Annotated in this window: 414 protein-coding genes, 1 tRNA gene, 1 other RNA gene and 4 pseudogenes (2 of these 420 cut by a window edge); 251 read left to right on the top strand and 169 right to left on the bottom strand. The window is 40.7% G+C overall.

Going from position 1 to position 461,373, the window contains the following annotated elements; all coding sequences use genetic code 11:
* The 4 genes from FFJ24_RS10855 to FFJ24_RS10840 all read left to right on the top strand — a co-directional run.
* Positions 1–17: the 3' end of a DUF72 domain-containing protein gene (locus tag FFJ24_RS10855; RefSeq protein WP_138821518.1), read on the top strand. Its footprint begins 745 nt before the window's first position; the window shows 17 of its 762 coding nt (coding positions 746–762); its start codon lies off the left edge, out of view; the stop codon is at positions 15–17.
* 115 nt (positions 18–132) lie between these two features.
* On the top strand, positions 133–315 hold the full coding sequence (locus tag FFJ24_RS10850) for a hypothetical protein (RefSeq protein ID WP_138821517.1): 183 nt from the start codon (positions 133–135) through the stop codon (positions 313–315).
* Entirely contained in the window at positions 297–377 is an 81-nt protein-coding gene (locus tag FFJ24_RS26785; protein ID WP_138822330.1) for a hypothetical protein, read from the top strand. The genes FFJ24_RS10850 and FFJ24_RS26785 overlap by 19 nt, the downstream gene beginning before the upstream one ends.
* A gap of 14 nt (positions 378–391) precedes the next feature.
* Entirely contained in the window at positions 392–1,165 is a 774-nt protein-coding gene (locus tag FFJ24_RS10840) for a DNA-formamidopyrimidine glycosylase family protein (RefSeq protein WP_138821516.1), read from the top strand.
* Between the two features lie 294 nt (positions 1,166–1,459).
* Here the strand turns inward: FFJ24_RS10840 and FFJ24_RS10835 are convergent, their stop codons facing one another.
* Complete coding sequence (locus tag FFJ24_RS10835; RefSeq protein ID WP_138821515.1) at positions 1,460–1,948, bottom strand: DUF4385 domain-containing protein; 489 nt, start codon at positions 1,946–1,948, stop codon at positions 1,460–1,462.
* A 101-nt stretch (positions 1,949–2,049) separates the two neighbouring features.
* Here FFJ24_RS10835 and FFJ24_RS10830 point away from each other — a divergent pair, with 101 nt between their 5' ends.
* Positions 2,050–2,508, top strand: coding sequence for a PA2169 family four-helix-bundle protein (locus FFJ24_RS10830; protein ID WP_138821514.1), 459 nt, complete (start codon positions 2,050–2,052; stop codon positions 2,506–2,508).
* Positions 2,509–2,567: 59 nt separating this feature from the next.
* Here the strand turns inward: FFJ24_RS10830 and FFJ24_RS10825 are convergent, their stop codons facing one another.
* Positions 2,568–3,122 (bottom strand): hypothetical protein, encoded by a 555-nt coding sequence (locus FFJ24_RS10825; RefSeq protein WP_138821513.1) that lies wholly within the window; start codon positions 3,120–3,122, stop codon positions 2,568–2,570.
* 119 nt (positions 3,123–3,241) lie between these two features.
* Here FFJ24_RS10825 and FFJ24_RS10820 point away from each other — a divergent pair, with 119 nt between their 5' ends.
* A complete protein-coding gene (locus FFJ24_RS10820; RefSeq protein ID WP_138821512.1) occupies positions 3,242–4,267 on the top strand; it encodes an LLM class flavin-dependent oxidoreductase in 1,026 nt (341 codons plus the stop codon).
* A 359-nt stretch (positions 4,268–4,626) separates the two neighbouring features.
* On the opposite strand, the gene FFJ24_RS10815 is transcribed toward FFJ24_RS10820, so the two are convergent.
* Together FFJ24_RS10815 and FFJ24_RS10810 are read right to left on the bottom strand one after the other, a co-directional pair.
* Positions 4,627–5,859 (bottom strand): DUF2252 domain-containing protein, encoded by a 1,233-nt coding sequence (locus tag FFJ24_RS10815; RefSeq protein WP_138821511.1) that lies wholly within the window; start codon positions 5,857–5,859, stop codon positions 4,627–4,629.
* A gap of 56 nt (positions 5,860–5,915) precedes the next feature.
* Positions 5,916–6,356 (bottom strand): low affinity iron permease family protein, encoded by a 441-nt coding sequence (locus FFJ24_RS10810; RefSeq protein ID WP_138821510.1) that lies wholly within the window; start codon positions 6,354–6,356, stop codon positions 5,916–5,918.
* A gap of 671 nt (positions 6,357–7,027) precedes the next feature.
* Between FFJ24_RS10810 and FFJ24_RS10805 the strand changes: the two genes are divergently transcribed.
* The gene (locus FFJ24_RS10805; RefSeq protein WP_145315334.1) at positions 7,028–7,273 is read left to right on the top strand and encodes a hypothetical protein; all 246 of its coding nucleotides are present in this window, start codon (positions 7,028–7,030) and stop codon (positions 7,271–7,273) included.
* Between the two features lie 159 nt (positions 7,274–7,432).
* Here the strand turns inward: FFJ24_RS10805 and FFJ24_RS10800 are convergent, their stop codons facing one another.
* On the bottom strand, positions 7,433–7,918 hold the full coding sequence (locus FFJ24_RS10800) for a hypothetical protein (protein WP_138821509.1): 486 nt from the start codon (positions 7,916–7,918) through the stop codon (positions 7,433–7,435).
* A gap of 610 nt (positions 7,919–8,528) precedes the next feature.
* On the opposite strand from FFJ24_RS10800, the gene FFJ24_RS10795 reads away from it, so the two are divergent.
* From FFJ24_RS10795 to FFJ24_RS10785, 3 genes are all read left to right on the top strand, one after another.
* Complete coding sequence (locus FFJ24_RS10795; protein ID WP_246862791.1) at positions 8,529–9,098, top strand: Crp/Fnr family transcriptional regulator; 570 nt, start codon at positions 8,529–8,531, stop codon at positions 9,096–9,098.
* A 77-nt stretch (positions 9,099–9,175) separates the two neighbouring features.
* Positions 9,176–10,105: an alpha/beta fold hydrolase gene (locus FFJ24_RS10790; RefSeq protein WP_138821508.1), complete on the top strand. Its 930-nt coding sequence runs from the start codon at positions 9,176–9,178 to the stop codon at positions 10,103–10,105.
* Between the two features lie 10 nt (positions 10,106–10,115).
* Entirely contained in the window at positions 10,116–11,012 is an 897-nt protein-coding gene (locus FFJ24_RS10785; protein ID WP_138821507.1) for an NmrA family NAD(P)-binding protein, read from the top strand.
* Positions 11,013–11,549: 537 nt separating this feature from the next.
* On the opposite strand, the gene FFJ24_RS26335 is transcribed toward FFJ24_RS10785, so the two are convergent.
* Positions 11,550–11,816, bottom strand: coding sequence for a hypothetical protein (locus FFJ24_RS26335; RefSeq protein ID WP_210419502.1), 267 nt, complete (start codon positions 11,814–11,816; stop codon positions 11,550–11,552).
* 52 nt (positions 11,817–11,868) lie between these two features.
* Here FFJ24_RS26335 and FFJ24_RS10780 point away from each other — a divergent pair, with 52 nt between their 5' ends.
* From FFJ24_RS10780 to porV, 4 genes are all read left to right on the top strand, one after another.
* Entirely contained in the window at positions 11,869–12,336 is a 468-nt protein-coding gene (locus FFJ24_RS10780; protein WP_138821506.1) for a T9SS type A sorting domain-containing protein, read from the top strand.
* Positions 12,337–12,355: 19 nt separating this feature from the next.
* Positions 12,356–18,937, top strand: coding sequence for an RHS repeat-associated core domain-containing protein (locus FFJ24_RS10775; RefSeq protein WP_138821505.1), 6,582 nt, complete (start codon positions 12,356–12,358; stop codon positions 18,935–18,937).
* The gene (locus tag FFJ24_RS10770; protein ID WP_138821504.1) at positions 18,924–19,331 is read left to right on the top strand and encodes a hypothetical protein; all 408 of its coding nucleotides are present in this window, start codon (positions 18,924–18,926) and stop codon (positions 19,329–19,331) included. Before FFJ24_RS10775 ends, FFJ24_RS10770 begins: the two co-directional genes overlap by 14 nt.
* Positions 19,332–19,446: 115 nt before the next feature.
* Positions 19,447–20,610, top strand: coding sequence for a type IX secretion system outer membrane channel protein PorV (gene porV / locus FFJ24_RS10765; RefSeq protein ID WP_138821503.1), 1,164 nt, complete (start codon positions 19,447–19,449; stop codon positions 20,608–20,610).
* A 308-nt stretch (positions 20,611–20,918) separates the two neighbouring features.
* Here porV and FFJ24_RS10760 read toward each other — a convergent pair whose 3' ends face one another.
* The 6 genes from FFJ24_RS10760 to FFJ24_RS10735 all read right to left on the bottom strand — a co-directional run bounded on the left by FFJ24_RS10760 (position 20,919) and on the right by FFJ24_RS10735 (position 25,318).
* Entirely contained in the window at positions 20,919–21,425 is a 507-nt protein-coding gene (locus FFJ24_RS10760) for a cupin domain-containing protein (RefSeq protein WP_138821502.1), read from the bottom strand.
* Positions 21,426–21,495: 70 nt separating this feature from the next.
* On the bottom strand, positions 21,496–22,017 hold the full coding sequence (locus FFJ24_RS10755; protein ID WP_138821501.1) for a cupin domain-containing protein: 522 nt from the start codon (positions 22,015–22,017) through the stop codon (positions 21,496–21,498).
* The gene (locus FFJ24_RS10750) at positions 22,014–22,406 is read right to left on the bottom strand and encodes a DUF4267 domain-containing protein (RefSeq protein WP_138821500.1); all 393 of its coding nucleotides are present in this window, start codon (positions 22,404–22,406) and stop codon (positions 22,014–22,016) included. The genes FFJ24_RS10755 and FFJ24_RS10750 overlap by 4 nt, the downstream gene beginning before the upstream one ends.
* Before the next feature lie 77 nt (positions 22,407–22,483).
* Positions 22,484–23,062 carry a Crp/Fnr family transcriptional regulator gene (locus FFJ24_RS10745; protein ID WP_138821499.1) on the bottom strand — a complete coding sequence of 193 codons (579 nt, stop codon included), beginning with the start codon at positions 23,060–23,062 and terminating at the stop codon, positions 22,484–22,486.
* 646 nt (positions 23,063–23,708) lie between these two features.
* Positions 23,709–24,206: a hypothetical protein gene (locus FFJ24_RS10740; protein WP_138821498.1), complete on the bottom strand. Its 498-nt coding sequence runs from the start codon at positions 24,204–24,206 to the stop codon at positions 23,709–23,711.
* Entirely contained in the window at positions 24,203–25,318 is a 1,116-nt protein-coding gene (locus FFJ24_RS10735) for an acyltransferase (protein ID WP_138821497.1), read from the bottom strand. Before FFJ24_RS10735 ends, FFJ24_RS10740 begins: the two co-directional genes overlap by 4 nt.
* 187 nt (positions 25,319–25,505) lie before the next feature.
* Here FFJ24_RS10735 and FFJ24_RS10730 point away from each other — a divergent pair, with 187 nt between their 5' ends.
* The 3 genes from FFJ24_RS10730 (at position 25,506) to FFJ24_RS10720 (ending at position 29,432) form a co-directional block, all read left to right on the top strand.
* Positions 25,506–26,570, top strand: coding sequence for a sensor histidine kinase (locus tag FFJ24_RS10730; protein ID WP_210419501.1), 1,065 nt, complete (start codon positions 25,506–25,508; stop codon positions 26,568–26,570).
* On the top strand, positions 26,563–27,258 hold the full coding sequence (locus FFJ24_RS10725) for a LytTR family DNA-binding domain-containing protein (protein ID WP_138821496.1): 696 nt from the start codon (positions 26,563–26,565) through the stop codon (positions 27,256–27,258). Before FFJ24_RS10730 ends, FFJ24_RS10725 begins: the two co-directional genes overlap by 8 nt.
* Before the next feature lie 1,175 nt (positions 27,259–28,433).
* Entirely contained in the window at positions 28,434–29,432 is a 999-nt protein-coding gene (locus FFJ24_RS10720) for a helix-turn-helix domain-containing protein (protein WP_138821495.1), read from the top strand.
* A gap of 118 nt (positions 29,433–29,550) precedes the next feature.
* Here FFJ24_RS10720 and FFJ24_RS10715 read toward each other — a convergent pair whose 3' ends face one another.
* Positions 29,551–30,063 carry a helix-turn-helix domain-containing protein gene (locus tag FFJ24_RS10715; protein ID WP_168202455.1) on the bottom strand — a complete coding sequence of 171 codons (513 nt, stop codon included), beginning with the start codon at positions 30,061–30,063 and terminating at the stop codon, positions 29,551–29,553.
* Positions 30,064–30,947: 884 nt separating this feature from the next.
* On the opposite strand from FFJ24_RS10715, the gene FFJ24_RS10710 reads away from it, so the two are divergent.
* Positions 30,948–31,403, top strand: coding sequence for a JAB domain-containing protein (locus FFJ24_RS10710; protein WP_138821493.1), 456 nt, complete (start codon positions 30,948–30,950; stop codon positions 31,401–31,403).
* Between the two features lie 40 nt (positions 31,404–31,443).
* Here FFJ24_RS10710 and FFJ24_RS10705 read toward each other — a convergent pair whose 3' ends face one another.
* Genes FFJ24_RS10705 through FFJ24_RS10695 form a run of 3 tightly spaced genes read right to left on the bottom strand, consistent with a single transcriptional unit; the run spans position 31,444 to position 36,641 of the window.
* Complete coding sequence (locus FFJ24_RS10705; RefSeq protein WP_138821492.1) at positions 31,444–32,700, bottom strand: response regulator; 1,257 nt, start codon at positions 32,698–32,700, stop codon at positions 31,444–31,446.
* Entirely contained in the window at positions 32,693–33,151 is a 459-nt protein-coding gene (locus tag FFJ24_RS10700) for a response regulator (RefSeq protein WP_168202454.1), read from the bottom strand. Before FFJ24_RS10700 ends, FFJ24_RS10705 begins: the two co-directional genes overlap by 8 nt.
* Before the next feature lie 13 nt (positions 33,152–33,164).
* Positions 33,165–36,641, bottom strand: a complete 3,477-nt coding sequence (locus FFJ24_RS10695; protein ID WP_138821490.1) for a hypothetical protein — start codon at positions 36,639–36,641, stop codon at positions 33,165–33,167.
* Between the two features lie 170 nt (positions 36,642–36,811).
* On the opposite strand from FFJ24_RS10695, the gene FFJ24_RS10690 reads away from it, so the two are divergent.
* The 6 genes and pseudogenes from FFJ24_RS10690 (at position 36,812) to FFJ24_RS10665 (ending at position 41,820) form a co-directional block, all read left to right on the top strand.
* The gene (locus FFJ24_RS10690) at positions 36,812–37,156 is read left to right on the top strand and encodes a hypothetical protein (RefSeq protein WP_138821489.1); all 345 of its coding nucleotides are present in this window, start codon (positions 36,812–36,814) and stop codon (positions 37,154–37,156) included.
* 234 nt (positions 37,157–37,390) lie between these two features.
* Positions 37,391–37,933 (top strand): BfmA/BtgA family mobilization protein, encoded by a 543-nt coding sequence (locus FFJ24_RS10685; protein WP_138821488.1) that lies wholly within the window; start codon positions 37,391–37,393, stop codon positions 37,931–37,933.
* Positions 37,934–37,992: 59 nt separating this feature from the next.
* Positions 37,993–38,289 (top strand): annotated as a pseudogene (locus tag FFJ24_RS10680) (hypothetical protein); the annotation flags it as partial.
* Between the two features lie 9 nt (positions 38,290–38,298).
* Positions 38,299–40,343, top strand: a pseudogene (gene mobC / locus FFJ24_RS10675) (conjugal transfer protein MobC).
* 311 nt (positions 40,344–40,654) lie between these two features.
* On the top strand, positions 40,655–41,065 hold the full coding sequence (locus FFJ24_RS10670; protein ID WP_138821486.1) for a DUF805 domain-containing protein: 411 nt from the start codon (positions 40,655–40,657) through the stop codon (positions 41,063–41,065).
* Between the two features lie 38 nt (positions 41,066–41,103).
* The gene (locus FFJ24_RS10665) at positions 41,104–41,820 is read left to right on the top strand and encodes an outer membrane lipoprotein-sorting protein (protein ID WP_138821485.1); all 717 of its coding nucleotides are present in this window, start codon (positions 41,104–41,106) and stop codon (positions 41,818–41,820) included.
* Between the two features lie 315 nt (positions 41,821–42,135).
* On the opposite strand, the gene FFJ24_RS10660 is transcribed toward FFJ24_RS10665, so the two are convergent.
* A complete protein-coding gene (locus FFJ24_RS10660) occupies positions 42,136–42,426 on the bottom strand; it encodes a hypothetical protein (RefSeq protein WP_138821484.1) in 291 nt (96 codons plus the stop codon).
* 3 nt (positions 42,427–42,429) lie between these two features.
* Positions 42,430–43,158 (bottom strand): LytTR family DNA-binding domain-containing protein, encoded by a 729-nt coding sequence (locus FFJ24_RS10655; protein WP_168202392.1) that lies wholly within the window; start codon positions 43,156–43,158, stop codon positions 42,430–42,432.
* 536 nt (positions 43,159–43,694) lie between these two features.
* Between FFJ24_RS10655 and FFJ24_RS10650 the strand changes: the two genes are divergently transcribed.
* Positions 43,695–44,537 carry a M12 family metallopeptidase gene (locus tag FFJ24_RS10650; protein ID WP_138821482.1) on the top strand — a complete coding sequence of 281 codons (843 nt, stop codon included), beginning with the start codon at positions 43,695–43,697 and terminating at the stop codon, positions 44,535–44,537.
* 452 nt (positions 44,538–44,989) lie between these two features.
* Here FFJ24_RS10650 and FFJ24_RS10645 read toward each other — a convergent pair whose 3' ends face one another.
* From FFJ24_RS10645 to FFJ24_RS10625, 6 genes are all read right to left on the bottom strand, one after another.
* Positions 44,990–45,517 (bottom strand): hypothetical protein, encoded by a 528-nt coding sequence (locus tag FFJ24_RS10645; protein WP_138821481.1) that lies wholly within the window; start codon positions 45,515–45,517, stop codon positions 44,990–44,992.
* 800 nt (positions 45,518–46,317) lie between these two features.
* Complete coding sequence (locus FFJ24_RS26780; RefSeq protein WP_371717035.1) at positions 46,318–46,482, bottom strand: DUF6756 family protein; 165 nt, start codon at positions 46,480–46,482, stop codon at positions 46,318–46,320.
* A gap of 197 nt (positions 46,483–46,679) precedes the next feature.
* Entirely contained in the window at positions 46,680–47,384 is a 705-nt protein-coding gene (locus FFJ24_RS10640; RefSeq protein WP_138821480.1) for an SOS response-associated peptidase, read from the bottom strand.
* Between the two features lie 142 nt (positions 47,385–47,526).
* Positions 47,527–47,721: a DUF4113 domain-containing protein gene (locus FFJ24_RS26775; protein ID WP_371717072.1), complete on the bottom strand. Its 195-nt coding sequence runs from the start codon at positions 47,719–47,721 to the stop codon at positions 47,527–47,529.
* Between the two features lie 80 nt (positions 47,722–47,801).
* Positions 47,802–48,770, bottom strand: a complete 969-nt coding sequence (locus tag FFJ24_RS10630) for a Y-family DNA polymerase (protein ID WP_138821479.1) — start codon at positions 48,768–48,770, stop codon at positions 47,802–47,804.
* Positions 48,748–49,194, bottom strand: coding sequence for a LexA family transcriptional regulator (locus FFJ24_RS10625; RefSeq protein WP_138821478.1), 447 nt, complete (start codon positions 49,192–49,194; stop codon positions 48,748–48,750). The genes FFJ24_RS10630 and FFJ24_RS10625 overlap by 23 nt, the downstream gene beginning before the upstream one ends.
* 628 nt (positions 49,195–49,822) lie before the next feature.
* Here FFJ24_RS10625 and FFJ24_RS10620 point away from each other — a divergent pair.
* A complete protein-coding gene (locus FFJ24_RS10620; RefSeq protein WP_138821477.1) occupies positions 49,823–50,179 on the top strand; it encodes a hypothetical protein in 357 nt (118 codons plus the stop codon).
* 200 nt (positions 50,180–50,379) lie between these two features.
* Here FFJ24_RS10620 and FFJ24_RS10615 read toward each other — a convergent pair whose 3' ends face one another.
* A complete protein-coding gene (locus FFJ24_RS10615) occupies positions 50,380–51,246 on the bottom strand; it encodes a hypothetical protein (RefSeq protein ID WP_210419500.1) in 867 nt (288 codons plus the stop codon).
* Positions 51,247–52,166: 920 nt separating this feature from the next.
* On the opposite strand from FFJ24_RS10615, the gene FFJ24_RS10610 reads away from it, so the two are divergent.
* Complete coding sequence (locus tag FFJ24_RS10610) at positions 52,167–52,445, top strand: hypothetical protein (protein WP_138821476.1); 279 nt, start codon at positions 52,167–52,169, stop codon at positions 52,443–52,445.
* A gap of 64 nt (positions 52,446–52,509) precedes the next feature.
* Here FFJ24_RS10610 and FFJ24_RS10605 read toward each other — a convergent pair whose 3' ends face one another.
* Positions 52,510–53,592 (bottom strand): hypothetical protein, encoded by a 1,083-nt coding sequence (locus tag FFJ24_RS10605; RefSeq protein ID WP_210419499.1) that lies wholly within the window; start codon positions 53,590–53,592, stop codon positions 52,510–52,512.
* Positions 53,570–54,742, bottom strand: a complete 1,173-nt coding sequence (locus tag FFJ24_RS10600; protein WP_138821475.1) for a DNA cytosine methyltransferase — start codon at positions 54,740–54,742, stop codon at positions 53,570–53,572. The genes FFJ24_RS10605 and FFJ24_RS10600 overlap by 23 nt, the downstream gene beginning before the upstream one ends.
* A gap of 318 nt (positions 54,743–55,060) precedes the next feature.
* Here FFJ24_RS10600 and FFJ24_RS10595 point away from each other — a divergent pair, with 318 nt between their 5' ends.
* On the top strand, positions 55,061–55,513 hold the full coding sequence (locus FFJ24_RS10595; protein ID WP_138821474.1) for a very short patch repair endonuclease: 453 nt from the start codon (positions 55,061–55,063) through the stop codon (positions 55,511–55,513).
* A gap of 194 nt (positions 55,514–55,707) precedes the next feature.
* Here FFJ24_RS10595 and FFJ24_RS10590 read toward each other — a convergent pair whose 3' ends face one another.
* Positions 55,708–56,115 (bottom strand): hypothetical protein, encoded by a 408-nt coding sequence (locus FFJ24_RS10590; RefSeq protein ID WP_210419498.1) that lies wholly within the window; start codon positions 56,113–56,115, stop codon positions 55,708–55,710.
* Between the two features lie 535 nt (positions 56,116–56,650).
* Here FFJ24_RS10590 and FFJ24_RS10585 point away from each other — a divergent pair.
* The 3 genes from FFJ24_RS10585 (at position 56,651) to FFJ24_RS10575 (ending at position 61,061) form a co-directional block, all read left to right on the top strand.
* Positions 56,651–58,258: a DUF262 domain-containing protein gene (locus tag FFJ24_RS10585; RefSeq protein ID WP_138821472.1), complete on the top strand. Its 1,608-nt coding sequence runs from the start codon at positions 56,651–56,653 to the stop codon at positions 58,256–58,258.
* Between the two features lie 75 nt (positions 58,259–58,333).
* Positions 58,334–58,876 (top strand): hypothetical protein, encoded by a 543-nt coding sequence (locus FFJ24_RS10580; RefSeq protein ID WP_138821471.1) that lies wholly within the window; start codon positions 58,334–58,336, stop codon positions 58,874–58,876.
* 1,315 nt (positions 58,877–60,191) lie between these two features.
* Positions 60,192–61,061 (top strand): hypothetical protein, encoded by an 870-nt coding sequence (locus tag FFJ24_RS10575; RefSeq protein WP_138821470.1) that lies wholly within the window; start codon positions 60,192–60,194, stop codon positions 61,059–61,061.
* A gap of 186 nt (positions 61,062–61,247) precedes the next feature.
* Here FFJ24_RS10575 and FFJ24_RS10570 read toward each other — a convergent pair whose 3' ends face one another.
* Both FFJ24_RS10570 and FFJ24_RS10565 read right to left on the bottom strand, forming a co-directional pair.
* Positions 61,248–61,649, bottom strand: a complete 402-nt coding sequence (locus FFJ24_RS10570) for a hypothetical protein (RefSeq protein ID WP_138821469.1) — start codon at positions 61,647–61,649, stop codon at positions 61,248–61,250.
* A 406-nt stretch (positions 61,650–62,055) separates the two neighbouring features.
* On the bottom strand, positions 62,056–62,334 hold the full coding sequence (locus FFJ24_RS10565; RefSeq protein WP_138821468.1) for a hypothetical protein: 279 nt from the start codon (positions 62,332–62,334) through the stop codon (positions 62,056–62,058).
* A 512-nt stretch (positions 62,335–62,846) separates the two neighbouring features.
* On the opposite strand from FFJ24_RS10565, the gene FFJ24_RS10560 reads away from it, so the two are divergent.
* The 4 genes from FFJ24_RS10560 to FFJ24_RS10545 all read left to right on the top strand — a co-directional run bounded on the left by FFJ24_RS10560 (position 62,847) and on the right by FFJ24_RS10545 (position 69,159).
* On the top strand, positions 62,847–63,116 hold the full coding sequence (locus tag FFJ24_RS10560; protein ID WP_138821467.1) for a hypothetical protein: 270 nt from the start codon (positions 62,847–62,849) through the stop codon (positions 63,114–63,116).
* A 67-nt stretch (positions 63,117–63,183) separates the two neighbouring features.
* Entirely contained in the window at positions 63,184–64,524 is a 1,341-nt protein-coding gene (locus tag FFJ24_RS10555; RefSeq protein WP_138821466.1) for a TlpA disulfide reductase family protein, read from the top strand.
* Positions 64,525–64,540: 16 nt separating this feature from the next.
* Positions 64,541–67,762 carry a SusC/RagA family TonB-linked outer membrane protein gene (locus FFJ24_RS10550; RefSeq protein ID WP_168202453.1) on the top strand — a complete coding sequence of 1,074 codons (3,222 nt, stop codon included), beginning with the start codon at positions 64,541–64,543 and terminating at the stop codon, positions 67,760–67,762.
* A gap of 26 nt (positions 67,763–67,788) precedes the next feature.
* Positions 67,789–69,159: a RagB/SusD family nutrient uptake outer membrane protein gene (locus tag FFJ24_RS10545; RefSeq protein WP_138821464.1), complete on the top strand. Its 1,371-nt coding sequence runs from the start codon at positions 67,789–67,791 to the stop codon at positions 69,157–69,159.
* Positions 69,160–69,213: 54 nt separating this feature from the next.
* On the opposite strand, the gene FFJ24_RS10540 is transcribed toward FFJ24_RS10545, so the two are convergent.
* Positions 69,214–69,462 carry a DUF6520 family protein gene (locus FFJ24_RS10540; RefSeq protein WP_138821463.1) on the bottom strand — a complete coding sequence of 83 codons (249 nt, stop codon included), beginning with the start codon at positions 69,460–69,462 and terminating at the stop codon, positions 69,214–69,216.
* A gap of 61 nt (positions 69,463–69,523) precedes the next feature.
* Positions 69,524–69,994: a MauE/DoxX family redox-associated membrane protein gene (locus FFJ24_RS10535; protein WP_138821462.1), complete on the bottom strand. Its 471-nt coding sequence runs from the start codon at positions 69,992–69,994 to the stop codon at positions 69,524–69,526.
* Between the two features lie 88 nt (positions 69,995–70,082).
* Between FFJ24_RS10535 and FFJ24_RS10530 the strand changes: the two genes are divergently transcribed.
* Positions 70,083–73,097, top strand: a complete 3,015-nt coding sequence (locus FFJ24_RS10530; RefSeq protein ID WP_138821461.1) for a lantibiotic dehydratase — start codon at positions 70,083–70,085, stop codon at positions 73,095–73,097.
* On the opposite strand, the gene FFJ24_RS10525 is transcribed toward FFJ24_RS10530, so the two are convergent.
* On the bottom strand, positions 73,094–73,831 hold the full coding sequence (locus tag FFJ24_RS10525) for a LytTR family DNA-binding domain-containing protein (protein WP_138821460.1): 738 nt from the start codon (positions 73,829–73,831) through the stop codon (positions 73,094–73,096). The two genes, FFJ24_RS10530 and FFJ24_RS10525, sit on opposite strands and share 4 nt — an antisense overlap.
* Positions 73,828–74,733, bottom strand: a complete 906-nt coding sequence (locus FFJ24_RS10520) for a sensor histidine kinase (protein ID WP_168202452.1) — start codon at positions 74,731–74,733, stop codon at positions 73,828–73,830. The genes FFJ24_RS10525 and FFJ24_RS10520 overlap by 4 nt, the downstream gene beginning before the upstream one ends.
* Positions 74,734–75,014: 281 nt before the next feature.
* On the opposite strand from FFJ24_RS10520, the gene FFJ24_RS26095 reads away from it, so the two are divergent.
* The 5 genes from FFJ24_RS26095 (at position 75,015) to FFJ24_RS10500 (ending at position 78,653) form a co-directional block, all read left to right on the top strand.
* Positions 75,015–75,158: a hypothetical protein gene (locus FFJ24_RS26095; RefSeq protein ID WP_168202394.1), complete on the top strand. Its 144-nt coding sequence runs from the start codon at positions 75,015–75,017 to the stop codon at positions 75,156–75,158.
* A 34-nt stretch (positions 75,159–75,192) separates the two neighbouring features.
* Complete coding sequence (locus FFJ24_RS10515; protein ID WP_138821458.1) at positions 75,193–76,341, top strand: hypothetical protein; 1,149 nt, start codon at positions 75,193–75,195, stop codon at positions 76,339–76,341.
* Positions 76,342–76,627: 286 nt separating this feature from the next.
* Entirely contained in the window at positions 76,628–76,894 is a 267-nt protein-coding gene (locus FFJ24_RS10510) for a helix-turn-helix domain-containing protein (protein WP_138821457.1), read from the top strand.
* Positions 76,895–77,189: 295 nt separating this feature from the next.
* Positions 77,190–77,801, top strand: a complete 612-nt coding sequence (locus FFJ24_RS10505) for a class I SAM-dependent methyltransferase (RefSeq protein ID WP_138821456.1) — start codon at positions 77,190–77,192, stop codon at positions 77,799–77,801.
* A 300-nt stretch (positions 77,802–78,101) separates the two neighbouring features.
* Entirely contained in the window at positions 78,102–78,653 is a 552-nt protein-coding gene (locus FFJ24_RS10500; protein WP_138821455.1) for a hypothetical protein, read from the top strand.
* Positions 78,654–79,179: 526 nt separating this feature from the next.
* Here FFJ24_RS10500 and FFJ24_RS26770 read toward each other — a convergent pair.
* A pseudogene (locus FFJ24_RS26770) lies at positions 79,180–79,266 on the bottom strand (ATP-binding domain-containing protein); the annotation flags it as partial.
* A gap of 130 nt (positions 79,267–79,396) precedes the next feature.
* Here FFJ24_RS26770 and FFJ24_RS10490 point away from each other — a divergent pair.
* The 8 genes from FFJ24_RS10490 (at position 79,397) to FFJ24_RS10465 (ending at position 83,747) form a co-directional block, all read left to right on the top strand.
* Positions 79,397–79,669, top strand: a complete 273-nt coding sequence (locus tag FFJ24_RS10490) for a DUF3072 domain-containing protein (RefSeq protein WP_246862747.1) — start codon at positions 79,397–79,399, stop codon at positions 79,667–79,669.
* Between the two features lie 215 nt (positions 79,670–79,884).
* Positions 79,885–80,148 (top strand): hypothetical protein, encoded by a 264-nt coding sequence (locus tag FFJ24_RS26485; protein WP_246862790.1) that lies wholly within the window; start codon positions 79,885–79,887, stop codon positions 80,146–80,148.
* A gap of 14 nt (positions 80,149–80,162) precedes the next feature.
* A complete protein-coding gene (locus FFJ24_RS26480) occupies positions 80,163–80,306 on the top strand; it encodes a hypothetical protein (protein WP_246862789.1) in 144 nt (47 codons plus the stop codon).
* A gap of 941 nt (positions 80,307–81,247) precedes the next feature.
* Complete coding sequence (locus FFJ24_RS26090) at positions 81,248–81,391, top strand: hypothetical protein (protein WP_168202451.1); 144 nt, start codon at positions 81,248–81,250, stop codon at positions 81,389–81,391.
* A 322-nt stretch (positions 81,392–81,713) separates the two neighbouring features.
* On the top strand, positions 81,714–82,142 hold the full coding sequence (locus FFJ24_RS10480) for a hypothetical protein (protein ID WP_138821453.1): 429 nt from the start codon (positions 81,714–81,716) through the stop codon (positions 82,140–82,142).
* Positions 82,143–82,435: 293 nt separating this feature from the next.
* Complete coding sequence (locus FFJ24_RS10475) at positions 82,436–82,792, top strand: nuclear transport factor 2 family protein (protein WP_138821452.1); 357 nt, start codon at positions 82,436–82,438, stop codon at positions 82,790–82,792.
* 9 nt (positions 82,793–82,801) lie between these two features.
* Entirely contained in the window at positions 82,802–83,155 is a 354-nt protein-coding gene (locus tag FFJ24_RS10470; protein WP_138821451.1) for a DUF1330 domain-containing protein, read from the top strand.
* A 16-nt stretch (positions 83,156–83,171) separates the two neighbouring features.
* Positions 83,172–83,747, top strand: coding sequence for a Crp/Fnr family transcriptional regulator (locus FFJ24_RS10465; RefSeq protein WP_138821450.1), 576 nt, complete (start codon positions 83,172–83,174; stop codon positions 83,745–83,747).
* 433 nt (positions 83,748–84,180) lie between these two features.
* Here FFJ24_RS10465 and FFJ24_RS10460 read toward each other — a convergent pair whose 3' ends face one another.
* The 8 genes from FFJ24_RS10460 to FFJ24_RS10425 form a co-directional block, all read right to left on the bottom strand.
* Positions 84,181–85,041, bottom strand: a complete 861-nt coding sequence (locus FFJ24_RS10460) for an SDR family oxidoreductase (protein WP_138821449.1) — start codon at positions 85,039–85,041, stop codon at positions 84,181–84,183.
* Positions 85,042–85,119: 78 nt separating this feature from the next.
* Complete coding sequence (locus FFJ24_RS10455) at positions 85,120–85,689, bottom strand: Crp/Fnr family transcriptional regulator (RefSeq protein WP_138821448.1); 570 nt, start codon at positions 85,687–85,689, stop codon at positions 85,120–85,122.
* An 82-nt stretch (positions 85,690–85,771) separates the two neighbouring features.
* Positions 85,772–86,599: an NAD(P)-dependent oxidoreductase gene (locus FFJ24_RS10450; protein WP_138821447.1), complete on the bottom strand. Its 828-nt coding sequence runs from the start codon at positions 86,597–86,599 to the stop codon at positions 85,772–85,774.
* A gap of 63 nt (positions 86,600–86,662) precedes the next feature.
* Entirely contained in the window at positions 86,663–87,517 is an 855-nt protein-coding gene (locus tag FFJ24_RS10445) for an AraC family transcriptional regulator (RefSeq protein WP_138821446.1), read from the bottom strand.
* Positions 87,518–87,652: 135 nt separating this feature from the next.
* Entirely contained in the window at positions 87,653–88,561 is a 909-nt protein-coding gene (locus FFJ24_RS10440; protein ID WP_138821445.1) for an AraC family transcriptional regulator, read from the bottom strand.
* An 8-nt stretch (positions 88,562–88,569) separates the two neighbouring features.
* Positions 88,570–88,926, bottom strand: a complete 357-nt coding sequence (locus FFJ24_RS10435) for a hypothetical protein (protein ID WP_138821444.1) — start codon at positions 88,924–88,926, stop codon at positions 88,570–88,572.
* A 220-nt stretch (positions 88,927–89,146) separates the two neighbouring features.
* A complete protein-coding gene (locus tag FFJ24_RS10430; RefSeq protein ID WP_138821443.1) occupies positions 89,147–89,581 on the bottom strand; it encodes a DUF2147 domain-containing protein in 435 nt (144 codons plus the stop codon).
* Between the two features lie 11 nt (positions 89,582–89,592).
* On the bottom strand, positions 89,593–90,375 hold the full coding sequence (locus FFJ24_RS10425; RefSeq protein WP_138821442.1) for an SDR family oxidoreductase: 783 nt from the start codon (positions 90,373–90,375) through the stop codon (positions 89,593–89,595).
* 406 nt (positions 90,376–90,781) lie between these two features.
* Between FFJ24_RS10425 and FFJ24_RS10420 the strand changes: the two genes are divergently transcribed.
* From FFJ24_RS10420 to FFJ24_RS10385, 9 genes are all read left to right on the top strand, one after another.
* Positions 90,782–91,657, top strand: a complete 876-nt coding sequence (locus FFJ24_RS10420; RefSeq protein ID WP_168202450.1) for an AraC family transcriptional regulator — start codon at positions 90,782–90,784, stop codon at positions 91,655–91,657.
* Positions 91,658–91,737: 80 nt separating this feature from the next.
* On the top strand, positions 91,738–92,535 hold the full coding sequence (locus FFJ24_RS10415; protein WP_138821440.1) for an SDR family oxidoreductase: 798 nt from the start codon (positions 91,738–91,740) through the stop codon (positions 92,533–92,535).
* Between the two features lie 1,199 nt (positions 92,536–93,734).
* Complete coding sequence (locus FFJ24_RS26085) at positions 93,735–93,998, top strand: hypothetical protein (protein ID WP_210419497.1); 264 nt, start codon at positions 93,735–93,737, stop codon at positions 93,996–93,998.
* Positions 93,999–94,074: 76 nt separating this feature from the next.
* A complete protein-coding gene (locus FFJ24_RS10405; RefSeq protein ID WP_138821438.1) occupies positions 94,075–94,734 on the top strand; it encodes a hypothetical protein in 660 nt (219 codons plus the stop codon).
* 189 nt (positions 94,735–94,923) lie between these two features.
* Positions 94,924–95,742 carry an RHS repeat domain-containing protein gene (locus tag FFJ24_RS10400; RefSeq protein WP_246862788.1) on the top strand — a complete coding sequence of 273 codons (819 nt, stop codon included), beginning with the start codon at positions 94,924–94,926 and terminating at the stop codon, positions 95,740–95,742.
* A 181-nt stretch (positions 95,743–95,923) separates the two neighbouring features.
* Positions 95,924–96,292, top strand: a complete 369-nt coding sequence (locus FFJ24_RS10395; protein WP_138821436.1) for a hypothetical protein — start codon at positions 95,924–95,926, stop codon at positions 96,290–96,292.
* 255 nt (positions 96,293–96,547) lie between these two features.
* Positions 96,548–96,973: a hypothetical protein gene (locus FFJ24_RS26080; protein WP_168202449.1), complete on the top strand. Its 426-nt coding sequence runs from the start codon at positions 96,548–96,550 to the stop codon at positions 96,971–96,973.
* 4 nt (positions 96,974–96,977) lie between these two features.
* Positions 96,978–97,688: a DUF4262 domain-containing protein gene (locus FFJ24_RS10390; RefSeq protein WP_168202448.1), complete on the top strand. Its 711-nt coding sequence runs from the start codon at positions 96,978–96,980 to the stop codon at positions 97,686–97,688.
* 557 nt (positions 97,689–98,245) lie between these two features.
* Positions 98,246–98,662, top strand: a complete 417-nt coding sequence (locus FFJ24_RS10385; RefSeq protein WP_138821434.1) for a type IV pilin protein — start codon at positions 98,246–98,248, stop codon at positions 98,660–98,662.
* Positions 98,663–98,787: 125 nt separating this feature from the next.
* Here FFJ24_RS10385 and FFJ24_RS10380 read toward each other — a convergent pair whose 3' ends face one another.
* Positions 98,788–99,147, bottom strand: a complete 360-nt coding sequence (locus FFJ24_RS10380; protein ID WP_138821433.1) for a hypothetical protein — start codon at positions 99,145–99,147, stop codon at positions 98,788–98,790.
* Between the two features lie 31 nt (positions 99,148–99,178).
* Between FFJ24_RS10380 and FFJ24_RS10375 the strand changes: the two genes are divergently transcribed.
* From FFJ24_RS10375 to FFJ24_RS10305, 15 genes are all read left to right on the top strand, one after another.
* Positions 99,179–100,603: a GspE/PulE family protein gene (locus FFJ24_RS10375; protein WP_168202447.1), complete on the top strand. Its 1,425-nt coding sequence runs from the start codon at positions 99,179–99,181 to the stop codon at positions 100,601–100,603.
* Positions 100,604–100,624: 21 nt separating this feature from the next.
* On the top strand, positions 100,625–102,583 hold the full coding sequence (locus tag FFJ24_RS10370; protein WP_138821432.1) for a type II secretion system protein GspD: 1,959 nt from the start codon (positions 100,625–100,627) through the stop codon (positions 102,581–102,583).
* A gap of 2 nt (positions 102,584–102,585) precedes the next feature.
* Positions 102,586–103,773 (top strand): hypothetical protein, encoded by a 1,188-nt coding sequence (locus tag FFJ24_RS10365; RefSeq protein ID WP_138821431.1) that lies wholly within the window; start codon positions 102,586–102,588, stop codon positions 103,771–103,773.
* A 1-nt stretch (position 103,774) separates the two neighbouring features.
* Positions 103,775–104,320: a hypothetical protein gene (locus FFJ24_RS10360; RefSeq protein WP_138821430.1), complete on the top strand. Its 546-nt coding sequence runs from the start codon at positions 103,775–103,777 to the stop codon at positions 104,318–104,320.
* Between the two features lie 76 nt (positions 104,321–104,396).
* Positions 104,397–105,335: a fibronectin type III domain-containing protein gene (locus FFJ24_RS10355; protein WP_138821429.1), complete on the top strand. Its 939-nt coding sequence runs from the start codon at positions 104,397–104,399 to the stop codon at positions 105,333–105,335.
* A 6-nt stretch (positions 105,336–105,341) separates the two neighbouring features.
* Positions 105,342–105,836, top strand: a complete 495-nt coding sequence (locus tag FFJ24_RS10350) for a hypothetical protein (RefSeq protein ID WP_138821428.1) — start codon at positions 105,342–105,344, stop codon at positions 105,834–105,836.
* Positions 105,833–106,474, top strand: coding sequence for a toxin-antitoxin system YwqK family antitoxin (locus tag FFJ24_RS10345; protein ID WP_138821427.1), 642 nt, complete (start codon positions 105,833–105,835; stop codon positions 106,472–106,474). Before FFJ24_RS10350 ends, FFJ24_RS10345 begins: the two co-directional genes overlap by 4 nt.
* A gap of 90 nt (positions 106,475–106,564) precedes the next feature.
* Positions 106,565–107,803 carry a hypothetical protein gene (locus FFJ24_RS10340; RefSeq protein WP_168202446.1) on the top strand — a complete coding sequence of 413 codons (1,239 nt, stop codon included), beginning with the start codon at positions 106,565–106,567 and terminating at the stop codon, positions 107,801–107,803.
* Positions 107,791–108,156: a type II secretion system protein gene (locus FFJ24_RS10335; protein ID WP_138821425.1), complete on the top strand. Its 366-nt coding sequence runs from the start codon at positions 107,791–107,793 to the stop codon at positions 108,154–108,156. The genes FFJ24_RS10340 and FFJ24_RS10335 overlap by 13 nt, the downstream gene beginning before the upstream one ends.
* Positions 108,137–108,613: a hypothetical protein gene (locus FFJ24_RS10330; protein ID WP_138821424.1), complete on the top strand. Its 477-nt coding sequence runs from the start codon at positions 108,137–108,139 to the stop codon at positions 108,611–108,613. Before FFJ24_RS10335 ends, FFJ24_RS10330 begins: the two co-directional genes overlap by 20 nt.
* A 6-nt stretch (positions 108,614–108,619) precedes the next feature.
* Entirely contained in the window at positions 108,620–109,759 is a 1,140-nt protein-coding gene (locus FFJ24_RS10325; RefSeq protein WP_138821423.1) for a type II secretion system F family protein, read from the top strand.
* A 558-nt stretch (positions 109,760–110,317) separates the two neighbouring features.
* Positions 110,318–114,028, top strand: coding sequence for a hypothetical protein (locus FFJ24_RS10320; protein ID WP_138821418.1), 3,711 nt, complete (start codon positions 110,318–110,320; stop codon positions 114,026–114,028).
* Between the two features lie 25 nt (positions 114,029–114,053).
* Positions 114,054–114,416: a hypothetical protein gene (locus FFJ24_RS10315; protein WP_138821417.1), complete on the top strand. Its 363-nt coding sequence runs from the start codon at positions 114,054–114,056 to the stop codon at positions 114,414–114,416.
* Between the two features lie 14 nt (positions 114,417–114,430).
* Entirely contained in the window at positions 114,431–119,467 is a 5,037-nt protein-coding gene (locus FFJ24_RS10310; RefSeq protein ID WP_138821422.1) for a DUF6443 domain-containing protein, read from the top strand.
* A 1-nt stretch (position 119,468) separates the two neighbouring features.
* The gene (locus tag FFJ24_RS10305; RefSeq protein ID WP_138821421.1) at positions 119,469–119,795 is read left to right on the top strand and encodes a hypothetical protein; all 327 of its coding nucleotides are present in this window, start codon (positions 119,469–119,471) and stop codon (positions 119,793–119,795) included.
* A gap of 163 nt (positions 119,796–119,958) precedes the next feature.
* Here the strand turns inward: FFJ24_RS10305 and FFJ24_RS26475 are convergent, their stop codons facing one another.
* On the bottom strand, positions 119,959–120,348 hold the full coding sequence (locus tag FFJ24_RS26475) for a YWFCY domain-containing protein (RefSeq protein WP_246862808.1): 390 nt from the start codon (positions 120,346–120,348) through the stop codon (positions 119,959–119,961).
* On the opposite strand from FFJ24_RS26475, the gene FFJ24_RS10295 reads away from it, so the two are divergent.
* From FFJ24_RS10295 to FFJ24_RS10275, 5 genes are all read left to right on the top strand, one after another.
* Entirely contained in the window at positions 120,322–120,708 is a 387-nt protein-coding gene (locus FFJ24_RS10295; RefSeq protein WP_138821419.1) for a type II secretion system F family protein, read from the top strand. The genes FFJ24_RS26475 and FFJ24_RS10295 overlap by 27 nt on opposite strands.
* A gap of 558 nt (positions 120,709–121,266) precedes the next feature.
* A complete protein-coding gene (locus tag FFJ24_RS10290) occupies positions 121,267–124,977 on the top strand; it encodes a hypothetical protein (protein WP_138821418.1) in 3,711 nt (1,236 codons plus the stop codon).
* Positions 124,978–125,002: 25 nt separating this feature from the next.
* Positions 125,003–125,365: a hypothetical protein gene (locus tag FFJ24_RS10285; protein WP_138821417.1), complete on the top strand. Its 363-nt coding sequence runs from the start codon at positions 125,003–125,005 to the stop codon at positions 125,363–125,365.
* Positions 125,366–125,379: 14 nt separating this feature from the next.
* On the top strand, positions 125,380–130,470 hold the full coding sequence (locus FFJ24_RS10280) for a DUF6443 domain-containing protein (RefSeq protein WP_138821416.1): 5,091 nt from the start codon (positions 125,380–125,382) through the stop codon (positions 130,468–130,470).
* A 10-nt stretch (positions 130,471–130,480) separates the two neighbouring features.
* Positions 130,481–130,825 (top strand): hypothetical protein, encoded by a 345-nt coding sequence (locus FFJ24_RS10275; RefSeq protein WP_138821415.1) that lies wholly within the window; start codon positions 130,481–130,483, stop codon positions 130,823–130,825.
* A 491-nt stretch (positions 130,826–131,316) separates the two neighbouring features.
* Here FFJ24_RS10275 and FFJ24_RS26070 read toward each other — a convergent pair whose 3' ends face one another.
* Positions 131,317–131,460, bottom strand: a complete 144-nt coding sequence (locus tag FFJ24_RS26070) for a hypothetical protein (protein ID WP_168202445.1) — start codon at positions 131,458–131,460, stop codon at positions 131,317–131,319.
* 437 nt (positions 131,461–131,897) lie between these two features.
* On the bottom strand, positions 131,898–132,302 hold the full coding sequence (locus tag FFJ24_RS10265) for a hypothetical protein (RefSeq protein ID WP_138821414.1): 405 nt from the start codon (positions 132,300–132,302) through the stop codon (positions 131,898–131,900).
* Positions 132,303–132,897: 595 nt separating this feature from the next.
* On the opposite strand from FFJ24_RS10265, the gene FFJ24_RS10260 reads away from it, so the two are divergent.
* Positions 132,898–132,971, top strand: a tRNA-Pro gene (locus FFJ24_RS10260).
* 252 nt (positions 132,972–133,223) lie between these two features.
* Here the strand turns inward: FFJ24_RS10260 and uvrA are convergent.
* The 3 genes from uvrA to FFJ24_RS10245 all read right to left on the bottom strand — a co-directional run bounded on the left by uvrA (position 133,224) and on the right by FFJ24_RS10245 (position 137,754).
* Entirely contained in the window at positions 133,224–135,728 is a 2,505-nt protein-coding gene (gene uvrA, locus FFJ24_RS10255; RefSeq protein ID WP_138821413.1) for an excinuclease ABC subunit UvrA, read from the bottom strand.
* 217 nt (positions 135,729–135,945) lie between these two features.
* On the bottom strand, positions 135,946–137,319 hold the full coding sequence (locus FFJ24_RS10250; protein ID WP_138821412.1) for a DNA/RNA non-specific endonuclease: 1,374 nt from the start codon (positions 137,317–137,319) through the stop codon (positions 135,946–135,948).
* A 36-nt stretch (positions 137,320–137,355) separates the two neighbouring features.
* Positions 137,356–137,754, bottom strand: coding sequence for a nuclease A inhibitor family protein (locus FFJ24_RS10245; protein ID WP_138821411.1), 399 nt, complete (start codon positions 137,752–137,754; stop codon positions 137,356–137,358).
* Positions 137,755–138,456: 702 nt separating this feature from the next.
* Between FFJ24_RS10245 and FFJ24_RS10235 the strand changes: the two genes are divergently transcribed.
* The 10 genes from FFJ24_RS10235 to FFJ24_RS10190 all read left to right on the top strand — a co-directional run bounded on the left by FFJ24_RS10235 (position 138,457) and on the right by FFJ24_RS10190 (position 154,552).
* Entirely contained in the window at positions 138,457–139,047 is a 591-nt protein-coding gene (locus FFJ24_RS10235) for an RNA polymerase sigma-70 factor (protein ID WP_168202444.1), read from the top strand.
* Positions 139,048–139,163: 116 nt separating this feature from the next.
* Positions 139,164–140,165, top strand: a complete 1,002-nt coding sequence (locus FFJ24_RS10230) for a FecR family protein (RefSeq protein ID WP_138821409.1) — start codon at positions 139,164–139,166, stop codon at positions 140,163–140,165.
* 242 nt (positions 140,166–140,407) lie between these two features.
* Positions 140,408–143,836, top strand: coding sequence for a TonB-dependent receptor domain-containing protein (locus FFJ24_RS10225; protein ID WP_138821408.1), 3,429 nt, complete (start codon positions 140,408–140,410; stop codon positions 143,834–143,836).
* A gap of 6 nt (positions 143,837–143,842) precedes the next feature.
* Entirely contained in the window at positions 143,843–145,645 is a 1,803-nt protein-coding gene (locus FFJ24_RS10220; RefSeq protein ID WP_138821407.1) for a hypothetical protein, read from the top strand.
* 6 nt (positions 145,646–145,651) lie between these two features.
* Positions 145,652–146,902 carry a hypothetical protein gene (locus tag FFJ24_RS10215; protein ID WP_138821406.1) on the top strand — a complete coding sequence of 417 codons (1,251 nt, stop codon included), beginning with the start codon at positions 145,652–145,654 and terminating at the stop codon, positions 146,900–146,902.
* 5 nt (positions 146,903–146,907) lie between these two features.
* On the top strand, positions 146,908–147,924 hold the full coding sequence (locus tag FFJ24_RS10210) for a fasciclin domain-containing protein (RefSeq protein ID WP_138821405.1): 1,017 nt from the start codon (positions 146,908–146,910) through the stop codon (positions 147,922–147,924).
* 11 nt (positions 147,925–147,935) lie between these two features.
* The gene (locus tag FFJ24_RS10205) at positions 147,936–149,150 is read left to right on the top strand and encodes a fasciclin domain-containing protein (protein WP_138821404.1); all 1,215 of its coding nucleotides are present in this window, start codon (positions 147,936–147,938) and stop codon (positions 149,148–149,150) included.
* A 9-nt stretch (positions 149,151–149,159) separates the two neighbouring features.
* Positions 149,160–150,215 (top strand): fasciclin domain-containing protein, encoded by a 1,056-nt coding sequence (locus FFJ24_RS10200; protein ID WP_138821403.1) that lies wholly within the window; start codon positions 149,160–149,162, stop codon positions 150,213–150,215.
* Between the two features lie 76 nt (positions 150,216–150,291).
* Complete coding sequence (locus FFJ24_RS10195) at positions 150,292–151,197, top strand: fasciclin domain-containing protein (RefSeq protein ID WP_168202443.1); 906 nt, start codon at positions 150,292–150,294, stop codon at positions 151,195–151,197.
* 55 nt (positions 151,198–151,252) lie between these two features.
* The gene (locus FFJ24_RS10190; protein WP_138821401.1) at positions 151,253–154,552 is read left to right on the top strand and encodes a TonB-dependent receptor; all 3,300 of its coding nucleotides are present in this window, start codon (positions 151,253–151,255) and stop codon (positions 154,550–154,552) included.
* 633 nt (positions 154,553–155,185) lie between these two features.
* Here FFJ24_RS10190 and FFJ24_RS10185 read toward each other — a convergent pair.
* The 5 genes from FFJ24_RS10185 to FFJ24_RS10165 all read right to left on the bottom strand — a co-directional run bounded on the left by FFJ24_RS10185 (position 155,186) and on the right by FFJ24_RS10165 (position 162,944).
* Positions 155,186–156,529, bottom strand: coding sequence for an alkaline phosphatase family protein (locus FFJ24_RS10185; protein ID WP_138821400.1), 1,344 nt, complete (start codon positions 156,527–156,529; stop codon positions 155,186–155,188).
* An 8-nt stretch (positions 156,530–156,537) separates the two neighbouring features.
* A complete protein-coding gene (locus FFJ24_RS10180) occupies positions 156,538–157,962 on the bottom strand; it encodes a tetratricopeptide repeat protein (RefSeq protein ID WP_138821399.1) in 1,425 nt (474 codons plus the stop codon).
* A gap of 10 nt (positions 157,963–157,972) precedes the next feature.
* The gene (locus FFJ24_RS10175) at positions 157,973–161,110 is read right to left on the bottom strand and encodes a TonB-dependent receptor domain-containing protein (RefSeq protein ID WP_246862786.1); all 3,138 of its coding nucleotides are present in this window, start codon (positions 161,108–161,110) and stop codon (positions 157,973–157,975) included.
* Between the two features lie 186 nt (positions 161,111–161,296).
* Positions 161,297–162,271, bottom strand: coding sequence for a FecR family protein (locus FFJ24_RS10170; RefSeq protein ID WP_168202442.1), 975 nt, complete (start codon positions 162,269–162,271; stop codon positions 161,297–161,299).
* Positions 162,272–162,335: 64 nt separating this feature from the next.
* Positions 162,336–162,944: an RNA polymerase sigma factor gene (locus FFJ24_RS10165; RefSeq protein ID WP_138821396.1), complete on the bottom strand. Its 609-nt coding sequence runs from the start codon at positions 162,942–162,944 to the stop codon at positions 162,336–162,338.
* 695 nt (positions 162,945–163,639) lie between these two features.
* Between FFJ24_RS10165 and FFJ24_RS10160 the strand changes: the two genes are divergently transcribed.
* Entirely contained in the window at positions 163,640–163,924 is a 285-nt protein-coding gene (locus tag FFJ24_RS10160; protein ID WP_138821395.1) for a hypothetical protein, read from the top strand.
* Positions 163,925–163,947: 23 nt separating this feature from the next.
* Here FFJ24_RS10160 and FFJ24_RS10155 read toward each other — a convergent pair whose 3' ends face one another.
* Both FFJ24_RS10155 and FFJ24_RS10150 read right to left on the bottom strand, forming a co-directional pair.
* Complete coding sequence (locus FFJ24_RS10155; RefSeq protein WP_138821394.1) at positions 163,948–164,286, bottom strand: hypothetical protein; 339 nt, start codon at positions 164,284–164,286, stop codon at positions 163,948–163,950.
* A gap of 383 nt (positions 164,287–164,669) precedes the next feature.
* Positions 164,670–165,287, bottom strand: coding sequence for a Crp/Fnr family transcriptional regulator (locus FFJ24_RS10150; RefSeq protein ID WP_138821393.1), 618 nt, complete (start codon positions 165,285–165,287; stop codon positions 164,670–164,672).
* 397 nt (positions 165,288–165,684) lie between these two features.
* Here FFJ24_RS10150 and FFJ24_RS10145 point away from each other — a divergent pair, with 397 nt between their 5' ends.
* From FFJ24_RS10145 to FFJ24_RS10070, 16 genes are all read left to right on the top strand, one after another.
* On the top strand, positions 165,685–166,575 hold the full coding sequence (locus FFJ24_RS10145) for an RteC domain-containing protein (protein WP_138821392.1): 891 nt from the start codon (positions 165,685–165,687) through the stop codon (positions 166,573–166,575).
* A gap of 159 nt (positions 166,576–166,734) precedes the next feature.
* Entirely contained in the window at positions 166,735–167,262 is a 528-nt protein-coding gene (locus tag FFJ24_RS10140; RefSeq protein ID WP_138821391.1) for a hypothetical protein, read from the top strand.
* A gap of 71 nt (positions 167,263–167,333) precedes the next feature.
* Positions 167,334–167,678, top strand: a complete 345-nt coding sequence (locus FFJ24_RS10135; RefSeq protein WP_138821390.1) for a DUF4134 domain-containing protein — start codon at positions 167,334–167,336, stop codon at positions 167,676–167,678.
* Positions 167,679–167,681: 3 nt separating this feature from the next.
* Positions 167,682–168,008 (top strand): DUF4133 domain-containing protein, encoded by a 327-nt coding sequence (locus FFJ24_RS10130; RefSeq protein ID WP_138821389.1) that lies wholly within the window; start codon positions 167,682–167,684, stop codon positions 168,006–168,008.
* Positions 168,005–170,473: a TraG family conjugative transposon ATPase gene (locus tag FFJ24_RS10125; RefSeq protein ID WP_138821388.1), complete on the top strand. Its 2,469-nt coding sequence runs from the start codon at positions 168,005–168,007 to the stop codon at positions 170,471–170,473. The genes FFJ24_RS10130 and FFJ24_RS10125 overlap by 4 nt, the downstream gene beginning before the upstream one ends.
* A 98-nt stretch (positions 170,474–170,571) precedes the next feature.
* Entirely contained in the window at positions 170,572–170,955 is a 384-nt protein-coding gene (locus FFJ24_RS10120; RefSeq protein ID WP_138821387.1) for a hypothetical protein, read from the top strand.
* 124 nt (positions 170,956–171,079) lie between these two features.
* Entirely contained in the window at positions 171,080–171,763 is a 684-nt protein-coding gene (locus tag FFJ24_RS10115; RefSeq protein WP_138822314.1) for a conjugal transfer protein TraI, read from the top strand.
* A complete protein-coding gene (locus tag FFJ24_RS10110) occupies positions 171,747–172,466 on the top strand; it encodes a hypothetical protein (protein ID WP_138821386.1) in 720 nt (239 codons plus the stop codon). The genes FFJ24_RS10115 and FFJ24_RS10110 overlap by 17 nt, the downstream gene beginning before the upstream one ends.
* A 28-nt stretch (positions 172,467–172,494) precedes the next feature.
* On the top strand, positions 172,495–173,154 hold the full coding sequence (locus FFJ24_RS10105) for a TerB family tellurite resistance protein (protein WP_168202441.1): 660 nt from the start codon (positions 172,495–172,497) through the stop codon (positions 173,152–173,154).
* A gap of 91 nt (positions 173,155–173,245) precedes the next feature.
* Entirely contained in the window at positions 173,246–174,436 is a 1,191-nt protein-coding gene (gene traJ / locus FFJ24_RS10100) for a conjugative transposon protein TraJ (RefSeq protein ID WP_138821385.1), read from the top strand.
* Positions 174,437–174,495: 59 nt separating this feature from the next.
* Positions 174,496–175,122 carry a conjugative transposon protein TraK gene (gene traK, locus FFJ24_RS10095; protein ID WP_138821384.1) on the top strand — a complete coding sequence of 209 codons (627 nt, stop codon included), beginning with the start codon at positions 174,496–174,498 and terminating at the stop codon, positions 175,120–175,122.
* Positions 175,123–175,438: 316 nt separating this feature from the next.
* Positions 175,439–176,530 carry a conjugative transposon protein TraM gene (gene traM, locus FFJ24_RS10090; protein ID WP_138821383.1) on the top strand — a complete coding sequence of 364 codons (1,092 nt, stop codon included), beginning with the start codon at positions 175,439–175,441 and terminating at the stop codon, positions 176,528–176,530.
* A gap of 3 nt (positions 176,531–176,533) precedes the next feature.
* Positions 176,534–177,589 carry a hypothetical protein gene (locus FFJ24_RS10085; RefSeq protein WP_138821382.1) on the top strand — a complete coding sequence of 352 codons (1,056 nt, stop codon included), beginning with the start codon at positions 176,534–176,536 and terminating at the stop codon, positions 177,587–177,589.
* 11 nt (positions 177,590–177,600) lie between these two features.
* Positions 177,601–178,908, top strand: a complete 1,308-nt coding sequence (locus FFJ24_RS10080) for a hypothetical protein (RefSeq protein ID WP_138821381.1) — start codon at positions 177,601–177,603, stop codon at positions 178,906–178,908.
* A gap of 26 nt (positions 178,909–178,934) precedes the next feature.
* The gene (locus FFJ24_RS10075) at positions 178,935–179,339 is read left to right on the top strand and encodes a recombinase family protein (protein ID WP_138821380.1); all 405 of its coding nucleotides are present in this window, start codon (positions 178,935–178,937) and stop codon (positions 179,337–179,339) included.
* A gap of 52 nt (positions 179,340–179,391) precedes the next feature.
* The gene (locus FFJ24_RS10070) at positions 179,392–179,568 is read left to right on the top strand and encodes a histone H1 (RefSeq protein ID WP_138821379.1); all 177 of its coding nucleotides are present in this window, start codon (positions 179,392–179,394) and stop codon (positions 179,566–179,568) included.
* A 476-nt stretch (positions 179,569–180,044) separates the two neighbouring features.
* On the opposite strand, the gene FFJ24_RS10065 is transcribed toward FFJ24_RS10070, so the two are convergent.
* The gene (locus FFJ24_RS10065) at positions 180,045–180,275 is read right to left on the bottom strand and encodes a hypothetical protein (protein WP_138821378.1); all 231 of its coding nucleotides are present in this window, start codon (positions 180,273–180,275) and stop codon (positions 180,045–180,047) included.
* A gap of 54 nt (positions 180,276–180,329) precedes the next feature.
* Positions 180,330–180,776, bottom strand: a complete 447-nt coding sequence (locus FFJ24_RS10060) for a hypothetical protein (protein ID WP_138821377.1) — start codon at positions 180,774–180,776, stop codon at positions 180,330–180,332.
* Between the two features lie 176 nt (positions 180,777–180,952).
* On the opposite strand from FFJ24_RS10060, the gene FFJ24_RS10055 reads away from it, so the two are divergent.
* The 8 genes from FFJ24_RS10055 (at position 180,953) to FFJ24_RS10020 (ending at position 185,492) form a co-directional block, all read left to right on the top strand.
* A complete protein-coding gene (locus tag FFJ24_RS10055; protein WP_138821376.1) occupies positions 180,953–181,525 on the top strand; it encodes a UPF0758 domain-containing protein in 573 nt (190 codons plus the stop codon).
* Positions 181,526–182,039: 514 nt separating this feature from the next.
* A complete protein-coding gene (locus FFJ24_RS10050) occupies positions 182,040–182,627 on the top strand; it encodes a hypothetical protein (RefSeq protein WP_138821375.1) in 588 nt (195 codons plus the stop codon).
* A 64-nt stretch (positions 182,628–182,691) separates the two neighbouring features.
* Positions 182,692–183,468: a DUF3560 domain-containing protein gene (locus FFJ24_RS10045; protein WP_138821374.1), complete on the top strand. Its 777-nt coding sequence runs from the start codon at positions 182,692–182,694 to the stop codon at positions 183,466–183,468.
* A gap of 49 nt (positions 183,469–183,517) precedes the next feature.
* Positions 183,518–183,886: a hypothetical protein gene (locus FFJ24_RS10040; protein WP_138821373.1), complete on the top strand. Its 369-nt coding sequence runs from the start codon at positions 183,518–183,520 to the stop codon at positions 183,884–183,886.
* 11 nt (positions 183,887–183,897) lie between these two features.
* Positions 183,898–184,116 (top strand): 3-isopropylmalate dehydratase, encoded by a 219-nt coding sequence (locus tag FFJ24_RS10035; protein ID WP_138821372.1) that lies wholly within the window; start codon positions 183,898–183,900, stop codon positions 184,114–184,116.
* On the top strand, positions 184,103–184,417 hold the full coding sequence (locus FFJ24_RS10030; protein WP_138821371.1) for a hypothetical protein: 315 nt from the start codon (positions 184,103–184,105) through the stop codon (positions 184,415–184,417). Before FFJ24_RS10035 ends, FFJ24_RS10030 begins: the two co-directional genes overlap by 14 nt.
* Before the next feature lie 461 nt (positions 184,418–184,878).
* Positions 184,879–185,208, top strand: coding sequence for a hypothetical protein (locus FFJ24_RS10025; RefSeq protein WP_138821370.1), 330 nt, complete (start codon positions 184,879–184,881; stop codon positions 185,206–185,208).
* Between the two features lie 104 nt (positions 185,209–185,312).
* The gene (locus FFJ24_RS10020) at positions 185,313–185,492 is read left to right on the top strand and encodes a histone H1 (RefSeq protein ID WP_138821369.1); all 180 of its coding nucleotides are present in this window, start codon (positions 185,313–185,315) and stop codon (positions 185,490–185,492) included.
* 203 nt (positions 185,493–185,695) lie between these two features.
* On the opposite strand, the gene FFJ24_RS10015 is transcribed toward FFJ24_RS10020, so the two are convergent.
* Genes FFJ24_RS10015 through FFJ24_RS10005 form a run of 3 tightly spaced genes read right to left on the bottom strand, consistent with a single transcriptional unit; the run spans position 185,696 to position 191,178 of the window.
* Positions 185,696–188,923: an error-prone DNA polymerase gene (locus FFJ24_RS10015; RefSeq protein WP_138821368.1), complete on the bottom strand. Its 3,228-nt coding sequence runs from the start codon at positions 188,921–188,923 to the stop codon at positions 185,696–185,698.
* Positions 188,924–188,941: 18 nt separating this feature from the next.
* Positions 188,942–190,438, bottom strand: a complete 1,497-nt coding sequence (locus FFJ24_RS10010) for a DNA polymerase Y family protein (RefSeq protein WP_138821367.1) — start codon at positions 190,436–190,438, stop codon at positions 188,942–188,944.
* 2 nt (positions 190,439–190,440) lie between these two features.
* Positions 190,441–191,178: an ImuA family protein gene (locus tag FFJ24_RS10005; RefSeq protein WP_138821366.1), complete on the bottom strand. Its 738-nt coding sequence runs from the start codon at positions 191,176–191,178 to the stop codon at positions 190,441–190,443.
* An 87-nt stretch (positions 191,179–191,265) separates the two neighbouring features.
* Between FFJ24_RS10005 and FFJ24_RS10000 the strand changes: the two genes are divergently transcribed.
* The gene (locus FFJ24_RS10000; RefSeq protein WP_138821365.1) at positions 191,266–191,880 is read left to right on the top strand and encodes an alpha-ketoglutarate-dependent dioxygenase AlkB; all 615 of its coding nucleotides are present in this window, start codon (positions 191,266–191,268) and stop codon (positions 191,878–191,880) included.
* A 712-nt stretch (positions 191,881–192,592) separates the two neighbouring features.
* Here the strand turns inward: FFJ24_RS10000 and FFJ24_RS09995 are convergent.
* Both FFJ24_RS09995 and FFJ24_RS09990 read right to left on the bottom strand, forming a co-directional pair.
* The gene (locus FFJ24_RS09995) at positions 192,593–193,735 is read right to left on the bottom strand and encodes a hypothetical protein (RefSeq protein ID WP_138821364.1); all 1,143 of its coding nucleotides are present in this window, start codon (positions 193,733–193,735) and stop codon (positions 192,593–192,595) included.
* Positions 193,732–195,321 (bottom strand): hypothetical protein, encoded by a 1,590-nt coding sequence (locus tag FFJ24_RS09990; RefSeq protein WP_138821363.1) that lies wholly within the window; start codon positions 195,319–195,321, stop codon positions 193,732–193,734. Before FFJ24_RS09990 ends, FFJ24_RS09995 begins: the two co-directional genes overlap by 4 nt.
* Before the next feature lie 1,073 nt (positions 195,322–196,394).
* Between FFJ24_RS09990 and FFJ24_RS09985 the strand changes: the two genes are divergently transcribed.
* Positions 196,395–196,757: a response regulator transcription factor gene (locus tag FFJ24_RS09985; RefSeq protein WP_138821362.1), complete on the top strand. Its 363-nt coding sequence runs from the start codon at positions 196,395–196,397 to the stop codon at positions 196,755–196,757.
* Positions 196,758–196,766: 9 nt separating this feature from the next.
* Here FFJ24_RS09985 and FFJ24_RS09980 read toward each other — a convergent pair whose 3' ends face one another.
* The gene (locus FFJ24_RS09980; RefSeq protein ID WP_138821361.1) at positions 196,767–198,386 is read right to left on the bottom strand and encodes an ATP-binding protein; all 1,620 of its coding nucleotides are present in this window, start codon (positions 198,384–198,386) and stop codon (positions 196,767–196,769) included.
* A 538-nt stretch (positions 198,387–198,924) separates the two neighbouring features.
* On the opposite strand from FFJ24_RS09980, the gene FFJ24_RS09975 reads away from it, so the two are divergent.
* From FFJ24_RS09975 to FFJ24_RS09955, 5 genes are all read left to right on the top strand, one after another.
* The gene (locus FFJ24_RS09975; RefSeq protein WP_138821360.1) at positions 198,925–199,158 is read left to right on the top strand and encodes a hypothetical protein; all 234 of its coding nucleotides are present in this window, start codon (positions 198,925–198,927) and stop codon (positions 199,156–199,158) included.
* Entirely contained in the window at positions 199,101–199,361 is a 261-nt protein-coding gene (locus tag FFJ24_RS09970) for a hypothetical protein (protein ID WP_138821359.1), read from the top strand. The genes FFJ24_RS09975 and FFJ24_RS09970 overlap by 58 nt, the downstream gene beginning before the upstream one ends.
* A 75-nt stretch (positions 199,362–199,436) precedes the next feature.
* A complete protein-coding gene (locus FFJ24_RS09965; RefSeq protein WP_138821358.1) occupies positions 199,437–199,679 on the top strand; it encodes a hypothetical protein in 243 nt (80 codons plus the stop codon).
* 8 nt (positions 199,680–199,687) lie between these two features.
* The gene (locus tag FFJ24_RS09960) at positions 199,688–199,954 is read left to right on the top strand and encodes a hypothetical protein (RefSeq protein ID WP_138821357.1); all 267 of its coding nucleotides are present in this window, start codon (positions 199,688–199,690) and stop codon (positions 199,952–199,954) included.
* 26 nt (positions 199,955–199,980) lie between these two features.
* Complete coding sequence (locus FFJ24_RS09955; RefSeq protein WP_138821356.1) at positions 199,981–200,268, top strand: hypothetical protein; 288 nt, start codon at positions 199,981–199,983, stop codon at positions 200,266–200,268.
* A gap of 332 nt (positions 200,269–200,600) precedes the next feature.
* Here FFJ24_RS09955 and FFJ24_RS09950 read toward each other — a convergent pair whose 3' ends face one another.
* Positions 200,601–202,805 carry a hypothetical protein gene (locus tag FFJ24_RS09950; protein WP_138821355.1) on the bottom strand — a complete coding sequence of 735 codons (2,205 nt, stop codon included), beginning with the start codon at positions 202,803–202,805 and terminating at the stop codon, positions 200,601–200,603.
* 120 nt (positions 202,806–202,925) lie between these two features.
* A complete protein-coding gene (locus FFJ24_RS09945; RefSeq protein ID WP_138821354.1) occupies positions 202,926–203,141 on the bottom strand; it encodes a PleD family two-component system response regulator in 216 nt (71 codons plus the stop codon).
* Positions 203,142–203,263: 122 nt separating this feature from the next.
* Between FFJ24_RS09945 and FFJ24_RS09940 the strand changes: the two genes are divergently transcribed.
* Entirely contained in the window at positions 203,264–203,593 is a 330-nt protein-coding gene (locus tag FFJ24_RS09940) for a sensor histidine kinase KdpD (RefSeq protein WP_138821353.1), read from the top strand.
* Positions 203,594–203,651: 58 nt separating this feature from the next.
* Here the strand turns inward: FFJ24_RS09940 and FFJ24_RS09935 are convergent, their stop codons facing one another.
* Positions 203,652–204,230: a ferritin-like domain-containing protein gene (locus FFJ24_RS09935; RefSeq protein WP_138821352.1), complete on the bottom strand. Its 579-nt coding sequence runs from the start codon at positions 204,228–204,230 to the stop codon at positions 203,652–203,654.
* A 346-nt stretch (positions 204,231–204,576) separates the two neighbouring features.
* On the opposite strand from FFJ24_RS09935, the gene FFJ24_RS09930 reads away from it, so the two are divergent.
* From FFJ24_RS09930 to FFJ24_RS09910, 5 genes are all read left to right on the top strand, one after another.
* Positions 204,577–205,029, top strand: coding sequence for a hypothetical protein (locus tag FFJ24_RS09930; protein WP_138821351.1), 453 nt, complete (start codon positions 204,577–204,579; stop codon positions 205,027–205,029).
* Positions 205,030–205,272: 243 nt separating this feature from the next.
* Positions 205,273–205,920, top strand: a complete 648-nt coding sequence (locus FFJ24_RS09925; protein WP_138821350.1) for a response regulator transcription factor — start codon at positions 205,273–205,275, stop codon at positions 205,918–205,920.
* A gap of 36 nt (positions 205,921–205,956) precedes the next feature.
* A complete protein-coding gene (locus FFJ24_RS09920) occupies positions 205,957–206,268 on the top strand; it encodes a PAS domain-containing protein (protein WP_138821349.1) in 312 nt (103 codons plus the stop codon).
* Entirely contained in the window at positions 206,228–206,611 is a 384-nt protein-coding gene (locus FFJ24_RS09915; RefSeq protein WP_168202440.1) for a hypothetical protein, read from the top strand. The genes FFJ24_RS09920 and FFJ24_RS09915 overlap by 41 nt, the downstream gene beginning before the upstream one ends.
* A gap of 89 nt (positions 206,612–206,700) precedes the next feature.
* Positions 206,701–207,030 (top strand): sensor histidine kinase KdpD, encoded by a 330-nt coding sequence (locus FFJ24_RS09910; RefSeq protein WP_138821347.1) that lies wholly within the window; start codon positions 206,701–206,703, stop codon positions 207,028–207,030.
* A gap of 124 nt (positions 207,031–207,154) precedes the next feature.
* Here the strand turns inward: FFJ24_RS09910 and FFJ24_RS09905 are convergent, their stop codons facing one another.
* Both FFJ24_RS09905 and FFJ24_RS09900 read right to left on the bottom strand, forming a co-directional pair.
* Complete coding sequence (locus FFJ24_RS09905; protein WP_138821346.1) at positions 207,155–207,661, bottom strand: RNA polymerase sigma factor; 507 nt, start codon at positions 207,659–207,661, stop codon at positions 207,155–207,157.
* Between the two features lie 686 nt (positions 207,662–208,347).
* The gene (locus FFJ24_RS09900) at positions 208,348–208,587 is read right to left on the bottom strand and encodes a hypothetical protein (protein WP_138821345.1); all 240 of its coding nucleotides are present in this window, start codon (positions 208,585–208,587) and stop codon (positions 208,348–208,350) included.
* Between the two features lie 166 nt (positions 208,588–208,753).
* On the opposite strand from FFJ24_RS09900, the gene FFJ24_RS09895 reads away from it, so the two are divergent.
* Genes FFJ24_RS09895 through FFJ24_RS09885 form a run of 3 tightly spaced genes read left to right on the top strand, consistent with a single transcriptional unit; the run spans position 208,754 to position 211,111 of the window.
* Positions 208,754–209,182 carry a S24 family peptidase gene (locus FFJ24_RS09895; protein ID WP_138821344.1) on the top strand — a complete coding sequence of 143 codons (429 nt, stop codon included), beginning with the start codon at positions 208,754–208,756 and terminating at the stop codon, positions 209,180–209,182.
* A complete protein-coding gene (locus FFJ24_RS09890; RefSeq protein ID WP_138821343.1) occupies positions 209,166–210,410 on the top strand; it encodes a Y-family DNA polymerase in 1,245 nt (414 codons plus the stop codon). Before FFJ24_RS09895 ends, FFJ24_RS09890 begins: the two co-directional genes overlap by 17 nt.
* A 20-nt stretch (positions 210,411–210,430) precedes the next feature.
* Positions 210,431–211,111, top strand: a complete 681-nt coding sequence (locus FFJ24_RS09885) for an SOS response-associated peptidase (RefSeq protein ID WP_138821342.1) — start codon at positions 210,431–210,433, stop codon at positions 211,109–211,111.
* Between the two features lie 46 nt (positions 211,112–211,157).
* Here FFJ24_RS09885 and FFJ24_RS26065 read toward each other — a convergent pair whose 3' ends face one another.
* Both FFJ24_RS26065 and FFJ24_RS09875 read right to left on the bottom strand, forming a co-directional pair.
* On the bottom strand, positions 211,158–211,304 hold the full coding sequence (locus FFJ24_RS26065; protein WP_168202439.1) for a hypothetical protein: 147 nt from the start codon (positions 211,302–211,304) through the stop codon (positions 211,158–211,160).
* A gap of 617 nt (positions 211,305–211,921) precedes the next feature.
* A complete protein-coding gene (locus tag FFJ24_RS09875; RefSeq protein WP_138821340.1) occupies positions 211,922–212,299 on the bottom strand; it encodes a hypothetical protein in 378 nt (125 codons plus the stop codon).
* A gap of 272 nt (positions 212,300–212,571) precedes the next feature.
* On the opposite strand from FFJ24_RS09875, the gene FFJ24_RS09870 reads away from it, so the two are divergent.
* The 11 genes from FFJ24_RS09870 (at position 212,572) to FFJ24_RS26055 (ending at position 218,274) form a co-directional block, all read left to right on the top strand.
* Complete coding sequence (locus tag FFJ24_RS09870; RefSeq protein WP_138821339.1) at positions 212,572–212,757, top strand: DUF3606 domain-containing protein; 186 nt, start codon at positions 212,572–212,574, stop codon at positions 212,755–212,757.
* Between the two features lie 178 nt (positions 212,758–212,935).
* Complete coding sequence (locus FFJ24_RS09865) at positions 212,936–213,316, top strand: DUF3606 domain-containing protein (RefSeq protein WP_138821338.1); 381 nt, start codon at positions 212,936–212,938, stop codon at positions 213,314–213,316.
* A gap of 4 nt (positions 213,317–213,320) precedes the next feature.
* Positions 213,321–214,088 carry a DNA-formamidopyrimidine glycosylase family protein gene (locus FFJ24_RS09860; RefSeq protein WP_138821337.1) on the top strand — a complete coding sequence of 256 codons (768 nt, stop codon included), beginning with the start codon at positions 213,321–213,323 and terminating at the stop codon, positions 214,086–214,088.
* Positions 214,089–214,096: 8 nt separating this feature from the next.
* Positions 214,097–214,960, top strand: coding sequence for an exodeoxyribonuclease III (xth, locus tag FFJ24_RS09855; protein ID WP_138821336.1), 864 nt, complete (start codon positions 214,097–214,099; stop codon positions 214,958–214,960).
* Between the two features lie 22 nt (positions 214,961–214,982).
* The gene (locus FFJ24_RS09850; RefSeq protein WP_138821335.1) at positions 214,983–215,411 is read left to right on the top strand and encodes a hypothetical protein; all 429 of its coding nucleotides are present in this window, start codon (positions 214,983–214,985) and stop codon (positions 215,409–215,411) included.
* Positions 215,408–215,572 (top strand): hypothetical protein, encoded by a 165-nt coding sequence (locus FFJ24_RS26330; protein WP_210419496.1) that lies wholly within the window; start codon positions 215,408–215,410, stop codon positions 215,570–215,572. Before FFJ24_RS09850 ends, FFJ24_RS26330 begins: the two co-directional genes overlap by 4 nt.
* Before the next feature lie 18 nt (positions 215,573–215,590).
* A complete protein-coding gene (locus FFJ24_RS26325; protein WP_371717020.1) occupies positions 215,591–216,121 on the top strand; it encodes an alpha/beta hydrolase family protein in 531 nt (176 codons plus the stop codon).
* 224 nt (positions 216,122–216,345) lie between these two features.
* Positions 216,346–217,260 carry an AraC family transcriptional regulator gene (locus tag FFJ24_RS09840; protein ID WP_138821334.1) on the top strand — a complete coding sequence of 305 codons (915 nt, stop codon included), beginning with the start codon at positions 216,346–216,348 and terminating at the stop codon, positions 217,258–217,260.
* Positions 217,261–217,566: 306 nt separating this feature from the next.
* The gene (locus tag FFJ24_RS09835) at positions 217,567–217,770 is read left to right on the top strand and encodes a hypothetical protein (protein WP_138821333.1); all 204 of its coding nucleotides are present in this window, start codon (positions 217,567–217,569) and stop codon (positions 217,768–217,770) included.
* Positions 217,771–217,775: 5 nt separating this feature from the next.
* Positions 217,776–217,943: a hypothetical protein gene (locus FFJ24_RS26060; protein ID WP_168202438.1), complete on the top strand. Its 168-nt coding sequence runs from the start codon at positions 217,776–217,778 to the stop codon at positions 217,941–217,943.
* Positions 217,944–218,109: 166 nt separating this feature from the next.
* Entirely contained in the window at positions 218,110–218,274 is a 165-nt protein-coding gene (locus FFJ24_RS26055; RefSeq protein WP_168202437.1) for a hypothetical protein, read from the top strand.
* Between the two features lie 391 nt (positions 218,275–218,665).
* Here the strand turns inward: FFJ24_RS26055 and FFJ24_RS09830 are convergent, their stop codons facing one another.
* Positions 218,666–219,070, bottom strand: a complete 405-nt coding sequence (locus FFJ24_RS09830; protein ID WP_138821332.1) for a hypothetical protein — start codon at positions 219,068–219,070, stop codon at positions 218,666–218,668.
* 574 nt (positions 219,071–219,644) lie between these two features.
* Between FFJ24_RS09830 and FFJ24_RS09825 the strand changes: the two genes are divergently transcribed.
* Positions 219,645–219,992 (top strand): helix-turn-helix domain-containing protein, encoded by a 348-nt coding sequence (locus FFJ24_RS09825; protein ID WP_138821331.1) that lies wholly within the window; start codon positions 219,645–219,647, stop codon positions 219,990–219,992.
* Here FFJ24_RS09825 and FFJ24_RS09820 read toward each other — a convergent pair.
* The 3 genes from FFJ24_RS09820 to mnmE form a co-directional block, all read right to left on the bottom strand.
* Positions 219,989–221,188 (bottom strand): site-specific integrase, encoded by a 1,200-nt coding sequence (locus FFJ24_RS09820; protein ID WP_138821330.1) that lies wholly within the window; start codon positions 221,186–221,188, stop codon positions 219,989–219,991. The two genes, FFJ24_RS09825 and FFJ24_RS09820, sit on opposite strands and share 4 nt — an antisense overlap.
* A gap of 6 nt (positions 221,189–221,194) precedes the next feature.
* Positions 221,195–221,755, bottom strand: coding sequence for a helix-turn-helix domain-containing protein (locus tag FFJ24_RS09815; protein ID WP_168202436.1), 561 nt, complete (start codon positions 221,753–221,755; stop codon positions 221,195–221,197).
* A gap of 318 nt (positions 221,756–222,073) precedes the next feature.
* A complete protein-coding gene (gene mnmE, locus FFJ24_RS09810) occupies positions 222,074–223,432 on the bottom strand; it encodes a tRNA uridine-5-carboxymethylaminomethyl(34) synthesis GTPase MnmE (RefSeq protein WP_138821328.1) in 1,359 nt (452 codons plus the stop codon).
* A gap of 742 nt (positions 223,433–224,174) precedes the next feature.
* On the opposite strand from mnmE, the gene FFJ24_RS26765 reads away from it, so the two are divergent.
* From FFJ24_RS26765 to FFJ24_RS09780, 7 genes are all read left to right on the top strand, one after another.
* Positions 224,175–224,357 carry a hypothetical protein gene (locus tag FFJ24_RS26765; protein WP_371717019.1) on the top strand — a complete coding sequence of 61 codons (183 nt, stop codon included), beginning with the start codon at positions 224,175–224,177 and terminating at the stop codon, positions 224,355–224,357.
* A gap of 35 nt (positions 224,358–224,392) precedes the next feature.
* Positions 224,393–225,298: an AI-2E family transporter gene (locus FFJ24_RS09805; RefSeq protein WP_371717018.1), complete on the top strand. Its 906-nt coding sequence runs from the start codon at positions 224,393–224,395 to the stop codon at positions 225,296–225,298.
* A gap of 321 nt (positions 225,299–225,619) precedes the next feature.
* Positions 225,620–226,252 carry a DUF5710 domain-containing protein gene (locus tag FFJ24_RS09800; protein ID WP_138821327.1) on the top strand — a complete coding sequence of 211 codons (633 nt, stop codon included), beginning with the start codon at positions 225,620–225,622 and terminating at the stop codon, positions 226,250–226,252.
* Positions 226,253–226,579: 327 nt separating this feature from the next.
* Positions 226,580–227,140 carry an RNA polymerase sigma factor gene (locus FFJ24_RS09795; protein WP_168202435.1) on the top strand — a complete coding sequence of 187 codons (561 nt, stop codon included), beginning with the start codon at positions 226,580–226,582 and terminating at the stop codon, positions 227,138–227,140.
* The gene (locus tag FFJ24_RS09790) at positions 227,133–227,906 is read left to right on the top strand and encodes a HEAT repeat domain-containing protein (RefSeq protein ID WP_138821325.1); all 774 of its coding nucleotides are present in this window, start codon (positions 227,133–227,135) and stop codon (positions 227,904–227,906) included. Before FFJ24_RS09795 ends, FFJ24_RS09790 begins: the two co-directional genes overlap by 8 nt.
* A 23-nt stretch (positions 227,907–227,929) precedes the next feature.
* Positions 227,930–228,832, top strand: a complete 903-nt coding sequence (locus tag FFJ24_RS09785) for a DUF4097 family beta strand repeat-containing protein (protein ID WP_138821324.1) — start codon at positions 227,930–227,932, stop codon at positions 228,830–228,832.
* 73 nt (positions 228,833–228,905) lie between these two features.
* Complete coding sequence (locus FFJ24_RS09780) at positions 228,906–229,631, top strand: hypothetical protein (RefSeq protein WP_138821323.1); 726 nt, start codon at positions 228,906–228,908, stop codon at positions 229,629–229,631.
* A gap of 430 nt (positions 229,632–230,061) precedes the next feature.
* On the opposite strand, the gene FFJ24_RS09775 is transcribed toward FFJ24_RS09780, so the two are convergent.
* A complete protein-coding gene (locus FFJ24_RS09775) occupies positions 230,062–232,704 on the bottom strand; it encodes an outer membrane beta-barrel protein (RefSeq protein ID WP_138821322.1) in 2,643 nt (880 codons plus the stop codon).
* A 273-nt stretch (positions 232,705–232,977) separates the two neighbouring features.
* On the opposite strand from FFJ24_RS09775, the gene FFJ24_RS09770 reads away from it, so the two are divergent.
* Positions 232,978–235,737 (top strand): glycoside hydrolase family 2 protein, encoded by a 2,760-nt coding sequence (locus FFJ24_RS09770; RefSeq protein ID WP_138821321.1) that lies wholly within the window; start codon positions 232,978–232,980, stop codon positions 235,735–235,737.
* A gap of 56 nt (positions 235,738–235,793) precedes the next feature.
* A complete protein-coding gene (locus tag FFJ24_RS09765; protein WP_138821320.1) occupies positions 235,794–236,798 on the top strand; it encodes a 2-hydroxyacid dehydrogenase in 1,005 nt (334 codons plus the stop codon).
* 445 nt (positions 236,799–237,243) lie between these two features.
* On the opposite strand, the gene map is transcribed toward FFJ24_RS09765, so the two are convergent.
* Complete coding sequence (map, locus tag FFJ24_RS09760; protein ID WP_138821319.1) at positions 237,244–238,044, bottom strand: type I methionyl aminopeptidase; 801 nt, start codon at positions 238,042–238,044, stop codon at positions 237,244–237,246.
* A 230-nt stretch (positions 238,045–238,274) separates the two neighbouring features.
* Positions 238,275–239,174, bottom strand: coding sequence for a site-specific tyrosine recombinase XerD (gene xerD, locus FFJ24_RS09755; protein WP_138821318.1), 900 nt, complete (start codon positions 239,172–239,174; stop codon positions 238,275–238,277).
* Positions 239,175–239,223: 49 nt separating this feature from the next.
* On the opposite strand from xerD, the gene aroQ reads away from it, so the two are divergent.
* The gene (aroQ, locus tag FFJ24_RS09750; protein ID WP_138821317.1) at positions 239,224–239,640 is read left to right on the top strand and encodes a type II 3-dehydroquinate dehydratase; all 417 of its coding nucleotides are present in this window, start codon (positions 239,224–239,226) and stop codon (positions 239,638–239,640) included.
* Between the two features lie 11 nt (positions 239,641–239,651).
* On the top strand, positions 239,652–240,209 hold the full coding sequence (locus FFJ24_RS26320; protein ID WP_210419494.1) for a TlpA disulfide reductase family protein: 558 nt from the start codon (positions 239,652–239,654) through the stop codon (positions 240,207–240,209).
* Positions 240,210–240,215: 6 nt separating this feature from the next.
* Here FFJ24_RS26320 and FFJ24_RS09740 read toward each other — a convergent pair whose 3' ends face one another.
* The 4 genes from FFJ24_RS09740 to FFJ24_RS09725 form a co-directional block, all read right to left on the bottom strand.
* Positions 240,216–240,734: an IS630 family transposase gene (locus tag FFJ24_RS09740; protein ID WP_138821316.1), complete on the bottom strand. Its 519-nt coding sequence runs from the start codon at positions 240,732–240,734 to the stop codon at positions 240,216–240,218.
* A 7-nt stretch (positions 240,735–240,741) separates the two neighbouring features.
* Positions 240,742–241,266 carry a helix-turn-helix domain-containing protein gene (locus tag FFJ24_RS09735; protein ID WP_138819373.1) on the bottom strand — a complete coding sequence of 175 codons (525 nt, stop codon included), beginning with the start codon at positions 241,264–241,266 and terminating at the stop codon, positions 240,742–240,744.
* A 446-nt stretch (positions 241,267–241,712) separates the two neighbouring features.
* Positions 241,713–242,726 (bottom strand): glycosyltransferase family 2 protein, encoded by a 1,014-nt coding sequence (locus FFJ24_RS09730; protein WP_138821315.1) that lies wholly within the window; start codon positions 242,724–242,726, stop codon positions 241,713–241,715.
* A 5-nt stretch (positions 242,727–242,731) separates the two neighbouring features.
* The gene (locus tag FFJ24_RS09725; protein ID WP_138821314.1) at positions 242,732–243,604 is read right to left on the bottom strand and encodes a lysophospholipid acyltransferase family protein; all 873 of its coding nucleotides are present in this window, start codon (positions 243,602–243,604) and stop codon (positions 242,732–242,734) included.
* A gap of 39 nt (positions 243,605–243,643) precedes the next feature.
* On the opposite strand from FFJ24_RS09725, the gene FFJ24_RS09720 reads away from it, so the two are divergent.
* From FFJ24_RS09720 to bioB, 6 genes are all read left to right on the top strand, one after another.
* Positions 243,644–244,255 carry a WbqC family protein gene (locus FFJ24_RS09720; protein WP_121284848.1) on the top strand — a complete coding sequence of 204 codons (612 nt, stop codon included), beginning with the start codon at positions 243,644–243,646 and terminating at the stop codon, positions 244,253–244,255.
* A gap of 3 nt (positions 244,256–244,258) precedes the next feature.
* Positions 244,259–245,380: a magnesium/cobalt transporter CorA gene (gene corA / locus FFJ24_RS09715; RefSeq protein ID WP_168202434.1), complete on the top strand. Its 1,122-nt coding sequence runs from the start codon at positions 244,259–244,261 to the stop codon at positions 245,378–245,380.
* A 61-nt stretch (positions 245,381–245,441) separates the two neighbouring features.
* A complete protein-coding gene (locus tag FFJ24_RS09710; RefSeq protein ID WP_131530263.1) occupies positions 245,442–245,693 on the top strand; it encodes a type II toxin-antitoxin system ParD family antitoxin in 252 nt (83 codons plus the stop codon).
* Positions 245,686–245,988, top strand: coding sequence for a type II toxin-antitoxin system RelE/ParE family toxin (locus tag FFJ24_RS09705; RefSeq protein WP_138821313.1), 303 nt, complete (start codon positions 245,686–245,688; stop codon positions 245,986–245,988). The genes FFJ24_RS09710 and FFJ24_RS09705 overlap by 8 nt, the downstream gene beginning before the upstream one ends.
* 92 nt (positions 245,989–246,080) lie before the next feature.
* Entirely contained in the window at positions 246,081–247,430 is a 1,350-nt protein-coding gene (gene mgtE, locus FFJ24_RS09700; RefSeq protein WP_138821312.1) for a magnesium transporter, read from the top strand.
* Positions 247,431–247,539: 109 nt separating this feature from the next.
* Complete coding sequence (bioB, locus tag FFJ24_RS09695) at positions 247,540–248,541, top strand: biotin synthase BioB (RefSeq protein WP_138821311.1); 1,002 nt, start codon at positions 247,540–247,542, stop codon at positions 248,539–248,541.
* Between the two features lie 143 nt (positions 248,542–248,684).
* Here bioB and FFJ24_RS09690 read toward each other — a convergent pair whose 3' ends face one another.
* Both FFJ24_RS09690 and FFJ24_RS09685 read right to left on the bottom strand, forming a co-directional pair.
* Complete coding sequence (locus FFJ24_RS09690) at positions 248,685–249,095, bottom strand: organic hydroperoxide resistance protein (protein ID WP_138821310.1); 411 nt, start codon at positions 249,093–249,095, stop codon at positions 248,685–248,687.
* A 207-nt stretch (positions 249,096–249,302) separates the two neighbouring features.
* Positions 249,303–251,462, bottom strand: a complete 2,160-nt coding sequence (locus FFJ24_RS09685) for an FUSC family membrane protein (RefSeq protein ID WP_138821309.1) — start codon at positions 251,460–251,462, stop codon at positions 249,303–249,305.
* Positions 251,463–252,214: 752 nt separating this feature from the next.
* Here FFJ24_RS09685 and FFJ24_RS09680 point away from each other — a divergent pair.
* Positions 252,215–253,567: a PhoH family protein gene (locus tag FFJ24_RS09680; RefSeq protein ID WP_138821308.1), complete on the top strand. Its 1,353-nt coding sequence runs from the start codon at positions 252,215–252,217 to the stop codon at positions 253,565–253,567.
* A 145-nt stretch (positions 253,568–253,712) separates the two neighbouring features.
* Here the strand turns inward: FFJ24_RS09680 and FFJ24_RS09675 are convergent, their stop codons facing one another.
* The gene (locus FFJ24_RS09675) at positions 253,713–254,924 is read right to left on the bottom strand and encodes a TCR/Tet family MFS transporter (RefSeq protein WP_138821307.1); all 1,212 of its coding nucleotides are present in this window, start codon (positions 254,922–254,924) and stop codon (positions 253,713–253,715) included.
* Positions 254,925–255,421: 497 nt separating this feature from the next.
* Between FFJ24_RS09675 and gyrA the strand changes: the two genes are divergently transcribed.
* From gyrA to FFJ24_RS09660, 3 genes are all read left to right on the top strand, one after another.
* Complete coding sequence (gene gyrA / locus FFJ24_RS09670) at positions 255,422–258,013, top strand: DNA gyrase subunit A (RefSeq protein ID WP_138821306.1); 2,592 nt, start codon at positions 255,422–255,424, stop codon at positions 258,011–258,013.
* A gap of 25 nt (positions 258,014–258,038) precedes the next feature.
* Positions 258,039–259,127 carry a tetratricopeptide repeat protein gene (locus tag FFJ24_RS09665; protein ID WP_138821305.1) on the top strand — a complete coding sequence of 363 codons (1,089 nt, stop codon included), beginning with the start codon at positions 258,039–258,041 and terminating at the stop codon, positions 259,125–259,127.
* Between the two features lie 98 nt (positions 259,128–259,225).
* A complete protein-coding gene (locus tag FFJ24_RS09660; RefSeq protein ID WP_138821304.1) occupies positions 259,226–260,371 on the top strand; it encodes a lipopolysaccharide assembly protein LapB in 1,146 nt (381 codons plus the stop codon).
* A 193-nt stretch (positions 260,372–260,564) separates the two neighbouring features.
* Here FFJ24_RS09660 and FFJ24_RS09655 read toward each other — a convergent pair whose 3' ends face one another.
* On the bottom strand, positions 260,565–261,599 hold the full coding sequence (locus FFJ24_RS09655) for a hypothetical protein (protein WP_138821303.1): 1,035 nt from the start codon (positions 261,597–261,599) through the stop codon (positions 260,565–260,567).
* Between the two features lie 98 nt (positions 261,600–261,697).
* On the opposite strand from FFJ24_RS09655, the gene FFJ24_RS09650 reads away from it, so the two are divergent.
* Positions 261,698–262,021 carry an endonuclease V gene (locus tag FFJ24_RS09650; RefSeq protein ID WP_138821302.1) on the top strand — a complete coding sequence of 108 codons (324 nt, stop codon included), beginning with the start codon at positions 261,698–261,700 and terminating at the stop codon, positions 262,019–262,021.
* 47 nt (positions 262,022–262,068) lie between these two features.
* Here the strand turns inward: FFJ24_RS09650 and hemF are convergent, their stop codons facing one another.
* The 3 genes from hemF to FFJ24_RS09635 form a co-directional block, all read right to left on the bottom strand.
* Positions 262,069–262,962: an oxygen-dependent coproporphyrinogen oxidase gene (hemF, locus tag FFJ24_RS09645; protein ID WP_138821301.1), complete on the bottom strand. Its 894-nt coding sequence runs from the start codon at positions 262,960–262,962 to the stop codon at positions 262,069–262,071.
* A gap of 110 nt (positions 262,963–263,072) precedes the next feature.
* Positions 263,073–264,305, bottom strand: coding sequence for an MFS transporter (locus FFJ24_RS09640; protein WP_138821300.1), 1,233 nt, complete (start codon positions 264,303–264,305; stop codon positions 263,073–263,075).
* Between the two features lie 102 nt (positions 264,306–264,407).
* Positions 264,408–264,617 carry a coproporphyrinogen III oxidase gene (locus tag FFJ24_RS09635; RefSeq protein WP_138821299.1) on the bottom strand — a complete coding sequence of 70 codons (210 nt, stop codon included), beginning with the start codon at positions 264,615–264,617 and terminating at the stop codon, positions 264,408–264,410.
* 221 nt (positions 264,618–264,838) lie between these two features.
* Between FFJ24_RS09635 and FFJ24_RS09630 the strand changes: the two genes are divergently transcribed.
* From FFJ24_RS09630 to FFJ24_RS09595, 7 genes are all read left to right on the top strand, one after another.
* A complete protein-coding gene (locus tag FFJ24_RS09630) occupies positions 264,839–265,324 on the top strand; it encodes a DUF4442 domain-containing protein (RefSeq protein ID WP_138821298.1) in 486 nt (161 codons plus the stop codon).
* Positions 265,325–265,334: 10 nt separating this feature from the next.
* Complete coding sequence (locus FFJ24_RS09625; RefSeq protein WP_138821297.1) at positions 265,335–265,964, top strand: helix-turn-helix domain-containing protein; 630 nt, start codon at positions 265,335–265,337, stop codon at positions 265,962–265,964.
* Between the two features lie 104 nt (positions 265,965–266,068).
* Complete coding sequence (locus tag FFJ24_RS09620; protein ID WP_138821296.1) at positions 266,069–266,221, top strand: serine hydrolase; 153 nt, start codon at positions 266,069–266,071, stop codon at positions 266,219–266,221.
* A 157-nt stretch (positions 266,222–266,378) separates the two neighbouring features.
* Positions 266,379–266,561 (top strand): hypothetical protein, encoded by a 183-nt coding sequence (locus tag FFJ24_RS09610; RefSeq protein WP_138821294.1) that lies wholly within the window; start codon positions 266,379–266,381, stop codon positions 266,559–266,561.
* Positions 266,558–267,451: an EamA family transporter gene (locus FFJ24_RS09605; RefSeq protein ID WP_138821293.1), complete on the top strand. Its 894-nt coding sequence runs from the start codon at positions 266,558–266,560 to the stop codon at positions 267,449–267,451. Before FFJ24_RS09610 ends, FFJ24_RS09605 begins: the two co-directional genes overlap by 4 nt.
* Before the next feature lie 23 nt (positions 267,452–267,474).
* Positions 267,475–268,224, top strand: coding sequence for an AraC family transcriptional regulator (locus FFJ24_RS09600; RefSeq protein WP_138821292.1), 750 nt, complete (start codon positions 267,475–267,477; stop codon positions 268,222–268,224).
* A gap of 22 nt (positions 268,225–268,246) precedes the next feature.
* Complete coding sequence (locus tag FFJ24_RS09595; protein WP_138821291.1) at positions 268,247–269,413, top strand: NAD(P)/FAD-dependent oxidoreductase; 1,167 nt, start codon at positions 268,247–268,249, stop codon at positions 269,411–269,413.
* Positions 269,414–269,566: 153 nt separating this feature from the next.
* On the opposite strand, the gene FFJ24_RS09590 is transcribed toward FFJ24_RS09595, so the two are convergent.
* From FFJ24_RS09590 to FFJ24_RS09565, 6 genes are all read right to left on the bottom strand, one after another.
* Positions 269,567–270,043 (bottom strand): MarR family winged helix-turn-helix transcriptional regulator, encoded by a 477-nt coding sequence (locus FFJ24_RS09590; protein WP_138821290.1) that lies wholly within the window; start codon positions 270,041–270,043, stop codon positions 269,567–269,569.
* A complete protein-coding gene (locus FFJ24_RS09585; RefSeq protein ID WP_138821289.1) occupies positions 270,027–270,476 on the bottom strand; it encodes an EVE domain-containing protein in 450 nt (149 codons plus the stop codon). The genes FFJ24_RS09590 and FFJ24_RS09585 overlap by 17 nt, the downstream gene beginning before the upstream one ends.
* 96 nt (positions 270,477–270,572) lie before the next feature.
* A complete protein-coding gene (locus FFJ24_RS09580) occupies positions 270,573–270,932 on the bottom strand; it encodes a VOC family protein (RefSeq protein ID WP_138821288.1) in 360 nt (119 codons plus the stop codon).
* 245 nt (positions 270,933–271,177) lie between these two features.
* Positions 271,178–272,830: a DUF4932 domain-containing protein gene (locus tag FFJ24_RS09575; RefSeq protein ID WP_168202433.1), complete on the bottom strand. Its 1,653-nt coding sequence runs from the start codon at positions 272,828–272,830 to the stop codon at positions 271,178–271,180.
* A gap of 501 nt (positions 272,831–273,331) precedes the next feature.
* A complete protein-coding gene (locus FFJ24_RS09570; protein ID WP_138821286.1) occupies positions 273,332–274,003 on the bottom strand; it encodes a hypothetical protein in 672 nt (223 codons plus the stop codon).
* 162 nt (positions 274,004–274,165) lie between these two features.
* Positions 274,166–276,550 (bottom strand): PAS domain-containing protein, encoded by a 2,385-nt coding sequence (locus FFJ24_RS09565; protein ID WP_138821285.1) that lies wholly within the window; start codon positions 276,548–276,550, stop codon positions 274,166–274,168.
* Positions 276,551–276,967: 417 nt separating this feature from the next.
* Between FFJ24_RS09565 and FFJ24_RS09560 the strand changes: the two genes are divergently transcribed.
* From FFJ24_RS09560 to FFJ24_RS09535, 6 genes are all read left to right on the top strand, one after another.
* Complete coding sequence (locus tag FFJ24_RS09560; RefSeq protein ID WP_138821284.1) at positions 276,968–277,543, top strand: RNA polymerase sigma factor; 576 nt, start codon at positions 276,968–276,970, stop codon at positions 277,541–277,543.
* 69 nt (positions 277,544–277,612) lie between these two features.
* The gene (locus FFJ24_RS09555) at positions 277,613–278,767 is read left to right on the top strand and encodes a FecR family protein (protein ID WP_138821283.1); all 1,155 of its coding nucleotides are present in this window, start codon (positions 277,613–277,615) and stop codon (positions 278,765–278,767) included.
* A 283-nt stretch (positions 278,768–279,050) separates the two neighbouring features.
* A complete protein-coding gene (locus FFJ24_RS09550) occupies positions 279,051–282,263 on the top strand; it encodes a SusC/RagA family TonB-linked outer membrane protein (protein WP_168202432.1) in 3,213 nt (1,070 codons plus the stop codon).
* A gap of 9 nt (positions 282,264–282,272) precedes the next feature.
* Entirely contained in the window at positions 282,273–283,652 is a 1,380-nt protein-coding gene (locus FFJ24_RS09545) for a RagB/SusD family nutrient uptake outer membrane protein (protein WP_138821281.1), read from the top strand.
* 10 nt (positions 283,653–283,662) lie between these two features.
* Positions 283,663–284,841, top strand: a complete 1,179-nt coding sequence (locus FFJ24_RS09540; RefSeq protein WP_138821280.1) for a TlpA disulfide reductase family protein — start codon at positions 283,663–283,665, stop codon at positions 284,839–284,841.
* Between the two features lie 75 nt (positions 284,842–284,916).
* A complete protein-coding gene (locus FFJ24_RS09535) occupies positions 284,917–287,775 on the top strand; it encodes a pitrilysin family protein (RefSeq protein ID WP_138821279.1) in 2,859 nt (952 codons plus the stop codon).
* 200 nt (positions 287,776–287,975) lie between these two features.
* On the opposite strand, the gene argS is transcribed toward FFJ24_RS09535, so the two are convergent.
* Entirely contained in the window at positions 287,976–289,748 is a 1,773-nt protein-coding gene (gene argS, locus FFJ24_RS09530; RefSeq protein WP_138821278.1) for an arginine--tRNA ligase, read from the bottom strand.
* 771 nt (positions 289,749–290,519) lie between these two features.
* Between argS and FFJ24_RS09525 the strand changes: the two genes are divergently transcribed.
* Positions 290,520–291,965, top strand: a complete 1,446-nt coding sequence (locus tag FFJ24_RS09525) for an arginine deiminase family protein (RefSeq protein ID WP_138821277.1) — start codon at positions 290,520–290,522, stop codon at positions 291,963–291,965.
* 125 nt (positions 291,966–292,090) lie between these two features.
* Positions 292,091–293,011, top strand: a complete 921-nt coding sequence (gene ctlX / locus FFJ24_RS09520) for a citrulline utilization hydrolase CtlX (protein WP_138821276.1) — start codon at positions 292,091–292,093, stop codon at positions 293,009–293,011.
* A gap of 247 nt (positions 293,012–293,258) precedes the next feature.
* Here ctlX and FFJ24_RS09515 read toward each other — a convergent pair whose 3' ends face one another.
* From FFJ24_RS09515 to FFJ24_RS09500, 4 genes are all read right to left on the bottom strand, one after another.
* On the bottom strand, positions 293,259–293,678 hold the full coding sequence (locus FFJ24_RS09515) for an arsenate reductase ArsC (RefSeq protein ID WP_138821275.1): 420 nt from the start codon (positions 293,676–293,678) through the stop codon (positions 293,259–293,261).
* Between the two features lie 20 nt (positions 293,679–293,698).
* Positions 293,699–294,265 (bottom strand): DUF6428 family protein, encoded by a 567-nt coding sequence (locus tag FFJ24_RS09510; RefSeq protein ID WP_138821274.1) that lies wholly within the window; start codon positions 294,263–294,265, stop codon positions 293,699–293,701.
* A 37-nt stretch (positions 294,266–294,302) separates the two neighbouring features.
* Positions 294,303–294,632 (bottom strand): helix-turn-helix transcriptional regulator, encoded by a 330-nt coding sequence (locus FFJ24_RS09505; protein WP_138821273.1) that lies wholly within the window; start codon positions 294,630–294,632, stop codon positions 294,303–294,305.
* A gap of 376 nt (positions 294,633–295,008) precedes the next feature.
* Positions 295,009–297,294, bottom strand: coding sequence for a GH92 family glycosyl hydrolase (locus FFJ24_RS09500; RefSeq protein ID WP_210419493.1), 2,286 nt, complete (start codon positions 297,292–297,294; stop codon positions 295,009–295,011).
* A 431-nt stretch (positions 297,295–297,725) separates the two neighbouring features.
* Between FFJ24_RS09500 and mnmA the strand changes: the two genes are divergently transcribed.
* Entirely contained in the window at positions 297,726–298,817 is a 1,092-nt protein-coding gene (mnmA, locus tag FFJ24_RS09495) for a tRNA 2-thiouridine(34) synthase MnmA (RefSeq protein WP_138821272.1), read from the top strand.
* Between the two features lie 245 nt (positions 298,818–299,062).
* Here mnmA and FFJ24_RS09490 read toward each other — a convergent pair whose 3' ends face one another.
* Positions 299,063–299,377 (bottom strand): hypothetical protein, encoded by a 315-nt coding sequence (locus FFJ24_RS09490; protein ID WP_138821271.1) that lies wholly within the window; start codon positions 299,375–299,377, stop codon positions 299,063–299,065.
* 291 nt (positions 299,378–299,668) lie between these two features.
* Here FFJ24_RS09490 and FFJ24_RS09485 point away from each other — a divergent pair, with 291 nt between their 5' ends.
* Entirely contained in the window at positions 299,669–300,031 is a 363-nt protein-coding gene (locus FFJ24_RS09485) for a response regulator transcription factor (protein WP_138821270.1), read from the top strand.
* 86 nt (positions 300,032–300,117) lie between these two features.
* Here the strand turns inward: FFJ24_RS09485 and FFJ24_RS09480 are convergent, their stop codons facing one another.
* The 3 genes from FFJ24_RS09480 to FFJ24_RS09470 form a co-directional block, all read right to left on the bottom strand.
* On the bottom strand, positions 300,118–300,714 hold the full coding sequence (locus FFJ24_RS09480; protein WP_138821269.1) for an FMN-dependent NADH-azoreductase: 597 nt from the start codon (positions 300,712–300,714) through the stop codon (positions 300,118–300,120).
* Positions 300,715–301,005: 291 nt separating this feature from the next.
* On the bottom strand, positions 301,006–302,955 hold the full coding sequence (locus FFJ24_RS09475) for a glycoside hydrolase family 97 protein (RefSeq protein WP_138821268.1): 1,950 nt from the start codon (positions 302,953–302,955) through the stop codon (positions 301,006–301,008).
* A gap of 187 nt (positions 302,956–303,142) precedes the next feature.
* Positions 303,143–303,829, bottom strand: a complete 687-nt coding sequence (locus tag FFJ24_RS09470) for a DUF4142 domain-containing protein (protein ID WP_168202431.1) — start codon at positions 303,827–303,829, stop codon at positions 303,143–303,145.
* Positions 303,830–303,995: 166 nt separating this feature from the next.
* Between FFJ24_RS09470 and FFJ24_RS09465 the strand changes: the two genes are divergently transcribed.
* A complete protein-coding gene (locus tag FFJ24_RS09465; RefSeq protein WP_138821266.1) occupies positions 303,996–304,322 on the top strand; it encodes a hypothetical protein in 327 nt (108 codons plus the stop codon).
* Between the two features lie 52 nt (positions 304,323–304,374).
* Here FFJ24_RS09465 and FFJ24_RS09460 read toward each other — a convergent pair whose 3' ends face one another.
* Both FFJ24_RS09460 and FFJ24_RS09455 read right to left on the bottom strand, forming a co-directional pair.
* Positions 304,375–305,199, bottom strand: coding sequence for an ion transporter (locus tag FFJ24_RS09460; RefSeq protein ID WP_138821265.1), 825 nt, complete (start codon positions 305,197–305,199; stop codon positions 304,375–304,377).
* Positions 305,200–305,231: 32 nt separating this feature from the next.
* Positions 305,232–306,083: an SDR family oxidoreductase gene (locus FFJ24_RS09455; RefSeq protein WP_138821264.1), complete on the bottom strand. Its 852-nt coding sequence runs from the start codon at positions 306,081–306,083 to the stop codon at positions 305,232–305,234.
* A gap of 289 nt (positions 306,084–306,372) precedes the next feature.
* On the opposite strand from FFJ24_RS09455, the pseudogene FFJ24_RS09450 reads away from it, so the two are divergent.
* The 3 genes and pseudogenes from FFJ24_RS09450 to FFJ24_RS09440 all read left to right on the top strand — a co-directional run.
* Positions 306,373–307,620 (top strand): annotated as a pseudogene (locus tag FFJ24_RS09450) (alpha-L-fucosidase); the annotation flags it as partial.
* Positions 307,621–307,752: 132 nt separating this feature from the next.
* A complete protein-coding gene (locus FFJ24_RS09445) occupies positions 307,753–308,004 on the top strand; it encodes a hypothetical protein (protein ID WP_138821263.1) in 252 nt (83 codons plus the stop codon).
* Between the two features lie 43 nt (positions 308,005–308,047).
* Positions 308,048–308,767 carry a DUF481 domain-containing protein gene (locus tag FFJ24_RS09440; protein WP_138821262.1) on the top strand — a complete coding sequence of 240 codons (720 nt, stop codon included), beginning with the start codon at positions 308,048–308,050 and terminating at the stop codon, positions 308,765–308,767.
* Between the two features lie 236 nt (positions 308,768–309,003).
* Here the strand turns inward: FFJ24_RS09440 and cobA are convergent, their stop codons facing one another.
* Positions 309,004–309,768, bottom strand: coding sequence for a uroporphyrinogen-III C-methyltransferase (gene cobA, locus FFJ24_RS09435; RefSeq protein WP_138821261.1), 765 nt, complete (start codon positions 309,766–309,768; stop codon positions 309,004–309,006).
* A gap of 254 nt (positions 309,769–310,022) precedes the next feature.
* On the opposite strand from cobA, the gene nirB reads away from it, so the two are divergent.
* The 7 genes from nirB to FFJ24_RS09400 all read left to right on the top strand — a co-directional run bounded on the left by nirB (position 310,023) and on the right by FFJ24_RS09400 (position 320,549).
* The gene (gene nirB / locus FFJ24_RS09430) at positions 310,023–312,536 is read left to right on the top strand and encodes a nitrite reductase large subunit NirB (RefSeq protein ID WP_138821260.1); all 2,514 of its coding nucleotides are present in this window, start codon (positions 310,023–310,025) and stop codon (positions 312,534–312,536) included.
* A gap of 33 nt (positions 312,537–312,569) precedes the next feature.
* Entirely contained in the window at positions 312,570–312,920 is a 351-nt protein-coding gene (gene nirD / locus FFJ24_RS09425) for a nitrite reductase small subunit NirD (RefSeq protein ID WP_246862784.1), read from the top strand.
* Between the two features lie 59 nt (positions 312,921–312,979).
* On the top strand, positions 312,980–313,375 hold the full coding sequence (locus tag FFJ24_RS09420; RefSeq protein WP_246862783.1) for a DUF3575 domain-containing protein: 396 nt from the start codon (positions 312,980–312,982) through the stop codon (positions 313,373–313,375).
* Positions 313,376–313,409: 34 nt separating this feature from the next.
* Complete coding sequence (locus tag FFJ24_RS09415) at positions 313,410–314,777, top strand: MFS transporter (protein ID WP_138821259.1); 1,368 nt, start codon at positions 313,410–313,412, stop codon at positions 314,775–314,777.
* Positions 314,778–314,812: 35 nt separating this feature from the next.
* Positions 314,813–318,364 carry a nitrate reductase gene (locus FFJ24_RS09410; RefSeq protein ID WP_138821258.1) on the top strand — a complete coding sequence of 1,184 codons (3,552 nt, stop codon included), beginning with the start codon at positions 314,813–314,815 and terminating at the stop codon, positions 318,362–318,364.
* Between the two features lie 193 nt (positions 318,365–318,557).
* Entirely contained in the window at positions 318,558–319,064 is a 507-nt protein-coding gene (locus FFJ24_RS09405) for a nitrate reductase associated protein (RefSeq protein ID WP_210419491.1), read from the top strand.
* A gap of 3 nt (positions 319,065–319,067) precedes the next feature.
* The gene (locus tag FFJ24_RS09400) at positions 319,068–320,549 is read left to right on the top strand and encodes a rubredoxin (RefSeq protein ID WP_138821257.1); all 1,482 of its coding nucleotides are present in this window, start codon (positions 319,068–319,070) and stop codon (positions 320,547–320,549) included.
* Between the two features lie 232 nt (positions 320,550–320,781).
* Here the strand turns inward: FFJ24_RS09400 and FFJ24_RS09395 are convergent, their stop codons facing one another.
* Both FFJ24_RS09395 and FFJ24_RS09390 read right to left on the bottom strand, forming a co-directional pair.
* The gene (locus tag FFJ24_RS09395; protein WP_138821256.1) at positions 320,782–321,366 is read right to left on the bottom strand and encodes a molybdenum cofactor guanylyltransferase; all 585 of its coding nucleotides are present in this window, start codon (positions 321,364–321,366) and stop codon (positions 320,782–320,784) included.
* A 119-nt stretch (positions 321,367–321,485) separates the two neighbouring features.
* On the bottom strand, positions 321,486–322,130 hold the full coding sequence (locus FFJ24_RS09390; protein WP_246862782.1) for a Crp/Fnr family transcriptional regulator: 645 nt from the start codon (positions 322,128–322,130) through the stop codon (positions 321,486–321,488).
* A gap of 235 nt (positions 322,131–322,365) precedes the next feature.
* Here FFJ24_RS09390 and FFJ24_RS09385 point away from each other — a divergent pair, with 235 nt between their 5' ends.
* Both FFJ24_RS09385 and FFJ24_RS09380 read left to right on the top strand, forming a co-directional pair.
* Positions 322,366–322,566, top strand: coding sequence for a hypothetical protein (locus tag FFJ24_RS09385; RefSeq protein WP_121285015.1), 201 nt, complete (start codon positions 322,366–322,368; stop codon positions 322,564–322,566).
* A 391-nt stretch (positions 322,567–322,957) separates the two neighbouring features.
* On the top strand, positions 322,958–323,539 hold the full coding sequence (locus FFJ24_RS09380; RefSeq protein ID WP_138821254.1) for a DUF4142 domain-containing protein: 582 nt from the start codon (positions 322,958–322,960) through the stop codon (positions 323,537–323,539).
* A 281-nt stretch (positions 323,540–323,820) separates the two neighbouring features.
* Here FFJ24_RS09380 and FFJ24_RS09375 read toward each other — a convergent pair whose 3' ends face one another.
* Positions 323,821–324,483 (bottom strand): competence protein, encoded by a 663-nt coding sequence (locus FFJ24_RS09375; protein WP_138821253.1) that lies wholly within the window; start codon positions 324,481–324,483, stop codon positions 323,821–323,823.
* A 203-nt stretch (positions 324,484–324,686) separates the two neighbouring features.
* Between FFJ24_RS09375 and FFJ24_RS09370 the strand changes: the two genes are divergently transcribed.
* From FFJ24_RS09370 to FFJ24_RS09360, 3 genes are all read left to right on the top strand, one after another.
* Positions 324,687–324,905, top strand: a complete 219-nt coding sequence (locus tag FFJ24_RS09370) for a hypothetical protein (RefSeq protein ID WP_029276033.1) — start codon at positions 324,687–324,689, stop codon at positions 324,903–324,905.
* Between the two features lie 200 nt (positions 324,906–325,105).
* On the top strand, positions 325,106–327,193 hold the full coding sequence (gene pta / locus FFJ24_RS09365; RefSeq protein ID WP_138821252.1) for a phosphate acetyltransferase: 2,088 nt from the start codon (positions 325,106–325,108) through the stop codon (positions 327,191–327,193).
* Position 327,194: 1 nt separating this feature from the next.
* Positions 327,195–328,391 (top strand): acetate/propionate family kinase, encoded by a 1,197-nt coding sequence (locus FFJ24_RS09360; RefSeq protein ID WP_138821251.1) that lies wholly within the window; start codon positions 327,195–327,197, stop codon positions 328,389–328,391.
* Positions 328,392–328,570: 179 nt separating this feature from the next.
* Here the strand turns inward: FFJ24_RS09360 and FFJ24_RS09355 are convergent, their stop codons facing one another.
* Together FFJ24_RS09355 and FFJ24_RS09350 are read right to left on the bottom strand one after the other, a co-directional pair.
* Positions 328,571–328,954, bottom strand: coding sequence for a VOC family protein (locus FFJ24_RS09355; RefSeq protein ID WP_138821250.1), 384 nt, complete (start codon positions 328,952–328,954; stop codon positions 328,571–328,573).
* Between the two features lie 116 nt (positions 328,955–329,070).
* A complete protein-coding gene (locus FFJ24_RS09350; protein ID WP_138821249.1) occupies positions 329,071–329,547 on the bottom strand; it encodes a DinB family protein in 477 nt (158 codons plus the stop codon).
* A gap of 114 nt (positions 329,548–329,661) precedes the next feature.
* Between FFJ24_RS09350 and FFJ24_RS09345 the strand changes: the two genes are divergently transcribed.
* Positions 329,662–330,735, top strand: a complete 1,074-nt coding sequence (locus tag FFJ24_RS09345; RefSeq protein ID WP_138821248.1) for an aminotransferase class V-fold PLP-dependent enzyme — start codon at positions 329,662–329,664, stop codon at positions 330,733–330,735.
* Here the strand turns inward: FFJ24_RS09345 and FFJ24_RS09340 are convergent.
* Genes FFJ24_RS09340 through FFJ24_RS09320 form a run of 5 tightly spaced genes read right to left on the bottom strand, consistent with a single transcriptional unit; the run spans position 330,732 to position 336,769 of the window.
* Positions 330,732–331,706, bottom strand: a complete 975-nt coding sequence (locus FFJ24_RS09340) for an L-histidine N(alpha)-methyltransferase (RefSeq protein ID WP_138821247.1) — start codon at positions 331,704–331,706, stop codon at positions 330,732–330,734. The two genes, FFJ24_RS09345 and FFJ24_RS09340, sit on opposite strands and share 4 nt — an antisense overlap.
* 7 nt (positions 331,707–331,713) lie before the next feature.
* Positions 331,714–332,862, bottom strand: a complete 1,149-nt coding sequence (gene egtB, locus FFJ24_RS09335) for an ergothioneine biosynthesis protein EgtB (RefSeq protein ID WP_138821246.1) — start codon at positions 332,860–332,862, stop codon at positions 331,714–331,716.
* Positions 332,862–334,433, bottom strand: a complete 1,572-nt coding sequence (locus FFJ24_RS09330) for an ABC transporter permease/substrate-binding protein (protein ID WP_138821245.1) — start codon at positions 334,431–334,433, stop codon at positions 332,862–332,864. Before FFJ24_RS09330 ends, egtB begins: the two co-directional genes overlap by 1 nt.
* Positions 334,426–335,385: an ABC transporter ATP-binding protein gene (locus FFJ24_RS09325; RefSeq protein ID WP_138821244.1), complete on the bottom strand. Its 960-nt coding sequence runs from the start codon at positions 335,383–335,385 to the stop codon at positions 334,426–334,428. The genes FFJ24_RS09330 and FFJ24_RS09325 overlap by 8 nt, the downstream gene beginning before the upstream one ends.
* Before the next feature lies 1 nt (position 335,386).
* Positions 335,387–336,769: a mercuric reductase gene (locus FFJ24_RS09320; protein ID WP_138821243.1), complete on the bottom strand. Its 1,383-nt coding sequence runs from the start codon at positions 336,767–336,769 to the stop codon at positions 335,387–335,389.
* A 179-nt stretch (positions 336,770–336,948) separates the two neighbouring features.
* On the opposite strand from FFJ24_RS09320, the gene FFJ24_RS26655 reads away from it, so the two are divergent.
* Complete coding sequence (locus FFJ24_RS26655) at positions 336,949–337,083, top strand: hypothetical protein (protein ID WP_256377617.1); 135 nt, start codon at positions 336,949–336,951, stop codon at positions 337,081–337,083.
* 393 nt (positions 337,084–337,476) lie between these two features.
* Here FFJ24_RS26655 and FFJ24_RS09315 read toward each other — a convergent pair whose 3' ends face one another.
* The 12 genes from FFJ24_RS09315 to FFJ24_RS09260 all read right to left on the bottom strand — a co-directional run bounded on the left by FFJ24_RS09315 (position 337,477) and on the right by FFJ24_RS09260 (position 353,527).
* Positions 337,477–337,743 carry a hypothetical protein gene (locus FFJ24_RS09315; RefSeq protein ID WP_138821242.1) on the bottom strand — a complete coding sequence of 89 codons (267 nt, stop codon included), beginning with the start codon at positions 337,741–337,743 and terminating at the stop codon, positions 337,477–337,479.
* A gap of 104 nt (positions 337,744–337,847) precedes the next feature.
* The gene (locus FFJ24_RS09310) at positions 337,848–338,483 is read right to left on the bottom strand and encodes a SatD family protein (protein WP_138821241.1); all 636 of its coding nucleotides are present in this window, start codon (positions 338,481–338,483) and stop codon (positions 337,848–337,850) included.
* Between the two features lie 333 nt (positions 338,484–338,816).
* Positions 338,817–341,378 (bottom strand): M1 family aminopeptidase, encoded by a 2,562-nt coding sequence (locus FFJ24_RS09305; RefSeq protein ID WP_138821240.1) that lies wholly within the window; start codon positions 341,376–341,378, stop codon positions 338,817–338,819.
* A 10-nt stretch (positions 341,379–341,388) separates the two neighbouring features.
* On the bottom strand, positions 341,389–342,573 hold the full coding sequence (locus FFJ24_RS09300) for an NRAMP family divalent metal transporter (RefSeq protein WP_138821239.1): 1,185 nt from the start codon (positions 342,571–342,573) through the stop codon (positions 341,389–341,391).
* Entirely contained in the window at positions 342,570–343,331 is a 762-nt protein-coding gene (locus tag FFJ24_RS09295; RefSeq protein WP_138821238.1) for a 5-oxoprolinase subunit PxpA, read from the bottom strand. Before FFJ24_RS09295 ends, FFJ24_RS09300 begins: the two co-directional genes overlap by 4 nt.
* A complete protein-coding gene (locus FFJ24_RS09290) occupies positions 343,312–344,325 on the bottom strand; it encodes a biotin-dependent carboxyltransferase family protein (RefSeq protein WP_138821237.1) in 1,014 nt (337 codons plus the stop codon). Before FFJ24_RS09290 ends, FFJ24_RS09295 begins: the two co-directional genes overlap by 20 nt.
* Complete coding sequence (gene pxpB / locus FFJ24_RS09285) at positions 344,306–345,067, bottom strand: 5-oxoprolinase subunit PxpB (RefSeq protein ID WP_138821236.1); 762 nt, start codon at positions 345,065–345,067, stop codon at positions 344,306–344,308. Before pxpB ends, FFJ24_RS09290 begins: the two co-directional genes overlap by 20 nt.
* A gap of 147 nt (positions 345,068–345,214) precedes the next feature.
* Positions 345,215–346,510, bottom strand: a complete 1,296-nt coding sequence (locus FFJ24_RS09280; protein ID WP_168202430.1) for an ATP-binding protein — start codon at positions 346,508–346,510, stop codon at positions 345,215–345,217.
* A 116-nt stretch (positions 346,511–346,626) separates the two neighbouring features.
* Positions 346,627–348,243 carry a Na+/H+ antiporter gene (locus FFJ24_RS09275; protein ID WP_138821234.1) on the bottom strand — a complete coding sequence of 539 codons (1,617 nt, stop codon included), beginning with the start codon at positions 348,241–348,243 and terminating at the stop codon, positions 346,627–346,629.
* 146 nt (positions 348,244–348,389) lie between these two features.
* Positions 348,390–349,262 (bottom strand): cysteine synthase CysM, encoded by an 873-nt coding sequence (cysM, locus tag FFJ24_RS09270; RefSeq protein WP_138821233.1) that lies wholly within the window; start codon positions 349,260–349,262, stop codon positions 348,390–348,392.
* An 11-nt stretch (positions 349,263–349,273) separates the two neighbouring features.
* Positions 349,274–350,086 carry a serine O-acetyltransferase EpsC gene (gene epsC, locus FFJ24_RS09265; RefSeq protein ID WP_138821232.1) on the bottom strand — a complete coding sequence of 271 codons (813 nt, stop codon included), beginning with the start codon at positions 350,084–350,086 and terminating at the stop codon, positions 349,274–349,276.
* An 834-nt stretch (positions 350,087–350,920) separates the two neighbouring features.
* Positions 350,921–353,527, bottom strand: coding sequence for a PQQ-dependent sugar dehydrogenase (locus FFJ24_RS09260; protein WP_138821231.1), 2,607 nt, complete (start codon positions 353,525–353,527; stop codon positions 350,921–350,923).
* A 312-nt stretch (positions 353,528–353,839) separates the two neighbouring features.
* On the opposite strand from FFJ24_RS09260, the gene FFJ24_RS26045 reads away from it, so the two are divergent.
* The 6 genes from FFJ24_RS26045 to FFJ24_RS09235 all read left to right on the top strand — a co-directional run bounded on the left by FFJ24_RS26045 (position 353,840) and on the right by FFJ24_RS09235 (position 358,746).
* The gene (locus FFJ24_RS26045) at positions 353,840–354,010 is read left to right on the top strand and encodes a hypothetical protein (protein WP_168202429.1); all 171 of its coding nucleotides are present in this window, start codon (positions 353,840–353,842) and stop codon (positions 354,008–354,010) included.
* 332 nt (positions 354,011–354,342) lie between these two features.
* Entirely contained in the window at positions 354,343–355,422 is a 1,080-nt protein-coding gene (locus tag FFJ24_RS09255; RefSeq protein WP_138821230.1) for an acyl-CoA desaturase, read from the top strand.
* Between the two features lie 206 nt (positions 355,423–355,628).
* Positions 355,629–356,213 carry a Crp/Fnr family transcriptional regulator gene (locus FFJ24_RS09250; RefSeq protein WP_210419490.1) on the top strand — a complete coding sequence of 195 codons (585 nt, stop codon included), beginning with the start codon at positions 355,629–355,631 and terminating at the stop codon, positions 356,211–356,213.
* Positions 356,214–356,283: 70 nt separating this feature from the next.
* Positions 356,284–356,952 (top strand): hypothetical protein, encoded by a 669-nt coding sequence (locus tag FFJ24_RS09245; RefSeq protein ID WP_138821228.1) that lies wholly within the window; start codon positions 356,284–356,286, stop codon positions 356,950–356,952.
* Between the two features lie 412 nt (positions 356,953–357,364).
* The gene (locus FFJ24_RS09240) at positions 357,365–357,952 is read left to right on the top strand and encodes a GDSL-type esterase/lipase family protein (RefSeq protein ID WP_138821227.1); all 588 of its coding nucleotides are present in this window, start codon (positions 357,365–357,367) and stop codon (positions 357,950–357,952) included.
* 65 nt (positions 357,953–358,017) lie between these two features.
* Positions 358,018–358,746: an esterase family protein gene (locus tag FFJ24_RS09235; protein ID WP_168202428.1), complete on the top strand. Its 729-nt coding sequence runs from the start codon at positions 358,018–358,020 to the stop codon at positions 358,744–358,746.
* Positions 358,747–358,767: 21 nt separating this feature from the next.
* Here FFJ24_RS09235 and FFJ24_RS09230 read toward each other — a convergent pair whose 3' ends face one another.
* Complete coding sequence (locus FFJ24_RS09230) at positions 358,768–359,292, bottom strand: hypothetical protein (RefSeq protein WP_138821226.1); 525 nt, start codon at positions 359,290–359,292, stop codon at positions 358,768–358,770.
* 302 nt (positions 359,293–359,594) lie between these two features.
* On the opposite strand from FFJ24_RS09230, the gene FFJ24_RS09225 reads away from it, so the two are divergent.
* Positions 359,595–360,377: an HAD-IIA family hydrolase gene (locus tag FFJ24_RS09225; protein WP_138821225.1), complete on the top strand. Its 783-nt coding sequence runs from the start codon at positions 359,595–359,597 to the stop codon at positions 360,375–360,377.
* 338 nt (positions 360,378–360,715) lie between these two features.
* Here the strand turns inward: FFJ24_RS09225 and FFJ24_RS09220 are convergent, their stop codons facing one another.
* The 10 genes from FFJ24_RS09220 to FFJ24_RS09175 all read right to left on the bottom strand — a co-directional run bounded on the left by FFJ24_RS09220 (position 360,716) and on the right by FFJ24_RS09175 (position 379,183).
* Complete coding sequence (locus FFJ24_RS09220) at positions 360,716–360,991, bottom strand: hypothetical protein (protein ID WP_138821224.1); 276 nt, start codon at positions 360,989–360,991, stop codon at positions 360,716–360,718.
* A gap of 568 nt (positions 360,992–361,559) precedes the next feature.
* The gene (locus tag FFJ24_RS09215) at positions 361,560–363,770 is read right to left on the bottom strand and encodes an alpha-galactosidase (protein ID WP_246862781.1); all 2,211 of its coding nucleotides are present in this window, start codon (positions 363,768–363,770) and stop codon (positions 361,560–361,562) included.
* Between the two features lie 51 nt (positions 363,771–363,821).
* Entirely contained in the window at positions 363,822–365,864 is a 2,043-nt protein-coding gene (locus tag FFJ24_RS09210; protein WP_210419489.1) for an alpha-galactosidase, read from the bottom strand.
* Positions 365,865–365,872: 8 nt separating this feature from the next.
* Positions 365,873–368,206 (bottom strand): glycoside hydrolase N-terminal domain-containing protein, encoded by a 2,334-nt coding sequence (locus FFJ24_RS09205; RefSeq protein ID WP_138821223.1) that lies wholly within the window; start codon positions 368,204–368,206, stop codon positions 365,873–365,875.
* Positions 368,207–368,433: 227 nt separating this feature from the next.
* Positions 368,434–369,654, bottom strand: coding sequence for a DUF4998 domain-containing protein (locus FFJ24_RS09200; protein WP_138821222.1), 1,221 nt, complete (start codon positions 369,652–369,654; stop codon positions 368,434–368,436).
* 33 nt (positions 369,655–369,687) lie between these two features.
* Positions 369,688–370,923 (bottom strand): DUF5000 domain-containing lipoprotein, encoded by a 1,236-nt coding sequence (locus FFJ24_RS09195; RefSeq protein ID WP_246862780.1) that lies wholly within the window; start codon positions 370,921–370,923, stop codon positions 369,688–369,690.
* A 17-nt stretch (positions 370,924–370,940) separates the two neighbouring features.
* Positions 370,941–372,872 (bottom strand): RagB/SusD family nutrient uptake outer membrane protein, encoded by a 1,932-nt coding sequence (locus FFJ24_RS09190; protein WP_168202427.1) that lies wholly within the window; start codon positions 372,870–372,872, stop codon positions 370,941–370,943.
* Positions 372,872–376,177 carry a TonB-dependent receptor gene (locus FFJ24_RS09185; RefSeq protein WP_246862779.1) on the bottom strand — a complete coding sequence of 1,102 codons (3,306 nt, stop codon included), beginning with the start codon at positions 376,175–376,177 and terminating at the stop codon, positions 372,872–372,874. Before FFJ24_RS09185 ends, FFJ24_RS09190 begins: the two co-directional genes overlap by 1 nt.
* Before the next feature lie 381 nt (positions 376,178–376,558).
* Complete coding sequence (locus FFJ24_RS09180; protein WP_138821221.1) at positions 376,559–378,151, bottom strand: solute:sodium symporter family transporter; 1,593 nt, start codon at positions 378,149–378,151, stop codon at positions 376,559–376,561.
* Positions 378,152–378,160: 9 nt separating this feature from the next.
* On the bottom strand, positions 378,161–379,183 hold the full coding sequence (locus FFJ24_RS09175; protein ID WP_138821220.1) for a GntR family transcriptional regulator: 1,023 nt from the start codon (positions 379,181–379,183) through the stop codon (positions 378,161–378,163).
* A gap of 476 nt (positions 379,184–379,659) precedes the next feature.
* Between FFJ24_RS09175 and FFJ24_RS26040 the strand changes: the two genes are divergently transcribed.
* Both FFJ24_RS26040 and FFJ24_RS09170 read left to right on the top strand, forming a co-directional pair.
* Positions 379,660–379,821 carry a hypothetical protein gene (locus tag FFJ24_RS26040; RefSeq protein ID WP_168202426.1) on the top strand — a complete coding sequence of 54 codons (162 nt, stop codon included), beginning with the start codon at positions 379,660–379,662 and terminating at the stop codon, positions 379,819–379,821.
* A gap of 449 nt (positions 379,822–380,270) precedes the next feature.
* The gene (locus FFJ24_RS09170) at positions 380,271–381,596 is read left to right on the top strand and encodes an OmpA family protein (RefSeq protein WP_138821219.1); all 1,326 of its coding nucleotides are present in this window, start codon (positions 380,271–380,273) and stop codon (positions 381,594–381,596) included.
* Positions 381,597–381,754: 158 nt separating this feature from the next.
* Here the strand turns inward: FFJ24_RS09170 and FFJ24_RS09165 are convergent, their stop codons facing one another.
* Positions 381,755–383,053 (bottom strand): DEAD/DEAH box helicase, encoded by a 1,299-nt coding sequence (locus FFJ24_RS09165; protein ID WP_138821218.1) that lies wholly within the window; start codon positions 383,051–383,053, stop codon positions 381,755–381,757.
* A gap of 326 nt (positions 383,054–383,379) precedes the next feature.
* Between FFJ24_RS09165 and FFJ24_RS26035 the strand changes: the two genes are divergently transcribed.
* The 11 genes from FFJ24_RS26035 to FFJ24_RS26470 all read left to right on the top strand — a co-directional run bounded on the left by FFJ24_RS26035 (position 383,380) and on the right by FFJ24_RS26470 (position 394,292).
* Positions 383,380–383,541, top strand: a complete 162-nt coding sequence (locus FFJ24_RS26035) for a hypothetical protein (protein ID WP_168202425.1) — start codon at positions 383,380–383,382, stop codon at positions 383,539–383,541.
* Positions 383,542–384,358: 817 nt separating this feature from the next.
* Positions 384,359–385,381, top strand: a complete 1,023-nt coding sequence (locus tag FFJ24_RS09160; RefSeq protein ID WP_138821217.1) for an LD-carboxypeptidase — start codon at positions 384,359–384,361, stop codon at positions 385,379–385,381.
* A 337-nt stretch (positions 385,382–385,718) separates the two neighbouring features.
* Positions 385,719–387,014 (top strand): TolC family protein, encoded by a 1,296-nt coding sequence (locus FFJ24_RS09155; protein ID WP_138821216.1) that lies wholly within the window; start codon positions 385,719–385,721, stop codon positions 387,012–387,014.
* 45 nt (positions 387,015–387,059) lie between these two features.
* A complete protein-coding gene (locus FFJ24_RS09150) occupies positions 387,060–388,253 on the top strand; it encodes an efflux RND transporter periplasmic adaptor subunit (protein ID WP_168202424.1) in 1,194 nt (397 codons plus the stop codon).
* On the top strand, positions 388,253–388,999 hold the full coding sequence (locus FFJ24_RS09145; protein WP_138821214.1) for an ABC transporter ATP-binding protein: 747 nt from the start codon (positions 388,253–388,255) through the stop codon (positions 388,997–388,999). The genes FFJ24_RS09150 and FFJ24_RS09145 overlap by 1 nt, the downstream gene beginning before the upstream one ends.
* A 12-nt stretch (positions 389,000–389,011) precedes the next feature.
* Positions 389,012–390,235, top strand: coding sequence for an ABC transporter permease (locus tag FFJ24_RS09140; RefSeq protein ID WP_138821213.1), 1,224 nt, complete (start codon positions 389,012–389,014; stop codon positions 390,233–390,235).
* 152 nt (positions 390,236–390,387) lie between these two features.
* Positions 390,388–391,431, top strand: a complete 1,044-nt coding sequence (locus FFJ24_RS09135) for a sensor histidine kinase (protein WP_168202423.1) — start codon at positions 390,388–390,390, stop codon at positions 391,429–391,431.
* Positions 391,428–392,126: a LytTR family DNA-binding domain-containing protein gene (locus FFJ24_RS09130; protein WP_138821211.1), complete on the top strand. Its 699-nt coding sequence runs from the start codon at positions 391,428–391,430 to the stop codon at positions 392,124–392,126. Before FFJ24_RS09135 ends, FFJ24_RS09130 begins: the two co-directional genes overlap by 4 nt.
* Positions 392,127–392,166: 40 nt before the next feature.
* Positions 392,167–393,816: a MutS family DNA mismatch repair protein gene (locus FFJ24_RS09125; protein WP_138821210.1), complete on the top strand. Its 1,650-nt coding sequence runs from the start codon at positions 392,167–392,169 to the stop codon at positions 393,814–393,816.
* Positions 393,817–393,923: 107 nt separating this feature from the next.
* The gene (locus FFJ24_RS26030; RefSeq protein ID WP_168202422.1) at positions 393,924–394,073 is read left to right on the top strand and encodes a DUF2683 family protein; all 150 of its coding nucleotides are present in this window, start codon (positions 393,924–393,926) and stop codon (positions 394,071–394,073) included.
* A gap of 39 nt (positions 394,074–394,112) precedes the next feature.
* The gene (locus tag FFJ24_RS26470) at positions 394,113–394,292 is read left to right on the top strand and encodes a type II toxin-antitoxin system YoeB family toxin (protein WP_246862778.1); all 180 of its coding nucleotides are present in this window, start codon (positions 394,113–394,115) and stop codon (positions 394,290–394,292) included.
* Between the two features lie 249 nt (positions 394,293–394,541).
* On the opposite strand, the gene FFJ24_RS09115 is transcribed toward FFJ24_RS26470, so the two are convergent.
* Entirely contained in the window at positions 394,542–395,858 is a 1,317-nt protein-coding gene (locus tag FFJ24_RS09115) for a nicotinamide mononucleotide adenylyltransferase (protein ID WP_138821209.1), read from the bottom strand.
* A gap of 257 nt (positions 395,859–396,115) precedes the next feature.
* A complete protein-coding gene (locus FFJ24_RS09110; protein ID WP_138821208.1) occupies positions 396,116–396,550 on the bottom strand; it encodes an Hsp20/alpha crystallin family protein in 435 nt (144 codons plus the stop codon).
* Positions 396,551–396,617: 67 nt separating this feature from the next.
* On the opposite strand from FFJ24_RS09110, the gene FFJ24_RS09105 reads away from it, so the two are divergent.
* Complete coding sequence (locus FFJ24_RS09105; RefSeq protein ID WP_138821207.1) at positions 396,618–397,100, top strand: thioesterase family protein; 483 nt, start codon at positions 396,618–396,620, stop codon at positions 397,098–397,100.
* A gap of 129 nt (positions 397,101–397,229) precedes the next feature.
* Here the strand turns inward: FFJ24_RS09105 and FFJ24_RS09100 are convergent, their stop codons facing one another.
* Together FFJ24_RS09100 and folB are read right to left on the bottom strand one after the other, a co-directional pair.
* The gene (locus tag FFJ24_RS09100; protein WP_138821206.1) at positions 397,230–398,645 is read right to left on the bottom strand and encodes an FAD-binding oxidoreductase; all 1,416 of its coding nucleotides are present in this window, start codon (positions 398,643–398,645) and stop codon (positions 397,230–397,232) included.
* Positions 398,645–399,013 (bottom strand): dihydroneopterin aldolase, encoded by a 369-nt coding sequence (folB, locus tag FFJ24_RS09095; RefSeq protein ID WP_138821205.1) that lies wholly within the window; start codon positions 399,011–399,013, stop codon positions 398,645–398,647. The genes FFJ24_RS09100 and folB overlap by 1 nt, the downstream gene beginning before the upstream one ends.
* Before the next feature lie 113 nt (positions 399,014–399,126).
* Between folB and FFJ24_RS09090 the strand changes: the two genes are divergently transcribed.
* The 4 genes from FFJ24_RS09090 to FFJ24_RS09075 all read left to right on the top strand — a co-directional run bounded on the left by FFJ24_RS09090 (position 399,127) and on the right by FFJ24_RS09075 (position 401,862).
* A complete protein-coding gene (locus tag FFJ24_RS09090) occupies positions 399,127–400,317 on the top strand; it encodes an acyl-CoA dehydrogenase family protein (protein WP_138821204.1) in 1,191 nt (396 codons plus the stop codon).
* 83 nt (positions 400,318–400,400) lie between these two features.
* Positions 400,401–400,778, top strand: coding sequence for an SRPBCC domain-containing protein (locus FFJ24_RS09085; protein WP_138821203.1), 378 nt, complete (start codon positions 400,401–400,403; stop codon positions 400,776–400,778).
* Between the two features lie 16 nt (positions 400,779–400,794).
* Positions 400,795–401,607 carry a hypothetical protein gene (locus tag FFJ24_RS09080; RefSeq protein WP_138821202.1) on the top strand — a complete coding sequence of 271 codons (813 nt, stop codon included), beginning with the start codon at positions 400,795–400,797 and terminating at the stop codon, positions 401,605–401,607.
* A 42-nt stretch (positions 401,608–401,649) separates the two neighbouring features.
* Complete coding sequence (locus FFJ24_RS09075) at positions 401,650–401,862, top strand: hypothetical protein (protein WP_138821201.1); 213 nt, start codon at positions 401,650–401,652, stop codon at positions 401,860–401,862.
* Between the two features lie 63 nt (positions 401,863–401,925).
* Here FFJ24_RS09075 and lysA read toward each other — a convergent pair whose 3' ends face one another.
* Positions 401,926–403,092, bottom strand: a complete 1,167-nt coding sequence (lysA, locus tag FFJ24_RS09070) for a diaminopimelate decarboxylase (protein ID WP_138821200.1) — start codon at positions 403,090–403,092, stop codon at positions 401,926–401,928.
* A gap of 165 nt (positions 403,093–403,257) precedes the next feature.
* Here lysA and FFJ24_RS26025 point away from each other — a divergent pair, with 165 nt between their 5' ends.
* Positions 403,258–403,422 carry a hypothetical protein gene (locus tag FFJ24_RS26025; protein ID WP_168202421.1) on the top strand — a complete coding sequence of 55 codons (165 nt, stop codon included), beginning with the start codon at positions 403,258–403,260 and terminating at the stop codon, positions 403,420–403,422.
* Here FFJ24_RS26025 and FFJ24_RS09065 read toward each other — a convergent pair.
* Positions 403,411–404,724, bottom strand: coding sequence for an aspartate kinase (locus FFJ24_RS09065; RefSeq protein ID WP_138821199.1), 1,314 nt, complete (start codon positions 404,722–404,724; stop codon positions 403,411–403,413). The two genes, FFJ24_RS26025 and FFJ24_RS09065, sit on opposite strands and share 12 nt — an antisense overlap.
* 333 nt (positions 404,725–405,057) lie before the next feature.
* Between FFJ24_RS09065 and FFJ24_RS09060 the strand changes: the two genes are divergently transcribed.
* Positions 405,058–406,794, top strand: a complete 1,737-nt coding sequence (locus FFJ24_RS09060) for a phospho-sugar mutase (protein WP_138821198.1) — start codon at positions 405,058–405,060, stop codon at positions 406,792–406,794.
* Positions 406,795–406,906: 112 nt separating this feature from the next.
* On the opposite strand, the gene FFJ24_RS09055 is transcribed toward FFJ24_RS09060, so the two are convergent.
* On the bottom strand, positions 406,907–407,644 hold the full coding sequence (locus tag FFJ24_RS09055) for a hypothetical protein (protein WP_138821197.1): 738 nt from the start codon (positions 407,642–407,644) through the stop codon (positions 406,907–406,909).
* A 179-nt stretch (positions 407,645–407,823) separates the two neighbouring features.
* Here FFJ24_RS09055 and FFJ24_RS26020 point away from each other — a divergent pair, with 179 nt between their 5' ends.
* From FFJ24_RS26020 to rnpB, 8 genes are all read left to right on the top strand, one after another.
* Positions 407,824–407,970, top strand: a complete 147-nt coding sequence (locus tag FFJ24_RS26020; RefSeq protein WP_168202420.1) for a hypothetical protein — start codon at positions 407,824–407,826, stop codon at positions 407,968–407,970.
* Positions 407,971–408,020: 50 nt separating this feature from the next.
* A complete protein-coding gene (locus FFJ24_RS09050; protein ID WP_138821196.1) occupies positions 408,021–408,407 on the top strand; it encodes a type II toxin-antitoxin system VapC family toxin in 387 nt (128 codons plus the stop codon).
* An 85-nt stretch (positions 408,408–408,492) separates the two neighbouring features.
* Positions 408,493–408,864: a hypothetical protein gene (locus FFJ24_RS09045; RefSeq protein ID WP_138821195.1), complete on the top strand. Its 372-nt coding sequence runs from the start codon at positions 408,493–408,495 to the stop codon at positions 408,862–408,864.
* 146 nt (positions 408,865–409,010) lie between these two features.
* Positions 409,011–411,338 (top strand): TonB-dependent receptor, encoded by a 2,328-nt coding sequence (locus FFJ24_RS09040; protein ID WP_138821194.1) that lies wholly within the window; start codon positions 409,011–409,013, stop codon positions 411,336–411,338.
* 74 nt (positions 411,339–411,412) lie between these two features.
* A complete protein-coding gene (locus FFJ24_RS09035; protein WP_138821193.1) occupies positions 411,413–412,933 on the top strand; it encodes a PepSY domain-containing protein in 1,521 nt (506 codons plus the stop codon).
* Positions 412,934–412,987: 54 nt separating this feature from the next.
* A complete protein-coding gene (locus tag FFJ24_RS09030; protein ID WP_138821192.1) occupies positions 412,988–413,635 on the top strand; it encodes an SCO family protein in 648 nt (215 codons plus the stop codon).
* 110 nt (positions 413,636–413,745) lie between these two features.
* Positions 413,746–414,168 carry a cytochrome c gene (locus tag FFJ24_RS09025; RefSeq protein WP_138821191.1) on the top strand — a complete coding sequence of 141 codons (423 nt, stop codon included), beginning with the start codon at positions 413,746–413,748 and terminating at the stop codon, positions 414,166–414,168.
* 89 nt (positions 414,169–414,257) lie between these two features.
* Positions 414,258–414,652: RNase P RNA component class A (gene rnpB, locus FFJ24_RS09020), an RNA gene on the top strand.
* Here rnpB and FFJ24_RS09015 read toward each other — a convergent pair.
* The gene (locus FFJ24_RS09015; protein ID WP_138821190.1) at positions 414,652–415,530 is read right to left on the bottom strand and encodes a polyphosphate kinase 2 family protein; all 879 of its coding nucleotides are present in this window, start codon (positions 415,528–415,530) and stop codon (positions 414,652–414,654) included. The genes rnpB and FFJ24_RS09015 overlap by 1 nt on opposite strands.
* 143 nt (positions 415,531–415,673) lie before the next feature.
* Here FFJ24_RS09015 and FFJ24_RS09010 point away from each other — a divergent pair, with 143 nt between their 5' ends.
* The 3 genes from FFJ24_RS09010 to blaB3PEDO all read left to right on the top strand — a co-directional run bounded on the left by FFJ24_RS09010 (position 415,674) and on the right by blaB3PEDO (position 422,360).
* Positions 415,674–418,130: a transglycosylase domain-containing protein gene (locus tag FFJ24_RS09010; RefSeq protein ID WP_138821189.1), complete on the top strand. Its 2,457-nt coding sequence runs from the start codon at positions 415,674–415,676 to the stop codon at positions 418,128–418,130.
* Positions 418,131–418,302: 172 nt separating this feature from the next.
* A complete protein-coding gene (locus FFJ24_RS09005) occupies positions 418,303–421,476 on the top strand; it encodes a peptidase MA family metallohydrolase (RefSeq protein ID WP_138821188.1) in 3,174 nt (1,057 codons plus the stop codon).
* A 26-nt stretch (positions 421,477–421,502) separates the two neighbouring features.
* On the top strand, positions 421,503–422,360 hold the full coding sequence (gene blaB3PEDO, locus FFJ24_RS09000; protein WP_138821187.1) for a PEDO-2 family subclass B3 metallo-beta-lactamase: 858 nt from the start codon (positions 421,503–421,505) through the stop codon (positions 422,358–422,360).
* Positions 422,361–422,451: 91 nt separating this feature from the next.
* On the opposite strand, the gene FFJ24_RS08995 is transcribed toward blaB3PEDO, so the two are convergent.
* On the bottom strand, positions 422,452–422,802 hold the full coding sequence (locus FFJ24_RS08995; protein WP_138821186.1) for a GIY-YIG nuclease family protein: 351 nt from the start codon (positions 422,800–422,802) through the stop codon (positions 422,452–422,454).
* A 133-nt stretch (positions 422,803–422,935) separates the two neighbouring features.
* Between FFJ24_RS08995 and FFJ24_RS08990 the strand changes: the two genes are divergently transcribed.
* The 4 genes from FFJ24_RS08990 (at position 422,936) to bioD (ending at position 426,048) form a co-directional block, all read left to right on the top strand.
* Positions 422,936–423,712, top strand: coding sequence for a LexA family transcriptional regulator (locus FFJ24_RS08990; protein WP_086546492.1), 777 nt, complete (start codon positions 422,936–422,938; stop codon positions 423,710–423,712).
* A gap of 79 nt (positions 423,713–423,791) precedes the next feature.
* Positions 423,792–424,244, top strand: a complete 453-nt coding sequence (locus FFJ24_RS08985; protein ID WP_138821185.1) for a hypothetical protein — start codon at positions 423,792–423,794, stop codon at positions 424,242–424,244.
* A gap of 73 nt (positions 424,245–424,317) precedes the next feature.
* Entirely contained in the window at positions 424,318–425,439 is a 1,122-nt protein-coding gene (locus FFJ24_RS08980; protein ID WP_138821184.1) for a pyridoxal phosphate-dependent aminotransferase family protein, read from the top strand.
* Entirely contained in the window at positions 425,440–426,048 is a 609-nt protein-coding gene (gene bioD, locus FFJ24_RS08975; RefSeq protein ID WP_138821183.1) for a dethiobiotin synthase, read from the top strand.
* Between the two features lie 47 nt (positions 426,049–426,095).
* Here bioD and FFJ24_RS08970 read toward each other — a convergent pair whose 3' ends face one another.
* From FFJ24_RS08970 to FFJ24_RS08930, 9 genes are all read right to left on the bottom strand, one after another.
* On the bottom strand, positions 426,096–426,791 hold the full coding sequence (locus tag FFJ24_RS08970; protein WP_138821182.1) for a GDSL-type esterase/lipase family protein: 696 nt from the start codon (positions 426,789–426,791) through the stop codon (positions 426,096–426,098).
* Positions 426,792–426,817: 26 nt separating this feature from the next.
* Entirely contained in the window at positions 426,818–427,717 is a 900-nt protein-coding gene (locus FFJ24_RS08965) for a glycerophosphodiester phosphodiesterase family protein (RefSeq protein ID WP_138821181.1), read from the bottom strand.
* Between the two features lie 250 nt (positions 427,718–427,967).
* Positions 427,968–429,377, bottom strand: coding sequence for a calcineurin-like phosphoesterase family protein (locus FFJ24_RS08960; RefSeq protein ID WP_138821180.1), 1,410 nt, complete (start codon positions 429,375–429,377; stop codon positions 427,968–427,970).
* 182 nt (positions 429,378–429,559) lie between these two features.
* Positions 429,560–431,098, bottom strand: coding sequence for a DUF5689 domain-containing protein (locus FFJ24_RS08955; protein WP_138821179.1), 1,539 nt, complete (start codon positions 431,096–431,098; stop codon positions 429,560–429,562).
* A gap of 9 nt (positions 431,099–431,107) precedes the next feature.
* Positions 431,108–432,688, bottom strand: a complete 1,581-nt coding sequence (locus tag FFJ24_RS08950) for a SusD/RagB family nutrient-binding outer membrane lipoprotein (RefSeq protein ID WP_138821178.1) — start codon at positions 432,686–432,688, stop codon at positions 431,108–431,110.
* Positions 432,689–432,695: 7 nt separating this feature from the next.
* Positions 432,696–436,199, bottom strand: coding sequence for a SusC/RagA family TonB-linked outer membrane protein (locus tag FFJ24_RS08945; RefSeq protein WP_246862777.1), 3,504 nt, complete (start codon positions 436,197–436,199; stop codon positions 432,696–432,698).
* 123 nt (positions 436,200–436,322) lie between these two features.
* Positions 436,323–437,324: a FecR family protein gene (locus tag FFJ24_RS08940; RefSeq protein ID WP_138821177.1), complete on the bottom strand. Its 1,002-nt coding sequence runs from the start codon at positions 437,322–437,324 to the stop codon at positions 436,323–436,325.
* Between the two features lie 529 nt (positions 437,325–437,853).
* Positions 437,854–438,420 carry an RNA polymerase sigma factor gene (locus tag FFJ24_RS08935; RefSeq protein WP_138821176.1) on the bottom strand — a complete coding sequence of 189 codons (567 nt, stop codon included), beginning with the start codon at positions 438,418–438,420 and terminating at the stop codon, positions 437,854–437,856.
* Positions 438,421–438,484: 64 nt separating this feature from the next.
* Positions 438,485–439,720: a sterol desaturase family protein gene (locus FFJ24_RS08930; RefSeq protein ID WP_138821175.1), complete on the bottom strand. Its 1,236-nt coding sequence runs from the start codon at positions 439,718–439,720 to the stop codon at positions 438,485–438,487.
* Between the two features lie 164 nt (positions 439,721–439,884).
* On the opposite strand from FFJ24_RS08930, the gene FFJ24_RS08925 reads away from it, so the two are divergent.
* The 5 genes from FFJ24_RS08925 (at position 439,885) to FFJ24_RS08905 (ending at position 444,901) form a co-directional block, all read left to right on the top strand.
* Entirely contained in the window at positions 439,885–440,643 is a 759-nt protein-coding gene (locus FFJ24_RS08925) for an ROK family protein (protein ID WP_138821174.1), read from the top strand.
* 88 nt (positions 440,644–440,731) lie between these two features.
* Positions 440,732–442,147: an NADP-dependent phosphogluconate dehydrogenase gene (gene gndA, locus FFJ24_RS08920; RefSeq protein WP_138821173.1), complete on the top strand. Its 1,416-nt coding sequence runs from the start codon at positions 440,732–440,734 to the stop codon at positions 442,145–442,147.
* Positions 442,148–442,177: 30 nt separating this feature from the next.
* Complete coding sequence (gene zwf, locus FFJ24_RS08915; RefSeq protein WP_138821172.1) at positions 442,178–443,692, top strand: glucose-6-phosphate dehydrogenase; 1,515 nt, start codon at positions 442,178–442,180, stop codon at positions 443,690–443,692.
* A gap of 123 nt (positions 443,693–443,815) precedes the next feature.
* Positions 443,816–444,541 carry a 6-phosphogluconolactonase gene (gene pgl, locus FFJ24_RS08910; protein ID WP_138821171.1) on the top strand — a complete coding sequence of 242 codons (726 nt, stop codon included), beginning with the start codon at positions 443,816–443,818 and terminating at the stop codon, positions 444,539–444,541.
* A gap of 3 nt (positions 444,542–444,544) precedes the next feature.
* A complete protein-coding gene (locus tag FFJ24_RS08905) occupies positions 444,545–444,901 on the top strand; it encodes a DUF5655 domain-containing protein (RefSeq protein WP_246862776.1) in 357 nt (118 codons plus the stop codon).
* A 331-nt stretch (positions 444,902–445,232) separates the two neighbouring features.
* Here FFJ24_RS08905 and FFJ24_RS08900 read toward each other — a convergent pair whose 3' ends face one another.
* The 3 genes from FFJ24_RS08900 to FFJ24_RS08890 form a co-directional block, all read right to left on the bottom strand.
* A complete protein-coding gene (locus FFJ24_RS08900) occupies positions 445,233–446,114 on the bottom strand; it encodes an exopolyphosphatase (protein WP_138821170.1) in 882 nt (293 codons plus the stop codon).
* A complete protein-coding gene (gene ppk1 / locus FFJ24_RS08895) occupies positions 446,114–448,174 on the bottom strand; it encodes a polyphosphate kinase 1 (RefSeq protein ID WP_138821169.1) in 2,061 nt (686 codons plus the stop codon). The genes FFJ24_RS08900 and ppk1 overlap by 1 nt, the downstream gene beginning before the upstream one ends.
* Positions 448,175–448,274: 100 nt before the next feature.
* The gene (locus FFJ24_RS08890; RefSeq protein WP_138821168.1) at positions 448,275–448,844 is read right to left on the bottom strand and encodes a hypothetical protein; all 570 of its coding nucleotides are present in this window, start codon (positions 448,842–448,844) and stop codon (positions 448,275–448,277) included.
* A gap of 75 nt (positions 448,845–448,919) precedes the next feature.
* Here FFJ24_RS08890 and FFJ24_RS08885 point away from each other — a divergent pair, with 75 nt between their 5' ends.
* The 4 genes from FFJ24_RS08885 (at position 448,920) to FFJ24_RS08870 (ending at position 452,487) form a co-directional block, all read left to right on the top strand.
* Entirely contained in the window at positions 448,920–449,411 is a 492-nt protein-coding gene (locus FFJ24_RS08885; RefSeq protein WP_138821167.1) for a YajQ family cyclic di-GMP-binding protein, read from the top strand.
* Between the two features lie 121 nt (positions 449,412–449,532).
* Positions 449,533–449,976, top strand: coding sequence for a GNAT family N-acetyltransferase (locus FFJ24_RS08880; protein ID WP_138821166.1), 444 nt, complete (start codon positions 449,533–449,535; stop codon positions 449,974–449,976).
* Between the two features lie 62 nt (positions 449,977–450,038).
* Positions 450,039–450,635 carry a DUF4142 domain-containing protein gene (locus FFJ24_RS08875; RefSeq protein WP_138821165.1) on the top strand — a complete coding sequence of 199 codons (597 nt, stop codon included), beginning with the start codon at positions 450,039–450,041 and terminating at the stop codon, positions 450,633–450,635.
* 238 nt (positions 450,636–450,873) lie between these two features.
* Positions 450,874–452,487 (top strand): S8 family peptidase, encoded by a 1,614-nt coding sequence (locus FFJ24_RS08870; protein WP_138821164.1) that lies wholly within the window; start codon positions 450,874–450,876, stop codon positions 452,485–452,487.
* A 131-nt stretch (positions 452,488–452,618) separates the two neighbouring features.
* Here FFJ24_RS08870 and FFJ24_RS08865 read toward each other — a convergent pair whose 3' ends face one another.
* The 6 genes from FFJ24_RS08865 to recQ form a co-directional block, all read right to left on the bottom strand.
* Positions 452,619–454,742 (bottom strand): xanthine dehydrogenase family protein molybdopterin-binding subunit, encoded by a 2,124-nt coding sequence (locus FFJ24_RS08865; RefSeq protein WP_138821163.1) that lies wholly within the window; start codon positions 454,740–454,742, stop codon positions 452,619–452,621.
* A gap of 2 nt (positions 454,743–454,744) precedes the next feature.
* Positions 454,745–455,728, bottom strand: a complete 984-nt coding sequence (locus FFJ24_RS08860) for a xanthine dehydrogenase family protein subunit M (RefSeq protein WP_138821162.1) — start codon at positions 455,726–455,728, stop codon at positions 454,745–454,747.
* Complete coding sequence (locus tag FFJ24_RS08855) at positions 455,725–456,348, bottom strand: (2Fe-2S)-binding protein (protein WP_138821161.1); 624 nt, start codon at positions 456,346–456,348, stop codon at positions 455,725–455,727. The genes FFJ24_RS08860 and FFJ24_RS08855 overlap by 4 nt, the downstream gene beginning before the upstream one ends.
* Positions 456,349–456,692: 344 nt before the next feature.
* The gene (locus tag FFJ24_RS08850; RefSeq protein ID WP_138821160.1) at positions 456,693–457,409 is read right to left on the bottom strand and encodes a YqjF family protein; all 717 of its coding nucleotides are present in this window, start codon (positions 457,407–457,409) and stop codon (positions 456,693–456,695) included.
* Positions 457,409–458,221, bottom strand: a complete 813-nt coding sequence (gene kdsA, locus FFJ24_RS08845; protein ID WP_138821159.1) for a 3-deoxy-8-phosphooctulonate synthase — start codon at positions 458,219–458,221, stop codon at positions 457,409–457,411. The genes FFJ24_RS08850 and kdsA overlap by 1 nt, the downstream gene beginning before the upstream one ends.
* An 89-nt stretch (positions 458,222–458,310) precedes the next feature.
* Positions 458,311–460,500 carry a DNA helicase RecQ gene (gene recQ / locus FFJ24_RS08840; RefSeq protein WP_138822283.1) on the bottom strand — a complete coding sequence of 730 codons (2,190 nt, stop codon included), beginning with the start codon at positions 460,498–460,500 and terminating at the stop codon, positions 458,311–458,313.
* A gap of 91 nt (positions 460,501–460,591) precedes the next feature.
* On the opposite strand from recQ, the gene FFJ24_RS08835 reads away from it, so the two are divergent.
* On the top strand, positions 460,592–461,373 hold the 5' portion of the coding sequence (locus FFJ24_RS08835; protein ID WP_138821158.1) for an SIS domain-containing protein. Its footprint extends 187 nt past the window's final position; only the first 782 of its 969 coding nucleotides appear in the window; it begins with the start codon at positions 460,592–460,594; its stop codon lies off the right edge, out of view.

Genomic DNA, 461,373 nt, shown 5'->3' with positions numbered 1-461,373 from the left:
TTAGGGATACCTATTAGTATTTGCTGAGCATTTGGCCTAAAACTTTTTGAGCCTGAACAATGTTTCATTTCTGCAAATCAACTAGTTATGGGACTTGACAAATACAACCAAAAGAGTTTATAATAGATGATTATGGAAGACAACAAGGATAATTTTGGTTTCGGGGAAAATATCCCGATCATCGAATGCCACCCAATTGAGGATGATTCGGATACGCTGGAGCCTTTCGATGATGGCTCGGAGCACAGAGAAATCAATGCAGATGATCTGTTGTCCGTTGGGCGAAGGAGTTTCAGATTTCTGGAGAAGATCTGAAAGCAGCGATCGTCCTGAACGGGAGTTCGGTAAGGGAGATCAAAAAATATTTGAGCGTTTAATCTTAAAAGTTGTTATGGCTGAACTACCTGACTTGGAAGTATTTGCGCAGATCATCTCGCGCCGGTTCAGGGGAAAGACCCTGGAGGAGTTGGAAGTGAAAATGGCGAAAAAGCTGAACGTGACTGCTGCACAGCTCAAGACAAAACTCGAAGGTAAAAAGCTTTCGAAGGTTTTGCGCTATGGAAAAACTTTGCACTTTCACTTCAGTAAAGAAGTTTTACAGGTTCATCTCATGCTTAGGGGAGAACTGGGGGCATTAAAGAGAGATTCGGAGCTTCCGAAATATACCATCCTTGCTTTTCATTTTTCTGGAGGCGATGGATTTGTGGTCGTAGATATGTTGCGTGCGGCAACACCTACCTTAAATCCCGATGTTGCCAAGGCACCAGATGTGCTGGAAATGGACGAGGATTATTTTGGCGGAGTGCTTTTCAAGAGCAAGAAAATGGTGAAGGAGGTGCTGATGGACCAGAAAAAGATGCGAGGAATTGGTAATTCATACGCTGATGAGATCCTGTGTGATGCCGGGGTGTCCCCGTTTTCAGTCAGCTCGGCCATACCTGAAAAAATCGTGAAGAAATTGTTTAAGAGCTTGGGGGCGGTTTTGAAAGAAGCGATTGCAGCTATCGCAAAAGAGAACGGGGATGAGCTTCGCGGCGAGTTGCGTGACTTCATGAAGGTGCATGGCGCAAAGGTTGAGAAGTCCCCGTCCGGGGAGGCCGTGAAGTCCGAAAAAATACGCGGAAGGACCAGTTATTATACCGACGAACAGAAATTATATTCCTGAAAACAATCAGGAAAATATTTGTGTTTAAGGAAGAAAGAGCAATATGCAGGCATTTGACGTTCAGTTACTGGATAAAAGTTACGTGGACGAACCGCAGGAAACGGAACCTTCAGGATTTTGGAAGCTTGAATATCGGGCGTTTTCTAATCTGACTTTCCACGCTGATCGTGCCTCCGGCTGAAATGACGATTGCATTTACCTGGTAAAGGCTGTTGTATCAGGGACTTTTAGTGCGGGTTTGTAGGACAAATGCTTTGAGTTTTTTGTTGGTTTATACCCTGTTAGGGAGCTTTGTTATCCCAGCCGTTTTTTCCAGTTTGCTTTCAGCGATTTATAGATCGGGTGTGCCTCTGCCAGTCTGTAGGCGGAGTAGAAAATTTCAGCCGATTGTGCTTTTTCTGCCGATCCGGTGCCGCGTTCCAGTGCCTTATAATCTTTTTCCTTGTCGTATTTTTTTCCGCCTTTGTAATTGGCATACCGCCTGGCGCGGGTGTATCCCATCTGCAGGTATTTTCTTGCCATGTCTGCCCCCACAAAATCATTTGACCGGATGTAATTACTAAATATTTCAAATATCTTTTCACTGCTTTCTTTTGCAAGCTCTGGGGTCCTGAACCTCCAGAATTGGCCGATCTCAGATTTATAGGGCTCGCAGATCAGAACGCCCTGTTCACCCTTGCCAACCCTGTATTTTTCGGGGTTGTCTTTATAATCGATGTCCTGCTTCCACGGGTATTTTTCGCTATCAAAATCAAGGTAGGATGGTTTTCTTTCTGCTGACATAACTAAGCAACATGTCGGCTTAGTGTTATGTTTTTATTGCTTGTGTGATTTTGCTAAAACCTTATACGGTAAGTTGCTGTTTGTTAGAAAAATCATTTATCATGGAAAATAATCAAGAGATCATTTCGGACCTAAAGGGTCTGGTATCCATCATCAACGATGGAAAAGAAGGATACAGTTCAGCAGCAGAATCCACTGATAATGTGGAGCTAAAGGCAGTATTTTTGAAATATGTTGCAGAACGTGCCTTGTATGAAAACGAGCTGAAGGCACATCTGGAAAAACATGGCGGGAATTCGGATAACCAAGAGGGTGGAATACTGGGAGCGATCCATAGAACCTGGCTCGATATCAAGGAAGCGCTGACCGATAAAAGCGAGACCGCTTTGTTAAGTGCAGTCGTGACTGGTGAAAAAGCAGCACTCGAAAAGTATGACATGGTCATAAAGGACAATGAACTCCATTCTGACCATTTAAATTTATTGACCACCCAGCGCAACGGTATTGCCGAAGCCTTAAAGGAGATCGAGGTTCTGGAACAGAAATATTCGGACAAGTAGTTTTCGTTTTTTTTGCGGGGATGAAATAGCTATGCGTTAAAGTATTTGTGAGCGTTAATTTATAAGCGGGAAGGACCTTTGGTTTTTCCCGCTTTCTTATTTGCTAGCCTGGGTTTAGTAGCGGCCTTTTGCTTAAGCTTTTTAGGTGCAGGAGCTGCACTTTTTAGCGATTTGCTTACAGGCTTTTTTAACGAGATTTTCTTCTTCCGTGAATTTTTGATGCGGTATTCAAGCAGGTACAGCCTGGTCTGCCATTTCCCGATGATGGTGTCGTTGCTTTTTGGAAGGCCTGTTGGTTCTAAAAGACCGAGTACATGGGCCAGTTCCCGGGTGCTGTCTGCCTTGGCCTGGTTTTCTTTCAGCCAATCTTGTTGTTTGGTTTCGTGCGATTTCCGGTATTTGGCTATGGCCAGTTTAATGAGCCTGACCTCATCTTCTTTTGATTTCGTTTTGCGCAAAAGCACCATCTGCCTGTTCCACGCGTGGGAATTGGCAGGATCTGTTATTGCAGATTTCCGGTAGAGTTTTAATGCGGCAGCATTATCGCCTGCTCTTTCCAGTTCGAGCGCAGCAGCAAACTGCTCTTTTGACCGTACCTGTTTTCTTCTTGACATAACTGATTCTGGAACAATTAGCCAGTGCTATTGTTTGCTAAAGGGGGTTAAAGGTTATGACTACACGATGACCTTTGCGCCATAGGAGTAATGGTAACTTTGGATTTAGCAATATTGAAATGAAGAAAATCGGATTTTTATCGTTCGGGCATTGGTCGGAACATCCCTCGTATCAGGCGCGTACCGCTAGTGATACTTTGCTGCAATCCATCGATCTTGCTGTTGCAGCCGAAGAGATCGGCCTTGACGGAGCGTATTTCAGGGTACACCATTTTGCAAGGCAATTGGCATCACCCTTTCCGCTGCTTTCGGCAATTGGTGCAAAGACTTCAAAGATCGAAATCGGAACGGGCGTTATTGATATGCGCTATGAAAACCCTTTATATATGGTGGAGGATGCTGGTGCAGCCGACCTCATCTCTGGTGGGAGATTACAGCTGGGCATCAGCAGGGGTTCGCCCGAGCAGGTAATCGAAGGCTGGCGGTATTTCGGTTTTGCACCAAAGGATGGGGAGAACGATGCTGATATGGGAAGGCAAAAGGCTTTGGAATTTCTGGAAAGACTGAAAGGCGAAGGTTTTGCAAGGCCTAATCCAAATCCAATGTTTCCCAATCCGCCCGGACTGTTAAGGCTGGAGCCCTATTCCGAGGGCCTGCGAGAGCGCATCTGGTGGGGAGCCGCTTCCAATGCGACTGCGGTTTGGGCGGCAGAGAACGGAATGTACCTGCAGAGTTCTACTTTAAAGTTTGATGAAAATGGCAAGCCCTTCAGTATCCAGCAGGCCGAGCAGATCAGGCTGTACAGGGAAGCCTGGAAAAAAGCGGGACATGATCGTGAGCCAAGGGTTTCTGTCAGCCGTTCAATATTTGCGCTGATGAACGATCAGGACAGGTATTATTTCGGGCAGCAGGGGAAAGGGACAGATAGTTTTGGCTATATCGAGCCAACCCAAAGGGCGGTCTTCGGTCGGGGATATGCCGCTGAACCCGATCAGCTGATAAAGGAACTGGCTGCCGACGAGGCAATACAGGAAGCGGATACGGTACTACTGACCATTCCAAATACCTTGGGCGTGGATTACAATATCCATCTGCTGTCTGCCATTCTGGAGCACGTTGCACCGGGACTTGGATGGAGAGACTAGTTTGGTTTTTTTTAAATCGCACAAAACAAATTGCCGGCGATGGCGTTTATATTCCGAGAGCGTTAATTTAGATGAGCGGGAAGAGCCTTTGGTTTTTCCCGCTTTCTTATTTTCATTCCCTGCTGTTTCCCTTTAGTGGTAAACCGAACTGGATTCCTTCCGGATAATTATTCCTTGATTTAAAATTATTACCCATTCCCGTTTTTCGTCATATTGCATGTATAACTTCTCGCCACTGATAAAGTTTTTTAGGTTTTTGATATATAAATTCTCCGTTTTCATAAATTCTGGTCTTTTCTCTTCAGCAAGGATAGTTCGGGGCATCATAAAATAATTTGAAAAAGTGGATTGCAACACAATTAATCCAGTACCGGTTCCATTTTCTTCTGGTTTTCATAAGCGCCGTTTCTATAATCCTGCTGAAAAGCGCCATAGTCTGCGCATACCAGGGCGGCTTGTTCGGTGGCTATGTTCAGGATTTGTTTCTGCCATCCTGTTTTGATGGCAAAAGCTTTCAACTCATCTTTTGTGGCAGAACCATCCATTCCCGAGCTCCTGAGTTGTGAGGATGCAGTAAGCATGCCCATGTCGTCGATCACCTGGTAAAGTTTACGGTATTCTTCTTTTATAAGTTTAAACTTGAGGGTATCTTTTACAGGCTGCAATTCCTGAATCACATAATCTTCGCCTTTGAATGTCGCGGTAGATAGCAGGGATGCTGAAACATGCTGCATGCGTTTTTGTGCCGAAACAATCCGCTGCGCCTCATTTTCCCATTTGGGCTGGGGAATATCAAAATAGGGCGATATGGAGGATGGATAGGCCTGTTTCATATCGATGAGCAGGTAGCGGTCTTTTTTACGCATACTTTTAAGCAGGAACAGGTAACGTTTCTGCCCAAGGCTTCCCGTGCCGGCAAGACGGTACACCACATCTTTAACACGGTAATTATATGGGCTGTCGCTGTTATTTGATAGCCATTTTTCCATGTGGCTGATCAGTTGGACTTTCAATTCTTTTTTCAGTTTAAAGTGCCGTTCATCGCTTGTGTCAAGCTGCAGCTTTCTCCCTTTTTTTAATGTTCTTTTCTGTAAAAGATCGTTTGTAGAACTTCTTTCCGCACGTCTTAAAAAATCGCCGGTGATGCCTTTAGATGTCCTCGGATCCAGGTCCATGGCTTTTCCACCGACCAGGGTGGTACCATAACTTTTCAGGAATAGTGCAGCCATGTTCATTGCCTGCTCCCCATCAATCTCAAGGGTCTGGAAAGCGATAAAGATACTGGTTACCAAACGCACAACTTCCCAGAGCACCGGTGCTTTTACAGCCTCATCGAAATCGTTGAGATCAAAGTATACCAGTTTGTTATTACCTTTATAACTGCCAAAATTTTCCAGGTGCAGGTCGCCGCTGATCCATCCGATCGGGGATTTAGGCATTGTTTTAAGGGAGGCTATCCTTTCGTAGAAAAGGTGGCAGGTGCCGCGGTAGAACCTGAATGCATTTTCCAACATTGCACTGTATTTAAGCTTGACTATTGATGGCAATCGATTTTTGTTGAATGCTTTTATTTTATCGGAACGTGCTGACATAGGTTGATTGATTGAAAGAAATTAGCCCATTAAATGATTTTATTTTGACTTGGGATTTAAGGTGCCTGTTTTTTTTTCTCGGCAAGTTTCTCGGCTGAATCGATGGAATGGGATTTATGGATGTCATCATCCTGCTCAGCTACATCTGAAAGTTTTTGGTAGTATCGTCTGATCGTGTCCAGTTCTGACTCGGTAAGATCCTCTATATCTACCATCCGGTTGCTGGCATGGCGGCTGGCAGCCAGCAGTTCATTGAGTTTTAACTGCATGGCTTTCGAATCTTTGTTCTGGGTTTTCTGGATCAGGAAGACCATCAGGAAGGTCACAATTGTTGTTCCGGTATTGATTACCAGTTGCCAGGTATCCGAGAAATGGAATATGGGGCCACTTACGCCCCATAAAATAATGGTTACAAATGCGAGGGTAAAGGCCCAGGAGCTTCCTGTCCAGCAGGTTATCTGAGTGGAAATGCGTTCGAAGAAATTCTGTTTTTTCATATTGATTACTTAAAACTTATAGCTAGTACAATCTTTTGAGCCGAATGGTTTTGAGTTTTTGTCCAGGCGTTTAATTTTTAATAGTATGCTTTTTATTTTCCATTTTTCTTTGGTGCCGGGTCTTGAAGGTCTCTTGAAGGTTTTATTTTCACCCGAAAAAAAATGATCTAATACCTGCTGAAACACAGCAGGCGCATTCCTTAAGGCAGCGAACAAGCTCATGCATGAGCCTGGTTTCTGTTACCAATAACATTGAATATGAATGGGATGTAAGGAACTTCGAAAAATCAGGCCATAACGTTAAATCTATCTCCTTTGATAAAGCTTTAATTGATCGTTACAATAGTCTCTTAACCTGCTTTACCAAAATGTGGTGCAAGTAGCACCAAAGGAGATTTAACTAATCTGGCTAAAATTGATAGCCTTGGCGGGTTAATCTGTCCCGATAAAGTGCTTTCCAACAAACAGGTTGATGTGTTAATGTATAACGCAATTTCTAATCATTATATAGCTTTGCCCTATGTTACCAGAGTCCCAACTCATAGAATAAGGTATATATTTCTAAGCCAAAAGAATAATTTTCAGGTTACCATCATGAAGCTTTCAGCATCATTTCATTCTGGAAATGACATAAACCGCATTTTTTAGAATCCACACTGTAGCTATATACCATGAGAATAATAATAATATTAGCGTTCAAAATCTTTTCTTGTAGTAGGGCAGGCTTTGCTCGGGAAAGTGTTTGTACAAAACAGTGCAAAATTTCTGAGGTGATCGATTTTGAAAAGAAGCTTGATCCGGATGCGAAATCTCTTTCTCACAATGTATGTTTTCCATGGATTATTATCCTCTTGCCGGCCGCCTTTGAAAATCCAGCCTGCCAGAACAAAAATATTTTCTTCGCAGCCTGGCTGTAAAGTATTGAATAACCATTCAACAAGCTTTTTGCTGGCAAACCGGGTAAGTAACTTTTTACTATGGTACCTGGATTGTTTGGCTCTACAGGGTTATAACGTAAAGCTTGTCGATAGAAAAGCTTTACGTTCAGGCGATAAGGCTTAGATTGATAGTTGCAGTTAGTCTTTAACTGCCTCACAGGCCAGATTTATTTCAATCGACCTTGATCCCGCCCAAACCGAATATTCAATATAATTTGACGTCCTCGAATTCTGATAGACCCTGTCCTTAGCAACGTCAAATCTGTTCCATTCAAATGCGCCCTGGTCATTTTTTACACAATTTACCCTGGGTACGGCATCTTTCATAAAATGCCAGCCTTTAGGGGCGGAGACGCTAAGCGTATATTTTTCACAGACTGCACCAGCAAAAACCCGCAATTTACTTTCATCTCTCGGACCTTCAATACCGGTTACATTATGCCAGTTATTCGTTGTTACGGCGCTGCCATAAAAAGTCTGGGTTTCAGGTTCATGTTTTTCATTAATGCTGTTTGAGTGTGCTCCTTTGTCGCTTTTAAAAACTAAGTGATCAGTGGTTTTGTTAATACCAGTTGAACATATAAAAGCGGCAAGAAAAACTGTTTTAATTGCAAAAATTTTCATCACATTTTAGTTTAAGGTAATTTTTGATTTGTTCCTCTAATTTTATTAAAACATTGATGAACTGAAATACCCGGTACTGGGTATTAATACGATATTTGTTTTATCAATGAATATGAGCGCATCAGAGGTAACTGCTCAAAACATTAGGCAAGCCTGGCTGGGCGGATGAAAAAGCCAAAAACGCTTAGTGATGAGGGTCAAATCTACCTTATTCAAAATACACTTTGGGAAACTGATGTGGTACATGCCGATCTATGCCTGTTGTGTATTTTGTTTATAACTTGGGCTTTAACATTGAGGATTGGAGATAAATTATGAGTATGATTTGATTTTTAAAAGCGCAACTAGTAGAGAAACCAGCGTAAATTGAGCTCATCTGTTTGGAAATCAAATTTTTGTAAAGTTTTGCCGGCCTGTATATTAGCAAATTGGCGAGAAAGTATTAATAGAATTGGTTTGTCCATATTATCATAAAAATACCAAAATTGGGGAAGAATACTTTCACATAAATACACATCCGGGGAGAATTTCTCTTTGAAATCAACTACTACTGTTTTTGTTTAACTAAATTTGTGCGGCTTCTTTTGATTTTCTGAAGTCCGGTAAATAAATGGGAATTGATCAATTTGTAACCTTTGTTAAAAGAGTAGTGGCTATAGATGAACAGGATTTGCAATTGGTCCAATCAAAATGCAGACGGAAGTTGGTTCCAAAGGGTAAGCTTTTGTTAAAATGCGGACAGATTGCCAATCAGTATTACTTCGTCATATCTGGCGGACTGCGGTTTTATAATGCATCTGGCGAGCAGGAAAACACCACCTGGGTTTGTTTAAAAGATGAGTTTTTCACTGAAATATCCAGCCTTCATCCGCAAAAACCTACCCGGTTTAACATCGAGGCTATCGAGGAGACTGAGTTGATCGTCATCGATAAGAAAGATATGGATTTTCTCTATGCCCATCTGAGCAGTTGGGAAGAATTCGGGCGCAAGATCTGGGAAGCTACAACAGCCAGAATGGTTGATCAATTATTAAATTTCCAGACTTTGACTGCAGAAGAGCGCTATCTGCAATTTCTTAAAAGCAGTGAACTGGTACAGAAAATTCCGGTAAAACAGCTTGCCGCTATTTTGGGTATTACACCCAATGCACTTAGCCGCATTAGAAAAAACATCAGGTAATTCATTTTCTACCTTTTGGTAGTTTTGCCACAGATTCGTTGCCGTACATTTGATTGCATCAATTTAAAAAGAAATCAATGACAATATCTAGTGGAACAGCAAAGCAAAAATTTTCAGACGAACAGCTCATTCAGGATTTCCCGGGATTTAGCAATCATTATGCAGAAGTTAACGGGGTTTGCCTGCATTATGCAGACGGTGGCGCCGGCGAAACGTTAATTTGTCTTCCTGGATGGCCGCAGACATGGTATTCTTACCGAAACATTGCTACTGAACTTTCTAAAAGACACCGTGTAATCGTGGTAGATATCAGAGGGATGGGTACTTCTGATAAGCCGGAAAGTGGTTATGATAAAAAGACGATGGCGGACGATATCAGACAATTAATATATTCCCTGGGTTTGAAAAAAGCAACCATCATTGGTCACGATATTGGTGGAATGGTTGCGATGAGCCTGGCTTTCAATCATCCCGAAGTTGTGGAAAAACTGATTGTAGCTGACGGGTTGCACCCCAACGAAGGCATGATGCAGATGCCGCTATTACCTGCACCCCGAACTTTTGATGAAAAAATGGATGCCAATATGCCCTATGCCTGGTGGATGGGTTTTAATCAGGTGAAAGGTTTGCCTGAAAAGATTCTTGAAGGTCGTTTCCGTTTTCTCATTGACTGGCTTTTTGATTATGTAATGATAGACGAAACCAAAATGACTGAAAAGGAGCGTAGTATTTACGCTGAAGCTTATAATGATGGAGAGAGTATTAGAACGTCAAACGCCTGGTATCAGACATTTGGACAGGATATTGAGGATTCGAAAACCTATCAGCAACTTCAAATGCCCGTGTTGGGAATTGGCAGCAATGTCAGTTATCAGTTTATGCAGGTGGCAATGCCATATTTTTGCCAAAACTGGCATTTAGTCGCTCTTTCTAAAGGTGGCCATTATATGTTTGAAGAAACCCCCGGGCAGGTAATTGAAGCCATCTATAATTTTTTAAAAGCTTAAATAAAAAAGAATGAAAAAAAATATTTTAATAGCAGGTGCTACAGGTCATCTTGGTTTAATGATTTGTAAAGCTTTGCTTAGCCAGGGCGCAAAAGTGGTTGCATTGGTAAGGAAAGAAAGTGATTCCGAAAAGATAAAACCACTCACTCAAATGGGAGCTGTTGTAACTGAAGTAGATTTCAATAAAATTTCGGATGTTGTCAAAACTTGTAAAGGAATAGATTGCGTGGTTTCTGCTCTGGCCGGACTTGCCGACGTGATAATCGATACTCAAAAAGCACTTCTGGATGGTGCCATTACTGCTGGAGTTAAACGGTTTATTCCATCTGATTTTTGTACTGATTATCAGTTATTAATACCTGGAGAAAACAGAAATTTTGATCTTCGGAGAACTTTTAGAAGTTATATCGACGAAAAAGATATTCAGCCTACCTCCATTTTTAACGGCGCGTTTGCTGATATCCTGAAATACAACACCCCGATTTTAAACCTTAAAAATAAATCTGTTGCCTATTGGGGCGATAAAGCAGATTGGAAACTTGATTTCACAACAATGGAAAACACGGCGGCATTTACCGCTGCAGTAGCTTTGAAAGATAAAAGTCAGAGAGATTTACACATTGCCAGTTTTCAAATTAGCCCAAAAATGTTGAAAGTAAGCGTTGAAGCGATTACCGGACAGGATTTTACCTTGCAAAAACTTTCGGACCTGTATGAATTTTCCGCTAACATTAAAAAACAAAGGTCAGAAAATCCTTCTGGTGAGCAGGAATTGTATGCCAAATGGCAACAGGCACAATACATGTACTCGATGTTCACTACGCAACATCCAAAGCTAGACAATCAAAATTATGGTGCAATAGAATGGACTTCTGAGGATGAATATTTGAAATCTTTTCTAAAATAAATTTCCGTTAAGTAAACGTACCCAACAGTTAAGCCCCGCAGTAGTATTCGGTATTTACTTTAGCCACCTGGAGCGCATTGGCCATTGTGCTCCAGGTGGAGCGGGAGGAAGGCGATTGGCTCATTACCATCGGAGGGAATACCAATATTGCGGGTAGCAGGGAAGGCGATGGGGGGACCGGAAACGGCAGCCACTAAAAGCTATCAAATACTTTGCCGATTGGACCAATAAGAAAGGAGCGGATAATGAAAATTAAGTTAAACCTATTGGTAGACTGTAGCGAGGTTATTACGGCTTGCGGAAGTTTAAAAAGCAACAAGACGCTGCACACGCAAGAGTTTCAATTGAACAGCTTATAACGACGAAAAAACCAACCAGCAAAGTTGGGCGAAAGAAAACACCTTACGGCTCGATACCAGTAATAGCGAATATGTAGTGCAAATTACACCATTGGGGAATTTCTCTACAGTGCTGAAAAGGGTTTCGAAAGAATGGCCGAAAAAGTTATGGTAAGCGGAAAGGCCAATAAACGACGCGTCATCCATGAGCAACAGCAAACCAGGCAAGAGCTTCAGCAGCAAAAGCATAAGCTGGAAAGCACACAGTTAAAACGAAGGTGCAACACATTGATAAAAGCAGAAAGCTACGTTGGGTGGTGCTTTGCATAGGGCTGGACAGTGCTAAATTGGATGTTTTACAACACTGAATAAGATTTATTTTTTCATTTTCTAATAATACAGGCTTTGGTGTAATAAAGCAGCGGGTTCGTGTAAAAAAATATACATAATTTTGTAGTTTTTTCACTTTTGATTAGGTAACGGAACTAAATTAAAACGACTCTAATTATTGCGCTCACATGGAAAAAGTTTATCTTTCTCTTTTACTGGTAGGGTTATGCTATCTCCCCAATAAAGCATTTTCCCAAAAATTAAACTTCAGTTATGATGCCTCAGGAAACCAGTCGGAAAGACGGTGGGTCTGTATCAGTTGTCGCCCAGCTCAAGGCCTTAGTGTTGTAAACAAGATGTCAACAGGCTTACTGCCGGGTGAGACAGGCGAGGGGGAAATCACTGAAAAAGTACTTAAGGTCTTTCCAAATCCGGTTAGTGAAAGTGTCAACGTTTCGTGGGTATTGCCCAAAAAGGCCTTTGTTAAAACGATGGATGTTTTTGCTATGGGTGGAAACAGGGTATTTAGCGGTAAATACAAACCTGAAGAGAATAGCGCCCAAATCACTTTGAACAAACTTCCCCCCGGGACTTATCTCCTTGTCATCAAATATTCAGACAATAATTCAGAATCAGTTAAGCTCATAAAAATCTAGATTAAATTGCAGCACGCTCATGAAACAATTCCTGCTCTCAGCCGTTTTTTACATTTTTTTCATTTCCTTATGTTCTGCCCAGTCTTCAGACAGTACAAGGAAATCATCAGATTCAGCCAGTAAAGATTCACTTTCAAAGAACCCTGTTCTTTCGAAAGAAATCGTCTTTGTAAAGGGGGCCATCCCAACAATATCGAAAGGTAGCATGCAGTTACAGCGTATCGGCGGTACAAGGGGTGCAGTTAGAAATACAAATAAAGTAGTGGCTCCCGGTGACCCTGGCGAACCCGGATATCCTCCCATTGATCCTGTTGACCCCACAGATCCCGTAGATCCGGTTGACCCTGGAAATCCGCCAAGTGGAGGAGTTACCCTTGATGCAGGCAGAACAGCCGGTAAACTGGATGTAAGTGCTACAGGAGGGGCAATCTATACGGTGCCGGTTTCACTCCCCCCGGGTCTTGGGGGTTTTGTGCCCCAGGTTGCACTGTCCTATAATAGCCAGGGTGGTAAAGGTGTGGTGGGGCTTGGATGGGAAATCCTCGGCCGTTCGGCTATTACGATGATCTCTACTACACGCTTTCATGATGACAGAATTGACGGAGTAAACTTTAACGCCTATGATCGTTTTGCCTTAGATGGGCAGCGGTTGGTGCTAAAGAGCGGTATTTATGGTACAGACGGGGCGGAATACCAGACGGAAAACTATTCCAATATTCGCATCATATCCCATGGCGTATCACCATTTGGAAACAATATTGGCCCAGAGTATTTTGAGGTGCTTTATCCTGATGGTTCAAAAGCTTTTTATGGCAACAGTTCTTCTTCGCGGTCGCCATCTGAATATGCGATTACCTATAAGGAAAATGCCACTGGAGCGAGGATCAGCTATCAATATATCAACAGTAACAATACCCTTCTGCTCTCTCAGATTGACTATGGTGGGATGGGTACGGCGCAGGCGATTAACCAGATCATTTTTAACTACGGCTATGCGTACAGGGCCGAACATGGCTATATTGCCGGAACGGCCTTCTATCAGGCGAGTTTGCTACAGAAGATCACAGTAGTTGCAAACGGAAATAATTTTAGGAATTATAAACTTACTTATAACACTGTTCCAACCCTGAATTATCAAAGACTTTCGAACATCCAGGAGTTTGACGGTACAGAACTTAAGGCGCTGACTCCAATATATTTTACATACGGTGCCACTAATGATGTCATGAGCATCAGTGTGATCGGAAACCTGAGCCTTTCTGGCATTGCCAGTAATAATTCGGATATAGTAACAGCCGATTTTACCGGTAACGGTTCGATGGATTTCCTGTTATATCCAAAATATTCCAAAGACAAATTCTGGGCCTTTTTTGATGTGGAGGCCGGATCTCCATATTATCAACTGGGCTACCAGGTCAATGTTGGTTATTTCACTGATATATTCCCGGCTAACTGGCTCACGTGGAACAACAAGATCATAGCCGGGCAGGGGATGCTTGTGGTAAAGGGTGCTTTGGATATTCCGAAATTTGAAATGTATTCCTCCGGAACCACCTCGCCCGTCTATTACCAATACGAAAAAACCTGGACGGATTTCCCCCGCGGACCAAGTTATTATTCGGAATGCGATGGAATGACGCATGACGGAGCAAAATTGGGAATGACCTATGTTTCAGGAGATTTTAACGGAGATGGGCTGACTGACCTGATGGCTGTGAACGACGCGCAAACTGTTGTCGGTGAGCGTTATGTGTATTATCAGGATCCTGTTGATGACAGGGCAAGTTATTGGGCCTGCGAACCTGACTACGGAGAGGTAACCTCGTCTGCTTATTTTATTGATATGGATAGAAGGCTTACTTCAAACTACATTACCAGTCTGGGTAGCCTTGCAGATACCTATCATTACTATGAAAAGTTGCTAACAGGTGATTTTAACGGAGATGGCAGGGCCGATATCCTTCACGTAAAATCTGGCTGGATGGGTGTGTATAGCATGAACAGTTCAAATTCGCTTGAACTGCTCTGGAGCCTTCCCGATAGCAGGATAAGTTATAGTCAACAGATTCTGATTGGCGATTATAATGGGGATGGAAAACTGGATGTGATGTTTACTACAGGAAACAATTCATATTTTGCTACATTTTTATCGACAGGAAAGTCTTTTATAAAACATGAACAGTACCAGCCCTTTAGTAACACAGCTGGAACCTGGAACGGAGCGCCTCCTGGTACATTGAACCTTTACTATCTGATGCCCTCTGATGTAGACGGTGATGGAAAGACCGATATTATCTCAGCTCAGACCACTACATATAATAATAGTTCAAACGGCACCATTTATGCAACTGTGTATTATAATTCAGGTGCATCATCAAACGGTCAGCCCAACTTTACCTATGGACAGTCTTCCAATTGGAGGCAAGCCAACTTAAAACACTATCCGATTCCTGTCTTGTTGAATACGACCAGGCTTAATTATAAGCTGGAGTTTGGATTTATGAGCGACAATAGTGTCTCCCTGTTCAAATTTGAAAAAGATTTTAAAAAAGAATCCCAACTGACTTCGGTCGATCATGATGGCATTACCCACACCATAGCATATAGAAGTCTGGATAATAGCCAGGATTATTCAAGTGATATCCAACTCTATCAATCAGGTTACGAACAGACCTATCCATATGTCGATCTACAATCCATACCGGGATTAAACGTGGTGAGTAAACTCAGCCGTTATTATAACGGGCAACAGCTCAACCAGGTTTATGGCTACGGGAAAGCGGTAAGCCACGCCGGTGGTCTCGGTTTTCTTGGCTTTGGGGAACTCATAAGGAGTAACTGGTATATTGATAGCTATGATAATAACCGTATTTTTAATATTGATGTCTTTGACCCTTTACTTAGGGGAGCTCCAGTGCGGAGTTTTACTTCGAAGTCCAGCTACATCAATCCGGCAATAAAAGATTATGTGATAAGCGCCTTGCCTTCATCTGCTGTTTCAGACGGCGCCTCTTTAAACGATTATATTACACGGTCCGATAAGGTTTACAGTACGCAGCTACAGGCGAATAAAATCTTTATAAATGTTCCTGTTGCATCTGCGTCGAAAAATATGCTCAGCGGTACCTACTATACAGAAGCTTTAGAATATGACACTTATTTTAACCCTGTTAAGATCACTGATAATATCAACGGGGCAGGTACTAAGATTACTGAGATTAGTTATGCAAATAACCCAAGCGGATATTTTATCGGAAGGCCTTTAACCAATAAGGTAACCTTGAGCAATGGAAGCGATGTTTTTTCTACTGAGGAGGAATATACCTATAGTGGCGCGCTTCCTATCCAGATCCGGAGAAAAGGGAATAACACTGGTTGGATGACCGAAAACATGGGTTATGATGCATTTGGAAATGTATCACAAAAAACAGTAACGTCGCCAGATGGAGCGCAGAGATCAGGATCAATGATTTATGATGCCACGGGCAGGTTCCTCGTGCAATCTACTGACGCCGAAGGAATGATAGCCAGCAAATTCTATGACAATTCAACGGGAAATATCTTAAGTTCTACCAATCCTTTTGGACAGACGGAATCTAACCAGTATGACAGTTGGGGAAGGCTCGTGCTAATGACCGACTATCTGGGTAAGTCGAGCCATAAAGCCTATGACAGGGCGCTCCTTGGCGGCATTACAATTTCCTCCAGTAATGATGAGGGGCGGTCTTCAGTCAAATTTATCGATGCATTTGGCCGCGACAAAGGCGGCTATGAAAAAACAGTCTTGGGAGGTGATGTTGCAAATGCGGTTGAATATGATGTGTATGGACGTTTATATAGACAGAGCAAGTTGGCGCCGCTTGGTTCTGCAAGCCAGTGGAATTACACTACCTATGATGAATATGGGCGTACCAAACAGACCGTCAGTTTTACAGGAAAAGTATCTAACTACGCTTACAGCGGTCTTACCACAACCATCAATGATGGAACAAAATCTGTTTCGACAACCAGGAATGCTTTTGGAAAGGTGCAGAGTTTGCAGGACCCGGGGGGTACAATAAATTATACCTATTTTGCCAATGACAATCTTAAAACCGCAGATTATATGGGGGTTGTGCTGACCGTTGAGCAGGATGGATGGGGCAGACGGAAAAAACTTGTCGATCCGTCTGCCGGAGAGTACCAATATCAGTATGACGGATGGGGGCAGATGATCAAGGAAATCAACCCCAAAGGTTTTACGGAATACGAATATGATGCAGTAGGTAAAGTGACCAAGAAAAAGCTGGTAGGAGATGAAACCAATATGGTATATTTTTATACCTATGATTCGAACAGTAAACTGTTGACCAACCTGTCTCTCACCAATTCGGATGGCAACAATACCAATTATACTTATCAGTATGACTCCAACCATCGACTGAGCAGCACAACAGAAGACAATCTGCAGGCAAATTTTGTAAAGGGTTATACTTATGATGGTTTTGGAAGGATCAGTACTGAAAGTTATTCCGCAACCAATAAGGCAAACAACCTAACTGCGCAAAAAACTGTAGAAATTCAGTATCAGAATGGAGAACCCCTTCAGACAAGTCTACAGGGAACAGGCCAGATTCTCTGGAAGCTAACCAATCTTGACGGTGGTGGAGCAGTGACAGAAGCTATACAGGGCGGGGCTATCAAAAAAACATTCCAATATGATACATACGGATTTCCACAACAAGATAAGACAGAAAATGTATCATCCACCCCGGTTACATTGATGAATTTGGGCTATAGCTTTGATGCCCAGCAGGGCCTTCTGAGCAACCGTAGCAATAGCGCCTTTAACTGGAGTGAAAGTTTTAGTTATGATAGCCAAAACCGAATGACCAATTTTAATGATAATAATGGTAATAATACCCAGAGTTACGATAATAAGGGACGGATTTTGAACAACAGCCAGCTAGGAGACTACAGTTATGATAGCGGAAGTTACAAGCAGACTGAGCTTGACCTGAGTAATAATGCAACAGCGAATGCTTACTATCAACAGGATCATGCACTCCAACAGGTTACTTATAATATTTTCAAAAGTCCGGTAGAGATTTTTGAGCAGGGTAAAGAGCGTATCGGTTTTGAATATAACGGAGCACTATCCAGATCGCATATGTATTATGGTGATGAGCATACCGACAAAACACTTAGGCGTTACCGGAAACACTATTCGGAAGATGGGGGGATGGAAATTACGCATGATAATCAGACAGGCAAAACGAGTTTTGTTTTTTATCTCGGAGGTGATGCGTATAATGCCCCTGCAATCTGGAAGGAAGTTCATGAAGGAACCCAAAGCAGCCAGAATCTTTATTTTCTGCACAGGGACCATATAGGTAGTATTGTGATGATCACTGACGATCAGGGAGGAATTGTAGAGAAAAGAGTTTTTGATGCGTGGGGCAATATTATAAAGTTACAGGATGGCTATGGCAACAACCTGGCAGGATTTATTATTCTGGACAGGGGATTTTCTGGGCATGAGCACTTACTGGGGGTTGGGTTGATCCATATGAACGGGCGCCTTTACGATCCCAAACTGCACCGTTTTCTATCACCAGATAATTTTGTACAGGATCCATATAACACACAAAATTATAACCGATACGGCTATGCAATGAATAACCCGTTAATGTTTGTTGATCCGAGCGGAGAGTTTTTGTTTTTTGCATTTTTGGCTCCAATCGTCGGAAAAATAGCGGCCGCAATTATAGGGGGGGCGATTCTTGGGGCAGCCGTCGGTTCTGCAACTTATACTATTGCCAGTCTTGCCACAGGGAATTTTTCTTGGGGAGGCCTTGGGAAATCCGCACTGATCGGAGCAGTTTCTGGCGCGATATCGGGTGGCCTGAGTTCGATTGGCAGTGCCGGCGCTGCGGCAGGAAACGCAAGCAGCTTTTGGCAGTCATCAACATGGGGGCTTTTAAGGACAACAACTTCACAGGCAGCTACCGATATTATATTTGGAAATAAACTTACATGGGGAGGAATTGCCGGTGCAGTTGCAGGAGGATTCCTGAGCGCCCGCTTACCAAGCTGGAAAGCCGTAGAGGGAAATTGGTTCGGAAATGCCGCAGGAGAGGTTGCACATAACACAGCGAGAGGAGCATTAACAGGACTTGTATCAGGTAGCATCAGTGCAGCTGTTGATGGTGAAGATATCAAGAATGGAGCATTGCTGGGGCTTAGGAACGGGGCACTGGGTGGTGCAGCACAGTCTGTGGCAATGATTACCACTTTTGGTGCTACCTATAAACCAAAAGTACAGGGACTTAATATTCCAAGCGGTGTCGTTTTCAGGGAGGGCGGACTTTATCAGTTGTTTCCCGGAGCCAGGGAAGTTACCTGGGGGAACAACATCATTACAAATGATACTGATTTTACAACATATAAACATGAACTTTTCCATTATCAGCAGTATTTAAGACAGGGGTGGGCAATATTTCAAGGACGGGGATTTTATGAGCAGTTCCTCGACTCATTTACTGATGTTAAGCCATACAGCTACCAGTTGCATGGATTTAAGTACCAAGAATCAGAAGCATCATACTATGAAAGACAATAAAAATATCATTAAAATTTTGGCAGTTGCTATTATTGCACCCTATCTCACTGGATGCCTTATACCTGGCGCACCGCATCATTTTGGATACAGGTCAACTCTGAATCCCAGTGATTCTGTGGATCTTGTTTCCATGCCACATCATATCGAATACCGTTTATTGCCTAAAGGGACAGATGCTGACAGTGTTTTCGTACTTTCTCCGATTGACAATACGTTCAAAAAAATGCAGGTCGACAAGTATTTTGGCAACTTTTATTATGAAAGCAGGCAGAAAGTAGGTGACATAAAAAGGATTGAAAAGACGGATACAGTAGTGCTGAGGGTTTTTAAAAAAAATGAACCTCAGGATAGAGTATACCAGGCCGTACCTAAAATCAAAAAAGGACATCGATAGCTCCAATAGAATAAGCAGATGGCTGTAAATATGCTGACAGACAATTTTAATGTTTCGATAGGCAGACAGAGGTATTTTAGAAAGGTTTTACATCCATTACATAGAAAAAAAATATATGGTGAATAAAACATTTGTTTACCTTATCCTATACCTTTTTTTTGTAAATAAAGCAGGGGCACAGTATATTTCAGGCTATGGGACTGACGGCAGCAGGCAGGCGAACATCTATACGGCCGTACCTTTTCTGTTGATCATTCCCCACCCGCGTTCGGGAGGGATGGGAAATGCCGGGGTTGCATTAAGCGCAGATGCGAACTCTACAGCAATAAATACCGCTGCGCTTGCATTCCTGCCCGCAAAGAATTATGGTTTTTCAGCCAATTATAGTCCATGGTTAAAGCAGCTTGTACCTGATATGAGCATTTCTTACCTGAGCGGTTATTATCGGTTGAATGAAAGAAGTACGGTATCTGCATCTCTGAGGTATTTTTCTATAGGCAATGTGTCTTTCAGTAATGAAAACAGTCAGGAACTGGGTATCTACAGCCCCAATGAATCGGCATTTGACATTGGTTATTCGCTACAGCTAGGGCCTGAGTTTGCGCTGGGCGGTAATTTACGTTACATCAACAGCAATCTTTTGGGTGGAGGAAGTATAAGTAGCCGCAGCAGCGGACCTGGGAATGCAGTTGCCGCGGACATATCGGGCCTGTATCGGACGAGGGTTGCCCTTTTGGGGACTAACTCCCTTTGGAGCCTGGGGTTAAGCCTATCCAACATAGGAACCAAACTGGTTTATGGAAATACAGGGAAATCTTTTTTTCTTCCGGCCAATTTCAGGATAGGTTCAGCGCTTCAGTTTGGTGAGGAAGAAAGCACGGTGACCATAGCATTGGATCTTAATAAACTTATGGTGCCGACCCAGCCAATTTATGATCAGCAGGGCAATATTATAAAGGGAAGAGATCCTGAACGTTCCGTACCCTCCGGTATTTTTGGTTCCTTTGCCGATGCACCTGGTGGCTTCCATGAGGAGCTTAAGGAAGTAGGCCTATCAACCGGTGCTGAGTTTTCCTTTAAAGAAAAGTTCTTTTTTAGGGCAGGCTACTGTTATCAGCATCCTGAGAAGGGGAATATTTCCTATCTCACCACCGGCCTTGGGTTAAAATACAATGTCCTTTCACTTGACCTATCTTATTTAATCGGAACACCCTCAAATAATCCAATGGCAAACACCCTTCGATTTGGCTTGCAGGCAAATTTTGGTAATACAAGGTAAAAACAAATGCACTGCATGGCCACCGGCATTTCGGCAAAAACAGTAGATGACAAGTATATTCAGGGTGGGTGACTATTATGAAGTGGGAGGGACCAGCGAGAAAATAAATATTAGCAAATACTATATTAGTTAAAAAATTGGTCTACGTTCTTTTCAATAATATTTAAACCGCCTGCATTCATTTTTTGCAATTTATTGCGGGTTTGCACAACAGCAAGCACTACTTTTTCTAAAAAGCAGTATAAAGGAGTTTATAAGTTATCTTCTTAGAAAAAGATATAAGTTTACATTAGCCTAGTGAATATTATTTATTTCTGATCAAGAAAGTTTGGTGGATACACTACCTGTCCGTATTTTAACGCTATAGCCTGTAAGTTTTTAATTGATTCAGCGTTCATTGCTGGCGGTGGAAGAAGTTCGCCGGCAGCTGCAGGCTCACCAATTTCCTCAAAAAACTCTTCAAGTCCTGCAGGCACAACTGTACAAAGCAATTGAGCCATCTTATCGCTTACATTTTTAAAATAATGCACAATACCTCCCTTAGGCACCACTACAAAAGAGCCCTTTTTTGCGGCATAGGACCCAGCCTCGGAATGAACTTCCACTTCGCCGTCAATAATATAAAACGATTCATAAAAATCGGCATGGGAATGCGGACCGGGGCCATTTTGAGGTGGCACAAGCATCTCAATAGTCGAAAATGCGCCATTGGTTTGTTTGCCTGAAACAAGTATGCGGTAATTACCACCAGCTACGGATAGTATTTCTCCGCCTGTAGGCTCTACTGTAACCGGTATTGGTTTTGAGGTTCCCATATTTTTTGTTTTTAATGTTATAAAAAAGTTAAAGTGTAATAAAGATAAATTTTGGGGATGAATACACATTTTATTGTGTTCGGTTACCATACTTTTGTATTAATTTATTGAGTTTTCCTTTTTTAATAGCAGCGTTTGCAAAGATGTTAAACACGGGCTCAGCCATTTTCTGAAGGCCAACCATTCTGGAGTTGCTTAGGTAAACAAACAGCACTAAATCTGTAAACCTCTTAGGTGTTCCTGCGGTGGTGGCCAAACCATCATTGGCTAGTCCTTTTAAAATATATAGGGCATTTTCAAAGTTTTTATTCCCCGGATTAATTGTTGTGGTTACAATGCATTCTTCGCCGGAAACATTGTGGTAATAATGTTTCTCATTAGGCAGTATGGTTGCCGTATCTCCCTGCTTTAAATGGAGGATGTTTTTACCTTTCCCAACCTCAAGGCTTCCTTTAAGGACTGCAAATGTTTCTGAAAATAATGTATGATAATGCCAGGGTGTCTTTTCTCCGGGAAGTATATTCAGCTCCGCCACGCTTTTATCATTAATCTCGACTGAACTGATCAGTTTGATATATCCTGATGTTTTCATAACTTTTTTGACTGGGGTTTTGCAGCTAATAAAATGATCCCGAATACGGTGCAAATGGCAATGGCAGTAATATGTGGCAATGCCTGAAACATGCTGTTATAACTTTTGCCCAGCACGATAAGCATATCTGCAAGTGGAATTATCGTTCCTGTCAATAATGTAAGGCCAAGTGCACGGCGCTCATTCAGCAAGACGAAAGCACAAATGACCAGGCCGGAAAATATATCCCTGATCCCTTTGATATAATGAAATGAATAATCTCCCTGTGCATTAAAACGGATACCGTACCCGGCTGTTGCTGCTTCGGGAGACCAAAAAAAGCGGGAGCCTAGAAAGACCATTCCAAAACCTAATAAAAACGCGATGGCATAAGAAATTTTAGTTGTCATAATAATTTGCTTTACTGTTAATCATGACACAAAATTATCAGGTTGCCGGCCGGCTTTCATGCACCTGGGTTAACAAATTAAATTTTATTGAAAATTCTTTTCCGGATGCGGCTTAGTGATTGAGGCTTTACGCCAACAAATGAGGCGATATGGTATTGCGAAATCCTTTGCTGCAAATCCGGGTGGTTATGTAAAAATCTTTCGTAACGGGTTTCGGGTGTTTCCGTATAAAATGAATTAATGTCCTTCAGTATTTGTAAAAAAACTGATTCGATGGCAATTCTGCCGTAGCGTTCACCTTCGCGAACTTTTGCATAAAGTAGTTGCAGATTTCTATGCGAAATTACAAAAACATCACAGTCTTCCAAAGCCTGAATAATCTTAGAAGATGGGCTTTGGGGAAGAAAACTCTCATAATTGCATACATACTGATTTTCCTGAGAGAAGGCATAGGTCTTTTCCTCGCCGTCGTGATTGATGTAATATCTCATCAATCCTTTAGTAACAAATCCAACCTGTTTGCAAATTTGCCCTTCTGCTAAAAAGAAGTCACCTTTTTTGAAAGTCTTCTCCCTGAACAGAGCGGTTACAATATCTTTTTCTTCTTCGCTTAGGCTGATCAGATTTTGTATGTTATTAAGTAAGGTGTTTATCATGGTAGGAAGCACTTCTTTTACATTCTGAAAGCTCAGGTCTAATCATTCACTTTCATCTGCAATTTACTTAATTTTTATAAGTTGAAAAAAACAGTAAAATAATGCTTTTTGATTTAAAGAATTTCTTCAACGATACTTCTCCCTAAGGGGTCAAGGTAGGCGGAGTAAAACAGGTGGCAAAAGAACGATCTCTCCTTTCACTTTAGTAAAGGTCTTTGCGTATAGAACAGGGCAGTGCCATTCAGCAATATTCTCATTCCCATTAGTCCGTAACCTTTATGCGCTTATTATTTTTTGCGGTTTTTGCTCCCTACCCGGCAATAGCTTTAAGCAAAAGAATAAGCGCTACACCAAATTTTGTCTGCTCATACTCCTCTTCTAATGGTGTCTGCAAGTGTAAACTTTAGACATCACAATTTAATTCAAGTATGCTCAGCTTTCAGCTCAAAGATTTTCAGGCCATCTTATAAGCCGGAACGTTTACCAAAATGAACATATACCGGCAATCATCTCAGAAGAATTTCTGCCTATCAGGAGCTTTCAGGCTTCATTTATTATGTAAAACTTATCGCTCTTGTAAAACCTGTTAGTATTCTGCGCTCAAAAAGACCGGTTTCAAATAAATTTTCTAAACCATGTTTATTTTTTATAAGGGCTTGGGATAAAATTCAGTCAGTTCATAAGAATAAATGACGCTTACGATCTTCCATTTGCCTTTGACCTTGATCAGCTGCCAATACTCACAACCCCAATTTGTTATTGCATTTTCGTTCCAAAATGAATAATCGAAGGTTACACTTGCTATCACATCGTCATTGATGATTTTAATATTTCCGAATTTTTCTTCTTTCTTTCCGCTTTTCATGATGTATCTGAAGAAACGCTCGTAAGTGTCTCTGAAGAAGCTAGTGGTATCTGCCGGATTTAGCTCCAGCCTTTTCTTTTGCGTGCGATCTTTAACTACACCTATCCATACTACTGGATTTTCGTGGAACAATAGGTTAAAAAGTGTAGTATCTTTTTCGATGATGCTTTGCCTGAAATGTTGGACGACCTTTTCGATATTGACCTTCTCGTGAGTGGTATCCTGTGCGTTTGCGAAATGGGATAACAAGATGAATAATGTGATCATAATTGTTTTCATTGGAGTTGTTTTTTATGGTGTAGTATTAGATTTTTAACTTGATCTGACGGTTTTTCGATCACAAGGCGGTAAAATAATCCAGTGATGATACATGCCGTAAAGCATATAAAAAGAGCAACATTTCCTGACGTAGGAATATTTTCTTTTTTAAGTAACCACTGTACCATGTGGATGATCCCCTTATGTGAAAGATAAACGGAATAAGAAAGCGCCGCCAGTTGTGATGTGATACGATATTTTTGCCTGCTTAAAACAGATGATTTTGAAATCGAACCCAGCAGCAGGATCCCGTAGCTGACTGCTATTAAGGTAAAGCCAAAAAACGAGGTATTTTCAGAGACCTGGTCTTTACAAAACCACAGCGACAACACAACTGCCAGCATGCCGGTGAGAAGCAGTGGATTTCCGTAACTGTCAACCGCTGCCTTAAACTTCTGCGAAAAACTGAACAGATAACCGATCAATACACCAATGGACAATCCGTCAAGCCTGGTATGGGTAGGATAATAGATCTTCATATACCACGTTCTCCAAAAATCATTGGTGTTGATATCTGGAAAAACATCTTCTGTCCAGGAGAAATAGCGTAGGATAATGGAAATAATGATCAATAACGGGATGATAACTCTGATGTAGTTAATTGCCTTTGCACTGAGAAGAAATAACAGCACCAATGGCAAAAACAGATAGAACTGCTCTTCGATGCACAAAGACCAGGCATGAGAAAAAGTACCATAATTAAAAACGTCCAGGCCATAATTTTGAGTAAAGGAGATGAACTTCCATAACGGCGGTAAACTCGCTCTCTCCCTGAAAAAGGGAAGACAGAAATACAGTAATAAAGTAAATGCGTAAGGCGGGATGATCCGGAAAAACCTTTTGGTGATAAAAGTTCTCAATTTAATATTTTGATGTTCTCTGATCTCCCTGAACAGTTGCCAGGAAATTAAAAACCCGCTCAATACAAAAAAGAGGTCAACCCCTGTCCAGCCAACCCAGCCGATGGTATCTACCCAGGCCGGATGCTCAAACATTCTGTAATGGTACAGGAGTACCAGTAGTATAGCGATGGCTCGCAAGTGATCCAGGCCATAAAATCTTTCTCTATCCATTTGTTTTTTCTGTAAAATTCAATCTATTTTCAATTGTTTTATGGGTTGTTATGCAGAATGCAAGGTTTATCATTTACAATGTACCTATCGTTATTTAAACGCAAGAACATGATGTTGGCCACCCAATGCCTGTAGTTTAAATAGGTTTAACGGATAAGAACTACTTAATTTCTATTTTTGGGGTATTGTGAATAAGCTGCTGAACGCAAGAATTAGAAAAGAAATTGGCTACCAAACTTTATTTTGGTTGGCATTATTGATGTTTGGCACTGCCAGGAACTATGGTGAGTGCGGAGAATCTGATTTTAGAGAATTCTTCTATTATGGCATCTGCCACGTAATATTTCAGATCGTTGGAGCTAATTTTATTTACTACGTTTTGATCAGGAAATATTTCGACCATAAAAAATATGTGCTGTTTTCAGCTTGTCTTTTATTCGCCGTCTATGTTCTGGGAGTGCTCAACCGTATATTCATTGTTTACTTCGCGGAGCCATTTTTTGCCAATTATCCAAAGAACAGTATCATAGAGATTGTAACAGACATAGAATACCTCCTGATCTGTTATATTATTCCGATTCTTTCGGGCGCATTCATATTCATCTCAATCATGTATATTTTACGCTATAAGAATGAGAAACAAAACACGGTACAACTTCAGAAAGAGAAAGCTGAACTCGAATTGAACGCCTTGAAATCGCAGCTCAATCCCCATTTTCTCTTCAACACACTCAACAATATCTACTCCTTATCTATCGTCAATTCCAGTTATACCTCGGAATCGATCAGCCGGCTTTCCGACATCCTGGATTATATTCTGTATAAGGGGCGGCAGAGGCTGGTGAGAATCTCTGATGAGCTTAAAATAATCGATGCCTACATTGAACTCGAAAAGTTGCGATATGACGAACGTTTAAGTATTACCAAATTTGAAAATATTGAATTTGTGAATTTAGTTCCCCCACTACTGTATTTGTCATTAGTTGAAAATGCCTTTAAGCATGGTGCAGAAAGAACAGGCGGAAATATTGATATTCGTATTTCGGTAATAACCACTATTGATTATTCTGTTTTTAAAGTAGGAAATTCAGTATTTGAAGAAAATTCCGGTAGAAGAGAGAATAAGGGTATAGGTCTGGAGAATGTGGAAAAACAACTGCGCTCCTATTACCCGGATCAATATTCAATGAAAATAACCAATAAAAACAATTGGTTTACAGTTGAAATAATAATCCCCAGAAATCATGATTAATTGCATTATTGTAGATGATGAACCTTTAGCTGTTAAGCTTCTCGAAAATCATATCTCTAAAATTGAAGATCTGAAACTTGTGGCAAAAGGAAAAAATGCTTTTGAAGCATATAAACTGTTACAAAACCATGAAGTAGACTTGATGTTCCTGGACATCCAGATGCCGGACCTCAATGGGATAGAATTTGTAAAATCCCTGACTAAAAAGCCCATGACCATATTTACTACTGCATTTAGAGAATACGCTATAGACGGATTCGAACTCGAAGCCGTAGATTATTTGCTGAAGCCCATTACTTTCGAAAGATTCTTTAAATCGGTTTACCGAATATTAAGAAATACAGAAAGGGATATTCCTGATTTTGTTGTGTTTAAAGCCCAAGGATTTAACAGAAAGATCAAAATAAATGACATTCTCTATTTCGAAAGTAATGGAAATGATGTTAAACTCATTCTTACCAATGATATCCTGACGGTTTCTAAAACCTCTATTTCTGACATGGAAACCAGTTTACGAAACAAAGGATTTGTAAGGATCCACCGTTCTTTTCTGATCAATCCAAATGCCGTTACGGCTGCGAACCACAATGAGATTCTGCTGGGGAAATTTACGGTTCCTGTAGGCAGAAGTTACAAAAAGGACTTTGATAATTTTTTCAGGCAGTTTTTTGCAAAACGATTGATCTGACCAGATAAATTGTTCAGCTCACTGATCAAAGATAAGCAGCGATTGTGCATAGCTTAACGTTAGCAATTTTTATTGAACTTTTGTACATTAGCTGAAAGTATTAGCTTGGGTTGCCAAGATTAGTTAAGCCTAAAAAAGTTATATGTAATTTTTAAAAGGTAACCTACTATAAAAATTGCTTCCTCAAATGTCAGTGCCGTTCAGCATTATTTCTCATTCCCATTAGTCCATTAACCTTTATGCGCTTATTATTTTCTGCGGTTTCTGCTCCCCACCCGGCATAGCTTTAAGCAAAAGAATAAAGTGTTACACCAAATTTTGTCAGCTCATACTCCTCTTCTAATAGAGCTTTGTTTGTGTAGACTTTAACAGCAAAAATTTGAAATCTGATGAAATCAGAAATTTAATTTAAGTATGCTCAGCTTTCAGCTCAAAGATTTTCAGACCATCTTATAAGCCGAAACGTCACCAAAATGAGGCAATCATCTTATAAGAATTTCTTGCTCATCAGCAGCCTTCAGGCTTCATTTATTGTGTAAAATGCCAGATTCTTTAATAGTAATACAGACTTTACCAGTTTTGCACGATACATAGGGGTGCTTTCAGGTTCTTCCCCAGGCTACAGACTATAAGAATTTAATTGAATCAATTTACTTACTTAACCCTGGTTTAACGATAAAAAAAACACATCTACATTAGATTTACTGATTCGTTAGTGAGGCATTTTGTTTTATCATGGGTGGATTTTAATAGGGCTTATTGGGTACCATTTGGACTTTATTAGCATACAGTGTTTGCTTACTATTGCACTTAAATAATAGGCTATTAACTCATGAATAATGAATTGACTTTTACTCCTCCAATGGACAATGTACCAAAACCATGTTGTCGCAAATGTGGTACTGAGCTTACACGTATACCGCGCACAATATTTATGAAAACAGTACTATTCTGGCTCCCTGTAAAAAATTATATATGTTATTGTTGTCTGCGTAAACAGTGGCGAATAGTCAACAATAAAAAAAGTAGGTTATAGAAATAAATCGCTGATATTAAGATGATTATCTTGTTTAAGGTAGAGCCGTAATTTATGTTATGCTAAATAGCCTCATCAATACACATTAGGTATGAATAAAAATCAATTTACAGGGATTTCCATTAATATCTAAAAAAATATGAAAACCTTACCATTAAAATGGCAAAACATCAGACTTAACAGAATAGCGCCTTATATTTATCCGCGTTATTTCAGGCTACAACCAAGCTATACCGAGTTAGTAGCCGGGCATCATTTCTACTTAGATGACAAAAACTGCTGGTGCGAGGTTTTCTACGAAAAAATAAGTGATGGTTTCTGGATGCTGGCGATGGAAATTCGTATTAAACACAATAACCACTACATTTTAGAGACAAAGAAGGGGCTGAGGGGTTACTCATCGGTAAATATTCTTTCCAGCTCCAAAAAAATAGGATACTTTGATGGCAGGGATATTGATTGGGCAAATAATTACGTTTTTTTTTCGAGTCCGGGCACTACTAGTGAGATTTACCTCGAGAAAGGGACTACGTTGAGATGCTGCAAGTTAATCTTTGCAAATAATTACCTGGAAAGACTAGCTAACCCCAGCGACGATTCAGATAATATCTTTAGTAAATTTACCCGTACATTGTCCCATCGTTCAGCGATAAGAGCAGAATTATTTTTACAAGATCGTCTCTTTGCTATTTTGCGCTTTGAGCGGAAAAGCTACCATTATCGGGCGTCACTTTTTAGTATGTTATTTGAGCTGACTGCTTTTTTTTTAAAACTATCTATATCACAAAATCATTCCGACAATACATCAACAGAAAAAAATGCCTATATAATGTTGAAAGCTACGAAAATTCTTGAACAACATTTTCCTCATAAATTTCCGGGGGTTGTTGCTCTTGCAGATGGCTGTGGTATATCCGTTTCTAAGCTTAAACGCGATTTTAAAAAAGCCCATGGGATGACACCTCTTAAATATTTCAGGAACCTGCAAATGAATTACGTATCTGGAATGTTGTCGGGAAGTGAAAAGACTGTTAAGCAATTATCGGCGGAACTAGGATTCAAAAAAAGCAGTACTTTCTCCGCATGGTACAACAAAATAAATGATAACAATGAATTAAATTATGATACTGGTGTATAAAGTTACGCAAAGAAAAATATTCTTTGTGTAAACCATGATGAACCACTTTTACTGAAATACACAATCCATAGCTGAAAAATTTATGGAATGGCTTACTTTATAGTATGTATATGATGATTTATTTTCCGTTAGAGAATACTTCAAGATCATTCCGTTTGACCAGGTCATAAAGTGCTTTTTCTGATATACCAAAATGCTGTTGGGCCTCAGTCATACTTATGCAGTAAACCATCGCAGGGTTTTTAGTTCTTTCAGCAGGTTGGATTGGCTGAAAATCGACCTTTTTAAATGCCTTATCCAGATGCTTCCTTTTGATTAGTGTTTTCCGTTCGCTGAACTGGATTGCTTTAATCCTGGCATTCTTGATCTGCTGATAAATAATCCTCTCACTGCAATGAAGCAGGCGCGCAGCCTGTTTCACCGTAAGGAACTCTGCGGGCTGGTCATTGATCGCTTTTGTACGGGTACTAAGCGTTTGTTCATTGCTGGCAGAAATCTTTAGATTTCGGATTTTTTGTTTGTAGTGCCTCCTGTTACAGTTCAGGCTGCAGTACTTAGTGACCGTAGTCTTCGCCAAGAATGTCTTACCGCAGTGTTCGCAGATTCGCTCAACTGTTATATTGCTACTCATTTCATCCTTTTTTGCTGCATTTGCTGCAAGTCGACAGGAATTTAGACGCCTAAACATCAGTGGTAATTTCCCCCTAAAATAGTGGGCTATTAGTACCGTTTAATGTTTTTTAGTGTCGTTAAGTGTCGATAAGCGACATCATTTCACCCATGATTTTTTTGGGAAAAATTTGAGTCGCTCGAGCAACAAATGAGCAACAAAAATGCGAAAAATAGTGGTAAACTTCCAAGAAATTCAAGTGGAAATATTAACATAACTTATTAACAATCAAGCGATTAATTGTCGTAAGTTGTCGAAATTAGTGGTTGTTTTTTGGGGTTATTTGCCGATACAGAAAATACATGTATCTGTAAATCAGGTTTTTATATCAAAAAAGTAACAATGCAAAAACTAAAATAACATCGGTGGTTATCTCGCCCGTGTGTTGATAACTTGCTGAATCTTAAACCATTTAGGACCTGATATTTGATGAGTGAATATTTGATAATGTGACTTTTTGCGAGCTGTCGCTTATTCTAATGTGGTTTTGCGGTAGCGTAGAAGGTACATGAGAGTGCTGTTTCTCAATAGCGAACATTAGTGGTGTAAAATTATAGTAACAGCTTCAAATATTTTTGAAGATGATATTACTGAGATCTGCTTTTGCCTTCCATAGACGCTTTTACACATGCAATCCATTTCACAGTAAGAAATTTTAACTTTTTTTAAGACAGGTACTTTTCTTATTCAATTCTGACCAATTTAAGGTTCATTTCTGGCACGCAAAGGAATTTCCGGCATAAACGCTCCTGTAGCCTTTGCCCGCTGGCCCATTTATTCCGTTCCTCCTTTTGCTTTGGCAGAAGCTGAACCTTGCTGGGTTCCATAATTAAATCAGAAAGATTATGGAAAATTTAAGTTTTAAAGTAGCAGAGATTGAGATCAGTTACCGTCCGGCATTGAAAATGGCAGAGTTGCCACAGATTACTTCTTCTAGGGGAGCGAATGAGGTTTTGATGGACCGTTGGGATGATGGAAGGCTGGAGCTTGTCGAAGAGTTTAAAGTGATTTTGCTCAACAGGAGAGGTAGGGTATTGGGTGTGGTGAATGTCTCACAAGGCGGGTTTTCGGGAACGGTTGCTGATCCCAAGGTGATCTTTGCGGTAGCGCTCAAGGCCTGTGCGAGTGCAATTATATTGGCACATAATCATCCAAGTGGGGAATTGTCTCCGAGTGATGCTGACCTCGCTTTAACCAGGAAACTGAAGTCTGGTGGGGATATCTTGGGGATTAGTGTGCATGACCATCTGATTGTTTCCAGGTACGGGTTTTATAGTTTTTTAGATGAGGGGATGATGTAAAGTTCTACCTTGGTTGGTGGTCAAGTAATGCGACTTCTTTTTACTTATTTTCTTTAAAAAAGTGATCTTCGAGTATTTTTTTTGCAATCATCGCCGAAGCATAACATCCAAAATCGTGAAAGTCATCAGATTTTCCCTTATCTCCAAAATCTACAACGGTCTTTATGCACAGTGCGGTTGGCTTTGGCGCTGCAACAGAATCAGCTGCACACATCAATCCATAACCTTCCATTTCAATTCCAAGAAGTTTTCTATTCTGTTCCAAAATTTCATTGAATTTGGACTTGTTAGCAAGCACTGATGCTCCCGAGGCAATGGGGCCGGCCAATAACTTTATGTCATAGTCTGGTTTGGTCCCTTTGAATCTGTTTCTAATTTCAAAGAAAAAATTCTTATCCATTTCGATTAGCGATGAATACTTGACTGTTCGTGTGTCTGGTTTATACTGAAAGGGTTCGATTTGGAAAACGCTTGATGAAATTTTGGCATTATCATTTATTTCAGTTGTCCATTTGCCACTGCCCCAGTCCCAGATTGGATTTCCTAAAATTGTGTCCCCCAGATTTGTCTTGCTGGAGACGCCTGCCATAATTCCGGTCATGATCATAACTCTTGGTCGAAAATCATAGACCATCTTCGTTGCCAGAGTAGTAGTAGCTGGTATTCCCATACGCATAGCGTGCGCAGCAATCACTTTTTTCGCTGGATTTCCCGGTACAGTTGCCTCATGATAAATTGTATCGTCATGGGAAAGGGCATCAATAATTTTCCATGACCATCCGTTTTCAAGATTGGCCTTTAGTTCCTCTCCCAGTGCGCAGATAATGGCTGCATCATAACTATAATTCTGTTGTGTATACTGTTGTTTCTGTTTTGAAGTCACTCTATGTTGAATCCCACTCAATAGCGAAGTCTCCCAGTCATCAGAATTCTGTTCGTACTTTATGATTGTAAGAGTGTCCTTTCCGAATTTCTCATTGGCTGCTTCAAAAGAATCCGACTTTGCGGAAAGTCCGATGATGTGTGTTGGGATTTTGTATATGCTTTCCCGTTGTAGAATTTCATCTAATAGCTTTACTCCACCCAAAGGGTCTAATTCCCCGGATTTTTTCAGTGGAATGGCGATGTCAAGAATGAGCATATCAAAATGTGCAGTCTTCATAAGTTTTTTAGCCTCATTGGAATCCATCACATCAATTACATCATTATCCGTATCAAGCTCTATAACTTTTTCTAGTAGCCTGTATACAGATTTAATTTTTTGCGGCTCATCTTCAACAATAAGTATCTTAAACATTTTTTAGTTTATTATAATTTATAATCTGTTTTACCTTCTCACGCCAGTCATCATACTTGACGTTGAAGTGGACAGCTCCTAAATAAATTTCAGGAAACTGCTCTAACAGATCGCGATCAAGTTGCTCTAGTGTTATTTTTTCACCTTTAGGTTCAAAAACATCGAATTGTGTTATCACTATTACGGGAAAATTGATTCCACGCCTTACCATCTGCAGTAAAAGTTCCTTTCCTGCATAGGATTGGGGACGCCCACCTTGGTGGCCCTTTGAAATATCGAAAGTTGTCATCGTCATATCTAGAAGGATAAGGTCAAAACGTTCTTGGATAACACATTTTACGGCACTTTGAAGTGATTTAGCCTCAACATAGTTCGAATGGATTTCCTCAGATGCGAATTTTGTTATCTGCACCCGCTTATCATCGTCATCTTCAACTATTAATATCTTCATCTTTTCCATTTTTTTATTGTGGATCGGTTGTTTTTTTGACCGGTGGGAGAGTCAAATTTAAAAAGTAAATTCTATCGATTATGCCGAAGTCAATGGATACTTGATAATTAGGAGATTGGTTGAGATCTTTCAAACTCTGTAAAATCTTAAACAAACCGGTTCCATTCTCCTTTGTTATTTCTGAATGATAATTATTCTCTGCAATTTTTTGCCTTTTAGCTTCTAAGATTTTTTCCAAATTCTGAAGATTAACATCCGCACCGAGTTCGTTACGAAGGAAAAGGGAGAGGAGTTCTTCATCTTCTTCTTGCTTAACAGAAATCTCAATGTCAACATGAGGGATTTCTAAACCTGATCTTTTTACTACATTTTCGAATGCATTTGTCATGATATCGAAGAATATCGGTAACTTATTGATTTTGATGGGGTCGGGTCTTTGGGTTACGATTGTATATTTTACCGAAAAGTTTGGTGTAGTGTCTTGCACAATTGCTTCGGCCACACTGATTGCATCTTCAAGTGGAAACTCTGTGTTTTCAAATGAACTTGCTGGCGTAAACCAGTCACTGATTCGCTCAAAAACAGGTTGTACCTGAGTTCTACACGTGTGGATTGCGTTGTCAAGGTCACTTATAACTCCACCTCTGGCCACTTGATTCTGCAGATTGTTAAGCATCTTGATTACCTCAGGTTTAGCATCATTGTTTAATTTATCCCGTACAAGGAAAAGTGCTCCAGTTAACCGCTCTTCCATATAGCTAATTACAATGTCCATGAACTGCGTGAAGGATGTATTGGGAGATAGTTTTGACTGGATCAGTGCGACCTCACCATCTCTTAGCGGAGGCATAAAAAGGGCCTTGTCATTATTTCCCTTGTTGATCACGATCCATTCATATATTATAGTTTCGATAAGCTTGTCATATTTCTCTGAAAATTTTCTGAATATAGGATCTAAATCTCTGGAATTGTATAGATCTGCGCCCAGTTTTTCAAGCCAGTGAAAATTCTTTTTGTAAACACCATTCTTACTCTCTTTTTTAGTTATAAGATGATTTTTAGACATAAACTTTCTAAGCTGGTTTTCTATTGCACCATGTCTTAACCTTGTACTCAGATACCTATCGAGACCAAATTCTGATGAGGAGCTATAACCCTCAAGAATTTCAATTAAAATCGATCTCAATAATGAAAATGGTTCATTGATAGGAACTGCCATAGTTAAAAGTGCAGTCGGATCGTCATCATAGGCTTTTGCTTTCGCTTCGTGTGATTGTTTTTGAGCATCGAGTCCCAGCCCATTTTTTAAATAGACCTGATATCGTAAAAAGTTTTCCCTTATTTCTTTGTTTGCCCAGTTACGGAACTTTTCCAGATCGACATAAATCTTATTTTGTTCCATCTCCAGCATTTTTTGTCTGATAACCTGTTTTCTGACGATCTTCTTAATTTCCAATTCATATTCCTCAGAATTGTCAATGTCTATTACTAGAAGTTTCCGTAGGACGGCCAACCTTTCTTTTTCAACATCCTCAGGGGTATCAAATTCAGTAGAAATATCCATTATGGATTGTATGCAGATGTACCTCAAATAGTATATCATTTCGCTAGAACCATCATATTCGAGCTGCGAAGGTCTTTCATGTCCGTTAAGAAGAAGAAAGTCCTCGTATGCAAATGCTCTATATGATTCTTCAGTATCAGCAGAGTACTTAAGAATCATATCAATTACGATGGAAAGTGAGATTTTATCGTTGACCATTTTCCATTCCTTTAACTTTGGATCCAAAATTTTTGCGAGTTCGGCGAGTGGAAAAAGATCGGCAATAGAATCATCAAGAACATATTTTTTGGAAATATAACAGCAAACCTCGCTAATGCGGCCAGCCTTCAGAAGAGAGTTGGACATCATTTGCATACCTAACCGTCTAAAATGGCTATATTGAGAGACTGTTAGGTATTCCGCATAGGTAATTGCACTGTCCGTCTCACCCAAAAGGTAACTGTCAGTTCCTTTTTTTAGATAAATTTCTTCTGCGATAACCTTTGTGTTGTCTAAACTGTCCGGGTAAGATGCAAATCTTAAACCAATATCCTTTTTAGAGCTTAAAAAACCTTCTAAAGAAGAAGAAAGTAGTTCACTGTTTTGCGCCACCTTAATCAACAGAGGGTGCGCATGGCCATATTTGATTTGGTGCCCTAAAGTGAGGCTTTGGGAGATTTTGTCTGGAGCAACAAAGAACGCGGCCATGGGGAATACTCCTGCCCAGGGAAAACTGGCAAAGTTATCAAAAGATTTTTCTATAGTGTTTTGAGTAGCCTGGTTACCCAATCCTTTGGTAAACAAATCGAACAAAGCTTTTTGTATCATGGCACCAGGAGAGATACTGCCAGGATGAAGTGTATCCTGATTTGGTTCAGGAACATCTGCGATACCCAATTCATGCAGTTTGCTATCTGAAAGCAATGCATCAGTAAAAGCAAGAAGAAATATCAGATAAGGATCTCCTGGTGTAAGTTCTATCCCCTCCTTGGCCAATGCATTAGCTTTTTCAATATTACCTTGTATGTAAAGGTCATACACTTCAAAGGCGATATCACTTTCACATGTATCTTTGTATTCGTTTGCGATCAATGCGGAGAGAAAATCTAATCGCTGATCCTTCATTTTTTCTTGTAAAGCCTTAATAATGAATAGTATGCTTGATTTTAGTTCAGAGTTTGATACTGCACAGGATCGACAGAGATAAATAAAAGACTCATAGAAATCGATAAGAGATCTCGATTGGTCTATCCTTGGCAAGTCTATTGCTTCTTGCGGGCTGCCAGACTCATCTGCAAGCAGATGGAATCTGATATAAATACCTAGATCATTCTTAGTTTTTTCTCCCCATTGACGAAAGTTCTGCTCGAATTGTTGCTCATACCTGCTTGCAGTCACTGAATCTTCATTTCTCAAGCTTATCCAATAGGTTAAATATGCTATGATTCCAGTATGTTCTATGTTATTTTTGATCAGATCGGCATAAGCTTTTTGTGCCTGTAATCCCTGACTGAACTGGATTAGAGCCATTTTGTTTTTAATCAGCCAAATCGAACAGCCATATTCATTTTCTATCTTTTCCAGTGTAGTTGAGGCTTCCGTGAACTTTCCACTGATAAATTCTTTTGAGAAGTTTTCAGAATAAATGATAAAATTCTGAAGACGCGAAACTGATCTGATCAGGAAGGCTTTCATCCAGCTTAGTTCCTTGTAAGGGTCAATTGGAGGCAATGTTCTAGATTCTTGAAGATCAGTATAGGCAGGGTGCTCTCTAAAAATTGCTATTTTTTCTAAAAGAGCTGGACGTTTAAGGATTTCGTCAACAAAAACTCCGTATTGTGATGCAGGAATTGTATTCCTCAGCGAAGCCAAAAAAGTATACGGGTCCTTTTCTTGTAGAAATTTAAAAGCTAAAGCAGAGATATTTGGTTTTTTTGAGGGCGGCATAAAAATAGTAAACCTCAAATATATATAAAAACGTATAATTTATTAGATAATAATTTGCTCGATATTTTCCTTTGTATTATGAAATCTATATGGTTTTAGAGCCAACCTTTCCAACATTGGATAGCATACATTTTTTACATGCCAATTTTGGGTAACAAATTCAAAACAATATGGAAACAACCGTACTGGAATTCTTTCCTGCTTTGGAAGCAGGACATGATCCTAAAAACTATTCTTATGCCAAAGAACAAGTGCCACTCGGCACCTATGCCGCTAAGCTCGACTTTATGTTATGGTCGAAAAGTGGCCTGACGATCAACTGTTTTTTTACGCTGGTAGATTCCCATAAAAAGATAACACTATCGGTTTACCGTAAATCGGCTAACCAAGGTAGATACATGGCTGGCGAAACAGAGGTACGGTATCTGCCATTCGGAACCGAACTGGTGCTGACCGTTGAAGCCAATGAACTGGGTAAACCGCTACTTACTGATATGGTTATTGCAAAATCCTAAAGATAAAACAGTTCATTTCAGTTTAAAGCACCGGCTCGGGTTTCTCGCCGTTAGTCCTTTTCTCCTTAAAAGAAAAGGAGCAAGCGGAAGTTGGGCTAGGCCCTACTTATTGCCTCTATAGCGAGCTATAGGGGCATTGGTAGAATTCTCCGGGAATTCTTTGATAGACTGAAAGTACCGCCAGGGCCAATAAAGGATATCTTTAAAGAATTCCCGTTCAACGACAAAACAGCAATGGAAAACCTGAATGCCATAAAATATACCAGGGTCACGGGTGATAAACTGCAAAAAATCAGCCATGCACTTGGCCGCCCCAAACGGACGGTTTTCGCGCAGATGGTGGATTATTTCTACCGGAATAAAAAGGATCCGACTGACCTGAACGACGAACTGTTAAAGGTTGCGCTTGCCAAGGGGCATAAAAGTTATATGGCTTTTATCCGCGCGCAGGAAGACTTATTGTTGGTTCCGATCAAGCAGGGTGTAGATAAGATGATTACCAATCAAAAGGATATCGTCAAATTCTTCAATGAGCAGGTGCTTAATGCCAATAAAACCCTGGTTAAAAACCAGGAGCTGTTTTTGAAAACAGCTCAGGATAATGATCGGCTGATCAAGCTCATCGCGCAGAAAATGGAATCGCGGGAAAATTTGAAGATTAAGATATTACAGCTATTAAACATTTATATCAAAGCACGTGAAGAACTGGGCACGTTTAAAACCAGGGAAAAGGAAGAACTGGCAGAACTGACGCGTAAACAGATCGAAAGTCTATAGGCTATGTTTATCAATATTTCAGCAAGCGAAACGGGTAACAATAAAGGAAGGCCTTTGATGAAATGTTTGCTTACCAGAGACAGAATCGCGAGAGTTTTACTTATGCCAATACGCAGAAGAATGGGAATCTAGAGGAGCGGCTCGCGATGGCCGGGCAAAAAGATAAACAGGAGAAGGTACGGGCTGTTTCAGCTCAGGAACAGAACCAGAATGTTTCGCCACAGCTATTGGCTGAACCATCAGATACATTATTGGATCTGCTTTTGGTCCGGCCAGAATTCGATCCCATTTCACCAGCCCTGCGGAACAAAAAACGGAAAAAACGAAAAACGCAGCAGCATGCACTCAAATTTTAAACAGAAAACATGAATACAGGAGAGGATACGCAAGGGTTGCGTAAGATTACTGATTTTACCAGGCTCATCAGTCTGTTTATTTTAAGCATCCATTTTTATATGAGCTGTTATTTAGCTTTTAAGATATGGGGTTTTACAGCAGGGATTACCGACAGACTGATTTTGCATCTTTCCAGGACCGGGCTTTTTGATGGTTTTTGGGTGCCAAAACTTGCGGCATTATTGTGTTTGGCGATTTCGCTGTTGGGTGTGAAAGGCAGGAAGGATGAAAAGATCCGGAAAAAGGATATTACGCTTTATCTGGTGATAGGGCTGGTATCTTATTTTGCAGCCTATTTCGTTTTTAGGTTGGGATTTGGGGCTCAGCTAATTGCTGGGCTTTATTTCCTGACAACTTCTACTGGTTATCTTTTGATGCTTTCCGGAGGTGCCATGCTTTCCCGGTTGATCAAGTCCGCTATCAACACCGATGTATTCAACAGCGAGAATGAAACCTTCCCGCAGGAAGAGCGGTTGCTGGAGAATGAATATTCGGTCAACCTGCCAGCCAGGTACAATTTAAAAGGAAAAATCAGAAAGTCTTACATCAATATCATTAATCCTTTCCGGGGGCTGCTCGTTACGGGTACCCCCGGATCAGGGTGCGGTCTGGAAAGAGTTATTTTGTGATCCGCCATGTGATCACCCAGCATATCCGCAAGGGTTTTTCGATGTTTTTGTACGATTTCAAGTTCGACGATCTTTCGATCATTGCCTATAATGCATTGCTGAAATACAAGGGTAATTATAAGATTAAACCCACCTTCTGGGTGATAGATTTTGACAGGATCTACCACCGTTGTAATCCGCTGGATCCGCAGAGTATGGAAGATATTACCGATGCCACTGAGGCCAGTAGAACAGTAATGCTTGGGCTGAACAGGGACTGGATTAAAAAGCAGGGCGATTTTTTTGTGGAGAGTGCCATCAATTTTGTAACGGCAGTGATCTGGTTCCTGCGCAAATATAAAAATGGACGTTATTGCACTTTGCCGCATGCGATTGAGCTGATCCAGGCGGAATATGACAGGTTATTTGCGGTGTTGCAGGAAGAGCCGGAGATCAGGGTATTGATCAATCCATTTATTTCTGCTTTGCAGCGCAAGGCGATGCCACAACTGGAGGGCCAGATCGCTTCGGCCAAGATTGGCCTGGCCAGGCTGTCTTCACCACAGTTGTATTATGTATTGAGTGGTAATGATTTCACCTTGGATATCAATAACCCTCTGGAGCCGAAGATTGTCTGTATGGGCAATAATCCGCAGAAGGTGCAGACCTATGGGGCGGTGCTTTCGCTTTATGTGAACCGGATGTTAAAGCTGGTGAACAAAAAGGGGATGCTGAAAAGTAGCATTGTTTTCGATGAGTATTCTTCGATTTTTGTGGGGGGAATGGACAGTCATATTGCGGTAGCGAGAGGATATAAATGTGCAACTACCTTAGGATTGCAGGATTTTTCGCAGTTGAGGAAGGATTACGGGCAGGAGCAGGCGGATGTCATCACGAACATTGTAGGCAATATTATCAGTGGGCAGGTGAGTGGGGATACAGCGAAAAAACTGTCTGAGAATTTTGGAAAGATCGTACAGGATAAGGAAAGCAAAAGTATCAACAGTTCTGATATTTCGATTTCGAGGTCTACGCAGATGGATTATGCGGTGCCGGCTTCTAAGATCGCTTCTTTGTCATCGGGGGAGTTTGTGGGCATTGTGGCGGATAATCCGGAGGAGAAGATTAAACTGAAAATGTTTCATTGTGAAATACAGAATGACCATCAGGCGATTGCGGAGGAGATGGAAGGTTATTTGCCGATTCCAAGGCCGAGGGAGGTGAGTTATGGGGATATCGTGGAAAATTATATGATGATTAAAAATGAGGTTGCGGCTTTGTTGGAGGAAGAGTGTGGGAAGATTTTGGCGAGGGCGGAAGGTAGGGCGTTGTCGGAAGAAGATAAGGTAAAGAATGAGGAGTTTGATGTTGACGATGGTGATCGGGAGCAGTTGGTTAGTATTTGATTGGTCCATAAAGCTTTTTGTCTTTAAACTTGAGCCTACTGGAAACCTATTTTTCAAGCCTTGTGAATTTTAAATCCCGGACCTTTGCCACCATGCTACCTTTGGTCAGAATTACAGACAGGGAAACATCCTGATAAGCCGTTAAAAGGAAACAGGCAGAGAAAAAGTTCTTCGTTTTGATATTTTTTGTAGTCAGCAGGTTTCAACCAGGGGCAGCCTCCGGCCATCAGGTGAAAAAAATATTTGAGATCAGATCAAATAATCAGTATTTTAGTCCGCATCAAACCAATAGCTAAATAAATACCTCTCTAATGTTCAAAGCCCCCCTTTCTTTTTATGGCAGGATCCGTCGTACGGAATTTGCCTTAACCCAGATTCTCTATATGATTACCTACTTTTTTGTTCTGGTTTTTGAGAACAATAAGGCAGTTGGCAGCTGGATCGTGATTATTTTACTTCTGCCTATTTATCTGTTGATTTCTCAGGGTGCAAAACGCTGCCATGATCTGGGTAGATCAGGTTGGTGGCAGTTGGTCCCTTTTTACGGACTGATGATGTTTTTTGCTGCAGGTGATTTTGGCCCCAATCAGTATGGCGATAATCCAAAAGGAGAGGGTAATGCGGATTATGATGAATTCGGGTATGACTTTAAGACGGGTAAAATGATGGGTGCGGAAGGGAGCGAGCCGTCGCAGGCTTTGCGTGAGATAAAACCAGATTAAAACCGTACGATCAGTATACCTAATATTTAAAATAAAATATGAACTTTCCCAAAATAATATCAATTCTGTTGCTATCCGCTTTTGGCAGCGTTACGCTTCGGGCCCAGGAGGCCGCGAAGCCGGATCCCACAGTCATCGTAAAAGATTGCATTGAGGCAATGGGTGGAGAAACCTTTCTCCGTAGTATTACAACATTGTACACTGATATCAAGACAGAAACGGAGGGTAGGGAGGTCAATTACATTACAAGGGAAATGTTGCCAAATAAGGGTAGTTTTAAGATTGTATACAAAGGCAGAACTGTATTTCAAAACTGGTTTGATGGGAAAAAGGCTTTTGAAACCGTTAATGGTGCGGTTAAAAAAGCCGATCTTGCTGAGTTTAAAGACAAGTTTGATAGAAAAAATATTTTTAATGAACTTGACTGGATCAGGCCGGAACTCTGGACCCTTAAATTTCTGAATGAGGAAAAACTGGGGCTAAAGGACTGTTACAAAATTAAGGCAACCCGGAAAAGTGGGTTGGTTGAGCTGTTGTATTTTGACAAGGAAACCAAATTGCTGCAGCGTGATGATAAGGTTGAAGATGTAAACAAAAACAGCTTTTCCACAACAATTTACCTGAATTATCAAAAGTATTCAGGCCTGACCTTCGCATCCGAAATGAAAATAGGGAACAAGAACAGTTTGCAGGCCCTGAACGTTGTGGAGCTGAAGATCAATTCAGACGTAAGCGAAACAGATTTTAAACCTTAGATAATATTGGCTGAATGACTGTGCTAAGCGCCTCTTAATTGCAAAATGGGAGCGGGTCAGCCGCTTTGTCTTTTGTTTAAATGAGCGCTGTTGCACCCGCTGACCGTTTCCAGTAATGGTGGACGCCGAGATGAGGTCGTGCAATTAACCAGATATAAATAATAATATCCGAGGTTTCATCGCAGAGTTTAGGAAGGGAGCCGAAATCGTTCCGCTTGATCCCAGAGTTGATGCTGCTGGAAGAATGGAAATCTGCACATTATCCTCCACAAGATCGAACAACGTTACTTTTTTTACATGGATGCGTTAAGATGCCTATTTGCAGCTGCTCTGCAGGATTTGCGGATCCATCTTGATTTTGTTGTCCAGTGCCGAAAAGTAACTTTTATAGCTGCTCATTAATAGTTTCAACGGGCAGAAATCCGCCAGGTTTTTATTATACATGATCTGTATCCCTTCGGTAGAAGAGCCGAGCTGCTCCAGTCCGTGCAGGGATAACAGGTTTTCGTTATGCGAGATGGTTATGGCGTAACCGTTTGGCCCGGTAACGGCCTTTAGGCCGTCCAGGCCACTGAGGTCTTTTATTCCTTTATTCAGTTTTTTCAAACGTTAACCTCCGCTAAGCATGCCTTTCCGGAGGATTGCTGTAAATGCGTTCCGGTATTTCTCCCCGACTGAGAGACATTCTCCGTTGCTCATGAAGGCCATGTTACCTTCGACTTTTTTCAGGTAGTTGATGGAGATCATGTGCGATTTACCGATCCTGATAAAGTCCGGATGGCGCATCAGGTCCCTTTCCAGTTGTTTAAGACCTATATAGGTGATCTCGGTATTTCTGGTGGTAATGATCTTGATATGGTTGAGCAGCGCCTCAAAGTATATGATCTCGCTGTAGAACACCTGGATAAAACTATGCTTGGTCTTTCCGGTAATGAAGGCGAACTTCTTTTCGCTATATTCTATCCGCCGGTTTTTTTCCTGGGTTTCCTTTAGCTGTTCTACCTTTTCGATCAGGCGTTCATGGTTGATGGGTTTGACCAGGTATCCGGATGCGCCTTCGTGAAATGCTTCTTCTGCGTAGTTGCGGTGTGCAGTGATATAGACCAAGTGGTCACAATAGACTTTCAGCATCTTTGCGCCTTTAATACCGTCGGTAACCGGCATGCTGATATCACAGAAGACGATATCCACCGGTCCGAATTCCTGAAGATTGTGGATGGCGTCGTTTACATTGTTGAAAGTTGCGCGTAGGTTGATCCCTGGAGTAAGCGAAAGGAGTTCCCCGATTTCGGCAAGGGCTTGCGGCTCATCATCGATAGCGATACTGGTAAGTTCCATAGAAAGAAATTTAGATGTCTTACCAATATCGGAATTGTCTTTTAAATCAGCAAGTATATGAGTATAAAAGAGACAAATATTGCCTGGCATTTTTGGGATTTCGTATAGTGGTGAAGGGCTTTCCTATAATAAACTTCCTTTTTTACTCCTTTTGGGCATATCTTGAGTCCTGAAATAATCAATTTTTAACCGATCATTTCAGCCATCGTTCTTTAAACGGATCCTATAGGATTCTTGGATACAGGAGGGAGCCGCGGCTCCCTTTTTTTGGTCGGGACGCATAGCTTTTTAAATTATGGGCAGTAAGAAATGCTTTGGGCGGCTGCTAAAAGTCCCAGAAGGCTTTTACCAGTTGTCATGAGATTTTAAAAACGCCCTGGAGCCTATCATAGTTTTTCTTTTAGATTGACGTCTGTACTAGATTTGATCAATTAAACAGCAGTTTCCAACAGTTAACCAGCTGCAGACAGAAAGTTTTGTTTTTAATTATAGGAAAAAATACATTAAATTAGTATTTAAACTACATTTTTATAACTATGAAAAATACAAGATTATTTGCGCTACCCTTTATGGGATTGCTATTGCTCTCACTGGGGTGCAAAAAAAATGACAACAACGCGCAACAGGTTTCAGCGCAACAAAACCCTGCTGGAAAAATTGTGGAATTGAGGCAGGGCTATTACCTGGGTTCGTTAATCAGTTACGAGCGAGTTGACGGTAGAAATATTTTTAATGGCGATATGGTTATTCCAGATGAACAGATTACCACAAAACTACCGGAAGTTACAACCGAAGGACACGGGCCGGCAGGAGCATACAAGTGGCCAAACCACAAAGTCTCCTATAGGTTTGCCTCTGGATTTACTACTGCTCAGACAAACACTATCTTGACAGCCATGGCCGACTGGACCGCAAAATCGGGAATTATCTTTGAGGCGGTAACTTCGGGCTATTACCTGACTATACAGCCGGGAAGTGCGAATAATTGTACTGTGGGCTATGTTAGCGGGGCGACAATGAATCTTTCGAATCCGGAGGCTAAAGGCATTGTGGTTCATGAGCTGGGTCATGCCATCGGTTTACACCATGAACAGCTGCGTGCAGATCGTGATGCTTATATCGCAGTAAAATGGGATAATATCGCTACAGCTGCACAATCGGGATATAATAAACTTACCGGCATGAATTATGGTGGGACCACTTTTGACATCAGTTCTATTATGCTTTATGGATCATACAATGGATATGGCGCGATCAATAGCAGTCTTCCAACTACGACACGACTGGATGGTTCCACCTGGATCGATAATTCCTGGAGTGGTACAAAATCCCCGTCCACCAAAGATGCCGGTTGGGTGAAAGCTATTTATGGTATTTAAATTATCTGCAGGCACGGGAGTTTGTCTATTAAAGGCGAAAAGGGTATTTCCCTGTAAAACTCTTGTGCCTGATCATCCAACCATATTCATTATCCGTGGTATAAATGTGACTTTAATGGAAAAGCCAGAGTGAATTGACCCCATCTAACCGGAAACGAAATTGTTGTAAAGTTTTGCTGGCTTGTATCTTAGCAAATTGACGGTAAAGGGTCGGTAGGAAATGGTTTGTCGATCTAAGCGTATTGAGTATAGTAATGCCTGGGTACTGAAGGACCAACGCAGCAGGTATTGGCGTTAGCTTTCGGGCAAATCTTCAATGGACATTGATGTCAGAACTCAATGGCGTAATGGTCCCATATTCAGTGATAAAACTCATCTACCCTAATTGTAAAAATCTAAGCTAAAAAATCACTATTACCTGTAATAGTGATTTTTCGATAAGTGATAACGCTTTATTGGCCCACTGCCCGGCTAATATGAGAAATTTTACCGTCTAAGCCATTGTGGTAGTAAAAATATTCAACAACCCGGTTACCATTACCGCCGTCCCAGAAAACGCCAGGTGCTGCACCAATGTCGAAGCTTGGAATGACCACCCGGATTCCCGGAGGTAAAGTCCCTTCTACCTTAATTACAGCATAATCGTCATCTGTTTGTCCATCGGGGTTATCAAACACCACAATTTGGGTATTACTCAAGGGGCCTTGAAGTACCATGGATTTAATTCTGTCATTTGCACCGCTTGGAGTGGTTTTTTTGAGGTTCAAAGCCTTTGTGGAATGATTCCCATAGGTCAGTACCAGGTTACCCGTAGCATTCCATTCCTGGTAGAAACCGAATAAGCCTTCCTGGGGAAGGGGGCTAAGTGGCTGGACGTCATTCGGGGCAACAGGTTGCCACTGGCCGGTCACAATTTGTGCCGAAATTGAAGTTGAGGCGAACAAAAGCCCGGCAAACAGTAATGTTTTGTAAGTTTTCATAGTAAGTAGTGTATTTTTAAGTATAACTTAAGCTAAGGTATGATAAATACAAAAAAAAATCAATAGTTGCCACAAATAACGATGATTATGGGAGATGTTCATTCTGACTGACGCATCCTGACTGCCTTATGTTGCTTTACCTCATGAAGATTCGCAGGCAGATGATGTGCCTGAAAGGATCTGGTTTCTTGTTGGACTGGACTAAAGTAGGCGCTTGAGGGAGGGGAGAAGTTTTGGGTTGGTGATCCTATGCGGCCAACTATGGATACTCGGTTTGCGATGGAAAAGATCCGGAAGGAAATGTATTCCAGTTATTGCAAAAAAATTAGGTCAATTAAAAATCAAAAAGCCAGCTACCTGAAATGATCTGGTCTTACAACGGTTCTATATACCAAAACACGGTGCTGGCATTTAAAAATGAATGAGGATAAATGAAAAGCATTAAGTTATCTCAAGGGATTCTGCCAGGCGGGCAACTTGCTTACATTTTTGTAGAAACTATTTTTCGGAAAGTAAGGATTTATTGTTTGGTTTTTTTCTGGGCGTCCCTCAAAGGGCCGCGTCTTCCGCTGTATTTCCCTTCGGCAGGATGCCGCTGCAACCGCTCACGCGCTTTGGATGAAGGTTGGATTATAGGATGTTTGCAGCGATGGTTTGCCAAATGATGAAGTGCTGCAGTTTGACGTCTATCTCCGGTGGGCAGTAGTCAGATAGATACAATATATGCTGATTTCTCACTATTCAGTTTTGAATCTATCTCATTTTTTTGAGGGGATGGTTTAAGTTTGGGATATCACATGCTAAGATGTTTTGATTTTCTTTCTTAGAATCTCACCAATACCAACTAACTGTTTATGATGAGTCTCGCAGAGTAACCACTGGAAGTCTTTGCTGATGATGTAGTATTTAAACAAAAAGCATTCATTTAATACCCTGGTAATATCAGATACTGCGCGAGCAATCACTTATTCTTAAGGGGAAGAGATCAATTTTGAAGTCTAAACAGGCTACCTGTTCCGAATCATCACTAAACCAGTGCAAGTTTTCATGACGACAGTTCATCAGCTTTTAAAACGACAATGCTAATACTGATCCTCAGCACATCGTTGTAACGGAGGGTTTATAAAACCAATATGAAAGGAAAATGTGGACTTTACACAAGTTAGACATCATCATCGGTATTCAATGGAAGTAATAAGTCTGAGTCGTTGTTCGGCTTCTTCAAAGTGGAAACCGCATTAACACGTCTGCTCACCATAACCCTGTTCATCAGTTCCTGGGGAAAGGTATCCAGCACCGTCATTTTGGTATCAAGCGGGAGCGTTTTGCTCAACCAGATTTCTTCTTCAGCTTTAGTTAAGATCACGGGCATGCGTTTCTTGGAATGGATTTCTGCCACCAGTGGATTTGCCTCAGTAGTCAGAATGCCATAGGTACGGAACTTTTCTTTGGTTTCGGGATCAACCCATTGAGACCATAAGCCTGCAAAGCAAAACAGCTTTCTGTCTTTAACGGTGAAGCGGTAGGGTTGCTGTTCACCCTTAGCATCTTTTTTCCATTCGTAGAAGCTGTCGGCCATCACTAAACAGGTTTTATGATGGATAAGCAGTGGACGCCACAATTTGCTTTCCATTGCTGTTTCACTTTTAATGTTCCAGGTGTCACGGGTGAGTTTTAAACCTTCAGCAAAGTAGGGTACGATTCCAAATGACATCTGTTGGATGATGTCTGGTTCATCTGCGGTAATGACCAGTCCTTTTTGTGTGATGGCGAGGTTGTAATTAGGTGTCCACTCTCCCTGGATCTGGTGCGGATGGGTTTTAAGTATTTCTTTTTCCTCGGCTGTCAAGGTATATCTGGCGCACATCGTTAGTTTTTAAAAGCTATAACAAGCTTCAATACCAGTTGGTTTTATTTCTTCCTCCGTTTGGGTTTTGGCTGATCGTTAATTTGGTTTAAGGTAGAGGCTTCCTTGAGTAAATACCTTTTAATAAGTGCCAGTAGTTCTTTCATTTTACTTTAATAATGTCGTTCCAGTTTGTAGTGTAGTGCGGACGCAGGAACTCGCGCTTCATTGACCACTTTTGATTTTTGCCCTCGCCGGCCATTCGCAGTGTTCCTGCCCCGTAATGTAAGTTAAGCTGATCTAAGACTTTGGAAACCTGATCATATTTTTTGCCCTTGAATTCGGTAAAGACGTTCAGCTGGACTTCTGATTCCGGTATCAGCCCTGTTGCGTTTACCTCGACCTTTTGATACAGGTAACCCCTTAGGTAAATTTTTTTTAGTCCCCAGAGTGCTGTGTTATCAGTTCAAGGGTGTTGTTAACAGGGTGTTCTAAAGGTATGGTGATCGAAGGATAAGCCTGCAATTCTTGGGCAATAAACTTATTGGTTAAGAGTTTAACTGATAATAGGCTTGCGCATAATTTCTCCCTGCGGAGCTTGCTTGCAAGTCTTGCAGCGTAACTGGATGTGGCTTCCTTTAGTTCATGATAATCGCCGGTAAGCTTTCCAAATGCCCTGCTGGTACACATCCCTTTTTTGGGGTCAAGTATTGTTTTTAACGGGATGCAGCTCTCGCCCCATAGCTCCCGCCACATCCTGGCGCCAACTATTGTCATATGGGTTTGCACCCAGTCGATGGGTAAGGCCCTGAACTGTGCAGCGGTTTCAATACCACCTTTGATAAGCTTGTGCGCAAACTGTCTGCCAATTCCCCATAAATCTTCGACCGGGTAATCGGCCAGTGCATCATGGATTTGCTGTGCTGTTTCGAGTACCATCACGCCGTTGTATTTCTTTGATGTTTTGTTTGCCACCTTTGCCAGCACCTTTGTTGGTGCGATGCCTACGCTTATCGGGATGCCTGTGTGATTCATAACAGTCTCTCTGATCGTCTTGCCGTATTCTTTCAGGTTTTCAAACCCACTTAAGCCCAAAAAACATTCGTCGATGCTGTACACTTCCACATCAGGCGTAAACCTGGCCAGGTTGGTCATGACCCTTGCGCTGATATCGCCATATAGGGTATAATGGCTGCTGAATACGGCGATGCGATGCTTTTTGATTTCTTCTCTGATCTTAAAGAATGGTGCACCCATGGCAATGCCACAGGCTTTCGCTTCGTTGCTCCGGGCGATTACACAGCCATCGTTGTTGCTCAGTACAATTACAGGAACATTATTGTATTGAGGTTCGAATAACCGGTGGCAGCTTGCATAAAAGTTATTACAGTCTGCCAGTGCGAACATGGTGCTGATTTGAATGGGGTAGGCAGGTCCAGGTAACGGCGCCAAATACGGTGATGTTTTTCCCGGTGATGTTCATGCAGGCTTCCATGCCATCATTGATGCACAGGTAGGTATTGTCTTCTGTTATGAGGAGTTTACGGGTGAGCCATTCCTCTTCCACGCAGCATACGATCAGCATGCCGGAGCTTACCTTGATGGATTTGTCAACGACGATGATGCTCCCTTTCATAATGCCAAAGTAGCGCATGTGGTCATCATCGGCCTCGAAGTAGTAGGTGTTGGTTGGATCGCCAACAATCCTTTGTGCAATATGTAATCTTCGTTGTTTGTAGTCCTCTGCAGGAGATATAAAACCTGAAACACGGCCCGGGTTGTCCAGTGTATCAAGCAGATTGTTATTTGGTATCTCTAGTTCTCTAATCATAACCCTGTTGCTTATGGGTCAAAATTACTAAAAATATTAGCAAATCCAAGTGGTGTGGGGAGATTGCTTACAACCTGGGGTGATGTGTTGTTGGTGTTTGGGTTAACTATTGTGTGTTTTGTTTATAACCTGGGCTTTTAGATTGAGGATAGGAGATAAATTGTGCGTATGGGTAATAGCTTGGTTGCTACCGGTAATGTTGTTTTTTTGTTTTTTAGCATTATCGCTTAACGTTTTTCTCTCGGCGTGCCCTTGAAGGGTCGCGTCTTCCGCTGTATCTCCCTGCGGGAGGATGCCGCTGCAATTGCTCACGCGCTTTGGATCAGGTTTGGTTATCGGGTGTGCAGTGATGGATGCACAATTGATATAGGTTTTGCTGCCTATTATTCGCGATGTATGTGTACAGCTTTACACTGAACAGCTTAATGTTTGTGTTCCGTGACCTCGGATGATTTATGCCTTTTCCTTTACTTCCAGCTTGCAACACATGGCGTCACAACAAAAATAGCGCATTGATCAAGCTGTAATTAACAAGAATTTACTGTTGATTGTAGCATTTTCACTAATCCACTCGTTTAATCTGAAATATCCGGCCAGATAAATTCATTTAAAACCATAAAACCTGAGCATGAAAAACATCCACTTTAATTCTACTGCTTTAATTATTTTATTTGTTTTTTCCATTCTGATATTTGCAGGGGGCTGTAAAAAAGATCAACTGGTTGTAAACGAAGTAAAAGAGTATTTTCAGGTTGACCATACTCCGGCTAATGCTTACGACGGTGGTTTCGCTTTAACTTTGCAGCCAGATGGCTACGCAGAAGTTCTTCCATCCGGCGACATCAGGTATCGCGGGACTTACGAAATTAACGGGTCCAAAATAAAAGTTAAAATTGAACAAGAATCTAAAACTTATACTTTTGAGATTATTTCAACAACCGAAATCAGAGAGAAGGAATATGGAACGGTGCTCAAGTTAAAATAACTTAAAGTGACGGACGGGTTTAAAGCCCTGTCCATATCATTTCTTATCAGTAGCATTTTGATCATTTAGTTATGGCGCAGGCAATACTGCAGGTGAAATGAGGCTGAGATTTTGAGATGTTTTTCCATCCGCAATTTTGGCGCTTATCATTCGATATCAATATGTTGAAAGAATGCCTGTGGATGTCTCTGAGCGGATGGTTATTTTGAAAACCTGATCTTTTTCCTGTAGGCTTTTTTGATTTCGATCAATATCACCCCGTTAGCGCCTTTTGCGCCGTACACCGCAGTAGTATTTGCATCCTTCAGTATTTCTATTTTTTCAATCCAGTCGGGGGATAGCTCACCTAATTTCGAGGCTTCGATTGTACAGCTTTTATTACCGGCCCTGATCAGGTAAAGCGGTGATCTGTTCAGGGAGATTGTAGATATTCCGCCGAGCATGATCCTTTTCTCGGCGATTAATTTGATCACCATGTGATCGTTTAGATAGGTCTCGATGGGGGTATAGCCTGGCAGGTTGAATAGGTATTTGGATAACTTTTCGCGATCAGAAAGGTTGAGCTCAAATCTGCCAAGGGAATCGGTTATCGCCAATGCATCTTCTTCTCCTATCTTCCTTACTTTAACGTTGGCGAGTGCTTTGCCGTTCGTCTGGTCAACTACGGTTCTTTTTATGGTGATTGGTATGGTGGGAAGGTGGGATGATGATGGTGTGGTTTCATCTGCGTTTTTGTGCTGTCCTTCGGTTTGTACCACTGCTGGTGTTGTCTTTTGTGCCTGGGCCGGGCTGATGGCTAGTGCGGCCAGGGCAAGTGGCATGAGCCATTGCCAGCCAGTCTTTGCCGGGGGCAGTATGAGGTCGCGGTTCATTTGGCTGGCCAGCAGGCGTCCGCATACCTTATCGCTTTTGTGTTTGAAAAAGTCTGCTAGTTCGGTATCGGATTTGCCGGTGAGGTCTATGATGTTTTTTTCACATTTGTTGCAATGATGTTTGCCGTCCGGCTGTTCAATGTCGCTCCATTGCTGTGTGCATGGGTTGGTCAGGATCAGTTGCAGGTTTTTCATGGGCTTTGGTTTAATATAGGATGCGAAAGGGCGGGGGATTCCATATCGGGTCTGGTTTTTTATTTGCCTGTGTTTTTAAAATATTTTTAGTTTTTTTATTTTTATTCGGGCGTACCCCTGAAGGGTCGCGTCTTCCGCTGTATCTTCCTGCGGGAGGATGCCGCTGCAACCGCTCACGCGCTTTGGATTAAGGTTTTATTATAGGAGGTGTGCGGGGATGGTCTGGGAGTCGATTTTAAGTTCTGATAGGCGTTTTTATAGAGGTTGTTTTCTGGCCGCCGTATTGTCTGTTCAACAAAGATGCCGCTGCTGTCCCTTGGAGGACCGCATTATGAGATACCGAACCATCCACAATTAAATCATATATCTTCTCATATCGCAAGGGGAAGCAACGGCTGAATATTTTCCAAAAAACCTCCCGTAAATCGGTTTCAAGTAATTGGTAGGCATCGGCATTCGGAAAAATGCTCAGGTAATCATCCAGAAGCTTTTCTTTTAGATTCTGTACTTATAACTTCGTCTGTCGGTTTTAACCAATACAGGCACTACTTCAGTAGCATACCGTATGAAAAATGCCTACAGAATAACTAAAATTCTGCCATAATCAGTCAATTAGATAAATTTCAATATATCACCGATGGGAAATGTGGAAAAAGCTATTTAAATAAGAATTACCCCGTAATCTGCTTAGAATCAGAGATGTGTATTTCGAACACTATCTGACAGAATGTAGTTGTAGTTGAGGACAATAAGTCAGATTGTCTCAGGGAAATTACAAATGGTATAATACTTGACCCTCTTATCTTGCCAAAGCTTAATGAGGGAAAATCTTTGGCAAGGAGGTTTATTTCTATAATATTACTTCACGGTTTGACAAGACCTCGTGCACCGTTCAATAGCGGTAATAAAAGTAGTATTATATGGCAAATTTTACAAAAGCTGATTTACTTTACTCCGGTTACAAGGATACGGCCTTACCTGATGACGATCCAAAACGGACGGGGAAACCTGACAGTACTTTGTTAAATCGTGGCGAATCTTATGAAATGGTATATTTCATAAACAGGTACATGACGGACAAAAACTGGGTACTTCTTGCCACCTTTCAAAGGATTGAAGCCTTTTTAAAGGAAGACAAGAACTCTAATAAATCACACGGTTTTTGGCGTGGTGAATTGGACAAGCGGTTTACCGCTTAGAGCTAAAATGATCGGTCCTTAGGGCTGATCATTTATTTAGAGGTTAAATAACTTAAGCAGCTGACTATTCCACCAATACCCGCTCCATATAGCAATCCAGAAAGGCTTCTGTCACACCCTGAATTTTTCTGCGCTGGCAAAGTGAATAAAGCTCCTCAACAGCAGAATAGGGAAAGAATCGGATATTTAGTTCCCTGAATTGTGGGTGATTGGCCTCCTTTACTACTTTAGCCCGGTCAGCATCATCTGCAACAATGACGTATCTGATCCCTTCAAGTCCGATAAAAAGATCCTTGAATTTTTTCATTCTGGTTAGTCCGCTTGTTACCCCGGTCGAGTGCTCTACTTCCATTACTGCTGGCATTAGCTTCCCGTTCTTGAACCAGATACAATCTATTAATAGTGCTGCCTGAGCAGCATCCTGGTATGCTGTAAGCAATTTTTCATCCTGCAGACGTGGAATCACACCCTCCAGTTCACCTATTTTTTTATTTTGGTAAATAATTCCCTTGTCATTTTGGGCTATCCATGTCCTGAAATTTAGTTGTTTGCCGACGAAATATAGTGCAATCTGTATCTGTGCATGCCTGCGTTGGATATCAATATCAATTGGCTCGACCTGTGTATCTGAGGGAAGGACCAAGGCATCGTATGTAATTTCCTGGGCAGGGACTTCCGAAATCACAACCTCGGTCTTCTTTTCCTGAAAAATACCTGCCTGATGTGGCTCGTCCGGAGTCCAAAGCAGGTGTTTATGACCTTTTTTAATCTGGGGTTTACCGCCTTTGGTTTCTATGCGGCCGGGATACGCAAAGTAGAACTGAGGGGTATAGGCCAACAGGGCTTCGAGTACACTCCGGGTATTATAGCTGCCCGCTAGTACCCGGTCAAAATTAACGGGCTGGTTAGGAGCCATGGCATTAGCTATACGCCAGATAAGCTCTGGCGAAATAGGTTCGACTTTTTTACCTGTGGGTTTCTCTCCTTTAGTCGGATTCCATCGGCGTATACGGATCGGCCCTTCGGGCAGGTCTACACTTACAATCTCTATCAACCCTGTATTTTTCGGATCGATGTAATTATAGGTTAAAGATCTGTCAAGCTGGTTTATAAAGGCAACAATGTTAGCCGCTGTGAGCTTCTTCATATACGGGAGCGTTTGTTTCTGATTGAAGTCTGGTGATGAAATCTGCTATAGTGTTGGCGAGGCCTTTTGCGGCAAGATACGGCACCCCGTTTCCGATAGTCTTGAACATATCTGACAGAGAGATTTCAGCTGGTATTACAAAATCTTTTGGAAGGGACTGAAGCGCAAGGCTTTCTGCGACAGACAGCCGTCTGGGTAAGAAAGGGTGAAGGTGTACTTCGTTGTTCCCATAAGCTACTGTGGGCGAATAGCGCCAGCGATGAAGCCTTTTATATGATTTTTTCTTATCATCTCCTTCAGGAATGGTCATAAATTTCGCCAGTCCGGCACGTGGCTGGAAATAATGAACTGCATTAGGATGATTTTGAACATCATTTTTATTAAACCAGTGCTGCACGGTAAGTTCTTCTGTTATATTCATTGGTAATGCCCGTTCTTCATTTTCAGCAAACAGATCCTGTAGCGGCCAGTCATTCCGGAAAATCTCATTTTTATCAAAAACAGTATGGGCATTCCAGTCGAATCCGTCTACGGTTTGCTGAAATTTTGCGGGTTTTACGTGCTTTGACAGAAAGCTTTTATGGAAGCCGATAAGTATAATCCTCTGCCTGTCCTGTGGTGCGCCGTATTCGATGGCATTGATAAGATTTTCAGTAAGGTAATAGCCATTGCTCTTCAGCTTCGTTTTTAACGCTTCGAAGAATTCCCTATGCTTTACCGTGCGGTATAGTCCTTTAACGTTTTCAAAAAGAAAAAAGTCCGGTTTTGTACTGGTTATGAGATCAATATAGGTTCCCGAAAGTTTTCCGTTTTCCCCATGTTTCCCTTTGTTTTTACCGCCAACTGAAAAATCAGGGCAGGGCGGTCCTCCTATGAAGCCGGTAATATCATATTCATGCTTTGCATCTTTAAGATTTGAACTTAGTTTTTCCAGCTCCTCCTTTTCTGTGTATTTGGTTACATCCTTTATTTCGTAACCGTACTTAGGCGGGGTGGTGTCCATCATTTTTCGTGCACCTTTATAAATGTCCATAAAAGGTTTATGGTATTCATTTACGAACACCGTTTCAAACTTCCCGGTCTTTTCAAAACCCAAATCCAAAAATCCCGCGCCAGCGAAAAAGGAAAATATGCCTGTTTTCTTCATCATCGAACCAAATATACAAACTAGCTGTTAAAATTACCTCCGAATTTATGATTTTGGGATTTCGAATAATTTAAAGCAGGTTTAAGAATTTCGTCAATAATCCTGATGTTTAATAAAAACGTATATATTTTTTTGAATGTTGTTAGAACAATTTGAATTGTCACCCCATCCCGGATAAATAGTTTTTAATTGAGCGCATTTATTTAAATCTTAGCTATGTTCAGTATCGTCGATGAATGGTTTAAAGTCGTACCTGAAACGATGACCAAAAAAGGAATAGCATCAGGCACACAAATTTGAAAAGTCAGTGTTTATCATTAAATGGCAGATGTTCACAGCAAAGAAACCCGCTCTTATAACATGAGCCGCATTAAGAGCAGAAATACCAAGCCCGAAGTGCTTCTTAGAAAAGCATTATGGTCTAATGGAATCCGCTTTCGGATACATGTTAAAAACATGCCGGGAAAACCTGATATAGTGATTAATAAACACCGCCTCGCTATATTTGTTGATGGTGGCTTTTGGCATGGGTATCAATGGGAAAAGAAAAGATCAAAAATAAAAAGCAATGCCGACTTCTGGATTAAGAAAATTGAAAGCAATATGCGGCGCGACATGATCAACCAAAGGAGGCTTCAAGAGGTTGGGTATACGGTAATGCGATTTTGGGATCATGACGTAACTAAAAATCTGAATAAATGTATTAATCAAATTTTACTTTTTCTCGAAGCCTCGAAGGATCAAACAATACCTAGCAGAAACTTATTTATTTAAGATGCCTGAGCTAACCAAATACTTTCTTCAATTTCTTCGTCGCGGCTGTCATGTAGGTCTACAGGCTTTTGATATGAATATCTCTCAACTTTATGAGACATAAATTACTGCATTGATATTTATAAGTTTAGGTATAAAATATTAACCCCATGCTAATTTTATTTATTCAATAATCAAAAAATCACCTATTTATCTCATTTCATGTTCTGAGATCTATGGTATAAAATTATAGTCAAAATAGAGCTAAGTTGTTTTCTGTGACCATTCTCCATATCATCAAAATGCAGGTGGTTATGTATTTTTGCTGCATTTATTCTGCCAGCAGCTGCTAGCAATAGGTTCTCAAAATCTTTATCATGCCACCCACCTTGAGTTAAGATAGCGTCATAATCTTCACCCTTCCATCTTTTCTCAACTTTGCTAATATTCCATTTTAAAAATTTAACAACATTTTCCGCAAGTGCGTCCTCATGCTTATGATAGTCAATAGGTGGTGAGATGGTTTCTAATTCATTTAATAATTCATTCAGTAGCTGAGTAAAGCTCGCGTCTTCCGGTATGTACTGCGAAGTTTCATCATTCCAAGTCAATTCCCAATTCAAGGTGATGTGCGAAAGTGGGCGTGTTACGAAAATATCAAGTAAATCACTGTTGTAAAAAAAAAATATCCATTTAGCTAAATTATGAATTCTGTTAATAAATAACTAAATCACCTTTCCGCCAATTCAAAGTTTTATATCTGTGTATGTCATGAAACATCACACCTAAACTATTTTAACTTTATACAATGACTCTATCCGAACATCTATCCTTATTTTTACAACTTTCTTTAGCCTGTGATTCACCTCTTTCAATCTGAGGATGCGTGTTTCCGTTGGCTATATCTCAACCCTCAAAAAAACTCTTTATGTCTTTTCATGCCCATCTGCAAGCTTTCCTCAGCCTCTTGAGCCCACTCAATTATTTAAAGTTATTCGAACCACTTGATGCTGTTCTCAAATATGTTTATTGGATATTAATAAATTTTCGAGTAATACTTAGTTGCCCTTTGAGTGTAAATTACATAACTTTCTCCAAGTGAATTTCGGATAAAAAATTATATTTGTGAATACATACTTGTATATAATCAATTAACGCATGAGTACAATTAACGCAAAAACTCCAGAACTTAACGCTACTTCGGAGAAAATCGATAAACTTATCAACAGGATTAATTCTGGGGACATTAGGATACCTGCCTTTCAACGGCCATATGTTTGGAAACAAAATCAAATTTTGGAACTATTGGACAGTATCGTCAAAAATTATCCTATCGGTAGCATCCTACTTTGGAGTACTTCGGAAAGGTTAAAACATACAAGGAATATCGCAGGATACGCGATACCAGATAATGATTTGGAATACCCGGTTAACTATGTATTAGATGGTCAACAAAGACTATCATCAGTATATGCCACATTCAGCGATAAAACAGTTCAAGACGACTCATCTTCTGATTACAATCCAGATTTAAATATTTTTGAGATTTATTACGATTTCAAAGCAGAAAGATTTGTCCCTTTATCGGAGGTTGATACAACCTGTAATTACGTAATGTATTTACGTAATTTTTTGTCTGCCGCTAGCCTTATAGAAGCACTAAAATCACTAGATAATGTTTATCATCAAGCTGCTCAGAATTTATTCTCTAAACTCATAAATTATGAACTGCCGGTTGTCACAATAAAAAACAGAAATAAAACTGAGGTGGGGATGATTTTTGAGAGGATAAATAGCACAGGCACAAAGCTTACAACTTTAGATCTTATGATTGCCTGGACATGGACTGATGATTTTCATCTTTTAGAATCTATCAAGGGATTATTAATAGAACTTGATGAGAAAAACTTTGGCGATATAACATCCAATATTTTACTTCAAACAATCTCAGCTATTGTACAAAATGACACCACGACACAAGCGATTCTCCAGCTTTCTGGTGAACAGGTTAGAGATAACTGGAAGAAGTTTACAGAGGCTTTAAAAAGAACGATAGATTTTTTGTCAACTCATTTAAAGTGTGCTCACCAAGATTTTTTACCTTATCAGCAGCAAATTATTTCCATCTGTAAATTTTTTAGCATACCTGGTCGGGAGACCCCGGATCAACTGAAGGCTTTAGAGCGATGGTTTTGGAAGACATCATTTTCGAATCGATATTCGACTGGTCAAACAACTGCAAAAATGAATGCAGATATTGAAACAATATTGGAGATTAGGAAAAATAATCTAACAGCAATAAACTCTGTAAGAACAACCGTTACCGAGGCCGAGCTAATAGAAACAAAATTTTCAAAAGCAAATCCATTAACTAGAGCATTTTTATTGTTATTAGCTCAACAAACACCTAAGGATTTGGTGAAGGGAACAAATGTGGACGTCGCGGACGCGCTATCAGAGTACAACAGAAAGCAATATCATCACATTTTCCCAAATTCTTTTTTAAAGAAACAGGGGTTCCCTCAAGGAAAAATATTTAGTCTCGCAAATTTTACATTTTTGTCGTCTGATTCAAATAAAAAAATATCTAGTAAGAAACCGTCTGACTATTTTGTAACGGTCATACCACAAGCGACGCTATCTGAAATTCTTACAAGTAACTTAATTCCTCTCAAACGGGAATTATATGAAAATGATAACTATAACGATTTTCTTCAGAAGCGAGCTGAAATTGTAATTTCTGAGATTGATAGGCTGGTGAGTTGATTTTTAAAATGTCGATCTTTGATGCAACGGTCATTGATTCTAGATCCAACACCATTCCATTGAAACACTAAAAGGATGAAAATAGCTTGTTTAGGTTGGGGCTCCTTGATTTGGGATCCAAAAAAATTACAGATAAAAGGAGAATGGCAGCCTGATGGACCGGAACTGCCCTTGGAATACAAAAGGCAATCTACTGATGGAAGACTCACGCTTGTAATTGATCTTCAGTCCATAAAGTTAACAACCTTATGGATAGAAATGGAGACTGATGATTTAGCAAAGGCAAAAGAATCTTTACGTTCAAGAGAAAAAACAACTTGTAATAACATTGGCTTTGTCTTGTCATCGGAAGTTTCCTCCGACCCTGTAAAATCAATCATCATAACTTGGGCTAAAGAGCATAACCTTGATGCTGTGGTATGGACCAATTTATCAGCTAAATTCAATGAAAATGCTATTGGGCCAACTTTAGATGAAGCGGTTGCTTATTTAAAGAGCTTAAATGGTGAAAAATATGAGAATGCAAAAGAATACGTGAGGAAAACGCCAATTCAAATTAATACACTTTACAGGCAGAAATTCGAAACTGAATTTGGATGGGGGTCATATAATATGTAACTTTAAAAAGCTGATCCTCATCACTGAGCTAGTTAAAGTTATAAATCAACTTTGTTTCTGTAAAATCTTATAGTCGCTGCTTAGCTCTCTGCAAAGTCTTCTAACACACTGTTTATGTATTAAAAAAGGTTACCAAAATCGTAAACTTGCTATCGTCTGATCACTATCCTGCAAATTCCATCATCTTTTCTACAAGCTCTGTTTATTACCTCTGGCATATTTCTCTCTTTAATTTATCCAATCGACTTCCGATTCTTGCGCTTTGCGTAGAGTGTTAACAATAGATAGACTCCTGCAAAATATGCTAAGGTGATGACATTATAATTTGCGCCTTTAGGCCTATTAGGGTTGCCAGTGCAAATAAAGATTGCTTCTCTGAGTACCGCACCTAGTAGAAAAGTCATTAACATACGAAACGAGGGTTTTGAACCATAATATCTTTTTATCTATTTTTTGTTTTCAAATGCCTCAACTTACTTTCACTCCAATCATCTCATTGCTTCATCCTAAGTATTAATCCAATAAAAATGTAGGCATGCCTATTGTTCAATTGCTCAAACAAACTCCTTATTTTTTTTCTCATCTTGATTGATATTAGATTTACTTAACTTTTATATCCCTTTAATCTCAATTATCTTCTCCTCAAATTTCTTGCTTTCGCATTAAGTTAAGAACTTTTTCTATCGATATTACCAAATACATAATAGATACTCCCTCGATCTGTTTTTTCTAGCGCTACCCCCAACAAATATTTTATTTTTTCCAGTTTTCCACATCTACGCATCAAAGGACTTTCCGTTTTGCATCTTTTCTTGTTTTGTATAATCTTTATCATATTGTTGAGCGCAGTATGTTTTCTTAAAATGTCAATTAGGTAAATCCATTCTATCAGATAGCACATTACCAAACTTCGTATTGCCACGGTAACTGTTCGATTAAATAAATTTTATTCAACGGTCTTAAACTATCAAGATACGCGCTAACGTTGTGTAGGTATCAATATAAATCTTTTGGTAAGTTTAGGTATCCCTTTTCAACAAGGTTACTAGTATTGGTCGCATTCCTATGATCTACGATGTCACTCCTATGAAAAATCAGATTATGACTTTGATATAAATTCCAAATAGTGATACTTTTCAAAATTTTACTAGAACCTACATCATCTAATACAAAAGCATAATTTTTTTATGGGATTGATATTAGAACTTAGTTAATGTAACTTTTAAAAGAATTATGTGGAAAAAGTATTATCCAACAATCACATCAGTCAGTTTGATGTTTAATATATTTGTATTGAATATTAACGACTTACATTTTGAGATCAAGAAATAATAGAATTGTATTGCGTGTAGACAATCAACCAAATGTACCTAAAAATTGGCTTGAAAGAAACCAAGGTATAATACAATTCATAATGATGATAATTACTTTTTTAGCTTTAGTAACCACGATATATTTTTCCCAGCAATCACTTGATAAAACCGCTTCGCAAGTAGAACAAGGAAAAGAACAGCTGAAACAAGCTAATCAGCAATTGAAGCTAGCTCAAGACCAATTTAAAGAAGGTATAAATCAACGAAGGATTGATTCAGTAAGAGCAGAAGAAGAAGAAGACCTCCAAAACGAACGTTTCAACATACAAAACAATATAAATAAAAAGAACCTCAATGCAATTGAACTACAGGCTAAAATTGCAAAAAGTCAATTTGATGCACAAGCTAGAACAACAGCTGAATTGCTTTATCAAAACAGACCTATTTTTATTTTACAAGAGACTAGTTTTGATAGTCTTCAAAATTTAGCATACATTTCAATACGAAACATCGGCAAACGACCTGCTAGGATAATTCGAAGTAAACTTTTTGCCTACGATAATAGTATTTATAAAACTGTCCGTTTCAATTATGTCGAAAAAGATAATGTCGAAATGAATGAAAATTCAATTTCAAGATTTCGTTTAAGTATGTATAAAGGTGAATTTACGGGTAATCAAACTTTATACTATATTCATTTCGTATATGAAGATGTAATGGATGGTAAAAATAAACATTTTCAAAAATTTTTCATTTGGAAAAAACTAGATAACGGTGCGACTGAATGGTCTCAATTAAATCCCGAAGTACAGTTGTTTTTAAAAAAACAAATCCTAGCTAGGAAGCTTAATCTCGATTTAAAAACTAACTAATAAATCATTCCTATCTGTAATTTACTTGTCATTATGTAAGTTTTCTTACTTTCATAATTTCCACTTACTGGGGAATTTAATTTACGGTTACCCTAAACGAACATAGTATTAAATGGGGTTAATATCTTTCATTAGGGGGGAGCTTGTTTTTGCCATGCCAATTACTCAGCTGTCCAAACAAACTCCCTATTTCTTTTTATACGCTTCTGCGAATTCTCTCAACCGTCTAATCAACTTAGGGTTATTAACCTTAACTTTCACACCTTTTTTCTTATCGAGTTGCTCAATTTCGTAGGGCAACCCTTCTTCTTTGCGCAACCTTTGTAGTTCATTTTCTAAAGCTTTAGCAAGTCCTGTGTTTTTTCGACCTTGAGATGCAAGAAGATTTCCATTGTCTTCTTCTAAAAGCTCACCTATTTCATTAAGATTTTCGTAATTGGGTTGAGATGTATTCGAATTCCAACCGCTTACTGTTGTATAATCTACATCAACCCAAAGCGAAATCAAACGGGAGGAAGCTCCTACATTTTTTGTAATCTCTTTTATCTGATTGATCTTTAAAGTGTTCTTAGCAGTTTTTCTTCCCATCTATCAAAAAAAAATCAAATAAAGTTTGCTTTTGGTGCGAACTTTATTATATTTGTTATCAGTTAATTATAGCGACAAATAGGAGTGAGGTGCAAGCCTTTCTTTTTACGATGTCACTCATGCCAGAAAACCGTCAAACTTTCACATGAGCTGATCGTGAGTTCGCCGTATCTATTGGATTTTGCTATCTTCGCGATACCTTATATTCAATAGGGCGGGCTTCATGTCAGTCTTTTGTGAAACTCAAACCTTCGGTTTGAGGGGTTCTTGACGGTACCACTGGCAAAAGCATTGAAGTTCGCCCTATTGGTTTTTCCAATCTGGTTTCCTTCCGCGTTTTGGGTACATCGTTTTACATAAAATTACCGTTTATGAAAACGAAAAAATTAAGCGCCATCAATGGTTATCATTTCAAGGAAGTGATAAAAGCGTATTCCCTACAACTATTATTAAAGAACGTCATCTGTTCTCCATCGTAGTACGTGCCGGAATTACCAGGTATAAAATAGCCCGAATGAGCAGGGGTTGATGTGGGAGAGCGCACATAGTCCTTGCGGGTTAATTTAGCCTGGTACCAGCCCCGTTGGTTTTTAGGCAAGGGTACTACAATGGTTTTTCGCAATCCCAAGGTAAGCATCTTTTTCCTGATTCGCAATACGGTTCGTCCGTATCCGCCTGTTCTCATGCGGAGGGGGCTGGTTTTTACCTGTTTTTTTTAACACAAATATAAACCGGAGCGTATGGGCCCAAATGAGAAGTATCGTTTTGACAGGCTTTATGCTTTAAAGCCGAAGAATCCTGTTTAAGGGGTGGCAGGGCAGGCGGGGACCTAAATGGTTAATGATTTTTATGGTTCTTTGATGATGCGGCCTGCCCTGTTTTTTTCTTTTTTGCTTTTGGGCTTATGCTTTTGCTTTCGGGTTCTTGCTCTGGCGATTAGGTTTTCCCTTTTATTTCTAAAAAATATAACGGGTTTGCTGTAGGGGGGATTATTCAGAACTTTTTGGCTGGAATACCTGCTGTATGTACTGTCTGGGAAGGGTGCAGCGGCAAATGGCGGGATTAAGTTGGGATATTATTCCGTGTGGCAATTGCCTTTTATCAATCAACCTTAATCAAAGAATACAACCGGATGATTAAAGTCAAACTTTGGTCTGGCTTTAATCAGTTAAAATATTTCTCTCTAAACATTTATTTATGATATCGTCTGGTGATAATTCTGGCAAGCCTTCTTTAAAAACAGCTCAACAGGTGCTGGAATTATTTTATGATCGCTATAATGTTGACAAGGTAAAGCTGGTGTTGCTGGAGTCTTTTCAGGGTTATGCGTTGAATGATAAAAAGGGTTTTCTGGAACTTGGAATTGGTGAGGAGGAGGTTGGTGAGGTGTTTGATGGCTTGATTGAGTTGGTTGTGGCGGTGCGGGTGCTGATGGAGGAGGGTAAGGTTGAGGGAGTGAGGGTTTAGGAGATCGGGCAGAGGCGGGCTTTTACGGTTCAGTTTTTAATTATTTTTTACGTTTAAATCAATCAAAATGATGCTTAAATTATGCTTCCTGCTATTGCTATGCCCTTTTTTTGGGGTGTATGGGCAGGATAAAAATATATCTGTTGTTGCTGTGCCTGGGTCTGCGGGTCAGCAGGGAATCGCGATCGGGCAGCAGGTGCCGGATGTGCTGATCAGGAATGTTTCAGGTTTTAATGGGGCGGGTCAGAATCTGGCGGTTTTGCCGCTTTCGGCTTTTAGGGGAAAGCTGCTGATCCTGGATTTTTGGGCCACCTGGTGTTCGCCTTGTGTGGCGATGATCCCCAAGATGGAGGCTTTGCAGGAGGAGTTTAGGGGGCGGGTGCAGTTCCTTCCGGTGGCTTATCAGTCTTTTGAGGTGGTGGATGCTTTTTATAGGAAGCTGGCGTTGCAGCGGTTGGGGCCGGGTAAGGTTTTTTCGCTGCCGGTGGTGACGGAGGATACGACTTTGGTGGGGCTTTTTCCGCATCATACTTTGCCACATTATGTGTGGATCGGTGCGGATGGGGTGGTGAAGGCGATAACCGACCGGGAGGCGGTGTCTGCTGAAAATATAAAAGCCTTGTTAAATGCAGGTTCGTTGGAACTGAAAGTTAAAAAGGATGAGAAAATGGTCTATGATGCCAGTAAGCCTTTGTTTTTTGAGGCGTCGGATTTTAATGATGGTATTTTCCGGTCGCAGTTGTCAGGCTATGTGGTCAATATCGGGCGGGGCATCTATAAAGACGTGGATGTACAGTCAGCCGGGCCGGTGAGGCGCATTACCGGGCGTAACCTGACCATTCCCGAACTGTTCCGGATAGCCTATAAAAAAGAAAAAAAAGAGACGGTGCTCGAAGATGGCCTGGTGGAAGAATTTGATCCGAAAAATCTAGCCAGCGCAGATTTCCTGGACTGGTTAAAGCAGGGCAGGGGATATTGTTATGAGCTCATGATTAACCAGCAGTCCAGTGCGCGGACATATGCCTTAATGCAGGATGAGCTCAAAGGGTTTTTCTCGGATTACCGGATAGGGCTGGAAAAAAGGAAAGTACAGGCCCTGGCCTTAGTACGTACCTCATCAAAAGATAAACTCCGTACCTCGGGTGGGCAGCCCTCGGTTTACGTGGACGGCTTTGGCTGCAAATTAACGAGCTGCTTCCTTTTTGTTTTCATTGAACGGTTACAGGTTCCTTTACAGGCGAATCCGCTTCCGATAATTGACCAGACCGGATATACTGGCATGGTTGACCTGGAGCTCACGGCCAATATGCGCAGTATTGAGCAGATCAATAAGGCGCTGGCCCGCTATGATCTCTGCTTTGTGGAAAAACCTGCGGAGATCGAAATGCTTGTTATCCGTAAACGCTAACTCACAAATTTTAGTTATGAAGAAAATTTTATCACTATACCTGACCGCACTATTTGTGCTTTACAGTTTAGCAGGGGACGCGCAGCAGCCCGCTAAAGAAATTAAGGGCAGGGTTGTGGCGGCCGATGGGCGCATTCCCCTGCATGGGGCAACCGTCAAAATGGAAGAATCCGGTGTTGCGGTGCTGACTGACCAAACGGGGAGTTTCGCATTAAAAACCACCCTGGGCAGGGTTACCCTTTTGGTATCCTACCTGGGTTATGAGCCTGTTCGCCTGAAGGTATCTGCTGGTGATCAGCCCGTGGAGATTTTGCTTTCTGCTACCGCAGCCCAGTTGAATGAGGTTGTCGTTTCCACGGGTTACCAGACGCTTCCGGCGGAAAGGGCTACGGGTTCTTTTGTCCAGGTGGACAATAAACTACTCAGCCGGAGGGTGAGTACCGGTGTGCTGGAACGGCTCGAAGATGTTACGCCGGGCTTGCTGTTCAATAAAGGAAAGTCGGCAGGGGCAGGGCTGATCAGTGTTCGGGGACAGAATACGATTTATGGAAATTCCAGTCCTTTGATTGTGTTGGATAATTTTCCTTATGACGGGGATATCAATACGATCAATCCCAATGATGTGGAGAGTATTTCGGTACTGAAGGATGCTGCTGCGGCTTCGATCTGGGGTTCGCGGGCGGGTAACGGGGTGATTGTGATTACCACCAAAAAGGGACGTTACAACCAGCCATTGAAAATGGGGTTTGTTGCGAACGCGACGGTTGGGGATAAACCGGATCTCTTTTATCAGCCGAGGATGTCTGCTGCGGATTTCATTGGCGTTGAAAAACTGCTTTTTGACAAGGGTTTTTATCTGAATGCCGAAACGGGTTTCAATAATCCGGCGATTACGCCTGTGGTGGAATTGCTGATTGCCCGAAGGGATGGTAAAATTACGGCGGCCCAGGCGGATGAGCAAATTTCTGCTTTGGCTGGGCTTGATGTGCGCCAAGATTTTGACCGTTACTTTTACCATAAGAGTGTTAACCAGCAGTATGCGCTGAATTTTAGTGGTGGGAGTGAGAGCCAACGTTTTAACCTCTCAGGAGGATATGACCATAACCGTGACAACCTGGTAGGAAACATTTTGAACCGCTATACTTTTAATGGGGGACAGTCCCTGAATTTACTGAATAAAAAACTGGAGATCACGACCGGGTTTTATTATAGCCAGAGCACTAGTGTGACCAACAATTCCGGGATAAGCCTCATCGGGCTCAATACGGGTAACGGCCCTTCGCTGTATCCCTATGCCCGGCTTGCCGATGCCGCGGGCAATTCCCTTGCGATGACACACGACTACCGTCAGGGATTCATAGAGTCCGCGCAGCAGCGGGGACTGCTCGACTGGAGTTATAAGCCCCTGGAAGAAATCTTTCTGGCGGATAAAACCCAGAAACTCATTGATTACCGTCTCAATTTTGGCGCCAACTATAAAATAAGGCCTTATCTTTCGTTTTCCTTGCTTTACCAGTATGGCCAGACCATAGCCAACGGGAGGAACCTGCGCAGCGAAAAAACTTATTTTACCCGGAACCTGATCAACAATTATTCTTCAGTTGATGCTAACGGGAAACTCACTTATGCCATTCCCCGCGGTGCAATACTCGATCTGAATGAGCTCACCGCCACCAGTCAAAGCATGAGGGGACAGTTAAATTTTAACCGTCAATGGAATGATAAACATAGTCTCACCGCCATTGCAGGATACGAGCTTCGTGATTTCCATACGGTGGGGAACAGCAACCGCGCTTATGGTTATGACGATAGCCATGCAACGGCTTTAGGGGTTGATTACATCAGCCAGTTTCCCCAGTATGCCATTCCAGGTTCGCTGGCAGCTATCCCTTTTTATAACAGCATGACCGATCTGACCGACCGGAATATTTCTTATTATTCGAATGCGGCATATACTTTTTTGGACCGTTATACCTTTTCGGCCAGTGCGAGGCTTGACCGGAGTAATCTTTTCGGGGTGAAAACAAATCAGCAAGGAGTGCCCCTTTATTCGGCGGGACTCGCCTGGAATATCAATAAGGAGAATTTTTATAAGCTCGAATGGCTCCCTTATTTAAAGATGAGGCTGACCTACGGCTATAATGGCAATGTGAATAAAAGCCTTTCTGCCTTCACAACTGCGCTCTACGTGACAGGCAATGCCATTAATACCGTGTATGCGCAGGTCATCAACCCCCCAAACCCTGAGCTCAGGTGGGAGCGCGTCCGCCTGATCAATATTGGGTTCGATTTTGCAACCAGGAATAACCGGATCAGCGGAACGATAGAGCCTTACTTAAAACGGGGCATGGATCTGATCGGCGACATTGCTTTTGCCCCCTCATCGGGTGTCACCACTTTTCGTGGGAATACGGCAAATACCCGTGGAGCGGGAATTGATGTTACTTTAAATAGTCAGAATTTGGTCGGTGAGTGGGGTTGGCAGACCAGTTTCTTCTTTAGCCACGTAAGGGATAAAGTGGTGGATTACGCGCTGCAGCAGCCAGCAAGTACGTATGCACAGTTTTCCGACGACGAAATTTATCCTTTACAGGGAAAACCCTTTTATGCAGTATACAGTTATGCCTTTGCCGGCCTGGATAAACAGAACGGCGATCCTCAGGGGTATCTCGGTGGCAAAATAAGTAAAGACTATGGACAGCTATTGTCCTCCGCGACGACAGATAACCTGATTTACAGCGGACCTGCCCGGCCGGTAAGCTATGGCGCCTTGCGCAATACCTTTAGCTACAAACAATTTTCCCTTTCTGCAAACATCAGCTATCGCCTGGGCTACTATTTCAGGCAGCCAGGTATTTCTTATACGAACATTCTTTCCGGACAGGGTTATTTTCAGGGCAGGTACAGTGAGCGCTGGAAAAAGCCCGGCGATGAACTCTTGACAACCCTGCCATCAATGCCTGCCAGCATCAATACGGCGAGGGACAGTTTCTATAATTTTTCTACGGCAACTGTAGAAAAGGCTGATAATATACGCCTGCAGGACATTAGCCTGTCTTATGATTTTGGTAAAATCCTATTGCAACAGCTATCGCTCAGTAAAGTGCAAATCTATTTGTATGCCAATAACATCGGGATCATCTGGAAGTCGACAAAAACCCGGTTTGACCCGGATTATCCTGCCGCTGATTACCCACCCGCCCGAACGATTGCGGTAGGTATCAAAGCTGATTTTTGAATTGATAATCATTAAAACTAAATATTATGAAACGATTATGTTTGCTCCAGTTCCTTTTGCTGCCCGGGCTGCTTTTCAGCTCCTGCCAAAAGGAATTCCTGGAGAAAAAGCCTGATAAGGCGCTGCTCATTCCCACAACCCTGGAAGATTTCAATTCCTTAATGGACAACCTGACCATATTCAACACCAGTCCTGCACTGCAGGAAATTTCAGGTGATGACTATTACGCCAATGATGCCGGCGTGGCTGGATTCACCACGGCGATGCAGAAAAACAGCTACTTATGGACTGTAGATCTCTATCAAAACCAGCCTTGTACAGACTGGAACCTTCCTTATCAACAAATCTTTTATACCAATATCATCTTAGATGGCCTAAGCGACCTGGAAGGGGCTGATGGAGCTAAGACCAACTGGAACATTACTAAAGGTAGCGCGCTGTTCCACCGGGCATTTGCATTTTATAATCTGGTGCAGCTGTTTTCCAAAACCTATGACCAGAACACCGCTGGTGTGGATCCGGGGGTACCCTTGCGCCTCACTGCAGACGTGAATGCGAAGGTGGGAAGGGCTTCCGTGCAGGAGGTCTACAACCAGGTGATTGGTGATTTGCTTGAAGCAGAAAAGTTATTGCCCCAACAGACTCAGTTCAAAAGCCGTCCCTCAAAGGCTGCAGCGGAGGCACTACTGGCTAGGGTATACCTGAATATGGGAAATTATGAACTGGCGGATAAATATGCGGCAGCATCACTTGCGCTTAATCATTCCCTGCTGGATTATAATACCGTCAGTCAGACTGCAACCAATCCATTTCCCTCTTCTCCCGCGGCGGACAATCCTGAAGTAATCTTTTATGATAAACTCATATCTTATGGATTTACCTCCTCCACCAGGACCACGGTTGCTGATGAATTATACCAGCTCTATGCAGATAAGGACTTAAGGAAAAGCATATTCTTCGCAGGTACTGCTCCTTTTTATATGAAGGGGCGATATACGGGATTCCGCCTGCAGCTTTTCGGCGGCCTGGCAGTTGATGAAATGTACCTCATCCGCGCAGAATCGCTGGCCAGGCTTGGCCAGTTCGCCGAGGCGATGAAAGAACTCAATACCCTGCTGGTTACGCGCTGGGCAAAAGGCAGCTACCAGTCCCTCACTGCTGCAGATGCGGAGGGCGCCCTAAAGATTGTTCTTCAGGAAAGACGGAAGGAGCTCACTTTCCGGGGACTTCGTTGGGGAGACCTCAGGAGGCTCAACAAAGATCCGCGCTTTGCAAAAACTATCACCCGGGCGGTTGCCGGCCAAGTCTATACCTTGATGCCGGGAGATAAACGTTATGTGTTTCCAATTCCGGCCGAAGAGGTAGTTGCCAGCGGTATCGCGCAGAATGAGCGGTAAATAAAAAAGCAACCGGCGAGATGCCGGTTGCTGGTTCAAAAGGTTAATTAGATACTACTGGGAAAAGTTGCCCAGTTCCTGCAAAATGTAGCCGCTGTCATTGACATTGGGATTTTGACCTTCAGGATAAGTACGGGTACAAGGGTTGGAAGAGGATTCGCAGCTGTAATTGCCGGTTACCGGTTCATAAGAGGTGCCATTGTAACCCCATTTAACATTGGCCTTTTGAGCAGTAGATGCTACTGCTATGCCTGTTCCAAGTAGGAATGCGATAGCAGCAAAGTTTAATTTGATACTTTTCATAAGATCGAATGCTTTATTACATCAAAAAACATTCAGAAAAACTTTAGTGAACAAATGATGCTTACTCTTTTCGCAGGTTTTCAGCTTCCCCTGTTTGGTCGTTGGCGACTATTTTAGATACCTCCCTTTCAGCAATATGGCAGTACAAAGCGATGAGGTTAAGGATTAGAAAAATGCTGTTGAATATCAGGTGAGCCGTCCAGCCCATTTGACTGAGTATTCCTCCACATGAACAGGGAACCCTGTCCCAGAAGTGGAGCATGACCAAGGCGATGTAGGTGGTGAAGGCCAGCAGCAATGCGGATGAAAATAGCAGGCCAGTTTTAATAGTTCGCTTGAAACACAGCAGCAGCGCAGTAATGATTTCTACAGGTATCAGGAAATATAACAGAAAATCTGCTAGCCAGCCCGGAAAAGACTGGTTGTGAAGCTGCTGGTCAAAGTCTGAAAAAGTAAAAAGCTTACTTAAAGCAGCATATATAAATAGCAGTACAAGCAGTGGTGGAACGGTTGATTTAAAAATTGCTTTCATGGTAAAAGAATTATGAAACAAATTAACGGGGATTAGAAAAGTTAAAACAGTATGAGATGGGTAGTATACCCTTTAAAGCGATGAAGAGATGAAAGAAAGTAGGTCTATGGTTTATCGGTTTTTGCCACAGGTATTTTTAAGGGCACCCTATTATAGCTTTAGCGGGTATGATCTTTCGCGTTTGCCTGAGGTGCTTCAGGAACAGGCTTTCCGAAATGCCGTTTTCCTGGCCAGTGTGGAGTTTTATACCTCGCTTGAAAAAAAAGGATTTGATTTCGATCAACTCTCTGATAGGCAAAAGCATACGCTGTACAGATATTATAACCGGATGTGCTTCCGGCCCACGCCTTTTGGGAGCTTTTCTTCTTTTACTTTACTCCATTGGGGAGGAGGCGGTCAGGTTAGGCTTGCCGGAAGCGATGAATCGGCACTTCACCTATTGCCAGACCAGGAATTTTTAAGGAAACTGAAGAACAGGGCGGAGGCTGACCTGCCAGAAGAAATAATCGCCAACCCTGCGCTGTATCGGTTTAATGACGTTTTGCGCTATACGAAGTCATCTTTGGATGATAGGGGGGAGTTTAGCTTTTCTTTGCAGGGGATAGCAGCCGAAAAATTCAATGTACAGCTCTTTTCATTTTTATCTTCAAAAAAGATCTCCAGGGATCTGGTCTTGAACTGGGTTATGCAGCATAGTGATTGTTCAGAGGGAGAAGCGGAAGAATACATCCAGTTTTTGCTTAAAGCCGGAGCGGTTTTCGATGATACTCAAGGCAAAATAATCAGTAATGAAGTCATCGAGGATTTTTTGAGTGTACCCGGCTGGAATGTTTTCTGGAAAAATTATAGCAGGATTCCCTTATCGGGTGAAGCATCACTATCGGCTTTGGCCGGGGATATCCGGGAAATTGCACGGGAAAATAAACCTCTTGTCCAGCCATTTTATGCTGCCCTGGAAAGGCCAAACCATACTGGAGGACCTGATCGTGCTGAACAGGTGGGACTGTCCAAAGCTGTCCATGTACTTCAGTTATTATCAAATGCGGAGCAGCCTGCGGATCTGTCGCGTTTTATCCGTGACTTCCGTGCCCGCTTTGATCAGGAAAAGGTGCCTTTGCTGCTGGCTTTGGATCCTGATGGGGGACTGCATTACGGGGATATGGACCCGGTTATGCCTAATCAGGATATCCTGGAAGACATTCCTTTTCCTAAACCTGAAGATCAGAACCGCACGCTTGGGTGGCGGGCTGTCCAGCAGTTGGTGTTCAGGCTGTGGGTAGGGGACCGCCTTCGTGATCCCTGGGCGCCGCTGCAGATCAGCGAGGCGGATGTCACCGAACTGGAAAATCTGAAAAAAACGGTTTTGCCTTTACCCCAGACGCAGGCGCTCCTATACCGCTCGACGGGTGAGCACCTGATCATTGAAAGTTCGGGTGGGGTAACGGCCACTTCGCTGATCGGAAGGTTTTCCTGTTTTAGTGAACCGGTGCATGATTTTTGCAAAGCGCTGGCGGAAAGAGAGGCTGCCGCAAATCCTGACGTTGTTTTTGCGGACATTGCCCAGCAGTCTGATTTGCACGTGGATAATATCAATCGCCGCAGGGCTATATATCCTTATGAAATACCGTTAAATGTCTTTCCGGCTCAGGGGGATGAAAAACTCATCCTTCCCGGTGAACTTTTGCTTTCGCTGGAGGGGGATGAACTGATCCTGGAGTCGTCGAAACTGAAGAAAAGGGTTATTCCACGCCTGGCTACGGCCTATAACTTCCGGAACAACCATTCGCCGGTTTTCAGGTTGTTGTGTGATCTGCAATATCAGGGGATACAGGCTGGGCTTTCCTTTAGTCTGGAAAGTTTTTTTCCGGGACTGCCTTTTTATCCGCGGGTCTGTTACCGAAAGGTAATCCTCTGTCTGGCCAAATGGAGTTTTAAGGAGGCTGATCTCGAGATTTTATCTGCAGGTGATCCCCTTGATTGGAGGAATGCCCTGGATGGGTTTCGCAGCAGGCACCGCTTGCCCCGCCACATTTCATTGGGGGCAACCGACCAGCAGTTGGTTTTTGACCTGGCCAATACAATAGAGGCAAAATTTTTTATGGAATGCATTCAGGGGCTAAAGCGGATTACGGTTCAGGAATATTTATGGCCTGACCGGTCTGTTCTTTCGGGCAGGAAACCGGTAGCCGGGCAGATGATTGCTTTTTTGGCACATGACCAGCAAGTGTTTAAGGGAACGAAAGCGGATGGTGTACTTTCTGATGGTGAGGCGCAACGTGATTTTTTAATGGGGAGTGATTGGCTGTACCTCAAAATTTTCTGTATTCCAAGGGCGTCAGATGAAATACTGGTCAAAATTGTTTTTCCGTTTATCAAGCGTTACGCCAAGCGGATCAAAAACTGGTTTTTTATCCGTTATAATGACAAAGGTTATCACCTCCGCTTGCGAATACGGGCGGAAGAAGCCGACCTGGGTGGTTTGCTGGTGGCCTTGCGGAAGAAAATTCAATCGTCCGGGCACGATAAACTGATCCGGGATTTTCAGGGGGACACGTACCGGAGGGAAATAGAACGGTATGGCGCTGATCTTATTTCGGATGTGGAAAAGCTTTTCGGCGCTGGAAGCCATTTTGCTGTTTTGCTGTTAAAACTCAGGGAAAACAATAGCCTCCCGTTTAACGAATTTGATGTGGCTGTCCTGACTGCCATGCACATGATCGGTTGTTTCTTCCCTGACCGGGCTGATGCGCTGGATTATAGCACAAAGGTTAGGGATCAGTTTATGGCAGAGTTCAGGGCGGATAAACCGCTTACGGTGGCAATGGATGGACAGTATAGGAAGAAGAAGTCAACTATAGCGGACTTGGTGAAAAATGAGGGCTTGGCCAAACATTTTTCTCCGGTTTTGAAGCAAATGACAGTTTTAGATAACCTTACAAAGCGCTATTCCGTTGAAAAGAAAATGCGGCTTTTGGCTGATTTGGTGCATATGCAGATGAACAGGGCTTTTTCGGTTAAACAAAGACAGCAGGAGTTGCTGGTTTACTATTGCCTGCAAAAGTATATGAGTTCATGTTTGGCCCGCGAAAAACCTCGGGGCTAATGATTACTCCGGTCTCTTTTACTGATCAGTAAGGCCGGTTGGACCTTTTCACGGAAGGCGGAACGGTAAGTCACGCCGATTGGAATGGTCTCTCCACCTGTTAGCCTGAGCTGGCCATATTCTAAGGATTGAATAAGGGCGTGGTTGACGATAAAAGATTGGTGTATTCTCGAAAAATTATCTTCAGGTAGTTTCGTTAGGACTTCTGCCAAGGTGAGGTAAGTCGTTACTGGTTCATCTTTCATGTGGATAGTGATGTAGTTGCCGATGTTTTCGATGTAACGGATATCCGCGATGGTGATGCGGTTGAATTTTCCTTTAATATTGCTTTTCACAAAAAAGAAAGGACTAGAGGCAACATGAGTGGTCTGACTGCTGAGGTTGGACCGTACTTTGGTAACCGCCTTTAAAAACCTGGAGTAATGGATAGGTTTGAGCAGGTAATCTACCGCATCTTTTTCAAATGCTTCCGGTGCATACTCCCGGTAGGAAGTGGTAAAAATAATGTTGGAGGCTGAACCAATGAGGTCTGCCACATCCAGGCCATTCAATTGGGGCATGTCAACGTCTAACAGGATAATGTCCGGTGTGGGGACGTGGCACAGTTCTTCAAGCGCGAGTAGTGGGTTTGTGGAACTGCCAACGAGTTTTAGCCCTGGCGTTTGATTAACATATTTATCCAATACCTCGATCGAATGGTATTCGTCGTCAATGATATAACAGTTTAAGTTCATAATCGGAGGGTTAAAGTGAGTTCATAATATTCGCCCGGTTCGTTAATCTGAAGGGTGTAGTTGTCTTTGTAGAATGAATCCAGCCGGAGCCTGATGTTTTGAAGGCCTAGTGCTTTTCGCTCGCGGGCATGTCCGTTCTTTGATTTTTTCAGATTCAGGCTGTGAAAAGTTAACTTTCCGGTTTCGTCCGTAGATAGTTGAATCTTTGCGGGTGACTTGGGATCGGTTAAATTCCCATGTTTAAATATATTTTCAGTTAGGGTAAGTAAGATCAATGGAATGATTTTGTAACTGTTCAAATCGTTTCCAATTTCTACACTGAGGTATAAGGGCTCTCTAAAACGGTATCGGTTGATGGCCACGAGGTTTTCAATCTGCTCGACTTCTCTGGCTAATTTTATTTTTCCATCGGAACCTGCTTCTTCCAGGCTGAAGCGCATGATCTCTGAAAGTAGCCATATACAGTGGGCTGCGTCTTCGGAGTATTTTTGTGTATTGTTATAGACGAAGTTAAGAGCATTGAAGAGCATGTGTGGGTTGATCTGTTGTTGGAGGTATGCGTTGTGTGTTTTCGCTAGCTGTGTTTCTAATTCTGCATTGGTTTTTTCTATTGCTAGCTTTTTGTTTTCAGATTGTTGAAATTTTTTGTGGAAATATGAAATATGACTGGCAGACCAATAAAAAGTTCCTAATATGGTAAAATTCAGACCTCTTATTATATTCCGGGGAGCGAATGCTCCAATATATACATAAGATTTTCCCGTTCTGTTGGGTGGATCTTCCAACAAACAATCTGCTGTATACTTTAACAAAAGATACAGCACAGCTAATACGAAATAGCCGATAATCAATTTAAGAAAATTGACCTTCCAACCGATGATTGTATGGTTTAATAGCGTCACATAGAGGTAGAAAAAACAAATGTTAATTGGGTAATAAATAAAATAGATGTAAGGACTTTCTATCGTTCCTATGGTAAAATAGACTATTGAAAGCTCGTACGCTATGAAGGCTGACCAACAAATAACATGAATCGCTAGTATGTTAGATGAGAATTTCTTGATTGGAAGCTTAAATAAATCCATGGCTAAAATAGCTGTTTATACCTCGAAACATTAGAGATCTGTAATAAATGTGCATTCACATCAAATTCATATTAATTTAAACATAAAAAATAGAAATCATGACAAAATCCAAAAAACTTCCGCAAAAAAGAACACAAACTTACAGTCGCTACGGGACATTCCAGCGCAACGGTAATATATCAGAAACGGATACCACCGCCGCTACTGGTACAATAACCAGCACTCATATTTTCAAAAAGTAAATTGAGTCGTGACGCACCAGGAAATCACCTCGCTATGCTTAAAAATGAACTGAAGGATATAGAAGAAATTTTGATTGAGCAAATATATTCCAACAGCAACACAACTGCCCGAACTGATCTTAAAACTCGGTTCGGGCAAATCTTTCAAGCATGGGAAGATGTATTATTTTCCAATATCCCCGAGAGCAGCCTGGTGCGTTATTTTCATTATCACATTGAAGTTATATCGACTATCTCTACTCGATTATCTCATTCGCCAAATCCAAAACAATACTTCAGTTCCCAAAATGAATTTTTAGCGCTGATCGATCATCTGCAGAAATACTGTTCCAAATATTTTAACGAGGATGCAGTTGCACCTGCAATGTATCATCAAAGACTGGTTTCGCAACTTAGCGGGAATATTAATGCGGTCCGAAAAATACTGCGGTCGGGTAATATTGATGCTGCTCTGAGTTTATGCCTATCCAAGTGGTTTACCCTGATGTCTGATCACATCGGGGCGGTGGAATTTAGCTTTCGTTCATTACATTATTTTGGGTATATCACCAATCAACTATTGGAATCCGACGCTTTATCGACAGCCGGGGAGATTCCGCTGGTTTCATTACTGGTCCGTTCGAATTTCAATAACCTTTCCTTCTTGGTTTATCTTCAGGATACTATTCGGAATTCCCCTGGATACCTTGGGGATAAAAATGAAAGGCTTGATTATCTAATGGAGCAGAAAGCCTTGATGATGTCATTACCTGAAGTGAAAAATTGGGTTTATAATCCGGCTTGGCCTTCCATAAAAACGATGATAACGGATTGGTTGCAGGAAGAGATTTTGCTGACAGAAAAAGCTGTATGTAATAAAGATGAAGTGGCGGTTCCCAAAATACCACTGGAGATGTCGGTCGCACACCTTTCCTGCCTGATTAGGTTATTATATGAGGAAAGTGTTTTCGCCACTCAGAATCTCCAATTCATTTTTAAAAGTGTTGCCGGTCATTATCAAAGTAAAAGACAATCGGTTATTTCTCCAGGAAGTCTCAGTAAAGAATTTTATAGTATTGATCAACATACTGCTGCCCGCGTGCGGGACCTTTTACAACGTATGGTTCAGCGGATTAACCGTAATTTTTTTCCTGTAGTTTTTGCAATAGATGCAATAATCCTTTCTTATCTAAGTAGCCGCTGAGTTCTCCTAGCCAGCTGTAGCTAAACCCTCCTTTATTAATTAATTGTTCAGGCGAAATAGAAGTTACATCTAGTAGCGTGGTGAAATTCATGGACTCACAAATTTTGCAAAAACCAGTACTGAAACCAAGTCTGTTAATAGGGGTGTGTAATAATTCCTGAATTTCCATATTTTTAATTGCATGACGTGTGATAAAGATACATTTTTTGTTTCTAATAAGATGTATCTATTGTGCTGTTTCTTTTTAGAGGTACCTCTCGCGCATCATTTTGGTTTACTTTACGTTATGAGTAGAGCCAAAAACGAAGAGGAGAGCGAGAATATACAGGAAGTTCTGAAATTGGTTGGAGCACGAATTCGTTCGCTTAGAGAAGCTAAAGGGGAACGGAATTATGAGAAATTTGCCTTTAAACATGATCTTAACCGTACGCAGCTTTGGCGCTATGAAAATGGGGAGGATTTGTATTTCTCGTCATTACTCAAAGTACTCGCCGCATTGGACATCACGCTTGCAGAATTCTTCGGCGAAGGGTTCGATCAAGTTTCTAAGTAACGGCTTCGTACTAAAACAGGAATTCAAAAAGTTAGTGAATCTGTAAATCTTGTTTGTTTAATTTCACCTTTGCATTGGGCAAGTCTGGTACTACATATCTTGGGCTAACAATAACAATAGGCTGTTCATAGATATGCCATCATAAATCTTCCGGCGATAGTAGCTGAAACGAAATTAAGCCACTAAGTAAACACGACAATCGAATGGCTGATGCAAGAAAATTGGTTGTAACGAGTTTGTTTTTTTTGGCAGCAGTGTTCCTGCTGGACTATTTGTAATTATCTTTGCATCAGAGATGAAAAGCGAGCATATACGGGAAACCTTCGGAAACATTGATATTTATTTATTCGACCAGCTATTAAAAGGCACTTATGATGGGTGCGAAACTGTTTTGGATGCTGGATGTGGTACGGGAAGAAACCTGCTTTACTTTTTAAGAAGTGGTGCACAGGTTTATGGGGTAGATCAGAATCCTGAAGCGATAGTACAGCTTAAAAATCTGGCAAGTGCCTTTGCTCATATCAATCCCGAAGAAAACTTCAAATTAGGGCTTGTGGAACAATTACCATTTGAAAATGAAAGTTTTGATCTGGTCATCAGTTCTGCTGTACTCCATTTTGCAGAAAACCAGGAACATTTTGAAGCGATATTAAACTCCATGTGGCGCGTACTTAGACCAGGTGGATATTTCTTCTGTCGGCTGGCCTCAGAAATCGGTATTGAATCACTGGTCCGTTTTATCGGAAATGGGAGGTATATTCTCCCTGACGGATCAGAGCGGTTCTTGGTTAACCAGGAAATGTTGGTGAGACTCACCAAGAAACTTGGCGGACAGATTCACGAGCCGATTAAGACTACAAACGTACAGAACATGAGGGCAATGACCACATGGTGCGTGCGGAAATAACAATCGATTTTAAAAAGTTTAGCATAGTATATCAGGTGTATGACGTTGGTTTATTGTGTCGGTTTATATTGGTGAAAGCGAGATCTGCAACGTCGGGCGTAACTCTGCCCGATGGTTTTATGTACCAGAGCCAGAATATACCGTACCTTTAGTCAGCACGGGGTCACAGATGCCACCCTGGGCAATAGCCGGAATGTAACATATCTTAGAAGCTCTAGGTTTTTAATTCACTTTTATGAAACGCTTGATATTTTTTCTTTTTATTATTTTATGTTGGCCACAGTCTCGAAAATTAAAGTTATGATAGATGATCAAGATACAACATTAAAGCAAATTTGGATGTTAAAAGAGGGTGCTCCAAAGTCTCTTTGGAATGTGAAAATCGTTCCAGCTTTCCTTAATTTTGTTTCGATTTCTAATAAGCTAATTACTCGAGGAAGATCAAATTCAAGCGTAGCCGCGTATAGTTATCAGATTAGCAATAACGAAATTCTAACTGAAAAGGCGAAATTCAAAATTATATCCTTGTCAGTAAATAACATGGTACTGCAGATAGACAGTGATTATTACACCTATTATTCATTAAAAAGGATTGAAAAAAAAATCGATAAAACTCTACTTTTTAATGCGCTCACAAGTAAGCGAAAATGGATAATAGGCAATGATACCATAAGATTTACTAACGTAAATGACGATATTCAATTCGGTCATGAACATGCATTTTATAAACTCAGTGTTGACAAAGAAGGGCGGAAATTTTTTGGAACCTACTATATAGATGAATTTGAAGGACATGTCTTCTTATGTTTTTTAATAGATGGAGAGTATCAAGAAAAATTTAAGAAATTATGAACGCTACAGATAAGACCATTAGATATAAAACAATTGGGGGTGACTACATTATTGATGTTGGAATAATGTAGTAGAAACCTAGCCTTATATAATCGGTCACTTCCAGGCTCTTCCCCACTTTTGGTGGTAAAATTCAATATCGATTGGGATCCTGAAGAAGTGTACGCAAGTAGTTGGTTAAAGGGATGTTTTGTAACCGAAAATTTTCCTTACACAGGTCGACTACCAACAGTGGGGAGGAACCACTTCCACCGAAGTACACACCTAAATATAGACAGTCCAATTTTTTAGGTTCTTTTAATGAGCTTCTTTGTCTTCATGTTTATTTTGCAATAGCAGCCTCGCACGTAACCTGTTTGCAGCGAGGATAATTGCTGCATCCCCGAAACTTTCACTTATCTGAACTTCTGGCTGTCATAATGCCGTCGCAGCTTGGGCATTTCTGCTGAGCGGTTTGTCCCTCAGCAATGCCATGGTCCTGGATAAGTTCTGCTAAGAATTTGTTCATATTATGTGGATGATATTGAAGATAGACCTGGTGGCGGGCGCGGGTCAGGGCGACATAAAACAGCCGCCTTTCCTCGGTATTTTCGAAACTGTCGCTAACATTAATCCATAGGGTGTTTATTGAGATGAATAGGATAAGGCAGCAAAACTATTTAGTAGACTAATCTCCATTCCTAAAGAGAATAAATCAAACTTTGACTCCTTTTGGTTTGTTTGATGGAAGGAATATAAATAATATGATGATGAATAGCGAAGAAAACAAAAAGGTTAGTGGCGGGCAGGGCCCGGGAAATGCCGGTAATGGAATTACTGGTGATAATACGGTTAAAAATCCTGATGATTGGACCACAGGCGGTGAGCCGATGACGGGAGCGCAGGGGTCTTATTTAAAGACGCTTTCTGATGAGGCCGGTGAGGAATTTGATGAAAACCTGACCAAATCGGAGGCTTCAAAGCGTATAGATGAACTGCAGCATAAAACCGGACGCGGCTTGGATACCGGTCAGTAATAGCGTAGAACAGGGATTAAATTGCTTTAATCCCTATGTTTTTTGCAAGAATACGGTGTGATGGAATTTTCCAAAATCCGAAAAGGATTATTGTGATAAGGCACTAATTCTTTTGAAGTTGAGAATGACTTGTTACATTCTCGGTTTAACAATTAAAATAAGTTGCCATAGGCGAACCAAATGCTTGGAAAATTGTTTAATAGAAAACTGTAAACATGGAAGCCATCAAAGACCAGCTGCAGCCCAAAAAAGAAGGGGGGGAGCAAAAAGTGCTCATGGATCCTGCCGTTACCGCAGAGACCGATGAACTGGATGCTAGATTTCAGCAGGACGGGACCGGTGATGAAAAGCCGGAAGAAACAGAAAATAATTCAGCCAACAAATCACAAAACATGGAACAGTTCAGAATAGCAGTAGCAGTAGAGGGCAAAGAAAAATTGTATGACATTCGTCCGTTGGGAGATGCCCGGTATGAATAGCAGAAAATGGCGAAGTGATCGGAACCATTCTCTTGGATGAAAAAGATCATGCCCGTTGCGAAAGCCAGGGCTGTCTGCTTGATCTTCCTGCATTGCATGCAGTACGCGAAAGCATACAGGCTCATGAGGGTTGGGACGATCAGCTTGGACATGCGTAGCTGGTGAACCCTAGCTGCTTTCAGTCCGATTGGAAATGATAAATAAGCGCCACAAATCCGGTCCATGTACAACGTGTTTCAACTCGTTGACTTATCCTTATTTTTAGTTCATTGATGGAATTTATCAAACCTCATTTCAAATAGTCAATAACGGTGTTAAGATTTAAACCCATAAACATTTGAGCGTATAGGATTTATTTATATCCTCACCTGGTCACGAAAACAACCTGAATAATTGTCTGAGTTTCTAGCAACTACACCATTGTTCTTTTTTTAAGATTTCCTTGGCCAAAAGATAAAGGCAATTACAATAGCCAAAATCCCTATTGTTCCACTTATTTGTAAGAGATATTCCTTCATAATTCTTCGTTTTAGGTAATGCTAATTAGGCAATTCGGCAAATAAACAGGTGTAAAAATCAGTTGTTGACTTATCAGTTAAAGCATTGGTCTTTTGATGCGGATAATTGATGATTGCTTTATGAATAAGTGCAGCGATATGGTTATCCGTCAATTCCTGAAGCTTTCACGGAGATCATCGTCAATCTTTGTTTCTTCTCCAGCCATGGTAAAACAATTGAATTAAATATATTAATTAACGTGCTGATTGCTAAGTATGGCACTTTAAAGTTAGGAATTGGTAGGGCTTTTAACAAGCCTTTTAATCAACTTTCTATCCTCAGTTTACAAGAGCCATGATTATCGGATCATTTCTCACCATAAACCCACTGGAGTAGGGGACTGACAGCATAGCGGAATTTCGACGTGAATTGCTCCATATTGCAACCAACTGAAACCACATCTTATTATGCATTAAGGCACCATCAAAAAAAGACAGTGTGAAGTATTGGCATACTGGTAGGTCTGGGAACCTTGCTCTTCCCGGAAAATGAAACTACTCCTCCAAAGTAAATAGGACAGGGGCAATACGCTAATACCAAAATGGGTACCCCTAAAAATACGGATAATCCATCAATCGCCTTAATCGTTTGGGGGCAAGCTTTAGAGGAGGGAAAAACGTATAGCCTTGCCTCCGAAAGGAAAGTGGGTGCGGCTTTTGCCAGTTATTCTTATGGTTCAGCATGAAATGTAAGAGAGTTTAATACCACTTCTGGCCTAAGGGGGGAACTTTATATTAAAAAAATCAATAAGGATATCGTTTCTGGTACTTTTTGGTTTGATGCAATAGCTTCTACCGGAGAAAAGGTTGAGGTCCGCTGTGGATCCTTCGATGTCTCTTTTTAAAAAAAGCAAACTTTTATTTTTATGAGACGCTCAAATTCTTTTATCCGCAAGGCATGGCTTTGCATTTTTCTTAACAATTCCTTTTTTCGCTTCCGCTCAGATTGAGGAGGGAGGGGATCCGGATGAACCCATACCAACAATTAATACCCAGTTTTATGACCAGATGAATCTGATCTTTGGAAACCTGGAACTTAGCCGGATGCCTTATGGTCTTCTGAAAGATTTTGCCCTCGAACAGACCGATCTTGGGGATTACGGCGGGCTGAACCTGGTTGACAGTAATAAAATAGATCTGGGTAGTTTTAATGCGATCTACCAGACCTTGCAATCTGCAAAGGTAAACGGTTCTGCTTATTCCTTTATGCCGGTTTCTACACTGAATCAGATTAATTTTAATCAACGGACACCTGGAAGTATTATTCTTTCCGGTCTTTATTTCAAATATTCGGAGTTTACCAGCAATGCTGTGGCTAATAATCTGGTAAGCATCCAGGATTCCTTTATTTACAATGTCGCGTGTAATAAATTGTCGGTCGTAAACGGGTGCAGTAATGGGGGAGCGACGCTATATTGGATGCAACCAGCCCTTTAGTGTGCTTGTCTATATTTTGATAGCGTTCATGCCCGATTTTTATGAAACAATCAAGCACAATATGCTTTTCTTTACCTGGGAGATGAAGCGCTTCAGTTAATCAAACAAAGAACAAAAGAAGGTTATAGACTTATAATTAAGGGAAAAAGGCCGCTGATCATCAGCAGATCCAAGAATGGATGACTCCTTATAGTCTGCTTTAGCTAACCGGTCCGGCCGAAAAATCTTTCAAATATCCTAAACTCTTCAACTACCTGAACTTTTTTCCGGCACAGGCGACCGATCTTTGCTTTATGGAAAATAACCAAAGCATAGAAGATACCATTCTCACTTACACAAGTGCGTGGAATGAAACTGACCGGAAGGCCATCCTGGAAAAAATCAGCAGGTGCTGGGCGCCGGCGGGCACTTACACTGACCGGTTGACCGATCGCATTACCGGGCCGGAGGCGATTGCTGATCTGATCATCAGTTCGTATGGACAAATGGGGCCAAGAACTTTTCAGGTGCTGGCAGAACCGCAGGTACATCACCAGAGCGGACGCTTCCGCTGGCAGGCTACCCGCCCGGAAGGATACCCGATTGAGGGTATGGATTACTTTGAATTTGACGGTGAAAACCGCATTACCTGTATTGTAGGCTTTTTTTAACAGGATCTCATGAACATTACATTCCCTGATATTGAACCGGGCCAAGGGCCTGTATTGATGCTGAACATGATTAAATTCAAAGATAAAAATATCTATTTTGAGCAATATATTCCCGCATTTAATCGTGTGGTGCAGCAATTAGGCATTGAAGGCGTCAGTGTAAAACTGGCAAGCGAGGTGGTGGCTAATATTGTTGCCGAAGAAGGCGAAAAATGGGACGAAATCGTATTGGTTGAATATCCAAGTGCCGAGGCGTTTAAAACCATTGCGCAAAGCGATGTTTATCAGCAATTAGCTAACCCGCTCCGGGAGGCCGGGACTGCAGAATTGAAATTGTTTATGACGCGAAAAATTGCCCTTTAAAGGTTATAATTGTTGTATGTTTAAGTTGATTTTATCAAATTTTGCGATGCACATAGCACTTGCTCCTGACGAACAGGAGCAAGTGCTTGCTTTGTTGCAACATAAAACAGTTCCCAAACGCAGTATACTGTTGAAACCAGGAGCGATCGAACGATATATTTATTTTGTTGAGCAAGGCTGCCTGCGCATGTATCACACCGATAAGGAAGGGCATGAACATAATCTCTGCTTTTACCCTGAAAATTGGTGGGCTTGCGATATTGTGAGTTTTTTTAAAGCGAAGGCGGCAACCAATACGATACAAGCGCTGGAAGATACTACGGTATGCTACTTTTCGTTGCCAGATCTCGAACGCTTATTTGCAAGAGTGCCGAAGTTTGAGCGCTTTTTCCGCATCCTCACTCAAAATGGCTTTGATATGTTACAGCGACGGGTGACCTCAAACTTATCAAAAACTGCCGAGCAGCGTTACCGGGAATTCCGCAGGCATTATCCGGGACTCGAACAGCGTATATCCCAAAAGCATGTTGCCAGCTATCTTGGTATAACCGCAGCTTTCCTGAGTATGATGCGCAAAGAAAAAAAGCTATAAATGGGCACGTGATTGCCAGGTAAAATGCTGCTGACATTTTTTTTAGCTTCACTCAGCGAAAGCATGCCGGTATATAGACTTGTTTTAACACCCGATGCACCAGGTTTTAAATTTTATAAGCCCATTGAAAACTTAAATGTTAGGATAGAATTATCTTTGGTGAAATCGGCAATTGAAGTAATTTATCCCGGATTGTCGGGATTTTATGCCTCCATTCAAAGTTGCCGGTACGCACATTTGGAGTATGCGGATCAAAGCCGCAAAGCAAAGTTGTCCTGCTGGGGCATTACGTTTTAATTTATTAGTCAGGCGTTCTAAACTAAAACCCCGCTTGACGTGGTCAAGTATCGCTGCTGGCCGATTCGATCCAGGGACCATACAGCAGAAAATGGCAGCAGCCCTGGCCACTGCCGTTTTCATAATGCTCTTGCGCTTATAATAACGCACCCATACCGAACACGGTCAAGCCTGCGGCAAATTGTTTAGCTACGGCTTCGTTTGCGGCATCAATGTACTGGCCCGTAATAGGATCAACCACGGTCCGCAACGGCCTGGTGCCCTTTGGAGTGGCGATCAGCTTTAATATAGTGTCAGCAACGTCCTGGGGGTCGGGATTTTTAGCTTGCATCTCTGCACCCAGGGCTGCAATCATTTTACCAGGTATATCTGCAATGGCGCCATATCCCTCAAATACCGTCTGATCGGATGCAGGGTTGTTCTTTTGCTGCATTTCTGTGGGGAAAGCCCCGGGCTCCACAATAGCGACATCAATACCTAAACGTTTCACCTCGTAATGCAGGCCCTCACTGATCCCTTCCAGGGCAAATTTTGAGGCCGCATAGATGGTTGCAAAGGGAAATGATACCCTCCCGAAGCCACTGGTCACATTTATGATCAGCCCGTCAGCTTGTTTGCGCATGGTGGGCAGCACCTGTTTAATCATTCGCCAGGGGGCATAAACATTGATATCAAAAGTGGTGTGCACATCGGCCGTTGTAAAGCTTTCGGCCACACCAGTCATGCTGTAACCGGCATTGTTCACCAGCACATCAATAGTGCCTTCTTTGGTCAAAACGGTTTCAACAGCTTGCCTCACGCTTTCATCATCAGTCAGGGTTATGTCCAAAACGGTTACGTTCGCTATAGCTGCAAGTGCTGCTGCTTTATCGGCGTTACGGCCCTGGGTATCGCGCATGCTTGCGTATACCTGATGCCCTGCGGCGGCCAAGCTATGGGCTGTAAGCCAGCCAAAACCGCTATTTGTTCCGGTTATTAATACGATCTTTTTGCTCATCTTTTTAATTGTTTAAACGAATAAGCAAATGTTGAAAATCATGGGCAGAAAACATTTACCATTTGGTAAAAAGCACCGCTAACGAATGTTACGACGTATTCTGCTAAGCGATTGCTGGGTGATGCCCAAGTAGGAGGCCACATGCGAAAGCGGGATGCGGTTGATCAGATTGGGAAAGCCCTCAATAAAGGACAGGTAACGCCTGGTGGCGTCTTCTGAAACCAGCGGACTGCGCCGCTCCATTGCCAGCGTCAGGCACTTTTTTACCATGTTGGCTTTCATCATTTCCCAGCCCACAATGGTGCGGGATATATCATCCCAGTTTTTTTTGTTGAACACAAGCACTTTGCAATCGGTAACGGCCTGTACATATTCGGACGCTGCGATCTGCGATTCGAATTTTTCATTATCAACTACAAAATTGCCTTCTTCTACAAAATAATTGGTGACCTCTTCGCCCTTGTTGTTATAATAACAGAAGCGGAACACGCCTTCCAGCACAAACGCCATATAACGGGGCACCTTCCCGGCTTCAGAGAGGTAATCATCTTTTTTAAATTCGAGCATTTCAACCTTGCTCAGTAAAAAGTCGATCTGCTGTTTATTCAGGTCACCAAACTGCAGGATAAGATTTATCATCGCTTCCATCAGGTAAAGATAATACACATTGTAAAACAGTCATTTACCATATGGTAAAAAATGAGGCGGGCCGGACAAATCAGGTAAGCGCTCAGAGCAGGTTTTCCTGCACCGCCTGATAAACCGTTCTCACGGAGGGTTGAAAGCCCAAACCGCGGGCCAGCGAAGTATCAGCATGCAGGTACCAGGGGTTGACCAGCGGCTCCGCGGATGAGATCATGGTTTCACCAACAAGGTGCAATAATTCGTAAAGTGTTGTTGGTGCCTCATCTGCGATATTGACCACCCGGCTGTCCATGATTCCCTGCAAAGCCATCATCATAGCAGTATATATATCGCGGTGGTGGATGGTGCTCATCCGCATCGCCGGATGAAATTTAGCCGCGGATACGTGTTTGGGCAATTCTTCCAGGTGGCTGTCGCCATCCCCATAAACAAATGGGAAACGAAGAACTGACCAGTTCAATCCGCTTTCAAGTAATTCCTTTTCAGCAGCCACTTTGCTGGCCGGATAGGCATGCTGTGGGTTAAGCACATCGTCCTCCCGGCCGGGATGTGGATTGTTTGTATCGTAAACGTGGCTGGTACTTGCAAAAATGAAGCGTGCATCCGGGGCATGGGTCTTTACGGCATCTATGAGGTTTTGCGTGCCCTGAAGGTTACTCTTCCAGATCAGGTCCGTATTCGATGAGCGGAACACGGCTGCCAGGTGAATGATGGCTTTCGCGCCTTTTACCGCTTTTTCCAGCGTTGCGGGATCAAACAAATCCCCATCTATAGCCGTTACGCCGGCCCCGACTTCCTTCCCACGTACGAGGGCGAAACAATCATACCCTGCTCTGGAAAGGCGGGGCAAAAGCCTCGAACCTACTAAGCCGCTTGCACCGGTTACCAATATTCTACCAAATTGTCTGTCCATAATGAAATTATTTCTGACAAAGGTGGGGTTTGGGTACTATACGGATGCGGACAAAAACCGCTTTTACAAGGACAAATCCTGATAAAAGCCGGCTATCGTTTTACCGGTTACTTTTTTAAACAAACGTGAAAAATAGCCCGGGTCATTAAAGCCAAGCTCAAAGGCCAGTTCCTTTACAGATGTTTTTTGGTTGTGATAGATTCTACGCCTTGCCTCAAGGATTAATCGGCCTGTAATGAATTCCTTCGGTGAGATGCCGGCATGCTGTTTTACAATCCTATACAAACCATCTGTGCTTAAGGCCAGTTTTTCTGCGATCTCAGTTATCGGCGGTTGATCAGTAAGATTTTCTTCCACAAATAGCTTGAAACCTAAAAATTTATCAAGATTTCCCGTTGTCTGCTTTTTATGCATTATAAAATAAGCAGCATTTATTTCTGTAAGCAGGCTGTTCAGGTAAGCCAGGATCAGTTCCGGGTCGGTATCGGCAGTACGCAGCAGGCGATGTAAGGTTTTAAATGTAATACAAAGCCTAAATGAAGTATCGGGCAAAAAGCTTATTTTCATCTGGTTCAGGGGGTTGAGCAGGAATAGGAACTTTCTCGGCAATCGCGAAAGGCATTCGTCATCGAAGCCTAGTTTATAGTAGTCTGCGCCGTGACGGGTTGTAGAGAGTTGCCTAAGCTGATAGGGTAATGCAAAAAAAAGTTCGTGTCTCCCAACTTTGATAGTCTCCCCATCGATAACCTCCTCACTATTACCCTTTAAGACGAAAAGAAGGAAATAGTAAGGTAAGCGTTGCACAGGACCATACTGAGTCGCAGACTCTGGCGATATATGCCCGAATCCAGGAGAAATGATACGTATAGAGAGTCCTTTGTTTTGACTCAGGTTTTTGGGAAAAGTGTTACCACGCATAACTTCTAACGAATATCATTAAGCAAAGTTACCAAATAGTCGCTATCCTACGTTCAGCCGGTTCCTGATAATAATTGGAAATACCAGAACAACAGGTATTTGGCTTCTGGCTTAAATAATAATGCCCTGGCGTTTTCAGTTGAAGGCCTTACGAAAATCCAGAGGGCTTTGTTTGGTCTTGCTTTTAAATAGTTTATTGAACGATTGGGGATGCTCAAAACCAAGCTGATAGGCGATTTCACTTACGGACATCCGCGTCGTAGATAATTTTTCTTTAGCCTTCCCGATCAGCTTATCGTGGATAATCTGTTGCATCGTCTGGCCTGTCAGTTGTTTCAGCAGGCTACTTAAATACTTCGTGGAGATGTTCAGGGCAGCGGCAAAGTATGGTACGGTAGGAAGTCCTTTAGAAAGCAGCGCGTCATTGTTCAAATAGTCAGTTAACAGCACCTCTACACGGTTCAATACCTGATGGTTGGTAATTTTCCGGGTGATGAACTGGCGCTGGTAAAAACGTTCGGCATAATTCAGCAAGGTTTCCAGATGTGAGATCATAATATCCTGGCTGAACTTATCCATATTGGCGTAATATTCAGTTTTGATATTTTTGATCAGTTCGTTGATTACCAGTTCTTCCTTATCCGAGAGAAAAAGGGCTTCACTGGTCGCATAGCTAAAATAATCATATCGCCCGATTTTGGTCACAAGTGATGTGTTCCAGAGAAAGTCAGGATGCAGAAAAAGCATCCAGCCTTGTAAATTGGGTGGTACGCCATTGTCTTCGCCACGCAAGATCTGACCGGGGGACGTAAAGGCCATCAGTCCTTCGTCAAAGTCGTATTTCTGTTGCCCGTAATGTAATCCGTCACATCCTCTTTTCATGGATATTACAAACAAATCGAATACCACTGCGTTGATACCGGTGTCATTTCTCAGGCCCTTCAGATCAACGATGCTGATAAGTGGGTGATGGGGTTTGGGAAGGCCCATCAAACGGTGTATTTCTGTTATCGAACTGATCCGGTAAAGTTTCCTGTCATCCATACTGCAAATTAACTTATTTTAAACGGATACTTAAGCCAGATCAGAACTAATGGCATCACTAAAAAAGGGATCTCTATCAGCGCGATACGGTAATCTCCCGCCCGAAGTGCAAGCCCAATTATTATAACAATCAGCTGTGCATTTAGCATGTTGCCCAGGAAAAAGGTGTTGGGGATGATTAGAAGTATACCGATCACTATGGCTAAAGCAGCCATATAGGGCATGAATGTCTGGCTAACCCCTAAGCTTTCCATCATCTTGGCAGACCCTGGATTGTCTTTATAATATACCGAGTCCCAGGCGTGTTTAAAGCTAAGTGTTACCGAAATGAGTAGCAGCGCTGCTGAAACAATGTTTTTTGCCATGGCTTAATTGAAGATAAAAGTGTTCATGATGCACGCACTGAGTATAGCCATGGGCACCTCGATTATTGCGCTTTTTAAAGCCCTTTTGGCTTTGTTTGGATAGGCCTGCCTGTGCCTGAAATAAAGGAAAAATCCTACGGGGGGAAGGGCACTGGACACAAGGAACCAACACCTCGACAGTCGATCTTTATTATTTTTCATATACATGGTTTCTTCTGGTCTACTTAACCCTTTTCCATTTAAATGTTTTGCCCATTAATGGGATACCTTTATAACCACGGGTTTCAAGGTCATCAGCACCCTGCAGTTCACCTTTGATGCTATACATATTTCCATCCTCGACGCTATAAAGTTTACCATCCACGTATTCGCCGTCCTTATACGCAAGTCCAGTAATATGGGTAAGGCCTTGCACCGATTTGGTCCGAAACTTTTCATTGGGGTTTTTAAGATCCTTTTTAGCGGTTTTTCCATCTGCTTCGAACATTTCTTTCGACCACAGGAGTTTGGCGGAATAAGTGTTTTCCACCTTGAATATTTCGATTTTGTAATCCTCGCATTGCCATATGCCTGAAATCTGATCTGCGGATATTTTTTGGGCGAAAGACGCCATTGATAACAATAGGGTAAAGACTGTTAAAATTGTTTTTTTCATATGTTGATTATTTAGCTTTGCTGATTCAGTTTTTGAAATCTTTCGAATTCCTTGTGCCCAAACTTCATCAATTGCTTAGGCATAATCCTGCTTAGTAATTTGATCACATTTACCAGGAATGGCTTGATCTCAGGGGTGTCTTTGAGCAGACCTTTTATCGCTACATTGACAAGTTTATCCACATCCATCATTTGGCCCTGGTCCGGCGGCAGCACCCAATCATTCTGAAGATTGGTTTTTACGCCCGGAGGGATGAGTTCGAACACCTTCACACTGCTTTTGTTTAATTGCAGGCGCAGTGCCTGGGTATAAGCATGAACGCCCGCTTTTGAAGCGCTATAGACCGGGGCGGTGGAGTAAGGCATGTAGGCAATGGCAGAGGAAACGTTTAAAATTGCCGCAGAACGCTTTGCAAGCAAGTGCGGCAAAAACTGATGAACCATCCGGATCGCTCCTGTAAGATTAATATCAATTTCGCGGGTTATGTTTTCCATTCCTTTATCGGCATCCAAGAGATCAAGCAACCACATTTCTCCTGCATTGTTGATGATTATATTCAGATCAGGGAACTGTTGTGTTACCTCTTTATATAGATTCTCAATATCTTGCGGATTACTGACATCGCTCTGAAAGATGTGGATTTTGGGAGAGTGCCTTTTGGCATTATTTAAGGCTTCCTGTTTTCGACCTGTGACGATGATGGTTGATCCCTGCCGGATAAGTTGTTTGACCAGCTCCAAACCTATGCCACTGGTTCCGCCTGTGATCAGGACGGTGCTATTTGTTAAGTCCATATTTTTCTCATTATTGTTAAGCAAAGTTCAGCCAATGCCGTTAAGCAGATGTATCCAAAAGTCCCGAACTTGTAGTAAAAAGGAATATTTTCGGCAGTGCCGTCCTCTTTTAGTGCGATGATTTCCCCCGTCGAGAAGGCATTCAGGTTCAGCCTGTTTAGTGATTCCGATATGGAAGGTAAATCCCGGGTTGTTCGTGGCGATAGAGCGTTGTCCGGAGTTGTCCAGATAAGAAGAGGCCCGGTATCGGTCACGTTTCATTTCGCAGAACAGCCGGGCTCATCAAAAGGGGCATCCACAAGGATGGCTTTTATTGGATTAAGGCCTACAGGCAATGAGCATAACAAGAAGGAATTGCAGGAAATGTAAAATAGTTTGTTTTTTGTAATTTTGGAAAATGCAAAATGTGAATATAACCGAGTTTTTAGATCAATCGGAAATTGAACGCAAACCAAGTCCAGGTAACTTTAATATTTTTTGGATTACAGAAAAAGACCCCTGTGCCATAAGACCCATACCTTATAACCGAAGGTCTTTTTATAAGATAAATTTGCTCATTGGCTCCTATAACATTCATTTTGCTGAAGAGACCTACAACGTTCGCAAAGCCGCTATTTTTTTTGCAAATCCCTTGAGTCCGTATAACTGGATACCAAATGATGGGGAACATAGCGGGGTTTACTGTATTTTTAATGCCGACTTCTTCCACAATTTTGGTTCTTTGGGGGCTTACTCCGTTTTCCAACAGGATGGATTAAAGGTGTTTGAACTGGAAGAGGAACAGCTTTTTCGCATAAATAATATTTTTAAAGTGATCCAAGACGCCTATGATAGCGGTAATGAGCACAAATATGATTTAATCAGGAGTAAAATATATGAACTGCTTCATTTTGCTTCGGAGCTATCGACTGAAAACCCGAATGTGGAAAGGCATAATAAATCTTCTACCCGTATGATTAAAGAATTTCTGGCTCTGCTTGAGCAACAGTTCAATACCGAAATAAAGCCACGGGGTCGCATTTTAAATAGGGCTTCTGATTTTGCGGAGGCATTGTCTGTACATCCGAACTATCTTAACCGTATTCTAAAGAAAAACATGGGAAGCTCCACCAAGCAGCTGATCCAGGAGCGATTCTTACAAGAAGCGAGGCTGTTCCTGAAACATACCGATCTTGATGTTTCAGAAATTTCCCATCTTTTGGGTTTTTATGAGCTTACCCACTTTTCCAGCTTTTTCAAGAAGTGGGAAGGTATTTCTCCGTCCGCCTATCGAAAAGTTTGATTTTTATAACTATTGGTTTTTATTTCATTAACTACCCGGACATCTTTAGTTCGAGATTTGCGATATAAAAAAAATATTATATGAATAAGAAATGGTTTATTACAGGTGCATCAAGCGGTATAGGACGTAACTTAACGAAGCAGCTTTTGGAGGCAGGCCATACAGTTTTCGCTACCTTAAGGAAGCCGGAACTGCTGAAGGATCTGGCGGAAATATATCCTGGGAGACTTCATGTGGATTACTTGGAGTTGACGGATCTTAATAGCATCGAAAAAGCGGTCACTAATGCCTATGCAAAATTAGGGCATATAGATATTGCGGTCAGCAATGCAGGAATTGGTGTTTTTGGGGCGGTAGAGGAATTGGATAGCTCAATGATCATAGATCAGCTGAACGTAAATTTACTAGGTTCCATCATGCTGATAAAGGCCTTAATCCCCTTTTTGAGAAAGCAGCTTAAGGGTGGCCACATCATTCAAATATCATCTGAAGGCGGACAGATTACCTATCCGGGATTCAGCCTCTACCATGCCTCCAAGTGGGGAATTGAAGGTTTTGTGGAAGCTACCGCACAAGATGTTTCATCATTCAATATCAGTTTTACTATTGCAGAACCTGGACCGACCGGAACTAATTTTGGAAACAGCCTTAAGATTGCCAAGTCAATGGAAGCGTATCAAAGCACCCGGGTTCATGAAATTAAGAAATTTATCAATGCAGGCTTTGGTGAACTGGATGATGTAGCGGATGTTGTGGAAGCAATTATTAAATGTACAACAGTGGAAAATCCTCCTTTCCGTTTGCCCATTGGTAAAGTGGCTACAAAAAATATCATTACTGGCTTGCAAAAACGGCTTGATGCCATTAAAATGGTATAAAATAGTATAATGCAGTCTTTCCGGATGTCAAACTGATTTGCGGCTTGTTTGACAATTAAGAGAAAATGTTAAAAAGTCCGAAAGAAAAGAATTGATTAACCGGAAAGTTATTTTTTTTCTATATCCTTTTTGAAATCGCCACAGACGTAACCCTCTGCAATAATCAGGTTATCTTCACCATCTATTATCACATGATTGGGCATTTCGACAAATGTTTACGCGCGTTTCGCATTTATGCTGACACCTTCTTTCGCTCCAAACTGAACGCCTGTTTCGCTCCAAACTGTACGACCTGATCTGCAGGTCAGGATTTCTTTACACAGCAGTTCCAATAAAATTTCTAAGCTCAGGTCAAATTAAAGCCCCAGAGATAAAATCTATGCCTGGTGTGATCTTTGCATTCATCAGATTGATTTTAAGCGCTTCAGAACGTCTTTTTGATAGATTTTCCGGTTTCATCCGAAGGATGATCTAAAGGAAAGCGGGAAATGGAGGACCCCGAAGGGGAAACCGTGGAGCGCCTAGGGGAAGAAGTAAATTTGCAGCCAAGCCGCTATACGTTCAAAGGGAAAGGAATGACTTAGCAAAAAATCCGACAGCCAAATTCGCGTACGGTTTGGGGCGAAATGAACTGTACAGATTTAGTTAAATACGCAACCAGTGCTTCCCCTGTAAAAATATCTATTAATAGTACTATGGCTGTTCAGGCTGTGATACTGTATTTATAATTACGAAGGCTGGCTTTTTTACCAAAATGAAGTTTCTAATTTTTCTAGATATTCCAGTATTTAAATTTTTTACTTCAAATTGAGGAGAAAAATTCAGTGAAATTTATTTTCCTGTATTCGATCTTTTCTAATACAACTAAAGTTTACACACTTAAATATTATATGTTTTCAGCTCTTTTAGCCAATTTCCTCACCCGTTCAATCGGGTCATTTAAAAAAACATTTGGTCATCATATTTTCTGGCATAAGCATCAATCCGATGTCTCCGTTAATAATAAATGTTCTTGTAATTTCAGGTACCTGAATCTGCGGGGTAAATTACCTGTATTAAGGGCTACCGTCTTGCTTTTATGTATAGCCATTTATTCTGATCTCACTTTCGCCCAAGTCCCAGCGATTGATATCCCTAACATTTTGCCGCCTTCGCCAGCAGCGTCTGATTTGGGAAAATATGCACTTTCCAGCACAAATATGTCAACGGGTTCTGTAAAAAGTAGTATTAGTTTATATAAATATAAGACAAGAAACCTGTCCTTGCCCATAACAATGGATTACAGTGCGGATGGCTTCAAGGTTGACCAGGTTGCATCAAGGGTCGGGACTGGCTGGACATTGAATGCCGGTGGGGCTGTGAGCAGGACAGTACTTGGCAATCCGGACGGAGGTGGATATGTGGACCTGTTCCTGAAGGACCTGGGCAATCGACAAAAACTAATTGATAACAGAAATGATTAGGCCAAATATTTTATTGATAATATTATTCGGTTTTTTTGTGTTATCATCTTATAAACTGAAAAATAAAACTGAAAAAATGGATAATATTGAATTAAGCAACGGGACATTCATTAAATGCAAATCACTTAGCAATATAGAGTTTAATAAACTGAGAAATGGAGCAGTTGGTCCAATAGCAAAGTTTAAAATGCAATTTGGAGTTGAAGTTTATCAGCTAAATAAGAGTGAAGTTATCGCTGGTGACGAGGGATATTATATGCTTTTTGATAATGTTGGTGATGTTGAAAAAGTACTAGCTGATCATAAGTCTTCGAATGGAACGGAGATACTATCTTATAAAAACCCATTTGGTAAAGACTTTCCACGTCAAACCGATCTTTTAATAAGAGAATTAGCAGATACTCTTTCCGTAAACTATATTGAAGTTGATGAAAAGCTACTAAGAGATTTAGACGATAAACTTAAAAAAGTTCCCAATTCATCTGAATTTAACAAGAGGCATATGATAAATTTTATAGCGGTTGTTGGTGAAGTTTTGATAAAAAAGAAGAAGACACAATGGGAAATGATATTAAGTTCAGACGGTAAAACATGGAACCCTTATTTAAATATGCATAATCGACCAGTTGAGTTTTTTACCTATGTTTACGAAGATATTTATAGCAAAGGAAATTCAATGCCATTTCTCTCAGAAATATATGAAACAATGAATATCATACTTAACAGTCCAGAGTAGTAACATTATAATACACTGAACCTACCTTCAGGGGCCAATGGTAACGGGAAGAGCATCCAGGATGTTTATGATACCGCAAATAAACTGAGAGAGATTGTTACAGAGAACGGGCTGACGACCGTAAGGGAGTATATAGATGGAATTGAGTACGAAGGGAACAATATTGACATTATCCATACCGAGGAAGTTGTGTCGCAACGGAATGGTGACAACAGTTACAATTATCATTATAACCTTTCGGACCACCTGGGAAATGTGCGTTATGCCTTCGATGTCTATAACGGCCAGATCAAGCCATTACAGGTGGACAATTATTACCCTTTTGGTAAGCGCAACAGTTTGACATCCGGAAATAATAAATATCTTTACAATGAAAAAGAGGTTCAGGATGAGCTTGGGGGGCAGTACGATTACGGCGCAAGGTTCTATGATCCGGTGATTGGAAGATGGAATGTGGTTGACCCGCTTTCAGAGATTTCTAGAAGAAATAGTCCATATAATTATGCGCTTAATAATCCGATTCGTTTCATTGATGTTGATGGAATGTATGCGGATTATGGGCCAAAACCGAAGCCAAAGGTTGGAAAACTGCCGCCAATGCAAAATCCCGATGGTGATCAACAGGGCTATATTAGGAATGCACCCGCAGATCAAAAGAATTATGATCCTTTTGGTGCCTTTATGCTTAATCTTTCGGCTGGAGCAGCAGATATATTAGGGATTAATGCGCTTGATAATTTGTTTTTCTCTGATGAGAAAATAACTGCTAAACGGGTTGGCTTTGCTGCTTTAGCGGTAGTTCAAGGAATGGAGGTTTTAGATGGGGCAAGGCCGGGAGGTCTCAAACAAGAAAGAGCTATTTCTGAGGGAACAGGGTTTGGGCCGGAGGTAGAGCCAATAAGGCAACAGGGGCCATATACCAAACGAGATTTAGTAAGGGCTGATGAAGGAAAAGGGCCATTAGATTTCGCCCCTAGAAAAAATAAAGCAGGAAAAGAAATGCCCTAGAAGTTCATCATGCAGATCAGATGCCAGGTTCCGCTATACATGAGGTTTACCCTGGACATCCTTCATATGTTCCTCATCCAAATAAATATAACCAAGGAGTTACACCAAAAATGCGGATGGAGGATGCTCAATTGCACTGGTTTATGCGGGGGAAAGAAATGGGAAATAAATAGAAATTGATATGTTATATTTACAACAAGAACAATTAAAATCGAACCTCAGCTTAGGTAAAGCTGTTGAACAATGGATAAATGCTGAAATAAAAGAAGACTATGTTATTATTAAATGGCTTAGAATTGAAAAAGAAGCAGATGGAAGTTATACAGTAACTTATTTTGAATGTTTTGATGAGGGTGATGAAAATTTTGTTGATGTTTACGAATTTTCTATGTTAGATCCTGATTATCCATTTGGTATAATCACTTCCTTTTCATCGATTAAAGATGCGATTGATTTTTCCGTAGAAAATTATGGCGCTTCTGTCTTGAAGTTTGTTTCTGGTGGTATGATACAGGAAGAATACGCTAATTATTCTAAAAATAAACCATAATTGATCAGGCTTAAAAACGGCTTCAATGTTCGTTCATTGGGACCCGCTTGTTCCATCGCGTTTAGCGGTTCGTTGGTGTCTGGTTAGACACATCTAGTCTTAGCGTCCTCGCTAAGACAATGTAACTTACATAGCAAAGCCCGGCGGTTTAAAACTGTTGGGCTTTGTTATTTCTGTAAGAGTTCGAGTTTGACGAGCCTGGCTTTAATGGCTTCGTAAGTCCGTGAATGAAGTTTAGCGAGCAGGGTAATCTCGTTGCCTTCGCTAAAACGTTCTGCAAGCAATGATATTAATAATTGGAATAGTCAACCACGCGGTATACTGCCGCCACCGATTATTCCAAATTTAAAAAATGACAACAGTTCGGGTGAGGATAAAGAACCACAAAGTGCTTCAGAATCTGAAACAACGCCAAGAGGTACGCCCGGAAAACTTGAAAAATCACCAACAGGTAAAGGCACCGTTCCAGCTTCGCAAAGAGCTAAACCAAGAGTTCCCAGCGTCAATCAGAAAGAAAAAGAATGGAAGGAGAGTGATAAAAAGTGCGCAAATTGCGGAAATGAAACACCACTAAAAGACGTTAGAGCACATCATTATCCCGTTAGACATGCGGATGGTGGAACGAAAACTGTTCCAGCTTGTGAAACATGTCATACCAAGTATTTACATAAGAAAAAGTAAAAAAATGACAAATAAGGAGTTTCTAGATATTATAAAGGCAAACATTAAAAAACATGGCTATCATCTTACGCTTGTTACTGGTGGACAACATCCTCGATTTTCTTATTCTATAGGGTTAACCGAAAAGCTAGGTTTCGAATTGATTATGGCCGGAGGATTTGACTCAGTGAATAACAACGAAATGATATTTGATTATATAGTTAATGAGTTACAATCTGGATTTGCAGTTGATTCTGAATTTTTATTGCCAGATGCGAGTACTTTTCAACTAAACAAAGTAGACCCTTCGTGGGCTGAAAAAATGATGCTGGGAGTATATGATTACTATGATAAAACCGAAATTGTAGCCTTTCAAATTTTTCCAGTAAACAGAACATTAGATATACCATTAATGTCTGAATTGATGGTTTCAAATGATCCTCTTTGGAAATGGTTAGATATAGATTGGAATGTAAAAGCACCAAAGAATTCTTATGTAGTAACTGATTTTGATGCATTAAAAGGGAAACCCATAGTCGAACTTATGAGATGGGAGGAACAAAAGTGGGAAATGTTTTCAAAACCAGGACCTGATGTAACAGAAGAGGAAATCAGAATTGTTCCATTAGGAACAATTTTGGGGATTGATAATACTCTGGAACCAGTTGTAAATTTGGTTATAGGTGAGGGATTATGGCGGGAAAATAAGGATTCAGGCTGGCAGAAGTGGGAATAACCCCATCTAGTCTTAGCGTCCTCGCTAAGACAATGTAACTTACATAGCAAAACCCAGCAGAAATGTTGGGGCTTTGTTATTTGTTGAGTATTCCAAGTTTGATTAGCCTTGCTTTAATGGCTCCATAAGTTCTTGTGGAGTCTGGCAAGTTCTGTAATCTTTGAGTGATTACCAAACGTTCTGCCAAACGAGCGTGGCTGGCTGAAGAGCAGTACTGGTGGCGAGTTCAGCATCCAGCTTGATTACCAGGAGAACGGCGGTGGGCAATACAACGGTAATATTAGTAGGCAGCTCTGGTCGCTTAATGCTTCCCCATCCACATCGCCCAATGTGTTCAGCTACAGTTATGATAAACTGAACAGGCTGATCAGTGGGATCAGTAATGGTATCTACATTAGTGAGGTCCTGAACTATGACAGGGCTTTGTTATTTCTGTTTTTCGTAAAGGTGGTACATCAATGAAATGTCTAAAAAAATATTAGAATTTTTCTGAAATTATATGCACTTTAGACCAGAGATTATCTTCTGTGATATGACCCATGTTAACGCTTTTTCAAATGAGAATACAGACTACCAAAAAACTTGATGCCTATACGTTGACTGAGATCCTGATCGTGCTTGCGATCATCGGGATCCTGATCCTACTGGCACTGCCCAACCTGATGCCGTTGATTACCAAAGCCAAAACGACTGAAGCGAAGCTGCAGTTGGAACATGTGGCTAAGCTTGAGCAGAGCTATTTCTATGAGCACTCCAAATACTCGGCAGATCTGGTGGAGATCGGTTTTATCCAGGAGAAACTGACCTCGGATGCAAAGGACGGGAAGGCTAACTATAAGGTTGAGGTGACTGCGGCATCAAACAATACTTTTACGGCAAAGGCCACTGCGGTGGCTGATTTTGATGGTGACGGGACTTTCAATGTCTGGCAGATTGATCAGGACAAGAATTTAAAGGAAATTGTGGCGGACTGATGTTGTTCTTGCAGGGCGGGATTATGATGGTACTGATTGGAATGATGTATCAGGATTTTAGGTTCAGGGGCATTTACTGGTGGCTTTTTCCGCTGCTTTTCTCGCTTTTTGTGCTGGATGTTTGGCTACGATTCTCTTTTGCCCGCCTGGCAGCTACGGCTGGAAGTAATATCATTTTTCTTATTGTACAGATGTGCTTGCTGACCGGTTATGTTTCGCTTAGGAAGCGGAGGCTCACTAATATTTTTAAAGGTTACTTTGGGCTTGGGGATCTTCTTTTTCTCTTGTGTATAGCATTTTACTTTTCTTGTTTGAATTATATTGCTTTTTACTTGTTGAGCCTGATGATCGTGATCGTGCTGACGTTGCTCTTTAGTGGGCGTAGCCGTGCAGAAAAGGGAAAGATTCCGCTTGCGGGTTATCAGGCACTGCTCTTGATCCTGATCATGACTGTCAGTTTTTTTATAAAAAGCGTTAACATCCATTCGGACTCGGTATTTTTTAATCTTTTGCCCTATGGAAATTAGACCGGAGATATTGGCGTTGGTATCCAAGGAAACGGCCATGCAGTACAGGGTCTTTCCAAAGGAAAATGGCCCAATGGGCGGAATCGAACTTTACTGGGACGGTAGTGGCAATGAAGGTTCCCTTAGGGACGAACTCGAAGTTGTTCTGGGCTGCGTGGTGAGCCTCTCGGTGCTTGAAAATGCTGAACTGAGCAGGTTGCTGTCCAAACATTACCTTGGTGATGTTTCAGCCGGGGCTGAAAAAAAGGAGCTTTCAGTGATCTCAGCGGGGGATGATTTCCTGGGTGTACTGATCGAGGAGGCGAGAAGGCTCAAGAGCAGTGATATCCACATTGAGACTTTTGAAAAACGCTCCCGGGTACGGGTGCGGATCGACGGAATGATGATCGAGCGTTACCAGATCGAAAAAAAGGATTATCCCGCACTGATCAACAAGATCAAGATCATGGCCAACCTGGATATTGCCGAAAAACGACTGCCACAGGATGGCAGGATACAGTACAGTTCGGCCAGGCAGAGTGCTTTTGATATCCGGGTATCGGTGCTGCCTACCCTTTACGGAGAAAAGGTGGTACTGAGGTTACTAAACAATAGCAGTACGGACATCGACCTGAATACTTTGGGATTATCCGACCAGGATATGCGGCATTACCTGGAAGGGGTACAGCGCCCGAACGGAATTATCCTGATCAGTGGTCCGACTGGATCAGGAAAGACGACTACTTTATATGCCACGCTCAAACTGCTCAATAAAAGTACACGCAATATCCTTACGATCGAGGATCCTATAGAATATACCTTGGAAGGGGTGAACCAGGTGCAGCTACGTGAAAATATCGGGCTGGGTTTTGCCGCTACGCTGCGGACTTTTTTAAGGCAGGATCCGGATGTGATCATGGTCGGGGAGATCCGTGACCCCGAAACGGCCAATATGGCCATCCGTGCGGCTTTGACCGGCCACCTGGTTTTGTCGACGATCCATACCAATTCGGCATGGGGTACGGTGGCCCGTCTAATGGATATGGGCATACCAGGTTTTCTGGTGGCCAATACGCTCAATACCACCGTGGCGCAGCGATTGGTGCGGCTGTTGTGCCCGGTCTGCAAAAAAGAGGAGGTGATGGATGCCGGGCTTTACCCAAGGCAGTTCAGGCCGCCTGCGGTAGTAGAGCGCCATTTCGTTGCGGCGGGCTGTTCAAAATGTTATTATACAGGTTATAGTGGCAGGAAGGCGGTTTATGAGGTGGTGCCGATTGATGCAGACCTTTCCCAACAGATCAGGAACGGGAACATGTCCATTAATGGGCTGCTGGCTGAAAAAGGGATTAATACCCTGTCCGGCAATGCCTTTTCGCTCTTTGCCAGTGGCCTCACCAGCTTAGAAGAAATTTACCCTTTATTATTAGCCATCTAAATATTTTTTACGCTCAGATAAATGAAAAACACAACTATATTTCTTAAGGCAGGTTGTTTACTGATATTGCTGCTAACCTTCATTTCTCTTAAAGGACTGGCACAGCAGGGTACCGAACAGTCGCAGCGGCTCAAAGCAGTGGAAGAAAGGCTGAAGAACCTTGCAGTAACGGTGCCTGGGCTTAACCAGACCGTTCAGATCTCGATTTCAGGGGCTTCGGCGCAGGAGTTTTTAAGGGCACTGGCGCAGTCGAACAACCTGAACATCAATATCGATCCCGGGCTGACCTTTAAGGTCTATACCAATTTCAGGAACGAAACGGCACTGAACGTGCTATTGTTTATGGTGAAGGAATATGACCTTGACATCAACCTGATCGGTTCGATCATGTCGGTGACCAAGGCTGCGGTGGCAAGGAGGGCGGTGGTGCCCAGGGATATCCGGGTGAACTACAATTCATCGAACGAATACCTGGGCTTTGAACTCAATAATGATACCTTGGGCCAGGTGGCCAAAAAGATCAGCCAGCTTTCTCAGAAAAATGTGATAGTGCCGGTCAGCCTGATGGACATAAGGGTAAGTGGTTTTATTGCGGCGGCGCCCTTTGAGGTGGCACTGGAAAAACTGGCCTATGCCAATTCCCTCAAGATGAACCGCACCAATGACGGGGTATTTATCTTTCAGCCTTTGGGCGAGGGGGAAGAGCTTTATGTGAACGGGGATAATGCTACAGCGGTAAAAAAAATAAACAGGCCTTCCGGACAGGGAGGCGGGCAGACGCAAGGAAATTTCAACCTCAGTGCCAGAAAAGATGCACAGGGCAACCGCACAGTAAGCGTAGACGCGCTAAATACGCCGATCCTGGACCTGATTAAGTCGGCTTCTGCCGAGGCGGGTGCTAATTATTTTATCTATTCTGATATCAAGGGTACGGTGACCACCAGGCTTAGCGGTATCGGTTACGATTCTTTCCTGACCGCGCTTTTGCAGGGTACCGAATATACCTATAAAAAGGACGGTGGGGTTTACCTGATCGGGGACCGGAAACTTGAAGGGCTTAGGGCCAACCGGATTGTGCAGTTGCAACACCGCTCACTGGACACCATCCAGATGATGATCCCGGCAGAATGGAAAAAAGGGGTGGAGATCAAGGAGTTCAGGGAGCAGAATACGCTCCTGCTTTCAGGATCTTCGCCTCAGGTGAATGAGATCGAGAACTATATTAAACAGATTGACCGCGTAGTGCCGATGGTGCTGATCGAGGTAACCTTGGTGGATGTGCGCAAAGGCAAAACAGTTAAAACGGGGATTTCTGCAGGAGTATCAGACAGTGTAAGGACCGGCGGCACGATACTGCCGGGAATCGATTATACCTTTGGGGCAAATTCGATCAATAATTTTCTCTCGAAACTGGGGAAGAACGGCTCGGTGAACCTGGGCCGTGTGACCCCGAATTTTTATGTCAAGCTCAGTGCATTGGAGAACAACAGTAATGTGGACATCCGCTCGGTGCCGAAACTCTCTACGCTCAACGGCCATTCGGCAAGCCTGAGTATCGGAAGTTCGCGATATTATAGCCAAAGGACGCAGAATGTGATCCCCTCCCTCAATGCGCAGACGGTGGTGACCGAACAGTTTACAGAGGTGAATGCTAACCTGGAAATCGATATCAGACCGGTAGTGTCGGGCGATGATCAGGTGACGCTGAATATAAAAGTAAATATTTCGGACTTTATCGGCAATCCGCCGCTGAATGCGCCGCCGCCCAAATCAACGAGCAAGTTTACTTCGATGATCAGGGCGAGGAATGAAGATATGATCGTGCTGGGCGGCCTGGAAAGGACAGAAAGCAATGAAAGCGGATCAGGTATCCCTATACTTTCGCGTATCCCGGTACTGAAATGGCTCTTTAGCAGCAGGGAGAAATCCAATAACAAAGTGGTGACCCTGGTCTTTATCAAACCTACAATCCTGTACTGATCATGTTCGTGCGTTTTGACCATCTGCTCGGCATTGAGATCGTACTGCTCCAGGAGGGGCAGTATCGCTGCAGCTATGCTGTGGTGTACAGGAAGGGAAATGCCATGGAGATCCTGGAACATAAAGAGCTTGAAGGATCTTTGGTAAAAGTACTGGAATCCCTTCCCCGGAAATATCCGGTGGCATTGGCGCTGAGCGGAAAGGGGATACTGCATAAACAGGTTGAGCGTAAGGGGGATGGACAGTCTGGTCTTTTTAGGGAAGCGTTTCCCTCGGTGGAAAAAAAAGAGTTTTATGTGCAGGAATTTGTGCAGGAAAAGCAGGCCTGGATCAGTATTGTCCGGAAATCGCTGGCTGATGACCTGTCGGGTAAACTCAGGTCGGCAGGACTTAAGATTTATACCTTGAGTCTTGGTGGGCTGCCCATTGTCGGGATATGGAACCTGCTGGGGGAAACGAATGCTGGGTTTTCAGTAGATGGACATGTTTTTTCGGTGGCAGGGGATGGAAGCTTTTCGGGGTATGGTAATACAGAGTCGCGGCCAGGGAAAAGTAAGGTGGCGCTGGGCGGGAACCAAGTGGCTTCCCAGTCCGTATTGCCCTATGCGCTGGCATTCCAGCTTTTTCTGCATGACCGGGTTGAAAGGGTCAAAGCCGACAATAAGGAGGTTGATCTTGCTTTTGGTGCCTTTTTGGAAGATTCCGGCCTTAAGAAAATGGCTTCGGTATTTATTTTCGTGCTTTTAGGCCTGCTGCTCATTAGCTTTTTTACGCTCAGTCATTATAATGCGGAGAATGCAGTCTTGAATGAAAAGGCGGGCCATTTGACGGCTACAGCAGATCAGGGGGATGTACTGAAAAAAGAGATTGCGCTGCAGAAGGCCCAGCTGAAGAAAATGGGATGGAACGGTGGATACAGTTATGCCTTTCTGCTGAACGAGATCGGAAGCTCCAGGCCCAGGCTGCTGAACCTGACGCAGGTGCAGTTCGGGGAGGAAAAGAAAACGGGTTATGTGGAACAGGCGGGAAATACGATAAAGATATCGGGAGAGACCGCCAACCTGAGCGCGGTAAATAACTGGATATTTATGCTAAAGGAAAAAAAATGGGTGCGCAGTGTCAGGCTGTTGCGCTATCAGCAGGATATGGGTTCTGAGAGTTATTCCTTTAATCTTTTGATCGGATATTGATATGCTAGAGAAATTAAGTCTAAAGACAAAAAAACTGGCCTTAGGGCTTTTGATGCTGCTGGTGCTTTACCTGGCTTATCTGCTTTCCTTTAAAAAGGCCATTTCGGCAGCGGTGCTCAATGCCCAGCTGAAAGCAGTCGGAGAGAGCGGGGCAGAACCGCCATTGGCGATTGCGCAGTTGGAACGGGAGCACGGTTTTTATTTGGCTGTGCTGAAGGGCTATCAGGTACGCTCGGAAGACCGGGAAAGCAGGCTCTGGCAATCGGTATCGGGTATGGCAATCACGACTGGGACGGCTATCGGTTTTTCTCCCGAAACGGTTACCGCATTATCAGATACTGCGACTGCGGACAGTATTATGCTTTTTGATAGTTTTACTTTTTCGGGCCGGTATAATAACCTGGTAAGGTTGCTGGATACCCTTTCGAAGGCAAAGGGGATTGGCAGGATTGCGGCTGCAAAGCTTGGCCGGGAGACTGCTTCCTCGAACCGTGAGGCGAAAGAAAAACTGGTACTTAAACTGAAAATGGCTGCGATCAGGAGATGAGACCGCTTATTATATTTTAAAAATGATGCATAACCAGGCCATAAGGATTTAGCCGGATAATTATAAAAGCTTAATAATGAAGAATAAAAGATTTTTAATGTTGCTCCTGCCGCTTCTGGCGGGCTGCAGCGAATTTATAGAACCATCGATCGGATTACGGGAGATCGATCTGCTTGCTCCTGCCAATCGGCTGGAGACCAACAGCTATCAGCAGACTTTCTGGTGGAACCCGATGGCTGATGCGCTTTATTACCGGCTTCAGGTGGTTTCGCCGCGTTTTGACAGCGTGAGTAAGGTTTTGCTGGATACGCTGATCAGCAAAGATAAATTTGTGTACACCCTTGATCCCGGTAGATATGAATGGCGTGTGAGGGGAGAGAATGGCAGTAGCGCAAGCGCCTATGCGGTAAGGTCGCTGGTGATCTATCCTTCTTCTTTGAGTGACCAGGTGCTGCAGCTGAGCCTGCCTTCAAACGGCCTTTCGGTATCAAAGCCCCAGGTGCGGTATGAATGGCTGAAACTTTTTGGGGCCACAACCTATCGCTTGCAGGTGGACCGGAACAACTTTCTGGACGAAAAGAACATGGACCTGAACATTACGACTGAAAACCTGGTTTTTCTGCAGACCTTGAGTGCGGAGGGCAACTACCAGTTTAGGGTAAGGGCAGAAAATGCTACGCAGAATTCCAAATGGAGTACGATAAGAACGCTTACCTATGACGCCACCGGGCCAGAAAGTCCTGCGCTGAGTACACCCCTGAATAGGCAGCTGGTTTCAAGGCCTGTCAGACTGGTCTGGAACAAGGTATCTGATGCTGATAAGTATGAGCTATGGGTATACAAAAGTGATGGGGATACGCCGTACAATTCCAGTTATCCAAAAATCCTGACCGCAACCGAATTCAGTTTTGATGCGGGGGATCCGGGCGAGGTGGTGGCCTGGAGGGTAAGGGCATTTGATAAGGCAGGCAACGTGGGGACATACAGCGAACTGCGGACTTTTACCATTCAATAAAGGCTGATGAAAGACAAGAAAATGACCTATCTTTTGATCTGTTGCGTAGCGGTGGTATGGGGCGTGATCTTTTACCGCGTGTTTTCCGGACTGGCATCCGAAACGCCTGAGCTGCCGGTAGCCAAAACCCTTAAGGGGGCTTATTTCAAGCTGGTCGACCATGCAGGCGATACGGTACAGCTCGATCTTTCCTATAGCGATCCGTTTTCGGAAGCTTATACGGAGACATTGACGGAAATGCTTCCTGAAAGGAGCGCATTAATTTCCCGACCCCACGTAGTACCTTTAAAGCCTAAAACGGACTGGTCGGGGATCGTTTACAGCGGCCAGCTTTACAACAGTGCGCAGCGCAGGCATGTGGCGATTATCAATGTCAATGGCCGTGAGGTGATGCTCGGTGAGGGCGAGCGTGGGGAAGGACTGAAATTTATCAAACGTATAGGTGACTCCATCAAAGTGGAGTACCAGGGCGCAAGCCGGTATTTATCGATTATTAGATGAGATTTTTATATATAACTTTATTGCTGCTGCCGATGTGCAAGTTAGTGGCCAAGGCGCAGCGTATGCAGAATTATTTTGATGCGGTCAGCTATACCCATACCCTTAACTTTGAAGGCTATAAGGCGGTTTTCCGTTTGCAGTCGCCAGATAAAAGCCCTCAGGTGATCGAGATGGATCTGAAATATGCCTGGTTCAGCGGGAACCGGATCAACTGGACGCAGGGTGGCTACAGTGGTAAGCTCCTGGATGGACCTTACTCGGAGTTCTATGAGAATAAAGCGTTAAAGACGCAAGGGTACTTTGATATGGGCCTGAAAAGCGGGGAATGGAAAAGCTGGAATGAAAAGGGGGTGCCAGATTCGGTGGTGAACTATTCAAATGGAAAGCTCAGCGGACGTTTCGAACGGTATGATCAGCAGGGGCTGTTACTGGAGAAAGGGAAATACCGGAAAGGGAAGATCAACGGAAAACTGGAAAGGCGCGTTTCGGCTGACAGTGTGCTGGTGACCAGGTATAACAACGGAAAGATCAGCCCGGAAAAACCTTCAAAGATAAAGGCATGGGTGAAAAAAATATTCAGGAAAGATAAAAAAAGGACAGATGGGACAAAGGGCCGGCAGAGACCAAAAAACAAATGATTCCTGTGAAATCTGTTTCAGAGGGTTAACATTGGGTGGCTATCGGTGGAACCTATGTGTTATTGCCAAGAGCACTAAATGCCTATGCCCATGTTAAAGGCCGGAGCATTGTATTTTGCGGTGATCTCCGCTTTTCTGATCGCAGTTATCTGTGCTTCGCTGATCATGATTGCGGCCTATTATCGGGAAAGTTACCTCAGGGAACTTAGGCGGGTCAGACTGGAAAGGAACATGGATTCCTCGGTTGCCTATGTGTTAAAACATCAGGGGCCTTTGGGAATGGACAGCGTAACGTTGGATCTTTTAGGGGCGGAAACGGACAGCGTAAGCATAAGTAACCGCTATTGGGGGATATTTGAATGTCCGGTCATCAGTGCATTTGTTTCTAGAGATACCATAAAGAAAAGTTTTTTGATTGGTATGGATACGCGCATGGATACCCTTGCACTTTACCTGAGCGATGAAGACCGCCCGTTGTCGGTGAGTGGCGATACACGGGTTAAGGGAGATGCGCAAGTTCCGAAATCGGGGATGCGGAAATCTTATGTGGAGAACAGGCCTTATTCAGGGTACAAACTCGTTTACGGGAAGATATTGGAAAGCGGCCGTACACTTTCTCCCTTATCGGGCGATATGATAGAGGCGCTGGAAAAGGAACTGGACAAGGATGTTTCTGCAATGGAAGTCTTGCCCGGGCAAAATATGGATGTTTCATTTTTTGGACCAGAGAAGGTTTTTTCGGTTCCCCTGGCCGGAGAGGTTACCGGGGAGCTCTCGGGACAGGTTGTACTGTATTCGGATACCTCGGTGTTTATTACCAGGGCGGCGAAGCTGAACAATGTTGTTGTTTATGCCCATAGTATTACTGTGGAGGAAGGATTCGAAGGAAATTGCCAGCTTTTTGCCAGGGATTCCATTATTGTTGGGGACAAAGTGGTGCTTCACTATCCTTCTGTCTTGGGGTTGGTAGCCAAAGAAAAAACGGTAGACCAGGCCAGGATTTTGGTGGGGAAGGATGTAAGTATCGCTGGAATGGTGTTTAGCTATGAGCCGAAAAGATCAGCGCTGCAGACCATGATCAGCCTTTCAGAAAAGACCAGAGTAGAGGGAGAGGTCTATTCAACAGGACTGATCAAGCTGGGTAAAGAGGTGAGCGTGGAAGGCAAGACTTCCTGTAACCGCTTTATCATGCAGACACCAACGACCTTGTATGAGAATTTTTTGGTGGACGTAACGCTGAACCGCAGGGCAAGGGATCGGCATTATCTTTCTTCGCCGTTATTTGAGGCAAAGGGACAACAGAAAAGGATATTGAAATGGTTAAACTAAAGGCTAAGAAAATAGAAGCTTCCACGCTCGTCGAAGTGCTTATTGCCATGGTGGTAATCATGGTGGTATTTTCGGTGGCTATTGGTGTGTTTAGCAATGTGCTGAGCGGGGGGATTTCCCTAAAAAAAATACAGGCGCAGGCACAGATGGAAGTGCTCGTCAAACAGTTCAGGGACGAGGGGATAAAGGGCGATCAGGTAATCAAGATTGATAGCGTGGATTATGAACTGATCAGCAGTGAGAGTGATATCCAGGGCATGTCCCGGTTGGAGATCAGGGCAAGCGAGCGGGGAAGGTTCTTGGGCAGTGTAAAGTGTTTATTAGGCAGCGAAAATGGAAAAGGGGAAGATTGAGGCCTATACGCTGATGGAAATTGCGGTGGCCATGCTGCTGGCAGGACTCTGTATCAGCATCTGTTATACTGCCTATGGGCTGATCGGGAATTATTTTAGTGCCTTTGAGAAAAAGAACAATAGTGCACAGCTTGTGCTTAGCCTGCAGCGGGCATTGGACAGGGACATTGATCAGAGCCGGATTATGCTGAAGAACGGTGATGGCCTTGAAATCCATCAGGACAGTAGCCTGGTCCGCTACCGTTTCGGCAGTGGGGTAATCAGCAGGGAAGTTGAAGGGCTAAGAACAGACAGTTTTGTGCTTACGCCGACAGAAATAGGTTTCAACTTTGAAGGCCGGGAGGCTGTTGACGGGGATACGGTTGACCGGGTGGGCTTTGTCCTCAGCCTGGAAAAAGGAGGGAAGGTTCCTATGGTATTTAAAAAGGTTTACAGTGCCCAGGATTTATTCAGATAATCAGCTATGGCATCAATAGATATATCCGCGTACGGAAAAAAGAACAGACCAAAAGCAAAACCTGGTGGTAATGGACTTCTGGACCTTTTGGGAAAGGACATTTCCTTTGGTAACGGCCAGCTCAGTGATCGAAAAAAAGAAGGTTTTTATAATGAGTTGGGCACGCTGATCCGTTCGGGGATTGATCTCCGGTCAGCTTTGGAGCTTACTGCGGGGTCCTATACCAATAAAAAGGACGCAGCGCTTTTTGCTTCTGTACTGCAACTGGTGATTGGTGGAAAATCCCTTTCCGAAACCATGCAGGAAGAAAAGAAATTCAGTGCCTATGAGTTTTACAGTATCAGGATTGGGGAGGAAACCGGAAGGCTGGCTGAGGTGTTGGGTGAACTGGCGAAATATTATAGGGCCAAGATCAGCCAGCGCAGGAAGATCATTGGGGCAATCACCTATCCGCTGTTGGTCATGGTGACTTCGTTTGCTGCGGTTTTTTTTATGATCAAGTTTGTGGTGCCCATGTTTGCCGATGTTTTCAAACGTTTTGGTGGCAAACTGCCCTATCTGACCTCATTGATTGTTAGTTTTTCGGATTGGTTCGACCGATATATCTACCTGATGCTGGGCATCAGTGTACTGATGGTAATGCTGGTCGTGGTGAACAGGAAAACGCCATGGTTCAAGAAGTATAGTGCGCTGACCTTACTACGGATCCCGGTGGTGGGTGAGATCACCAGGAAGATCTACCTGGCGCAGTTTGCCAATACGATGCGGCTGTTGACCGAGACCAATACTCCATTGCTTCAGGCACTGGAACTGGTGCGGCAGATGATTACCTTTTATCCGGTGGAGCGGTCGCTCAGGCTGGCGCAGGAGGATATTCTTTTGGGTAGCAGTTTGTCTAGCGCCCTGTCCAAATATGACTTTTATCCGGCCAAGTTTATTCAGATGATCCGAATAGCGGAAGAGGTGAACAAGCTGGAGCATTTCTTTGAGCAGCTGTCCCAGCAGTATACCGAGGAAGTGGAATATAAGACCAATGCGATCAGCGGACTGCTGGAACCTTTGATCATTATCTTTTTAGGTTTGGTAGTAGGGGTAATATTGATTGCGATGTATCTGCCGATGTTCCAGATGAGCAGTACTTTTTAAAGGGGCTACAGCTTCTCAGGTATCTAAATATTCCGAGAGATATTTTTTCAAAATCAAAATATATTGACTTCTTTTCCGCAGTGCTGTTTTTGGATCATTTCATAAGCATATAAATTTTTGTTCAAAATTTGTCCGTCATATATATGCATGGATAACCCTCTTCAGATCAAAAAGAAACACCTACGTTCGTAAGTAATTAGCGTAATTACAAGATTAAAATCTAATTTGAAGCAAGCAGAACCAGTGTTATGAAGATTAAAAGATTTCTTTATTTAATAAACAGTAATGGTTAATAAAGTCTAGCTCAAGCTAAATGTTTACTGAGATAAAACTTTTAAAAAAAAATGTTAAAAAACAACTATGACGGGTTAAAATATGATCATATAATTTAGTTTCTTCTACTCAAATTTGGAATATAAATAATCCATACTAAATTACTTTCTCATGTTCGCTATAACCGATTTTCACCATTCTGCTTACCTTGCGGAAGCCGATTTCAGGATTTCAATCCAGACTTACCATACCGTATAATTTTCTTTCCATCTCATTCTTTCAAAAATGAAGTTAACTCCTTTTTTTAAGGTGGTTCCCTTTTTTGTGCTGTGTGCACTGGGAACCCTGGTATTGGCACAGCCTAAAATACCGGTTTCCCCTGAAGCTGCCGCGCTGGCCAAAATGGTCAACTATCCTGTCAATTTTAATACAGGCGTGCCTGATATTTCAGTGCCTTTGTACACGCTTCAGGCTGGCGGGCTGAGTTTGCCCATTACCCTAAGTTATCATGCCGGTGGCTTTAAAACCAACGAGCGGGCTACCCGATCGGGACTGGGCTGGTCATTAAGTGCAGATATCCAGATTACCCGTACGGTTAACGGGACCGATGATCTGGCTCCTGGTGGCTATATCTACAACGAGGATATAGGTTATTATAACCCGAGTTGCCCGGAATGCAACACTTCACCTATGAACGTGGGCAGCGCCTACCGTTTGGCAATTGGAGAAAGCGATGGGATGCCTGACAAGTTTAACTATCAGCTGCTCAACAAAAGCGGGTCATTTTATTTTATCAAAAACGAGAATGGTACCGGCTATGGTATTGTACCTGTTCCTTTTGAATACCTGAAGATCAGTTATTCGGCCGGCGAGTTTACCATTGTGGATACCGATGGCACGACTTACTATTTTGGCGGGAAAGGAGTTCTCAGTACCGATAATTATGCTCAGAAATTTACGGAACTTACAGATGCAATAAGAACAGGCTTTAAATGCAGCAGGATCGTTAATGCCAACCGTACTGAGGAGCTTAATTTTGTATACCAGGCCAAGACACCTGTGAATTATTTTGGAGGTCAGCAATCCATACAGTACACTAATAATCCCAATCCTTGCGAATTACTTGAGTCCTATTCAAGCTACGCTACGCACAGCTGGGTACAGGCACATTATCCGGGACTCAGTGATTATGATCAACTGATGAGCAATGTTCCGGGTTACGGGCTGTCCTCTCCACGTTACCTGGAAAACTTTGGTAACGGCCAACTGGTGTTCCATCTGCCTGATGTAAATGGAACTACTGCCCAGGATCACGTTTATACCAGTAATAATGGAGGGGCTGGAGTTAAGATAAATCGTGGGCTGGCCCTGACACAGATCAACTTCAGGACAGGATCGGTGGTATTGAACGGAACAGACGCGCTTAATTCCATCCAGGTTAAGAATGCCAGTGGGGAGGAGGTGAAAACGATTAATTTTTACCAAACTAAACAATACCCAACCAGTTCAAGTGTTTTTTCCAGCTATCAGGAATTTTTGAACAATGGGACAAGGTACCTGGATTCTGTTGAGTTTGTGGCAGGCGGGAAGCGTTTCGACACCTATAAGTTTCAATATATCAATAAATATTGTTTTGGTGATCATCTGCTGGGAAAAGACGTTTGGGGCTATCCCAATGTTTTCACCTCCAACTGGAGTTCTACAAACGTGATGGCGATCCGTAAGACGGATATTGTACAGCGATATTACCGGAGCTTACAGTACAGTTGTGCTGATTATGTAGATAATGTAGTGTTCAGTATTGGCAGTACTCAGGGCAACGTGGAGTCTACCGATGAGACGCCTTTGTATGCAGGGATGCTGCGGCGGGTGGTTTATCCAACCGGGGGCTATTTGGATTTTGAATACGAAGCGAATAGCACCAGGATAGCACCTGCTACTGATAATGCAGATCTGGTTGCTATGACGGGTGGCCTGCGGATCAAGACCATCAGCCAGTACGACGGGATATCTAACAAGCCTGCTTCCTATAAATATTACCGTTATGGGGAACTGGAAGAGGGCACCGGATTGCTGATCAATAACCCTTACCAGGAATATGATGCCACCAACCGGAGCTTCAAACCCTATCATTATAAACAGAAGACCGCCTATGTGGTCAATGCCAGCCAGTCTTGCGTCCAACCCGAATGCATGTCTATCCCGGGGATTGAGGACATGACTACTTATATTCCGTCATCGTCTCTGGACTATACCTATCCAAATGGTGCGCCCATCTATTATACCAAAGTAACCGAATATAACCAGGATTTTGGAAAGATGACGGGAAAAAAAGTCTACACTTTTTACCAGCCGAACGATTTTGGCGGCCTGGGTCGCTTTTTCAATGAATCCAGGATCCCGGAAACGAATATTGATGTGCTCAGGACGGATGGACTGATGGGACAGCCCTCTTCGATAGCGGATTATGCCTACAAAAATGGCAGCTTTTCCCTTGCGCATTTAAAAGCCTTTACCTACTACAAGTTTAGCCGGCCAATGCAGATCAGGGTGGCATACAGTTTCCAGAAGATAAATTTTGGGGCGCATTCATTTTTGTACCAGAATAGAAGCGGACTTTCCTTCCAGAATGGCAGCTATAGTTTACCGGATATATTTACCGCTGGCCAATACAGTTTACCGGTAGCCAAACTGCTTCCCGCTACCGAGATGGAACGCTGGTATTCCGGTGAAAATGATTATGTTCAGACCACAACTGCTTATGAATACGGGAATACCACCTATCCCCAGCCCACCAAGATCATTACCACCGGAAAGAATAATGGTACAGTATCGAAAGTGCTGAAATATGCCTATAATTTCACCGGTGATGCCGTTTGCGATACGATGAAGAACCGCAACATGATCGCCCAGCCGATTGAAGAGATCAGCTATAGCCGGAGTGACAATAATGGTACGGATGTTGAAACGGCCCGTACCAAAACAGTTTATGCCGCATTAAACCTGGGCTGGCATATCCTGCCATCCGCGGTATTAAAATCTGTCGGCGGGGCGCCACTGGAGACCGTGATGACCTTTGATCAGTATGGCAGTCATGAAAATGTATTACAACTTACCGAAAAGAACAGTGTGGTGAAGAGTTATCTCTGGGACAGCCAGGAAGTATACCCGATTGTAGAGGTAAAAGGAGCCAACTATAGCGATGCAAGTGCCGCTTCCGGATCTGCAGGTTATGCGGTAAACGCCGCCTCTGCCTCAGCCATTAAATCGCTGGGCAGCACCATCCAGTCCGCCTTACCCAATAGCATGGTGAGTACTTACGCCTATAAGCCTATGGTGGGGGTAACTGTCCTGACCGGTCCCGATGAGCGTTCCAAATATTTCAGTTATGATGATTATGGGCGGCTACTGACCATCCGTGACCACCAGCAGCATATCCTGAAAAAGCATGAATATATACTGGCAAAAACGCCGGTATTGGCGAACCATTATTTTACTTACAACAACCCAATGATGCTAACCTTTAATGCTTTCGGATCGGATAATATCCGCCGTATGGTAAGTGCCAGGCAGTCGGCGCTCAGATATACGAATCCTACCAGTTCATTAACGGCAAATGGTGGTGCTGAAAATGAGCTTAATGATGTATGGTATTCCATCGCAGGGGGAGTGGTAGATCTTTCCCGGCCCGAAGCGAACGTAAAGCTAAGGCTTAATACCTGGCCTTCGGGAGGGCCTATTCCAACGGCAGTTTACCTGGACCTTATCCGGGATGGGAATATTATGGTCAGCAAACGCATTCCCTACCGTACCCCTACATCTTCATTTGAAGAGCTTTATGTAGAGCCAGGTACCTACCAGGTATCCATCCGTTATGAAACCAATTACAATGGCAGCCTTTGCCGTTTAACCATAGGAAATAATGCAGTACGAACCGGTGATACACTGAACCTGCAGGCTGGTTCGACTTACGATTGTATTCTGTTTAGTAATTAATTTATTCAGCTAAAGACAACTCAATATGAAACAATTGTTTATCACGATATACCTGTCCACCGGTTTATTGCTTGGCAGCCTGTGGGCCAGTGCCCAGGAAAAAGATTCCCTTGGCAATGCAAAGCGCCAGCTCGACCATTACCGCAAAAGCCTGGGTCTGGATGTGGCAAAGGCTGCTCAGGTAAACAGTATACAGGATCAATATAAAAAAGAACTGAACCAGCTGATGGCGGATACCACGCTGGGCATGGCTGTACGGAAAGAAAAAATCCATGCGCTGATGAGCCGGAAAAACGGGCAGTTGAAAAAGCTGTTAAGCCTGGCCCAGCAGCAGCGGATGATCCCTCCGTCCGAGCGTTTGTTTTCTCCAATCCAAAAAGACCATTAATTCTACATCGGCATATGAAACGACTCTTAAACGGCATATTCTGCATTACCTTACTCTTGTGCCTGCTATCCGCTTCGGGACAGGCACAAACAGGGGCTACGCCCTCTTCGCCCATCAACGCAGGCAATTTTGGCCCTGGTGGCGGCAGCTTTAACGATACACGCAACAGCAGCTCTTCGGGCAATACCACCTATATCAACAGCATAGGGCAGCCCAGTCCTGAAGTGTATTACCGTTTCGTGGTCAGTGCCCCGGTAACGATTGATTTTTCCCTGTGCCAGAGTAATTTTGATACCTATATCCACATTTTGAACGCTTCAGCCAGTGAGATTACCTACCAGGATGATTCGGAAGATTGTGGTACACGGTCTCACCTGGCTTATTCCTTTACCAGCAGTGGTACCTATTACCTGGCAGTGGAAGGTTATGGGAGCAACACGGGGACCATTGTACTGTCGATGAACGTAATGGCAACGGGAGGGACCTCTCCGAATATCAGTTATCCATCTGCCAGCATTACAGCGGCAGTAGGTACGGCAGTTAGCATAGTTCCGACCAATAATGGTGGCGCGGTCCCTGCAGAGGTACAAGCCTCTACTATGTCTGGCAGCAATACTTTAAATAACCCTTTAGGTACTGCTACCGATAGCCAGGGCAATGTATATGTGGCCGATGCGGGGAACCAGCGGATCCTGAAGATCACTGCTGCAGGTGGGGTGAGTACCCTGGCCGGTAGTGGCAGTGAGGGGTCGGCAGATGGTACGGGGACCGCGGCATCTTTCAAACACCCTTCGGCACTAACCGTAGATGCTACAGGCAATGTGTATGTTTCCGATCAGCAAAACCACCGCATTCGTAAAATTACCCCGGGCGGTGTGGTGAGTACCCTGGCCGGCAGTGGTAGCGCTGGCTATGCCAACGGGAATGGTAACGCTGCCAGCTTTAGCAGCCCCATCGGGCTGGCCCTGGATGGGCAGGGGAACCTGTATGTGGCCGATTATTCCAACCACCGCATCCGCAAGATCGAACTTTCCACAGGAAATGTGAGTACCTATGCCGGAAACGGGGCAGCCGGACTGACAGACGGTTCAGCTTCGTCGGCCAGTTTCCGCAATCCTATGGGGCTTTGTGCTGATGCGCAGGGAAACCTGTATGTGGCCGACCGGCTGAACCATGCGGTAAGGAAGATTGCTACCAATGGTACGGTAAGTACGCTGGCAGGCAACGGAAGTTCAGGTTATGCCGACGGGAATGGCAATTCAGCGAGCTTTAACCAGGTAAACGGTGTTGCGCTGGCAGGGGATGGCAACCTGTACGTGGCCGACCTGCAGAACAATATGATCAGGAAGGTCAGCCTTCAGGGCGTAGTGAGCACTTTTGCGGGCAATGCAAGTGCAGGAACGGTTAATGGCCTGGGAAGTGCCATCCGTTTCAGTTCCCCTTATGGGCTCAGCGCCCGCGGCAATTCGCTGTACGTGGCCCAGACCGGTAGCTATGCGGTACGCTGGCTGCAATGGGGAAGTTATACGATTACTCCTGCACTACCGGCAGGCCTGGCTTTGAACAGCATCACCGGCGAGATCACCGGAACGCCTGCCACTTTATCGCCTGTCACCAGCTATACCGTTACCGCCGCCAATGGCAGCGGTAGCAGCAGTTTCACTTTTACACTGGCGGTAGCGGGAACTTCCAATAGCTCGAATTCCAATTACAATGCTGTGTATACTTATATCCCGCGTACTGCCCTTGATGATGAGGCCAGTCTTCCCGGATCCAGCATTGCCAACGTAAACCGTCAGGTACAGTATTTCGATGGACTGGGCAGGCTGATGCAGAACATAAACGTTGGTGCCAGTCCTACCGGAAAAGATGTGGTGCAGCCGATAGCCTATGATGAGTTTGGGCGTGAGGCGATCAAATACCTGCCTTATACCAGCAGTGCAGGGACACCTGGCGCTTACCGGAGTGATGCTTTAAAAGGCAGTTCGGGTTATGACAACAGTGCGCAGAAGAACTTCTACGCGCCATCTGCGGGAGACCATGTGGCTACAGGCTTTCCCGTTTCGATATCCAATTATGAATCCTCACCACTGTCAAGAGTTATTGAACAGGGGGCTCCCGGAGAGGTGTGGCAACCCGGGCAGGGGCATACCGTGAAGATCGAATACACCGGACACTTTTACCAGGGGCAGCAGGACGGGGATATCAGGCGCTATGAGGCCATCATCAATACGACTGCCGGACAGCAGCACCTGCGCAGCCTGACCGAAAACGGGACGTTGTCTTACAATACCTTATTCCTGACGATCACTAAAGATGAAAACTGGTCGGAAAGCGATGGCAGGGCCGGTTGCAGCTATGAATATAAGGATAAGGAAGGGCATGTGGTACTGAAGCGCAGTTTCAATAAAATGCCAGGCGGCACCCTGCAAACCCTTTCGACCTATTATGTTTATGATGACCTGGGTGACCTCTGCTTTGTGCTGCCTCCGGGTGCCAATCCCGATGGTGGTATTCCTGATGCCACGGCGCTGGACAATTTCTGTTACCAGTACCGGTACGACAGCCGGAATCGTCTGATCGAGAAAAAGCTCCCGGGTAAGAGCTGGGAGGAAATGATCTACAATCCGCTTGATCAGGTTGTTTTTACCCAGGATGCCGTGCAGCGGGCCGGGGCGATCAGGAGCTTTGTGAAGTATGATGCCATGGGACGAACAGTGATGACGGGTATAGAGATTGGCCATCATGGAAGCCGTGCCGAAGTGCAGGGTACCGTGAATACCCTTGTTCCATACTGGGAAACCCGCGACAATACCGCGACAAATTACCATGGCTATAATAATCTGAGCTGTCCATCGTACGTTCCCAACCTAAGGCCTTATGTGGTTAATTATTATGACAATTATAACATTCCGGGCCTTCCTGACAACCAGAGCAGCAGTTACAGCAATAAAACAAGAGGGCTGCTCACCGCAGCCAAGACGCTGGTATTGGGCACTACCGACACCTATTTATGGACGGTGAACTATTATGATGAGGATGGACGGATAGCAAGAAGCTGGCAGCAGCATTACAAGGGCGGTGTGGTATCGGCCAGCAGTTATGACCAGAATACCTTTGAATATAACTTTGCGGGGGAAATCGTCAGCAGTACGAGGAAGCACTATGTTGCAGGGACACAAAAGCTTTATGTGTACAATGAGTATGGCTATGACCACACCGGGAGGAAGATTTCTGCCAAACAGCGTACCGGCGACAATGATGCCACGACTAACCCTTTGGTCTACCTTTCGAAGGATAGTTATAATGAAATCGGGCAGCAGCTGGCCAAAGGCCTGCACAGTACGGATGAGGGGGCAAGTTTTGCCCAGACGGTAAAGTACCGGTACAATCCGCGTGGATGGCTAAGCGTGCAGGCGGCACCACTGTTTACCCAGGAGCTGAAGTATGAGCTGGATTCTACCGGGCTGGTGCCACAGTACAACGGGAACATCAGCCAGCAGAAATGGGGCACTAATACAGTGGTCAACAAGCAGTATACTTATACTTACGACCGGATGAACAGGCTACTCAGCGCACAGAGCCATGATGGTAATGATGAAAGCATTACCTACAGCGAGATGGGGAACATCACCAGTCTCCAGCGAAAATCACTCGCGGCTACTGTGGACCAGCTGACTTACAGTTATACGGGCAATAGGCTGAACAGTGTTGCAGATGCGAATGCCAATACCTCAGGTTCGTTTCAGCTTACGGGAACTACCAGTTATGGATACGATGCCAATGGCAATATGAACTCCCGTACAAATGCCACCAATGCGGCCAACAACCTATCCAATATGGACTACAACCACCTGAACCTGCCAACCAATATCAATGCAAACGGTGCAGTGATCACCTATATCTATGATGCAAACGGAACTAAATTAAAAAAACTGGTTACCGGAAATGCCAATGTAAATAATGAGTATATTAGCGGTATCCAGTATGAAGATGGTGACCTGAAGTATGTGGCGACGGAGACCGGCAGGGTGAGGCGGATTAGTGCGACGAGCTATAGTTACGAACATACGCTGACAGACCATCTTGGTAATGGAAGGGTGTACTTTGATATCAGTGGAGGTGTGGCAAGAAAGATCCAGGAGACGGATTATTATGCTTTTGGACTGGACATCCAGCGGAATGTGGTAGGTGTTGAGAACAAATTCCAGTACAATGGCAAGGAGAAACAGGACCAGGAGAAGATGTACGATTACGGCGCAAGGTTCTACGACCCGGTGATTGGAAGGTGGAATGTGGTGGATGCATTAGCCAATAAAGATGTACAAATCAATAAATCACCATATGCCTATGCTTGGAACAATCCCATAAATCTGATTGATCCTGACGGCAACTGCCCAGATCACCCATGCGATGGAAGCTGTGGAATGTCGATGTCTAGGGAAATAGGTTTCATTGGGTTTGATATCACAAAAGGATTTAAGGAGTTACCTCAAAAGTTATTGAGTTTTACCGACATTAACGATGCTACTGTAATAGCAACAACTATAACTAGAGGTTCAGGCGCAATAAATATTGATGAAACTCCTGCTACCACGGTAGATAAAGTCAGTTCGGTTTTGGGAGCTGTGATACCTTTTGTTGCGGGTAGTGCTTTAAAAAAAGGTGCAGTGTATTTGGGAGAAAGACTTTTTGGATCATATGGCACATTAAGAGGAACAGTAAAGGATGCACATCATATAATACAAGATGCAGCTGTGAGAGATCTTCCAGGCTATAAGACAGTTGATGGGCCTGCCATTCATTTGGAGGGGCCATCAACAACAGCAGGAACACCACATAATCTTGCAACGGTTACCCAGAGAGAACGACGCGCACTAGGGGACGGAGGAAATTTTAAATCAGAGATGAATATTGGTTATCGAGCATTACGTGCTGCTGGATTATCTCCGGCAGATGCCAAAGAAGCTATAAGACGGTCGAATTCCTATTTCAATAGCATAAATGTAACACCAAATACTACTACTAGGTTTCCATATACTAGAAAATAACATGAAAGATAGCTTTATTATAGACAAACTAAAATATATCGTTTCCTTGTTGGTCGCAGGTGAATTAGATCTTTTGTGGTCGAATGATCTTGAGCAGAGGATAACTGTTGAAGAAATGAGACAAGCGTTAAGCGGCTATGGAAGGATGACTATGCCACCAAATAATTCGTTTGAAGAAATCAGTATTTATCCGACAGATGATCCTAAAGAGGTTAGTGTAGATTTTTATTTATGGTTTGATGGAATGAAAAGTGACTTAACATTGAAATGTACTATTAATAATTCAAATGCAAAAAAGTATAGTATAGACGACATTAGGATGTTATAAGAATCCCAAAGCTGGCGCACGCGTGTCGCGTGTGAGAAATAATGGAATTACAGCAAGCCCAGCAGTAAAACTGCTGGGCTTTGTTATGTGCGCCCGGCATGTGCGCAAACTCTCCAGCAACCGTTCTTCCTGAGGGAAGGTTTCGTTGTCCGAATTGAAGATGTCATCTTAATCTGTCCTTAATAATCCTTGTAAGGAGCGTTCCACCGGAGAGCATAAGCATAAAGCCAATGCTCAGTATGGCTACATAGATGATGGCCTGTATAAAGACATCCATCTTTGGAATCAAAGCCAGTGCAGAGCAGAAGAAAAGCAATAATCCCGTGATCAGGTAGGCCATTGCTGTCCTGTAATCCATCTTTTTATCCTTCCGTCCCTTTGCACCAAGAAGGGAAATGGCTAAGAAAGCAAGTGCCAGTAGTTTGGAGTTATGGAAGTTTTCAAAGAGACCGGTATCTCTTATGTTGCCAGGTAACCTGTCTGTAAAAGAAGTCGTAAACTGCCATTTCTCGAATGCCTTGTATAAATAATAATAGCACTTACCGAGACCAATACTCCATTGCTTCAGGCACTGGAACTGGTGCGGCAGATGATTACCTTTTATCCGGTGGAGCGGTCGCTCAGGCTGGCGCAGGAGGATATTCTTTTGGGTAGCAGTTTGTCTAGCGCCCTGTCCAAATATGACTTTTATCCGGCCAAGTTTATTCAGATGATCCGAATAGCGGAAGAGGTGAACAAGCTGGAGCATTTCTTTGAGCAGCTGTCCCAGCAGTATACCGAGGAAGTGGAATATAAGACCAATGCGATCAGCGGACTGCTGGAACCTTTGATCATTATCTTTTTAGGTTTGGTAGTAGGGGTAATATTGATTGCGATGTATCTGCCGATGTTCCAGATGAGCAGTACTTTTTAAAGGGGCTACAGCTTCTCAGGTATCTAAATATTCCGAGAGATATTTTTTCAAAATCAAAATATATTGACTTCTTTTCCGCAGTGCTGTTTTTGGATCATTTCATAAGCATATAAATTTTTGTTCAAAATTTGTCCGTCATATATATGCATGGATAACCCTCTTCAGATCAAAAAGAAACACCTACGTTCGTAAGTAATTAGCGTAATTACAAGATTAAAATCTAATTTGAAGCAAGCAGAACCAGTGTTATGAAGATTAAAAGATTTCTTTATTTAATAAACAGTAATGGTTAATAAAGTCTAGCTCAAGCTAAATGTTTACTGAGATAAAACTTTTAAAAAAAAATGTTAAAAAACAACTATGACGGGTTAAAATATGATCATATAATTTAGTTTCTTCTACTCAAATTTGGAATATAAATAATCCATACTAAATTACTTTCTCATGTTCGCTATAACCGATTTTCACCATTCTGCTTACCTTGCGGAAGCCGATTTCAGGATTTCAATCCAGACTTACCATACCGTATAATTTTCTTTCCATCTCATTCTTTCAAAAATGAAGTTAACTCCTTTTTTTAAGGTGGTTCCCTTTTTTGTGCTGTGTGCACTGGGAACCCTGGTATTGGCACAGCCTAAAATACCGGTTTCCCCTGAAGCTGCCGCGCTGGCCAAAATGGTCAACTATCCTGTCAATTTTAATACAGGCGTGCCTGATATTTCAGTGCCTTTGTACACGCTTCAGGCTGGCGGGCTGAGTTTGCCCATTACCCTAAGTTATCATGCCGGTGGCTTTAAAACCAACGAGCGGGCTACCCGATCGGGACTGGGCTGGTCATTAAGTGCAGATATCCAGATTACCCGTACGGTTAACGGGACCGATGATCTGGCTCCTGGTGGCTATATCTACAACGAGGATATAGGTTATTATAACCCGAGTTGCCCGGAATGCAACACTTCACCTATGAACGTGGGCAGCGCCTACCGTTTGGCAATTGGAGAAAGCGATGGGATGCCTGACAAGTTTAACTATCAGCTGCTCAACAAAAGCGGGTCATTTTATTTTATCAAAAACGAGAATGGTACCGGCTATGGTATTGTACCTGTTCCTTTTGAATACCTGAAGATCAGTTATTCGGCCGGCGAGTTTACCATTGTGGATACCGATGGCACGACTTACTATTTTGGCGGGAAAGGAGTTCTCAGTACCGATAATTATGCTCAGAAATTTACGGAACTTACAGATGCAATAAGAACAGGCTTTAAATGCAGCAGGATCGTTAATGCCAACCGTACTGAGGAGCTTAATTTTGTATACCAGGCCAAGACACCTGTGAATTATTTTGGAGGTCAGCAATCCATACAGTACACTAATAATCCCAATCCTTGCGAATTACTTGAGTCCTATTCAAGCTACGCTACGCACAGCTGGGTACAGGCACATTATCCGGGACTCAGTGATTATGATCAACTGATGAGCAATGTTCCGGGTTACGGGCTGTCCTCTCCACGTTACCTGGAAAACTTTGGTAACGGCCAACTGGTGTTCCATCTGCCTGATGTAAATGGAACTACTGCCCAGGATCACGTTTATACCAGTAATAATGGAGGGGCTGGAGTTAAGATAAATCGTGGGCTGGCCCTGACACAGATCAACTTCAGGACAGGATCGGTGGTATTGAACGGAACAGACGCGCTTAATTCCATCCAGGTTAAGAATGCCAGTGGGGAGGAGGTGAAAACGATTAATTTTTACCAAACTAAACAATACCCAACCAGTTCAAGTGTTTTTTCCAGCTATCAGGAATTTTTGAACAATGGGACAAGGTACCTGGATTCTGTTGAGTTTGTGGCAGGCGGGAAGCGTTTCGACACCTATAAGTTTCAATATATCAATAAATATTGTTTTGGTGATCATCTGCTGGGAAAAGACGTTTGGGGCTATCCCAATGTTTTCACCTCCAACTGGAGTTCTACAAACGTGATGGCGATCCGTAAGACGGATATTGTACAGCGATATTACCGGAGCTTACAGTACAGTTGTGCTGATTATGTAGATAATGTAGTGTTCAGTATTGGCAGTACTCAGGGCAACGTGGAGTCTACCGATGAGACGCCTTTGTATGCAGGGATGCTGCGGCGGGTGGTTTATCCAACCGGGGGCTATTTGGATTTTGAATACGAAGCGAATAGCACCAGGATAGCACCTGCTACTGATAATGCAGATCTGGTTGCTATGACGGGTGGCCTGCGGATCAAGACCATCAGCCAGTACGACGGGATATCTAACAAGCCTGCTTCCTATAAATATTACCGTTATGGGGAACTGGAAGAGGGCACCGGATTGCTGATCAATAACCCTTACCAGGAATATGATGCCACCAACCGGAGCTTCAAACCCTATCATTATAAACAGAAGACCGCCTATGTGGTCAATGCCAGCCAGTCTTGCGTCCAACCCGAATGCATGTCTATCCCGGGGATTGAGGACATGACTACTTATATTCCGTCATCGTCTCTGGACTATACCTATCCAAATGGTGCGCCCATCTATTATACCAAAGTAACCGAATATAACCAGGATTTTGGAAAGATGACGGGAAAAAAAGTCTACACTTTTTACCAGCCGAACGATTTTGGCGGCCTGGGTCGCTTTTTCAATGAATCCAGGATCCCGGAAACGAATATTGATGTGCTCAGGACGGATGGACTGATGGGACAGCCCTCTTCGATAGCGGATTATGCCTACAAAAATGGCAGCTTTTCCCTTGCGCATTTAAAAGCCTTTACCTACTACAAGTTTAGCCGGCCAATGCAGATCAGGGTGGCATACAGTTTCCAGAAGATAAATTTTGGGGCGCATTCATTTTTGTACCAGAATAGAAGCGGACTTTCCTTCCAGAATGGCAGCTATAGTTTACCGGATATATTTACCGCTGGCCAATACAGTTTACCGGTAGCCAAACTGCTTCCCGCTACCGAGATGGAACGCTGGTATTCCGGTGAAAATGATTATGTTCAGACCACAACTGCTTATGAATACGGGAATACCACCTATCCCCAGCCCACCAAGATCATTACCACCGGAAAGAATAATGGTACAGTATCGAAAGTGCTGAAATATGCCTATAATTTCACCGGTGATGCCGTTTGCGATACGATGAAGAACCGCAACATGATCGCCCAGCCGATTGAAGAGATCAGCTATAGCCGGAGTGACAATAATGGTACGGATGTTGAAACGGCCCGTACCAAAACAGTTTATGCCGCATTAAACCTGGGCTGGCATATCCTGCCATCCGCGGTATTAAAATCTGTCGGCGGGGCGCCACTGGAGACCGTGATGACCTTTGATCAGTATGGCAGTCATGAAAATGTATTACAACTTACCGAAAAGAACAGTGTGGTGAAGAGTTATCTCTGGGACAGCCAGGAAGTATACCCGATTGTAGAGGTAAAAGGAGCCAACTATAGCGATGCAAGTGCCGCTTCCGGATCTGCAGGTTATGCGGTAAACGCCGCCTCTGCCTCAGCCATTAAATCGCTGGGCAGCACCATCCAGTCCGCCTTACCCAATAGCATGGTGAGTACTTACGCCTATAAGCCTATGGTGGGGGTAACTGTCCTGACCGGTCCCGATGAGCGTTCCAAATATTTCAGTTATGATGATTATGGGCGGCTACTGACCATCCGTGACCACCAGCAGCATATCCTGAAAAAGCATGAATATATACTGGCAAAAACGCCGGTATTGGCGAACCATTATTTTACTTACAACAACCCAATGATGCTAACCTTTAATGCTTTCGGATCGGATAATATCCGCCGTATGGTAAGTGCCAGGCAGTCGGCGCTCAGATATACGAATCCTACCAGTTCATTAACGGCAAATGGTGGTGCTGAAAATGAGCTTAATGATGTATGGTATTCCATCGCAGGGGGAGTGGTAGATCTTTCCCGGCCCGAAGCGAACGTAAAGCTAAGGCTTAATACCTGGCCTTCGGGAGGGCCTATTCCAACGGCAGTTTACCTGGACCTTATCCGGGATGGGAATATTATGGTCAGCAAACGCATTCCCTACCGTACCCCTACATCTTCATTTGAAGAGCTTTATGTAGAGCCAGGTACCTACCAGGTATCCATCCGTTATGAAACCAATTACAATGGCAGCCTTTGCCGTTTAACCATAGGAAATAATGCAGTACGAACCGGTGATACACTGAACCTGCAGGCTGGTTCGACTTACGATTGTATTCTGTTTAGTAATTAATTTATTCAGCTAAAGACAACTCAATATGAAACAATTGTTTATCACGATATACCTGTCCACCGGTTTATTGCTTGGCAGCCTGTGGGCCAGTGCCCAGGAAAAAGATTCCCTTGGCAATGCAAAGCGCCAGCTCGACCATTACCGCAAAAGCCTGGGTCTGGATGTGGCAAAGGCTGCTCAGGTAAACAGTATACAGGATCAATATAAAAAAGAACTGAACCAGCTGATGGCGGATACCACGCTGGGCATGGCTGTACGGAAAGAAAAAATCCATGCGCTGATGAGCCGGAAAAACGGGCAGTTGAAAAAGCTGTTAAGCCTGGCCCAGCAGCAGCGGATGATCCCTCCGTCCGAGCGTTTGTTTTCTCCAATCCAAAAAGACCATTAATTCTACATCGGCATATGAAACGACTCTTAAACGGCATATTCTGCATTACCTTACTCTTGTGCCTGCTATCCGCTTCGGGACAGGCACAAACAGGGGCTACGCCCTCTTCGCCCATCAACGCAGGCAATTTTGGCCCTGGTGGCGGCAGCTTTAACGATACACGCAACAGCAGCTCTTCGGGCAATACCACCTATATCAACAGCATAGGGCAGCCCAGTCCTGAAGTGTATTACCGTTTCGTGGTCAGTGCCCCGGTAACGATTGATTTTTCCCTGTGCCAGAGTAATTTTGATACCTATATCCACATTTTGAACGCTTCAGCCAGTGAGATTACCTACCAGGATGATTCGGAAGATTGTGGTACACGGTCTCACCTGGCTTATTCCTTTACCAGCAGTGGTACCTATTACCTGGCAGTGGAAGGTTATGGGAGCAACACGGGGACCATTGTACTGTCGATGAACGTAATGGCAACGGGAGGGACCTCTCCGAATATCAGTTATCCATCTGCCAGCATTACAGCGGCAGTAGGTACGGCAGTTAGCATAGTTCCGACCAATAATGGTGGCGCGGTCCCTGCAGAGGTACAAGCCTCTACTATGTCTGGCAGCAATACTTTAAATAACCCTTTAGGTACTGCTACCGATAGCCAGGGCAATGTATATGTGGCCGATGCGGGGAACCAGCGGATCCTGAAGATCACTGCTGCAGGTGGGGTGAGTACCCTGGCCGGTAGTGGCAGTGAGGGGTCGGCAGATGGTACGGGGACCGCGGCATCTTTCAAACACCCTTCGGCACTAACCGTAGATGCTACAGGCAATGTGTATGTTTCCGATCAGCAAAACCACCGCATTCGTAAAATTACCCCGGGCGGTGTGGTGAGTACCCTGGCCGGCAGTGGTAGCGCTGGCTATGCCAACGGGAATGGTAACGCTGCCAGCTTTAGCAGCCCCATCGGGCTGGCCCTGGATGGGCAGGGGAACCTGTATGTGGCCGATTATTCCAACCACCGCATCCGCAAGATCGAACTTTCCACAGGAAATGTGAGTACCTATGCCGGAAACGGGGCAGCCGGACTGACAGACGGTTCAGCTTCGTCGGCCAGTTTCCGCAATCCTATGGGGCTTTGTGCTGATGCGCAGGGAAACCTGTATGTGGCCGACCGGCTGAACCATGCGGTAAGGAAGATTGCTACCAATGGTACGGTAAGTACGCTGGCAGGCAACGGAAGTTCAGGTTATGCCGACGGGAATGGCAATTCAGCGAGCTTTAACCAGGTAAACGGTGTTGCGCTGGCAGGGGATGGCAACCTGTACGTGGCCGACCTGCAGAACAATATGATCAGGAAGGTCAGCCTTCAGGGCGTAGTGAGCACTTTTGCGGGCAATGCAAGTGCAGGAACGGTTAATGGCCTGGGAAGTGCCATCCGTTTCAGTTCCCCTTATGGGCTCAGCGCCCGCGGCAATTCGCTGTACGTGGCCCAGACCGGTAGCTATGCGGTACGCTGGCTGCAATGGGGAAGTTATACGATTACTCCTGCACTACCGGCAGGCCTGGCTTTGAACAGCATCACCGGCGAGATCACCGGAACGCCTGCCACTTTATCGCCTGTCACCAGCTATACCGTTACCGCCGCCAATGGCAGCGGTAGCAGCAGTTTCACTTTTACACTGGCGGTAGCGGGAACTTCCAATAGCTCGAATTCCAATTACAATGCTGTGTATACTTATATCCCGCGTACTGCCCTTGATGATGAGGCCAGTCTTCCCGGATCCAGCATTGCCAACGTAAACCGTCAGGTACAGTATTTCGATGGACTGGGCAGGCTGATGCAGAACATAAACGTTGGTGCCAGTCCTACCGGAAAAGATGTGGTGCAGCCGATAGCCTATGATGAGTTTGGGCGTGAGGCGATCAAATACCTGCCTTATACCAGCAGTGCAGGGACACCTGGCGCTTACCGGAGTGATGCTTTAAAAGGCAGTTCGGGTTATGACAACAGTGCGCAGAAGAACTTCTACGCGCCATCTGCGGGAGACCATGTGGCTACAGGCTTTCCCGTTTCGATATCCAATTATGAATCCTCACCACTGTCAAGAGTTATTGAACAGGGGGCTCCCGGAGAGGTGTGGCAACCCGGGCAGGGGCATACCGTGAAGATCGAATACACCGGACACTTTTACCAGGGGCAGCAGGACGGGGATATCAGGCGCTATGAGGCCATCATCAATACGACTGCCGGACAGCAGCACCTGCGCAGCCTGACCGAAAACGGGACGTTGTCTTACAATACCTTATTCCTGACGATCACTAAAGATGAAAACTGGTCGGAAAGCGATGGCAGGGCCGGTTGCAGCTATGAATATAAGGATAAGGAAGGGCATGTGGTACTGAAGCGCAGTTTCAATAAAATGCCAGGCGGCACCCTGCAAACCCTTTCGACCTATTATGTTTATGATGACCTGGGTGACCTCTGCTTTGTGCTGCCTCCGGGTGCCAATCCCGATGGTGGTATTCCTGATGCCACGGCGCTGGACAATTTCTGTTACCAGTACCGGTACGACAGCCGGAATCGTCTGATCGAGAAAAAGCTCCCGGGTAAGAGCTGGGAGGAAATGATCTACAATCCGCTTGATCAGGTTGTTTTTACCCAGGATGCCGTGCAGCGGGCCGGGGCGATCAGGAGCTTTGTGAAGTATGATGCCATGGGACGAACAGTGATGACGGGTATAGAGATTGGCCATCATGGAAGCCGTGCCGAAGTGCAGGGTACCGTGAATACCCTTGTTCCATACTGGGAAACCCGCGACAATACCGCGACAAATTACCATGGCTATAATAATCTGAGCTGTCCATCGTACGTTCCCAACCTAAGGCCTTATGTGGTTAATTATTATGACAATTATAACATTCCGGGCCTTCCTGACAACCAGAGCAGCAGTTACAGCAATAAAACAAGAGGGCTGCTCACCGCAGCCAAGACGCTGGTATTGGGCACTACCGACACCTATTTATGGACGGTGAACTATTATGATGAGGATGGACGGATAGCAAGAAGCTGGCAGCAGCATTACAAGGGCGGTGTGGTATCGGCCAGCAGTTATGACCAGAATACCTTTGAATATAACTTTGCGGGGGAAATCGTCAGCAGTACGAGGAAGCACTATGTTGCAGGGACACAAAAGCTTTATGTGTACAATGAGTATGGCTATGACCACACCGGGAGGAAGATTTCTGCCAAACAGCGTACCGGCGACAATGATGCCACGACTAACCCTTTGGTCTACCTTTCGAAGGATAGTTATAATGAAATCGGGCAGCAGCTGGCCAAAGGCCTGCACAGTACGGATGAGGGGGCAAGTTTTGCCCAGACGGTAAAGTACCGGTACAATCCGCGTGGATGGCTAAGCGTGCAGGCGGCACCACTGTTTACCCAGGAGCTGAAGTATGAGCTGGATTCTACCGGGCTGGTGCCACAGTACAACGGGAACATCAGCCAGCAGAAATGGGGCACTAATACAGTGGTCAACAAGCAGTATACTTATACTTACGACCGGATGAACAGGCTACTCAGCGCACAGAGCCATGATGGTAATGATGAAAGCATTACCTACAGCGAGATGGGGAACATCACCAGTCTCCAGCGAAAATCACTCGCGGCTACTGTGGACCAGCTGACTTACAGTTATACGGGCAATAGGCTGAACAGTGTTGCAGATGCGAATGCCAATACCTCAGGTTCGTTTCAGCTTACGGGAACTACCAGTTATGGATACGATGCCAATGGCAATATGAACTCCCGTACAAATGCCACCAATGCGGCCAACAACCTATCCAATATGGACTACAACCACCTGAACCTGCCAACCAATATCAATGCAAACGGTGCAGTGATCACCTATATCTATGATGCAAACGGAACTAAATTAAAAAAACTGGTTACCGGAAATGCCAATGGAAATAATGAGTATATTAGCGGTATCCAATATGAGGATGGTGAGCTGAAGTATGTGACGACCGAGACGGGCAGGGTGAGGCGGATCAATGCGACGAATTACAGTTACGAACATACGCTGGCAGATCATTTGGGTAACGGAAGGGTGTACTTTGATATCAGTGGAGGTGTGGCAAGAAAGATCCAGGAGACGGATTATTATGCTTTTGGACTGGACATCCAGCGGAACCTACTAGGTGTCGAGAACAAGTTCCAGTACAATGGCAAGGAGAAACAGGACCAGGAAAAGATGTATGATTATGGCGCCAGGTTCTATGACCCAATCATTGGAAGGTGGAATGTGCCAGACCCGCTGGCAGAGAAGATGCGCAGGCATTCACCTTATAACTACGGGTTTAACAATCCGATAAGATTTGTGGATCCGGATGGGATGATGCCATATGATTGGTATCAATCAAATGTAACGGGAACTGTTAAGTGGTTTGATGGTAATGGGGAACAGGATGGATACAGGCATGTTGGAGAAGCAGGTACTGTAACATCAAGTGATGGTGGTGTTGTTAACTTAAATGCGGATGGAACAGCTACTAACAGAGGGACAGGTAAGGAAGTTACATCATCCACTAGTGGATTGACGAGTATAGTAGCCAAAGACAATACAGGGGGATTCGCTAAATTTCTATATGATGTCTTTTCTGGAGGGGCGTATAGTCGTCAGGCAAATGCTTTGGATGTTTTAGATAGAGATGGGTTAGGCGCATACAATAATCAAATGATTGCAGATGCGCGAACTGAAATCAGAGGAGATTGGATGGCTGGTGCATATCAGGTTGGAGCATCAGTATCAGTTTCTACGGCCACGAAACTTAGTATTGATGATGTGCTTAACAACCCAAATTTGTTGCAGGGAAAACCACTCAGTCAGGTTCAAAACGCGTTAGGAAAAACAGAGGGATGGGTGAATGATGTAATGAGAAGAAGTACGCGTGCTGATGGATGGGTTCTACGGGAGATGAATCCAGCAGGAACTGATCCTACTGGTAGGATGATACAATACCACCCTGGTACTCCAAGGCATTTTGGAGGACAGCCATACTGGAAAGTTTCCACAGGACCTGGTGGAACTGTTAGAGTTCCGCAACAACCTTAAATAAATGAAAATGGCAGAAAATTATGTTAAAACGATAGAAACCCTGAGGCTTTTATCATCCTCATATGAAGATCAGGTAAGGTGTTTTCCAGATTTTGCTGATGTTCCTGATGAAGTGATATCAAGTTTTGAGACTGTATTCCTATTGATCCCGAGTCTCATTGAGGAAGAAATATTCTCTTTTAAATCAATAGCTTCGATTCTAAGGATATATAATAAGATGCAATGGTCTCTAAGGAATCTAGATCTAGATGATTTTTCTAGTACTGAATGGAATGAGTTGAGAGAATTATCTAAAAACACATTGAGATTACTAGATGAAGTTATCCAAAAGCCTGATATGAAATATATTTAGCTCTGACAGTCTTGGATTAAATGATCGATAGAAAAAAACTATTGCCCCTCTTGTTTAAGAGTTTACTTTTTCAGTGGACTCTTAAACCTTTTATTTAAACTCAAGGACTTTGTCCGTAATATTAGCAAGAGGAGAAAAATATACTAAAGCCCGGCAGTTTAAAAATTGCCAGGCTTTGTTATTTCTGTAGGAGTAGGAGTTGGAGTTTGATTAGCCTTGCTTTAATGGCTCCATAAGTACGGGAGTGTAGCTTGGCGAGTTGTGTAATCTTTATGCCTTCGTTAAAGCGTTGTGTGAGTAGGTTATCCTCTTCTTCACTCCAGGATAAGCCTTGGTTCCCTTTTTGGGCGAGGGCTTCGAGTTGGTTAATGGCGAAGAAAAGTGCTCGGATGATTTCGGGCTGGTTGTATGGGCTATTGGCAGGGAATACCTCTCCGGTTATGGGGTCGGTGCCGGCGGCCAGCGCCTAGAGCATTTCCAGATGTCTGTTGTTATCCTGCATAGGCTTTACCGGTTTTGGCATCGCGTATGATTGCGTTTGCCAGGAAAAGGAGTTTGTCCTTAATGGAGGGTTCGAGTTCTTCTATTTCGTCAATAGGCTTTAAGGTCTGTTTGATCAAGCCGATATTTTTCATTTTTCAATAGTGGAAATGATCGTGGTTAAACAAATTACTTTAACATCTTCATCTCTGTTATATTCTGGATTGGTTATGTTATCAGGAGGGATCTTTAAAGTGGGCTTCGCTCCATCGTCCCCAATAAAATATCAGATCGGTATTAACTGAAACGGTACAAGAATACAACATTCCCCGTATATGCTTTTTCTGTGGAATTATAAATATCTGTCTGGATAACAACCTTGGTGATCCCCCTTAGATCCGAAATAGAGATCAGCTTTGCGCGAAGCTGTACCTAATCAATGGCACTAAACAGACCTCTATATTAAAGCAAACCAGGGGTAGAAAAATGTGGTTAAAAGCAGGTTTATGCGAAAGAGGTTTTTCCTGGGCGAGATTTTTTGTAGTTCACAGGTAAAAGCGTGAAACGGGAGATACGAAATTGAGATGAAGTTTTATTCAGGTGAAGGAATAGCACTGCTTAACAAAACCGGATAAAAAGACCGGGAAGAATGAGTCTTTAGATATTCAAGTTTGTATAAGAAATCGTCAGATAACGCGCTGTTGAATAGTTTTACCAAAAAAGTCTCCACTATATCCACATCCGCAATAGCCATAGAATCAAAAAGCAGCATCCTTTGGAATTCTGCATTGGTATGTAATATGCAGATATATTTTCCAACAATGTTTATACTTACGACATCATCCGTGTATATAGATTTTCGTATTTCTATATCCTGGGAATATTCTTCTCCAAAATGATTGATGTTTCTAGAAATCTTATCCGGATCTTGAGTATAGCTCAGAAAGCTGTGATTACTGTTGGCATCGATGTATAATACGATTGGGTCCTGGTTCATAAAGTTCGTTTCTTAAACTTATAAAACCCTGGAATAAAAACAAGTAGTTTTCATATTTTGCAGCTAATGGTCAGAATGGCAAGGCTGCCATGCTTTTTTATGGGCAATACAGTATCTGTGTTTTTTCCTGAATTTCACTATTGGTTATCATCCGGTCATCTATGGGGCAAAGTTCTTATCTCGATAATCAGTTTCATATTCAGTTCTATAATTTTATGGTAGCTGATGAAGGTTTGTTTGTGTCGGTAAAATGGGCTGTTGGTTGATATTAAGAAACGGCTTGGATGGTTTTGGCTGTCCCCAGCTGGCCGGGCCAGCTGCTCTATCTTTTGTTCCAAAAGGATGCCGAGTCTGTCCCTGACAGGGTAGTACACCTACAAGATCCGGATGTTAATTAATAATTGCTTTTTATGGTTTAAGCATCCTCTATTTCGAAGCTATTTCCTATTTTTGTGCTGCAAACCTATTGGTCTGCACTTTTTATCTAAACTAGCGCTATCAGGATTGATGCGCTTTTTTGTTGAATTATATAAAAGCCTACACATTGTGCCGTTTCGAACGGAATCTTATATTTGCTCGCCAGAATTGATCTGATCGGGATGTAGCGTAGCCAGATATCGCGCCAGCATGGGGTGCTGGAGGTCGTAGGTTCAAATCCTGCCATCCCGACTAAATTTTTTTAAGCTGCAATCGTCCTGGGCGCACCAAGATTGTATAGCCCAAATTTTTCAAACCAACTCAGGTTTTTTTTGCGGTTTTTTTGAAAGCGGAAGATTTTTTCGGCATGCTCAAGCTTACGATTTACAGGTTGTTTGTTAAGAGGAGTTTTTCCTATTTTACATCAATCCATATCGATGATCAGTTTTAACAGAATTGGACATTCACTGGTTCTTTCTGAAGCAGGTATGCTGATATAGCTGATTACTGGTTTTTATAGGCTTTCAGATACGGAGCGGTTTTACTATCTGAGTTTTTGCATAGTGCTTCGGGAAGTCCCGAAAACACCACCTTTCCGCCAAAATGTCCGGCCCCTGGTCCGATATCAATTACCCAATCGCTTTGTGCAATTAACTGCATATCATGTTCCACAACAATTACCGTGTTTCCGCTATCTACGAGCCTGTTTAGCTGCAGGAGCAGCCGCTCAACATCTGACGGATGGAGGCCGGTTGTGGGTTCATCAAGGATGTATAGGGAAGAGCCTTTATTACTTTTTTGCAGTTCTGTTGCTAATTTAATGCGCTGCGCCTCCCCGCCAGATAGTTCAGTTGCGGACTGTCCCAGCCTGAGGTAACCAAGGCCAACCTCCCGTACTACATCCAGGGCCTGGTAAATCTGGAGGTCTTCGTCGAAAAAGTTGCAGGCTTCCTCAACCGTCATTTCCAAAACCTGCGCAATATTTTTATCTTTATAGGTAACTTCTAAAGTTTCGGGGTTGTACCGGGTACCTCCGCAGGCCGGGCAGGGGGTATATACACTCGGCAGAAACAGCAGTTCGACCATCACAAAGCCTTCACCCTGGCAATTCGGACAGCGGCCCTTAACCAGGTTGAAGGAAAAGCGCCCGGCGTCATACCGCCTTTTTTTGGCCGATAGTGTGTTGGCAAAGCGTTTGCGTATGTGGTCGAAAAGCCCGGTATAGGTAGCAAGATTTGATCGGGGGGTTCTGCCGATAGGGCGCTGATCGACAACAACCATTCTGGTTATTTGCCCGGCTCCGCCGATAATTTTTCCGCTAGCCGGCTGTGAGCTGTCGACTACAGGACCTTCCCCTGTGGGTTCACTCGGGAGTTCGGTTTTCATTCCCAGTTGCTTTGACAATAACTCCACAAGTACCTGGCTAACCAAACTGCTTTTTCCTGAACCCGAAATTCCCGTCACACAGGTCATTACGCCAAGAGGAAAGTCGACGTCCACATTCCTTAAGTTGTGCTTTGTTGCTCCGCGAACCTGAAGCTGTCCGGTGGATGTTCTTGGCTTGTGTTCAGGGCTACTGGAAGTGCCTGAAAGAAATCTTCCGGTAAGGGATGCCGTATTTTTTTTCAAACCTGCAACTGTTCCGCTGTAGATGATCTGCCCGCCCTGCTCACCTGCACCCGGTCCGACATCAATAATCCAGTCTGCGCGCTTGATTACCTCTATTTCATGTTCTACGACAAAAATGCTGTTTCCTTCGCTTTTTAATTTCTCCAGGATACGCAATAAAGCTTCGGTATCTGCAGGGTGTAAACCTGCCGAGGGCTCATCAAGAACATAAACCACACCGAACAGATTGGAGTGTACCTGAGTTGACAGACGCAATCTTTGTAGTTCTCCGGGAGAAAGGGTGGGGGTACTTCTGTCAAGGGTAAGATAGCCTAAACCAAGCTCCAGCATAACACCGATTCTTGAGCGTATATCTGTAGATATTCTTTGTATAACCAGTTGTTTTTCCTGGGGTTTTACAAACTTTTCATTCTTTGCAGGTTCACTAAAAAGCTTTGATAGTTCAGCTAGTGTCATTCCGGAAGTTTCTGCGATATCTCTGCCTTTGAATTTCACAGACAGTGCTTCTTTTTTCAGCCGCTTGCCGGCACAAACCGGGCATATCTTGCTAATCATATATTTTGAAACCCTTTTTTTCATCAGTTCAGATTGGCTTGATGAGAAGGTTTTCAATACGTAAGCCCGGGCACCAATGAAGGTGCCCATATAATCCGGCTGCCGCTTTTTTGCAATTGCTAATCGGGTGTCCTCCGGTGAAAGGCCGGGATAAACGGGAGCTGTAGGGGTTTCTTCAGTAAACAGTATCCAATCCCTTTGCTTTTTTGGTAATTTTTTCCAGGCAGTATCGACATCGTAACCCAGCGATACTAAGATGTCCCGCTGGTTTTGACCCTGCCATGCCCGTGGCCAGGATGCAATTGCGCCTGCTCTGATGCTGAGCGTATCGTCCGGTACCATCGTTTCTTCATTGACCTCGAAGACACTGCCCATACCGTGACATTCCTGGCAGGCACCTTCAGGTGTGTTATAAGAAAAGCCCTCGGCATAGATGATGGATTGACCGGGTGGATAGTCTCCGGCGCGAGAGAAAAGCATTCTAAGTAAGTTCGATAAAGTAGTTACGCTGCCAACCGAAGATCTGGTGGAAGTCCCGGAACGCTGCTGTTGTAGGGCAACTGCGGGAGGTAGTCCCTCGATTGAGTCTACTTCGGGAACATTCATCTGGTTAAAAAGCCTGCGCGCATAAGGCGAAACGGATTCGAGATAGCGCCGCTGCGCTTCTGCATAGAGTGTACCGAACGCAAGGGATGATTTCCCTGATCCTGAGACACCCGTAAATACAACCAGTTTATCCCGGGGAATCTCAAGGGAAATATCTTTTAAATTATGTTCCCTCGCACCTTTTACCCGGATTACATCGGTCTTGTTCTCTTTCGCCATCTTTTATGTTTTATATATAATTAGCAACAGAAATTAGCGAAGTAGGTTTGGGAAAATCTGAAATCACCATGCGGTCTCGGAAGATGTAAACTAATTCTAGTATTATAACTCAAAAACGACAAGTAAGTTCAGGACGGGTCAGCCTTTCGGATTCAAAACAAAAACGGCAACCCGTTCACGGAGTTGCCGTTGACTATCTTTAAATGAAAGAAGTATTTTATAAATTATCGGTTTGCGATTCCAATGCGTTTTGTATTGCAGCAGGAATGTTAGATAGAAGATTATAACCAGTTGCTGATTCTATAGCATTAACACTTGTGCGGTATGTTTTCCAGTTGGTATTTAAGCCGTTCGTATTAGGCATGTTTACCGAAATAACGCGGGTAGATGAAGTAATCCGGTTTAAATCGTCATTACCGTTTGCCAATACCACAATTATTTTCCAGGTATTGGATGGAACATTAACCCGACCGTTATCAATGGTATAGGTAATCCCTCCGTTACTACCCGTGCCGCCAGAACCATAAGAACCGCAGATGATGTAAACTTCATTTCCTGATGTAACCAGTGAACGGGCATAATTTTCAAGGTCAGCCCATGGACCCTGGTTATTATTTGGTGCCTGTGGCATCATGTTGCTCATTAAAAAAGTAGAAGAGTTGGCGGCTACTGATGCTGTTCTATCAGCAGAGGGACAATTGTGGCCACGATCGAAACCAGAGCCGGAGTAACTGCTGCTAGATACCTGATACCAGCCGGAAGGCAAAGTATTATCAGCCCGGAAATCATCCTGGCGAGAGGTTGAACCCAGATCTGAAGACGAGACATGCCAGCTTACCCAGTTAGGTGTAGCCCTGCTTTTGCTATATGAACTTGTATAATAGGTACGCTCCATTAAATAATTTTCAGGATAAGAAATGTTTGCAACTGCATTACTTGGGTTACCCATTAAAAGGTTATTGTTATCTCCCGGAGTGGTAGTCGGAGGTATTGTAGTTCCGCCACCTGTTGAAATGCTGAAATCATCGATATTGATGCGGTTAGTACCGCCACTGATTTTGCGAACCTGAAAACGCACATTTCCGGAAATTGCCGTATTAAAAGTGACAGTTGATAAGCTGGCTGCACTACTGGTGATGGTGCTTCCGGTTTGCTGCCAGCTCGACCCTCCGTTCGTTGAATACCACAATTGCCAGGTACTATTGCCGTCAGTACCATATTTGGCGTGTGCAATGGTAACAACATCAGCGCCGCTTACGTCGAAGTTCATGCCCAGTATCCCGGTATTGCGGATCCTTACCGACTGATTCCCGTTTTTGGCATCAGCAGCCAGATTTCCAATTAAAGCGTCGTTCATGGTCCAGCTTCCGCTGCTTAAGGTTACGGATGCAGTAGTGTAACTGCTTTTAGTACCTGATTCGAAAGACTCCGGAAAACCTGAAACGACAGCTTGTGCGTTTGCTACAACAGCTTTGGTGTTTAGTTTTTGCTCAAAGACACTTGCTCCCGGTTCGGTTTGATTTTCTTTTTTACAGGCAGCAAGGCCCAGGGACAATATGGCCAGTAAGCTTAATTTTTTTAATGCTTTCATGCTTAAATTAGTTTGTTATGTAATTAGATTTTAGTTCTAAGTTTCTATAGCGAAGGTTTCTATAGCCAGGCAGCTGCCATCGGATAGATGGCCGATAATCAGGACAGGGATCCTGCTTGCACCTTCTATGCGAATGACCTGCAAATGAGACAGGTTTTGATTTAAAAACAGCTGGATGGCCTTAATTTTTCGGGCATTTTCTACCATTGGCGCATCTGATGGATCTGCTTTGGAAACAATGTGATGGAAAAATGCATCAGCATCCAGTTGTTTTAAATTAGAAAGCTCAGCCTGATATTGAACGGCAATTTTATTCAATATGCCATCAGGCGAAATCTTTCCCCAATTGACTAATTTAAATGGATTTTCTGATTCAGTAAAATACAATACCCCCGAAAGAAGTTCGGTAATTGTATCCAGGATATTGTTATACATGCAGATGGAATAGGTATGTTTACTATTTACTGCTCCTAAATTATTAAATATGCATGCAAAATATGCTAATAACGGATTATCATAGTGTTAATTTTTATACCTATTTAACTAAAAATGAATCTATTTAACGTGAGTTCGTGATAAGGCTGATTGAGATCTGTAAAGTATGTAATTGTCTGAATATCAATAATTAATCGTAAAATTTGTATTTAAGTGTCTAATTTAAAGAACAACATTATATGCTTGCTCCTGAAAAATTATTGAAATTTTCGTTAAGGTGGATGACTACTGTAGAGAATAGGAGTCCAAATAAGTAAATACCAGCTTGATGCAGGTAATTGCAAGATACGAAACAGAAAAGTGTCGCTTGCTGATAGTGAGATCATCACGATACTGATCGTCTTTCACAGCGGCTCAGCTTGAAGCCGTCAAGCAGGTTTAGTATTTCACTAGCCGCCAAACTAAATTCAATACCAATATATTTTAAAAATACCGCTAATCAGAAAAAATTCACAAAAATTACTGTAAAAGGTAACATGATTCTAAACAAACTTTAATAATTGGAATGAATCAAAAAATGGGGGAAGCTAAAAGTTGATCCAATTAACCTTGCAGTCGATTAGTTAATGAATGGATAATCTGCTGTTAACATATAGGTATTGTTCACAATTTACTTTTGTGTGGTGTAAAAAGTAAATGCTAATGGCTTATAAAGATTTACCAGATGATATCCTTCTAGAAAAATTCCGAGAAAGCGATACTAAAGCCTATGACGCACTCTTCTTTAGATATTTTAGAAAAATCTACGCGTTTGCCAAATCGTCTCTTGGAGATGATGAAATGGCAAAAGAACTAGCGATGGACGTTATGATAAGATTCTGGCAAAGAAAAGGTGAGATCATGATACAAACTGATCTCAACGCTTACCTCTACCAATCGGTCAGAAATGCGCTATATAACCATTGGAAAAGAAAAATTATTGTTACCGAATCAATTGATCAACTTGAAGAAGCTACTCAGCCTTTTTTGTTTTCAACTGACCATTCTCTCGCACACAAGGAGCTTCAGCAGGTATATCAGGAAAAGTTAAGCAAACTCAGCCCGCAACGAAGGGAGGTTTTCAGGATGAGTAGGGAACAAGACATGTCTTATGCTGAAATTGCCCGCCAGCTAAATCTGTCAGTACATACAGTAAGAAACCATATTAGTGCATCAATACAGTATTTTCGTGAACATTTAAATGAATTTGCCACCCTGCTTCTGGTGATATCGTTTCTGACATCGTTTAAATAATAACCTTAAACGTTTTCTCCTTACTTATTTCTGAGCTATTCAATGCATTAAATTTATTTTACTTTGCATTAGTACTGGTATTTGTTTTTGTTGTTTACTTCAATGAGAGACGTATCATGCAACAACAAATAAGCAAGAGTTTAATTAAAAAATTTTTAGCAAAGGAATGCACTGAAGACGAAAGAACGGTTGTCATAAAGGCATTGAATACCGCTGCCGGACAACGCTTATTCGACGAAGTATTGCTGGCAGGGTGGGATGCCCCTCGCGAAACCGAGGAAATTAGTGATCTGCAGCTGTTTCGATGGAATCAGGAACTTCATCAAAGGGTTGAGCAAATCGCGGGCACCAAAGTAATTAAATGGTACCATTCAAATTTACTTCGCTATGCGGGTGTCAGTGTGGCTGTTATCGTCGGACTGGCATTTTTTATTCACAAAAATATCAGTGAATCTACCGAAAACATGCGTGTTGCTATTCGTCACATCTCCAACCCCCATGGTAAGAGGTCTATTATAACACTACCGGACAGTTCTATTGTTTATCTGGGGGCCGGGAGTAAGATCAGCTTCCCTGAAAAATTCGCTGATGAGCAAAGAAATATCAGCCTGGAAGGTGAGGCTTTTTTCGACGTTAAACATAAACCTCAACAGGCCTTTATAGTCCGTACCGGCGATTTGCAGACGAGGGACATTGGCACATCATTTCAAATTTTTGCATTTAAGAACCACCCTGTCAAGGTTGCGCTGGCAAGTGGTGAGGTGAGTGTCGAACGGTTAAAAGATAGGAAAATTCAGGTTTTAGCACGCTTGGTACCAGGGCAGCAATGTGTTTGGGACAATAAAAAACTCTCAACAAGTACGGTACCAACTAGTGATATTTCAGGCTGGAAAGATGGTCATTTAGTATTCGACGGAGTTTCGCTAAGTGAATTAACCGCAGTCTTAGAACGATGGTACGATGTTAAGTTCATTTTCACTAACCGTTCCAGAAAGCAATTGTCAGTAACCACAAGGCTTACCGTAGAGAAAACACCAATTACAGCTGTAATCCAGGCCCTAAGTATCATGGAACACTTTACCTACAAGGTCCGTGGCCGGCAAATCATTATTAATTAATCAACAAATGGAAAGGATATTTATGTAAACGACTTATACAAAAAACCATCCTGTGTTCAGCAGGATGGCAACTCTTAAAGTAAAGCCGTTGGATTGGAACCCCGTTTCGGCTTATTCATGAATTATCCCTTTGGCACTTCTGCTTCAGGGAGGTAATAGCTTATGTTCAAATGAAAATAAACCATAACTGGTGTAAAAATATTAAAAAAGGATCGCAACCTGCTAAATGTATCCTGTTTTTTATGAGATGTTCAATTATCGTCCTGATTGTTCAGGCCACTTTTCTAAGTTTGCTATATGCAAGTTCGGCTAAAAGTCAGACCCTTGATCAAAAAATAGATCTTCAACTCACCAATGCCAGTGTAAAAGAAAGTTTGCTTAAAGTGCAGCGGCTAAGTAACACAAATTTTTTATTTAATGATCAACTCATAAGATCGGTTGAGAAAAAGATAAGTATCGAGGTAAACGGGATTACCGTTAGGGATGCAATTGAAGATATTATAAAGCATACTGGCTTACAGTACCGGGTAGTAAATGGTTTTGTCACCATTGATCGAAAAGTCATCCCCCCGGATCCTGGCGTCATAGAGGGCACCATTTATGACGCCAAAACTAATGAAACGCTTATTAGCGCCATTGTAATTATTTCCGGTCGTTCTTATTTCACGGATATTAAGGGACATTATAAGATCAGTATCAACCCTGGTACCTACGCAGTAGATGCAAGATATATCGGTTATGACCCGAAAACGATAAGCGGGGTTATCGTCAAATCGTCGGTGGTTACGCCTTTGAACATTCAGTTACAACCATCTTCTACGGCGCTTGGCGAGGTTAAAATTGAAGCCCGGCGCCGGGTGGGTAATGAGGTCGTATTGCTTAATGACCGTAAAAATTCCGCATCAGTAACAGATGGTATATCTGCACAGAATATTGAAAAAACGGCAAGTATTACCACTACCCAGGCTTTACAGCGCGTAACAGGTGTTACTATAACAGACGACAAGTATGTGGCCATTCGTGGATTAGGTGACCGAAGTGTTATTGCGGAGCTGAACGGTGCCCGCCTGTCGTCCGCCAATCCTGATCGAAGCACTGTACCCTTAGACCTCGTACCAGCAGCATTACTGGATAACATCAACATTTATAAGACGTCAAGTCCTGACCGGCCTGCGGATGCTTCTGCCGGGCTAATCGAATTGAAGACGAAATCAGTACCGGAAAAACTAGTGTTTGAAATTACCGCCCAAACCGGGTTTAATTCTAACATCGGTTTAGGAGGTAAGTATAATAGTTTTTATAATGGCGACCCGGGTTTCTTCGGACAAAAGGTCAGCAACCATAATTTGAGCAATGACTTCCTAAACCTGAGCCGGCAATATCCGGGAGGCCTGGTACAAATTCAGGATCTTTTTATTCAAAGTCGCAACAGTCCTGCACTTAAGGCTGAGGCTTTGCGCGTAAGCAAGGTGATGCAAAGTCTCGACCCTGTACTCACTACAGGTTACAGTAAAGCGGATCCAAACCAGGTGTACACTCTATCTTTCGGCAATTCCTATAAAGTGTTTGGCGGGCATACACTTGGTATTATTGCAAACGGCAACTACTATCAGCGCAGTACGGATATTTATCAAGGAGAGCGTAATCAGTACAGTTTGTATCAGGGGGTAGTAACCGGTTCTGCAGCCATTTATAACCCTCTACGCATTCCTGGAACCATAAGCCCTAATTATCCAAGGCTTGGAAAATACATTAGTTACAAGGAGAATACGGGTAATAAAACATTAAATTATGGCGGATTAATCGGCCTAACTTATCAATTCAACAAAAATAACGAGATCCAGTTTCAATATATAGGTAGCCGTGGAGCTGAATCCGAAGGCAGTAACCTCTACGGTTCATGGCAGAATACCGGGTTGAATTTTCCGGTGTATAATACGGTAAATCAATTACGAAATACCTTCCGGACCTTTAACACTTTTAACTTCCAGGGTGAACATAAATTATTGAAACAGGATTGGTCTCCGAAGCTAAGTTACAATTTCAGCAGCTCTAACAGCTCCCACAATGATCCGGATTTTCGCTCTACAAATGTAGCCAATTTGAGTACCGTACAGTACCAGGACCCTAATGGGGTGGGCATAGGAACCAATACCTATACCTTTGTAAGTGGGCTGGTGCATGGTGCGGGATCCGATGTGAATAATATTATCGTTGCCGACCCCAACGGCCGACAATACCGCAAACTGGAGGAGCGCAATTATAACTTCAAGGCCGATGTAACGCAACCTTTTAAATTGGGTAAGTTACAGCAGGCTTTCAAATTTGGAGTGAACTATCTTAAAAGGGACCGCGACTTTACACAAAATATATTGGGTTTGCCAGGTTCAACGCTTACAGGCGGCAATTCACAGCTGATCAACAATGTAAAAGGAGATCTTAATCAATTGGTATCTCCAGCCAATATTGGTTTACTGGCACCAGTTCAGTATGACAATGAAGGACAGCCAATGGTAGGTGGATTTTTGTATCAGATCAGGAAGGCGCCCAATAATTATACCGGTTCGTACGAAACGCGTGCATTTTACGGTATGCTTGATGCCACTTTACTGGAGGGGCTTCGGGCAGCAGGGGGTGTTCGTTTTGAATCAACTGACATCAGGGCGCAGGTAGATACGGCCAACGTATTTGTTCCCTTCAACCTGAATACGGTTACCGGGTTACCTACAGAAAAAGTAGGTTATAATACTACTACACCCAATACCAGGTATTCCAGGAATTACCGGCCTTATTATTCCGTAAATATTACGTATTCAAAAATAAAGAATATGAATTTCAGGGTAGCCTACAGCACGTCACTTGCCAGGCCTGAGTTAAGGGAACTGACCAATATTTTTGAGTTTGACCCTTTTCAGTTTGCGGTGATTGGCGGTAATCCAAACCTCATCAATCAATTGACAAAGAGTGCAGATTTTAGATGGGAATGGTTTGATGCACCCGGAGAAATTTTGTCTGCCTCGGTTTTTACCAAGGTCATCGAGAATCCATTGCAACGGGTATTTAGATATGCATCGCAGGGAAACTTGTCTACCGCTCCTGAATTTCCATTGATCATTTATGAGAATGACCCAAATAAAGGCAAAGTCTATGGCGTTGAAATGGAAGCCCGGCGCGACCTTGGAAAAGTATGGGACCCGCTTAAGTATTTGTTTTTTGGAATCAACCTTTTATTTAATGTGAGCAGCATTCAAAAGAACGCAGAACGTTTAGATGCCGCCCGTATCAACGATCGCCGCTCCTCCGAAAGCAGTCCGGTATTTGAACAGGCCCCTTATGCGATCAATACTTATCTGGACTATGCGAATACCCGTAGTGGTACCAATATTACGGCTAGTTTTAATATGGTAGGTGCAAGGCTTATCCAGGTGCAGCTGGATGGTACGCCCGACTTGTACGACCGGCCAACACCAACTATGGATCTTGTTTTTAGCCAGAAGCTCGGCAACAAATGGATGGTTAAAGGCTTCGCTAAAAATCTTTTTGACCCGGCTTATAAACAGGTGTATACTGGTCCCGGAGAAAAGGGCAAGTATTATGGCAGCGAATACATCTACCGTAGTTATCATAAAGGAGCTGAGTTTTCATTGGGGCTTACTTATAAATTATTCTAGATCATCATGAAACAAAAAAAATCAATATTATCTTACAGGCCTTTTCTTTTTTTGCTTGCCACAATGCTTTGCCTGAGTGCTTGTACAAAGGACAAGTTGGACAATAAGCCTATTCAGACCGATGTTGGATATGCTTCAGCTTCTAGTATACGCATGTTCAATTTGTCAACATCGACAGATGTAACCGTCAATAATATCCCGCTTACTGCCCGCCAGACCAACGGCCAGAATCAAGGCAGTACCGATATAGGTCTTTCTATATTCCCATCCGGAAAATGGATAAGTGGCGAAGATGGCGGTCCGTTCATTTTACCGAATAGTTTGCTTGATAAAAATGGCATGGCCCATTTTATCATCGGCAGTTTAGACACTATAATAGTGAATGACGTAGAACATCCCAAGGACTACTACTTCATGAGCAACGGGCACTTGCGGGTGGTGGACCGGAACAACATTCAGCCTGTGGCTGCTCAGAACTTCAAAATACGAATTGTTAATTTAGGCAGCAAATTGATGGGAAATATACTGGACCTGAATGGTTCTGTCACGCTTACTTACGCTGATGGTACAGTAGTTGATCAGCGTGTAAGTAATATTGCGTTGGGTGCATCATCCGATTATGTTGAATTACCTTACGGTGCCTATCAGTTCAAATTGTTTATTGCGGGAGGTGCTGGTATTGATGTAACAAAGCAATTGGCAGATTTTCCTACAACAGCCTATTATGATCCCTGTAATCCCTCTTTTCACCCGCAACAGGGCATAAATACCAGGGTACGTACATTCAAACCGGGGGGCGTATATACCATTTTGGTATCGGAGAACTTTCATAGTTTATTCACCGATTGTCCGATGGGAATATTGCCTGCAGGACTTTATGCCAATTCTTACCGGGTACTTACCGAATATAACCCGGGTGTTAACAACACTTTCGCCCGTATGCATGCCGTAAACGCAGTTCCCGGTAAAAGCATCTCATTTACTGTTGATGGCAAGGCTTTAGGAGCACAACATCCATACATCGGCCAAGTTGCCGGATCGAAGGCTGTACCTGCCGAATACGAGATCTATGTACAGGGCAAACATCATGTTGTTGCCAGGGATGAAAATGGCAGCCTGCTTGCCGAGGATGATCTGATGCTTTACCCTTATGACAATTACACTATTTGGTTATACAACAACAAGGAAGGAAAACCTGTTTTGGTGTTTCAGCCCAATGACATGACGGGTACTTTATATGCAAGTGCCTACCATCCCAATGGCGCCGTTATTCCGGATGACGGCACCAACGGAGCAGCAAGGCTTGTCCAATATCCTTACGCATTGCAGTCAAGATTTATTAACCTATGTTCCGATATGCCTTATGCAACATTTACCAGCGATCACCAATTGCTGCTACCTGCCATAGGTCCAAACCTGCAGGATTCGATCAGGTATTTCAGCGCTTACGTAAACATGGCACCTGGCGCTTTGCCTTCAAGAAATGCTTCTGTTATTTATTCGATACCAAATTACTCGCCAGCTTCCAGCGGTGTTCCGTTTGGGAACACTGAGAAATCTTATTTGCCGAAATTACTACGTGCTTTCCGCTCTAAACCGGCACCTGATGCGGAAGTGCCCGGTAGTTTAGAGGCAAGTATTGCGCCATTAGATGTATATGGAGCCTTTGTAGCCAACAATAGCCTTTATACATTCCCTCAATTTAAGAGCCCTGAAACAGGTATTTATACCGTAGCGCTGGTGGGGCGGCTATCTAATGGCGGGAACGGAAACCAGGCAAAGCTGATCGTGATTAAACATAACAAGTAAAACAAGATGAAAAAACATAGATTATTTTTTTTACTGCCAGTGCTGTTGGGGGGCATACTTTTTGGGTGCAAAAAATACGAACAAAAGCCCCTTGAGCAGGACCCGGCTTATATCAGGGTGTTTAACAACCTGACCTTTAGTGTAGACTTCTTAAGCAATACCCAAACCCCGCCATTTTTAACCTTTCTGATGGATCCGGAAGTCGATGCCGCTGGCGTACCCAATAATGCAGGTATCATTGGCGATTTCCTGGGCACAAGGCAGCTGTACAGTACTTCCTATCCTGTTAATGAAGGGAATAGCTCGATGGGAAATGGCACGCTTAATGAATCCGGACAGCCAAATCCGCCGCTTAGCTATCCCATTAATTATGAATATCCTGGCAACTTACACGTGCTTACAGCTCCGGTTATTAATGGTTTTGATCTCTCCTCCTGGGCCCAGATCCCATCCGGCAAGCACCGTATTATGTTTGTGGTACGGCCACAAAGCAACACCCCCTTTAAAGATCTGGGCACTGTGCAGCGAGGCAACATCCTGATAGACACTACCATTAATATGGAGAAAGGAGAAGTATATACGCTGGAAGTCGTATCGCGTGATCTGGATAATCACAAATATGGGCTATATCTTCGTCAAGAACAGTTCATACATCAAGCTTTTGATGAGAATAAGTTGTACGCTGGCTTTGTTAACCTGTCGGGCAAAAAACCGGAACAGAGCAAATATGGTACTGCTTTTTATTTTACGGATAAAGTACGTATCAACAGTACTTACAATATCTGTATTGATGCACTGTCAACTTCATCCTCGTCTTATTATGCCCCGCTGGATGGTTATAATAATACCTATTGTACCACGCTTAATTCAAGGTTTGATCAGTCTATATCTTACCTGTCATTGCCTATGTTACCCCAGAGCGCCTTTTCTTATCAGGGTGTTTTACGTACTTACTCCCCGGTAGTTACCCAGGTAGGCCAAAAAACAGGGACAATGCCATACGTAAGTTTTAACCTGTTAGATGCAGATCTCCCTGTGACAACACCTACCGGTTTTGGACTTAGCTGTGGGGCTGATCCTGCTGTTTTTAATAATTACGTCTTCCGTAATCCGCATTCTACGCCAAGCTTAAACCTGGTGATCAACAACGATAATCATTTTAGGGTATACAGTACGGTCAACATATTCGAAATGGTATACGACCGCGTTTACCTGATGCAGATCAAACGGGGAATTGATGAGATTCCACAAAATTAAATATTATGAAACTGAAAAAATATATTATCAAACCGCTGCTGTTTTCAGTATTGTTATTGCTGGCTTCCTGCGTTAAAGATTTTGATACCCAGCCGGAATTTGCTGTTGGTCAAAGGCCGTTGTTAACGTTGCTGGAAAACAATTACAGCTTCAGTATTTTTTACCAGGCAATTAAGCGCCTGGGGATGGATAAAACCCTAAGCGGTAATGATGCCTATACGCTCCTCGTGCCAGATAATGACGCGTTTGCACTTGCAGGAATTACCACCGAAACTGTTGCTAAGCTAGATACGGCCTCATTAAGAAAACTCATCGGCTATCATATCGTTAAAGGTACTTTGCCCTATAACAAGATCCCGCAGACGGTAGACTATAAATTTACCACGTTAACAGCACAACCGGTGTACTTTTCGGTAACCCTGCCTGATCCGAACAGGACAAAGCCAAAGCTGTTACACGTTAACGGCATTACTGCAAAAAAAACAGATGTTATGGCTTCCAACGGTGTAATACACGTGTTGGAAAATGTATTGACTTTGCCGGCTGCATCTGTTAAATCAATACTAAACGATGATCCTGACTATAGTTTATTTGTACAGGCTTTAAAGCAGTTTGGCTTGTTTGACCAGTTGGATAAGCCGGGGCCTTTTGTAGTACTGGCGCCTAGCAATGAGGTGTTTATGCAAAACGGTATTGACGAAAGTGCCCTGGCTACGCTTGATACGCTTACCTATAAAAAATTTCTTTTTGCACCATATGTAATTCCTGGGAAATTCTTTTTCAAATCTGATCTGGACGATGCGCCATTAACCGGTACTGGGCCACATGGGGTAAGAGGAGCGGATTACCTGCTATTTATTGACTACTACAGCTTCAATTTTCAGTTGCTGCCCGATAAGGTTGACCCGTCTTATTATGCTAATGCTGTACAGTTCTCCTCACCTGATCATCTGGCCTATAACGGCATGGTGCACGGGGTAAACAGTCTGCTCATCACGCCTGATTATACATTAAAGCCTTAAAGATATCAAACATGAAATTACAAACCATATATATTAACACCATAATGCTTTTCAGCAGCCTGGCCATGTTATCCAGCTGCATCAAGTCAACAGATGGTTTTATTCCCAAGTCTGTATCCATCAGGTATGAAGAAAAGGGCCTGGCGGATGTACTGGCTGGCGAAAAGAACCTGACCCTGTTTAACCAGGCGTTCACCCGGCTTTCCTTAGCCGGACAATTAAGTGAAAATACTGGCTATACCATTTTTGCACCCACAGATTCGGCTTTTAACGCGGTGGGTATAACGGCCCAGCTGATCAGCAGCATGCCAGTAAGCGACCTGCGAAAATTGATTACCCTGCATATAGCAATGGGGGCTGTTGACAAGCCCGCGCTTGAAAACACCATTACCGGAGTTGGGCTGAATACCTTAAATCAGGATACTGTACCAACCGCTAACAATGGTACAACAATTCGGGTTACTCAAATATACGCCCGCATGGGTGGGTCTGTTTACTTAAACGGTGATGCTAAAGGAGCCGTCAAAACGATTATCAAGGCATCAAACGGTTTTATCTACCCAATTTCCGGCACCATCAAACAGTTTGACAGCCGCACCTTGCTGGACGCAATAAAATCAGATCCCGAGCTGAGCCTTTATTATGAGGCGGTTATAATAGGGGATAGTGTTCGCCAGGCAGGTCTGGGTTTCGAGGATAAAAGTATTACTGATGTCAATATCCTTGAAAACGCAACTTCATTTATGCCGACTGTCCTTGCTCCAACCAATAAAGCATTTCTTGATGCCGGTTTTAATACAGTCGATGACATCAGACAGTTTGCTACCAGCGGATATGTGGGGTACGACTTGGCGACGGGTGCTTATTTTGAATATTCCAAGCTCGATAGTGTGCTTGAACGGCATGTTTTGTATAGAAGCGGCAATCTTTCGGCTAACGTCCGTATATTTTACAGTGACCTGCTTAACCCAGCTATTAATAATGGGGTATATAATACTTATTTCGGCCCAGGTGGATCTTTAACAGGCATTGAATTAAAGTTTCAAAAGCCGCTTATCTTTTCTGCTTCGGGCAATGATGCCTATGTGAAATGGACGGATGACGTGGTTGAATCACTATTGCGTATTCCTCGGGATTCGCCCGGCAATCCGCCTGTTCTCAACCATAACTTATCAAATGGTACACTCATAAAAGTTGACAAACTCTTTTATCCAGCTGTAAAGTAATCTCATACCATGAAAAAGCAATTCATCTTAAATATTTCGCGAATGCATCTCATGATCATCATGATGGCTTTTGCAACCATTACCGGCTGTACGAAAGACGATATAAGCAGCGAGCTTCCACCTTCCGAAGATGGGAGTAACCTGAATTTTGCGCTGAAGGATAATTTTAACTTCAGCATGGCTTATGCCGCAGTGAACAATACACGTCTAAACATTAAATTGGCCGAAAAAGGCCCCTACACTGTTTTTGTGCCCAATAATAATGCCTTCTCGCTTCTTGGCATAGTTGAGTTGCCACGTATTTCAACGTTTTACACCAATAGCCAGCTTACCAACCTGATGAGTTATTGCATTTTAAATGGAAAGCTGGAACTTAAAAAAATGCCGCTGGAAGATAACAAAGTCTTTAAAACACTTAACGGAGGAAATATTTATGTAAGTAAATATTTGACGGGGACTGATACCATAGCTACCGTTAATGGGGTAAGGATCGTAAGCCTGGACAACCCGGCAGCTAACGGACAGATACAGGTAGTGCCGCAAATGATGAACCCAGAAGTATACACCACAGTTGCTGGCTATCTTCGGTCCGACACCACGCTTACGCTTTTCAACGCAGCCATGGAGCGCTCAGGGCTAAGCACTGAACTACTCGGCGCTAAGGATGCGTATACGGTGCTTGCACTCTCAAACCAGGCGCTTCAGCAATCCGCTAAGCTGGGGCAAAACCTGGGTCTAAGTACACTGGACAGCATTAGCCATGCAGACCCTGCCAGGCTTGCCGCTTTACTTAAATACCATATGGTGAAGGGCCGCTACTTTGACAGCGACCTGTTTCGTCTGAGCGAAAATGGCGCAAAACCTGTTGCCATGCTTAATGGCGGTGAAATTGGCATTGGTGGTGTACCGGGCGGTTTTAAATCCATAACATTTACCGCTACCGGTGCAAAAGGTATCCCTGCACAAATTTACGTGCCGGTTTACTACAGCCCGACAATCATTAACTCGAATTTACCATGTGGCAATGGCGTCGTTCATATTATTAACAGGGTACTCATCCCATAAACTTCGGAAAACCATGTCATATCCACATTCAAAGCATCATATCTCAATTCTTTTTTCCAGTATCACTTGCTTGCTTTTGTCACTATTTACCAGCTGTAAAAAAGACAATCTTGAAAATTTCAATAAGGCTACGCCAACATTGTACCAGTATATTGATACCGGAAAACATTTTAACTTCTACCGTGCGGCTTTAAAACGCGCAGGGATATATAATGAAGCTACTTTTAGCAATGAAGGCCCCTTCACCGTTTTTGTACCCATAGACAGTGCCTTTATCAAGGCTGGTTTAAATTTGGAAAATATCGAAAAACAGAACCCTGCAGACCTGGCAGCGCTATTAAAATACAGTATTGTTAATGGTAAGCTTAGCAGCACCAGCTTACTTGGCTTTTATAGCCAGGCGGTTACCTGTGCAAACCCAGACTATCGGCCTACGGTGACTAAAAATTATTACGGTATATTTTTTAACGGGATACCGGTTTCCGCAAAAGGAAGCATCAGCTTAAATGATGGCGTAATACATGAACTCCAGCGTCTGCCATTGCTTCCTGCGGGTAACTTATATAACACCATTGCCGGTATGCCTAATCTCAGCTTATTCCTGGCAGCACTTAAACGAGGCGGTAATGATGTAATGGTTAAAACCGGGTGGTGGTTCGATGGCCGGCCCATAACCGTGCTTGCTCCGGATAATAATGCCTGGAACAAGCTGGGCTATCATTCTGAAGCCGATATTGAAAATGAGGACCCGGATAAACTTAAAAACTGGATTCTCGACAATGCCTATATCAGCCCTGATGTGAATCTAACAGCTAATTTTAAAGGTGGTTATAACTTCAACGGCGAATTTCTTTACGTGCTTGCAGATGGAATGACCCTTGTTTCAAAGGGAAATGTATCGCCAACACATATTACCCAACCGGATATCATAGCCAGTAATGGTGTATTGCATGTTATCGACCAGGCTTTTGTACAACGATAAGTTATTTAACTCTTGATTCACGACGTACTTTAAACATACTGTAAAAAATATTTAAATGAAATATAAATATACTTATAGCGGCCTATTTGCGCTTATTTTCAGCATACTGGCTTGTCTGCAAACCATAAATGCCTGTGCACAGGAAACCAGCGGTGGTTTACGGGGCCAGGTGCTGGATGCTACCAATCAATCTTTACCTGGTGCTTCCGTTACCGCTGTACATACGGCCTCGGGTACCCGTTATGCCACCTCTACCGGAACCGATGGGCGTTATAACCTTCCCGGTCTGCGTGTTGGTGGTCCGTACACCATCGAGGTAAAGTTTTTAGGGATGAATGCCGAGAACCGAACCATCGAAAAGATCAGTTTGGGCGAAGCACTGACACTTAACTTTGTAATGGGCGATAACACTAAAACATTGAATGAGGTCGTTGTTAAAGCGCAGAAATCCGTTCCGAAAGCCAACAACTATGGCACGGGGCAAAATATCTCACGTGATCAGATCCGCAACCAGCCAACCATCAGCCGCAGCATTACCGATATTACCAAACTGGTGCCACAGGTCTCAAAGGACAATTCCTTCGCCGGTACCAACTTCCGGTATAACAACGTAACCATCGATGGTGCCGTTAACAATGATGCCATCGGTTTTAGCCCCTCGGCCGGCGGACAAACGGGGGCTTCGGGCATGCCCGGCTCATCCACCCGCACCAACCCGGTATCGTTGGATGCCATCGAAGACATCCAGGTTTACATCGCCCCTTATGATATAAAGATCGGTAACTTTACCGGTGGCAGTATAAACGCGGTAACGCGCTCGGGTACCAACACCGTAAATGGCTCGGTTTACGGTTTCGGACGTAATGCTGCACTAGTAGGGCCTGACCACACCGGCACCGAATTGGACAAGAAACTCCCTTCGGCCTTTTATGACTACCAAAGCGGTTTCAGACTCGGTTTTCCGCTCATCAAGAACAAACTTTTCTTTTTTACGAATGAGGAAATTACCCGCCGCCGCGACCCGGTGTTACAGGTAGCGGGCAGCCCGGCTGCATCTGGTATTTTGAGCGCATCCGATACACAAAAGATCATCGATTATTCAATCAAAAATTACGGTTTCGACCCGGGTGTGGCAGGCCAATACAACGCCAGCTCCAACTCAATAAAATTCTTTAACCGCCTGGATTGGAACATTAATGACAAGAACCAGCTTTCCGTCCGCAATAATTATATCCGTTCTGATGCCGTTAATATGGAGCGCGATCAGCTGAATTTCCGTTTTGGCAGTATCGCTTACAAACAGAACAACAACCAAAACTCTACCGTTGCGGAACTGAAAACCAGGTTTAACAACAATTTCTCAAACAGTGCGGTAATTGGTTACAGCAATATACACGATTACCGTACCCCAACCAGCGATCCATCTTTTCCGCAGGTGCAGATCGTTGGCCGTACGCCGGGAAGCACTATCTTTTTCGGCACAGACAGGGAGGCATCCATCTTCAATATGAAACAAAGTACTATGGAGATTACCGATAATTTAGTGTGGAATTTAGGCAGGCATACCTTAACTGTTGGTACACACAACGAGTTATATCGGATCAACTACGGCTTTGTGAACGCCTGGAACGGCAGGGTCACATATCAAAGTATCGACGACTTCCTGACTAACAACCCGCAAAGAGTACAGGGGAGTTACAGTTACACCAACAACAGCCGCGACTATTTATTGGATAACCCCGGGGCAAAGTTTAACGTTAATTTTTACAGCGCCTATATTCAGGATGAAATACAAATTACAGACAGGTTCAGGATTACCCCTGGCATCAGGTTTGATTACCAGGATATTCCTACCAAACAAATGTTAAGCGAGAAGACACATAATGCTTTTACCGATCCCTATTTTGGCACAACCTACACCTATAGCCCCCTGAACCAGATCAGCGGGAAGTATTTGGGTAAAGTGCAGGTATCTCCCAGGTTGGGCTTTCGTTTTGATGCCCGCGGTGATCAAACTTTGGTGTTGCGCGGCGGTTTGGGCATGTTCACTTCGCGGATCCCGTTCGCCTGGCTGGGCTATGCCTTCTACAATAATGGCGATACCTTTGGCGCTTACGATCAGCGAAGCAATGGCAATCCACCTTATGTTTTTAACGGCGACCCGCTTAAGCACCAGGCGGGTACAGGTATCGGCGGTTTTGCCGGGCAGAACGGGCAGATCACCAACGATGTGAATGCCGGTAAAACACAGGTAGATGTGATCGCTAACGATTTTACGATGCCCAAAGTAATCCGCGGAAGTCTGGCATTGGATTATAAGGACCAAAATGGCCTTAAATACACCGTTGAAGGAATTTATACCAAAACCATAAAAGACGTAATTTTCAAGCAGGTAAACCTTACAGATAACCCAACTTACTTTGCTTATGATACTGCAGCCACCAAACGCAGACAGCCTGTTTTTCCGGGCCAAAATTCGCGCAACCCGCAGTTCGCGAATGCTTACGAAATGAGCAACACCCCGGAGGGTTACCGATACAGCATTACCGGACAAGTTTCTAAAAACTTCGATAACGGCTTTGGGTTTTCTGCTGCCTATACTTATGGACAATCTAAAGACCTGTCAAACGGTATCCGTAACTCTTTTGAATCCAACTGGCAATTAAACCAGGCATTAAATCCCAATGATCCGCAGCTGGCGAATTCCAATTTTGATATCCGCAATCGCATTGTGCTTAGTGCCAGCTACCGCAAAGCCTGGAACAAGAGGTGGGCGAGCAATTTTTCATTATTTGTTACCGCACAGTCGGGCAGTCCCTTCACTTATGGCTTTGTGAATTATACACCACAAAATACGCCGCAACAGATCGGCCTGGCCTATATCCCGGCAAAAGGAGAAACAGCGAACTTCTTTGCTGCAACATCAACACAAACGGTACAGCAGCAGGCCGATGCCTTTGATCGTTTTATTGATGATAATGACTACCTGAGTTCGCGCAGGGGTGGGTTCACCGAACGTAATGCAGCGAGAACACCATGGAACAATAATGCCGATTTTCACTTCTCACAAGACATCAATTTTAATACTGATAAAGCCACCTCAGCTCAACAAACCCTAACAATCAGTATTGATGTGATGAACTTTACCAACCTGATGAACAAGAATTGGGGAAAAGTGTATTTCTCACCAAATACCTATAATTCTACTTCAAGCGTTGGTTTAGTACTTTATATACCGGCAAAGTCATCCCAAGGTTATCCGCTCTATCAGTTTGTCGCTCCGGGTAAACCTTATTCGGTTGATCCATTGGCTTCGAGATGGCAGATGCAGGTTGGGGCGAGATACACTTTTTAAACTAAGTTTAAAGCAAATTGGTTAGATCTAAAGGCAGGCACCAAAAGAGGCCTGCCTTATTTAGAACACTTTAATAACGGGAACAGTGAACTCAGATAAATATGAGCTGTCCGAAGCCGTAATATTTCCAGCTAGACAGCAGAAATTTCATATCAGTGGATCATGGTTTTATTGCTATTCTCATATTGGGGCATTTAATAGTTCCTGGTTTACCTGAAAAAGTCCTTTTTATTTTTAGATTTCTCCTTTTCCAATTTAACTGCATGTTCATCACGGTCTAGATGAACTACTGCAGTATTTGTCTAGGATCAACAACCACTAGATCCATTAATAACAAATCTCAAAATGGAAGTATAGTGATTTAAATGGTCACTTTCGCTAAATTACTTGCATTGTCCGATAGCGTACGTTTACTGTCCGGAAATGAAAACGCTCTGCTATTTCATAAATGGTAATGTTAACAATTTTTCGGGGATTAAAAGGAAAAAAAATGTAAATTACTAGGGGAATTATTCCCCGTAAAGCTTATATATGTGGTTTGGGTCAGTATACTAAAGCGGGCGAAAATCCTTTCTTTTGGCAATCAAAAAAGCCCCAATCATGATGGGGCTTTTGACAGATTTCAAGACAATACTATTTTAGAAATTGTGTTAATGCTTTCCCATCAGGATTCGTTAAGGAAAAACCAAGTACTCTGGCAACAGTCGGTGCCACGTCTTCCAGGTTAATAGATTCTATGACAACTCCTTTTTTTATTCCTGCTCCGGCGATGATAAAACCGGTGCGTATTTCCGGGCTATCTGGGAAATAACCGTGTGCACCGCCTTTTTTCGAAACTGAAAGGGGGCCTGTAGCGGCGTCCTGGATATAAACACCATTGGATGCAGCCAATGCAAAACTAGCGTGTGGATCTGCTCCGATTTTAGTAAGCTCATCACGTTCCACAATCCGAAACATCTGCTTGTATTCTGCAGGTAAATCAGTTAATTTCTGACGGACTTTTTTAAACAGAGTTAAGTCTTTACTGTTTTTAAGATGAAAAAAAGCAGAGCCGCCGGCGGACTGGAACTTAGCCACAGGTTCTTCTTTCCCCACTTTACTGTCAATGCCCATTTCGGTTAACCAGACATTAGGGGAAAGTGTTTTTTCTATGTTAACAAAACCATGATCCCCAGTGATGATGATGGTCGTGCTATCTTGAATTCCCGCTTTTTTAATAGCATCCATTAAGTTCATTACTGCATGGTCTGCCGATGCGACAGCCCTGCTTACGCCGTCACCAGATCTCCCTTCTTTATGCTCTGCACCATCAACTCCCGCAATATGTATGCTTAACAGGCTCGGCTTGTATTTTCGAAGGATATAAGCCGCCATACGGCTGTTATTCTCATCCATAGCCAAAGAACTCAGGTTTAAATCCTCCATATCGACATCTCCAATGGCATATTTTTCCATTTCCTCCAGCAAGCCTTTAGGGGTTGCCAGTATGGAGATTGCGCTCTTACGATCGGCCATATTGGTTTCTGACCAAATTTCAGGTAAATTATAGTCTATCTCTGCGCCAACTGATATCGGCCAGGAAACAGATGCAGATTTTAACCCTTTTTTTCTGGCAGCCTGCCAAAGCGTTTCTGCTTTAATTTTTTTGGCATCAGTAGTCCATTCGTATTTGTTGTCCTCATTTGGCATGGTGTTATAAGTAATGCCATGTTTGGCAGGGAAAGTGCCGGTGATCAGGGTGGTATGTGAAGGGTAAGTTACGCTTGGGAAAATGCAGCGCACACCTTTTGCATAAGATCCGTTTGCCGTGAGCTGCTGCAGATTTGGCGTTGGCCAGCTTTTGTCCAGGTAAAAATCAGGGCGGAAACCATCAATGCTCACCAAAACCACGTATTTAGCTGTTTGCGCCTGTGTGCTGATAGAAATGGCGATAAGGAAGATCAGGACTATTGTATTTTTAAAAATGTTCGGTTTCATTTCTTTAATCAATTAATAAATGGGAAAATTTCTTTTGCTGTTTTATTGTCAACCAGCACTTTGTTCATGTCATATTTCATGGTAACTACGCCACTTGCAGTATTATTGGTAAAATCATCCATTCCCCTGTTTTTAGGGATAAACGAAGGAATCTGCGCAATAAGGTCACTAGGTTTTACATTTGGGTTGTTTAATTGTTCAGTTTGGGAGACTGGAAATTTAATGCCCAGATCGGTCATCCTTCTTCCTTCGGAAATGAAAATTTCCTGTCTCATTCTATAAACAAGGTACAACAGCGCATCTTGGGTGCTTGCAGCATCGATATCTGCTGCGGTTACTTTTGTGCCTGAAATTGTTGAAATATTAATGTTGGCTGTTTTTCTGTCTAATACATAACCAGCACGTTCCACATCAGTATCATCAAACTTTACCTTCACCGCGGTCAAGGGGTAGTCGTTTCGGTTACCGCCGTTCCGCGTTTCTTTTACATCACTAAAAGTAGCAACTGGTCTCTTGGCAATTACATCTGTCAACAGATTTTTTAAAGTTGTTTTTGCACCGGTAAGATCATTACTGGAAACCTGGATTTCGGCCAAAATCAGATAAGCTTCTTCACCTTTGAGGTAACTTACCGGTTTCTGGTCGAGCGCAATCGTTCCGGTATTATAATATTTCGGATCCAGAAAGTCCAGACGGGGAAGTGGCGCAAACTCATTGGTTGTTGAAGAGAAAAGATAGGTTTGAAAATCATTTGAAGCTGAATTCTGCCCATCAAAAACCTGTTGTTTCAGTAATAATGGGGTTGCCATTACTGCCGTTGCAAATGTTCTTGCCTGTGCCGCATCGCCAAGATCGTAATAAACCCTCGCCTTCAAAAGTGTATATGCTGCTTTTTCAGTAGCGTTGGTTTGTAAGGAAATCGCCTGATCCAAGGAGGAAATCGCCATTGCATAATGTTGGGCTGGGGAAAGCACAGCCCCTTTAGCGGTACCTGGGAGACCTGTAAACAATTCTCCACTTAGCACATGCGCATAAGCATTTATAAAATACATTTCTGCTTTTTGTACCGGAGTGGTTGATTTATCGGCATCAGCTACTGTAGTCAGGCCGTATTCTGACATTTCCCGCAAGCGTTGAATTGCAGACTGGATATTGTTCACATCCAGGTCAAAATTGTCGATCTGCGGAATATCAAACACTTTGTTGCTCAGGGTTCTGTTGTTGAAATAATTGTCTGATACCAGCTCTGTATTCACGATGACCTGGTTCATGGTCAGCGCCATCTGACGCTTTAATCCCGACAACCAGGTGGTTGCTACGTTGGTTGTGGTCAAATAAACCTCATCAGTAATGTTGGGGTTGTCTTTTGCGCAGCCTGCAAGCAGGATACATGCTATTGTTGCTGTAAGAAAGTTTTTTATATATGTTTTCATGTGTTTATCGTTAAAAATTTACTCTTAGTGAACCTACAAACTGTCTTGGTGCCGAATAGGTAGAATACGATATACCTCCCGTTGTGGCACCATTCTGTCCCTGGGCACTTCCACTGATGGTTGTTTCCGGATCAAAGCTCGAAGTAGCGAAATTTAGCGGGTTAACTACCGAAAAACCTAAATTGATGCTTTTAACGGCTTTTTTCCATGCGGCAGGTTTAAAGTTATAGCCTATGCCAATGGTCCTGATTTTGATATAATCAGTTTTTTCTACAAACCTATTGGTGATATCAAGCCATCTTGTTCTGCCACTCTTATCGATTTCTGCCTGAGGGATTCCTTCAGTTGAGGTGCCATAATTAAACCTGAACTGCCTATCGAAAGAAACGGCATAAGCGCCTTTCTGGTAATCTGCATTGGCAAAGAAATTAAATGATTTGTACTGGAAATTAATACCCATGCTACCGAACAGATCTGGTACTGTTGTGCCCAGGTTTTGTTGTGCAGTGGTGCTCACAAGCAAACCCTGGTCATCAAACACTCCATAGTTTCCTCTGATAAATCCGATCGGATAACCTTCCTGTACTACTGTTTGTACCGTTCTTGCACTAAAACCGTTAATGTTGAATGGTGCTGCACCACCAGAACTGATTACTTTGTTGTACAAGGTATTTACAGACAGATTGAACCTCAGACTGGTGTTGGTCGTTTTGATCGGGGTTAAAACAGTATTGAATTCCAGTCCACGGTTTAAGATTCTTCCTGTGTTCTGTAATTGACTGGTCTGTCCGGTTGAAGGTGCTGGCGGAACTACGAATAAGGCATCTTTTGTGATGGAATGGTAAAATCCGGCCGAAATGATAATCCTGTCATTTAAAAAACCAAGGTCAATGCCACTTTCAATGGTTGTGGTTTTTTCTGGTTTTAAATCGCTGTTGCCCGCCTGGCCGAACGAGGCTGCCTGTTCGCCGTTAAAACCGATAAAAGAGATTGTTCTTTCATTGGCAAAAGGGGTAGGAAAGTTACCTGCAATACCATAGTTACCGCGGATTTTAGCGGATGATAACACTTTTGAAACAGACTGGAAATACTTTTCTGCACTCGGAATGTAAGAAAGTCCAACTTTGGGATAATACTGGATACCAATGTTCTTTCCAAAAGCCGAGTTCCCGTCGCCACGCAAGCCTAAATCAAGAAAGATTTTGTTCTTATAACCTGCATTCTCCTGCAGATAGATTCCGTAACTCGTTACAGCAGAATAATACTCATCACCTGTACGGGTTGCTGCAATGCTGATGGTCTGGGCACCGTCCCTGATATTGGTTCCGGTGTACTGGATCTGGTGGTCTTCGTTACGGAAGAGCTGTCCGCCAGCAGTAGTAATGAAAGAGAAATCGCCAACCTTGGCTTCATACTGTCCATTAAATTCGAAGGTGAGGCCAAGATAGTTCCTGTCAAAATTGTCGATGCTACCCTGATTGGTAATGGCGGTATTAGTGGTATGCGAAAGGTACTCGTTGGTGGTGATGATGTTTTGTCGCTGGGCACGGTAATCTACTCCTCCGGTAGCTTTGAAGGTCAGGTTCTTTAATGGCTGATATTTAAATACCTGTGAAGTCTGGAACCTGTTTACATTGATACCGTTGTTCTGGAGGGCTTCTGCTTTATCTACATAGGCTTTGATAGCCGCAAACTCATCGTCGGTCATCGCATCGAGGTCACTCTTAAACCTTGGCCCTGTGATGGATGATGCTCCGCTCTCAGCAAACCATAGGCCTGTATAACCGCCCTGGTTTCCATTACGGCTTCTTTTGTATTTGTTGCTGATGTAACTGAATGAACTTTCGTAAGTTACTTTTGTACCTAAAGAAGCCCTGAGGCCTGTCCTAAGGTCAATCCTCCTGTTGCTGTTCTGATCGTGGATCTGCGTACCCGTACTGTTCTGGTAGCCGCCCGAGAAACTGTAGCCGAATTTGCCATCGCCACCGTTCAGGGAGAGATTGTGTTTCTGATAAAAACCATCCTGCATCAGCAGGTCCCTTGTGCGTTTAAAGTGGAGGTAATCTGTTGTCGGTGTTTCAATGCCCAACTGGGTTTCCAAAGTGATGTCGGTTTTATCGGCTCCACCTTTTTTGGTGATGATCTGGATCACGCCGTTGGCTGCATCAGAACCATACAGGGTAGTTGCGGCACCGCCGTTAACAAACTCGATCTTTTCTATATTGTCCATTGGGATATCAGAAATCGAACTGATGGCGGCACCTGTAGCACTTCCACCGCCCAGAGCTGCCCTTGTATTCAGGTTGTCCATCCTTACCCCATCTACATAAATAATAGGGGTAGAGCTGATGAAAGCTGAATTGACACCTCTCGAACGGATGATGGAAGTAGCACCTGCCTGCCCGCCTGTTAACCTGATTTGAGCGTTGGGAAGTTTTGACTGCAACAACTGGTCAATTCTTGAGGCAGGAATATCCCGGATGTCTTTTTCAGAAATGCTCACCACATTTGATGAGAGCCTTCTTTTGCTCACATCTATTCCCTGTCCGGTAACAACAATTTCATCCAGGCCCAAAAGGTCTTCTTCCAACTGGATGTTGATGGCTACGCTTGTAGAATTTTTTGCAACCACAAACTCCCTGCTTTTAAAACCTATCGACCTGGCTTCGATGATTACATCCTGCTGATCCGTTGGAACAGTCAACTTGTAATTGCCCTTGCTGTCAGTCTGGGTTATTGCGGTGCCGCCTTTCACCCTGATACTCACGCCGGGTAAACTTTCTCCGGTACGCTTATCGGTAACTGCGCCCGTCACAAGTATCGGAGGCAGGATCTTTTTGGTATTGATCAGGATGTATTTATTGCTGATCTGCAGGATTTCTACAGGTGAATTTTCCATCAGCTTATGGAGTATGTCTGCTACGGATTTCTGCCTGGCCTGGATATTAAAGGTTTTTGTCTCGGTAAAGCGGTTGTTCTCATAACCGATTACAAAGGTTGTTCTCTTTTCAATCAGATCCAGTACCTTTCTTAAGGGCAGGTTTTTTACCGAAAGATCTATTTTGATGTCGTTCATAGACTGCCCCGCAGTTGGGCCTGCGAAAAGCAGTGCGTTTGAAAGAAAAACAAGGGCTATTGTTAGCTTCATTTTTAGGATAAAAAGTGACCATGTCGGGTGTTTGCAACCCGGGTAATAATTTTGCATATTTGAATAAGTTTTTAATGTTTTAATCGATCATTGGAAATGGCGGGCATTGCTTCAATGCCCTAATCCTGCCGGAAGTGTTGGCTCATTTCCGGCTTTTTTAATTTTTTAGTACCTGTTACATAATCTTTATTTTATAGTGATCTGATTGGTTTGGTAGGTAAATTTCGCTTTGGTAAGTAGGGAAAGGATTTCCATTACCCTGTTTGCCGGTTCCCGGTTAAAGCGAACCGTATATCTTTTGCCTTTATCCAACGCCCGACTAAAAACTACCTTTAGGTGATAGTATCTTTCAAGCTGCTTTGCAATTTCGCTTAGGGTTGCATTATCCAGGTATAGTTTATTGTCTTTCCAGGAAGAAAGCAGTGAAGCGTCTTCTGTTTTAAGGTTTACTGTCCCGGTAGGTTTATCAAAGGTTAAACTGGCGTCTTTTGTCATTCCCAAGGCAAGTACTTCTTCGCCTGCTGCTGTCTTTCTGGCTACCCTAACTTTCCCGGTGGCAACCGCAATTTTAATCCGATCCATGTCCGGATAGGCATTGATATTGAATGAGGTGCCAAGTACTGTTGTGGTAAGTATACTGGATTTTATAATGAAAGGCTTTTTTTTATCTTTTGCTATTTTAAAAAAAGCTTCGCCTGTCAGCCTTACCCTCCGCTCATGTGTTCCAAAGTCGGCGGCTAGTGTGAGTGCACTTCCTACGTTTAGCAGTACCACCGAGCCATCAGGCAGGGAAATCTCCTTCGCGGCATGCTGCGTTGACTTAAATGTAACTTCCTGTTCCGGTTTTATGGGGAAATGGTATTTCTGATAGGTGAAAAGGCCTGTGCCCAACAGGACAAGAAATACAGCTGCATACTTTAAATACAGCAACCATGGGCTTGCTTTGCCTGAAAGGAGAATCTGTCTGTTCAGGTGTATTTTGATCGAACGGCCCAGTTTGTGTGCAGCATCCTGGCGATCCAGGGCGGGTACATCATGGTTCTCCTTACCTAGCCCCTCATACCAGGAATTGACGGCAGCGCGTTCTGCAGGGCTTACGCTTTGATCCAGGTATTTCTTAAGTACCGATTTTAACGCTTTTTGATCTTTGTATTGTGACATCGTTACCATAGATATCACCCCAGTAACGATCAGGTACTTTAAGCGGATGTTAACATTACATCAATTATTTGTGATGAAGTAAACAGGCAACGGCCAGGACGCGTATAATAGACCCATCCGAATTGTATTTGCCCATTTTAAACCTGATGATGCCCAAAGCCGTACTGATGTTGTTTTTAACGGTCTGTTCTGAAAGAGATAATTTTTTGGCGATTTCCCTGACCGGTAGATCGTGTTCGCGGGACAACCGGTAGGGGACCTGTAATCTTGCAGGCAAGAGGTTGACTTCATCTTCTACCAAATCCTGCAGCTCGCACATGAGCAATGTATCGTCGGTTTTAACTGTTGAAGCGGCCTGTAGTGCTTTTGATAAAGCCTCCTCGTCGGCAATTGTTATTCTTGGTCTTGAAAAATGGTTGATAACGGCATATTTAGCCGATCTGAACAAATAGGGGGCAAGGCTGTCACCTGTTTCAATGGTAATGCTCGTTCGGTTTTTCCAGAGACCCAGAAAAATATCCTGCACCATATCTTTAGCATCGTCCTGGTTTTTGATCTTCGACCATATATGTCTATATAACTCTTCCCAATACCGGTCTATTATAGCGGTATAGGCCAGGTGATTGCCCGCTTTTATCAATTCAAATAAGCTACTGTCGGACGATAGATTCATAAACTGAAGCAAAATTACGGGGCGAGTATGAACTCCATATTAATTTTAGGTAAGATGTGCTGATCATTTTCGAAGATTTCATCCCCTCATCTCCCACGAAGCGGTTTTGACTGCCAAATTGCTAATTTGGAGGGCTATTTAAGATTTTAGTTTTTGCCCATAAAGAGCAACATGTCTGAAATTAACAAAAAAATCATGCTGGCTTTATAATCCGGCCATACCTTTGCGATGTAAATATTTGGTTGATATTATACAAAGTTTAGTTAGTTGATCACGATAAGTCATTACGGATGTTCTGACTTATCGGTTTTAAAATTAGGATCTGTCTATCCCACTTGTTGTTAAATTACGTATCTACATTTTCAAGGTCCCGAACAGATGGTCTACTATCAGGAATTATGCCATTCACCGTTTGCTTAAGTTGAACAGATCCGCAAAAACTCAGGAATAGCGCTATATTATCAAACTGTTAAACTTTTGGTTTACACTTTTAAATGTAATATAACGGACTACTTTTGCGGCGATCAATAGAAAACGATCGATGTAGAGCGCTTTTTGGTAGCACGCCGAAGGTTCGATTCCTTCCTCTACAACTCCAATTAAACCTTTGCAGGTACCGTATTTATTCGGGCTTATCCAGACCTAAATTTCCTTTTTGATGAGCTTACAGCTGATTTTGTAACTGAGTTGTGTTTTTGCTAAACACTGCTTTCTTAGTAAAATTTGGTTCCGAATATTTCAATATCAGTAATGTTCAACGGGTAAAGGCTCTTGCTAGTAGTGATGGAAAATCGTTTGGCGATGCGGTTGGAAGACAAGCAGCAAATACAACTACAGCAGCGGCTTCAATAGCTCGTAAAGCTGTAGTTGTATTAAAAACTGTATCAACAGGAAGTGTAGGAGATAAAATTGTAATAAAGAAAGGCTTTCTTTGGTTAGCTAAGCTAAAGTCTGTGATGAAATATCCATTAATCTTCTAGCCTGGTCCGCTGCCGGTTTTGACTTAGTGTTCAATGCGCGTGGTGGTAAACATGCTCTTCAGGGTATCTCTCATTCGAGAAGACAAAAGGAATTCCATGGGGCCGTCGACGATTATATATTCAAATATCAGTAAATCTTCACCCGGTAAAAATTTATAACGCTGTTTTTCATTGTGTTTTACGATTACTACATGGTAATAATCAGGATCTTTATCAATGTCCTGAACTTGTCCTAAATTGATCAGATAATTTCCAACCTTAAGGTCTTTTGCTTTGATCTGTTTTAAATTTTCAGTCATGGTTCCTGGTTTTGATTGATTGTCCAATGTTTTGATCGCTGCCCGACCTACTGTAAATATCATATATTTTCATGATAAATAGAAGTGGGTCCGAAATCGAACGCTATATTGCAACACTGAACATTTCGCTAATCTAATATCCCTGACCTGTACAAAATCGATTATTTGAATATAGCGTGACCCTTTTAAGCCGAACGAGGTTGTGCATATGCCTATAAAACAGTCCCTTGATATTCCAATTTTATGCATTCAATATTACCTGTTTTATCCTCATGCTTAAGCCTTCTTGCCTTCAAAGGTTTCACTTAAACGTCTTCCGATCCTGAATTAGGTATGTCAATCATTCGATCCACTTTCACCAGTTTAGATGTGTGAGTGCTGCGGCAAGTGAGATTCTAAATTTAGTTTTCAGGGATCTTTTTATTAAAAAAAATGATGGTCCTGTTTTAGCGATTTTGTGTCTGGTGACACATTCTGTTTTTTTTACGGCGGATTCTGCTAAGTGTTTCGCGGCTGATGTTGAGGAAAGAGGCGATGTTCTGCTGGGTGGTCTCCTGTTCAATTTCGGGATGGTTGCTAAGTAACAGATCATAGCGTTGTTCGGGGCTCCGGGTGCGCAGTAAGATGGCCCTTTCTTCGCTCAGGATAAAGTATTTCTGGGTGATGAGCCTGCCGAGTAGATTACCTTCGCTGAAGTCTGCGTAATAGGCATTGAGTTGGAGCCAGGTAAGGGACTGTAGTTTGCTGTCCTGAAGTACTTCTATGTATTCATTTGCGGGCTGCTGGGCGAAAAAGCTGTGTACGGAAATCATCAGATCGCCCTTCCCGGTAAACCAGGTCGTGCACTCGTTTCCGTTCTCGTCAATGAAATAGGCGCGCAGGAATCCCCGGCGTATAAAGTAAACGCGGCGCGCGGTTTCGCCGGGCGATAATAGGAGTTTCCTGCGTTCAAAAGTTTCAATAAGGCTTTCTTCTTTTACGCGGTTTTGCATAGGGGTAGGAAGAGGGATGATGAAGCTTAATGTTTCCAGTAGGTCAGCTTCACGGTCGTTAAATTGTGGCATCTTGATCGATTGTGTCACAGATCAACCAGAGTTATTTTTAAACGGAGTAATATTGTCCTGTCGGAAAGGATACTTTTTTATAACGGCTTATAGAGCGGTTTAGTACCGCGCATTGCGGTCTGGCTGATGTTGATGCTTCCTGGTTATGATTTGAATTGGAAAATAATGATTATGAGTAAAGATAGTGGAGTCGATGTGTGGTGATGCGACTGGACGTCTTCGGTTAAATGGACTTCCGGAAATAGGTACAGTGAAAAGCATTTAAGAAGGGATCTGACCGCTGTGGGAGAATGCTGATATCTTGAACAGACCATTGCCTGTGATAAATTCATTTTTCTGCCTGTGAGAGTTGTTGCCGGTTAACGGGCGAGGTGGGAACTTATCTAAATATCAACCTATGTATAACAAGTTTAGTGAAAAGTTGCTGGGTGAACTTCATGCCCGGCTGGAATCTTTATCCCTGGGTGAATTGTCTCCTGTGCAGCTGCTTAAGGCGCAGATTGCTGCAGTTGCGGATGCCCTGAAGGACCTGACCGATTTTGTAGTTGCCCATCCGCCTTTGGATGTACAGGAGGAGATCGGTTATTATAAATTCATATATCCCAGGTTTAAGTCTTTAATCTTGTATTACACCGCATATCATCATTTTTTGGCAGGTGTACCTGAATCCGGGCTGAAGGCAAAAAAGAAATATTACCTCTCCAAGCTGAGCGCTATTGCGGGGTTCTTTGAGCAGAACACGCTGCATTATGATTATTTCAGGCTGGATGGCGGTATGCTGGATGGACTTTTTTACACCAGGCGTGACCCCGGGAATGTGCTCCAGCCGCTTGTGCTGGGTTATGAGCCGTTTCTGGGTACTGCGATGGCAGAGCTGGTGAGCTCATTTTTGGCGAAGGAGCGTTTGCGTAATGAAATCCTGGCGCTGTTACATGCGCTTTCGGGAAGGGGGGCCTTGTCTTCGACGGTGGTTGACCCTTTGGGCGGTTTGCAGCGCGAGTTCAAATGGACGGGGGAGGATATCCACCTGATTGAGCTGGTACATGGTATCCATTTAACGGGACAGGTCAATAATGGCAGTATCGGTATTGTGGAATTGTTTAAGGTGGTGGGTGCGTTTTTCGGGGTGAACCTAAGGGTGCCCAAACGCGGCTTTGATGACCTTAAGGCAAGAAAAACAATGAGTAAAACGGCATTTCTGGATATGATGAGGCTGGCGGTGCTGAAGAAAATGGATGAGGATGATGCCTATGATCCGGAAAAGGCAAGGCGTAGAAATGGTTTTTAGTAGACGATTTTGATAGTATGATAATGTGGGTTATTAGCTGTTTTAGCGTTGATTCGTAATCCAACTTGTCCAATGTTGGATAGGAAGATTTCGGCCTTGCGCAACTTTGCTTTATCAAATCCCGGTACAATGGGGTGCCGGGAGATAAGTTAAGCTGTTATGTTGCATGGTTTTTCTACTCTCAAATTTTTAGCGTCGTTATTGGTTCTTGGATTGCTTTGGTATGGCGGTGTGTTGTTGTTCTTTTATCTGAAAAGAAAGCAGCGGCAATTAGGTGTTGGGAATGCAGCAAAGCAGACTGATCGTGTGGCTTCCAGCGGTCAGCAGCATACAGTTTCTGCTGTTGCGGAAATTCCGTTGGCAGATGACCTGATGGGGAAAGCAAAACTGCCCGAAGGCATGAGTTCCGTGGGGATGGAAGAGGTTGGCTTTGTTGATTTCGAAGGGCGTGGTGTAGCGGATCAGCAGGGGCTGGTGCCGGATCTGCTGGAAGAAATCAAAAATGTGTTTTCGCTGCTTGCAAAGGAAGACGGATCAAAAAGGGATTTTCTGGAACTGATGAAAGCAGTGAAGGAGCATTATCCGGGCATGGCTTCGCATCCCAGGATCAGGCAGATCAATGAATTTATCAATTCGCATGCGGCCTTTCATCTTTCTGCTGAGGAGCTAGAAAACCTTTGGTATTAGCCTTAGTAAGGCCATGCGTTTCGCTCGGCCTTTTTTTTCAATTCTACATCTATCTACTTATTCCAATTTCTATGAGAAATCAATTCAATAGTCCTTCAAGGACACTTTTTGCCAAATTTTTATTGGTGGTATATATCTTTTGCTGGTGTCAGGTTTTATTATCGCTGCCGCTTTTTGCGCAGGATGGCAATGCGGGGATACAGGAAGCAAGGGATAAAGTTGTCGGGTATTTTGATACGGGCTGTGACCTGATGTATGCGATCGGTGCAGTAATGGGTATCATCGGGGCGGTCAAGGTTTTTAATAAGTGGAACGCTGGTGAGCCGGATACTTCCAAAGTGGCTTCTGCCTGGTTTGGTTCCTGCGTGTTTTTGGTGATTGTGGCGACAGTTTTAAAATCGTTTTTCGGGATTTGATTTATGGCTACGGTTTATCATATCAATAAGGGCGTGGGAATGCCGATCGTTTTTAAAGGCTTAAAGGCCCAATACATCGCTTACCTGGCTTTTGGACTGCTGCTGATGCTGATTGGTTTTGCCATTGGTTATGTATCGGGCGTGCCGCTGGTGGTTTTGATGGGTTTGGTGCTGGTTTTTGGTGGCGGCCTGTTTGTCGTGGTCTTCCGCATGAGTGCAAAATTCGGGGAGCATGGACTTTTGAAGTTTCTGGCGAAACGTGGTTTGCCTGAATATCTGGTGTTCCGTTCAAGGCGGTTATTTACAGGGCTTAAAAATGTACGGTCATGATCGAGGCAGCTGATATATTTCCTATTTACAAAGTCGAGCATGACTGCATCCAGTCGATGCAGGGGGATCTGACGGTGGTGTTCAGGTTGATGTTGCCGGAAATCTTTACGCTTTCAGAAAGGGATTATGAAAGTTATCACCAGGCCTGGGTAAAGGCGATCCGGGTGCTGCCGGTGGGAACGGTGCTGCATAAGCAGGACTGGTTTTTAGAAAGCAGGTTCAAGGCTGATTTTTCGGCGGAACATAGTTTTTTATCCGGGGCATCCGAACGCTTTTTTAATGAGCGGGAATTTCTGGAACATGAGTGTTATGTCATGCTGACCATGAAACCCTCGGGCAGGAAGCTGTCAAATTCAGCTTACAGCAATATCCTGCGAAAGCGGATTGTGCCGGAGCAGACGGTGGATGCAGCTTTATTTAGTTCTTTTATGGATGATGTAGGGCAGTTTGTCCGGATTTTATCGGATAGCGGTTTTGTGTCTTTGGTTCGCTTAACTGATGATGAGCTGGCGGGAACGGCGAATAAACCGGGACTGATCGAACGTTACTGCTTTTTATTAGGCAAAGAGGAGATGCCGCTGATTTCGGATATCCATTTGCGGGATGAAATCCGGGTGGGGGATAAACGCTGTGAGCTCTACACGCTTTCGGATGTGAAGGATTTGCCGGCAATGTGCGGCCCCAGAATCAATTATGATAAATACAGTTCGGACAGGTCAAAATTTAGTATTGGCTTTGCAAGTCCTCTGGGATCACTGTTATCCTGTAATCACATATTAAACCAGTATATTTTCATTTCGGACCGGGATAAGGTGCTGAAAAGGCTGGAGGCCAAGAAACTGCGTTTGCAGTCGCTGTCTGCTTATTCCCGTGAAAATGCATTGTCACGCGATGCGGTAAATGATTTTTTAAATGAAGCAGTGGCCTCGCAGCGTTTACCGGTAAAGGCGCATTTCAATGTACTGGCCTGGTCTTCGGACCGCTCGAAGTCGCTGGATCTGAAGAACCTGGTTGGTTCGGCAATGGCGGGGCTCGATGCGTCAGCGAAACGGGAGACCGACGGACAGGCGCAGATTTGGTGGGCGGGGCTGCCGGGGAATGCGGCTGACTTTCCGATGAATGACTCCTTCGATACTTTTTTGGAGCAGGCGGCTTGTTTTTTTAACCTGGAAACGGCTTATCAGAGTTCGTTGAGCCCATTCGGGATTAGACTGGGGGACCGGTTAACGGGGAAACCAGTACATGTAGATATCAGTGATGAGCCCTGGGAAAAGGGGCTGATTACGAATCGGGCGAAGCTCCTGATCGGGCCATCGGGATCGGGTAAATCTTTTGCTGTCAACCACATGATGCGGAGCTACTATGAGCAAGGGGCGCATTGCATACTGGTGGATATCGGGCATAGTTATAAGGGACTTTGCGAACTGGTCGGGGGCTATTATTTCACCTATCGAGAGGATGACCCGATTAAGTTCAATCCTTTTTACCTGTCTGATGGGGATCAGATGGATACCGAGAAAAAGGAAAGCATCAAGACTTTGCTTTTGGCATTATGGAAAAAGGATGATGAGCCATACAGCAGGTCGGAATACGTGGCGATATCCAATGCCCTGAAACTGTATTATGAACATCTGGAGTCGAGGGCTGATATTTTTCCCTGTTTTAATTCCTTTTATGAGTTTTTGATGTCGGAATATATGCAGGTGTTATCCGATGGCAAGGTAAAGGAGAAGGATTTCGATATAGGAAATTTTCTTTATGTGCTCAATCCTTATTATAGGGGCGGGGAGTTTGATTACCTGCTCAACGCCTCTGAAAACTTGGATATGTTGCAGGAACGTTTTATTGTTTTCGAACTGGATAATGTAAAGGATCATCCGATTTTATTTCCGGTAGTAACGCTGATCATTATGGAAATGGTGATTTCGAAGATGCGGAAACTGAAAGGGATCAGGAAAGTGGTGTTGATTGAAGAATGCTGGAAAGCCATCGCGAAGGAGGGCATGGCTGAATATATCCGTTATTTATTTAAAACGATGCGTAAGTTTTTCGGGGAGCCCATCGTGGTGACCCAGGAAATAGAAGACGTGATTTCCTCACCGATTGTTAAGCTAGCCATTATCAATAATGTGGACTGCAAGATCCTGCTCGATCAGCGTAAATACCAGAATAAGTTTGAACAGATGCAGAAGTTGCTTGGACTGACCGATAAGGACAAGACGCTGGTGCTTTCGATGAATAAGGCCAATAACCCCAAACTGAAATACAAGGAAATCTTTTTCTCGCTGGGCGGGCAGATGAGTAAAGTATACCGGTTGGAGGTAAGCCTTGAAGAATACCTTGCCTATACCACCGAGGCGCGGGAAAAAATACTAGTGCAGGAATATGCTATGCGTTACGGAAGCATCCGGAAAGGCATATCGGTGCTGGCATCGGAGATGAGGGCGAGAGCGAAGCCGGGTTAGCATCCTGCATCTGGCTTTATCGAACCAGGGATGAAGCCATAAATCAATGCAACAAATTTATCAATCAGGCAATATTTCAATCAACCAATCCAGATATCATGAAAACAAAATACTTTTTTTTATTGCTGGGCGCGCTGGGTTTAGCGGCCTGTAAAGGTACCAGGGATCTGCAATCTTTTATCCCGGGTACCTATGTGGATCATGCCAAAGGAGCATACAGTGAATCCTGGGATACACTGGTCATTGGGGATTTTAACCGAGTCAAGGGTTCTTATTCTATTATCCGAAAGACGGGTTTCAGGCGGTTGGAGAATCAAAAGCCGGGCCGTTTGGAATACGACGCTGAGCGCTGGCTGGGGATCTGGGAGGAGGAAAGCGAGTCGATCCAGGTGCCCGGGAAGTCAAAAATCATCAGCTTTTATCCCGATTCAGGTGTATTACTGCTGGGGACCCGGGAGTTTCGAAAGTTGGCCGGAAACTAGTCTGGAGGCAAGTCATTTGTAAGGCTACCTATATTAAGATATAAAAATCTATTAACGTATGAAAAATCTATTGGGCCGGTCTTCTGACCGGCTGGGAAAACTATTGACTAAAATTCAGGGGAAGATGAAACAATATATGGTAATTCTGCCGCTTAGCACGATGACGCTGATCGTTGGGCTTCCGAAAGGAGCGGATGCGCAGATCGCGGTGCTGGAAGTGATCAAGGCGGGCGTGAAAAAGGTGATCAAGGCGGTGGACCTGAAAATTCAGCGTTTGCAGAATGAGACGATCTGGCTGCAGAATGCGCAAAAGGTCTTAGAAAACCAGCTATCCAAATTAAAGCTGACCGAGATCGCGGACTGGACGCAGCGGCAGAAGGAGCTTTACCGGGAGTATTACGAGGAACTCTGGAAGATCAAATCTGCCATTGCTTATTATAAAAAAGTGAAGGATCTGACGGCGAAACAGGTGGCGATCGTGGATGAATACAAATGGGCCTGGAACTTATTTAAGCAGGATAAACATTTTGAAGCCCCGGAACTGGATTATATGCAGAAGGTGTATTCAGGGATACTGAATGAAAGCATCAAAAATATTGATCAGCTATTGCTGGTGGTGAATTCATTTAAAACGCAGATGAGTGATGCTGAGCGGCTGGAGATTATCTCAGAGGCATCCGAAAAGATGGATACCAATTATACGGACCTGAAAAGTTTTAACCGGGGTAATGCGGTATTAAGTATTCAACGTGCTTCTTCGATGGAGGAAAGCGCTAAACTAAAAGAAATCTATGGAATTGAAAATTGAGTGTTGCGCTAAAGCCGGAAGGATTCCGGTGTTAGCTGCTGGTTTAGCAAAGCATTTGGCTTTTAAGGTGAGGGCGCTGATTATTGGGGTTTTGGTTTTGATGTTCTGCTTTGGAAGTGTAGTTCATGCGCAGACTTTCGGTGAATTTTTTAACCAAAAGAAAACACAGAAAAAATACCTGCTGGAACAGATCGCGGCTTTACAGGTTTATTTGGGTTATGTCAGAAAAGGTTATCACTTAGTCGATGGGGGCCTGGAGACGGTCCGTGATATCACAAACGGAGAATTCAGTTTACATGGGGCGTTTATTTCTTCTTTGAAAACGGTAAGTCCATCGGTACGAAAAAATATAAAGGTGGCGGAGATCCTGACTTACCAGATCAGTATCGCAAGGTGGTTTGGGGAGTTTAAGGGCAATGCCATGCTTTCGCCGGCTGATCAGCTTTATATCCTGGAAGTGAAAGCTGGGGTATTGGCTGAGTGCTCGCGTGATCTGGAGTCGCTGCTGTTGGTGGTGACTTCGGGCAGGCTCGGGATGGAGGAACCGGAGCGGATCAGGCGTATTGATCTGCTCTATGAAGCGATGCAGAACAAGGCTGCTTTTACGGCTGATTTTATGGGAAAGGTAGAGCGTTTGACCAGGAACAGGGAAAAGGATCATCTGGATATTTTAGACTTGAGGGGAGCTTATGGTTTTGAATAGGTTTTTGATGTCGTTTTTCGCTTGTAGCATGCTAAGCGTATTAATAAGGCATTTTAGGGTGTGCATAGTGGGCATGCTTTGCTTTCAGATGCTGCTGCTTTCCAGTGCTGGTTATGGCCAGTCTGCTGAAGCGCAGCAGCTGCTTTTGAATGTCGAAAAGCTCAGTCAGCTAAAGAATATTTTAGCCGATATGAAGAAAGGCTATCTATTGATATCGAATGGTTATAAAGCGGTTAAGGATATCGCTGAAGGGAATTTTTCCTTGCATGAAGTTTTTCTGGATGGTATGATGCTGGTAAGCCCGGAGATTAAAAAATACCATAAGGTAGCGGATATCATCACTGATCAGGGACGTATCGTTTCAGAATACAAGCGGGCATTTAAGCGTTTTCAGGCATCGGAAAATTTTTCAGAAAGTGATATCGCTTATATGGCCGGGGTATATAAACAGCTTTTTGAGCTGAGCATGGATAACCTCGATGAACTGCTGATGGTAATTACCGCTTCGAATTTACGCATGAGTGATCAGGAAAGGTTAGCAGCGATTGACCGGATTTTTGCAGATACGGAAGAAAAGCTGTTGTTTCTGCGTGCTTTTAATGGCCAGGCCACCATGCTGGATCTCGGGCGAAACAAAGAAAGGGCAGATGTGAAAGGACTGAGTGATGTGCTTAGGAGGAAGAATTAAGTCTTTTTTAAAGGGATAGCTTGATTGGCAGATGGATTTTGGCATCGCTATCAGCCAGATCAGAATAATCAGAACAACAAATCAAGGGTTTATGAAAAAAGTGGTTTATCTATTTGTAGCCTTCTTAGCAGTAATATTGCTGCCTTCTTATACCGCTGCACAAGGGGCGGCCCAAAGTATTTCCGGTCTGCAGCCTGTGCTGGACAGGGTATACACCGAAATGCTGCCGCTATGTTCAGGAATGATCAATGTAGGTCGGGGACTGGCTGGATTTGGGGCGTTGTGGTATATCGCTTCCCGCGTATGGCGGCAGTTAGCATCGGCGGAATCCATTGACTTTTACCCGTTATTGCGGCCGTTTGCTTTGGGCATGGCGGTAATGCTTTTTCCGGCGGTACTAGGCATGATCAACGGGGTATTGCAACCGACGGTATCGGCTACCAATGCAATGGTTGCCAACAGCAATAAAGCAATTGAGAGGCTGCTTAAAATGAAGGAAGCTGCGATAAAAAAGAGCCGCTACTGGCAGATGTATGTCGGGGAAGATGGTAGCGGGGATATGGATAAATGGCATAAATATGCGTATCCTAAGGATCCAAACGCAGAAGAAGATACCTTTTTAGATAGGTTGGGGTATGGGCTGGAGTTCAATATTGCCAAGGCTTCCTATAATTTCAGAAACTCGATCAAGCAGTGGCTGAGCGAGGTATTAGAGATACTTTATGCTGCTGCAGCGCTATGCATCAATACCGTTCGTACGTTTTTTTTGATCGTGCTGGCCATTCTGGGGCCACTGGTATTTGGATTTGCGGTCTTTGATGGTTTTCAGAATACGCTGACGGTATGGATTGCACGGTATGTGAACATTTTTCTGTGGCTGCCGATCTGCAATATCTTTTCGAGTATCCTGGGGAAAGTGCAGGAAAATATGTTAAAGCTGGATTTATCGCAGATCGAGCAGCAGGGGGATACTTTCTTTTCCAGTTTAGATACCGCTTACCTGATTTTTTTGATCATTGGCATTGTAGGGTATTTCTGTGTGCCTAATGTGGCCAATTACGTGGTACATGCAGGGGGAGGAAATACGATCCTGCAAAAGGTGAATTCAATTGTGTCTTCTTCGACCCGTACTGCAAAGCAGGCGGGGAAAGCGGGTGGCGGTATGGTGGCTGATGCTTTAGGGGACGGATACCGCAATATCAAGCAGGGTTTTTCTTCCGGGGCACAGGGGGATTATTTTCCGGACAATCCCCACCAGCAGCAGCGCATTGAAGGAAAGTAGCCACAGGGGTAGTCCCCCTGATCATTTTTTATTAAGTATTCACCGATGATTTAATTTTTATGTTCAGCCAGTTTAAAAATATTGATACTGCTTTTAAGCATATCCGCTTGTTCAGCTTTTTCCTGATCCTGGCCTGTTTAGGGATCAGCTGTTTTGCAATTTACCAGTATTACCGGTTTTATAACCTGAAGGACCAGCGCATTTATATATTATATAATGGCAAGCTGTTAACAGCGTTGGCCTCTGACCGCAAGAGCAATCTGCCGGTAGAGCTCCGTGACCATATCCGCACCTTCCACCAATATTTCTTTTCCCTGGTTCCTGACGATAAGGCAATCAAGGCGAGCGTAACCAGGGCGCTGTACCTGGCTGATGAATCGGCCAAAAAACAATATGATAATTTTCAGGAGAATGGTTATTACAATAATCTGATCGCGGCCAATATCTCACAGGAAATTACCATAGACAGTATACAATTGGATGTGGACCGGTTTCCTTATCCGTTCAGGTGTTTTGCAACACAAAAACTGGTACGGTCTTCTTCGACGGTTTTTAGGAAATTGGTAAGTCAGGGTATCATAGATGACCTTAAAAACCAAACGGATAACAATCCACATGGTTTTCTGATCAGAAAGTTTGAGCTGCTGGAGAACAGGGCCGAACAGCTAAAACCGGAGGAACCATGAGTATCTGGAATTATTTCTTTAAGGCTAAAGGAGCGGAAAGTAATACTACGGTAGAAGCTGAGGCTTTACGTGAAGTTAGGCGGGATGCTAGACGAATAAATCAAAACGATCTATCATTCCGCCTGGCTGAGAAAATACTGAGCGTACAGAGATTCGTGGCTAGCTATTTAAACACTAAAACAAGGGACATTTCGAAACGAAAGATCCGGTTATCGTTGGTCTGCTGTATAGCGCTTGGCTGCATGTACTGTCTGTACCTGATCCTTTCAGCAGTGCTCATTTTTTTGCAATAAATCATTAACCTATAAAAACAATTATGATGGAAAACAGGAAAAAAATAGATAAGAAAAAGGTACTGCTGATTTTTTTGCCGTTGCTGGGGGCAGCTGTACTGACCATGGGATTTTTTATGCTGGTTGGAGGAAAGGGTACAGCTGATGGTACTGCTGATGTTCGTGGAAAGGTGGATTTTTCGCTGCCTGACGCGGCAATTAAAAAACAACAGCCGGCAGACAAAATGGCTTTTTATGAGCAGGCCGAGCGTGATTCTGCGGCCAGGGGATCTGCGTCGCTTTCGCGTATGAGCGAAAACCTGGGTTTTAAAAATCGTCAGGATGAGCAAACCGGAGAGATTTCGCTAAAACTCGAAGCCTTGAAACGTGAAATTGACCGCCCTGCGGAAAATGCCGTTGGTGTCGGGAGCGTTGCAGGTGTGCGTTCGGGTGATGGGGCCTCGAGGCCTGTTGCCGCTGGAAATATGAAAAATGATGTGGACAGGCTGGAGGCGCTGATGAAGATGATGGTCGAAAACAAAAACGCTGGCGAGGACCCTGAGATGAAACAGCTAAATGCGATGATGGAAAACATTATTGATATCCAGCATCCAGAGCGGGTAAAGACGAGATTGGTTGCAGATAAAAAAGTAAATAGCGATAGCCTGTTCAAAGCTATCCCTGCGGTGATCGCTTCGGATAAAAAAGTGGTGCAGGGCGCAACGATCAAACTTTTGCTGCTGGATACTTTGAGGATAAATGGGGTGTTGATACCCAAAGGGCATGAGCTTTTCGGGGCCTGCAAGATTACTAATCAGCGCCTGCTGCTTGATATCAAACAGATCCGCTTGGGTAATGCCATTATACCATCTGATCTGTCGCTGTACAGTTATGACGGCATGTTGGGACTGGATGCACCAGAAGCGGTATTGACTGAAACAGTAAATGATGGGGCAGGGAATGCCATTGGTGATGTGGCGCTGAACACTTTCGATCAGTCCCTGGTTACGCAGGTTGCCGGTGCCGGGATCGATGCGGCGAAGTCAATGATGACTAAAAAGCTACGCAAAATTAAGGTAAAATTAAAGGGTGGGCAGGCGGTGCTGCTCAGAGACAATAAACTAAAACTTCGTTAACTCATGGACCCGGGGATAAACAGAGCGGAGCAGCTTTACCTGGCCTGGGAAGATCGGCAGAAATCCCTTGCCGGGCTAATGGGCGTGAGCCTGGATGAGCGGAAGATAAGGCAATTGAAATATCAGTTTTTATCTAGGGGGCTTTTTAGGGTATCGATCAAACCTTCGGAAATGGAGCGGCTATATATCCAGCTGCTCCGATCGGTAACGGCTAAGCTTCGCAGGCAGCTTTACCCAAATCGGGTGGTGCGGTTTTTTGTAGGGCTTAAGGCTGCGCTGATCGATAAACCAATGCACCTGCGGCGATTTTCCAGGCTCAGGGGTGAAAATATGTATTCGTTAAAAAGGCAGCTTTCTTCATTGGGATTAGGGGGAATGAGCATGAAGCTTGAGGAACAGCTCGATTATGAAAGGCAGCGTGTTGTTTTGGAAGTCCTGCGGGGTTTAAACACAGGGGAAAAGCTATCGCTTCAGGTTTCGCTGGAGAAGGAAGATTTGGGAAATTATCGCTTTAGCGGGTTTGATGCCAGGATTTTGCAAGTGGATGGGCGTGAGAAGTCTTGCTTTTTTTCTCCTGCCAGTGGAATCAATTTAACAGAGGCCATCAACCTGCTGCGTGGTGGGTCGGTGCTGAAAAATGATCAGGGGCTGGATGGCAAATGGGAGAAAAGCTGGGTGAGGGTGAATGACACGGGTAAGGATTTTTCTACTGCCCCACTATTGTTCTCTTCTGGTATCGGGCAGGATTATGATCTGAAAAAACAACTATTGGACCATGCGATCGCGCTGGAGTGTTATGCGATCAGCACCGATGCCGTATTGCGTGGACTGGAGCAGGGGAACAGGATGGTCATTAGCGTCCCGGGAAAAGAAAAATTTTATATCCGTGCGGGGCCGTTTGAAAACAAACTGGAATTCTTTGACGCAGCAAAAAAGGAAATCGATTTTGGAAAACTTAAAGAAATGTTGGGGCCTGTAAAAACACAGCCTTCGCTTGAGCTGGAACTAGGTAAACAGCTTGATCATTCAAAGGAATTGGAGTTACAGATTGGTAGATAAAGCTGTCTTTTATGTTTAAACTGGGCAATAAAACGGGGCTGGCAGCTGAGCTTAGGGAATATCTGGAGGAACAGGTTTCACTTGGCTGTAAATGGGTGGTGTATGACAGTGACAATGAGATCTCGTCTAAGTTTGACCTTGATTGCTTTGTTGACGAAAATTCTGCCTTGGACTTTGAAGAGGAATACCAGCAGATCTTGAACTGGCACCTGTCAATACCGATCGCTGATATGGTTTATCACCTCTCTGCTTTGGAAAAAGCGGCGATGAGCAGTGATGAGAAATTAAATAATCCTAAAACATCATTAAAAACAAAAGCTATGAATTTAAACAATTTAGAAGACCGGAAGGACGAAATGAAAGCACTCGGTGCATCTGAGCAGACCATTGCGAAAATGGAGGAACTGATGAAGAATGGGGATGCCAAATTTAAGGTTCATCAGGTGATGCCTGCAAATAAAGGGCAGGTGGACGTGGAATTTTATTTCCAGCAGTCCTCCAAATCGGAGTATTATTTCCTCAATAAATTTACTGTCGCGCATAACCTGGGTAAGCCTTTGGAAAAAGATCAGCATTACCTGATTATCACGCCAGGAGAAAACGGTAAAGCTGGTTCGGCTAAACAGTTCGACCTGGTGACTGATGCAGTTGAGGCTTTCAAAAAGCGAGAGGGTTCTGTAGAGCTTGCCATCGGTAAAGATGCGGCCCATAAACAAACACTTGCTACTATGGAAAATGGTAAGGTCAATTTTGTAACCAAAGACTTCAGGGGTGCCTTTTATGGAAAGCCTGCATCGCAGACCATGTGGCCGGATCGGGGAAAAGGCTTTACTGTTCAACAGTCTGCCCAGATGATCCAGGGTTATGCCGTTCACCGCAATGACCTGGTGAACTTTCTTTCTGGTGAGCCTTACGCGGCATGGGTAAAGTTTGATATGGATAAAGGGGTTGGTGCAAACGGTAATTTCAATTTGCAGCAGTACCATGATCCGCAGTATGGTTTTGATCTGCCTAAGGTATTGGACAATTACAAGATCAAAGAGTTGTCTGTTCCTGAGAAACGCGAAAAACTGGAAGCGGATCTGCGCAATGGATTGACGCCGTTGGTAAATGTCGAGAAAGACGGGCAGTCGGTAAAACTTTTGCTGGAAGCGGTTCCAAGGTACGGTAAAATGAATTTTTTCACCCCTGATGGTAAGATGGAAAAACGTGAAATGTTCATGACCAAAGAGGCGCTGACCAATCTGCTTGATGCCGGGCAGGAGAAAGGAAAAAACAAGGACAAACAGCAGGAAGCTGGAATGGGGATAGGAAGCTAGGCCTATTTTATTGATTTTTTTGCTGTGTGGTGTTGACTGGTCAGGGGAATTTCATACTGGGGGAAGAGGAGAATAAAATACTGGCCGCTGTTGCCTACGCCAGGTTTAATCGCTACGGGGATCCCCACGAGCTTGATCAGCAGGCTGAACGTATATGTGATTATTGCCAGGAAAATGGTATCGAGCTCAGGGTTGTACTGTCTGAAGAAGCTGAAAGGAGCATGTCCTGCCAGATTTTAGAGGGTATAGTACAAAATTCAGGTGGGAAACTGGATATGGTGGTTGTGGCAGAGATGTGCAATCTTTCCAGGGATGTAGGTTGGCTATTGTTAAAGCAGGCAGAATTTGAGACCCAATATGGAGTAACTATTGTATCGGCTAAGGGAAGCCAACTGAGTCTGGATAAACATGGCGGAATGACTATGGCCTAACGCCCAGCTTTGGTTATTAACTTGTGATTTTTTAATTTTTAAAACGATTGTTATGAAAACATTTGATTCGTTAAAGGCGCTTGTTTTGGGAGCAGAAGAAGATGCCCTGAAATTTTATGCAAAAGGAAATAAGTCGGCAGGTACGAGGTTACGCATTGCTATGCAGCAGGCGAAGATACTTGCGCAGCAGATTCGTGTTGAAGTGAGTACGAAGAAAAAGAACGTTTAATTTAAGGTTGGTTTTGTGGTTTATTTGGATGCCTGACTGTTTTAGTCAGGCATTTTTATTATCAAGTATCTCTGTAAAAGTAACTAAATTAAAGCTTTAGGCAGGGATCGTTTTCTATAAAGACTTGTAGATCCCTTAGTACAAAGCAGATCGAGCTAGGGTAATGGGCAATGATATTGAAGAAGATGATAGGGATTGGAATATGAAGTTTTAAGGGATATCGTTCTTAATACTAGTTCCAATAAACATATGTTGGACTATGATGAGCATCATCGTATTGTTCCCGATATTCAGGACAGTTCTTGATTAGGATGGATTTAGCTGGTATTGCTGAGGTTTTGTTATGGTTGAATTTCGGGAAGACAAAACCTGTTAAGCGATACCGGAGCACAAAAAAAATTAGGTAAGGAGAAAGACTTATTACATATTACAGGATGTTTTTTTCTGCTGTGTTCTAAATTATTTTGAATTCTAGCTTATAAGCGGTAACGTAAAGCGATGTTTTTTGCTATTGCTTTTATTAGGCCGTGATCATCACCGACAGTCCGTTCGAGGGCATCCCATTCTTTGTCGTAGTTTCGCACCAATGTTAATTCTTCGCTTTCTAAACTAATTTTTATTTCCTTGGTTTCTGTATTGATGATTTTTGTGAGAACGGTATAGGTATAATCTTTGTTCTCAAAGGTGATGCGCATGGGTAGACTCATTGGAGCAAAGATAATGGATTGAAGGCTTTGCCCGGAAATATTTTATTCCACAGGTTATTGGTGAAAATGATTATTGCTATTTAGGTGTGGAGCATATGCAAAGCTTAGTGAGTCTTCTTCTTCATGCCAGCAAAATGCGAAACAGCATTTCCATAGTTTTTGTTCGTTATCCAGGCTTGCGCCAGTGCAGTATCGGTGGTCAAACCCCTTTGATCGCAATTCCTCCTTATTTATAGTAATATATTCATTTTCTGTTAGTCTGCTGAGGTCATAGCTTAATAGTATCCTATAATTGTTTTTTATTGCCTTGATCACATCTGGAAAGAGTTTGTTTTCTTCTGCTCTTTTTGTTGCCCGGATGCGGCTGTTGAAGTTGTTTTTGCAATCTACATTGCAGAAGATTTTTCCTGCTCTGCCATGGAGTTCTTTTTCGCAGTAACGGCAGTATTGTTTTTCAATTGGTGCAGTGTTCCGGATCATAGTTTTATTCTTGTTTTTCAATGGTTTCCAATATCTAATATCGGATAATTTTTTATGAAAACTGTTAGGATGCTTTGGGAACGGTTATCTTTTTCTGGAAACTGTTGTCCGTTTTCCTTATCAGATAAGTTGATTTTTTCTGCTGTAATTTTTTGGGAAGGGGGGCAATTTTGGTCTGTAATTAAATTTTATGAGTGATGAAAAAACACAATATTTTGATGTCGGAGAGTTTCTCACGAGGAAAAAGGCATTACTTTTTGGATTATAAGATTGCCCGTAACAGGAGTAATTTTATCTGTTTTACCAGGAGTGATGCGCAAGGAGATGGTACTTACAGTGTGGAGCGCCTGCGTGTATTCCAGGAGGATTTTGAAGTGCTGATCGGAAGCTTTTCTTCTTTGATGACGATGGCCGCTCACTATGGGAATGGCTATGAATCCGTACAGGATATGCGCCTTTTGAACCAGCAGCAGGAGGTAAGAGGGATTAAAGGAATGGAGGTAGCGCTTCGGCCAAGAGAAAAAATGCTGGAGAATGGCCCGGCGGCAATGACTGATACCGAGCTGCTGGCCATGTTGATCGGTTCGGGTACACCCAATGAATCGGCAATTGATCTGGCTTACCGTATACTGGGGAGTGTAGAGGGAAACTTGCAGGAATTATCTGTTTTGGGTTTTCCCGGGCTTTGCCGCTTTGCAGGGATGGGGATTGCCAAATCAAGTTCGGTTATGGCGGCGATGGAACTGGGTAGACGTTTGGGGAGGTATTAGATTTGTTGTTTTCTGATTTTTTGCCTCTGGCGCCCGTCGGGGGCTTTTTTATTTTGTTTTTTATGGGTTAAAAGGTCTGCGTTTTTGGTGAAGAATAGGTTTTGGATGAATCAGGATAGAAGTGAGCGGTTAGGGTGTTTTTAACTGCACAAAATTTTGCTTCTACCTTTTTTGAGCACAAATTTCTGAACAATCCCTTTTCCGCCAAGACCGGTGCCCTGCGGGTTTGCTGGAAAAAAATCTTCCCTGTGAGCTAACGCTCACGAGGTTTTTTTTTCCGCAAAGTCTTGTCTTGAAAAATGGATTGTGTTCAGGTGAGGGTGACTATCAAAAAGGCAGGAGGCTCCTGCCGACTGATATTTTTTAAACCCATAGTTCCATGAATACGATAAAAGGCAGAAGCCCACCGATCCTGGTTTTTTGACCTGGTTAGCGCCAGAGGCGTTAGCAGGGTTTGGCTGCTGATAGTGGCCGTTTTAATTTTTTTTCCATTCACATTTAAATTTTAGAAGTTATGAAAACGACAGTAATTAATGCTGGCGCAATTGCAAATAATGGTTCAGTTGATCATAAAGCTAATGGATTAGCTGGTGGTGGTGCTGCCGCTACGGCTTCCACTGGTGGCAGTGCGATTATGCCGAACATGGATTTTGATAAATCCCCGGAGAGTGTTAAAACAGAGGTGAAAGGAGGCGGGGGAGCAAAGGCAGAAACCCTAAAGGCTAAACTGGATGCCGAAAAAGGGAAAGCAGAGGTTGCGGATAAAACCGAGGGTAAAATGCCTGCCGGGGAGCTTAAGCCTGTCAGGAATTTGGATTCTACGATTAAACTGGCTTTGGATCTGACTCGCCGCATCAATCAAAGGGGCAAGTTATTGGAAACCATCGGCACGTTGGAGGCATTCGAGGTGGCGCAGCAGGATAATGCGGAGGAGACAGATGTTAATTTTTATCAGGGCTGTACGCTGACTATTGAGGACGATAACGGCAGGGAGTTTTCGACTAAAAACCCTTTTATCATTAAAGCGGTGGCGGCGGATGTGAACCGTCTTTGCGTGGATAAATTGGCAGAGATTGAAAGTGAAATCTTTATTCCTGCTTAAAATGCTCAATGCCCTTTGGCGCATGATCAAAGGGCATTTATTTTTTGATTTAATTTTTAAAGAGATGAAACACAATTTTAATGAGCGCAGGGATCGCCGCTTAGCTTATGCGAAATCCCAAGTGGTAAAAAATGAGCAGAAATCTGACCAGCTTTATAATGCAGCCAAAGATATGGCTTCGGTTATTCCGATGGGGCAGCCGATTTTAATTGGTCACCATAGCGAAAAACGGGACCGCAGGTACAGGGAGAAAATACATGATACCATGGGGCGTGCTGTGGATAAACAGAAGAAAGCGGCTTATTATGCGGAAAAGGCAGAAACTATTGCCTCAAATGATTCGATTTTTTCCGATGATCCCGGGGCTTTAACAAAGTTAAAGGAGAAACTTGCCCGGCTGCAAGCCCTGCAAGATTTTATGAAATCTGCAAACAGGTGTCTGAGGAAACAGGATAAGGCAGCTTTTTTACTGTTGCCATCGGCGACCGCTGAAATCTGGGCGCAGCTGAATGATACCAGCCGTGGCGGTTATGTTGGTTTTCCTTCTTATAGTTTGACCAATAACAATGCAAAGATCAAAACGGTAGAAAGCAGGATAAAAATGCTCGAAGCAATTGAGGCAAGGGCGGAATTTGATCAGCAGATTGGCAGCGTTCGGGTATGGGAGAACAAGGCGGCAGGTAGGCTGCAAATGATTTTTGAGGGTAAACCGAATGAAGAAATCCGTAAGGAGTTAAAACGCCACGGTTTTCGCTGGAGCGGTTCGCAGGGGGCTTGGCAGCGCCATATTTCCGTTAATGCCCTCTATTGGGCGAAGCTGATCGCAGCGAAAGTAAATTAATGTTTGACCAGTACAGGGGGAGTTTCCCCCTGGCTTAAATTTTCAGATCATGAAAGCTTTACCTGAATTGACCAATACAATGAAAGGAAGACTTTTATTTGAACTTTTTCCCGATGAAATGCCTGCGCTGCTGGATCATCTTGCAGCGGTCTGCGCTGATTTTAGAACAAACCATGAGGAGTATAAAAAAAATTGGCGGGATGGGTTTATGTCCTTTGATTACTGGTTCAGCCTGTCCGAAGAATGCGCGGCTTTGCTAAAAAAGCATGGCCACACCATGCGTAAAAACAGCAAGGTGTTTTCTGACCAGCTTTTTTACGGTTATACGGCTCTTTTTGTTAATGACCGCATTGTTAAATATGCCGCACATTCAGCGAGCAAAAAGTTTAAACAGGCGGTAGAACTTCTGTATACCTAAACGAATGAGCCATGAAACAATACATCACGGACGACGAAGGGAATCTAATTGAAATAGATGACCTGCAGGCGGCTATTTACCAGGTGGCCGATTATATCCATTACCTGCACAGCGATGATGCGCCCGAGATGCACCGTTTTGATCAGAAACGGCAGGCCTACTGGCGCGATATTTTTGTCAAGTTGAACCTCTTAAGAGATAAAAAGGAATCGGGTTATGATCACAATTAAGGCATCCATGCTGTTAAAAGAGAAGCTGCGGGAAACAGAAACCGAAATCATCAGCGCAATACAAAAAGAGTTGAGTCGGATCGGAAGGCGAGTGGATAGTAAGGAACTGGAACATGTTCCTTTTGATGCCGAGCTAGAACAGTATATCGAAGGCCTGCGCTTAGATATGCATGGGACAATCTGGGTAGATACTTCTTTTGAGGATATCACAGAAAAACGGCTGATCGATTTTTTATCAGACGGGGAGGTACGCCTTGAGTTCCTGTTGGATTTGCTAATCCTGCTTGAAAAAATCTGTTAGATTTTTTTCGTTTGGCTTAGCTGCTTAAAGTCCTGATCGCTTTTGCGGGAGGGCTTTTTTTTGCGGCGCTTTAAGTGATGGATGAAGTGAATCTGTTAGGTATGTAAGACGCTTTAAATGCCAGGATTCCCATTGATTGTTGAAGGCAGATTTGTATTTTTCATATCACTCTACTGATAGCGTTTTGGAGCTTCCGTTTTTATGATTATTGAGCACTCAGCGATTTGGCCTGTCAATTATACAACTTCAAGAAGGTTCGTATTGGGAATTTAGAAACGGATTGTAAAAGTAACTTCCTCTTTTCTCTAGCGATTTCGGCGCAGCGTTTCTGGAGATTTAACTTAACACCGGGAGTGTTTTCAGCTGTGGCGATAGTTTTATCCGTGAAAATATTTTCGTTGATTTTCAGGCGCTTGCTTTTGAGCACTTGATAATGTGCCTGATCTGTCTATTTTTGCTTTATGACCGTAACCGTACTGGCGATTTTAGAGACAGATTTTAAGCCCGATAAAGCATTGGCCAAAGTAATGAACGACCGTTTGATCCGGATGGCGAAGGAACTTCAACAGGTGCATTTTAAGCCTTTGTCAGGTAGGGGATTTTCAGACGATGACCTGGTGGTCTATATCAGTTATCATCCGAAATACAAGATCCGCTACCGCATTGTAAATGATGTACCTGCGGATATCGAGTATTTTGTTGCTGAATGCTGTGCAAGGCTGGGCTTTATCCTCTGGAGGGCAAACGCGATAGGGGTAAGCAGTGATGCCGGGCATCTGGATTTTCAATAGTTTTTTGCTTTCTGCTTGAAATGTTTAGTTTTGGAGCTGGAATACGGTTTCCAAATACAAAATAATTTAATAGCCTGGGCCATCCGGCCCTTTAAAAAACAGTTATGGACAAATTCAAACAGGTACAGGAAGTGATCGCTTCAGTAGAGGCTGATGTGACGAAATTTTATGATGGTGGAAATGGGGCAGCCGGTACACGTGTACGTAAAGCAATGCAGGACCTTAAAAACCTTGCCCAGGAGATCAGGGCGGAGGTGACTGAGAAAAAGAACAGCGCAAAATAAACAGGAGACTGTTTTGGGATATAAGGCTACTGGTAGAGATCAGTAGCTTTTTTGCGTATATAGATGTTTTAATGCTTTTGTTTCTTTTGGTAACGGCCGGGCTGTCCGCTCATAGGCCTTCAGGCATTAAGCACGGGCTGGTACCCCACAGCTATCCCTGTTGCGGGATAATAGGTTTCCAATGATCCGATGTCATGGATGATTTATTTAAAATTCCTGCCTCCCGGAATAACTGAAGCTGCTGGGGTGTCTTTATCTGGTACATCTTTGTTGCCGGAGTAGGGTGCGGTCCTTTCATCAGATCTGGAGAAAGTGACTGCAGGGAAACTTTTGTTTTCCTCCCTGTCTATTGATCGCAGGAGGCTGGTGAGATCAAAGCAGCGTTTGACGATCACATGGATCACTTCGCCTTCTATCTGTAGCTTTCCTTCAACCATAAGCAGCCGTGCCTGGATGATTTCTTTTCGGAATTTTTCGAACAGGTTTTCAAATACGACCAGGTTGGTAAATCCAGTTTCATCCTCAATGGTGATAAAACATACGCCTTTGGCTGTACCCGGTCGCTGGCGGACCAGGACGAGACCTGCTACTTTGACGGTTTGTCCATCTTTTCCCTGGGCAAGGTCCTGGGTTGGCAAAACGCGGAGGAGGCTTAACTGTTCACGCACAAAGCTGACCGGATGTGCTTTTAGTGATAGGGATGTTGAGGCATAGTCCTGGATCACATGCTCGCCTTTGCTCATCAGGGGCAGGGTGGCCTGCATTTCCAGGCTGCTTTCTGAAGGCTGGTTTTCAAAAAGGGCCACTGGTCGGTCGGCCATGGCGGATACTTCCCAAAGGGCCTGTCTTCGGTCCATTCCTATGGAACGGAAAGCATCGGCATCGGCAAGCCGTTCGAGTGCAGACAGGCTGAGCCCGGCATCCATCAGTTCGTGGATATGACTGTATGCTTTTTTTCTGCCATTGGTCAGGTATTCGATATCTTGTGCATTGATGCCCTTGATCTGCCTGAAACCTAAACGGAGTGCATGATATTTCCCGGACCTTTCTTCCAGCCGGTTATCCCAGTTGGAGTAATTGATATCAATAGGCCTGATTTCCACACCATGTTTTTTGGCGTCGATAACGATCTGTGCTGGCTGGTAAAAACCCATGGGCATACTGTTGAGCAGCGCAGCGGCAAAGACATCGGGATAATAACATTTGAGCCAGCAGGAAACATAGACCAACAGGGCAAAACTGGCTGCGTGGCTTTCCGGGAAACCGTAACTGCCAAATCCTTCGAGCTGTTTGAATACGCGTTTGGCAAAGTCTTCGGTATAACCTTTGCCGGTCATGCCGCTGATCAGTTTTTCTTCAAACTTGGTCACCATGCCCTTGGCCTTAAAGGTGGCCATGCTCCTGCGGAGCTCATCTGCCTCGGCCGGGGTAAAGCCTGCGGCAACAATGGCGATCTTCATGGCCTGTTCCTGAAAGAGGGGGACCCCTAATGTTCGGTGCAGGATATCTTTTAACTCTTCTGAAGGATAATCCACTTTTTCTTCTTCATTACGCCGCCTTAAGTAAGGATGGACCATGTCGCCCTGGATGGGCCCGGGACGGACAATGGCCACTTCGATCACCAGGTCATAAAAACATTTGGGCCTCAGGCGCGGCAGCATGGACATCTGGGCACGGCTTTCGATCTGGAATACACCCAGGGTGTCTGCATGACTAATCATTTCATAAACCTTTGGGTCTTCTTTTTCGTTGATTTTGGCCATGGTCAGATCAAGGTTATAATGCATTTTAGCCAGATCGAATCCTTTACGGATGCAGGTGAGCATACCCAGGGCAAGTACATCGATCTTGAGGAAACCTAACGTGTCGATATCATCTTTGTTCCATTCGATATTGGTCCGGTCTTCCATTCGGGCATTCAGGATGGGGCAGAGGTCGGTCAGTTTGCCGCGTGTGATCACAAAACCTCCGGTATGCTGGCCGAGCTGCCTTGGAAAGCCCATCATCTGTGCGGTAAGGCTGAGGACCTTTCGAAGGAGCGGGTCATTGGGATTAAGGCCCTGTTCGGTAAGTTTTCCACCTTCGAACCATTCATCGGTAAACTCCCAGATGGAGGAAGAGAGACGGTTGATGGTATCTACCGATAGCCCCATCACTTTACCGACATCCCGTATGGCACCTTTCTGCCGCTGCTGGGTGACGGTGGCCACAATGGCAGCGCGGTCGCGCCCGTATTTCGTATAGATGTACTGGATCACTTCTTCCCTGCGTTCATGTTCAAAGTCTACGTCGATATCAGGCGGTTCGTTGCGGGCTGAAGAGATAAAACGTTCAAAGAGCAGGTCAAATTTAGTGGGGTCAACGGAGGTGATGCCCAAACAATAGCAGATCGTGGAATTGGCAGCAGAGCCGCGGCCCTGGCAAAGGATATGCTGGCTCCTTGCAAAACGGACGATATCGTAAACGGTGAGAAAATAGGAGGCATAGTTCATTTCCTCCACGAATTTCATCTCATGGCTGATGTTATCGGTTACTTTTTTGGGCAGGTGCTCACCGAAAATTTCGTGGGCGCCTTTCATCGTCAGGTATTCGAGTTCCTCTTGCGGCGTTCTTCCTTCCGAGGTAATTTCTTCCGGGTAGATGTATTTCAGGCTATCCAAACTGAAGGTACAGGCTTGTGAGATTTTTACCGCATTCTCCAGGGCATCGGGATATTGGCGGAAAAGTCTTTTCATTTCCTCTTCGGGTTTTAAGTGCCGCTCGGCGTTCTGGAAAAGCAGGTAGCCTGCATTATGGATGGTACATTTTTCCCTTACACAGGTCAGCACATCCTGCAGTTCACGTCTTTCGGGGCTGTGGTAATAGACATCATTGGTTGCGACCAGTGGAATACCGGTTTTTTTGGAGAGTTCTGAAAGGCGGAACATCCTTTTCTGGTCTTCTCCCTGATAGCTTCTGTTTATGGCCAGGTACAGGTTTTCCCCGAGTCCATCTTCATAGCTTTGAAGGTCCGCATAAAAGTTCGTTTGGAAATCAAAGCCTTCGGACAGGCTATCTGGGGGGATGGCGATGAAAATAATACCTTTTGAATGTTCAAATATATCTTTTTTATAAAGTTCGCAGCTTCCTTTTTCGGTGCGGAGGTTGCCAAGGCTGAGCAGGGCAGACAGTCTGCCATAACTTTCAGTGTCCGTGGGGTAGGCAAGCAGGGATGCACCGTCCGTGAGGTTCAACCTGCAGGCAGGTATGATCTGGAGATCAAGTTTTCTGGCGGTGGCGTGTGCACGCACGATCCCGGCAAGGGTATTGTGATCGGTAATGGCCATTTTTTTATAACCCATGCGGGCAGCCTCTTCCACCAGCTCTTCGGGGTGAGAGGCGCCGCGCAAGAAACTGAAGTTACTGGTGACCTGGAGTTCAGTGTATTCCATCGTTTTTCTTTTTAGGGTTTAGGCAAAAAAGCCATGGATGAACCAGGCCGAGTTTTCTGCGGCATAGTGGCCTGAGCGGAAGAGCCAGTAGCGGTTCCCTTTTTCGTCTTCCACGGTATAATAATCGCGGTGTTCCCCTTCTTCCAGCCACCAGGCACGTTCAAGTCTTTCCGGCCCGTCTGCTTTTTTGATGCTGTGGCGCCGGCCCTGGTAGATAAAGAGCATGGGCGGATAATCGGGGATAGGTGCGGTAACTTCGATCCGTTCCGGTCTGGGAAGCAGTTGTATGGGACGGTTCAAGGGGTTATGGAAACTGATTCCGCTGTCCTCGCTGAGGTCTTTAGCCTGTTTAACTGCCCTTTCCGGCCAGTAGTCTGCCTGGGGTAGATAACGGTGGATGGCGTTTTTACCCACTTTTCCAGCCACGCGGTCCAGTAATTCTGCCAGTGGCTGGCTGTCCAGGCCAGCCTGGCCGGCCCAGATTTTTTCCTGTGGGCGCTCCATTTTTTCGGTCTTTTCGGCGCTTAGGGTGAAAAGCTCGATGCCCATGCCGGGTGCAATTCCGGAAATGTGGAGGGCAAAGAGTTTCATCAGGTGTTTTGGGTCATCGCTCGGGCGGTTGGTGCCGATAGCAGTTGATATTGTTTTTCCATCTATACGGTAACCTTTCAGTGCTGCTTTTCTCAGGCCCAGGCCTTCTGCCTGGAGCCTTAAACAAAGTGTATCGAGCAGTTTCTCGATGGCGATTTCAATGGCCCTGGCTGTGCGGATGGGCTCCAGGCAGGCCAGTCTTTCTTCAAATTCCTGAATGATGGCAATTGGGGAGAAGGCTTCGGGTTCCTCACCTATGGCCTGCGCTATTTTGATGAGCAGGTTTTCTCCAAACCTTCTCCTTAAGGTACTGCGGGGCATCTTTATAAAGCGCTCGATCCTGTTTAAGCCCAGTTTGTGCAGTTTTTCGGTGGTTTCACCGGGGATTCGCAGGGCAGCAGGCGGAAGGGGAAGTAAAGCAAAATGCTGCTCATGCGGTGCTACGATTTCAGCTCCCTTTCCATACCGGGAGAGTGCCCATGCCGTACCAACAGTGTCTGCGATTGCAGCTTTTACGCAATAACCTGATGACTGGAGTCTGCTGGTGATGTGCTTAAGGTAGGCTTCTTCTCCGCCCCATAAGTGGCAGCAGCCTGTGATGTCAAGCAGGATGCCGTCCGGATCGGTAGAAGAGAGTGGTGTATAACGGATGGCCCATCTGGCCAGGCCTTCCAGCAGTTTTTCTTTTCTTCCCGGTTTTTCATCAAAGACTTCGAGCTCGTGGACAATCGCCCGCGAATCGGCAAGTGGCATGCCGTTATGGATGCCCTGGACGTTAGCCAGTTGATTGGTAGCGATGACCATAATACGCCCATGGCTGGCACCTGCGCATGCCATTGCCCGTTCTTTCCATTCCGGGCGGCGGATAGCCATCCAGTCCGTTAGCAGAAACGGAAACCATATACTCAAGTATCGTTTTGCCATCTTTATCCTGCCTGCAGTTCTTGGATAGGTAAAATCCTAGTGTTTTCTTTTTTCAAGCGTTCGAACGCGCTGCCGGACCAGCGTACCTCAAAGGTGCCGCCCTCGCCGTTACGCACTTTTAACAGTTCTGCTTTCCAGCTGGGCTGGCCAACACCGGGCATGCCTTCAGGCAGTATGCTGGGCAATGGACTGATCTTCCATCGGGCTAAACAGGTGGTGTTGGAGCATATCCTCGGGTTTTCTCTTAGGAACAGGGCAGTGACTTTGCTTTTTTCGATGACCAGCTGAAACCTTCTGGACGTGGCAAAATTCAAGTCCGGGATTTCGGAGACCACGGCAGCGAGCCCTTCGCATTTAAGGGCTTCTTCGGTTACCCATAAGAGTTCTTTTTCATTTTGCAGGTCGATGAAGATGATGGAGGAGGCTGGTAGTGAAAATCTTTTGGCTGCCGGCGGGAAGAATTTTCTGGAGGCACTGATCCAGATGCAGGGTCTGCCGTCCTTCATCAGTGCGGACAGTATCCCGCTGATAAAGCCACTGCTGGCAGCTGTTTCTTCCCTGCTTACGGATATGAATTCATGGATGCCTTGCAGGGGAAAGCTGTGACCTGGAAAAGCAGCGGCCAAAAGTTCAAGACAGGAGATATGCTGTGGACTTCTGGATATGGTCTTATAACCCTGCATGGAAAGGATCTGCTCCCTTAATCCCTGAATGACCTGTTTTTTTGCTGCCTGTTCCATGATCAACCTCCTTTTTGTTTTTACATGGACAAATGTAATGCTAAAAATATTAGTATTTTAAAATTATTTTGCACATTTGTGTTGGATATGGAACAGCTGAGTTTTTTTAAGGAATCAGGCCAGACACCAGGGCTGCCAAAAGAGGTGCTGGAGTATGTGCCGGGATTTATTGATGTTGAAGAGGCAGATGTTCTGCTTTCATCTTTTATTTCAACCACGCCCTGGACGCAGAAGATAGTGAAGATTTATGATAAAGAAATCATTACCCCGAGGCTTTCTGCATGGTACGGGGATCCTGAGGGAACGGATTATAATGCCCTAGGGAAATCCACACCTTTGCCATGGACAGCTGAACTTTTGAAACTGAAAGCTTCGGTAGAAGCAACAGCAGGGATCAGCTTTAATAGTGTGCTGCTTAATTATTACCGGGATGGACAGGATTCGGTTGCCTGGCATAGTGACAACGAAACGGTGATGGGTTCACACCCCGTTATCGCATCTGTGTCTTTTGGACAGGTAAGGGGCTTTGATATCCGCCGGAAAACTGATCACGCTGAAAAATATACCGTCAGGCTTGAACATGGTTCGCTGCTCCTGATGAAAGGAGACCTGCAGACCAAATGGGACCATAGGATTGCAAAATCAACAAGACCGATGGGGCCAAGGGTCAATCTGACATTTAGAAAAATCATTGGGACTTAAAATTCAGTATGGTATTTGCAAGAGCTTTAATTTTTTTGTTTCATTCTGTGTAATATCCGCGTAATAGTCAGCTATGAACTCGATTTAGAGCTTAAAAAATCTCTTGTATCTCTAAGCTCCTGCATTTGGAAAACTTTTGGGGGTATCGTTTGTTCGAATAATTGTCTATATCACTATTGGAAAAGAAAAATAGTCCTGCAGTAGCTATAACAAATAAGATTGGAGTGTCAACAATATTTTTTACCTCGTCATAAAAAGGCATAGACAAATGAAAAGAGATTTGTTTTTCATTTACTGAAAAATGTGAACTGATTTCTATATCCTCGTAATGTTTAATGATAGAAAAATCAACTCCGAATTTTTTGTTTGCCCACTGTACCTCGTCATCTGTGTAATCAATGAATTGCATCAGATGAAAATCCAGATACTTATCAGGCAGGTCCAGGACATTCGTGATCCTAAGTATTTCTGTATTTTTTTTTAATCGATCATAATTGCTCATTAGGTCGTTAAATAATACCTTACTCATTTTACGCAAATAACTCTACCCCGATGCAATTGCGGTATCTATATCACCTGTAAATTTTGGAAGATTTTAAAACGTTGTAGTATTTAGGGCCTGCAATGATTTTTGCAGGCCTTTGTTATTTTAATTGCTGTATGTTGCCGTCGCACGCGACCAGATCAGCTTTATTTTTTTTGCCTGCCTTTTTTATTGCCTTAAGAGCATTTTTTGCCTGATTTTTTCGCTCTCTAGTTTTTCCTTCAGCTTATCGGCCTCGATTTTCTGGATGCTTGTACCCTGCTTCAATAGCTGCTGAAGGCGCAGGATTGTTGCCGGATCATCTTTGCCCAGTTGGACGGCCTTGCGCTGGCTTTTAATGGCCTCCGCTTTATCGTTGCTAAGTTCCTGGGCTATGGACTTATACTGCCAAAGCTGTTCTCTGCCGATAAGGTTTAGTTTTTTGAGCTTGTCTTCGGCCAGCAGTCTGGCCTCATTGTACATGCCCAACGTAAAGAGTTTGTCCATTGTGCGGAATATCTGTGAGCGGCCAAGTGTTTCCATCTGGGCAAGGGCAATGCTGTCAATATCCCTGAACATTTTAAGGGATAAGGCAGTTCCGGTCGAGCGGTTGGTATTTTGGTTGATTGGGGATGATGTAGATGCGAGAAAACCTTCCCTTACCGCATCCATGCGGTTGGCCAGGGTCGGATAGGTACTGTTGGCTTCCTGCTGGTCATTACGCGGACTGTAGGTTGAGGCATCCAGGCTGCGGATACCTTCCAGGGTATTTTCAATTGTCGCCCCGGGGAAGCGGCTGATTACAAAGCCTGTAAAGAAATCTGCACGTTTTTCCCTTTTCCGTCGGTCCTCATTATTGGGGCTTGGGTTTCCGGGAAGGGTATGGCCGAGGATATGGTGGCCGATCTCGTGGGCAATGATGCAGCGCACCGCCCATTTTACTTTTTCATCGCTTCCCTTGATTTTGTCCAGGAAGTCCGGGTTATAGTAGATGATCTGGTTGGAGTAACGGTCCAGGGTGCTGGCCGCGTTACAGGTCGCAGTGCAGGCTAAAAATGAGTAGCTCAAAGTAAAAGGGTTCGCCTGTTCGCCTTTTAATCTGGAAATAATGCCGTCAAACTCAACGAAGGGGTTAACCCTGGTGGCAATCATCCGTTTGGGCAGGCTCAGAAGGGGAGCCGGACAGTTTTTCTGCAGATCAATGAAAGTGGTACTGCAGTTGAACGAACAGACCATTGGAGTGTCCAGGGCTGTGTTGAACAGGTTTTGGGCAAAGGGTTTCATGGGCGCCCATGCGAGGAAGATCATTCCCAGGATCGTGAGGGCTTTCATTTGGCGGTCAGGTTATAGGTGAATGCGGCAAAGAAACCGAAGCGGTTGAAAGATGCAGTAGGGATAGCGGCAGGTGCTATTGCTTTTTCGAGCGTCTGGCCGACATGATATTCATCAGTGATGAGGCTGGCTTTTGTCAGTGTGGCACCGGCACTGAGGATGAAGCGTTTGGATGTGCCGAGGATCAGTGAGCCACCCAGATGATAATTGATTTTTTCCAGGTCCTTGGTACTTAAACCGAAGGTGCCTGCAAGTTTTACGTCATTGCCAGTACGTCCATAAACATGCATTAATGCACCTACGGATGGAAATATGCTGTTTTTGTTTTCATTTTTTACGATCTGCTGCTGGGTGGTACTGCCTTCAACAGGTTCGTAACGGTAAGTCTGGTCCTTAAAGTCGTTGCCGCCGAAGTTGGTGAAGAGCCCGGTTGAAAAGTCGATTTTGATACCGCCCTTTGCCTTTATATTCATCGCATAGCTTTTTGCGGTGATGCTACAGGAGACCGCGTCCTTTGGTTTGATATTTACCGCGATAACGGTCAGGTCGTTTTCGATGGGCTGGGCATCCACTACATAGGTCCAGTTTCCGGGGGTGAAATAGTCATAGACATTCAGTACATCTTTTTGTCCGGATGTGGCGAAAGTTTCCATGTTGCTGTTGAGTTTAACGATATCCACCTTGGCATAACGATCCATTTTATCCAGCAATAAGTTTTGCAGGGCGCTGCCATCGCGTTCAGTTTTTAGTTTTTTGAGGATGTCGAGGGAGGCCGCGTCTTTTGGTTTTTCCTTTTCGATGGCGGCAATGAGTTCTTTGATGGTGGCATTGATTTTGGTTACATCCTTGCTTAGCTGTTCGCGTTTGCTCGGGGCGAAAACGATATTGATCTGTTCGTAGCGTTTTCTTACCTCTTCCTCAATGGTGCGGTCGAAATACCGGATCAGGATAGGGCGTATTGCATTATAATCTGCAGAGGCAAGGCTGGCCCTGTCCCGCTGTTCCATTGTGGAAGACCTGAAGCTGGCCCGTGTCAGATTGACCACTTCGGTGCGGATCTGGTCGAACTTCAACTCACAGTTATTTTGTAACGCAGTGAGGTTATTTTGATAGGTCAGTATGGAACGGATCTCCCGGTAAGCGTCACCGAAGCCGGTCAACAGCTCGTCATTGCTAAAGATGGTATTTGCCGTATTGCTGTAGAGGTTATTAAGGGCTGTAAGCTTTTCCCGCAGGGCAGGGGAAAGCTTTGCATCGCCCAATTCTTCGGTAGTCACCAGATTGGTATTTCCGCTGGCAAGGGCTGCGCCGTCCGCTGTTTTTCCGGGCAGTTCCGCTTTGGAGAAAACCTCGAAAAGCGCAGGTGGGGTTTCGTGATAGCTGGTATTGGTAACCGTGTTATCGATGATGTAGAGTTTTTTATTGAGGTTGATGATCCTGATGCCGTAACGCGATCCGGTTTTGACCTTGATGGTGGAAATGGTGCTGGCATCGTTCTGGAAGTCGATTTCCTTATAATCGACCGTCTGGGCAACGGCTGTTGCCACCATTAGGCACAGTGTACCCGTTAGTATGGTATTTTTCATGAGATTAATTTAAATGTTGTCTGGTTAGTTAAATTTATTCCTAATAGTTGTTTTTTGCAATACCCATTAATAGGTATTTTGCGTGTAATCTATTTGTTATGAATTGTTTAGGTGTTGGCTTTTTTGGCAGCTGGTCTATACGGAAGGCGATAGCGTTCAGCGTGTATGATGAATTGCTACCATTCCCAGAACTTTAGCGGATTAATTGTAAATGTGCGGTAGAGGGTTCTGTTGGGGTTATTTGGGTTTAGGGTTTTGAAACGTTGCCATCTGGTCATGCCTATTTCAGGATCGAGGCTTTTACCGGGGAATTCTGTATAGGTGAAGCTGGTGTCTGCATTCTGGTAACGGTACCTGTTCAGGGGGAAGAACTGGACGGGAGGGGTATAGCTGACTGTTATTAATAGATGCGATATTCTCTGAATGACCATCAGCTTTCAGAAGCCGGTCCTTACCGGGATTCAGTTGCCGCGCCTTTTTTAACGACTGACTGTCAAGGAGTATGTTTTGTTCGGGAGAGGCAATAAAAATTGGTATTTTCAGTTAAAATGTACCCTGCCATTAAACTCATTCCGGCAGGGGAGCTTTTGCAAAGAAGAAGTGTATGACAGATCACCTGAAATAATGAATTATTGAGTTTTAATTACCTCTCATGAACAAACTATTCGTTTTAATTATTTTTGTGCTTGCTGGCAGATCCGGTTATGTAATTTGCCTTTGCCGCTTAACAATCTCAAATGACAAAAGCAGCCCATTGTACAATTATTATGATGGAGAAGGATGAAATCGGGATTAACATAGCCGTTGCATTGCCTATACTCCTGATTAAAGGTTGTTTTGTGACCCAAACGTCCAAAATGCTGATTAAGATGGTTTGATTTACCTGCTGCCTGTGGTAATGGCGGTGAACTTCCAGCTTTCTGAAACAGCAACATTAGATCAGCGTAGCGGGTGTTCATATTTCTTTATTTCAAATTATTTTTTGGTCAGTTTGACTTATAATTATATTTTTATAACCACGAAATGGTGTCTTTTTAAAACCGCCCGGCTAAAGCAAAATAGTGATTGACCGTATGGCGAAAAGAATATACGTCCTGGAGGATGATAAGGAAATTAGTGAAATTGTTCAAATGGTGCTCGAAATGGAAGGTTACCAGGTAAGCTGCTTCGCCGATGTGAGCAGATTTAATGCAGGGAAAGCAGGCGGGGTACCAGATCTTTACTTGCTGGATATTATGTTACCCGATGGCAATGGCCTTGAAGTTAGGGCTGCATTAACTAACGACCCCATAACCGCACACATTCCTGTTTTGATCATGAGCGCCCATACCAATGTTGCTGAAGTCTCAAACTGGCCCGGCGAAAAGCATTTTATCGCAAAACCCTTCGATATCTACAAGCTCACTGAAAAAATAGCAATGCTGCTTAAAGGCTAACGAATCTTTTTATTGATCGGATAAAGGAGCAGTGAACCAAAAGCAGGCGCCCTGGCCCGGTACCGATTCCACACCGATTTCGCCCCCATGTCTTCGTATAATGTCTGCACTGATGTATAAGCCCAGTCCCAGGCCGGAATAGTGAAGGCTTTTGTAATCTGCGCGGTAATACCGGTCAAAAAGATAGGGTATCTTTTCAATGTCGATGCCCTCTCCCTGGTCCGCCACAGAAATCTTTGCCATTCCATCCTGCGTAGAAATATTGATTTCGATAACCTTAGACTCTGGCGCATATTTAACAGCATTGTTGATGAGGTTAATCACCACCTGGCTTATCCTTTCCTGGTCGGCATACATCCGCAGGCTGCAATCACCAGTTATCATCAGCCGGTACTCGCCAGCTATCCGCAATTGCCTGCAGCATGCATCAATCATTTCATAAATACTGAAAGCCTTGCTGTTCAGTCTTAGTGCTCCAATATTGATATTGTTCGCGTCGAGCAGATTTCCGACCAGACTATTGAGCCGCTCCATACTTTCATTTGCCAACTCGATAAGCTTGGGGACCATTGGCGAAAGATTGTCTTTCATTTTTTTTATTAATTGCAGCGATGCGCCCAGGCTTGTAATAGGTGTTTTTAGTTCATGGCTGGCGATACTGATGAAATCGTCTTTTTCCTTCATGAGTTTCCGCCTCGCGGTCACATCAATAAAGGTGCAGACCCCGCCTGAAAGTTCATTCTGGTCGCTGAACAAAGGTACGGCGTTAACCGAAATGTAAAAAGTATCCTTTTCAGGTCTGGCGACGCCAATTTCCCGGTCGTAAACCGGTGCAGCTGTTTTAAGCATAGTGTACATGGGGTGCTCATCAATGGGGAGCACTGATCCGTCAAGGCGAAGATTTATCCAAAGCGGGTCATTATATGATCGGTTTTGCATTTGCAACAGATTTACGCCGAAAATCTGCCCGGCCATCTGGTTGATGTAGGTGGTGGTCCCGTTTTCATCAACAATGCATACCCCGTCGGCCATGGTATCCAAAATACAACGCAGGCGGGCTTCGCTGGCCATGAGCCTATCCTGGATAAACTTTTGCCGATTATTGTGTTCCAGGTTTTCCAGTCTAAGTTCCAGCTGCTCGGCAACAATTCTCGCCAATCCTTCCAGCAAACTTACCTCATGCCCTGTAAAATCGCGTACCTCATGGCTAACCAGGCACATCGTTCCGACGATATAGCCGTCGTTACTTATAATAGGCGCGCCGGCATAAGCCCTAAGCCCAAATTCTCCGTAAACATAAGGGTGCCCCGCAAGCCTTTCATCCAACAGGGCATTGGGAATAACGGTCGAACTGCCATTTAATACCGTGATGGCACAAAGGCTCATCGATCGGTCAACTCTGATAACCTGTTCACCCAGCCCCATACTGGATTTAACCAGCTCACTCTCCTCATCCAGGAATGATATGTGAGCAATCGGAACATTAAACATATTACAGGCCAGTTCGCAAATTCTATCGAATACCGGTTCAGGTTCATCGTTAAAAACCTGGTATCGCCCCAATGCTGCAACCCGCTGGTCGTCATCATCAGGGAAAAGGTTGTCTATAGCGTGCTTGTAAGTGTTCACTTTCTAAATTTGGTATAAGTTATATAAAAACAAGATTTTTTCAAAAGATAATCATCAAATCAAAATCTTTAGTTAGTGGGTGTTTCGGTAAAAGTTTATGTGCATTCCGCGTTTAAGCTGACACCCTGTTTCGCTGCAAACTGACGGGCCGTTTCGTGCCGAACTGTACGCGCTGATCTATGGATCAGGATTTTCCTGACAAGTAATTCCCTTTAATTTTTTAAATTCAGGCCAAAATAAAGGTTCAGGCGTTAAAATTGTGTTCAATATGATCTTAGGTATATTGGATGATATCGAGTGCTTCGGGCATCTTTTGGAGGTGTTGGGCTGTGCTTTCCTGGCGCTATGTTCTGTTAGCTTTGAGAAGGATGGGGGGGCCTGCTGTACTGCGGTAAAGTGAGGGATACTAGAGAGAAGAAATTTGAGTCTGGTGATCCTATGCGTTTAAAGTGAAAGGGATAATTTATGCGGTTGCCCGGCAATCAAATTCACGTCCAGTTTGGGCCGAAACGGACTGACTAGTTTAATTGAAATAACAATGGAAAGATATGTTTTTGACATCCCCACCATTGATGGGGATCAACAGCTTATTGTAGAAAATGGAGGGGACTGTTATATGGTAAACCTTGCTGGCAGGCACATCGGTAGCATGTGGCGGGATGAAGACCGTGGCCTGCAGTGGAATACTTTGGACGAAAGTCTAACACCTCATCTTTGGGATATTGCGAGTCCGTTATCGGAAGCTTTTTCGCGCAAGGGCTTTCGTTGTTAAAAGATGCCTGTCCGGAAATCCGTTCGACTGAATGGAAAAGCACAGAAACGCTGGAGATTGTTATCTCTCCAGAGACGGACTTAGCGGTTTTTTCTCCTTTCCTCAAAGACGAAGTGCCGAACCTGGTGGATTTCGAATGGCATCCGGACGTTGTTGTAAAGAAGGCTGACAATGCCTATTTTGTGCTTATTGGGGTGAATTAGGATTTGATATAGTCTGTATTTTCATGGGAATAAGATAAATTCAAAACCAATTAAATCCATAATTGTTGGATAGAAATGGAAGAACTAGCTTATACCTTAAACGATAAAAAAGGAGTAGAAATCACCTATACTATCGTCCAATATGCCTCCGAAGATGTCTTCGACTTTATGCCCAACGGAGGAACGGTCCGCAAGGCAAAGAAACAGAATGGAAAATGGGTACAGCTTTCAGGGGCCGATACCGACCCGGAAATCTTGCAGGAACTGGGTGGATTTATGGACCGGCATCATATGCACCAGGAAGATGGCAATCAATAAGAGATAGGATGGAAACTTACAGAATAGCGCTTGGAGATGGGATTGTGCACTCCTTTGAGGTCGCCATTTATCCACATCACCAGCAGCCCAGTTGCCGATATGGTGTTTTCCAGGACGGAAAACCCGTAGCCTCTCTGTCTCCGGACACTCAGGGCCTTTTGTACCTCTGCCAAAATCCGGGCAACATTAGTGGGGATGTCCTTGATCTGCTTTGCGAGGCCATAGAATTGAGGCATCCGCGTTACCTTCCAGGATCTGTGACTGATAGTCAGTGAAATTAACCTTGATAAATATTATAGCTATGGGCATTGATACAAATGGACCTCAGTTCGGTGAGGTCGAAAGGAAAAAATTTGAGGACGGGGTACTTGAAATCATTTGGACAGATAGTGGGATACCCTATTTTATCATAAAGTCTGGTCTGGACCTATCGGAATACGCCCACTTGGCTAAGCTGTCCCTCGAGCATTACCGGCAGATTGCCCATGATTTTACCAGTAAGGTTACTGATGAATCTGGGGAGCAGGAGGTAGAATTTACCTACTGTTCAAAATGGTTCCTTGAGGGGCTGTCCAACGAAGATGTGTAATAGCTGATGGACAGTCCCGGCCCAACCTGTATCCTCAATGCCCGCCTGGACGAGAAAAGCCAGGCGTTTTTTGATGAAATGAGGTCCCGCTATTTTCCTGCGGAAAGGAATCTTCTCCATGCCCATCTTACGCTCTTCCCTGGCTACTGCCGAAGCTTGGATGTCTTGAAATCCCAGCAATTCCTTTTTTTAGGAGGTAAAGGTCTGATATTGCAGAGACGAGCGGTTCTTTTTTCAATATTGGTTCCCTGTTCTTTTTTTAAAGTATAGGTATTGTCTTCTTCTTTTTATTTCTTCGGTAATGTTTATTATGCTGTTAATGGATTTATTTATTACTTCGGTTGCTTTTTCCAACTGATGCGTACGGTTTCATTTCCCATTATAAAAGCCTCCAGGTCCTGTTTTCTGTCTTTTGATGGTATTAATTTGACTGACGGCGATTGGCAAACAAATTTTATGATTGGCATTTCACCCTGACTTTCTGCAGGCGTAATGCGCAGCCGGTAGGCTAATCGGGAATCTCCCTGAAGGTGGAAGATGACTGAATCAGCGCTTTTCCTTATTCCAGAGATCGGGCAGTCTGAAAATATTAAAAAAAGGTTGTCGCTGAACCTGATAAAGTGACGCGGCAAGATCCCAAAGGCATTGCCAGCACCATAAACTTCCTGTCCGACAGCACCGCTCTTTTCGACTCCGTCGTGTAAATCTTCCAGCGCAATCCAAAGCTTGCGGTCTACCTCACCGGTTTTTACCTCATCAGATAGCATATCTGAGGGCAGCATTGGGGGATAGTAGTATGGTGCGCGCTCAACCAGGTAACGGATAAATTCGCTACACAAGAGTCTAACGCTTGGAAGTATATCAACGCCTTCTGCATGCTTGAGGTAATCGTGCAGCGCGCAGAAAACCTCCTGTTCTTCATAGGCCGCGGTATATGGAGCATCGGTGAGGGGGAACAGCGCGAAAAATGTCGGAAGATTCTTTCCATACCCATAATTACAGTCCCACAGCTGGACGTTTTCAAAAATCGAAGCCAGACATCTGTAACTTAAAGAAAGATATAGTGGAGTGCCTGTAAGTTTAAATAACCGGAGCAGCGCTCCTGCAGCAAATGCAGTATTATTGGCCTGGTACATGATCTTGTATCCAACGTCCCCCAATTTTTTTGCGGCTGTTTCTGCTTCCTGCAGGTACTTTTTCTCCCCTGTAATTTCATAGGCCTGTAGCATCACATGGGCATATAATCCTGCCACATCCTGTTCGCCGCCCTCTCCAGGCTTGGTTTCTGCCTTGATGACTTCAAGTGTATCCATTTTGTAGAACACAGGCCATTGATATTTAAACCTGTGTGCAACTTTTATAGCAAATCCGAGTGAATCCAAAAATAGTTTCTCCGCTGTCTTATCTCCATCGAGTGCTAACCTAGACAGGTTTAAAAGCGGATGATGCAGATACCACGAATCCATCACCATAGGCATTTTCTGTTCCTCATCGCCCTGGAGTTTGTCTTCCGCATCGGGGTGCCACCTCACTAATGTCTTTAGCTTTTGGTTATAAAATGCTGGTAAACCCTTTTTTATGGTATCCATTACTTTCAGGCTTTTACCGCTCCACTTTGAGTAATCCACCAGGGGAAGCAGTACCGCTAACTGGACCATGATTTCCGGTGGGGTCTGGTAGTCACTTACGTACGCATTCAGATAACTGTTGCCACCGACCATTGACCAGCACCCTGGGTTTTCAATCAGATCTTTCAGACCTTTGTCCAGGATTTCGGGCCAGTGGATATAATGCGTATCCGGCCTGGGGATATTAAGGTATACTTCTGCCAATAAATCAAGATATTCTTCCGCCTGATCCTGATTTTCTATATTATCTGTTTTAAATGCAATTGTTGCATCCGAAATAATAACCTCTTGGCCAGCTTTTAAAGGTTTTTCCTCCGTTTTGGGAAGGGCCAAACCGATTTCGGGCAGCATTCCGCCGATAACGCCGGATAATGAGGTGCCGGTCTGCTCCGCGTAGTCAGAAAGGGCAGTAAGATTTTGGAAATAAAGGATACGCAGGTCGCTTTCATCCAGTGAAAAGTAGAGCAGGCCTGACCTTGTTCCCTTTTGGGCTGCGTGGATTTTGCCCATGGTTTTTACTGGTCCTTTGGTACCTGTTGTAAGGATGTCTCTGGGCCAGAATGGGATAAAAATCTCCGAGGCAGGTGTCAGGGTGCAACAATATTTTAATAGGGTAAAATTTTCCCTTGAAAACGAAATCCTTACCTTAAAAATTCCTATAGTTGTTTTAAGCTTTAAAGTATAATCAGATTTAACCTTTTTTATCTTTGGGCTTTCTGATAAGCCGCCAGGAGAATAGCAGGCTCTAAAATAGATAGGTGAATTTTTTTTATGCGTGACCGAGATCCATATGGAATCTGTGGTCTGAAAAATGTTGAACCGGAGTTCCCCGTATTTTTCAGCGTGGAGCAGGAAACTGTTTTTAAATTGGGCCATCGCAGTCAGGGCCCATGCTGATAATCCTTTCATAACAGTCAATTTTACCTTTTAAACTATTCTCGTCCACAACATTATTTTTTTTAACATTGTTTTAGACCAGTTAAAATACAGGTATTTTCAGCTCTGGAAAGCCCGTGCACAGATTTGATTTTAAGATACCAGATGAGAAACCCTTCCCATAAAATGATCAATATCAAAGGGCTTACTGATGAAATCATCCGCCTGGCATTTTTTTCTCACATCTCCCATGGTGGGATGTGTGGACATCATCATTACAGGTATATCGTCGGTGCGATAATCTGATTTGATTTCGCAGTAAAGATCAATGCCGTTTCCATCAGGGAGCATAATATCGAGGATGACCATATCCGAGCTGCGCTTAAAGTTTTCTTTTCTAAAACAAATGCGCTTACAAGGACCGAACTTCGGACCTCAGAGATTACATTTGCAAGGCAAATTGCAGAGTGCCATTTATAGTCTGGTCAATAATGCCCTCAAATACAGCTCGTCCGAGCGTAGACCTGAAATTTATATCAAATCAATTTGAACAGGAGGGTTGTCTGGTGGTAAGTATAGCTGATAACGGTATTGGTATCGTGGCAAGCAATCAACAATCTATTTTCGAGAAATACCAGCGTATATCAACTACTGCGGAAGGACATGGTGTCGGCATATACCTTGTTAAGGGAATGCTAGAAAGAACGGGCGGCAAAATCACAGTTGAAAGTAGACCAGAAAGTGGATCTGAATTTAAAATTTATCTGAAACGTAAGGACAGTAGTCTTTTAGATGTGAATCCATCATCTAAGGGGCCTTAGATTAGCAAAAAAGGGACCCGTTTCTGGATCCCTTCAGATTCACTCTTTCCTATTTTGACTATTCTTCAGCAGCTGCCTGGTTTACGAAGCTTACTGCGCATTCGGTCAGGGCTACATCGGTTGCCTTTTCGTTTTCCAAGGTCTGGTCTAATAATATAGCCACGTCAGTTCTATCCATATTTTCTGCGAATACCTTTAAGGTACCGTAGGTGGCTATTTCATAGTGTTCCACTTTCTGTGCGGCCAGGATAAGTCCTGCATCACGGATCATGGTGCCTGAATCGGTATCTGAGATAATTCCGTCAGCTTCCTCAAGCAAACCAGCCATAGCATCACATTTTTTTGCTGCAGGTTTCTCCTCTAATAAAGCAAAAACCTGCTCCAATGTCTCGATATGGGTCTGTGTCTCCTGGGTATGTTTATCAAATGCTGCTGCAAGTTCAGGACTTGTTGCTGCTTTTTTCATTTTTGGAAGCGCTTTAACCAAATGTTTTTCCGCCCAATAAATGTCCTTTAATTCATCAACGAAGAATTCATGGAATTCTGTAGGCTCTATCTTAGCATTTTTCATTGTGGTTTTTTTTGTTGTTGGGCTCGCCGGGCTTTTTGCCGCGCCTGCTTTTGTTGTAGTTGCCATAGTTTCTGTTTTTTAATTTTCGTTATAGCGGTATAACCTTGAGCAGATACCATTGTTTTTTGTTTTTCATAATCGGGTAATTTTCTCAATAAGGAATAGGTATTTTTCCCTTTAATGTGCTAAATACCTGATTTTGTAGATGACATCATAAATGAAAACAATTATTAAACTGGAAGGATTATATTAAATGTATGGAAAAGGATGATTTTACACTTAGCCAGCAGATCGGCAAGCAGACTGATGCCGTGAAAGAGAAAAAATTCTCATCGAACCAGAAGCCAGAGAATTTTTTGATAAGGCAGTCTCGCTTCTGTTGGATGTAAACAACTGGCACAGGGCTTCCACAATGGAGGTTAGCCGTTGTCAGCTTTTTGATCGTAAAGGTTTAGAACCTGAGCGGGTAGCCTCGGATGGTGATTTTATCAGGATCGATATATCCGGACCTGGTACCTCAGAGGGGAAAGGATACGACTGGTTCCATATTGAAAGTATGGAACATTATTCCAACGCCGAATCTGATACCGATTTCACAGTATTTGTTGCCAGACCCTGTTCGGTCCCTGATCAGATGGGAAGTAAAGCAGCACATTTTTTTTCCCTAAGCGCTACTTCAACTTTTCTTGTCTTTAGAAAAGGGGGCACTGTAAGCGCTGAAGTTCACGGAAGGAATGAAGTTCCCTATGTCCACCAGGCGGGTATCCTGGATAATGTACGAAACATAATGGTTAATGCAGGTAATTCATTAGGGAAGTCATACCTTCAGTGGGATCTGCTGGTCTCGCGCATACTTTCCCGATAGCGGGATGAAAATTTAATTTCCAAATATAAAGGCAGTAAAACCCCATTTTAGTAATCATTTCAACAACCCAATCCCGTTAGATCAATGTCCGGATACATTTAGATGTGCTCGGTCTGTCTCGGTACCCGGTCCGGTAATCTATATATTCAGTAATTAAAACTTTATGGAATCCCAGATGTTCTTTAGTAGCCTGACTAATCTGAGTATTAAAAAAGAGCTTTGTTCTGATCACGCCTAAACCTAATGAAAAATATCATTCTTGCTGAAGATCACAAAGTTATACGCTACGGTTTAAAAATGCTGCTTGAATCTACAAATCAGTATCAAGTAATCCTTGAAGCAGGAAACGGGCAGGAAGTAATAGAGGCATTGGATAATGGTGTCATTGCAGATCTGATTATATCTGACATAGGAATGCCAGTGATGGACGGAATTGAAATGGTCAGAAAAGCAACAGAAAACCACTCAGGAATGCCGGTGCTAATCATGTCTATGATGGAGGATGATACGCATCTTTATCAGGCGGTCAGAGCAGGGGCCAAAGGGTTTTTGACCAAGTCTGTTGATGCAGATGAACTGTTCTTTTCTATTAAAAAACTTTTATCAGGCGAAAGGTATATTTGTTCCTGTATTGCGGTAAAACTTCTGGATAGGATAATTGAAACTGAACTTTCTCCGGTGACTAAAATGTTGGTAGGCGATTTTTCACAAAGGGAAATAGAGATATTGCAGCTGATCGGGCAGGGAATGACAAATGCTGAAATGGCAGATAAACTTTTTATTTCAAGAAGGACTGTAGAAGGTCACCGCCAGAGTCTGATCGATAAGACGGGGGCTAAGAATACGGCTATGCTACTGCGCCATGCCTATTCAAAAGGAATTATAGACTAAAAATGTGGACGGACAGGCTCAAACCAAATCATAAATATGCTAGCAACAGATCAACAGGTTTTTTGCCAGATGGGAGTGGTATCTCCCGATGGTTATTTTATATACAACATTGCTTCCAACACGTTCAATTATATCAATCCCGCATTCTGTGGGATTTTTGGGTTAACAGCTGAAGAAGTCTCCGGAAATCCTGCCACACTTCTGGAGCATGTACATCCAGAGGATAAGATACATGTGAATCATTGTTACCGCGATTTACTGGAAGACCGCGGTTTTAAGAAATATGTATTCAGGGTCGCATACGGTGATGATGAAAAGCATTCTCAAGGTGTCAGTATTTATCTCTGAATCCCAAAAAGAAATCACTGGAATTATTGAGGATTTTACTGTCGCCCAACAGAACAAAATACATATTGAGCAGATCAATGCAAGAAAAAATGTGACCCTTGAGGTTCTATCCCACGACTTGAAGGAGCCGCTGGCAATGATCAGAATGGCAGTAACATCGATTGAGAACAGGATTGCCGATGTAAAGGATGATAAAGTCAAAAATTCGTTGGAGTTTTTCGCCGACCTGTGCGAGCGGAACATAAGGCTTGTCAGAAGAATGGTCAATCATGAATTTCTGAAATCTTCTGTTGTGGCCATCAAAAAAGAACGGGCAGATCTGGTCTGGGAACTAAGGATGTAGTCAGATTCTATAACCGTTCACATCTCAGGGATGTCAGGGAATTCCGCTTTTCCAGCGTACAGAAAAATATATATTTATTCATCGATAGCATGAAATTCCTTCAGGTAGTCAATAATCTCATATCCAATTCTATTAAGTTTACACCAATAGGTGGTATTATTGAAGTGCAGGCGGAAGATCGAGGGAATACAGTTGTTATTAAAGTGAGTGATAATGGCATAGAAATGCCTGAAGAAATAAGGAATAACCTTTTTCATCGGAATAGAAAAATTTTGAGAAAAGGGCTTAACGGCGAGGAATCCGGAGGCCTTGGAATGGATATTATAAAGGATATAGTTAACCTCCATAATGGAAGGATCTGGGAAGTTAGCGAAGAAGGGATGGGCAGTGAATTTTCTATTGAGCTTCCAAAAAAATAATCAAAACAGGTATTTTCCACATCAGTTGGTTCAATTTTGATAATTGATATTTCTTTGTCTGACCAAAGAATTATACAGTGGTAGCATGAGGAGAATTACCCGCTTTTCCTCATGCTCCTTACATTTATGCTTTATACTGTTTCAGGTATTTTTTCAATAGTATTCTGGCCTCGTGGATATAGGTCTTGACCGTTCCGAGTGGAAGATCCATCTCCTCGGCTATTTCATGGTATTTATACCCCTCAAAATACTTCACAAATGGTAAAGCATATTTATTTGGCAATAGAGAAAGAGCAGTATTGATATCCTGCATTGCGAATGAGCTGACAGCACCGTTCTGTGTAGCACTCTGGTAAAGGTGTGCAGAGCTGATTTCATCTTCCTGAACCGTGCGGTCGCGAATTTTGAGATTCTTTTTGTAGGTATTCAGAAATGTGTTCTTCATGATCACAAACAGCCAGCCCTTCAGATTAGTACCTTTCTCAAATTTTGATACAAACCTGGTTGCCTTTAACAGCGTTTCCTGTAACAGGTCGTTAGCGTCGTCTGTGTCCCTGGTGAAATTAAGTGCATGCGACCTCAAAGATGCCGCGTGCTGACCAATGGTCTTACTGAATTCTTTCTGCGTCATAGTTTTTTATTTTTAGCGTTTGATTTCAGGGAACAAAATACATACCATGGGAAATCCTGAAATTCTTGCGAAAAATCAGCTTGGGTATTTTCCACAGTATCCGTATTTATACTTTATGTGCATCAGTTGTAAAATATTACTATACGTTTTTAAGGGAGCAGTAAAACATAAATCTTAATTCTTGTTGTTAACTCAACCTTATTTACCGAATATGGACAATAGCCGGTTGATACTGATGATCGGGTTTTACTGCTCTTCACTTTCAAGCTTTGCATTAAAATTCACCAGCGATGCGCGGATGCAAATGATCTGATGCAGGATACAATGATCAAAGCATTGTGGTTTTTAAAACTTTTGAAAAGGGGGACCAATGTTAAGGGATGGCCATTATGAAGAACACCTTCATCAATGATTACCGAAAAAAAATTAAACGCAATGGCATCCTTTTCCCAGTCAGAAGAAAATTTCTTCATCGACCTGAGGTATAGTGCTGCGCAAGAAATGGCTAAAGACGGTTTTGCAATGAGGTATATCAGGTCGGCTTTAAACAGGCTGTCCCGGGAATTATCCTATCCGTTTATCCGATATATGGATGGATTCGTGAAGGATATTCAGTGCGATTGCTCCACCAGGTCCGGCAATCATGTTTATTATCTTAGCCATTTTATTTTTTTTGGGTTTTAATTTTAGCTATGGCCTACCTCTGTGATATATCCGGGATCTACAGGTATAGAGGTGTCAGCTGGCGAATTTTCAAGATAGGATTGCTGAAGATCTTTAAGGTATCCCTTTAATATTGAAATCCTTTCTAAAACTTCTGCTTTTTCCTGCCCGTTGTGATCTGGCGCACCATCCATTGCTTTTAGGGTATCTACAGCGTAATCCATAAACTTTGTGACCTGTTCTGATAAAAGTAGTTTTTCCATTGTTAATGATTTACAATCAATTTTCTGTATTAAGACAAATCTTGTAGAGATTGGTTTTGATATGCGGAATTAATATTATTCTATTGGGTTGTAGATTAATATGTCAGTAAATTTTAATTACTAATAATTTTAGTATAATTTTGGTATGCATTAAGGCAATGGGTTTATGATAAGGTCGTTTGAGAAAAGAGCAGAGCAGAAGATTTCAGGATTCCAGTCCCCGGCGGCGGATTATTTAGAAGGTAGGCTGGACCTGGCGGAAAAATTGGTCATTGATCCGCATTCCACTTTTTATTTCCAGATGGAGGGGACAGCTATGTTATCTTATGGTATAGCTGATGCTGATCTGTTGGTCATCGACCGTTCCCTGAAGCCCCATCACGGCTCGATTGTTATTGCTTTTATCTCCGGCAGTTTTAGCTGTAGGTTGTTTTTGGAAGAAAACGGTTCTTACCTACTCACAAACGATACCGGTACCATCAGCGAGACTGAAATCGGCTTGCTCCTAATCTGGGGCGTTGTCACCTCGGTGTGCAGAAACGTATTGCCAAAAACATTAAGAAGGGGGAGGTACAAGGATGTTTGCACTTTGTGACTGTAATAATTTTTATGCTTCGGCTGAAAGACTTTTCCGCCCTGAGCTTAATGGTAAACCTGTGGTTGTCCTAAGTAACAATGACGGCTGCGTTATTGCCAGGAGTGAGGAGGCAAAAACCTGTGGGATCAAAATGGGTGATCCTGAATTTTTGGTGAGGGATCTGATCAAAAAGTTTGATATCCATGTGTTTTCCAGCAATTATGTCCTGTATGGGGATATTAGCGAACGGGTGATGCATAACCTGGGCCGGTGGTTTCCCCGGCTTGATGTCTATAGTATAGATGAGGCTTTTGGCTGGCTCGGGGGTGTCGGAGACCTGGAAAGTTATACGCCCAAGATCCGAAGTTCGGTTATCCGTAACACGGGCATACCTGTATCGATCGGTGTTGCACCGACAAAAACCCTCGCAAAACTTGCCAACAAACTCTCTAAAAAAGCCGGGGGGGTAATGGTACTTAATACCGATGAGAAGATCACTGCAGCAGTCAGGGATTTTCCGGTTCATGATCTTTGGGGGGTAGGCCGCCAGTATTATAAAAAGTTTGAGGAGCTGAATATTTCTACTGTGGGAGCTTTGAGGGAAATGCCGGAAATGTGGTTTAAGCAGCACATGACTGTTATGGGTCAGCGGATGTGGAATGAACTCTGGGGAAGGCCGGCGATCCCGTTCGATGCAGTCAGGGAGGTTAAAAAAGGGATAACAGTGAGCCGGTCTTTCCGGAATTACATCGAGCATCCCGATATCCTGGCCGAAGCCCTGACATTATATGCGAGCAGGCTGGCTGAAAAACTCAGGGCGGAAAAACTGCGGTGTTTATACCTGCAGGTATTTCTTTATACCAATAAGAACAGGGAAGACCATCCACAGCACTTTCCCAGTCATACCCATAAGCTGCTGATCGCAAGCAACAGCACCACAGATCTGGTCAGCATTGCGGTGCGCGTGTCTGCGATGCTATTCAAGTATGGGGTAAAATACAGAAAGGCTGGGGTCATTGCCACTGGTCTGGTGCCGGAAGCAGAACTGCAGCTGAATGTATTCACTCCACATGATCATGGGAAAAAAGATTTGGTATCCGGCGTGCTGGACAAACTGAACGTTGCCTATGGCAGGGGTACGCTAAGAATGGCCACTGAAGGTTTTGAGAAAAAGTGGCGGTTGAAACATGAATATCTGTCAAAGGGCTACACCACAAGGTGGGCCGATATCATCAAGGTTATTTAATTAACAGTAAAAATAAAGATATGTGCGGAAGAACACTGATAGGAGAAAGTCTGGCAATGGCTGCAAAGGCAGGATTGTTGCTAGGAGGGGATAACAGGGAAAAGGATACCAACCGTCCTCCCGGAACGGATATGCCGGTGATTTTAGATGCGAGGCCGGGAAGGCTTCATTATGTAAAATGGGGCCTGATCCCGTCTGGATCAAAAGAGGTTCCCAAATTTTCTACCACATACTGCAGGATCGAAACGATGTTCAGCCTGCCAACTTACCGTCCGCTGATCGGTAGAAGGCACTGTGTCTTCGTGGTGGAGGGTTTTTATGAGTGGGACCGGAGCGGCAGTACCAGACAGCCATATTTCTTTGAAAGGAAAGATGGCGGTATACTGCTATTGGCCGGTTATTGGGACAGTTGGAAAGATCCCCGTACAGGAGTTGTGATCCCGTCATGTACGATGATTATGCAGGAGGCAAATGGTTATGTGGGAAAGATACATGACCGTATGCCGTGTATCCTTTCGCAGGCTGAAAGTGCCGTTTGGCTGGACCGAGAACTTCCGGTTGAGCAGCGGTTAAAAGCACTTCATCCCGTTGATAATGCTTTGCTGAAAGGCTGGCAGGTAGATCCCAAGATTAATAATGCACGGAATAAGGACGAAAATAACAATAATCCTTCCGGACCTGATCTGACGCTGTTTGATTAGTTCTGGAGAAAATGCAGTATTGTCCGGTATATCTTTTTAGCCATTCTTATTTCCAGTTATCTGCTTGATTGAACCTATCCATAGTGTTATTGATTTTTATTTGGTTGCGGGTTTTATCTGGATTAAAACCTGTTTTAGCAAATACCTGGTGCCCGTTAACGGTTTTTGGTTCATCATTTGGAAATTGTGCCATGGTTAAGAGTTGATGCGTATTTCTCCAACGCTTGAAATGCCTTCTTTACCAAGATATAGGATGAAGTCTTCTTTCAAACAATGCCACTGCGTTTGCCTGGTTACGGGTCATACCTGCAAAATTTTTCAGGTCTGGTTAGGGGCGGGCAATCAATTTCAGGTTTTCATCTTCAGTCCAGTCCCAGGCGATCAGTTCACCGGGATACATTTCTTTTATGGCATAAGGAAGATTTTCCATTGCCTAACGTTCCTTTAGCGACAAGGATAGATCCGGTAGTATTTCCTGTATAAAGGACTATCTGTCCGCCAACCGAATTTGACACCATCATCCTACACTAAGAATCCCTGATGGGAATCGCCTATTGTTACATTGACTCCATCCATTTACGGTCAGAATGGATCAATTCTCTAGGACCTGGCAGATTCTGGCGAATAACAGGTTATGAATATCGGAGCCGTCAATCCTATGGAACAGGCCGTCCCGTTTTTGGATGTATCCTTTAAAATCTTGATTGATCATGACCCGGTATAAAAAATCATCTCCTTTTACTCCGTCTATTACCACCAGGTCACCGCCTATCTTTATCTGCTTATGGAATGCTGCTGCCTTGATATTCATTATCTAAATTTATCTTTACTTTTTGATTGGTAATAGTCAATAACCTTTTTTGAGAAGGCTTCGCCCCGTTCTCTCAGTTCCCTTGTTTCATTTTCAAACCTGTTAAGTTTATCTGCCAGTGCTTTGTGGTATGCTTTGATACCAGCGTTGGGATCGCGGATGGATACATTTTCCAAAAGAGTCCTGATGTTGATATTGCTGTCTTTTTCACCGGAATATTTCTCATGGAACTCTTCCGGGGTATACCACGTATTATTCAGCTTGTTGTACAGCCAGCAGTTAGAACGTTTTGCTTCGGCCACAATCGCCATGTTGGTGAAGACCCCCTGTTTTTTATCATGGTGACTGAATTGGTGTGGCTGGTTAACGGGTTTCATACCGCAAATTTTACTAAAAAAATTAGTATTTCAAAATGGATTAATTAACATTCATCCTTTCTTGAAGTTGTAAGGGTATTATTTTTGGAGATATGATGATCTGGGAAAAGGGATATACCTGAATAGTAAGTTTATCTATTGATTTTTTTACCACGCTTAAGCGTGAAAACTTTGAATGGATACCGGTTTGCCTGAAATATTCCAATAAGCTAAACCTTTTGCGTAATAGAATGGTTTCTATATTATCTATTCACAAAAATTACTGAAAAACTATGAGTACCAGAGGATCAAAAGTAGAAAGAAGGGAAGTGAATTCTTCACAACCATACGAGGTAAAATATCTTGCTGATAAATTGGGCGTAAGCTCGCAGGCCATTGTCGGTGCCAAAAGGGCAACCGGATCTTCTGACCGGAAGGATATCGAAAACTATATCAAAAACAAAAAGAAAACAAATTAATAATTTTATTGCCCAACATCCATAAGGTCTGCATTCAATGTAAAAATGTACATTGACATTACGAAATGCCGATGATTAACACGTTGAGGCGGAAGTTCCAAAGACTTCCTCCTTTTTTGTTCGCCGCCTCCAAACTTTCATCGGATAACCGATGTTCTAAGAATAAAAAGGAGCGCCTATGCCTTGGTACAATGGGGATTACCCGCCATCATATAAAAACCAGCCTGAACCTCTTAGGGAGAAAGTGGCGGAAATAGCAAATGCGTTATTGGCTGAAGGAATGGATGAGGGAATTGCTATTGCCACCGGACTAAAAAGGGCCAGACAGTATTTTGGAGAATCAGAAGAAGTGAAAAGCGTTCTTAAGGACATTGCTATTGATAAGGATACACTGGAGCCCGAAGACTTTGGAGTTACTGAGGGAACCATAGATACCGCTGATCCAAAGCAGTTAAGTTACTGGGCCGAACAGTTTCAGATCAGTGCCGAAGAGCTTAAAGCAGTTGCCGCTATCCGTAGACAGAATCTTTCAGAAATCAAAAACTACCTCAAATCATAATAACATGGCTGAACTACCTGATCTTGAAGTTTTCGCGCGCATCCTCACCCGAAGATATAGAGGCAAAGTGCTTGAAAAAATTGATATTCCGGTTGATAAAAAACTTAATGTCCCTCCAAAAAAACTGAAAGAAAATCTTGAGGGCCATAAACTTTCTTTGGTAAAACGCTCAGGGAAAACTTTACAGTTCCATATCGGAGACAGCATACTCGGAATGCACCTGATGCTCAGGGGAGAACTTGTTGAGCTAACTGATAAAGCACCTAAATTTACCATTATGAGCTTTCATTTTAAAGGTGGATCCGGTTTTGCCGTGACGGATATGCAGAAACAGGCTACCCCGACGCTTCATCCGCAGGAGAACGATGTTCCCGATGCCCTTGAGGTTGACTATCCAGCACTGCTCAAACTGTTGGAAGGAAAAAGAACTGTGATCAAATCCCTGCTGATGGACCAGAAGAAGATCCGGGGGATCGGAAATTCTTATGGTGATGAAATACTCTACCATGCCGGGATTTCCCCTTTTTCCATTGCCGGCAAGATACCAGGGGACGATGTTAATAGACTGCATAAAAGTATGCACTCGGTGCTGGAAACTGCCATAAAGAAAATCGGGAAAGAAAACGGTGATGAGTTGCGTGGTGAACTCAGGGACTTTATGGAAATACATGGAGCGGGTATCAAACAGACCAAAAAAGGCGAGGAAGTGCTTCATGAAAAAATAGGTGGCAGAACAAGTTATTATACAAAATCCCAAAAACTTTTTGACTGACCTTTGCCGTGAAGATCGCAACCTACAATATCAATGGGATCAATGGAAGACTGGCCATTCTGTTGCGCTGGCTAGATGAAGCCATGCCGGATATTGTATGCCTGCAGGAACTTAAATGTGAGGATAAGCACTTTCCAATACATGCGATCCGCAAGGCTGGTTATCAGGCCGTCTGGAAAGGGGAAAAAAGCTGGAATGGGGTAGCGATCCTTTCTAGGACGGAAATAAAGGAACTTAGGCGGGACCTTCCCGGAGCAGATCCGGAATATAACCACAGCAGATATCTGGAAGGGTTTACCGGAGGTTATGTCATCGGCTGCCTGTATCTGCCCAATGGTAATCCTTATCCCGGGCCGAAGTATGAATACAAAAAACGCTGGTTTTCAAGGCTCCATGCGCATGCACAGACGCTACTTGCTACGGGACTTCCGGTTATGCTGGTTGGCGACTTTAATGTTATGCCAACCGAGCTGGATACCTATAAACCCGAGAAGTATATCAATAACGCGCTTTTTCAAAAAGACATCAGAAAAGCTTATGCAGACCTTGTTGCCCTGAGTTGGACAGATGCCATCAGAGATCTATATCCGGAACAACGCATATATACTTTCTGGGATTACCTTCGCAATGCCTATGGTAGAGATGCGGGACTGAGGCTGGATCATTTTTTGCTTAGTCCGTTGGTTTCCGAAAAACTCAGATCAGGTGGGGTGGACCGCCCAGTCAGGGGCTGGGAAAAGGCTAGCGATCATGCCCCTGTATGGATTGAGCTTTCTTCTTCACCACTGAAAAAAAGAAAGCCAAAAAAAACGGGAAAAACCGTAGGGAAAGCGATCGAGATTTTTTTGGAAAAGGGCAGAGAAGGGAAATAAACAGGATTTTTAGAAATTGGTTATGGAAAATTTCGAGACTCTGGAAAATGAGATAGTGAGTTTTAGGGAGGCTTTTTGTCTTTTTGGTTATTTGGATATTAAGGAAGCAGTTTCGCAATCGGTTAGTGTAGGATTTGATGGGGCTTGGGCTTTTGATCAGATTGAACAGTTTTGTAATGAATGTGGGCTGAAGTTATCGGATGTTGATCTCTGTTATATCGTGATGGATGGTATTTTGCAGCGGCCTGGAAATGAGATCAACTTTTTGAGCGGTTTCAATGTCGGCAATGATGCTGACTTTTATCAGGCATTAATGAGGGAAGAAAATGGATTTTCCTTCACGATGGATACTTTCCGGAGTTTGGCTACGAAATGCCTCGATTTCACTACGCCGGGGAGAGGAAGGTTGATGAACTTTGCCTGTATCAAAATAAAAATCAAAATAAAATGAAACAGTCAAAAACACCCATCATCAGTTTTAGTCCGGTTGTGTTACCAGTTGCGGGCCGTCATGTAGACCTCGAAATAAAAGTTTCTGCTCCCGCGAGCGGAAACAACCTGCCGGTTATTCTTCTTTCGCATGGGCATGGCCCCTCCAACTTTCTCTCTTAGTACAAAGGATATGGCCCCATGGCAGATTTTTTTGCCGCAGAAGGCTTTGTTGTCATTCAACCTACTCATCAAAATTCCAAAGCGCTCGGACTTTCCGCATCCCTTCCGGAAGCACCCTTGTTTTGGAGCTCGCGGCCAGCGGATATGACATTTATCCTGGATCATCTGGACGAAATTATTGCCACAGTACCTGGGTTAACCGGAAGAGTTGATAAAGCAAAAGTTGCTGCCATCGGCCATTCGATGGGCGGCCAGACCTTAGCCATGCTGGCTGGCATGGAAGTAACTGACCCGGCAACAGGTAGAATAGTGAATGCCGCAGAACCAAGATTAAAGGCTCGGGTGCTAATTGGTGCTTCTGGTGGACCCGAAGGATTTAACGGAGCAGCCAGACAGCACTATCCTGTATTGGCGGCCGGCAATTTCAGCACCATGACTTTGCCAGCACTTATTGTAAATGGAGACCAGGACAAAAACCTTATGTTCTCTGATGAGGATAATTGGCGTGCAGATGCTTATTATCAAGTTCTGGCCCAAAGGACTTGCTGACCGTGTTTGGCGCTGAACACATTTTTGGTGGCATATCAGGATATGATGCCCGCGAGACAAGTGATGAAAATCCGGAGCGTGTTGCTTTTGTATGTGAAAGTATTCTTGCGTACATTCGGAGTACATTCGACCCAGCCGATCCAAGTTGGGAACAAGCAAAGAAAAGCCTTCACGGCGTACAGGGTGCGTTAGGCAGTATTGAAAGCAAATCGTAAACAGGCAACATGAAGGAAGAAATGTCTAACCACAGATTCAATTCTTTATCAAGGTTGCATAAGGCGCTGGACATGCCGGCGCCTATGCACCCATTGGTAAGTTTAATAAATAATGCCGAAGGAGCCATTCCCCTGGAAAAACTTCCCAGTCCGCACATCTTAAGTTTTTACAAGATCTCTTACAAGATGAACTTCCAGGGAAAGTTCAGATATGGACAGCATTACTATGATTTTGACGAAGGGGGAATGTTTTTTGTTTCACCGAATCAAATCACAGGAGGCCATGCACCATTAAGCGATCAATCTGGTTATACTTTACTTTTCCATCCGGATTTTTTGCAGGGTTACGAACTCGCCAAAAAAATTAAAACCTATGGATTTTTTTCCTATTCGATCAATGAAGCGTTGCACTTATCGGAGAAAGAAAAAACCACGATTATTGCTGTTTTCGAAAGTATCGAAGAAGAGTTAAAAGGCAGAATTGATAATTTCAGTCAGGACGTTGTGATTTCCCAGATCGAATTGCTGCTGAATTATGCGAATCGGTTCTACAGCCGGCAGTTTATCACCCGAAAGGCGGTAAGCAACGATTTGCTTCAAAGGGTAGAAGACACTTTATTCGCCTACGTCCAGTCGCCACAGGCACAAAAGCAGGGGCTTCCAACTGTCCAGTTTCTTTCTGCGCAATTAAACGTCAGTGCCAGTTATTTAAGTGATATGTTGCGATCACTTACCGGGCAAAATGCTCAACAGCACATTCATAACCACCTGATCGAAAAAGCAAAGGAACAGTTATCAACAAGTCAGGCTTCGATCAGCGAGATAGCCTATGAATTGGGATTTGAACATCCCCCATCCTTTAGTAAACTATTTAAGCTCAAAACCAGTATGTCACCCTTGGATTTCAGACGTTCTTTCAATTAAACAATTTTGAGTACAATAATGGCGGTGCAATTCTAAATTAAATTTGTTGTTCTTGCGCATGGATTTATATATTATACATGGCGGAAGGTTTGATGGTTGGCAATATGGTTAAGACCGAGAGTAAACCCTGAACGCACAGGTGCTAAAAGTGCCAAGAAGTATAATTTGGTGTTATTGCGCGCAGTGGGATAGAGGGAAAGCGGGATCAGGTTAACCATTGATCTCAAAGATCCGGTCTTGAAGCAAAATGACTTAGGTAAAATCTAAAAGTAATATGATTAATGCCTATGGAAGTGGCTGGATGAAATGGTGAAAAACAATGATTCATTACAGCTTTCAGAAGGTGAGGTACAGCATTATGAAGCCAAATGTTATTTTGAAACTGGGGCATATCAAAAAGCTTATGATAAATTCAAATATGCAGTAGACGAGGCACGCTTTAGCTACTTGGAAGATGAAGATCCAAAATATCTTGATTTTTATCGAAATCCAGAAATGTACATCAAATAATAGCTATGGAATTAGCTGATGAAGTTTATGATAAGATAACATCACTTTCTGAAAAAGGCGATGAATATGCAGAAAAAGAACAATTTACATCTGCCTTGAAGCAATATGAAGAGGCTTTATCTCTTTACCAGAACCTGAAACAGGCTGGGAAGCAGCAACCTGACTATATGTAACAATTGGAGATGCTTACTATAATAAACAGCAACCAGACCAGGCTATAAGTATTTATCAAAAAAGCATTGATGAGCCCTGATGGAACAGGTAAGCTTTATATCTGGTTTAGTATAGGACAGGTTTTTTTTTGAAGAGCAGAATTTTGAAAAAGCAAAAACCAATTTCATGAGTGCTTATCGGCTAGATGGGGGAGAAATATTTGAGGAGGAAAACCCAGCGTATATCGAATTGATAAAGGAAGAGGCAGATAAAAAGTCAGAAATGCACGGTAATAAGGATGAGGGCCCAGAAAAACATTACTGGCTACCTAAAGATTGGAATAAAAATTAGATATAAAGCGACTTAAAGGTCGCTTTTTTGCTCTACCAGAAACCTAAAGTTTAACATTGACGATATAGACATTATTCTGACGGCTGCGAAGAGCCTGAGCCAATGGAAAGATTTGTATTAGATGCATCTGCAAGTGCTACCTATGATTTAAAGTTCTCCAGTAAGATTACTGCGATGTCTGGCCGTTCCGGGACAGTAAACTGGCGTCGCTGCGTGGTTTTGTGATCCCGAAGGGCTAATTTAACTACGGCATAATTTTTTAATGGAACACCTTTTTTGCGGATACGGGGCCAAAATATCGGATTGTCGGCGGCGGTTTTTCCAGGGCCAGGTTTTTTGTAGGTCCACAGGTAAAAGCATCAAAGGGGATATACGAAATTGATATGAAGTTTTATTCAGGAGAAGGGATATCACTGCTTAACAAAACGGGATAAAAAGACCGGGAAGAATAAGACTTTAGATATCCAAGTTTGTATAAGAAATCATCAGATAACGCGCTATTGAAAAGTTTGACCAAAAAAGTCTCCACCATATCCACATCCGGAATAGCCATAGAATCAAAAAGCAGCATCCTTTGGAATTCTGCATTGGTATGTAAAATGCAGATATATTTTCCAACAATGTTTATACTTACTACGTCATCGGTGTATATAGATTTTCGTATTTCGATATCCTGTGCATATTCTTCTCCAAAATGCTTGATGTTTTTAGAAATCTTATCTGGATCTTGAGTATAGCTCAGAAAGCTGTCGTTGTTGTCGGCGTCTATGTATAATACGATTGGGTTCTGGTTCATAAAGGTTCGTTTCTTAAACTTAATAAACCCCTGGCGTAAAAACAAGTAGTTTTAATATTTTGCGGGCTATTGGTCAGAATGGCAAGGTTGCCATTCATTTTTATTGCCAATATACAGCAGTATTAATCTGTAACAGGAATTTCGCTGAATAAAGTGCTTCGCTATTTATTCTACGGTTCCCCTCTAAATTTTAACTTGATGCTGTCTCCGTAAGGCAAAAAAAAGGTATGGCTAGTTTAGATCAGATAATCGAAAACGAATATGGAGAAGCAGGTTCCAGTTCCTTGATCCAGATGGTTACGAGCTTGCGGTATGGTCGCAGTAAAAATGGGCTTTGTAACAAGAGGCTTTGAATCAGGTCACGGCGCCGATGTACTGGCAGCTTAAAAAGGAACAGGGAATTGGAAATAGTTCGATGCATCTGCAACATATAGGTTGGCTTTCCTGTCGATCACGATTGCCTTGGAATTGTAAAATGTTGCGGATGTGTGCGTAATACAAATAATCCAATCCCCCCAATATTGGATGATACCAGCGAAATAATGCACAAAATTGCGGTAAATTAAACTGTGCTATGGAATCATTTGGCTTTGAGAAACTTCCCGAAATCATCCGTCAGTTATTTGAAAAGGTAGAACGGATCGAAGAGATGGTATCAGATCTTAATCCGGTTGATGACGGATTGAATGACCTTTTGACTGTAAAAGAGGCAGCTGATTACCTAAAGGTTTCTGTACAATCCCTATACTCTAAAGTCAGTAGAATGGAAATACCTGTAAGCAAGCCGGGCAGGCGATTGTACTTTAGCCAATCGGAACTCAAAAATTGGGTTGCAGCTTCCAGACGTAAAACCGCTGCTGAAATCATTCAGAAATCGCAAAGTAAAAGCAATCACTTGGACAAAAGGGACCTATTCATTTAGCTTGTACCAAGTTTTTCCTCATTTCGGTGCAGGATAAAAATTGACTGTCTTTTTTCCTGATCATCACCGACACTTTCATCCTCAACATCTTTAAGCAGCATCCTAGCTGCTGCCTGGCGCTTGGTTTTATCTACTATCTTCGCATAAATTTCGGTATTTTTCAGGGAGCGGTGTCCGAGCAATTTAGATACGGTGTAAATATCAGTACCCAGTTCAAGCTGAAGTGTAGCAAAAGTATGCCTGAAACTGTGGAAGGTGATGTTCTTAAAAATGCCCGCGGCAGTACACCAGTTGGTAAAGAATGATTTTAGCTGACTGTACTTCAGGTCGGGGAAAAGTAGATCTCCCGGTTCCATCCGGTCTCCAAGGCGGGCAACCGCCTGATCCGATATCGGCATTACCTCTGCGTTCTCTGTCTTGCCTTGCGAAAACTGGATTTCAAAACTGCCCGGCCTGCCCCTAAGTTCAGACCAGTGCAAACTACTTACGTCTGACCACCTGAGCCCGGTAAGTCCGGAAAAAATCGCTGCATTTTTCATCAGGTCCGAACTGGCAGGTGTGTCCGCCAAATGCTGGAACTCTTCCATAGTCAGTCTTTCCCGATTCGTTTCCTTTGGTGAGATAGGATCGACCATTGCGTGCAGATCCACCGGGATGAGCTTACGCCTGTAGACATGGCGCAATACCGCCCGGAATTTGGCATAGTAGGTAACTGCTGTATTCTTTTTGATCGGCCGCCCATAACGTGAGATTCCAGGTCCGCTTAACAGATAGTTTTTGTAATCCTCACATAGAAAGTCAGAGAGCTCCGGCAGACGAAGATCATGACCGCTAAAAGCGATAAAATAACGCAGTCCCATTTCCCAGTGATCATTCATTGATTTCCTGCGGCTTATGCATACCTGCCTAAAAATCTCGGTAAAGCTTGCATTTCGGTCCTGTTCTGAAATAATACCAAAGCGCCGGTTCTGTATTTCGATCTGTCGTTGCGCACAGACAGTCTGAGCACTGAGCAGTGTTTCTTTGTTATGAACGCGCTGCAGTTCATTCTCAGGTTTTGTGAACAGGTATAATTTCAGCGTAACGGTACGCTGGGTTTTTCCGGTCTTACTATTTAAAAATGGTGGGTAGTAGTCTAGATAAAGGCTTTGCCTTCCGGTAATAAGATTTTTCCTTCTGAGTGTAACGCTTCCCATAACTTATTAACTTTTATAAAATATTTGGTTCAATGCTGATCGGAGTACATAGCTGAACTTTCCGTTAAAGAAAACTTCAAGATCATTCCGTTTGATCAGGTCATAAAGTGCTTTTTCTGATATACCAAAATGCTGTTGGGCATCAGTCATACTTATACAGTAGACCAGAGCAGGGTTTTTCGTTCTTTCAGTACGCTGAACCGGCTGAAAGTTGACCTGTTTAAATGCCTTATCCAAAAGCTTTCTCTTGATCAGTGTTTTCCGTTCGCTGAGCTGGATTGCCTTAATCCTGCCATTCTTGATCTGCTGATAAATTATCCTTTCACCGCAATGAAGCAGGCGGGCAGCCTGTTTCACCGTAAGGAACTCTGCGGGCCGATCATTAATCGCTTTTGTACGGATACTAAGTGTCTGTTCATTGCTGGCAGAAATCTTTAGATTACGGATCTTTTGTTTGTAATGCCGCCTGTTACAATTCAGGCTGCAGTACTTAGTGACCGTAGTCTTCGCCAAGAATGTCTTACCGCAGTGTTCGCAGATTCGCTCAACTGTTATATTGCTACTCATTTCATCCGTTTTTGCTGCATCTGCTGCAAGTCGACAGGAATTTAGACGCCTAAACATCAGTGGTAATTTCCCCCTAAAATAGTGGGCCATTAGCGCTGTTTAGTGTATTTTAGTGTCGTTAAGTGTCGATAAGCGACATAATTTCACCCATGATTTTTTTGGGAAAATTTTCAGTCGCCCGAGCAACAAATGAGCAACAAAAATGCGAAAAATAGTGGTAAACTTCCAAGAAATTCAAGTGGAAATATTAACATAACTTATTAACAATCAGTATGTTAATTGTCGTAAGTTGTCGAAATTAGTGGTTGTTTTTTTGGGTTATTTGCCGATACAGAACTTCGTAAATATATTCTCCAGCAAATCATCGGTAGTTACTGTACCGGTTATCTCACCCAGATAATGCAGCGCCTGTTTAATGTCCATGGCTAAAAAATCGGAGGTAACCGGATTATCTACATTGGCCAAAACCCTTTGCAGCGCATGTTCGGTTTGTTTTAACGCTTCTACATGGCGGATATTAGTCACCAGGGTTTCGCTGGTGTTAATGTGATGCAAGTTAACCTGCTCCAGTAAAGTGGTTTTTAATTCATCGATGCCCTGTTTCTCTTTGGCAGAGATAAAAACAACATTTAAAGCTTCGAAAGCTTTACGTTGTGCATCAGCCAGGAGGTCGGCTTTATTGACTAAAATTAAGTAGGGGATAGCCAACTGTGCCAATCCCCTGATCTGTTCTTCAATTTCTGAAATACTTTGAGCGGCATCGGCCATATAAATGATCAGTTTGGCCTGTTTCATTTTCTCTAGTGTGCGTTCTACCCCTAAAGCTTCAATAATATCTGCGGTATCGCGGATTCCGGCAGTATCAATAAAACGGAAAACAATGCCGCCAATGGTGAGTTCGTCTTCAATGGTATCGCGTGTGGTGCCGGCAATATCAGAAACTATAGCGCGTTCTTCGTTCAGGAGGGCATTTAACAGGGTTGATTTACCCACATTAGGTTTACCTGCAATAACAATGGGCACCCCATTTTTAATCACATTTCCCATTTCGAAAGAGGAGATTAAACGTTGTAAAACGTAATTGATTTTGTTCACCAGGTTTTTTAGCTGTTCGCGGTTGGCAAACTCTACATCCTCTTCGGCAAAATCGAGTTCGAGCTCGATCATGGAAGCAAAATGGATCAGTTGTTCGCGTAAACCCTTTAATTCGTTGGCGAAGCCACCGCGCATCTGTTGCATGGCCACATCATGCGAAGCTTTGGAGTTGGAAGCAATTAAATCGGCAACTGCTTCTGCCTGGCTCAGATCAAAAGCTCCGTTTAAAAAAGCGCGCAAAGTAAATTCGCCAGGTTTGGCAGCACGGGCACCTTTGCTGATTAACAGGTTAATAATCTGTTGGATAATGTAGTTAGAGCCATGGCAGGAAATTTCTACCACGTTTTCTTTGGTATACGATTTCGGCGCAACAAATAAACCTGCCACCACTTCATCTACAATATGATCGCCATCTTTAACCAGGCCAAAATGTAAGGTATGCGAGGCCTGCTTTTCTAAATCTTTCCCTGCAAATACGGCATTGGTAAGTGAAATGGCCTCCGGACCAGATAAACGGATAACGCCAATGGCGCCTGAACCTGAAGGAGTAGATAAAGCAATAATGGTATCTTGATTGTTCATGTGCGGTAATAAAGCTGCAAAAATAAGGCTAATCTGTGGGTATATGGTGTAAGGGAAGTAATTTTTTTAAGCATTGGTTAACCGGTTAACTGTTGAAATTGGTTAATTGACGCCAGAGACCAGGTACTTACGTCAAAACTGGTTAATTGGTTAATGGTTGAAACCGGATAATTGCCGCTAAACGCCAAGCTCCTAACCAACTATCTGCCTTTCGACTCCGATGCCATTGACAAACGCTAATAGAATTGTCGTCATCTCGATCCGATAGCTATCGGATGTAGCGCAGCGAAATGGAGAGGTCTATTTAGTTAGATTTTGCTTCACAAGGCCTTTGGGTTCTCCACTCCGGTCGAATCCCTTGTAAATCTGTTATCAACCCTCCGATGTATTGGAAAAAAATCTAACCTCTACCATTAATGTTATTTCGTAATTAATTATTAATGAGATGTTTAATTCGTTCTTGCATTTCCATTCAGCCATGTTGACTTATCGGGGGAGAAATCGATGAATTGACGCCCAGCGCCAGGCTAGAAACAACTACCAGCCCTTCGACTCCGCTCAGGGTGACATGATTGAGGGGAAATAGATTAATTGGCTCCCAACTCCAAACTGGTTAACCGGCTAATTGACTTCAGACTGCCGGCTTAAGACTATAAACTCGTTCCGCTTTTCAATATTAAAGTTCATCTTAAAACATTTTAACACCGGCTGTGTTTAAATTTCAAATCAGAATAAGCTTTTTATGACGAATAATTTACCCCTGACCGTAAAACGATCGATAGAATTATTGGGGCTAATGGCTATTGCAGCCGTAATGGTAATCGGACGGGATATTATCATGCCAATATTGATGGCTTTTTTCATCAGCATCATGTTGCTTCCACTGTATCGCTTTTTAAAAAGAAAAAAAGTACCCAATCGTTAGCTATTATCTTACCCATTTTATTAGTGGCCCTTTTTGTGGCTCTGATTATTTGGTTTTTTTCGAACCAGATTGGCATTTTGGTTAAAGATTTTCCACAGATAAAAGCAAATGTAACACAACATATCAATTCGTTAAGCGATTGGATCAGCCGGATTACCCATTATAATGATAAACAGCAAAAGGCCTTTATACAGACTAAAAGCGATGATTTAATGAATATGGGCACCTCGCTTGCAGGCGGTGCTGCGGTTACCTTAAGTGGCATTTTTGTATTTATAGGGTTATTGCCTATTTATATTTACCTGATGCTTTTTTATAAAGATATTATACTGCGCTTTATCTTTATGTGGTTTAAAGCAGATGACCACCCTAAAGTGAAGGAAGCCATTTATGAAACCGAATCGATTATTAAAAGCTACCTGATCGGATTGTTAATCCAGATCACCTACATGACCATCTTACTGGGCGGTATATTGATGTTAATCGGTATAAAACATGCCTTGTTAATCGGGGTAATTTTTGCCATACTAAACCTGATCCCTTACGTGGGCGCCTTAATTGGTAACTTGATAGGAGTATTGCTTACGCTTACCTCATCGCAAGAGTTATGGCCGGTGCTTACGGTTTTAGGGGTAATTGCGTTTGTTCAGTTTTTGGATAATAACATACTCATGCCGCGTATTGTAGGTTCTAAGGTAAAAATTAATGCTTTATTTTCCATCCTCGGGGTATTTATTGGCGGCAGCATTGCAGGTGTTTCCGGGATGTTCCTGGCGCTGCCTATTGTGGCCGTACTTAAAATTATCTTCGATCGTACAGAATCATTCAAACAATGGGGAGTGTTACTGGGAGATGAACGCCCGGCTAAAAGCCCGATGACTTTCCCCGTTTTCAGGCGTAAAAAACCAGTAGCTACCAAATCGGGAGTAGAAAAGGAATAGGATTGTGAGGGTGGAAGAAGGAAGATGTAATGAATTCTGCGCTAATCTGTGTAATCTGCAGGAGTTTGATGTGTAGGTTAGATCAATGTCATTAAATTAAGCGGTAAATCGTAAAAAGATGTTACCCTGAGCGTAGTTGAAGGGCATTTATTTGCGATTTATCAATCTGACGACCTCGGTGCTTAAATTAATGATATGGAGGTTAGAGTCATAGCGCCATGCTAACTAACCCATGAACCAACAAACATTTTCCAATAGTTAAATTTCACTATACTAATACCCGGATTTTAATTATTTTCGTTCTGCAAGCTTAACCAAAACATGCCTTATATTCTTAACGTTCCCTTTGTTGATAAAGACGAGGCCAAAGCGCTCGGGGCTTATTGGCTCATTGAAATCAAAAAGTGGGTAATTCCCGATCACATTACAGATATCAATTGTTTTGCGAAATGGATACCAGCCGGGCGTTTAGATTGCATTGTAAGAAAACCTTATCTATTGGCCAAAGCCACAAGGATTTGCTGGAAATGCGGACAAAAAATACCTGTAATCGCTCCGGCTGCGGTAAATTATTATCATTTGGAAGAAGTTGAGGAGGATAATCCTGATGGTAATGAGGTTGCATGGATTAAAGGCGAAAGTCCAACACTGTTCAGTTACCTCCAGAGTGCGGATCCTCCTGCGATGGAACATTTTAAAAAAGTCCATCCGCAGTTTAAATATAGTTTTTCCAAAGCCATTCAATTTTCCTATTGGGCTAACACCTGCAAACACTGTAATATACTACAGGGCGATTTTGAGCTGCACGATGAACCCGGCGGACCGTTTTTTCCAATCGTTTACGATCCCGCTGATATTGAGATTACTTCTTTTGAACTCGAATACGATTATGCCATTGAAGGCGAATATGGCGGTCAGCAATTTGAAGAAATGGATTTTTCGGAGTTTTTGTAGAATATGCTAAATACCTCCCCAAGGCTGATGTAAAAACCATTTTGTTTTTCTTGGCTTTTTAGTTTTGTGCCAATGCCGTAGTCCATCCTTACGCTTAATCCTTGATGAGTGCTTAAAAACAAATGCTTGATGGTGTATATTATCGGATAACATCATTTTATAATCAGCTATTTGATGGGTTTAAATGTGATTTTTTGACTATATGTTTGATTAAATTTACTTCATTTTACTTTTTTTAGATTTTTTTTTAAAAAACATGCAACACTATTGTACATGCTGCGACTAGAGAATAGAAACATATTAGAAAGATAAATTAAAAGCTCAACATTGCGCGCTGCTGAACAGACAACCGATCAGGAATTAATTGCACTCTGCCTTGAGGGCAGGGATGCAGGCTATACCGGGCTTTACAACCGTTATGCCAGAAAGATCTATAATTCGATCAGTCGGATTGTAAGTCATACGGGTGAGGCAGAAGATATCCTGCAGGATATTTTTTGTACCGTGTTCAGCGATATAAGCAAATTAAAAGGGGTACTCAGTTTCGAGGCCTGGGTACGGCGGATGGCCATTAACCGCTCCATTTCCCATTTAAGAAAAAGAAAAATAATGTTTTCTGATCTGGGAGATATGGATGTGGAGGATGCTGGAGGAAACGACAACGATGATTTGGAGATTTTTGATTGCAGGGTAGAGGATATGAAAAAAAGTATCGAAGAACTTTCATCAGGTTACAAGACGATTTTAAACCTGTATGTGTTTGAAAAGATGACACATGAAGAAATTGCGGTAATGCTCGGACTTTCGGCCAGTACGGTGAGGACGCAGTATCATAGGGCAAAAAAACGTGTTTTATTATCACTAAAGGACAAATGTTATTATGAATGATCAGATAGAAGATTTTGTGGAACAGCACCGGGAGGAATTCGATCATCTCGAAGCACCTGCCTTTGATATTGACCGCTTTAAACGGATGCAGGTTCAGACTAAAGAGCCAAAGGTAAAAACGATCAGGTTTTTTAACAGCAAATGGCTGGTTGCAGCATCTGTGGTGCTGATAGCGGCTACTGCATGGCTTTTTTTTTACCCGCAAACACAAGTAGAAAGCATTTCATATTCGAAAGGGGCTACTGGTACTTTACTAATCAGGCCTGAAGGAAAAGCAAATAAGACTTCAGGTGAGCAAAATACTTCGGTTCAAATTGCAAAGGTCAAAGTAGATCTGCCTGAAACCATAAAAGAAAGACCAAAAGACATTAACAAGGGTGAAGAATACGCCGCATTAAAAGACAGCAGTTCGGCCAGTGAACGGTTGCTTGCAATATTAAAAATCGAAAAAAGTAACCGCATCAACAACCACATGCTGGATATGTTATCGAAAACACTCAACCACGATGGTAATACCAATGTACGTTTGGCTGCCCTGAATGTATTGCAAAAATACAGTACCGATAAATATGCTTCTTCGTTACTCATCAGTTCGTTGAACAAGCAAGACGATCCAATGGTGCAACTCGGTTTGGTAAGCTTTTTAGGGAAAATGAAGAATGCAGAAATTGGCGAAAAACTTTATGCACTGGCCAATAATCCTGAAACTTTTGCAGCAGTACGTGATGAGGCCTATAGTGCCTTATTAAATCAAGACAAATTATAAAAAAAGTAAACAACAATAAAATTATGAAAAAGCAATTTATCGTTCTTTTTTCTTTGCTCGCCATCGCTGTATCCGCATCGGCACAGAAAGAATACAAATTAAACAAAAACTCAGGGCAGCTCAACCTGAATATTCCAGGCGCCATAATAGAAGGTTATAGCGGGAATGAAATTATATTTTCGATCCCTAAAGGAGAAAAGGAAGAGGTAGATGAGCGTGCAAAAGGCCTGCGTGCCATCAGCGGATCGGGCTTTACCGATAATACAGGTTTGGGTATAGATGTTTCTGAAAAGGGAGCAGAAATCAATGTAAACGCAGTGAACAGAGAGATAAAAGGCATATTGACCATCAAAGTACCTCAGAATATCAAGATTGTTTTTACCAACAAAAGCAGTGTGTACCAGAACGAAATCATCCTGAAAAATCTGAAAAGCGAAATAGAGGTTTCTACCAGCTACAACAAAATCAAACTCGAAAACAACAGTGGTCCGATGAATGTTAAAACACTTTACGGTTCGGTAGATGCTATTTTTACAGAAGCCATTAAAGGTCCAGTATCTATTGTTTCGGTATACGGTTATGTAGATGTATCGCTTCCTGCCAATACAAAGGCAAACGTAGAACTGGGCACGAGTTATGGCAAACTTTACGCCGCAGAAGGGTTAAAAATTGCGATCGAAAAAACTGAAAAAGCAGAGCGCAATGGCTTTACTTCGGTGGGTGGGAGCGAGAATGCTGGTCAGGTAACTACAGTACGCACAGGTCAAACAGTAAGTACGATAACAACGGTAAATGGCGATGCAGCTGCTTTTGGATACACTACCGGTGGCCATAGTTCTGAAAACATCAAAGGCAAGATTAATGGAGGTGGTGCTGATCTGATCTTAACTTCACGTTACAAAAATGTATACCTGAGAGAGAAATAATCGCTCTCTTTAGGTTTCTCTTTTCATCTGCCTAAAGCCGCTTATCTGAGGCAAAGGCAATAAAGCATTTTTTATGAAAACAATAATATATTGGCTTTTTATGGCCATGGTGCCGGGTATTGCCCTTTCGCAAACCAAAATTAATAAATCTTATCCCCTAAAAAAGGGTGAAGTAGTAGCTTTCCATTTCGATTATCCCAAGGTTGTGCATATTTCGAGCTGGGATAAAAATGAAATTGGTATTGAAGCTGCGGTTAAGATCAATGATGGTAAAAACGACTCGGCTTTTACCCTTGAGGAAAGTAGTGCCGATGGAACCATTACCATCAAAAACAAACTCGATATGGATAAAATTCCAGAGGCTTATTATGTAAAAGAAAATGGCATTAAAACGCGTTTAAACTCGAAAGCTGATCTGGATGCTTACATCAGAGAAAAAGGCGGCACCAAAATATCAACCTACCAAACTAAGGATATTGAAATTACGATAAACATCAAACTTCCGGCAGGGATTAGCACTGAGGTAAGTTCTGTTTATGGAATCGTAGAGATTAAGGATTTTAAGGGACCTATAAAAGTTGATGCAAGGTATGGTGGGATTGATGCCAGTATCAGCCAAAGTGCCATCGGTAAAATTAAACTCACCAACCGTTATGGAAAGATTTATACCGATATGGTGCTTAAACCGACAGAAATGAAAGAGGAAAATTTCTTTACTTCTTTAACGGCAGCGCCAGGTGTCGGTCCGAGTTATGATTTAAGTTCATCGTACGGTAATATTTATTTGAGAAAACAGTAGGGATGGAAGATGTAGGATGGATGATGGCGAGGCGGTTAGCGTTTGGCGATAAGCGGTAAGTTTACTTTAGCTCGCTCCGTCATCTCTTTAGCTCGTTTCGTCATCTCTACCGCATCGGAGAGATCTATGAGTGAAATTTTAATGGAGGAGCATCCGGTAGTTTTTTTATCATTATGTAGTTAAGGTCATTAAGGGAATTGTAAGTAGTAATCTCTCGTTCCGTCATCTCGACCGCGGTGGAGAGATCTGTGATTTAGATATAGCTCGTAGATTTCTCCATTTGTTTTTAGCCACAGATTCATAGAAAACACGGATAATCTTATTCTAAATTCTCAGCTAAATTTGTCATCCCTTGTTACATCATCTCGACCCATAGCGGAGAAAATCTGTGAGAATCGTCATTCACAATTTGGTAGATAGAAAACTCTGCTTATCCACCAAACTTACGCACACGATAAATCAGCGAAAGCATAAAATACCGGCCCAAACGGTTCGCCTGCCTGTCAACAATCACATTGTCGAACACATCCCTCGAGATACCCGAGTTCTGATCAAACAGATCGAATCCTTCCACGCGGATGGCTGCCATATCATTTTTCATAAATTTGTATTCCATTGATAAGCGCAGGAGCGTTGGATTGCGTACCGCACCGTTATCAAAACCGGAGTTTATCTGTTTGCTGAAATCGTAGCCGAGCGTTAAATCTTTGAAAAAATAATTACGGCCTTCTATACCACACTCAAAGCGGTTCGATTGGCGGTCAGCAAAACTATCGCTCGAATAATTGGTGAGGTTTTGTGAGTAAGAGGTTTCTACCTGAAAGTTGACAATATCTTTTAAATCTACCCGAAACTCCAGTTCCTGGCGCCACGATAAGTTTTGCGCTTCAATCCGGCTATCGTCTGTAAAAGTAATGTTATTGTTCAGCTGACCTGAACCTGAATAGCCAATTGTAAATTTCCGTTCTGCAGAGAGTGGTTTACTGATGTTATAATCGCCCTGAAGGGTATAATAACCATCTGCATTGATGTAGCTGGTAAGCTGGTTAACCGTTCCCGGCACACGCTGTTTAGTAGTTACAATCCTGTCGTTTGTACGCTCATACTTAAAATTTGCCTGAATCACTTTCCCTGCGTTCCAATCGGCTTGTTTATAATGTGCATTAACACTTTGTACAAATTCGGGCTTCAGGTTCGGATTTCCTGTAACTACATTCTGCAGGTTCGAATTATCTGATATCGGCTGCAGCTGCAAAAAGCCAGGTTGGTTGTTCCGCCCCCAATAATTGATATCGAATGATTCCTGGTTAGAAAATTTATAAGAAAAACGGCCCGAAGGAATGAAATTAAAGGTACGGTTAACCGTTTGGATGTTGTTGCTCAGGTTCTCTCCACGTAATATGGCTGGTTGTATATTAAGTCCAAGGGTATAGTTGAGTTTCTCCCCAATGTAACGGTAATTTAAGCCAACTTTATTGGTAATAAACTGATAGTCGTAAATATTGCTCAGGTTGGGATTAAATACCTGATTGCCGCCTGCCACATCATAAGCATCACGAGAGTTATTTGTCGATGAACGGTTCCAGTTATAGTTTACCTCCAGAAAAGTTTTTTTCCAGATCGGCTCCATGTATGATACACCAGCATTTAATCCGAAATTTCGGTTATCCTGGTTGTTCAACTGGTTCTGTAAAACAGAATCTACCGCATTGTTATGTGTATTGATATACTTATTAAACAGATCCTTATAATTTTCTCCATTTGTATAGTTAATGCTTCCCCATGAAGTAATGTTGCGGCCCTTTTTCTCAAATTTGTGGTTAAAAAAGAAATTGGTATGAGCATTAATATTTTTAGAAGTATTAAAGTTTGTACTCTGCCTGTTGGTGGCGAGCGTATCCTCGGTGATCTCCGAGCCTCCCGCACTATTTCCGCTATTGTTGCTATAAGAGAAATTTGGCGAAATCTTCAGGTAATTCATCGTATCAATTTTGTATTCCAGATTGCCTCCAAACCAGTGATTGTTATTATTGCTTCTGCTAATACTGTTCGCATTTTCGAGCCGGTTGATGGGATTTTGACCTGCATCCTGTAAAACACTCTGTGTATAGGTAGTGCTAATGGTATTGTTCTTATTATTATTAAAATTATAAGCCGCATCGGCAGAAAGTTTGGTGCTGAACTCGTTTTTATAATTAATACCCAGGGCATTTCTGGTATTGATGCCGTCACCACCGCCACCACGCATATTGGCATTGGCTGACGTTCCGTCAAAAGAAATTTGTCTTTCCCCCTTCATGCTGTTTCCCCTGATGCTGGTATTGTAACGGTCTGAATTGCCGACCCCTGCTGATGCACGGGCAAAATATCCTTTCTTTTTATCTTCTTCAATTGTCAGGTTCAGTACCTTTTCTGGCTCTCCGGTTTTTATGCCGGTCAGTTTTGCCTGATCGCCGTAATCGTCGATAAACTGCAGGTTTTTGATGATATCAGCAGGCAGGTTCTTAATCGCTGTGGCTACATCGGTTCCAAAAAAATCTTTTCCGTTAACGCGAATTTTGGTTACAGGTGCTCCCTGACTGGTTACATTACCATCTTTATCTACCTTGATGCCGGGCAATTTTTTCAGCACCTCATCTACTGCATCACCATCTCTTACCGGAAAAGCTTTCGCGTTAAAACTCACCGTATCTTCGGTTACTTTTACCGGTGGAACCCCTGAGATTACCACACCATCAAGCGTGTTCGAAGAAGGCTTAAGTTTAATGTCGGTAATATTCAGAAGCGCACCTTTTTCTATTACGTATTGTTTAATAAAAGTATCGTAGCCAATAAAGGCGGCTGATAAAGTAAATTGCCTGGACTTGATTTTACTCAAAATAAAGGCCCCATCGGGATTGGCCGAAGTGCCAATGCTATCATTTCCCGATTTAATCCTTACCACTGCACCGGGTAGCGACAAACCTGCAGTATCTAACACAAAACCCTTTACGATATAATTTTGTGCGTAACTGTTTGTGAAAATACCTGCAAAGAACAGGAGTATGAAAAACGTTTTAGTAAATAGCCTCATGAATTATTTGTGTGTGGCATAAAAATACGGCACAGGATGCTAATCCTGTTCAGCGTAATCAACATGTTACTGATTTTGAATGCTTTTGCTCAGGCAGAATGGCAGATTTAGGTTAGTTGGGGGATGGCATTTAAAGTGGAGTTTTACTGATTTAAAGGTTGCCTTCAAGTTTAGGCAGATGTTAAGATGTAAAATGCTGGTTATCTTGTCTCATCTGAGTGCAAATTCTGTTATCTTGTGAATCAGCTTGTTAATACTAATGCCAAATAGATCATGATTAAAAGATTAATACCACTATTGTTGCTGTTGGTTTCTTCTGCCAGCTTTTCGCAGGAAACAACCAAAACCTATCTTTCCGGAAGAGATAAAGACCAGACCATCCAATGGGACTTTTATTGTACCGCTGGTCGAAAAAGTGGTATATGGACTAAAATACCTGTGCCCTCTAACTGGGAATTACAGGGTTTTGGGAGTTACAACTATGGGCATGATAAAGTTAAAGCCAGCGAACAGGGTATGTATCGTCATGAATTTAAGATCGGGAAAATGACCGGGAAAAAAGTATTCCTGGTTTTTGAAGGCGCGATGACCGATACCAAGGTCAGTATTAATGGAAAACTGGCAGGTGATGTGCACCAGGGCGGATTTTATCGTTTTAAATACGATATTACAGCACTGTTAAAACCCGAAAACAAAAATTTACTGGAAGTTACAGTTGATAAAGTATCCGCAAATGCATCGATTAACAAAGCTGAAAGAACGAGTGATTTCTGGATTTTTGGCGGCATTTTCAGACCAGTTTACCTGGAAACGGTTCCCAACAAATTTATAGAAAGGGTGGCCGTTAATGCGAGTGCAGACGGGAGCTTTCAGCTTGATGTTTACGGACAAAATCTGTCTGCTGATGATATGCTTGAAGCCCAAGTGAAAAAATTAAATGGCGAGAATGTGGGTAAAACATTTGCGATGAAAGCGAATGCAGTGAACGATGTACAAACCCTGAAGGCTGCATTCTCCAATCCTCTATTGTGGAGCAGCGAATCACCTAACTTATATCAGGTGGTGGTGCGGATCAAAAATAAACAGAAGATCGTGCATCAAATAAAACAAAAATTCGGTTTTCGTACCCTTGAACTGCGTAATGGCGATGGTTTTTATGTTAATGGAGCGAAAATGATTTTAAAAGGTGTTAACCGTCACAGCTTTTGGCCCGAAAGCGGGCGCACATTAAGTCGCGGGGTACATTTAATGGATGTGAGGCTAATGAAAGAAATGAACATGAACGCTGTCCGCATGTCGCATTATCCGCCCGACGCAGAATTTTTGGACATTTGCGATTCGTTAGGTTTATACGTAATTAATGAATTAACCGGCTGGCAGGCAAAATACGATAATACTGTAGGGCACAGGCTTGTAAAAGAACTGGTCATCAGGGATGTAAACCATCCATCTATTATTTTTTGGGCCAATGGCAACGAGGGCGGCTTTAATACCGATCTCGACAATGACTACGCCTTATATGATCCGCAGAAACGTACGGTAATACATCCCTGGGAGAAATTTAACGGAACCGATACCAAACATTACCCCGATTATAATTATATGGTGAAGGCTGCAGCCACCGGCAAGGAAGTTTTCTTCCCTACTGAGTTTATGCATGCGCTGTATGATGGTGGTGCCGGCGCAGCTTTAGACGATTTCTGGAACCAAATGCTGATTCACCCGCATGGTGCCGGTGGTTTTATCTGGGCGTTGGTGGATGAAAACGTAATCCGGACAGATAAAAAGGGCATTTACGATGGCGATGGCAACCATGCACCTGATGGAATTGTTGGCCCACATCGCGAGAAAGAAGGTAGTTTTTATGCTATAAAAGAGATATGGTCTCCTGTTTTTATCGACCTGCCCAAAATTGATGGTAATTTTAAAGGTAAAATCGCTGTAGAGAACCGCTTCAATTTTACCGATCTGGATAAATGTACATTTAAATGGAAACTGGTTAGTTTTCCATCGGCAAATACAAAAGGAACAAAGGCTATTATAAATGCCAGCGGTACAACAACTACCAAACTTAAGCCTGGCGCAAAAGGTACACTTGATCTGGCTTTGCCAAAATCGTTTGCACAAAGTGACGCCTTATATTTAACCGCTTATAGTGCTGATCAGAAAGAAATATTTACCTGGAGCTGGCCCATAAAAACCGCCCGTTTAATTGTAGCGCAGCAGGGTGCGACTGGCTCCGGTTCAGCAGTAATAGCTGAAGAAAAGGATCAGTTGCTGCTGATTAAACAGGGCGATATTAGCTATTATTTTGAAAAGACATCGGGTTATCTGGAGCAGGTTGTTAAAGGCAATACGGTTATTTCTCTATCCAAAGGCCCGGTATTGGCTGGTATAAATACCGAATTGAAAAAATTTAGCCATAAAGCAGAAGGGGCAAAGTATATTGTTGAATCTGATTACCAGGGTGCCGGCGGTTTGCATGCAAAGTGGACATTTGAAACCGGAAAATTGGTTAAACTTGAATACCAGTTTACGCAGCAAGGCGATGCTGATTTTATGGGCATTACCTTTAATTACCCTGAAGATAAAATTACCGGAATGAAATACCTAGGCCGAGGACCGTACCGGGTTTGGAAAAACAGGTTAAAAGGGCAGCAGTTTGGGGTTTGGCATAAAGATTACAATAATTCGATTACCGGCGAAACCTGGGGTTACCCTGAGTTTAAAGGCTATCATGCCGAAGTGAACTGGGTAACTGTAGAAAATAAGGAAGCACGGTTTACCGTTTATATACCCGATGAGGACACCTATCTGCAAATGTACAAACCTGCCCGCGAAGCTGCCGCACTGAGCAATAACAATGTAGAGCCCGCCTTTCCAGAAGGGAGTATCGGTTTTTTGAAAGGGATAAGTGCCATTGGCACCAAGTTTCAGTCTGCTTTATTATTGGGGCCTCAAAGCCAGAAGAACAAAACGGATGGAAAAACTTTCAAGGGCACGCTACTATTTGATTTTGGGAATAAACATTAAGCCTCATAAGTTAAAACAGCACATGAAAATCCTGTTTAATCCGTATTTTTAACGATATGAAGATTGTGTTTTTTTCTGCGAAGCCTTACGACCGTGATTTTTTTGAAAGCTGTAATAAACAGTATGATTTTGAACTGGAGTTTTGGGAAACCCATCTCGGCCCTCATATTGCCGACGCGATAAAATTAGGTACCGATGTAGTGTGTGTATTTGTAAACGATAAACTAACTGCTGATGTTATCGCTACACTGGCACAAAAAGGAGTGAAAATTATTGCTTTGCGGTGTGCAGGCTTTAACAATGTAGATCTGAGTGCGGCCAAACAATATGGTATTCGCGTTTGCCGTGTTCCGGCTTATTCGCCACAAGCTGTTGCAGAACATGCTGTAGCTATGTTGCTTACCTTAAACCGTAAAACCCATAAGGCCTATAACCGTGTGCGTGAACAGAATTTTTCGCTTTCTGGTTTAATGGGTTTCAATCTTTCTGGCAAAACAGCAGGAGTAATCGGCACAGGGAAAATCGGTGCTGCTTTCTGTAAAATTATGCTTGGTTTTGGTTGTAAGGTGCTGGCTTTTGATCCTTTTGTGAATACAGCATTGCAAAGTGAAGGGGTAAAATATTTGCCTTTTCATGAAGTGATAAAAGAAGCCGATATTATTTCGCTGCATTGCCCGCTTACGGCAGAGAACCATTACCTGATCGGATCGAACAGCTTAATGACGATGAAAAAAGGTGTTACGCTCATCAATACAAGCAGAGGTGGATTGATTAATACACGTGAAGTGATTGAAGCACTAAAAACAGGTCAGCTTGCAGCACTGGGAATTGATGTATATGAGCAGGAAGAACAACTCTTTTTTAAAGACCTTTCCGGGAGTATTATTGGAGATGATGATATTCAGCGACTAATCAGCTTTCCGAATGTCTTGCTTACCGGGCACCAGGCTTTTTTTACGCAAGAGGCCTTAACAGAAATTGCGGATTCTACCCTGAAAACGGTTAAGATACTCTTTGAACACAGTGCTGAAGAGATAGTTTCAGATGCAATATTGGTGTAACTAACTACGTCTTAATGCCAGAAGATAGAACTGTTCTACACTGATTAATAACGCCAGTTTGATTAGTATTTATCGTAATGATTGAATTTTTAAGCTCCCTTATCTAATGCGATAGTCATGAGCCTGTATCAAAAAAATTTAGGCTGGCTCATTAAGCAAATTATATTTTGATACGTCGTTATTCCCGATTTAATTTGGAATTCTAATGCTATTGTATCGCGCTTTAAGATTCCCGCCTGCGCGAGAATGACGGGAAACGAAATAAAATTCTGGCCTTAACTGCTAGATTTTACTTTCATTACGACGCTAAGCCTAAAATCGGCAGTACGTTTCAAAAGCTATATTATTAATCAAACTGAGGTTAATACTGTTTTATTTCAGAACGCATGGAGTTTTAGGGAGAGGTTAATCACCACAAAATCTCCATGCGCTGGTTATTACCTATCTAATAATATGAAGTGTTGAGGTTACTGTTCTGCTTTTCTGCAGCCTCAATAGGGGCATAATCAGAAAGGATAAGTGCTTCCCCTTTTTTGACGCAAACATCATGTTCAAAATGCACAGAAGGGCTTCCATCCGCTGTTCTGATTGTCCAGCCGTCTTCATCCAGAAAAACATCTTTTTTACCCATATTGATCATTGGTTCTATGGCCATCACCAGGTTTTCTCTTAAGAGTAAACCATTGCCTTTCCTCCCATAATTTGGCACCTGCGGATCTTCGTGCATATCTTTACCTAAACCATGGCCTACCAGGTCTCTCACTACGCCATAACCCTGTTTTTCGTTATGGTTTTGGATGGCTGCACCAATATCACCTATGCGTTTGCCCACAACAGCTTCTTTAATCCCGAGAAAAAGTGACTCTTTAGTTGTTTTTACCAGGTTCAATACCGCTGCCGATACTTCACCTATGATAAAAGTATAAGCATGATCGCCATGAAAACCATTTTTTATGGTCCCTACATCTACAGAGATAATATCGCCATCTTTCAGTTCATCTTTATTCGGGAAGCCATGTACAACCACATCGTTTACGGAGGTAATAATATGAAAAGGAAAGCCATTATAATTGTAAAAGGAGGGGACTGCGCCATTATCAAGTATAAATTCGTTGGCTAGTTTATCAATTTCGAGGGTGCTAATACCTGGCTTTAATATTTTAGCTACTTCTGCAAGGGTATTGCTCACCAGTAGGGCACTGATCTGCATCAGTTCTACTTCTTCATTGGTTTTATATAAAATCATTGCCGCAAATTTAGTAAAAGAAGCTAAAAGGAAAAAACGCGAAAAGATTGTGATGTAAAAAGAATGAAATCATCTTATATCAACGCTTGGTGCGCTGTTTCCTGTCTCTGTGTACGGTAAAAAACTTACACTTTCTAAACCTTCCACATTGACCTCCTGTATGGTTAAAAATAATGCTAAGGATGCACTGAAAATTGTCTGTATTACTTATGCACCCTAGCCATCAACACCTAAGCCCTCGGATGAAACTGCGTAATTACCTCTCTTAAATAATCTCTATCAATGTGCGTATAAATTTCTGTGGTGGTAATGCTCGAATGGCCCAGCATCTCCTGAACCGCACGCAAATCTGCACCGCCCTCAATTAAATGAGTTGCAAACGAATGCCTTAAAGTGTGTGGACTGATTGTTTTTTTTAATCCGACGGCCATGGCGAGACTTTTAATCAGGTTAAAAATAGAAATCCGTGAAAGCTTAGCGCCAAATCGGTTTAGGAAAATAAAATCTTCATGCCCTTTTTTAATATTTGCATGCACCCTAACTTCGTTAATGTAAATATCGAGTAGTTTTAGGGCTATACCTCCAATGGGTACCAAACGCTCTTTATTTCCCTTTCCAATTACTTTAATAAATTCGATCTGCGGGAACAGATTTGATATTCTTAATTCGGTTAATTCGGTTACCCGTAACCCGCAGCCATACAAAACCTCCATAATAGCTTTATTGCGCATTCCCTCTGGTTTTGAAGCGTCTATAGCGGCTATAAGTTCATTAATCTCATAAATATTCAAAGTATCGGGTAGTTTTCTGCTGAGTTTTGGCGCTTCCAATAATGTTGTTGGATCATTTGAAATCACATCTTCAAGCATTAAATACGCGAAGAAAGCCTTTAGCCCCGATATTACCCTGGCTTGCGTACTTGCTTGCATCCCCAACTCATTTAGCCATGATATAAAAGATTTTAAATGGGTTATGGTAATGTCAGTTAATTTTGGCTCATCATTCAAAGATTGAAAATACTGGATCAATTTGTCAATATCACTCAGGTAGGCATCAACAGAATTGCCAGATAGCGACCGCTCTAACTTCAGGTACGACTTAAATCCTTTAATATATGATAGCCAAAGCATGCTTTTATTTGAGATTTTTTATAACATTGCAACGTTACAACATTATATTATGAAAATACAAATTATTAACGGCCCAAATTTAAACTTGTTAGGCGTCCGCGAACCATCTATTTACGGGAGCACCAGTATTGAAGACTATATCAAAGAATTAAAAACGGCTTACCCAACAATCGAAATCGAATATTATCAGAGTAATGTTGAGGGCGAAATTATTAATAAATTACATGAAGTGGGTTTCAGTTATGATGGGGTAGTGCTTAATGCTGGCGGTTATACACATACTTCAGTGGCCATTGCAGATGCTATTGCTGCCATTAAAACGCCTGTTGTTGAAGTGCATATTTCGAATATATATGCCCGTGAAGAATACCGCCATGTTTCGTTGACCGGAAAAAACTGTCAGGGTGTTTTAACCGGGTTTGGAATGAAGGGTTACCGCCTGGCAATCGAAAGTTTATTGGTTTAAATTATCTTAAAATGTTCAAAAATCTAATCTTTATAGCTCTTTTATTTACTGCTCTTTTTGGTTATGCGCAAGAAAATTCCATCAAGAAAAATGTATTGAACGAACAATCGGTTGTAAGGGGAGAAGACGGTCTGGTGTATCCGTTTAATGCCTGGAAAAAATTGATGCAAACGGGGAAGTATGGCATTAAAAACCGGAAGACTGTTACCGAGAGCGGTCAGCCTGAATATTTGATTTATGAGTTATCGGCTGATCAGAAATCTGCTTATATGGATAAGATTCCAAAACCAAGAGCTAGCGATTCTTTTAGGGAAGGCGAACTGTTTAATGGCTTAAGAATTACCGATATGAATGGTAATAAATACGATTTAAGAGATAGTACTGGAAAAATTTTCGTACTTAATTTCTGGTTTATAAATTGTCCTCCATGTAAAAGCGAAATTCCACAGTTAAATGAACTGGTAGCTAAATATAAAGACAATAAAGATGTGGTTTTTCTGGCCATTGCTTTGGATGAAAAATATGATCTGAAAAGTTTTCTTAAATCGACAACCTTTGATTATATATAAAGTACATTAAATATTTACAATTAACTTTGCAATGTTCTTTCCAATTTCATTTTCGACTTTAAATTGACAGATAAACAAGTCGAAGTTAGTAATTCGGTCTTGCAGATTCTGTACATATCGGTTATGTGTGATCTTTTTTCTCATGTACCACCAAACTCTTTCAATCGGATTTAAATCGGGAGAATATGGTGGAAGATAAACGAGTTCTATTCGGTGTTTATAGCGCTCCAGTATAGGTTTGAGTCTTTTGGCATGATGATAAGGTACATTATCCAAGACCATAACAACTTTCCGCTCATGATATGTTTTTACGACCAGCAACAGGAAACTGAAAAAACTGATTGTGTTGCCTCTGTCAGCTTTGCTTGTCACCACAATTCCCGTTTCCGGCTCTATACAACCAAACAAGGTCTTTCTCTCTCTTTTCCGCTGCTTTTGATTGATCCTTGGCTGTTTGCCTTTTTCTGCCCACATGTAAGATACGGTAGCGGTATTTGACAAACTCGCCTCATCCTGAAAAACAATTACAGCCTCAGCTTCCCTTGACTCCCGGAGTTTTTTTTAAAGCCTCCACCTTTTCAGCTCTGTCTTCTGCTTCGGGGTAAATGCCTTTCCCTTTTTGAAACGTTAAACCCAACTTTCTTAATATGTTATAGATATGCGCTTTTTTATACTCGACATGATATTCTTTCTTAATGAACTCGATCAGTAAAGGCCCGGTCCAGGTGGCACTATTATAACCGTAATCATCAGGATGCTTATTCAATAATACAGATTTTATAGACTGCAATTCATCGGTACCAAGGCGGTTGTTTCTTCCAGGTTTAACTTTATCGATTAAGGCTTCAACACCGCCCTCATTCAACCGGTTTACCCAGTTGCAGATTGATTTGAATGAGGTCTCATAAATTGATTCTAATTCTTGGGGGCGCTTACCCAGAGAGATTTGGTAACAGGCATATAACCTTACAGCTTGCTGGAACTTTTCGTCTTTCCGCAACAAGGACCTAAGTTCTTCTGAAGTGTAGTTCTTTATTGTCAATGCGTTCTTGCTCATGTGAGCAAGTTACATTTTATTTATTTATTTGTAAAAATATATTAGACTTTATATAACATTGTAGATGGTGGGAGGTATATAGCCAATAAATATGGCGTTAAAGGTTATCCAACCCATGTTGTGGTTGATAAAAAAGGTTATATCGCCTTTAGTACATTGGGTTTGGCCTCCAATACCGTATACTGGGTAGAAAAATCAATCAACGAATCTTTGAAGTAGTTTGCCCTAGGGACCAGATTTCGAGCAGTGTATAACGTAGTCGAGGAATCTTTTAAAAGGATCCTAATTTTTCCGCAGGCTGTCTTATAAATATTGTCATCCTGAGCTTGTCGAAGGACCTGTTTCAAATGTCTTACAAGGCGTTTCGATACTTCGTTAAGCTCAGCACAGGCTAAGCTCAATGTGACAAATTCAAATTGAGATACAGCCTCATGATGAGGCTGTATCTATTTTAAGTTCGAAAAATATCTAATTTTCTTGATGAAAAATGCCCAAACAATGCTATTATTATATACCCCGGTGTGTTTAATATAATCTTTTTGAACAGCTTTACGTTTCTTATTGGTTTTCGATAAAGATTTTAGGAAATGCCAGTGTCCTTTAGTTACAGCCATGGTGAATTTTGGTTTTCCGGTAAGTAAGAAGTGCCACCAGGCAATAAAATCAATAAACATGCGGATTGTAATCCTGAAAATAGCATCACCAGCAGGCAGGTTTTTTTGCATAATGATCAGGTTGTTCCTGAAATTGAGGTAAGTTTTAAAAGGGTTTTCAGTTTGTAGTGTTCCGCCACCAACATGGTACACTTCAGCATCCGGACAATACATAATTTTGTAGCTCAGGTTTTTTAAGCGCCAGCAGAGGTCTATTTCTTCCATGTGGGCGAAAAGATCGGCATCTAAGCCTCCGGCTTCTTTCCAGCATTTGCTTTTTATAAAAAAGGCTGCTCCACTGGCCCAAAAAATCTCTTTTTGTTCATTATATTGACCGTTATCAAACTCATATACATTAAATAGCCTGCCGCGGCAGAAAGGAAAGGCATAAATATCCAGATAACCTCCGGCAGCGCCTGCGTATTCGAACTGGTTTTTGTTTAGTTGCCATTTAATTTTGGGCTGTGCTACTGCAATCTGTGCATCACTTTCCATCAGGCTGATGATAGGTTTGATCCAGTTTGGAACAACTTCTACGTCCGAATTGAGTAAAATAAAATAATCGGCTTCTACACGTTCTAAAACTTTATTGTAGCCCCCTGCAAATCCATAGTTCTGATCGTTTTGAATAATTTTAACAGTTGGGAAGTTTTCTTGTAAAAATGAAACTGAATCATCCGTTGAGCCGTTATCGCCCACAACAATTTGTAAGTTATCATATTCGGAAAGCAAAATCCCCGGTAAAAACTGCTCTAAATACGCTTTTCCATTCCAGTTTAAAATTACAACGGCTACTGATGGGTTCATTCTTTTTATTCGGGTTTAAATTTCCAGCGCTTATGGCTCCAGAGCCAGTATTGAGGCTGTTCTTTTATAATGTTTTCTAAAAATTTAAAGTGTATGTCCGTGATCTCAAATTCTTCCGTTTTAGCTGGTTCGAGGCACATGGGCAATACTTCTACATGGTAATAACCTTTTTTAACCACACTTACCTTAAAGTAATATATCGGTCTTTTGGTCGATTTTGCAATTTTTTCTACACCTAGAAGTGCAGCAGTGGGCTGATTTAAAAAATCTGTGAAATATTTGGTTTCTTCCCTGGTTGGAGATTGATCGCTTGCAAAACACAAAAGTGTAGGCTCATTTTTATAAGCGGCCATGCCACGTAGCGTTTGCCGCATAGCAATGAAAATGTTTCCATACTTGGTCCGCATACAATCAAACCAGGTTTCGAAAATTTTATTTTTGATGGGTTTAAAAATAACCATGGTTTTAGCAGATATACTCAAGCCAAGTGCTAAAGTGCCTAATTCCCAATTGCCATAATGGCCCGTACAGGCCAGTACACTTTCACCTCTTTTAAAATGATCCTCCAATTGTTCCAGCCCCGTAAACTTTACTCTTTTTAAGGTTTCAGTTTTCGAAATACTGGTCATTTTGATGATTTCAAAGATAAGTTCTGCCAGATACAGGAAGAATTTTTTCTCTATGGTCTTTATTTCAGCCTCAGATTTTTCGGGAAAAGACTGGGTTAAGTTCTGTCTGACAACTTTTTTTCGATAGCCAATTACGTAATAAAGCAGATAATATAGTAATCTTGCAAAAAAAAACAGCAAAGGCATGGGGAGCAGCGATAACAGGTATAAAAAAAATACGCCAACATGCGCAATCCCTCTTTTAATCATTATTTTTAAAACGTTTCAGCTACAAACATAAATTTTCAAATGCAGAATACAGCTATACTTCCATTATTTTATCTTCCGCCAGTAGGTTATTTTAGTTTATTGCAAAAGCTGGGAGAGGATTTTTTAATTGAAAAACACGAACATTTAGCCAAGCAGACTTACCGTAACAGAGCGAGTATTTATTCGCCAAATGGCAAACTTGATATTACCGTTCCGGTGGTTAAAGGTGCTAAAACACATACGAAAATGAAGGATGTACGAATCAGTTACGATTTTAACTGGCAACGTTTGCATTGGTTGAGTTTAGAAAGCTGTTACCGGAGTTCTGCTTATTTTGAATTTTATGAAGATGAACTATCGCGTTTTTATACCAACAAATTTGAATTTCTGTTCGATTATAACTTCGAACTTTTAGAGTGGCTGAACAAAAAGCTAAAATTGAATAAAAGCTTTGAGGTAACGGGCGAGTATTTTGATGACATCAAGCCAGAATTGGATTTCCGTTCGGCTATGAATCCTAAAAAACAGGAAGATATTGTAAACAATAAGTCCTATTATCAGGTTTTTGAAGATAAACATCAATTTTTACCCAACTTAAGTATTGTTGATCTGTTATTTAACCAGGGGCCTCAAGCCCGGCTATATTTGTAACGTATGGGAAAAAACAAGCCACGTAACCGTCATAAACACTATAAAGTTCCAGCGCCTGGCACCAGTCCGGGTTTGTACGCCATCGATGAAGATGCATTAAAACCACTCATTGTATTGCATACTTATAATGATAAGAGTTATAAGAAAACTGAATTGGAAAACATAAATGACATTGATAAACTGATCGGGAACAAAGATTTTTATTACTGGTTCGATATCAAAGGTTTGGCTGATCCCAATATATTTGAAACCCTCTATGCTAAACTGGACATTAGCAGGCTCGTGCTTGAAGATATCACCAGTTCTTATCAGCGACCTAAACTGGATGAATATGATAATGATAAGTATATTTTTTCAGTAAGCAGGCATTTATATTTAGGCGAGGATAATGTGCTCTGCAATGATCAGATTTCCTTTATTTTATCTGAACGTACACTAATTACTTTCCAGGAAACTTATGCAGATTGTTTTGAACCGGTAAGGAAACGTTTAGAAATAGGGAAAGGCAACATCCGCATTGGTGGCAGCAGTTATTTAATGTACGCCATTATGGATGTAATTGTAGATAATTACTTTAGCCTTTTAAATTTTTGGGGCGAAGAATTAGATGCAATTGAAGACCGCTTATATGATCATCCTGACAAAAGAATCATGTACGATACACAGGCCATTAAACGATCGTTGATCACCATCAGGAAAGTAACCTGGCCGGAAAGAGATAAATTGAACGATATTATCCGAACGGATAGCCCTTTAATATCCGATCTGACAAAAACTTATATGAAGGATGCTTATGATCATTGCATCCAGATCATTGATTTCATTGAATCTTTAAAGGAAATCGCCTCTGCCAATATTGATATGAATTTATCAATCATCAGTAACCGGATGAACGAAATTATGAAAGTATTGACCATTATTTCATCCATATTTATTCCATTAACCTTTATTGCAGGGATTTACGGGATGAATTTTAGCAGGGAAGATCCGGCAACAGGAAAAATACTGAAAGATAACATGCCAGAATTGTATGCAGAACACGGTTATTTATACACCTGGGTTGTGATGGCGGTGATTGCAGTTTTACAGGTGATCTATTTTTGGCGTAAAGGATGGTTTAAATAAAACTTTATTTTTAAAATGTACCATTTTTTGGTAACTTTAGTAATATTTTAACATTAAAACAATGGGACGAAATACATCTATGGCTTTAGGAGATCATTTTGAAAATTTTGTTGATGAAAGAATTTCCGAAGGAAGATTTAAAAATGCAAGTGAAGTTATTCGGGCAGGGTTAAGATTATTGGAAGATGAAGAAAATAAGATCAAAATTTTAAGAGAAGCACTTCAGGTGGGAATTGATAGTGGAATGGTTAAGGATTTTGATCCGAAAAAACATCTTGAAATGTTGAAAGCCAAAAAGAGGAAAAATGGCTAGGTTCTCTCTTAGTAACAAAGCGCTTGAAGATTTAAGTGAAATTTGGGATTACACTTATGATGTTTGGTCTGAAAATCAAGCAGACAAATATTATAAGCTACTGATTGGATTTTGTATTCAGATTGCAAAGAAACCTGAAATGAGTAGAAATTATAAGGAGACAGGCCAAAATGTATTAGGATTCAGGGCTGGTGAACATATCATTTTCTATCAGATAATTGATAATGGAGAAATCGAAATAGCTAGGATTTTACATACTAAGATGGATTTAGGAGCTAAAATGTCAGAACTTTAATTATACTGTAAATGGTTAGCATTAAAAATCAATTATTGTAAAAAATCAATTTTTAATATTTGTAGCTTTAGGGCGTTTTGGTTAGGTTATAGATGCAGTCATTCGAAATAGATAAAAGCGACGTACTTAAGGTTAAAAATGCAATTTTAGCTGGTGATGAAACTTTAAAAATAGTTTTAGAGGAATACCATGCTTCAGAAATCGCGATTTTGTTCGAACGTTTGGATAAATCCGAACAGCGGCATATTATAAACCTTCTTCCGGCAGAGATCGCTTCCGAAATTATTTCGGAAATGGATGAAGAATCCCACCCGGAGGATTTGCTTTTTGAGCTTCACCCCGATAAACGTACGGAAATTGTTGAGGAGCTGGACTATGATGATGCGACAGATATTATTTCGCAACTGGAAGACCACGAGCAGAAAGAAATTCTGGAAGACCTTACAGAAGATCACGCTTCAGAAATCCGTAACCTTTTAACCTACGACGAAAAAACCGCTGGTGGTTTGATGAACACAGAACTGATCTGTGTAAATATCAACCTGACAAAAAAAGATGCAATTGACGAGATCATCCGCCAAAGTGAGGAAATGGAAGAGTTTTATACCATTTATGTGGTAGATGACGAGGAAATTTTTAAAGGCATTGTTTCGTTAAAAGATATTATTAAGGCAAAACACAATGCCAAAATAACCGAACTGGTTAAAGAGGATGCCGTTTATGTTCATCCTGATACCGACCAGGAAGAAGTAGCCAACCTCATTTCTCAATATAATTTAACCAGTATTCCGGTAATAGATGAGCATCAGAAATTATTGGGAAGGGTAACTTTCGATGATGTGATTGATGTAATGGAGGCGGAAAGTACAGAAGATATCTTAAAAATTTCAGGGGTATCAGAAGATGAGGAATTAAGTGGTAACTGGGTAGAGGCGGTAAAATCGCGTTTACCATGGTTAATCATCAACCTGGGCACGGCCTTCCTGGCATCATCAGTAGTCCGATATTTCGATCCCACCATTAAATTAATCCCTTCCTTAGCAGCTTATATGACCATAATTGCCGGGATGGGTGGGAATGCTGCCACACAGGCGCTTGCAGTAACCGTAAGGCGTATTTCGCTATATGATTTAACAGATAAGCAGGCTTATAGAACTGTGTTGAAAGAATTTACAGTGGGCTTAATCAATGGAGCAGCTAACGGTTTAATTGTATTTATTTTTGCCTTCTTTTTTGACGGAAACCCAATGCTCGGTTTGGTTATCTTCCTGGCTATGACGGGTAATCTGGTCATTGCAGGCATCACTGGTGCAGGTATTCCACTTATTTTAAAACGTGTAGGTATTGATCCTGCCATTGCATCATCTATAATTATTACTACTTTTACCGATGTTTTTGGCTTCCTGTTAATTTTAGGATTGGCCAGCAAACTTTTACTATAATCAGGACTTATTTGATTTAGCATACCAAGAGTTAAGGCTTGCAAACTAAATTGAGCGCCTGTTAATTTTAACTAAGACTACATAATTAAATTTGCAAAATCTGATCCCAATGCAAGAAACAAGACACGATTGGACAAAAGAAGAAATATACGAAATTTACAACAGGCCATTTTTAGATCTGGTTTACGAAGCCGCAAGTATCCATAGAGAGAATAAAGATTACAATGAAGTTCAGGTAAGTTCATTAATCTCGATCAAAACCGGAGGTTGTGCCGAAGATTGTTCATATTGCCCACAGGCAGCCCGCTACCATACCGAATTAGAAGTTCAGCCATTGATGCAGGTTAGTCAGGTGGTTAGTGCCGCAGTTAAAGCAAAAGAGGGTGGGGCATCACGTCTATGCATGGGTGCCGCCTGGCGCGAAGTACGCGATAACCGCGATTTTGATCGTGTGATCGAAATGGTTAAGGCGGTTAATGATATGGATATGGAAGTTTGCTGTACCTTGGGTATGCTTACTGAAAATCAGGCGCAGCGTTTAGCTGATGCCGGTTTATATGCTTATAACCACAATATTGATACTTCGGAAGATGATTATAAACGTATTATTTCAACCAGAACTTACGATGATCGTTTAAATACGATAAAAAACGTACGTAAAGCAAAATTAACAGTTTGTAGCGGAGGTATTATCGGTTTAGGTGAAACGGTAGAAGACCGAGTTTCGATGTTACAGACTTTATCAAACATGGAAAAACATCCTGAATCGGTTCCGGTTAATGCTTTAGTTCCGGTAAAAGGAACACCTTTAGAAAATCAGCCACGTGTTCCAATCTGGGATATGGTGAGAATGATTGCCACCGCGCGTATTGTAATGCCAAATTCGGTAGTGCGTTTATCAGCTGGTAGAAATGAGATGAGTACTTTAGAACAGGCTTTCTGCTTTATGGCGGGTGCAAGTTCTATTTTCGCGGGCGATAAATTATTAACTACGCCAAATCCTGCTTTTGTAGATGATATGGCCATGTTTGAACTATTAGGACTAAAAACCCGTGATGCCTTTAAAAACGGCAGACCCGCAAATACAAGAATTGAACAAGAAGCTGTTTAACCAGAAAATATAATCCAAAAAGAAGTCCCGACCAAAATCGGGACTTCTTTGTTACTGTCGTAGTGTCAGATTATTGTCTGACACTAAGTTAATTTTTATTTTGGAATCAGATGGTGACATTTGACCTTACCTCCAATTTCATTTTACACAGCCGTTACCCTTACTTCAATATTTCCTTTTGTTGCTTTCGAGTATGGACAAGTCCTATGTGCCTTATCTGCTAAGGATTGTGCTTCTTCATGAGAGATTCCAGGAATATGCACATCCAAATCGGCTGAAAGTGCAAATGAATTCCCATCCTTATTAAAAGAAACCAATACCTTCACATTAGCTTCGCTAACATCAACACCTTCGCGTTCGGCTATAGAGCCTAAAGCACCTAAATAACAAGGTCCCCATGCTGCTGCAAATAATTCTTCAGGATTTGTTGCTCCACCCTGGCCACCCAATTCTTTGGGTTTTCTCAACTCTAAATCTAAAATTCCATCACTTGATTTAATGTGTCCGTCTCTTCCTCCAGTAGCTGTAACTTCAGCTGTATATAGCTTTTCCATAATAATTTCTTAATTAGATTAAGTTTAACAAATTATACCTGCCTTTGTTTTTAGCAGCCATAAAGACTGTATAATTGTACTGCTAAGGATATATTAAAAATTAATGTAAGCTGGTTGCCGGTGTAGCTATCAGTAAGATCTGAAATTGTTTCGCAGTTTTTCAATTCAGCAAGTGGTTAGGTGGTCGCTAGCGAGATGTTCTTCTAACTAAAGCTTTATTTTCACCGATAGTTTATAGATATCGTAAGCAACCTTCTGAATCAGATCAAATTGCTCCGGAATTAAATCTTCACCTTTTTTTATTCCCAAACCATTATCATTTAACCTGATTAATGGTACATTATCAATTGTACTGGTCCCCAGCTCCAAATTATCAATTGATGTATCCAATAAATAATTGGTATTATTGGCAATCGGTTTTAGGGTATCGAAACTTTCGAAGATAAATTGATGCTCATTATTGTATAAGGAAAGTGTGGCCACATAAGAGGATAACAAATGATTCAGCGCTGTAAACTGATGCACCTCTTTAATAAACAACTGTTTGCTTTTTGGTTCAGAAAACATTCTTTGAAAAAGCGAAGCCAAATTTGCGGTACTTACATACACTTCTTTCCTTGCCAGTTTATATTCCGTTCTGTTATAATTTTTCTCAAAATACAACTTAATCACCTGTTCATAATAACCCTTATTTGCTTTTAAGATATCGATCATAGCCTCTTTGAGCTTTTCATACTCCCAGGTGGGGAATAAAGAATAACTGGCCAATAACGCAATACCAGAGCCTATAAAAGTATCATAAATCCTTTCACGCGCCAGCGCTATAGATCCCATACCCAGAAAATCAAAGAGGATTAAGATATAGGGTGTCATAAAGAGAACACTCACTACATAATTTTTCCTTTGGAAACTATAACAGCCAATCATGCAGATTAACAGGATCACGAATAAAGTGTTTCGATCGTGGATGTAAGTAATTACCCCCATACCAATAAACGCTCCAACTGTGGTACCGATTAAACGCTGATAATTACGTTCTTTTGTTAAACTAAAGCCCGGTTTCGAAATAACCAGGATGGTGAGGAGAATCCAGTAGCTATGCGAGAAATTGAGTATCTGAGCAACTATAAAACCCAGAAGCATCACCACGGTAACCCGCAGCGAATGCCTGAAAGTGGAGGAAGTATAAGTTAAATTCTCTGAAAATAGTTTAAAGTCGAATTTCTGTCTGGTGATAAATTTCTCTGTATCAACCTCGGCCTGTCTGATATCTTTACTGTTTCGGATTTTAAAATAGCTGAAGATAGTTTTAACCCTTGACAGGATATTCTCAATGTTCACCTCAATATTTTTTAAGGCAATAATACCTAAGGTATTGTACTCCTGATTCTGATTATTCTTTTCCAGATCATTAATTTTGATCTTTAACCTTTCAATCTCAATTAACAAACGTTTGGAGACAACAGGTGTTCCGCCACTTTTCAGTGCAAATGAAATATCATCAAGCGCATACGAAATCCGCTTAATGGCCATTTCATAATCTGATAATATGCCTGCTTTATCAAACTGATCATGCAACTGCTGGTAATTATAGTAAGTAGACATTACCTGCTCAAACAGATCGACCATATCTACAAATACCAATAACAAAAATCTTCCTTCAGGAGTAGAATCCCTTACAATTTCGCGTGTTCTGAAAAGCAATTCCCTTACGGCATCCTGTTTCTCATGAACTGAAACCTGGAGTTGTAATAAATCAGAATAGGTTTTATCGTAATTATTGTTTTGATGATAAAATTTGGCCTTCTCCCTTAAAAATTCTGCTACCTCTAAAATAGAATCGCTTAATGATTGCTGTACCAAACGGAAGGGCCGGAGCCGGTATACAAAATAACTCAATCCGGTATACCAAAGACTGCCCGCAAGTACCATTAACCCATGCAACAAAACATCCTGCCAAGGCCTGATATCATCAATGCTCAGCACCATAATCAGCAAAACTGCAGTACCTACTGATGCTGCCCTGATGCCGTAAATGTAAAACATCGAAAATACAAAGCTTGATACGGCCAAAAGGAAGCCGATAAAATAATGGCTTCTATTGGTTAAACCTGTTAGAATGGAGAATGTAAAAATTAAAGCTGTAGTAACCAGCATCGCATTTCTCCGGTGTACCATTGGCCCCGGACTATCTACTACGCTTACACACAATGCGCCAAGCGACAAGGTCATCCCGTACTTTAACATACCAAACTGGGCCAGAATTAAAGAGGGGAGCAGCACACCAATAGTAATACGGAGACCGTCGGCAAAATACGTACTCAGTAAAAAGTCTTGTATATTTCTAATGGGTTGCCTGATCTGCATGTTACAAAAATAACATAATAGCGAAGTTTTTTGTTGTGATTAAAATTAAGTTTTTTGCTTTTTTTTAACTTTTAAGCTGAAAAAACTTAAATAACTGACTAACAAAATAATAGCGAATGTTTATAAGTGTATACCCCCGGATTGTTAATAAGGTCAATAAAAGCATAAATCAACACTGGAAACGCCCATTTATAAGAATTAAGCTGTTGATAACCAGTATATTTAAGTTGATAACTTTGTTTATAAAAACCTTTATTTTTCTCTTGCAAAATGGCTGTTTTCCTACTAAATTAGATCATATCAAATACGAAGTACTTTGAATTCTGACAAAACAATCCAAAAGAGATAAAGAACCGAAAGGGAAATTGTTTCGGATAGTTTACAGGGAAAACGATTAATTTCAGAAAGGGTTAAACTGAGTAAGAATATACACGACCACCGCAAGGTTGGAGAATGAGAAAATCGAACAGGCCCAAACAGAGCTTATGGAAAACTAAGAAGTTTACGGACGGAAGAGTTGGAAATAAATTTTCACGGATCGCAAAAGTTGCAAAACCTAACGAAAACGGAAAAATCAAAGTAACAAGAATTAGATGCTTTAAAATACAGCTATGGCTGTTTTTAAAGTTAAAACGGGGAAATGAATCGAAAGAAGAATTCCCCGTTTTTATTTGCCCAGGATTTTGGATCGTGGCAAAAAAAAGAATAACAGATTTTTCTGCTAATAATTCCTAAAATATTAAATTTACCAAATGGCCAAAAAAGGTAAATTAATCTCCAATCCGTCAAAAAAAATATTCGTTTTAGATACCTCGGTTATTTTATACGATCATGATGCGATAAATAACTTCCATGAGCATGATGTGGCCATTCCCATTCAGGTTTTAGAAGAGCTTGATAATTTCAAAAGTGGTAATGATACCAGGAACTTTGAAGCCCGAAGTTTTATCCGTCTGATAGATGAAACTTCAAAACAAAAACTGATCAGCGACTGGATTTCGTTAAAAAGTCCGGATTCTGGTAAATTTAGGGTAGTGCTGAACGAGAAACCTTTAATTGTAGATGCAGAGAACATTTATGGAAAAGGCAAAACAGACCATAAAATTTTAAATGCTGCCTTAAGCTTAAAAGAGGAACATCCTGATAAAAAAGTAATCCTGGTATCAAAAGACATTTGCCTGAGGTTAAAAGCAAAAGCCTTGGATTTAAATGCCGAAGATTACGAAACGGGTAAAATCAAAAATGTAGACGAGCTTTATGCGGGTAAAACAGAGCTTGTTGATTTTCCGATCGAAGTGATTGAAGCGGTAAAAAAACATGCTTTTGTTGATGCAGCTGAACTGGGATTACCGCCTAAAAATGCCAACCACTTTTATATCCTTAAAAATAAAAGGAAAACCGCCAACGTATTTTACAATAATAGCTTAAAAACTATCTCGACCGTTTCTACAGATGCCATTTTTAAGATCAAACCCAAAAATATTGAGCAGGCATTTGCCATTCATGCCCTTTTAGATCCCGAAATCAAGTTAGTCAGTATACAGGGCAATGCCGGAACCGGAAAAACTTTACTGGCGCTGGCCAGCGCTTTAGAACAGCGTAAAAATTTCAGACAGATCTATGTTACCCGACCGATAGTTTCTTTGAGCAATAAAGATATTGGCTTCCTTCCAGGCGATGCAAAATCGAAAACTGATCCTTTTATGGCGCCGATCTGGGATAACCTGCGTTTTATTAAAGAACAGTTTATTGGTGATGATAAAATGTCAGAAAAAATTGATGAACTGATTACTACTGAGAAAATAGCCATTGCACCTTTGGCCTTTATCAGAGGCAGAACTTTAACCAAGATATTCTTTATTATTGATGAGGCCCAAAATTTAACTCCCCACGAGGTTAAAACAATCATTTCGAGGGCAGGTGAGCATACTAAAATTGTTTTTACGGGCGATATTTACCAGATTGATACGCCATACCTCGATTCAGAAAGTAATGGCTTGTCTTATTTAATTGAAAACGCGAAAAATCATCCCCTGTATGCCCATATTACTTTGCAAAAAGGCGAAAGGAGTGAATTGGCTAATTTAGCGAATGAACTGTTGTAAGATTTCTACTCCCAACCAAGTGATCGTGATTTCGAGCGGAGTGCAACGAAGTTGAGAAATCTATCTCGAGGATAGATCTCTCCATTCCGCTGCGCTTCAGTCGAGATGACGATTTTTCTTATTAGAGATACAGCCACATTTGTAACTAATGATACTTCTTCAAACTTCTCAAACAAATAAACAACCCAATCAACGTTAACACTGCACTTAATATAAACGGTGCCCCCGGAAAATAAACAGGTGCTTCACCCTCTATAAAATACGCGAAAATATGTGTCATTACCCATGGTGCAAATATGGCCGCCAAACTCTGTAAACCTGTTAAAACACCCTGCATTTCACCTTGTGCATTAGATGGTATCTGGTTAGAAATCAACCCCTGCATTGCTGGTCCGCCGATTCCTGCCAAACCATAAGGCACCATAAAAGCGAACATCATCCAGCCTTTTGACGCAAAAGCAAAGGCTGTAAAGCCAATTACGTATAAAATCAGGCCAAAATAAACCGCTTTCTTTTCTCCAATTTTCGGGAGAATCACCCTGATTAATCCGCCCTGCACAATACCGATCACCAAACCTACAAAGCCCAGCGAATAGCCCACCCAGGAGGTATCCCAGTCGAATTTTTCCATAGTATAAAATGTCCAGTTTGATTGAACCGAGTGGCTTGCGAAATACAATAAGAATAAAGTAATCATTAAACCCAGTAAGGCGGGGTATTTACCGATACTAACCAGTGAGCCGATTGGGTTTGCCCTTTTCCATTCAAAAGCCCTGCGTTTTTCAACCGGTAATGATTCAGGTAATATAAAATAACCATAAAGCCAGTTGATCAAAGATAAGCCTGCAGCAATCATAAAAGGAACCCGGGTACCAAAATGACTAAATGCACCACCTAAAACCGGGCCTAAAATAAAACCTACACCAAAAGCAGCACCAACCAGACCGAAATTCTGCGCTCTTTTTTCAGGAGGTGAAACATCGGCGATATAAGCCTGGGCAGTAGTAAAACTCGCTCCGGTAATTCCGGCGATAATTCTTCCTACAAACAACCAAACAATTGAAGGCGCGAAAGCCAGAAAGATATAATCAATCCCCAACCCGAATAAGGAACTCAATAATACTGGTCGCCGACCGTAACGATCGCTTAATGCTCCAATAATCGGCGAAAAAATGAATTGAACGGATGCATAAGCCAAGGTAAGCCAACCGCCATATTCAGCTGCCAACCCAAAACCAGCGCCTGTAAAATCCTGTATAAGTTTTGGTAAAACCGGAATAATGATCCCAAAACCTGTAAAATCGATCAGGAGGGTGACCATAATAAAACTCATTGCAGATTTTTTCTCGTTTGCCATCTTATAAAAGGTTGAAAAACAAAAGTATCAGAATTACTGAAGAATGTAAATTTTAGTTCTACAAACCTATTGTTTTTAAATCAGCATATAAATACAGAACCCTTGTTCATAAACCTGATACAGCGGAAAGCCCGTACCCGATTTAAGCACTGTCTATGTTGTCTTTTATTGAGTGCTTGCTTGTTTCACAGATTTTATCGGGGAGGACTTGCAGCGGTAGCAGGAGTGTCGCCCGCCATTAACACCGAACCCTACATTTCCAAGAAAATCATCAATCCAATCCGGCAAACCTATCGGGTTTAAAAAACATGATCGGGTTTAGATCAAAAACTCTTAAACTGGCCTTCAATGACTTAAAATTACATCGGGAGTAAAAAACCTATAACAAAGGTCAAAAATTTTCCACAATGCCTTAATCCGGCATAATTTTGTTAAATTCGCAAGGTTATAGTAATACCCTTTTTTAATATCGTTTTAAGTAACGAGAATAATAATTTATGGCAGAAGATTTAGAAAATCAGCAGAACGACAAAATCATTCAAATTAACATAGAAGAGCAGATGAAATCGGCCTACATTGATTATTCAATGTCGGTAATCGTATCAAGGGCTTTGCCTGATGTACGCGATGGATTGAAACCAGTACACCGCCGTGTGCTCTACGGCATGTTGGGGTTAGGTGTAACCAGCGGAAAACCTTATAAAAAATCAGCCCGTATCGTGGGTGAGGTTTTAGGTAAGTATCATCCACACGGCGATGCATCCGTATATTTTACCATGGTTCGCATGGCTCAGGATTGGAGTTTGCGCTACCCAATGGTAGATGGACAGGGAAATTTTGGGCACATTGATGGTGATTCACCAGCTGCAATGCGTTATACCGAGGCACGTTTTAGCAAACTTGCTGAAGAAATGGTTGCAGATATCAATAAAGATACGGTTGATTTTCAATTAAACTTTGATGATACAGAGCAGGAACCTACGGTTTTACCTGCAAAAATACCTAACCTTTTAGTTAACGGTTCTTCCGGAATTGCGGTAGGTATGGCCACCAATATGGCACCACACAATTTAACCGAAGTAATTGATGGTGTGGTCAACTATATCGACAATAGAGATATCACAATTGAGGAATTAATGAAGTTTGTAAAAGCTCCGGATTTCCCTACAGGTGGTATTATTTATGGTTATACCGGTGTAAAAGAAGCCTTCGAAACTGGCCGCGGACGTATTGTAATGCGTGCAAAAGCAGAGATCGAAAGCATTAAAGACCGTGAAGTGATTATTGTTACTGAAATTCCGTACCAGGTAAACAAAGCCCAGATGATTGAACGTACTGCTGAATTGGTGGGCGAGAAAAAACTGGAAGGCATTTCAAACATCAAAGACGAATCCAACAAAGATGGTATCCGTATTGTGTACGAAATCAAACGTGATGCAAATGCCTCTATCGTTTTAAACAACCTATATAAATATACAGCGCTACAAACCTCTTTCAGTGTAAATAACATTGCATTGGTGAAAGGCCGTCCACAGATGTTGAATCTTAAAGATTTGATTGTACACTTTGTGGATCACCGTCATGACGTAATTGTTCGCCGTACCAAATACGAACTAGCTGAGGCTGAAAAACGTGCGCACATATTAGAAGGTTATCTAATTGCTTTAGACCATTTAGATGAAGTTATTAAATTGATCCGTGCATCCGAAACGCCAGAAGAAGCCCGTTTAGGCTTAATGGAGAAATTCGGGCTGAGCGACCTTCAGGCACGTGCGATCCTGGATATGACATTGCGTCGTTTAACAGGACTAGAGCGCGATAAGATTAAAGAAGAATATGCTGAATTAATGAAAACCATCGAATACTTGAAATCTATTTTAGCAGATGAAGGTTTGCGGATGCAGATTATCAAGGATGAACTGGAAGAGGTGAAGCAGAAATTTGGTGATGAACGCAGAACTACAATCGTTCACTCGGCAGAAGATATGAGTATGGAAGATTTCATCGACGATGAAGAAGTTGTGATCACCATTTCTCACGAAGGTTACGTAAAGCGTACTCCGGCAAGCGAATTTAAAGCACAGGGCAGGGGTGGTAAAGGTTCTAAAGGCAGTACCTCAAGAAATGAAGATTTTATTGAGCACATGCTGGTAGCCACCAACCACAATTACATGTTGTTCTTTACTGAAGCCGGAAGGTGTTTCTGGCTGAGGGTATACGAAATTCCGGAAGGTTCGAGAACCAGTAAAGGAAGAGCGATCCAGAACATCATCAATATTCCGAAAGAAGAAAAAATCAAAGCTTATATCAAGGTTAAAAACCTTAAAGACCAGGAATACTTAGAGAACAATTTCATCATTATGTGTACTAAAAAAGGTACCATTAAGAAAACATCTCTCGAAGCATATTCACGTCCACGTGTAAATGGTATCAACGCCATTAACATTAACGAAGGCGATATCTTATTAGAAGCTTGTTTAACCAACGGCGAAAGCGAAATTGTAATGGCTTTACGTTCAGGAAGAGCCATCCGTTTCAATGAGAAAACTGTTCGTCCGATGGGTAGAACAGCTACCGGTGTTCGTGGTGTAAGGCTTGCACACGATCAGGATGAAGTTGTTGGCATGATTGCTGTAAACAATCCTGAAGTTACGGTGTTAGTAGTATCAGAAAAAGGTTACGGAAAACGTACCGATATTGAAGACTATCGTGTAACTAACCGTGGTGGTAAAGGGGTAAAAACAATTAACGTTACTGAAAAAACCGGGCAATTAGTTTCTATAAAAGACGTTACTGATAGCGAAGATTTGATGATTATTAACCGTTCAGGCATTGTAATCAGAATTCCGGTATCAGCATTAAGGGTAATGGGGCGTGCCACACAAGGGGTTCGTTTAATATCGTTAAAAGGTGATGACGAAATTGCATCGGTTACCAAAATTGACCACGAAGAAGATGAAGAAGAAACAGTAGATTTAACAGATGTTGTAGTTACAGACGGTGAAGAAATAGAAGCCGATACTACTCCTGAAGCTGATGATACTGAAGAAGAAGGAGAATCAGATAACGAAACCGAAGAAGAAAATTAACTAAATTAAGATTAGATTAAAAATTATGAAAAGAGTATTTCTAAGTATATTTCTAGCAGGTGCGGTAAGCGCTGCTTTTGCTCAGAAAAGTGAAGTAACCGCGGCAAAAAACGACTGGGGTTTATTCCAGCTAACCTCTTCAAGCGCCACAACGCCATTGGCAAAAAAGCTTGAAGCGTTAGCTAAAGGCTTGGCCCATACTGATAAAGCCATTGCTGATGAAAAATCTAAAGTAATGCCTGAAGCATGGTCTTACCGTGCGCTATTTGCTTCTTCTGCAGCTATTTTAGATTCAACCAGTACTGCAAACGCTGATGCAAATTTGAAAATTGCACAAGAAGCTATTGCTGAAGCAAAAAAACTGGATACTAAAGGTGCTGAAAAAGACAACATCAGTTCAGCTGAAACGAATGTAAGCAATGCGGTTAGAAATGCGGGCGTAATTGCTTACAACAAAAAAGATTACAAAACGGCTTACGAAAAATTTGTTGCTGCAACGGTAATTAACCCACAAGATACTGCGATGTATTTAAATGCTGGTATTGCAGCAAGAAATATTGAAGATTATCCAGGTATGATTACCCAGTTTAAAAAAGTAATCTCTTTAAACTCACCACAATCCAAAGATTTATATTCTGAAATTATCAATGCTGTTTTAAGCAAACAGAAAGATACTACAGCTGCTTTGGCCGTTATTAAAGAAGCTTCTGCTAAATTCCCTGAAAATACCGACTGGATTAAAACTGAAACACAGATCTATATTGATAGGGGTGATGCAGCAAAATCTGAGCAAATGTTGGTTGCTTTAGCTACAAAAGAGCCAAATAACCCAAGTTATCAGGTTTTATTAGGCAACATCTATTTCAGTCAGGCTTTAAAATTACAGGCCGACAGAAATAAAATCGATCCTAAAAAAGTAAAAGAATTTAACGAAGTAACGGGTAAAATGAATGCTTTATTAGATAAATCGCTTCCTTTTTACAAAAAAGCTTTAGAAATTGATGCCAAAAACCAGGGTGCATTAGAAACATTGAAAACGATCTATGCTTTTAGAAATGACACCAAAAATTATGAAGATATCAAAAAACGTTTAGACGCATTACCTAAACAATAATTCTGGTACCGATTTAAAAAAAGAGTCCTGAAATTTCGGGGCTCTTTTTTTTATGTTTATTTTTATGGTTTATTATGGTTTTATTACATCAATACATTATGCAGAATTGCCTTAGAATATCTTTAACCGCGCTAATTTTCGTCTCTTTTAATGCTGTAGCCCAAAAAAGTCAGATCCTGATTGCCAGAAATTCAGTTGGCAAACTTCAGGCTGCTATAGCCAACAAAGAAGATGAGAAAAAGCAGTTGAGCATTATTACAGAGGGCTTAAAATCTATTGAATCTGCCGAAAAAGATATTAAAACCAAAAATTGGACGGAAACCTGGTCTATAAAATCTTACCTCACGTCATTTGCATCGCTGATTGATACCGACCCGAACAATGCGAATAAATTTTATGATAGTGCAGTAGAGGCAGTTGCCAAAGCAAAATCATTAGACCGCTACAACGACAATGGCGGACTTATTAAGGCGTCTGACCACAACATACTGATCAAAAAGCAGGATAAAGGCAATGAAGCTTATTTTAACAATGAATTTAAAGAAGCATTTGCTGACCTGAAAGAAGTATCAGATAATTTTCCTGCAGATACTACTTTGGCATTAAATACCGCGATCTGTGCGTTAAACATTCAATCTTACGATGAATCTTTAGCTTATTTTAAACGCGCAAAAGAAAATGGCATTAAAAATCCATCTGTTTTTCAGAAAATGGCCCAGATGTACGTAGTGAAATCAGAAAACGAAACTGCCATTAAAACCCTGGAAGAAGGGTTGCTGCTAAATCCATTCAACCGTTTTTTAACGAATGATTATATTAATCTTTTGCTAGACACAGAAAATTACAGTAAAGCACAAGGATTGATCGAAAATAATTTAAAAGTAGAAAAAGGAAATAAACTGCTTTATTTTCTATATGGTTACCTGCAACAAGTTGGCGGAAATAATGCTACAGCAATTTTAGCTTACGATAAAGCTTTAACCACGGATCAGAATTATTTCGATGCCTTGTATCAATTGAGTTTAGCTTATATCAATACCGCAAACGAAACTTTGCACACAAGCGATGCGGACAAAACCGAAAAATATAAAGGTTTAATTAATCGCGCACAATTTGCTTTACAACGTGCCAACGAAATTAATCCAAACGATAAAAAAACTGTACAGTTGCTGATTGATATCTATAGCAAAAAAGGTGCAACAAACAAGGTACAGGAACTTAACCGCAAACTTCAGGAACTGTAATTTTATTGAGAATCTGATAAGGATAAGATAGTGTTCGAAAATACAACTTAACATAATATTAATTATAAGACATTTATATTGCTTTAGACAGGCATATACTGTGCAGCACATTTTTCATTTTGACTTGTATTATTTCCTTAGGAATTAGTGTCTTAAGGACTTTTTGGGCGTCACATTTTGTTTTAGACAGTTGTCATAATTCGTTTCGTACACTACATATATCATATTCAAGTTTTGTTCTTAATTCTTCCAATAGCTTAATATCTAATGGCTCAGTGGAATTAAGAATGCTTCTTTCAAATGTGAAAATTTCTAACGCATCTTCTATACTTTCTTTAATGGACTTATCTTTATATTGAATATCAATATCATAATTTACAAAAGAGACTATTGGCTGACCTGAAAAAGATAACGCGCCCTTGATCTGACAGGTTTTAAATAATGTATATAAATTTTCATCACGCGTAATAAAATATACACCCTGATCTATACCTGTATTAATCGCATTAAAATGCACCATACGTATATGAAACAAGTCCCACGCAGTACCCCAAATTGTTCTAAAAACATCTTGATGACCTCCCTTTTTATCTATGCAGATCATTTTTCCAATTCCAGAATCTCCGCCAAATATTTTAATTGCCAACTGGATCTCTGAGGCCATTGATGTGTTGATATGTTTATTGCACCAATGAAAGAATAACTTCAGATTTTTGAGTACACTCCCTTTATTAGGTTTGTTCTTTTTACATAGGAAATAAATTTTCAATAGTGAAATATAGCTTATAAGCAATAAGGGGAACAATCCTTTAAAGGCTATACTGTCTGTGTCATTTACTTCCACATCATAATTAAAAATGCGGTCATTTAATTTAACATTTTCATCAAGTGGAGTATCGAAAGCATAAGTAATTTTATTTACAAAATCCTTATACTTGGATATATTTAGATTGTTAAAATGTTCTCTACATAGCTCCATTGATCCAAACTTGGGTACTACTTCTATATTATATCGCTGGCAAAATAGTATGAGTATTTCTATATTTGTTTTTGATTGTGGATGTGCTTGCTTGTTCTCAAAATAATTAATTACATCCAAACAAAGATTGGCGTCCAAGTAAAAGAGGATTGGTCGGTTTTGATTTATAGCTCTTTCTCGCTGGATTGCATCCGGAAGAACAGATGCTCCATTACTGGTGAGTATATAAAACGATGGTAAAGCAATCATAATGTTAATGGAAAATGGTTACTCAAATGTATCACTAATGCTATTTAACACAAGACATAGATATAAACAAATATACCAGTCAATTTGTCCTAATAAGAATGTACGACCACTATAGCTTCGAAGATGCCGCTGCTTACCAGATTGAACTCTCCAAAACCAAAAAATTAAGCAGTACAGAAATCAACAGTCATGGTGAAACCCTGGGTTTTGCCTTACGCACTAAGCTCAATTGTGCACCTGTTTACGTATCTGCCGGGCATTTAATTACAGCTGATCAAAGCTTAACGATCATAAAAAATTGTATCGGAAATTACCGTATTCCTGAACCAACCCGTATGGCCCACAATGTTGTAAATGATTTTAGAACCGGCAAATTAAAAGCTGGTTTTCACGAGGTATCAGCACCGCTAACTTTGTTTTAAAAAACTTATAAGTCCTCGGATCGAGATGACGACGGTTCTATACAATTTTAGACCCAGTTAATTCCTTTTTTAAGCAGCTGTATCGTTTTGTATTCTTCAGAATTAATTTCGGGCTGAACATTATAACCCCAGTTAGCCTGCGGTGGTAAACTCATTAAAATAGACTCAATCCGTCCGTTGGTTTCTAAGCCAAATTTGGTCCCCGAATCGTAAACTAAATTAAATTCTACATAACGGCTACGGCGTTGGTATTGCCATTCTTTATGTGTCTCCGTAAATTCTTTATCCCGGTTACGGTCTATTAATTCGGTATAAATCGGCAAAAATGTTTCGCCAATATTAATAGAGAAATCTAAAATCTGCTCCCATGATAAATTGGTGTTCTCAGGTTTTAAGCGATCGTAAAAAATACCGCCAATACCACGCGTTTCTTCACGGTGTTTAATAAAAAAATAATCATCAGCGTGTATTTTGAATTTTGGATAAAACTCAGCACCAAAATCGTCACAAGCCTGTTTTAGTTTATGGTGAAAGAAACGTGCATCGTTTTCGAACACATAATGCGGCGTTAAATCGATGCCGCCACCAAACCAACGCGTTTCTTCATTGAGTTCAAAATAGCGGATATTCATGTGGATGATTGGCACCAAAGGATGATTCGGGTGAATCACAATTGAAACGCCAGTGGCAAAAAAATCATCTTCTGTCACATTAAAGGCTTTTTTTACCGCTTCCGGAAGCTTTCCATGTACAGCAGAGAAATTTACACCACCCTTTTCGATAATAGCACCATTTTGCATAATCCGGGTACGTCCGCCTCCCCCGCCGCTTCTCTCCCACAGTTCCTCTTCAAATTTTCCTTTGCCATCGGCAATTTCCAATCCATGGCAAATTTCATCCTGAATTTGCTTATATCGCACTGCTACTTCTTCTTTAAACATGACGGCTCTTTCTATTTCTATACAAATTTAAGCCTATTAAAGCAGCTATATTGATTTATGTTTAGATAGTACATTTTATTGACATTGTTACTTAGTCCCTAGTCTTAAAGCTAATTTTCTAAGTAATTAAGCTCTTTGTTAAAACTTTCTTTTAAATAAACTACCGAAATCATAGCGATCACGGTTACAATCCCCATAACTATAAATCCAGCCGACACGATGTTGTAGCGGTGAACAAAAAATTCGAAAACTAAAGTTATAGGAATTAAAGCGCCACGCACAAAGTTCGGCGCAGTTGTAGTTACAGTCGATCTGATATTTGTACCGAACTGCTCGGCGGCGATGGTTACAAATGTGGCCCAATAGCCAACCGCAAAGCCCATAAATAAACAGATCAGAATAAAACTGCTTTCGGTTAAGCCTGTACTGGTTAAATAAACAATTACCGTAATTACCGACAGACTTTGAAAAATAAGTACCGTTTTCCTGCGGGACTTTAATACCTGTGCTAAAAAACCGCATACTACGTCGCCGATGGCGATACCGAAGTAAGTGTACATAATACCTGTACCGGCGTTAAGCAGTTCTTTAGCGCCAAGTGCTTTTCCGATTTCTGGCGATTGGGTAACCAGAATCCCGACAATAAACCAAAGCGGAAGTCCTAAACAGATGCAGGCCAGGTATTTTAAAAACCGCTTCCGGTTAGAAAACAGCATAAAGAAATTCCCTTTTGAGACCTCTGAACTTTGTTCAGCATGTTTGAACATTCCCGATTCGAAAGTACCCACACGTAAAAGTAACAGCAACAACCCCATTCCGCCACCTACAAAATAAGAAGTTTGCCACGTAAAATGTTTTCCGATTGTAGCTGCTGCTGCTGCGCCCAATAATCCGATACCGGCCACAACCATGGTTCCATATCCCCGTTTTTCTTTATCCATGGTTTCAGTAACCAAAGTAATTCCGGCTCCAAGTTCTCCTGCCAGGCCAATCCCTGCTATAAACCTGATAATGGCATAAGTATGCACATCAGTCGCAAAACCGTTGGCTATATTGGCTAACGAATACATTAAGATAGAACCAAACAACACTTTGATACGGCCAAATTTATCGCCGATGATGCCCCAAAGCAAGCCGCCAAGCAACAAACCGAACATCTGCATATTAATCACATACTCCCCTTCAGTACGCATGTGCTCGGCAGAAACACCTATATCAGTAAAGCTTTTGAGGCGTACAACAGAAAATAGAACAAGATCGTAAATGTCAACAAAATAGCCCAGCGCGGCTACAATAACTAAGAAAATTACATTACGGCTGTTGGTTTTTGCTTGATGATCCATTTAATTATTTGGTTTAAATGCTGAAAGTACGCAATAACACAAATAATTAAAATAGATTTTTAAAAATAAAAGCCACTCTGCGTTAGAGTGGCTTTTAAGATCCTACATAGTAGGGTTCTTTTTTGTAGTGTCAGGTGGCATTTTTGTGGTCGTGTCTGGCATTTTTTTAGATGTTGTATCCATTGGTGCCGTAGTTGTCGAATCCGTTTTAGTACTGTCTGAAGAACCAGCCATATTTTTTGACGAATTGCATGCTGATGTGGCTATCATAAGAGAACCCGCAAAAGCAAGACTTAAGATTATTTTTTTCATAGTTTTTAATGTTATCTATCATCCTAACAACCTTATAATAATTTGGTTTTATTTTTTTTCTTGAAAAGAATATTTTTCGCAAAAGAATACTGATTATTAGGTAATTATGGAGCTGCAGGTGAAATATTATTAATATGCATATTTTACGATTAAATAAAATATTACTTAAACAATATTTACAAAACTTTAAAAGGTGATAAAACTTTCTGATATTAGTAAGTATGATTATTTCTCAAAATACCCTTAAATGGGTAATGCGTTTTTATCCTCCCCTATTTTTTCAACGCATTTGGGTTCAGAGATTTGAAAATGAATTTAGAAGCTGTACAGTTAAGCTTAGCAAGAGTTTTCTGAATAAAAATTATAACGGCTCTATTTTTGGAGGGACTATTTATGCAGCTACAGACCCATTTTATGCTTTGTTATTTGATCAGTTGATGCAACGCCGGGGATTTAAAGTACGTGTGTGGTTAAAGAGTGCCTCTATACAATATTTAAAACCTGGTCGTTCTACATTATATTTTACCATAACAGTAACTGATGAAATGCTTAATGAAGCTGAGCATGCCTTAAAAACCATTGGAAAGTTTGTAAAAGCCTACCCTATGGAAATAACCAATAAGAAGGGTGAAGTATGTGCCACCGTAATGAATGAAGTATATATCCGAAATCTGCATCAGGGTGAAACGCCCAGAGTTGCTTACTAATTTTTAGATTATGCCGAGTATTAAGAATTTAATTTTGCAGGGTGAGGGCGTTATGCTCGATTTTAAGAAAACCATTACCAATACTGAGAAAATTGCCAAGAGTCTGGTTGCTTTTGCCAATAACAAAGGTGGTAAATTATTAATTGGTGTAGCTGATGATGGCTCGATTAAAGGTGTAAAATCAGAGGAAGAAGAAAAGTATATGATCTTAACTTCTGCACATCAGTTTTGTAAGCCTGCGATTGAACCTTACTTTGAGGAAATTTATGTTGATGATAAATTAGTGCTGGTAGTTAATATTCCTGAAAGTGATACCAAGCCGCATTATGCACTTGATGATCAAAAAAAATGGTGGGCTTATATCCGCATTGATGATAAAAGCGTTTTAGCCAGTCGGATTATTCTTGAAGTACTTAAACAGGAATATAAAAATGATGGCGTGTTAATCTCTTACTCTGAGAACGAGAAAAAACTGCTCGAATACCTGGAACAGAATGAAAAGATTACCCTGAAAGAGTTTAGCAAACTATTACGCAGTTCGTACCGGAAAGCCCAAAAAGTATTGGTCAATCTAATTTTAACCAATGTAATTAAGTCGCATACTACAGAAAGGGAAGAGTATTTTACAGCGGTGAGGTAGCAAACAGCACAAAAAGAATTAAAATGACGTATCTAAAATCAATATTCTTTTTTATTATTGTTTGCTGTACTTTAACAGTTAAGTCACAAAATTATTAGGATTCTTTGAGACTAAAGCTTAAAGAAGATAATACACCTGGCTTTTCTGTAGCTATTTTAAATAAAGACAAAGTCGTTTTTGAAAGTGGTTTTGGCTATGCTGATATTGCAAAAAGAAAGGCATATACGCCACAAACAATTCAAAATATGGTCGGTTAGTAAAACATTTATTGCTGTATCGCTCATGAAAGCTATGGAGCTTGGTTATTTTGATCTGGATACAGATATTAAGATGGTCTGATTAAAAGCGCGTCGGCTATTGAAATGTTTGGCCCAGTGTTTACCCCCCGCCCCAAAAAAAAACGTACCCGAGAGTATGAGTTTGCAAACACGAAATAAGGGAGTTTTCTGGAATATTTACAATAATGGATATATTGAGCATGATGGAGATGACCCAGGTGCAAGCGCAAACATACTTTTCAATAAAACAACAGGTATTATCTTCATGAGTAATATCTACATTGCCAACAGAAGTAAAATTATAGCAACTGTCTTTTGAAAATCGCAAAATATTACCTGGCCGCTATATTCGCTTATGCGACCTGGGGCTTTTTTAGTTTAGTTTTGAAACCTTTAAGCGGATATTCTTCGGTAGATATTTTATTTTACCGCATTTTTAGCTGCGCGATATTGATGCTGTTAGCTACCGCTTTATTTAAACGCGGTGAATTGGTTAAAACCTTTTCTGATATGAAGGCCTTACCTTCGAAGCAAAGACGAAACATGCTTTTGCTGAATGTAAGCGGAAGTGTTTTCTTAAATATCAACTGGTTCTCGTTTATTTACGTGCTTAATCATGTAAGCATCAAGGCTACTTCGCTTGCCTATCTGGTTTGCCCTATTATGACCACATTGCTTGCTTACTGGCTTTTGCACGAAAAGCTCAGCAAAGTACAATGGACGGCTGTTGGGTTAAGTATAATGGGCTGCCTGATACTATCGTATGCGAATATTATGGACATGGTTTACGGTATTGTTATTGGGTTTACTTATGCCGCTTACCTGGTAAGCCAACGTAAAAATGTTGGGTTTGATAAGTTCATCCTGCTCACCTTTCATATTTCGCTTTCCGCGCTGATATTGATGCCCTTTTATCCTGCTTACAGCGGACCTTTGCCTACCGAGGCGTTATTTTGGTTACTAATAGAAGTTATAGCAGTTGGTTTTACAGTAATTCCATTGTTTTTGAATTTATATGCCCTTAAGGGATTAAACTCGTCAACAGTGGGGATGTTGCTTAATATTAATCCAATTATTGGATTTGTTATAGCAGCTTTGGTATTCCATGAACCCATTAGTTCATTACAAATGGCAGCATACAGTATCATTTTCCTATCAGTTCTTGTTTTTAACCTGCATTACCTTTTTAAAAAAGAGCAAAGACATTAGTTTTACCGGAAATATTTTTAACCATGGGAGACACATTGGATTTTAAACTCGTTCAACCTGAGGAATCGATAAAAGATTTTGTCTATTGTTTTTCCTCACTACAGAACTTTTCCAATCATCATCAGGCTGTGGTTATTCCGAATGGAAGAATTGACCTGATTTATTCAAAGACTAAAGATAACCGAATACAGGTTGCCTTGCTGGGACTGGAAACCCAACCTAAATATCCTGATCATGAAGTATCGGATTTTTGTTCGGTCAGTTTTAATCCGCTGGCGATAGAATATATTTTCGGCTTTCCGGTGGCTGATATCATCAATAGCGGAAAGCTGCTGCCAGATGATTTTTGGGGTTTAAGAATAGAAGACCTGGATCATTTTGAAGCCTTTTGTGATACGATGACAAGTAAAATCATTGCGCTTTTACCTGAAGATGTGGATGTGCGCAAACGCAGATTGTTTGAACTGGTTTTTGCTTCGTACGGCGAGATTTCCGTTGCTGAACTCTCTGAAAAGATTTCGTGGAGCCCGCGCCAGATTAACCGGTATTTTAATCAGCAGTTCGGGCTTCCGTTGAAAGCTTATTGTAAAATACTTCGTTTTCAGGCTTCGCTTTCACACATCAGGGATGGAACGCTGTATCCCCAGCGCAATTTTACCGATCAGTCTCATTTTATTAAAGAGGTTAAACGACTTTCGGGGGTTTCACCCAAAGAGTTGTATAAAAATAAAAACGACCGTTTTTTACAATTTTTAGTCTACGGTCAAAAGTAATTTTGTAGTCTAATTTAAAGATATGTTATTACAAAATAAGCAGGTAGCGATTATAGGCGGCGGCCCCGGCGGACTGACATTAGCAAGGCTTTTACAACTGAAAGGCGTTGATGTTAAAGTATATGAAAGGGATTTTGACCGAAGTGCAAGGGTACAGGGTTCGCCGCTTGATCTGCACGAAGATTCTGGGCTGGCCGCGATACGGAAGGCAGGATTGCTGGATGCATTTAAAAACAATTATATGCCTGGAGCCGACAAAACAACGATTACCAATGAAAAAGGTGAAATAGTTTTTAGCGACCATGACCTCGAACGCATGAGAGAAGAAGATTTCGGGGATCAACATTTCCGGCCTGAAATAGACCGGGGTGCTTTACGTAAGCTATTACTGGACTCGTTAGAGCCTGAGAATATAATTTGGAACAGCCAATTCCTGTCTATGGAAAAACAAAAAGACGGCTGGCTGTTACATTTTAAAAACGGATTGGAAGCGTATGCTGATCTGGTTATTGGAGCAGACGGTGCCAACTCAAAAATCAGGCCCTACATTACTGGCATTAATGCGTTTTATTCAGGTATTACGATGCTTGAGGGAAATATATATGATGCCGAAAAACGGGTACCCGAAGTTACCAGGCTTCTTCGTGGCGGTAAATTAATGGCTTTCGGAAATGAAAAGGATATTCTTATGGGACAGAAAGCAAACGGTGTAATCGGATTCTATGCAAGTTTTAAAGCCGAAGAAAATTGGGCGGAAAAAAGCGGTTTAGATTTTTCCGACCGGTGGCAGGTATTGGAATGGTTTAAGAAAGAATATATGGGATGGAGTGACCTCTGGTACCCGCTATTTGAAAATACTTCGGTTCCTTTTATTCCGAGACCAATCAACTGCATGCCTTTGGACCAGACCTGGGGTACTCTTTCAGATGTTACCATCATCGGTGATGCTGCCCATGTAATGCCACCGTTTGCAGGAGAAGGGGTTAATATGGCGATGCTTGATGCCCTGGAATTGAGTGAAAGCCTGACAGGCAGCCATTATGTTTCGATATACGAGGCCATTGTATCGTATGAAACAGCGATGCGAAAAAGAGCCTCCGGAATTGCAGGGGAGTCATTGGAAAACGGGGAAAGGATGCATCACGCCAATGCCCTGTCAACTATGTCTGATTTTTTTGGCGGACGATAAACAAGGAGATCCTTTTGCGGCATCTTATATGTGCGGCAACTGGGATCTTTTACAGGCTGAAGGATACCCACCTTTTTTAAATGCAATGGATTTCTTTCTGCGCACCATATGTACAAATTATAAAAATATTCGGATTGGGTTAAGTCACGAGAATTAGGGAATATTTGATATCTCTTTATTATTTTGCTTAATAAGGGATGCCATATCTGAGTTAAAAGTTTTTAGGTTTATTCCTAAGCCGCAAAAAAAGTCCAGATCTGCAGCCTCTACGCTGATAATCGCTTTTTGCAGGATTATCTCCCCGGTAGCTGTAAATCTTATTGTTTTAGCCCTTGTATCTGTAGGATGTTCGAAACGGGTAATAAACGTTTTATCTTCCAGTGTTCTCAGCACTTTAGATACCATCATGCGGTCTGCATTACTTTGATTGGCTATATCCACTTGTGTTACCACATCACTGTCCCTGGAGAGCCATGCTAGTGCACATAGTAATGCGAACTGTGTATGCGTTAAATCTAAAGGATCAAGGACGCGCTTTAATTTCCTTTGCCACAGCATGGTTAGCTGGCCAAGAAGGTAACCCGGACTGTCTTCAGGTTTTTTAAAATGAAATTCAATTTTTTTGCTCATCTTTTGTTTGTTGCATCTGTGAAGAAATCAGTTCAAAATCATTCCGTTTGATCTCGAAGAACCCAAAACGAAACGGATAGCCCCAGCGTTTTTTATTCTGAATGAAAGACAAATCATCAATTAAGGGTAAAATAGAAATGGCTTTACAGTTAAAGAATTCTACCTTCCGTCTTGAAGGAGAAAAGTTTTCCGGGACTTTTAACTGGTAAATCTCGCCGTCTACTACCCTTCCCAAAGCAGTAAACTCCTGACATTTGTCCGGTTTGTCTATCGTCTGCTTTCCAGAGTAAAATACAACAAAATCACTTTTTCCCATTCTTTTTAATGGTGAAGATTTTCCATGACAAGCCTGTACAATTCCCAGTTCAACTGCTGATTTTACGTGATCTTTGGATGCTACAATTATCCAATACTTTGGGTCTTTTTCACTCATTATGTAGATTTATAGATGCTAAAATTCCGATAATTTTGCTTTAAAATTCAGTTAGCGAGATTGTCTTACTCCTTAAACAGTAACCAAAATCTATTCTTATTTTGCATTCAAAAAAGTAAGTTTATAGCCGTCAGGGTCCTTAACATGAAAAGCTTTTCCAAAAGGCGTATCTATAATCGGTCCGGCTGTTGTAATTCCATTGATAGTAAATTCTTCTTTCAGTTCGTCTACATTTTTATCAACGGCAAACCACAGTGCCACACCGATACCCAACTCTTTTCCTTCAAGTGATTCAAGCGGGGTGCGAATAGCAAAACTTGCCTCTCCCCGGTTATATTTGAAAACACAGGCTTGCGGATTAGTGTCTCCAATTTCAAATCCTAATTTTTTTTCATAAAAGTCTTTTGATGCCCCCAGATTTTTCACCTGTAGTGATGCAAATGTTAATAATCTCATATAAATAAATTTAATTGTTGTCGCAAATATAATATATACGACAACAATATCAAAACTTTTTATGTTTTATTTGAAATTAACCACAGTGCTGGCCGAAATTTCCGATGCTAAAAGGCCTGTTACCACAATTACTTTTTTATCTGGCCAATAAAAAGCTAAAAATTTGTCAACACAAACTTTAAAACAAGTTCATTCATCTTTAGGGCAGCAAGAAAGTGGCCAATTCCAGACAATTCTCCAGTTTACTATTTTGCGAACCAAATCTCGCCCTGACGACTGAAAGTGCTTTGCTTTATCGTAATCTTGTTATTGAAAATATGGTAATTTCCTGAGCCATTTGGAATGTTGTTAAAATCCACAACATCTGCAGGATTTTGCCCTGTATAAATAGCCATTACTTTTTCCTTGTTAAATGGATTAACCCAACCGATCAATATGCCATAACCTGTACCCTCATATATATTCTCACCAATCACCCGCTTATCCTCGATCTGCAGTGGAATTTGATCAAAATATTTCTGCAGGAATTTGTTACCCTTCGGTGTTCCCCAAACGGAAAGGTGGTAAACAGACAGATCCATTTTTAGTGCTATCGTATCAGCCACCACCCTTGCGTCTTTTAAATCAGCCATCCGGTTCTTAAAGTTATTCATAAAATCTTTTAATTTTTTATCTGCTACCTGATCCGATTCGCCAGTAGAAACAATAAACAAAATGTTCTTCTGACCATAGATAGCATCGATTGCCGGCATATTGTTAACATCAGGTTTTCTGATCGCATCGGTTACAGCCATCCACCGGTCAATATCACCTGGGCTCACCCGCTTAAAAGATTTTATAATTTCCGGAATGAAACTTTCCAGTGTAGGAAATTGCCGGCGGTTTTTCTCGTAGTGTTTAAGCGCATCCAGTAAGGGATGAAGATATATCCAGCGCATACCATATTGTCGCCGTACAAAGTTCAGATCTGCAGCATTTTCACCGAGTTTCGATGCTGCCATACGGCAGGCAATTGCTTCAGTCAGATGCTCCTTAACCACCGATCGCCAGGAACCGTAGCCCTGTCTTTTCATAGATTCTTTTATGGGTGTCCACATCCATTCAAACTGATCGAACTGCGCTTCGTATTTTTCAACTGCCGGATTTGCAAAGGAGTGCGCGAATTCATGCCATAACAATCGGTACAAAGCTGAAACATCAAAAGTGGGCACCCTGATAGCGGATTTTTCCGGTGCAATCACCGCGTACAATTCTGCTCCGCCTTTTTTAAAAATACGGGGTCCAAAATTCCCCCAGCCCAGAAAATTCAGGATCACATTGAACTGAATATTTTTTCCGTTACCGTCTCCGCAATAGTTCAGCAGGCGTTCTTTTTCATTAAAATTTGGCAGATTGTAGGTTAAGGTTGCCAAAGAAATCCGGTAAAAATCTGTATTACTATTAAAGAACAGCACATAATTCGATTTTTTCGCAAAATCCTTCATCAGTATCCTCAGAGAATCCTGCATCGGATTTTCAGCTTCGGGAACAGGAATATCTTTACGCCATTCTAAATTATCAGTCATGTGGAGCATTGCCCAAATCGGCGCATCAATGGAATTGAAAATTTTTCCGTAAAGATCATTTCGTTTCAGATAGTCAAAAAGAGGATGATTTTTATGGGCGGCAAAATTGGCTAAAATCTTCTGCTTGTAATCCGTTTCGATAAAATTAACCAGTGGAATACCACTGAGCACTTCCATGGTATGAAAAAGTTCAATCCTCGGATCGACACTAAAATTGACGCCATTTAAGACTTGCCGGCAATCCTGGAAGGTTGGCCTGGCGGAAGATGTTTGCGTGAAGCCTTCCAGGGCAAAAAGGCTTAAGCATAAGAGTAATGATAAAATACGTAACATTGATCGCATAAAGTAATATTATTAAGTGTTGGTTTCCAGCATAACCCGCTGTATCGTATGGTTTACAACAGCTATGCCAAGCACAAGTAACTGATTTTATGTGCATTACATTTATTTAGATTTTGAAAAATGTTCGATATTGAAACATAGCGTTCGATTTAGAACGTTTCTATTGATCATGGTAATATTGCGAATGTACTAGACGGACATTAGTTTTTTCGCCTGGCATTACCCCAATGTCATTAAGTTAAGCCATTGGCTCAGGTGAAAATAATTTAACCACGGATAAGTATATTAACAGCGATATCTCCGCAAAAAAAAATGAACCGTATTCAGGAATATTTCGAGCGTGGATATGACATGGAAAGAGAAAATCCGCGAATGGTATTGCACCACGTAATTCTATTTCTTTCTATTGTTTTGAAAAAATGCAGTTTATAGAGCTATAGATTTATTTCAAAAATAATTGCAGGTGAGATGCTGGAATTTATATAATATTGATCAATCTTCTTTAGTTACTTTAACATCAGTAAAGTGGCCTAGTGTACCTGGGCCTACCCATAACCCAATGCTTCCCCGAATATTTTTACCTTGCTTTAAGTCATTTACAATTAAAGTAGGCTCAGTAGCACTATTAACATACAGCCTGGCAGTTTCATCCTTTACTACAATTTTTATTTTGATCCATTCCGCAGGTAATATATCTACATACGCTTCATACTTCCCCGGTGTTTTCTTTCTTAATTTTTCCCAGGGATATCCAGGAATAGAAATATACTGGCTGGAATGGTTTCTGCGTAATTGGTCATCTGCCCGACCATTGGTGGGACGTAAATAAAAAACCTCCATTTTAGAAGCGTCTAATGCCGCCCTGAACGCAATACCCACAAACCCACGGGCTGTTTCCCCTGCGTTTGCAAGTGCTTGCCCACTAATTGTGGCTTCAATTACGCCGTTATGAAATTCAATATCCTTCAGAATAGCAAGCGTATTGTCTCCATTAGCTTGGCCTTTTATTTCAAGGGCTAAGGCATTTTTACCTTTATAGACAGATTCTTCGACAGTTACCTGAAACGGAATTACATCCGAAGGAACTATTGATTTGTCCTGTGCTTTAGATTTCAAACTAAACACTAAGCTTAACACCAAACTAAATAAGAGTTGTTTAGTCATATAGAAAATAATTTTCAGTATTCTGATCCAGCTAAAATAAGAAAAATAATGTACCCAGTCCTATATCAAACATTGGTTCGAATTTATTATTCTACTGCTTGAACCAATTTGTTTGTTTACTGGAAAAATTTTCCTTTTTAATATTTAAGATTTTAAATGAGTCTATAGAAAACCACTTAATGGAAGTTCGAAATGGAAGACTGAACCCTGCCCTGCTTCACTTTCTCCCCAGATTTTACCATTATGTATTTTTATGATCTCGGCGCACAGGTATAGACCGATCCCGAATCCGGCAATATTGTTATTCTTTTCCACCCTGTAATAACGTTCAAAGAGTTTTCCCAGTTCTTCTTTACTTACTCCGATACCCTGGTCCAGTACGCTAACCCTTACCCAATGCGCTACGCGCTGGCAGGAAATTTCGATAGTGGTAGAAGCCGCAGAATATTTTGCTGCATTGCTTACCAGGTTGTTCAATACCTGTAAAATTTTATCACGATCGGCAAGGACTGCTACCTCATCCAGATGCGGACAGATAATAATATGCGAACTGTACAGTGCCCTGAATTCATCCTGGGCAGATTGGATCAGTTCTGCCATATTGAACGCTGATTTTTCAATGGGAATCTTGCCTGCATCAAGCCTTGCCACATTTAGGAAGCCATTAATCATGGCAGTCATAATGGAAACCTGTTTTAACGGTTGTTTAAAGCCCTGATAAAGTGCATCATCACCGGATTTCTGCGCCTTTCGTTGCATAAACTGTAGATATCCGTTGAGTGAAGTGAGTGGCGTTTTGAGTTCATGGCTCACCATTCCGATAAAGTCGTTTTTCCGTTGTTCTTCTTCCTTGATTGACTGGATATTCGTTGTGGAGCCCACCCACATAATCACCTCACCAGCCTCATTCATTACCGGGGAAGCCACGTTTAAGTGCCAGACATAACTTCCTTCTGTGTTTTTAAAACGCATTTCTGAAATATACGGCACTCCGCTTTTCGCTGCAGCAGCCAGCCCTTGCTGAAAGACAGGGATCTCATCTGGGTGCAACATCTCCAGGTATCCAAAGTCCCGCAGATCTTCAAAACCCATTCCCGCAAAATCCAGCCACTGCCTGTTAAAAAAAGTGACTTCACCATTGGGAAGTGCATTTGATATTTTGGCAGGTACCAGGTCGGCAAGTCTCCGGAAATGTTCCTCACTCCTTTCAACCGCTTTGCGGGCGTTTACCTGAAGGGTCACATCAATGGCCACCACAAGGATATCAGCGGTTTTTCCAGTATAATCCATCACGGGCTGGTACACCAGGTTGAAAAAATATTCTTTTAGGGCCTGCCCATGTTGCAGCATCGCCCTGATTTCATTGGCATAAAAGGCCTCACCTGTATCGAATACTTTTTCAAGTATCTTTTGAAAAGGCTGGTCATTAATCTCCGGGAGCGCATCCTTTAGTGGAAACCCTACGATAGCATTGTTTTTCCCCCAAACCTCAAGCAATTTTGCATTGGCCGTCTCAACGGTCAGTTCTCTTCCATGAAGTACGCCGATGGCAACAGGTGCCTCTTCAATAAGGAATTTGAAACGCTGCTCACTTTTATAGAGTTTGTTATTGGATATTGATAACTGATCATTTGTATTAGAAAGTTGAGCAGTATACCCTTCCAGGAGCTTTCTGGAAATCACCCTGTCTGTGATTTCAAACGACATTACAAGTACCCCTGAAATATTTCCATCAGTATCACGTAGCGGTTGATAGGTATAATCAACGTAGGTTTCTCTGAGGCTTCCGTCAGCGGATGTGAAAATTACCGGGCTTTCTTTAACATCGATAATTTGTCCTGTTTCCATTACCTTTCGGAGTTGACCTGCGAAAGGCTGATCAGCCAGATCGGGCAAAATTTCAAGAAAAGGCCTGCCAATAACTTCCTTACGTGTTTTGTTCCAATAAAGGAGGTTACTATCATTGATCATCTCCACCAGGAGCTCATTGCCCCTGATTACTACAACGGAAGCAGGGAGCATGTTGAGTATCTGTTCAAGCCTGCTATTTACCTCTCCGAGCTTATCCTGCGATAACATAAGTTCATCGTTGGCTGCATGCAGTTCCTCATTGGTTGCAGCGGCTTCTTCATTTAAAGCGGCGAGATCGAGGCTTAACCTGGATTTCTCCTCCTCTATATTTTTCTTTATGGTAATATCACTAGCCGCACCAAACCATTCCTCTATTTCCCCATCATCCCCCAGAATGGGAACGGCCCTGGACACGGTCCATCCCAAGCTCCCATCAGCACGGACAACCCTGTGTTCCAATTCAAAAATCCCTTTGCGCTCAATGGCCTGCGAAATTGCGGCATTCACCATTTCCATATCATAGGGATGCACATTTCTTTCCCTCCACCCCGTTATCGGAGCACTGGTACTACTCAAAAATCCCCGTCCATCCAGTTCATACATGATCTCCCAGTCCGGGCTGAGCCTGTATACCACATCAGAGGTGGCGGTCACTAATGCCCTAAAGCGCTTTTCACTTGCCGATAATTCGCTCATTTATATAGTTGGAAAACTGATTAAGATTCTACAAATAATGTTAAAGCCCTCTTCCGTTAATATCATCATCGTGATTTTAAAGGTTTCGAATATACAAAAGTAACAGATAAGGGTTTAGATTTTCATTTCCTCCACTAAAAATCATTTCTTTAACCTATTTTATTTCTTACGGATATTTAACCTTAAGTATTTTATCAAATGAGAAAAGCAAATTAAAATAGATGCTGTTGCAGCGATGGCTTTATTGCCGGCTGCTTGTGTTTAATGAAAGATAATGCGGCCTACGTATGGATCAGTACGCCAAGGCGTTTGTTCCCGGGGCACCGGAAATGAAGAGTTTAAAAAAGAGTTGGTTTTTAAGCTTCCTATGGATATTGGAATTATTGCTTGAAATGGTATTTATTGTTACTTTTGAACATGGCAGCATTTATTCCTAAAAGTGATGAAGATCTTCTAAATGCTTTCCATTCAGGAAATAAAGAGGCGTTTGAAATCATCTATGACCGCTACTGGTTGCTGCTTATTCGCCATGCCAACCAAATGCTGAATGATGAGGAAGAAGCAAAAGATGTGGTTCAGGAAGTTTTCACCGCCCTTTGGTCCAGATCTGACAGCCATCACATTTATCCTAATTTAGCAGCTTTTCTCTATGCAGTTACGCGCAACAGAATTTTAAACCGTCTGAAGCATTTTAAGATAGAAGCTAAATATTTAGCACAGGTGGAGCATATCATTCAGCATCCTTCGCAAATGCCGGATAGCAGAGTGCGGGAACAGGACCTGAAACGAGTGATTGAAGAGGGATTAAACAGCCTGCCACCAAAAATGCGCGAAGTGTTTGAACTGAGTAGAAAACAGCATAAAACACATAAAGAAATTGCTGAACAACTGAATATCTCTGATAAAACCGTAAAAAAGCAAATAAATAATGCTTTGCGGATCCTCAAAAGTAAAATGGGTGATTCATTTAATATTTTCTTAACTTTTTTTTAATTCCGTCTACTACCAGCCCCGCTTTTAGTTGTTATCACAGTAATTAGCAACAGTAAGCGCAACTAAAGGATGGAAAATCATCAGAATGAGCATAATAATTTACTTAAAAAGTACCAGTTAGGGATTTGTACGCCAGAAGAGAAGGGAATTGTTGAATATTTATATATTTTTTCGGCCAATTCTGAAAAAAAAGACAGAAAAGTTATTGAGGATGGCCCGCTCCGTGATGAGATCTGGAGAAGAGTGTTGTCTGTTAATGGCATTAAAGATTTTGAGAAACAAAACATTGTATCATCTCAACAAATACAGAGGCCTGCGCTGTGGAAAAGGATATCCATTGCAGCAGCATTATGTATTGCCTTTGGCGCTGCACTTTTTTATGTAGTAAAAACGCAACAGAAGCAGGAACAGGTAGTTTACACAAAAGATATTGGCCCCGGAAAAAACAACGCCACACTTACACTTCCTGACGGAAAAATCATCATACTATCTGATGCCCATAAAGGTGAGGTGGCAAAAGAGCAGGGTGTAGTTATCCGCAAGACCAGCGATGGGCAAATTGTGTACGAAGTAGTTGACCGGGGTACAGCTGGTAACAATCAGATCAATACCCTGTCTACTTCACGCGGACAAAATTATGAAGTGCGTTTGCCGGATGGAACCAAAGTGATGTTAAACGCGGCTTCTTCTATCAAATATCCTTCATCTTTCCTCGGGGCCCTCAACCGTAAAGTAGAACTAACAGGTGAAGCATATTTTGAAGTAGCAAAGGATAAAGTACATCCGTTTCTTGTGTACAGTAAAGGACAAACGGTAGAAGTATTGGGTACCCACTTTAATATTTCGGCCTATCCTGATGATAATCTTTCCAAAACTACACTTCTTGAAGGAAGCGTAAAAATCAATAACCAGTTACTAAAGCCCAGTCAGCAGTTTATACGTTCGGCCACAGCAGAACAGATCGTAGTGGTGAACACTGATGAAGCTGTTGCCTGGACGCAGGGCTACTTTATGTTCAATGATGAACCTCTTGAAAATATCCTGTCAAGAATTGCCCGATGGTACAATGTGGAGATCATTTACAAAAACCAGGAGATCAAGAAGAATAAATTCCTGGGTACTATAACCAAGTATGACCAGCTCTCTAAAACCTTAAACCTTTTGGCCAAGACCAAAGATGTATCATTTGAAATTACCGGAAATAAGGTTTTCGTTGATCATTAAAAGGCCTGCAATATCACTAATCAACTAATTACTTAAACAAACCAACCAACATGAAGAACCACCATCACGATCCTTAGGAAGGAACCGACGAAAAGGGTTTTTAGCATATTGATCTTTCAAAAACAAAATAGCCAAGGATGGTGGAACATCCCTGGCTGTGTTTGCTAAAACCTAATCTTATCAGGTAATGAATCAATTCAATTTTAACAGATATCAAATGTATAAAAATTATAATAAGATTTTATGCAAGCCTTTGTGCTGCTTTTATAAAATATTGTTTATCATGAAGTTAACAACTATAATACTCTTAACAACGTTGCTTCAGGTGAGCGCCACCGGATTCGCCCAAAAGGTTACTTTTGTACAGAAAAACACTACGCTCAAAGAAATTTTCGGAGCGATCAGAAAGCAGACAGGTTACGATGTTGTCGCCTCTTCAGATCAGCTTTTTCAAACGGTAAAAATAGATGCAGGCTTCAGGAACACAGCTCTCGAAAAAGTACTGGACAAATGCCTGGAAAATCTTCCTTTCAGTTATGCGATAGAGGAACATTCGGTGATTATCAGGAGGAAAGAAAAGTCTGTAGCCGAAAAAATAATCAGCTTATTCATCCCTAAAATAACAGTGAAGGGAGTGGTGAAAGTGCAACAAAAACCACTTGGGGGTGTATCCATCCTGGTGGAACGCACACACCAGATTAGCCGGACAAAGGAGGATGGCAGTTTTTTCATTGAGGGGCTTGAAAAAGAAGATGTACTGGTAGTAAGTTATATTGGCTATCAGCAGCAGAAAATACGTGTGGCAGATGTTGATGGGGTAATCAACATTGAACTGAAGCTCAGTACCAATGTCTTGGATGAAGTTCGGGTGCTGGCTTACGGACAAAAGACCTCACAAAGGACAAATACCGGCTCTACAGTTTCTATAGATGCAGCTGTATTGGAGAAAACACCCACTTCAGACCCTATCGCTGCCTTACAGGGCAGGGCGGCAGGCTTGTTGATTACCAATAACAGTGGGTTACCTGGTGCACAAGTTAGTGTACAAATAAGGGGGATAAATACATTGAATCTTGATGGAAAAGCCAGAATGCCGCTGTATATCGTAGATGGGGTGCCTTTTACTTCCAGTTCTATTGCTGGTTTAACCAATCTTGGCATATTGACTAATGGATCAAGTGAAAGTCCATTTAAAAGTATAGATCCCAATTCAATTGCAAATATCGAGGTCCTTAAAGATGCGGATGCGACGGCGATCTATGGCGCGAGAGGAGCTAATGGAGTAATCCTGATTACGACAAAAAGAGGTAAAGCGGGCCAGATACAAATCGGGGCCGACGTTTACGCTTCTATTGCTAAAATTCCACATTACATCGATATGCTGAATACGGAACAATATCTTGACATGCGCAGACAGGCTGCAATCAATGATGGGATAGAAATCACCGAAGATGCATTCCCTGATTTAACCAAATGGAGTCAGACGAAATATACCAATTGGCAAAAGGAGTTTTTTGATAAAACGGCGTTAACGCAAAATGCAGAGCTGAATATTACTGGTGGAAGTAATCAGACCCGTTTTTTGCTGGGAGGAGGATATAGAAATGAGAAAACCGTGTACAATACTATGGACGGGCTAAAAAGTGGGAATATCAGATTCAATGCAGATCACAATTCAAAGGATAATAAATTGAATCTTGCTTTGACCCTCAGTTATTCGGGTGATAAGAATACCGCTATTGCCCTGGATCCTGTTTCTTTTTATGCTCTGCCACCAAATTACTCCTTGTATAATGAAGATGGCTCTTTAAACTGGGCAGTGCCCAATCCGATTGCCTCTTCTTTAAGCAAGATGGAAAGCAAATCTAAAAGTGCCATCACCAATTTTGTGGGCAGTTACAAAGTATTGCCTGACCTAACGCTGAAAGCCAGTGTTGGTTATACTGATTTGCGGATCAGGCAAATGATGTTGACACCTATCGCTGCACAAGATCCTAAATCATCTAATCCTCAAGGCTATACCTATTATGCAAATAACAAAAATAACTCATTCACCTTTGAGCCCCAGGCAGATTATGTCCTTCACCGTGGAAACAGCACTTTCCGCGCCTTACTTGGTGGTACCTATATTGATAACAAATCTTCAAATTATGCCTTAAATGCCTATGGCTATACGGATGACGTGCTGTTGGGCAATGTCTCAGCCGCCCAAAGATCTGACACCACACAACTGGCAAGCCAGTATCGTTTTCTCTCTGCTTTTACCCGTATAGGGTATGAATACCAGAATGAATTGTTCGTGAATGCAACATTAAGACGTGATGGTTCCTCCCGTTTCGCACCCGGTAAACAGTTTGGTGATTTCTGGTCGCTCGGTGCAGCCTGGATTTTTACAGAACGCCAATGGATGAAATCGGCAATGCCCTTCTTAAGCATGGGTAAACTGAGGGCAAGTTACGGATTGAGCGGTAATGACAATATAGGTGATTACAGTTATTTCGTGAACTACGAAAAAACCTTCAACAAATATCAGGGGACCGGACTTTTTCCTAAAAACCTTTTCAACAGTGATTATCAATGGGAAGAAAATAAAAAATTCGAAGCTGCAATAGAGCTTGGTTTCCTGAACGATGCGGTGATGCTTACCGTAAACTATTACCGGAACCGTTCTGGTAACCAGCTGGTAGCGTATCCTTTGGCTTCACAAGTTGGAGTGGGCAATGTAAATCAGAATATGGATGCAAAAATCCAGAATAGCGGATGGGAATTTATATTGAACACTTCACAGATTAAACACAAAGATTTTAGCTGGACCTCAAGCTTTAATTTAAGCGTTGGAAGAAATAAATTGCTATCGTTCCCTGACCTGGAAAATTCCTCATATAAGGATCTATATGCCATCGGCAAATCCTTATCACTGTTCTGGGGATTCGACTTTCAGAAAATAGATCCTCAAACCGGTAAACCTGTATACAGGGATGTGGATGGAAATGGCACTATAGAATATCCAAATGATTTTGTTCCCTTAAGTAATCTTTTGCCAACATTTTACGGAGGTTTTACTAATAATTTCTCTTATAAGCGATTTGATCTGGATATTTTCCTAAGTTTTAAAAAGAGCGGCCGAAATAGCATCCTGAATCTGAGCCCTGGTGCTACTTTGGATAACCAGCCCGTAGAAGTACTCGACAGATGGCAAAGTCCGCAAAATCCGGGTAGCCGCATCGCTTATACTACAGATGGTGCCCTGATATATACTTATAATTCAAGTTTGGCTACTGCCTTTAATAATTCTTACATCAGGCTTTCAAATATTTCCCTGGGATATAACTTCTCAGAAAAACAAGCCGGGAAATTGGGGATGAAAAATTTGCGTGTATACGCGATGGGAAATAATCTGTTTACCCTGACCAACTATCCTGGCTTTGATCCGGAAACAGGTGTAAGTATGCCTACCCTCCGGTCGTTTACTTTTGGTCTGAAAACAACATTTTAAAATTATACAATGAAAAATTTGATATACCGCATAGCTTTCCTGCTGATGCTGACTGTGGTTAGCACATCGTGTAAAAAAATATTAGAAGTAAAGCCTGAGTTCATCAGAACTACCGAACAAGTATATGCCAATGATAAATCTGCAGACAGTGTAGTGGTTGGTATGTATGCTCAATGGGCAAGTAACAGTAATTTATTTGATATCCCTGTGGCCGGAGGGCTTTCTTCTGATGAATTGAAGCCGGGAGCATCATTAGACGATGACTTCCTGAATAGGTACAATAACCGCTTAGACCCTGTCAACTCTTCTACCAAAATCTATTGGTCAGATTATTACAGTATAATCTATACCGCAAATTCGATCATAGAAGGTGTCGCAACTTCGAATGGCATGACTACTTCAGGGAAACAAAAAGCTATTGGTGAGGCATTATTTATGCGTGCTTTTTGTTATTTCTATCTCGTCAATTTTTTTGGCGATGTGCCATTGGTAACCAGCACAGCTTATAAAGAAACTAAGAATTTTCCCCGGACACCAGTCGCTAAAGTATACGCACAAATACTGGAAGACCTGCTAAAAGCCGAGCGTTATCTTGGTGATCAATATCCTACCGCTGGTCGTGTAAGGGCAAATAAATGGGTGGTTAAAGCATTGCTGTCCAGAGTATATTTATATACCGGTGACTGGAAGAATGCCAGTCTTAAAGCTTCCGAAATTATCGAAAATCGCAATCAGTATAGCCTTGGTGTGATGGAAGGAACCAGTGCAGATGATGCGGAAATGGATATTTTTCACAGCGATAATAAAGAATCTATCTTTCAAATGTGGAATGAAATCGGGTATGGTATAGGGGGGCAAACCCTGGGTGATGGTGCTTATGTTGCCGTTGCGGATGAAGGTAGCAATAGTCTTATCGATGCTTTTGAAGACGGCGATAAACGCAGGTGGAATTATATCAATGAGGAAACCGGCGGTTACCGGATCTACAAATATAGATTAGACGTTGAAAATTCAGCATATAAGGAATATACGGTAGTTTTCAGACTTGCGGAGCAGTACCTGATTCGTGCAGAAGCCTTAGCTAAACTTGGACAACCTGATGCTGCGGTTCAGGATGTGAATACCATCCGTAATCGTGCGGGGCTTGAAAATCTGGATGATGGACAAACCGAAAGTTCGATTCTTGATGCTGTAGAACAGGAAAGAAGAGTGGAGTTGTGTTTTGAATGGAGTGATCGCTGGTTTAATCTCCGCAGACTGGGCCACCTTGATCAGGTGATGTCAGAAAATAAACCCACCTACTGGAAGTCTACCGCTGCACTATATCCTGTACCAAGAGTAGAAATACAAAATAATCTAAAATTGACACAAAACCCAGGTTACAACTAAATCTATAAGAATGAACACATATTATCACAGATCAATTCAATTTATACTTTTCCTGTTGCTTATCACAGGCAGCGCTGTGTCTTTTGCGCAGAAGAAAACTCCGAATTATACATTAAAGGGAAAAATAACCGGCATGAAACCCGCTGATAAAGTGACTGTTTATCTTGAACGTTATATAGACGATGATATGCAACAGGATTCTGCCCTGGTGAAAAACAGAACCTTCAGTTTCCGCGGGAACGTAAAGGATCCGGTATGGGCAGTCCTTTCTTATTCCCAGGCTACTAAAGGAAAGAAACAGGAAACTGTACGCCCTTCTTATGAATTGTTTATTGAGAAAGGGGTTTTTAACGTCTCTTTTCCCTTGGGAAACATTTCACAAGCCGTATTTTCAGGCTCTCCTTTGAATGCAGAAAAGGTAGCTTATGAAAGTAAAACAACGAAGCTTACAGTGGCTTTAAACGATGTAAGGTCTGCTTATTTCAGCATTGAGGATCTAATGGGCGACAGTACGCAAGATAGGGCCAAGCTTAAGCAGCAGATGAAGGCAATAGAAAAGGCATCAGATTCGCTGGATCAGATAAAAATCACAACAGACAGTTCATATATAGCCCGTCATCCCGCCAATTATTTTAGTCTTTATCTTTTATCAGAGTCTTTCAGGCACGGTATGCCTTTTGAAAAAACCATGGGCTTGTTTAAACAAATTAAAGCCCCTTTGAAACTGACTTTACTTGGGAAGAAACTGACTGCAGACCTTAAACGTGCGCAGAAAGTAAGTGTCGGGATGGTGGCACCCGAATTTTCTCTGCCTGATTCTACCGGAAAGTTAGTTAGCTTATCTTTCTACAAGGGAAAATATGTGCTTGTTGATTTCTGGGCCAGCTGGTGCGTACCTTGCAGGCAGGAAAATCCTAATGTAGTTGCGGCCTATCAAAAATTTGCTGCACACAATTTTAATGTACTGGGCATCTCTTCAGACTTTGATAAAGGCTCCTGGATGACCGCCTTGCGTGAGGATAAATTATCCTGGCCAAATCTACAGGATGTTGGCTCCAAAGTCGGTAAACTGTTTGATGTTTCGGCGATTCCTTCTAATTTCCTGATTGACCCGGATGGTAAAATTATTGCGAAAAACCTACGGGGAGCAGCACTGGAACGTAAACTGGCAGAAGTGCTGCCCCACTAATCGGGTAGATCCTAGCCCATGGCACAGCGCGGTATAGCTGATGACCAACCAGCATTATAAATTTTATTACCTAATATGAAAATCTACAAAATTATTATAGCCCTGTTTATTGCAGGCAATTGCCTGCCTTTGCTTGCAGGAGCACAACATAAGCCTGCTAAATCTACTGTTGCCGTTCACCATACTGTTCAGCCGGTTACAAAATTGATTCCGCTGGATCCCTCGGTGCGTACCGGAAAGCTGGCGAATGGTTTTACCTATTATATCCGCCATAACAATGAGCCTGAGCACCGGGTGGTGATGTATCTTGCCAATAAAGTAGGATCTATCCTGGAGACGGATGAAGAGCAGGGACTTTCACACTTTCTGGAGCACATGAGTTTCAATGGAACGGAGCACTTCCCTAAAAGTGAGCTGATCAATTATCTCCAGAAAGCTGGTGTAAGGTTTGGTGCCGATTTAAATGCTTACACCAGTTTTGATGAAACAGTTTATCAGTTACCGCTGCCCACAGATGATCCTGAGGTGATGAAAAACGGGCTGCAGATTATGCGCGATTGGGCACAAGGATTGACACTTGAGACGGCCGAGATTGAAAAGGAGCGCGGTGTGATTATGGAAGAAGAAAGGTTGGGTAGAGGCGCTGAAGATCGCATACTAAGACAAACCCTTCCGTTGATGGTAAATAACTCGCGTTATGCCTCCCGTTTGCCTATTGGTAAGGCTGATGTAATCCTTCATTTCAAACCAGAAGTGATCCGCAATTATTACCATAACTGGTACCGTCCGAACCTGCAGGCTCTTATTATTGTAGGTGATATCGACGTGGCAAAAATGGAACAACTGGTCAGGCAAAAATTTGCTGACCTGAAAAACCCGCCAAATGAAAAACCAAGGGTAAAATATAGTTCTTCCTTAACAGGGAAAAACCAGTTTCTTGCGGTAACGGATAAAGAATTGACCAATACGGTTATAGAAGTTAATGCCAAGCATAAAGAGCAGAAAATTTATACAGAGACTGATTACCGTGCCTCACTGCTGAGAAATCTGTTCAACGGAATGCTGAGCAGGCGTTACACAGAGTTATCCCGGCAGGCCAATCCTCCGTTTTTACAAGGTGGTGCCGCAATTCGTGAATTTATGCCAGGACTGGAAGCATTTAAACTTTATGTTAGCTGCAGGCCAGGAGAAGTGGAGAGTGGATTTAAAGCAGTGTGGAGGGAAACGGCCAGACTGCAACGGCTGGGCTTTTCTAAAACAGAGCTGGAGCGTTCCAAAAGAGAGTATCTGAATGACATGGAAGCGATGATGCAGGAAAAGGATAAAATGACTTCCGATACCTATGTAAATGCTTATCTGAACCATTTCCTTTATGGCGGGGCCGCTCCTGGATTAAGCAAACAAAATGAAATGGTAAACCTGTTTATTCCTACAATTACGCTTGGGGAGGTAAATGCGCTAGCCAAAGAATACATCAGGGAAACCGACAGGGATATCATTGTAACCGCACCCGAAAAGGATAAGGCAACTTTACCGGCCGAGTCAGCTGTTTTAGCCTGGATAAAGCAAGTCAATGCCGAAAAGATGGATGCTTTTAAAGACGATGTAAGTAAGTTGCCGTTACAGGCTCATGTACCGGTAGCCGGAAAAATTGTGAAAGAGGAAAAAGATGCCAAAACCGGACTTACTTACCTTACCCTCAGCAATGGTGTAAATGTGATACTGAAGAAAACGAACTTCAAAAATGACGAGATTGTTTTCCAGGCTTTTACCAATGGGGGAACATCCTTATACAGTGATGCGGATTATGAAAGTGCAGCTAATGCCTCAAATATTATCTCTTCAGCAGGTGTAGGAAATTACAATGCCAGTCAGCTGGAAAAATACCTCTCAGGTAAACAGGTCTCGGTTTTTCCTTTTATAGATGAGCGTACACAAGGCTTTATTGGGAGTACAAATGCCAAAGATATGGACAGTGCCTTTAGTTTGCTGTATGCCTACGCTACAGAACCGCGTAAAGATGAGCAGATTTTCAAAGGGATTATCTCGAATGCAAAAGCAGCCCTGGTGAACAAGGACGATGATCCTGAATCGGTTTTCAGTGATACAATGACTACAGTTTTGGGGAACTACAATGTCCGCCGTACGCCTGCTAACCTGGAGAAAATTGCACAGATCAACCTTGATCGCGCATATTCGATATATAAGGAGAGATTCGCCAATGTAACGGGAATGAAATTTGTTCTTGTAGGAAATATAGACGAGGCAAAACTGAAGCCTTACCTGGAAAAATACATCGCTTCCCTTCCTGCAAACGGAACCATAGAGACAGCAAAAAATCTGGACATCCACCTCCCTGAAGGCTTGATATCCAAAACAGTGTACGCTGGTAAGGAGGATAAGGCCGTGGTTTACCTGGTTTTTTCTGGAAAGTTTGATTATGATTACGCGAGTACCCTGAAGATGCAGGCGCTAAAAGAAGCTTTGGAAATCCGTTTACTGGAAAGACTGCGTGAGGAAGAAAGTGGGGTTTACTCTCCGGCTGCGGAAGTAAGTACCCGTAAATTGCCTGATGGCAGATATGGTATATCTATCTATTTCGGCTGTTCACCAGCAAATGTAGAAAGGATGATTGCCTCTGCGGTGGATGAAGTTGAAAAGTTAAAGAAAGTTGGCCCGGTACCGGAAAACATTGAAAAGTTTAAGGCGGAAGACCTACATACGATGCAAACCACGATGAAAACAAATAATTTCTGGCTGGATTATCTGACTGGACAACTTAGCAATGGAGAGCCGCTGGACCAGATCAGTAACTATAACCAGATCATCAAAGGAATGACTGCAAAAGAGGTAAAAGATATTGCAGATAAATACCTGACCGGTAAGAATTATATCAGGTTAATACTGCTGCCAGAATCGGCTAAAGCAAAATAATTAAATCACTCCTGCCCTTTCATCTGTAAAGACAGAACAAAAGGGCAGGGGTGATTATTTGTAATAGCCACTGCTTAATCTGACAATTGGTTAGTTTTTACTAATTCAGATTATTTATATAATTAAATGATATCACGACTCCCCTATTTTGTGTAATAATTAAGGAACGCAGTATATGTTTCCATCTCACATCATCCATCTTACATTCTTTCCGGCGAAGTAATCCCCAAAATCAACATTCCTGCATGAATGATATCAGCAGTTTTTTTGCTCAGGTTTAAACGGAACTGTTTCAGTTCACCTTCTTCCGTTTTTACAATCGGCGGTACCTCATGGTAAAATTTGTTAAACAATTTAGCCAGTTCATATAAATAGTTGGCCAAACTCGCCGGACTGTAAGCTTTTGCCGCAATGGCAATCTCTTCAGGATATTTAGCCAACTGCAAAATCATTTCTAGTTCTACACCTGATATTCCTGAAAACTGCTCACTGCCAACTGCAAATTGATAATCCGACTTGCTCAGCAATGATTTAATCCGCGCATGTGTATACTGAATAAACGGCCCGGTATTCCCCTGAAAATCGATACTCTCAGCCGGATTAAACAATAAACGTTTTTTCGGTTCAACCTTTAAAAGGAAATATTTCAAGGCACCTAAACCTATATTTTTATACAGTTCTTCTTTGTCTGCTTCGCTAAAATCATTGGTTTTACCCAATTCTTCTGTTTTTTCGCGGGCAGTGCTTACCATGCTTTCAATTAATTCGTCGGCATCTACAACTGTTCCCTCTCGACTTTTCATTTTTCCGTTTGGCAAATCGACCATCCCGTACGATAAATGGTATAAACCTTTTGCCCAGCTTTTGCCCAGTTTTTCTAAAATCAGGAACAACACTTTGAAATGGTAATCCTGCTCATTGCCGACCACATAAATAGACTCATCCATATTGAAATCATCGTGTTTCATTTCGGCAGTACCTAAATCCTGAGTAATGTAAACCGAAGTTCCATCAGCACGCAAAACCAGTTTCTGGTCTAAACCATCGGCAGTTAAATCAATCCATACCGAACCATCGTCCTTTTTAAAGAAAACACCTTTAGCCAAACCTTCATCAACCGTACCTTTTCCTAGCAGGTAAGTATTACTTTCGTAGTAGAATTTATCAAAATCAACCCCAAGGTTTTTGTAAGTCACGTTAAAACCAGCGTAAACCCATTCGTTCATGGTTTTCCAAAGCAAAACCACTTCCTCATCTCCTTGCTCCCATTTTAACAGCATTTGTTGTGCTTCCTTAATTAATGGGGCATTTTTCTTCGCTTCGTCTTCTGTTTGTCCTTCCGCTTTTAAAGCATCAATCTCTTTTTTATACTCCTTATCAAAAACTACATAGTATTTTCCAACCAGGTGATCGCCCTTTAAGCCTGTACTTTCAGGTGTTTCGCCATTACCCCACTTTTGCCAGGCCAGCATTGATTTACAGATGTGGATCCCACGGTCGTTAACCAGGTTTACCTTCACCACATCATAACCGTAAGCTTTAAGCAGCTCAGAAACCGAATAACCCAGCAAATTATTACGAACATGCCCCAGGTGAAGTGGTTTATTGGTATTCGGCGACGAATATTCAACCATTACCTTTTTACCATTCGCTGCATACACACCAAAATCAGGCGATAAAATTTCTTCGTTAAACTGTTTTAAGAAATAACTTTCGGCAATGCTTAAGTTTAAAAAGCCCTTAACTACGTTAAATTTGGTAATATCAGCTACGTTAGCGACTAAATATTCGCCAATTTCTGTGGCTGTTTGTTCCGGCGATTTCTTTGAAATTTTGGTGATTGGAAAAACAACAATGGTTGCCTGTCCTTCAAATTCTTTGCGGGTTTCTTGTATGTTGATCACACTTTCGGCTACTTCTTCCTTATAAAGTTCAAAAATGGCTTTCTGTGTTTCGGCAATAATAAAATTCATGCGCCAAAAATAGAGAAAAAAGTCCGAAGTCGGGAGACCGAAGTCCGAAGATTTTTTTAGCCTAAATTTCAATTTTCATCACTATAAGGGCTTTGGAAAGCTACTGTAGTGCCAGTCGTTTTCGATAGTCCTTCTTTCCGCTATAGTCCCGATTGAAGAAATCGGGAGCTGCCGCTTCAATAAGGTTTAGGGATGACGGTGCTGTGCATTAAAAAAGTCCGAAGTCGGAGGTCCGAGGTCGGAAGACAGGATGCCGACCATATAAAACTTATTAGTCTTCAAAATTTCAGACCATGCAATTTCAAACTATATCTTCGGACTTTCGGACGCTCTAAAATTCTAATATTTCACTTAAGACTTTAATTTTCATAATTTTTAAAAGGTTTGGAAAGGTGCTGTAGTGCTTATCGGTGCCGCTAGTCCTTCTTTCCGCTGTAGTCCCGATTGAAGAAATTGGGAGCTGCCGCTTCAATAAGGTTTAGGGACGTCGGTGCTGTGCATTAAAAATTCCGGAGTCGGAGGTCCGAGGTCGGAAGACAGGATGCCGATCATATAAAACTTATTAGTCTTCAAAATTTCAGGCCATGCACTTTCAAACTATATCTTCCGACTTTCTGACATCGGACTTTCCGAAGCGCAAAAATTCCAATAGTTAGGGATCCCGGCTCTGTGCAATAAATAAACCCTTCTAAGTATCAGTCTACCTTAAATCTCACCTCTCAATTCTCATATCTAAATTTTTCTAATAGATTTGTAACAACTAACTTATTTATGAGCGAGCAGAACCCCAATTTTAAAGTGAGCGTAAACACCGAAATCGGCAGATTGCGTAAATTATTAATACATAGTCCTGATAGTGGATTAGGCAAAGTAGTACCCTCTAAGGCACAAGATTGGCTTTTCGAAGATATTGTACATTTAGATACCATCCGAAAAGATGAATATGATTATTATATTAAACTGCTGATGTATTTTCTTGATCCTGAAAAGATCAAAGGAAAACTGGCCGAAATAGATTCAGAAGCATCAGACCGTAATTTTTACAAACCCAACCACCCCGATTTCCACAATTCTAAATCTGTAATCGAGATTCAGAACCTGTTAAGCGAAATGCTGGAGAACGAATCCATTCGCAAAAAACTGGTTGCCGCCGTTTGTGCGATTGAAGGCTGTACTTATAAGGTTCAATTGGAATTAACCAATACCGATCCGAAACAATTGGCAGAGATTTTTATCTCCGGAACATTGGCTAACGATACCATGATTTTTGCGCCGATCCCGAATTTAATTTTTACCAGGGATTTGGGTACAACGATTAATAACCACATTTTATTAAACAAACCGGCAAAAAAAGCCCGTGTGCGCGAAACACTTTTAATGCGTTACATTTTCTTCAACCATCCATTGTTTGAGCACTACCGCAATAATATCCTCGAAATTCCGGATGTGACCATGCATTTTTTAAGACCAGGTGATGAACCAGCTTTCAGTACTACTTTAGAAGGCGGCGATGTGATGATGGTAAGTCCAAACCATGTATTGATCGGCTGTAGTGAAAGAACATCAGAACATGGCGCCAATGAGGCTATTAAATTGTTGTTCGACCAGGATGTAGTAGAAAAAGTTACGGTGGTAAAAATACCAAGCAAACGTGATTACATGCACCTGGACACAGTTTTTACGCAGGTTAAACGCAATACATGGGTAATTTTGAACTCAATTGCTCATTCTCCGAAATTTAATCCTTACGAGCCAATCAACTTTTTAAAAGAACCTGAAAAATTGGAGGCTACTACTGCTATTCAGTTTACAAAAGCTAATCCACAAGAGCCTAAACATTTCGAACATGTAGAAGCTTTATTAAATGACATTAGCCGGAACGATTTAAAAAGCACCGAACCAACTAAGATTATTTATAGCGGAAATAACCTGTTTCCTTACGATTCGAGAGAACAATGGACAGATTCTTGTAACCTTTTAGCCATTAAAGAAGGTGTGGTTTTAGGTTACGACAGAAACGATAAAACCGTTGAAGCCTTTAAAACTGCTGGCTTTGATGTAGTGGATGTAAAAGATTTGATCCAGGATTTAGAAAGCGGCAAAGTAAATGCCGAAACCATAACCGATACGTTGATTTTAATGCCTTCAGCAGAATTATCGCGGGCACGTGGCGGTTTCCATTGTATGAGTTTGCCGATATTTAGAGACAATATTTGAGGCTTAAGGCGTAAGGTATAGGGTTTAAGGTTAAATTTGCCTATAGCATAAGTGCCTGATATTTATTGAAAACTTTTTGGGGCAGTATGCAACCTTAAACCTTACGCCTTTTACCTTTTACCAATATGCAGACGACCAATCACATTTTAATGATCCGCCCTATTGATTTTAAATTCAACGAGCAAACGGCTGGAAATAACAAGTTTCAAGTTGCTTCTAGTGAAACCAATGTACAAACAGAGGCCTTAAAAGAGTTTGATGCCTTTGTTGATTTACTGCGGAAAAATAATGTTGATGTGACGGTGGTTGATGATACCTTACAACCTGAAACACCTGATTCTATTTTTCCCAACAATTGGGTTTCCTTTCATGAGGATGGCTCAGTATATCTTTATCCGATGTTTTCTGAAAACCGAAGATTGGAGCGCAGAAAAGAGATATTGGATGGTTTAAAAGAAAACTTTGAAGTTAATCACATCAGCGATTTAAGCTTTTACGAACATCAACATGCATTTTTAGAGGGAACAGGAAGCATGGTATTAGATCGTACTAACAAAATTGCTTATGCCTGCTTAAGTGTGCGTACTGATGAAGAAGTGTTAAACAATTTTTGCATGCTGACCGGATATGAACCGGTGGCATTCCAGGCAGTTGATGAATCAAATTTCCCGATTTACCATACCAATGTCATGATGTGCATCGGCGACCGTTTTGCGGTAATTTGTCTGGATTCGATTAAAGATCCTGAAGAAAAACTGAATGTAACCATCAGTTTAAAAGGCGCCGGAAAAGAAATCATCGAAATCAGCCTGGAACAGATGAACAAATTTGCAGGCAACATGTTACAGCTGAGCAATGCAGTTAACGAAAGTTTATTGGTGATGTCGGAACAGGCTTATCTATCCTTAACTGCTGAGCAGATTGCTGCGCTTGAACAATACAGCAGAATCATTTATGCACCACTTTACACCATTGAAAAAAATGGTGGTGGAAGCGCAAGATGTATGCTGGCAGAAATACATTTGCCGAATAAATCCTGGCTGTAAAAGATTGGCTGGGTGAGCCAACAAATCATGGAATGAATTATAACATGAAAGGTTGTAAAAATCAGTCATTCATTTCGAGCGGAGTTCAACAAAACCCAGAACCATGGAGTGCTCAAAGAAGCTACATCTGTCTGGATAGATCTCTGTATTCCCGATAACATGGCTAAAAAAAACCAGAGTTAAATACCGATCTAAAAAGCTTAGTTGTTTTCTTTGAATTGACGGTGCACAAACATTTGCTGACATATTAGCCTTTTAAGTTTTTGTCTACAAAATCTTCCATATAAGCCTTTACCAGATCTCTCGTGTTTCTAAATTCGACCATAATTTCCTCATCACTACCTGCCGCTTTTGCAGGATCGGGAAAGTTGTGGTGCAGTTTTATGGCCTGCGTTGGAAAATATGGACAACTTTCTTTCGCATGATCACATACGGTAATCACATAATCAAAAGAAACAGCAAAATACTCCTCGATATTGTTAGAGGTTTGACCAGAAATATCAATTCCATCTTCGGCCATTACCTTTATTGCCCTTGGATTAACACCATGAACTTCGATACCCGCGCTATAGATTTTAGCTTTGTTTTGAGCAAAGTTTTTCAAATATCCTTCTGCAAGTTGACTACGGCAACTGTTTCCGGTGCAGAGCACCAATACATTTTTCATTATTTTAAAATTTAAAATTCTTAGCAACAACCACTACCCGGTGTACAACTATTTTGATCAGCAGTAAGGTTAACTAACCCTATTTTTCTTTTTACAGGCTCAGCAGGTGCACAGCATTCTTCACCCGTTGCGGTTGTACCACAACTTCCACCGCGACTTATCGCCTTACATTGTGTAGCATCGGGTGTCAGGTTGATAATCAGATTGTCGCCGTCAATTTTAAATTCACCAGGATACATCTGCCTGGTATCAAATTCTGAATTACCGAATTCAATTTTCACAATACCTTTGGGATTTAAAGCCAGTTTACTTTCTACCAGGTTGATAATGGATAATGCCTTTTTAACCTGCATGGCCCTGCCCTCTTCCTTCTCAGCAGGCTCCCACAACTGCACAATAATTTCAGTCCAGGCATTCATTACGCCTCCGCAATCCACTGAGGTAATCGGCGCTTGTTTAATTTCAGTGATGTGGTAACTGGCATTTACCCACTTATCAGTAGCATATTGAAACTGCAACAGCAATTCAGGATATTGTAGAAGTTCAGCTTTGAAGCTGCTCCATTCTGTTGATAATGTATTAATCATAATATTGCAATTTAACGATTTATTTATGTAAAAAATTTTAACAGCAATTTTGCTTGCCTTTATACGAGGCAAAGAAATCGGCCAGTTGTGTATGTAATAACTTCCAGGTTTTAGGTTCGATACAATAACAGATACTCACCCCTTCAATAGTCCCCTGAATAATACCGGCATTTTTAAGTTCTTTTAAATGCTGAGAAATGGTCGCCTGAGCTAAGCCAAGTTCTTCAACCAGATCACCACAAATACAGGTATCTGATTTCAGGATACGCTGAAGAATCGCAATCCGCGCAGGATGGGCCATCGCTTTTAATAAAGTTGCCATTTGATTTTGCTCTTCGGTGAATATTTCTGTTTTGGTAAGTCCCATAATTTATATCGCAATATTACGATAGATAATTTAGATATCAAAATTTAGTTTTAATTATAGGTTTTCATCAAAAACAGATTATCTAGAGAAAGAGTTGATATTTTTCTGCCACAGAGGTAAGGAAAAACACGGAAATTTGGTCGATAATGGCTCTTGCCTTCACCCTGGTTATAAATGCAGAGAATTTAATAAAAAGTATCGTCATCTCGACTGGAATGCAGTGGAATAGAGAGATCTATCTCGAGATAGATTTTGCTTCGCAGAGCCTTCGGGTTCTCGACTGCGTTGCACTACGCTCGAACGACATTTGAAGGGTAAATAAAAAAACCGCTGACCAAAAAATTGGTCAACGGTTAAATGCTAAATGGATGTATCGCTATTTCTTCGGTTTTGCGCTCATGTAAAAAGTAAGCTTTCCACCGTTGGTGATATCAGCGTGTTTGATTTTATGATCGGTAATTTCTTTGCCATTCAATAAAACTTTTTCTACATATACATTTTTATTGCTTTGTTTAATGGCTTCAACCGTGAAAGTTTTACCATTCTCTAAGTTGATTACCGCATTGTTAACTAAAGGACTTCCTAACGAATATACATCAGAACCTGGTGCTACAGGATAAAATCCTAAAGAGGAAAACATGTACCAGGCGCTCATTTGTCCGCAATCATCGTTTCCGCCCAAACCATCGGCTGTAGGTTTATATTGCATGTTTAAAATGTGACGAACTTGTGCCTGTGTTTTCCATGGCTGATCGGCCCAGTTGTAAAAATATACAATGTGGTGTGCCGGTTCGTTTCCATGAACATAACCGCCAATAATACCTTCGCGGGTAATGTCTTCAGTATGTGCGAAAAACTCATCTGGTAAATGCATGGTAAACAAAGTATCTAAACGGGTGGCGAATTTCTTTTTACCGCCCATCATTTCGATTAGTGAAGCAGGATCCTGTGGAACAAAGAAACTGTAATTCCAGCTGTTGCCTTCAATAAAACCCTGTCCTTCGGTATCTTTTGGATCAAATTGTTTTTTAAATGTTCCATCTGCCAATTTCGGACGCATAAAACCAGAAGTGCTGTCGTAGTTGTTTTTCCAATTGTTAGAACGTTTGATAAACTCATCGTAAACATCCATCCGGTTTAATTTCCTGGCCAGTTGTGCAATCGACCAATCATCGTAAGAATACTCTAAATTATTAGAAACCGAAATGCCCGATTTTTCTGCCGGGATATAACCTTTATCCATATAATAGCCAATGCCTTCATAATCGCGGTGTTTAGCTGTTGCAATACAGGCATCTAGTGCTTTATTAGGATCGCCCGTGTAAGTACCTTTTATAATCGCATCAGAAATTACTGAAACACTATGGTAACCACTCATACACCAGTTATCGTTGGCATAGTGCGACCAAATCGGTAGCATGTGCAAACTGCTCTGATCGTAATGCGCCAGCATCGATTTCACCATGTCGTTACTACGGCCCGGCTGGGTAATGTTGAAGAATGGGTGTAAAGCACGGTAAGTATCCCATAGTGAGAATGTGGTATAATTGGTAAAACCGTCAGCCTTATGTATACCCTGATCTAAACCTTTATACTCACCGTTAACATCTGTGTAAGTAGTTGGATTGATGTAAGCATGGTATAAAGCGGTATAAAAGTTTATTTTATTATCGTTTGAGGTTTTTACCTGGATTTTATTCAACTCTTTGTTCCAGGTAGCCTGTGCCTGTTCTTTTACTTTTTCGAAATCCCAGCCCGAAATTTCTGCACGCATATTCTGCAAAGCATTTTCCTGACTAACTGGCGATAAAGCAAATTTAATTTTGATCTTCTCCCCTTCCCGGGTATCAAAATCGAAGAACATTTTTAACTTTTTGCCTGCAATTTCAGGGAAGTTTTGTTCCTGGTTGAATTTACCCCAGAAACCTCTGTAAGCTTGTTTGGCGTCGTAGCTTTTACGTCCGTAGCTTTTAAAAGGTTTAGAAAAACTCATCGCAAAATAAACGGTCCTGGTCCTCGCCCATCCATTCGTCTGGCGGTAACCGGTAACCAAAGTATCATTAACTACACGAACGTAAGTCCAAACGGTTTTTTCTTCGTAATTGTAAATACCGGCCATTAAATCGAGGATAATATGCGATTGATCCGATTTAGGGAAAGTATATTGGTGCATGCCTACCCTTGTAGTTGAGGTGAGTTCTGCAGTAATGTTATCGTCATCCAGTTTTACCTTATAATAACCCGCTTCTGCCACTTCATTGGCATGAGAAAACGCCGAACGGTAACCTCCTTTAGGATTTGATGCCGTGCCAGGGTTTAACTGCAGTTTTCCTTGTGTAGGCATGATCAGGAAATCGCCCAGATCAGAGTGGCCTGTACCACTGAAATGGGTATGGCTAAAGCCGGTAATGGTTTTATCTTCGTATTTGTAACCCGCACAGTATTTATATACATCACCATTGTATTTTCCGTTTACTTCATAAGATAAAGTATCGGTTTCTGGACTTAACTGTACTGCGCCAAAGGGAACGGTTGCACCAGGATAGGTATGCCCCATTTTTGAGGTGCCTATAATAGGCTTCACATACTGTACCAGATTCTGCTGTGCCGATGCTATCATGGCTGAAAGCAAAAGGCAAGGCAGGATAACTTTTTTAATCATATCTTTTAAAATTAGCTTGTTTTTTGTTGAAAATTCTAAGGTATAAATTTATCTTCAAATATGCATAAAACACATACTAAAACGTTTAAGTGAAACAAAAAATACATTTTAGATTGTTGAAGATACGATTTATTGCATTTTCAAACCTCGCAGGTTTTTAAAACCCGCGAGGTTTATGTTGCTTAGACTACAGGCCCTGTTAAATAAACCTGATATAAGTGTAAAGCCCACATCCCGATTTTTCATCGGGAGAGGACTTGCAGCGATAGCAGGGCTACCGGCAGCGATTAACACTGAATCACTCCTTTTTAAAAAATATTGACCACCAAAGCCACCTTAGCACATCTAAGTAACCGCTTTTTACAAGTAACTGACTTCCTTTAAATAATTTCAGCTAAATAAACCTTATTTTTGCATCCTATATTTTTAAGATGAGTAAACACGGTAGAATTCTGGTTGCCATGAGTGGCGGGGTTGATAGTTCGGTAGCGGCTGTAATGTTGCATGAGCAGGGTTATGAGGTTATTGGCTTAACTATGAAGACCTGGGATTATGCCACTTCTGGCGGTAGCAGCAAAGAAACTGGATGTTGCTCATTAGACAGCATTAACGATGCTCGTACTCTTGCAGTAAATTATGGTTTTCCACATTATATCCTCGATATCAGGGATGAATTCGGCGATTACGTAATCGACAATTTTGTTGATGAATACCTTGCCGGAAGAACGCCAAACCCGTGTGTATTATGCAATACACACATTAAATGGGAAGCGCTTTTAAAACGTGCCAATAAACTGGATTGCGAATTTATTGCAACCGGGCATTATGCCAATATCCGTCAGCAAGACAGTGGCCGTTATGTAATTTCGAAGGGAAAAGACGAAAATAAAGATCAATCTTATGTATTATGGGGTGTTTCACAGGAAAACCTTTCGCGCACTAAATTCCCGTTGGGTAGTTTTGCCAAATCTGAAATCAGACAGATGGCTTTAGATATGGGGCAAGAGGAACTGGCTAAAAAATCGGAGAGTTATGAAATATGTTTTGTTCCGGATAACGATTACAGGGCTTTCTTAAAACATAAAGTAGAGGATTTAGAAGACAGAGTAGCCGGTGGAAATTTTATTTTAAGTAATGGAATGATCGTTGGGCAACACAAGGGTTATCCTTTTTATACCATTGGTCAACGTAAAGGTTTAGGCGTTGCCTTTGGTGAGCCCATGTTTGTAACGCAAATCCTGCCAGAAAGTAATACCGTAGTTTTAGGTAAAGCTGAGGAACTTGAACGTCGCGAAGCTATGGTTCGTAACATTAACCTGATAAAATATGCAAGCATTGAGGAGCCAATGAATGATGTGATTACCAAAATCCGTTACAAGGACGCGGGTATGTTAAGTACAATCGTCCAGGAAAAGGATAAAATGCGTGTAGTGTTCGATCATAATGTTTCAGCAATTGCTCCTGGTCAATCGGCTGTATTTTACGAAGGAAATGATTTATTAGGCGGAGGATTTTTAGTTTAATACTTCCTCTACTATGTTATAAAAAAACGAGTTACCATTTGGTAACTCGTTTTTTTATTTGAGTTTTATTACGATATAGTGGAGAAATCGTCATGCTGAATTTAGTTCAGCATCTTTCATGCTACCTACTTGTTTTTAACTTCTATAATTCTATTAATCATAATAGTAAATTTATCAATTAAGATTCCCGCATACGCGAGAATGAAGATCGCTATAAAAAATATTATTTAAAACGTATTTCTTTATTATTCACTTCCCTTAAAAACATTAATCGATGCGGTTTTCCAATGAATGTAACCTAAATTACCGCAGGTTTGAGCTACAAAGTTTTCTACATCCTCCGGCACATCGTTAACTACACGCCATCTGATTTTATATTTTGGGTTATAACTGATATAAACCACCAAATCATCACTACGTTGCCCAATGGCATGTAAATGCTGCAAATGGATATCCTGCAAATCTGCGGCAGCAATCCTCAGTCTTTCATTCATGATTTTACCTAATGAAAGATCTGGTCTGAAATCTGTTTCGAATATGGCTAAAACGGTAACGGTCATAGAAAAATAAATATATCAGCAAACAAACCAAGCTAGAAGCTTTTTGTTTAAAATCATCAATTAAATACATCGAATTATCTTGATGATAGCTCCTGTATCTTGTCTCCAAAAGCAAATCTATACTAAAAAAATTAGTATCAAAATTTATTTTTATATTTTTTTTAGTTAGCGTAAAAATTATAGAAACTGATGACAAGAGCTACTAATAAGGTTAATAACTCAGAAATTGTGTATAACTATCTTAAACATCTGATAACTAGATTAGTTATCCATATAACTAAAGTTGAGCTTATGAAAAAGTGCATCTATGTAGTGGAAGACAATCCGAATATTAGAGAAATTATCGAATTTCTATTAATTGAAGAGCTTTACGAGGTAAAGACCTGTCCAAACATCAACGATTTCTGGCTCCAGATGAGCAAGCATCTGCCAGATATGGTAATTCTTGACATTATGTTACCTGATGGAAACGGACTGGATATCTGCAATGCGCTAAAACGAAATATTAAAACATACAATATTCCGGTAATGATGATGTCGGCCAATAACCATTTAAATACAGTTAAAGCAAAGTGTGATGCAGAAGATTTTATCAATAAACCTTTTGATCTGAATGATTTTGCCAGCAGGGTTGAGAAATATTTAGCAGCATAATTTTTAGTCAAAAGTCACTAGTCCACAGTCTTTAGTCGATTATTTAATTTTACTAATGACCAGTGAACTAATGATTAATTAACTATCTAAAGTGATATACTTTCAATTGCTTTATATAAAGCCACATCTTTTAAATCTGGAATGCTTACGCCTTCTGCGCGATATGCGGTGATATCGGTCATACCCATAAAACCAAGAACCGATCTTAGATAAGATTCGGTAAAATCATAAGGTTTCATTGGTCCTTCTGAATACACCCCACCGGAGGAGATCGCCAGATATACTTTTTTATTTTTTACCAAACCTTCAGGACCTTTTTCTGAGTAACGGAATGTTTGCCCTGCCCTTGCAATATGATCGATCCATGCTTTTAAAGTAGAAGGGATACCGAAATTATACAATGGCGCACCGATTACAATCACATCGGCATCTTTAAGTTCGGCAATGGCCTCATTTGAATGTTTTATTGCTTCCGTAAATTCTGCGGTGTGATTTTCCTGCGGTGTAAAGAAAGAATTGATATGTACTTCCTCCAAATGCGGAAAAGGGGTATTGGTAAGGTCGTGAGTTGTTAAAGTGCTACCTGGATTTGCAGCCTGTAATTTTTCTACGATGGCATTTCCCAATTTAATACTGAAAGATGCTTCGCCTCTTGGGCTTGATATAAGATGTAATATTTTCATTTTTTTTGCCTTTTTATGTCTGGCAAAATTACAGATACGAAGTATCAAAAAGCTATTACTATACCAAAGGATAGCGCTATCCTTTGGTATAGTAGCAAGTTCATCCCAATAAAAAAGTGGCAAGAATAATATATCGAGAAGCCGTCATTCCCAATCTGATTGGGAACCTTAATGCATTATAAAGTTATTTGTATGCTTTAAGATTCCTGCATACGCGAGAATAACGCGACAACACAAAGATAATTATACTTAATGAATTTCACTTTTTAGCCTTCACAAACTTTATTTTCATTATTTAACAGGTTCTATCACAGCAACAAAACCACCGTCTTTAACCATCTTGATATCGATCGTTTCTCCTGCTTTAATTAGTTTTAAGATGCGTTTAAAATCCATTGCCTGAAAATCGGCGTTGATGCCATCTTTGATCAGGGTAATTTGGTAATTAATATTAGGTTTCAAAAAACCGGTCTCCATTTTCAGGTCGTGTTTTTGATCGTTACCCATAGCACCGATAAACCATCTTTCGCCTTTACGTTTTGCGGTAACGATATATTCTCCAACGCTGGCATCCAGAATTCTGGTTTCATCCCAGGTTACTGGAACGCCGGTAATAAACGAAGTGGTTTCAGGCTCTCTTAAATAGTTAAAAGGATTATCGGCCAACATTTGAAAACCACTTTCAAAAACAATATACATAGCCAGTTGATGCGCCCTAGTACCAATGCTCATGGTATTTACCCAGCTGGGTTTATAATCTTGCTTATGTGCCGAACGCATGGCTCCCGGAGTGTAATCCATAGGCCCCACTGCATTACGCAAAAATGGAAGAAACAAATTGTTGTTTGGTGTAGCCAGACCGCCTCCAATGTTTTGCTCCATTCCGATAACGCCTTCATAAGAAAGCACATTTGGATAGGCAACCTCTAAACCTGCGGGTTTAAATGCTCCATGGAAATCGACTAAAATGTGGTGTTTGGCCGCTTCTTTGGCTACGCGGGTATAATAATTCACCATCCACTGGTCGCTCCTATCCATGAAATCAATTTTTACTCCGGCAATGCCCCACTTTTCAAGCGTTTCGAAAATATTGAAGTTATTTTCTACCGCCAGCCAGGTAAACCAAAGTACAATTTTTACATTTTTTTGTTTGCCATAAGCAATTAGTTCCTGCAGGTTGATAGTTGGATTTGGTTCGAAAGGATTTAAAGTGGTTTTTGCCCATCCTTCATCCATGATAATGTAAGGAATGCCAAATTTTGAAGCAAAATCGATGTAATATTTATAGGTGTCCTGATTATAACCAGATTTAAAATCTACTCCATAAACATAAGCATTGTGCCACCACTCCCAGGTTACCTGACCAGGTTTAATCCATTTGGTATCCTCCAACTGGTTGGGTGTACTCAATTTATACACCATTTGATTAGCCGCCAGTTGGGTGTCTTTATCGGTTATGACCAAAAATCGCCAGGGAAAGGATCTTTTACCAGTTGTTTTAGCAATATAATCAGCCTCTTTTAATATTTTTTTGCTTCTGTCTCCATCTTCACCAAAAGCCAAAGGCACTTTCGGAAAAACAGCATCAATACTTCTATCATTTACTGCTTTTACGAACAAACATGGATAATCGTAGAGATCAGCTTCTGACAGTAGTGCTTTATACTTACCGGTATTGAATAAAATTGGCAGCACACTCATATTATCCTTATTTACCTTTCCAAGTTCATCCTGACGGTAAAGAATTTCGTAAGCGGTTTTAAAACTACCCGTTTCCAGGTATGCTGCTTTTACCTTATCATTAAAATTGAGATGCACATCTTCACTGTTTATCCTGATTGAATCTTTTTTATTGGTAATAAAGCGATAAGCAATCCCATCGTTATAAGCTCTGAATTCGATACTGAAATCGCCTTTAAAATCGAGTTTTAACAAACTATAGTGGTTTACCACCGTGCTATTTTTAAGTGGAATTACCGGGTTAGAAGTAGTATTGACTATAGAAAGTGTTTTTTTGATCAGTTTGGCATTAGCACCCAGTTTAGCCTGATCCAGATTTAACTGAAGATATGAATCGGTTAAAAAAGAATCGCCATTAAAAGTAACCGCATAACCGATCCTACCTTTAATATTTACCGATATTTTAATGCGTTTATCGGGCGATAACAGTTCAATAGGTGCGCTAAATAATTTCATTGTAAAACACAGCAATAAAATAGATAGCGATAAGTGTTTTTTCATAGTTGATTAGTTTTTTACATCAAAAAGCTTAATAAATCGTTTTAGTTTAATAAAGTTAAACAAGTTTTTGATTTCGTAAGAGATTTCTTTGTGATATTATAAGGAAAAGAAAAAAACACCATATATGCTAAGGGCCGGCTTAATAAATTAAACCAGCCCTTCTATTTCCCTGAAATATTATTGAAAACTATTTTCCGGCTAAAGCATTCACCTTCTTTAAATGCTTTTTTAATATGGGTAAATATTTCCGTGCATACGTTTTAACGTCAACATCGGAAGATTGAGATGCTTTTTCAAACAAGGCAACAGCTTTTTGATGATCTGAAACCATCATTTCTATATAAGCCTTATCAAAGGAGCTTCCGCTTAAATTATTGAGCCGGTCAATCGATTGGGTTACTTCAGTTTCTGTTGTTCCGTTAGCCGCTTTTTTTGCCAAACCAGTATTACCGGCTTCTCCTCCGGCATTCTTGGTACGGGAGGTATCTTTCATGTTTTCAGGAGCAGAATCAATTCTTCCATCCGGCCGTTGCCCACCCTCCGGGGTACTCATGGGCAGCCCTATCTTTTTAAGTTTTGCCAATATCCTTAATTCTTCATTGGCCTTAGTATGATCATCAACCATCATCTGGCCAAAAGCTTTGACTTTTTTATCAGTAGCTTTATTGTCAGCAAGCTTTCCTGTTAAAACCTCTTTCATTCCTGCAATTGCCGCTTGTTGCAAAAATTGCGCAGTTGTTAATGAGTCTTGCTGATGGATATAATCAGTTAACATAGAATAATGCCAATCAGCTTTTGCAATCGCATTAAATGAAGTAGCTGAAATTATCATTCCCACTACTGCTATTTCCCTGGTATTGAAGCGGTTTTTCATGATTAAGTAATTAAGGTAAAAATGCATTAATAGAACCCGGTTAACATTAAAAAAGTTTGAATAATAACCTCATTATTTAAAACGATACAACACCAGGGGGTTAAGATTTTAAATTTTCACTAAACTTAATCCAATTTTATCCTGTTCTATTATAAAAACATATACTATGGAAAATCAAGAAAACAACCAACCGGAAGAAGAAATTCAAAATATTGAACAGTTCCAGATCAACCGATCGGAAGGAAATGCATCTGAAGGTCATGCTACTCCAGAACCAGCTGAAGATGATGAGTATACAGAGGATGAGATTCCCTTTGCTGATGGTGAAGGCACACAGCTTAACGAAGAGATTGAAAACCCTGAAGAAGATGACGAAGTATTAGAAGATGATGCAAGTTTGGAAAGTGAATCGGAAGATTACAACGAATCGGATATTGAAGAGTTGGATAAAGATCCAAACGCCTACGAAAAGGAAGATGACGAAATGTTATAAAGTAGTTTTATAGCAAGAATACCGGATGCCAGGCAAAAATTGTCTGGCATTTTTATTTAAACAATGACGATCCGCAGTATTTACAAAACAAGGCATCGCTATCATGTCCTTCCCTGCTACAGCTAGGGCAAGATTCGGGCATTTCTTTTTTCTGTCGAGCAGCAACTGCAATGTCGTGGGTAATAATTCCGGTAGGTACTGCTATGATGGCATAACCGATGAGCATCACTACAGAAGCCACAAATTTTCCAAGCGGTGTAATGGGCGAAATATCACCATAACCTACTGTAGTGATGGTTACAATAGCCCAATAAATGCTTTCTGGGATATTTGAGAACCCATTTTCCCGTTTTTCTACCAAATACATAATAGAGCCCAGAATTACGGTAATGGTTAAAACGGTAAGCAGAAATATGCTAATCTTGCGGACACTGTTTTTTAATGCATGGGTTAAGAAATTAATCTCCGTTAAAAAATGTCCGAGTTTGAATATCCTGAAAACACGAAGCAGCCTTAACGCTCTAAAAACCAGCAAAGATTGTGCACCAATAAGAAATATACTTAAATAAGATGGTAGTAAGGCGATCAGATCAATAATTCCTAAAGGACTGATTACGTACCGGATCGGTTTTCTAATACTGACCAGCCTTAAAATATATTCGATGGTGAAAAGCGCGGCAAAAATCCATTCTGTAATGTTAAACAACTTGCCATATTGCTGATGGATACTGACCACACTATCGAGCATCACCACAATAATGCTGGAAAAAATGGCAATTAACAGCCCCACATCAAAAGCTTTACCAGCCGGTGTATTCGATTCGTAAATAATTTCGTGAAGCTTAAAACGCCAATTTTTAGATGAATCTGATGACATAGTTTTTCAAGTAGTTTTAAAGGTAACAGAAATTACCCATTTACAACTTCCCCACCGTTAACATGTATTACCTGTCCGGTAATAAACGAGGCATCGTCTGAAGCAAGGAATACATAAGATGGGCCAAGTTCTGAAGGTTGCCCTGCCCTTTCCATTGCCGTTTCTGATCCAAATGACTTAATCTTTTCTTCATCAAAGGTAGATACAATGAGTGGTGTCCATACCGGGCCTGGCGCAACGGCATTTACCCGGACACCTGTTTTGGCTAAATTTGTAGCGAGCGAACGGGTAAATGAAGTTATTGCGCCTTTTGTTGAAGAGTAATCGATCAGATTAGGCGAAGAACGGTAAGCTGTTACTGAGGTAGTATTGATAATGGCATCGCCCGCCTGGAGATAGGGTAACACCTCATGTGCAAAGTAAAAATAGCCGAATATATTTGTACGGAAGGTATCCTCCAATTGCTTACTGTCAATATTTTTTGGATCTTTCTGCGGAACCTGCATCCCGGCATTATTGACCAAAATATTGATCTTTCCAAACTTTTTAACCGTTGTTTCTACGGCCTTTTTACAGAACGGAGGCTTTTTTACATCTCCTTTAATCAATAAGCAACTTTTACCTTCAGCTTCAACCATTTTTTGGGTTTCTTTTGCATCAATATCTTCATCCAGATAAACAATGGCCACATCAGCACCTTCTCGTGCAAAATGGACAGCTACCGAACGGCCAATTCCACTATCTCCACCGGTAATTAATGCGACCTTATCATTCAGTTTACCCGCTCCCTTATAGGTTGCTTTAATTACTTCAGGTTTTGGATCCATCTTCGCTTCTATCCCCGGTTGTTTGTTTTGTTTGGCAGGTGTTTTTTGTGTTTTCATTGCTTCTTGTCTAATTAAGTTTCAATACTGCTAATTAAACAAGAATATCTTCTTCAAAGTTTTAAGAACTTCAGCCTTAGCCGTTAGCATTTAAACCAATTTAACTTAATATTTTGCTCATATCCCAACATTTTAGAAGCTCATAGCATAGTAAATTAGCTTTTCATCCTAACCAAAATAACCACAAATGAGAAAACTAATTTTATCAGCTTTGCTGATGTTCAGCCTAACTTTTTCTGGTTTTACCCAAAATCGGCTGAGCAATTAAACCGCTGCTGAAAAAACCAAAAGAATGGAATGGTGGACAGATGCCCGTTTCGGCATGTTCATCCACTGGGGTTTATATGCAATGCCAGCGCGCCACGAATGGGTTAAGAGCAATGAACACATCACCAACGAAAACTACCAGAAATATTTCGATCAGTTTAATCCCGATTTATATAACCCCAAACAGTGGGCAAAGGAAGCTAAAGCGGCGGGAATGAAATATGCCGTGCTCACTACCAAACACCACGAAGGCTTTACCTTGTTTGATAGCAAATACACCGATTATAAAGCCACCAATACACAGGCAAAAAGAGACCTGGTAAAAGAATTTGTGGAAGCTTTCCGCGCAGAAGGCATCAAAGTAGGTTTTTATTATTCGCTTATTGATTGGCACCATCCTGATTTTACAGTTGATAGGTATCATCCCTTAAAACCAAATAATGATAACGAAGCTGAATATGCAGCATTAAACAAAAATAGGGATATGGCTAAATATCGTAAATATTTATTCGATCAGGTAACTGAACTGTTAACCCGGTATGGAAAAATCGATATTCTATGGGCCGACTTTTCTTATCCCGGCAAATATGGTAAAGGCCGTGATGATTGGGGTTCGGTTGCGCTACTTAAGCAAATTAGAAAACTGCAGCCACAAATTATTGTAGATAACCGTTTGGATCTCAATGATTATGAAGATGGTGCAGATTTCGAAACACCTGAACAGGTTAGTCCGAAAGAATTAGAAAAATACCATGGAAAAGTTTGGGAAACCTGTCAAACCTTTTCAGGCTCATGGGGATATCATCGCGATGAAAATACCTGGAAAAGCAACAGGAAATTACTGGATTTATTAATTACTTCGATAGCCAATGGCGGCAACTTATTGTTAAATGTTGGTCCTACTGCCCGTGGCGAATTTGATAACAGAGCAAACATTGCTTTAGATAGTCTAAGCCTATGGATGCATGCCAACTCGAAATCAATTTACCACTGTACTTTTGCTCCGGCCGAATTTAAAGCACCTGAAGGTGTAAAACTTACCTATAACAAAGACACCAAAAAATTATATGTGCACTTGTTCGAATATCCTAATACTGGTTCCATTACCTTAGAAGGTTATAAAGACAAAACGAAATATGCACAGTTTTTACATGATAATTCGGAAGTACAGATCGACAATGAAAAATCAAATGCTAATACGCTGTTATTAAAACTACCCAAGAAAAAGCCTGATTTTGAAATCCCTGTAATTGAATTAACACTAAACTAATCAACCTGCATTAGTCATCAGGAGCCTGCGAGTTACATCTTGCAGGCTTTATTGTTGGTCGGGTTTTATATTTTCTAACTAGAATTGAACAAAACATATCATGGTTTTAATTGTCTTACATTAAAAGCTATCATGAAAGTAAAAGGCGCGTTTATCCATACCCTTAAAACAGGCGAAAGTGCTTTGATTCTATTAGCAGATAATAAAATAGAACAAGATAAGCTTTATCAGCACTTAGCCGTTGATGCTTACCAGTTTAAAAAAGAAATTGTAGCAGAAGAGCCACGTATCGTATTAATATCAGCCGGTTATAAAAATGAAAATAATGAAATAACCTGGAACCGGGAATATATACCAGTACCAAAATGGTACGACCAGAATTAAATTCTAATTAAACACATTGATAGCGATAAATGTTAAGTAGCTTATGAAGTTTATTGTATTGCCTTTTTTCTTTTTCATAAGCTATTTTAAATCAAACGCTCAATATACCGATAGTACCAATTACCATGTACTGCTTACTTCAACCGGATCGATTAACCGCACAAATGACGATCGTGCCTATTTATTAAACAATGCGCTTAATTTCGGCATGAAAAAGAAAAGTTTTGTTCTAAATTCAACTACCGCATGGCTTTATGGCAAGCAGAACAGTAATTTAACCAACAACGATTTTTCTACCACCTTAAACTTTAACCTGTATAAAACCTTCCCGCATTTTTATTATTGGGGTTTGGTCAATTACAATACCAGTTATTCGTTAAAATTAAAAAACCAATTGCTTGCGGGCGGAGGCATCGCCTATAGTGTATTGGATAAACCTAATGCCTATATTAACCTAAGTGATGGGATATTATTTGATCAAAGTAGCTTAATTGCAGGTGATAGTTACCATACATACCGGAATTCACTAAGATTACAATATCATTTCGCCATAAAAGAGCTGATTACGCTTGATGGGAATCATTTTTTACAAAATTCTTTCGATAGAAAAGGCGATCATATCATCCGCTCTACCACTACCCTTGGATTAAAACTCCGCAAATGGATAAGCCTTACCGTGGCACTGAATTATAATAAATTGAACATTACGCGTAGCGAAAACCTTAACCTTACGTATGGCTTAACGCTTGATAAGTATTTTTAGATTAGCATTCAGTCCGAAGTCCTCAGTCTGTAGTCCAAAGTCTTGAGTAGGTTATCTAGATTAGTCACCCTGAGCGGAGTCGAAGGGCTGTTTAGTTTGGAGCTGGGAGTCAATAAACCGATTTAAACACTTATCCCATTAGCTGACCATTAAGACGTTAAGAGAGTTAAGTTGTATCAATTAACAGGTTAAACCAATGACTAATGAACCAATGATCATTGAACTAATGAACCTATCTACGCCGACAACAATTCTGCCTGATTGAGATTCGCATAGGCTTTAGCTTGCACCACATTACCTATAATAATAATAGCCGGATAAGTTAAGCCCGCCTGTTCTGCAGATTCCTGTAAACGCTGTACCGAACATACTACTTGCTTTTGATTGGGTAAGGTAGCATGCTGAATAATTGCGGCAGGCATATCACCCAAACCTGCATCACAATAGGCTTTAGAAATTTCGCCAACCTTTTTCATCCCCATATATATCACTACGGTAGCCGAACTTTTCATGGCACATTTTAAATCGTTGGTTAAACTTCCATCCTTTTTAGTTCCGGTAAGTATCCAAACACTTTCACTGATTCCACGGTGTGTTAAAGGCACATCGATAAAACCTGCGCCTTGCATACTACTTATACCCGGAATATAATGGCATTTAATGCCTCTGGCCTCTGCATAAATCAATTCTTCGAAGCCGCGACCAAAAATAAAGGGATCTCCGCCCTTTAAACGCACTACTACCTGGTGATTTTGGGCATTCTCGACAATTAATTCATTTATTTTCTCTTGTGGTGTGTATTTTCCATAAGGTTGCTTACCAACATAGATCATTTTACAGCTTTTCGGAGCAATTTCCAGCAATTTTTCATTACTCAAGTTGTCATAAAGAATAACTTCGGCTCTTTTTAATACATTAAACGCCTTTATTGTAATTAATTCAGGGTCGCCAGGACCTCCGCCCATTATAAAAAGTCCAAAATCGTTAGTTTTTTGATTCATAATTTTAATGATTTAGCTATTTAAGTATAAAAGTGATGAAAAAATATTAAAAAGTTTAAATTTTTTATGATAAAAATCATTTTTATATGAGTTTTAGTTCAGTAATATTCTATATTTGAATATCAAAAATCATATAAATGTTGAATTATGTATTTTTAAATGGATTGTTTAGCGAAAAAAAAACATACATCAGAATAAATAATCTAAAAAAACAACATACAGAAACCAAAAAACACTAAACACCTTTAAGATTTATGAAAGAACCACAAATAATCGTAATAGGAAATGGAATGGTGGGATATAAATTCTGCGAAAAGCTTAGATCAAAAACTTCTTCTTTTAATCTTATCATTTTTGGAGAGGAACCCCGCAGGGCTTATGATCGTGTTCATTTAAGTGAATATTTTAATGGCAAAACCGCCGATGACCTCTCCCTTTCTACAGAAAACTGGTACCAGGAGCAAAGTATTACCTTATTTCTCAATAACCCTGTTACTAAAATAGATCGCGACCTTCAAAAAGTTTATACTGCCAATGGTGTGGATTATAACTACGATGTTCTTGTTTTTGCTACCGGTTCCGGCGCTTTTGTGCCAAATATCCCCGGCATTGAAAAAGAAGGTGTTTTTGTTTACCGTACTATAGAAGATCTTGACCTCATAAGTAGTTATGCAAAAAAGGCCAAAACAGCTTCAGTTATAGGAGGCGGTTTATTAGGACTAGAAGCCGCTAAAGCATTGATTGATCTGGGGATTGAAAAAACCAGTATTATTGAATTTGCACCGCGCTTAATGCCCAGGCAAATTGATGCTGCAGGTAGCGATATGCTTAAATCTAAACTCGCAGATCTTGGTTTACAGATCCACTTAAATAAAAACACCACAAGTATTGAAGGCGATGGCAGTATTACGGCTTTAAAATTTAGCGACGATACGATATTGGATGTCGACATGCTGGTAATCTCTGCCGGCATAAAACCACGCGATGAACTGGCCAAGGCCTGCGGCATTGAGGTTGGTCCAAGAGGCGGAATTGTAGTTGACGAAAAAATGCAGACCAGCGATCCGGCGGTATTTGCCATTGGTGAATGCGCTTTATATGATGGAATGATTTATGGTTTGATTGCGCCGGGCTACGAAATGGCCGAGGTATTGGCCGCAAATCTTTGCGAAGGAAATAAAACATTTACCGGATTTGATATGAGCACCAAACTCAAACTAATCGGCATTGATGTGGCCAGTTTTGGCGATAATTTTATCACCGAGCCGGATTGCCGTACCATCATCTTCGAAAACAAACATAAAGGCGTTTATAAAAGAATAAATGTTAGTAATGACGGGCAATACCTTTTAGGAGGTATATTAATTGGAGATGCAACAGCGTATAACTTGCTGTTGCAAACCTCTAATAACCGGATCGTGCTACCAGAGAATCCTGAAGAACTGATATTGGGTACACGTGGAGGCAGTGAACCTGCAGGAGGTGCCGGAATTACAGCTTTACCAGACAGTGCATTAATCTGTAGTTGTGAAGGTGTTAGCAAAGGCGACATCTGCTCGGCAGTTGCTGATGGATCTTGCGAAAACATCGATGACCTGAAGAAATGCACCAAAGCAGGTACAGGTTGTGGAGGCTGTTTGCCGATGGTTAAAGATTTAATGACCTATACTTTGAAATCGCAGGGTAAATACATCAAAAATGTTATCTGCGAACACTTCAACTACAGTAGGCAAGAACTTTTCGATCTTATCCATATCCACGAATTAAAAAGTTATGATGAAGTACTGGACGCATTGGGCAAAAATGATGGTTGCGAAGTATGTAAACCATTGGTATCATCGCTCCTTGCCAGTATTTGGAACGAAATGATCCTTAAAAAGGGCAATGATGTGGCACAGGATAGTAACGACCGTTTTCTGGCCAACATACAAAAAGGTGGCTCATACTCAGTAGTACCAAGGGTTCCGGGCGGAGAAATTACACCCGATAAATTGATAGTAATTGGCGAAGTAGCTAAAAAATATAACCTCTACACCAAAATTACCGGAGGTCAGCGTATTGATATGTTCGGTGCACACCTTAACGATCTTCCTATTATCTGGGAGGAATTAATTGCTGCAGGTTTTGAAAGCGGACATGCTTATGGAAAAGGCTTAAGAACCGTTAAAAGCTGTGTTGGAAGTACCTGGTGCAGATTTGGTTTGCACGATAGCGTAAGTTTTGCCATCAGAATTGAAGAAAGATACAGGGGCATACGTGCGCCGCATAAATTCAAATCGGCGGTAAGTGGCTGTATCAGAGAATGCGCAGAAGCCCAAAGTAAAGATTTTGGGATTATTGCCACCGAAAGAGGCTGGAATTTATATGTATGCGGAAACGGTGGAAGCAAGCCTCAACATGCTCTTTTACTGGCAACAGATCTCGACAGCGAAACCTGCATTAAATACATCGATAGATTTTTAATGTTTTATATCCGCACTGCTGATCCTCTTACCCGGACCGCAACCTGGCTGAACAAAATGGAAGGCGGGATAGATTACCTGCGTAACGTAATCATCAACGATAGTTTAGGAATGGCCGCTCAGTGGGAAAATGAAATTGAAAACTTAATCGCTTCTTACAAATGCGAATGGAAAGAAGCCGTAGAAAACCCAGCGATCAGAAAGCGTTTCTCTCATTTTGTAAATGCACCGGAAGATAAAGACCCAACTATAGAATTTGTTGAAATGCGCGGACAAAAAAGAACAGCCGAATGGAAAACAGCTTAATCAAGAAACTTTACAAACCTAATAAACCCCTAAATGATGAATGAACAATCAAATTGGCTTGCAGCCTGCCGAGTCGAGGATGCCATTGAGAACGGTGGCGTTTGTGTAAAACATGGTGAAGATCAGATTGCACTTTTCTATTTCACCAGAAGAAATGAGTGGTACGCCACACAAAATGAATGCCCGCATAAAAAACAAATGGCATTAAGCCGTGGAATGATTGGCTCTACTACTGATGAACCTAAGGTAGCCTGCCCTTTCCATAAAAAAACATTCTCGTTGAGTACCGGCGAATGTTTAAGCGGTGATGAATGCGCCTTAAAAACCTATCCTGTAAAGATAGAAAACGGAACTGTTTATATTGGTACAACACCAAAATCTTAACCTGACCCACTAAGATTTAAACTTTATCCGGATAAAAATTTAACCCAAACCAAACCGACATGAAAATTTCTAATTCTGTAGCCATAACAGGCTGCCTTGCACTTACCTTGTTCTTTTTTTCTGCTAAATCGCAAACTAAAGCCGTTTTATTCGATGGGACTATTGTTGCCGGATATGTTGATCATGGTGCTTTTATAAACTGTACCGGTCCCAGCATTAAATTCAGCAAAAAACCTTATACTGTTTTATTAGGACTACTCCCAAGCTTGCGAATCAAAGAAGATAAAGTTGCTGCTGGAGCACCAAAAAACGCGGCCCTTACTCCTAATCTTGGCTTTGGACTAACAACAGCATTTCGCCATATCGCTTTACAAGTACCATTATATTATAACCCTAAAACTGCAGTCAAAAATGGCAAATGGAACGTTGGTGTAGGTTTGGGATATAAATTTTAAAGGAACCTATTTATTTACACCTAAACTGACCGTTATGACACTAAACACCATTACTAAACCGCTGGATAAATTAAATATATTTTCGCTCAAAGGTGTTCAGATGAAGACCTTTCATATTACCTGGTTAACTTTCTTCTTTTGTTTCTTTGCGTGGTTCGGGATGGCACCTTTGATGAAGATAGCAAGAGAACAGTTACATCTTACAAAAGATCAGGTAGGTAACATTCAGATTGCGTCAGTATCAGCCACCATCATTGCCCGTTTATTAATTGGACGATTAATTGATAAATTTGGTCCAAAACTGATCTACACCTGGCTTCTGGTTCTTTGCGCCATTCCAGTACTATTAATTGGAACCAGCCACTCTTACACTTCCTTTTTGCTTTTCCGCCTGGCCATTGGCGTAATTGGTGCATCGTTCGTCATTACCCAATTTCATACTTCGATTATGTTTGCGCCCAATATTAAAGGGACAGCCAATGCAACTGCAGGAGGTTTTGGAAACGCTGGCGGCGGTGCAGCCAATTTATTTATGCCTTTAATTGCATCCGGTTTTACGGCTCTTGGTTTCTGCAGTACTGAAGACAGCTGGCGTTATGCCATGATTTTTCCTGGTGTAATGCTTTTAATCTGTTCTTTTTTATATCATCGTTACACATTGGATAGCCCCCAGGGAGATTTTAAAAACCTGAAAGATGAAAACTTAAAAAGCAACAAAAATACCTTCTTACTAGCTGCAAAAGATTACCGTACCTGGATTTTAACCATTGCTTATGCAGCCTGTTTTGGTGTAGAAATTACGGTAGACAATTTTGCTCCGATCTTTTTTACAGATTCATTTGGCGCAACCATAGCTGTGGCCGGAATGGTTGCAGGTATTTTTGGCTGGATTAATATTTTTGCCAGGCCATTGGGTGGAATTGTTGCTGATAAAATTGGTAAAACATGGGGATTTGATGGTAAAACACTTTTACTTGCGCTATTACTTTTAATAGAAGGAATCGGTCTGATCTGGTTTGCAAAATCGGGCAATATTGGAATGGCTATTTTTATGATGTTCGTTTTTGGTCTGAGTTTAAAAATGGCTAACGGGGCAACTTACAGCCTTGTTCCTTTCATTAATCCAGTTGCAGTTGGTAGTGTGGCGGGTATTGTAGGCGCTGGCGGAAATATCGGAGCGATGCTTATTGCCTTTATGTTTAAAGCCAAAGCCAGTCACGCTTCTAAAAATGTAATCGAAAATGGCCTTAACGTTCAAAAAGACCTGATCGATTATACCAGCGCGTTTACCTTACTTGGCTTTATTATCCTCGGAATTGGCGTGGCAGTATTCATCTTCAGAACCGTCATGGCACAAAAAACGTCACAAATAGAAGACCTCGTGCTTACCTCTGGCAAATAAAGAACGCTAACAAAATATACTATAGGAGCCGATCATTGAAAGAAGAAAAAAACATATCGCCTAAAACAACCACCTGCTGTTATTGCGGAGTGGGCTGTGGTATCGTGGTAAATAAAGATATCCATGAGCGGATAACTGTTGAAGGAGACAAAAACCACCCTGTTAATAAAGGCATGTTGTGCAGTAAAGGTATGAATCTTCATTATACAGCAAATGACAAAAGCGACAGGCTGCTTTACCCTGAAATGCGTTATAATAAAAACATGCCTCTCCAAAGGGTAAGCTGGGATACCGCACTAGAAAGAACAGCAGCTGTTTTTAAAGCATTGATTAAAAAACACGGTCCAGACAGCGTTGCTTTTTATGCCAGCGGACAATGTTTAACAGAAGAATATTATGTCGTAAATAAATTAATTAAAGGATTTATCGGGAGTAATAACATCGATACCAATAGCCGCTTATGTATGAGCAGTGCGGTTGTTGGTTATAAAATGAGCTTAGGTGAAGATACCGTACCCATTAGTTATGATGATATTGAAATTGCCGATTGTATTTTTGTTGCAGGCGCAAATCCAGCATGGTGCCATCCTATCCTATGGCGCCGTGTTGAAGCCGCAAAGCAGAAAAACCCCGATCTAAAAATTATTGTAAGCGACCCCCGCAAAACACAAACCTGTTCATTAGCAGATGTTCATCTGCAGCTTAATCCAGGTACCGATATTACCCTGCACCACGCTATTGGCAGATGTTTGATTGAAGATGGAAAAGTTAACCTCGACTTTATCATTAATAGTACTAATGGTTACGAAAAATACCGTGCTACTGTTTTCGCAACCTCATTGGAAGAAGCGGCAGAAATTTGTGGTATAGATGAAAGTGATATCCGTTTGGCTGCATCTTATATCGGCAATGCAAAAGGTTTTATCAGCATGTGGACGATGGGGCTTAACCAAAGTGTGGTGGGCACTAACAAGAACCTTTCATTAATTAACCTGAACCTGATTACAGGACACATTGGCAAACCAGGTAGCGGTCCTTTCTCCCTCACCGGACAGCCCAATGCCATGGGTGGACGGGAAGTTGGCGGTTTAAGTAATTTATTACCGGCACACCGTGTTATAGCTAACGAAAGTCACCGGAATGAGGTTGAAAAATTTTGGCAGATCCCATTGGGAACCATTCAATCCAAACCGGGTTTAACCGCAACCGAAATGTTCGATGAGCTGAATACCGGAAAGCTCAAAGCAATATGGATTCTATGTACCAACCCACTGATCAGCCTGCCCGATGTACGATTAGCCGAAGAAGGTTTAAAAAAAGCAAAATTTGTAGTTGTTCAAGACATTAGCAACAAAGTAGAAACCTTAAAATATGCTGATGTGGTATTGCCTGCAGCAGCCTGGGTAGAAAAAGAAGGTACCATGACTAATGCAGGTCGCTATATTTCTTACCTCAGTAAAGTAACTGAAGCGCCTGGAGAAGCCTTACCAGATTCGGAAATTATTTGCCGGTTTGCAAAAAAAATGGGCTATCATGGTTTCGACTTTAAAAATGCCTCCGAAATTTACGACGAGCATGCAGCCCTTACTGAAGGAACCAACATCGATATCAGCGGCCTTAATTATGAGGTTTTAAAAGAAAAAAGAGCCGTTCAATGGCCGTATCCAAAAGAGGAAAAAGCGCTTGGAACAGCGCGACTATTTACCGATCATCAATTTTACACCCCAGATAAAAAAGCCAATATTCTATCATTTAATGATCAGAACCAATCGGAAGCTTTAACACCAGAACATCCATTGATTTTAACCACAGGAAGAATCAGGGATCAATGGCATACCCGGAGCAAAACAGGTAAAGTAAATAAACTAAACCAGCACATTAGCGAATCTTTTTTAGAAATTAATCCCATTGATGCAGAAGTTCGAAACATTAAAGACAATGATATCATCGAAATTTCCAGTTTACGTGGAAATGTCCGTGTAAAAGCTAGATTTTCGGAAGATATTAAGCCCGGAGTGGTTTTTATGCCCATGCACTGGGGTAAAATTTTAAAGAGTGATCTAAACAGGGTGAATAATCTCACCAATAACCTGGTAGATCCACAAAGTAAAGAACCTGATTTCAAGTTTAGTGCGGTTGAAGTAAAATCGTATCAAAAAGCCCGGCAAAAGATCATCGTTATTGGTGCCGGTGCCGGTGCCTGTGGTTTTGTTAAAAGTTACAGAGCTTTAAATAACGAAGATGATATCGAAATCTTCAGCAAAGAGAATTTCCCTTTTTACAACAGGGTACTTCTCCCCGATTATATTATTGGCACTTTACCCTGGCATAACCTCATTAAAATGAGCGACAGTGAGGAAACCGACTATAGAATTAAACTGCACCGGGGTTTAGGTATCGAAAAAATCAACAAAGAAAATAAAACCGTTACCGATAGCAACGGAGAAATTCATTATTACGACGTTCTGCTTCTGGCCACCGGAAGCAGGGCTTTTGTGCTTAAAGATCTCCCAAAACTAAACGGCATATTTACCATGCGCAGCAGGAACGATGCCGACAGTTTTAAAAAACACATTGATACCACCAATGGAAAAGTAGTGATTGTAGGTGGTGGTTTATTGGGAATCGAACTGGCTACATCATTGGTTGAAACAGGATCAAAAGTGACGATTATCCAAAGAATATCTAGATTAATGGGGCGACAGTTAGATGCATTAGGCAGTCAGTTATTGCATGAAGAACTGATCAGCAAAGGCATCGAGGTTTTCTATAATGATGAAGTAGACCGGATTATCGGCGAAAAAAGCATTTCGGGTCTGCGTTTAAAAAGCGGTTTATTGCTCGATTGTGAATCGTTAGTAATTGCCATAGGTACCGTACCAAACACAGAACTGATTAAAGAAGCAGGAATTGAATGCAAAAGAGGCGTTGTGGTTGATGAATACCTGAGAACCAACGAAAAAGACATTTATGCCATTGGCGAAATTGCAGAATTTAATGGTCAGATGTACGGCATCACTGCAGCTGCAGAACAACAGGCAGAAATAGTAGCCCGCTTTCTCTGTGGTGATATAGCCAAATTCTATCAGGGTAGTCTGCTCATGAATATCCTTAAAATGCACAGTTTAGAACTCTGCTCTTTAGGCCTGTCAGAGATACCAAACAACGACCCCACCTACGAAGAAATTGTTTTCATTGATAAAGCAAAACGTTATTACAAAAAATGCATAGTACACAATGATAAACTGGTTGGAGCGATATTAATTGGTGATAAAAGTGAGTTTTTGGAGTTCCGGAACCTGATCGGAAATAAAATGGAGTTAAGCGAAAAACGGCTTCAACTATTAAGGAGTGGTAAAACAAGCGAACCTATGATCGGTAAAACTGTATGCAGTTGCAATAATGTTGGCGAGGGCAACCTAGTCAATAAAATAAAAGATGGCTGTAAAGATCATTTGCAGCTCTGCCAATTAACAGGCGCCGGAATGGGCTGCGGGAGTTGCAGGCCCGAGGTAAAGGCGATTTTGGATTCGTTTGTAAATGTTTTAAAAACAGAGTCTAAGCCGGTTTTAGCAGATAGATTATAAGTTTTGGCAGTCCGTCATCCTGAGAAATTAATTTTGAAAAAACATGGAAGTTGAGGTGATAGGGTGCGACATATCGTCATTCCCAACTTGATTTGGAATCGTAATGCTTCGGTAGGTTTCGTAGGTCGCATTACGATTCCCGAGTGCGCGGGAATGATGATAGATTGCTGAAGAATATTTAAAATTTAACAAAATGATGAAAGTAAAACCAGGTCCTTCAGAATTTAAAAATCTAAAAGGGATTGAATATTTTAAGTTCGAAGAAGATTTTATTGAAGAAAATGTGCGTTGCATCCCTATGGTCGTGCGTTTTAAAATGGATGCAGCAGGAATAAAGTTAAAATTGGCAGAATGGAGTAAATTTCATCCATCCGAAAGAATTCAACTGGCACTGCTTCCGGTTTCAACCCAGGAACAAACAGATAAATACCATCAGTTCCTTATTGGCCTCATTACTAAATATACCGGTAACCAGGCCACTACACTGGCTATCGATCCCTTGCCCGATTGGGCAAATTTACATCAGATCCCGGCAATGCTTAAAGAAAAGTCGGCCGGATTACAGTTACTGTTTTCCATAAGTCAATGGCGAAAACTTACTAACATACAAAGATTTGCACTTTTAAAATTATGCCGGCCAGGTCACGAAAACAAGAATTTCCCAAAAGCAATAGCTGAATTTGGTCTTCCAAACAGTTAAGTTATGTATCAAACCATTATCATTAATTTTCCGGGAGGAATCATATCACCGGGCAATTTGTACAACATTCTGGTTGCGGCAACCAAGGCAAGGATTCAGTATGTTCGTTTCGGTCTTCGCCAACAGTTGTTGCTTGATACGACGAGCTACAATATTGACATCTTTACGGGTGAAATGGATAAACTTGGGATTGACTATGAAGTAGACAGCAATAATTTCCCAAACATCATCAGTTCATACCCGGCTGAAGAAATTTTCATCCGCAAAACCTGGCTTACCGAAGGTGTATATAAAGATATTTTGGATGATATTGATTTTAAACCTTGCATAAAAGTAAATATCTGCGACAGCGACCAGAGTTTCACACCCATGCTAACGGGAAATATTAACTGGATTGCCTCTTCACAATCAGAACACTATTGGCATTTGATCATTCGCTTTCCTAAAACTAATGTAACCTACGAGTGGAATCAGCTATGTTATACTAACCATATCGCACAGGTAACCAAAGTATTAGAAACTATTATTACAAATAATGCAACATGTTTTGTTGATAATGTTTTAGCTAATGGCGAAGATCTTTTTGCACGATTAGATACGGAAAGCTTCATTCTTAAACCAGCAGAAAATACAGTATCGCTATCTTCATTTAACCTGCCGTACTATGAAGGTTTAAACCGCTATAATAATAAATATTGGCTGGGTATTTACAGGCGAGATGAGCTATTCAACATTGCATTTTTAAAAAAAATCAGCCAGCTCTGTTTAGATACCAAACTCGGTCAATTGTGCTGTACTTCCTGGAAAAGCATCATTATAAAAGGGATTGATGAAAAAGATAAAAATCGTTGGAATGCTCTACTGGAAGAATTTGAAATTAATATGCGACATGCGGCTAATGAGCTAAATTTTCAGGTAGAGGATAACTGTAACGAAGGTTTAGCCTTAAAAAGCTTTCTGGTTAAACATTTAAGCATTGATGATACCCGGACATTTGGGATATGCTTTGGCATTAAAACCCGTAAAAAAAGTGAGGTTTTTAGTAGTATCCTGATCCAAAAACGTCATGTTATTAATTTTCTGAGTATAAAACTATTCCCTGTTTATGATATTTTGTGTGCGAAAGATTTTAACCCCAATGAGAGAACCGGCGAAATTTTTAGCCGAAGCAATCCTCTTTTTTTGTTACCAGAACAACTGAGACGCGCTGTATTTAAGTTTTACAAATACCGTTTAGACTCGATTAAAACAGGTAAGCAAAAACAAAACTTCCAAATAGAAGAAGCTGCAATAAAAGATGGCATATTTTTATACCAATGTAATAATTGTTTAACTGTATACAACGAGCAGATCGGGGAAATTGAAAATAACATTACTCCGGGCACGGCATTTAAAGATTTACCAGATGATTATTGCTGTACCCTATGCGATGGGGAGAAAGATAATTTTACTAAAATTGATCAATCAGTATTACAGCTTTTGTAAAGCTGAATTTAATGACATATTTTAACTGTTTAAGTTCAATTTTAGGTTAATGCGGTCGTCACCCCTGAATTTATTTTATTAGCAGTATTTATATTATTAAAGGCCTAATAGCTACTCCGTGGTCAGGGTCTTTCCTGCCGAAAAAGGTGCCGAAAAAAAGTTCAGCATGACGATGAGATTTAAGAATAAACCTAAGATATTCAACCTTTACAACTCACCTGTCGAGCTCCGGTTATAAACCGTTTATTTCAGCATGGGAGTTAAAGTTAAGAAAATAACGATAATCATGTTCCTTAACAGCGATTTCGCTGACCCGTAAATTGCCCAATATATATTTCATACTATGTTTAACCAGCGCATTATTTTGAAGCATAAAGATGATTTTTTTTAACCCTTCCGATTTATAAATTCCACATAAGGGCTCTTGTTGCCCGTCCTTGGTAAAGATGTAGGCATCGAAAGAATCATCAGCTTTGGCTGAATGGATAAGTTTTTCCAGCAACCTGGATTCCATCAACAAGATATCGCAAGCCAATAAAAACAAATCTTCTTCAGTATCTGATAAATGTGCGGAAAGCATCCCCAGCAATGGTCCTCTCACATCAAGAGAAGGATTATCTGAGATCAGCTGCTGATCGTCGAAATAATGCGCATAAGTTGGTTGCTGCAGTGGATTGACCGAAAATTTTACGGGGAGGTTTAGCGATATCAGTTTATCAGCTGCCACCTTCGCCCAGAGTTTATCCTGATGGCTAAGCAAACCTTTATCAGTGCCCATGCGCAAACTTTGTCCACCACATAAAACGATTCCCAACATATATAAGATTTAATGCAAAAAAACTTACAGTGAAACTGTGCAAATGAATATTTGAAAAGACTCTTCAAATACGCTCAGTATGACAATAACGGGGTAAAAATAAAAAGCTTAAATTGTAATTACTTATTACCCAAATCAATTAATCCGGGTTCATTTAAAATACCGATGTTTTTTCCATCAACTATAATTAATTTTTCAGCGAGCAGCTCATTCATTGTTCTAAAAACGGTTTCATAAGTTGCACCGGTAAATGCAGCCAGATCCTGACGGCTCAATGCCAGATTTAGAAAACCTTCTTCATTTAAGCCAAATTGATCTCTCAATCCTAAAATGGCTACTGCAAGTCTTCCTTTTACCGACATTAAAGCCAAATTACGCATTTTCTTTTCTGAAGCATGCAGTTCATCGGCATAAAACATCAATAAACCATAGGCAAATTCCTGGTTTACTTTTATCGTTGATTTAAAAAATTCGATATCAACAAAACAAAGTTTAGTGGTTTCTAATGCAGTTGCAGAAATCGGGTAAGTAGAAATGGTGCTGCTAATTCCCCGATGTCCGATTATGGCACCATCATTTGCAAAGCGTAAAATTAGTTCCTTATCGCCCCATTGTTTATGCACTTTCACATTGCCAGAAGTTACAAAATACACACCACTAACAGGATCTCCTTCGTTGATAATCACCTCCCCTTTTTTGACAACCAAATTTCGTTTATGGCTCTCAATAGCAGGATGCCACTCTTTTAATGTGAATTGGCACATAAAACACGTATTAAGATCGCAGCTACTATTTTTCTTCATATTCTTTAGGGATGTTGGGTAAAAATAGCAAATGATTATACAATTTTATATTACGGTCGCAAATTCTACTGTTCTTAACCATTGTTGAAAATTTTATAAGAATAAAACCCATTGAAATAGAACACTTAGCAATTTTTATTAGCACAACTGGCAAAAAGAAGTTCGAAGATATGCCATCAAATCATAATTTTGTGTTATGGCAAATACTAACGTTAGAAAATCAATCCAGAATAAGATCGAATCCTTAGGTAAGGAAATTGAAACCTTACAGGCAGAATTAAAAAGATGGGAAAAAATTGCAGCCGATTATGAAACCAATTCGGAAAGCATTGATTTGATTTTATCGATACAATTACCTGAAAAACCAGAACCAAAAGCTAAAAGGGTAAAATTGTAAAAATTTAAACAAAAGAGAGCTGTATCATAAATTGTATTCAATCGAATTTGTCACGTTGAGCCTAACCTGTACTGAGCTTGACGAAGTATCGAAACGCTTTTTAAGACATTTAAGAAAGGTTATTAATGAGTTCAGGATGATTCTATAGTTATGATACAGGTTCTTTCTTTTATCATTGCCCCCACATTTAATGAAGCTGAATGCTAAGAAGTCAACCGGGTTCGAAGGGGATAATTCATGTCAGGGGCTTTTAGCAGAATATCAACCTATCCCTGTTAACTTATTTAGTATTCTGACTAAACTGATTGTTATCTGATTTTACAACTATTCAAAAAGCTTAAAACCCTTTTGCGTCAAAACATGTTATCCATATACAACAAAAACAATGTATATGAAAAAGTTAATTTATGTAATGGCCATTTCTGCCCTAGCTTTTCAGGCTTGTAATGGAGGAAATAAAGATGCCAAAGAAAGTGCCGATAGTTTAAACAGTGCAAAAGACACCACCTCTAACGTTGCAGCCACGGGCGGAATTGCAGTTGAAGAAGCTGATGCCAAATTTACTACACAGGCCGCTGTAGGCGGTATGGCCGAAGTAGAATTGGGAAAAATGGCACTCGAAAAAAGCAGTAATCCACAGGTTAAAGAATTTGCAACCATGATGGTTAAAGACCATGGTATGGCAAATACCGAATTAATGGCGATAGCAAAACAAAAAAACATTACGCTTCCAAGTACAGTAGATGATGAGCACAAGAAAAAAATGGATGACCTGAGCAAAAAAACAGGTGTAGATTTTGATAAGGCTTATGTTAGCGCCATGGTTGACGGACATAAATCTACCTTAAAATTAATGGAAGATGAATCAAAAGATGGAAAAGATGCAGATCTTAAATCTTTTGCAACTAAAACTGCACCAATTGTTCAAAGCCATTTAGTGATGATCAATAAAATAAACGACAGCATGAAGTAACATTGCTGAGAGGCTGTATCAAAAGGATTTACGCAGGCTCACTAAGCAAATTATATTTTGATACTTCGTCATTCCAATTTGATTGGGGATCCTATTGCTATTGAAGCACGCTTTATGATTAGCTTCGCTGAGCACTGCGTGGTTCCCGCCTGCGCGAGAATGACGAGAAACGAAATAAAATTATGGCCTTAACTGCTAGATTTACTTTGATACAGCCTCCTTTTATTCCTTTCCCCTATCTGTATCGAAATCCCAGATGCATTTTTAGCTTATATTTTGTTTTAAACTTCTGGAGGGGTATGCCAATCGATAAATGTTTTTCTCTTCAACATTTTTAAGTATGGATAATTTCCATTTAATTGCTTACGCTGTTTTAGCTCATACAAAAAATGTCCCCCTAAATCAACAATAATTTTAGCGGTAGCTGAATACCATACACTATGCGGTTGTTTCCAGCAAAAAGAATATAAGTTGGAGGTGAATTTAATCCCCTGTAGTTCAGGATGGTAAAAATTAAGTATTTTTGGATTGGTTATTCCTTGTATTACCTCAGCTTTCCTAATCATCGAAAGATGATCGGAATGACAGAACTCATAATCCTTTAGTTTCGGATCATCTACATCAGGCAAATGTTTCAATATTTTAAAGCCCTTAAATTTTTTACCATTTAATACCCATATCAAATTTGGGTAAAAAGCCTCCCTGCTATTAAGTTCGGCAAGTGTTATTGGCGAATTTTGAAACTCGATGGTATAACCTGACGGCGTAAATATATCGGCCCGGTGAATATCGGAATTGGCAGCATCATAAAAGGCAACCTCTCTAAACGACAATGGAAAAGCCAGCTTCCAGTCCCGGTGCCACACGGTTTCTTTTCGGTAATATTCTTTTTTAATTAATGAAACATCCTGAATTATATCAGAATGAAGGATATCTTTTTTCATTTCACTATTATCCATTCTCTGTCCACACCATAAAAACATTCATTAGGGAAGCACAAATTTAAACTAAAATTTTTAGTGCTAAAATTAGATTTCGGATATTTACAACAGCAGCTAAAAATTTATTTAGATTGAACATGAGAGAGATACTTATCAATGCTTCATTTTGTTTATCCCGACTCATTACATAATGATAACTTTGTAGCATGACTATCCAAGAAATACAACAGCTGGAAGATTTTTTTACCCAAGCCGGTAAGCAAGAGGTTCCAATTTATCTGAATCAGGCTACCGTAATCACCGATTATGCCCATTTCCTGGAAAGCCATTTTATGCCTTTAAAGCTTAATCCTGATGCAAAAGTGAACCTGCCACTCATACACAGGCTAAAAATGTTAAAGTTATTAATTGAGTCAAATGCGTAAAGAACAGCTTAAGAATGGTTTAATCCACCGGTAAAACCATATTAATCCGGTTTTTTATCTGGTCCTTAAACATCCTTCTGAAACCCATTTAATAACGGCTTTGTGTAACCTTTTAAAACTTAACCTACTTTAGTTTTTAAAATAAATATTTCCAACTATATTGGGCTTAATTGGTTATTCCAATAAAATTGCTCATTATTATGACTAAAAATATATTCATTGCTTCGGCCGAACCTTATACCGGAAAATCAGTAATTGCTTTCGGGATGATCAATATGTTACTGGCAAAAACCCAAAAAGTAGGCTATTTTAAACCAATTATTGCGCAAGACGATCCAAATAAAAAGGATGAACATGTAGAAGCGATGTTAAACTATTTTTCGCTTCCTGTTAACTATGAGGATGCTTTTGCTTTTACCAGGCAAGAAATGCTGCACCAGGCAGAAGATAGTGGCGCAATTATCAATACCATTATCAGTAAATATAAAAAACTAGAAGATAACTACGATTTCACCGTAATTGAAGGAAGCGATTTTTTAGGCGAAGGCATGGCATTTGAATTCGAATCGAATGCCTTAATGGCCAAAAACTTAGGGGCGCCGGTTTTAATAGTGGTATCGGGAAAGAACAAAACGGCAAGTCAGCTTTTTAAATCGGCCATCAATATTTACCGTAACTTTCTGTTGCGCGATGTACAGGTATTAGGTGTGGTGGCCAATATGGTGAATCCGGAAGAAGCAGACCGTATTAAACAAGCTTTAAGCAATCAATTGCCTGCCGAATTACTTATCGCTGTTATTCCTACCGAGACAGGTCTGCAAAGTCCAACCATGCAAGAAATCACATTGGCGTTAGGTGGCGAGGTACTTTTCGGTACTGAACTGATGGATAATCAGGTTGATAATTTCGTAACAGGCGCCATGATGTTACCTAATTTTTTAAGGCATATTAAAGATAACCTGCTTATTGTTACTCCAGGCGACCGCGGCGATATTATTATTGGTGCACTTCAGGCCAATTTATCAGCCAATTATCCTAAAATTGCAGGTATTGTTTTAACTGCCGGGAGTTTACCTGATGAGCCGATTATCAAATTAATTGAAGGTTTACAGACCATTATCCCAATTATAGCGGTAAAGAAGGGAACTTTTGAAACTACAACAACTATTGGCAGTATTCACTCAAAGATCACAATCGAAAACAAGAAAAAAATTGCATTGGCAATAGAGCTTTTCGAAAAATATGTGGATATAAAAGCACTGGATGATAAAATCATCACTTTTAGTTATCAGGGTATTACTCCTCACATGTTCCAGTATCAATTGGTTAAATGGGCCAAACGCGATAAAAAACACATCGTTTTACCAGAAGGTAATGATGAGCGTATTTTAAAGGCAGTAGAAAAACTCATTACACAGGATATTGTAGACATTACACTCTTGGGCGATCCGGTTGAAATTACCAATAGCATTAAGAGACTTGGATTAAATTTAGATACCAATGCCTTAAAAATCCACAACCCAGGACATTCGTCGCATTACAATGATTACGTAAATACCTTACATGAATTACGCAAAACCAAAAATGTAAACCTCGAAATGGCCAGAGATATGATGACCGATGTATCTTACTTCGGAACCATGATGGTTTACAAAGGTGATGCCGATGGAATGGTTTCGGGTGCTGTACATACCACACAGCATACCATCAGGCCTGCTTTACAATTTGTTAAAACAAAGCCCGGTGTATCGGTGGTTTCATCCATTTTCTTTATGTGCCTGCCAGAACGGGTGGCCATATTTGGCGATTGTGCGGTTAATCCCAATCCTACAGCGCAGCAATTAGCTGAGATCGCAATTTCTTCGGCAGAAAGCAGTGCCAAATTTGGCATTGAACCACGTATTGCCATGCTGTCTTATTCTTCCGGCACATCAGGCGAAGGTGAAGATGTAGAACGGGTAAGAGAAGCCACTGCCATAGTTAAAGCGCGGCATCCGGAATTAAAAATTGAAGGACCCATACAATATGATGCTGCTGTAGATCCACTTGTGGGCAAACAAAAACTCCCTGGATCTGAAGTAGCGGGTAGAGCAAGTGTACTGATTTTCCCCGATTTAAATACAGGCAACAATACATATAAGGCGGTACAACGCGAAACAGGTGCATTAGCAATTGGTCCGATGTTGCAGGGACTAAACAAACCAATAAACGATTTAAGCCGTGGCTGTACGGTAGATGATATTTTTAACACCGTTGTAATTACAGCAATTCAATGCCAGGATATTTAATATGAACATTTTAGTAATTAATTCGGGAAGTAGTTCCTTAAAATACCAACTTTTTAAAATGCCGGAAAAAGCGCCTGTTTGCAGTGGGTTGGTAGAGCGGATTGGCATTGAAGGCTCTTTTATAAAACATACGGTTTATAGCGATGGTGAAAAATATAGTATTGAAGAGTCAGGCTTTATAGCCAGCCATGGTGAAGCATTAAAACAGGTTTTAGCAATACTAACAGAGGGAGAATATGCGGTAATAGCCAGCCCGGATGATATTGCAGCTGTTGGCCATCGTGTAGTACATGGCGGTGAACATTTTTCAGGCCCGACCATTATTACTGACGAGGTAAAACATCAGATCAAAAAACTTTTCTCGCTTGCTCCTTTACATAATCCGGTTAATTATAAATGCATTGAAGTGGCCGAACAGACCTTTGTAAATGCGAAACAAATCGCAGTATTCGATACTGCTTTTCATCAAACTATACCAGAACAGGCTTACCGTTATGCCATTCCAGAATCGTATTATAAAGAATATGGCATCAGGGTATATGGATTTCATGGTACCAGCCATAAATATGTAAGTGAGCAGGCGATTAATTGGTTAGACAAAAAAGCCAGTAAAATAATCAGCATCCACTTAGGTAACGGCTGCAGTATAACGGCTATTAAAGATGGCAAATCAATAGATACCAGTATGGGGTTTGGTCCTTTAAGTGGGTTAATGATGGGTACACGTTCCGGAGATATCGATCCATCGGTTATTTTTCATTTAATGGAACATTCTGGATATACTCTGGACCAATTGAGTACTTTGCTTAACAAACAGTCAGGATTATTGGGAGTAGGTAGCTCAAGTGATATGCGCGACATCAGAAAACTGGTAAACGAGGGAAATGCTGCCGCGATTTTAGCTCTTGAGTTATATGCTTACCGCATTAAGAAGTTTATTGGCGCTTATGCAGCGATACTAAACGGCATAGATGCCATTATATTCACCGCAGGTGTTGGTGAAAACGATAGCAACATGCGTGAGGCAGTATGCTCAAAGCTGAATTATCTTGGTATTGAATTAGATCCGTCTCAAAATACAGCCTATGATGGTAAACTAAAAGAGATTAACACATCCGATTCAAAGGTTAAGATATTGGTTATTCCAACTAATGAAGAATACGAAATTGCCCACCAATGTTTTGGGCTTACAGGCTAGTTGCAAAGCTTCCGAAGTTTGCGCTATGGCCTTTGCGTTTTGCCAACTTCAGAAGTCTATCTAAGCTTAGGCCTGAATTAAATCATGGTTGGTGAGCTACCAACCAAAGACTGAGAAAAGACTTTCGAAGTTTGTGCTATGGCTTTTTCGCTTTGCAAACTTCGAAAGTCTGGCTAAACTTAGTTAGTCTCCAAAATAGACAAAATATTGCCGGCAGGATCTCTAAACCAGGCAATGTTTGGGCCACCGTTTCCCCGTGAGATACCTTTGCTGTCCGTTTTAAGATGCTCCTCATTGTAAATCTCGAACTTTACTCCCCTGGCAATAAGTTCGTCGGCAGCCTGATCTATATTTTCAACCGGAAAATTAAGTACCGTAAAAGTTGCCGGAACATGATTTGGTTTTGGATAAAGTAATACATCTGCCGATCCGGAAATAACCAATTCAATTACGCCCATTGGATTATCTTTAACCTCGATACCCAATACTCCCTGATAAAAATCTTTCGCTTGCTGTATATCGTCTACAGAAAATGAGCTGAATGCTTTTGAGTTTTGTAACATAAATCTTTTTTTTTTAATCAATTTTCATGAGAACGGACAGTTAAATTTAGCGGATTAAAACCATAGTAACGGGCTGTATAAGCGCCAAAGTGCAGGTCCAAACAAGACAATTTCATTTAGCTTTTCCAGTCATCCAATAAACGTCTGATGACAACAATTTCAGCAATATGGTAGGCATTATGATCGGCAATTTGCAGGGCTTCGCGTAATATATTTTGTCCATCGCCATGCGGAATCGGCACATATAAATCCGAACAATCTAACAAAGCATTAAATTCTTTCAAATCAGCATCAATCTGTTTTAGTGTATTGTTCCAGGCATTTTCATCTTTAGGTGCCACTTCTTCAGGCCAATATTCATCTGGCCATTTCGGCGATTGATGTGATCCATCTTTGCTAAATTGGAGCATATCCCATTGAGCGATTTTAATATGTTCGGCCAATTGCCATATACTATAAGGTAAGTTATAAGGCCTTTCGCCCAAAAGATTAAAAGGTAGATTAGCTACAGCATCTTCAAATCCCACATGTGCTCCACCCCCATTTAATAATTTTTTAAGTTCTGTAACCAATATTGATGTTTGATTTTCCATAATAATATGAGCAGATTGTATTAACCTAACAAACATAATTCTCATAGGTTTGTATAAAAATCAATTTTGGGGGCAGCATTTATTTTTTAATGCATAATTCTTTTAATTTTGATTATGAACCTATCTTTTCCGATCCTCAAAGAATACACTTACCTCAATACTGCCAATTCGGGCATTTTATCGACTAATTTGGCTGAATGGAGAACTAAACATGACCTGGAATTTATGGCAGGTGGGAGCATTTTCAGGATGGAGAATCTGCCCATTATTACTGACCTCAGAAATAACATTGCTAAACTTTTCAATTCAAAATCAGAGAAAACCTATTTCGTTCAGAATTTTTCGGTGGGCTTCAATATTTTATTGAGCGGAATGGATAAAAGTCATCGTTTTTTGCTTTTAGAAGAAGAATACCCATCGGTAAGTTACCCAGTAATGAGCATGGGTTTTGATTATCATAGTATACCAATCGACGAAAAACTAGAAGAAAACATCATCAATGCCATCGAAAAATTTAGACCTACCATACTGGCTTTTAGTATGGTACAATACATTAGTGGCCTCAGAATGGATGAGGATTTTATCCGGAAATTAAAAACAAGCTACCCTGATCTGTTATTAGTTGGAGATGGAACTCAGTTCTTAGGGACTACTGTCTTTAATTTTGAAAAATCGGGCTTAGATGCATTAATTGGTAGTGGCTACAAGTGGCTTTTAGCTGGATATGGAAACGGATATGCCTTTCTTTCCGATCAGATGAAAGATGCGATATACGCAAAAAATAAATTAGCCAACCTGCCTACTGCGCCATTTTTAAAAGGCAAAGATCATTTATCCATGTCTTTCGAACCCGGGCATCTGGATACCTTAAACTTCGGCACGTTAAACGAGAGTTTAAATTATCTTGGTTCATTTGGTTTCGATTGGATTGAAAAAAACACGCAAATGCTCAGTAATCAGGCAAGATTAGAATTAAATTCAAGAGGATTAGTGCCGGACTGGATGCTCGAAAGAAAGTATCAATCGACAATTATGAGTATGCCGCTGGATCAAAAAACAGTAGATAAACTTGTTACTGCCAAAATACTCTGCTCACCAAGAGGATCAGGCACAAGGATTTCCTTTCATTTTTATAATACGAAAGAAGATTTAAACCACTTATTACAAGTTTTGGATGGCAAAAACTAATCTACCCTCCAAATGGCATCTACAAAATATTGATTATGATCAAAAAAACGTTGAAGCGGTTTAAAGCCTGTTTTCGCTGCCAATTGATCAATATCGCCTAAGGAATATTTTTGTGAGATTTCCATAAAAATATGTTCATTTTCGACGAAATGAATGGCATGTTCACCAATATTTACGATCTGGTTTTTTAAACTGATGAGGTAACTTTTACAGGCACCTGATGCCGGATCGTAACTCGCGTAATGTTCAAATTGATCAATTTTAAAATCACCATCGAGTTCTTTATTGATGCGTTGTAGCAGATTGAGGTTGAAAGATCTGGTAATTCCTTCTTTATCATTGTACGCAGCAAGAATTTGTTGTGGATTTTTTTTGAGATCGAAACCGATAATTAACAGGTCATTTGGAGCAAGTAATTGCTTTAATGACAAACAGAAACTTTCAGCATCAGCAATTGTCATGTTACCAATATTTGCACCCATAAACAATACTACTTTTCTACGGTCAGACAGTTCAGTCGCCTTTTTCAGCATGTCAAAATAATCGCCATTGAGTCCTTTAACATCTAAAGAAGGAAGTTTTTTAGGCAGATTTTCTTCCAGATCCGAAATTACATGCGCTGAAATATCAATAGGAAAATAACTAAATTCCATCTGATCGTCCAGCAGTGATTTTAACAGATGAATGGACTTGGTAGCATCACCGGCACCCAATTCGATCAGATCGAAGGCAGTACCATCTGCAGATATGGCCTGCGAAAGTTGCGCAGACTGATACTGGAGAATTTCCATTTCTGCATTGGTTAGATAATATTCTTCCATTTCCATAATCTGCTGAAATATGCGGTCTCCGATAGCATCATAAAAATACTTGGAAAGCATAAATTTTGGCTCAGATTTTAGTCCTGTTAAGGTTTCCTGAAGAAATTGCGTTTTGTTGTCGGTTGTTATTTCAATAGTAGTGGTGTTCATGTTGATTTTATTTTGCCAGGCGTATGCCCGTATATTGCCATCTTAATTGCGGATGAAAGAAATTTCGATAAGTAATGCGTGAATGATTTTGCGGAGTAGCTATGGATGCCCCGCGAAGTACTTTTTGATTGACCATAAATTTGCCGTTATATTCACCAATGGCCCCTGGTGCTTTACTAAAACCAGGATAAGGGAGGTAAGCACTTTCAGTCCACTCCCACCTTTCGCCCCAATTAAAGCTTTTTGCCGCCACTTCCCATTCAAATTCGGTAGGCAAACGCATGCCTCGCCAGCTGGCATAGGCATAAGCTTCGTAATAACTGATATGACTTACAGGCGCATTCGGATCAATTGGTAAAAGTCCGCCCAGAGTGTAATTAAACCATTCTTCATCAATTAAGTGCCAGTACGTGGGTGATGTGATGTGGTTGGTTTTTACCCAATCCCAGCCTTCTGCATGCCAATAATTAAAATTTTCATATCCGCCTGCTTTGATAAATTCTAAAAATTCGGCATTGCTGACTAATGTTTTACTGATGGCAAAATCATGCAGGTAAACTTGATGTCTGTTCAGTTCATTGTCAAAGCTAAAACCCTTTCCTTCATAACCGATTTCGTAAATTCCGGCTGAGATATCGATCAAACCAGATTCATTTTCACCTGCTAGTACTTCTTTTTTGTCTTTAGTGTAAACAGGAAATAATGGATTATTGCCCAGGATATATTTAATATCGGTTAATAACAATTCCTGATGCTGCTGCTCGTGGTTAAAGCCTAAAACCAACAATTCCTTAACTTCATCTTTTAAGGGTGCTGTTAAAAAATTTGTCATGGCTTCATCCACATAAGCCCGGTATTGGTAAATTTCATTTACGCTTGGGCGGCTTAAATTGCCTCGGTCGGTACGGATTACCCGATTGCCAACGGTTTCATAATAACTATTAAACACGAAATTATAATCATCGTTATATGTCTGATAGTTACCCGAAAACGGCTTCAATATAAAGGTTTCGAAGAACCAGGTGGTATGTCCCAAATGCCATTTAGGTGGACTTACATCTACAACAGGCTGCACCACATAATCTTCAGTTTGTAAAGGTTCACAAATCTGCTCGGAATATTTCCGAATCTGTAAGTATTCTTCTAGCAGTGTCATTAATTTTTATCTAAATAATTTTTGAGGTCTGTGATGCTATTAACATGTAGTTCTTTTGATTGTTTTTGCCGCATCATTAAAGCATAAGAATTGTTAAAACCGATTGGTTTGAGCCATTTGATTTTAAACTTTTTCTCAAATTCAGCACTTACATAGTTGTACGTTTTCTCTTTATCATGCGCCATTTCCTTTGCAATTTTTGGATTTGGCTGCAACAAAACGAGAAGACCTGTTCCTGTATACTCGGGGTAAAAGTCTATCTGGTCGTTCATGAGTGCATCAAAACAGATTTTCGTTCCGCCCAATCCGGTTTTAGTAGCTACATCGTAATCTGTATTTCCTTTAATCAGCATGCTGTACATTTCGGCAAGAATATATTGTTCGCCAAAAATCTTCGAACCTATACGCACGGTACCGTCATGGCCATTTTTAGGCGCTTTGTACAAGCCATTGCTGATCAGGAAATCCTTCGCCACCCGCTCCGGCTGCTGATGAAGGTGATCTGCTCTATAATTCAGATCGGTCATAATCGAATCTGTAATTTTCCCGGAGAGTAAATTCAGGGCTTCTTCCAATTCGGGGAATTGTTTTAAAGCTTCATCACGAACAATTGGTGCAGCATAATAGGGCGGAAAAATATTCTTATCGTCTTTCAAGATTTTCAGGTCAAAAGCTTTTAAACGGCCATCAGTAGAATAGCCGCTGATTACGTCCAGTTCCTTTGAAAAAGCGGCTTTGTACATCACCGCATCGCTGATCACGATGGTATGGATTTTTAAACCATAAGTTGATTTTAATCCAAGATCGCCATCCTGCCTGCCCATAAATTCGGGAGTAAATCCGGCTGTTAATGTAGCGCCATAAGCGGTTGGTAACGCATAAAAACCGCCCAAAATCAAAATCACAACAGGGAAAACGTACAATGCTTTCCTTAACTTTTTAAAATCCATTTTTTGGATCAAGGAAAGTAAAGCATCTAGTATAATGGCCAATAACGCAGCAGGAATAGCTCCAGCCAAAATCATATTGGTATTATTGAGCGATATACCGCCAAAAATAAACTCACCCAGGCCGCCTGCTGCAATAAATGAGGCTAAAGTGGCCACACCTACATTAATTACTGTTGCGGTACGGATACCAGCTAAAATAACAGGCATAGCAAGCGGCAATTCTACTTTTAATAAAATCTGGCCTTTACTCATCCCCATGGCTCTGGCAGCTTCTTTAACATGATGATCGATACCAATAATACCGGTATAAGTATTTCGGATAATCGGTAACAAGGCATAAATAAGCAGTGCAACAATAGCCGGTTTGGCACCGATCCCTAAAACCGGGATCATAAAACCCAATAAAGCGATACTTGGTATGGTTTGCAACACACCTGCAATGCCCAAAACCGTTCCCGAAAGTTTTCGCTTTCTGGCAATTAATATACCTAAGGGTAAACCGATGGCAATAGCCAGGATTAAAGAAATAAAGGTTAAACCTACATGCTGTAAAGTTTGACTGAGCAGTTTATCAGACTGCCCTGACATAAACTGCCATAGGGTTTGCTGTTGCTCATTCATGCAGCTGTGCGTTTTGGTATTGATTAAATCCTTTGGTTAACTGCTCGAAATTGATCGATTTGATTGCCTGATCAGCACCTGAAACGAAAAGCTCAGACCGGTCATTATTCCTTAATAATTCCATGGCTTCCCATATACTTAAATCAGCAGATTTACTTTCCTCTTCATGAATGGTTTCGTTAGGTAAATAAGTCCAAATATCCTTGATATTAATTATTTTAAACTCTAATGCCAGCCTTTGCCCAGCGAGGAAATTCCGTGCGAAATCGTTTATTGGCCGATATAATAATTCTTTAGGTGTTCCGATCTGAACTACCTCTCCCTTATCCATTAAGCAGACCCTGTCTGCCAGTTCAAAAGCTTCCTGAACATCGTGTGTTACCATCACAATGGTTTTTCTTTTCAACTCTTCAAGTGCTTTAAATTCTTTTTGGATACTGGTGCGGGTAACGTTATCTAATGCTCCAAAGGGCTCATCCATTAACAATACTGATGGATCGGTAACCAACGCACGGGCCAGTCCTACACGCTGCTGCTGTCCGCCACTTAACTCATGCGGATACATCGCCAGGGTACTTTCCGGTAGATGAAGTTTTTGAATCAGCTCCCGAATACGGCTTTTAATTTTTTCCTTGTCCCATTTCAAAAGTTTAGGTACAAGCGCAATGTTCTCCGCAATGGTATAATGCGGAAAAAGACCAATATTCTGCATCACATAACCTATCCCCTTGCGCAATACATCAGGATCCTGATCGGTGATATTTTTATCATTAATAAAAATCTGGCCTCCATCGGGCTCAATTAAGCGGTTGATCATTTTTAAAGTAGTGGTCTTACCGCAGCCACTGGTACCCAACAATACCAACGTTTCCTTTTCGGCCACACTAAAAGAGACTTGCTTTACAGCGTCAATATCTCCAAATTTCTTGCTTATCCCTTTTAATTCGATCATATTATTTCTCGAGTTTCATAAATAAGTTATTCAGCGATTCGGTATAGGTAGGGTGCGCAAAAACACAATACCTGATCCTGTCGTAAGTAATACCACCCTCCATTGCCATTTGCAGAACAGACATAATTTCTCCGCCTTCTGAAGCCAGGATAGCAGCACCTAGTATCTTTTTGCTGTCGGCATCTACAATTGCTTTCATAAGCCCCAATGTTTCGTTTGTTTCGATACCGCGCGCAACATTCGACATTGGCAGAACGGCAACTTTATAATTCAATTTCTTCTCTTTTGCCTCTTTTTCTGAAATACCTATCCGTCCCAGTTGAGGGTCGGTAAACATGCAATATGGCATGGGGCGGTCCTGAATAGAATATTTTGTCCCTTCAATCAGGTTACGGTAAACAATGGTATAGTCATTATAGGCAATATGGGTAAAGGCAGGACCACCTTTTACATCACCCAATGCATAAATTCCTTTAATATTGGTTTCCAGCTTTTCATTTACAAGCACATAGCCTTTGTCATCGAGTTTTACTCCACAATTTTCGAGGCCTAAATCAGCGGTTTGTGGTATGCGTCCGGCTGCGATTAATACATGACTTGCCGTAATTTTCTTCTTTGTCTTACCTGATTGGATTGAAAGATGAAGTTGTTTTTTATCCTGACTGATTTTATCAATCTTCACATCCGTAATAATTTCGATCTTTTCATCGGTTAAGATTTCCTTAAGGGCCGACGAAATATCCTGGTCTTCTTTAGCTAATATGGCTGATGATTTTTCCAAAATGGTTATGTTACTACCAAAACGGTTAAACATTTGCCCAAACTCCAGCCCAATATAATTGCCACCAATAACCACCAAATGCTCTGGAACCGTTTCTATATCTAAAATTGTTGTCGATGTAAGATAATCAATCTGATCCATTCCTTCTATATCTGGTATGGCAGTTTTTGCTCCGGTATTGATAAAAATCAAATCAGCAGTTACTTTTTCTTCACCACCATCGTTAAGGGTAATGGTTAATTCTTTTTCAGCGCTGAATTTTGCCGATCCGAAAATGAGCCGGAGTCCTTTGGTATGATTTATTCCCTTTTCTGATGATGCTCTAAACTGTTCTACAATATCATCTTTACGCTGTTTTATTTTCTTGAAATCAATTTTGACCGATCCAATCTCAACACCTAATGCTGATGCCTTTTTAGCCTGATAGATGGCCCTGGCAGAAGCAACCATGGCTTTTGTTGGGGTACAGCCATCGTTTATACAGGTGCCGCCAACCAATCTTTTTTCGATAATAGCTGTCTTTTTGCCCGCTTCGGCAATTTTTTTGGCTAATGGTGTGCCCGCCTGCCCCGCTCCGATAATTATCGCGTCGTAATGTTTCATGGATAGGATTTGTTTTGTTGTAATAATAACCTGAATAAGCAGATCAATGTTTGACCAGGAATAATTTATTCTTTAACTGGAATATTATTAAATTTTAAATAAAAAAGTTACAAACTATATTCAAAAATCTACGTTGAATAATTGTAGATATTAAATTGACAAACATAAATCCCTAATTCATGCAAACTCAAACAACAGAAAATACAAACCTTACCGTTTTTATTCAGGATGATACTTCTATTGAAGATAAGAGAGAAATGGTTTTAACCAGTTTATTGGATGATTTGAATAACCAAACTGAGTCTTTTAATTAGTACCGTTCCTCAATTACCTCCCACGTGTCGTCATTTTGAGCGGAGTGCAACGCAGTCGCGAAATCTGTCTAGATAGATCTCTCCATTCCACTGCGTTTCCGTCGAGATGACGGTAACTTCCAATTCGATCGTGTAAAAAGCATCCAAATGAGATTAAAAAAGAGAAGAGCAGACAAATTAATGTTTGTGTCTTTCCTTTGAAAAAGATTTTAGTTGGTTTACTAAAGGGTTTTAACAGCCTTTAGGCAATCTTTTATAAGCAATTAGGATCCTTAAAAGCGTACCAATATTTTGGATAATATCAAATGAAAATTTGAATAGTTTAGATAAGAAAAATGACCACTTTAGTTAATTGAATTAGTAAAAACAAATTAATTTAATTTTTCCAATTACTTATTTATTTAAGAAATGATCTAACCCATTTTCAATATCTGCTGCATGATTCCAGATATAGACGTAAAATAGAGAAACTGTTACAGAAACCATATTACCAATTAAATAATAACTATTAAACTTTTCTGTCTCCCCTGTTTTATCATCATGTTTTAACCTCGTTGCCAGCTTCAATGCGCTAAAAAAAGTTAATGCATGAGGAATACCATTAAACATAAAAATTGTCAGAAAGAGACGTTCAATGGATCCTTTACTAATGGATTTCATATCTATTTCTGACTTTTTATAATACTGCTGGGCAATTAGCGAAAACAAAAAAGCAAGAATGAGCTCGCATACTATTATAAGTATGGCTATAGTTAAAATTAAGATCATGGTAATTCTGATATGTAATTTATTACGGATTTAATTGAAAAGTACTCCTCTATTTTAAGACTTTTTTCTCTTTTCCATATCTGAGAACGCGTTTTTCCCAATTCTTCCGCAACAAGCTTATAATCCCTTAATTTAATAAATTTGGTAATCAGATCATAATCCTTACTGACTTTCCAATCATCAACAATACTTTGATATAAAAACATACTATTTACTAATGCTTCACTTTTAGGTTCATTTTTAAGATTAAAACAATACCTAACGTTAGAGTTTTTGTGTGTTGTCAATGCTTCACGGGCTTGAGTTAATCCATCACCGAGCATTTCATAAGCAATTTTTTTATTAATTGGTGTATCAATTACTCCTTCAACCAATACAAATCTTAATTTAAATCCAGCATTAAGACCAATAATTTTTTCATCAATAAAAAACATCAATTTCACAGCTGCCTTAGCATTATTAACTATACCTTGAAATTCGTCTCCCAAAGTGATTGTCAATGGAGATAGCATTAGCTTTTCATTTTCGTGATTAGTCTCGCTTATTACTTTTTTAAAGTTACTCATTAGCTTATTCTGATCGCTTCTTCTGCTATCGACTATATCTGCCATTAATATAAAATAGTCTTTCATATTATTTTTATATAAATACTATATCAAATATACTGAAATATCTAAATTTATTTCAGTATTAATGAAATAAGTATTAAATTTGCTTTAAAAAGTATTGATTGATAAAGTAATTTTAGAGGAATTATAAGGGAAAGAGAATTCAATAAAAAAATCCAATCTAAAAAAGATTCGTAATATTAGAAAAGAAGATTAATGTATGGCAAGCAATTCTAATTCCTCAAAAAAAAGGGCAAACAAATTCATGTTTACCCCTTTCAATCTAAATTAACGCTCTCGCGACAAAAGTATAAATTCTTCTTAAACCTATATGTAACAAACTTATTTAATTAGGTGTTAATGCATGATGTTCTGTGCCCGTCGAAGGTTATCGGTGGTCTGCAAAATTTTATCCTTTAATTTGGGGTTGTAAGCAGGATGTGATTTTAAGAAGTCCATAACAACTGCATTTGCTTCTTTGCTGTTATAACCAGAGAAGGTAGCGGCTAACCACGACTGCGGAAAAAATATATCTCCTGTTTTCTGTATTTCTACTAATAAATCTAAGCTCTCTTTCAGGTAATGAATTGAGGTTTTTTGCCTGACGGGATGATGCAGATAAGCCAAAGCCGTAGTTACCCATGCTTCTTTTTGTCTGTTTTTCCGGTCTTTTAAACCATTAAAAAAAAGATCCCTTTCCTTAACATCTAAAGATAATGCAGGCATTAAATAAATTAACCGGTTTTTACGGTCTTCATTTTTTGTCCGCGATAACTGTTCTTTCAGGATGGTATTAACCGTATCGGTTTTAAGCACTAAAGTTAAAGCCAGCGAACTGTAATCATCTTCCTGAAGTTTCACGCCCGCCGGCGCTGATTGTTTCAGCCAGATATCATATAAACGTTTTCCTGCTTCAGGGCTTTGGTAAATGTTCTGGTAAGCATTGAAGAGTATTTTCTTATTATTTGCAAGAGGCTCTTCTGTTAAGGCATTCCAAATGGTTTTCTCCATCAAAACATTAATTAATTCCCGCTTATCTGCCTTCAGGAATGTCCAGTAAATATTGGTCATATAACCTGTAAGTAAACGCAGATTCATTTCGTTTTTCTCCACCGTAATTCCTTTAAGCAATATCACCAGGAGTTCATAAGGCTTAAAACCTTTGCCCGAAAGCATATTTTCATAAGTATTGATATAAGCAGATGCTCGTTCCAAAGGGTCGGCAATATTATAAACATCAGCCGCCATCCTTTTATCGACGGGAAAGAGACCATAGCCTGCCCCGTTCGCATTAAATAAGATATATTGAGGTTTTGCAAGACCTCTTGCTTCTGCAACAATCGTTTTTGCTCCCATCGCATTAACGGTCAAAAATTTGCTATATGTAGGATAAACCAGCTTCAACGAAAAAGATTGCGGCCATACCCTTTGCCCACCCACTTCACTGGTTTGACTTAGGCTTAAATCACTAATTTTATCTCCTTCATATTTAATTTCATAAGTAAAAGCTGGTCTGCCAGCCTCATTTACCCAAACTTTGTTCCAACTATACAAATCAGTTTTAGTGTATTTGCTTAAAATGGCAATCAGATCGTTCCATGTAGCATTACTACAGGCGTATTTTTTCAGGTATTCCCTGATTCCTTTTTGAAAGTTCACTTTGCCCATTAACAATTCCAACTGACGCATCATGATAGGTGCTTTATGGTAGATGATATTTCCATACATCGATCCGGCTTCCTGTAAGTTATCCAATTGCTGGCGGATGGGATTAGCACCCAATGTTCTATCCACTCCATAGGCTGCCGGATAGTGATCTTGTAAAAACTTAAGGTCGAAAGTGCTTTTGCCCATCAGCTTTTCGGTTACTTTATCGGCCATAAAATTGGCAAATACCTCTTTCATCCAAACATCATTAAACCATTTCATGGTAACCAGATCGCCAAACCATATATGTGCTGTTTCATGAGAAATCAGATTGGAACGCGAAATGAATTGATCTTTAGTTGCACCCTGATCTAAAAACAATGATGATGCTTTATATTGCACTTCACCAGGGTGCTCCATACCGCCAAACTGAAAATCAGGAATGCTGACAAAGCCTATTTTCTGAAAGGGATATTTGATTGCGGTCCAGTCTTCCAGAAAATCGATGGCCTCGCGGTGGGCTATGAAAATAGAATCGACACTAAGTTTGATTTTGGCAGAATCGGTTTCGCGGTGAAGAAATTCCATTTCACGGTCTTTCATTTTCTTATTCAGGTAAGTATATTTTCCAGCCGTAAAGGAAAATAAGTAAGTTGGTAATTTATCCGAATTTTTAAAATGGTAAGTTGTAACTTTATCCTGCACAATCGAATCTTTCTGAATTGCATTACCCATTACTTTCCAGTTAGTTGGAACGGTTAACGAAAGTAAAAATTTAGCCTTTAAATCGGGCTGATCAAAACAAGGAAATACTGTTCTGGCATGATCGGGCACAAAAAGTGCATACAAGAAATCCTTATTCCTGTTCAGCGACTCATTGCCAGCGATAAAACCAATTTCGATACGATTGTTACCAGGTTTTAAATACTTTTGATCTACGAGGATATGCTCGTTTTTAAAATCGATGGTTATGGCTTTCCCATTAACAGTAATCGATTTCAAATGATCAGCATTTTGCTTAAAGTCAATTTGTAAATGATTTGATTTAGTCAACTTAAAATCAATACTTTCTGTTGAATAAATTGGAGCTGTTTGTTCAGCAGGAATGATAAAGTGAAGCTGATACTGAATGTTGCTGATGCTGCTACTTCGGGCATTTGCCAGTGCAATAGAAACCCCTGGCTCAACTGCTATTTTTTGCCCTGCCTGCTGCGCATAACAGGTAGAGCTTAAAAGAAAGAAAAGGCTAAAATATTTTGTGATGCTGTTCATTGTATAATGTTTATTCTCCGTTAATCATTTGTAAAATGGTTCCGTAACTCATCCAAACCATGGTAATTACCACAGCCAGGCCAGTTAGCGTTAACCAGATAGGCTGCCTGTAATTCGCAATTATTTTTTTTCTGTATGCTGCAATAAGCATTATCCCCAAGGCAATTGGTAAAATAAAACCGTTGATTGCACCAACGGCAAGTAATATTTTAACGGGCTTACCAATCAGGATAAAAATAATGCAGGAAATGGATATAAAGGCAATAATGATTTCCCGGTTGAATTTTAAAATGATTGGATGGAAACTTTTGATAAACGAGATAGAAGTATAAGCCGAACCTACTACCGAAGATATTCCTGCCGCCCAGATCACTACACCAAAAATCTTATAACCGATTTCTCCACTGGCCAGTTTAAATACCGATGCTGCCGGGTTGGAAGGATCTAAAGTAAAACCTTTACTCACTACCCCCAAGGCAGCAATAAACAACAATAAGCGCATCACTGATGCGATTCCGATGGCACTTAGTGCACCTTTATTTACAGCGCTCAAATTCTGTATTCCTGTTTCTCTGGCATCCAATAAGCGATGGGCGCCGGAAAAAGTAATATAACCACCAACAGTTCCACCAACTATGGTTAATACGGCGGTAAAACTAAACTGTGTAGGATTCACAGCCCTTAATGCTGCTTCTGCCAATGGCGGAGCGCTGGTGTAAGCTATAATTAAAGCGAGTACAATTTTAATCAACCCCATGGTTTTGGCAAAAACATCCATGGCCTTACCTGCTTCTTTATAGATAAAAATCCCAATAGCCATAATGGCGCTGATTACCGCTCCCTGCCCTACACTTATGCCAAAAAGCACATTTAAACCTAAACCTGCACCTGCAATATTGCCAATATTAAAAGCCAGGCCACCCAGAAAAACCAGGAAGGAAATGAAATAACCTAAACCCGGGAATACCTTGTTGGCAATATCCTGAGCGGGTTTATCGGCAACGGCAATAATCCGCCAGACATTCAGCTGTGCAATGGCATCTAATATGATCGATAGCAATATTACAAATGCAAAACTTGCACCCAACTGCTGGGTAAAAACGGCTGTTTGTGTTAAAAATCCCGGTCCGATTGCCGAGGAGGCCATTAAAAAAGCTGCACCTAAAAGTACACTCCAGTTTTGTTTTGGCTTCATATTGCCGGGGCTTTAATTACTATACCTTCATTTTTTAATCGCTCAGCTATTAGCTTAGCAAAAGCAACAGCTTGTACGCCATCGCCATGCAAACAAACCGTTTCCGCCCTCACTGCAATACGATTTCCATTTACACTTTTTACTTCCTGCTTTAAAGAAAATCCCAAAACCTGATTTACAGCATCTTCTTTATTGGCAACTATAGCATTATCTGCTGAGCGCGGGGTAAGCAAGCCATCATCCTGATAACTGCGGTCGGCAAAAACTTCTGATGCAGTTGCAAGTCCGTTTTTTTCAGCTTCAACTATCATCTTGCTTCCTGCTAGGGCATATAAGATTAAATTCGGATCAAAATCGTAAACAGCCTGAACAATCGCTTTCGCTAAAACTGGATCTTTTGCAGCCATGTTATACAATGCACCATGGGGTTTAACATGATGTAATTTACCACCAGCGGCTTTTACAAAAGCATTTAAAGCGCCAATTTGATATAAGGTGAGCTGATAGGCTTCATTTGCGGTAATCTTCATTTCCCTACGCCCAAACCCTTGTAGATCGGGCAAGCCGGGATGTGCTCCAATAGCCACCCCTTTTTTGATAGCTAAAGCAACGGTTTTCTGCATTACAGCAGGATCGCCTGCATGGAAACCGCAGGCAATATTTGCTGATGAAATATAATCCATCAGTTTTTCATCATTGGGCATGGGGTAACTTCCATAAGCTTCTCCCATATCACAATTAAGATCGATCATCTTCATATTTAGTATATTTAAGGCTTATCGCCATGGTAATCAATGATAAATCACGTTCACGTTCAAGGTAAAGTCCTTCTGCCTCATCTCTCGAAATTTCAGAAAACTGAATTTCATCGCCAGGTTTTAGCTGGGCACATAAAGGCAAATCGACCGCTGCAACATGGGCAATGCGTGGATAACCACCTGTTGTTTGACAGTCGGCCAGGAGTATAACCAAATGGCCACTCCCCGTTACCTGGATAATCCCCGGAGTTACTGCTGTGCTGAGCAATTCTTTTTTAACCTTCTTTACCAAAGGCTTTCCAGATAAATGATAGCCCATACGGTTACTCCTTAAATCAATAGTATAGGTATTGGTTAAAAACGAAATAATGGATGTTGCGTCGAACCAACTGATCTCATTAGCAAGAATAACCCTGATCTTTTGCCTCTTCTCCGGCAGTAAACTTTCACGCGAAATGCGCCAATTTGGATAGGTTGACGATCGTTTGATCAATTGACTCAATATTCTATTTGATATTTCGCTAAGTACGGGACCACTAACTAAAACATCTGCTTTTTGCAATGCCCTCCCTTTAAAGCCTCCAAAAGCAGCGGTAAGGTAAGTGCTTTTGCTTTCCATTACATCAGGTACATCCCATCCACCGGCAACAGCTAAATAAGTACGCACCCCAATGGAGTTATTCATCAACTTTATAACGGAACCTTTTGAGAAAAACAGCGGCTTTTCTGCAGGCATTAACTCATTATTGTAAACTAAAAATGCGCCATCGCCGGAATATGAAATTAGAATTGGTGTTTCAGCTTTAAATGAAGCATCAGCATAGGTAAATTCAATGGTCGCATCATTATCATCATTGCCAACAGCTTTATTGGCTAAACGGTGAGCCAATTCATCCATTGCACCCGAAACAGGTACAGCTTGCGAAAGATACCGATATCGTCCCATATCTTGTATGGTACTTAATAAACCCGGCTTAATGATGCTGATTTTCATACTTATATTCAACATAGGCATTAAACTCACTCCTGTTAATAGCTTTAAAAGTAATGCGATCACCTCCTTTTAAAAGTGATGGCTGTGACCGGTTTACATCAAACATCTTTAATGGCGTTCTTCCAATAATCTGCCATCCACCTGGTGTTTCCATAGGATAAACACCGGTTTGGTTGCCTGCAATACCTACAGATCCGGCGGGAATTTTAGCATTAGGAACCTCTTTTCTAGGAGTTGATAATCTGGTATCCATTCCGCCCATATAAGCAAACCCTGGCACAAAGCCGATCATAAAGATAGTATATTGCCCTGCGGTATGGATATCGATTACCTCAGTCTTGGTAAGGTTGCTGGCACGGGTCACTGTTAAAAGATCCGGGCCAAAATCGCCTCCATAACACACCGGAATAACCAGTTGACTAGCTATTGCATTCGATTTTTCTCTTTCTATTTGTGCAATTTTATTTAAATGTGCTGATACCTTTTCGAAACAAACCTCTCCAGGAAGATCTGACAGCATTACACATAGGGGATCAAAAAAAACAGTTAAGGTAGTATAGGCAGGAACTGTGGTAATTAAACCAGAAAAGGGATTTTGCAAAAGCAATTGATTAAAATCGTTAATCAGGCTCAATAGATCGTTATCAATTGCTGTTCCGAATGTTATTGTAACCGATTTTTCGCTCAACCCATAAATTTTTAAGGGGATTTTTGTCCCAAAATATCCTAACTGCTCATTCATACAAAAACAGTAAGATTTATTAATAAATATTCTTCATCATACGGGCCTGACAACTAAACTGCCGCTATAAAAATGAAAATATATTATCAAAATAGCAAAGATTTTAATAATAGGATACCTAAAGCTGAATTTATCAGCATCAAATTACTAAATCATTGATAATTTTTCCGTTAGTTCAAGGCCTTTAATCAATTGTAATAACTCATCCTGCTCTTCGGTTTCTAATTCGATCATGCCATTGAACATTTCAAAAATTTCATCACGGAGGTTAGAACGCATTAAAAGATCGATCAGGCGTACAATGGTTTTCTTCTGGTCGGTATTTAAGCTACTAAACAGTTTAGGCTCTATTTCATATAATGCCTTAATTAAATTAACCAATGCGGGTTTTCTTGACTTTTTTTCTATCTCACTGGCATAAACCGGAAATATCTCATCTTGTTCGTAACTTTCAACCAGGCTGTTGGCATATTCTTTTAAAAATGGTTTACGTTTACTTTTAAGATATTCGGTTAATGATTTAATCAAAAATCTATATTCAGGTGAAGATTTAGCTGCACCAAATATGGCCACCTGCCCTTCATTTTCGAAACTCTTAAAATCGAAATCACGAAAAAAATCACTGTCGATATAAACACTATGAAAATAATCGTCGCTTTTTTTATTTAAAGTAGTGTAATCTTTATAAATTTCTTCTCCACCGGCCAAAAAATAGTACTTAGAGAGTTCTTTGTGCAGGTTTTCTTTCCAGTGAACATACTTAATCTTAAAAGTAACAGCGGTATCGGGATAAAAAAGATTAAACTCTTCTATGCTTTTAATATTGCTGCTAAAATCCAATGCTGCGCCATTTACAATAATTGAATAATTTTTATGCTTATTCAACTCTATAAACCAACAGAATTCGTTTATCAAAAAAGGAAGTACTGTTGTTTCTATATCTTGTTGACTGATCCTCAGATTAGTAAAAGAAACAGTTGTTCCAGTCTCGCCGGTATTGCCCGGAACGGTGGAAAAATCGTGGCTATAACTGTTTAAACCACCTGTATTAATGTGTATTTCTCCATAACAAAACCCTTGTTCTGATTGGTAAGTGGTTTTCCAAAGGGCATCATGCGCAAAGGTAAAAAAGGTAAGCCGACCTACGCCATTACGACCATGCATTTTGGAGGTATGCTTTGGCGCTATAATCTGAATAGATTTTTCAGATTCGAAAAACGGATCGAACTTTTGTTGTAAGCGGTCGAAATTAATTCCATAACCATTATCGGCAATAGTTAACTGCTCTAAAAGACCAAGCGAATTGGCTGCATAATCTATGCGAATAGTATCCGCATTAGCATCGAAACCATTCCAGATGTACTCAGCAATGGCCTGCCTTTCATTGTAGTTTTTAAGTACCTTTTGTATTCCCTTTGAAGTGATATTAACCTTTACCGACATGTTTACTAAATTAATTAGCAAATATATCATTATATTTTAATCATTTTGGATGTTAGCTATAACGAATTATCTACATCGCATTAAATGGCCAATTTTTGGAAATAAAATAAGTCTGATTATATATCCCGCTGACTAAAATGCCTTCGAAGTTTTTCTTCTTCCAGATCGAGCAGTTCTAATTGTTCTCTAATCAACTCATCATTAATCTGCTCTTTTTTATTTAGCCCTTTTAACAAAATACGCTGTTCAGACATAATATCTTCCAATGCGATACGGTAGTCGTGGTAAAAGTCCTCAGATCTTGAAATGTTCTCTTCTTTTTCCCAATCTCTCAATAATTCCATCTCGGCTTCGATACGGATTTTGATCGACCTGATCATATCGTTATGTTCTAACGCATCATGGTATTTTTCGTCAAGAATTTTAAGTGATAACATGGACAATTTCTTTCTTACCATCTGTTTTTGCTGTTCAAAAGAAACGGTATAATCGGGATCTGGCATATCTACCCATTTAATTAGTGCAGGCAATGTTAAACCCTGTAACACCAAGGTTACCAATATTACACTAAAGGTAATGAACAAAATCAGGTTGCGCTGAGGGAAAGCTTCGCCGGATTTCAAGGCTACAGGGATAGAAAGTGCTGCAGCCAGAGATACTACACCGCGCATACCTGCCCAGCCAAAAAGTAAGGGTGCTTTCCAGCTTGGATTCGGATCGGCCGTTGTAATATACCGGCTAATGAAACGTGTAAAATACAAAGCGCCGTAGGTGCTGGCCAATCGCACCAGAATTAGTACCAAACAAATAATGGCGCTATAACGGATAGCAGGCAAAAGACCGCTTTTCCCTAAACCGTTGATAATAACGGGAAATTCTAAACCGATGAGTAAGAAAACAAAACCATTCAGTACAAAAGCTACGGCTTCCCAAACATTAATGCTTTGCAACCGGCTTCGATGGGTCAGGATTTGATCCCGACGGGCTGAAAGAAATAAACCTCCACTCACCACAGCCAATACGCCGGAAAAATGAAATTCCTCTGCAGTCATATACATCACGTAAGGTGTTAAAAAAGTAAGGATAATATCTACATTGGTAGTAGTGGGTAACCAGCGGTGTAAAGCGTAAAAAACAAGTGCTACTGCGATCCCAACCAAAATCCCCATGACAATCACCACTACAAAATTGCCGGCAGCATTGCTAAAGACAAAACTTCCAGTCATTACTGCAGCCAAAGCAAACCTGAATACAACCAAACTGGATGCATCATTCAATAAACTTTCGCCCTCCAAAATAGTAGTGAGCCTCTTAGGTACCTTAACATTTTTGAGTATGGCCGATGCAGATACCGCATCTGGTGGAGAAATGATCCCACCTAACAAAAAGCCCAGGGCCAGGGTAAAGCCCGGAATTAAACTACGGGAAATTAAGGCAACAACTGTTGAAGTAAAAATAACAATGGGAAAAGCAAAACTACTGATTACCCTGCGCCACTTCCAAAAATCTTTCCATGAGGTATTCCAGGCAGCTTCGTATAATAAAGGCGGTAAAAAGATTACAAAAATGAGTTCTGGTTCTATTTCAATATCCTGAAGGATCGGCAAGAAACTCAGGGCTAAACCTGCGATGACCAATAAAATGGGATAAGCGATGCGGATTTTTTGCGCCAGCATTACCACAAAAAGAATTATTGCAAGTAAAAAAGCGTATTGTATAATGAGTTGATGCATAAATTTTGGGCTTGGTCTAAAATACAAATTTGAAGTGAATGCCAAACCATTAAGATTAAATAGAAAAACCCTTTGAGATGGAAGCCATTACTCAAAGGGTTATATACTTTTATTAAAGAAAGCCCGGCAACATTAATGATTTATGCTTAACCAAAAAGATCGCTGCTCAGGTAGCGATCTCCCCGGTCGCATGCGATAAAAACGATGGTTCCCTGATCTAATTCACCGGCAAGCTTCAAGGCAGCCGCACAGGCACCTCCCGAGCTCATGCCCGCAAATAAACCTTCTTCTTTAGCCAATCTCCTCGACATCATTGTGGCTTCTTCCTGCGCAATGTCCATCACACGGTCAACCCGCTCCGGTTCGAATATTTTTGGAAGATATTCTGTTGGCCATCTTCTGATCCCTGGAATGGAAGCCCCTTCAGTAGGTTGACAGCCTACGATACGGATATCCTTATTTTTTTCTTTAAAAAACCTCGAGCATCCCATAATGGTGCCTGTTGTTCCCATAGAACTTACAAAATGTGTGATCTGCCCTTCGGTATCTCTCCATATTTCTGGTCCGGTTGTTTTATAATGAGCCAGATAATTATCTGGATTTGCAAATTGATTTAATAAAAAATACCCTTTTGAAAAACCTTTTTCTTCTGCATAATCGCGGCAATCTTCAATACTTTCCAATAAAGTTACCTTTGCGCCAAAGGCTTCCATGGTTACCTTACGCTCGCGGGTAGAATTTGCCGGCATCACCAATTCAATTTCTAAATTATACAAACTTGCAATCATGGCCAATGCAATTCCGGTATTACCACTTGTGGCCTCCACCAATTTAGTTCCGGGGGCTACATCACCGCGTTCTATTGCACTTCTGATCATGTTGAGCGACGCCCTGTCTTTAACACTACCGCCCGGATTATTTCCTTCTAATTTGGCAAATACCCTTACAGCCGGGTTAATATTCAGCTTTTGAAGTTCGGCCATTGGTGTATTTCCAATCAGATCGATTATTCCTGCCATATTTTAATATATTAATTGGTGTCTTTATGGTTTCTAATGGTAACTATCGGTGAATGATAAGCAGTAGAAAAAGCAGGGATACTTTCGGTAAGCCATACGTTCCCCCCGATGATACTATCATGCCCGATGACGGTTTCGCCGCCCAGTATGGTCGCACCTGAATAGATAACTACCCTATCTTCTACCGTTGGATGGCGTTTGCTGCCCGCCAATGTTTTTTTAACACTCAAAGCACCCAGTGTTACCCCTTGATAAAGTTTCACATAACGGCCTATTGTACTGGTTTCTCCGATAACAATGCCAGTTCCGTGATCAATATGAAAGTATTCGCCAATACTGGCTGCTGGATGGATATCAATACCTGTTTTAGAATGAGCGTATTCGGTCAGTATTCGTGGAACAAGAGGTATACCGAAATTATAAAGCATGTGGGCAATTCTGTAGAAACAGATGGCATAAAAACCGGGATAAGTCCTGATGACTTCGAACCTGCTCTGCGCCGCCGGATCACCTTCATAAATGGCCAGGATATCGGTATTCAATACACGATAAAGCGCCGGCAGTTCTGCAAAAAACTGACCTGCTGCATTTTTACACTCACTGTTCCTTAATTTACAACTCGCCGAAATAATATCATAAAGTTCGAGTTCTAAAGCCGACACCTGCGCTTTAACTTCCTCAACCGTTGAAAAAGCTTTAGCTGCATTTTCTGGAAAAAGTACCTGGATCAGTTTCTCTGCCCATTGCGATATTATTTCATTCGGCGGTATATTGTGCTGCTCAAGTGGGTTTTTAAATATTTGTTCAAAAAAATGGTTATCCATAACTGGTGGTCAAGCCTGGCCGATCTGCTCATCGACTAGATATATAGATTTAATCGCTAATGTAGGTTTTGTTTTTTTAAACCAAAACAACTCGTCGAGTTTTATTATAAAAATTGCCGGGAAATAACAAAAAAGTCCCGAGTCGGAAGTTGATTAGCCTGGAGCATTAGGAGTTTGGTGTAGAGCGATTTGTATAATTAACTATTTGTTCGGTTTGCCATCCTGAGTGGAGTCGAAGGGCTGGTAGATCGTTTGGAGTAGATTGATTTGAACAATAAATGTGAGTGACAACGATTAATTTACGCGTGAAAATCTCCTCGGGTTACCGTTATTTCGAGAAGAATTGCTACCTGTACCGATTTTACATCGGTAATACAGTCGATACCCAGAAGGCTCTGCGAAGCTAAATGTGTCTGGATAGATCTCTCCACTTCGCGTTGCTCCGGTCGAGATGAGGCCCCCTCTACAGCGGACCAATGAACTAATGACTAGTGAACAAATCGCCAATGAACCAACGACTACTCCTTCAGGGAATAAGAATAACCTAATTTCTCAAAACAAGACCAAAATGGCAATGTTACCAATATATGGTGATTACTGGGGAAACGACTATAAAAGAATTAGATAAGATTTATATCGGAGAGGAAATCACTTTTGATAAAAAGTCTGGCCTGGTATACCGTATTGCGATTTTTAAGTCGGTAAGTATTTCCAGTTATATCTTCCAGTTGGTTAACGGGGAAATTGTTATTATTCGCAGGAACCAAGTTTAGGACCTCCATTGTATAAAAAAGCATTTCCGATCGGTTTTACGACCGGAAATGCAAACACTTATTATTTTTTCTGTTCTGATAAAAAGGTAACCAAAGAGGCAAGCTCTTCGTAAGACAAAGAGTTGGCCAAACCTTCTGGCATCATTGAGTTTTCCATTTCTTTACGTGATAAAATATCACCTGCTTTGATGGTAAACACCTCACCTGCAATATTACGCATTACTACTTTAGCAGCCGTTTCTTCGGTAATAAATCCCATATAAGTACGGTCCCCCTTGGCAGTAATCATTACAGTGGCAAAACCCTGCGATATAGAAGCGCTAGGTTTTAAAATCGATTCTGCAATCTGTTCGCGGTTCATGATCGAGCCGATTTGCCCCATAAACGGACCTTTCATTTTTTCCGTTTTGCTTAAACTATGGCAGGCGATACAACCCTGATTGTTAAAAATATTTCTTCCTTTTAAAGGATCGCCCTGCAATTTATTGATGGCCAACAATACGTCTTCAATGGATGATTTACCAACCTGACCTTTTTTATTTTTGATTTTTTCGAGATCAATTTTTGGTTCTTCTGTTGCAGCTACTTTTTCTTCTTCGGCAAATTCAGCAATATCCATTCTCTGGCGTGAATTTAAATCAACATAAAATTGTTTACCATTAGCGCCGGCTTTTGCCGCTTCTTCCTTTAAAAATTTCTCAATCGCAGGTGAGCCTTCCCAACTTACCGCCTTAAAATAAGGACCGTGCGAATCAGGCCTTGTGCCCCACCACCAGGTCGCGTCGTAAGCAATTTCTTTTTTATACAAACGACCTAACGTAACCAGGATCTGCTGTTTCAATTTCTCATCTGTTGATTGTTTGTGGTTAGCAATTAAGCCATTAACCACTTTTACATCATGCATATAACGCAATGCCCAAAGTGCAAGCGTTGAGTTTTCTGTTTTAACCGCTGCGAGCAGGGCATCAACTGCATTGAGCTCAACTAAAGCACGTACTGCAAGGTGTGGCAATATAATGGCTGCATTTGGCGTAGCATGCGGACCTTCAGTACCTTTTGCAGGCGCTGTAAATGAAGCGGGCACCTTGGTTTGTAAAAGCACATTGGCAACTTCTGGTCTGCCTAAACGGTTTAAACCAATAATTGAAGCGGCCTGAACACGCGGTGAAGCATCTTTTAATCCTTCTAGAAACGGTTCAACAGGCACTTTGCTCACGTAGGTTTTACGATCGGCAAGTGCTTTTAAGGCAAACTCTTTTAAGGCGTTATCTTTGGTAAATCCGATTAAAGTTTCAATACCGTTTTCTTTGGTCAGCTGAGCATAAGTATACAGGCCAGCGATACGAACATCAAGCGCTAAACTTTGATCGGAAGCAGTTTTTAATGCCGTTTCAATTGCCTGTTTATTGTTACGTGAAACCAATTCCTGCGAAGCAGTTAAACGGCCTACTGCACTATTCGATTTAAGTAACTCAGTTAATTTTTTAATGGAAAGTTTTTTAGCATCAGGAAAAGCTTTGTATGTCCAATTGTTGGGCACTGCGCGAATAATGTAGCCTTTATTCGGACTGCCAGAATACCCTGCCCCATCCCAAGCCGACAGGTATAGTCTTCCTGAGCCATCTACATCAAGATCAGTAATTTGAGCAAGTTTGATAAATTCTTCATCCTTTTGGGTAAAAGTAGGCCCGTCAGTTGTAACCCTGTGGATATAAAGCATGCTTCTGCCCCAATCTGCCATCATCGGAACATGATTATATTGCTCTGGCCAGCTAGGTTCATCCATAAACAATGCTCCGGTACCCGATCCTCCGCCCAAATCAGCTAATGCAGGAATAATTTCGTCGGTAAAATTCTGAAATAAAACCGGGTAACCATATTCTCCAGATTGTATATGGTGCGAGAAGCGAACGTTCCATCCTCCACCATCATTAGTATTTTCTCTGGTGAAAACGTTCATGTAAGGATCAATAGCTACATCATAAACATTCCGCGTACCGTGGGTATAAATTTCCATTTCGGTCCCATCCGGGCGTACACGTAAAATACCACCACCTAACATGGTCAGTTTTTTACCCGAGCGGTCTACCGCATCGTGAAAACCAAAATCGCCTACAGAGATGTAAATCCATCCATCAATCCCCATTCTTATACCATTGGTGGCATGATCGGTACCGCGCTCGCGAATATATTTGGCATTACTGATGTGCTCAATAAGCGGTTTTTCTGGTCCATCGGCTTTTCCATCACCGTCTTTATCTTCAAAAACAACTAAATTCATGCCTGTAGCTTGTTTTGTTTCTTTCGAAAAAGTAGTATGCAATACATAAACCTGGCTGCCTTGAACAATAATGCCTCGTGGATTGTCCACTTCGGCAAAATCGATATGTTCGTCCATTTTACCATCGTTATCCTTATCTATCAATTTAAGGATATGTCCTTTACCAGGATCTTTACCTAAAGAGCCCATCATATCAACACCAACATATACTTCTCCGGTAGGTGCTACTGCTAAACAGGCTGGACTAGGTGTAACATCGGGTCCGGCAAAATTGGTGATTGTTAGCTCGGGGGGTGATACACGTTGTATCTCTGGTTCACTAAAAAAGTTTTTTAATCCAAAAAAAACTAGCGTAAAAGAAATTAAGCTTAAAGAAAATTTAATCATTTGTGTGTTATTGTTCCTGGTTAGTTTGTGTGGGGTAAACTTACAAAAAATATAAATTCCTAATTGCCACAATTTTGTGTTAATTGGACGGAACTCTTTAGAAGATTTTAAGAATCAGCAAGCATTGCATATAAAAGTAGTCTGGATGCAAAATAAATTGGTCATACAGTAATAATCCCAGTAAATTAATAACTAAAAAGGATTGAAAGCAATCAATTTTCAGAAATAAGTAAATTATCGCTATTTCTATTTGGTAAACAACAGATATTTTATTATTTTTACTAAATACAACATTCATTAAATCAGTACGTTATGAAAAATATTTTTTATTTCTTCCTGACTGCCCTGATCTCCTCCATTGCGTTGATACTTACAAAGGATTCATTTGATCCCGAATTGGTTTATAGCACAGTGGTGTTAATATGGATTCTGTACATCTGGTACCATATTTATGCTGCTGATAAGAGGAATTACAGCGAGTAGCTTGTGTCTTTATTAAATTATATATCCTGCAAAAATTGTGCGGGCTAAAAGTATATTGTCTTATATTTTAATCTCATAACCCTCCGTCACCTTCCGCTATAGGCATAAATTAGTGCTTTATCGCTGCGCATGAACTATTTTAACAAAACAGGGCTTTTATTTAACGTTTTATGTAGGTAAATCAATAACTAAAGTTATTACCTTCGTCGAAAACTAAACAGGCGGATTTACGTTAGTATTAGAAGCGGGACAAAATTGTTCCGGGAAACAAAAAAAACTTAATGAACTTGGAGCATCGACCTCGTACATGGGGTAGATAAGAGCACAAGATCATGAAATCAAAAGCAAAATTCCCATCTTTATCGGGAAACTCCTTTTACACTGAGGTGCGCCGCAGGGTAAACAACGACTTTAGAGAAAACAACAGAAGCACAAATGGCAATAAGCTGATGTGGTTTAAAGCCTGTCTTTTCCTTACCATATTTTTGGCACTTTACTTTACGATATTGCTTTTGCCTGTCCATAGCTTAATCCTTTTCAGTTTAACCATTTTACTCGGTGCCACCTGTGCTTTTATTGGTTTCAATATTTGTCATGATGCCATTCACGGTTCTTTTTCGAGTTCTAAACGCACCAATTTGTTTTTCAGTTTTCTGTTTAATATGGTAGGTGCAAATCCTTATGTGTGGAACATTACCCACAATGTGGTTCACCATACTTATACCAATATACCTGGTCATGATGAAGATATTGAAGTAGCACCGGGGCTGATCCGTATATGTAATGAAGATGAATTAAAACCACACCAGCGTTTTCAGCAGTGGTATGCTTTTCCTTTATACAGTCTGGCTTCCCTTTCCTGGGTGTTTCGTAAAGATTATAAAAAGTTTTTTCAAAAGAGTGTGGGTGCCTGCCAGAACAAGCATCCCAAGATCGAATACTTTAATCTGTTTTTCTATAAATTTCTCTATTACTTCATTTTTATTGGTCTGCCGATACTGATTATGCCGCTTGCCTGGTGGCAGGTTGCCATCGGCTTTGTGGTGTTACATGTCGCTCAGGGTTTAACCATGGGGTTGGTTTTCCAACTGGCTCATGTAGTAGAAGGAACAACTTTTCCAACAACCAATGCAGAAGGCAATATGGAAGAAGCCTGGGCCGAACACCAGATGCGTACTACAGCTAATTTTGCAACTCAATCGCCAATTTCAGCATTTTTTCTCGGTGGATTAAACCGACAGATAGAACACCACCTTTTTCCTAAAATATGCCATGTACATTATGGAAGAATATCTGGCATTGTAAAACAAACGGCGCTTGAATTCGGGCTACCCTATCATGAGAATACGACTTTCTTATCGGCACTACGTTCGCACTATCGGATATTGAAGAAGATGGGACGGGCGGTTTAATTTAGAGTTTAATCCGAGGTCAAAAATCTGTTAAGTAAGAAAGTGGCGGTCCCCACAATACTTCATTTCGAGCGAAGTGCAACGAAGTCGAGAAATCTATCAAGATAGACCTCTCCATTCCAATACGTTCCAGTCTAGATGACGCCTTGATCAACCAATGACCAATCACCTTAATTATTTTTATATTCGCTTAAATGCAATCGGGAATGACAAAAGGAAGACTAATCGATTTTTTTAATCAGGGCTATAGCGTTTCGCCAGTTATCTACCAGCAAATTGCTGAACACTTCACTTATAAAAAATTAGCTAAAGGTGAATTTCAACTATTGGCAGAAAAAGTATGCAACGAGTATTTTTTTCTGGAAAAAGGTTATATGCGGGCATTTGTACGTGATACAGAGAGTAACGAAGTAACCACAAATTTTTACACACCTGGACAAATGGTGTTCGAGGTTTCGTCCTTTTTTAAGCGAGGTAAATCAAAAGAAAATATCCATGTATTAAGCGAATGTGAGGGTTGGTTTATTACTTTTAGTCAACTGAACGAACTTTTCCATACTATACCTGAGTTTAGGGATTTCGGAAGATCGATACTTGTGCAAGGCTTTTCTGAACTTAAAAGCAGAATGCTGTCGATGATTACCGAAACGGCTGAACAGCGCTACATTGAATTGCTAAAATCAAATCCTGTTATTTTTCAGCATGCGCCTTTAAAAAACATTGCTTCTTTTTTGGGTATAACAGATACTTCACTAAGCAGGATCAGAAAAGACTTTGCCAAAAGGCGTTAATGGGTATTTCTTGCCAAATGCTAAGAGTTACGCGAGTTAAAAGCAGTTCTTTTGTGTAAACAATTCACTCATGGAACATTTACCTCTATCACTTTACCTTTTATTCGTATTAACAGCCCTACTTACTTTAATATTATTTTTTAGGGCTGCTGGTTTTTCAAAGGGCTTAATCAGCATATTCTCTTTATGGTTGATTATTCAATCGATATTGAGCATTTCAGGTTTTTATCAGGTAACAAATCTAATGCCTCCCCGATTTATACTACTTATTTTACCCCCTATCATACTTATTGTTATTACTTTTCTAACCAAAAATGGAAAGAACTTTATTGCGAGACTTGATATTGGAAAACTAACAATATTACATATTATCAGAATACCTGTTGAATTGACACTTTACTGGTTATTCCTTCATAAAGCAGTGCCAGAGGTAATGACTTTTGAAGGCAGAAATTTTGATATTTTATGTGGTATTACCGCCCCCTTAGTTTATTATTTTGGTTATGTTAAAAATGTGCTTAATAAAAAGGTATTATTGGCATGGAACATCATTTGCCTGTTATTATTAGTAAACATCGTGAGCACAGCCTTATTATCTGCACCATTTCCGACACAACAAATAGCTTTTTCACAGCCGAATATTGCATTATTATACTTTCCATTTACTTTGCTTCCTGGCCTTATTGTACCTATTGTATTGTTTTCCCATTTGGTTTCGATCAGGAAGTTGATTGACTAGTCTGGAGTTTTTAGTCCGAAGTCGATTACATGATCAGTATATGTTAATTATTCAATTAAAGGGTCATTCTGAACGGTAATGAATGTAGAAAGGTTAATATAAACGCCAGCAATTAATTAACGCGTAAAAATTCTTTCAAGTTACTGTCATTCGAGCGGAGTGCAACGCGGCCGAGACCCCGAAGGCTCTGCGAAGCAAAATCTGTCTAGATAGATCTCTCCACTTCGAGTTGCTCCGGTCGAGGATGATCAGACTAATGTATTATGTCTATGGCGATTGAGAAGTGTATTTAGTTGAGCGTTTGTCATTCGGTGCTTGGAGCCAGTTAGCCGATTAACCAATCTACCCTCTTTACACAAACTTAACACATCCCCCATTCCTTTAAAAGTCAGATCTTTTTATCTTTAGCAATATGTATTGGTACGAAGAAGAGGTTAAGCAATTAGAAAGAAAGCATCGCTTAGACCGTGAACATCCTGGGATTATTTTCTATGGAAGTTCATCTATACGTTTATGGAACAGCCTCGATGATGATTTCGATTTCACCAGAGTAACCAATTTGGGTTTTGGAGGATCTACCTTAGCAGCCTGTGTATGGTTTTTTGAAAGGATTATGATAGATTACAAGCCAAAAGCATTGGTGGTTTATGCTGGCGATAATGATTTGGGTGATGGTAGAAATCCTGAAGAAATCTTTATATTTTTCCAGCAACTGATGGTAAAAGTTAACATAAGGTTTGGAAACCTGCCCTGCTATTTTATTTCATTAAAACCAAGTATCCATCGCTGGCATATTGCCGATCAGTTTAGGTACACCAATAACCTTATCGAGAGCGAAATTATTAAACTGCATGGTAACTGGAAATTTATTGATGTATTTAAGAAAATGCTGGATAAATCGGGGCATCCAAATCCTTCACTTTACGATTACGATGGTTTACATTTAAGCGAAGAAGGCTACCGTCTGTGGACAGAATCGGTTAAGGAAAAATTAGGCTAATCATTACTGTTAATTAATATCCTGGTAACATCGGAGCCCTATTTTTCCATAAAGTTTTTAAACAAATGAACAGGGAATACCACAAGTGGTTTAGTCATAATTTGCAACGGGATATGGAGTTGCTGATTTTCGGGCATAGCGGAAGAGCTGTTATCTTTTTCCCCACCCGTATGGCGAGATTTTACGATTATGAAAACTGGGGAATCATCGCGTCTCTTTGCCACCAGATCGAAAATGGCGAACTCCAGCTTTACTGTGTGGATAGCATTGATGGCGAAAGTTTTTATAACGATGATGTATTTCCTTCCGTTAGGATCGAGCGCCATTTGCAGTACGAAAAATACCTTTTGGAAGAAGTGATGCCGCTTATTTACCAGAAGAATGATGCTAATTATGTGGAAACTGCTGGCTGTAGCATGGGTGCTTACCATGCCATCAATCTCGCCATGAAATATCCCTGGTTATTTAAAAAGGCTGTAGGCATTAGCGGAAGATATGATCTTACAGATAATATAGGCGATTTCAGGGACCTGCTGAACGGATTCCATAATGAAAAAGTATATTTTAACATGCCGGCGCAATACCTCGCCAACCTTCATGATGATAAATTGCTTTCGGAAGTAAGAAATATGGAAATTATTCTGGCTGTAGGTGAAACAGATCCATTTTTAAGTGGAAACCAGCATTTAAGTAACTTATTATGGAAAAAAGGTGTACCCAATCAGTTTCATACCTGGGAAAGTAACGCACACCGCCCCCACTATTGGCGAAAAATGGCGCCTATGTACATTTAATTATCACATTACACAAGCGCCTTATTTCACAGCTAAATTAAAATATTGTTTAATGTGAATGGTATCTACAGGTTTTTTAGATTTTTCGGCAGCTAGAACAATATGAGCATCCAACAGCCATTTTTCTGCTGAACTATTAATGCTCGTTACTTTAATTCCTTTAACCTTACCTGCAATTGGAATTAAGTTGAAATAATCACATGAAGCGCAAGAAAACAGATATTTTACCTTTCCGGCGAGAATATCATTATCCGTAAATAAAAATTTATCATCCTGCATAGGTGCCTGAATAGATACCCTCGTGGTGCTGAAGTTATTACTCTTCGTAGCCAGAAAAATCCGGTGTTGACCAGTTGTAAGTGCCATCTGCTGATCGGTCGTTGCTGCATAATTAACATATTCAAACAGGCAGTTTCCTTCAGTACAGGGAGTTAGATTTTGCGCGTCAATGGTAAAATCCATTGGGCTACCTGTTTTCTTTTTACAAGCATTCAAGGTGCTTAATGCAATTAAAAAGGCGAAAGTTACTTTAAAGGCATTTTTCATGATTTGATTTTTGATGAAAACGGCACAAATCGAGGATATGCTACAGCTCAGACATTATTTTTTATCAAATAAATGAACCGGAAAAAACACCATTTAAACATAACGTGCAATGGCTTAAGTTAATCATCCCTGTCGTCAGTCTGAGCATAGTCGAAGACTTCTTGAGATTTATCCTTAAATTAATAACATTGCACAAAGGGATTAATTTGGCAAAAAACTACTGTTCAAAAGACTTTATTTTAACATTGGTTGAACAGGAAAATATTAAGTTTGCACATAAACAGATTAAATCTACAAAATATATGAAACAAGGATTATTAATAGATATGGATGGGGTGATTTATAGCGGGGAAGAATTGATATTTGGCGCTGATAAATTCATTAAAAATTTAATTGATGAGGATATTCCTTTCGCATTTATGACCAACAATAGTCAACGAACTGCTTTAGAGGTGGTGCGAAAACTAAAAGGACTTGGTATAAAGGTAGAAGAAAGCCATGTGTATACCAGCGCTATGGCTACCGGAAAATTTCTGTCTGATCAAAGTCCGAATGGTACCGCTTATGTATTGGGCGAAGGTGGTTTATTAAGCAGTTTACACGATCATGGCATTACTTTAGTAAATACCGATCCGGAATTTGTGGTATTGGGAGAAGGCAGGAATTTCACGCTCGAAATGGTTCAGCGTGCTGTTGATATGATTCTTGCGGGAGCTAAATTTATCACAACCAATAGAGATCCATCACCCAAAAAACCAGGATGGAATAATTTAGGTATAGCTGCAACTACTGCCATGATTGAAGAAGCAACCGGTAGAAAAGCCTTTGTTACAGGTAAACCAAGTCCGGTGATGATGCGTTCGGCACGTAAATTCCTGGGATTGGAAACCAGTGAAACCACTGTTATTGGCGATACCATGGAAACTGATATACAGGGTGGTGTACAGATGGGTTATAAAACCATTTTGGTGCTTTCGGGCATATCAAGTAAGGATACCTTAGGACATTATGCTTTTAAACCAGATATGATTGCAAGTTCTGTTGATGAGATAAAGTTTCCATTGACATGGTGGGATAGCAAGTAGTTGTGAGTTCGTAGTGCTTAATCTGTAACGTTTTAGAAACTTAAATAAGAATCAAAATGGAATTATAATATATATAAATTCAACGAAGAGCTTGTATTATAAATAGATATGTCATTCTGGGGGGCTTGTATTGGGGTAAAGGACTGTTTAGACACTCTTTAAGGTGTTTCGATAAGCTCAACAGGACAACATCGAAGGTGAAATCGCCATTAAAATACTAGCTCCTCTAAAAGGGATGGCTGACCGGTACCAGTAACCAGTGAAAAATTTAACTAATTATTCGTGAACGAAAGGACTTTCAGGAACCACTTTCTATTTATTCTCTTAGAGCAACTGAATTACTTTATTTTGCTAATTGTAAATAATTGGGTTGAGTGGAGATATACTGGCTTAAAAAAACTTAAGCGATAATCGGTTGCAAATACCACGGGGGTACCACTAAACTTAGCACCTGTTCCAACCTGATTAAATAAACTAAATGAAGCTGAATCATTTACAACCTGCTCATGTACTGGTATGTCAGGCATTTTTTTGTCTGTAAATTTATTCGCTTTGGTTAGAAGTCCAATTGCTGGAATAACCATTAATAGCGCCACGCAAGAAATCAGTCTCATATTATTTATGCTTAAATCTTCTTTTTATTTGGTTCGCTTTTTTAAACAAATATGAACGGATGTTATTATTAAGATAATTAGCTAGCATTATGAAATTGTTAAAGTTAGAGTGCAGTTTTAATTCAATATTAAGTGTAGACCGACTTAAAGAAGCAAATTAGTCCTACAGCAGATAATGAACTCAATGACGGCTTTACCTCACGCGATCGTCATGCTGAGCTGTAGCGTAGCGGAATACTCCGTGGTTAAAAAGAAGCCAAGAATGCACGGTAAACACGGAGTATCCTACGCGTTTCGTCAAACCCAACTTGATTGGGAACCACGAAGTGCTCATGAATGCCTCTGAAAAAAGGAAACTCATGAATAATAATCGTAATGCTTAAGTAAGACTTGCAGGTTGCTTTAATATTACCGCCTGCGCGAGAATGACGGATCGCATTTATTCACCACTCAACTTTGCTCCCTTTGCGCTCCATCTCTGCGGATTTTGCGGTTAAAAAAATGGAGAAACCATTATTAGATCTCTCCATTTCGCTGCGCTACAGTCAAGATGACGAACCGGGTTAATTTATTTCACCTCCTCAAATTTCAGCACCACACTCGTCCTATCAGTGCTTAAATTAGGATTAAAACCAACCTTCATTAAAAAATCGCCTGTATAAATTTTGCTGCCATCAATTGGCGATTTAGTCCCGGGAAATAAATTAATTTCGTTAATCTGATATTTTTTAGCTGCATCTAACCCATTCAACTTAACCGGATATTTACTGCCTTCGCCATAACGGTAACTGACCAGGTAGTTAAAGATCACACCTTCGGTTTTCTGCTCATTTACATACAACATGGAGGCAACGCTGCCTGCACGTGGATCGGCCAAACGATATTGTTCACCTTGCCAGATAATGCCTTTCACATCATTATAATTCTTGATTGCATCCTGACAGAACTGAAGTTCTTTTTCAGGCAGTTTGCTTACCACAATATCGAAACCCAGTTTACCCATCATGGCTACATCGGTACGGAACTTTATGGATTGTTTGCCCCAGTCGGTAACATGATTAGAACTGCTGATGGCCGGGTAAAAATAAGAGTATTCCCATTGCATAAAAATCCTTTCCAATGGGTCGGTATTATCGCTTGGCCAAAACTCCGTAAAATACTGTAATACAGCATAATCTACCCTGCCACCTCCGCCCGAGCATAACATCATCGGTACAGTTGGATATTTAGCACGGATGCGCTGAAGCACGCTGTACAAGCCCTTTACATAATCGATATAAAAGTGCGACTGATTTTTCTGGTGTGCCGAATAAGCATTATAAATTACCGCATTACAATCCCATTTAATATAGGCCAGTTTCGGGTTTTTAGTAAACAGATCGTCAACCACTCCGAAAACAAAATCCTGCACTTTTGGGTTCGAAAGATCAAGTTCCAGCTGGTTCCTGAAATAATATTCCGGACGGTTTGGCTGTTTAACCACCCAATCGGGATGTTTTTCGTATAATTCGCTCTTCGGACTCACCATTTCTGGTTCGATCCATATCCCGAACCTGGTTCCAACATTATCGGCTTCTTTTACCAGCGAAGCAATGCCATTTGGCAATTTCTTTTTGTTTTCCTGCCAGTCCCCCAAAGCCGCATGGTCGTCGTTACGTGGGTATTTATTCCCGAACCAGCCGTCATCCAACAAAAAGAAATCGACGCCTAGTTTCTTGGTATCTTTTAATAATTCTGCCAGTTTCTGTTCATTAAAGTCGAAATAAGTAGCCTCCCAATTGTTCAAAAGGGTCAGTCTACTGCCCTTACCATCTAATATTTTATAATTACGTGCCCAATTCTGTAATTTTCTGCTGGCATCGCCCTTTCCCTGATCAGAAAAAGTATATAAAAATGCAGGAGTGGCAAAAACTTCTCCCGGTTTTAAGCTGTAAGGCGAAGCATAATTATTCATGCCGGCAATGATGCGCAGGTTGTCCTGATAATCAAGCTCCAGATCGACCTTGAAATTACCGCTCCACTCCAAAGCACCATATAAAACATTGCCCTCGTTCTCTTCTGCAGGTTTATCCATTGAGATCATAAAAACAGATGGTTGAAAAAGGTTGGCCCTGGTACCTAATTTGCTATCCAAAGTTTTAATGCCGTGGGTAATTTCACTTTGCTCGGGCTGCATTTCCTTTGCCCAATCGCCATGGTACTGGTTCAGCCAAAAATGTGGCGATTTTAAATGCAGGTTGGCCGAAGCATATTTATGCAATACCACATTACTTTTTTCGCTGTGTTTAATTTCCGTCCACTGCTCTATTACATCCTGTTTATAAAAAGATTTATAAAACAGCGTGACTTCGAAATTGTACACCGGATCTTTTAGCCTGATCTTTAACAGACTTACATTGTCATCGATTGCGGCAACAGTATGATCGACATATTTCAGATCGAGGGAATTATTACCATCGGCATGGGTAACACTAATAGCAGGTTCTACCAGGTTTCTCGTTCCAGATGGCGTATAAGCCGAATTTAATTGCCCGGTATAATCTTCTGTTTGTTTGTACTGACTATTAACCTGAGCATATTCCTGTTTATTGGCTAGTTTTTTTCCAAAAAATATAGTGTTTACATCTTTTTTTGAGTCGGTCTGTAAAACGAGTGCATTATGTGTAGTTTCGATGGGTATAATGGTTTGTGCATTGCTATTCGACATGGCAAAAAGAGAAATTGCCATTGCCAATGCGCCATGCCTGAAGTATCCTGTTGTTTGATGTGATCTGTTCATTGTACTTTCAATAGTAATTGATAATGTTTTATAGATAGCGGTTTGATTAATTTATGGTTTGAGCGTAATTTTAAAGATCGCTGCGTCTTTTGCTGCAAGCCTGATGATTTGGTTGTTTTTTAAGGCTTCTTTTTTTCTACTAATTAAATTTTCAGTGCCATACACCTGATCTAATTTTAAACCGATCCTGGAGAAGTCGATATTGAAGTCCTTGGTTTCATCGCTATAATTAAATACAGCCAGATATTTCACTCCATTAAGTTCTTTTACAAACAGTTGTGAGGCAGATTTGCCCCTGTTTCCTTCTACCGGAACAAATGCTTTTCCATCCTCTAAAATCTTTAAGATTTCGGCATTGCTCAATAAATGCCGGGCTGTGCCTGTCCATTTTCCCTGACGTGAAAAATCATCGCCGGTGATGCAGGTGCCCGTAACAATGGCTGATAAAAGTCTGGCCTTATTTTCTCCGTCTGACTGATCGGAGAATACCACATGGTCGGCATCGATATAATCGTAAAGGTAAGTTTGCCACCAGCCGTTGCTCACACTGTTTAAGGTATATTCGGTATCTTTTATTGATTTAAAGGCATCACAGGCAATCCGGCGGACATGCACATATCGGCCAGAAGCCATACTTGGTGAAATTGCCGCATAAACCAGCATTTTACCATCAAGTTGTTTTAATAGAAACTCCATTCCGGTTTTATAGGCTTGCATTCCCGTGGTGATTTTGGGATCGTAAAAATGATCGGATTCTATCGCCGCATGACCTAAAAAATCAATTTTAATCATTTCGAATCCACACTCTTTAAACTTATTGATTACGGTTGCAATGCGTTGTTGCGTACCCGGGTGTGTGGGATCTAGTGCCCTTGCACCATCAATATCATGATAGCCTGAGTCAACTTTTGTCCACATTTCTCCAAATGTATAATCTGTTCCTTCGGCTTTGCGGTTACCTCCGCCTGCAAACCCCCAATCAACAAAAGGTGCCCAGTAGATGCCCGGTTTTAATCCCTTCGATTTGGCGTGATCGGCAAAAGCTTTCAGTTTGGAGTAATCGCCGGTTAAGCCTCCTTTTAAAAGGTTATCCCAGTACGAATCGAGATCGATAAATGCGACGTCACCACTCCGGAAACTTTTTAAACTATCAGCAAAAAAATCGCTTACCTGATTGGCTTTTTCGAGTGTGATTTTCTCCTGCATGGCACCCCAGCTGTTCCAGCCTACCGGTGTGGCATTATTCCATTTAAAAACCATGGGAGGTTCTGAAATCCTGTTCAGTTTGGCATAAGTTTCCATACCCAAACGCCAATCATCAAAAGCTCCGAAAAATACTTTTGCAGAACTCACCGAATTGCCGGTTAAATAACCATGTATAATTTTATCGCGGGTTATACTTTCTTCGGTATAACCACAGATGGCCTGTATACTGATCTTTTTATCGCTATTCATTGCAGTAATTACACCTGTTTTCCAGTTGGTGTGGTCGATAGAACCGATTACAAAACCTTTTCGTGATTGATCATGGTATAAAGCGGTAACTTCAGCACTTGGATTGCTTACATTAGCTATTAAGGGTACTGTATTGTAAGAAATGAAAGTATCGTTATCAAATGGTACAAATAAACTCGTTGGGGTATCCGAAGGTTGTTGATCGATCAGGTTTCCGTTTATGGGAACAATATGATTAATGGATAAATTAGCACCTTTCAGGATAATGCTGATCATAAAATAATCTTTATGGATATAGGTATAAAATACCTGTTGCATGGTTGGCAAACCAACTTGTTTTAACAGTAAAATGTGTTTAAATCCATTGCCAAAACCATCTTTAATAGCCTTTTTACTATAGGTAATATCTTTATAATCTTTGGAGCTGAACAATGTTTTCTGGTACTCGGCTTGTGAGAAACCATTTAGCAACAGTTGCTTCGGCCCGTCCGACACATTAAAAGTGCCGGTTTCAAGATTATAGTCTATTTTTCCGGTTTTACCATAACCGATTATGATTGCAGAAGCAGATCTGCCGGAAAAGAACAGTATACTTAATATTAAAAGTGCCCGGTGTTTGAATAAAAATTTAAAAATCATGTATTGTTCTAAAATTTAACCGAAGTTATGGTGCTTACCTTTCCGTTTATTTTAACTTTTACCTTCTGCGGCATTGCCGAAGCAATTTTGTAGGCGGTAATTTTACCATCCTTCCAGTTCATATCAACCGTAAAATTGCCCCTCGCTTTTAAGCCCTGTATTTCGCCAAAAGCTTTCCATGCATCTGGAATGGCAGGTAAGAGTTCGATAAAACCATCGTGGCTCTGAATCAGCATTTCAGCAATGCCCGCAGCAGCACCAAAGTTGCCATCAATCTGGAACGGTGGTCCGGCTGATAACATATTCGGATAAACACCACCACCTGCTCCATAATTGATATCGGTACGCAATGTGGGTTTTAAAATCTCCCTGAACAATTTAAATGCCCGGTTCCCATCCTGTAACCTAGCCCAAAATAACTGTTTATAAGCAATCGACCAACTTGGTCCATCATCTCCCCTTACTTCGAGTGTTTTTTTGGCGGCTTCGGCCAAGGCAGGAGTTGAATTTGGTGTGATTAAACCAGCAGGATAAACGCCGTATAAATGAGAAATGTGGCGGTGCTGTGGATCAGTTTCCTTATAATCTTCCAGCCACTCCTGTATGCGCCCGTCTTTGCTGATTACCCCCACTGGTGGAATCGATTTTAGTTTTTCCTGTAGCGAAGCACTAAACGAGACATCAACTTTAAGCAGTTTTGCTGCAGTAATTACGTTATTAAAAAGTTCTCTCACAATCTGGTTATCGATGGTTGGTCCCATCGAAATGCTTGCGGTTTTTCCGTTGGGCATGTAAAAAGAATTCTCTGGCGATACGGATGGCGAGGTAACTAACCAGCCTGTTTTTGGATCTTTGATCAAAGCACTCTGGTAAAATGCAGCCGATCCTTTTAAAATGGGATAAATGCTTTTGAGGTATTTTAAATCCCGGCTATAAGCGAAATGATCCCAAAGGTTGCTGCATAACCAGCCCGAACCTGCATTTGAGGCACCCCAGGAGGCACTTTCACCCGGTTCGGTAAAGCCCCAAACATTGGTAATGACGTGGGCTATCCAGCCATCTGCATTGTAATAAGCCTTTGCGGTTTTTGCACCATGTTCGGTTAAATTCCTCACCAGTTCGGCTAGTGGAAGATTTAATTCCGATAAATTGGCAGGCTCTATGGCAAAGTGGTTCATCTGCACATTAACATCCAAATGGTAATCGCCGTTCCAGGGAGTATTGATCTGATTTGCCCATAAACCCTGAAGATTTGGAGGTAAAAGCCCTACCCTGGTACTACTGATGCTTAAATAGCGGCCAAACTGAAAGAACAGGGCACTTAGTGAGACATCATTTTTGTAATCTTTATAAAAATGATCCAATCTTACGTCGGTTGGCTGTTTAGCAGCTTCACCTTCTCCTAAATTAATTTTTAAACGGTTAAACAATTTGCCAAAGTTTAAACGGTGTTTAGCCAGTTCTGCCGCATAAGTTTTCTTTTTTGCTTCCTGCAACACATTTTTCACCCTTGCTTCGAAATCTGCATGTTTAAAATCGGTTTCTGCAGCTACATAAATAATAATTTCGGTAGCATCTTTTATTTTAAGGACATTGTCTTCGCTCCTAACCGAACCATCTTTCAGTTTGGTACTTACGCGGCTTATGTACTTCATGCCCTTTCCATCGGTTCCATTATCCAGCTGACCAAACATCAAAAGTTCATTGCCCTGACTGGCTAATGTTGCTTTTTCTGACCTGCTGATGGATATGTTGCAGTTCAGTTTTTTAGGCTGATCGGCAGTAATTCGGATGATATTTACGTCATCATCAAAACTGCAGAAATATTCCCTTTTGTATTTTACACCACTGAGCGTAAATTCGGTTGTGGCCACCGCCTTATCCAGCGATAGCGTTCTTTTGTAAACCGCTGGTTTTACATCTTTAACGCCTGGATACTCATAATCAAGTTGCAAATTGCCCAGTGTTTGGTACTTGCCCCAGGTTGCCCCTCCAGATCCCTGCCCTTTGCAAACAAAATCGCGGTTTACGAGTTCCTGTGCTTCGTCATTTTTACCTTCCAATATCAGTTGCCTGATTTTCGGCAAACTTTTATAGGCTTCGTAATTGTTGGCGTCCTGTTTCCCGCCGCTCCATAAGGTAATATCGTTCAGCACAATATTTTCTTTGGTAATGCCACCATCTGGTGTCATGCCGAGTTTACCATTGCCCAAGGGAAGGGTTTCTTCCCAGATTCTGGCAGGTTTATCGTACCAGAGCAACAATGGTTTTTGCTGGGCAAAGGTATATTCACCTATAAAAAACGAGAGGAGTAAAATAATGATCAGTTGCTTTTTATACATTTTTCATTTGTGTGTTGTTGTACTCATAATTAAAAAAGGCATTAACCACAGATGGACACAGATAAACACGGATTTTATATCTGTGTGCATCCTTTTCATCTGTGGTTAAAAGAATGGATCCGGTCAATTTAGATCTATCTAGGTAGATCTCTCGACTTCGCTGCACTCTGCTCGAAATGACGATCGCCGGTGGCTTATCAAACCACATTAATCGAATCAAATAACATTTACTGCTTATTCCAGAATCTCATTTCGCTCATATTGCTATAATTGCCATCGCCGGTAGTTACATGTTTGATCCTGATGCGAATATAACGAATCGGTTTACCTCCGTTATCAAGTTCAGCCGTTATTGCATTTTTGCCATCATCCGTTCTGGTCACGTCTTTCAAAAGCGTCCACCCTTTGCTGGTGGCTTCAGCCGGCCAACCATTATCGCTAGCCGATAAGTTGGTGTTTGCATTGCTTAGATCGGCTATTCCCCAAACTTCAAAGCGATCAGGATTATTACAACAATCTCTTCCGGTTTCTTCGATGCGGGATAAATTGGTGTATATTTTACCTAAATCGAAGGTAATTACATGTGGCATTCCGCTGTTACCTGCGCTATGAAAAATATTCGGGTAGCCCTGCGGACCAACGCTTCCATCCCATAATTTACTGATGCTGGTACCCGATTCGTAAGTCTGCGCATCGCCTGGTAATCGCACTTCGTTAAAAAGTGATCTATCGCAAAGTACATAGGTAAAAATCTGCGGAAAGGTAGAAAAATCAGATACCGTGAATATATCCAAAGAACCCTTGCCCGGAATATAAGATGATTTATAGAGGATACTGGTTCCGGCTTTATAATCAGGAAGTATGATGGCCGTATCAGCAGGCAAAAGAATTTTGTCTACACTTGTGCCCGCTGTATTGGTATACCTCACAACCGTATTTACATTGATGGTATCTGGTGTTTTAAAATTTAATTGTACCGAACCATTGCTGTTCACCAAATAAGGGTTTGTGGCGTTGTAAGGCCTGTTTAATAAGCCCGATTGATATAACGGCCCAAAAACCCTTACGTTTCTGGCTTCTATCGGAATCGATTTATGCCCCTGTGCATCATAAGAATAAACTGTAAAGGTATAAGTATATTCCTTCAAATTCGGAATGGTTACTTTGATGGTATCCAGAGGATTATGGGTTGTGGAGGTAACCACCACCGAATCGGCACTGTTGTTCCAGTACACTACATATTTACTCACACTCGGATCCGGACTAGGGTTCCACCACAGTGCAGTTCTTAAATTACCTGGTTTGGTTACAATATTAGCTACACGGCCCGGATAAACAATCTCGCCATCTTTTAAATAATCCTTAAAGGCAAGATCATCTTTGGTGCAACTGATAATTACTGTTACCAGCAATAACAGCAGACCGCTAATTTTATATATACTTTTCATATCTGAAAATTTATCTTTTTATATTATCATTAACTACCGTGGATCGCCGTAAAAGGCCATTTCCATCGCATGTGCAAAGGTACCGTTAGACCATGTTGTGCTTACTGATAGGCGCACATAACGTACTTTCGGGTTGGTTAAAGGAAAGTTGAAACTTACCCCTGCCTTTACAAAATCGTTATCAGCAGTAGTGTGTGCAACAGGCGCTAAACCAGATGGAGGATTTGGGTAATTGTAGTTCCCCATATTGATCCAGTCGCCGATAATGGTACCTTCTGGTGCCAAGATTGGAAGCTGAGCATCGCGAGGAGCATCCACATCAGAACCCCATACCGAAAATACTTTCGGGTTTCCATGTCCAAAGGCAAACTTGTCGCTTCCATCTGGTCTTTCCCATAAAATAAAGCGGCTTAACTTCGCACTCACCCCTAAACCAAATGTAGCAATTGCAGGCATTGCACCGCCCGGGGCCGTATGCCATCCGTTTGAGTTACCGTCTGTTTTGCCATCCCATAAATAAGGAAGATCCCAACCATACGCAATCACGCCATCTGTAGGAAGCCTGTACTGGAAAAATTTATTTCTATCCAATAAGGTTTCAAAGAAAGGCGTAACAGTTGTATAAGTAGTATCGGAAATGTTTCCAAAATTATCGGTTACATAATAGCCTATTTTCTTTGCTACCGGCGCATAGCCCCTTACCGAATAGTTGATTATTTCCGTTTTACCATAATGCTGATCGATGACATCCGAAACATTATTATTGCTAAAACCCAGAAGAATAATCCCCAGATTATTTTTAGCAGGGTTTGTTCCTGTAATTTTGATTCCGCCAAAATCAGCTTCAGCATTAATAGTCGGTTTGGCCAGCAAATAAGGCGGGGTATCGGGATTAACTTTTACCACCACAGGATCGGATTTAACCTCTGCCCTGCTTACGGCATATAAAGTAACATCATAACCCTGCTTTTTGGCAAAACCATCAACCATAATCGAATCAGAATAATAACTCGATTTAGTTTCGCGTGTGGTTACGCCATTTATTTTGTACCGTGCCAATACATATAAAAGGTTTTTAGAATTTGGCAAGGAATAAGTGATGTATGCACCACCATTAAAATTATCTACTTTAATATTGGTTACTACCCCTGGCTTGGTCATATCAGACGAAGCCGGATCGTTATAAGTTTCCATTTTTTTACAAGCCGCAATACTGGCTACAAGGGAAACGATAAGGGCGAGGTAAATACTATTTTTAATACGTTTCATATCTTTAATATTTAAAACTACCAATAAGGGTTTTGAACTAAGTTTGGATTTACCACCAAATCGTAACTCCTGATTGGCCATAAATAATCTTTTAAACCAAAAACCGGGATAAATTGGGTAGTTGGACGGTAATAATTAATGGCTTCAGCATTATTGATGCTCCAACCTTGTATCGGTGCGGTTAAAACCGCCTGAAGTTCTTTCCACCTTCTTAAATCCCAACCGCTCTGGCCTTCAAAACACAGTTCGATCCTTCTTTCCTGGTGGATGATCTGCCTTAAACCATCTTTGGAATTAAATTTATTCGGACTTTTCGAAAAGTTTGTCCAGGATGACTGTACACCCTGCAAGCCAGCCCTTTGCCTAACTTTATCGATATAAGTAAATACTTCTGCGCTGGGTCCGCTTACCTCATTTAATGCTTCAGCATATAATAGGTATAAACCTGCAAGCCTGATCAATGGTAAACGGAAAGCCGATTGCTGAAAACCATCATCGTAAACAGAAGCATAACTCACCAGTTTCTTTGGCCAATAACCTGTAATGTTCAATCGGATGTTATCACTCGGCGCGGCAAGACCGGTTCCCCTTGCGGAAACATAGTATAATGGATTGGCCGGATCGTCCTGGTTATTTCTTCCGTTCCCGAACCAGATACTCCCATCAAAAGCAATATCGGCATAAAAGCGGGTTTCGCGTGCAAAATGCCCCTTTATGGTTTCGTAACCTTGCCGAATATAATAGCGGCTGGCATTATCCCCCACTTTAATGGCATTTCTGCCTGCATAATCCCAGGTTTTATCCTCACTGATCGGCACACCATTTACGGTATAAAAAAGCTCTTGGGTGCTTATCGGTGCAGAAAAAGTAGAAGGATTAGAAAAATTGTTCACTGCCGATTTTGGCGTAAGCCTTGGTGTGGCAAAACCCTGGTAACTAAACTCCGGATTGGAAGCCCAGATGATCTCCGAATTCAGCTCCCATTTCTCGGTTACTGCATTCTGCACATCCAATTCTCTTTTTAACGAATCGGATAGCTTACCTACCGTTGTTGGTGCACTAAAGGTGTATAATTTTATACCCTGACTTTCTGCAGCTGTAATGGCGGCTTTTGCTGCATCAGCTGCTTTTTTCCATTTTTGTGCGTCAAAAGCTGCCGGAAAAAGACTTATCCCATCTTTATCTTTAAAACTGACATAATCAGGATTGCCATTAAAAAGCGGGCTGGCCGATGTGGCCAAAACATCAGCTTTAACCGATAAGGCAATTACACTTGTTATCCTGCCTAATTCGGTAGCCTGACTGCTGATTACAGGAGGTAAATTAGGGATGGCTTCGTCTAATAGAGAAATAATATAATCAACAGTTTCATCAACTGGTGCCCTCTTTACACGCACTTCATCGGTACTGCTATTAATGGCCAGATTGGTTTTAATTAACGGAATTGGTCCGTACATTTTAAAAAGCACATAGTGATAATAAGCTTTTAAAAATTTGGTTTCGGCAATCCAGCGCTGTTTTTCAGTTGCGCCTAAATCAATCGGTTTATCAATATTTTCGAGCATGATATTACAGATCCTGATCGAACGCCACAAGCTATAGCTGCCTTCGCTGCCATCCCACGCATTTAAACCAGGGTTTGCTGCTGTTTGTGTTCCCCTTAACAGATTGAAACCTGTACGATTAAAATTCAGGTAATTATCAAGTGTGTTCGAATAAATCAGCTCCGATGAAGTGGTAAAACCAGGGTTCGAAGCCGCATCGTTCATGCGCTGCAGATAAGCATAACACGAGTATAAATAGTTTTCGGCTTCATTTCTGTTCCTGAAAGCATAATCAAGTGTGCCCAAATTATCGGGTGTGATATCAAGGTACTTTTTGCAGGATATAAAAGTGCATAACACCACCATGATGCAGCCGTATGTAAAATATGTTTTTATCGTTTTCATTATAAGGTTACGTTAAGACCAACATTGAATACCTTTTGGATTGGATAGGCAAAACCGTTTCCACCCTGCTCAGGATCCCACATTTTAAATGGACTCCAGGTAATCAGGTTTAAACCATTTAAATAAATGCGGCAAGAATTTAGCTTGATTTTACTCGAAATGCGCTGCGGAAGCGTATAGCCAAATTCAACTGATTTAAGCCTCAATAAACGGCCGTTTCTCATCCACCACGTACTGGTTTGTGCATTGTTTTCAAGATCTGTAGCATTTACGGCAAGCCTTGGATATAGCGCATACAAATTCTGATTTTCCGGCGACCAGTGGTTATCGGCAAAATCTTTTAGCAATTGAGTATTACCATAAATATACTGCTGATTGCTCGGTACAAAAGGACTCACCTTGGTTGGATCGATAAAGAAAGTCATCCTATCCTGTCCGGTAAAGAAAGCCGAAAGATCAAAACCTTTGTACGAAGAACTGAAACCGAAACCATATACCACTTCTGGCGACTGAGGAAAACCAATGTAAGCTTTATCGGCATCGTCAATTTTACCATCGTTATTTAAATCGCGATATTTAATATCTCCTGCCCTTGGCGGTTTACCACCTGTTGAGAAAATCTGTGTTGGAGAGTTCTGTACCTCTTTATCATCCACAAACAAACGTTCAGCAATGTAACCATAGTTTCTACTGATCGGCTGCCCCGTGGCATAACGGTAAGCTTCGGCCCATTGTGGCTCTTCGTAATTGATGTATTTATTTTTGGCAAAGGTTAAGTTAGAACGAACCGCAAAAGAAAATGCATTTACGTTAAACTTATAATCGAGTGATAAATCGATACCTCTTGATCTCGCTTTACCAATATTCGCACCAATATCTGGTGCACCGGTGTTTGGATCAATTGCCTCTAACCCTAACGTGCTGGGTACGTTTTTACGAATCATGTAAATATTGTAACGGTCATTATTGTACACCTCCGCAATAATGTTCATGTTTTTGAAAAGCGTAGCTTCTAAAGCCAGATTGGTTTGGCGCGAAGTTTCCCAGGTAATATCAGTATTTTCGTAACTGTTGATGTAAACGCCAGGACGTGTAACCCCACCATTATAACCAAACTGGGCATAGTTACCACCACCGTTTAAGTTTACGTCAGACTGGTAGAAAAAGCGTTGTGATCCGATGGCATCATTACCCACTAAACCAAAACTTCCCCTCAATTTTAAACGGTTAACTACATTGGCAATGCCGCCTTTCCAAAATTCTTCGTTAGAAACAATCCATCCGGCACCAATGGTTGGGAAGAAACCAAATCGGTGGTTTTCCGAAAACCTTTCCGAGCCATTATAACCAAAGTTGGTTTCTAAAAAGTAACGGCTTTTGTACGAATAAGTTAACCGTCCTGCCAAGCCTAAATTCCGGTAAGGGAGCGAATATTGTAAAGTCCTGGTATTGGTTTTCGGATCTTTGGCATTGTTATAAAGATTTTGCTGAGCGGTACCAATTAATGCACCACTTACGGTATGGTTCTTACCAAAAGTATGATCGTAATTTACAGAAGCCTGCCCGTAAAGAAAGGTGCTGATGTTCGGATCGCCAGGGTAATAACTTAAATATTCCTGTGCAATGTTCGGAACCTGAGATGGATCTCCGGTAGCGGAGTTTAACCAGTTTAACACATAAGTATTGCTTGCTTTGTCGTAAGAGCCTACGTTATAGTAAAATGGAGAATAGGCCATTGACGAATCGAAGTAAGAATACCTGTTGGTACTGAAAATCGATTTAAACGAAAGTCCTTCTGTAAAAAAATCCAGTTTTTGATTCAATTCTAATTGTGCCGACATACGCGATTCAGTAGAATTTTTATGTCCGCGGAGCAATGCCGCATAAGGGTTGTTATACAAAATACTGTTTACCCCAGTGCCACCTGTGTTCCCAAACAAAATGTGCTGCGCATTTTGATTGGCCGCATCGGCAGGAAAATAAGCCGGAAAAATAACCGGACTGGTGTGTACCGCAATATTATAAAGATCGGTAGAAAAACCACCGTCGGTAGCCAACGGACCATTATATTCGCTAAAATTACCCGATAAACGCACCACCAGTTCGGTAGTTTTGCCTAAATCGATATTGATATTAGAGCGCAACTGGTAATTGCGGAATTTTACGTTGTTATCGTTGTTATTTTTTTCATCCTGATTAAGTACGCCATTATCAAGGTTATAGGAACCAGCAATGTAATACCTGGCCACGCCACCCCCACCGCTCACACTCATGTTGGCTCGTTGCGTACTGGTTCTCTTTTTAAACAACAGGCCTAACCAATCAACCGCTGGGTAAACATATTCGTTATACCCCGGACTTTTATTTACCGTTGCCTGCGTGTTGATGATCTGGTTTGGCGTAAACATCGGATCCATTCCCCTACCAATAGAAGCCTCATTAAAAAGCCTCATATAGGTAATCGGATCGGCAAGTTCTAAGTTTTGGGTAGATTGTGAAGAAGAGTTCTCCAGCCGGAAACTGATTTTGGCTTTACCCTCTTTACCAGATTTGGTAGCCACTAAAATTACGCCATTTGCGCCCCTGGCACCATATAATGCCGTAGCACTCGCATCTTTCAGTATCGAAAAACTCTCGATATCATCTACCTGAAGGCGTGCAAGATCCGAACTCGTTAACTCTACGTTATCGATCAAAATCAACGGATCCTGCTTGTAACCGAAAGTAGTTACCCCGCGGATAAAAAACTGCGAGTTATCCTGCCCAGGCTGTCCGCTGCGTTGATAACCGATTACACCCGCTATCTGACCAGAAAGTGCATTGGTTAAATTACTGGAAGGAATTTTAAGGTTACCCACTTTCACCGTGGTAACCGAACCTACCAAAGCCTCTTTACGTTGCTTTTGGCCCAAAGCCGTAATCACCACCTCTTCCGAAAGCATATTTTCTTCGGTTAATTTAATGTTGATGATGTTACCTGCTCCAACCGTTGCCCTTTGCTCGCGGTAGCCTACATAAGAAAAGCGGAGGATTTCGCCGGGCGCAACATCAAGTACAAATTTCCCGTTATTATCGGTTTGTGTTCCTACGTTAACCTTGTTTACTACTGCCACAGTTACGCCGGGCAGCCCTACCCCTAGCGTATCGGTAACCTTACCCGTAATGGTTTTCTTCCCTGTTTGGGAATAACTGTTTACAGGCATAAAAATCAGGAAAAATACAAGCATCGAACCTGTCAATACCATTGCATTTTTTAGCCTGCCAGACACCGGTTGGTGCCCACAAAACAAAAATAATTGCTTCATTTGCTAATAAGCTTTTAAATGATGAATTAAAAAATTGTAGATAGATGTAGATCGACAGAAATTAATGCCTTTTCAGATGTTGGATATCCTTCGGCCATCCTGTAGCAATTGATGGTAGGGTTTGCATAACTGCACAATAAGTTGTAAAATTTCTCATAATTTGGAATTATTTGGTTAATGAAAACAATAGTTCAGACAAGTGATTTTAACATTTATTTACTTGTTACCCTCTTCTCTATGGGGAATAAAATGCTTGAAAGCAGGTAAACAAACTTAACTATCCTATCCTATTCTATCCTATTATTTTCGGATACAATGATAAACAAAATATTTAATATTCCAAGCGAGTAAATAAAATATATAAACAACTGAAATACAGGGCTAAGCAAGTATATAAGAAGAGAAAATAAAAAAGACAAGTGCCATGAGTGAAATCAATACAACATGATAATAATGTCTATTCTGCCAGGGAATAATTTCAATTTTGTTATCCAGCACCAAAGTATAGGGAATTTGTTTGGGGTAAAGCTTCGAAATGGATAACATCAATAAAACAGTAATGATAAAGATGATGGCTAATGTATGCAGGTAGTGCAGTTGGATAGAAAATACCCACTCACTCATTACATAACAGGAAATAAAGAAAAGCATCCCGATTTTAGCGGCAATGGGTGGCATTTTTTTGGTGATAAAGCCTAAAAAGATAATGGTAAAGATGGGGAGACTAAAAATGGCACTGATTTTTTGCAGGTATTCGTAGAAGCCATGCTTCGAAAATATAATGAAAGGCGCAAACACCATAGCAAACAACGATACCGAAATCTGGAAGAGCCGTCCTGTTCTCAACAAACGCTTATCAGACAATACTTTTCCTTTTTTCTCCATAAAAGGTTTATATAAATTTAAGAGAAATAAGGTACTCGAACTGTTAAGTCCGGCGTTAAAAGTGGTGATGGCAGCCCCAAAAAGTACACAAGCCGATAAACCCATTAAAAGTGGCGGCAGTACATCTTTAATAAGCAGCGGAAATACCTGGTTGGTATTGGTTAAAACAGGATAAAGGTGCACTGCGATTAAGCCGGGAATATTGATCAGCAATGGACAAAGTAATTTGGCAAAACAGGTTAATGCAATGCCCTTTTGGCCTTCTTCCAAACTTTTGGCCGCCAGCACCTGCTGAATGATGTATTGTTCCATTCCCCAGTAATAAAGGTTAACGATCAGCATACCGGTAAACAAAGTAGAAAAAGGAACGGCATCATTACTGCGCCCTATCGAATTGAGGTGTTCTTTTTTGGTGGACATTACGGTAGAAAGTCCGCTGAAAAAATCGCCCTGACCCAGATAACGCAAGCCATAATATGGCAGGGCGATAATGAGGATCAGCATACCGGCACTCAATACGGTATCAGAAATGGTAATGGCCTTAAATCCACCCAAAATGGTATAAACCGAACCAATCAGGCCCATAATCCATACAAAAACCCAAATGCTTTCCCAATAAGAAAGGTGAAAACCGGAAAGATCGATCAGGTTACTAAAAGCAACGGCACCACCATAAAGCACCGATGGAAGCAGGTTAATGATATAACTAAACAGAAAAATAACCGAAACCAGCGTTTTAGTCTGTTTATCATAACGTTTCTCCAAAAAATCTGGAATGGTACGGATCCCGGTTTTAAAATAAATGGGAATAAAAAACTCAGAAACGATGATCATAGCAAAAATGGAGGAAATCCCCCAACTAATTACCGACATGTTATTGATGTAAACCGATTCGTTTTCGCCGATAAACTGGTTGGCGCTAATGTTACTAAAAAACAGCGAAGCACCGATAATGATAAAACCATTGGTGCGGTTGGCAAAGAAAAACCCCGTAATGGTTGATCTTTGTGTTTTCCTCGTTTTGAAATAAGAGATGGTCGCGGCCAAAACCGTGAACAGGATAAAACTGATGATGGCCGTTGTTCCCACGCGATGGTGTTAAAGTGAATTTCTTCTGATCAGTTTATTTTCCATTACCTGTTTAATAGGCTTTAAGCTCAGCACAAACTCGGCAGCTAAGCGGCCCATGTGCGCAAAATCGATTGAAAAGGTAGTAATCCCATCAAATATGATCTCTTTAACGTTATCATCGTTATGAGAAAGAATCCCGAGATCTTTACCCACTTTTAAGCCTTTAACCTTAGTATCTTTCAGCATTTCCCAAAGCTCAAGGTTGTGTATGGTAAAATAAACCTTATCCGGTGCAATACTACCTGCCTCGTAATTGTTTTTGATTACTCCGTTGATGTTAAATTCTTTTATAAAACGTTTAAAGGAAATTAATACTTCGTTCGGCTCTGCAGAAGAAGGTTTAAAGAAGAAAACAAATTCCGAAAATTCCTTAATTCTGGGTGCCAGTTCTAAAAAAGCGTTATAAGAAGCCTTTTCAAACTCCTGAACAATATAGGAATAATCGCCTTTCAGTTTTACATAGCGATCTACAATCAATAATTTTTCTTTTGGCAATTGCTCCAAAACTTCTTTGGCCTCGTTACTTTCTATCGGTGCAATTACATATAGCCCATACTGACCTTTGTTGCTGTTTATGATGGACTCGAAAACACTAAAATTGTTGTGGTGAAAATATACATCAACCTGAATGTTATCACCCAGATGATCGCGAAAGTTCTGGTAAAATGTTTCCTGGAAGGTATCGAATGCGTAAATCAGCAAACAAACTTTCAGGTGCTGTTCGGTATCATCAGTAGCTACAAAATAGCCCATCCTGTTTTTCGATTCTAAAATCCCCCTGCTGATCAGTTCTTTATAGGCCTTTCCGATGGTTTCTTTGGCAAAACCGGTTTCCCGCATCATTTCGTTAACCGAAGGCAACATGTCGCCCTTGACAATCAGTTTGTGATTAAGGCCATTAATGATTCCCTGTACAAGTTGTTCGTGTTTAGAGAAAGAATTTATGATGCTCAAATCTTTGATTTCATTGAACAACTTTTCCTTATTCATACAGTAATATTTGGTTTAATCGATTTATTAGCGGTTAATTCGCCCGAAATATATAAATTTAAAAGAGATATATCTGTAAAAATTTTGTCGTTGTGCCTGGTGATGCCACTGAGAAAGATTACGCTAATCATTGAGTATGTCTAATAAGGGAAATAAGTTGTCACGGAGACGCAGATTGACACAGAATATATTTAGAACAATTCTTTCCTTCACTTTGTCATCCTGAGCGTATTCGAAGATCCATTGCCATAGTTTTCTAACAACAAGTATATAATTCAAAGGAACTTTATTCTAACATATAAGTAATTTAAGGTTTATCTAAGCAAATGATCTTTTATCACAGATGAAGACAGATTCTATTGACAGGTTGCGCCGCCGAAATTATTAATTCCAAACACAAATGGTTGATCATCTGTCAGATGGCACCAACTTCGTTTTGTCAATCCTGAGGGTTAATTAAATTGTTTAAAATCAATATGAGTGATGTACAATTGTCTTCTCTTATCCCACGCACGGGCTTGCCTCGGCTCGCCGCCGCCGAAGGCCTCCATCTTTTTGGTGTCAAAAAGACCAGCGAAGCTAGCTTGAATGCCATTGAAAACATAAAGACAAATGAAAAAACAAAAAACACCGACTGAAAATTTTTCTTTCGAAGCTAGTAGGCTGGCTTAAGCAGTGTAGCCCGAAAAATTTGTTAGGCCGGATTTAAGTAGAACGGAGATGCTGTACTATGGCCTAGCTGGATGGAAATGCGAAAGTAGTTAAAATACTGATTAATAATTATTTGTAAAATAACGTCAATTGTAGCGTAATCGAAGGATCCATTGCCGTAGTTTTCTAATAACATGCATACAATCCAAAGGAACTTTATTCTCTAGCCCCTCGCTAATGTATAGTATTCTGTACATAAAAATAGGTAGTATTTATCATTACGTAACTTTTTTGTGAAATAAAATTATTTTGTTAACCTTCTGATAATATGCTGTTTGCGTAATAAACGTGGTGTTTGGCAAGATTTTTTCTTGGTCCATGCAAAACAGTACGATAAAAAAACTGTTAAGACACTAATATTTAAAAATATAATAACATGAATACGAGAATTACAAAATCAACAATGTTGGTTGCATTATTAGGTTTATCATCACAATTGTTTGCCCAGGATACACCAACAACTACGAGTACCACAGGACGTTTCTCTCCTAAAGAATTCCGTACCTGGTCGGTAGGTGTACACGGAGGTTTGCTAACGCCAAGAACTATTTTTGGTAACTCTAACCACCAATTTGAAACTCCAGTAGAACATATCGGTTACGGAGGTTATATTAAAAAACAAATTTTGCCTCAATTAGGTATCCAAGCAGATTTCTTAGCTGGTAAAGTTGAAGAATTAAGAGCGTCTAACGGCGCAGGTGGTTTCATAGCAAACACAGGTTACAAAACCAACATCCAATGGTCTGGAGCTTTATCAGCAGTTTGGAATGTTGCCAACATTAACATCAATAATGAAAATGCGGTAATTATCCCTTACTTGAAAGCGGGTGCAGGTTACATGTCATCTGGCGCTACTACTATGCCGGCTAATACGCAAGACGCAGGTTATTATAGAGAAGGCTGGTTTGTACCAGTAGGTGCCGGTTTTAAATTGGGTGTTGCTAAAGGAATTAATGTAGATTTAGGTTACGATGTAAATTTTGTTAAATCTGCTAAATTTGATGGAGTTAACACAGGTGGTAACGACAGATTTGCTTATGCACACGCAGGTCTGGAATTTGCTTTAGGCAGTAAAGATAAACCTCAGTTACAAAACTACAGCTCATTGGCTAACTTACGTCAACAAAGTGCTGAAGAAAGTGCTGAACTAAGAAGAGCATTATCTACTGCTGAGCAAAACGCACAACGCGATAGAGAACAGTATGCTAAAGACCTTGGCGATGATGATAATGATGGTGTAGCTAACAAATTCGATAAATGCCCTGGAACTGCTTCAGGTACAGTTGTTGATGGTTCTGGTTGCCCAATTAAAGTTCAACGTGAAGTAATTAAAGAGACTAGAGTAATTACTGAAGAAGACCGTAAAGTGGTTAAAGATGCGATTTCTAACTTAGAATTCGATTTAGGTAAATCAACCATCCGTTCTAAATCTTATGCTACTTTAAACCGTGTTGCTGGTTTATTGGTAGAGAAAAACTTTAGCTTAAAATTAGCTGGTCACACTGATAATACTGGTGGTAGAGAGTTAAACTTACGTTTATCTAAAGACAGAGCAGAATCAGTAAAAGCTTACTTGGTATCTCAAGGTGCAAATGCATCAAGAATCGAAGCTACAGGTTATGGACCTGACCAACCAATTGCAACAAACAAAACTGCAGCTGGCCGTCAACAAAATCGTCGTGTAGAGTTTACTTTATACTAATTGTAAATAACGGTTGATGAAAGAGCTCTTCAGATTAATTTCTGAGGAGCTTTTTTTATATTAGAAATCGTCATGATAAACTCGTTTCAGCATCTTTTTTGGTGGAATATACACTGAAATAAATCCGATAGCTATCTGATCAGGGTGACGCCCCGTTATTAAGACAATCCTTTTTTATTCTTATAGGTCATTTTGGCTTTAGTGCCTGCACTATAATTGTAGTTTTTAAGGTTGCTGGCTTTTTTTTCATGAAATGCAGCACCGCGCTCTGAAGATCCATCTTCTTCGGCACCTTTCTTTTTCTTAGGTTTATCAGCAGCATCAACCACTTTTAAATCTTCAGGCAATTCCATGATCTCTAATTTCTGGCCAATAGCCTGTTCAATTTTTTTCACTTCAATCAATTCAATATCGGTAGAAAAAGTAATGGCCACCACATCTTCATCGCCATGCTTAACAATGCGCTGAATTAAGGTTTCTTTCTGCTCTGGCAATTCAAAGTGCAGGATAAAAGGAATTCCTTCAATATTGAGTTCGCCTAAATTCTCATTCGCAACAATTAAAACTCTTGCCTTTGGGTTATCTTTAAAGTCATCAATATCATCATAACCCTTATCATCAAAAAACAGCGAGCGGTAAATGCTAATTTCACCTTCTTTATGCTGATTAAAGTTTTTATAAACTGTTTGTGCAGTTAACCGTGTATTTACAAAAACAACAACTTTATCAAAAACTTCCGTATCGCCTAGTAATAAGATTAACAGATTTAGCTTTGTTCTGAAATTCGGTACCAGATAAAGCATTTGCTGATAAACTTCCGCCTGCTTTTCTCTTATTTCATCAACCTCGATGGTTGTAGTAGAATCTTTCATAAAAGGCGAAATCATGTGGTTTAATTTTTCGTGCATTACCTCGGTAAACACCACATGCTGAGATTTATAAGCACTGTTAGCTAATTCTACAACTGGTAATTGCAGGCCTTTTTTAACAATAAGCTCTGCATTATCAACTATAAATAACTGGATTTTGTTCGTGTTTAATGCCAATTTCAGGTATAAGGCACGTGCACGGTCTGGTACTGCAACAATAATATCACAGCCATCTGTGATTTCATTCATTTGGGTATCAACAGCGCCACGGCTATCAATTCCCAAAATTCTAAATGTACTGTTCCGGTTTAATAATTTAAATTGTTCCAAAACATGATCTACATGTTCTGCGTCTGGCACTAAAATTAAAGCCCTGGGTGCTTCCTCAAAGGCGTATTTCAATTTCATTAAAGTAGCTAAAACATAAGTTGTTGTTTTTCCTGAACCCTCCGGTCCCACCGCTATAACATCTTGTCCACCTAAAATGCGCGACATTGTTCTGGCCTGGATTTCTTTTGGAGTTAAAAATCCCGCATCAGTCATGGCGGCAACAAGTGGTTTACTAAGTTTTAATTTATCTAAAGACACAATTACTATTTTAATGTTGAACTGCAAATATCCTTAAAATAATTAGCTTTTCTGAAATTGAATTTAAAGGCATCGAAATGTATGCCGCCAGCGATTGGTTACTTTAGCACCACTATCTGTTTATTTCTGCAAGTTTTATATCATCTGGAGCTATTTATAAAATTAAAAACAGCTTACATTAAAAAAAATAATTAACTGAAAATGAATATGTTAATGTGTTATTGAAAATAATAACTACTAAATCTATAGATATTATATACTTATTTATATATTTGCTCAGCATTAATCAATAAGAAAAATATGTTGAACTGTTAAAAACTAAAATCATGTCTATTTATTTTCAATATCCTGCTATAGATGAATATCCGGTCTTCACCTATCCGTTAAAAACACAAACTGATGAGCCACAGAATTCGGCAGGGGAAGATAGCTTAAATAAAGAACAGATTTTAGAATTAAGAGATTATTTAGCATTAAGACAGTTATAAATAATGGGCCAGTTGACCGATGGGAAGGTTGGAGTTTCATAAACTTTTTATAATGGTTCGAATCCATTACTAGGCCGCAAAGTGTATCTCATAGCACTTTACCTGATTCTGCTCAATCAGGTAAGATTTGGTTATCTTATATTTGTTTTGTTGTTAGCAAAGGCTATCCGCGATGGGTAGCCTTTACCTTTTTACGTAAATGCTGTCATCTTGAGCACAGCATAGGATCTCGACCAAAGCCCCTACCTTTCGGATATTTAGAAGCGCAGTTTCAGTGCTTATGGTAAAGGTTTGGTCCTGCTGTACACTGCAATCTTTTTGTGAAAATTCGAAAATACAATATAAAAGAACCAAAAAGTATTTTCGTTTCCATCAGGGCTATTTGGCACATACAGCGGTTTAAAGAGCTATCAAATCATTAATAGCGTCAAAAAACTGTGAAGTAATTAATAGATACTTCGCTTCACTCACCTCGAACAGAGCAACGCGAAGTGGAGAGATCTGTCTAGACAGATTTTAATGAGCAGTGGTATCTGATCACCTCGAAAGGACGATAACTTGAGAGAATTTATGCGTAAATTAATGGCCGTCATTCATATTTATTTTTAAACAATAAATTATCACTAAGGCCAACAAAACATTTTTTTCAAAATCTCAAAACATTTTATTTCATTCGTGGTTATCTATATAATTCACATTATACTAATCTTTTACAGATTAATTTGTTTGGTTTAAAAAAGGGATTTATGGATATAAATCCCTTTTCTTTTATGCGAATATTTTAAATCCTATATTAGCATTTACATTCCTATTTTAGATGAACAGAAAACATTTCCTTTCTTCCTTTATCGCGACAGCAACTATACTTCCTGCTTTTAAAACACTCGCAAATACCGTTGAAAACGAAAGTTCATCATTTAAGATCCCTCCTTATTTGAAACCTGGTGATACCATTGGAATAACAAGTCCGGCGGGATATATTACCCTGGAGCAGATCCAGCCTTCAGTTTTACAGATGCAAAGTTGGGGTTTTACCATAAAAATTGGCGATACCATTGGTAAACGCGATTTTACCTATGGCGGTACCGATGATGAAAGGTTAGCGGATTTTCAGAAAATGCTTGATGATCCAACAATTAAAGCCATTATGTGTGCCCGCGGCGGTTATGGTTTTGTACGGATAATCGATAAACTCGATTTCTCTTTGTTCAAAAGAAAGCCGAAATGGATTATTGGCTTTAGTGATATTACCGTTTTACATTGCCATTTGGCCAAAAACTATGGCATTGCCTCTATCCATTCCAAAATGTGCAATAGTTTTCCTGATGATTGGAGTAAAGCCGAACCTATACAGATTGAAACAATTCTATCCATAAAAAATGCTTTGATTGGGGAACAAATGGGCTATACTGCTCCTTCTAACATGAATAACCGGCAAGGAAAAGTTGATGGCATCTTAGTGGGCGGAAACCTGAGTATCATCGAAACTTTGGCAGGAAGTGATTCTGATTTGGATACAAAAGGGAAAATACTCTTCATCGAAGATACTGGCGAATACCTCTACAGCGTTGACAGGATGTTGTGGAACCTAAAACGCAGCGGCAAACTGAAAAACCTAAAGGGATTAATCGTTGGTGGTTTTAAAATCAAACCTGATGATGTTGGCGAAGAATTCGGCAAAACCATTTATGATAGCGTATTAGAAAAAGTAAAGGAATACAATTATCCTGTAGCTTTCAATTTCCCTGTTGGGCACCAACGAAATAATTTCGCCCTAAAATGTGGTGTAAATCACATTTTGATCGTAAACGAAACGGGTTCGGTATTACGGACGATTTAACCTAATTTACCATTCGTATTTTCGTCATCTCGACTGAAACGTAGTGGAATGGAGAGATCTACCTCCATAGATTTAGCTTCGCTGAGCACTTCGTGGTTCTCGGCTGCGTTACCGATGTAAAATCGGTACAGGTAGTACTCCGCTCGAAATGACGAGCTTTATCATGGTCAAAATAACATACAAGCCTACGCTTTCTGTTAAAATTCAAAACTGACTAATCTCAAAGTTTTAATCTTTCGTCGCAGCATTTCCTGCATTGGTCTCAATTTTTAAAATGCGGTCTTAACCGGATATATTTTTGTGTTCAATAGTTCTATAGACACAAAATTTATTCGCCATGAGCAGATACATTAAATATATTGTCGTACTCATTTTGCTTAGTGCGGGCTACAAAACCAAAGCTCAGGATATCCCACAGGTTTGGGATCTGAAAACGGCTATCGAGTATGCCAAAGAAAAAAATATCAGCATCAATACCTTAAAGCTGAGTTCTCAAACGGCTGAGCAAAATTTAATTGCTTCAAAAGCCGCTGTACTCCCAAATTTATCCGGAAATGTTTCACAAGCCATCACCAATTATAAATCCGGTTTGCAAAATACAAGTGGTTTTGGCTTAAGTTCGGATATGACGCTTTACAATGGAAGTTATTTAAAAAACGAAATCAAGTCTAAAGAACTCAGTCTGCAAACGGCAAATCTATCAGTAGAAGCGGCTAAAAATGATATTACCATTTCCATCACCCAAGCTTATCTGAATATTTTATTGGCCAGAGAAAACATCACCTATTTAAAAGATCTGTTAACTACCAGCGAAGCTCAGGTTAAACAATCAGAGCAGCAATTTAAATTTGGAACCATTGCCAAAAAAGACCTTTTGCAGTTGCAGGCCACTTACGCCAATGATAAATATACTTTGGTTACTGCACAGAATACTTTACAGCAAAATATTTTAACTTTAAAACAGCTGTTGCAATTGCCTACAGCTACTCCTTTTGAAGTAAGTGCAACCGATACCGTTGCAGTTGCCCCGGCATTGGACAATTTGGCTTCAGCACAAGATCAAGCCCTGCGTACCCGTCCGGAAATTAAAAGCGGAGAATTGAATATCCAGCTTCAAACTACCGAACTGGCCAAAGCAAAATCAACCTTGCGCCCTACGCTGAGTTTAGGAGGATCGCTAAATGCAGGTTATAACAATAATAATATTGGAGGTTATGGATACCAGTTAAATAATAGCTTTTATCAAAACTTAGGCCTAACACTTTCCATCCCGATTTTTGATAGAAAAGTGACCAAAACAAATGTGGCGAAAGCAAATATTGGTATCGAGCAGGCCCGTTTATCACTTTTAGATGCTAAAACAACTTTGACTCAAAATGTAGAACGGGCTTACATTAATGTACAAAATGCAAATAGCCAGTATGCCGCTGCGCAGGAACAGTTTAAATATACAAGCGAGGCATTAAGGATTTCGAACGCAGCTTTAAAAGAAGGTACCAATAATATTGTAGAGAACCTGCAACAGAAAAATTTATATGTACAGGCATTACAGGCCTTTGTTCAGGCAAAATATACAGCAAGCCTTTATACCAAAATCTATAATTTTTATACGGGAGTTCCTATTACTAACTAAAATACATGATGATGGCTACCGCCTAGTCTACTTAATATTTGAATCATGAAAAAGAAAACAATATTTATTATCATTGGTATCGCAGTTGCATTGTTTGCGGTTTGGTACTTCGCACTGCGTAAAAAAGAACAGGTGGTTGTTCTCGAAACCGAAAAACCTAAAATGGGTTATATTTCCGAAAATGTTACGGCCACAGGAAAGGTGCAGCCAGTCGATACGGTAGCTGTAGGTACCCAGGTTTCGGGAACCATTAAAACGCTATATGCAGATTTTAACTCGAAGGTAAAAAAAGGACAGTTATTGGCAGAATTGGATAAAACCCTGTTTGAGGCTACTGTAAATCAATATCAGGCCAACCTGGTAAGTGCTCAGAGTGCATTGGTTTACCAGCAGGGCAATTTCAGCCGTCAAAGTAACCTGTATAAGGTTGGTGCGGTGAGCAAAGCAGACTATGATAATGCACTATACACCTATAATGCTTCAAAAGCATCGGCGAATAGCATTAAGGCTCAACTCGCTTCTGCTGAAAAGAATCTGTCGCTGGCGAGCATTTATTCTCCCATTGACGGAACCGTGCTTTCAAGGAGTGTTAGTGAAGGAACAACTGTAGCGGCCAGCTTTAGCACACCAACCATTTTCAGTATTGCGAAAGATCTGACTAAAATGCAGGTAGAAGCTTCTGTAGATGAGGCAGATGTAGGGGATATCTCAAAAGGAGAACGAGCGACGTTTACTGTTGATGCTTTTTTAAACGATACTTTTAAAGGAACCATACAAGAAATCAGGTTAAGTCCTTCCATTTCCTCAAATGTAGTTACCTATAAAACCATCATCAATACTTCAAATGATGCGAATAAGTTAAAACCAGGTATGACAGCAAACATCACCATCTTCACTAAAGAGGTAAATAATGCACTGCTTATCCCTACAAAGGCAATAAAATTTGCTCCGGATTCAACTTTAGCGGGTAAATATCAAATGACCTGGGTTAACCCAGACAGGAAACCTGCCGGAGCAGATGAGGCTTATGTTTGGGTACAAAAAAGTCCAAACGAATTGCTGCAGAAGAAAATTAAAACCGGTATAAATGACAATACACATGTTGAAGTTTTGTCTGGATTAGCAGCAGCAGATGTAGTAATTACAGGTTCAAAAAGTATGGGTAAAAGTCAGGCGGCAGCACAAGGTCAATTCAGTCCTTTTATGCCAAAACGCCCGGGCGGTAACAGAAGAAAATAATGGAACAGAAGATATTAGATATACACGATTTAAAACGTGAGTTTGTAATGGGAGATCAAACCGTCAGGGCTTTGAAAGGCATTACTTTTGATATCAAGGCCGGCGAATTTGTAACCATTATGGGCAGTAGCGGCTCGGGTAAAACGACGCTTTTAAACATCCTGGGTTGTTTAGATAAACCTACTGAAGGTAGTTATCTGCTTGATGGTGTTGATGTTAAAAGCTTAAACCGTGACGAATTGGCTGGTTTGCGCAATACCAAAATCGGTTTTGTTTTCCAGGCTTATAACCTTTTGCCCAGAACATCGGCACTGGAGAATGTTGAGTTGCCCTTATTCTACAACAAAACCATCACGGCTCAAGAACGCAAGGAAAGGGCCATTAAATCGCTCGAATCGGTAAAACTTGCCGAGCGGTTTGATCATACCCCGAGTCAGCTTTCCGGGGGGCAACAACAGCGTGTGGCGATTGCCCGGGCTTTGGTTAATCATCCGGTGATGATCTTGGCAGATGAAGCTACCGGAAACCTGGATACCCGAACCTCTTATGAAATTATGGCATTGATGCAGGAATTGAATGCAGAAGGAAAAACCATCGTTTTTGTAACACATGAGCCTGATATCGCTGCTTTTAGTACCAGGACCATTATGCTTCGCGACGGAAAAATCCAAAAGGACAGCATTAACCAAAATCAACGTTCGGCCAAAGAGGCACTTGCCAATTTACCAGAATCGGATGATTACTAATTTGAGAAGATCATGAGCATTATAAATTTATTAAAGATTGCCTTCAGGGCATTAAAAAGAAATAAGCTACGTGCTTTTTTAACCATGCTCGGCATCATTATTGGTGTGGCCGCGGTAATTGCCATGATGGCCATTGGTGAAGGTTCTAAACAAAGTATCAGGTCTTCATTATCAGGAATGGGTTCGAACATGATTACCATAATGCCCCAAAGCAATGAACCTGGTGGTGTGCGTTTACAGGGAAGCAGCATCCAAACCCTAAAACTGGAAGATATTACAGCGATTCAAAAATTACAGTCTAAAAATATAAATGGTTTATCCCCCGTGGTTTCTACCAGCGGACAGGCCATTAAGGGCGGCTATAACTGGCCAACAACCATTACCGGGGTAAGTCCGGAGTATTTGAACATTCGTCAGTTAAAACTCCAGGATGGTATTCTTTTTTCTGAAAATGATGTAAAAAGCTTCGCTAAGGTTTGTTTGTTGGGTAAAACCGTAATCGATAACCTATTTCCTGACGGAAGCAACCCAATCGGGCAAATCATCAGGTTTAAAAATATTCCTTTTCAGGTAATCGGTATTTTAGAGCCAAAAGGGCAGAGTAATTTTGGTCAGGATCAGGACGATATTATCTTAGCTCCCTACACTACCGTACAAAAAAGGATCACCGCAACCAATTATCTACAGAGTATTTATGCTTCTGCAACTACCGAAGCTTCAAGTGCAACTGCCACAACCGAAATATCTGACGCTATAAGAGAAAGCCACAGGTTAACTGCGCCAGAAACTGATGATTTTCAGGTTCGTACACAGGCCGAGTTAATCAGCACCATTAGTTCTACCAGTAGCATGTTAACCGTTCTTTTAACGGCTATTGCAGGTATTTCACTGTTTATCGGTGGTATTGGGATTATGAATATTATGTATGTTTCGGTTACTGAACGTACCCGCGAAATAGGTTTACGTATGTCTATCGGTGCCCGCGGACAAGATGTTTTGATGCAATTTTTAATAGAGGCTATCTTAATCAGTATTACAGGCGGAATTATCGGGGTGATTTTGGGTGTAAGTTCAGCATACCTCATCTCCTATTTTTTGAACTGGCCAATTTTAATTTCAGAATCTTCAATCATTATTTCCTTTGTTGTATGTGCCATTACAGGTGTTTTCTTCGGCTATTATCCAGCTAAAAAAGCCTCTAATTTAGATCCGATTGATGCATTAAGATACGAATAGCGATCAGCACTAGTGCTAAGCGCTCGCGTCATCCCCGCGCAGGTAGGGATCTTAAAGCATTTTAACATGATCCCTGAAATAAATTGGCGTGACAAAAGCGTAAAAACATAATAAATAATAACTTAGCGATGCAAAGCGCCAAAGAAAAAATAATGACAATTAATTTCTCCAAAAAGTGGATAAAAATTACACTCCATATTCTGGTATGGGTGGTTTTGATCACTTTGCCTTATATAATTAATGTTAACCGTAGCCGTCCCCCTCACCCGCTAAGCAGTTACGAAGAAAACCAGTTCCTGCGCTTAAATTTCATCAGTTACTTTTACTGGATTGCTATATTTTATTTAAATCATAAGGTTTTAATTCCATCATTTTTTTATAGAAAGAAATATTTGTGGTATGGTTTATCGTTTATTGGCTGTTTACTTTTGGCCATTACCATTCACTCTATATTATTCAGGATTTTACTGCCTGATTTTGATTTCAACCTCGGCCGTACACTTTGGTTTAATACGCCAACATTTTTGTTGACTATTGCGGCCAGTACGGCTTTTACCATGATTTCTGACCGGATTAACGAAGAGAAAAGAGCTTTGCAGCGCGAACAGGAGAATATGAAAACCGAACTTTCATTTTTACGTTCGCAGATCAGTCCACACTTTATTTTCAATGTTTTAAATAACATTGTGGCATTGGTAAGACTAAAAAGCAATGAATTGGAGCCAACAGTGATGAAATTATCCGGTTTGATGCAATATATGCTTTATGAAACCGATGAGGAAAAGGTGTCCATCAAAACAGAAACCGAATACCTGCAGGCTTATATTGATCTGCAAAAACAGCGTTTCGGTAAAAAGGTAGCGATAGAAACGAACATTAATATTGAAAGCGAGTTTGATGAAATTGAACCTATGTTACTGATCCCGTTTATTGAAAATGCTTTTAAACATGGTGTTGGGATGATCGAAAAACCACAGATCTTTGTTGATTTAAAAACAGAAAATGAACTTTTGACGTTTACTGTCGGGAATAAATATAGTGAAGATGAAAATGAGGTAAAAGATGCTGCATCAGGCATTGGCCTTGCAAATGTAAGCAGAAGGTTAAATTTACTTTATGGCAAAGAACATCAGCTGGAAATTGAGAAAAAAGATGGCTGGTTTAATGTTTACCTCACTTTAAAATTAACAGTATGATAAGATGTTTAGCCATTGATGATGAGCCTTTAGCCCTGCAATTACTGGCTGACAACATTAGCCGTATTCCTTTTTTAGAATTGGTAGCCAGTTGTGATGATGCGTTTGCTGCCAATAGAATTATGCAGGAACAATCGATAGACCTGATTTTTATCGACATCCAGATGCCAGGCATTACGGGTTTACAGTTTATACAAAGTTTGATTAAAAAGCCAATGGTAATTATAGTAACCGCCTATAAACAATATGCACTGGATGGTTTTGCACTCGATGTAGTGGATTATTTAATGAAACCGGTATCGCTCGATCGTTTTATGAAAGCCTGTAATAAAGCAAAAGATCTTTACGAACTTAAACAATCAGCAGAACATAACAACCTACCCAAACAGGATTATATGTTTGTAAACGTTGGCTACAGCTTGATGAAGATCAATTTTAATGAGATTACCTACGTAGAAGGACTCAAAGATTATATCCAGATCCATATATCAACCAGTCCAAAAGCCGCGGTAGTGCGTATGAGTATGAAAAGTATAGAAGAACAACTGCCCGCTTATTTCGAAAGAATCCACAAATCATTTATCGTAAATATCAATCAAATAACATCGATTAGAAAAAACGCTTTATTTATTGACGATAAGGAATTGCCGGTAAGCGATAGCTATAAACAGGTAATTGAAAAGTTATTAAAATAAAAGCATTTATCCTGTATATTGTGTGCGTTTAGGATCTTACATGAGCTATATTTTATTCGGCATTGCAGCCATAATACTTTTAATGTTATTTGCTCTTTTTGATTCGAGAAAAAAGAAAAAGCAGATTTTAAAGGAACTTGAAGACAGCTGGGGAAAAGAAAAAACAGAACCTATCAATTTCGATAAAGCAAGTTGGTATGCTAATTATGTAAAGGAGAAAGTATTTCATACGCTTTCTCACCAAACCATGGCCGATATAGATTTCGATCAGCTATTTGCAAAAATTGATCGTACAACAAGTAAAATCGGGCAACAATTCCTCTATAATAAACTTGCAAACCCAACTAATAACTTAGAGGAACTTAAAAAACTAAAAAATCAGGCTGATTTCTTTGCCGCAAATCAAGAAATAAGAGAAAGAGTTCGCGCAGAACTTGTAAAATTGAACAGCAACGAAAGCTATTCTGTGGTATTATTGTTCAATAATAAATTGGTTGAAAAACCATCCTGGTTTAAATGGCTTTCTTTAGATCTGCTCATTTTAGCAGTCTTATTGATTTTATCCATTAAAGTTTCAGTCTGTTTAATATTTGCACTGCTGCTGATTACATTTAATGCCACTTATTTAAATTATTGGAATAAAAAACACCTGCTTATTTTTACCAAATCACTCTCGCAGCTTAATATTTTGATTAACGTTTGGAGAAAACTTGTAAAAGAAAAAATACCATTCGAGGCTGATAAAATAAAAAACGCCATTCCGATGTTCAGGAAATTTCAGCGAAGAATCGGTATTCTTTATCAGGATTTCAGTCAAAATAGTCAAGGCGATTTAAGTCAGGTACCACTTTACCTGTTCGAGATCATTAAAGCAATTTTCTTAATCGAAATCTTTACTTTTTTTAAGTTGATCAAGCTGATCGAAAATAATCAGGATGATATTTTAAACCTCTACCAATATGTTGGGTCGATAGATATGGCAATTGCTGTAGCTTCATTAAAAGAAAGTGAACAGATCTGCGAACCTCAATTTATTGAACGATATAAAGGAATTGAAATTAAAGGTATCAGGCATCCGTTGATCGGTAACTGTATTGAAAATGAAGTAATGCTGGATCAGAAAAGCATGTTGATTACAGGCTCAAACATGTCGGGCAAATCAACTTTTCTACGTACTGTTGCCATCAATTCATTATTAGCTCAAACCATTTATGTTTGTTTTGCTGAAGCATATAAAGCACCATTTTTTAAATTGCACACTTCAATAAGAATCGACGATAACTTATTTCAGGGTAAAAGCTATTTTTTAGAGGAAGTTGATGTAATGTCGACACTGATTCAAGCAGTTAAAAATCCTGATCAGAATCTTTTTATTCTGGATGAAGTATTTAAAGGTACCAACACCATAGAAAGGATTGCAGCAGCAAAGGCCATATTATCGCATTTAAACCGTGAGCAAAACCTCACTTTTGTGGCGACGCACGATATCGAATTGTCCAATATGCTTGCAGAAGAATATGAACTTTATCATTTTACCGAAACGATAACTGATAATGAGCTTATTTTTGATCATAAACTAAAAGAAGGTCCGCTTAAAACTAAAAATGCAATCAAAATTTTAGAAATGTCTAATTATCCAAAGGAAATTATTCATGAAGCATTGCAGATTAGTAAGGATTTAAGTTCTTAAATTTGATTCTCGTACAGAACTGATATTTAGAGTCTATCCTTTCAATAGTAATGTATTATTGACAGTTGATTAAATAATTTTTTATTTTTTATTATACAACAATGGTTATGACTATAATCGCACATCCTAAAAATAAAAAACAGGAAGCTGCAATTGAAGCTGTTTTAAAAGCTTTAGATGTTTCTTTTCAAAAAGAAGAGGAAAGTCCTTACAATCCAGAATTTGGCGAAAATAAAAAAGAGCTTGGCGGAAATTAAGAATGGTAATTACATCACTTTAGACCCTAGTAAATCATTATGGGAAAATTTAAAGTAATTGTATCAGAGAAAGCTCAAAAGAATGTACTTGCCATTGAGAAATCAGGAGATAAAGGTTCTATCAAAAAAGTGAACCAAATTATTCTAGAACTTTATGAACATCCTGAAACTGGAATTGGAAATCCAGAAAAACTAAAATATGATTTAACTGGATTTTAGTAGAGACAAATTAATAGAAAAGACAGGCTTGTTTGTTTAATCGAAGACGATATCGTAACCGTTACTATAGTTTCAGCACTTGGTCATTACAGTGATAACTAAACTAAACACTCCTTGTCATTCTAAATGCAGTGAAGAATCTTCAATAATTATGCTGACTTTAATTTTCCAATGATGAAAATTCGCGTTGATAGATCTCTCCACTACGTTGCACTTCGGTCGAGATGACGAGGCTTATCAGATTAAGCTCTACACCGTTTTCACCTCATCCTCACTATAATCTTTTATATCAGTGATATAGCCATTTATCAAAAGGAAATCGAACAAGGGTTTAGCTTCTGGTGTTATTGGCATATTGGCTGTAGTAATTACCTGATTCGTCTTTTTATCCAGGAAAGGGTAAGCAAATAACCGCACATTAGTATTAAACATATCATTTACGTAACTCAATAACTGGCCAGAGTAGTTTTCTCCGGTGAAGTTTTTAGAATTGAATACAAATTTTAAGTTATTGATGTTTGTTGCCAATCCAACACTTTTAGGCTTGCACCTTGCCAAATATTTCGCCAAACGGTTGTGGCGGGTAAAGTTGGATACAATCACAATATTGCCTGTATCGCACATTTCCTGTGCTCTTTTAGCCACAGTTTCCAGGTCGATATCATCAGGAGTTTCTTGTCCATCCGTTAAAACGTTGGTTAACAAAACCTCTATCATTACCGCCAGGTTTCCCTCTTCTACTTTATTGGTACGTTTAAACTGATCTGTAGCTTTATTGAACAAGTTAAAGTTAGGTAACGATTTCTGACCGTATTTGGTACGCAAGATCATAATGTCTTTCTTATACAAAAGATCTTTCGCCTGACGGGGATGTGCATCTGAATCGAAAATGGCTGCTGCAGAAAAATCTTTCATAATCATGTACAGATTAAGCAAGATGTTATCCACCTCTGGAAAAGCCGGACCTTTAACCGAAATCAAATCGATTTCTACTGATCCGATGGTTAAATTATCAGCTAAAGATTCTACCATCAGTTTTGGATCCTGATAATGGTAAAATGCTGCATAAAGCAGGTTTACTCCAATTATACCCAAAACACGCTGTTGCATGTTTACATCGGTATCCAACAAACGCACGTGAAAAAATATTTCATTTGGTAAACCACCTGGTTCGCTCTGGAAACGAATACCAACCCAGCCATGCGGCTCATTGGTACGTTTATAATTCAGGGTAGTAACGGTATCAGCGAAAGCAAAAAATGTACGGCTTTCGTATTTTTCGCCTGATAGACGCTCATTGAGTAAGCCGAATTCATGATCAAGCATCTGCAAAAGGCGGTTCTGACTTACATAACGGCCATTGGTTTCTGCTCCGTAAATGGCGTCGCTAAAAGTCATGTCGTAAGCCGACATCGTTTTGGCAACTGTTCCAGATGCTGCACCAGCATTAAAAAAGTTTCTCGAAACTTCCTGTCCCGCGCCTATCTCGGCAAAGGTACCGTAAATTCGTGGGTCAAGATTTATTTTAAGTGCTTTACGCTTTGTATCCAGAATTTCTCTCTCCATGCGGCAAAAGTACGAAAAATGAGATTAACGTGATTTTAAGAATGTAACTTAAAATCAATCTAAATACTCTCCCCAAGAAACGTCATTTCTACCGCAGTGGAGAAATCTAAAAAGAAGGATTTGTAAATACCTCCATTCCGCTGCGCTTCAGCCGGGATGAAGTAACTAAACAAAATAAGGTTAATGCCATCCAGCATTAACCTTATAAAACCTAAACTTAAACTATTATGAAAAACCCTCTTTCGAGAATATTTTTATTACGATACTACAATTTCTTTGTGCTGTAATTTAGCATCGTCTTTTTTGCTGATGTTAATCGATAATATACCGTCTTTATATTCAGCAGTAATGTGATCACCATCCGCGCTATCTGGTAAATTAAATGATCTTGCAAATGAGCTATAATCAAATTCTTTACGTGTAAAATCTTTAGCTACCTGGGTTTCGTCTTTTTTAACTTCTGCCCAAACAGAAAGCGTGTCTTTTTTTAAATTGATCTGAAAATCTTCTTTCTTCAAACCTGGAGCAGCCAACTCAATTACGTAAGCCGTTTCATTTTCATGAATGTTTACATTTGGCGATTTATCAACGATTTTGTTTTTAGTGATGGCATCGCTAAACAATGAATCAAAAACATTGTTAAAGTAAGGAGCTGTGTTACGGGTTCTGTTGGTAAAATTTACTAGTGTCATATCGCTTATTCTTTATTTTTAAATTGATAATTCACCTTATTCAACTTATATACCAATTCAAATATTTATGATTTTTAAGACATTTTGGCAAAATAAATCTAAAACGAAAGACAAATTGACAGACATCAAGGCTTTTTCAGACAAATTCAACTATAAAACCAATATCCATTTGCGCTTTGTTGATTTCGATATGATGGGACACGTAAATAATTCGATCTATTTTACCTACCTCGAAATCGCCAGATCCAAATATTGGGAAGAAATTATAAAATGGGACTGGAAGAAAACCGGAATTGTGATTGCCCACGCAGAACTGGATTATATTTTACCGATTGTAATGAACGATAAAATAGCCATACATGTCAAAACATCCAGGATAGGCAATACCAGTTTTGACCTGGATTACCAGATTGTGAAACTAAAAGGGACTGAAGAGGTAATCTGCAGTAAAGGTAAAACCGTTTGCATTGCGGTTGATTATGCGACAGGTAAACCCACCGCAATCCCGGAAGAAGAAAAGCAAAAGATGTTGGGTTTTGAACAGCTGTAAAAAAAATGCAGATCGTGATCTCGACTGAAGCGTAGCGAAATGGAGAGATCTAAATTAAAAGTACTCCTGAGACACATTTCTCGACTACGTTGCACTCCGCTCGAAATGACGATAATTTTTTAGTATTTCCTAAGAGCTAGAAACATCAGGCATAATTTTCCCGGGATTTAATATTCCATTCGGATCGAAAACATTTTTAATTCCGCGCATTAAATTAAGGTGGATTTCGGAATATTTGATCGGCATAAATTCCTTTTGCACTAAACCAATTCCGTGTTCTCCAGATAAAGTTCCGCCTAATGTTGTGGTTAATTCAAATATTTCGGCAATGCCGAATTTGAGTTTGTTTTTCCAGTCTTCGTCACTCATGCCTGCTTTAATGATGTTTACATGCAGGTTTCCGTCACCAGCATGACCATAACAAACACTTTCGAAACCGTATTTTGTACCAATTTCTTTTATTCCATTAACGAGTTTAGGTAAAGCCGCCCGTGGCACAACCGTATCTTCCTCTTTATAAACAGAATTAGATTTAACCGATTCGGCCATGGTTCTCCGCATCCGCCACAATTCTTCCTTTTGAGCCGCAGTATCTGCAAATAATACTTCTGTACAGTTGTGTTCTTCTAAAACCACATTGGTTTTCTCGCAGTTCTTGAAAATATCATCTAAATCATCTCCATCAAATTCTATCATCAACAATGCAGCAACATTATCTTTTAAGTCGAATTTAATATCATCAAATTTGATTACCCACTCCACTCCTTTCCTTTCCATAAACTCTAAAGCCGACGGTGTAACTCCAGCTCTAAAAATCGCAGAAACTGCTGCACAGGCATCTTCATTTGTGCTGAAAGCGCCCATCATTAAAACAGACTGGGTGGGTTTTGGCAATAACTTGGTTACAATTTTTGTGACCACCCCCAAAGTACCTTCCGAACCGATCATTAATTGTGTTAAATTATAGCCTGATGCGTACTTCAAAGTATTTGCGCCTGTCCAGATGATATCGCCGTCAGGCAAAACCACTTCAAGATTTAAGATATACTCGCGTATGGTGCCATATTTTACTACCCTTGGGCCGCCGGAACCATGCGCCACATTACCACCAATAAAACAAGATCCTTTACTGCTGGGATCAACTGGATAAAGAAGTCCTTTTTCAGCTACTGCATTAATAAATTCTTCAGTAATCACCCCTGGCTCAACAGTTGCCTGTAAGTTTTCGGTATCAATATCAATAATAGATTTAAATTTTTCCATTGATAGCGAAACACCACCATAAATAGGCAAAGCGGCACCACTTAAGCCTGTACCACCACCGCGCGGCGTTACCGGAACATGGTGGGTATTACAGATTTTCAATAAAGCAGAAACTTCTTCAGGCGAAGTTGGTTTTACTACCAACTCTGGTTGGTAACGCAAATCCTCCGTTTCGTCATGACTGTAATTTTCTAAACTTTCCGCATCAGTAAAAACCTTATCTGCTCCAATGGCAGCTTTAATTTCTGCTAAAATTTCGGGATTAATTTTCGTAAAATTCATTATTTGGCTGAAGTGTGAGATAATTTAACAAAAGAGTACCCAATTTGACCGGGCATAGGTGGATTTAATTTTTTCATACTCACGTTAACTGTATCTATAAAAGGATACAGTTCGATCACTTTCGAAATAATATTCTTTAAAACCGTTTCCAAAAGCTTTTGTGTATGTTTCATTTCTTCAAGGATGATGTGATTCAAATCCTCGTAATTAACCGTTTGTTCCAGTTCATCATCAAAACCCTTTGGTGTAAATTCTGTTTCTAAATCTATAACAAAATGATTTCCAATAAGTTGTTCTTCCGGATAATAACCATGCAGAGCAAAGCATTTTACATCTTTTAAAGCTACGGTTTGTTTGAAATGGCTCATGTATATTCTGTAAGCTGCAAAATTAAATTTTTATTCATGAATATAATGCCCCTTGCCGTAAATTGTTACCTTTGAAATGAACGCGGTTTCTTAACCAGATAATACGAAATTACATGAGCAAATCAGCAAAAAAAGACCTGTACGAGGCGCCAGACTATTATTTATTGGATGAATTATTAACCGATGAGCACAAATTAATCCGTGCTACGGCCAGAGATTGGGTAAAAAAAGAAGTGAGCCCGATTATTGAAGATTACGCACAAAAAGCAGAATTTCCAAAACATTTAATAAAAGGTCTGGCCGATATTGGTGCTTTTGGCCCTACCATTCCGGTTGAGTATGGTGGAGCAGGTTTAGATTATACGGCTTATGGAATTTTGATGCAGGAAATAGAACGTGGCGATTCTGGTATCCGTTCTACAGCCTCTGTTCAGGGTTCGTTGGTGATGTACCCGATTTATGCTTATGGAACAGAAGAACAGCGTAAAAAATATCTCCCTAAATTAGCCAGTGGCGAAATGATGGGCTGTTTTGGATTAACAGAACCAGATCATGGCTCTAACCCTGGTGGAATGGTAACTAATATCAAAGATGCAGGGAGCCATTATATTTTAAATGGTGCAAAAATGTGGATCAGCAATGCACCTTTTGCAGATATTGCTGTGGTTTGGGCAAAAGATGAATCAGGCAAAATCAGGGGAATGGTGGTAGAACGTGGAATGGAAGGATTTTCGACTCCGGAAACACATAATAAATGGAGTTTACGGGCTTCGGCAACAGGTGAATTGGTTTTTGATAATGTTAAAGTGCCTAAAGAAAATATTTTTCCTGAAATCAGCGGATTAAAAGGACCATTGGGCTGTTTAAACCAAGCGCGTTATGGTATTGCATGGGGCGCTTTAGGAGCCGCAATGGACTGTTACGATACCGCTTTGCGCTATTCGAAAGAACGTGTACAGTTTGGAAAACCTATCGGTGGTTTCCAGTTACAGCAAAAGAAACTGGCAGAAATGGTGACCGAAATCACCAAAGGTCAGTTGTTGGTTTGGCGTTTAGGCATACTGAAAAGTGAAAACAGGGCATCGGCAGAACAGATATCAATGGCCAAAAGAAACAGCGTCGAAATTGCGTTGGATATTGCCAGAAATTCCCGTCAGATGCTTGGCGGAATGGGTATTACAGGTGAATATTCGATTATGCGCCACATGATGAACCTGGAATCGGTAGTAACCTACGAGGGTACACACGATATACATTTGCTGATTACAGGGATGGATGTGACCGGATTAAATGCATTTAAATAATCCTGATCCTAATTTTATTAACTTTTATTCAATCTTATTTTCACATTACATCCTTAACTTTGTGCTTTATATGAAAAATATTTATGGATTTTAAAAAATATACTTACATTCCTGCCCCACCCGAAGAAGTTTATTTAGCCCTTACCAAAGAAACCAGTATAAAATTATGGACTGGTGCTGAAGTTGAGTTTGAAGAAGTACCCGGAACGGAATTTTCTTTCTGGGATGGAGATATTACTGGTAAAAACATCGAATTTGTTTATGGGAAGCAGATTGTGCAACAATGGTATTTTGGAGAAGAAAACGAACCTTCTATTGTAACCATCAAACTTCATGAAGATAAAAAAGGAACTTCACTGGAATTCAAACAAACCAATATCCCTGATGAAGATTATAAAGATTTTACTGAAGGGATCCAGGAATACTTTTTAGGTGGATTGGTTGATTTCTTTGACGAATAAATAAAAAAATTACAAAATGAAAAATCAAATTATCGCTCTTTCTTCTTTACTTTTCCTTTCTGCACTTACTTCTTGTACATCTTTGCTTACCCCAGCTGTATTGGGTAACAATATGGGCTATATGCCAAAAGCAATGGGTGCTGATACCATAAAAACCTTAACAACTGTATCGGCAAGTTATGCGGGTTCTACTTCTCCGAATACCGGCACCAATTTCGGATTAGGAATGGCAAACATAAACAGCTCACATACTTTCAAAAAAGTAAATATTTCTTATGGAATTTTCGGTTATGTAGGAAAAGCAAAAGGTGGAGATAGGGATAAAAATACACCTGATTTAAAGAATTATCTTCCATCATTTCAAAAATCCATTAGTGGTGTTGGTTTACGGTTATCTGCCGGACTTCATAATACCTCAGCTAACGGGAATACAGATTTCAGGTACATCAACTTTGAAAATGCACTTAGTTTCGAAGGCGGGGCTTATACCAAATTGAGGCAAGAGGTTTATAGCAATCCTATTCCAGATTACGTAGCGGTAACAAATAGAAACGTACTTTGGACAACAGGATTATCTACGGAAGTGATCTGGAGAGCCAGAAATGACCATGATATAAGGCACGCATTTAGATTTTTTCTTGGCGGTACACCTAATTTCGCAAACAGTTTCAGATCTGGGGCAAAAGCTTACGATGAAATTAACGGGAAAAATTCATTTGGTTGGGTTTTTAATTATTTCTTATACATCAAGCGATTTTCTCTTTCTTATGAAATGGCTGACAATGTTAATTATGCGCAAAAGATAAGTCTCGGCTATTCATTTCAATAAAACATAATCGACCTGATGCTGTTCTGATAGAAATAAAATATTATGAACAGAACATTAGGAATTATATTAATCGTTGTGGGCATTGCTATGCTCATCTGGACTGGTTTCTCTTACACTAAAAAAGAAAAAATTGTTGACGCAGGCCCCATTCAAATATCTGCTGATAAAGAAAAATCTGTGAATTGGCCTCCTTACGCAGGTGGTATTATTTTGGTAGCGGGGGTAATTGTGTTTGTCGCGTCGAAGAAGAAATAATTGATTTGTCATTCTGAGCCTGTCGAAGAACTTTGAAGCATTTCGACAGGCTCAATGTGACAATTATATCTCATCACTATAAACCGATTTTATCGCATCTCTTAAGTTATATTTCGAAGCCATTACTTCACCATAAGCACCCGCACTACGGATGGCAAAAATATCACCTCTGAACGATTCAGGTTGCTCTACTTCTTTACCAAAACAATCGGTACTCTCACAGATCGGTCCAACGATATCGTATTTAATTGAGATTTGAGATTTGAGATTTGAGATTTGAGACAAGTTTTCGATTTTATGGTAGGCTTGATATAAAGCGGGGCGCATCAATTCGGTCATTCCTGCATCTAATACTACAAAGTTTTTTTTCTTTCCGTTTTTAATGTATAGTGCCCGCGTAATTAATGATGCTGATTGACCAACCAATGCCCTTCCCAATTCAAAATGTACTTCCTGACCAGGTTTAACGGTTAAAAACTCGTTAAAAATCTTAAAATAAGATTCAAAGTCAGGAATCTGGTGATCAGGATTGTAATAATCGATGCCTAAGCCGCCACCAACATTTAATACTTTAAGGCTAAATCCTTTATCTTCAAACCAGGCTGCAAATTCGTTTACACGCACGCAAAGGTTTTTATATACGTCCAGATTGGTAATCTGCGAACCGATGTGAAAGTGGATACCAATAAACTTCAGGTTTGGAGATGCTTTTAACGTTTCGGCGCATTCTGGTAAATCCCAGGAGTTAATCCCGAATTTATTTTCATCCAGGCCTGTGGTAATGTTGTGGTGGGTATGGGCATCAACATTAGGATTGATACGGATGGCTACCTGAGCCGTTTTACCTTTTTTACCGGCAAGTTCATTTAGCACTTCTAATTCCTGGATAGATTCTACATTAAAGCAAAAAATATCAAGTTCAAGGGCTTCATTAATTTCTTTATCAGATTTGCCAACTCCGGCAAATACAATTTTTTTGTGATCGAAACCCACCTCAACTGCTCTTCTTACCTCACCGGCACTCACACAATCTGCACCGAAACCAATTTCTTTAATCTGATTTAACAGCACACTGTTGAAATTCGCTTTTAGTGCATAATGGATATGGAAATGATATGGAGCTGCAGCATCTGCACAAGTATGCAAGGTTTTTTGCAACAGATCAGTATCATAGTAGTAAAATGGCGTTTCAATATTGTTAAACTTTGATATATCTTTATCGGCGAACATGTTCAAATTCCTTATTATAATTTTAATTTTATTCTTCGGGCTAATTTATTTGGGTAATTACCTGGATTTAAAGCATGGAAGAATTACCCGGAAACAATACAATGGAAAAATTCGATTTTTTATCGTGTTACTCCTCATTGTACTGTTCCTTTTATTTATCAAAAAATGAAGCTAGCAGCCGCCATATTTATCGTTCTTATCCTTTCAGCAGGTTTATATAACTCCTATAAAAAGTACAAAAATGGATTATTACCATCAAGCTTTCTGGCTTTTCACTTCCTGATCGGATTAATGGTAATTATGGGCGCTTTTTTTCTGTTATTCGAATAATCTATTGTGTAAGCTTCTTAAAGCCTCAGTTTTATACTCGCTTAAGATTAAAAGTGAAACATTATAGTTACTTCCACCGTAAGAAATCATACGGATTGGAATGTGTTTTAAACCTTCCAAAACCCTGCTGGCGAAACCATGTTTCTCTGAACCGAAATCCCCAACTACACATACAATACTGTGATCGGTATCTACCTCAACGGTTCCAAAACTTTCCAGTTCTTCGATAATCTGTGGCAAATGGGCGGTTTCATCTATAGTTAACGATACAGCAACCTCAGATGTCGTAATCATATCGATCGGTGTTTTGTAACGCTCAAAAACCTCAAAAACACGGCGCAAGAAACCATAAGCCAATAACATGCGGCTAGATTGTATGCGGATTGCGGTAATACCATCTTTAGCGGCTATTGATTTAATTTTACCTTTTTCGCTATCATGCGTAATTAAAGTACCCGCCGCAGAAGGCTCCATCGTATTTAACAAACGAACCGGGATTTTATATTTCTGTGCAGGGAAAACCGATTGAGGATGCAAAATTTTCGCTCCAAAATATGCCAACTCAGCTGCTTCATCGAATGATAACTGTGCAATTGGTTTAGTACCTTTAACAACACGTGGATCGTTGTTATGCATCCCATCTATATCTGTCCAGATCTGAACTTCTTCAGCCAGAATTGCAGCACCCAGCAATGATGCTGTATAATCACTGCCGCCACGGCGTAGATTATCTACTTCGCCAAAACTGTTGCGACAGATGTACCCCTGTGTAATGAATAATTTATTATCTTTATGCTGTTCTAATAAAGGTGTTAAGTGCTTTGTGGTGAAAGGAATATCAGGTTCGTTATCTTCATCCGTTTTCATGAAATCTAAAGCAGGCAACAATACCGATGGTACACCTATCGATTTTAAATAAATATGGTATAAAGTGGTGGATAACAGCTCACCTTGCGCTAATACTACTTTTTCCTCAATTGAAGTGAAAATATCATTCGCTAAGCCTGCTAAGAAACCGAAATGATAATCGATTACTTCATTTCCCTGCTCCTGAAATTCGGAAGAAGGTAATAACTCAACAACAAAGGTTTTATATTTTTGGTATAGATTTTCAATCGCAACGCTGCCCTTCTTCTTATCCCCAGCTAAAAAATGAGTTGCAATTTCTACTAAACTATTTGTAGTACCAGACACGGCTGATAAAACTACAATCTGTTCTTCATTTGGATTAATGATATCCAACAACTTCGTCATGCGCTCAGGGCTACCTACAGAGGTACCCCCAAATTTTAATATTTTCATTTACTTGCCAATTATTTTAAAGGTAATAAAGCTATCATGTTTTTATCCCACGCGGTGGTTTAAAAATTATGACGGTTTCATCTATTTGTAAATTGTTTTTTACCCGTAATCAAATGAAGGTAACCTTACTGGTTTTGCTACTTTTTAAAAAAAACACAATCGCTTCACATTAATACTGGATTTTCTTTATTATTGTATCGGGGCGTGAAATTAAACAAAAGTGGCTTAAAAGCAACACCCTCAACAAAATAAAATTTGGATGAGTTAAAATAAATACGTTTTAACCAAACATCATCCTTAAAATATGACATATTAAACTAAAAAAACAGCTCAATGCAGGCAATTGACCAATCAACGCAAGCCACAATTAATCAGTGGTTAAGTGGGAACTATGATGAAAATACCAAGGCAGAAATTCAGGCCCTTGTGGAAAAAGATGCAACTACGGAATTAACAGATGCATTTTATAGAAGTTTAGAGTTTGGAACAGGCGGTTTACGCGGAATTATGGGGGCAGGTTCCAACCGTATAAACAAATACACCATAGGAACGGCAACACAAGGATTGGCCAACTACTTAAACAATAAATATCCGAACGAGAAAATCAAAGTGGCCATTGCACATGATAGCCGAAATAACTCTGATTATTTCGCTAAAATTACCGCTGACGTTTTCTCTGCAAACGGAATACATGTATATTTCTTCTCTGCATTAAGACCAACACCTGAACTTTCTTTCGCTGTGCGCCATTTTGGTTGTAAAAGTGGAGTAATGTTAACCGCCTCGCATAATCCTAAAGAATATAACGGTTATAAAGCTTACGGTGCCGATGGCGGCCAGTTTACATCACCTGATGATAAATTGGTCATTGATGAGGTAAACAAAATTAAAAGCATTGATGAAGTAAAATTTGATCGTGTTGATGCAAATATTGAATTGATTGGCGAAGATGTAGATAAACTTTATTTAGATGGTATTGCGGCGCTTTCGATTTCTACCGAAGCCATTAAAAGACAGCACGATTTAAAGATTGTTTACTCTCCTATCCACGGAACCGGAATTACATTGGTGCCTAAAGCTTTAGCGCAATTTGGTTTTACGAATGTAACTTTAGTTGAAGAGCAAAGTACACCAGACGGAAATTTCCCAACGGTAGTGTATCCTAACCCTGAGGAAAAAGATGCATTAACCTTGGCAATGAACAAGGCAAAGGAAATTGATGCGGATTTAGTTTTGGCTACCGATCCTGATGCTGACCGTGTAGGTATTGCCGTAAAAGATAATAATGGCGAGTGGGTGCTCCTTAACGGTAACCAAACGGGCAGTCTATTAATTAACTATCTATTATCAGCCTGGCAAGATAGTGGCAAATTAGATGGCAATCAGTTTATTGTGAAAACGATTGTAACCTCTAACCTAATCGAAGAAATTGCCAAAAAGAAAAATGTAACCTACTACAATACCTTAACCGGGTTTAAATACATTGGTCAGTTAATGACGGAGCTAGAGGGTAAAAAATACTTTATCGGCGGTGGAGAAGAGAGCTACGGCTATTTGATCGGCGATTTGGTACGCGATAAGGATGCGGTGGTTTCTGCTGCTTTCATCTCTGAAATGACTGCTTATTATAAAGATAAGGGCGCAAGTTTATACAATGCCTTATTGGATATGTATGTAGAATATGGACTTTATAAAGAGGATCTGGTTTCGCTGACTAAAAAAGGTAAATCAGGTGCTGAAGAAATTAAAGCCATGATGGTTAAATTCAGGGAAAACCCTCCAGCAACATTGGGCGGTTCGAAAGTTTCAGTTCTGAAAGATTATGAGTTAAGTCAGGAAACAGATTTAGTAACAGGAAAGGTAACTAAACTGGATTATCCAACTTCTGATGTTTTGCAGTTTATAACGGAAGATGGAAGTATCGTTTCTGCACGTCCGAGTGGTACGGAACCTAAAATTAAATTCTATTGCAGCGTAAATGCACCTTTAGCAGATAGAGCCAATTTTGAAAAAGTGAATGAAGAATTAGGAGAAAAAATTAAAGCGGTTATGGCTGATTTGCAAGCATAAATAGATTTTATAACCACAGATGAATGATCTTCATCTGTGGTTTTTTGTTTAGTGTCGTCATCTCTATCGATAGCTATCTGATAGAGATGACGACGCTATTTTATTTTGATTATTAGTCAATCAACTCTCTTACATTTTTCTTAGAAATATAAATAATCGCAGGGTGATTCTTTTCGGTTGAAACATATTTACCTGTGTTTTTATCATGAATACTCCTTGTTGCAGAAACATAAAGCCTTCCTGACTTATCCAGGTGTAAGTTGGTAAGCTGATTATTAAATGGAACTGCAAGTATTTTTGAAGTTCCGTTTTTAAAAACTTCGATATCACTTTTCAGAACATAGCCAGAGCCATTTGCCGGACCACCATCAAAAGCTTCTAAATTTTCTTTAAGTTTAATTTTAAGCTGGTTATTTACAAAGACGCTCGCAAATTCCTGAGATCGCTGTTCCGAAACTCCAAATTTACCGCACCAATCCCATGTAAATCCCTTGTCTAAACTGAAATACTGGCTAAAAGTTGCCAGTTTATGATTTTCTTTATCTTTCAGACCGTTTGCCTGTAAGCCAAAAATGGTATCCTTTACAGACAGAAAACCATAAATAGGTTGATTATTTACTTTTGTTTTTTTCCAGGTCTTGCCCTTATCAGTAGTTTGATAAATTTCAGTTAAGGTAGATACCATTAATGTATCATCAATATTCCCATAAACAGCATGGGCTTCTCTCCCGTCAGCAATTTCGAGTCTGGTCCAATCTAAATCACTAAAGGTTGGAGGTACATCCGGAACTTCTTTTTTGGCGCATGATGATAATACCATCATCAACGCGATAGTTTTAAATAATTTCATAGGTCTCATTTTTGTGTATGGCAAGATAGAAAAAAAATATTTTAACCAAAAACGCCTGTAAAGCCGCTTCATAAACTCAAAAATATATTGAAATCACTTGTAAGATACGAACCGTACAGTCGTTTAAGGAATTCATATCGATAACAAAGATTTCTTATATTTAAAATAAAAATAATATCATGACGGAGATAATCTTAAAAGACAATTTAGAGCTGCGCAAGATTGATGCTTTGTTGAACTTTTTGAAATCGTGGGATATTGATGCTGAATTAAGAATAACTAATGCGGAGAAATCAACTGAAGTGGTAGAATTTTCTTTATCCTAAGGCATTTGGAGTGATTACGATGTTAACCCGGAAGAACTTCGTGATAAAGCTTGGAAAAGATAATGGTTCTGTTTAATACAAACATCTTTATTAAAATTTATAAAGGAAATGATACCGTCATCGAAACTTTTAAAAACATTGGTCAAAATAGCGTTGCAATTTCAGATGTTACCTGTGCAGAATTACTTTATGGAGCCAGAAACAAAAAAGAGTTAAGTTTAATCAGAAAAGATATCAATAATTTAGTGGTCCTAGCCATTTCTTCCCCAATATCCACACAAGCAGTAAAATTAGTGGAGCAATTTTCTTCATCACACAATCTTAATCTTCCAGATGCTTTAATTGCATCTACCGCAATATTTCATGATTTAAAACTTTATACATTAAATCTTAAAGGCTTTAAATTCCTGGAAGATATTATACTTTATAGAGTTTAAGTTCTACTTTAAAATTTAAAATCAGCCAATTTTTATTTTTCTTTGCTGCAACCAAATTCTTTAATACTTTTGCAGCGCAATTAAAATGTTCAAAAAAGTCCTCATATATCTTTTAATTACCTGTACCGTTTCTAATGGTTTCATGCAATTGGCGATTTATTCGGGCTACAAAATGAACAAAGAGTATATTACGAGTGTATTCTGTATTAACAAAGAACATCCTGAACTCCATTGCGACGGACAGTGTTTCCTGGCTAAAAAACTAAAAGAGCTTGATGGTAAAAACAAGCAGGTTCAGGAAAACCTTAAAAGAGTTATAGAGGCAGAACCCAGATTTCAGACTGTTGCATTAAATCATCATATTTCCTATTTTATTATCACTTCAGAAAATCTTTACATCGAAAAACCGGTTAAAGATCTTTCGATATCCATTTTCCATCCTCCAAAATTGGGTTAATTTTTAATTATAACCACTCATAACACAAAATAGAAAGCACCAGTTTATGCCAATCAGGCATTAATGCTACCATGTTTATCTATAAAATACAAATGCTATCACGCTGGTTAGTTTTAAACTATTAATTACCACCCAATTTTTAAAGAATGAAATTCAAAATACTAACAGGCATTTTGTTATGCCTTAATATTGCCGCATACGCCCAAACGATTAAAGGAAAAATATACGATACACAAACAAAGGAACCTGTTGTTGCTGCGCTGGTTAAGGAAAAAAATAGCGTTAATGCTACAAAAACCAACAATGAAGGTTATTTCGAATTAACTTGCAGCCAGCTTTCACCAGATATTTTAATTAGCTGCATCAGTTATAAAAATGTAGAAATTAAAGCTTACAATAATCAAAATATAGAATTAACACCAGATTCCAGATCTTTGCAGAGTGTTATGGTTACGGCAAATAGAGAAGCTTCGTTACGTAGCGAAACGCCCATTGCAATAACTAAACTTAGTGCTAAATTAATCGACGAAACGAAAGCCACCACTTTATTCGAGGTGGTAAATAAGACGCCTGGTGTTTTAATGGTTGATTTAGGCAATGAACAACACATGATGTCTATCCGACAGCCAATTACAACCAATCCATATTATCTATATATGGAAGATGGTGTTCCTATTCGTCCGATGGGTGTTTTTAATCACAATGCCCTTTTACAAGTTAATCAATATACGGTTAGTTCTATCGAAGTTGTAAAAGGTCCGGTTTCATCCATATACGGACCAGAAGCTATTGGTGGTGCTGTTAATTTTATTATGCAAAGACCAACAATAGTTCCCACTGCTAAAGCAGGATTTCAATTTGATAACTGGGGATATAAGCGCTTTCAGTTTGGTACGGGTGCCACAATTGGAAAATTTGGATTCTATGTAGGAGGTTTAACCAGTAAACAAACCAATTCTTGGATGACCGCTTCTGATTATAATAAACAAACAGTAAATGCTCGCTTAGAATATAATTTCACTCCTAAAACACGCTTAATTGGTAATTTTATTTACGGTAAATACAACTCCCAAATGAGTGGTAGTGTAGATAGTATTGCTTTTTATAGCAGAAATTACCTGAGCACATCTGATTTCGCTTACCGCAAATCGGATGCGAATAGAACACGGTTAACCCTTGAACATGAATGGAATGAAAATGCCAAATCATTTGTTACCATTTTTAACAGAAACGATGAATTAGGACAAAATCCTTCCTATGGTATCAGATGGAAAACAGGCCAAACTACTGCAACTGGTCAAATTAATGCTAACAATTTCAACAGTTATGGTGTTATTGCGCAGCACAGTCAACATTTCAATTTCTTAAATTCAAAATTAATTGCCGGAGCCATGTTTGATTATTCTCCAAACGATTATTGGGCGTATCAAACTGATTTAAATGCACAAGTTCGTCCTGATGGAAAATCAGTTGAAAAATACAGCCTTAAAGAAGAACGTCCGGATATTCAATTGGCTAACTACAACGCTAAAATCCGCAATGCAGCAAGTTATCTGCAATATGATTTCGAACCGGTAAAAAAAATAAGATTTTCTACAGGTCTCCGATACGACAGGATGAGCTTTACTTATATCAATAATTTAGATAACAGCGCTGGTGAAAAAGCATACAGTAAGTTAACGCCTAAAATTGGGGTAACTTATCAGATCGATCAGGAGAAAGGGCTATATGCCAATTACGCACAGGGTTTTTCGCCAACCGCTTTAACTGCAATTTTTAGGGCAAAGCCTAATACCAGTCCTGCCCAGTTCTATTACAATTTGGAGCCTGCAACTTTCCAGAATTACGAGCTTGGAGGTTGGGCAACATTCTTTAACCATAAAGTTTATGCTGATATTGCTATTTACCAAATGGATGGCAAAAATGAGTTGCTAAGTATCCGTCAACCAGATAATTCAACCGATTATCAATCGGCAGGAAAAACTTTGCATCGTGGAATTGAATTTGGCATAACCGCTAATCCCAATCCGCAATTTTCTTTCCGTTTTGGCGGTACAGTTGCCATACACAAATTCATCAATTTTCAGGTAAGTGATAATCCTAAAGATGCTTTACAGAACCTGAACAATTACGAAATGCCATCTGCGCCACGCTGGGTATACAACACAGAGTTAAACTACTATCCAAAACAATTGCCAAATCTGCGGATGTCTGTAGAGTTGCAATATTTATCTTCTTATTACCAAAATCAGATAAACACAGTTAAATATGATGGTTATACGCTACTAAACTACCGGATTGGGTATAAAATTAAAGGTGTCGAAGTATATAGTAATGTAATGAATTTAGGAAATACACTTTACGCAACAAATGTTACCAGAGGAAATAATGCAACAGATACTAGCACCTTTACTCCTGCGGCACCAAGAACATTTGTGTTCGGAATCCAATATAACTTTGCAGGAAAAAAATAGAATTACCAAAAGATTTAATCAGATAGCGTCAGGTTTTCATTTTACCTCTTTCATTTAAAATAAAAATTTTAAAGATGAATAATAAAACATCAAATCTTAAACAAATTGTCAAGCGTAATATGTACAAATGGCATCGTACTATTGGTCTTATTACGGTTATTCCTGTTATTTTTTGGACATTATCCGGATTGATGCATCCTTTTTTATCCAACTGGTTTAAGCCGCAAATTGCCCATCAGATTTTAGTACCAAAATCCATCGATAAGGGGCAGATTCAACTCACATTTCAGGATGTTTTGCGTAAAAATAATATCCAGGAGTTTAAAAACTTCAGGATAGTAAATTTCAATCAGCAAACCTATTATCAGCTAAAAAGTATTAAGGGAGATTTACACTACTTTAATACCACAACCGGAATAGCATTAAGCAATGGAGACAAACTTTATGCTGAATACCTGGCTCGTTATTTTATTGCAGATAGTACGAGCAAAATCAAATCAATTACTGTTCAAACAGACTTTAGTCAGCAATATAAATATGTAAACAGATATCTTCCGGTTTGGAAAGTAAGTTTTAACCGAAAAGATGCCATGGATGTTTATGTAGAAACAGCCTCATCTCAATTGGCTACGTTTAATACTGATGCAAGAAAAACCTTTTTATGGCTGTTTGATAATTTTCATAGCTGGTCATTTTTAGAAGCAATCAGTAATAACATCGTTAAAACTTGTATTATGGTGGCTTTATTGTCCATTATTGCTTTATCTGCTTTAAGTGGCATTTTAATTTATGGTGTGCTCTGGAAAAAATTTAAAAAACCAAAAAAGGGAAGCAAAATTGGTTTTTTAAGGCTTTATCACCGTCAGATTGGGATTTGCATTTCTTTATTAACATTAACCTTTGCATTTAGCGGAGCTTACCATATTATGAATAAGCTTAAATTAAATACCATTCAAAATGTAGTTTACCAGCCAACCATCAATATTAGTGAACTTAAAATACCCAATAACATTTTAAATTTAGATTTGGACAGGCTGAGCAATATTTCCCTTGTAAAGTTTAAAAAACAGGTATATTTTCAGGTATTCTACAATAAAACCGAAGATCTGCCGGAAGAAACGATTTATATAAATGCAAAAGATAGTTCGAAACTCAACAACGGTAATCTCGAATACGCTAAATTTTTAGCGAATAAATTTGAAAACAAATCAGAAGATACAGAAGAGCCAGAAATGGAATGTTGTAGTTCAAACGCTACTGAAAATGACATTTGCAAATCGAAACTAATAAAAACCAGCGTACTCTATAAATTCGATGATAGAGAATATGGGTTTGTTTTTAAACGCCTCCCTGTTGTAAAACTAACGTATAACACTCCCAATCACACTAACTTATATATCGACACCAAAACATCCCGTTTAGCTGCAAAAATTGCAGATGCCGATCGTTACGAAGGGTATTCTTTTGCTTTTTTGCACAAATTCCATTACCTGGATTGGGCAGGGAAAAACTTTCGCGATTTCTTTATCTTATTAGTGGCCTTGTTAATTTTAACCGTTAGCTTGCTCGGCTTAATGATTTTTATAAAAAAGTAAAAAACAAAATACAGTACATTTGAACATATTAATCAATTATTGAATTATAACACAATGAAAAATATCAGCTACATCACAATCCTAATAGGCGCAGGTTTATTATTCGCGTCGTGCAAACAAGAGAGAAAACTTCCTTTTTATGGAGAGCGCCATGCCGAAACCGTTAAAGATGCTGCTGGAGTAGAAAAAATCGATACCGTTTACCAAACCATTCCTGCCTGGTCTTTCCTAAACCAGGATAGTGTGATCACAACAAATAAAGCGACTGATGGCAAAGTTTATGTGGCCGATTTCTTTTTTACTTCCTGCACCACCATCTGCCCTACCATGCACCGTAATTTAATGACGGTTTATAATGACTTTAAAACCAATCCTGATGTAATGTTTGTATCACACACGATCGATTTTAAATATGACAAACCCCATGTTTTGAAAAAGTATGCTCAAAAATTAGGCGTTGATGGGCCGAAATGGCAGTTTCTTTATGGTACTAAAGATAGCGTATATACTTTGGCCGAGAAAAATTACTTAGTGGCAGTGGGCGAAGACAGTACTGCTAAAGACGGTTACATCCACCAGGGTTACCTTGTTTTGATTGATAAGGACAGGAGAATTCGCGGTGCTTACGATGGAACTAAGGAAGACCAGGTAGAACAATTGAGAAAAGATATTCCGGTTTTACTAGCTGAATATAAAAAATAAATAGAATTTATCGTCATTTCGACCGGAGCAGAGAAATCTTTGAAGCTAATTTAAAAGATTTCTCGGCTCCATTTCATTCCGCTCGAAACGATTTTAATAACAAAACATCCATGCGCAAGTACATCATCAATTCAATCTTTTTCATTTTTGTTATAGGCATCATTATTTCCTGCCAAAACCAGGAAACCATCGATCTGCAAAATTACATGTCGAACGGAAAAGATATTTATAAAGCCAAGTGCCAGAATTGTCACGGCGAAAATGGCGAAGGATTAGGTAAACTTGCTCCTCCACTTACCGATTCTGTATTTTTAAAGACAAACAAATCTCGTTTAGCATGTTTTATTAAAAACGGGACAAACGAATCTTTGATTATTCACGGAAAAGAATACAAAGAAAAAATGCCTGCCTTCCCTGAACTGGCTGATATTGATGTGGCACAGGTAATGGTTTTTGTAACCAATTCTTTTGGTAATAAGCAAGGCTTTGTTCCTTATTCGAAGGTTTCAAAAGATTTGCAGAATTGTAAATAATATTCATTATTATAAAAATACTAACGAATAAATATCACAATAATGATATTTTAGATACTTTGTGCTTAAAAAGTCTCATCTTTGCGCAAAATGCAGGTTGTTCTATCGCTGTTTCGGGTAAAACCGGAAGAGAGGAAAGTCCGGGCAACGCAGGGCATCCCGCTTTCTAACGGAAAGGGATTCAGGAATGAAAACCTGAATTACGGATTAGTGCAGCAGAAAATATACCGCTCCGATTATCGGAGTAAGGGTGAAAACGTGCGGTAAGAGCGCACGAGCATTGCAGGCGACTGCAGTGGTTTGTAAACCCCGGGAGTTGAAAGACCAAATAGGCTAACATCCCGACTTTACGCCGGGATAAAGGGCTGCCCGTCCGATGTTAGTGGGTAGGTCGTTAGAGATAAACGGCAACGTTTATAGTGGATAAATGATAGAAGCCTGAGCAATCAGGAAACAGAACCCGGCTTATAGACCTGCATTTTTTTACTCACTTAGCAAAATACTTTGGGTTTCACTCAGCTTTGCTGTTTCTTCCTCTCCCAGTACCGGAAATTCAAGATCTAAACTTTTTAACTTATCTACAATGATCTCACTAATAGCCAATCGCGTAAACCATTTTTTATCGGCTGGTATAATATACCAAGGTAATTCTTCGGTACTTGTTGCGTTGATCGCATCTTCATAAGCATCCATATATTTATCCCACAATGCCCTTTCTTTAATATCCCCGGAAGAAAATTTCCAGTTTTTTGTTGGATCCTCTATCCGATCCAGAAAGCGCTGTTTCTGTTCAGCTTTACTTACATTTAAAAAGAATTTCAGAATCACTGTTCCGTTGGCGGTTAAATGTTCCTCAAAGTTTTTAATGCTTTTATAACGTTGCTGCCAAAAATTTTTGTTAACCTTTTTTACATCTGAAAAACCCGGAATATTTTCACTCAAAATATATTCAGGATGTACTTTGCAGACCAAAACATTCTCGTAATGCGAACGGTTATGGATGCCAATCCGTCCACGTTCGGGCAAGGCCTTATAATGTCTCCACAAAAAATCATGCTGATATTCTTTAGAGGTAGGTACTTTAAAACTGTAAACCTGGCATCCCTGTGGATTTAAGCCACTCATTACGTGCTCTAAAGCACTATCCTTTCCTGCGGCATCCATCGCCTGAAAGATAATCAGAAGCGAATGTTTTCCAGATGCATATAATTTCTCCTGTAAGTGGTTTAGCTCTATTTTCGAATTCACCAATGCATCTTTAGCTTTTTCTTTGTTATACCCCCCGGTAAAATCTGTTTTATGGTTTTTTAAAGAAAATTTCTTATCTCCCTGTACAATTAATCCTTTAAATTCGTTTTTCATAATCATGTATTATTTTAGATAAACCAATGCGTCGATAATTTAAATATAGAACTAAAAAATAAGTAAATTAAATACGTTAATTTGCATATAGAGTTTTTTATATTTAACGCCACAGCTTTTACCTAAAGATCATCTTATCCAATATGTTTAAAGAGATAAAAAACAAGTACTTACGTTATTCTACAATAGTTTTATTTTTTATAATAATTTTCTTTTCTGCGCTTCAATTAAACTTTTTGTGGCTTTTCGGCTACTCACCAAGTGTTCGGGATATTAAAGCACCTACCCTGCGTGTTGGTTCTGAACTTTATACTGCCGATGGAAAACTGATTGGCAGGTACTTTAAAGAAAACAGAACCCCTGTAAATTATAATGAAATTGCACCTAGTGTATTGCATGCGCTGGTTGCTACCGAAGACGTGCGTTTTTATAAACATTGGGGTATTGATGTACAGGCAGTTGGCCGCGCTGTTATTGGGTTAGGAAAGGATGGTGGAGCCAGTACCATTACCCAGCAATTAGCAAAAAACCTTTACCGTACACGTTACAATAAATCACAGGGATTATTAATTAAAATCCCATTAATAAGAACATTGATTGTAAAATTAAAAGAATGGCAGACTGCAGTAAAATTAGAATCTAATTACTCTAAAAACGACATCATTACGATGTACCTTAATACCGTTTCATTTGGTAATAATACTTATGGAATAAAAACAGCGAGCCGGATTTATTTTGATAAAGAGGCCAAAGATTTATCCACTACCGATGCAGCTATGCTTGTGGGAATGTTAAAGGGCACAACCTTATACAATCCAACTAAAAATCCTGCAAAGGCACTGGAAAGAAGAAATGTGGTACTCGCGCAGATGAATAAGTACAAATACCTGAGCAAAGATAGTTTAACGCAATTATCAAAAGAACCCATCAAATTAAAAGAAGGCAAGATGCAGGATGGCAGCGATGGCGACTCTTATTTAAGGGCAGCTGTGGCAAAATATTTAGAGAAATGGTGTACTGATAATGGTTACGACCTGTATGAAGATGGATTGAAAATTTACACGACCATTGATTCAAGATTGCAGGGGTATGCCGAAGAAGCGGTTGCGGATGAGATGAGGATTTTACAGCGCAGGTTTTACAGTGTATGGGGTAACGAAGATCCCTGGTACGATTCTGAAAAGCAAAAAGTTGATTATCCGGATAGAGCAATGAAAAACCTGCCTATCTATGCCCTTTTACAAAAGAAATTCCCGAATAATCCAGATTCTGTTAAAGCCTATTTCAATAAAAAGAAAAGGATGCAGATTTTTACATATAAAGGTGATCGCGATACTTTATTCTCTACTTTAGATTCAATCCGTTATTACGGAAAAATCATGAATACGGGAATGATGACCATGGAACCCGCAAGCGGTAAAATTAAAGTTTGGGTTGGCGGTATAGACCATAAGTTTTTCAAATACGATCACGTAAATCAGGCTAAACGCCAGGCAGGTTCTACTTTTAAACCATTTGCTTATTTAACGGCTTTAGAACAAGGCATGAGCCCTTGTGATAAATTTACTGATAAACCGGTTAAAATTGCTTATCAAGATAAGGGCCAGACCAAATACTGGGAGCCTAAAAATGCCGATTACAGTGTTTCTTACCGCGAAATGAGCTTACGGTGGGCCATGGCAAAATCGGTAAATACCATTACTGCCCAGGTAACTGAAAAGGTGGGCTGGGATAACGTGGTTAAATATGCACACGAATGTGGTATTGATAGCCATTTAGAATCTGTTCCATCCGTAAGTTTAGGATCAAATGATGTTACCGTTTACGAGATGGTAAAAGCTTATGCTACTTTCATGAATAAGGGTATTAAAACCGACCCCATATTGGTAGAGAAAATTACCGATCAGGATAACAATTTAATTGACGAATTTAAACCTAAAACAAAAAGGGTTTTAACTGAAGAAATTGCCTGGTTAATGACCTATATGTTCCGTGGTGGTATGGAAGAACCTGAAGGTACTTCCCAAGCCTTATGGGAATGGCCTAACCTGTTTAAGAAAAATAATCAGATTGGTGGTAAAACAGGTACTTCTTCTGATTATGTAGATGCCTGGTACATGGGCTTAACTAAAGATCTGGTAACGGGTGTTTGGGTAGGTTGTGATGAAAGAACAGCCCACTTTAAAAACGGTGAACAAGGTGAAGGATCGAGAACTGCCCTGCCAATTTTTGCAAAGTTTATGGAAAAAGTTTACCTCGATCCGAAATCAGGATATACTTACGGACCCTTCCCTAAAGCAACAGTTGATATTACCCGCACTTACAATTGCCCTAGTCCAAGAATTATCAGGGATACAACTTCAACTGACAGCGTAACGGTCGATTCTACTGATTTTACTGTTCCTACCGAAGTACCAGTTACTACTGAACCGGTAAACAATGAACCTGAAGTTAAAAAAGAAGAAAAGAAGACAGAGCCTGCTCAAAATCCCGTTACCCCTACGGTTCCGCTAACCAGAAAAGAAGAACGTGAACTGAGAAGAAAACAACGTCAGGAAGAAAAGGAAAGAAAGAAAAACGAAGATAACAATCAGCAATAGTTTTTTGGACCGAAATAAATCAAAATAGCTCACTATCTGTGTAAAATAGGTAGTGGAATTTAAAAAGTGTTAAATTTTTAATACTCTTTTAAACAATTGTTACTTTTATTTCCAGATTTTTTACCATTTCATTTTCGTAAATTTTTCAACACTCATTACTAAAACCACTTATATGAAAATAGGCTCTACTTTACTAAGGCGATATTCTTCTTTATTGCTCCTGCTTATTCTTTCTTTTTCTGCTAAGGCCCAATATTTCGGACAAAACAAGGTAAGGTATAAAAAACTCGACTTTAAAGTTTTACAAACGCCCCATTTTGAGATCTATTATTATATCAAAAACGAGAAACTTTTAAAACGTTTTTCGCAAGATGCTGAAACCTGGTACAAAATGCATCAGGAAGTATTCAGAGATACTTTTTTAAAGAAAAACCCGATTATTCTGTATAATAATCATCCTGATTTTCAGCAAACTACAGTACTTAACGGAGAAATTGGAATTGGGACCGGCGGGGTTACAGAGGCATTGAAAAACAGGGTAATTATGCCTGTTATGGAGTTGAACAGTCAAACGAGACATGTGTTAGGTCACGAGCTTGTTCACGCTTTTCAATATCATCTTTTATTAGAAAAAGATTCGATCAGCTTAGAAAATGTTGGGCAAACGCCACTTTGGATGGTTGAAGGGATGGCCGAATACCTTTCTATTGGAAAAAAAGATGCCTTCACTTCCATGTGGATGCGCGATGCCATGTTAAACCGCGATATTCCTTCGTTAAAAGATTTAACCAACTCTAACAAATATTTCCCTTACCGTTATGGTCAGGCATTTTGGACTTATATCGGCTCTCAATATGGTGATACGACCATTGTTCCTTTGTTTAAGAATACCGCAAAATATGGCTACGAAAATGCCATCAGATATACATTTGGTTACGACGATAAAACATTGTCTGGTCTTTGGAAAAATTCCATCGATGCCCATTATAAGCCGATGTTAAAAGCAGATAGTTCGCAGATTAAAATTACGGGTACAAAAATCATCGACAATAAAAACGCAGGCAATATGAACGTCGCCCCTGCCCTTAGTCCTGATGGAAAGTATTTGGCTTTTATGTCTGAAAAAGACCTTTTTGGTATAGATTTATTTCTCGCAGATGCTAAAACCGGAAGAATTATCAGGAAGCTCAGCAGCCAGATCTCCAATGGCCACATTGATGATTTCAATTTTATAGAATCAGCAGGCGCATGGTCGCCGGATAGTAAGCAGTTTGCCTTTAGTATTTTCAGTCAGGGTAAAAACCAGATGATGATCATCAACGTTGCCAATGGCACTACCGTTTCTCAAACCCCAATGGCGCAGGTGCAACAGTTTGGTAATTTAACCTGGTCGCCAAATGGAAAAGATATCGCATTTTCAGGAATGGTTGAAGGACAAAGTGACATCTTCTCTTACAACCTCGATACCAAAGCAGTTACGCAGATTACCGATGATGTATATTCTGATTATGCACCGAGTTATTCTCCTGATGGTACAAAACTGGTGTTTTCATCAGATAGAGCTGCAATTCAGGCTAATGTAATTAACGCAGTTTTGCCTATAAACCTTGCTGTTTACGATATTGCGGCTAAAAAGGTAAGTAATTTGAATGTTTTTCCGGGAGCGAATAACCTGAACGCACAATTTTCTGCTAACAGTCAGAACATCTATTTCCTATCTAACAGAGATGGTTTTAGAAATTTATACAAATACAATTTTGCTGATAATACGGTTGATCAGTTAACGGATTATTTTACCGGTATTAGTGGAATTACCGAGTTTTCGCCGGCCATTTCGGTGTCAACTACAGATGATATTGTATATAGCTATTACCGTTACCAACGTTACACCTTATATAATGCTAAATTAAGCAGCTTTAAAGCGAAAAGAATTGGTAACCAGGAAGAAAATTTCGATGCCGCTATACTTCCTCCAATGGAAAACATTGGTGTAAACATCATCAACTCTAATTTAAATAATTTTGACCGTTTCGAAAAAATAGTGGCCGATTCGATGAAAACGGTTCCTTACAAACCAAAATTCAGGTTAGATTATTTAGCAAATAGTGGTGTAGGTGTTTCAACCAGCCGTTTTGGAACTGGCGTTTCTGGTGGTATAGTAGGAATGTTTAGTGATATATTAGGAACCAATCAGATTATTGCTAACATCTCCGTAAATGGTGAGATTTATGATGCCGGTGGCTTAGTGGGTTACATTAATCAGAAAAGCAGAATAAATTGGGGTGCTGCCGTTTCTCACATTCCGTATGTATCTGGTTTTAGGTCTTACGGCTATGAAGATGTTCCTACAGGCGATAACACTACTATTAAAGCCCTGGCAGACAGAACAGACATTATTAGAACTTTCGAAGATCAGTTTCAGGTTTTTGGAGCTTATCCATTTAGTAAAATACACCGTTTTGAGTTGGGCGGTTCATTTTCGCATTATAGTTACAGGGTTGATAGATATAGCAATTATTACAATTCGGCTGGGAACTACATAGGTTCAGACAAAAGCAGGATTTCTAACGATGTTGCTTCTCAGGATTATGGCATTCCTTTTAATTCTTTTACACTATATCAATTAAACGCTGGCTTTGTAGGCGATAACTCAATCTTTGGTCTGACTGGCCCGCTCGATGGTTTCAGATACCGGGTAAGTGGCGAAAAATATTTGGGTACTTATAGTTTTGCAGGTGTAACGGCAGATCTCCGTAAATATTGGAGGGCTAAGCCAGTAACATTTGCTGTAAGAAGCTATAATACCTTAAGAATTGGTAAAGATGCTGACAGACTTTATCCAATGTATCTTGGTTATCCTTACCTGATTAGAGGTTATGAATCAAACTCAATTTATAAAAGTACTTCCGCACAATCATCAGAATCTTTTGATATTAACCAATTAACAGGAAGTAAAATTGCCGTATTTAATTTTGAAGTTCGCCTGCCATTTACAGGACCAAAAAAATTAGCTGCTATACCTTCTAAGTTTTTATTCTCTGACCTGAATTTATTCTTTGATGCGGGTTTAGCATGGACAAACGATACCAAGGTAAAATTTAAAAGTGAGCCAACTTATACTACTGAACCTGTTTTAGATGCAAATAAACAACCCGTTTTTGACGAAAAGGGAAAACCGGTTACCTATCAGGCTACAACAGAACGTGTACCAGCAATGAGTGTTGGTATATCGGTAAGGGTGAACGTTTTTGGCTATTTTGTTTTAGAACCTTACTATGCGATTCCTTTTCAAAGAAAGGATGTTAAAACCGGAGTATTTGGTTTAACATTTGCGCCAGGATGGTAAAAGGGAAATAAATTGCGAATTCGCGTATGAAAAAAATATTTTTAATGGTTTTATTTTCCTGCAGCCTGTTGGGTTTTGCCCAAACAGTAACGGAGCCAGCTAATAATCCAAAAGAATGGTCTCAGGCTACGGAGCCATTTAGAATTGCAGGTAATCTGTATTATGTTGGCACTTATGATTTAGCTTCCTATTTAATTGTAACAGAAAAGGGAAATATATTAATAAACACAGGTTTAGCTAATTCGCTTTCCATAATAAAAGAAAATATAAAAGCTTTGGGATTTGATTATAAATCAATCAAAATTTTGCTCTTAACCCAGGCCCATTTTGATCATTTAGGCGCAATGGCTGAGATTAAAAAAGAAACCGGTGCAAAACTATATGTCGATGAGAAAGATGCAGATGCACTTGAAACCGGCGGAAAATCAGATTATGAGCTTGGGAAATATGGTGTAAGTTTTAAACCCGCAAAACCTGATTTCCTATTGAAGAATAACGATAAAATTAAATTAGGCAGCACTACTTTAACCCTGCTTCATCATCCCGGACATACTAAAGGATCATGTAGTTTTATATTTGATACGAAAGATAAAAATTCTAGCTACAAAATTTTGATTGCCAATATGCCATCCATAATTGTGGATAGAAAATTCTCAGAAATTGCATCGTATAAAGATATCCAAAAAGATTATACTGAAACTTTTAAAGCAATGAAAAAGCTTGACTTTAATCTTTGGGTTGCCTCTCACGCAAATCAATTTGATCTGCATGATAAACGTAAGTCAGGAGATCCTTATAATCCAGAAGTTTTTATGGATAAATGTAAGTTTTTTAAAAATCTTCAAGATCTGGAAAATGTTTTCCTCGAAAAAATAAAAAATTAGCCTTTTCCTAAATTTTTAAAAACGATTAAAATATAAATAATCATTTTTTATAAAGATCGTTTAATTTCCTATAGTTTAATAAACGTAACAATTAAGATAAACCCGAGAAAGATAGCTTTACCTGATTGGTGATATTCCGATGTAAAAGAATATTTTCGAAATCGAGGCCTATAGTTAAGTCAATCCAATCTGGATTACAAGATCTTACCAAACGCTCTTTTTGCATGCGTGTAAACCGGCTAATAGATTTAAAACGTATCAAAGCCTGTGCTTCTGTTTTAAACTCCTCAAAATAAACGAGTCGGGTTAATTGCTGTCCGTTATCAAAAAACAAGTTTGGCATCTGTTTGTAGAAATCCAGTGTCTTCATTAAATCAGAGCTCATGCCCACGTGCATACTTGTACGATTTCTGTCGGTAACGATATAAACAAACTTTTTCATGATCTTATATTTAAAACTTAAAACTAAACTATTTAGTATACACTCTTGCAATTCAAAATAATATTACTAACTTTATGAGCATAAAATTACTAACTATTTTAGTAATTCCAAATTTATTTTAAAATTTATTTTTATGTCAAATATTTCAAATAATTTAAAGTACCTCAGGAAGAAAAAAGGCCATACACAGCAAAATTTCGCTGATATTATGGAAATCAAGAGATCGCTCATCGGCGCTTACGAGGAAGACCGGGCGGAACCGAAATATGATTTGCTAAAAAAAATAGCCGAATACTTTGATCTTACCATCGATGAATTCATCAATGAAAAAATATCTGACAGCTGGAAACCGAAGCCAAAAAGCCAGGGATCTAACCTTAGGGTACTTAGTATTTCTGTTGATCAGAACGATCGCGAAAACATCGAACTGGTTCCGGTTAAAGCGAGTGCTGGTTATTTAAACGGTTTTTCAGACCCTCAATATATTAGCGACCTGCCTAAATTTCAACTTCCATTGGCTGCATTAAGACAAGGTACCTTCAGGGCTTTTGAAATTATGGGCGATAGTATGTTACCTGTTCAACCGGGAAGTGTAATTATCGGTGAGTATCTTGATAATTGGAATGAAGTAAAAACTGGCGAAACGTACATTGTGATTAGTAAAAATGAAGGCGTAGTATATAAAAGAGCGGGCAACCGTTTCAGAGAGAATAAAGATTTGAAATTGATATCAGATAATAAGGTATACGACGCTTATACAATTGCTGCCGATGATATTCTTGAGATATGGAAAGCTAAAGCATATATATCTACCTCTTTACCAGAACCTGCACCAGACCCAACAATGGAAACGCTGACACAGATGATGGCACAAATGCAGAAATCAATTTCTCAATTAAATAAAAATTAACATTTTTTAACAACTGCCGATTAAACTGTTTGTGTTTTTATGTATCTATTAATTTAACAAACACATAAATAAACATAACATGAAAAAGGCAATTTTAACAATAGCAATTGCAGTAATGGGTTTAACCGCTGCATTTGCTCAAGACACAACGAAACGAACAAGAAGGGCAATGCCTAAGATGACTGCCGAGCAAAGAGCAGAAAAGATAACTTCCAGATTGGAGAAACAGCTTAGCTTAAACGCTGATCAAAAAAGCAAAATATACAACATTGAATTGGAAAACGCCAAAAAAATGGAAGCCTGGAGAACAACAGATAAAAGCGATATGAAAGGCAAAATGAAAGAACGCAAAGCTGCAATAGATGAACAAAAAGCTAAAGTTGATGCGGTTTTAACTGCAGATCAGAAAACTAAAATGGATGCTTTCCGTGCTGAAGCCAGAGAAAAAGGTGAGAAAATGAGAAAAGGAATGGGTGGCAGAGGTAAAAAAGACAGCGCACCGGTAGTTTCCAATCCTCCTGCACAGGGATAACAGTGCAAACAGTAATTAATTATATTTTTGAAAGCGTTCCGATAATTCGGGACGCTTTTTTTACTTTTGGGCGATGAGTAAAATTGATCAGTTTATGAGTGGTAGACTCCGGGAACGAAAAGATAAGCTTTCGATCAGGAATCTATCAACAAACATTCTTCCTGTTGATTTTTGTTCTAATGATTATTTAGGTTTTGCCAGGTCTGGTGAATTAAAACATTTAATCAACACTAACCTGGCTTCAATGCCCGATTATCTGAATGGTGCTGGGGGTTCGAGACTGTTAAGTGGAAATACCAAATTTACAGAAGAAACCGAACAGTTTATAGCCGGTTTCCATCTGGCTGAAAGCGGATTAATCTTTAACTCTGGTTATGATGCGAATGTTGGGCTACTATCTAGCGTGCCGCAACGAGGCGACACCATTATTACTGACGAATTGATTCATGCGAGTATTATAGATGGCTGTAGATTAAGCCATGCTACACGTTTTAAATTTCATCATAACGATATAAACGATCTCGAAGACAAACTAAAACTATCAAAAGGAAACATATTTGTCGTGGTAGAAAGTGTTTATTCTATGGATGGAGATATGGCACCGTTAATAGCGATATCGAATATTTGCGAGCGCTACCAGGCCAACCTTATTGTAGATGAAGCCCACGCGACAGGTGTTTTTGGCGCGAACGGTCGGGGATTAATCAATCAGCTTAAGCTAACTGACAGGGTATTTGCACGCATTATAACCTTTGGAAAAGCCTTAGGCGTACATGGAGCTATTGTTTTGGGAAGTAAAAACTTACGTCATTACCTCATTAATTTTGCAAGATCGTTTATTTACACCACAGCTGCGCCTATCCATAATGTTGCTGCAGTTAGATCGGCATACCAATACTTAAATAAAATTGATCACCAGTTGATTCACCAAAAAATTGCACTATTTAGAAATACCTTAAAAGAACAGAACATCAATGCAATTGATAGCAAAAGTACCATTCAGGGTATTTTGTTTTCATCAAATGAAGCAGCCAAACTTGCCGCTGCTCACTTGCAAAGCAAGGGTTTTGATGTACGGGCAATATTAAGTCCAACAGTAGCGCTAGGTAAAGAAAGGCTCAGGATCTGCTTGCACACCTTTAATACCGATGAAGAAATTATTTCACTGGTTAATCACCTTCAAGAATTAAATTAAATGAATAAATATTTTGTCACAGGCATTGGAACAGGCATTGGAAAAACACTGGTAAGCGCTATTTTAACCGAAAAGCTGAAGGCTGATTATTGGAAACCGATCCAATCGGGAGATTTAGATACGAGCGATAGTATAACAATAGATAGTTTAATTAGTAACACACAAACCGTCATCCATCCGGAAAGCTACAGATTAACACAACCCCTATCGCCGCATTTATCGGCCAGGTTAGATGGCGTTGACATTGATCTGGATGAAATCAATATTCCATTAACTGATAATAACTTAATTATTGAAGGCGCTGGTGGTTTAATGGTACCCTTAAATGAAGATGAGCTGATTGTCGACCTGATCAAAAAACTGGAAGTAGAAGTGATATTGGTTTCGCAAAATTATTTAGGCAGTATTAACCACACACTTTTATCAGTCAATCTGCTTAAACAATACAAAATCCCTGTTAAAGGCATCATTTTTAATGGTGAGGAGAATACGGAAACCGAAAGATACATTCTCCAATATGCCAAAATAAAAAAGCTAGGCAGTATACCCAGCTTTAGTAATATTGATAAAGAAAAAGTGAAAGCAGCTGGCCAAAACCTTTCTATTTAACTCCCAAGAAGTCAAGTTTTTAGAGCTTGACTTCTTTCCAAATCATATTATTTCTCAGTTAAGTAACCAGACTTTTTAAGAAAATCTGCCCAAACCTGGTATCCGGCAGGAATGAGATGTAACCCATCCTTAGTAAGCTCTGCCCTTAAATGTTTGTTCTGATCAGTAAAATTTGGATACAGATCGACCACCCGTACATTTTTAGTTTCAAATTTTCTGATTTCATCATTCAGCCAAAGAATATGCTCGTCTTTACCATAATGGTTTTTAAACTTGTCGAAAGCTGCATTAACAGGCAAAAGTGTGTTAAAGTAAATTTTTGTTTTCTTCGATCCTTTTCTGATTCTGGCAATTATTGTTTTATAATTTCTTAAAATCACACTATCTGGAATATTCCTGGAAATATCATTTATACCAATCAGGATAAACACTTTGGCTGGTTTACCATCAATTACATCTTGCAAACGTTCTAACACGCCAAAAGTAATATCACCAGAAATCCCTCTGTTTTTTGCTTGTGGAAGAGCTAAAAGTTTAGCCCAATCTGTTCCGGCAGTAATGCTGTTACCTAAAAAAATAATATCCTTTTTTGATTTTGGATCGGCTTTAAACTTAGCCACCTGCTCAATATATTTCCCAGGACGATAGGTACTGTCCCATTTAACCACCTGGGCAAAAGCTGCTGTGAAACTGAAGGTAAACACAACAGCGGTGATTAATAACTTAATTAAAAGTGCTTTCATGTCCTGTTTTTATAAAGTCGAAAATACTAATTTGCCTGAACTAAAATATCCGGATAATCAGAAATAATTCCATCTACATTTAAAGCTTTTAGTTTCTGAATATCAGCTAAGGTATTGGCTGTCCAGGGGATGATTTTTACACCATCAGCATGTGCTTTTTTAACCATTTCTTCGTTAACCATTTGCCAAACCGGACTTAAAATAAATGGCTTAAAACCCAAATCGGCAATATTTTCTTCGTATGTTTTTTTATTGGCAACCAAAAAAGAAGTTTTTATTTCAGGATATTTCTCGTGTATAATTTGAATAGTCCTTTTATCGAAAGACTGGATTATTACAAAGTCAGAGATCTTTTTCTTTAAAATTACATTCATTAAAAGTTTAACAAATTCTTCAGGTTTAGGGTTGGTAATCCCATCGCCGCTTTCGTTGCATTTAGTTTCGATATTGTAGAAAAACTGTTTACGTTTATTGGTTTTAATATCGTACTGAACAGCATCAATCAGGTCAGCAAGTAGCGGAAGATATGTTTTCTCCTTCTTCTGTTGAGGAAATTGGTCGTAATATTTAGTGCCCAGGTCAAACTGTTTAATTTTAGCGTAATTCATTCCAAAAATCGGATATTTCTTAGCATCTGTTAGCGGAATATCTTTTCCGTCAGGTGTAAGCATAAAAGCCGGACTCAGGTAATCATCGTGTGTTACCACTACTTTACCGTCTTTAGAGATGTGGGTATCCATTTCCAAAGTGGTAATTCCTTCTATTTTCATGGCGTTTAACATGGCCTGAATGGTGTTTTCAGGCATCAGGCCTCTCCCACCACGATGCGCCTCTGCGCTAAATGCGGGAAACTTAACTTCCTGAGCATTCGATTTTACCGCAAAGGCGGATAAAAGAACCAAAATTGTTGTTTTTTTAAGTTTCATATCCAAAAAAGGAGTTTTACAAGGAGGCTGTATCATAAAGGCGATTTCAGCCCAGATAATGTCATGTTGAGCCTGTCGAAACACTTTAAAAGTATATAAAGAAGTCCTTCAACAAACTCATGATGACAAATCTATATTTATGATACAACCTCTATTAATTAGCCCACAAGATAGAGGTATCACGTGTTAACATCTAACGCGGTTAATTAAATCTATATTAAATTTCTAATCACTGCATCTTAAAGCAAGGTTATGCTTCTATTTCTGCCTCAAATTTTTCCCCGAAGCGATCGGTAGCAACAACTTTTACCTTTTTAACTGATGGTTCAAAATGTGCCAGGAACAAGTGATCAGTTGAGCGAGGTTCAACAAACGGCCTTGGATTTGGCAGCTTATCGCCTTTGTATAATTTAACAGCTAAAGGATCATACCCATCCTGTTGCGCCAAAACACCCATTGCTTTTCCGTCCAGAAAATATTCTATTTTCCATTCAGGATCATAATTCCAAACATTGGCGATTAATCTTTTTTGATTGGTTAAGGTATCTACATAAATATCAAGCTGCTCTTTACGGTTTCTTCCGGTAGATTTGTAGTACCATTTTAAATTGGTTCCGTCCACTTCATAAACGCCGAAGCCCCGAGGCGTGCCATCTTCGCAGATCGGGCCTGTCCACCAGCCACCACAAACGGTACCATGATTGTGTTCGTAAATGCCATTTTTGATTACATTTTTATTAAAATGGGTATGGCCCGACATGATATGCACGTTTTTAAAATCTTTTAAAACCGCATAAAAATCATCATTATTTTTAACTGAATTGTGTACTGGAATATGGAGGCAAACGATCAATAACGCATCTTTAGGCACAAACTGCAAATCTTTAGCCAACCATTCTAACTGCGTTGGGGTGATGTAACCATCATAAGTTCTTTCTACTCCTAAATAACGTACGTCATCTAAAACCACGTAATGCGCTTTACCCCTGTTAAAAGAGTAATATGTTGGGCCATAATGAGCCTGAAACGTACGATCGGAAGTATCATCACCACCCTGTCTGTAATCCTGATCATGGTTCCCCAGGGCCTGGAAAAACGGAATCCCAATCTGGGCAATGGCTTCATCGTAAGCTGGAAAAAGATCGAAGTTGTCCCAAACCAGATCGCCTACACCGATACCATGCACCAGTGCTTTTCCCATGCTTTTTACCACATCTCTTGTATCTGGCACGGAAGTTTCCATCATTTGCTGAACATCTTTTTTGTTCTTCACCTGTGGGTCGGCCCAAATGATAAAATTATGTTTATTGTCGTTCTGTTTTAATGGTTTAAGATCGAAGTTTAATTTGCCTGCAGTATCTGGTTTGTAATAATGACGTGCAATACTGCTTTCGGTTTTAAACTCATAACCCGAAGGTGTGCTAATCCAAACAAAACGGGCCAGCTCATGAAGTTTAATCTCATAGTTGCCACTTTTATTGGTTTGTATCACGCTGTAACCATCAGAAATGACTACGCCAGCCACAGCTTTACCTTTGCTGGTTACCATTCCGCTTACTAATCCATCAACCGAGAATAACGATGATGGAAAAGATTTTAAGCTGATGAAAACTGTTGAAGTTAATAAAGTTGATTTTTGTATAAATGATCTTCTGTTCATGATTTTTAATGATATTAAATCATACGGCTTAAATTTTGATAATATTGAGACTGTATCATGGTTGTAATTTAATTGAATTTATCAGGTTGAGCCTGTCGAAACGCCTTGTAAAACATTTAAAACAGGTCCTTCGACAGGCTCGGGATGAAAATTCTATATTTATGATACAGACTTTTTGTTTCTTACTTGTCAATTAAACTTGTGACGCCACCTGTCTCGATTGCACTGAGTACCGAGGTATTGGTTAAGGGAACACTTATCATTGTTCTGACTGATTCCCACCCGCCTTTGGTAGCCTTGTAAACGCCTCCTAACCTGGCAAAACTTACAGCTGCTGGAAAACCTGCGAAACGTTTGGAAACATCATTTGTACCTTTTCCATAATATTCCTGTGGAACTTTTCCTGCATAGGTTGCGAATTTGTCTGTGATGGTAATTCTTAATCCATACTCAGGTGGGCCTGCAGTATAAAAACTACCGTTTGCACCACCATAGAAAATTACATCCAATGGAATAGAATTTGGTGTAACATTAATACCCTCAAATATTGCTATACCAGCAACGTTTCCACTATTTGCTAACAGGTTACCGGTTACATCTCCTACACCATTTGCGCCTGGTACTGTAGTATAATTTACACTTGAAATCCATTTTGAAGCTGGTATAACTGTTGAAGCAGACCCATTGATGCGCTGACCAGCACCACCTACATAGAAAAATTCACCTTTTTTAACTGTCCCTGAAGTAAGATTAAACTTGTAAGTTCTAAGTGCGCCTGTGTTCCATCCAAGCGTAGGAAAAGTAGTTGCTCCAGCATTGTTACTGGTATAAACTGAAAAGGGGGTGGCTGCAAAATCAATATCTTTCGTTGCTAAAAACTGGACATATTCATAATTTCCATCCGTTCCATTCGGATCTACAAGAAATCCCGAAATAATTGCAGGAGAAAGCTTAGGCATCGGAACATAAAAAAAGTCTTCTGCAGTTCGCATCCGGTATTCGATCTTTTTTGAAGTTCCCGTGCCGGTTACGTATACTACCCCTGTAAAATTACCTGAAGGTTGAACAGCCGTATTTGCAAAAGTAGCATTGGCACTTGTACGTAATGTTGCAAGACCAAAACCATCATTTAGTATTTTATCTCCAGAATATATTACATCACCCGCTGGCTCCGGGTCGTAAACAGCATTGTTAATAGCAACCAACGTACTTTCATAACGATCTGGGTTAGCTAGAATAGCGCTCGTATTTGCCGCCTGTAATTTAATGATTCTTCCTGATGCCACTTTGGTTATCGCAGAATTTGTTAACCCAGTGATCTGTAAAACCCCATCAATCCTTTTTAATACCCCCCCATCCAGTTTGATGTGTAACGAATCTCCTGGAACATAATTAGAAGCTGCTGCTCCAATATTGAATGAAATTCCCCTTAACGAATCTGCTGTACCGTTAATGCGGCTATTTTGCAATGCAATTAATCCTGCCACCGAATTGCCGGATCTAAAATCAGAAACTACTACACCTCTTATACTTGTGGCACCCCCTATAGCATCAGCATTAAGCGAAAGATCTGATCCTTTATAGTACCTTCTTAAATCAAAGTTAGAAATGAAACCACTTTCTGAAAATTTATAGCGATAGTCGTTTTCCTTTTTGCAGCTTGCGTAAGTAATAATCACAACTGCAAGCAAAAGAAAATATTTTAATTTATTTTTCATCATCAATAGTATTTAAGGTTTTTGCCACCACATCAATGTATTCACATCATCAGGTCCCTGTGCAGTTAATACATTTTTATAATTAGTTGGATTGGTTGATTGGGCAAGTATTGGATAGTATAAACGAACCGGCATTTTTCCGCCATTTAATAAATTGGATCCTTTTGGAAGCAGTGGGTGACCGACTCTTCTGTACTCGAACCATTGCTGAAAGTCTACTAAAAACAAGGCATAATATTTTTGTAAGTGAATTTGTTCCAACTTGCTATCTGAGCCCACAGTTTTATTGTCTAATGGCAATGTATTATTCCAATTGAAGTCACCTCTTAAAGCATAAGCTCTTACAGATGCATCATCACCGTTAACGTATAAAGCTGGCATCCAATAGTTAATTCCATCAGCTATTCCTTTATAATAATAAGCTTCGCCCGTACCATTAATCCAGCCTCTTGCAGCAGCTTCAGCCAAAATAAAATCAACTTCTGCCACATTCATCATTACCCCTGTTGAAGCATCAGTTTGCAAGCTTGTCGGATTTCCCGATTGTGCATCAGAGTAAAAATAAGCTTGTTTAGCTGGCGCTCCACTACCTATTGGATAAGCACTTGGTATACCCACATAGCCCGCAGGCCCAGCGGCTATACTCCACCGGTTTACACCATTCTTACCTAATGTTGGATCTATTCTTGGATCACCCCAGGTAGTCAGGTTATTGATAAAAAAGTCTACAATGGCAGATCCCCGAAAATCTGCCGGTCTAACATTAACCATAAATGGCGATGAATATACAGCAGTACTACTGTTTGTACCATTCCAGAGAATTTTAGCCGTATGGGTATTATCAGTCATGATCGGATATTTGGCTGGATTAGTATCAACGATTTCTTTAATTTTGGCTATGGCCTGTGCACTTGCTTCTGCCTTGCCTGAAATCCGAAGCAATAGCCTTAAATACAATGAATTTCCAAATCTTCGCCATTTACTAATATCTCCATTATAAACCGGGTCGCTGCTGGCTTCAATCTTCTGGCCTGCAGTTAAAAGTGTATTGGCTTCTTCCAGTTTATTCAGCAACGACATGTAAATATCTTTTTGTTTATCGAACGCTGGCTCCAATACACCAGCCCTGCCTTGATTTGCTTCCGTGTAAGGCACATCTCCGTAGGTATCTGTTAGCAGCTGCATTGTCCACGCTTCGGCAATTCTGGAAATTCCCTGATAGGAAGTGTTAATTGCACCTGGCTTGCTGGCGATGGTATTGATATCCTTTATATTTGTCAATTCGGAATACCAGGAATTCCACATCGCATCAGACAGTTGCCTTCTGATATCATATCTGTAAATTCTACCCTCCAGCACCTCATCCAAAGTAGAAACTGTAACCTGCATGAGTTCATTGTTAATGGACCGGTTACGTATTAAGTTTGCACCCAATACATTTGTTAAAGTAGGTGCCAGCAATTTATCTGCCGTAACTTCTGGTACACCAATCGGATCTGTATTAATTTTATCGAAATCTTTCTTGCAGGAGAAAAATGAAGTCCCCATCAGCAGTAAGAAAGCATAACCTATACTATATTTAATCTTTTTCATTTTCTTATTAGTTTATACCCACTACTAAACGTGCACCAAAAGTTCTGGTTGATGGCAGTTGTCCTACTTCAAAACCCGTTACGATATCGCTACCAGATAATGTACCAAACTCAGGATCGAAGGCAGGCCACGGCGACCAGGTATACAGATTACGCCCATACACGCCTATGGTTATCCGACTCAGGCCCAAACTTGAAACCAGTCTTTTTGAGAATGTATAATTAATATTTGCCTCTCTGAATTTTAGATAATCGGTTCTGAAAGTACTTCCTTCTGCATTGGTAGAACCATACATAGCCTCATAAAATGCACCAATATCAGTTGCAACTGTGGTATTGGGGCTATAAGTAACACCATCAGGATTTAACATTACTCCCTCTCCAATTAAACCGCCGTACCTGCCTGGTAAGGTCAGCTTTAATTTGCCCAGGCCAGCCATTCTTGCAAAGGTTAACGAGTGTGCAACAGCACCTAATTGTGCGTCAAATAAAACGTTAGCAGCAAAGCCCTTATAAGTTATACCTGTACCAAAACTAAATCTAAATTTAGGCATGGTATTTCCCAGATATTTTAACTGTGTTTGATCTGGAATGGCTTTACCGGTATTATCGAATATTACCTGTCCATCAGGCGAACGCTTCAATCCGAAACCATACATATCTCCGAGGCTTCCACCAACATTGGCTATGATTTGTGTACCTCCAATTGGACCTGTACGTAATATTACAGCACTATCAGCCAATTCTTTAATGGTATTTCTGTTCGCAGAAAACGTTCCGTTAACCGTCCATGTAAATGATCTGCTCTGCAAAGGCGTTGCATTTACCGACATTTCCAAGCCTTTGTTATCTACCCTTCCGGCATTAAATACAGCGATTGAATATCCTGTAGCACGATCAATCGAACGGCTTAATATCTGATTTTTTGTACTTCCGGTGTATGCAGCAAAATCGAAATTTAATCTGCTTTTAAATAATTTTAATTCAGCCCCAACCTCAACTGTTGTAGTAGATAGTGGCTTTAAGTTATTATTTGGAAGTATACTTGGGTTTGTCATTGCCCCGCCAGGATAAATTCCGTTCGCAGCAAGCGTATAGTTGTATGCGGTACGGTATGGCGTCGTTCCACCACTACCCACTTGGGCAATTGAACCCCGAAGCTTGAAATAGCTGATTTGCGAAGGCAATTGCCAATAATCTGACGCAATGAAAGATAAACTTGCAGATGGATAGAAGAAACCAACATTATCTGTTCGAAGTGGCGATGCCAAAGTACTGTTCCAATCCTGTCTTCCGGTTAAATCTAAAAACAAATAGTTTTTTAGTGATAAAGACATTGTACCATACAAACTATTGATGTTATATCGTGCAGTATCCGGCACCGAAATCAGTGGATTTTGATTGTTTTCTAAACTATAATTACCTGGAACAACTAATCCGTCAGCGCGAAGTTCCGATTTGTTGTAGCGGTTTCTTAACTGGCTACCACCTACTGAGGCAGAAAGTTTTAAATCTCTTGATAAATCTTTATTATATCTTAATAAAAAATCAGCGTTCACTTCATACGAGTTGATATCCTGGACACGATAAGAGCCTTGGGCAAATTTTGCGCCTGCAGCATCCCACGGACGCTTGGTTTCGCGGATATCATGGTTATAATCAATAGATGAACGTACCAACAAGGTTAAATCATTAGTAAACCGATATGTAGCCTGAATATTCCCAAGAATACCGTTTCTTCTCTGACCATTTAAATATTGCTCAGAAATGGCATAAGGTCCTTCCGGAAAACTCGATGTTAAGTCTATAAATTTCCGTTGCTCTTGTCCGGCCACCCAATAATTTTTAAACCAATCTAAATTCATATTTGGATGGGCAAACATAAACCAGTACATTAAAGACTGATTACCATAACCAGTTGCAGGTAAGTTATCACTATGCCTGTTATTATAACTGGCCTTAAAAACAATGTTTAACTTTTTGGTTACATTACTATTTCCTGAAAAGGCAAGAGAGGTACGTTCTAAACTTGTATTAGGAACTATCCAATCGTTATTACCATGGCTTGCGGTAAAGCGTAAACCTACTTTTCCGGCATTTCCATCTAAGCTCACTGAGTTTGTGGTTTCAACGCCAGTTTTAAAAAACGCATTTAATGCATTTGGATATGCCACCCATGGCGTACGTGTCGTTCCTCCTTTTTGTGTAGTTGGATCATATTGAAAAAACATGCTGGTACCATCAAACCTTGGCCCGTAAGTTGAACTGGTTGCATGGGTATCTGCACCATCTGCATTTGTTCCAAAACTGTAATAACTTGCACCACCTACACCTGCACCATATTCTTGCTGAATATCTGGTCCTCTGTTAATTTGCTCGAAGGCAGTATTAGAAGTGAAAGTAATATTAAATTTTTTCTTACTGCTACCGGCAGATTTGGTCGTAATTACAATGGCCCCATTTGCTCCTCTCTGACCATAAAGCGCTGAAGCTGCAGGGCCTTTTAATACCGTAACATTTTCAATATCGTCAGAATTCAGATCGTTAAGTGCACTTCCAAAATCTGTTGGCAAAATGTCTCCAGATGTTCCATAAACGCCACCCCCGGTTCCGGCAGTACGTTTTGCACTGCTACTGGCCACAACACCATCAATTACAATCAGTGCTTCATTATCTCCGGTTAAGTTATTTTCACCACGAAGAATGATTTTGTTAGATCCCGCCAGACCGCTGTTGCGGACCAGGTTAAGGCCTGCTACTTTTCCAGACAATGCATCTGTCCAGTTCGTAGCTACTGCATTTGTAAATGCAGAACTATCTAAAGAGGTAATGGCATATCCCAATGCCCTTTCCGAACGCTTGATACCCAAAGCCGTAACAACTACATCATCCAATGAATTATCAGATGATTTAAGTTTTATTATACCGATTTTAGTCAAATTATTATTAACTACAATTACATTTTGTACTTTACCGGTTTGATAGGAAATAAAGCTTGCCTCAACCGTGTAGGTGCCAGGCAATACAGGAATCGTAAAATTTCCTTCATTGTCAGTTTGTGTAACCTTACTTATCTCTACAATTTTAATCGTGGCAGCTGGAATAGGCTCATTGTTCTCGTCAACAACCCTACCGTTAATCCTACCGGTATTTGTATTTTTCGGTGTAATCAGGATATTGCCACCACCGCCTGCTTTATGGGTAAAAGGCATTTCTTTTAATAGCAGATCGAGCACTTCGTTTACTGATCTCATTCCTCTGGAAACATAAACCCTTTTCTGGTCATCGAACTGGTTGTTGTTATAGGCAATATGATTGCCACTTAGCTCTTCTAAAGTTTCAAAAGCTTTTTTTAAAGTCATGCCATTCGCTTCGAACAAAAATTTCTTATCGCTTTGTGCATAGGTATATAATGAGAACGAGAGCAGATTCAACATCATTATGGTAGTAATCACCATAACTTTTGAGGGATACTGATGGAAATTTTTAATCCATCGGGTATTAATTTTCATATCTTTACTAAGTTTTACTTTGTCAAATGAGTATACAATTTTCAGGGCTTGAAATGTGTCCAGCATTTCGAGCCATTTTTCGTTATAGTAATTTTATATCATATCTATCCTTATAGTTTATTGTTAATAAATAATTACTTTGTTTTCATAGATTGTATATTTTGAGTCAGATAGCTTAGCAATTACATCCATAATCTGCTTTACCGAACATTTATCAAATTTTGCGGTAAGCTTTACCCCTTTTAAAGCTTCAGTTTTAATTTCAATATCAAGATCATACTCTCGGGCAATTACCTCTGCAATTTCGCTCAGGGATTTATCATAAAAAAAGATTTTGTATTCCCTCCAGCTATCAAAATCAATGGCATTTACCTGCTTTTTTGTTGTCTGTCCATTATTTTTATTGATGGTAAGCTGTTCATTCGGCAAGAGGAAATAAACAGGGGCTGTTGTGGCCTTATTTTTAAACAGCACGCCGACTTTACCAGTTTGCACAGTGATGGTGATATCTTTTAAAGATGGATAAGCATTGATATTAAATGAAGTACCCAGAACGGTAGCGCTCACTTTTCCGGTATGAACTATAAAGGGTTGTTTGGTGCGGTGCTGCACGTCAAAAAAAGCTTCACCATCTAAATAAACGATCCGCTTGCTGCTGGTATTAAAATTGAGTGCGTAACGGATTTTACTATCGCCGTTTAAATAGATGTTAGAACCATCTGGCATGGTGATCAGCCTTTTCTGTCCACGCGGATTGTAAATTTCGTTATAAGCAATAACTTCGGTTTTTTTTGAATGAAAACTGTTAAAATAGAGTGCTGGTAATAAACAGATTACCATGATTGCGGCGGCTATCGCAAAATACTTTCTATAATTGATTCTTTTTATGATTAGCGATTGCTCAGCACTATCTTCAATATGTTTTTGAATGGCCAACCAGCTTTTTTGCTGATTAACAGGTTTTTTCAGAGAATAATCTGCTGCCTCAAAGGCCTGTAAGCTTTCCCTGAAAATCTGCTGATTCTGCTGGCTGCTTCCAACCCAAATCAGTAAATCAGTTAAATCTTCACTGCCAATGGTTTTCTTGCTGTAATCTTCTATTAATTTGTAGTAACGTTCTTCCATTTAGTCATGCTGTTCTGGATGTAAGACAGATTAATGGATGCCGATACGTAGCCAAAAACATCAATTTATTGTTAACAAATTGTTAAGTATAAAGGGTGACCAAAATTGATTAATAATGTTGAAGGATTGTTTCATCAAGGAAAAGATAAATGATTCTGATTTGGAAATGAAAGGTTAGTGTTTCATAGATTCTTTAGCCCCGCCATCCGCTATATCCCGATTGAAAAAATCGGGATCCGCTTCTGTCAGGTTTAGGTACAACAGCCTGTTAAAAAATCAAATTATTCTGATTTCTCTGTGCAAAATGGCTTTATGTTTCCGAGCACCTACCTGGGTTAAATAAACCCGATTGTCGGGAAGAGCTTCCGATTTTTCCATGGAACTCGTACCAAAAGCGGGACTGAAAACCGCCATGGAAAACTGAACCTGCATTTCCAAAAACTAATGCAAGTAATATTTTGATAAATAATCTTCTCAAGGAAACTGAGAATTAATTAAATATACTTTCAAGCAAAAGAATGAAATTGAATCAGATCTCCAATCGGTCAGTTGTGAGCGATCTAAAGTTTTTCACGGCCTGGTAGAGTAAAGTTTCTACCGTTCTTACCGAAATGCCCAATAAATCGGCAATATTGTTTTTCTCCAGCATATCGATGCGGCTCATTAAAAGTACTTCCCGCTGCCTGTCGGGTAACAGGTTTAGGAGATCCATAATTTCAGAATAGGATTCCCTGCTTGTAAGCTGTTCGTGGGGATTTAAATAATTATCCGGGTAATCGAGTGTATCTTCGCGATCATTGACACTTAAAATATGGAGTTTTACACGCTGAATTTCATTAAAGGCTAAATTTTTAGCTGCAGCAAACAGGTATTTTTTGATCGATTTGATCTGAAGCTCGTTTCTTTTGTCCCAAAGCTTCATAAAAAGATCGGCAATAAGCTCTTCTGCTTTGTTGTAATCTTTAATGTAAATAGAGGTAAATTTGCATAAAGCAGGGTAATACCTGTTAAAAAGGGTTTCCAGTGCGAGGCTGTCTTGATTTACCAATAAAGACATTAAGTCCTCATCACTTTTGCTTAAATATACATCCTTCATCTCACCAGCAAAAGTAGCTTAGCAACGTTACGGTAATGTTAAGCAAACTTTGCCTTTAAGTTACCTATGTATTAATTGTGTTGGATTGATAGTTAAAAAGGTGTTTTTTATACAAGCTATTCAATGAAAAATTACGTTCAAGAATGATCAATCCTACAACCGGGAATATTAAAAGTTCCATGATATTAAAGCTATGGAAGAAATAACCGAATACCAATATCAACCTGAAACATTCGAGGTAATAAATCCACTTGCGCTGCTCTAACAGGGCGCCGATATTGATCAGGGTAACCAGGATAAAAATCAATATCGCTACTTTATGTACTAAAGTTAACGATTCGTAAAACATGGTTGTACCTGTAAGCATCGCTACTACCATGATCAGCTGGATATTCAGATAAATTTTAAACCTGGGTTTAGGTTTTGCCTCATGTTGTAATTTATTTTGATAATAACGTTCTTCTAAAATCGGCCTGATATTTTGATCCATTAATGCAGGACTCCCGAAAACAGCATTCCATTTGGCCTTAAATCCATTTGCACGCCTGTAAGCCTCTCCTATTTCTAAATAATAATGAAAATGCTGCCATAAAAAACTATAACTTTTAATGGGATGTGTTAAGCCATATTTAGGTGTCTCTTCTTCTGCCTGGAAAGTGCCGAATAATTTGTCCCAGAAAACAAAAACATCTCCGTAGTTTTTATCCAGATATTTTTCATCAGAAGCATGGTGAACCCCATGCAGCGAAGGCGTAATCAATATATTTTCGAGCCAGCGCAATTTGCCTATCAATTGTGTATGCGTAAAAAACGAATAAGCACCGTGAGCCAAAAGAATGGTAATAATCATGTTGGGATGAAAACCTAGCAATGGTAAGGCACACCAGAAAACATTACGAAAAATAGCCTGAATGGTGGTAATCCGCGCTGCTGCAGATAAATTAAACTCTTCACTCTGGTGATGCACAATATGTGCAGCCCATAAAAAGTTAATCTCATGTCCCATCCTGTGATACCAGTACCAAACAAAATCTGTAGCTAGCAATAGCAAAATCCAGACATACCATTTAGTAGAAATATCAAAAATAGCATAGTTGGCATATACCCAATGGTACACCTGGTAAAAACTTGCCGCAATAAATAAATTGAGCAACCTTTCGGCAATACCTACACTAAAATTTGCAACCGTACTCTCATATTTGAATATCTTCGCTTTTTTTTGATGCCGGGCGATCTTAAATTCAATAAATACGAAAATAAAAAATGCTGGTATAGCAAATGCAAGGTAGTTTACCGTCATAACCATTTATATCTTTTTTAAGTTTAACGGAACAAACTTAAATATATTCTATTAAATACATAGATTTTATAGAATATATTATTACACCTAAATTACTTCCATATTCATTTAATGTTTGTTGTTTTAATTTATTTGTAGAACTTCGGAATTATAAATACAGAATTATGGCTACACAGAAAAAAGCTGAAAACAACAATATATTATCTATCGATATTGGCGGTACCAGTATAAAAACCGTTCTTTTAGATGAAAGCGGAAATATGATTACCGAATATTTAAAAAGCAAAACCCCGCCGGAAGCTACGCCAAAAGATATCGTAACAGGTATTGTTGAACTAATTAAGCCTTTTCCTGATAGTTATAACCGTGTATCAATCGGATTTCCGGGTTACGTTAAAAATGGGATTGTAAAAACTGCTCCCAACCTGGCTAAAAATAAATGGGCCGATGTAGATCTTGCACAGCGCGTGGCCAACGAGCTTGGTAAGCCTGTGCGTTTGGTAAACGATGCCGACCAACAAGGCTTAGGGGTTGTTGATGGCAAAGGCTTCGAAATTGTTTTTACAGTGGGTACGGGCTTCGGAACAGCGCTATTGTTTGATGGAGAACTGCTTCCTCACCTGGAACTGGCGCATTTCCCAATCAATAAAGAGGAAGATTACGACGATTATATCGGAAACAAAGCATTCGAAAAAATCGGGGGCGAACGGTGGAATAAAAGATTAAAAAAGGTAATCGAAATTTATAAAACAGTTTTCAATTATGATACCTTATATATAGGTGGCGGAAATTCAAAACAGATCAATTTTAAGTTGGAAGATAATATTAAAATCGTAACCAACAGAGACGGGATTAAAGGTGGTGCAAAGCTTTGGAAACTGGCCGATAAGTACAATATCTTTACTGTTGAGCCTAAAAAATAATTGATCTTTTTATTACAATCTTTTAACAACAATAGCTGCAATATTAATTTGTAAATCCTAATTTTGGGTGCATTCTAAAAAACAAAAAATGGCAAATAACGATTCTGAAAAATATAAATTGGGAATGATTGGTTTAGGCACTATGGGCCGGAACTTATTATTAAACATGGCTGATAAGGGTTTCTCTGTAACAGGTTACGATAAAGACCAAAAGATGATCTCGAAGCTTGAAGAAGAAGGCAAAGCGCACAACTTAGAAGGATTTGATGATATTGAAAGCTTTATTTCGAGCTTACAAACACCACGTACATTAATTTTGTTAGTACCAGCCGGACCAATTGTAGATAGCGTTATTGCAGAACTAAAACCACTTTTAAGCAAAGGTGATATCATCATCGATAGCGGAAATTCACATTTTACAGATACCAACCGCCGTGTTGATGAGTTAGAAAAAGATGGTTTACATTTCTTCGGAATGGGCATTTCTGGTGGTGAAGAAGGTGCGCGGTTTGGTCCGAGTATGATGCCGGGTGGTGATAAACAGGCGTACAATGTTGTAAAAGAGGTTTTTGATGCTGTAGCGGCAAAAGTTGGGACTGATCCTTGTGTAACCTACATTGGTCCGGGTGCTTCCGGCCACTTTGTTAAAATGGTACACAATGGTATAGAATATGCCATTATGGAGCTTATTGCCGAAGTATATGGCATCCTTAAAAATGGTTTAGGTTATTCAAATGAAGAGATTTATAAAGTATTCAAAAAATGGAACGAAGGCAAGCTGCAATCATTCTTATTAGAAATTACTGCCGAAATCTTCCTGTTTAAAGATACCGAAACACAAAATGATCTTTTAGATCAGATTAAAGACGAAGCCCGTTCTAAAGGTACAGGAAAATGGACATCGGAGGTTTCAATGGAACTTCAATTGCCCATTCCAACCATTAACGAAGCTGTTTCTAACCGTGATTTATCTAAATTTAAAAAACTAAGGGTTTCTTTAGAAGAAGCTTTTGATAAAAAAGACACCAAAATTGAGGCGACAGTTGAAGAACTGGAAGATGCATTTTACTTCTCTATGATCAGTGCTTATGCACAAGGGATGCATTTACTGGTTCAGGCATCAAAAGAATATCAATACGATCTACAGTTACAGGAAATTGCCAAAATCTGGCGTGGTGGTTGTATCATCAGGGCTAAATTTTTAGAAGATATTTATCAGGCTTATGATAAAAACAATGCTCTTGAACATCTATTCGGTGATGCGGGTATCCAGAACATCATTAAAGGCACTTTATTGGGAACACGTAAAACAATCAGTGCATGTATTAATTCTGGTTTAGGTATTCCTGCATTTGCATCTACCCTAACCTACTTCGATACCATCACAACAGCTCGCATGCCTTCAAATTTAATCCAGGCACAAAGAGATTTCTTTGGCGCACATACCTTTGAACGTATTGATAAAGATGGTGTTTTCCACGCCGACTGGAATAAATTATCATAAACTAATTAGACTCACGAACAAAAACATAAAATGAAAACCAAAACCGCATTAAACCCAACCATTTTTGTAATATTTGGTGGAACAGGTGATTTAAATAAAAGAAAATTAGCACCTGCCCTATATAATTTATTTATGGAGGGTTACATGCCTGATAAGTTTGCTATTATTGGTACCGGAAGGACAGAATTTACTGATGATAGTTACAAAACTGCATTAGAAGAAGCTGTGAACGAGTTTTCTCGAAGCGGAAAAGTTAAAAAAGATAAATGGGAGGATTTTGGAAATACGATCCACTACTGCCCTACCGATTTTGCACAGCCAAAAACTTTCGAAAACCTGAAAGCGGCTGTAGAAAAATATCAAAAAGAATTTGGTGCCGGTACACAGGTAATTTTCTACCTCGCAGTTGCACCTAATTTCTTCCCGATTATTGCTGAATGTCTGCAGAAATATAAACTTACGCAAGATGAAGACAATAGCCGTATTGTTATCGAAAAACCTTTTGGCCATGATTTAGAATCGGCAAAAGAGCTTAACACATTGTTGAGCACTATTTTTACCGAAAAGCAGATCTACCGTATTGATCATTACCTGGGTAAAGAAACCGTACAAAACATGATGGCTTTCCGGTTTGCCAACGCATTATTCGAGCCGTTGTGGAACAGGTCTTATATCGATCACGTTCAGATTTCGGTAACCGAACAGTTAGGTGTGGGTGATCGTGGTGGATATTATGAAGGTTCTGGTGCTTTGAGAGATATGATCCAGAATCACCTCTTGCAATTGCTTTGTTTGGTTGGAATGGAAGCACCCATTAATTTTGATGCCGATGAAATCAGAAATCGCAAGGTTGAGGTTTTAAGAGCAATGCGTCCTTTTTCTGCAGAAGATATCCGTTTTCACACCGTTCGCGGTCAGTACAGCAAAGGCTGGGTTGAAGGTAAGGAAGTTCCGGGATACCGCCAGGAAAAAGGCGTTGATACCCACTCAAATACCGAAACTTTTGCGGCAGTTAAATTTCATATTGATAACTGGAGATGGCAAGGTATTCCTTTCTATTTAAGAACAGGAAAGCGCTTGAACCAAACTTCATCATTAATTACCATTCAGTTTAGAGATGTGCCTCATCAAATTTTCTCATCAGAGGTAACCGAAAACTGGCAACAAAACAGGTTGGTGATTAGCATACAGCCAGAAATGAGTATCCGCATGCAGGTACAGGCCAAAAGACCCGGATTAGACATGGTATTAAACCCTGTTGATATGGTATTTGATTATAAAGGAACTTACGAGGGTGATACACCAGAAGCTTACGAAACCTTATTATTGGATGCCATGATGGGCGATCAAACCTTGTTTATGCGTGGCGATCAGGTAGAAGCAGCATGGGAATTGGTTATGCCAATTTTAAATACATGGGAAAGCAAAAAATCAATCAATTTCCCTAACTATCCTGCCGATAGCTGGGGACCAGAAGAAGCTGAAGCACTTATTGCGAGAGATGGTTTCCACTGGTTCAATTTACCGCTGAAGAATAAGGAATAAATTTTTACCCTTTCGTCACCCTGAACCGAACTTTAGCGAGCTCACCGAAGGTAATTTATTTCAGGGTCTTATCAAGATAGATGCTGAAATAAATTCAGCATGACGAATTTTATTATTGACAGAATGAATCTACTCATATATAAAACATTAGAAGAACTAAACCAGGATCTGGCAGATTACATAATCAAGATTGCAGAAATGTCTATCGAAGAAAACGACCGTTTCAATTTCGTACTTACGGGCGGTAGTTCTCCTAAAGCACTTTACCATTTTCTTGCTACTGAAGGGCAGCACAGAATTGATTGGGAAAAAGTATATTTCTTCTTTGGCGATGAGCGTAATGTTCCTGCCAATGATGACAATTATAATGGTTTAATGGCCAGGAAAACCATTTTAGATCCACTGGGTATTAAAGAAGATCATATTTTTTACGTTGATACTACTTTGGCTCCAGAAAAGGCAGCTATCGAATATAAAAAAGCAATTGACAAGCATTTTAATGGTGAAGACATCGTTTTCGATTTAATCCTTTTGGGTATGGGTGATGATGCGCACACCGCCTCGATTTTTCCACATACTACTTTGGTTAAAGATGAAGAAGTAAACGTAGCAGCTGTATATGTAGAAAAACTGGATACGTATCGCATTAGCTTTACTGCGCCGTTAATTAATAAAGCAGATAACGTAGCCTTTTTGGTATTTGGCGAGAATAAAGCCGAAGCGCTGAAGCATGTGATTGGCGATACAGAAAAAAATACAGATCTGTACCCTTCTCAGTTAATCGATCCGATTGACGGTAAATTAACCTGGTTTACCGACGAGGCTGCAACAAAGTTACTTGAAGACTAAGAGATGATGTTGTCTGAAGAAAAACATTTATCAGACTTTTTAAAAGGAAAAACGGAATATACCTTAGGGTTATTCCGTTTTTTTATTGAACAATTGGCCGAATTTGGAGAGATAAGTCTCAGGCCTGCAAAATCCATGATTGCCATAGAATCTAAAACACCCTTCGCATACATTACGCAGTTGGGTAAAAATTTTGTACACGTGGTTATTCCTTTCGATCAATCGTATAAGGATAACCTTTGCTTCACTAAAATTATACAGGTGCCGGGAACGAATCAATTTAACCACCATTTGAGGATTTTCTTTGAAGAAGATATTAATAAGGAAGTGAAAACGTTTCTTAGAATGGCGATGGAATGATGCTAGCTTGTGGTTGGATATTTCGTGAAACAACAATATTTAAAATCTTTCATTAATAATGAATAATATCTTTCATTAATAATGAATTAATATCTTTCGTTTGTAATGAAAGATATATTGATATGCTATTAGAGAGTCAGATTGCATCTATTTTGGATTCACAAAATGATGCATTTTTGAATAAAAAACTGGGACTGCAAAGGAATAAGTTGCCAAAATTAAAGCTCGTAGAAAATTTTGCTTTAATAATTACAGGCATAAGAAGATGCGGAAAAAGCACGCTGCTGTATCAGCCGTAGGGTGGTTTGTGTCTCCACAAACCACAACCAAATTAATCCAGCTTCTCTTCTATCAATAATTTAATAATCCCGTCAGCCATGCCCACTTTAGGAACATAAATCTGCTTTATGCCCGTCCACTTCATTAAAGTTAAATAAATCTCACAAGCTGGGATAATTACATCTGCACGATCAGGATTTAAACCCAGGGTATTGATACGTTCTTTTAGTGAGTAACTGGTGAGTTTATTATACATGGAATTTAATTTCTGCAACGATAAAGGCGCATTTTCCTTCTCATCCGACATGCGGAACAATTTATTAATATTGCCTCCTGTACCTATACCAGCTAGATGTTTATATTCTTTTGTATGCTCTTTTACCCAATCTTTCATCTCTTCCCAGGTTTCTTCCTTGTCTTGGTTATCCAGCATCCTGATTGTGCCAATATTGAAAGATCTTGATGCCTCTGGAGTACCTTTTACAAAAACAGATAACTCGGTACTACCCCCACCCACATCAATATACAGGTAGTTTTTATTTTCGTCTAATTCCTCTTCTATGTGGTTGGCATAAATAATATTCGCTTCCCGCTGCCCCTCAATAATCTCTAAAGTAACATCTGTTTCTTTTTTAATCAGCTTAACAATATCCTCTCCATTACTGGCCTCGCGCATGGCAGATGTCGCACAAGCCAAATATTCAGAAACATGATAAACATCCATCAGATTTTTAAAAGCAGCCATTGTTTTTACCAGATCTGCAGATTTTTTATCCGAAATATATTGATCCAGGAATGCGTCATCGCCCAACCGGAGTGGCACACGTATAAGGGTATTCTTTTTGTATTTATATTTTCCGTCTTGTTTGCTAATATCAGCAATGAGTAACCTCACGGCGTTCGAACCGATATCTATAGCTGCGTATCTTAACATTATGATTGATGCTTGGTTTTTAAATAGTTATAAATATCCACTTGTGCCCTTATTTTTTTACTTAATCTGTTTTTGTGATATTTGTTGTTGTTTAAGGCATTAATTTGTCTCGATTTGGTATTGTCTTGTAACTGTAGGTCAATAATATCCTGAATCTCCTGTTTAACATCATGATCCAGAACAGGAAAACCTACTTCCACGCGATGCTCGAAATTCCTGCTCATTAAATCTGCAGATGATAAATACATATCGTTTTTACCATTATTACCGAAAATATAAACCCGGGCATGCTCCAAAAACTTATCGATAATACTAATCGCAGTAATATTTTCACTAAAGCCTTTTACGCCTGGTACCAGACAGCAAATACCACGTATAATAAGCTGAATTTTAACCCCGGCATTGCTCGCATCGTAAAGTTTGGAAATAATGCCTTCATCAGCTAAACTGTTTACCTTTAACATGATATAAGCTAGTTTACCCTGTTTGGCATTTCTGATTTCGCGATTGATAAAATTAACCAGTTTAGATCGGCTCTCCAGTGGTGAAACAATCAGGTGTTTGAAGCCCCTGGTTACGGTACGCTTGCTCAATGCATCAAAAAGTTTGACCAGATCGTTGGTAATTTCTTTCTTCGCAGTGAAAATGCTATGATCGCAGTATAAACCTGCCGTTTTCTCATTAAAGTTTCCCGTTGCTAAATTGGCGTAGTAAACCGGCTTATCCTTTTCAATCCGTTTAACCAGACAGATTTTAGAGTGTACCTTGTAATCTGTTAAACCATAATTTACTTTAACCCCTTCTTCCATTAAACGGCTTGTCCAGTAAATATTAGCCTGTTCATCAAAGCGGGCCTTAAGTTCTAATAAAACAGAAACAGCCTTGCCATTTTTAGCCGCATTAATTAAGGCATTGATTACTTTCGAGTTTTCAGCTAAACGGTATAAGGTAATCTGTATTTCGGTTACTTTCGGGTCAATTGCCGCCTCACGCAGGAACAAAATAATGTAATCATAAGATTGGTACGGCAAATTTACCAAATAATCGCGCTGTGCAACTTTATTGAACATGCTTTGGGTTCTGTGCAGATCGTGTACCTTAAGCGGTATGTTAGGTGCATATTCCAATTCCTTTTTACCCACATTCGGGAAGGCAATAAAATCGCCAAACTTATGGTAACGGTTACCCGGAATTAAACTTTCAGCTTCCAGTTTAAGCTTATTCACTAATACCGTGAGCATATTTAAGGGCATGGCCGAATCATAAAGCAGGCGCATTGGTTTCCCTTTTTTGCGCTTCTCTAAACTGCTTTTTAAATCATCAATAAACTTATCATTAATGTTTTTATCGATATCCAATTCGGCATCCCGTGTTAACTGGATTGAATAAGCCTCTAAATTATCGTAAGTAAAAACATAAAATATATCGTCTAAACAATACCTGATGATATCTTCAGCAAGAATAATAAACTTGAGGTCGTTTGTTTCGGGCAGTACTAAAAACCGGGGTAAATTAGGTGGAATTTCAATAAGTGCATATTTCTCTTTAACCTTTGTATCCTTTTTCGAAAGTTTAACAAAAAAGTAAAGATACCGGTCTTTCAATTCTGGAAATGGTTTATCCATATCCAGCATAATAGGAACCAGATTAGATAAAATCTTATCCCTGAAATGATTTTTAACGAATTCTCCCCTGCTTACATTCAGTTGAGTATCATTTAAAATAAAAATCCTGTTTTGAGCAAGTTCGTTGATTAAAGTAGCCTGAAAAAGCTGGTCGAATTTTCTTTCCTGTTTTACAACAATATTTTTAATCTCATTCAGAATTTTCTTTGGATTAAATCCTAAAAGTGCTTTAGCCTTATCGTTCAGATTGGTTAACCGCGTCATGGTGGCCACCCTAACGCGATAAAACTCTTCTAAATTGGAAGAAAATATAGATAGAAATTTAATCCGTTCAATCAGCGGAACTGTTTCATCGGCCGCTTCTTGCAGTACACGTTCATTAAAGTAAAGCCAACTGATTTCGCGGTTAAAAAATGGAATCTTCTTATTGCTCATTTAAAAAAATAAAAAATCCCTGCCAAAACAGGGATGTTCAAAACTGCACATTAATTTGTTAAATCGATGTTAATTCATTTGCATGTTAACGTTAACAAATTTATTTTTTAGCAGGGGTTTTTACAACTTTCTTAACCACAGGGGTAGCTTTAACAACTGTTTTTTTAACAACATCAGTAACCGTTTCTAATGTTTTACCATCCGCTTTTTTAGTTACTTTAGTGGCTTCGTTAACAGCTTCTTTTGCTGTCGCCAATGGTTTTGCCAATACCTTTTCTGCTTTTTCTTCAGTTTCTATCGCTGCAACTTTAATGCTTTGTACTACTGGTTTTGCCTTAGCGACAGCTTTTTTAACTACTTTTTCAGCAGATTTTTCAGATTTACTTATCGCCTTGGTAACAGGTTTTTTCGCTGCTTTTGCCTTCTCTTTAGATGCATGTAACAAATCATCAATTTTTTGTCCCACATCAGCTTTCACAATCGTAAATTTCCTGGTTAATTTTTTAGCCACCCGTTTACTTGCTTTACCCACCTCCGTACTAATTTCCGATACATCATGACCTAAACTTTTAATTACTTCTAAAAACTTATCCGTGATTGACTGCTCAAGTTGTTTTTTAATTTCTTTTTTTGTAATCTTTTTTTGAGACTTCGGCTTAGTTGTTTTCATATTATTTTCGTTTTTTTGTGAGGATGGATTAATTTCTATTAAATCTACTTATTTTTTTACTTTAAAGCTAAAACCATGCCTTCTTTTGATATTGTAAGTAAAGTTGATGCGCAGACATTAGACAACGCCATTAACAATGCTAAAAAAGAAATCCTTAACCGATTCGACTTTAACGGGTCGAAAAGCACGATCGATCTGGATAAAAAAACAAATGTAATAACCATTGTTACTGAAGATGATATGCGATTGAAAGCGATCGAAGGTTCCATTATTTCACGGATGATGAAGCAGAATTTAGATCCGAAAAGTTTAGACTTTGGCGACGAGCAACAGGCTTCAGGCAACATGATCAGAAAAGAAATCAGCATAAAAGAAGGATTGGATAAAGAAGCAGCAAAAAAAGTAGTGGCGAAAATCAAAGCCAGCGGCTTAAAAGTTCAACCATCTATTATGGATGATCAGGTTCGGGTAACCGCAAAGAAAATTGATGATTTGCAGGCCGTGATCAGCCTTTGTAGAAATGAAGATTTCGATCAGCCATTGCAGTTTATTAATATGCGTAATTAGAAAGCTTAACTGGTTAAATAGGTTAACTGCGGAAGAGGCTTAGGAAAAACCAGCTAATTCTTTAAGTGGATTTTGAAAGAATTCACTCATTTAATCATTCAAAATTCAATCATTAATCAAAATGGAAATCAGCGAAAATGATTTTATATTTTCTGATAAAAAGGAGCTTTTAGATCTCGAAGCCATACATTCTTATTTAAGTGTAGAATCTTATTGGGCAAAAGGCATTCCGCTGGATACTGTAAAACGTTCAATAGAAAATTCGCTTTGTTTTGGGATTTATAGAGATCAGGAGCAAGTGGGGTTTGCACGTTGGGTAACAGATAAAGCCACATTTGCATGGCTTTGTGATGTTTATGTTAAAGAAAGCTACCGCGGATTGGGTTTATCGAAAAAACTGATGTCGTTTATGATTTTTCATCCCGATTTACAGGGCTTACGATCATATCGCCTGGGCACTTTGGATGCACATGAATTGTATAAGCAATTTGGGTTTGAACCAGTTGAAAATCCGGAGCGTTTAATGGCTATTGTTATTAAAAATCCATACGGACTGGCACAATAACCTTTAACAACAAAACCTTTTTCCTGTGCTCTTGTTTCTAATTTATTAAATATAGAGAAAACATGAAACAGATATTTTTATTGTCAACAGCTTTTGCCTTGGCACTTTCCTTTCAGGCTTGTCAAACTGCTGATAAAAAATCGGCGACTACAAAAGACAGCGTTTCCGGCGATACCACCATGGTAAACGGTAACCATGTTACCGGTGCCGAAAGTACCGAATCTGGTATTGATGAGGCAGGCGCAACATTTTTAAGAAAAGCAGCTGTAGGCGGTATTATGGAAGTTGAAGCAGCTAAAATTGCAGCAAAAAATGCTAAAAGTACCGAAGTAAAAGATTTCGCAGCTAAAATGCTTGCCGACCATACCAAAGCGAATGCAGAATTAAAGGCTTTGGCGGAAAACAAAAAAGTGATTACTCCTGATGCATTGCCTGCCGATGTGCAGATCCATTTGGATGGAATGAAAAAAATGACCGGTACAGCATTTGACAAACATTATATGGATATGATGGTTACCGATCATGAAAAAACAGTAGCATTATTTAAACAGGGGATTGAAAACCGTGACCAAAGTGTCAAAGAATGGGCTGCGAATACTTTAAAAGTAATTGAATCACATGACGAGATGGCTAAGAAGATTACAGCTGGCTTAAAATAGATCAGGACATTTTTTAATATAGATCAGTCGTTATTTCGAGCGGATTGCAACGAAGTCGGAAGCTCTTTCAATATAAGATCTCTCCGTTCCGCGTTGCTCTAGTCGGAATGGCGACTTTTCTATTGAAAGCTATCTAAAACTCAGCAATAAAACATGCGAAAATCTTAAAATATTAATAGAATTTCTTTCAATAAAAAAATTAAAATTAACTTTCGCCGTTTAATACAAAAATACATAAATGAATAAGAGTAGAATTTTCAGAGCGCTGTTAAGTATTGCGTTCGTAAGTGCAGTACCAACTTTGGCCAATGCGCAAAAAGCCAACTGGCAGAATCTTGATCTTAAAAGTGATAGTACTTTCGGAATCAGTACCGAAAAAGCATATAAAGAACTTTTAAAAGGTAAAAAATCTGTTAAGGTTATAGTTGCCGTAAATGATGGCGGTGTAGAAGCTACACACGAGGATTTAAAAAGGATTATGTGGGTAAATACCAAAGAGATAGCTGGCAATGGAAAGGATGATGACAAGAATGGCTATATCGACGATATTAATGGCTGGAACTTTATTGGTGGCCCCAAAGGATCGGTAAACTTCGAAACTTTAGAATTAACCCGTTTAGTTCGTCGCGACCAGGTACGTTTTGCAAATACCACAGATGCGAATGTAGCAGAAAAAGATAAAAAAGATTTCGAAGTTTTTAAAGCAGAAAGAGCCGATTTAGAAAAACAATTAGCGGAAGCTAAGGCAAATCTGGCAGGTATTACTGGTTTTAAAAATGCTTTAGATGCAGTAGTAAAGAAAATCGGTAAAGAAAATCCAACCGCAGAGGATTTTAAAAACTTTAAACCTGCTACTGAGGTTGAAGGCAGGATTCAAAATGTATTGAGCCAACAATTAGAAAAAGGCAGTTTTAAAGATTTTTACGAAGATCAGATTGTAGAAGGATTTGATTATTATACACGCCAGGCCAATTATAACTTAAATCTTGATTATGATCCTCGTTCTATTGTTGGCGATGATCCTAACAATAATAAGGAGCGGTTTTATGGCAATAACGATGTTGCAGGTCCTGACGCTATGCACGGTACACATGTAGCTGGTATTATTGCTGCTGATAGAACCAACAAACTTGGTATTTTAGGTGTAGCTGATCATGTTGCCATTATGGGTGTTCGTTGTACGCCAAACGGTGATGAAAGAGATAAAGATGTGGCTAATGGAATCCGTTATGCAGTTGATAATGGCGCAAAAGTAATTAACATGAGTTTTGGTAAGGCTTATAGCTGGGATAAAGCCATAGTTAATGAAGCTATGAAATATGCTGCCTCTAAAGATGTACTGATTGTTCAGGCTGCAGGTAACGAAAACAAAAATATCGATGTTGAAAATAATTTCCCTAACCATAAAGATTTAGATGAAAAAACCATTGCATCCTGGATTACCGTTGGTGCTTCAGGTCCTAAAGATGATGAAACATTAAAAGCAAGTTTCTCTAACTTTGGTAAAACACAGGTTGATGTTTTCGCTCCTGGTGTTCAGATTTACTCTACCGTACCGGGTTCTAAATACAAAAACTTAGATGGTACGAGTATGGCTTCTCCTGTTGTGGCTGGTTTAGCCGGCTTAATCCGTTCTTATTACCCTAAACTAACAGCAGCACAAGTAAAAGAAATTATCGTTAAATCGGTTACTAAAGTGAACCACAACGTAGAATATGCCAAAGGCGAAGAGCCAGGTGCCGAAAAAGTTTCTGTTCCTTTTTCTGATCTTTGTATCAGTGGCGGAATTGTAAATACTTACAATGCATTAAAATTAGCGGCAACATATTCAGGTAAAGCAGTTGCTAAATAATTTTTTCAGATTGTCATTCTGAGCGAAAGAGAAGAATCTTTACAAAAAATGCCTTCCAATTTACAACAGAACGCATTTTTTGTTTAGGGTATTTAGAGGAGTCAAGTTTTTAAAACTTGACTCCTCTTGTTTTAATCCAATACTTTATCGGGTGTAATTGGCAATGTCCTGATTCTTTTGCCAGTGGCATTAAAAACGGCATTGGCTACTGCTGCAGAAAAACCGATCAAGGCAATTTCGCCCATACCTTTTGCTCCCATCGGATTAATATAGGGATCAGGTTTATTAATGAAATTAACGTCGATCTCTGGTACATCGGCATTCACCGGAACGTGGTAGTCTGCAAAGTTATTATTAATGTATCTTCCATAACGGTGATCGATAATTGATTCTTCTGTTAAAGCCATACCTATTCCACCAACTGCACCGCCCAGCATCTGGCTTCGGGCTGTTTTCGGACTAACAATGGTACCGGAATCACCTACAGAAACAATTTTACTCATCTTTACCACACCAGTTAACTTATTTACCTTTACCTGTACAAAGTGGATAGAGAAAGAATACATGGAGTAACTATCTTTTTCCTTACCGCTCTGACTTTCCTTGGTTATTTCTATTTGCGGAAGATTATTCTTTTTTAAAACATCAACAAAATTGGATGTAGCATCCATATTTGAATTAGCTGCCAGTTCTGCAATGGCAGAATTTAGTGCTACACAAACATCATTAACGGCCGAACCTACTGTAGATAATGTAGCCGATCCACCCTGACTTGGTGCTGGTGGTAATGACGAATCGCCCAATTCGAATGTAATTTTATTTACCGGAATCTTCATTAATTTATTAGCGATTAAAGTCATGCCAGTTCCTGTACCAGGGCCAATATCGCTGGTTGCACTTTGTAAAAGCAGCGATCCATCAGCCTTTAAAATGCCCTTCACGCTGGCTTTACCCCTATTGGCGTTAAAAACCCCAACACTTACGCCATAACCTGTTTGCCATGGTCCTTCCATCAAACTGCCAGGTTTATTTTTCCGGTTGCGCCATCCTATTTTCTCTGCGCCAATTTTATAAGCTTCTTTAATATTCTTGCTAGAAAATGGTTTGTTTTTCTGCTGATCGGTTTCAGGATCATTTTTGATTCTAAAATCCAGTGGATCCATATCCAAAGCGTATGCCATCTCGTCAATTGCACTTTCGAGTGCAAAAGCTCCGGTAGCTTCGCCTGGCCCGCGCATCCATATAGGTACACCCAGATCTACCGGTACAATGGCGTATGAAGTATTTACGTTATCGCATTGGTACATAAATTTTGCCATGTTCACTACACCTTCGGTAAAGTTCTCATAGGTAGAAGTTTCGCCGTATGCCCTATGTGTAATGCCTGTTAATTTCCCATCTTTATTGGCACCTAAACCAATGGTTTGTATGGCTGCTGGTCGGTTACCAACCATGGTAAACATCTGCATTCTGGTAATAACCACTTTTACGGGCTTACCTATGTGTTTAGAAGCCATTACCGTTGCAATTTCAAGCGGCCATGTGCGCAAGGCCATGCCAAAGCCACCACCCACAAACTCCGAATTCACACGGATATTTTCCATCGGAATCTTAAAAACATTTGCAATAGTGCCCTGCGTAGCTTTTACCCCCTGGGTTTTGGCGTAAACAGTAAGCTGGTTATTTGGTCGCCAATCGGCAATAATCCCATGCAATTCCATAGGGTTATGTGTTTCAATCGGTAGAAAGTACCTTTCTTCGAGCTTTACCTCTGCGGTTTTGTAAGCATTTTCTTCACCTCGTTTATAGTCAGCCTGTCCCTGAAGTTTTTTAGCCTTCGGATCTTTTAGGGCTTTTTCAAAATCGGTATTAAATTCCTCTTTAGCGTAGGTAGCTTTAACCAATGAGGCAGCATAAGTTGCTCTTTCGAAAGTATTAGCTACCACGATGGCTATTGGCTGTCCGTTATAAAAAATCTTGTCGGTGTAAAAAATCTTCATCTGTGGGCCACCTTCCTGCTCGTAAGCAGCAGCCGATGGCTTATTCAGGTGCGAAATTACAGCAATTACCCCCGGAGCTTTTTCAGCGGTTTTAGTATCAAGTGAGGTAATTTTCCCTTTGGTGATGGTACTGGTTACCAAAACACCATAAGTTAAGCCAGGTAATTCATATTCTGCAAAATATTTGGCTTGCCCGGTTACTTTTAAAAATCCATCTACGCGATCATTATCGTCTTTTAACATGCTCTTTTCCATAACTAGGCTTTAGATTTTGCAAGATTCAACGCTTCGATTATTGTATTGGGCGCCAGTATAAGCTTGAAGTCATTTCCTCCATAACCTCTTGCATCCTTCATGGCCAATTGCGCAGCCTGCTCAAAATTGGTTGAGGTGGCTTCTTTTCCCTTTAAAAAATTTTCAGATGCCGTTAAACGCCAGGGTTTGTGTGCTACCCCGCCCATTGCCAAGCGGATATCGGTAATTCTATTATTGCTGATCTCGAATGCCGCAGCAACTGATACAAGCGCGAAAGCATAGGAAGCCCGATCTCTAACTTTAAGATAATGGTAATTTTTAGCCAGGTTATTCACCGGGATTTCCAAACGAATGATCATTTCATCAACCCTTAAATTGTTGTCTAACTGTGGGGTGTCTCCTGCTAAACGATGAAAATCTTTAAATGACATTTTACGTTCTTCCTTAGCATTGACTAAAATTACTTCAGCATCCAGAGCAACTAAGGCCACACACATATCGCTGGGATGAACAGCAATACATTTTTCTGAAGTTCCGAAAATAGCATGCATCCGGTTAAAACCATCCATTGCCCCACATCCTGTTCCAGGCTGGCGTTTATTACAAGGCATTTCGATATCGTAAAAATATCCGCAACGCGTACGCTGCATCATGTTACCGCCAACCGTAGCTACATTTCGCAGTTGTGCTGATGCTCCTGCCTTTAAGGCCAATGAAAGTAAGGGTAGTTTTTCTTTGATCAGATCGTGATCTGCAACCGCAGAATTGGAAGCCAGGGCACCAATATGGATTTTATTCCCAACCTGCTCAATCTGTTTTAACGGAATATGATTGATATCGATAAGCTTTTCAGGTGCAGTAACACCTCTTTTCATCAGATCAATTAAGTTTGTACCACCGGCAAGGAATTTTGCGTTTTTATCTTTTACCAATAAAGCAATTGCTGATTTCGCAGTAGTTGTTCTTAAATACTGGAAATTAATCATACCGCTTCTCCTCCTTCCTTAACTTCAATAATTGCATCAACTATATTAGGATAAGCACCACATCTACAAATATTTCCACTCATGTACTCACTTATTTCTGCTCTCGAATTGGTACGTCCTTCGCGCACGCAGGCTACTGCAGACATAATCTGGCCAGATGTACAGTAACCGCACTGAAAACCATCGTGTTTAATAAATGCAGTCTGCATAGGATGTAAAGTATCGCCATTTGCCAAACCTTCAATCGTAGTGATTTTCTTTCCTTCATTCATTACCGCCAGACTAAGGCAAGAATTTACCCTTTGTCCATTAACATGAACAGTACAGGCGCCGCACTGACCATGATCACACCCTTTTTTGGTACCTGTTAAATGTAATTCTTCGCGGAGATAGTCTAAAAGTGTTACCCGAGGCTCTACTGTTGTTTGATAAGCTTTATTGTTTACCGTAAGCTTCAAAGGGATTTTCTCAAAAAGTTCGGCAAAACGTTCATCAGCATTACTTTCAGCTGCTTTAACTGCAACCCCGGGCGTTAAAGCAATGGCTGTTATGACGGAGCTTTTTTTGAGGAAATCGCGCCTGCTGTCGCCCTGATTTGGTCTCTGATCGGAAGATTTCATAATTGGATATTTTTAAATGGATGTGTACCGGAGTCTGATTTTTTTACATTTTTTTTGATAAAACTACGCTGCGCTTCCAGCGTAGTTCCATCTATAAATTTAATATAAAAAACTAAGGCTAACCCCTTCAAAATTAGTAGTAAAGGAAAAGTTACACCCCGGAGCTACATCAACAAATATAAAAACCAATTACTTCACGGATTGTTCGAACTTGTTTATTATAATGTTGCTTTTTTTATGCATCCCAATTATATTGGGACGCATTTTGGTTTTAAGAGAAAGAATCAATTGAAACCTGGAGTGGTCATGATCATCGGATTTGATTCGAATCATGATAAGCTCATCTAAAATTGTTTTCCCTTAAGCACCCTGATTTCTGATCCTTCTGCTAAGAAAACAGAATCTGGCCTGGCATGATTTAAGAAAGCAAAATCATTACCATAATTTATTCCAAAATCGACGTTGATTTTATAACTTTTTAGTGGATAAGCTTGCCAGCGCGGATGTTCTACCCCATATTCAGAGGTTTTATTGTGACCAATATTTGTATAACCCCAGTAATGTTCGGTGATAAATTCTTCTTCGCTGTCCGGTCTAATTTCTTCTGCCTGGGCATTAGCAATAACCTGAAAATTATTCCATGTTTTATTTTTCCAAAGATAATCCACCTCAAGCTGGTTTTCCTGCGTTATCCAAACATGTTTCATTGGCAATGTCTGATAATTTTCTTTATAAATGGTATTAGCAACAAGTGTTATTGCGGGTAAAGGAACAATTTCTTTAACAAAAACAACTCCTCTTTTCCATTCTTTATCATCTTTATATCGAACATAAAAGCGCAGGTTAACCTCCTCAAAATTAGTATGGAATGGAATATTAAAGCCTCGTAACTTTACATTAATAAACATAAAACCAACTAAACTCACATAGTACTTCCCTTGCCAGGTATCTAATTCGGTATGCGGAGGAAGATATTTTTGAAGAATTGACTGATCTACAGCATATTGCGCAAGGGCTAACTTTCGCCATTCTGCAGTTAAGAAAACCTCTTTATTAGTCATTAAATAACAGCTTGTCTTAAGCGAACTAATTTCAATAAGGTTTCTTCGAGCAAGTCTAAATGAAGCATATTGGCACCATCAGATTTGGCATTTGCAGGATCAGGATGTGTTTCGATAAATAAACCATCTGCGCCAACTGCAATTGCCGCTTTGGCAATGGTTGAAATCAGTTCTGGTTTACCGCCGGTAACCCCGCTACTTTGGTTAGGTTGTTGTAGAGAGTGTGTACAATCCATCACTACCGGCACACCGAAACCTTGCATTTCAGGCAAACCACGGTAATCAACAATCAGATCCTGATATCCGAAGGTATTTCCCCTATCGGTTAAGATTACTTTATTGTTTCCGGCTTCTTTTACTTTCTCTACAGCAAATTTCATAGAACCTGCGGAAAGGAATTGCCCTTTTTTAACATTAACTACTTTTCCTGTTTCTGCAGCAGCAATTAATAAATCAGTTTGCCGGCATAAAAATGCAGGGATTTGCAGCACATCTACATAAGCAGCAGCCATTGCCGCCTCCGCACTTTCATGGATATCAGTAACAGTTGGAACGCCAAATTCTCTACCGATCCTTTCTAAAATGCGTAAAGCTTTTTCATCACCAATGCCTGTAAAAGAACTCCCTTTGCTTCTATTCGCTTTACGGTACGAACCTTTAAATATATATGGAATGTGTAGTTTATCGGTAATGGTTATAATCTTATCAGCAATCCTCATGGCAATATCCTCGCCTTCAATAGCGCATGGACCTGCCATTAAAAAGAAATTTCCTGAATCTGTATTTTTTAATTTATCTAAATAATTTAGCATAGTTGAGATATGAGATATGAGATATGAGATAGGAGGTATGAAATATGAGTTTGTCTCAAATCCAGCATCTCATATCTCACATCTGATTTTTAATTTCCTAATTCTGACATGAATTTAATCCGCATCAATTGAATTTCTTCACGGGTATAATCGGTTTCGCCCAATTCATTAAGCGCTTCGTCTATAGAATCGCTTTCGGCTGCTCTGAAATAATCAAAAACTTCATCCTGTCTATCATCATCAATTACTTCATCAATGAAATAGTTTAGGTTAAGTTTAGTACCAGAGTTTACAATCGATTCTACTTCTTTCAGGATTTCTTCATAAGTAATGCCTTTCGAATCGGCAATGTCTTCCAAACCGATCTGTCTGTCGATATTTTGTATGATCGAAACTTTCATTTGTGATTTATTGGCCTGAGTTTTAATAATCAGATCGATAGGACGTTCGATATCGTTATCCTCGACATATTTTTTAATCAATTCGATAAAAGGTGTTCCGAATTTCATCGCTTTACCCGAACCTACACCAGAAATCTGGCGAAGTTCTTCCACCGTAATCGGGTAGTGTGTACACATTTCCTCTAATGATGGATCCTGGAAAACCACGAATGGCGGAACACTTTTCTGTTTTGCAATTTTTTTACGTAATTCTTTAAGCAGTGATAAAAGATGAGTATCTAATGCACCTGTGCCTTGTTTTACATCATCATCATCATCGTCAGCACCGTTCTCTATGGGTTCATTCAATATAAATTTAAGGCTATAAGGATTAACAATAAAATCTCTCCCTTGCTTTGTTAATTTCAATAAACCATAATTATCAATATCCTTAAAAAGATAATTGTTTAAAACAGCCTGGCGGATAATCGATTTCCACATCAACTCACCTTCTTCTTTACCAATTCCAAATTCAGGAACCTTGCTATGTTCGTACGCAATGGTTTGCGCCGTTTCTAAGCCTAAGAAAACATTCAGCAAATGTGCATCGTCGAATTTCTCTCCTGATTTTTCAATAAATTTTAATAAGACAGATAACTGATGCTCAGCGTCAAATTGTTTTTTGGGCTTTTTGCAGTTGTCGCACATGCAGTTACAGCCGGTTTCGTTAAAGTTTTCGCCGAAATAATGAAGGATCTGCTTACGTCGGCAAACGCCTGACTCTGCATAATCAATCACTTCCTTTAATATCTGTGTACCAATTTCTCTCTCAGAAACAGGCTTATCTTTCATAAACTTAGCCAGCTTATCTACATCTTTTTGCGAGTAGAAAGCAATGCACACGCCTTCGCCACCATCACGTCCGGCCCTGCCGGTTTCCTGATAATAACCCTCCATACTTTTAGGAACGTCATGGTGGATGACAAAGCGAACATCTGGTTTGTCGATGCCCATACCAAAGGCGATGGTTGCCACAATCACCTCCGCGTCTTCCATCAGAAATTTGTCCTGCGTTTCGGCCCTGACCTTTGGATCTAAACCCGCATGATAAGGCAATGCGCTGATTCCATTGAGGTTTAAAGCTTCGGCCACCTCTTCCACCTTTTTACGGCTAAGGCAATAGATAATTCCTGATTTACCCGGATTAGATTTGATGTATTTAATAATCTCTTTGGTAATGTCTCTTTTTGGGCGGATCTCATAAAATAAGTTCGGTCTGTTAAACGACGATTTAAATAATGTTGCTTCCGTCATCCCGAGGTTCTTCATAATATCCTGCTGTACTTTTGGCGTAGCAGTTGCAGTTAATGCAATAATTGGAATATTATTTCCCAGTCCTGCAATAACCTGCTTAATTTTCCGGTATTCAGGTCTGAAATCGTGCCCCCATTCAGAGATACAATGCGCTTCATCAACGGCAACGAAAGAAATTTTAATCAGATTTAAAAATTCAATATTGTCCTGCTTCGCCAAAGATTCTGGCGCAACATACAATAATTTAGTCTGACCGCTTAAGAGATCAGATTTAACTTGAGTAATTTCAGATTTGTTTAAAGATGAATTAAGGAAGTGAGCAATACTGTCATTTCCACCAAATGCCCTTAATTGGTCTACCTGGTTTTTCATCAATGCGATTAGTGGAGAAATCACAATTGCTGTTCCCTCGCTCATTAAAGCAGGTAACTGATAGCAAATAGACTTTCCTCCGCCTGTAGGCATAATAACAAAAGTATTATTGCCTTCTAAAATATTAGTAATGATCGACTCCTGATCACCCTTGAAATTATCAAACCCGAAGAAATTTTGTAGGTTATCAAATAACGACTTTTTCACGTCCATTTTGTGTAATAAAATATGCGATGCTATTTTTGTATCCAAAATAACATAATTTTACAAGAAATTCAAGTATTAACAAACAATTATTTTCTCTTTGAAAAGTAAAAAATCAATAATCCAGTCAGCTATAAGCACTTTAGAACTTGAAGCAGCCGCAATATTAAATGTTGCTAAGAATATTAACAACGATTTTGAAAAAGCCGTATCAAGCATTTTACAGGGTAAAGGACGGGTAATTGTTACGGGTATCGGAAAAAGTGCAATAATTGCGCAAAAAATGGTGGCCACTTTTAATTCAACCGGTACACCTGCTATTTTTATGCATGCTGCAGATGCTATTCATGGTGATCTGGGCATGATTCAAATAGATGATATTGTCATCTGCCTTTCTAAAAGTGGAAATACGCCGGAAATTAAAGTACTTACCCCATTGTTAAAAACAGCTGGCAATCTCTTAATCGGGATGGTTGGTGAGTTGAATTCTTTTTTAGCGGAGCAAGCAGATCTGATTTTAAATACTTCTTTCGAAAAAGAAGCCTGTCCACACAATTTAGCACCTACCACCAGCACTACCGCTCAATTGGCAATGGGCGATGCTTTGGCCATCTGTTTGTTAGAATGCAGGGAATTTAACGAAGCGGATTTTGCAAAATACCATCCGGGCGGATCGTTGGGTAAAAAACTTTACCTAAAAGCACGGGATTTAGCCTTATCAAACGAAAAACCTTCTATAAGCCCCACTGCCTCTGTAAAAGATGTATTGATTGAAATTAGTAAAAACCGTTTGGGTGCTGTTGCTGTTGTTGATTCAGCTAACCATGTATTGGGTGTAATTACCGACGGCGATATCAGAAGAATGTTAGAGAACAATAATTC

Source organism: Pedobacter sp. KBS0701 (assembly GCF_005938645.2).
In the GTDB taxonomy this organism is placed as follows: Bacteria; Bacteroidota; Bacteroidia; order Sphingobacteriales; family Sphingobacteriaceae; genus Pedobacter.
This window is presented reverse-complemented; position numbering and strand designations above follow the sequence as displayed.

What these genes read in the sequence shown, in the direction of transcription:
- FFJ24_RS10850 (WP_138821517.1), top strand. Translation starts at nt 133, where the DNA reads ATGGAAGACAACAAGGATAATTTTGGTTTCGGGGAAAATATCCCGATC.
- FFJ24_RS10840 (WP_138821516.1), top strand. Translation starts at nt 392, where the DNA reads ATGGCTGAACTACCTGACTTGGAAGTATTTGCGCAGATCATCTCGCGC.
- FFJ24_RS10835 (WP_138821515.1), bottom strand. Translation starts at nt 1,948, where the DNA reads ATGTCAGCAGAAAGAAAACCATCCTACCTTGATTTTGATAGCGAAAAA.
- FFJ24_RS10830 (WP_138821514.1), top strand. Translation starts at nt 2,050, where the DNA reads ATGGAAAATAATCAAGAGATCATTTCGGACCTAAAGGGTCTGGTATCC.
- FFJ24_RS10825 (WP_138821513.1), bottom strand. Translation starts at nt 3,122, where the DNA reads ATGTCAAGAAGAAAACAGGTACGGTCAAAAGAGCAGTTTGCTGCTGCG.
- FFJ24_RS10820 (WP_138821512.1), top strand. Translation starts at nt 3,242, where the DNA reads ATGAAGAAAATCGGATTTTTATCGTTCGGGCATTGGTCGGAACATCCC.
- FFJ24_RS10815 (WP_138821511.1), bottom strand. Translation starts at nt 5,859, where the DNA reads ATGTCAGCACGTTCCGATAAAATAAAAGCATTCAACAAAAATCGATTG.
- FFJ24_RS10810 (WP_138821510.1), bottom strand. Translation starts at nt 6,356, where the DNA reads ATGAAAAAACAGAATTTCTTCGAACGCATTTCCACTCAGATAACCTGC.
- FFJ24_RS10805 (WP_145315334.1), top strand. Translation starts at nt 7,028, where the DNA reads ATGAGAATAATAATAATATTAGCGTTCAAAATCTTTTCTTGTAGTAGG.
- FFJ24_RS10800 (WP_138821509.1), bottom strand. Translation starts at nt 7,918, where the DNA reads ATGAAAATTTTTGCAATTAAAACAGTTTTTCTTGCCGCTTTTATATGT.
- FFJ24_RS10795 (WP_246862791.1), top strand. Translation starts at nt 8,529, where the DNA reads ATGGGAATTGATCAATTTGTAACCTTTGTTAAAAGAGTAGTGGCTATA.
- FFJ24_RS10790 (WP_138821508.1), top strand. Translation starts at nt 9,176, where the DNA reads ATGACAATATCTAGTGGAACAGCAAAGCAAAAATTTTCAGACGAACAG.
- FFJ24_RS10785 (WP_138821507.1), top strand. Translation starts at nt 10,116, where the DNA reads ATGAAAAAAAATATTTTAATAGCAGGTGCTACAGGTCATCTTGGTTTA.
- FFJ24_RS10780 (WP_138821506.1), top strand. Translation starts at nt 11,869, where the DNA reads ATGGAAAAAGTTTATCTTTCTCTTTTACTGGTAGGGTTATGCTATCTC.
- FFJ24_RS10775 (WP_138821505.1), top strand. Translation starts at nt 12,356, where the DNA reads ATGAAACAATTCCTGCTCTCAGCCGTTTTTTACATTTTTTTCATTTCC.
- FFJ24_RS10770 (WP_138821504.1), top strand. Translation starts at nt 18,924, where the DNA reads ATGAAAGACAATAAAAATATCATTAAAATTTTGGCAGTTGCTATTATT.
- porV (WP_138821503.1), top strand. Translation starts at nt 19,447, where the DNA reads ATGGTGAATAAAACATTTGTTTACCTTATCCTATACCTTTTTTTTGTA.
- FFJ24_RS10760 (WP_138821502.1), bottom strand. Translation starts at nt 21,425, where the DNA reads ATGGGAACCTCAAAACCAATACCGGTTACAGTAGAGCCTACAGGCGGA.
- FFJ24_RS10755 (WP_138821501.1), bottom strand. Translation starts at nt 22,017, where the DNA reads ATGAAAACATCAGGATATATCAAACTGATCAGTTCAGTCGAGATTAAT.
- FFJ24_RS10750 (WP_138821500.1), bottom strand. Translation starts at nt 22,406, where the DNA reads ATGACAACTAAAATTTCTTATGCCATCGCGTTTTTATTAGGTTTTGGA.
- FFJ24_RS10745 (WP_138821499.1), bottom strand. Translation starts at nt 23,062, where the DNA reads ATGATAAACACCTTACTTAATAACATACAAAATCTGATCAGCCTAAGC.
- FFJ24_RS10740 (WP_138821498.1), bottom strand. Translation starts at nt 24,206, where the DNA reads ATGAAAACAATTATGATCACATTATTCATCTTGTTATCCCATTTCGCA.
- FFJ24_RS10735 (WP_138821497.1), bottom strand. Translation starts at nt 25,318, where the DNA reads ATGGATAGAGAAAGATTTTATGGCCTGGATCACTTGCGAGCCATCGCT.
- FFJ24_RS10725 (WP_138821496.1), top strand. Translation starts at nt 26,563, where the DNA reads ATGATTAATTGCATTATTGTAGATGATGAACCTTTAGCTGTTAAGCTT.
- FFJ24_RS10720 (WP_138821495.1), top strand. Translation starts at nt 28,434, where the DNA reads ATGAAAACCTTACCATTAAAATGGCAAAACATCAGACTTAACAGAATA.
- FFJ24_RS10715 (WP_168202455.1), bottom strand. Translation starts at nt 30,063, where the DNA reads ATGAGTAGCAATATAACAGTTGAGCGAATCTGCGAACACTGCGGTAAG.
- FFJ24_RS10710 (WP_138821493.1), top strand. Translation starts at nt 30,948, where the DNA reads ATGGAAAATTTAAGTTTTAAAGTAGCAGAGATTGAGATCAGTTACCGT.
- FFJ24_RS10705 (WP_138821492.1), bottom strand. Translation starts at nt 32,700, where the DNA reads ATGTTTAAGATACTTATTGTTGAAGATGAGCCGCAAAAAATTAAATCT.
- FFJ24_RS10700 (WP_168202454.1), bottom strand. Translation starts at nt 33,151, where the DNA reads ATGAAGATATTAATAGTTGAAGATGACGATGATAAGCGGGTGCAGATA.
- FFJ24_RS10695 (WP_138821490.1), bottom strand. Translation starts at nt 36,641, where the DNA reads ATGCCGCCCTCAAAAAAACCAAATATCTCTGCTTTAGCTTTTAAATTT.
- FFJ24_RS10690 (WP_138821489.1), top strand. Translation starts at nt 36,812, where the DNA reads ATGGAAACAACCGTACTGGAATTCTTTCCTGCTTTGGAAGCAGGACAT.
- FFJ24_RS10685 (WP_138821488.1), top strand. Translation starts at nt 37,391, where the DNA reads ATGGAAAACCTGAATGCCATAAAATATACCAGGGTCACGGGTGATAAA.
- FFJ24_RS10670 (WP_138821486.1), top strand. Translation starts at nt 40,655, where the DNA reads ATGTTCAAAGCCCCCCTTTCTTTTTATGGCAGGATCCGTCGTACGGAA.
- FFJ24_RS10665 (WP_138821485.1), top strand. Translation starts at nt 41,104, where the DNA reads ATGAACTTTCCCAAAATAATATCAATTCTGTTGCTATCCGCTTTTGGC.
- FFJ24_RS10655 (WP_168202392.1), bottom strand. Translation starts at nt 43,158, where the DNA reads ATGGAACTTACCAGTATCGCTATCGATGATGAGCCGCAAGCCCTTGCC.
- FFJ24_RS10650 (WP_138821482.1), top strand. Translation starts at nt 43,695, where the DNA reads ATGAAAAATACAAGATTATTTGCGCTACCCTTTATGGGATTGCTATTG.
- FFJ24_RS10645 (WP_138821481.1), bottom strand. Translation starts at nt 45,517, where the DNA reads ATGAAAACTTACAAAACATTACTGTTTGCCGGGCTTTTGTTCGCCTCA.
- FFJ24_RS10640 (WP_138821480.1), bottom strand. Translation starts at nt 47,384, where the DNA reads ATGTGCGCCAGATATACCTTGACAGCCGAGGAAAAAGAAATACTTAAA.
- FFJ24_RS10630 (WP_138821479.1), bottom strand. Translation starts at nt 48,770, where the DNA reads ATGTTCGCACTGGCAGACTGTAATAACTTTTATGCAAGCTGCCACCGG.
- FFJ24_RS10625 (WP_138821478.1), bottom strand. Translation starts at nt 49,194, where the DNA reads ATGATTAGAGAACTAGAGATACCAAATAACAATCTGCTTGATACACTG.
- FFJ24_RS10620 (WP_138821477.1), top strand. Translation starts at nt 49,823, where the DNA reads ATGAAAAACATCCACTTTAATTCTACTGCTTTAATTATTTTATTTGTT.
- FFJ24_RS10615 (WP_210419500.1), bottom strand. Translation starts at nt 51,246, where the DNA reads ATGAAAAACCTGCAACTGATCCTGACCAACCCATGCACACAGCAATGG.
- FFJ24_RS10610 (WP_138821476.1), top strand. Translation starts at nt 52,167, where the DNA reads ATGGCAAATTTTACAAAAGCTGATTTACTTTACTCCGGTTACAAGGAT.
- FFJ24_RS10605 (WP_210419499.1), bottom strand. Translation starts at nt 53,592, where the DNA reads ATGAAGAAGCTCACAGCGGCTAACATTGTTGCCTTTATAAACCAGCTT.
- FFJ24_RS10600 (WP_138821475.1), bottom strand. Translation starts at nt 54,742, where the DNA reads ATGATGAAGAAAACAGGCATATTTTCCTTTTTCGCTGGCGCGGGATTT.
- FFJ24_RS10595 (WP_138821474.1), top strand. Translation starts at nt 55,061, where the DNA reads ATGGCAGATGTTCACAGCAAAGAAACCCGCTCTTATAACATGAGCCGC.
- FFJ24_RS10585 (WP_138821472.1), top strand. Translation starts at nt 56,651, where the DNA reads ATGAGTACAATTAACGCAAAAACTCCAGAACTTAACGCTACTTCGGAG.
- FFJ24_RS10580 (WP_138821471.1), top strand. Translation starts at nt 58,334, where the DNA reads ATGAAAATAGCTTGTTTAGGTTGGGGCTCCTTGATTTGGGATCCAAAA.
- FFJ24_RS10570 (WP_138821469.1), bottom strand. Translation starts at nt 61,649, where the DNA reads ATGGGAAGAAAAACTGCTAAGAACACTTTAAAGATCAATCAGATAAAA.
- FFJ24_RS10565 (WP_138821468.1), bottom strand. Translation starts at nt 62,334, where the DNA reads ATGAGAACAGGCGGATACGGACGAACCGTATTGCGAATCAGGAAAAAG.
- FFJ24_RS10560 (WP_138821467.1), top strand. Translation starts at nt 62,847, where the DNA reads ATGATATCGTCTGGTGATAATTCTGGCAAGCCTTCTTTAAAAACAGCT.
- FFJ24_RS10555 (WP_138821466.1), top strand. Translation starts at nt 63,184, where the DNA reads ATGATGCTTAAATTATGCTTCCTGCTATTGCTATGCCCTTTTTTTGGG.
- FFJ24_RS10550 (WP_168202453.1), top strand. Translation starts at nt 64,541, where the DNA reads ATGAAGAAAATTTTATCACTATACCTGACCGCACTATTTGTGCTTTAC.
- FFJ24_RS10545 (WP_138821464.1), top strand. Translation starts at nt 67,789, where the DNA reads ATGAAACGATTATGTTTGCTCCAGTTCCTTTTGCTGCCCGGGCTGCTT.
- FFJ24_RS10540 (WP_138821463.1), bottom strand. Translation starts at nt 69,462, where the DNA reads ATGAAAAGTATCAAATTAAACTTTGCTGCTATCGCATTCCTACTTGGA.
- FFJ24_RS10535 (WP_138821462.1), bottom strand. Translation starts at nt 69,994, where the DNA reads ATGAAAGCAATTTTTAAATCAACCGTTCCACCACTGCTTGTACTGCTA.
- FFJ24_RS10530 (WP_138821461.1), top strand. Translation starts at nt 70,083, where the DNA reads ATGAAAGAAAGTAGGTCTATGGTTTATCGGTTTTTGCCACAGGTATTT.
- FFJ24_RS10525 (WP_138821460.1), bottom strand. Translation starts at nt 73,831, where the DNA reads ATGAACTTAAACTGTTATATCATTGACGACGAATACCATTCGATCGAG.
- FFJ24_RS26095 (WP_168202394.1), top strand. Translation starts at nt 75,015, where the DNA reads ATGACAAAATCCAAAAAACTTCCGCAAAAAAGAACACAAACTTACAGT.
- FFJ24_RS10515 (WP_138821458.1), top strand. Translation starts at nt 75,193, where the DNA reads ATGCTTAAAAATGAACTGAAGGATATAGAAGAAATTTTGATTGAGCAA.
- FFJ24_RS10510 (WP_138821457.1), top strand. Translation starts at nt 76,628, where the DNA reads ATGAGTAGAGCCAAAAACGAAGAGGAGAGCGAGAATATACAGGAAGTT.
- FFJ24_RS10505 (WP_138821456.1), top strand. Translation starts at nt 77,190, where the DNA reads ATGAAAAGCGAGCATATACGGGAAACCTTCGGAAACATTGATATTTAT.
- FFJ24_RS10500 (WP_138821455.1), top strand. Translation starts at nt 78,102, where the DNA reads ATGATAGATGATCAAGATACAACATTAAAGCAAATTTGGATGTTAAAA.
- FFJ24_RS10490 (WP_246862747.1), top strand. Translation starts at nt 79,397, where the DNA reads ATGATGATGAATAGCGAAGAAAACAAAAAGGTTAGTGGCGGGCAGGGC.
- FFJ24_RS26485 (WP_246862790.1), top strand. Translation starts at nt 79,885, where the DNA reads ATGGAAGCCATCAAAGACCAGCTGCAGCCCAAAAAAGAAGGGGGGGAG.
- FFJ24_RS26090 (WP_168202451.1), top strand. Translation starts at nt 81,248, where the DNA reads ATGGGTACCCCTAAAAATACGGATAATCCATCAATCGCCTTAATCGTT.
- FFJ24_RS10480 (WP_138821453.1), top strand. Translation starts at nt 81,714, where the DNA reads ATGAATCTGATCTTTGGAAACCTGGAACTTAGCCGGATGCCTTATGGT.
- FFJ24_RS10475 (WP_138821452.1), top strand. Translation starts at nt 82,436, where the DNA reads ATGGAAAATAACCAAAGCATAGAAGATACCATTCTCACTTACACAAGT.
- FFJ24_RS10470 (WP_138821451.1), top strand. Translation starts at nt 82,802, where the DNA reads ATGAACATTACATTCCCTGATATTGAACCGGGCCAAGGGCCTGTATTG.
- FFJ24_RS10465 (WP_138821450.1), top strand. Translation starts at nt 83,172, where the DNA reads ATGTTTAAGTTGATTTTATCAAATTTTGCGATGCACATAGCACTTGCT.
- FFJ24_RS10460 (WP_138821449.1), bottom strand. Translation starts at nt 85,041, where the DNA reads ATGAGCAAAAAGATCGTATTAATAACCGGAACAAATAGCGGTTTTGGC.
- FFJ24_RS10455 (WP_138821448.1), bottom strand. Translation starts at nt 85,689, where the DNA reads ATGGAAGCGATGATAAATCTTATCCTGCAGTTTGGTGACCTGAATAAA.
- FFJ24_RS10450 (WP_138821447.1), bottom strand. Translation starts at nt 86,599, where the DNA reads ATGGACAGACAATTTGGTAGAATATTGGTAACCGGTGCAAGCGGCTTA.
- FFJ24_RS10445 (WP_138821446.1), bottom strand. Translation starts at nt 87,517, where the DNA reads ATGCGTGGTAACACTTTTCCCAAAAACCTGAGTCAAAACAAAGGACTC.
- FFJ24_RS10440 (WP_138821445.1), bottom strand. Translation starts at nt 88,561, where the DNA reads ATGGATGACAGGAAACTTTACCGGATCAGTTCGATAACAGAAATACAC.
- FFJ24_RS10435 (WP_138821444.1), bottom strand. Translation starts at nt 88,926, where the DNA reads ATGGCAAAAAACATTGTTTCAGCAGCGCTGCTACTCATTTCGGTAACA.
- FFJ24_RS10430 (WP_138821443.1), bottom strand. Translation starts at nt 89,581, where the DNA reads ATGAAAAAAACAATTTTAACAGTCTTTACCCTATTGTTATCAATGGCG.
- FFJ24_RS10425 (WP_138821442.1), bottom strand. Translation starts at nt 90,375, where the DNA reads ATGGACTTAACAAATAGCACCGTCCTGATCACAGGCGGAACCAGTGGC.
- FFJ24_RS10415 (WP_138821440.1), top strand. Translation starts at nt 91,738, where the DNA reads ATGAATAAGAAATGGTTTATTACAGGTGCATCAAGCGGTATAGGACGT.
- FFJ24_RS26085 (WP_210419497.1), top strand. Translation starts at nt 93,735, where the DNA reads ATGTCAACGGGTTCTGTAAAAAGTAGTATTAGTTTATATAAATATAAG.
- FFJ24_RS10405 (WP_138821438.1), top strand. Translation starts at nt 94,075, where the DNA reads ATGGATAATATTGAATTAAGCAACGGGACATTCATTAAATGCAAATCA.
- FFJ24_RS10395 (WP_138821436.1), top strand. Translation starts at nt 95,924, where the DNA reads ATGTTATATTTACAACAAGAACAATTAAAATCGAACCTCAGCTTAGGT.
- FFJ24_RS10390 (WP_168202448.1), top strand. Translation starts at nt 96,978, where the DNA reads ATGACAAATAAGGAGTTTCTAGATATTATAAAGGCAAACATTAAAAAA.
- FFJ24_RS10385 (WP_138821434.1), top strand. Translation starts at nt 98,246, where the DNA reads ATGAGAATACAGACTACCAAAAAACTTGATGCCTATACGTTGACTGAG.
- FFJ24_RS10380 (WP_138821433.1), bottom strand. Translation starts at nt 99,147, where the DNA reads ATGGATGTTAACGCTTTTTATAAAAAAACTGACAGTCATGATCAGGAT.
- FFJ24_RS10375 (WP_168202447.1), top strand. Translation starts at nt 99,179, where the DNA reads ATGGAAATTAGACCGGAGATATTGGCGTTGGTATCCAAGGAAACGGCC.
- FFJ24_RS10370 (WP_138821432.1), top strand. Translation starts at nt 100,625, where the DNA reads ATGAAAAACACAACTATATTTCTTAAGGCAGGTTGTTTACTGATATTG.
- FFJ24_RS10365 (WP_138821431.1), top strand. Translation starts at nt 102,586, where the DNA reads ATGTTCGTGCGTTTTGACCATCTGCTCGGCATTGAGATCGTACTGCTC.
- FFJ24_RS10360 (WP_138821430.1), top strand. Translation starts at nt 103,775, where the DNA reads ATGCTAGAGAAATTAAGTCTAAAGACAAAAAAACTGGCCTTAGGGCTT.
- FFJ24_RS10355 (WP_138821429.1), top strand. Translation starts at nt 104,397, where the DNA reads ATGAAGAATAAAAGATTTTTAATGTTGCTCCTGCCGCTTCTGGCGGGC.
- FFJ24_RS10350 (WP_138821428.1), top strand. Translation starts at nt 105,342, where the DNA reads ATGAAAGACAAGAAAATGACCTATCTTTTGATCTGTTGCGTAGCGGTG.
- FFJ24_RS10345 (WP_138821427.1), top strand. Translation starts at nt 105,833, where the DNA reads ATGAGATTTTTATATATAACTTTATTGCTGCTGCCGATGTGCAAGTTA.
- FFJ24_RS10340 (WP_168202446.1), top strand. Translation starts at nt 106,565, where the DNA reads ATGTTAAAGGCCGGAGCATTGTATTTTGCGGTGATCTCCGCTTTTCTG.
- FFJ24_RS10335 (WP_138821425.1), top strand. Translation starts at nt 107,791, where the DNA reads ATGGTTAAACTAAAGGCTAAGAAAATAGAAGCTTCCACGCTCGTCGAA.
- FFJ24_RS10330 (WP_138821424.1), top strand. Translation starts at nt 108,137, where the DNA reads ATGGAAAAGGGGAAGATTGAGGCCTATACGCTGATGGAAATTGCGGTG.
- FFJ24_RS10325 (WP_138821423.1), top strand. Translation starts at nt 108,620, where the DNA reads ATGGCATCAATAGATATATCCGCGTACGGAAAAAAGAACAGACCAAAA.
- FFJ24_RS10320 (WP_138821418.1), top strand. Translation starts at nt 110,318, where the DNA reads ATGAAGTTAACTCCTTTTTTTAAGGTGGTTCCCTTTTTTGTGCTGTGT.
- FFJ24_RS10315 (WP_138821417.1), top strand. Translation starts at nt 114,054, where the DNA reads ATGAAACAATTGTTTATCACGATATACCTGTCCACCGGTTTATTGCTT.
- FFJ24_RS10310 (WP_138821422.1), top strand. Translation starts at nt 114,431, where the DNA reads ATGAAACGACTCTTAAACGGCATATTCTGCATTACCTTACTCTTGTGC.
- FFJ24_RS10305 (WP_138821421.1), top strand. Translation starts at nt 119,469, where the DNA reads ATGAAAGATAGCTTTATTATAGACAAACTAAAATATATCGTTTCCTTG.
- FFJ24_RS10290 (WP_138821418.1), top strand. Translation starts at nt 121,267, where the DNA reads ATGAAGTTAACTCCTTTTTTTAAGGTGGTTCCCTTTTTTGTGCTGTGT.
- FFJ24_RS10285 (WP_138821417.1), top strand. Translation starts at nt 125,003, where the DNA reads ATGAAACAATTGTTTATCACGATATACCTGTCCACCGGTTTATTGCTT.
- FFJ24_RS10280 (WP_138821416.1), top strand. Translation starts at nt 125,380, where the DNA reads ATGAAACGACTCTTAAACGGCATATTCTGCATTACCTTACTCTTGTGC.
- FFJ24_RS10275 (WP_138821415.1), top strand. Translation starts at nt 130,481, where the DNA reads ATGGCAGAAAATTATGTTAAAACGATAGAAACCCTGAGGCTTTTATCA.
- FFJ24_RS26070 (WP_168202445.1), bottom strand. Translation starts at nt 131,460, where the DNA reads ATGAAAAATATCGGCTTGATCAAACAGACCTTAAAGCCTATTGACGAA.
- FFJ24_RS10265 (WP_138821414.1), bottom strand. Translation starts at nt 132,302, where the DNA reads ATGAACCAGGACCCAATCGTATTATACATCGATGCCAACAGTAATCAC.
- uvrA (WP_138821413.1), bottom strand. Translation starts at nt 135,728, where the DNA reads ATGGCGAAAGAGAACAAGACCGATGTAATCCGGGTAAAAGGTGCGAGG.
- FFJ24_RS10250 (WP_138821412.1), bottom strand. Translation starts at nt 137,319, where the DNA reads ATGAAAGCATTAAAAAAATTAAGCTTACTGGCCATATTGTCCCTGGGC.
- FFJ24_RS10245 (WP_138821411.1), bottom strand. Translation starts at nt 137,754, where the DNA reads ATGTATAACAATATCCTGGATACAATTACCGAACTTCTTTCGGGGGTA.
- FFJ24_RS10235 (WP_168202444.1), top strand. Translation starts at nt 138,457, where the DNA reads ATGGCTTATAAAGATTTACCAGATGATATCCTTCTAGAAAAATTCCGA.
- FFJ24_RS10230 (WP_138821409.1), top strand. Translation starts at nt 139,164, where the DNA reads ATGCAACAACAAATAAGCAAGAGTTTAATTAAAAAATTTTTAGCAAAG.
- FFJ24_RS10225 (WP_138821408.1), top strand. Translation starts at nt 140,408, where the DNA reads ATGAGATGTTCAATTATCGTCCTGATTGTTCAGGCCACTTTTCTAAGT.
- FFJ24_RS10220 (WP_138821407.1), top strand. Translation starts at nt 143,843, where the DNA reads ATGAAACAAAAAAAATCAATATTATCTTACAGGCCTTTTCTTTTTTTG.
- FFJ24_RS10215 (WP_138821406.1), top strand. Translation starts at nt 145,652, where the DNA reads ATGAAAAAACATAGATTATTTTTTTTACTGCCAGTGCTGTTGGGGGGC.
- FFJ24_RS10210 (WP_138821405.1), top strand. Translation starts at nt 146,908, where the DNA reads ATGAAACTGAAAAAATATATTATCAAACCGCTGCTGTTTTCAGTATTG.
- FFJ24_RS10205 (WP_138821404.1), top strand. Translation starts at nt 147,936, where the DNA reads ATGAAATTACAAACCATATATATTAACACCATAATGCTTTTCAGCAGC.
- FFJ24_RS10200 (WP_138821403.1), top strand. Translation starts at nt 149,160, where the DNA reads ATGAAAAAGCAATTCATCTTAAATATTTCGCGAATGCATCTCATGATC.
- FFJ24_RS10190 (WP_138821401.1), top strand. Translation starts at nt 151,253, where the DNA reads ATGAAATATAAATATACTTATAGCGGCCTATTTGCGCTTATTTTCAGC.
- FFJ24_RS10185 (WP_138821400.1), bottom strand. Translation starts at nt 156,529, where the DNA reads ATGAAACCGAACATTTTTAAAAATACAATAGTCCTGATCTTCCTTATC.
- FFJ24_RS10180 (WP_138821399.1), bottom strand. Translation starts at nt 157,962, where the DNA reads ATGAAAACATATATAAAAAACTTTCTTACAGCAACAATAGCATGTATC.
- FFJ24_RS10175 (WP_246862786.1), bottom strand. Translation starts at nt 161,110, where the DNA reads ATGAAGCTAACAATAGCCCTTGTTTTTCTTTCAAACGCACTGCTTTTC.
- FFJ24_RS10170 (WP_168202442.1), bottom strand. Translation starts at nt 162,271, where the DNA reads ATGTCACAATACAAAGATCAAAAAGCGTTAAAATCGGTACTTAAGAAA.
- FFJ24_RS10165 (WP_138821396.1), bottom strand. Translation starts at nt 162,944, where the DNA reads ATGAATCTATCGTCCGACAGTAGCTTATTTGAATTGATAAAAGCGGGC.
- FFJ24_RS10155 (WP_138821394.1), bottom strand. Translation starts at nt 164,286, where the DNA reads ATGATATTTACAGTAGGTCGGGCAGCGATCAAAACATTGGACAATCAA.
- FFJ24_RS10150 (WP_138821393.1), bottom strand. Translation starts at nt 165,287, where the DNA reads ATGCCACAATTTAACGACCGTGAAGCTGACCTACTGGAAACATTAAGC.
- FFJ24_RS10145 (WP_138821392.1), top strand. Translation starts at nt 165,685, where the DNA reads ATGTATAACAAGTTTAGTGAAAAGTTGCTGGGTGAACTTCATGCCCGG.
- FFJ24_RS10140 (WP_138821391.1), top strand. Translation starts at nt 166,735, where the DNA reads ATGTTGCATGGTTTTTCTACTCTCAAATTTTTAGCGTCGTTATTGGTT.
- FFJ24_RS10135 (WP_138821390.1), top strand. Translation starts at nt 167,334, where the DNA reads ATGAGAAATCAATTCAATAGTCCTTCAAGGACACTTTTTGCCAAATTT.
- FFJ24_RS10130 (WP_138821389.1), top strand. Translation starts at nt 167,682, where the DNA reads ATGGCTACGGTTTATCATATCAATAAGGGCGTGGGAATGCCGATCGTT.
- FFJ24_RS10125 (WP_138821388.1), top strand. Translation starts at nt 168,005, where the DNA reads ATGATCGAGGCAGCTGATATATTTCCTATTTACAAAGTCGAGCATGAC.
- FFJ24_RS10120 (WP_138821387.1), top strand. Translation starts at nt 170,572, where the DNA reads ATGAAAACAAAATACTTTTTTTTATTGCTGGGCGCGCTGGGTTTAGCG.
- FFJ24_RS10115 (WP_138822314.1), top strand. Translation starts at nt 171,080, where the DNA reads ATGAAACAATATATGGTAATTCTGCCGCTTAGCACGATGACGCTGATC.
- FFJ24_RS10110 (WP_138821386.1), top strand. Translation starts at nt 171,747, where the DNA reads ATGGAATTGAAAATTGAGTGTTGCGCTAAAGCCGGAAGGATTCCGGTG.
- FFJ24_RS10105 (WP_168202441.1), top strand. Translation starts at nt 172,495, where the DNA reads ATGCTAAGCGTATTAATAAGGCATTTTAGGGTGTGCATAGTGGGCATG.
- traJ (WP_138821385.1), top strand. Translation starts at nt 173,246, where the DNA reads ATGAAAAAAGTGGTTTATCTATTTGTAGCCTTCTTAGCAGTAATATTG.
- traK (WP_138821384.1), top strand. Translation starts at nt 174,496, where the DNA reads ATGTTCAGCCAGTTTAAAAATATTGATACTGCTTTTAAGCATATCCGC.
- traM (WP_138821383.1), top strand. Translation starts at nt 175,439, where the DNA reads ATGATGGAAAACAGGAAAAAAATAGATAAGAAAAAGGTACTGCTGATT.
- FFJ24_RS10085 (WP_138821382.1), top strand. Translation starts at nt 176,534, where the DNA reads ATGGACCCGGGGATAAACAGAGCGGAGCAGCTTTACCTGGCCTGGGAA.
- FFJ24_RS10080 (WP_138821381.1), top strand. Translation starts at nt 177,601, where the DNA reads ATGTTTAAACTGGGCAATAAAACGGGGCTGGCAGCTGAGCTTAGGGAA.
- FFJ24_RS10070 (WP_138821379.1), top strand. Translation starts at nt 179,392, where the DNA reads ATGAAAACATTTGATTCGTTAAAGGCGCTTGTTTTGGGAGCAGAAGAA.
- FFJ24_RS10065 (WP_138821378.1), bottom strand. Translation starts at nt 180,275, where the DNA reads ATGAGTCTACCCATGCGCATCACCTTTGAGAACAAAGATTATACCTAT.
- FFJ24_RS10055 (WP_138821376.1), top strand. Translation starts at nt 180,953, where the DNA reads ATGAAAAAACACAATATTTTGATGTCGGAGAGTTTCTCACGAGGAAAA.
- FFJ24_RS10050 (WP_138821375.1), top strand. Translation starts at nt 182,040, where the DNA reads ATGAAAACGACAGTAATTAATGCTGGCGCAATTGCAAATAATGGTTCA.
- FFJ24_RS10045 (WP_138821374.1), top strand. Translation starts at nt 182,692, where the DNA reads ATGAAACACAATTTTAATGAGCGCAGGGATCGCCGCTTAGCTTATGCG.
- FFJ24_RS10040 (WP_138821373.1), top strand. Translation starts at nt 183,518, where the DNA reads ATGAAAGCTTTACCTGAATTGACCAATACAATGAAAGGAAGACTTTTA.
- FFJ24_RS10035 (WP_138821372.1), top strand. Translation starts at nt 183,898, where the DNA reads ATGAAACAATACATCACGGACGACGAAGGGAATCTAATTGAAATAGAT.
- FFJ24_RS10030 (WP_138821371.1), top strand. Translation starts at nt 184,103, where the DNA reads ATGATCACAATTAAGGCATCCATGCTGTTAAAAGAGAAGCTGCGGGAA.
- FFJ24_RS10025 (WP_138821370.1), top strand. Translation starts at nt 184,879, where the DNA reads ATGACCGTAACCGTACTGGCGATTTTAGAGACAGATTTTAAGCCCGAT.
- FFJ24_RS10020 (WP_138821369.1), top strand. Translation starts at nt 185,313, where the DNA reads ATGGACAAATTCAAACAGGTACAGGAAGTGATCGCTTCAGTAGAGGCT.
- FFJ24_RS10015 (WP_138821368.1), bottom strand. Translation starts at nt 188,923, where the DNA reads ATGGAATACACTGAACTCCAGGTCACCAGTAACTTCAGTTTCTTGCGC.
- FFJ24_RS10010 (WP_138821367.1), bottom strand. Translation starts at nt 190,438, where the DNA reads ATGGCAAAACGATACTTGAGTATATGGTTTCCGTTTCTGCTAACGGAC.
- FFJ24_RS10005 (WP_138821366.1), bottom strand. Translation starts at nt 191,178, where the DNA reads ATGGAACAGGCAGCAAAAAAACAGGTCATTCAGGGATTAAGGGAGCAG.
- FFJ24_RS10000 (WP_138821365.1), top strand. Translation starts at nt 191,266, where the DNA reads ATGGAACAGCTGAGTTTTTTTAAGGAATCAGGCCAGACACCAGGGCTG.
- FFJ24_RS09995 (WP_138821364.1), bottom strand. Translation starts at nt 193,735, where the DNA reads ATGAAAGCCCTCACGATCCTGGGAATGATCTTCCTCGCATGGGCGCCC.
- FFJ24_RS09990 (WP_138821363.1), bottom strand. Translation starts at nt 195,321, where the DNA reads ATGAAAAATACCATACTAACGGGTACACTGTGCCTAATGGTGGCAACA.
- FFJ24_RS09985 (WP_138821362.1), top strand. Translation starts at nt 196,395, where the DNA reads ATGGCGAAAAGAATATACGTCCTGGAGGATGATAAGGAAATTAGTGAA.
- FFJ24_RS09975 (WP_138821360.1), top strand. Translation starts at nt 198,925, where the DNA reads ATGGAAAGATATGTTTTTGACATCCCCACCATTGATGGGGATCAACAG.
- FFJ24_RS09965 (WP_138821358.1), top strand. Translation starts at nt 199,437, where the DNA reads ATGGAAGAACTAGCTTATACCTTAAACGATAAAAAAGGAGTAGAAATC.
- FFJ24_RS09960 (WP_138821357.1), top strand. Translation starts at nt 199,688, where the DNA reads ATGGAAACTTACAGAATAGCGCTTGGAGATGGGATTGTGCACTCCTTT.
- FFJ24_RS09955 (WP_138821356.1), top strand. Translation starts at nt 199,981, where the DNA reads ATGGGCATTGATACAAATGGACCTCAGTTCGGTGAGGTCGAAAGGAAA.
- FFJ24_RS09950 (WP_138821355.1), bottom strand. Translation starts at nt 202,805, where the DNA reads ATGAAAGGATTATCAGCATGGGCCCTGACTGCGATGGCCCAATTTAAA.
- FFJ24_RS09945 (WP_138821354.1), bottom strand. Translation starts at nt 203,141, where the DNA reads ATGGTCATCCTCGATATTATGCTCCCTGATGGAAACGGCATTGATCTT.
- FFJ24_RS09940 (WP_138821353.1), top strand. Translation starts at nt 203,264, where the DNA reads ATGCCCTCAAATACAGCTCGTCCGAGCGTAGACCTGAAATTTATATCA.
- FFJ24_RS09935 (WP_138821352.1), bottom strand. Translation starts at nt 204,230, where the DNA reads ATGGCAACTACAACAAAAGCAGGCGCGGCAAAAAGCCCGGCGAGCCCA.
- FFJ24_RS09930 (WP_138821351.1), top strand. Translation starts at nt 204,577, where the DNA reads ATGGAGGTTAGCCGTTGTCAGCTTTTTGATCGTAAAGGTTTAGAACCT.
- FFJ24_RS09925 (WP_138821350.1), top strand. Translation starts at nt 205,273, where the DNA reads ATGAAAAATATCATTCTTGCTGAAGATCACAAAGTTATACGCTACGGT.
- FFJ24_RS09920 (WP_138821349.1), top strand. Translation starts at nt 205,957, where the DNA reads ATGCTAGCAACAGATCAACAGGTTTTTTGCCAGATGGGAGTGGTATCT.
- FFJ24_RS09915 (WP_168202440.1), top strand. Translation starts at nt 206,228, where the DNA reads ATGATGAAAAGCATTCTCAAGGTGTCAGTATTTATCTCTGAATCCCAA.
- FFJ24_RS09910 (WP_138821347.1), top strand. Translation starts at nt 206,701, where the DNA reads ATGAAATTCCTTCAGGTAGTCAATAATCTCATATCCAATTCTATTAAG.
- FFJ24_RS09905 (WP_138821346.1), bottom strand. Translation starts at nt 207,661, where the DNA reads ATGACGCAGAAAGAATTCAGTAAGACCATTGGTCAGCACGCGGCATCT.
- FFJ24_RS09900 (WP_138821345.1), bottom strand. Translation starts at nt 208,587, where the DNA reads ATGGAAAAACTACTTTTATCAGAACAGGTCACAAAGTTTATGGATTAC.
- FFJ24_RS09895 (WP_138821344.1), top strand. Translation starts at nt 208,754, where the DNA reads ATGATAAGGTCGTTTGAGAAAAGAGCAGAGCAGAAGATTTCAGGATTC.
- FFJ24_RS09890 (WP_138821343.1), top strand. Translation starts at nt 209,166, where the DNA reads ATGTTTGCACTTTGTGACTGTAATAATTTTTATGCTTCGGCTGAAAGA.
- FFJ24_RS09885 (WP_138821342.1), top strand. Translation starts at nt 210,431, where the DNA reads ATGTGCGGAAGAACACTGATAGGAGAAAGTCTGGCAATGGCTGCAAAG.
- FFJ24_RS26065 (WP_168202439.1), bottom strand. Translation starts at nt 211,304, where the DNA reads ATGGCACAATTTCCAAATGATGAACCAAAAACCGTTAACGGGCACCAG.
- FFJ24_RS09875 (WP_138821340.1), bottom strand. Translation starts at nt 212,299, where the DNA reads ATGAAACCCGTTAACCAGCCACACCAATTCAGTCACCATGATAAAAAA.
- FFJ24_RS09870 (WP_138821339.1), top strand. Translation starts at nt 212,572, where the DNA reads ATGAGTACCAGAGGATCAAAAGTAGAAAGAAGGGAAGTGAATTCTTCA.
- FFJ24_RS09865 (WP_138821338.1), top strand. Translation starts at nt 212,936, where the DNA reads ATGCCTTGGTACAATGGGGATTACCCGCCATCATATAAAAACCAGCCT.
- FFJ24_RS09860 (WP_138821337.1), top strand. Translation starts at nt 213,321, where the DNA reads ATGGCTGAACTACCTGATCTTGAAGTTTTCGCGCGCATCCTCACCCGA.
- FFJ24_RS09850 (WP_138821335.1), top strand. Translation starts at nt 214,983, where the DNA reads ATGGAAAATTTCGAGACTCTGGAAAATGAGATAGTGAGTTTTAGGGAG.
- FFJ24_RS26330 (WP_210419496.1), top strand. Translation starts at nt 215,408, where the DNA reads ATGAAACAGTCAAAAACACCCATCATCAGTTTTAGTCCGGTTGTGTTA.
- FFJ24_RS26325 (WP_371717020.1), top strand. Translation starts at nt 215,591, where the DNA reads ATGGCAGATTTTTTTGCCGCAGAAGGCTTTGTTGTCATTCAACCTACT.
- FFJ24_RS09840 (WP_138821334.1), top strand. Translation starts at nt 216,346, where the DNA reads ATGAAGGAAGAAATGTCTAACCACAGATTCAATTCTTTATCAAGGTTG.
- FFJ24_RS09835 (WP_138821333.1), top strand. Translation starts at nt 217,567, where the DNA reads ATGGTGAAAAACAATGATTCATTACAGCTTTCAGAAGGTGAGGTACAG.
- FFJ24_RS26060 (WP_168202438.1), top strand. Translation starts at nt 217,776, where the DNA reads ATGGAATTAGCTGATGAAGTTTATGATAAGATAACATCACTTTCTGAA.
- FFJ24_RS26055 (WP_168202437.1), top strand. Translation starts at nt 218,110, where the DNA reads ATGAGTGCTTATCGGCTAGATGGGGGAGAAATATTTGAGGAGGAAAAC.
- FFJ24_RS09830 (WP_138821332.1), bottom strand. Translation starts at nt 219,070, where the DNA reads ATGAACCAGAACCCAATCGTATTATACATAGACGCCGACAACAACGAC.
- FFJ24_RS09825 (WP_138821331.1), top strand. Translation starts at nt 219,645, where the DNA reads ATGGAATCATTTGGCTTTGAGAAACTTCCCGAAATCATCCGTCAGTTA.
- FFJ24_RS09820 (WP_138821330.1), bottom strand. Translation starts at nt 221,188, where the DNA reads ATGGGAAGCGTTACACTCAGAAGGAAAAATCTTATTACCGGAAGGCAA.
- FFJ24_RS09815 (WP_168202436.1), bottom strand. Translation starts at nt 221,755, where the DNA reads ATGAGTAGCAATATAACAGTTGAGCGAATCTGCGAACACTGCGGTAAG.
- mnmE (WP_138821328.1), bottom strand. Translation starts at nt 223,432, where the DNA reads ATGAACAATCAAGATACCATTATTGCTTTATCTACTCCTTCAGGTTCA.
- FFJ24_RS26765 (WP_371717019.1), top strand. Translation starts at nt 224,175, where the DNA reads ATGACGAATAATTTACCCCTGACCGTAAAACGATCGATAGAATTATTG.
- FFJ24_RS09800 (WP_138821327.1), top strand. Translation starts at nt 225,620, where the DNA reads ATGCCTTATATTCTTAACGTTCCCTTTGTTGATAAAGACGAGGCCAAA.
- FFJ24_RS09790 (WP_138821325.1), top strand. Translation starts at nt 227,133, where the DNA reads ATGAATGATCAGATAGAAGATTTTGTGGAACAGCACCGGGAGGAATTC.
- FFJ24_RS09785 (WP_138821324.1), top strand. Translation starts at nt 227,930, where the DNA reads ATGAAAAAGCAATTTATCGTTCTTTTTTCTTTGCTCGCCATCGCTGTA.
- FFJ24_RS09780 (WP_138821323.1), top strand. Translation starts at nt 228,906, where the DNA reads ATGAAAACAATAATATATTGGCTTTTTATGGCCATGGTGCCGGGTATT.
- FFJ24_RS09775 (WP_138821322.1), bottom strand. Translation starts at nt 232,704, where the DNA reads ATGAGGCTATTTACTAAAACGTTTTTCATACTCCTGTTCTTTGCAGGT.
- FFJ24_RS09770 (WP_138821321.1), top strand. Translation starts at nt 232,978, where the DNA reads ATGATTAAAAGATTAATACCACTATTGTTGCTGTTGGTTTCTTCTGCC.
- FFJ24_RS09765 (WP_138821320.1), top strand. Translation starts at nt 235,794, where the DNA reads ATGAAGATTGTGTTTTTTTCTGCGAAGCCTTACGACCGTGATTTTTTT.
- map (WP_138821319.1), bottom strand. Translation starts at nt 238,044, where the DNA reads ATGATTTTATATAAAACCAATGAAGAAGTAGAACTGATGCAGATCAGT.
- xerD (WP_138821318.1), bottom strand. Translation starts at nt 239,174, where the DNA reads ATGCTTTGGCTATCATATATTAAAGGATTTAAGTCGTACCTGAAGTTA.
- aroQ (WP_138821317.1), top strand. Translation starts at nt 239,224, where the DNA reads ATGAAAATACAAATTATTAACGGCCCAAATTTAAACTTGTTAGGCGTC.
- FFJ24_RS26320 (WP_210419494.1), top strand. Translation starts at nt 239,652, where the DNA reads ATGTTCAAAAATCTAATCTTTATAGCTCTTTTATTTACTGCTCTTTTT.
- FFJ24_RS09735 (WP_138819373.1), bottom strand. Translation starts at nt 241,266, where the DNA reads ATGAGCAAGAACGCATTGACAATAAAGAACTACACTTCAGAAGAACTT.
- FFJ24_RS09730 (WP_138821315.1), bottom strand. Translation starts at nt 242,726, where the DNA reads ATGAACCCATCAGTAGCCGTTGTAATTTTAAACTGGAATGGAAAAGCG.
- FFJ24_RS09725 (WP_138821314.1), bottom strand. Translation starts at nt 243,604, where the DNA reads ATGATTAAAAGAGGGATTGCGCATGTTGGCGTATTTTTTTTATACCTG.
- FFJ24_RS09720 (WP_121284848.1), top strand. Translation starts at nt 243,644, where the DNA reads ATGCAGAATACAGCTATACTTCCATTATTTTATCTTCCGCCAGTAGGT.
- corA (WP_168202434.1), top strand. Translation starts at nt 244,259, where the DNA reads ATGGGAAAAAACAAGCCACGTAACCGTCATAAACACTATAAAGTTCCA.
- FFJ24_RS09710 (WP_131530263.1), top strand. Translation starts at nt 245,442, where the DNA reads ATGGGACGAAATACATCTATGGCTTTAGGAGATCATTTTGAAAATTTT.
- FFJ24_RS09705 (WP_138821313.1), top strand. Translation starts at nt 245,686, where the DNA reads ATGGCTAGGTTCTCTCTTAGTAACAAAGCGCTTGAAGATTTAAGTGAA.
- mgtE (WP_138821312.1), top strand. Translation starts at nt 246,081, where the DNA reads ATGCAGTCATTCGAAATAGATAAAAGCGACGTACTTAAGGTTAAAAAT.
- bioB (WP_138821311.1), top strand. Translation starts at nt 247,540, where the DNA reads ATGCAAGAAACAAGACACGATTGGACAAAAGAAGAAATATACGAAATT.
- FFJ24_RS09690 (WP_138821310.1), bottom strand. Translation starts at nt 249,095, where the DNA reads ATGGAAAAGCTATATACAGCTGAAGTTACAGCTACTGGAGGAAGAGAC.
- FFJ24_RS09685 (WP_138821309.1), bottom strand. Translation starts at nt 251,462, where the DNA reads ATGCAGATCAGGCAACCCATTAGAAATATACAAGACTTTTTACTGAGT.
- FFJ24_RS09680 (WP_138821308.1), top strand. Translation starts at nt 252,215, where the DNA reads ATGGCCAAAAAAGGTAAATTAATCTCCAATCCGTCAAAAAAAATATTC.
- FFJ24_RS09675 (WP_138821307.1), bottom strand. Translation starts at nt 254,924, where the DNA reads ATGGCAAACGAGAAAAAATCTGCAATGAGTTTTATTATGGTCACCCTC.
- gyrA (WP_138821306.1), top strand. Translation starts at nt 255,422, where the DNA reads ATGGCAGAAGATTTAGAAAATCAGCAGAACGACAAAATCATTCAAATT.
- FFJ24_RS09665 (WP_138821305.1), top strand. Translation starts at nt 258,039, where the DNA reads ATGAAAAGAGTATTTCTAAGTATATTTCTAGCAGGTGCGGTAAGCGCT.
- FFJ24_RS09660 (WP_138821304.1), top strand. Translation starts at nt 259,226, where the DNA reads ATGCAGAATTGCCTTAGAATATCTTTAACCGCGCTAATTTTCGTCTCT.
- FFJ24_RS09655 (WP_138821303.1), bottom strand. Translation starts at nt 261,599, where the DNA reads ATGATTGCTTTACCATCGTTTTATATACTCACCAGTAATGGAGCATCT.
- FFJ24_RS09650 (WP_138821302.1), top strand. Translation starts at nt 261,698, where the DNA reads ATGTACGACCACTATAGCTTCGAAGATGCCGCTGCTTACCAGATTGAA.
- hemF (WP_138821301.1), bottom strand. Translation starts at nt 262,962, where the DNA reads ATGTTTAAAGAAGAAGTAGCAGTGCGATATAAGCAAATTCAGGATGAA.
- FFJ24_RS09640 (WP_138821300.1), bottom strand. Translation starts at nt 264,305, where the DNA reads ATGGATCATCAAGCAAAAACCAACAGCCGTAATGTAATTTTCTTAGTT.
- FFJ24_RS09635 (WP_138821299.1), bottom strand. Translation starts at nt 264,617, where the DNA reads ATGAAAAAAATAATCTTAAGTCTTGCTTTTGCGGGTTCTCTTATGATA.
- FFJ24_RS09630 (WP_138821298.1), top strand. Translation starts at nt 264,839, where the DNA reads ATGATTATTTCTCAAAATACCCTTAAATGGGTAATGCGTTTTTATCCT.
- FFJ24_RS09625 (WP_138821297.1), top strand. Translation starts at nt 265,335, where the DNA reads ATGCCGAGTATTAAGAATTTAATTTTGCAGGGTGAGGGCGTTATGCTC.
- FFJ24_RS09610 (WP_138821294.1), top strand. Translation starts at nt 266,379, where the DNA reads ATGAGTTTGCAAACACGAAATAAGGGAGTTTTCTGGAATATTTACAAT.
- FFJ24_RS09600 (WP_138821292.1), top strand. Translation starts at nt 267,475, where the DNA reads ATGGGAGACACATTGGATTTTAAACTCGTTCAACCTGAGGAATCGATA.
- FFJ24_RS09595 (WP_138821291.1), top strand. Translation starts at nt 268,247, where the DNA reads ATGTTATTACAAAATAAGCAGGTAGCGATTATAGGCGGCGGCCCCGGC.
- FFJ24_RS09590 (WP_138821290.1), bottom strand. Translation starts at nt 270,043, where the DNA reads ATGAGCAAAAAAATTGAATTTCATTTTAAAAAACCTGAAGACAGTCCG.
- FFJ24_RS09585 (WP_138821289.1), bottom strand. Translation starts at nt 270,476, where the DNA reads ATGAGTGAAAAAGACCCAAAGTATTGGATAATTGTAGCATCCAAAGAT.
- FFJ24_RS09580 (WP_138821288.1), bottom strand. Translation starts at nt 270,932, where the DNA reads ATGAGATTATTAACATTTGCATCACTACAGGTGAAAAATCTGGGGGCA.
- FFJ24_RS09575 (WP_168202433.1), bottom strand. Translation starts at nt 272,830, where the DNA reads ATGTTACGTATTTTATCATTACTCTTATGCTTAAGCCTTTTTGCCCTG.
- FFJ24_RS09570 (WP_138821286.1), bottom strand. Translation starts at nt 274,003, where the DNA reads ATGACTAAACAACTCTTATTTAGTTTGGTGTTAAGCTTAGTGTTTAGT.
- FFJ24_RS09565 (WP_138821285.1), bottom strand. Translation starts at nt 276,550, where the DNA reads ATGAGCGAATTATCGGCAAGTGAAAAGCGCTTTAGGGCATTAGTGACC.
- FFJ24_RS09560 (WP_138821284.1), top strand. Translation starts at nt 276,968, where the DNA reads ATGGCAGCATTTATTCCTAAAAGTGATGAAGATCTTCTAAATGCTTTC.
- FFJ24_RS09555 (WP_138821283.1), top strand. Translation starts at nt 277,613, where the DNA reads ATGGAAAATCATCAGAATGAGCATAATAATTTACTTAAAAAGTACCAG.
- FFJ24_RS09550 (WP_168202432.1), top strand. Translation starts at nt 279,051, where the DNA reads ATGAAGTTAACAACTATAATACTCTTAACAACGTTGCTTCAGGTGAGC.
- FFJ24_RS09545 (WP_138821281.1), top strand. Translation starts at nt 282,273, where the DNA reads ATGAAAAATTTGATATACCGCATAGCTTTCCTGCTGATGCTGACTGTG.
- FFJ24_RS09540 (WP_138821280.1), top strand. Translation starts at nt 283,663, where the DNA reads ATGAACACATATTATCACAGATCAATTCAATTTATACTTTTCCTGTTG.
- FFJ24_RS09535 (WP_138821279.1), top strand. Translation starts at nt 284,917, where the DNA reads ATGAAAATCTACAAAATTATTATAGCCCTGTTTATTGCAGGCAATTGC.
- argS (WP_138821278.1), bottom strand. Translation starts at nt 289,748, where the DNA reads ATGAATTTTATTATTGCCGAAACACAGAAAGCCATTTTTGAACTTTAT.
- FFJ24_RS09525 (WP_138821277.1), top strand. Translation starts at nt 290,520, where the DNA reads ATGAGCGAGCAGAACCCCAATTTTAAAGTGAGCGTAAACACCGAAATC.
- ctlX (WP_138821276.1), top strand. Translation starts at nt 292,091, where the DNA reads ATGCAGACGACCAATCACATTTTAATGATCCGCCCTATTGATTTTAAA.
- FFJ24_RS09515 (WP_138821275.1), bottom strand. Translation starts at nt 293,678, where the DNA reads ATGAAAAATGTATTGGTGCTCTGCACCGGAAACAGTTGCCGTAGTCAA.
- FFJ24_RS09510 (WP_138821274.1), bottom strand. Translation starts at nt 294,265, where the DNA reads ATGATTAATACATTATCAACAGAATGGAGCAGCTTCAAAGCTGAACTT.
- FFJ24_RS09505 (WP_138821273.1), bottom strand. Translation starts at nt 294,632, where the DNA reads ATGGGACTTACCAAAACAGAAATATTCACCGAAGAGCAAAATCAAATG.
- FFJ24_RS09500 (WP_210419493.1), bottom strand. Translation starts at nt 297,294, where the DNA reads ATGATTAAAAAAGTTATCCTGCCTTGCCTTTTGCTTTCAGCCATGATA.
- mnmA (WP_138821272.1), top strand. Translation starts at nt 297,726, where the DNA reads ATGAGTAAACACGGTAGAATTCTGGTTGCCATGAGTGGCGGGGTTGAT.
- FFJ24_RS09490 (WP_138821271.1), bottom strand. Translation starts at nt 299,377, where the DNA reads ATGACCGTTACCGTTTTAGCCATATTCGAAACAGATTTCAGACCAGAT.
- FFJ24_RS09485 (WP_138821270.1), top strand. Translation starts at nt 299,669, where the DNA reads ATGAAAAAGTGCATCTATGTAGTGGAAGACAATCCGAATATTAGAGAA.
- FFJ24_RS09480 (WP_138821269.1), bottom strand. Translation starts at nt 300,714, where the DNA reads ATGAAAATATTACATCTTATATCAAGCCCAAGAGGCGAAGCATCTTTC.
- FFJ24_RS09475 (WP_138821268.1), bottom strand. Translation starts at nt 302,955, where the DNA reads ATGAAAAAACACTTATCGCTATCTATTTTATTGCTGTGTTTTACAATG.
- FFJ24_RS09470 (WP_168202431.1), bottom strand. Translation starts at nt 303,829, where the DNA reads ATGAAAAACCGCTTCAATACCAGGGAAATAGCAGTAGTGGGAATGATA.
- FFJ24_RS09465 (WP_138821266.1), top strand. Translation starts at nt 303,996, where the DNA reads ATGGAAAATCAAGAAAACAACCAACCGGAAGAAGAAATTCAAAATATT.
- FFJ24_RS09460 (WP_138821265.1), bottom strand. Translation starts at nt 305,199, where the DNA reads ATGTCATCAGATTCATCTAAAAATTGGCGTTTTAAGCTTCACGAAATT.
- FFJ24_RS09455 (WP_138821264.1), bottom strand. Translation starts at nt 306,083, where the DNA reads ATGAAAACACAAAAAACACCTGCCAAACAAAACAAACAACCGGGGATA.
- FFJ24_RS09445 (WP_138821263.1), top strand. Translation starts at nt 307,753, where the DNA reads ATGAAAGTAAAAGGCGCGTTTATCCATACCCTTAAAACAGGCGAAAGT.
- FFJ24_RS09440 (WP_138821262.1), top strand. Translation starts at nt 308,048, where the DNA reads ATGAAGTTTATTGTATTGCCTTTTTTCTTTTTCATAAGCTATTTTAAA.
- cobA (WP_138821261.1), bottom strand. Translation starts at nt 309,768, where the DNA reads ATGAATCAAAAAACTAACGATTTTGGACTTTTTATAATGGGCGGAGGT.
- nirB (WP_138821260.1), top strand. Translation starts at nt 310,023, where the DNA reads ATGAAAGAACCACAAATAATCGTAATAGGAAATGGAATGGTGGGATAT.
- nirD (WP_246862784.1), top strand. Translation starts at nt 312,570, where the DNA reads ATGATGAATGAACAATCAAATTGGCTTGCAGCCTGCCGAGTCGAGGAT.
- FFJ24_RS09420 (WP_246862783.1), top strand. Translation starts at nt 312,980, where the DNA reads ATGAAAATTTCTAATTCTGTAGCCATAACAGGCTGCCTTGCACTTACC.
- FFJ24_RS09415 (WP_138821259.1), top strand. Translation starts at nt 313,410, where the DNA reads ATGACACTAAACACCATTACTAAACCGCTGGATAAATTAAATATATTT.
- FFJ24_RS09405 (WP_210419491.1), top strand. Translation starts at nt 318,558, where the DNA reads ATGATGAAAGTAAAACCAGGTCCTTCAGAATTTAAAAATCTAAAAGGG.
- FFJ24_RS09400 (WP_138821257.1), top strand. Translation starts at nt 319,068, where the DNA reads ATGTATCAAACCATTATCATTAATTTTCCGGGAGGAATCATATCACCG.
- FFJ24_RS09395 (WP_138821256.1), bottom strand. Translation starts at nt 321,366, where the DNA reads ATGTTGGGAATCGTTTTATGTGGTGGACAAAGTTTGCGCATGGGCACT.
- FFJ24_RS09390 (WP_246862782.1), bottom strand. Translation starts at nt 322,130, where the DNA reads ATGTGCCAATTCACATTAAAAGAGTGGCATCCTGCTATTGAGAGCCAT.
- FFJ24_RS09385 (WP_121285015.1), top strand. Translation starts at nt 322,366, where the DNA reads ATGGCAAATACTAACGTTAGAAAATCAATCCAGAATAAGATCGAATCC.
- FFJ24_RS09380 (WP_138821254.1), top strand. Translation starts at nt 322,958, where the DNA reads ATGAAAAAGTTAATTTATGTAATGGCCATTTCTGCCCTAGCTTTTCAG.
- FFJ24_RS09375 (WP_138821253.1), bottom strand. Translation starts at nt 324,483, where the DNA reads ATGAAAAAAGATATCCTTCATTCTGATATAATTCAGGATGTTTCATTA.
- FFJ24_RS09370 (WP_029276033.1), top strand. Translation starts at nt 324,687, where the DNA reads ATGACTATCCAAGAAATACAACAGCTGGAAGATTTTTTTACCCAAGCC.
- pta (WP_138821252.1), top strand. Translation starts at nt 325,106, where the DNA reads ATGACTAAAAATATATTCATTGCTTCGGCCGAACCTTATACCGGAAAA.
- FFJ24_RS09360 (WP_138821251.1), top strand. Translation starts at nt 327,195, where the DNA reads ATGAACATTTTAGTAATTAATTCGGGAAGTAGTTCCTTAAAATACCAA.
- FFJ24_RS09355 (WP_138821250.1), bottom strand. Translation starts at nt 328,954, where the DNA reads ATGTTACAAAACTCAAAAGCATTCAGCTCATTTTCTGTAGACGATATA.
- FFJ24_RS09350 (WP_138821249.1), bottom strand. Translation starts at nt 329,547, where the DNA reads ATGGAAAATCAAACATCAATATTGGTTACAGAACTTAAAAAATTATTA.
- FFJ24_RS09345 (WP_138821248.1), top strand. Translation starts at nt 329,662, where the DNA reads ATGAACCTATCTTTTCCGATCCTCAAAGAATACACTTACCTCAATACT.
- FFJ24_RS09340 (WP_138821247.1), bottom strand. Translation starts at nt 331,706, where the DNA reads ATGAACACCACTACTATTGAAATAACAACCGACAACAAAACGCAATTT.
- egtB (WP_138821246.1), bottom strand. Translation starts at nt 332,862, where the DNA reads ATGACACTGCTAGAAGAATACTTACAGATTCGGAAATATTCCGAGCAG.
- FFJ24_RS09330 (WP_138821245.1), bottom strand. Translation starts at nt 334,433, where the DNA reads ATGAATGAGCAACAGCAAACCCTATGGCAGTTTATGTCAGGGCAGTCT.
- FFJ24_RS09325 (WP_138821244.1), bottom strand. Translation starts at nt 335,385, where the DNA reads ATGATCGAATTAAAAGGGATAAGCAAGAAATTTGGAGATATTGACGCT.
- FFJ24_RS09320 (WP_138821243.1), bottom strand. Translation starts at nt 336,769, where the DNA reads ATGAAACATTACGACGCGATAATTATCGGAGCGGGGCAGGCGGGCACA.
- FFJ24_RS26655 (WP_256377617.1), top strand. Translation starts at nt 336,949, where the DNA reads ATGCAAACTCAAACAACAGAAAATACAAACCTTACCGTTTTTATTCAG.
- FFJ24_RS09315 (WP_138821242.1), bottom strand. Translation starts at nt 337,743, where the DNA reads ATGAAATCCATTAGTAAAGGATCCATTGAACGTCTCTTTCTGACAATT.
- FFJ24_RS09310 (WP_138821241.1), bottom strand. Translation starts at nt 338,483, where the DNA reads ATGAAAGACTATTTTATATTAATGGCAGATATAGTCGATAGCAGAAGA.
- FFJ24_RS09305 (WP_138821240.1), bottom strand. Translation starts at nt 341,378, where the DNA reads ATGAACAGCATCACAAAATATTTTAGCCTTTTCTTTCTTTTAAGCTCT.
- FFJ24_RS09300 (WP_138821239.1), bottom strand. Translation starts at nt 342,573, where the DNA reads ATGAAGCCAAAACAAAACTGGAGTGTACTTTTAGGTGCAGCTTTTTTA.
- FFJ24_RS09295 (WP_138821238.1), bottom strand. Translation starts at nt 343,331, where the DNA reads ATGAAGATGATCGATCTTAATTGTGATATGGGAGAAGCTTATGGAAGT.
- FFJ24_RS09290 (WP_138821237.1), bottom strand. Translation starts at nt 344,325, where the DNA reads ATGAAAATCAGCATCATTAAGCCGGGTTTATTAAGTACCATACAAGAT.
- pxpB (WP_138821236.1), bottom strand. Translation starts at nt 345,067, where the DNA reads ATGAATGAGCAGTTAGGATATTTTGGGACAAAAATCCCCTTAAAAATT.
- FFJ24_RS09280 (WP_168202430.1), bottom strand. Translation starts at nt 346,510, where the DNA reads ATGTCGGTAAAGGTTAATATCACTTCAAAGGGAATACAAAAGGTACTT.
- FFJ24_RS09275 (WP_138821234.1), bottom strand. Translation starts at nt 348,243, where the DNA reads ATGCATCAACTCATTATACAATACGCTTTTTTACTTGCAATAATTCTT.
- cysM (WP_138821233.1), bottom strand. Translation starts at nt 349,262, where the DNA reads ATGGCAGGAATAATCGATCTGATTGGAAATACACCAATGGCCGAACTT.
- epsC (WP_138821232.1), bottom strand. Translation starts at nt 350,086, where the DNA reads ATGGATAACCATTTTTTTGAACAAATATTTAAAAACCCACTTGAGCAG.
- FFJ24_RS09260 (WP_138821231.1), bottom strand. Translation starts at nt 353,527, where the DNA reads ATGATTAAATTTTCTTTAAGCTTAATTTCTTTTACGCTAGTTTTTTTT.
- FFJ24_RS26045 (WP_168202429.1), top strand. Translation starts at nt 353,840, where the DNA reads ATGAAAAATATTTTTTATTTCTTCCTGACTGCCCTGATCTCCTCCATT.
- FFJ24_RS09255 (WP_138821230.1), top strand. Translation starts at nt 354,343, where the DNA reads ATGAAATCAAAAGCAAAATTCCCATCTTTATCGGGAAACTCCTTTTAC.
- FFJ24_RS09250 (WP_210419490.1), top strand. Translation starts at nt 355,629, where the DNA reads ATGACAAAAGGAAGACTAATCGATTTTTTTAATCAGGGCTATAGCGTT.
- FFJ24_RS09245 (WP_138821228.1), top strand. Translation starts at nt 356,284, where the DNA reads ATGGAACATTTACCTCTATCACTTTACCTTTTATTCGTATTAACAGCC.
- FFJ24_RS09240 (WP_138821227.1), top strand. Translation starts at nt 357,365, where the DNA reads ATGTATTGGTACGAAGAAGAGGTTAAGCAATTAGAAAGAAAGCATCGC.
- FFJ24_RS09235 (WP_168202428.1), top strand. Translation starts at nt 358,018, where the DNA reads ATGAACAGGGAATACCACAAGTGGTTTAGTCATAATTTGCAACGGGAT.
- FFJ24_RS09230 (WP_138821226.1), bottom strand. Translation starts at nt 359,292, where the DNA reads ATGAAAAATGCCTTTAAAGTAACTTTCGCCTTTTTAATTGCATTAAGC.
- FFJ24_RS09225 (WP_138821225.1), top strand. Translation starts at nt 359,595, where the DNA reads ATGAAACAAGGATTATTAATAGATATGGATGGGGTGATTTATAGCGGG.
- FFJ24_RS09220 (WP_138821224.1), bottom strand. Translation starts at nt 360,991, where the DNA reads ATGAGACTGATTTCTTGCGTGGCGCTATTAATGGTTATTCCAGCAATT.
- FFJ24_RS09215 (WP_246862781.1), bottom strand. Translation starts at nt 363,770, where the DNA reads ATGAACAGATCACATCAAACAACAGGATACTTCAGGCATGGCGCATTG.
- FFJ24_RS09210 (WP_210419489.1), bottom strand. Translation starts at nt 365,864, where the DNA reads ATGATTTTTAAATTTTTATTCAAACACCGGGCACTTTTAATATTAAGT.
- FFJ24_RS09205 (WP_138821223.1), bottom strand. Translation starts at nt 368,206, where the DNA reads ATGTATAAAAAGCAACTGATCATTATTTTACTCCTCTCGTTTTTTATA.
- FFJ24_RS09200 (WP_138821222.1), bottom strand. Translation starts at nt 369,654, where the DNA reads ATGAAAAGTATATATAAAATTAGCGGTCTGCTGTTATTGCTGGTAACA.
- FFJ24_RS09195 (WP_246862780.1), bottom strand. Translation starts at nt 370,923, where the DNA reads ATGAAACGTATTAAAAATAGTATTTACCTCGCCCTTATCGTTTCCCTT.
- FFJ24_RS09190 (WP_168202427.1), bottom strand. Translation starts at nt 372,872, where the DNA reads ATGAAAACGATAAAAACATATTTTACATACGGCTGCATCATGGTGGTG.
- FFJ24_RS09185 (WP_246862779.1), bottom strand. Translation starts at nt 376,177, where the DNA reads ATGAAGCAATTATTTTTGTTTTGTGGGCACCAACCGGTGTCTGGCAGG.
- FFJ24_RS09175 (WP_138821220.1), bottom strand. Translation starts at nt 379,183, where the DNA reads ATGAATAAGGAAAAGTTGTTCAATGAAATCAAAGATTTGAGCATCATA.
- FFJ24_RS26040 (WP_168202426.1), top strand. Translation starts at nt 379,660, where the DNA reads ATGAGTGATGTACAATTGTCTTCTCTTATCCCACGCACGGGCTTGCCT.
- FFJ24_RS09170 (WP_138821219.1), top strand. Translation starts at nt 380,271, where the DNA reads ATGAATACGAGAATTACAAAATCAACAATGTTGGTTGCATTATTAGGT.
- FFJ24_RS26035 (WP_168202425.1), top strand. Translation starts at nt 383,380, where the DNA reads ATGTCTATTTATTTTCAATATCCTGCTATAGATGAATATCCGGTCTTC.
- FFJ24_RS09160 (WP_138821217.1), top strand. Translation starts at nt 384,359, where the DNA reads ATGAACAGAAAACATTTCCTTTCTTCCTTTATCGCGACAGCAACTATA.
- FFJ24_RS09155 (WP_138821216.1), top strand. Translation starts at nt 385,719, where the DNA reads ATGAGCAGATACATTAAATATATTGTCGTACTCATTTTGCTTAGTGCG.
- FFJ24_RS09150 (WP_168202424.1), top strand. Translation starts at nt 387,060, where the DNA reads ATGAAAAAGAAAACAATATTTATTATCATTGGTATCGCAGTTGCATTG.
- FFJ24_RS09145 (WP_138821214.1), top strand. Translation starts at nt 388,253, where the DNA reads ATGGAACAGAAGATATTAGATATACACGATTTAAAACGTGAGTTTGTA.
- FFJ24_RS09140 (WP_138821213.1), top strand. Translation starts at nt 389,012, where the DNA reads ATGAGCATTATAAATTTATTAAAGATTGCCTTCAGGGCATTAAAAAGA.
- FFJ24_RS09135 (WP_168202423.1), top strand. Translation starts at nt 390,388, where the DNA reads ATGACAATTAATTTCTCCAAAAAGTGGATAAAAATTACACTCCATATT.
- FFJ24_RS09130 (WP_138821211.1), top strand. Translation starts at nt 391,428, where the DNA reads ATGATAAGATGTTTAGCCATTGATGATGAGCCTTTAGCCCTGCAATTA.
- FFJ24_RS09125 (WP_138821210.1), top strand. Translation starts at nt 392,167, where the DNA reads ATGAGCTATATTTTATTCGGCATTGCAGCCATAATACTTTTAATGTTA.
- FFJ24_RS26030 (WP_168202422.1), top strand. Translation starts at nt 393,924, where the DNA reads ATGACTATAATCGCACATCCTAAAAATAAAAAACAGGAAGCTGCAATT.
- FFJ24_RS26470 (WP_246862778.1), top strand. Translation starts at nt 394,113, where the DNA reads ATGGGAAAATTTAAAGTAATTGTATCAGAGAAAGCTCAAAAGAATGTA.
- FFJ24_RS09115 (WP_138821209.1), bottom strand. Translation starts at nt 395,858, where the DNA reads ATGGAGAGAGAAATTCTGGATACAAAGCGTAAAGCACTTAAAATAAAT.
- FFJ24_RS09110 (WP_138821208.1), bottom strand. Translation starts at nt 396,550, where the DNA reads ATGACACTAGTAAATTTTACCAACAGAACCCGTAACACAGCTCCTTAC.
- FFJ24_RS09105 (WP_138821207.1), top strand. Translation starts at nt 396,618, where the DNA reads ATGATTTTTAAGACATTTTGGCAAAATAAATCTAAAACGAAAGACAAA.
- FFJ24_RS09100 (WP_138821206.1), bottom strand. Translation starts at nt 398,645, where the DNA reads ATGAATTTTACGAAAATTAATCCCGAAATTTTAGCAGAAATTAAAGCT.
- folB (WP_138821205.1), bottom strand. Translation starts at nt 399,013, where the DNA reads ATGAGCCATTTCAAACAAACCGTAGCTTTAAAAGATGTAAAATGCTTT.
- FFJ24_RS09090 (WP_138821204.1), top strand. Translation starts at nt 399,127, where the DNA reads ATGAGCAAATCAGCAAAAAAAGACCTGTACGAGGCGCCAGACTATTAT.
- FFJ24_RS09085 (WP_138821203.1), top strand. Translation starts at nt 400,401, where the DNA reads ATGGATTTTAAAAAATATACTTACATTCCTGCCCCACCCGAAGAAGTT.
- FFJ24_RS09080 (WP_138821202.1), top strand. Translation starts at nt 400,795, where the DNA reads ATGAAAAATCAAATTATCGCTCTTTCTTCTTTACTTTTCCTTTCTGCA.
- FFJ24_RS09075 (WP_138821201.1), top strand. Translation starts at nt 401,650, where the DNA reads ATGAACAGAACATTAGGAATTATATTAATCGTTGTGGGCATTGCTATG.
- lysA (WP_138821200.1), bottom strand. Translation starts at nt 403,092, where the DNA reads ATGTTCGCCGATAAAGATATATCAAAGTTTAACAATATTGAAACGCCA.
- FFJ24_RS26025 (WP_168202421.1), top strand. Translation starts at nt 403,258, where the DNA reads ATGAAGCTAGCAGCCGCCATATTTATCGTTCTTATCCTTTCAGCAGGT.
- FFJ24_RS09065 (WP_138821199.1), bottom strand. Translation starts at nt 404,724, where the DNA reads ATGAAAATATTAAAATTTGGGGGTACCTCTGTAGGTAGCCCTGAGCGC.
- FFJ24_RS09060 (WP_138821198.1), top strand. Translation starts at nt 405,058, where the DNA reads ATGCAGGCAATTGACCAATCAACGCAAGCCACAATTAATCAGTGGTTA.
- FFJ24_RS09055 (WP_138821197.1), bottom strand. Translation starts at nt 407,644, where the DNA reads ATGAAATTATTTAAAACTATCGCGTTGATGATGGTATTATCATCATGC.
- FFJ24_RS26020 (WP_168202420.1), top strand. Translation starts at nt 407,824, where the DNA reads ATGACGGAGATAATCTTAAAAGACAATTTAGAGCTGCGCAAGATTGAT.
- FFJ24_RS09045 (WP_138821195.1), top strand. Translation starts at nt 408,493, where the DNA reads ATGTTCAAAAAAGTCCTCATATATCTTTTAATTACCTGTACCGTTTCT.
- FFJ24_RS09040 (WP_138821194.1), top strand. Translation starts at nt 409,011, where the DNA reads ATGAAATTCAAAATACTAACAGGCATTTTGTTATGCCTTAATATTGCC.
- FFJ24_RS09035 (WP_138821193.1), top strand. Translation starts at nt 411,413, where the DNA reads ATGAATAATAAAACATCAAATCTTAAACAAATTGTCAAGCGTAATATG.
- FFJ24_RS09030 (WP_138821192.1), top strand. Translation starts at nt 412,988, where the DNA reads ATGAAAAATATCAGCTACATCACAATCCTAATAGGCGCAGGTTTATTA.
- FFJ24_RS09025 (WP_138821191.1), top strand. Translation starts at nt 413,746, where the DNA reads ATGCGCAAGTACATCATCAATTCAATCTTTTTCATTTTTGTTATAGGC.
- FFJ24_RS09015 (WP_138821190.1), bottom strand. Translation starts at nt 415,530, where the DNA reads ATGAAAAACGAATTTAAAGGATTAATTGTACAGGGAGATAAGAAATTT.
- FFJ24_RS09010 (WP_138821189.1), top strand. Translation starts at nt 415,674, where the DNA reads ATGTTTAAAGAGATAAAAAACAAGTACTTACGTTATTCTACAATAGTT.
- FFJ24_RS09005 (WP_138821188.1), top strand. Translation starts at nt 418,303, where the DNA reads ATGAAAATAGGCTCTACTTTACTAAGGCGATATTCTTCTTTATTGCTC.
- blaB3PEDO (WP_138821187.1), top strand. Translation starts at nt 421,503, where the DNA reads ATGAAAAAAATATTTTTAATGGTTTTATTTTCCTGCAGCCTGTTGGGT.
- FFJ24_RS08995 (WP_138821186.1), bottom strand. Translation starts at nt 422,802, where the DNA reads ATGAAAAAGTTTGTTTATATCGTTACCGACAGAAATCGTACAAGTATG.
- FFJ24_RS08990 (WP_086546492.1), top strand. Translation starts at nt 422,936, where the DNA reads ATGTCAAATATTTCAAATAATTTAAAGTACCTCAGGAAGAAAAAAGGC.
- FFJ24_RS08985 (WP_138821185.1), top strand. Translation starts at nt 423,792, where the DNA reads ATGAAAAAGGCAATTTTAACAATAGCAATTGCAGTAATGGGTTTAACC.
- FFJ24_RS08980 (WP_138821184.1), top strand. Translation starts at nt 424,318, where the DNA reads ATGAGTAAAATTGATCAGTTTATGAGTGGTAGACTCCGGGAACGAAAA.
- bioD (WP_138821183.1), top strand. Translation starts at nt 425,440, where the DNA reads ATGAATAAATATTTTGTCACAGGCATTGGAACAGGCATTGGAAAAACA.
- FFJ24_RS08970 (WP_138821182.1), bottom strand. Translation starts at nt 426,791, where the DNA reads ATGAAAGCACTTTTAATTAAGTTATTAATCACCGCTGTTGTGTTTACC.
- FFJ24_RS08965 (WP_138821181.1), bottom strand. Translation starts at nt 427,717, where the DNA reads ATGAAACTTAAAAAAACAACAATTTTGGTTCTTTTATCCGCCTTTGCG.
- FFJ24_RS08960 (WP_138821180.1), bottom strand. Translation starts at nt 429,377, where the DNA reads ATGAACAGAAGATCATTTATACAAAAATCAACTTTATTAACTTCAACA.
- FFJ24_RS08955 (WP_138821179.1), bottom strand. Translation starts at nt 431,098, where the DNA reads ATGATGAAAAATAAATTAAAATATTTTCTTTTGCTTGCAGTTGTGATT.
- FFJ24_RS08950 (WP_138821178.1), bottom strand. Translation starts at nt 432,688, where the DNA reads ATGAAAAAGATTAAATATAGTATAGGTTATGCTTTCTTACTGCTGATG.
- FFJ24_RS08945 (WP_246862777.1), bottom strand. Translation starts at nt 436,199, where the DNA reads ATGAAAATTAATACCCGATGGATTAAAAATTTCCATCAGTATCCCTCA.
- FFJ24_RS08940 (WP_138821177.1), bottom strand. Translation starts at nt 437,324, where the DNA reads ATGGAAGAACGTTACTACAAATTAATAGAAGATTACAGCAAGAAAACC.
- FFJ24_RS08935 (WP_138821176.1), bottom strand. Translation starts at nt 438,420, where the DNA reads ATGAAGGATGTATATTTAAGCAAAAGTGATGAGGACTTAATGTCTTTA.
- FFJ24_RS08930 (WP_138821175.1), bottom strand. Translation starts at nt 439,720, where the DNA reads ATGACGGTAAACTACCTTGCATTTGCTATACCAGCATTTTTTATTTTC.
- FFJ24_RS08925 (WP_138821174.1), top strand. Translation starts at nt 439,885, where the DNA reads ATGGCTACACAGAAAAAAGCTGAAAACAACAATATATTATCTATCGAT.
- gndA (WP_138821173.1), top strand. Translation starts at nt 440,732, where the DNA reads ATGGCAAATAACGATTCTGAAAAATATAAATTGGGAATGATTGGTTTA.
- zwf (WP_138821172.1), top strand. Translation starts at nt 442,178, where the DNA reads ATGAAAACCAAAACCGCATTAAACCCAACCATTTTTGTAATATTTGGT.
- pgl (WP_138821171.1), top strand. Translation starts at nt 443,816, where the DNA reads ATGAATCTACTCATATATAAAACATTAGAAGAACTAAACCAGGATCTG.
- FFJ24_RS08905 (WP_246862776.1), top strand. Translation starts at nt 444,545, where the DNA reads ATGATGTTGTCTGAAGAAAAACATTTATCAGACTTTTTAAAAGGAAAA.
- FFJ24_RS08900 (WP_138821170.1), bottom strand. Translation starts at nt 446,114, where the DNA reads ATGTTAAGATACGCAGCTATAGATATCGGTTCGAACGCCGTGAGGTTA.
- ppk1 (WP_138821169.1), bottom strand. Translation starts at nt 448,174, where the DNA reads ATGAGCAATAAGAAGATTCCATTTTTTAACCGCGAAATCAGTTGGCTT.
- FFJ24_RS08890 (WP_138821168.1), bottom strand. Translation starts at nt 448,844, where the DNA reads ATGAAAACAACTAAGCCGAAGTCTCAAAAAAAGATTACAAAAAAAGAA.
- FFJ24_RS08885 (WP_138821167.1), top strand. Translation starts at nt 448,920, where the DNA reads ATGCCTTCTTTTGATATTGTAAGTAAAGTTGATGCGCAGACATTAGAC.
- FFJ24_RS08880 (WP_138821166.1), top strand. Translation starts at nt 449,533, where the DNA reads ATGGAAATCAGCGAAAATGATTTTATATTTTCTGATAAAAAGGAGCTT.
- FFJ24_RS08875 (WP_138821165.1), top strand. Translation starts at nt 450,039, where the DNA reads ATGAAACAGATATTTTTATTGTCAACAGCTTTTGCCTTGGCACTTTCC.
- FFJ24_RS08870 (WP_138821164.1), top strand. Translation starts at nt 450,874, where the DNA reads ATGAATAAGAGTAGAATTTTCAGAGCGCTGTTAAGTATTGCGTTCGTA.
- FFJ24_RS08865 (WP_138821163.1), bottom strand. Translation starts at nt 454,742, where the DNA reads ATGGAAAAGAGCATGTTAAAAGACGATAATGATCGCGTAGATGGATTT.
- FFJ24_RS08860 (WP_138821162.1), bottom strand. Translation starts at nt 455,728, where the DNA reads ATGATTAATTTCCAGTATTTAAGAACAACTACTGCGAAATCAGCAATT.
- FFJ24_RS08855 (WP_138821161.1), bottom strand. Translation starts at nt 456,348, where the DNA reads ATGAAATCTTCCGATCAGAGACCAAATCAGGGCGACAGCAGGCGCGAT.
- FFJ24_RS08850 (WP_138821160.1), bottom strand. Translation starts at nt 457,409, where the DNA reads ATGACTAATAAAGAGGTTTTCTTAACTGCAGAATGGCGAAAGTTAGCC.
- kdsA (WP_138821159.1), bottom strand. Translation starts at nt 458,221, where the DNA reads ATGCTAAATTATTTAGATAAATTAAAAAATACAGATTCAGGAAATTTC.
- recQ (WP_138822283.1), bottom strand. Translation starts at nt 460,500, where the DNA reads ATGGACGTGAAAAAGTCGTTATTTGATAACCTACAAAATTTCTTCGGG.